Raw genomic sequence first — 461,373 nt, forward strand, 5'->3', positions numbered from 1 at the left:
TGTCGATCGTGCCGCAGGGCGGCACGCCGATCCCGGTCGACCTCGCGTCGACGGGCCCGACGACCTGGGCCGGCAGCTTCCTGGTCGACGCCAACACCGCGTCGGGCACCGCCAACGCGCTGTTCTCGGCACGCGACGTGGTGGGCAACCGTGGCACCGACATCGATGCGGGCGCCACGCTGCGCATCGACACCGAAGGCCCGGCGCTCTCGAACATCGCGATCAGCCCGTCGTCGCCCATCCGCTACGACAGCGCGCCCACGGTGCAGGCCACCTTCACCTTCAGCAAGGCGCCGAAGGCGGGTGCGGCCCCGACGCTGAACTACGTGCTGAGCGGCCCGGTGCGCTCGGCGGTGTCCGTGGGCAGCCTGACCCAGGTCAGCCCGACCGTGTGGACCGCCAGCTTCACGCTGCCGTCCGACGCGGGCCTGGCCCAGCCGGAAATCCTGAGCTTCACCTCTCGCGCGCTGGACGACCTCGACAACGTGTCCACCAAGGTGATCGGCTTCAACCGGTTCCAGGTGTACCAGGGCAACCTGCCGCCGCTCGCGATCCCGCTGGGCCTGACGGCGAAGGCCGAGCCGGGCGGCCGGGTGCGCCTGTCGTGGCAGTCCGTAGACGAGGCCACCAGCTACCAGGTGTACCGCCAGTCGCCGGCGCAGACCGAACTCGTGGCGCTGGTGCGCTCGGGTGGCACCGTGCACGTCGACACCACGCCGCAGGACGGCCTCTACAAGTACGCCGTCGCCACCGTGCGCCAGTCGAACGCGCAGGAGTCCGTGTCGGGCCAGAGCGCCACGGTGGAGGTGACCACCATTGCCAACGCGCCGGGTGCGCCGCAATCGCTGCAGCTGCAGCTGACGGGGCAGGGCATCGTCGCGACGTGGCAGCCGCCGCTCGCGAGCACCGTCGCCACGTACAACCTGTACCGCGCCACGGGCACGTCGATCACGAGCATCGAGGGCCTGACGCCGCTCAAGACCGGCCTGCGCCAGCCGATCGCGCTCGATCCGACCCCGTCGCCGACGCAGGGCGCCTACGTGGTCACCGCGCTCGACGCGGCCGGCAACGAATCGGCCATCTCCAACTCCGCGTACCTGAACGCGAGCCTGCTGCCGGTGTCGAACCTGCGCGTGGAGCAGCTCGGCAACGAACTGCCGGTGATCACGTGGAACGCGCCGAACGGCAACGTGGCGGGCTACAACGTCTACGTGGGCCCGTCGGCCAGCCGCATCAAGCTGACCCCGGCGCCCATCACGGCGCGCACCTTCAGCGACAGCGGCTACACGAGCGGCGAACGCCTCTACACCATCGCCACCGTCGACGCCAACGGCGTCGAGATGCCGCGCAGCCTGCTGCTGCCGAACGTGGGCGCGCAGATCGCCTCGGGCCTGCCGGTGCTGCGCGGGGTGATGAACCAGCTGCAAGTGCAGGTCACCAACACCTCGTCGGCGGTGAGCAACGCCCGCGTGGTCGTGCGCCTGCCGATCAACAAGGACGCCACGCAGTTCAAGGACCACAAGTCGGACCTGTTCTCGCTCGGTGCGAACGAGACCCGCCTCGTGCCGGTGATCGTGGGCGGCTACGCCGACCTGCCGGCCTCGGCCCAGGCGCAGGTGGGCGTCGAGATCGCGCCGGTGGAAGGCGAACTCGTGAAGGTCGCGCGCAACGAAAGCGTGACCGTGGGCGACAGCGGCATCGTCGTGGGCATGGCCACCGACGAGTTCACGCGCGGGGCCACGGGCCGCGTGCGGCTGACCATCGAGAACACGAGCCAGGTCGATGTCGAGCTGCTGACCGCGACCAACAACGGCAACAACGACTCCACCGAACTGCGCTTCAAGGTGCTGGACGGCGACAACAACGTGCTGGCAACGCAGTCGTACCGCCAGGCACTCGGCGCCAACGTGGTGACGCTGACCAACGGCCTCACGGTCGCGCGCATCGGCGCGGGCCAGAGCTACATGACCGACGTGTTCCTCGTGAACGTGCCGGCGTCGAGCCCGAACAGCATCCGCCTCAAGCTCGAGGTCGACAAGCTGCGCTACCACAGCGGCCAGGACGACGAAGTCGTGATCGCCGGCCGTGGCGCCGAGAAGATCATCTCGCTCGTCGACACCGCCTACTACGGCGAGGTCACCAACGTGACCCCGATCAGCTCGTTCGGTGACCAGGACATCGTCATCACCGGCCGTGCACTCGACCGCCGAGGCAATGCACCGCTGCCGAACACCCGCCTCAAGCTGGTGCTGAACCAGCAGGGCTTCGAGCGCGTATTCAGCGTGCTGACCGATGGTGCCGGCAACTTCAGCCACACCTTCGTGCCCACGCTGACCGACTCGGGTCTCTACAAGGTGAGCGCGGTCCATCCGGACGTGACCGACCGCTCGGAGCAGCGCTCGTTCACCATCAACCGCGTGACCGTGGGCCCGACGCCGTACAAGCTCGACGTGCCGAAGAACTACCCGTTCAGCATCCCGTTCACCGCGAAGGCGGGCCCGGGCACGGCGGCGACGAACCTGCGGTTCGTGCTCGACGCGGCCAGCCAGCCCACGGGCCAGATTCCTGCCGGCGTCAGCCTGCAGCTGCCCGCGCCGGTGACCCTGAAGGAGCGTCAGACGCTGAACGTGCCCGTGCGGTTCACCGCGAGCAACGAGGCGCAACCGACCGGCACGATCGTGCTCAACGTCGTGTCGGACGAAAGCCCGCTGACACCGATCGGCCGCGCCACCGTCAACTATGTGTTGACGGAAGCCCGACCGTTCCTCACGAGTGTGCCGAGCTTCGTCGAAACGGGTCTCGCCCGTGGCGGCAGCGAAGTGGAGACGGTGGTCGTCGAGAACAAGGGCCTCCAGGATGCGATCAACCTGCAGTTCACGCTGACCAAACCGGATGGCACGGCCGCGCCGTCGTGGGTCAACATCGCCAATGCGGTGAACGGGACGCTGGCCGTCGGTGGAAAGCGCAACATCGACGTGGCCTTCAACCCGCCGTCGGGCACCGCTGAAGGCGTCTACGAATTCCGGCTGCGTGTCGAGGGCGACAACGTCCCTGTGCAGAACCTGAACGTGTACGCCAGCGTCACGGCGAGCGGCCAGGGGAGCGTGCTGTTCAAGGCGTCGGACATCTACACCGCCACGATCGGCAAGGACGGCAAGCTGATCCCGGGTCTGGCGAATGCCCGCATCACGCTGCAGAACGAGGATGTCGCGACCGTCACCCTGGAGCTGACGACGGACGTCCTGGGCGAAGCCCTGTTCCAGAACGTTCCGGCGGGACGCTACAAGTTCCGCGCCACGGCGAACAACCACCAGGAGATCGGTGGACGGTTGCAGGTGAAGCCAGGCATCACGTTGAACCAGTCCGTGTTCCTCCAGTACAACCTGATCACCGTCGAGTGGAGCGTTCGCGAGATCACGATCCAGGATCGCTACGAGATCACGCTGAACGCGACGTTCGAGACCGACGTGCCGGCGGCGGTGGTGGTGATGCGGCCCTCCAGCATCAACCTGCCGAAGATGAACGCGGGGGACGTGTACTACGGCGAGCTGTCGCTGACGAACCACGGGCTGATCCGCGCCGAGCAGGTCAAGCAGCAGTTGCCGAGGTCGGACGGCTTCTTCCGCTACGAGTTCCTGGTGGACGTGCCGGAGATCCTCGAGCCCAAGCAGCGGATCACGATCCCGTACCGCGTCGTGTCGCTCAAGGGCCTCGACGAGGCGTCGGGTGACGGGGCGGCATCGGGGGCCGGTTGCTACAACTACAGCAACCAGACCGTGGTGTCCTGCATCTCGATCTGCGCGAACGGGTTGCAGTCGGTGTGCGGATCCATGGCCGCTTGGTTCGCGGTCAGCAACGGCAGCTGTGGCGGTGGTTCGTCCGGACCGGGCGGTGGTTCCGGTGGCTCGTCCGGACCGGGATGGTCGTGGGGCGGCGGTTACGGTGGCGGCAGCGTGGGGACCCCGATCCGGCTTCCGGGCCGCAAATGCGTCGAGATTCCGAAGGGTGGCGTGGAATGCAAGTGAACGAGTGGTGGATGGAGGGCTCCGGGGCGCTGAACCGGTGCGCCCGATGGATGAAGCGGACGCTCGTGACCGTAGCTTGCGGTGGTGTGGCCATGCTGGCGCTCGTCGCGGCGACGCACGCCGCGGAATCCAACAACGGCCTCCAGGTGACCCTGCCGAACGGCTATGCCAACGTCGAAGTGATCGACCTGGTCGTCTACACCCCGGTCGGCGACGTGCAATGGCGCCGCGTGTGGGACGGCCGTGAATGGAAGTTCAATCCCCAGTGGGAAAGCCTGTCGCAGAGCTGGAAGAACCTGACCGGAAACCAGACGGCCGACACCACGGCGCCCACGCAGACCCCGTCCCCGACTTCTCCGACGTCACCGACGGCCCCGACCGTGTCTGCATCGGTCGACTCACCGCCGCCGAAGGAGAGCAGTTGCTGGGTGTGGGTGGACGAGGACTGGGAACCTTCGACGGGTACCGTCGTGGTGGGGGGGGAGACACAGGTCGTGGCGGGCCCGCTGCTGCCCGCTCGCTCCACGCCGTTCAACCGGCTGATGGGTGAAGAGGGGGGCGGAGCCGAGTACGCCCAGCCGCAACGCGTGAGCGTCGACTACGCGACACTGTGCATGGGATCGTCGATGGCGACGAGCCAGGGGGTGCCTGACCTGGAGGGCATCCGGCGCGTCAACGAGTTGTACCTGGGGGAGTCCGGCCGGTACGCCTTCGACAATCGCTCGATTCTGGAGAAGAAGGCGGTGACGCAGGTGCCGGCGATCGCGTCGAGCGACGTGTACGCGCGCATGGCCCGCGGCGAAACCTTCTCCGAGCGCCAGAACAACGACAAGGGCTACCGCTGGACCGACCGAGGCGGCTCCTGGGTCCAGTACAACACCCAAGGCCAGGTGGTGGCCTGGGGCGACCGGAACGGCAACACGGTGTGGTTGGTGCGTGACGCGCAGGGACTGGTCCGTGGCGCGCTGGACACGGCGGGTCGCCCGCTCTACTCGCTGCACTACACCGGCGATCGCCTGACCGAGGTGCGCGACTATCCGAACCCGTCGAACACGCTCGACATGCCGCAGCGTTCGGTCTCCTATGCCTACGACGACAAGAACCGCCTGAGCACCGTCACCAACGCGCTCGGCCACGTTGTCCGCTATCACTACGACCAGGGCAACAACATCGTCGGCATCGAGGACGCCGAGGGGCGCACCGAATCGTTGAAGTATGCCGGCGGTGTCGTCAAGCAGCGCACGACCCCGGACGGCGCGGTCACCGATTACCTCTTCGAGTTCGACGACGTCAACAAGCAGTTCTTCAGCAAGATCAGCGGCCCCGAGACGGCGGCCGGGCGGTACGTCGAGGAGCACGTGCACAACCGCGTGGGCAAGATGGTCCGTCGCACGGTCAATGGCCGCGTGGATGCCGAAGTGCGTCACGACACCGGTTCGCGGGCCGAGACCTATGTGAACGCGCGCGGCTTCGCCACGACGATCCGCCGCGATGAATTCGACCAGGCCGTCGAGACCGTCTACCCCGACGGAGGTCGCGACCGGCGAGAGTACTCCGCCGCGAACCTCCGCCTGTTGCGCAAGGTCGATCCGAACGGTGCCGTGTCGGAGTTCTCGTACGACGACAAGGGCAACATCGCACGCTGGGTCCAGGGGGCCGGCACGCCCGTGTCGGTCACCACCCGCTACGAGACCGATGCGGCGGGTCAGGTGGTCAAGGTGATCCGTGAAGGCCGGACCGAGTCCAACGGCACCGTCACGCCGGACGCCGAACTGCGGCTGGAATACGACATCCACGGGAACCTGTCGAAGGCGATCGACCCCGAAGGGGGCGTGCACGGTTACGTGCACGACCGCGGTGGATACGTCCGCCAGTACACCGACCCGCTCGGGCGCGTGGTGAACTACGACGTTGACAAGCATGGCAACCTGACCCGTTACACGAACGCGCTCCAGTCCAGCATCGTCGTGACGACGGACAAGGTCGGCAACCTCGTGCGTTTCCGCGACTCCCGGGGAAAGGACACGACGTTCACGTACGACGGAATGGACCGCGAGCTCAGCGAGACCGATCCGTCCGGGGCCACCTACACGACCGCGTACGACGGCTACGGCGCGACGGTGCATGAAAGCGATCCGGACGGCCGGGGGCAGCGCCTCGAGTACGACGCCTTCCAGCGACTCGTCCGCACGATGGACGCCGCCAAGCACACCACGACCTACGGCTATCAGCACGACGAGGCGCTCGGCACGGACCGTCCGTCGTCGCTGACGTTGCCGGCCCGCACGCAGTATCCGACCTTCTCCGAGCTGGTTCGGTTCGACGAGCGGGAGCGCCCCACGTCTCGCACGTTCCTGAACCCGACGTCGACCGGTGTCGAAGGGCTCGTCACGAGCACGAAGTACGACCGGAATGGCAACGTCACGGAAACGACAGACGCACAGGGCAAGACCACCTTCCGCGCCTACGACGCACTCGGCCGCCCGACGTCCATCACGAACTCGCTGGGCAAGCGCCTCGAGTTCACCTGGGACACCCGGTCGAACCTGATCGCGTTCAAGGACTTCGAAGGCAAGGTGTCGTCTTACACCTACGATCGTGCGAACCGCATGCTGACCGAGCGTTCTCCGCTGGGGCAGACGAAGACCTATGCGTACGACGCGAAGGGCAATCGCCGCAGCGTGACGGATCCGTCGGGCGCGCGCGTCGAGTACACCTATGACGCGGGAGACCTTCCCGTCCGCACGGACGTGTTCGCCGCCGGGGCCTCGTCTCCGGCCTTCTCCTACACCTTCGAGCACGACCTCAACGGGGAACTGGTCGGCTGGAGCGATGGGACCCGCAGCGCGCGGCTGAGGCTGGACGACATGGGGCGCCTGCTGTCCCAGTCGATCGACTACGGTGGCACGACGCTGTCGCACGGCTACACCTACACGCCCGCGGGGAAGGTCCGCACGGTCACCTATCCGAGCGGGAACGAGGTGACGCTCGGCTTCAACGCCGCGGACCGCCTCGAGACGATGGAGCTCCCGGGCGAAGGCACGATCGCCGTCACCTCGTGGAACTGGCTGGCGCCTGTGACGACGGTGCTGCCGGGTGGCGTGACGCGCGAGACGTCGACGGACGGCCTGCTGCGGCCGACGTCCATGCGGGTCAAGGGATCGGGGCAGCAGACGCTCTTCGATCTGGCCAGCAAGCATTCGAGGGTGGATCAAGTGCTCTCGAAGACCCTGACCGACATGACCACCAGCGGCGCGAGCCGGACCGAGGTCAACGAGTACGCCTATGACGACGAAGGCCGTCTGGTGCAGCACGTCAAGGACACCGGGGGCCTCTCCGGCCGCCAGACCGAGACGATCGGCTTCGATGCGGCCGACAACCGGATCCTCCACAGCGCGGTGTCGGGAACCTGGGTCTACGACGACGACAACCGTCTGCTGCAACGCGGCGACGTGCGCTACGAGTACAACGCCGACGGCTACTTGAGCCAGATCCGCACCGGCACGTCGGGAACGCCTGCGTCGATCCAGCGCTTCCGCTACGACGCGCTGGGCCGGCTCGTGCAGGTTCGGGACGGGGCCGACCAACCGATCGCCGAATACGCCTACGACCCGTTCGACAACCGCCTGGTCAAGGACGTGTTCCGTCGGAACGGGGCGGCGCTCGCAACCCCCGAACGTACGCTCTACGTCCACGGCGAGGAAGGCCTGCTGGCCGAGGCCGACGGAACGGGTGCGGTGCGGGCCGAGTACGGCTGGGACCCGAATTCCGATTGGCAGACGAACCCGGTGTTCATCCGCACGCGCGGGACGGGCGATGCGGCGGACACCTTCCGCTACGCGTACTTCCACAACGACCACATCGGCACGCCCCTGCGCGCCACCGACAAGGCGGGCGTCGTCGTCTGGCGCGCGGACTACACGAGCGATGGCGTGGCCACGCTTGCGGCGGAGAACCAGATCGAGAGCAACCTGCGCTTCCCCGGCCAGTACCACGACGCCGAGACCGGCCTGCACTACAACCTGCGCCGCTACTACGACCCGAAGGCCGCGCGCTACATCACGCCCGACCCGCTGGGCATCGACGGCAGCTTCAACCTGTACGGCTACGCCGGCGCGGACCCGATCAACCAGACCGATCCCACCGGCGAGATCGTGCCGGCCGTGGTCGCCGTGTGGCGGGCCATCGTGATCCTCGAGCGTGTCGTCACCTTCGTGGAGGTCATCCGTTCCGGGTGCGTGGACTGGGTCGACCTGATCCCGATGGCCAAGATGCTGAAGCGGGTCAAGTGGGTCCAGAAGCTCATGAGGCGCTGCAACAGTTGCCTCTGCGGCAAGAACAGTTTCACCGCCGACACGCTGGTGCATGTCCAGGGGCCCGACGGCAAGCCCGCCACGAAGGCGATCGCGGACATCCGCGTCGGAGACCTGGTCCTCGCCAAGAGCGAGTGGAAGGCCGAAGGCCAGAACATCGACTACCAGGCGGTGGCCGACGTGTTCGTGACCCCGGACCAGCGTCGTACGCTCGTGCGCATCACGTTCGAGGGCGGCGCCACGCTCACGGCCACCGACGGCCATCCGTTCCGCACCGAAGCGGGCTGGCGCGACGCGATCCTGCTGGCCCCGGGGGACCGCGTTCTGCTTTCCGACGATATCGGTGGTGCACCCCGTGTCGCCACGGTGAAGGCCGCCTCGTCCTTCGAAGAGCGGGTCACCACCTACAACCTGGAGGTGGCGAACTCGCACACGTTCTACGTGGGTGAGGATGCAGCGCTGGTCCACAACGGTCACGGTTCCTACACCATCCATTTCCCGGACGGCACTCGGTATCACGGTAAGGGTGACCGTGAGCGTGCCAAGCGTTCGGCTCGCCGAGTCGGTCGCGCGACCGGCAACTTCTGCGACAAGGATATGGACAAGTACACGGATTGGATCGACTACACCGATGCCGCAAGTGATGAGGAAGCTCATCGTCAAGAGTTTGATCGGATTAACAAGGATGGTGGACCGTCACATCCGAAGCGGACGGGGGCGCCCGGAAAGCCAAATAACTGGAACAAGATCTGGCCGCCCGGTCACGCAGGTGGGAGGAGGCACTGAGTCATGCCGTCGTCTCATGCCCTGCCGGGAAAAGCCAGGATCCGCCATGTAGAAGGTGGGCAATCCACGCTCTACGTCGACGCACGGCACGCGCAGGCGTGTGCGGAGCTATGGCGCGGCGGAGAGTTCACGACGATCGCAGTCAACGAGAACGAGAATCCGGAACTGAAGTCGCTCGACTTCCTAGAGGCATTCTTTCCCGTCGCGCGCCTGCATGTCATGTTGTCTCGCCGCGTTGACTTGAGCATCTTGGAGTCGGCCTCACTAGAGTGGTTCTTTTCGAACGACGGTTTCAATAGCCTGAACGATCTGTCGAAGTTCCCCGACCTGGAGATACTCGCCCAAGGTTGGAAGAGGACCTTCGACCCGAGTGGGGCTGGACCGTCATTGAGACGGTTGGCCTTGACCGGGTTCAGGCCGGAGGACGGTGGCTTGGGAGAGATGACACATCTTCATCAACTTAGTCACCTGTCGTTGCTGACCACCTCGGTGATCAGCCTGGATGGCTTGCAGGCAATGCCGTCGCTGCTTAGTGCGAGCTTCTGCTCGGCGCCCAAGCTCCGGGACATCTCGGCACTCGGCGACATGCGGAACCTTGAGGTGTTGCAGTTCGAGGCCTGCAAGTCGCTGGAAGGTGTTGCTGATGCGGTCAGAAGCCCGGCCTTGCGCGAGCTGGAGTGCACAAAATGTTCGGCGCTGTCGAGCCTGTCCTTCATCCGCGAGCTGCCGGCCCTTGAGACCTTCCTTTTTCCAGACACGGACGTCATCGACGGCGACATGAGCCCCATGCTCGATCATCCTTCGCTGAACCGCGTGCTCTTTACCAAGAAGAAGCACTTCTCCATGAGCTATCTCGACGTCATGAGCCACCTCCGCCAACGCAAAGGGGAACCCCAGTGAATCTGAACCAGTTCCGCCGGTTCGGCATGACCCTGGTGGCGGTTGCAGCCATGTCTGGCACCGGTGTCGTCCACGCCCAGGAAACGGTCTGCGCCCGCGTCAAGATCGAGATCAAGCAGGAACTCACGCTCGAGCGCCAAGCGTTCGATGCGGAGATGAGGATCAACAACACGACCGACACGTCGACAATCGAGAACGTGTCCGTCGTCGTCAAGGTGGCGGATGAAACGGGTGCTCCCGTCCTGGCCAGTGACAACCCGAACGATCTGAACGCGAAGTTCTTCCTTCGGCTGTCGCAGCGGCAGAACATCGCGAACGTGGAAGGAACGGGCGCGGTTGCGCCGAAGACCACGGCCATCATCAACTGGCTGCTGATCCCGGCGCCGGGATCCGCCGGTACGTCGCCGCTGGGAAAGAAGTACTTGGTGGGTGCCACGCTGAAGTACCGCTACGCAGGTGAGGATCACACGCTGGACGTGTCTCCGGACGTCATTACCGTCAAGCCGCTCCCGCTGCTGACCCTCGACTATTTCCTCCAGCAGGACGTGATCGCCGATGACCCGCTGACGTCGGAGGTCGAAGCGATCGAACCTTTCACGCTGGGCGTGCGCGTGAAGAACAACGGCCTGGCTCCGGCGAAGAAGCTCAAGATCGAATCCGCCCAGCCTAAGATCATCGAGAACAACCAGGGCCTGCTGATCAACTTCAAGATCATCGGCAGCTACATCAACGACGCGCCGGTGCAGAACTCCCTGCTCATCGACTTCGGTGACGTCGCTGCCAGCGGCACCGCCACCGGCCGCTGGCAGATGGAGACCACGCTGGCTGGCAAGTTCACGGAGTTCACCGCGAAGTTCGCCCATGCCGACGAGCTGGGCGGAGCGCTCACGTCGCTCCTTCAGGCCACGAATGCCCACTTCCTGATCCGCGACGTGCGCGTGGACCTGCCCGGCCGCGATGCCGTGCGCGACTTCCTCGCGCAGGATGGCGACGTCGTCCGCGTCTACGAATCCGAAGGCACCGACACCGAGGTCACGAACCGCAGCAGCGTCGCCCAGCTCACCGCAGGCACCAGCGCCAACGGCACCGCCAGCTACCGCCTGCAGTTCCCCGCCACCGCCGGTTTCGCCTACGTGAAGCTGCCCGACCCGTTCAACGGCACGAAGGCCCTGGGCAAGGTCGTGCGGTCCGACGCGAAGCAGATGCTGCCCGAGAACGTGTGGCTGTCGAAGACGCGCAACCTCGACACCAAGCGGTGGGAGTACTGGGTCAACGTGTTCGACGTGAACACCCCGGGTGTCTATGAGAGCGACTTCCAGAACCAGGGCACCACGCCGCGCGCGCCGGTGCTGCAGTTCATCCCGGACCGCACGGTGCAGGAGACGAAGCAGGTGTCCTTCCTCGTCGAGGCGAGCAGCCCCGACGGCAAGCCGGTGACGATCACCGCCGCGCCGCTGCCGGCGGGTGCGACGTTCACCGCGCAGTCGGCCGACCCGGCCGCGCCGACGGTGGCGCGCGCGATCTTCGACTGGACGCCGCCCCAGGGCGCGGCGGGCGCGTACCTCGTCGCCTACACCGTCACCGACGGCACGCTGAGCGCCACGCGCTCGGCCACCATCACGGTGCAGAGCATCACGCCGCCGGCGGGGCCGCTCACGCCGACGGTGGTCGCGCCGCTCTCCGGCGCCCAGGTCACGACCCTGCGGCCGGTGCTGTCCGCGCAGGCGTCGTCGCATCCGCAGGATCCGACCACGCGCCTGCAGTACGAGCTGTACCGCGACGAAGCGATGACGCAGCTGGTGGCCACCGCGCTGCTCGACAAGGCGCCCATGGCCCCGGGCAACGGCGCCGGCCCGGTGCCGCAGCCCACGCCATGGACACTCGATGCCGACCTGTCCGACAACACCCGCCACTGGTGGCGTGTGCGGGCGTTCGACGGCACGACGTACAGCCCGTGGTCCCAGGCCGTGTTCTTCGTGAACCTCTACAACGACGCACCGGACCGGTTCAATCTGGCGTTGCCGGTGCCGTCCGGCCAGGTCTCCGAACCGCAACCGCTGCTGAGCTGGTCCAACGCGGTCGACAAGGACGGCGACACCGTGAGCTACGGCGTTCGCGTGTGGGGCGACGCAGCCCTGAGCGAGGCGGTGGCCTCGGTCGACGGCGTGCCGGCCCATCCGTCGGGCACGAGCAGCTGGCGCCTTCCGGTGCCGGTGCAGGCGAACAAGACCTACTGGTGGCAAGTGGTCGCCATGGACACGCACGGCGCGCAGACCGTCACCTCGGCCCGGCCGTTCACGCTGGCGGGTGGCAACAGCGCGCCGACCGAGCCGGCGATCGTGTCGCCGGGCGCGGGCGCCGCGGTGCCCTCGGGTGACCCGTTGCTGGTGGTGGCCAATGCCACCGACGCGGACGGGGACCTCATCACGTACGTGTTCGAGGTGGACACCGTGCCGTCGTTTGATTCGGGTGCGAAACGGTCGTCCGCCGAGGTGGTGCAGCAGGCGGGAGGCACCACGTCTTGGCGCGTCGCCGGTCTGGTGGAGAACACCCGCTACCACTGGCGCGTGAAGGCGCAGGACGGCCGCTCGGAGTCGGTCTGGGTCACGTCGACCTTCATCGTCAACGCGGTGAACGATCCGCCCACCGTCCCCACCGCGGCCAACCCGGGGCAGGGCGCCTGGGTCTCGTCGGTGACGCCGCTGCTGCAGGTGAATCCGTCGACCGATCCGGACGACACGGCGATCGGCTACGCGTTCGAGCTCGCGTCGTCGGCGTCGATGAACCCGCTGCTGCAGGCGGGCACGTCGCAGACCACGTCGTGGACCGCGAGCGCGGTGCCCGACAAGGCCATCTACTGGTGGCGTGCGCGCGCGGTCGACCCGCACGGCACCACGTCCGCGTGGTCGCAGCCGGTGCAGTTCACCGTCAGCACCGGCACCTACCAGGACCCGACCATCGCCGTCACGGCGCCGGCCACGCCCATCGCTCCCACCGTCCAGGGCGACCGCAAGGTGGTGACGCTGGCGTGGACCGGCACGGACCACAACGTCGGGCCCACTGTCGCGCTGTACTACGCGACGAACCGGGACACCTTCACCGGCACGCTGATCGCGGACGGCCTCTCCCAGGCGCCGGGCACGCACCAGGGGTCGCATGTGTGGGACGTGACCGACCTGCCGATCGGCACGTACCACGTGTACGCCGTCATCTACGACAGCCGCGGCGTGGGCCGCGCGTGGGCACCGGGCGCGGTCGTGATCGCACCGGCGCAGGCCGGCACGGTGGTGGTGACCACGACACCGTCGCTGCAGACCACGGAGGGCGGCGGCACGGTGACCTTCCGCGTGCGCCTGGGCTCCGCGCCCACGGCGAACGTGACGGTGCCCGTGGCCAGCACGATGGTGGGCGAAGGCATCGCGACCCCGGCCGTGCTGACGTTCCAGCCGCAGAACTGGGGCGTGGACCAGACCGTCACGGTCACGGGCCAGTACGACTGCATCCCGGACGGCAACCGGGCCTACCAGGTGCTGGTGGGGCGCACGACGTCGGTCGATCCCTTGTACATGGACCTCTCGGGCACCCCCGTGTCGCTCACGAACGTGGACAATGTGCAGAGCTGGGTGAACGCGACGAACAACACCAACGTGCGCATCTGCGGCGTCACGCTCAAGAGTGCGACGAAGGTCGACGCGACCACCTGGGAGTACGTCATCGCGGCATCGTTCGGGAACTCGGGCACCGCCATTCAGGGCGGTACCGCGAAATTGGTCACGTTCCCCCCCGTGCTCACGGTGGTGGATTCGGAACTGCAGTATGGTGCACTGGCACTCGGCGAGACCGGTCGGAGTCTGGACACGGTCACGGTGCGTTCGAAACTGGTGCTGCAGCCCTCGTTCTTCGAGGCAGGCGTCGGTTTCCGATGGAATATCACGACCCGCTGACGCGGGCAGGGAAGGAAGGGGGAGGGGTCATGTGGCAGAAGGGCATCGGGTATTTGACGATGGGGCTGGTGTTGCTCGCGGGCACGCCAGCGGTGGCAGCCACCAGCGCCTCCGCGAGTTTTTCGGGGTTGCGCTTCGAGCTCTTCGACCTCGATGCCGGTGACGGTGTCGACGCCGGCCTGACCTGGGGTTCGAACTCGGCCTTCTCGCAGGTCGATCGCCAGTTCGGCCAGGGCTTCGTGCCGGTGCTGCAGCCCGATGGCTCGCAGGCCTGGACCGTGAGCTTCTCCGACGTCGCCAGCGCCTCGGGCTTCAGCTTCTCCGACTTCGCCAGCGCGGCCGCGCTGAACGGCGGCGCGGCGGGCACTGGCAACGGCGGGGTCTCCGCGTCGGCCGGCACCGCCGGCGGCGAGCGCTTCGACGTGCTGGCCTACCTGGCCGGTGATTTCATCCTGTCGGCCAACACCGAACTGCGGGTCACGGGATTCGCGGTGTCCTCCGTCTCCGGCGGCAGCAGCGCGTCCGCGGACGTGCCGGACGGTGTCACGCTGGCCGATGGCGAGGCGTATTCGTCGGCCAACGCGTACCTCGACATCTCGTTGTCCGGGCAGTCGTTCAACCAGGTGCTGAGCGGCAGCAACCAGCTGCCGGGCATGGGCCCGAGCGGTGCCTATGCCAACAGCGCCAACGCGTCGTTCAGCCTCGTGCTGCGGAACGAAGGCGCGTCGTCCCTCGACGGGTACTTCCAGGCCCTGGCGCAGTCCTCGGTGATGCAACTGGCCAATGTGCCGGTGACGCCCGCGGTGCCCGAGCCGGCCGCCTGGCTGACGATGTCAGCGGGCCTGCTGGCCGTGGCCGCGGCGCGGCGCCGCCGCAAGGCCTGATCCCGCACCGTCCGGCCCCGGCGTTCCGGCGCGCGTTGAACCCGCCGCCGATCCGCCGTGGAAACGATCTCGTCCGATGTCCAGACCATGACCCGCAGTAACCCCCTCCGTCCCTCCTGCCGTGCACGCCGCGCCGCCGGCTTCACCCTCCTCGAACTCCTCGTGGTGATGGTGATCATCGGCCTGCTCGCCGCCTACGTCGGCCCGCGCTACTTCTCCCAGATCGGCAAGTCCGAACGCAGCACGGCCAAGGCGCAGATCGAGGGCCTCGCCAAGGCGCTCGACGCCTACCGCATCGACACCGGCCGCTACCCCACCACCGAACAAGGGCTCACCGCGCTGGTCACGAAACCCGCGGACGAACCGAAGTGGAACGGCCCGTACCTGCAGAAGGCGGTGCCGAACGATTCGTGGGGCCGCCCGTTCGTCTACCGGTCGCCCGGCGCGACGGCCGCCGATGACTTCGACCTGCTGTCCTATGCCAAGGACGGCCAGGCGGGTGGCGACGGCGACGCGGCCGACGTGTCGTACCGCTGACGCGGTCCGGCGCGGAAGGTGACGGCATGAGCGGGAAAACGGTGGCCGCCCCCGGCACGGGTGCCGCGCCCGGCGCCGTGCGCGTGCGCCTGCGCGTGCAGGGCCTCGACGGCAGCGTGCAGGTGCAGGAGTTCGCCGACCTGAAGGAGTCCGAGGCCGTGCGCCGCGTGGTCTCGCTCGGCGGCAAGGTGCTGGCCATCGAATCGGTGCCGGTGGCGTCCGCCTCGGCGGGTGGCCGCAACACCACGTTCCCGCTGCTGCTCTTCAGCCAGGAGCTGCTCGCACTGCTCGACGCCGGCCTGAACCTGACCGAGGCACTGACGACGCTGCACGCGAAGGAGCGCCAGGCCATGCCGCGTGCGCTGCTGGCCGAGCTGCTGCGCGCGCTGCGCGAAGGCCGCAACTTCTCCGACGTGCTCGCGGCGGCGCCCGAACACTTCCCGCCCGTCTACGTGGCCACCGTGCGGGCCTCCGAACGCACCGGCGGTCTGCCCCAGGCGCTCGCGCGGTACATCGCCTACCAGCTGCAGTTCGAGACGCTGCGCAAGAAGCTCGTCTCGGCCGCCATCTACCCGGTGATGCTGCTGGTGGTGGGCGGCTTCGTCACGCTGTTCCTGCTGGGCTACGTGGTGCCGCGTTTCTCGTCGGTGTACGAGTCGGCCGGCCGCGAGATGCCTTGGCTGTCCCGCATGCTGCTCGCCTTCGGGCAGGGCGTGCACGACCACTGGCTCGCGGTGGGCGGCGCCGTGCTCGGCGTGATCGTGCTGTCGGCGTGGGCGATGAGCCAACCCCGGTGGCGCCAGCGGCTGCTCGACCAGGCCCTGCGCCTGCCCGGCATCGAGCAGCGCGCGGCGGAGTTCCGGCTCGCGCGTTTCTACCGCGCGGTCAGCCTGCTGCTCGCCGCCGGCATCGCGCTGCCGCGTGCGATGGGCATGGTGACCGGCCTCGTGTCGCCGGCGCAGCGCGAGCGCCTCGCGCAGAGCCGCCTGGCGGTGGAGCAGGGCCAGAGCCTGTCGGCCGCGCTGCTGGCCGCCGGCCTCGCGAGCCCCGTGGCCGAGTCGCTGATCAAGGTGGGCGAGCGCTCGGGCCAGCTGGCCGAGATGCTCGAACGCACCGCCCGCTTCCAGGACGACGATTTCGCGCGCTGGATCGACTGGGCCTCGAAGCTGCTGGAGCCCGTGCTGATGGCCGTCATCGGCATCGTGATCGGCACCGTGGTGGTCCTGATGTACATGCCGATCTTCGATCTGGCGGGAAGCCTGCAATGAACGCCGTCGCCTTCGACCCCACGCCGGATGCGCTGACGCCCGAGCTGCTGGCCAGCGCCCGCACGCTCGCGGCCCAGGGCGAACTGCGCCTGCTCGCCGCGCTCGCGCAGGTGACCGGCTGGACCCCCGACGTGCTGATGCAGGCGCTGGCCCGCCGCGCGGGGTGCGTGCACGCGGGCATGCGCGAGCTGCAGGCACTCGTGCCCGAGTTCGAGCGCATCACGTACCCGGAGTGTGTGGCGCGGGGCGTGCTCGTGGCCCGCGATGCGGACGGCCGACGGCACGTCGTGCTCGGCGACCCGTTCGACGACGAACTCGAGGACTGGGCGCTGCGCCGCCTGGGCCCGCAGCCGGCGCCGCCGGTGATCGCGTTCGCCCACCCCGACGACCTGCAGGCGTCGTTCACGCAGCAGGAGCGCCAGCTCCGCGCGATGGACGGCTTCGAGGGCGAGGCCGCCGCGGGGGGCGACGAGGAAGTGGCCGCCGTCATCACGCTGTCCACCATCAGCGGCGACGCGAGCCCCGTGGTCAAGCTCGTCAACTCCACCATCTACGACGCGCTCAAGCTGCAGGCGAGCGACATCCACCTCGAGTGCGACGCCGGCTGCCTGCACGTGAGCTACCGCATCGACGGCGTGCTCGTGCCCATCACGCAGGTGCACGGCGACCAGATGGCCGAGCAGGTGGTGTCGCGCATCAAGGTGATGGCCGAGCTCGACATCGCCGAGCGCCGCACGCCGCAGGACGGGCGCTTCAAGGTGCGTGTCAACGGCCGCGAGATCGACTTCCGCGTGTCCGTGATGCCCAACATCTTCGGCGAGGACGCGGTGCTGCGGCTGCTCGACCGGCAGTCGCTCACCGAGCAGGCGAAGTCGCTGCGGCTCGACCACCTGGGGCTCGACGCCCACACGATGACGCAGGTGCGGCGCCTGGCCGCCAAGCCGCACGGCATGCTGCTGGTCACCGGCCCCACGGGGTCGGGCAAGACCACCACGCTGTACGGCGCCATCACCGAGATCCACACCGGCCGCGACAAGATCGTGACCATCGAGGACCCGGTCGAGTACCGCCTGCCGCGGGTGCTGCAGATCCCGGTGAACGAGAAGAAGGGGCTCACGTTCGCGCGCGGCCTGCGCTCCATCCTCCGCCACGACCCGGACAAGATCATGGTGGGCGAGATCCGCGACAACGAGACGGCGCAGATCGCCGTGCAGGCGGCGCTCACCGGCCACCTCGTGTTCACCACGGTGCACGCGAACAACGTGTTCGACGTGGTGGGGCGCTTCGTCCACATGGGGGTCGACGCCTACAGCTTCGCGGCCGCGCTCAACGGCGTGGTGGCGCAGCGCCTGCTGCGCATGAACTGCCCCCATTGCGCGCGGCCGGTGGAACCGTCCGCCGACGAACTGGAGGCGGCCGGACTCGATGCCGAACGGGTCCGCGGCTGGACCTTCCGGGCCGGCGCGGGCTGCGGCCACTGCCGCGGCGCGGGCTACAAGGGCCGCAAGGCAGTGGCGGAGGTGCTCGTGCTCGACGACACGATGCGCGAACTCATCGCCGGCCGCGCGCCCATCTCCGCGCTCAAGGAACGTGCCGCCGGCATGGGCCTGCGCCCGGTGCTCGCTACGGCGCTCGACTGGGTCGCGCGGGGTGAGACGACGCTCGAGGAGGTGGCCCGTGTCGCAGGCTGAGTGGTTCGTGGTCGCGGCCGGGAACACGCTGATGGCCGCCGTGCGCCGGGGCGGCCGGTGGGTGCCCGACACGCTGAAGGCGCTGCCGGTGGAGCCGGGCTCGCCGCCGTCGCTGCTCGCCGCGTTCGACACGCTCGCGCGCGAGTGGCCGGCGGACACGGCCTGGAAGGGCGGCGTGCGGGTGCTGGTCGACGACGGCTGGCTTTCGGGATGCCGCCTGCCCTGGAGCGACGGCCTCGGGCGCATCGACACCGCCGAGGCGTTCGCGCGCGCGCAACTCGAAGCCGCGGGCTTCGACGTGCAGGCCGACGACACGGTGCGGATCGGCGACGGCCCGTACCGCGCACCGCGCCGCGCGGTCGCGTACGGGGCCGGCCTGCTCGCCGCGCTGGGCCGCGTGGCGCAGGCCGCGGGCGGGCCGCTGCGGTCGGTGCGCCCGCTGTCCGAGGTGGCCTGGCGCCACGCGGCTCGGCAGCGTCAGGCGCCGTCCGGCGCGCCTTTGGTGGTGTGGCTGCCGGGCGCCGTGCTCGTGGTGCAGGGCGGTCGCACGCCGGTGGACGTGATGGCCCGGCCCCTCGCCTCCGACGAAGCCGCGTCGCTCCGCGCGCTGTGGGACCGCGCCGGCCTGCGCCAGCCGTGGCTGGCCGAGGCGCCGGTGGTGCGGGGCCTGCGCGCGGGGAATGCCGGCGCGACCTGGCCCATGGCCGTCACCGAGCTCGCGCTGCCCGAAGAGGCGGCGGTGCCGCCCTGGCTGGCACTCGCCGCCGAGGCGGGCGTGTCGCCCCTCGACGCGGTGGACGGAGCCGGGCGGGGCTCGCCCCTGTTCATGAAGGCGGCCGCCGTGGTGCTGCTCCTGCTGGCCGGTGCGTTCGCGAAGGATGCGCACGACCACTGGCAGCTGGGCCAGGAGATCGCCCGCCGCGAGCAGGACGACCCGTCCCGCCGCCTCGCCGAAGTGCGGCCCGCCGCCGGGCTCGGCCGCGAGGAACTCGCCCGCGTGCGGTCCGTCAACACCGCCATCCGCGAACTCAACATGCCCGTGGCCGCGCTGATCGGGGCGCTGCAGGTGCCGAAGGATCTGCGGGTCGCGCTGCTGAGCGTCGACGTGTCGGGTGCCAGCGCGCTGCCGGACGGTGGCGCCACGCTCAAGGTGGTGGCGGAGGCCCGTTCGGGCGCCGAGATGTCCCGCTACGTGGCGCTGATCGCAGACCGGCCGCCCATCGCGCAGGCCTACCTGACCCGCCACGAGGTGTTGCAATCGAACCCCGCGCACCCGTACCGCTTCACCGTGGAGGCCACATGGGCGCCCTGAACCTCGGCGGCCTGACCGCCGCCGTCGCGTGGGAAGTGCGCCGTGCCGCGCGGCGCGCCGGCGCGTGGGGCCTGCTGCTCGCCGCGGCCATGGTGCTGGCGGTGGCCGCCTGGGCGTTCGCGCGCCACCAGGCCATCGCCGCGGCTGGCGCACAGCAGCGCTGGCTCGACCGGCCGGTGGCGGTGGCCGCCGTGGTGCGCGAGGCGCCGCCCGATGCGCGTGATCGCCTGCAGCGTTTCGACACGCGGCTGCTGCCGCACGACGACCTGCCCACGCAGGTGCAGGACCTGATCGCGCTGGCCGAATCCGAGCGCCTCGTCGTGGCCCGAGGGGAGTACCGCCCGCAGGTCGACGCCGAGGGCGGCTTCCTGCGCTACCGGATGAGCCTGCCGGTGCGGGGCGAGTGGCGTGCGGTGCACCGTTTCGTCGACGCGGCCTTGCGAGCGCACCCGTCGCTCGGGCTCGAGAGCGTGCAGTTCCAGCGGCCTCAGGTCGATGCCGCCGAGGTCGAGGCGCGCCTCCAGTGGGTCGTGCTGGCGCAACTGCCGCGAACCGCCGCGGCGAGGAGCACGCCATGAGCCGCAAGCCGCACCGCAAGCACCTGCTGCTGGGCCTCGCGCTGGTCGCGACCCTCGCCGCCGCGTACTGGTCACCCGACCCCGCCGCCGATGGTGGCGTGCTGTTGGCCGAACGCCCGGCACGGAATGCCACGCAGGCGCCCGCGCCGGCCCGCCCCGTGGTGAAGGGCGCCACCGCGGCCGAAGTGCTCGAGATCCGCTCGCGCGACGGCGAGGCGGATGACCGCGCCGAAGCCCTGTTCGCGCCAGGTGCGTGGCAGGTGGACGCACCGGTGGCCAAGGCCGAACCCGTGGCGCCGGTGATCCAGGGGCCCGTCGCGCCGCAGGCCCCGCCGCTGCCGTTCCGCGCCATCGGCCGCTATGAGGAAGACGGCACCACCGTGTTCTTCCTGCAGCACAACGAGCGGGGCATCGTCGTGCGTGTCGGGGACACCATCGCCGAACAGTACAAGGTCGAAAGTGTGCAGGGGAACCTGCTGACCCTGACGCACCTGCCGACCAACCAGACGCAGACCCTCGACGTGGGTGGCACCAGCTGAGAACGCACACATGAAGTTTTTCCGGCCGGCCGGCCTCCAGGCGGCGACCTTCTCCCACTTCGCACGCGCACGGTGCGGTGCGGCCTGCGCCGTGCTGATGGCGGCCGCAGCGCTGGCCGGTTGCGCCGGGGCCGAGGCCTACCGCGACGGGCAGGCCTTGATCCGCGAGGGCAAGACGGAGCAGGCGCTCGTCAAGCTGGAGGAGGCGGTGGCGGCGCAGCCGCGCAACGCCGAATACCGCATCGCGCTCGCGAACCAGCGCGCACTCGCCGTGAGCCGACTGGTGTCGTCGGGCGAGCTGGCGCTCCATGAAGGGCGCATCACGGACGCCGAGAAGGCCTATGGCCAGGCGCGCCAGCTCGACCCGCACAACGCGATGGCGAAGCAGGGCCTCGACAACGTCGTGATGGAACGCCGCCACCGCCTGGCGGTGAGCGAGGCCGACGCCGCGTTCAAGCGGGGCGGCGCCCCCGACCTCGCCGAGGCCGACGCCAAGCTGCGCACGGTGCTCGTGGAGGACCCTTCGCGGAAGGATGCGTCGCAGCTCAAGGCGCGCATCGACGAAGTGCGCTCGCGCCAGCGGCGCCCCGGCGTGCAGCTGGCCGCCACGTACCGCAAGCCCATCACGCTCGAGTTCCGCGACGCGCCGCTCAAGTCGGTGTTCGACGTGATCGCGAAGGTCTCGGGCCTGAACTTCTACTTCGACAAGGACCTGCGCCCCGACATCAAGGTGACCATCCTCGCGAAGAACACGTCGATCGAGGATGCCGTGCGCCTCGTGCTGGTGACGAACCAGCTCGAGCAGAAGGTGCTCAACGACAACGCGATCCTGATCTACCCCGGCACGCCGCAGAAGCTCAAGGAGTACCAGACGCTGTCGGTGCGCACGTTCTACCTGACCAACGCCGACGTGAAGGCGGTGTCGAACACGATCAAGACCATCGTCAAGACGAAGGACATGGCGATCGACGAACGGCTCGGCATCCTCATCATGCGCGACACGCCGGAGGCGATCCGCATGGCCGAGCGCATCGTCGCGCTGCAGGACCTGAGCGACCCCGAGGTGATGCTGGAGGTGGAGGTGCTCGAGGTGAAGCGCTCGCGCCTGCTCGAGCTGGGCGTGCAGTGGCCGAGCCAGATGACCCTGTCGCCGCTGGTGGCGGCCGGCAGCCCGCTGACGCTCGAGGCGCTGCGCAACCTCACCGCGGCCACGACGCAGGTGGGCGTGGGCAACATGATCATCAACGCGCGCAAGGAAGACCAGGACGCCAACGTGCTGGCCAACCCGCGCATCCGCGTGCGCAACAAGGACAAGGCCAAGGTGCTGATCGGCGACCGTGTCCCCATCATCACCACCACCACGTCGCCGGCCACGAACGCCAGCTACATCTCCGAGACGGTCAACTACATCGACGTGGGCCTGAAGCTCGAGGTGGAGCCCATGATCTACCTCGACGCCGAGGTCGCCATCAAGGTCAACCTGGAGGTCTCGACCCTCGTGCGCGAGGTGGTCAGCAAGTCGGGGACCCTGGCGTACCAGATCGGCACGCGCGGCGCGAACACCGTGCTGCGGCTCAAGGACGGCGAGACCCAGGTGCTCGCCGGTCTGATCAGCGACGAGGACCGGCGCACGGCCAACAAGGTGCCGGGCCTGGGCGAGATGCCGGTGCTCGGCCGCCTGTTCGGCAGCCAGAAGGACGACACGCAGCGCAGCGAGATCCTGCTGTCCATCACGCCGCGCGTGGTGCGGTCCAACCGCCGGCCGGACCTGTTCGAGGCGGAGTTCGAGTCCGGCACGGAAACCAGCATCGGCGCGGAGTCGCTGCGGCTGAGCGTCGTGGAGCCGGTGGACCCCGCGGCGTCCGGCGCGGCCCGCGCGCCCGCGGCCGCCACGCCTGCCGTGGCGGGCACGCCGGCTCCGGCCACCGCGGCGCCCGCGCCGAAGGCGGCCGTGGCCCCCGCGGCGGCGGCCCCGGCCGCCGGCAGCGGTCCCGCCCCGGCGCTCGTGTGGCAATCCCCGGCCGAGGTCAAGGCGGGCGAGCAGTTCACCGCCGTGCTGCAGGTCAACAGCCAGGCCGCGCTGCGCGGCTTGCCGATGCTGATCGGCTTCGATCCCCAGGTGCTGCAGGTGGCCCAGGTGCAGGAGGGCGGGTTCTTCAAGCAGGGCAACGGCGCGGTGCAGTTCAGCCACCGGGTCGACGCGGCCCAGGGCAAGGTGTTCGTGGCCGCGGTGCGCCAGAACCCCTCGGGCGCGGACGCCGGCGTGAACGGCTCGGGGGCCGTCGTGATGGTCACCTTCAAGGCGCTCAAGCCCACCACAGGACCGGGCGCCCGCATCCAGCTGCTGTCGGCCTCGCCGGAGCCCGCGCCGGCCGCACCGGTGGCGCTGCCGGTGGAACGGCTCGTGCGCATCACGCCATGACCCGAGCGGCCCGCTTCCACCGCGTGCGCGGCTTCACGTTCGTCGAGCTGATGATGACGCTCGCGATCATGGCCGTGCTCGTGATGGTGGCCGTGCCGCTGGTGGAGATCAACGCGCGGCGCGAGAAGGAGCGCGACCTGCGCCGCGCGCTGATCCAGATCCGCGACGGGCTCGACGCCTACAAGCGGGCGTCGGACCAGGGGCGCATCCAGCAGAAGATCGGCGACAGCGGCTATCCGAAGACCCTCGACGAGCTGGTCGAGGGCGTGCCGGACCAGCGCAGTCCGGTCAAGCAGAAGCTGTATTTCCTCCGCAGCCTGCCGCGTGATCCGATGCACACGGATCTGCAGGCCAAGGCCTCGGCCACGTGGGGCCTGCGCAGCTACGCCTCACCGCCCGACGACCCGCAGGAGGGCGCGGACGTGTTCGACGTGTTCTCGCGCGCGGACGGCGCGGGGCTCAACAACGTGCCCTACCGGCAATGGTGACCGCGATGGTTCGACGCTCCCGCGGGTTCACGCTGATCGAGCTGCTGGTCGTGATGTCGATCATCGCGCTGTTGCTGACCATCGCGGTGCCGCGCTACTTCGGCTCGCTCAACCGCTCGAAGGAGGTGGCGCTGCAGGAGAACCTGCACGTGCTGCGCACGACCCTCGACAAGTTCCGCGCCGACACCGGCCGCTACCCGGAGACGCTGGACGAGCTGGTGGAGGCGAAGTACCTGCGCGCGGTGCCCGCCGACCCGGTCACCGAATCCGCCGCCACCTGGGTGATGGTGCCGCCCCGCGAAGCGGGCAGCACCGGCGTGGGCGACGTGCGCAGCGGCGCCCAGGGCCAGATGAAGGATGGCCGGCGGTATGACACGCTGTAGCCGCCAGCGCGGCTTCTCGTACCTCTGGGTGCTGCTGCTCGTGGCGCTGCTCGGCATGAGCGTGGGCTTCGCGTGGGAGATCCATTCGACCTCGGCGCGAAGGGACCGCGAGGCGGAGCTGCTCGCCATCGGCCGCCAGTTCCGCGTCGCGATCGCGCGCTACCACGAGGCGATGCCGATGGGGCGCCGCGAGTACCCCGCGAGCCTCGAGGACCTGCTGTTCGACAAGCGGGTCAGTGGCGGTCGCCGGCACCTGCGCAAGGTGTTCGTCGACCCGATGACCGGCAAGCCGGACTGGGTGCTCGTGCGCGTGGCGGGGCGTGTGGTCGGCGTGCATTCGCGGTCCGACGCCGTTCCGATCAAGCAAGGGGCCTTCGAGGCCGAGGACGCCGGCTTTGCCGGCAAGCAGGCGTACCACGAATGGAAATTCACCTATCCCTCCGACCTGATGCAGCGGGGCGCGGCCGATCCCGCACTGCCGGGGGCGTCGTCTCCGGTGCCGGGCCTGGCCGCCTCGGCGGGCACGCCGTGGCCCGGGCTGTCCGCCAGTGGTGCGCTGGGGCTGAAGCCATGAGGCGCGAGCTGGTGGCGTGGCTCTGCGCGCTGGCGGCCGTGCCGGCGTGGGCCGGTGTCGCGCCGGGGGGCACCATGCCCGAGGCGCTCAAGGGCATCAACCCGGCGTCGTCGGTGTGCAAGCGCGAGGACGTGGTGGCGGGCGCGGCCGGGACGTCTCCTGCGGCCGCGGCGCGCCGCGATGCGGCGTGCGCCGTGACGCCCTCGCAGCTCGACGCGTTGCGCGGCGACCCGCGCACCGTGCTGGTCGACGTGCGCGCCTCGCCCGCGCCGCTGCCGGAGGGCCTCGCGACCATGACGATGCCGCTGTCGGCCGTGCGCACCAAGGCCTTCCTGCAGGACAAGACCGTGGTGCTGCTCGGCAGCGGCCGGATGGAGCGCGAGCTGTACGAGGCCTGCGGCGCGCTGCTCGCGCAGGGCTTCGCCCGCGTGCGCGTTTTGCAGGGCGGCGTGCCCAACTGGCCGGTGGCGGTCCGCGCTGGCGAGGTGCCGTCCTGGTCCCTGACCGCGGCGGAACTGTGGGCCGAAAGCCAGTTCGACGGCAACGTCGTGCTGGTGTCGGCGCGGCAGGCCGGCCTGCGCAAACCGCTGCCCGAGGCCGTCGAGTTGCCGGCGCTGACGCCCGATGCCGCGCGCGCGGCCGTGAAACGCTGGCGGCGTGACCACAAGGCCGCGCACCTGTCGGCCGTGGTGCTGGCCGCCGCGCCGGAGGACGGGGACGATGCGGTGCAGCGCCTGCGCGAGGCGCTCCATCCGGTGCCCGTGCTGGTCTACACGGGGAACGATTCGACCTACCTGCGCCAGATGGTGCAGCAGAAGACGGTTTGGGCGGCGCAGGCGCGCGGCCCGCGCAAGCCGGCATGCGGGCTGTGAACCGCCGCACCTGCCTGCGAGTGTTGCCGGCCGCCTTCGCGTGGGTGCTCTCGCCGCCCGCGCGGGCGGGGGAGGCGGTGCAACGCCAGTTGCGATGGAGCTTCGAGCTCGTCAACCCGCTGTCGCGCGACCTCGCGGACCAGGCCGTGTGGCTCTACGTGCCGGCGGCCGAAACCCCGGTGCAGACCCTCGATGCGGTGCGCCTGTCCGTGCCGTGGACGCTCACGCGCGACGCGCTGGGCCACGCCGTCGTCGAGGTGCGTGTGCCGCACCTGCCGGCCCTGGGGCGCCGCGTGGTGTCGGTCACCGCGGACCTCACGCTGCAGGACCTGCCGCGGGAGACCCCGCTCACCGACCCCGCGCCCTGGCTTCGCGGCGAGCGCTTCATCGAGGTCGACGACCCCGCGGTGCGGGCGCTGGCCGCCGGTCTGCGGCGGACCACGCCGGCCGAGACGGCCCGCGCGGTGTACGACTGGGTGCGCGGCCACCTCGAGTACGCCGGCTACGTGCCGGAAGACCGCGGCGCGGCGGACGCGCTGGCCCGCCGCCGTGGCGACTGCACCGAGTACGCCTACCTCGTCACGGCCCTCGCGCGGGCCAACGGCATCCCGGCTCGCATGGTGGGAGGGCACGACACGGACCGCAACGCCGTGCTGCGCGCCGCGGACTATCACAACTGGGCCGAGCTGCACTTCGACGGGCGGTGGAACCTCGTCGACGCGCAGAAGGAACGCTGGCTGCGGCCCGCCGACCAGTACGTGGCGTTCCGCATCTACCGCGACGCCGTGCTCAACCCTGTCGGGCTCGCCCACCGCTACGCGGTGCGCGGAGAGATGGACGTGCGTCCGGCCTGATCAGGCCGGCGCGGTGAGGAACGCGATCTCCTCCGGGCTGAACCCGGCGGCGGCCCGCGCCTCGACGTTGAACGGCGGCCGCAGCTTCGGCGCCTCGTGCCGCGCGGCCAGCACCGCGTAGTGGGCGATCGGGTCGAGGCCGTCACGGCGGCACAGCCAGCGGTACCAGTGGTTGCCGATGGCGACATGCCCCACCTCGTCCCGCAGGATGATGGTCAGGATCTCCACGGCGCGTGCGTCGCCCGCCTTCGCGAACTTGGCCTGCAGCGGCGGCGTGGCGTCGAGGCCGCGGGCCTCCAGCGTGCGCGGCACGAGGGCCATGCGGGCGGTGGCGTCATGCGCCGTGCGCTGGGTCATCTGCCACAGGCCGTCGTGGGCGTCGAAGTCGCCGTAGTCGTGGCCGAGCGACTGCAGGTGCTCGCGCAGCAGCGAGAAGTGGTACGCCTCCTCGCTCGCCACCCGCAGCCAGTCGACGTAGAACTCGCGGGGCATGTCCGCGAAGCGGAAGGCCGCGTCGAGGGCGAGGTTGATCGCGTTGAACTCGATGTGGGCGATGGAGTGGATCAGCGCGGCCCGGCCCTCGGGGGTGAACGGGCTGCGCGAGGGCACCTCGCGAGCGGTCTTGAGCACCGGCCGCGCGGGGCGGCCGGGCAGGTCGCCAGGGTCGGCGAACACCGGTGCGGGGTCGACGGTGGCAGGGTCCAGCGTGTCGAAGAGCGCGCGCGCCTGCAGCGCCTTTTCGGCAGGATCGGTCAGGGTCAGTACCCTCAGGGCACGCTCGCGCGGGTTCATCCCTAGAATTATGGCTTTTGCTTCCGGAACGGACCATGGCCATCTACCAGCTGGACGACGTGACGCCCGACATCGACCCCACCGCGTGGGTGGCCGACAGCGCCCAGGTGATCGGGGCCGTCACGCTCGCGGAAAACAGCAGCGTGTGGTTCGGCGCCGTGCTGCGGGGCGACACCGACCGGCTCACCGTCGGCCGCAACTCGAACATCCAGGATGGCTCCGTGCTGCATGCGGACCACGGCGTGCCCCTCGTGATCGGCGACGACGTGACCGTGGGCCACCAGGTCATGCTGCACGGCTGCACCATCGGCGACGGGTCGCTGATCGGCATCCAGGCGGTGGTCTTGAATGGCGCGAAGATCGGCCGCAACTGTCTGGTCGGGGCCGGCGCGCTGGTCACCGAGGGCAAGGAGTTCCCCGACGGATCGTTGATCATGGGGTCGCCCGCGAAGGTGGTGCGCACGATGACGCCGGAGCAGATCGCGGGCATGCACCGCGGCACCTCCCACTATGTGTTGAACGCCCGCCGCTTCGCGTCGGGCCTGAAGAAGATCGGTTGATTTCATGAGCGAGTTGCACAAGTTCCTGTTCGAAGGCCTGCCGGTGCGCGGCATGCTGGTGCGCCTCACGGAAGGCTGGCAGGAAGTGCTCCAGCGCCGCGCCGAAGCGGGCGACGCGTTTCCCCGGCCGGTGCGGCAGCTGATGGGCGAGATGGCCGCGGCCGGCGTGCTGATGCAGTCCAACATCAATTTCAACGGCGCGCTGGTGCTGCAGGTCCATGGCGACGGGCCCGTGAAGCTCGCCGTGGCCGAGGTGCAGAGTGACCTCGCCTTCCGCGTGACCGCGAAGGTGGTGGGCGACGTGCCCGAGGATGCGCAGCTCGAAGGCCTCGTCAACGTGCGTGGACACGGCCGCTGCGCCATCACGCTGGACCCGCAGGGCCGCGTGCCCGGCCAGCAGCCGTACCAGGGCGTGGTGGCGCTGCACGGCGACCACCGCGAGCCGCTGCAGCGCCTGAGCGAGGTGCTCGAGCACTACATGCTGCAGTCCGAGCAGCTCGACACGAAGCTGATCCTCGCGGCCGACGACAACATCGCTGCGGGCCTGCTGATCCAGCGCCTGCCGGTCGAGGGCTCGCGCAACCTGGAGGGCCAGCGCAACGAGGACGAGATCGGCCTCAACGAAGCCTACAACCGCATCGCCCACCTGGCCGCCACGCTCACGAGCGAGGAGCTGCTGACGCTCGACGCCGAGACCGTGCTGCGCCGCCTGTTCTGGGAAGAGGACGTGCGCCGCTTCGAGCCCACGATGCCGCGCTTTGCGTGCACCTGCTCGCGCGAGCGCGTGGCCGACATGCTGCGCAACCTGGGCCAGGACGAGGTCGACGGCATCCTGACCGAGCAGGGCAAGGTGGAGGTGGGCTGCGACTTCTGCGGCCGGCAGTACCTCTTCGACCCCATCGACGCCGACGAACTCTTCATCCCGGCGCGCGACCAGCCGCCGGGTTCCACCGCCCTCAACTGACGAAAGATCCCGCGATGGCCTATGCCCTGCTGAAGACGGTCCACCTGGTGTCCGTGGTGGTGTGGATCGGGGGCATGTTCTTCGCCCACTTCTGCCTGCGGCCTGCGGCGATGACGCTCGCGCCGCCGCAGCGCCTGCCGCTCATGACCCTGGCGCTCGGCCGCTTCTTCCAGGCGGTGGCCGTGGCCATCGTGCTGATCCTCGCGAGCGGCGGGTGGATGGTGTGGCGGGTGGCCTCCACCACGAAGGCCACGGGCGGGCCGTTCAACATGCCGCTCGAGTGGCACGTGATGATGGGCCTCGGCGTCGTGATGATGCTGATCTTCGGCCACATCCGCTTCGCCCTCTACCCACGGCTGCGCCGCGCGGTGGCCGCCTCCGACTGGCCGGCCGGTGGCGAGGCCCTCGCGTCCATCCGCGGGTGGGTGGCGATCAACCTGACCATCGGCATCGTGATCGTGCTGGTCACGCTGATGGGCACGGCGACCTGAGTTTCAGCCCACGGCCAGCCAGACCCCGAGCCCGACCAGCACGCCGCCGATCGCGCGGTTGACGCCCTGCTGCCGGGCCATCAACCGGGCGCGCAGGCGCGGCTCCGAGAACAGGAACGTCACCGTGGCGAACCACACGAGGTGGGCCACCGACATGAAACCGCCGTACGCGGCCTGCTGCCACAGCGGGGTGCCGGCGGAGACCACCTGCGTGTAGACGCTGACGACGAACAGCGTGGTCTTCGGGTTCAGCGCATTCGTGAGGAAGCCCATGCGCCATGCGGCCCAGGGGCCGAGCCCTGCGGAGGCGGCCAGGGCGCCCTCGCGGGCCGGTCCCGCGCGGAAGGTCGTCCATCCCACCACCACGAGGTAGGCGGCACCGGCGAGGCGGATGACGCCCAGCCACTCGGGCGCGTTGCGCAGCAGCAGGCCCACGCCGAGCATCGTGTAGAGCACGTGCAGCTGAACGCCGGCGGCCACGCCGAGGGCCGACAGCAACCCGGCGCGCCGGCCATGAAGCAGGCTGTTGCGCGTGACCATCGCGAAGTCGGCGCCGGGGCTGACCACCGCGAGGATGGTGAGCGTGGCGACGGCGAGCAGTTCGTGGCTGTGTGAGTTCATGGCACACATTCTTCCGGCGATGCCATCTCGTGAATATCGAGATATGCTCACGCTGATGCGTGAAGAAAAGTCACCGTTCGACGGCCGGATGCCCCCGCTCAACACGCTGCGTGCGTTCGAGGCGGCGGCGCGGCTGCAGAGCTTCGTGCGGGCCGCCGACGAACTCCACGTGACCCATGGCGCCGTGAGCCGCCAGGTCAGGCAGCTCGAGGATGCGCTGGGTGTCGCGCTGTTCGAGCGCCGCAACCGCGCGGTCTTCCGCACGCCGCAAGGCACGGCACTGCTGGAGGCCTGTGGCGAGGCGATGGGCGTGCTGGGCGAGGCGGTGCGGCGCATCCGCGCGCCCGTGACGGCCTCGCCGCTGGTCGTGTCGTGCGAGCCCACGCTCGCGATGCGCTGGCTGATCCCCCGGTTGCCCGCGTTCCGCGCGATGCATCCCGGCCAGGAGGTGCACCTGCTGGCCGCCGGCGGGCCGGTCGACTTCGAACGCGACCGCGTCGACGTGGCGCTGCGCCGCGACGATTTCCATTGGGACGCGCGTTGCCATGCCGAGGCCATCGCGCCGGAGCGCGTGGGGCCGGTGTGTTCGCCGGCGCTCGCGAAGGTGCTGAAGAAGGGCGGCCCGGTGACGCTGCTGCATTCGCGCACCCGCCCTGCGGCGTGGTCCCATTGGAACCGGATGGCGAAGGGGGCGGTGACCCGCGCCGGCGCCGCGCACTTCGAGCACTTCTACCTGAGCCTGCAGGCCGCGGCCGCCGGGCTCGGGGTGGCCATCGGGTCCGAGTGGATGGTGGCCGACGACGTGCGCGAGGGCCGGCTCGTCGCGCCGTTCGGGTTCGTGGCGGACGGCTCGGCCTATGTGATGCTGTCGCTGGAGCCGTTCGATGCGGACCCGCGGCGCGCCCGCTTTCTCGCGTGGCTGCGCGAGTCGATGCGCTGAGGGGCCTCAGCGGAAGGGCACCTGCACCGCGACCGACCGGTTCCCGATGAACACCTGCGCCTGCGTACCGGCATCGCCCCCGCGCACGGCGCGCTGGTGGAACCAGCTGCCGAGGCCGTAGCCGAGCAGCGAGCCGGCCACCGTGTCGGAGAACCAGTGGTCGCGGCCGATCACGCGGGCCGCGTTGGTGAGCGCGGCCGCGCCGTAGAGCCACGTGGCGTCGTACTGCCGCGCGAACGGCGTGACCGCGGCCCAGGCGACGGCCGCGTGCACCGACGGGAACGAGCTGTCGCCCCGGTTCCCGTGGCCGAAGTCGGAGGCGCCGCGGTTCTCGCTCGGACGGGAGCGGTCCACCACGTACTTGAGTCCCTGGGCCGCCACCGCGGCGGTGACCGACGCGGTGACCGCGCTGCGCGCCACGTCGCCCGCGACCGTGCCGTGTTCGCCGAGCCAGGTGGCGCCGGCCGCGCCCACGGCCAGGAAGGGCAGTGCGTTGCCGAAGCGGCGCACGGCTTGGGCCGACGGGCTGCCGCCGTGGCGCTGTGCCGCGTCGTCCAGCGTGTGGTCGAGCAGGGCGGCGCCGGCGAGCAGGCCGGCTCCCCACAGCGCCTGGTCGAGTGGCGAAAGGCGGGACCACGCCGCGCCCGCAGAACCGGTGGACGGCGCGTCCAGCCCCGCCCGCAGGCTCACGCCGACGCGGGTGTCGTTGCGCGTGCCTGTGGCCGCCGACACGCGCGTCCAGTCGAGTTCGGGCGTGACGGTGACGCCCGCGACGGGGTAGGCCCGGCGCGCGGACACCCCCACCATCCGCCCTGCGTACCGCGGGTCGTCGGTGAGCAGGCTCGACGTGCCGATGCGCGACCCGATGGAACCCCAGTGCAGCTTGAATGCGCCATCGCGGGCCGCGTCGATCCAGCCGAGCGTGATCACCCGGGAGTCGGGGCCCATGCTGGCGCCGAGCCAGCGCTGCTCCGTCGTGTAGCCCTGCGGGTAGCTGTGGTTCCGGTACGCGCAGCCGCGTGCGGCGGGCTGGGCGACCGGGGTGTTGCAGCCGGTCTCGGCGTACTCGGCGAACAGGCGGTGGTCGCCGTCCGCCGTCCAGTACGTGAGGCCGTACAGGCCGAGGTGGCGCGACGGCATGTGCCCGGCCTCGTCCTCGCCCATCACCTGCGCGTACAGGCTGCACCGCCAGCCCCACGGGCAGCCGAGGCGGACATCGAAGCCGGCCAGGGTGTTCGCCGGGTCGATCTGCTGCTCGGCAGGCGTGTCCGGGTTGCTGTTGGCGCCGGTGAACGTGTCGAGGAAGCTGCGCAGGCTCTGGGGCCGGCCTTCGCCACCCCACTGGGCCATCTTCGTGAGCCCGACCTCGAACTGGCGGAAGGGGCGCAGCGTGAGGCGCGTGCCGATCAGGTAGGGATGAACCGGCTGGCTCAGGTCGTCGGTGCGGGCGACGAACCCTTCGAAGTTCCATGGCCCCATCCACGACAGCCAGCGTGACTCCGAGACGCCGGCCGCGGCCCGCTGCAGCCCCACGGCCTCGAGCGCAGGCGCATTGTTCCCGAGTGCCAGCGACGATTGCCAGCCGGGTCCCCACCAGCTTCGGTGCACCCAGGCCTGCAATTGCAGCCCGAGGGCCTCGGCGACGAGGGCGGTGTCGTCGAAGCGGAACTGCGCGCCGCTCCGGTCGACATCGGCCGGCACGTCGATGCGTCCGCCCACCTGGGCGGCCACGGTGCCGCCGACCAGTTCCGGGCTGCGCCAACTGGCGGAGCTGCCGGGCGTCGCATCCTCGCCGTAGCCCGCGAGGGCATCGCGGTGGCCGCGGACGGTCAGCGTGCCCTGGCTGCCGCGGCGGGCCTGCAGTTCCTGGCGCACGCGGGTGCGCGCCGCGTCGAGCGGCTCGGGGAGCGTGGCGGGCAGGGCGTCGAGCGCCCGCGAGACGGCCGCGGCCGGCAGCGGCCAGTGCGTGGTGGTGAGCCCGAGGCCCGCCTCGTCGACCAGCCGTTCGATGGCGTGGCGTCCGGCCGCGCTGGGGGTCCACGGCACGGACGGCTCGGCCCAGGCCGCGGTGGCCGTGAGCAGCAGACCGCCGGCGAGCCCGGCTTGCCAGCGTGGCGCGGGGCGGCGCGATGAAGGTGGCCGAGGCGCCGCAGGCACGGCACACTCCGTCGGGTTGGTGCGGTGGGCCGCATCCTTTGTCTTGTCCCTGGTCATATCCCGCGAAATATGTCACGAATCCTGCCGTCCCTGCTGCGACAACCCTTCGAAGCGGGGCTTTCGAAGCTGCTGCAGCCCGAGGGGACGGGCCCCGACGACTTCCGTTTCCCCGAGGGCGAGGCCGCCCTGACGGCACCGGACTCCGTGTCGTGGCGCGTGTTCAAGAACCCGGTGTCGGTGTTCATCGGCGGGGTGGCAGCGGTGCTGCTGGAACTGGCCGAGCCTGGCGTGCGCAGCGGCGTCTGGCTGCATTCGAGCTTCCGCGAGCGGCCGGTGGAGCGCCTGCGGCGCACCGGCTACGCGGCGATGATGACCGTGTACGGACCGCGCTCACGCACCGAGGCGCTGATCGCCGGGGTCACGCGGCGGCACGGACAGGTCAACGGGGTCGCGCCGGACGGCCGGGCCTACAGCGCCGCCGACCCGAAGCTCCTCGACTGGGTGCATGCGACGGCGTCGTTCGGTTTCCTGGAGGCGTACCACCGCTTCGTGGACCCGGTCTCGTTGCCGGACCGCGACCGCTTCTACGTGGAAGGCCAGCCGGCCGCGCGTCTGTACGGCGCGCTGTCCGTGCCGAGCTCGGAAGCGGACATGGCCGCGCTGCTGGTGCGCATGGCGCCACAGCTCGAGCCGTCGGACGTGCTGCACGAGTTCCTGCGCATCGTGCGGGTGATGCCGGCACTGCCACCCGCGCTGCGGCCCATGCAGCGGTTGCTGGTCACGGCCGCGGTGATGGTGCTGCCGGCCGGCCTGCGCGACCGGCTGGACCTGGCGAGTGCCGCCACGCTGTCACCGTGGCAGGAAGGCCTGGTGCGGCATGTCGGGGCGGCGATGGACCACCTCGTGCTGCGCAGCCACCCGGCGGTGCAGGCCTGCCGGCGGCTGGGCCTGCCGGACGATCACCTCTACGGTTGACGGGCGGTGCGCAGCGACGCGGCGAACACACCCATGCCCGCCACGGCGAGCAGCGCCCCCACCCAGCCGGTGGACGTCCAGCCGAAGCCGGCGCTGATGGCCACCCCGCCCAGCCACGCGCCCAATGCGTTGGCAAGGTTGAAGGCCGAATGGTTCAGCGCGGCGGCGAGGGTCTGCGCATCGCCGGCCACGTCCATCAGGCGGATCTGCAGGGCCGGGGCGATGGCCACGATGGTGCCCACGAAGAACACGTTCAGCGAGATGGCCGCGACGTTCGGCGCGGTGAGCACCACCGCGCCCAGCACGATGGCGTTCCAGACCAGCACGCCGCCGATGGTGCGGTTCAGCGACCGGTCGGCGAGGCGCGAGCCCACGAGGTTGCCGATGAACATGCCGAGGCCGAACAGGCTCAGCACCAGCGGCACGGCGGCCACCGAGAGGCCGGTGACCTCGGTCAGCAGCGGCTTGATGTAGCTGAACACGGCGAACATGCCGCCGAAGCCGATGGCGCCGATGCCGAGCGTGAGCCACACCTGCGGGCGGGCGAGGGCGCCCAGCTCGCGCATGGGGCTCGCGCCATGGGCCGCGGGCATCTTCGGCACGCTGCGCCAGATCAGCACGCAGGCCACCGCGGCGATGGCACCCACGAGCACGAAGGCTGCGCGCCAGCCGAAGTGCTGGCCGAGCCAGGCGGCCAGCGGCACCCCCACGAGCGTCGCGCTGGTCAGCCCGCACATCACCAGGCCCACGGCGCTCGCGCGCCGTTCGGGTGGGGCGAGCGCGGCGGCCACCAGCGCGGCCACGCCGAAGTACGTGCCGTGGGGCAGGGCGGCGATGAACCGCAGCAGGTTGAGCGACAGGTAGCCTGGGGCCATCGCGCTCGCGAGGTTGCCGACGGCGAACAGCGCCATCAGGGCCACCAGCAGCGACCGCCGCGACCAGTTCGCCGCCAGCACGGCCAGCAGCGGCGCGCCGATCACCACGCCCAGCGCGTACGCGCTGATCACGTGGCCGGCCTGGGGGATCGTCACGCCGAGGTCGGTGGCCACGTCGGGCAGCAGGCCCATGATCACGAACTCGCCGGTGCCGATGGCGAAACCGCCGACGCCGAGGGAGATCACGGCAGGCCAGAACGACGCGCGGTCGTGGGGGGCGTCCAGCGGGGCGGTGGCGGTGAGCGAGGCGGGGTTCATGCGGCAGGGTCGAGCGGTATTGCGGGTTTACCCTGAATTGTGCTGCACCGCAGCAGGCCGCGGGTGTGAAAGGTTATCGATACCAGCGAGAAATCAGCGGGGTAGGCGGATGTGCCGCTCGCATTCACCGTCGCTGCAGCGCTCGCAGCTCCACTGCCAGCGCGGGTTCACGCGGCGTTCGCGTTCCGCGTCGGGTTCGGCCAGCGCGTGGCGCACCGCGACGAGGGCGGAGGCGAGCCGCTGCGGGCCCTGGCCGGAAACGATGGCGTGGTCGACACCGCCGCGCACCAGGGCCTGGCGCACGAGGCGGTTGACGGGCTCCTGCACGTGCGGACCGTCGCGGAACAGGCCGTCGAAGACCCAGGGCAGGTCCACCGCGGTGACGAGCACGAGCTGGCCGCGCAGCGCGTCGAGGGCGTCGGGGTAGAGCGAGGTGTCGGCGAACAGCAGTTCGCTGTAGACGGCCACCATCAGGGCGGCGGTGTCGGCGACCACCACGTCGCGCCCGGGGGCCGCGGCGGTGATGCGGCGGGTCTGCTCGGCGGCGATGGCGGCCTGCTCGTCGGGGCGGGGCGTGCGGCCGGCGCCTTCGCAGAACTCGCGCAGGTATTCGTGCACCACGGCGACCTTGCGGCCCTCGGCGGAGAGCACGCTGCCCAGTTCGTTGGCGAGGGTGGTCTTGCCGGTGCTTTCCGCACCGAGCAGCACGACGGTCAGGGCCATGGCCGGGTCAGCGCGCGGACGCCAGCTGCCGCCACGCGCGCCAGCCCGAGAAGGACATGGCGACGAACACGAGGTACAGCGCCGTCGTGAACCACAGGCCCTTGTACGCGAACAGCCCCACGCTGACGACGTTGACGGCCACCCAGGTGGGCCAGTTCTCCACGTACTTGCGGCCGAGCAGCCACTGGCCGACGAGGCTCGCGGCGGTGGGGAAGGCGTCCCACCACGGCACCGTGGAGTTGGTGAAGGTGCCGAGGAACAGCGCGGTGGCGGGCCACGCGAGCGCGAGCGCGACGACCGCCTTCACGCGCGCCGACGGGCGCAGGTGGCGCACGCGCAGCGTGGCGCCGTTGTCCTGGTGGCCGTTGAGCCATTGCCACCAGCCCCAGCCGGCCAGCACGGCGAAGACGATCTGCAGCGAGGCCTCGCCGTAGAGGCCGCTGTTCCAGAAGAGGGCGAAGAAGAGCAGCGAACTGACGATGGCCAGCGGCCAGGCGATCGGGTTCACGCGCATGTTGAACACGACCATCACGATCGCGAGCACGCAGCCGATCAATTCGAGCCAGCTGACGGGCGCGCCCCACACGGTGAGGGCCGTCGCGAACAGCGGCTGCAGGGCTTGCAGCAAGGTGTCCATCGGGGCGGGGGCCTGGGGATCAGCGCTTGTTGGGCGGGCTGATCTGCACGTAGATCTCGTCCGGCTTGATCATGCCGAGCTCGAAGCGCGCCTTCTCCTCGACCATTTCCAGGCCTTCCTTGAAGTCGCGCACCTCGGCGCTCAGCTGGTCGTTGCGGGCGTGGGCCGCGTCGTTGTCGGCCTGCTGGGCCGACAACTTCGCCTGGAGCTCCATCACCCGGGGAACACCACCCTTGCCGAACCAGAGTTCGACGTGCACGAGCGCCAGCAAGGCCAGCAGTGCCAGGGTGATGAGTCGCACGGAGGATGGGCTTTCGGCGGTGCGGGATCAGCGCAGGTTGTAGAACGCGGCGCGGCCGGGGTAGCTGGCGACGTCGCCGAGGTCTTCCTCGATGCGCAGCAGCTGGTTGTACTTGGCCATGCGGTCCGAACGGCTCATCGAGCCGGTCTTGATCTGGCCGGCGTTGGTGCCGACGGCGATGTCCGCGATGGTCGAGTCTTCCGTCTCGCCCGAACGGTGGCTGATCACGGCCGTGTAGTTCGAGCGCTTGGCCAGTTCGATGGCCGAGAAGGTCTCGGTCAGCGTGCCGATCTGGTTGATCTTGATGAGGATCGAGTTGGCGATGCGCTTGTCGATGCCTTCACGCAGGATCTTGGTGTTGGTGACGAACAGGTCGTCGCCGACCAGCTGCACCTTGTTGCCGAGGCGTTCGGTCAGGTGCTTCCAGCCGTCCCAGTCGCCTTCGTGCATGCCGTCTTCGATGCTGATGATCGGGTACTTGTCGGCCCAGGTGGCGAGGATGTCGGTCCACTCGGGGGCCGACAGCGTCAGGCCTTCGCCGCTCAGCACGTACTTGCCGTCCTTGTAGAACTCGCTGGCCGCGCAGTCGAGGCCCAGGGCGATCTGCTCGCCGGCGGTGTAGCCGGCCTTGTCGATGGCTTCCAGGATCAGCTGGATGGCGGCTTCGTGGCTGGCCACGCTGGGGGCGAAACCGCCCTCGTCGCCCACGGCGGTGCTCATGCCCTTGTCGTGGATGATCTTCTTCAGCGCGTGGAACACCTCGGCGCCGTAGCGCATCGCTTCGCGGAACGTCGGGGCGCCCACGGGGATGATCATCAGCTCTTGAAGGTCGAGGTTGTTGTTGGCGTGTGCGCCGCCGTTGATGACGTTCATCATCGGCACGGGCAGCTGCATGGCGCCGGAGCCGCCGAAGTAGCGGTACAGCGGCAGGCCGCTTTCTTCCGCGGCGGCACGGGCCACGGCCATCGAGACGGCCAGCGTGGCGTTGGCGCCCAGGCGGCTCTTGTTCTCGGTGCCGTCGAGGTCGATCAGGGTGCGGTCCAGGAAGGCCTGCTCGGAGGCGTCGAGGCCCAGCACGGCTTCGCTGATCTCGGTGTTCACGTGCTCGACGGCGCGCAGCACGCCCTTGCCGAGGTAGCGGCCCTTGTCGCCGTCACGCAGCTCGATGGCTTCGCGCGAACCGGTGGAGGCACCCGACGGCACGGCCGCACGGCCCATCACGCCGGATTCGAGCAGCACGTCGCATTCGACGGTGGGGTTGCCGCGGCTGTCGAGGATCTCCCGACCGACAATGTCAACAATCGCACTCATTCCTGGTTCCTTTGGCTTTGGTCTAGTTTTGCAAAACGGGGCGGCAGCGGGTCAGCCGGGGTGGCCGGCGTGATCAGCAGGAGAAGTCGTTCTCGAGCAGCGGCTGCTGCTTGACCACGCGGTCGAGCGCCACCAGCTGTTCGAGCAACGCACGCATGTGCTTCAGGGGCACGGCGTTGGGGCCATCGCTCATCGCCTTGGCGGGGTCGGGGTGGGTCTCCATGAAGAGGCCCGCCACGCCCACGGCGACGGCGGCGCGGGACAGCACCGGCACGAACTCGCGCTGGCCGCCGGAGCTGGTGCCCTGGCCGCCCGGCAGCTGCACGGAGTGGGTGGCGTCGAACACCACCGGTGCGCCGGTGTCGCGCATGATCGCGAGCGAACGCATGTCGCTCACGAGGTTGTTGTAGCCGAAGCTCACGCCCCGCTCGCAGGCGAGGAAGTTGTCTTCGTTCAGGCCCTTCTCGCGCGCGGCGTCGCGGGCCTTCTGGATCACGTTCTTCATGTCGGCCGGCGCGAGGAACTGGCCCTTCTTGATGTTCACCGGCTTGCCGCTCTGGGCGACGGCGCGGATGAAATCGGTCTGGCGGCACAGGAACGCGGGCGTCTGCAGCACGTCGACGACGGACGCCACGTGCGGCACCTCGGCTTCCGAGTGCACGTCGGTGATCACCGGCACGTTCAGCTCGCGCTTCACCTTCGCCAGGATCTCCAGGCCCTTTTCCATGCCCGGGCCGCGGAACGTGCTGCCCGACGAGCGGTTGGCCTTGTCGTAGCTGCTCTTGAAGATGAAGGGAATGCCCAATGCGCTGGTGATTTCCTTCAGGTGGCCGGCCACGTCCATTTGGAGCTGCTCGGACTCGACGACGCAGGGGCCGGCGAGCAGGAAGAACGGCTTGTCGATGCCGACGTCGAATCCGCAGAGTTTCATGCTGCCACCTTCTTCTCGGAAACGTTGAGGCGGGCGGTCTGGTGCGACAGCGCGGCCTCGATGTACGACTTGAACAGCGGATGGCCGTCCCAAGGCGTGCTCTTGAACTCGGGGTGGAACTGCACGCCCATGTACCACGGGTGAACCGTGCGCGGCAGTTCGACGATCTCGGTGAGCTTCTCGCGCTGTGTGAGCGCGGAGATCACGAGGCCGGCCTCGCTCAGCTTGTCGAGGTAGTTGACGTTGGCCTCGTAGCGGTGGCGGTGCCGTTCGGTCACCACGTCGCCGTAGATCTCGTGGGCCAGCGTGCCCCGCTTGACGTCGGAGCTCTGTGCGCCGAGGCGCATGGTGCCGCCGAGGTCGGACTGGGCGTTGCGCTTCTGGATGGAGCCGTCGGCGTCCTGCCATTCGTCGATCAGCGCGATCACCGGGTGCTTGGCCTCGGTGTCGAACTCGGTGCTGTTGGCGCCGTCGAGGCCGGCCATGTGGCGGGCGTACTCGATGGTGGCCACCTGCATGCCGAGGCAGATGCCGAGGTAGGGCAGCTTGTGCTCGCGGGCGTACTGGGCCGCGAGGATCTTGCCTTCCACGCCGCGCTTGCCGAAACCGCCCGGCACCAAGATGGCGTCGAAGCGGGCGAGCTGGCCCACGGTGTCGGTGGTCAGCGTTTCCGAGTCGACGTACTCGATGTCGACCTTGGCGTGGTTGTGGATGCCGGCGTGGCGCAGGGCCTCGTTCAGCGACTTGTACGAGTCGGACAGGTCGGTGTACTTGCCGCACATCGCGATGCTGACGCGGCGGGCCGGGTTCTCCACCTCGTGGACCAGGGCGTCCCAGCGCTTCAGGTTGGCCGGCGGGGTGTTGATGCGCAGCTTGTCGCAGATCAGGCCGTCGAGGCCCTGTTCGTGCAGCATGCGCGGCACCTTGTAGATGGTGTCCACGTCCCACATGGAGATCACGCCCCATTCGGGCACGTTCGTGAACAGCGAGATCTTGCTGCGTTCCTCGTCGGGGATGCGGCGGTCGGCGCGGCACAGCAGCACGTCGGCCTGGATGCCGATCTCGCGCAGCTTCTGCGCGGTGTGCTGCGTGGGCTTGGTCTTCAACTCGCCGGCCGCGGCGATCCACGGCACGTAGGTGAGGTGCACGAACGCGGTGTTGTTGGGGCCGAGGCGCAGGCTCATCTGGCGCGCGGCCTCGAGGAACGGCAGGCTCTCGATGTCGCCCACGGTGCCGCCCACTTCCACGATGGCCACGTCCACCTCGGCCTGGTCGGCGCCGCGCTTGACGAAGTCCTGGATCTCGTTGGTGACGTGCGGGATGACCTGGACGGTCTTGCCGAGGTAGTCGCCGCGGCGCTCCTTCTCGAGCACGCTCTTGTAGATCTGGCCGCTCGTGAAGTTGTTGGCCTTCTTCATCCGCGTGGTGATGAAGCGCTCGTAGTGGCCGAGGTCGAGGTCGGTTTCAGCGCCGTCGTCGGTGACGAACACCTCGCCGTGCTGGAACGGCGACATCGTGCCCGGATCCACGTTGAGGTAGGGATCGAGCTTGAGGAGGGTGACCTTCAGGCCGCGGGATTCGAGGATCGCCGCGAGGGATGCAGCCGCGATGCCCTTGCCCAGCGAGGACACCACACCGCCGGTGACAAAGACGAACTTGGTCATTGCTTCTGGCATCGGTTCGACGAATGCCCTGGTGGTAAAGCGCGATTATAGGCGTGGTCAGGGGGCGACCGGTGGCTCCTCCCCTCGGAACAGGGACAACCAGCGCAATACCTCGGCCGAGGTCTCGTCCGGCCGCTCGAACGGGTACAGGTGCGACCCCTCGATCCAGGAGATCCGCCCGTCGGCGATGCGCTCGGTGGCGATCATGCCCACCTGCCTCACCTCGGCGGACTGGGTGCCACCCACGAAGGCGAGCGGGGCCTGCAGCGGGTGCGACTTCAGGAAGCGGGGGATGTCGTGGGGCAGGGTGTTGTAGATGGCCGTCTCGACCTCGCGGTGGAAGGCGAGCGTGACGCCCTTTTCCATCGGGGGTTCGGCCGGCACGATGCCGGTGTCGATGTAGTCGCGCAGCACCTCGGCGTCCCAGCGCGCGAACGCGGCCTTGGCGCGGAAGTGGTTGTAGGCGTTCTCCCGGGTCGGCCAGTGGTGGCGGCGGCGCTGGGAGATGTGCCCCGGCGAGTAGCGCGCGCCGAAGCCCGTGCTCTTGGCGAAGTTGACCATCGCGCCGAGGATGCCGCCGATGATGGGCGAGTCGAGCAGCACCACGCCGCAGGCCAGCTCGGGCTTGCGGGCCGCGGCCAGCACGCTCAGGAAACCGCCGAGCGAATGGCCCACGAAGTACGCGGGACGGCCCACCTCGGTCTCGGCGAAGTGCACGAGCTGGTCGCGCAGGCGCGGCCAGTGGTTGCTCACGGGGTACTTCGGGTCGTGGCCGTACTTGTCGACGGCGAACACCTCGTGGCCGGCGGCGCGCCAGGCCTCGAACAGCTTGCGGTAGGTGCCGGCGGGGAAACTGTTCGCGTGCGAGAAGACGATCGGGGGAAGGGACGCTTTCTTCTTGACCATCAGAATCAGAGGATCTTTTCCCCGGGGTGGTGGATCTTGCCCATGGGTTCGTAGCGCGACGGCGCGCGCAGGGGATACGTGGCGGAGTCGGAGCCCCACTGGGGGTCGTCGATGGACTCGAACACCTGGCGCAGCTTCTGGCCCCAGGCCCCGCGGATCATCGCGAAATACGGGTTGTGGTCGTCGATGCAGACGATCTTCTCGCTCTGCAGCGCGTTGGCCTCGTAGACGAGCAGGTCGAGCGGCAGCCCCACCGACAGGTTCGACTTCAGCGTGGAGTCCATCGACACCAGCGCGCACTTGGCCGCCTCGTCGAGCGGCGTCTGCGGCGTGATCATGCGGTCGAGCACGGGCTTGCCGTACTTCGATTCGCCGATCTGGAAGTAGCAGGTCTCGCGCGTGGCCTCGATGAAGTTGCCGGCCGAGTACACGAGGAACAGGCGCATCGGCTCGTTGCCGATCTGCCCGCCGAGGATCAGGGAGGCGTTGAAGTCGACGCCGGCATGGGCGAGCGCGGCCGCGTCCTGGTCGTGGATGCGGCGGATGGCGCTGCCGAGCACGCGGGCCACGTCGAACATGCTCGTGGCGTTCCAGATCGTGATGGGCGGCTCGTCGCCGTTCTCCAGGCGCTCGACCTGCAGGATCTCGCGGATGGACTGCGAGATCGACAGGTTGCCGGCCGACAGCAGCACCATGAAGCGGTCGCCCGGCTTCTCGTAGACCATCATCTTGCGGAACGTGCTGATCTGGTCCACCCCGGCGTTGGTGCGGGAGTCGGACAGGAACACGAGGCCCGCGTCGAGCTTGACACCGATGCAGTAGGTCATGACGTGGCTTCTTGCTTTTGAAGGTTCTTCAGGCGGTAGAGCGCGTCGAGCGCTTCCTTGGGCGACAGCATATCGGGGTTGATGCCCGAGAGCGCACGTTCCACCTCCGACGGCTCGGACTCCGGGGCCGCCGCGGGCGCCGCGAACAGGTCCACCTGGGCGCTGGCGGCCTCCTTGCCGGTCTCGAGCGCGGCCAGCGTGTGGCGCGCCTGGCGCACCAGGTTGGACGGCATGCCCGCGAGGCGTGCCACCTGCACGCCGTAGCTGCGGCTCGCCGGGCCGGGCTGGATGTCGTGCAGGAACACGATGTCGTCGCCGTTTTCGGCCGCCGAGACGTGCACGTTGATGGCGTGCGGGTGCTTCAGCGGGAACTCGGTCAGCTCGAAGTAGTGCGTCGCGAACAGCGTGAAGGCCTTGTTCCGGTCGTGCAGGTGCGTGGCGATGGCCCCGGCGAGCGCGAGGCCGTCGAACGTGGACGTGCCGCGGCCGATCTCGTCCATCAGCACGAGCGAGTGTTCGGTGGCGCCGTGCACGATGGCCGCGGCCTCCGTCATCTCGAGCATGAAGGTCGACTGGGCGTTGGCCAGGTCGTCGGCCGCGCCGATGCGGGTGTGGATCGCGTCGATGGGGCCGAGGCGGCAGGCGGTCGCCGGCACGAAGGAGCCCATGGCCGCGAGCAGCGCGATCAGCGCGACCTGGCGCATGAACGTGCTCTTGCCGCCCATGTTCGGCCCGGTGATCACGAGCATCTTGCGCGTGGCGTCGAGCCGGCAGTCGTTGGCCATGAAGTTGCCGGCGCCGGTCTCCTGCAGCCGTGCCTCGACCACCGGGTGGCGGCCGCCGTCGATCGAGATGCACGGCTCGCGCACGAACTGCGGGCGGCACCAGTTGAGGGTGTGGGCGCGTTCGGCCAGTGCCGCGAGCGCGTCGAGCGAGGCCAGCGCCCGGGCCAGGCCCGACAGTGCCTCGAGGTGCGCCTGCAGGCCGTCGATCACCTGCTCGTAGAGCATCTTCTCGCGGGCGAGGGACCGGTCCTGCGCGGACAGGGCCTTGTCCTCGAAGGCCTTCAGCTCGGGCGTGATGAACCGCTCGGCGTTCTTCAGCGTCTGGCGGCGCTGGTAGTCGACCGGCACCTTCGACGCCTGGCCCTGGGTCACCTCGATGTAGAAGCCGTGCACCTTGTTGAACTGCACGCGCAGGTTCGGGATGCCGGTGCGGGCGCGTTCGCGCGTCTCCAGCTCGAGCAGGAAGTCGTCGCAGTTGGTGCTGATGGCGCGCAGCTCGTCGAGCTGGGCGTCGTAGCCCGGGGCGATCACGCCGCCGTCACGCAGCTGCACCGCGGGTTCCTCGGCGATGGCGGCGGTGAGCAGCGCCTCGACCGCGGGGTCGGGCGACAGCGCCTCGGCCAGCATGTCGAGCAGCACGGCCTTGCCCGCCGGCACGAGCGCGCGCAGCGCGGGCAGGGCCTGCAGCGTGGCGCGCAGGCCCGACATCTCGCGCGGGCGCACCTGGCGCAGCGCGACGCGGGCGGTGATGCGTTCGACGTCGCTGATGCCGCGCAGCGTGTCGCGCAGCGGGTTCAGCACGTCGCGCATCAGCACGTCGAGGGCGTCGTGCCGCTGCATCGCCACCGAACGCTCGCGCAGCGGGTGCGTGAGCCAGTGGCGCAGCGCGCGGCTGCCCATGCCGGTGCGGCACGTGTCGATGAGGGACAGCAGCGTGGGCGAGTCGTCGCCGCGCAGCGTCTGCACCAGTTCGAGGTTGCGGTGCGTGGTGGGCGGCAGGTCGACGAGCTGGCTCGCGCGTTCGACCGACAGCGTGCGCACGTGGGCCAGCGCCTGGCCCTGCGTGTGTTCGGCGTAGCTCAGCAGCGCCGACGCGGCGGCATGGGCCACGGTCAGCTCGTGGGCGCTGTAGCCCGCGAGCGTGGCCACGCGCAGCTGCTCGCACAGCTTGCGTTCGCCGAGCGCCGCGTCGAACTGCCACGTGGGGCGGTGCGTGATCGACAGGCGCGACTGCTTCAGCGCCTCGGGCACCGCGTCGCGGTCCACCAGCGCCTCGGCCGCGTTCAGGCGCGAGAGCCAGCCCGGCAGGTCGCGCTCGCCACATTCGGTGAGGCCCAGCTGCCCGTTGGACAGGCCCAGCCACGCGAGGCCATACGTCGTGACACCCTTGTGCCGGCGTTCGGAAACGGCGAGCAGCAGTGCGTCTCGCTTGTCGGAGAGCAGTTCGGTGTCGGTCACCGTGCCCGGCGTGACCACGCGCACCACCTTGCGCTCGACCGGGCCCTTGGCCGTGGCCACGTCGCCCACCTGCTCGGCGATGGCGACCGCCTCGCCCATCTTGATGAGCTTGGCGAGGTAGTTCTCGACCGCGTGCACCGGAACCCCGGCCATCACCACGGGTTCGCCGGCCGTCTGCCCGCGCGTGGTGATCGTGATGTCCAGCAGGCGGTTGGCCTTGCGGGCGTCGTCGAAGAACAGCTCGTAGAAGTCACCCATCCGGTAGAACACCAGCGTGTCCGGGAAGCCGTGCTTGATGCGCAGGTACTGCTGCATCATGGGCGTGTGGGCGCTGAGGTCGGGGAGGGTGCTGGCGTCGGTCATGCCGGGACGATGGGCGGTGGGCGAAGCGGCGTATTGTCCCGCACAAAATCACCCCGGCGAGCGCCGGGGCCCACTCGCCATCCACCCCGGGCGCGGGGCTGTGGGCAACCCTGTGGATATCCAGGGGGTCACCTGTGGGCCCGCTGTGGGCCCCCGGTGGACAGCCCTCAGCGACCCACGTTGAACACAGCCACCGTCTCCGTCAGGCGATGCGCCTGGTCGCGCAGCGAGGCGGCGGCCGCCGTGGACTCCTCCACCAGCGCCGCGTTCTGCTGGGTCATCTGGTCGATGGTGTCGACGGCCTGGTGCACCTGGTTGATGCCGTCGCGCTGTTCGGACGCGGACGTGGCCATCTCGCCGATCAGGCTCGACACGTGGCGCACGCTGGAGACGATCTCGCCCATCACGTCGCGGGCCTGGTCCACCTGGCGCGAGCCCACCTCGACCGATTCGACCGAGCGGCCGATCAGCACCTTGATCTCCTTGGCGGCTTCGGCGGAGCGCTGCGCGAGCGATCGCACCTCGCTCGCGACCACGGCGAAGCCGCGGCCCTGCTCGCCGGCGCGGGCGGCTTCCACCGCGGCGTTCAACGCGAGGATGTTGGTCTGGAACGCGATGCCGTCGATCACGCCGATGATGTCGTTGATGCGGCGCGAGGCGTCGGAGATCTTCTCCATGCTCGACACCACCTCGCCCACGACGTCGCCGCCGCGCGAGGCCGCGTCGGCGGCCGAGGTGGCGAGCTGGGTCGCCTGGCGGGCCACGTCGGCGGACTGGGTCACGGTGCCGGTCAGCTGTTCGAGGCTCGAGGCGGTCTCCTGCAGGTTCGACGCGGTCTGTTCCGTGCGCGAGGACAGGTCGAGGTTGCCCGAGGCGATCTGCGTGGAGGCGACCGACACCGAGCTGACCCCTTGGCGCACCTCGGCGACCACGGAACGCAGTTGCGCGGCCATGCGCGACATGCCCTGCAGCAGGCGGCCCAGTTCGTCGCGGCGGGTCTCCTTCACCTCGCGGCTCAGGTCACCCGAGGCGATGGCCTCGGCGAGTTCCACGGCGCGCTGCAGCGGGCGGTTGATGGAGCGCACGAGGATGGACACCCAGAAGAGGCCCAGGGCGATCACGGCGAACGTGATGCCGGTGCCGATCGCCACGGTGCGGCCGATGGCGGCCTCGGTCTCGCGCGCGATGTCGTCGCGCTGCTTGCGCTGCAGGTCCACGAGGGCGAGCATCGCGCCGTCGTACTTCTCGATGTTGGGCAGGAACTCCGTGTCGAGGAAGTTCTTGACGCCGGCCTGGTCCGTCTGCTTCATGGCCGTGCCCTTCTTGACCAGGCCCAGCACGGTCTTGCGGTGTTCGGCGATCACGTCCATCGCGGCCTTGTCGGCGTCGGTGCTGGCCATCTCCAGGATGCGCTTCTGGGTCGCGCTGCTGGTGGCGATGCCGGCCTTCAGCCGGGCCGAGAACAGGTCCACGACGGGCTGTTCCGTCGAGTACATGGAGGCGATGGTGGCACTGGTGTTGGCGGTGCTGACCGCCTGCCAGTACGTGGTCATCGTGATCAGCTCGTCGGCGCGGTGCGTGCGCTCGGCGGCGTCGCGGTGGGCCGCGCTGACGCTGTGCCGCGTCCAGACGCCGGCGGTGAGCATCGCCAGCAGCAACACGATGATGGATCCCCAGAGCTTCCTGGAGAGGGAGATGTCGTCGAGCTTCAAGATGTTTCCCCGGTTGGCGGCGCCTGGGGCAGGGCCGATTCGGCCTGTCTTCGGCGTCCCTCGGGGAAAACTTGAATCCGCCCCGGGGTGGGGCGGAAATCAGGGTCGGCGGCTGTGGACAACCCTGGGGACAGCCTGGGGGCCCGCTGTGGGCCCCCTGTGGACGTCAGCCCTGCGCGTCGCCCTTGGGCGCCACGTCTTCCTTGCGGATGCGCACGGCGCGCTTCTTCCGGGCGGCGGCGAGTGCCTCGGGCGACTGGGCCTCGGCTTCGGCCTTGGCCAGGGCGGCCTCGGGGCTCCAGTCGGGCAGGTTCTTCGCGTCGGCGTCGGCCGCGTCGAGCGGTTCGGCGCCGATGCCGGCCGGCTTCGCGTCGTCGGCGATCACGCGGGAGTACTTCTTCAGCAGACCCACCATCTGCGCGTAGATCTTCGGGTTGCCGGCCATGACCTCGCGCTGGTACATGTAGTCGGACTCCCCCGTGAAGTTGCCGATCAGGCCACCGGCCTCGGTGACGATCAGCGAACCGGCGGCGATGTCCCACGGGTTCAGGCCCGGCTCGAAGAAGCCGTCGTAGTTGCCGGCGGCCACGTTGCACAGGTCGAGCGCGGCGGCGCCGGGGCGGCGCACGCCGGCGCAGCTCACCATCACGTCCTCGAACATCTTCATGTAGCGCTTGAAGTTGTCCCCCTTGCGGAACGGGAAGCCCGTGCCGATCAGGGCGTCGGACATGCGGGTGCGCTTGGAGACGCGGATGCGCTTGTCGTTCAGGAACGCGCCGCGGCCCTTCGAGGCGTAGAACAGGTCGTTGCGGGTGGGGTCGTACACCACGGCCTGCTGGATCTGGTCGCGGTACGCGAGCGCGATGGACACCGCGTAGTACGGGAAGCCGTGGATGAAGTTGGTGGTGCCGTCGAGCGGGTCGATGATCCAGACGTACTCGCTGTGCGGGGCGCCGTGCGTGCGGCCCGACTCTTCGGCGAGGATGCCGTGGCCGGGGTAGGCGCCCAGCAGCGTTTCGATGATGACCTCTTCGGCCTTCTGATCCACCTCCGTGACGAAGTCGTTGGGCGACTTCGTGTTGACCTTGAGCAGGTCCAGGTCGAGCGAGGCCCGGTTGATCAGCGACCCGGCTGCACGTGCGGCCTTGACGGCGACGTTGAGCATCGGGTGGAGCGTTTGGGACATGGGTGCACCTGCCTGTTGGGTGAGAGCGGAGGGGGATCGACGGAGGAAAAGAGCGTGCAGCGCGGCGAGGCCAGCGTGCGGAATAATGCGAGTTTACCCTTGGAGGGAGTTTCGCGCCATGTGCGAGGCGAATCCCGAGGGGCGTTCGCGCGGACGAATCCGCGTCCCAGGCCATCCATGGACACCACCCGCTTCATCCTCGTCAACACCAGCCACCCGGGCAACGTGGGGGCCACCGCCCGCGCGATGAAGGTGATGGGCTTCTCCGACCTGGTGCTGGTGGCCCCCCGTTTCCCCGACGTGCTGGTGCAGGAGGAGACGGTGGCGATGGCCAGCGGCGCGGCCGACATCCTCGTGCGCGCCCGCATCGTGCCCACGCTGACCGAGGCCCTCGACGGCGTGACCTTCGCCTGCGCCACGGCCATGACCCCGCGCGACTTCGGCCCGCCCACGCGCGCCCCGCGCGACCTGATGCCCGAACTCGCGGCCGGCGGCCATCGGGTCGGCTTCGTCTTCGGCTCCGAGCGCTACGGCCTGTCGAACGAGGACGTGTACCGCTGCCACGTGTGCCTCAGCATCCCGACCCAGCCCGAGTACGGCTCGCTGAACCTCGCGCAGGCGGTGCAGCTGCTCTCCTACGACTGGCGCCAGGCACTGGGCGGGTTCCCGGTCGCGCCCCGCACCACCGATCCCGAGCTGGCCGACGCCGTGGCCGTGACCGGCCTGCTCGACCACTGGCAGCGCGCGCTGACGGCCATCGAGTTCCTCGACCCGGCCGCGCCGCGCAAGCTGATGCCGCGGCTGAACCAGCTCCTCAACCGCGCGCAGCTGACCACCGAGGAGATCCACATCCTGCGCGGCATCGCCCGGGCGATGGAGAAGAAGGCGGGCTGACCCCACCCCGGCACCGGTTCGGGGCCGCCGGTACACTGCGGGCCTTCATTCACCCTGCCTCGCCATGTTCCAGCGCCTACGAGAAGACATCGCCTGCATCCTGGAGCGCGACCCCGCCGCGCACTCGTGGTGGACGGTGTTGACCTGTTACCCGGGCCTGCATGCGATCCTGATGCACCGCTGGGCGCACGCCTGCTGGGACAACGGGTTCCGCTGGGCGGGCCGCTTCATCTCGCACATGGGGCGCTTCTTCACCGGCATCGAGATCCACCCGGGCGCCCGCATCGGGCGGCGGGTGTTCATCGACCACGGCATGGGCGTGGTGGTGGGTGAAACGGCCGAGATCGGCGACGAGTGCACGATCTACCAGGGCGTGACCCTCGGCGGCACCTCGCTCACGAAGGGTGCCAAGCGGCATCCGACGCTCGGGCGCGGCGTGATCGTGGGCGCGAACTCCCAGGTGCTGGGCGGCTTCACGGTGGGCGACGGCGCCCGCATCGGCTCCAACGCGGTGGTGGTCAAGCCGGTGCCCCCGGGCGCCACGGCCGTGGGCAACCCGGCGCGCATCATCCTGAAGGAAGACGAGGCCCAGCGCGAAGCCGCGGCCGCGCGCATGGGCTTCTCGGCCTACGGCGTCACGCAGAACGACGACCCGCTGTCGCAAGCCATGAAGGGGCTGATCGACAACGCGGCCGGCAATGCGCATCAGATCGCGATGCTGTGGGCGGCGATCGAGAAGCTGGCGCCGGTGCGGAAGGATTGTGTGCCGAACGATGCGCAGGTCACCGAGGACTTCGACGCCGAGCGCCTCAAGCAGTTGATGAAGTAGAAAGCTTCGTCATCCCGGTGAAGGCCGGGACCCTGTGCGGATGCCGGAGGTCCCGGCCTTCGCCGGGATGACAGCGTTGTTGGGGAATCAGCGCCGCGACGACCGCGTGAAGGCCAGCGGCTTCTTGCCCTTCAGCTGCCGCTCGATCCCGTCGTTCAGCCGCTCCCGCAGCGCCACGACATCCTCGACGTGGCCGTAGACGCCCGGGAACCGCAGGTCGAGCCACAGCCACAACGTGCACGAGCGCAGCGCCTGCTCCATGCGGTCCAGGCGGCTGTGTTCGTCGACCGAATCGAGGAACCAGGGCACGCCGGCGGTGCCGCTGCGGGCGTGGTTCTCGGCCCAGCCGAGGTACTGCTGCACCTGGGAGTCGGTGCGCGAGTCCACCGGGGCCTGGGCGTACGTGAAGCGTTCCCGCAGCGTGAGCTTCGGGGCGATGCGGTCGAGCTGGTCGGCCAGTTCCAGCATCTGCTCCAGTTCGGCCACCTCGAAGTGGGCGTTGTCGAGCTGCAGCTGACCCATGAAGATGCCCAGCACCTCGCGCAGCCGGTTCTTGCCGAGGCGCGACGAGATGGTGTCGATGTGCCAGCCGTTCGGGGCCACCGGGGCCTTGAAGTTGCGCGGCGCGCGCGGTGACTTGGGCAGCAGCTCGCGCAGCGTCTTCATCGCCGAGGGTTCGGCCTCAGCCAGCACCGTGGTGAAACCTTCCTCGTGCATGCCGTAGCGCCCGGCGCGGCCGGCGATCTGGTGCACCTCGGACTCGGTCAGCTCGCGGTCGGACTGGCCGTCGAACTTGGTCATCGTCGAGAACAGCACGCGGCGGATCGGCAGGTTCAGGCCCATGCCGATGGCGTCGGTGGCCACGAGCACGTGCGCCTCGCCGGTCGCGAAGCGTTCGGCTTCGCGGCGGCGCACCTCCGGCGGCAGCGCGCCGTAGATGACCGACACCGACAGCCCGTTGGCCGCGGCGATGCGGTCGCGGATGCTCAGCACGTCGCGGCGGCTGAAGGCCACCACGGCATCGCCCTTCTTCAGCGCCGCGAGCGGCACCGGCGCGGGCATCAGCTGCACGTGCTGCTTGCGCTGGAACTTGACGACCTCGGGCGTTTCGCCGCACAGGCCGAGCAGGTTCTCGATGGCCGGCACGGCGTAGGCCGAGCAGATGATGATGACTTCCTTCGCCGGCACCGCGACGATGGCCTGGGTCCAGGCCCAGCCGCGAGAGCCGTCGAAGATCATCTGCGCCTCGTCGATCACGGCGACGTCGACGGGCTTGTTGGTGCCCACCATCTCGATGGTGCTCGACACGAGGTGCGCACCGGCCGCCGGCACGTTCTCCTCGCCGGTGAGCAGCGAGCAGGCGACGCCCCGGCCCACGAGCCGGTCGCGCCCTTCGAGCGCGAGCAGGCGCAGCGGGGCGAGGTACGTGCCGCTGCCGGCCGCGGCCAGGCGTTCGAACGCGGCGTGGGTCTTGCCGCTGTTGGGCGGGCCCACGAACAGGCGCACGCGGCGGTCGAGGCGGCGGGCCTTCGGGAAGCTGTCGGGGTAGCCCTGGAACGCGAGTTCGGAGTTCAGGCTGTCGAGCGTGTCGAGTTCGGCGACGCGGTGTTCCCAGCGCACGAGCGCGCGCGAGCAGCCGGCCACCAGCGCGTCCAGCGGCTGCGGCTTCGCGCATTCGGCGGCCAGTGCCGGCAGCAGCGTGGCCAGCTGCTTGGGGCGGTGCGCGGCGGCGTGGCGGGCGAGGGCGTCGAGGTGCGAGACCACGGCCTCGGCTTCCTCGTAGGGCGGCGGGTCGCCGAGGGCGCCGATCAGCGCGGCCTTGTCGCCGTCGCGGTAGAACGCCCACACGGGCTCGGCCGCCTGCGGCACGGTGAAGAACACGGGCACGTCCCAGCCGGGCGACGGCACGGCGAGCACCTGGCGCGCGTTGCGCTCCCAGGCGTTGCCGCGGCGCAGGATGCCCAGCGTCTCGAGCACCGCGGTGCGTTCGAGGATCACGGCGCGGATCACCTTGCCCTTGAGCTTGTCCTTCTGCGCCGCGATGGCATCCAGCTGCGCGAGCGCGACGTCGATCAGCGCGGGGTCGATCCAGCGGCTGGGGCGGGCGCCGGGCACGGCCACCTGGAGCTGCACGAGGCCCATCTCGTCGAGGCGGTCCTCGAAGTCGGCGGTGTGTTCGTCGACGAAGTCCGACGGGCTCACCACCTGGGGCAGGTGGTACGAGGCCTGGCGGACGCGGTGGAGCGCTTCGGCGGTGAGGTGCGGCGGGAGGCGGCGGGCGTGGCGCGGGTTCGGGAGGGAGTCGGGCTTCGGGGCGGGCATGGAAAAAACGCAGTGACCGCGGCGCGGCTCAAGGCCCGGACTCTACAGGACGCGGGGTTTGCCCCTTCAGCAGCCCGGCGAACGTGTCGGCGTCCACCGGCTTGCTGAAATAGAAGCCTTGCATCTCGTCGCAGGCGTTCTCGCGCAGGAAGTGCTCCTGCGCCTCGGTCTCGACCCCCTCGGCCACGACGGTCAGGCTCAGCGTGCGGCCCATCGCGATGATGGCGGTGGTGATGGCCTGGTCGTCGGTGTTGGTGGCGAGGTCGCGCACGAAGGAGCGGTCGACCTTCAGCGTGTCCACCGGGAAGTGCTTCAGCTGGCCCAGCGACGAGTAACCCGTGCCGAAGTCGTCGATGGCGATGCGCAGCCCGAGCTGCTTCATCGACGTCAGCAGCCGGATGGCCTGGTCGACGTTCTGGATGATCACGCCTTCGGTGATCTCGAGTTCGAGCAGCTGCGGCGGCAGCCCCGTCTCGGCGAGGATCGCCTCCAGGTCGGACAGCAGCTGCGGGTCGTGGAACTGGCGCGCCGACATGTTGACCGCGATGTGCAGGTCGGGCAGCCCCTGGCGGCGCCAGGCCATGGCCTGGGCACACGCGGTGCGCAGCACCCACTTGCCGATGGGCACGATCAGGCCCGTCTCCTCGGCGATGGGGATGAACGTGGCGGGTGGCACGTTGCCCAGCTGCGCGTGGTTCCAGCGCAGCAGCGCCTCCACGCCGTTGATGCGGCCGGTGCGCAGGTCGAGCTTGGCCTGGTACTGCAGTGCCATCTCTTCGCGTTCCATGGCGCGGCGCAGGCCGGTCTCGAGGGTCAGTCGTTCGAGTGAATGGCCGTCGAGCGTCTCGTCGAAGAGCTGGAAGTTGTTCTTGCCCTGAGCCTTCGCGTGGTACATCGCAGCGTCGGCGTGCTTGAGCAGCAGGTGCTCGTCGGCGCCGTGGGCCGGGTAGAGCGCGGCGCCGATGCTGGCGGTGACCCGGCATTCGTGGCCCATCAGCTCGAACGGCTTCAGCGTGGCCGACAGCAGCTTGCGCGCGACGGTGGCCACCTGGTCCGCGCCGCTGACCTCCTGCAGCAGCACGACGAATTCGTCGCCGCCCAGGCGGGCCACCGCGTCGCTGGCGCGCAGCACCTCGCGGAACCGCCGCGAGACCTCCTGCAGCAGGTCGTCGCCCGCGCTGTGGCCCAGCGTGTCGTTGATGAGCTTGAAGCGGTCCAGGTCGAGGTAGAGCACGGCGAACTGGCGGTCGTAGCGCTTCGCGGTGTGCAGCGCGAGGGTCAGCAGGTGACCGAACATCGCGCGGTTCGGCAGGCCGGTGAGGCTGTCGTGCATGGCCATGTGCTGCACGTGGGCCTCGGCCACCTTCTGCGCGGTGATCTCGCGGGTGACCCCCCGGTAGCCGTGGAAGGCCCCGTGTTCGTCGACGATGGGTTCGCCGCTCACGGCCACGTAGTACGGCTTGCCGCCGGGCAGCACGCCCTGCATCACGAGGTCGCGGAAGGGTTCGTGGGCGTCGAGCCGCGCGCGGTGCTCGGCCCAGTCGCCGTCCCCGTAGAGGGTGATCTCGCTTTCCCAGATGGGCTTGCCGAGGAAGGTCTGCTGGAACGCGTCGGTGTGGGCGTGGCGGTTTTCCATGCGCACCATGCGGTGCTCGGCATCCTGCTCCCAGTACCAGTCGGACGAGATGCTGGTGAGGGCGCGGAACCGCGCCTCGCTGTCGCGCAGCGTGGCCTCGATGCGGCGGCGTTCGGTGACGTCGCGCAGCATGCCGCGAAAGCCCACCGGGCGGCCGTGCGCGTCGCGCACCAGCTGCACCGAGCCCTCGACCTGCACGCGGTGGCCCTGCTTGTGCAGGTACTCCCATTCCTCGTTCTGCCGGGCCACCCCCGTCAGGTACACGTCGTTGAAGGCCTTGAACACGCGGGCGGCCATCTCGGGCGTCTGGCGCACGCGGTTGTCGGCGCTGAGGGTTTCGCCGCGCTCGTAGCCCAGCATGCGGGCGAAGGCAGCGTTGTGGTAGATCGGCTTGCCGCGCACGTCGACCTCGTAGTACGCGTCCTCGATGGTGTCGAGGATGGCGCGGTACTTCTCCTCCGCCTGGCGCGCGCCCTGGTCGGACGCCGCGCGTTCGGCCTCGAGCTGCAGCTTGTCGAGCGCGAGGCCCAGCAGGCCGGCGGCGCGCTGCAGGCGGGTGACGAGGGCGTTCGCCGCATCGGCGCCGTAGGACAGCCAGATCACCAGCACGCTGGTGGGCGCATGGCGGCGGCGGATGGCGAGCGCGATGCCGGTGGCGTCCGGGGCGTGCTGCTTCAGCGCGGGCCAGGCGGAGGCGTCGTGCGGGCCGCTGCCGCTGCCGTTGCGCCACGTGCGCGCCACCCAGCCCCAGGGGTCGCCCGGGAACTCCTTCGCGAGGAAGCGGATGTCGCCGAGGTGGTCGGCCTGGAAGCCGGCGGCCGCCTCGACGGCCAGCCAGCCCACGTTCGCGTTCGGGCTGACGATGAAGGCGGCGTGGCAGCCGCCCCGGGTGACCGCGCTGTCGCACACGTGCTGCAGCAGGGCGGGGGCGGCGGTGGCCTGGACGACGCTGTCGTGGAACGCGTCGAGGAAATGGTCAGGGCAAGCTGCGGCTCGGGGCGATTCCCCGACAGGGTCCGGAACTCTGGCAGCAGCCTCGGCGGGCAGGGCCATGGGTCGTCTCCTGTGGGTTCGGACGCAGGTGCTTTGCGCTGCGGATCGAGGGACATCATCGCAGCGAAGGACTGGCCATTCAAGGGCAAGTGCGGGGGAGGGAAACCCGGGCCGTTGCGCGCGTGCGTCGGGGCAGTGGAGCCCCCCATTGCGCGACCGCGCCGGCCCCGACCCGGTGCGTCGCTATCATCCCGGGCATGACCCTCGCCGCCGACCCGCGTCCGCTCCCGACTCCGTCCGACGCTCCGGAAGGACCGGGGAGCACGCGCCGCCCCCGCACGCTCGCGCACGACGTGGTGCAGGCGCTGACCCAGCGCATCCGCACGGGCGAGATCCGGCCCGGCGACAAGCTGCCGAGCGAATCGGAGATCATGCAGACCTTCGGCGTGAGCCGGGGCGTGGTGCGCGAGGCGCTGTCGAAGCTGCAGGCCGCGCAGCTGGTGGTGACGCAGCACGGCGTGGGCACCTTCGCGCTGGAATCGCGCCACGACGGCTGGCTGCGCGTGGGCGACGCCTCGGGTGCGGGGCTCGACGACATGCTTTCGGTGCTGGAGCTGCGCCTGTGCCTGGAGAGCGAGTCGGCCGCCATGGCCGCCGTGCGCCACACGCCCGAGCAGCTCGCGGAGATGCGCCGCGCGGTCGACGACTTCGCCGCCCACCTGGCCGCCCCGGGCGAGACCGTGTCACCCGACTTCCGCTTCCACCGGGCCATCGCGGACGCCACGGGCAACCCGTACATCGCCGACCTGATGCGCCAGCTCGGGCCCCCGGTGATCCCGCGCACGCGGGGAGCGGCCACGCAGATGGATCCCCACGAGCGGGCGCTGCGCCTGCAGCGGGTGGTGGCCGAACACGAGCAGATCCATGACGCCATCGCCCGGCGCGACGCCGATTCGGCGCGCGCGGCGATGCGCATCCACCTCGTCAACAGCCGCGAGCGGCAGCGCCGCTCGGCAGGCTGAGTTTCAGGGACGGCGGGCGGAGGCCGGCCGGAAAGCCTCGCACACCGTGTCGTCGGTGACGAGGTACGGGCCGCCGATCAGGTCGATGCAGTAGGGCACCGCGGCGAAGATGCCGGGCACCGGCGGCTCGGATTTCAGGCCTTCGAGCGTTTCCGCGATGGCGCGGGGCTGTCCCGGCAGGTTGATGATCAGCGACTTGCCGCGGATCACGGCCGTCTGCCGCGACAGGATGGCCGTGGGCACGAAGTTCAGGCTGATCTGGCGCATCTGCTCGCCGAAGCCGGGCAGTTCCTTGTGGGCCACGGCGAGCGTGGCCTCGGGCGTGACGTCCCGCGGAGAGGGGCCGGTGCCGCCGGTGGTCAGCACCAGGTCGCACTTGGCGACGTCCACCAGTTCGCACAGGGCGGCGCTGATGGTGAACTGGTCGTCGGGGATCAGGCGCGTTTCCCACACGACCGGGTTGAACAGCGCGTGGGCGAGCCAGGCCTGGAGGGCCGGGATGCCCTTGTCCTCGTAGACGCCACTGGAGGCGCGGTCGCTGATGGAAAGCAGCCCGATGCGGACCAGCTCGAAGGTTTTACCGGGCTCAGGCGTCGTCATCGGTGTGGTTTTCAGTGTCTTCGTCCGTGCCGGCCGAGGCCTGGGACTTGATGAACTGGAACAGCTCGCGGAAGGCCCGGCCGCTGCGCTGCTCGGGCGCGGCGGCGGCGTCCTTGCGGGCGGCGCGGATCAGGCTGCGCAGCTGCTGCACGTCGCTGCCCGGGTGTTCGGCCATCCACGTGGTGAGGGCGTCGTCGCTCGCGAGCAGTTCGACACGCCAGCGTTCGGCCTGGTGCAGCGCGAGGGAGTCCTTCGCGTGGCCGAGCTGCAGCGCGGCGACGGCCTCGCGGATGGGGTCGACGTCGACCTTGCGCATCAGCTTGCCGACGTACTGCATCTGGCGGCGGCGGCCTTCGTGCGACTTGGTCTTCTTGTATTGCTGCACGGCATCGAACAACTGCTCGTCGAGGCCCACGCTGGCCAGCTGGCCGTCGGACAGCGCGGCGAGCTGTTCCCCGAGGTGCTGGAGGTCGTGCGACTCCTTCTTCAGCCGGGTCTTGCTGGGCCGGTCGTAGTCGGGGGCTTCGTAGTCGGGATCGTGATCGTGCGGAGTGGACATGGGGCTCGGGCGGTGAATCGCCCGTATTGTCGCCGCGAACGGGGGCCCCGGTATGATAGCCACGGCCCCCATTCCAGACACTCCATGTCCTCCACCACTTCCCCCGTCCACGGCTTCTCCTACGAACGCGCGGTGTTCGAGCAACTTGTCGAGGACGCGCTGTCCTTCGCGAAGACCCTCGGGGCGAGCGATGCCGGGGTCGAGGTGTCCGAGGGCGCGGGCCTGTCGGTCTCGGTGCGCAAGGGCGAGATCGAGAACGTCGAGCGCAACCGCGACAAGTCGCTCGGGGTCACCGTCTACATCGGGCAGCGCCGCGGCAACGCGAGCACGTCCGACTTCTCCCGCACGGCGCTCGAGCAGACCGTGCGCGCGGCCTACGACATCGCCCGCTTCACCGCGGAAGACCCGGCCGCCGGCCTGCCCGACGCGGAAGACGTGGCCACGCCCGAGCAGGCCGCGCGCGAGCTGCACCTGTTCCACCCGTGGGCCATCGACGCCGCCGGTGCGGTCGACCTGGCGCTGCGGTGCGAGTCGGCCGCGCTGTCGGTCGACCCGCGCATCACCAATTCGGAAGGCGCGGGCGTGTCCGCGCAGCAGTCGCATTTCTTCGCGGGCAACACCCGCGGATTCCGCGGCGGCTACGCCAGCTCGCGGCATTCGCTGTCGGTCGCGCCCATCGCGTCGGTGCCCGGCCGTGGCGGCGACGACATGCAGCGCGACGCCTGGTACAGCTCGATGCGTTCGGCCGACGACCTGGCCGCGCCCGAGGCCGTGGGCCGCTACGCCGCCGAACGCGCGCTGTCGCGCCTGAAGTCGCGCAAGATCAAGACCTGCGAGGTGCCGGTGCTGTTCGAGAGCACGCTGGCCGCCGGGCTGCTCGGCGCCTACGTGCAGGCCACGAGTGGCGGTGCGCTGTACCGCAAGTCCACGTTCCTGCTGGACAGCCTGGGCAAGCAGGTGCTGCCCGAGCACATCGACATCCACGAGGATCCGCACATCCCGCGCGCGAAGGGCAGTGCCCCGTTCGACGACGAAGGCGTGCTCACGCGCGTGCGCGACGTGGCCAAGGGCGGTGTCGTGCAGAACTACTTCCTGTCGAGCTACTCGGCGCGCAAGCTCGGCATGCGCACCACAGGCCACGCCGGCGGCTCGCAGAACCTCACGCTCACCAGCCGGCTCACGCACGTGTCCGACGACCTCGACGCGATGCTGCGCAAGCTCGACCGCGGCCTCTTCGTCATCGAACTGATGGGGCAGGGCGTCAACTACGTCACCGGCGACTACTCGCGTGGCGCGGCGGGCTTCTGGGTCGAGGGTGGCCGCATCAAGTACCCGGTGCACGAGATCACCATCGCCGGCAACCTGCGCGACATGTTCAAGGGCATCGTCGCGGTGGGTGCGGACGCCTACACGATGGGCACGAAAACCATCGGTTCCGTGCTGATCGACCGCATGAAGATCGCCGGTTCGTAAGCATGCTGAAAGGGTCGTGGCGCAGGTCGTCCCGACCCGCTGCGTACGCAAAGCCACGAACGGGGTAAACACGGGGGAACCCGCAGTTTTCGCACTCCTAGAATCCGCTCGACCCACCTCTTCCCGAGCTGATTTTTCCCCTAGGAGATCCCTTCATGGAACGTCGTTCCTTCATTCGCCAGACCGGCATCGCCGGCGTGCTCGCCGCGGGCGCCGCCCCGGCCATCGTGCACGCCCAGGCGAACATCCGCTGGCGCCTCGCGTCGAGCTTCCCGAAGTCGCTCGACACCATCTTCGGCGGCGGTGAAGTGTTCGCGAAGAAGGTCGGCGAGATGACCGGCGGCAAGTTCCAGATCTCGGTGCATGCGGGCGGCGAACTGATGCCTCCGTTCGGCGTGGTCGATGGCGTGCAGAACGGCACGGTCGAGTGCGCGCACACGGTGCCGTACTACTTCTTCGGCAAGGACCCGACGTTCGCCATCGGCGCGTCCATCCCGTTCGGCCTCAACAGCCGCCAGATGAGCGCGTGGATGTGGGAAGGCAACGGCCTCAAGCTGATGCGCGAGTTCTACGGCAACTACAACATCATCAACTTCCCCTGCGGCAACACCGGCGCGCAGATGGGCGGCTGGTTCCGCAAGGAACTCAAGACGCTGGCCGACATGAAGGGCCTGAAGTTCCGCATCGGCGGCTTCGCCGGCAAGATCATCGAACGCCTCGGCGGCGTGCCGCAGAACCTGCCGGGCGGCGAGATCTACCAGGCCCTCGAGAAGGGCACCATCGACGCGGCCGAATGGGTGGGCCCGTACGACGACCAGAAGCTCGGCTTCTACAAGGTGGCCCCGTACTACGTGTACCCGGGCTGGTGGGAAGGCGGCCCGCAGGTCGACGTGTTCATCAACAAGAAGGCCTTCGAGGCGCTGACCCCCGAGTACAAGGCCGTGGTGGAAGCTGCCGCCGCGTACGCGCACACGGACATGCAGGCCAAGTACGACGCCCGCAACCCGAACGCGCTGAAGCAGCTGGTGGCCAACAAGACCAAGCTGGTGCCGTTCCCGAAGCCCATCATGGACGCCGCGTTCAAGGCCTCGATGGACGTGTACGCCGAGCTGTCCGACACCAACCCGAACTGGAAGAAGATCTACGCGGACTACGCGAACTTCCGGCGTGACCAGAACCTCTGGTTCCGGTTCTGCGAGGCGCGGTTCGACGGCTACATGCAGTCCGTGAAACTCTGAGCCCCCCAGTCGCTTCGCTCCTGCCCCCGAGCAACTGTGTTCGAAGTCAAGCCGGCAGGCCGTGAATCTCCGGATTCCAGGTCTGCCCGGTACGGGCCATGGCGTTGAGGATGCGCAGCAGCTTGTGGGAACAGGCGGTCAAGGCGACCTTCTTGGGCTTCCCCGCCCCGACGAGCCGAACGTAGAAGGCCTTGATCACCGGATTGAACCTGACCGCAGCCAGGGTGGCCATGTAGAGGGCGCAGCGCACGATGCTGCGACCACCCCAGATCGATCGCTTGCCCCGCTGCTTGCCCGAATCGTTGTTCAACGGGGCCAGCCCGGCGAGCTTGGCTGCTCGGCGACTACCAACGGTGCCGAGTTCGGGCATGAATGCGATCATCGTCGCGCTGGTGGTCTGCGCAACCCCCTTGATGCTCTCCAACCGTGCGTCCAACTCCTGGAAGTGTTCCTTCAGGTGCGTGTGGATGTCGTCGTTGAGCGCGGCGATCTGCTCGTTGAGCGTGAGGATCACGGCATCGATGCTCTTGCGTAGCACGCGCATGGCCCCGGCGCGGCGATTCCTTTCGGCCGTTCGCATGTCCAGCAGCTGGTGACGGCGAACAATCAGGACCCGCAAGGCCTCGACCTGCTCTGGCACGGGTACGAAGCGAATGCCGGCCTGATTCGCCTTGTGCGCCAGGGTGTGGGCGTAATGCGAGAGCGCCCTGGCGTCGATGGCATCCGTCTTGGCCAGGTGACCCTGGCTGCGAGCGAACTCCCTGGCCGCGCGCGGGTTCACGCGGGACACGGACAAGCCTTGGCCGATGAGAAAGCCGATGAGGGCGTTTTCAAGGCCCCCGGTGGCTTCAACCACGATCAAGTTGATCTGTCGGTCGCGCAAATCCTGCCAAAGCAACTCGAATCCGACAGAGTCGTTGCAGGCAGAGTGAGAAACGGCAGAGCCATGAGTGTTCCAGTCGAACTTGGCCTTGGCCACATCGATGCCGATGAACTCACCTGCGGCGACTGCCGGAGTGTCGGAAACAGCAGCGTTTGTCATAGTCCCATCCTTGCAACATACGAAGTGCGTTCAGGTAACTGTTCGGGCTTGGAGACAAACGCAGAACCGTGCACTCACGACTGCTTGGGGGCGAGATCAAGGTCTCAGAGGGGCGACTGGATATGCACGGCGCTGCAAACCTCCACAATCGAGGTTCTCTGCCGACTCGGTGCGGCAGTCAAGCCTCAAGACAAACATACAAGGGGCGCCACGGGTCGCCCGGGAAACCCGGGCTCGCGTGTGGCTTGATGGGTCGGCTCCGCTGCGCTCGCCTCTCCGCGTGCGCGCTTGCGTTTCGGGGCATTGCTCGCTGCGCTTTGCTCGCCCCTCGGTCGGGCTCTCAACCGGGGGGGCGTCATCCCGTCGGACGCCGGGATCCACTGGGGGCAGGGCGCGATGGGGTCGTGTGGGCCCCGGCGTTCGCCGGGGTGACCGTTCGGCGCGTTCACCTCCCGCGCGTCATCCCGGCGCAGGCCGGGACCCTGGGCCCTGCCGGTGCGCTCCACGGATGTGCCGTCGCCCCCATGGATGAGTGCCGAGGCACGGACGGCGTGAGGTCCGACGAGCGCGTTCTGCTGGACAGGGCTATGCTGTAGACGAGTCCGATCCGGACCCGTGCACAGCTTGGGTGCCGCCATGAAACGCGCGTTTGCTTTCGCTTGTGTGGCTGCCTGCGTGACCGTCGTCGTCACGTCGGCTTCGGCCGCGGCAGCGGCCTCCCTGCGGCCCAACCACCCGCTGGTGGGGCTGTGGCGGTTGCCTTACCCGAACTCGTCGTGCCACGAGATCTACCGCATCCAGGCGGACGGCACCACGCTCGTGACGAGCGCGGACGAGGAGGCCGAATCGGAGTTCACGATGTCGGACCAGCCCAGTGAAAACGGGTTCTACAAGTGGGTGGACCGCATCGTGCGCGACAACGGCGGCAAGGACTGCGGCGGCAAGGTGACCGAGGCCGGTGCCGAGAACACCCGCTACGTGCTGCTGCACCCGGCGGGCAAGGTGTTCGTGATGTGCGAGGACGAGGACGAGGAGCTGAACACCTGCATCGGGCCGTTCATCCGCATCGAGGATTCGGACGGGGACGTTTGAGGGCCTCCCGTCCGCCCGTGCTTCGGCCATGGTGGGTCCCGGCGTGCGCCGGGATGACCAGGTTCAGCGCAGGTCAGCTCAGAGCCAGTGCCACACGCTCCACGCCCACCGGGGGAGGCGGAGCAGGGGGCGCGGGCTGTACGTCTGGCGGAAGGCGTTGCGCTGGTTCGTCATGGGGTCAGTGAGCATGGTGGTTCATCCAGTGCTGTTGTTGCATACAGTATATGGATGCGCCCCCAGGTTGGCAAGCGGGGGCCTCACGTCCCCTTCCAGCGCATCAGCCGACGCTCCAGGTACTCCAGCGAGGCGTTGACCGCGAGGCCGATGGCCGTGATCGACAGGATGCCGAAGTACATCTGCGGGATCTGGAAGTTGTACTGGGCGTAGATGACGAGGTAGCCGAGGCCGGCCTTGGCGCCCACCATCTCGGCGGCGATCAGCACGAGGATCGACGCGGCGCTCGCCAGGCGGATCCCCACGAACACCCCGGGCAGCGCGGCCGGAAGGATCACCCGGGCGAACAGCTGGGCGGGCGTCGCGCCCATCGTGCGGGCCGACTTCACGAGCAGCGGGTCCACCTGCCGCACGCCCGCCACGGTGTTGAGCAGCAGCGGCCACGAGCACGAGTACACCACCAGCGCCACCTTCGAGACCTCGCCGATGCCGAGGAACAAGATGAAGAGCGGCAGCAGTGCGAGCGGGGCCGTGTTGCGCAGCACCTCGATCAGCGGGTTGAGCACGTCGTGCGTGCGCCGGTACCACCCGATCGCCAGGCCCAGCGGCACGGCGTACAGCACCGCGAGGCCCAGGCCCAGCAGCGATCGCTGCAGGCTGGCCACGGTGTGTTCGGCGAGCTGGCCGTCGCGGGCGAGGTCCCAGCCGGCGGCCAGCACCTCGCTCAGGCTCGGCAGGAACGTGGGGTCGGCGAGGCCCGTGCGGGGCAGCACCTCCCACAGCACCGCGAGCACGAGCAGGATGCCGGTGCGGGAGATGCCGCGGCCGAGGAAACGCAGGATCGGGAACGCACGGGGCGAGGCTGGGGAGGGCAGTGCGCCCGCGGGGAGTTCAAGGCTCGGCATGGGACAGCTCCGGAACGGGTCGATGGGAAGCCTGCTGCGCGGCGAGCACCTCGTCGCGCAGCGAGGACCAGACGGCGTGGCGCACCTCGCCGAACGCGGGCAGGGCGCGCACGTCCTCGGTGTCGCCGCGCAGCTCGGGCGGGATCTCGAAGACGTCCTTGATGCGCCCCGGGCGGGAGCTCATCACGGCGACCCGCTGCCCGAGCACCACGGCCTCGTCGATGCCGTGGGTGATGAAGACGATGGTGGTGCCGGTGCGCCGCCAGATGCGCAGCAGTTCGCCTTGCAGGTGCTCGCGCGTCTGGGCGTCGAGCGCGGCGAACGGTTCGTCCATCAGCAGCACGCGCGGCTCGTAGACGAGGCTGCGGGCGATGGCCACCCGTTGTTTCATGCCACCCGACAGCTCGTGGGGAAAGCGGTCGGCGAAGGCCGAGAGGCCCACGAGGTCGAGGTAGGCCGCGGCCTTCTCGCGGCGCGCGGCCGCCGGCACCCCGGCCAGCTCGAGGCCGAACGCGACGTTGTCGAGCGCGGTGCGCCACGGGAACAGCGCGTACTGCTGGAACACCACGCCGCGGTCGCGCGCGGGACCGGTCACGGGCTGGCCGTCGATCAGGATGCGGCCGCGGGTGGGCGACGCGAGGCCCGCGAGCAGGTCGAGCAGCGTGGACTTGCCGCAGCCGCTCGGCCCCACCACCGCGAGGAAGGTGCCGGGGGCGATGTCGAGCGTGATGTCCTGCAGCGCGACGAACGGGGCGCCACCGGCGCGCGCCGCGAACGTCTTGTGCACGTGCTCGATGCGGATGTGCCCGCTCATCGCGCCGCCACCTTGCTGCCCGGCTGCTGGCCCAGGTACGGGTTGAACTGGTTCGTGTAGAGCTCGGCGGCGCGCAGCTGGCCGGCCTTGAGCACGCCGTCCTTCACGAGCCAGTCGATCCACTGCTGCAGTTCGGCGTCGGCGATGACGCCGCCCTGGCCGGCCACGCCGGTCGACTTCCAGTACTTGACCGTGCTCGCGTCCTCGTTGCGCTTGCGTTGCGCGATGATCTTCTCGAACCGGGCCCGCACCTCGGCGGGCGGCGTGGCCCGTGCCCATTCGATGGCCCGCGCGGTGGCCGTCACGAACACCCGCGCCGTCTCCGGGTTCTCCTTCAGGAAGCGCGTGTGCAGCACATAGGTGCCGGCGGTGAAGTTGCCGAACAGGTCGTGGTCGGTGAAGAGCGGGCGGATGCCTCCGCGTTCGAGCGCCTTGTCGCGCAGCACGCCACCGAGCGTGGTGGCGTCCACCTGCCCCTGACGCAGGGCCTGCTCGCCGTTGGACGGCGGCACCACCACGAGCGTCACCTGCTTGATCTCGGCGGCGGTGAGGCCGCCGCGCGAGAGGTACTCGCGCAGCATCAACTCGTGGTGGGCGCCGAGCGTGTTGACCGCCACCTTCTTCCCGATCAGGTCGCGCGCGGTCTTCAGCGGGCTGCCCTCGGACACGTAGTAGCCGTGGAACGTGTTCTCGTCCACGCCGTAGTACCCGATGACCGACTTGATGGGCGCCTTCGCGGCGATCAGCTTCGCGACCGCGCCGTTGAAGGCGCCGCCGAAGTCGATGTCGCCGGTGACCACGGTCTGGATGTCCTGCGGGCCGCTGATGGTGTTGCCCACCCACTTGAGCTTCACGGGGGCGAGGTAGCCGAGGTCCTCGGCGAGTTCGGGGTACGTCACCTGGCCCGCCCAGCCCTGGTAGCGCAGCTCGGTCTTCTCGGGCGCGGGCGGCGCGGCGAGCACGGCGGTGGACAGCAGGGCCGCCGCCACGGCGAGGAGTCGTTTCATCAGAGCCTCCTTCAGCGGGACACGTGCACGCGGCTCACCGACCCGTCCACCGCCACCGGCGCCTCGCCGGCCACGGTGACCCGGCGCACCACGCGGTGCTGGTCGCCGTAGTCGTCGATGGCGTAGTGCTGCGTCGCCTGGTTGTCCCAGATCGCGACGTCGCCCTCGGCCCAGCGCCAGCGCACGGTGTTCTCCAGGCGCGTGATGTGGCGCTGGAAGATCGACAGCAGGTTGGCCGAGTCGAGCGAGCTGTGGCCGATGAAGCGCTTGACGAAGTGGCCCGCGACGAGCGTGCGTTCCCCGGTGCGCGGGTGCACGCGCACGAGCGGGTGTTCGGCCTCGATGATGCGGGACGTGAACACCTCGCGGTAGCGGCGCAGGCCTTCGTCGTCGGCCGCCTTCACGCGCGTGGCGGCGTAGTCGTAGTCGTTGCCGTGCACGGCCCACAGCGTGTCGGCCAGGCCCTTGAGCGGCGCGGGCAGGTCGGCGTAGGCCGTGGCGGTGTTGGCCCACACGGTGTCGCCGCCATGGGGCGGGATCACGACCGACCGCAGCACCGACACCTTCGGGTACGCCACGTCGAACGTGACGTCGGTGTGCCACGAGTTGGCGCGGCCGCCGTGCTGCGAGTCGAGTTCGAGCACCTGCGTGCCGTCGCGCGACGGCACCGTGGGATGGGGCACCACGTCGCCGAAGAGCCGTGCGAAGTCCTGCTGCGCGGCGTCGGTCAGGTGGTGCTGCCCGCGGAAGAACAGCACCTTGTGCTGGTCGAGGGCCTGCCGGATCGCGGTGAACACGGCGGCCGGCAGGTCGGCGCCGAGGCGCACCCCGCGCACTTCGGCGCCGATGCGGCCGGCGACGCGGACGGTGTCGAGGGGGGCGAGGCGGGTGGCGGAAACGGGGTCGAGGACGGCGCTCATGCGGCTCTCCGGAGTGGACGAGCCCCCAGCGTAGGTGCGGCGCCTGCGCGATCGAACGAATGAAATCGAGCGTGCTTCCTCGGAATCAGGGGGTTTCGGTCAAGGTGCGGCGGTGCCGTCGAACACCGGGGCCAGGGCCGGGCTGCGCAGCAGGCTGGCCGGCGTCACCGTCTCGCGGTGCCAAGGGATGCTGCCGAGGAACCACACCTTCCAGAACGACAGGTCCGTCTCCGGCCGTGCCTTCAGCAGCGCGCCGAAGGTCTCCACCTCACCCACCTCGACACCGGTGGCCTCGAGCAGCACCTCGCGCACGAACCGGGAGCAGAACTGGCCCGGCGAGTGCAGGTCGAAGCCCGTGTCGTAGCGCACGCCGTTGCGCCGGGCCGCGGCGGCCTTCACGTCGCGCTGCTCGTCGGCCGAAAGCGCGCGAGGACGTGCGATGGCGACGCGGCCCTGTTCGGAGCGGCCCACGAAGCGCGAGAAGCCGGTCGTGCCCGACACGGGCAGCGTGCTTTCGGCGATCACGGGCTCGCGGCCCGACGTGTCGACGACGATGCCCACGTGGTTGGTCCACGAGCCGGTGGCCGTGGCCACCTCGCGGAACGGGCGGGCCGTGACCCGGATGAACACGACGTCGCCCACCTGCAGCCGCGGCGCGAGCTCGGCCACCGGCGTGGCCGTCGCGGCGGTGGCCGGCAGGAACGCCACGGTGCACAGGGCGGCGATCAGGAAGCGGAAGAGTCGGGTCATGGGGGCCTTCGGGCTGTGGAGGGAATGGCGCGCAGCATGCCGCCGGGTTCCGGAATCCGCCCGCTTTTCGATCGACATGCCCTAGACTGCCCGCTCCGGTATCACTTTCCAATACCCGATCCATGTCCGAAACCGTGCTGGTGGTGGCCACCGTCAAGCGCCTGCTGAAGGCCCGCGGCCTCACGTACCGCGACGTGGCGCAGGCGCTGGGCCTGTCCGAGCCCAGCGTGAAGCGGGTGTTCTCGAGCGAACGTTTCACCGTTGCACGGCTCGCGCGCGTGGCCGAGCTGCTGGGCTACACGCTGGCCGAGCTGATGCAGGAGGCGGCCGCTTCCGCCCCCGCCATGCGCACGCTCGACGCGGCGCAGGAGGGGCGCCTCGTGTCCGACGAGAAGCTGCTGCTGGTGGCGGTGTGTTCGCTGAACCACTGGACCGTGGACGACGTGGTCGCGGCGTGCCGCATCACGCGCGCCGAGGTGCTCAAGCGCCTGCTGGTGCTGGAGCGCATGGGCATGATCGTGCTGCTGCCCGGGGACCGGGTGCGCCTGCGCATCGCGCGCGACTTCGACTGGCTGCCCGACGGCCCCATCCGCCGCTTCTTCGCGACCTGGGGCCTGCCCGATTTCCTGCGCGGCCCGTTCGACGGCGAGGGTGAATCGATGGCCTTCGTGCACGGCATGCTGACGCCGGCGGCCCAGGCGGAGATGGTGCGCGAGCTGCGCCGGCTCCGTCAGCGGCTCGCGGCATTGCACGAGGAGAGCGCCGCGGCACCGCTCGCGATGCGCCGGGGCACGGCGGTGCTGCTGGCGCAGCGCGAGTGGGAGCCGGAGGCGTTCGCGCGCCTGCGCCGCCCGGCGTGACCGCGGGTCAGGCCGTCGCGCGGGACACCAGCTCGCCGATGCGGTCGTTCGTGCCGGCGGGCACCTTGCCCGCCACGGCCACCGCCGCCTGCGAGGCGAGCATGCGGGCGAAGCTCTCGCGCACCTGGTCGGCCGTGACGCCGTCGATGCCCGCGGCGAGTTCGGCGCGCGAGCGCACGCGGCCGAACACGTACAGGTCCTGCACGGCGGCCTCGAGGCGGCGCACCGGCCGCTCGTGCGTGCGCATCTGGCGCACGGCGATCTGGTTGCGCGCGCGCTCCAGGTCCACCGGGTCGATGGACGCGGCCTGCGCGGCGAGCAGGCGGGAGATCTCGGTCACGCACTCGTGCAGCTGCGACGGTGACGTGGACGCCTCGATCACGCACTGGCCGCTCAGGTCGAACACGTCGGCTGAACACGCGGCGTAGTACGCGAGGCCGCGGCGCTCGCGGATCTCGTCCATCAGTGGCGAGCTCATGCCGTCGCCGAAGAGGGCCGCCGCCACGAGCGCGGCCTGGTGGTCCTCGCGCAGCGTGGGGATCGGAAAGCCCAGCACGAGGTGGGTCTGGCTGAAGCCCGGCTGGCGCTTCGACGCGACACCGCCCACGTAGGCCGGCGCGTCGACGAGGTTCTCGGGGCCGCGCGGCATCGAGCCGAAGGCGGCCTCGGCCTCGCGGAACATCGCCTCGGGGTCGATGTTCCCGGCGATGCCCACCACCACGTTGTCCGCCGAATACTGGCGCTCGACGTAGCCGAGCAGGTCGTCGCGCGTGAACCGCTCGATGTTGCGCCGCGTGCCGATCACCGGCTGCGCGAGCGGGTGCGTGCCGAAACACATCTTGTCGAAGAGCTTGTAGGCGGTGGACAGTGGGTCGTCCTCGTCCTCGGTGAACTCGTGCAGGATCACCTGGCGCTCGCGCTCCAGCTCGGCCTCGGGGAACGTGCTGTTGCGCACGATGTCGCCCAGCATGTGCACGAAGCGGCCGGCGTCGCGGGCCAGGCCCCGCATGTGGTACGCCGTGTGGTCCTTGTCGGTGTGGGCGTTGACGTCCGCGCCGAGCCGCTCGGCATCGAGGTTGATCTGCTGGCAGGTGCGCTCGTGCGTGCCCTTGAACGCCATGTGCTCGACGACGTGGCTGATGCCGTTGAGCGCCTTGCTCTCGTGCCGGCTGCCGGTGCGCACGAACACGCTGATCTGCACGCTGTCGACGTGGGGCAGCTGCAGCGCGAGCACCCGCACGCCGTTGGACAGGGTGGCGAGGCGGGTGTCGGCGTCGGCGGGGAAGGCGGGGCGGTTCGCAGTCATGCACGCATTGTCGCCCGCATCGCCCCGCGGGGGGATGGACAGGGCCGATCGTCCTTTCGACACTCTGCAGCCCATGTCCCCCGCCGACCCGTCCCGCCGCCGCCTGCTCGTGCAGGCCCTCGCCACCGCCGGCGTGGTGTCGCTGCCGCCCGTCCCGGCCGCCGCCGCGATGCCGGAGGTGGCGAACGTCACCGGGCTCTACACGGTCACGGTCGCCCGCATCGAGGTCCCGCCCACGGTGGAGGCGCTGCGCAACGCGGTGCGGGCCTGGCCCGGGCGCATCGGCATCGGCGGCGGCCGCTACAGCATGGGCGGGCAGGTGGCCATCGAGGGCGGGCTGCACATCGACATGCGGATGCTCGACCGCCTCGTGTGGCTGCGCCGCAAGGACAAGGTGGTGCGCGTGCAGGCCGGCATGCGCTGGCGCGACCTGCAGGACCAGCTCGACCCGCTGGACCTGGCGGTGCACACCATGCAGAGCTACGCCAACTTCACGGTGGGCGGGTCGGTGTCCGTGAATGCGCACGGCCGCTACGTGGGCCACGGCCCCATCGCCAACAGCGTGCGGGCTCTGCGGCTGGTGCTGGCCGACGGCTCCGTGCGCGACGTCGACCGCGAGCGCGACCCCGAATTGTTCCGCGCGGCCATCGGCGGCTACGGTGCGGTGGGCGTGATCGTGGAGGTCGAACTCGACCTCGCCGACAACGTGCGCATCGAACGGGTGGTCACGCAGGCGACGCTGGCCGAATACCCGGCGCACTTCGACGCGGCCGTGCGGGGCGACCCCGCCACCGTGCTGCACAACGCCGACCTGCTGCCGCCCGCCTTCGATCGCGCGGTGGGCGTGTCGTGGCGCCGCACCGACAAGCCGCTCACGCGGACGGCGCGCCTCGTGCCGCGCGACGGCTCCTACGGCCTCGAGCAGAACGTGCTGTGGGCGGTCACCGAACTGCCCGGCGGCGCCAAGGTGCGGCGCGACGTGATCCACCCGCGGCTGCTGCGGCCGCCGGTGGTGCAGTGGCTGAACCACGAGGCGAGCCTCGACGTGGCCGAGCTGGAGCCGCGCACGCGGGCGATGTCGACGTACGTGCTGCAGGAATACTTCGTGCCGCGCCGCCATTTCGCCTCGTTCGCGGCGCAGCTGGGCGAGGTGCTGCGCCGGCACGGCGTGGAGGCGGTCAACGTGTCGGTGCGGCACTCGCCGGCGGACACCGTCTCCCTGCTGCCGTGGGCGAAGGAGGAGGTGTTCTCCTTCGTGCTGTTCCACAAGCAGCGCACGTGGGCCTCGGCCCGCGAGGCCGTGGGCGTGTGGACGCGGGAACTCGTCGACATCGCCATCGCCCACGAGGGGCGCTGGTACCTCCCGTACCAGCTGCACGCCACGCGCGCCCAGTTCGAGCGCGCGTACCCCGAGGTGGCGGCCCTGCGCCGGGTGAAGGCGCAGGTGGACCCGGCCGGGCGTTTCTCCAACGCCCTGTGGGCGAAGTACCTCTGAGCCGCCTCAGCCGGCCAGCAGCCGGCCCCGGGCCGTGAACAGCGCGGTGCGCACCGCCAGCACCGCGACCACGGCGGCGAGGAGGGCGAGCAGGGCGCCGGCGATCCACGTGAGCGGCGTCGACGGATGGGCCCCGGCATACCGCAGTGCCGCGTTCGACAGCGCCGCGATGGGGAAGCCGATGGCCCACCAGCCCGGTGCGAACGGCGCCGGGTCGCGGAACACCTTGACCGAGGCGACCGCGAAGAAGAACAGTGCGGCGTAGAACAGCAGCGACGCGAAGCGGTCGACCTCGCCCGCGAGGTTGACGTACGCGAGGAACCCCAGCGCGAACGGCGCCACGAGGATCATCTGCGACGGGCGCAACGCGGGCGGCAGCGGCGCGTGGAAGACCAGTCGCGCGAAGATCGCGGCGAGCATCAGCACGGCCAGCACCGCGCCGATGCCGGCGGCGGCGAGGTTGACCTCGCCCGCCCAGGGCATGGGCATCGTGGCACCCGTGACCGGGATGTCGAGCGCACCCACGCCCGCGATCAGCCAGGCGGGCAGGGCCAGGTCCGGTGCACGGCCGCCCTGCAGCAGGCGCGACACGGCCGTGAAGACGATCGCGAATGCGGCCACCACGCCGGCCGTCCACACGGCGTGCCCGGCGGCGGCCGACCAGGGCGAGACGACGGGGCCCAGCAGCAGCAGCGAGATCGCGATCGTGCCGAAGAAGTTGCCGGCGACGGGATGGTTGAACTCCGCGGCGACGGCGTCCGGGTGGCGCAACGCCTTCAGGGCGTAGGCCGTGCCGAGCACCACGAAGACGGCGACCGCGAGCACGCCCACGGTGTCACCCACGACGGCCGGCAGGCCGAACGTGCCGGCGCCCAGCCGCCAGGCGAGGGCGAGCCCGGCCAGGCTCATCACCGAGGCGAAGAGGTTGACGGGCAGGTGCCGGATGGAGCCGGTGGTGGCGGGGGCGAGGGTGGCTGCAGGCGGGACGGCGAGCGGGGTCATGGCGGTTCCCTGTCGTGGCTGGAAGAGTCGATGGCGTCATTTTCTGCCATACTGGACTTGGCTGTAATCGTCGCGAAGCGATGTTTTCTGCCGAACTCGGAGACATCCCCGCCATGCAGGTCGCCATCCTCGCCTTCCCTCGCGCCCAGGTCCTCGACGTGGCCGGCCCGGCCGACGTGTTCATCACGGCGGGGTACCTGCTGGGCAATCCCCGGGCCTACCGCGTGTCGATCGTGTCGGTGGACGAGCCCGTGGTGAAGTGCCTCGGGGGCGTGAAGCTGGTCGCCGACCACACCCTGGCCACGCACCGGGGCCGCATCGACACGCTGCTGGTGGCCGGCGGCCCCGACGTCGACGGGCTGAAGGGCGACGACACGGTGCAGGACTGGCTGCGCCGCCAGGCGCGTTCGGTGCGGCGGCTCGGGTCCGTCTGCACCGGCACGTTCTCGCTCGCGGCCGCCGGGCTGCTCGAAGGCCGGCGCGTCACCACGCACTGGCGCTGGGCCGACCGGCTCGCCTCCCAGGTGCCGTCGGCGACGGTGGAGCCGGACCACATCCACATCCGCGACGGTGCGCTCTACACCTCGGCGGGTGTCACGGCCGGCATGGACCTGGCCCTCGCGATGGTGGAGGAGGACCACGGCCAGGAGGTCGCGCTGGCCGTCGCCCGCGAGCTGGTGATGTTCGTCAAGCGGCCGGGCGGCCAGTCGCAGTTCAGCGCGCACGTCGTGGCGCCGGCCGCGGAGCGGTCGGCGATCCGCGAGGTGCAGGACCACGTCTTCGCCACGCTGCGTGGCGACCTGGGCGTGCCGGCGCTGGCGGCCGTCGCGCGCATGAGCGAGCGCAACTTCGCGCGGGTGTTCCGCGAGGAGACCGGCGTGACCCCGGCGTGGTTCGTGGAGACTGCCCGCATCGATGCGGCGCGGCGGCTGGCCGAGACCTCGCCGATGCCGCTCAAGCGCCTGGCCGGCGAGGTGGGCTATGCGAACGTCGAGGCCTTCCGCAAGGCCTTCGTGCGCCGCGTGGGCGTGACCCCGAGCGCGTATCGGGCCCGTTTCGCCGGCGGCCCTTCCGGGGCGTCCTAACGCGCGCGCTGCTCCGGTGCCAGCGCGTAGTGGGTGAACGTGGTGAGCAGTTCGTGGTCGGCCGCGTGGAAGACGGTGACCATCCCGGCGCCCGAGCGCACGATCAGGCGCGGCGCCACGAGCCACGCGAGGTACGGCACATAGATCATCTTCGCGTGCGACACGTCGGCCCACGCGACGCGCTTGGACCAGATCCACGTCTGGCGGATGTCGACGGCGGTCACGGTGGTGCGGCTGCGCCAGACCCAGAACGTGACGATCAGCAGCACGGCCAGGCCCGCGATGATCAGCGCCTGCGCCGCGAACGAAGCCTGCCGGATCACGGGCTGGTCGATCACGCGCCAGCCCGCGAGGAACACCCAGGCGGTGAGCGCGGTGACGAGGCACCGCACCACCACCGGGAAGGCCGGGCCCTCGGCCCGGGGTGCCGCGTCGCCGGTCACGGGGCGGAGGCCGCGGGTTCCTCGGCCGCGGGGGCTGCGTCCTTGAAGATGTCGTCCACGTTGTCGTTGGCGGGGGCCATGTCGGACTCGGCCGGGGCCTCGATCTGGACCTTGTCGAGGTCGACCTTCACCTCCTCGTCGAGGAACATCGTGACGGTCTGCGGCACGAAGATCACGATGACGACGAGCACCAGCTGCAGCATCACCCACGGGATCGCGCCCATGTAGATGTCGGACGAGAGCACCCGCTTCGGCAGCGAGCCGTTCTTGAAGAGCGTGTCCGAGATGCCGCGCAGGTAGAACAGCGCGAAGCCGAACGGCGGGTGCATGAAGCTCGTCTGCATGTTGACGCACAGCAGCACGCCGAACCAGATCAGGTTGATGCCCATCTTGTCGGCGACGGGGCCCAGCATCGGCAGGATGATGAAGGCGATCTCGAAGAAGTCGAGGAAGAACGCCAGGAAGAAGATGAAGATGTTGACGACGATGAGGAAGCCGGTCTGGCCGCCCGGCAGGTTCGTCAGCATGTGCTCGATCCAGATGCCTCCGTCCACACCTTGGAACACGAGCGAGAACACGCGCGAGCCGATCAGGATGAACACCACCATCGCGGTGATGCGCATCGTGCCGGCCATGGCTTCCTTCATCAGCGGCCAGTCGAGGCGGCGGTGCAGCGCGGCGAGGATCAGCGCGCCCACGGCACCCATGGCGCCGGCTTCGGTGGGCGTGGCCACGGCGGTGTCGATGCCCGGCAGGCCGCCCATGCTGCCCAGCACGGCGAAGATCAGGATGGCCGACGGGATGATGCCGCGCAGGCACTTGCGCCACAGGGCCCAGCCGTTCAGCGTGCGCGCTTCCTTCGGCACGCCCGGCACGTGCTCGGGCTTGATGCGGCTCAGCAGGAACGTGTAGAGCGCGAAGATCAGCACCTGCAGGATCGACGGGCCCCAGGCGCCCTTGTACATGTCGCCCACGCTCTTGCCGAGCTGGTCGGCCAGCACCACCAGCACGAGCGACGGCGGCACGATCTGCGTGATGGTGCCCGACGCGGCCAGCACGCCGGTGGCGTAGCGCATGTTGTAGCCGTAGCGCATCATGACCGGCAGCGAGATCATCGCCATCGCGATCACCTGGCCGGCCACGGTGCCGGTGATGGCGCCGAGGATGAAGCCCACGATGATGACCGAGTAGCCGAGGCCGCCGCGCACCGGGCCGAACAGCTGGCCCATGGAGTCGAGCATGTCTTCCGCGAGGCCGCACTTCTCGAGCACGGCGCCCATCAGCGTGAAGAAGGGGATGGCGAGCAGCAGGTCGTTCGACAGGATGCCGAACACGTTCAGCGGCAGCGCCGACATGAACTCGGGCTGGAACCAGCCCATGTTGATCGCGATGAAGGCGCACAGCAGGCCCAGGGCCGACAGCGAGAACGCCACGGGGAACCCGATCAGCATGATCAGGATGAGCCCCCCGAACATCATCGGGGCGAAGTTTTCCATGCTCATTGGAGGGGGCGCTCGTAGTGGATGTCCATGTCGTAGACGTTCATCAGCCAGCCGATGCGCTTGATGATCTCGGAGATGCCTTGCAGGATCACGAGCCCGAAGCCGACGGGCAGCATGAGCACGGCCGGCCAGCGGATCAGGCCGCCGGCGTTGCCCGACATCTCACCCGAATGGAACATGCCGAGGAAGTAGGGCCACGAGAGCCAGAGCATCACGCCCATCGTGGGCATCAGGAAGAAGACGAGCCCGAAGAGGTCGATGAGCACCTTGCCGCGGCCGCCGAAGCGCCCGTAGAAGACGTCGACCCGCACGTGTTCGTTGACCTTCAGCACGTGCGCGGCGCCGAGCATCACGCACGCCGCGAACAGGTACCACTGGATCTCGAGCCAGGCGTTGGAGCTGTTGCTGAAGATGAAGCGGATGACGGCGTTGCCTGAACTGATGAAACAGGACGCGATGACCGCGACGGCGGCGATCCAGCCGAACTTGTGGGTCAGCCAGTCGATGCCGCGGGTGAGGGCGAGCAAGGCTTTCATGCGAAATACCTGCGGTGGGAAGAAAAGGTGGGCGCGAGTGTAGGTGGCGCCCGTGCGGCGCGCGACCGTAGTTATGCGGAGTGCGGGCGCTCCCTCGCGGAGTGCTGCACGAACAACCGTCATCCGGCGAAGGCCGGGACCCTGGGGCCCTGCCGAAGGTCCCGGCCTCCGCCGGGATGGCAACCCTATTGCGCCTTCAGCGCCGACGCCGCCTGGAACAGCTTGCCGACACGCGCGCCGCTGCGGCAGAACGCGAGGATGGGGCGGGGCAGTGTGTCGAGGAGCTCGGCGAACTTCGCGATCTCCTCCGGCGACTGGTAGCCGCCCGCCACCGGCAGGAAGGCGTACTGCAGGCCGGCGGCCTGCGCGGCCTCGGCGATGGACGCGCTGGTGGGCTGGTCGGGGCCGTGCTCGAAGTCGGGCCGGTTGTTGATGACACTCTTGAAGCCGTTGGCAGCGGCCCAGGCCATGGCGGCCGGGTCGAGCTGGCCTGCGGCGCACACGGTCTCGCTCAGGCGCTGGACGTTGGGGGTGGTCATGGGCGGTCTCCTGATGCGCGGGGTGTCGTGGGATCAGCGGGGGGCGAGCGCGGCCTTCACGGCGGCGGACACCTGGCCCATGTCGGCCTTGCCGGCGAGCTGCGCCTTCACGGCGCCCATCACCTTGCCCATGTCGCCGGGGCCCGAAGCGCCCAGGTCGGCGACGATCTTGCCCACGGCCGCGGCCACTTCCTCGGCGCTCATGCGCTGGGGCAGGTAGGCCTCGAGCACGGCGAGTTCGGCGGTTTCCTTGTCGACCAGGTCCTGGCGGCCGCCGGTGGTGAACTGGGCGATGGAGTCCTTGCGCTGCTTGACGAGCTTGTCGACGATGGCGATCACGGCCACGTCGTCGAGTTCGACACGTTCGTCGACTTCCTTCTGCTTCAGCGCCGCGAGCAGGCCGCGGATGGTCAGCAGGCGCGCCGAATCCTTGGCGCGCATGGCGGTCTTCATGTCGTCGTTGATCTTGTCTTTCAGCGTGCTCATGGCGGGCTCCATCAGGGAATCACGGGGGTCAGAAACAACAAAGCCCGCACGGAGCGGGCTTGGTGCTGCCTGAGCGGAGGGCTCAGTACAGGCGCTTCGGCAGCTGCATGCTGCGGATGCGCTTGAAGTGGCGCTTCACCGCGGCCGCTTTCTTGCGCTTGCGCTCGGCGGTGGGCTTTTCGTAGAACTCGCGGGCGCGGAGGTCAGTCAGCAGGCCCAGCTTTTCAATCGTGCGCTTGAAGCGGCGCAGGGCCACGTCGAAGGGCTCGTTCTCTTTAACGCGAATCGAAGTCATAGATCCAGATGTTTGTGCGCTCGGTGTTCGCCCGGTTTCTCGAGGTGGAGGTTCCGGAATCCAGCCTCAGGGCCTGGACGAATCGACACGCGGGTTTGCCAGCAAAGACGGCGATTATAGACACCGTCTTTGGCCGGCGCAAGGGGGGAGGTCAGTGACCGCTCCCCTTCGGGTTACTTCTCGCCGCCGAGGCGGGGCATGTCGGTGCCCGTGCCCGGGGACAGCAGGCCCACCTTGGCGAAGATTTCCAGCTTTTCGCGGGTGTCGGTGATGTCGAGGTTGCGCATGGTCAGCTGGCCGATGCGGTCGGCCGGCGAGAACGTGGACTCGCCCTTTTCCATCGTCAGGCGCTCGGGCTTGTACGTGAGGTTCGACGAGACGGTGTTCAGGATCGAGTAGTCGTTGCCGCGGCGCAGTTCGATGGTCACCTCGCCGGTGATGGCACGGGCCACCCAGCGCTGGGCGGTCTCGCGCAGCATGATGGCCTGCGGGTCGAACCAGCGGCCCTGGTACAGCAGGCGGCCGAGGCGGCGGCCGTTGTCGCGGTACTGTTCGATGGTGTCCTCGTTGTGGATGCCGGTCACGAGGCGCTCGTAGGCGATGAACAGCAGCGCGAGGCCCGGGGCCTCGTAGATGCCGCGGCTCTTGGCCTCGATGATGCGGTTCTCGATCTGGTCGCTCATGCCGAGGCCGTGGCGGCCGCCGATGCGGTTGGCTTCCAGCAGCAGTTCGACCGGGTTCGCGAAGGTCTGGCCGTTCAGGGCGACCGGCTGGCCTTCCTCGAAGCGCACGGTGACCGTCTCGCGCTTGACCTCGACGTCGTCGCGCCAGAAGGCCACGCCCATGATGGGCTGCACGATCTGGATGCCGCTGTTCAGGTGCTCCAGGTCCTTCGCCTCGTGGGTGGCGCCCAGCAGGTTCGAGTCGGTGGAGTAGGCCTTCTCGGCCGACATCTTGTAGCCGAAGCCGGCCTTGGTCATGAACGCCGACATCTCGGCGCGGCCGCCCAGTTCGTCGATGAACAGCTGGTCGAGCCACGGCTTGTAGATCTTCAGGCCCGGGTTGGCGAGCAGGCCGTAGCGGTAGAACCGCTCGATGTCGTTGCCCTTGAAGGTGCTGCCGTCGCCCCAGATGTTGACGTCGTCTTCCTTCATGGCGGCGACGAGCATGGTGCCGGTGACGGCGCGGCCGATGGGCGTGGTGTTGAAGTACGTGACGCCGGCGGTGGAGATGTGGAAGGCGCCGGCCTGCAGCGCGGCGATGCCTTCGGCGACCAGCTGGGCGCGGCAGTCGATCAGGCGGGCCTTCTCGGCGCCGTACTGCAGCGCTTTGCGGGGAATCTCGTCGTAGTCGGGTTCGTCGGGCTGGCCGAGGTTGGCCGTGTAGGCGTAGGGGACGGCGCCCTTGTTGCGCATCCAGTGGAGCGCCGCGCTGGTGTCGAGACCGCCGGAGAACGCGATGCCGACCTTCTGGCCGGTGGGCAGTTGCTGAAGAATGGTTGCCATGGTGTGAATTGCCGCTGGGGCCCGAAACCGTGAAACGACGGCGCTGGTGCGCCAACCCGACATTGTCGGGCAATTTTGGGGTGTTAAGCCGAATTCCCGCCGATCGCCCGGCCGCAGGCCGCGGCACTGGCCCAGGCCCACTGGAAGTTGTACCCGCCGAGCCAGCCGGTCACGTCCACCACCTCGCCGATGAAGTACAGCCCCGGCACGGCGCGGCTTTCCATCGTCTGCGACGACAGGCCTTTCGTGTCGACACCCCCGGCCATCACCTCGGCCTTGCGGTAGCCCTCGGTGCCGTTCGGCACGAGCGACCAGGCCTGCAGGCTCGCGGCGAGGTCCTGCAGGTCCTTGTCACGGGTGTCGGCGATGGGGCGTTCGGCGAGCGGCCGGCCGGCGAGCCAGGCCTCGGCGAGGCGCGCGGGCAGGTGCTGGGGCAGTTCGTTGGCGACCTTGCGGCGCGACGTGCCCTTGGCGGCCTTCAGCACGTCCGCGAGGTCGACACCCGGTGCGAGGTCGATCGTGATGGGCGTGCCGCCGCGCCAGAAGCTCGAGATCTGCAGCACGGCCGGGCCGCTCAGGCCGCGGTGCGTGAAGAGCAGGTCCTCCAGGAACTCGCCGTCGCCGCTGGTGATGTTCACGGGCAGCGAGAGGCCGGCCAGCGGCACGAAGGGTGCCCAGTCGGCCGCGTCGAACGTGAGCGGCACGAGGGCGGGGCGGGTGTCGGTGGTGCGCAGGCCGAACTCGCGGGCGAGGCGCAGGCCGAAGTCGGTGGCGCCGATCTTCGGGACGGGCAGGCCGCCGGTGGCGACGACGACCCGCCTCGAACGCACCGGGCCGCGGTCGGTGTCGACCTCGAAGCCGTCGCCGCTCTGGCGCACGCCCGCGACGGCACACGGCTGCCAGCGGGTCACGTTGCCCTGTTCGCACTCGCGCAACAGCATCGCGATGATGTCCTCGGCGGACTCGTCGCAGAAGAGCTGTCCCTTGTGCTTCTCGTGCCATGCGATGCGGTGGCGCTGCACGAGTGCGATGAAGTCCTGCGGCGTGTAGCGCGCGAGCGCCGAGCGGCAGAAATGCGGGTTGTCGGACAGGAAGTTGGCCGGCCCCGCGTCGCGGTTCGTGAAGTTGCAGCGGCCGCCACCCGAGATGCGGATCTTCTCGCCCACCTTCGGCGAATGGTCGATGAGCAGCACGCGCGCACCGAGCTGGCCGGCGATGCCGGCGCAGAAGAGGCCGGCGGCGCCGGCGCCGATGACGACGGCGTCGTAGGGCGACATGGATCTCGCGTCCCTTGGTTGAACAAAGGGGGCGATTATCGGGGCAGGTGGGGCGTCAGGCGGCGAGGCCCGCGTGCCGGCGCATCGCGGCGAGTGCCTGCTGCAGACACGCCACCTGCTGCACGATGGGCGCGGGCGCCGGCTTCTCGCCGCTCAGCACCGACTGGATGTAGAGCGCGGTGGTGGGGGCGTCGCACGTGCGCGGCAGCACCGGCAGCTCGCGCAGCACGCCGTCCTGCAGGCCCAGCGACAGATCGGCGCGCGGCTCGCCGCCGATGAACACGTCGAGCTTCGGCAGGCGGCGCGGGTCCGCCACGGGTTCACCTTCGGTGCCGCGCATCAGCACCGCGTTGGCGCCGATGTGCTGCAGGAAGGCCGTGTGCATCTGCAGGTACTCGGGGTGCGTGAAGTTGACGATGCGCACCGCGGAGGCGGCCGGGAACGGGTCGAGCAGCTTCGCGATGGTGTGGCCCGAGTTGCGCAGGCCGATGGTCCAGCGTGCGTCGAGCAGGCGCGCGAGCGGCGGGCACAGGCGGTCCGTGCGCATGTAGACCGGCTCGCGGCGCGCCCAGGCCTGGGCCGCGTCGTCGGCGGTCATCGACTCCGGCAGCCCGAGGTCGTGGAAGATGGAGGCGGTGGTGACGCGCGTGGGGTCTTCGGGCATGCCGTGCACCAGCACCGGCACCCCTTCCTGCGCGAGCAGCAGGGCCAGCAGCGGCGTGAGGTTGGGCAGCTTGCGTGCGCCGTTGTACGACGGCAGCACCACGGCGGGGCCGGGTGCGTGCAGCGCGATGCAGCGTTCGGTGGCGGCCCTCAGGAACCCCGACAGCTCGGCGGTGGATTCACCCTTGATGCGCATCGCCACCGCGAACGCGCCGATCTCGAGGTCGGTCACCCGGCCATCGAGCACCTGGCTCATGAGGTCGTGGGCTTGGTCTTCCTGGAGCGGCCGCGCGCCATCCTTGCCGCGGCCGATCTCCTTGATGTATGCGCTGATGCTCATTGTTCTGTCCCTGCGGGCGTGGATCAGCAAGAGCCGGGCCAGAGGGCCGCGGCTGTGGAGCCGATCATTCTAGGCAGGGACGAGACGTCAAGCGACCTTCAGTTGCATCATGACGATGCGCTTCACCTCGGGGATGCACGACCCGCAGTTGGTGCCGCACTTCAGCGTGGCCTGCAGGTGCGCGAACTGCTGGTCGGCCGGGCCGGGGCACGACTGCAGGCCGGCCAGGATGTCGGGCTCCGTGACGTTGAAGCAGGTGCAGACCTGGCGGCCCCGGGCCTTCACGGCCACCGGTGCCTTCGCGCCGGGCAGCAGCAGCAGGCGGCCGTAGGCCTGGGCCGGCAGCTGGTCCTGCAGCAGCGGCTTGACCCACACCTCGGCGCTGATGTCGCCGCCGAGCACGAACCCTTCCAGCTGCGTCTGGTCGTTGACCTCGGCGAGGCGCATGGTGCGGCGCTGGCCGCGGCGCTTGTCGACGTAGTGCAGCACGTCGCGCCCGCCCAGCCCGAGGATGGATTCGATCTGCTGCATCAGCTCGTCGGGCGGCGCCTCGTACGCGGCGGCGCGGAACAGCACGCCGCTGCGTTCGCGGCCGAACGGCACGCAACTGGAGAACGCGAAGGCGCCCATCAGCGGCTTCAACTTCTCCCGCGCCGCGGTGGCCTGCTCCTCGGGCAGCCAGGCCATGCCCAGCACGCGCCACGGCAGTTCGGCCTTCAGCACCTTCACGGCCGCGTGCTTCAGCTCGGGCTGCTTCGACGTGGGGCAGTAGGCCGGCGTGGTCACGGCATTGACGCCCTGGACCTTCACGCCGTTGGACGTGCTGCCGGAGAGGAACTCCTCGCCCCAGTGCATCGCGATGAAGGCCTGCGACAGCGCGACCGACTCGCTGGCCGCCACCGGCACGATCAGCGTGCCGCGCCGCGAGGTGACGTGCACCAGGTCGCCGGCGGCCAGCTGCAGCCGGGACAGGTCGGCGGGGTTCATCTCGATGGACGGTTCGGGCACGTGGCCGAACAGGCGGCCGATGGTGCCGGTGCGGCTCATGCCGTGCCACTGGTCGCGCAGGCGGCCCGTGTTCAGCGAGAACGGGAAGCGGTTGTCGCGCGGCTCGGCCACCGGCTCGTACGGGGCGTCGTGGAACTTCGCCCGGCCGTCGGCCGTGGGGAAGACGCCGTCCTCGTACAGGCGCGCACGGCCGGTGGTGGCGCCTTCCGGGAAGGGCCACTGCTCGGGAGTGGCGTCGATGCGGGCGTACGTGAGTCCCGTGATGTCGAGGTCGCGGCCGCGGGTGCTTTCGCGGTGTTCGTTCCAGACCTGCTCGGGCGTGTCGTACGGGAACAGCGTGGGCTGGCCCGGGCGCAGGCGCGACTCGAGCCGGCGCGCGAAGTCGCACACCGTGGCCCAGTCGTGGCGCGCCGCGCCGGGCGACGAGACGGCCGGACGCACGCGCGAGATGCGGCGTTCGCTGTTGGTCACCGTGCCGTCCTTCTCGCCCCAGGTGGTGGCGGGCAGCAGCAGGTCGGCGTAGTCGCAGGTGATGGTGGTGCCGAAGGCCTCCTGCACGATCACGAACTCCGCGCGCTGGAGCGCGCGGCGCACGAGGTTCTGGTCGGGCATCGACTGCGCGGGGTTCGTGCAGCTGATCCACAGCACCTTGACCTCGCCGTCGGCCACGGCCTGGAACAGGTCGACCGCGGTCTTGCCCGGCGTGGCGGGCACGCTGTCGACTCCCCACAGCCGGGCCACCTCGGCGCGGTGCTCGGGGTTGGCGAGGTCGCGGTGGGCGCTCAGCAGGTTGGCCATGCCACCCACCTCGCGGCCGCCCATCGCGTTGGGCTGGCCCGTGAGCGAGAACGGGCCGGCGCCCGGCTTGCCGATCTGGCCGGTGGCCAGGTGCAGGTTGATCAGCGCGGCGTTCTTCGCGGTGCCGCGGCTGCTCTGGTTCAGGCCCTGGCAGTACAGCGAGAGCGTGCGGCTGCCGGGGGCGCCGAACCAGCGGGCCGCCTGGATCAGGTCGGCCTCGGCGATGCCGCACAGGCGCGCGGCCTCGGCGGGCGGGTACGCGCGCACGCGTTCGCGCAGCGCGTCGAAGCCGTTCGTGTGGGCGGCGACGTAGGCCTCGTCGACGAGGCCTTCGGCCAGCATCACGTGCAGCATGCCGTGGTACAGCGCCACGTCGGTGCCGGGCAGGATGGGCAGGTGCAGGTCGGCGGCGCCGGCCGTGTCGGTGCGGCGCGGGTCGGCGACGATGATCTTCATCGCCGGGTTCGCGGCGCGTGCGTCCTCGATGCGGCGGTACAGGATCGGGTGCGCCCACGCGGTGTTCGACCCGGTGATGAACAGCGTGGTGGTGTCCTTCAGGTCGTCGTAACAGGCGGGCGGTGCGTCGGCGCCCAGCGTGGCCTTGTAGCCGGCCACGGCGCTGCTCATGCACAGGCGCGAGTTGGTGTCGACGTTGTTCGTGCCGATCAGGCCCTTCGCGAGCTTGTTGAAGACGTAGTAGTCCTCGGTCAGCAGCTGGCCCGAGATGTAGAAGCCCACGGCGTCGGGGCCGTGGTCGCGCACCACGCGGGCGAAGTGTCCCGCGGCGAGTTCGAGCGCGGTGTCCCAGGACACGGGCCGCGGCGCGGCGCCGCGGCTCGGCCGGTGCGACGGATGCAGCAGGCGCGACTGCAGCGAGATGGCCGCCGTGGCGGTGTGGTGCAGCGTGCTGCCCTTCGTGCACAGGCGGCCGAAGTTGGCGGGGTGGTCCGGATCACCGCGCACGCCCGTGATGCGGGCGCCCTGCGATTCGATGATCACGCCACAACCGACGCCGCAGTAAGGGCAGGTGGAGCGGGTTTCAGCCATGGGGTCGGAAAAAGTGTCTCGTGAACGGGGCGGCCCATGGACCGCCGTGGGGCGGTCAGTGTGCGTCGGCCTTGTCGGCGGGCTCCGACGGGTCGGCGTCGTCGGCGCGGGCCTCGCCGAAGATCAGCCGGTCGCGGATGCCGTCGATCTTCTGGGCCTCCTTCAGCAGCTTGAAGTACCAGCTGCCGTCGACGGTGTCGCCGTAGATGCAGGCGCCGACCAGCTGGTCGTCCTTGATGATGAGCTTCTTGTAGACGCCGTCGTAGGGATCGGTCATCACGATCTCCTCGCAGCCTTCGCCGCCCATGAAGTCGCCGGCCGAGAACAGGTCGATGCCGGTGACCTTGAGCTTGGTGGACGTCTGCGAACCGAGGTAGCGGCCGATGCCGGACTCGGCGAGGTGCGTGGCGCACACCTTGCCCTGCTCGAACAGCGGGGCGACCAGGCCGTAGGCGATCCCGCGGTGGGCCGCGCATTCGCCCACCGAATAGATGCGCGGGTCGGTGATGGTCTGCATCGTGTCGGTGACGACGATGCCGCGGTTGCAGTGCAGGCCGATCTTCTCGGCGAGGGCGGTGTTGGGGCGCACGCCGGCCGCCATCACGACGAGTTCGGCCGGGATCTCGGTGCCGTCCTTGAACTGCACGGCCTTCACGCGGCCGTTCTCGTCGCCGAGCAGCGCCTGGGTGTGCGCGGACATCATGAACTTCAGGCCCTTGGCCTCGAGCGTCTTGCGCAGCAGGCCGCCGGCGGTGTCGTCGAGCTGGCGCTCGAGCAGCCACGGACCCACGTGCACCACCGTGACCTGCATGCCGCGCAGCAGCAGGCCGTTGGCGGCCTCCAGGCCGAGCAGGCCGCCGCCGATCACGACGGCGTGCTGGTACTTCGTGGCCGCCTCGATCATCGTGTTGGTGTCGGCGATGTCGCGGTAGGCGATGACGCCGTCGAGGTCCTTGCCCGGCACGGGCAGGATGAAGGGGTTCGAGCCGGTGGTGATGAGCAGGCGGTCGTATGTTTCCTCGGTGCCGTCCTCCGCGCGCACGATGCGGCGGCGGCGGTCCACGTCGACGACCTTCTTGCCGAGGTGCAGCGTGATGTTGTGCTCGGCGTACCAGCTGAGCGGGTTGAGCACGATCTCGTCGAGCGTCTGTTCGCCGGCCAGCACCGGTGACAGCAGAATGCGGTTGTAGTTCGGATGCGGCTCGGCACCGAAGACGGTGATGTCATAGAGGTCGGGCGCGATCTTCAACAGCTCTTCCAGCGTGCGCACGCCGGCCATGCCGTTGCCAACCATCACCAGCTTCATCTTCTTCATTCCGGATGTCCTTGGGGCATTCCTCAGTTGAGACGATGCAAAGCAAACGCAATGCCAGTTCTCGGGGCGCGGCCCGGATGCAATGTGGTGCCCGGCGCACTGTTCATGGGCAGACATCTTGCTTGCCTGTCCACCAACTTCCACTGCGCACGCTATCGGTGCCCCTCGGTCCTCCATGAGCTTCGACATCGACATCGGTTACCACAGCGATCCCGGGCCACGGGACCAGAACGAGGACTTCTGCGCGGCCGTGCCACCCGCGCCCCACGAAGAGTCGTTCGGGTGCATCGCGGCCATCGCGGACGGTGTTTCCGCGGGCGGGCAGGGGCGCATGGCGGCGCAGACGAGCGTGATGTCGCTGGTGCAGGACTTTTTCGGTGCGCCGCCCACGTGGGACACCACCGTGGTGCTCGACCGCATCATCGGCGCGCAGAACGCATGGCTCGCCGCGCACAACCGCCGGCACGTGGGTGCCGCGATGAGCACCCTGACGGCGCTGGCCCTGCGCGGCCACACGTGGACCGTGGCCCACGTGGGCGACACGCGCGCCTACCTGGTGCGTGCCGACGAGTGCCGCCAGCTCACCCAGGACCACTGCATCGACCACCCCGACCTGCGCAGCCAGCTCACCCGCGCGATGGGGCAGGACGACGCGGTGCGGGTCGACTACCTCCAGGGCGAGCTGCAGCTGGGCGACACCTTCCTGCTGCTGTCCGACGGCGCGTGGGGCAAGCTGGCGACCGCACGCCTGCGTGCGCTGGCCCAGCAGGCGGACTCGGCGCAGGCCGCGAGCGAGGCCATCGTCGCCGCGGCGCTCACCGCCGGCGCGGGCGACAACGTGACCGCCCTGGTGCTGCGCGTGCGCGGCCTCGCGCGGTCGCGGCTCGAGGACGCGCTCGTGCGCAGCCGCCAGCTGCCGGTGCCGCCGCGCCTGAAGGTCGGCGACCACCTCGACGGCATGACCGTCACCACCCTCGTCGCCGACACCGACGTGCACCTGCTGTACCAGGTGCGCTGCAAGGCGACGGGCGGGCTCAAGGCCCTGAAGACGCTGCACCCGTCGCGCGCGAACGACCCGCAGGAGCGCGCGATGCTGGCCCACGAGGCGTGGCTTGGCGCGCGCGTGGCCGAACGCACCGGCGAGGGGTTCGTGCGCCTGCACGAGGTGGTGGACGCCACGGCCTTCTACCTGCTGTTCGACTGGCACGCGGGGCACACCCTCGACCAGCTCGCCGAACGCCGCAAGGACGAGGGCCTGCCGGTGGCCGACGTGGTGGGCTGGACGCGCAGCGCGGCGCGCTCCATCGGCCGCCTGCACCGCCTCGGGGTCATCCACCGCGACATCAAGCCGTCGAACCTGCACCTGGGCGACGACGGCGAGCTGCGGCTGCTGGACCTCGGCGTGGCCATCTCCGGCAACGAGCCCGAGGAACAGCGCAGCCTGCACGCGGGCACGCCCAGCTACATGAACCCCGAGCTGTGGGACGACGAGCCCGTCGACGCGCAGAGCGACCTGTTCGCGCTGGGCGTGTCGCTGTACCAGCTGCTGACCGGCCACCTGCCGTACGGCGACATCGAGCCGTACCAGAAGCTGCGCTACCGGCGCGACCCGAAGCCGCCGTCGCGCGTGCGCCCGGACGTGCCCATCTGGCTCGACCACGTGGTGCTCAAGGCCGTGGCCGTGGACAAGCGGCTGCGTTTCGAGACCGCCGAGGAGTTCGCGCTCGCGCTCGAACGCGGGGCGTCGCGGCCGCTGCAGGCCCCGTCGGCCACGCCCATCGCGGTGCGCGACCCCGTGGTGCTGTGGCAGGTCGCGTTCGGCGTGATGCTGCTGTTCAACCTGATGCTCGTCTTCTGGCTGGTGTTCCTGCCGAAGTGAGCATCAGGCCGGGGCGGATCAGGTGGTGCGGGCCCGGCCGCCTTTTTCGGCCCACGTGCGCGTCCAGCGCAACTGCATGCGGCGCATCATCAGCAGCACGAGCAGCGCGAGGCCCGCGAACAGCACGAAGCCCCACAGGTAGGTGCCGGTGAGTTGCTTCGACAGGCCCATCGCGTTCGGCACGAGGCCGCCGCCCAGCGCGCCGATCTCGCCGATCATCGAGCCGGCCACCGCGGTGGCCAGCGGCCAGCGCAGCGGCACGAGCTGGAAGAGGGCGCCGTTGCCCGCGCCGAGCGCGGCGAAGCACAGCATGAACAGCAGCGTCGAGATGGTGAGCGAGCCACCCGCGAACCCGCAGGCCACGAGCGTCACGACCACCGTCACCAGCACCGCGGTGAGCGTGTTGATGCCACCCAGGCGGTCGGAGATCCAGCCGCCGAACACGCGCACGGTGGCGCCCATGAACGCGGCGAGCATCGTGAGCTGGCCCGCCTGCACCTTGCTGACGCCGAACTGGTCGAAGTAGTAGGTGGGCAGGAAGGTCGTGAGGCCGATGAAGCCGCCGAAGGTGATGCCGTAGATCACGCTGAAGGCCCAGCCGTCCTTCTCGAACAGGCAGGCGATGTGTTCGCGGAAGCTGGCGTGCGCGTCGACGTCGGGCGGTTCCTTGGCGAAGACGATCATCACCACCATGGGGATCGCGATGGCGGCGGCGGCGATGCCGTACACGGCCTGCCAGCCGAAGGCCTGCGCGAGCGGCGGGGCCACGAGCACCGACACCGCGGTGCCGATGTTGCCCGCGCCCACGAGCCCCATCGCCAGGCCCTTGTGCCGCGGCGGGAACGAGCCCGAGCCGAGCGACAGCGCGACGCCGAAGCTCGCGCCGGCGATGCCCAGCAGCACACCCATCGCGAGCAGGTCGTTGAACGAGTTCACGAAGAAGAAGCCGAACAGCATCGCGACGGCGATCAGGCCCATCTCGACGAGGGTGGCGTTCTTGCGGCCGATGTACTGGGCGAGCACGCCGAGCGGGAACCGCATCAGGGCGCCCGCGATGATCGGGATCGACAGCATGAGGCCCTTCTGCGCGGGGCTCAGCTGGTAGGTTTCGCTGATGAAGGGCGCCATGGCACCGTTCAGGACCCAGATGCAGCAGGAGAAGCTGAAATACAGGAACGAGGCGAACAGGGTGGGGCTGTGCCCCGTCTTCAGGAAAGCTTTGAAACCGGTCACGGTGATCCTCAGGTGCTGTGCTCGCCCCAACTTCGGGCGCCGATGTTGTTTGCACGAACCTGATGCGAAACCCATGCCAGCCTTCGGGGCATCCGAGGCCTCGAATTGGGGGGCGAGCGGACTCGATGGTCCGAAACGGGGCATCCGCCAAACGGCCGATGGCGCAGGTGAGACTTTTTCACTCCCAAGGTCTGGGGAGGGATGCCGCCGGGTCCTCTGCCCGCCGCTATGATCCTCCAAGCTAGGGGTTTCATACCACCGCGCCAGTGCATAAATTGCCAGGGTGACATTCATCCGACAAAAGGGCGGGCAGGGGGTGTCGACCCCCAACCACAGGCCTTCGGGCATGCACGAAAGAACGAATGACGGATTCCAATCAGCTGGCCCTGGCTGCGCGTGCCGATCACGCGAACGGGCTGGCCCTTGCCCTCGGACTGGCTCCTGAAGCCTGGGGCGTGGCGTTGTCCGCGCTGATCGAGCGCACCGACACGCTGTATGCGATCAAGGAAGCCGCCACCGGGCGCTACGTCAGCGCCAACACCCGCATGGAAGCCCTCGCCGGCCGGCCGCTCGCCGGTCTCACCGACGACGACTGGGCGCCGGCGGAAACCCTGGGCGCGCTGCGCGCCGCCGACCAGTCGGCGATGGTGCAGACGGTGCCCCAGGTCAGCGAACACCGCATCGACAACGGCGAATGGCGCCGCGAGTTCAGCGTCACGCGCTTCCCGCTCGCGGCCCGCGACGGCGGCCCCGCGCGCCACCTCGCCGTCTTCTGGAACGACCTCACGGCCCAGCGCCAGCAGGAAGCCCAGCTGCAGCTCGCGCTCTCGCAGCTCGAGACCCAGCAGCAGGCCGCCGAGGCCCAGCGCCGCGAAGCGCAGGACCAGGGCCTGCGCGACCGCGCCACGGGCCTGTACCAGCGCGGCCACTTCGACGACCAGCTGCGCCGCGAGGTGGACCTCTCCTCGCGCGAACACCGCGAGTTCGCGATGGTGTCGGTGGCCCTCGACCCGCTCGGCGAGCAGGTGCTGGCGCTCGGTGCCGAGGCGCGTGTGCGCGTGCTCGAGGCGCTCGGCCGCCTCCTGCGCAGCAACACGCGCGCGATGGACGCGTCCTGCCGCCTGTCGGAAGACCGCTTCGCGGTGCTGCTGTCCGGCGTGGGCCTCGCCACCGCCCATTCGCGCATGGAAGGCCTGCGCCGCCAGTGCGCCACGCAGATCGTGATGCTCAACGGACACGACCTGGGCTTCACGGTGTCGATGGGGGTCGCGAGCTTCCCGCACACGGCCCATGGGCAGGACGAACTGCTCGCCGCGTCCGACGCGGCCCTGGCCGAAGCGCAGCGGCGTGGTGGCAACCACGTCACGCTCGCGAGCATCCGGTTCGAACCGAAGGGCTGATCAGGTCGGCGGATGGGCGAGGCGGTGTTTCACTGCCGCCCATTCCTCGGGCGTCACCGGTGTGATCGACAGGCGGCTGCCGGGCTTGAGCAGCACCATGCTCGCCAGCTCGGGCGCCTCGCGCATCTCCTTCAGCGGCAGCAGCCGCGTCTTGCGCTTGAAGCGGACGTCCACCAGCGACCAGCGCGGCTTGTCCCGCGGCGACTTGGGGTCGTGGTACGGGCTCGCGGGATCGAACTGGCTGGCATCGGGGTAGGGCGCGCTCGCCACTTCGGCGAGGCCCGCGACGCCGGGCACCGGGCACGACGAGTGGTAGAAGAGCACGCCGTCGCCGACACGCATCTCCTTGAGCATGAAGTTGCGCGCCTGGTAGTTGCGCACGCCGAACCAGGGCACCGTCTGGCCGGGGGCGGCCTCGAGGTCGTCGATCGAGCACTCGTCGGGCTCGCTCTTCATCAGCCAGTACTGTGTGCTCATCGCGTGCGCGGAGGAGACCGGGTGCGTGGGAATAAGGTGTCCGTCGCGGACCGTGAGCCGCATTCCTGAACCCAGGCAGTTCAGGTGGGCGAGGTCAGCCTGGCCTCGGGTTCATCTGACGCGAGACGATCGCACCAGCCAGGCGATGTTCCAAGCCCTTGCTCTTGCGAGCATCGGTTCAAGGAAATATAAAACTCACGCGAAGGCGACGGACGAATCCATTCTACGCGGTGAGATCCGTCCGCGGATGACGAACGGTCATTGCGCGGGATGGTCCTACAGGAGTTGCCCGTCCGCGCCCAGGGCCTGGTCGACGCGGCGGATCAGCGCGTCGATGTGCGCGTCGTCGGAGCCGGGAACTGCCGGGGCGGACGCGCTGCCCGCGGCGGGCGCGACCGGCCGCTCGGCCAGCGCGTACGCGAGGTTCAGCGCCGCGAGCACCGCGATGCGCTCGCGCGCCTTCACGCGGCCCGCGTCGCGGATGGCGCTCATTTCGCGGTCGACGCTGGCCACCGCTTCCAGCAGCGACGTCTCGCCGCCCTCGGGGCAGCCGAGGATGTAGCTCTGCCCCATGATCGTCACTTCGATCTGTTTCATTCGTCTTCCTGGGCCGGCGTGGCGGACGGCGAATCCGCGGGTTGGTCGGTCGGCAGGCGCTGCAGCAGCGAATCGATGCGGCCGCGCGCCGCGTTCAGGCGCGAGCGCAGGTTGTCGCGCTCGAGCGTGACGGCGTTGAGTTGCTGGGCGAGCAGGTCGTGCGTGCGCTTGAGCTCTTCGTGTCGCAGCAGCAGGCGCTCCACCCGATCGGCGAGTTCTTGGGTCTTCGACATGGCAAGCGTGGGCTCTCGGTGACGACGGACTGAACCCATTGTAGGGCTCGTGCCGCGGACACTTACAATGGCGCCCGTTGGTGCTCGTGCCGGTTGTCACGCCGGTGCAGTTAAACGGGAAGCAGAGGAAGCCGGTCCATCGGGCCGTCGTCCAGCCTGCGCTGCCCCCGCAACGGTCAGCGGACGGCGCGTCATCGCGCCAACTCGTGTGCAACGCCACTGGGGGTCATGTCCTGGGAAGGCCGCACGGGTCGTTCCGCCAGCCCGGATACCGGCCAACGAGGTGGGACACGTCCGCGTGTCCCTTTGTCAGGTGCTTGCGGGGAAGCAGGCGCCTGGATCTTCTCCGTTGTCCCTTTCATGAAAAAGAAAATCTGGCGCGACGCGCGCCTGTGCCCGTCCGTCCTCGCACTGGCCTGCAGCGCCGTGTCCGCGCAGGGCACGCCCGCCACGCTGAACCCGGTCGTCGTCACCGCCACGCGTTCGGCCGTGCCGCTGCGCGACGTGCTCGCCGACGTCACCGTGATCGAGCGGGACGTGATCGAACGCCACGCCGGCAACGCCCTGGGCGACCTGCTGGGCAGCATGCCCGGCTTCCAGATGGGCCGCAGCGGCGGCCCCGCCGGCACCACCTCGCTGTTCGTGCGCGGCGGCGACCAGCGCTTCACCGCCGTGCTGGTCGACGGCGTGCGCGTCGACACGCAGACCACGGGCGGCGCTTCGTGGGAAGCCATCCCCCTCGGCCAGATCGAGCGCATCGAGATCCTCCGCGGCCCGGCCAGCGCCGTGTACGGCTCCGACGCGATGAGCGGCGTGGTGCAGATCTTCACGCGCAAGGGCGAGCCCGGCACGCGTTTCGACGTCGGCATGGGCGGTGGCAGCTTCGGCACGTTCAAGTCCGACGCCGGCGTGTCGGGCCAGTGGGGCACGTTCGACTACGCGCTGTCGGGCCTGTCCGAGCGCAGCACCGGCTTCAACGCGAAGACCAACGGCAACCCCGACCGCGACGGCTATGAAAGCCGGGGTGGCACGGGCCGCCTGGGCTGGAACGTGGTCGAAGGCCACCGGGTCGAGGTGTCGGCGATGCGCAGCCACGTCGAAAGCCAGTACGACGGCAACCTGAACGTCGACGACCGCAGCACGCGCGACCTGGACACCGTGCGGGCCCTGTGGTCCGCGCAATGGACGAAGGCGTGGACCAGCACCGTCAGCGCCGGGCAGTCGAAGGACCGCTACGAGACGCAGCCGCTGTTCCCGTACCTCACGGAGACGCAGGTGCGCACCGCCACCTGGCAGAACGACGTTCGCCTGGGCGACCACACGATCAACGCGACGCTCGAGCGCCGCGAGGACGAACTGCAGAACAACGGCCTCGACGGTTCGTCGACGCGTGAGCGCGACCAGGACGCCGTCGCGCTCGGCTACGGCTGGCGCAGCGGCATCTGGGCCGTGCAGGCGAACGCCCGCCACGACCGCAACGACGACTTCGGTTCGGTGAACACCGGCACGCTGGCGGTGGGTGTGGACGTGGCCCGGGGTTGGCGCGTGCAGTCGTCGGTGGGCAACGGATTCCGTGCTCCCACGCTGTACCAGCAATACGCGGCCGAGTTCGGCAACGCCACCCTGAAGCCGGAGCGTTCGCTCAGCAACATCGACCTCGCGCTGCGCCACCAGGCGGGCCGCTTCGATTCGAGCCTCACCCTCTACCGCAACCGCATCACGGACCTGATCGTGTTCGCGGCGCCCGACCCGGCGCTGTGCTCGTACTCGTTCGGCTGCTACGACAACGTCGACGGCACGTCGGTGCTCAAGGGCGCGACGTTCACCACCGCGTGGAACGGCGACGACGTGCGCGTCTCGGGCTCGGCGGACTTCCTGTCGGCCCGCAACCCGTCCGGCCGCGACCTCGCGCGGCGCTCGCGCCGCCATGGCTCGCTGAAGATCGAGAAGGACCTCGGCGACACGACGGTGGGCGGCGAACTGCTGTCGTATTCGAAGCGCTACGACCGCGACACCAGCCCGCTGGTGCTCGGTGGGTACACGATCCTGAACGTCGACCTGACCCACAAGTTGAACGCAGAATGGCGCCTGGTGGCCCGTGTCGACAACTTCTTCGACAAGGCCTACCAGACCGCCGCCACGTACAACACCGGCCCCATGACGGTGTTCTTCGGGGCGCGCTGGTCGCCGAAATTCTGACCATGCACCACAACGACCACCACCTCGTGCTCGGCGGGCAGCGCAGCGGCAAGTCGCGGCGCGCCGAGTCGCTCGCGGCTGCGTGGCTCGCCACGCCCGGACGCGAGGCGGCGCTGGTCGCCACGGCGTTCGCGGGCGACGCGGAGATGGCGGACCGCATCGCCCGGCATCGGTTCGACCGGGCCGAGCGGGTGCCCGGCCTCGCCACGGTCGAGGAACCGCGGGCCCTGGCCTCGGCCGTGCGCGCGCTGGCCGCGCCGCACCGGCTCGTCGTCGTCGACTGCCTGACGCTGTGGCTCACGAACCTGTTGATGCCGCTTGCCGGGCAGGCCGTCGACGGCGACCGGCTCGACGCGGCCATCGACGACCTGTCGGACGTGCTGCGCGCCGCGGCCGGGCCCGTGGTGCTGGTCTCGAACGAGATCGGCCTCGGGCTCTCGCCACTGACGCACGAGGCGCGTCGGTTCGTCGACGAGCTGGGGCGGCTGCACCAGCGGGTCGCGGACCAGTGCGCGAACGTGACGCTGATGGTCGCGGGGCTCGAGGTGCCGGTGAAACGACGGGCGTCCGCCGCATGATCCGCCGCCTGCTGATCTCCTTCGCCCTGTCCGCGGTGGCCCTGGCCGCCGCGGCTTCACCGGTCACCGTGCCCGACCACCGCGGCCGCACGCTTTCGCTGCCGGCCCCGCCGCAGCGCATCGTCACGCTGATGCCGTCGCTCACCGAGGGCGTCTGCGCGCTCGGCGGCTGCGCGCGGCTGGTGGGCACCGACCGCTTCTCGAACGCGCCGGCCTCCGTCACCGCGCTGCCCAAGCTCGGCGGCCTGGAGGACGCGCAGGTCGAGCGCCTCGTCGCGCTCAAGCCCGACCTCGTGATCGTCGCGCCGTCGGCCCGCATCACCGACCGGCTCGAGCAGTTGGGCCTGAAGGTGCTGGTGGTCGAGTCGAACACCCATGCCGACGTGAAGCGCGGCCTGGAGACCCTCGCCACGGTGCTGGGCGAACCGGGGCGCGCGGCCGTCGCGTGGGCCGCGATCGAACGCGACCTGCAGGCCGCCGCGGCGCGGGTGCCGGCCGGCATGCGCGGCCAGCGCGTGTTCTTCGAGGTCGACGGTTCGTCGTACGCGGCGGGCCGGTCGTCCTTCATCGGCGAGACGCTCGCGCGGCTGGGCCTCGGCAACATCGTGGGCCCGGAGCTGGGGCCCTTCCCGAAGCTGAACCCCGAGTACGTCGTGCGTGCGCAGCCGGACCTCATCATGGCCGTCGATCGCAGCGTGACGACGATGGCGACCCGGCCGGGCTGGTCCTCGCTGAAGGCGCTGCGCGAGCGGCACGTGTGCGGGTTCGCACCGGACCGCTACGAGCTGCTGATCCGGCCCGGCCCCCGCATGGGCGAGGCCGCGCTGGTGCTGGCCGACTGCGTGGTCGGGCTGGGCCCGGCCCGGTGATGGCCGACGCCGACACCACCCGGCGCGCCGCGCTGGCCTTCGGCCTCGCGGTGCTGTCAGTCGTGCTGCTGGGCGCGGGCCTCGCGGCCGGCAGCGAGGGCTGGTCGCCCGCCGAGGCGTGGCGCCTCGCCACGTCGCCCGACGGGCCGCTGCTCATCGGGCAGATCCGTGCGCCGCGCACGCTCGGGGCGTGGCTCGTCGGCGCGTTGTTCGGGCTGGCCGGTGCCATCGCGCAGGGGCTGTTCCGCAACCCGCTGGCCGATCCGTACCTGCTCGGCTCGGCGTCGGGCGCGTCGCTCGGTGTGGTGCTGGTGCTGGGCGGCAGCGCGCTGACCGGCCATGCCATCGGTCACGCGACGGCGGACGCGGTGTCCCGCCTCGGCCTGATCGGGGCCGCGTTCCTGGGCGCGCTGGGCGGCGTGTCCCTCACGCTGACGCTCGCGCGCGGTACCGCGCACACGGTGCGGCTGCTGCTGGCCGGCGTGATCGTCGGCGTGGTGCTGGGTGCCGCGAGCGACCTCGTCACCACGTTCGCACCCGACGCGCTGCGCGGCAAGCAGGCCTTCCTGCTCGGCTCCACGGGCTTCCTCGGGTGGGACAGCTGCTGGGCGCTCGCGGCGGGCCTCGTGGTGTCGGCACCGGTGGCCTGGCGCTTCGCGCGGGCGCTGGACGCGCTCACGCTCGGCGAGGACAGCGCCACCAGCCTCGGCCTGTCGCTCACCCGCGTGCGCATCGTGCTGGTGGTGGCGCTGGCGCTCGCGACGGGACTCGCGGTGTCCCAGGCCGGCCTCGTGGCGTTCGTCGGGCTCGTGGCGCCGCACCTCGTGCGCCGTTTCACCGCGTCCACCCACGGCTACCTGCTGCTCGCGAGCGCCGGCACCGGCGGCGCGCTGCTGCTCGGGGCCGACGTGCTCGCGCGCACGCTGATCGCGCCGCAGGAACTGCCGGTGGGCGTGCTCACCGCGGTGATCGGCGGCACCTACCTGCTGTGGCTGCTGCACCGGAGGAAGCTGACGTGAACGACCGCCTGGAAACCCGCGACCTCGTGGTCGAACGCGGCGGGCGGGCCGTGCTGCACGGCGTGTCCACCACCTTCGCGCCGGGCTGGACCGCCATCGTGGGGCCGAACGGGGCGGGCAAGTCGACGCTGCTGCGGTCGCTCGCGGGGCTGCACGGTGCGAAACGCGGGCAGATCCGCCTCGACGGCCGCTCGCTCGACGGCTGGCGGCCCGCCGAACGCGCCCGGCGCATCGCGTGGCTCGACCAGCAGGGCGAGGCCGGAGGGGAACTCACGGCGCGCGACATCGTGGCCCTCGGCCGCCTGCCGCACCTGGGGCTGTTCGGCGCGCCGTCGGCCGCCGATGCGGACGCGGTGGGCCGCGCGATGGCGCTCACGGAATGCGAAGCCTGGGCCGATCGCCGGCTGCACGAACTCTCGGGCGGCGAACGCCAGCGGGTGCTGCTCGCGCGGGCGCTCGCGGTGGAGGCGCCGGTGCTGCTGCTCGACGAACCCACGACCCACCTCGACCCGCCGCACCAGGTGGCCCTGGTGCGCCTGCTGCAGAAGCTGGGCGCGGAAGGGCGCACGGTGGTCAGCGTGCTGCACGACCTGCCACTCGCGCTGCTGGCCGACCGCATCGTCGTGATGGCCGAGGGGCGCGTGCGGGCCGCGGGGCCGCGCGACGACCCGGCGCTGCACGCGGTGCTCGGCGAGGTCTTCCTCGGCGCCGTGCGCATCGAGCGCGTCGGTTCGGCCTGGATCGCGGTGCCCCAGCCATGACGGCGCGGTGCCGTGCGCTGATGGTCAGCGCGCCCGCGTCGGGCCAGGGCAAGACGAGTGTCACCGCCGCCATCGCGCGCCACCACGTGCGGCGTGGCGAACGTGTGCGGGTGTTCAAGACGGGCCCCGACTTCCTCGACCCGATGGTGCTCGCGCGGGCGAGCGGCGCGCCGGTGTTCCAGCTCGACCTCTTCATGGCGGGCGAGGACGCCTGCCGGCGGATGCTCGCCGAGGCGGCCGCGGAGGCCGACCTGATCCTCGTCGAAGGTGTGATGGGCCTGTACGACAGCGACCCGAGCAGCGCCGACCTCGCCCGCACCTTCGGCCTGCCGGTGCTGGCCGTGATCGACGCGTCGGCGATGGCGCAGACCTTCGGCGCGCTGGCGCATGGCCTGGCGACGTTCCAGCCGGGTGTCGCCGTGGCGGGTGTGGTGGCCAACCGCGTCGGCAGCCCGGGGCACGCGCGGATGGTGGGCGAGTCCCTGCCGACCTCGCTGCCGCTGGTGGCCGCGCTCGGTCGCGATGCGGCGCTGTCCCTGCCGGAGCGCCACCTGGGGCTCGTGCAGGCGGGCGAACTGCCGGACCTCGATGCGCGGCTCGACCGCTGGGCCGATGCGTGGGCCGCGGCGGTCGCGCCCGACTTCGAGGCGCCGTCCGTCGATTTCGAATCGGCTCCGGACGAGCCCGTGGCGCGCCTGCTCGACGGCGTGGTGATCGCGGTCGCGCGCGACACGGCCTTCTCCTTCATCTACCCCGCGAACGTGCAGTGCCTCGAACGGCTCGGTGCACGCCTCGTGTGGTTCTCCCCGCTGGCCGACGACACGCTGCCGCCGTGCGATGCCGTGTGGCTGCCGGGCGGATATCCGGAACTGCATGCGTCCACGCTGGGCCCCGACCGGCCGATCGCCGCGGCGCTCCGTGCGCACGACGCGGCGGGCAAGCCGCTGCTCGCCGAATGCGGCGGGCTGCTGTACCTGCTCGACGGCCTGAGCACGGTCGACGGCACGCGCCACCCGATGGCCGGCGTGCTGCCGGGGGAGGGCACGATGTCGCGCCGCCTCGCCGCGCTGGGCCTGCAGTCGGTCGCGCTGCCCGAAGGGACCGTGCGCGGCCACACCTTCCACTACTCGGTGCTGTCCACGCCGCTGGAACCGCTCGCGCGGGCCACGTCGCCCAACGGGCGCGGCACGGCCGAAGCCGTCTACCGCCGCGGCCGGCTCACGGCCAGCTACGTGCACACCTGGTTCCCGTCGAATCCCGTCGCCGTTGCGTCGTGGTTCCGTCCCTGGCGCTAAAGTGCCCACCCGGAGATCCCTTTCATCATGGAAATCGAGAAGCCCCCCACCGAAGCCCGCTACGAACGCCCCGACGGCGACCGCCGCGGCCTCGTGCTCGTGCACACCGGCGACGGCAAGGGCAAGAGCACGGCCGCCTTCGGCCTCGCGCTGCGCGCGCACGGCCGCGGCAAGGCCGTGAAGATCTACCAGTTCATGAAGGTGCCGTCGGCCCGCTTCGGCGAACACCGCGTGTTCGAGCAGCTGGGCGTGCCCATCGAGGGGCTGGGCGACGGCTTCAGCTGGAAGAGCAGGGACCTCGAACACTCCGCGCAGCTGGCCCGTGACGGCTGGGCGCGCGCCGAGGCCACGATCCGCGCCGGCGAACACTTCCTCGTCGTGCTCGACGAGATCACGTACCCGCTGCGGTACGGCTGGGTGCCGCTGGAACCGGTCCTCACGGCGTTGCGCGAACGGCCCTCGCACGTCAACGTCGTGCTGACCGGGCGCAACGCGCCGCAGGAACTCCTGGACCTCGCCGACACGGTGACCGAGATGACCCTCGTCAAGCACCACTTCAACGCCGGCGTGCCGGCCCAGCGGGGCATCGAGGACTGATGCTGCCCGGCCTCGCGCTCGTGCTCGCGTGGGCGCTCGACGCCGCGTTCGGCGAGCCGCGGAACGCGTGGCATCCGGTGGCGTGGCTGGGGCGGGTGCTGGGGCCGATCGGCCGCTGGCTGAAGACACAGCCGCCGCGTTCCGCCTTCGCGGGCGGGGCGCTCGTGTGGCTCGCGATGGCCGCGGTGCTGGGCATGGTCGCGTGGCAGATCGAGGCGGTGCTGGCGACACTGCCATGGTGGCTCGGCGTGCCACTGCTGGCTGTCGTGCTCAAGCCGATGTTCGCGTGGCGCATGCTGCGCGACGAGGTGGCGGCGGTGGACGGGGCGCTCGCCGAAGGCCTGCCGCAGGCCCGTGCGCGCCTGTCCCGCCTCGTGAGCCGCGACGTCTCCGCGTTCGGTCCGGCCGACGTGCGCGAGACGGCCATCGAGACCCTCGCCGAGAACCTCAACGACTCGCTCGTCGCGCCGCTCTTCTGGTTCGCCGTGGCCGGCCTGCCCGGCGCCGTGGTCTACCGCCTGGCCAACACGATGGACGCGATGTGGGGCTACCGTGGCGCGTGGGAATGGGCCGGCAAGTTCGCCGCGCGGGCCGACGACGTGCTGTCGTGGATTCCCGCCCGGTTGACGGCGCTGCTGCTGGCCCCCGGCTGGCGCGCCGGCCTGTGGCAAGAGGCCCGGCGCACGCCGTCGCCCAACGGCGGCTGGCCCATGGGCGCGATGGCGCTGCACCTCGGCGTGCGGCTGTCGAAGCCCGGGGTGTACGCGCTGAACGCCGGCGCCGCGTCGCCCGGGGCTGGCGACCTGTCGCGCGCGCTGCGGGTCGCGGGCCGTGCCGCGTGGGCGGCCGTGGGCGTCTCGTTGCTGGCCGTGGCCTGGAGGACCGCATGACGATGGACCACGGCGGACCGGATGCCCTCGGCGCGCCGCGCTGGGACTTCTCCACGAACGCCAACGCGTGCGGCCCCGCGCCCCACGTGCTGGCCGCGCTGCGGGAGGCCGACCCGTCGCGTTACCCCGACCCGGCGTCCACCGCGTTGCGCGCCGCGCTGGCCGACTTCCACGACGTGCGCCCCGAGCGCGTCGTGGTGGCCGCCAGTGCCAGCGAGTTCATCGGCCGGCTGACCGCCGCGGTGCGGCTGCAGTCGGCCCACGCGAGCGTGTTCGCGCCGGTGCCGGGGTATGCCGACTACGCCCGTGCCGCGGACACCTGGGGCCTGCGCCGCGCGTCGCTCGCGGGCGATGCGTCGCTCGTGTGGTTCACCGAACCGGCGAGCCCCACGGGCCGCTCGGCGCGCTGCCCGGCGGTGCGCGAGGGCGCCGTGCTCGTGGTCGACGAAGCCTATGCCGCGCTGCGCCTGGAGGGCGAGGCTCCGGTGCTGCCCGCGGCGGCCTGGCGGCTCGTGTCGCCCAACAAGGCACTGGGCCTGACCGGCGTGCGCGGTGCGTACGCCATCGCCCCCGAGGGCGCGGAGACGCTGCTGCGCTCGCTCGACCGCCTGTGTCCGTCGTGGCCGCTGGGTGTCCACGGCGAGGCGATGCTGCGCGAGTGGATCACGCCCGCCACGGTGCGCTGGGTCGAGGAGAGCCGCTCGACGCTGCTCGCGTGGAAGGCATCGCAGCTGGCGCTGGGCGAGGAACTCGGCTGGGTGCAGGACGCGAGTGTCACGCCGTTCTACGTGGCGCGCTGGCCGGGCCGGGACGTGCAGGAGGTGCTGGACCGGCTGCGCGCGCGGGGCATCAAGCTGCGCGACACCACCTCCCTCGGCTTGCCCGGCGCCGTGCGTGTGGGGGTTCGCCCGCCCGATGCCCAGGCCGCGCTGCGCGACGTGTGGTTCGAGGTGACGGCATGACGGCCCGCGCGGTGATGGTGCTCGGCACCACGAGTGGCGCGGGCAAGAGCTGGCTCGCGACGGCGCTGTGCCGCTGGTATGCGCGCCAGGGCCTGAAGGTCGCACCGTTCAAGGCGCAGAACATGAGCAACAACGCGCGGGTCGTGCCGGGGCTGGACGGCCGCGCCGGCGAGATCGGCAGCGCGCAGTACTTCCAGGCGCTGGCCGCGGGCCGTTCGCCCGACGTGCGCATGAACCCCGTGCTGCTCAAGCCCGAGCGGGACACGGCGAGCCAGGTGGTGGTGATGGGCCAGGTGCGCCCGGACCTCGCCGCCGTGCCGTGGCGCGAGCGCAGCGAGGCGCTGTGGCCGTTCGCCCGAGAGGGGCTGCACGCGCTGATGGCCGGGCACGACGTGGTGGTGATCGAGGGCGCCGGCTCACCCGCCGAGATCAACCTGCACGCGAGCGACTACGTGAACATGCGCACCGCCCGCGAGGTGGAGGCGGCCTGCCTGCTCGTCACCGACATCGACCGCGGTGGCGCGTTCGCACACCTGTACGGCACGCACCAGCTGCTGCCGGTGGACGAGCGCGCGCTGATCCGCGGCTTCGTGCTCAACCGCTTCCGGGGCGATGCCGCGTTGCTGGCGCCGGGCCCGGAACAGCTGCGCGATCTCACCGGCGTGCCCACGGTCGCGGTGCTGCCGATGTGGCGCGGCCACGGCCTGCCGGAGGAGGACGGGGTGTTCGACGACTCGCCGTCGGGTGGCACCGGGCGGCGCATCGCGATCGTCGCGTACCCGCGCCTCAGCAACCTCGACGAGTTCCAGCCGCTGAGGGGCTTGCCCGGCGTGCGGCTCACGTGGGCGCGGTCGCCCGCGGACCTGGCCGGGGCGGACTGGATCGTGCTGCCCGGCTCGAAGCACACGAGTTCCGACCTCGCGTGGCTCCGCGCGCAGGGCCTCGCCCCGGCCATCATGGCCCACGCCCATGCGGGCCGGCCCGTGCTGGGCGTCTGCGGCGGATTGCAGATGCTGGGCGACGCGCTGGTCGATCCCGACGGGGTCGATGGCAACGCAGCGGGCCTGGGCCTGCTGCCGCTCACCACCACCTTCGCCCGCGACAAGCTGCTGCGCCACACCGCGGGCCGCTTCGGTGCGCTCGACGCGCCGTGGCAGGCGCTGTCGGACGTGGCCGTGGACGGCTACGAGATCCGCCACGGCCGCACCGTGCCCACGCCGGGTGGCGCGGGCGTGCGTGCCGTGCTGGGCAACGCCGACGGCGAACCCATCGCGTGGCAGGCCGGCCACGTGTTCGGCACGTACACCCACGGCCTCTTCGAATCGCCGGCCGTGATGCACGCACTGTTCGGCGCGGCCGCGCGCCCGCTGCCCGAGGTCTTCGACGGCCTCGCCGATTTCATCGACACCCATTTCGATCGTGGCGTGCTGTCGCGCCTGCTCGACCCTTCGCACTGACATGGCCTTCCCCGTCCCCCCGATCCCGACCACCCACGACGCGGCGCTGCTGCAACGCCTGCGCCACCGCATCGACCGCAAGACGAAGCCGCTCGGCGCGCTCGGCCGGCTCGAATCGCTCGCGCTGCAGGTCGGCCTCGTGCTGGACACCGACCGGCCGGTGCTGGCGGCGCCGCAGCTGGTGGTGTTCGCGGGCGACCATGGCATCGCGGCGCGCGGCGTGTCCGCGTACCCCACGGACGTCACGTGGCAGATGGTCGAGAATTTCCTGGCCGGCGGTGCGGCGGTCAGCGTGCTGGCCCGACAGCACGGGCTCGCGCTCACCGTGGTGGACGCGGGCGTGAACCACATGTTCGCGCCGCGCGCCGGCCTGCTGGACCGCAAGGTGGCGCCGGGCACCGCCGACATGCTCGACGGTCCGGCGATGACCGCGGCCCAGCTCGACCAGGCACTGCAGTCGGGCGCGGACGTGGTGCGCGGCCTGCCGGGCAACGCGGTGCTGCTGGGCGAGATGGGCATCGGCAACACGTCGAGCGCTTCGCTGCTGCTGGCGCTGCTGTCCGGCGAACCCCTCGACGAGTGCATCGGCCGGGGCACGGGTCTCGACGATGCCGGGCTCGCGCGCAAGCGGGCGCTGCTGGGCAAGGTGATGGACCGCCACCGTGCCACGGCCGCGTCGCCGCGCGAGCTGATGGCCGCGGTGGGCGGCTTCGAGATCGCGATGATCGCGGGTGCGGCGCTGCAGGCGGCGTCCGAGCGGCGGCTCGTCGTGGTCGACGGCTTCATCGCCGGCGCGGCGGTGCTGTGGGCCTCGCGGCTCGCGCCGGCGCTGCTGTCCTCGTGCGTGTGGGCGCACAGTTCGGCCGAGGCGGGCCACCGCCTGATGACCCGTCACCTCGACGTGGTGCCGCTGCTGGACCTGGGCCTGAGGCTCGGCGAAGGGTCGGGCGCGGCGCTCGCGTGGCCGCTGGTCGAGAGCAGCGTGCGCCTCCTCGCCGAGATGGCGAGCTTCGAGTCGGCCGGTGTTTCGGACAAGAGCGCCGACAAGGGCGCCGGCGCATGAAGCGCCTGCTGCACGAGGTGCGGCTCTTTTTCGTGGCCCTGCAGTTCTTCACGCGGGTGCCGGTGCCGCGCTGGGTCGGCTTCGAGCCGGCGTGGCTGCACGACAGCGCGCGGCACTTCCCGCTGGTGGGCCTGTGTGTCGGCGCGGTGGGGGCCGTGGTGCTCGCGGCCGCCTCCGTCGCGACGTCGCCTGCCGTCGCCGTGGTGCTGTCGATGATCGCCACGGTGTGGCTGACGGGGGCGTTCCACGAGGACGGTCTCGCCGACACCTGCGATGCGCTGGGCGGCCATGTGAGCCGTGAGCGGGCCCTCGAGATCATGAAGGACTCGCGCATCGGCAGCTACGGCGCGGTGGGGCTGGTACTGGTGCTGGGCCTCAAGGCCGCGGTGCTCGTGTCGCTGCCGGTGGCGCTCGCACTGCCGGCGCTGCTGTTCGGGCACACGGTGTCGCGGGCGATGGCGGTGCTCGTGATCCGCGCGCTGCCGTATGCGGGCGACCTCGCGGCGGCGAAAGCCAAGCCGCTGGCGCAAGGGGTCTCGCGCGGCGGGTTGCTGGTGGCGCTCGGCTGGGTGCTGGTGGTGGCCGTGGGCATCGTTGCGAGCCGCGTGGCGTGGTGGCCGGCTGTCGTGCTGTCGCTGCTGTTCGCGCTCGCGGGCACGCGGGCCTGCGCCCGAGGCTGGTCGCGGCGCCTGGGCGGCTTCACCGGCGACACGCTGGGCGCCACGCAGCAGGTCACCGAGGTGCTGGTGCTGCTGGGCTGGCTCGTGTGGATGCGCTTCGCGTGAGCGAGACGGTGGTCTGGCGCCACCCGAAGCCGAAGGGGGTGGCGGGCCGTTGCATCGGGCAGACCGACGTCCCCGTCGATCCGCGGAAGGCCAAGCGCCTCGCGCACCGCGTGCGTGCGCTGGCGCGGCGCGAGGGGAGGGCGCGCGAGGTGTGGACGTCGCCGCTGCGCCGCGGGGCCGACGTGGGCCGGTGGCTGGTTCGGTGGGGTTGGACCCACCATGTGGACATCCGCCTCGCCGAACTCGACTTCGGGACCTGGGACGGCCGCACGTGGGGCACGGTGGACGCGGCCGCGGTCGATGCGTGGTGCGCCGACTTCGCCGAACACGCACCCGGCGGGGGCGAATCGGTGTCGGGGCTGATGGCCCGGTGCGCGGCGTTCCTCCACGACCATCCCGATGCCCTCGTGGTGGGGCACGGCGGCTGGATCAACGCGGCGTCACGCGTGGTGCGCGGCCTGCCGCCGCCGGCGTCCGCCGCCGAGTGGCCCGCGGCCTGCGGCTACGGCGTGGCCTGGCGCGCGAGCAGTTCGCGCGGAGCCGAGTCGCAGTAGCGCAGCACGAGGCACTGCTCGCACAGCGGGCGGCGCGCCTGGCACACGTAGCGCCCGTGCAGGATCAGCCAGTGGTGGGCGTCCACCATGTACTCGGCCGGCACGCGCCGCAGCAGCTTCAGCTCGACCTCGAGCGGCGTCTTGCCGGTGGCGAGGCCCGTGCGGTTGCCCACGCGGAAGATGTGCGTGTCGACGGCCATCGTCGCTTCGCCGAACGCGACGTTGAGCACCACGTTGGCCGTCTTGCGGCCCACGCCCGGCAGCGCCTCCAGCGCTTCGCGCGTGCGCGGCACGCGGCCCGCATGCTGCGTCACGAGGATGCGGCAGGTCTCCATCAGGTTCTTCGCCTTGGTGCGGAAGAGTCCGATGGTCTTGATGTGGTCGGTCACGGCCTCGAGGCCGAGGTCCAGCATCTTCTGCGGCGTGTTCGCGATCGCGAAGAGGCGCCGCGTGGCCTTGTTGACGCCGACGTCGGTGGCCTGCGCGGACAGCAGCACGGCGGCCAGCAGCTCGAAGACATTGGTGTACTCCAGCTCCGTGTTGGGTTGCGGGTTGGCCGCCTTCAGCGTGGCGAAGAAGGGGGCGATGTCGGCGACTTTCATGGGGCGGGATTGTGGCATCCCGCGTGCGCATCACTGCGCGCGTTTCGCCCGCGCCCGCGCCAGCGCCGCCTCGATGATCGCCCGCTTGGTGTCCAGCACCGCCGGATCGGTGATCTTCGAATGCGACGCCAGGTCCGCCAGCTTGGCCTCGGCCTTCTGCTCGAGCCGCGCGTCGTTCTCGGTCTTCTCGCGCACGAACCGCATCGTGTGGAACGCGAAGCGCTCGCGGGCCTCGTCGGCCTGCGGCGTGGTCCACGCGTCCCAGCCGGTGCGGCCCGGGGTGACGGGTTCGAGCGAGATGCAGTCGACCGGGCACACCGGCACGCACAGTTCGCAGCCGGTGCACAGGTCGTCGATCACCGTGTGCATGCGCTTGGGCGCACCGACGATGCTGTCGACGGGGCAGGCCTTGATGCACAGCGTGCAGCCGATGCACCAGGCCTCGTCGATGACGGCGAGCAGGCGCGGGCCCTCCGCGCCGTTCGCCGGGTTCAGCGGTTTGGCGGGGCGGCCGGTCAGGCGCGCGAGGCGGGCGACGCCCTCGGCACCGCCGGGCGGGCACTGGTTGATGTCGGCGGAACCGTCCGCGATGGCCGCGGCATAGCTGCGGCAATCGGGGTAGCCGCAGCGCGTGCACTGCGTCTGGGGCAGGGCACGGTCGAGGGTGTCGGTCAGTTCCGCCAGCGAGGTCACGGGGTCAGCGGGTGCGCTTGGGCGCCGCCACCTTCGCGGTGGTGCGGGCCGGCGCGTTCTTGGCCGAAGCCGCGGTGCGGGACCGGCGCTTCGCCGCCGCGGGCTGGTCGTCCTGGAACTTCGCGATGAAGTCGCGCACGACCGGGTAGCAGTCCTCGCGCCAGCGGCGGCCCGAGAAGATGCCGTAGTGGCCGGCGCCCATCACGTCGTAGTGGAACTGGCGGGTGGACGGGATGCCCGAGCACAGGTCGTGCGCGGCACGCGTCTGGCCGGCGCCCGAGATGTCGTCGAGTTCGCCTTCGATGGTCAGCAGCGCGGTGGTCTTGATGTCCTGCGGACGCACGAGCTGGCCGTTGACCTCCCACGTGCCGTTCACGAGCGAGTAGTCCTGGAACACCGTGTGGATGGTGTCGAGGTAGTACTCGGCCGGCATGTCGAGCACGGCGTTGTATTCGTCGTAGAACGAGCGGTGGAACTCGGCGCTTTCGTCCTCGCCGCGCATCAGGTCCATGAAGTAGTCGTAGTGGCTCTTCAGGTGGCGGTCCGGGTTCATCGCGATGAAGCCGGTGTGCTGCAGGAAGCCGGGGTACACGCGGCGGCCGCCGCCCGGGTAGTTCATCGGAACGCGGTAGATCACGTTGTTCTCGAACCACTCGTAGCTCTTGTTCATCGCCAGGTTGTTCACCGCGGTGGGCGACTTGCGGGCGTCGATGGGGCCACCCATCATCGTCATCGTGCGGGGCGTGAACTCGCCGTTGGAGGCCAGCAGCGAGATGGCCGCGAGCACGGGCACCGTGGGCTGGCACACCGACATCACGTTGACCTCGGGGCCAACGTGGCGGATGAAGTCCTGGACGTACGCGACGTAGTCGTCGAGGTGGAACGGGCCTTCCTCGGGCGGCACCATGCGGGCATCGGTCCAGTCGGTGATGAACACCTTGTGGTCGACCAGCAGCTGGCGCACGGTTTCACGCAGCAGCGTGGAATGGTGGCCCGACAGCGGCGCCACCACCAGCACCGTGGGCTGGTCCTTCATGCGGGTCAGCAGGTCGGAGTCGTCGGTGAAGCGCTTGAAGCGCAGCAGGCGGCAGAAGGGCTTCTCGAGCGCGACCTGTTCCTGCACGGCGACGTCGATGCCGCCCACCTTCACGGTGGTGATGCCGAACTCGGGCTTCTCGTATTCCTTCGCCAGCCGGTGCATCAGGTCGAGGCCGGCCGAGACGCGCGTGGCGAGCGGGGTGTGGGCGAACGGCGAGAGCGGGTGGCTGTACAGCTTGGACGACGCGGACGCGAATTCGGAGAACGGGCTCAGCATGGCCCGTTGAGATTCATAGAGCTGATACAGCATGGCGGATCCTTTGTGGCTTCTGGCCCAGGGGCACATCGCTGGCTTTGTGCGATGCACCATTCTAGGCACATGCCCTGAATCGTGCTGCAACCCGTGTTTTGGCGCTACCGGGAATAGCGGCGGTTTCGTCCGACAAATGCCCAAAATGCACGGGGGGCATGTCACGCCCGTGACACGCCCCCCGGCGAATCAGGTCGGATCAGCTGACCTTGGCGATCGCGGCGACCACCGCGTCGATGTTCTTGCTGTTCAGCGCGGCGACGCAGATGCGGCCCGAATCGACGCCGTAGACGCCGAATTCACCGCGAAGGCGCTGCATCTGCTCCACCGACAGGCCGGTGTAGCTGAACATGCCCTTCTGCAGGGTGATGAAGCTCATGTCCTGCTTCACGCCGGCGGCCTTGAGCTTGTCCTGCAGGGCGGTGCGCATCTGCTTGATGCGAACACGCATGCCGGCGAGCTCTTCTTCCCACATCGCGCGCAGGGCGGGGGTGGTCAGCACCGTGGCGACGATCTGGGCGCCGTGGGTGGGCGGGTTGGAGTAGTTCGTGCGGATCACGATCTTCAGCTGGCTCAGCACGCGGGTGGCGTCGTCCTTCGACGCGCACGCCACGCTCAGGCCGCCCACGCGCTCGCCGTAGAGCGAGAAGCTCTTCGAGAACGAGGTGGACACGAAGAAGTCGAGGCCGGCGGCGACGAACTTCTCGATCACGGCGCCGTCTTCCTTGATGCCTTCGCCGAAGCCCTGGTAGGCCATGTCGAGGAAGGCCACGAGGTTGCGCGACTTCACGGCGGCGACCACCTGGTCCCACTGGGCCGGGGTGATGTCGTAGCCGGTCGGGTTGTGGCAGCAGGCGTGCAGCACGACCACGGTGCCGGCGGGGGCGCCGTTCAGGGCGGCGATCATGCCGTCGAAGTTCACGCCGCGCTTGGCCGCGTCGTAGTACGGGTACGTGTCGACCTTGAAGCCGGCGTTCTGGAACAGCGCGCGGTGGTTTTCCCAGCTCGGGTCGCTGATGAGGACGGTGGCGTTCGGGTTCAGGCGCTTCAGGAAGTCGGCGCCGATCTTCAGGCCGCCGGTGCCGCCCACGGCCTGCACCGTGGCCACGCGGCCTTCGGAGACGATGGCGCTGTCGGTGCCGAACACGAGGCCCTGCACGGCCTTGTCATAGGCGGCGATGCCGTCGATGGGCAGGTAGCCGCGCGGCTTGGCCGCGTCGACCAGTTGCTTTTCGGCTTCCTGGACGCACTTGAGGAGGGGCAGCTTGCCGTTGTCGTCGAAGTACACGCCCACGCCCAGGTTCACCTTGGCGGGGTTGGGGTCGGCGTTGAACTGCTCGTTGAGGCCCAGGATGGGGTCGCGCGGGGCCATTTCGACGGCAGTGAACAGCGAAGTCATTGAGACAGTCCTTGTCAGTAGGGCAAACTTTGGTTTTGGGCTACCCTGCGCGATTGGCCTGCGAGCCTGCATCGCGGGATAACCCGAGGATTTTATCTGCCATGGCCGGAATTTCCGAAACTTCATCCGAGATCGCCGAGGTGGCTTCGCCGGGGGCGGGTGAATTCGTCACGTTCCCCGATTCGCCGTTCCAGCTGTTCCAGCCCTATCCGCCGGCGGGCGACCAGCCCACGGCCATCGAGCAGCTCGTGGAGGGGGTCGAGGACGGCCTGTCGTTCCAGACCCTGCTGGGGGTGACCGGCTCGGGCAAGACGTACACGATGGCCAACGTGATCGCGCGGCTCGGCCGCCCGGCCATCGTGTTCGCGCCGAACAAGACGCTCGCGGCCCAGCTCTACAGCGAGTTCCGCGAGTTCTTCCCGCGCAACGCCGTCGAGTACTTCGTCAGCTACTACGACTACTACCAGCCCGAGGCCTACGTGCCCCAGCGCGACCTGTTCATCGAGAAGGACAGCGCGATCAACGAGCACATCGAGCAGATGCGCCTGTCGGCCACGAAGAGCCTGCTGGAGCGGCGCGACGTGGTGATCGTGGCCACCGTGTCGGCCATCTACGGCATCGGCAACCCGGCCGACTACCACCGCATGGTGATGACGCTGCGCACGGGCGACAAGATGGACCAGCGCGACGTGATCGCGCAGCTGATCCGCATGCAGTACCAGCGCAACGAGGCCGACTTCTCGCGCGGCACGTTCCGCGTGCGCGGCGACACCATCGACGTGTTCCCGGCCGAACACTCGGAGCTGGCGGTCCGCATCGAGCTGTTCGACGACGAGATCGAGACGCTGCAGCTGTTCGACCCGCTCACCGGCCGCATCCGCCAGAAGATCGTGCGCTTCACGGTGTACCCGTCGAGCCACTACGTCACCCCGCGCGACCGGGTGCTGGCCGCGGTGGAGACCATCAAGCTCGAGCTGCGCGAGCGGCTGGCCGAGCTGACCTCGGCGGGCAAGCTCGTCGAGGCCCAGCGCATCGAGCAGCGCACGCGCTTCGACCTCGAGATGCTGCAGGAGATCGGCCACTGCAAGGGCATCGAGAACTACACGCGGCACCTGTCGGGCTCGGCACCCGGGGAGCCGCCGTCCACGCTGGTGGATTACCTCCCGCGCGACTCCGTCATGTTCCTCGACGAGAGCCACGTGATGATGGGCCAGCTGGGTGGCATGTACAACGGCGACCGCGCCCGCAAGACCACCCTCGTCGAATACGGCTTCCGCCTGCCGTCGGCCCTCGACAACCGGCCGCTGCAGCTGCAGGAGTTCGAGAAGAAGATGCGCCAGGTGGTGTTCGTCTCGGCCACGCCGGCCGACTACGAGAAGGAACATGCCGGGGCGGTGGTGGAGCAGGTGGTCCGCCCCACCGGTCTCGTCGACCCGATGGTGGACGTGCGCCCGGCCACGCACCAGGTGGACGACGTGCTGCAGGAGATCCGCCTCCGCGTCGAGAAGAACGAGCGGGTGCTGATCACCACGCTCACGAAGCGCATGGCCGAGCAGCTCACCGACTACCTCACCGACAACGGCGTGAAGGTGCGGTACCTGCACAGCGACATCGACACGGTCGAGCGGGTCGAGATCCTGCGCGACCTGCGCCTGGGCACCTTTGACGTGCTGGTGGGCATCAACCTGCTGCGCGAGGGCCTGGACATCCCCGAGGTGTCGCTCGTGGCCATCCTCGATGCCGACAAGGAAGGTTTCCTGCGCTCCGAGCGTTCGCTGATCCAGACCATCGGCCGGGCGGCGCGCAACCTGAACGGCCGCGCCATCCTGTACGCCGACCGGATCACCGACTCCATGTCGCGCGCGCTCGGCGAGACCGAACGCCGCCGCAACAAGCAGATCGAGCACAACGCCAAGATGGGCATCACGCCCCGCTCGGTGGCCAAGCAGGTGCGCGACCTGATCGACGGCGTCTACTCCGAGAAGTCCGCGAAGGACGACCTGAAGGCGGCCCGCGAGGCGGCCGAGGTCGAGGTCATGTCCGAGAAGGACCTCGGCAAGCGCATCAAGCAGCTCGAGAAGCAGATGCTCGAGCACGCCCGCAACCTCGAGTTCGAAAAGGCCGCCCGGGTGCGCGACCAACTGGCCCACCTGCGCGAGCAGGTCTTCGGCGCCGCCGGGGCCGACCATCCCGACGGGGTGGTGGTCCCGTCGCCTCCACCGCCGCCCAAACCCGTGGCGGCACCGAAGCGGGGGCGCAAATGAGCAAGCCGTACCGTGTGCTGATGGTCTGCATGGGCAACATTTGCCGGTCGCCCACCGCCGAGGGGGTGCTGCGCCACAAGCTGAAGGCGGCCGGCCTGGACGGCCTGGTCGAGGTGGATTCGGCCGGCACCCACGCCGACTGGCACAAGGGCCACCCGCCCGACCCCCGGTCGGTCGCCCATGCCCGCAAGCGGGGCTACGACCTGACGGCGCTGCGCGCCCGCATGGTCACCTCGGCCGATTTCGAGCGCCACGACCTGATCCTGGTCATGGACGACGACAACTGGGCGGTGGTGCAGGAGCGCTGTTTGCCTGAGCACCGCGCCAAGCTCGGCCGACTGGGTGACCACGGCCGGGAGAAGGCGGCGGAGATCCCCGATCCGTACTACGGTCCCCCCGGTGGATTCGACCGCGTGCTGGACCTCGTGGAAGCGGCGTGCGACGGCCTCGTCGAACGCCTTACCACCGAAGTCCGCAAGCGGTGAGGGGAACTTCCCGAGAAGAAGCCGACCGAAAAAGTAGGCTTCATGTATACTTGAGTAACGCCGTCGGAATATTCCCGAGGGTTTACCCGCTGACCCAGGTCAGCAGGGTGCTCGACAAGCGTGAAGTCACCCATCGATCGCTTTCGTTGATTGTCTTGCCCCCGGGCATCAGGAGGATTCCATGCGACTGACCACCAAAGGCCGTTTTGCCGTTACCGCCATGATCGACCTCGCGCTGCGCGAGAACACGGGCCCCGTGGCGCTGGCCGCCATCAGCGCGCGCCAGCAGATTTCGCTGTCCTACCTGGAACAGCTGTTCGGCAAGCTGCGCCGCCATGAACTCGTCGAAAGCACCCGGGGTCCGGGCGGCGGGTACGCGCTGGGCCGCAAGTCGGAGGAGATCACCGTCGCCGACATCATCGTCGCGGTGGACGAACCCATCGACGCCACCGGCTGCAGCGGCAAGGAAAACTGCATGGGCGAGGACACCGGCAAGTGCATGACGCACGACCTGTGGGCCAGCCTCAATTCCAAGATGATCGAGTACCTCGACTCCATCTCGCTGCGCAAGCTGGTCGACGAGCAACTGGCCAAGGGCGTGTCCATTGAGGAGCACCCGGTCAAGCGCGCCATCTCGACGCAGCCCGTCGTCAAGCCCATCAAGATCACGGCCCCCAACTCCGTCTTCGCCCTGGGCACCGCTTTCTCGAAGTAAGTAAGTCGTTTTTCTCCTGCTACTGCCATGGACATGACCCCGCATTTCCCGATCTACATGGACTACGGTGCCACGAGCCCCGTGGACCAGCGCGTCGTCGACGCGATGATTCCCTGGTTGCGCGAGCACTTCGGCAACCCGGCATCGCGCAGCCACGCGTGGGGTTGGGAGGCGGAGGCCATCGTCGAGAAGTCGCGCGAACAGGTCGCGACCCTCATCGGTGCAGACCCCCGCGAGATCGTGTGGACGTCGGGGGCCACCGAATCCATCAACCTGGCGATCAAGGGCGCCGCGCAGTTCTACAAGTCGCGCGGCAAGCACCTGATCACGCTGAAGACCGAACACAAGGCCACGCTCGACACCATGCGTGAACTCGAGCGCCAGGGCTTCGAGGTCACGTACCTCGACGTCCAGGAAGACGGCCTGGTCGACTTCGAGGTGTTCAAGGCCGCGCTGCGTCCCGACACCATCCTCGCGTCGGTGCTGTACGTGAACAACGAGATCGGCGTGATCCAGGACATCGAGGCCCTCGGCACGCTGTGCCGCGAGCGCGGCGTCATCTTCCACGTCGACGGCGCGCAGGCCACCGGCAAGCTGGCCTTCGACCTGGCGAAGCTGCCGGTCGACCTGATGAGCCTCGCGTCGCACAAGACGTACGGCCCGAAGGGCATCGGCGCGCTGTTCGTGCGCCGCAAGCCGCGCGTGCGCCTCGAGGCGCAGATGCACGGCGGTGGCCACGAGCGCGGCATGCGTTCGGGCACGCTCGCCACGCACCAGATCGTCGGCATGGGCGAGGCCTATCGCATCGCCGGCGAAGAGATGGGCACCGAGATCGAACGCATCCGGATGCTCCAGCAGCGCCTGATCGCGGGGCTGTCCCCCATCGAACAGACGTTCCTCAACGGCCACGCCACGCAGCGCGTGCCGCACAACGTGAACATGTCCTTCAACTTCGTGGAAGGCGAATCGCTCATCATGGGCATCAAGGGCATCGCCGTGTCGTCGGGCTCCGCCTGCACGTCGGCCAGCCTCGAGCCCAGCTACGTCCTGCGCGCCCTCGGCCGCAGCGACGAACTCGCGCACTCCAGCCTGCGCATGACCATCGGCCGCTTCACCACCGTCGAGGAAATCGACTACGTGGTGACCACGCTGAAGGACCGTGTCGCCAAGCTGCGCGAGCTTTCGCCTTTGTGGGAGATGTTCAAGGACGGTGTGGACATCAGCTCGATCCAGTGGGCCGCCCACTGACATCGGAGCGAGGCACCCGCCGCCTGAACGATTAGGAGAACTGAGATGGCATACAGCGAAAAAGTGGTCGAACACTATGAGAACCCCCGCAACGTGGGTTCGTTCGAAAAGGGCGACGAAACCGTCGGCACCGGCATGGTCGGCGCGCCGGCCTGCGGCGACGTGATGAAGCTCCAGATCAAGGTGAACCCCGTCACGGGCCTGATCGAGGACGCGAAGTTCAAGACGTACGGCTGCGGCTCGGCCATCGCGTCGAGCTCGCTCGTGACCGAATGGGTCAAGGGCAAGTCGCTCGACGAGGCGCTGTCCATCAAGAACACGCACATCGCCGAGGAACTGGCGCTGCCGCCGGTGAAGATCCACTGCTCGATCCTCGCGGAAGACGCGATCAAGGCCGCGGTCGACGACTACCGCGCCAAGACCGGTTCGGGCGAAGCTGCGAAGGCGCACTGAGCCATGGCGGTGACCTTGAGCCCGGCGGCTGCGCGCCACGTGACGAAGTACATCACCAAGCGCGGCAAGGGCGTGGGCGTGCGGCTGGGCGTCAAGACCACCGGCTGCTCGGGCCTGGCCTACAAGCTCGAGTACGCGGACGAGGTGGCGCCGGAGGACGTGGTGTTCGAGGGCAATGGCGTGAAGGTCCTCATCGACCCGAAGAGCCTGCCGTACCTCGACGGCACCGAACTCGACTTCGTGCGCGAAGGCCTCAACGAGGGCTTCAAGTTCCACAACCCGCGCGAGAAGGATCGTTGCGGCTGCGGCGAATCGTTCCGAATCTGACCCCTCCGGTTCAGCCGACCAGGGCGCGGCCGTGAGCCGCGCCTTTTCACGTCCGCGCCACTCTTTTCCAGGAACCGCCTGCCATGAAACTCGACAGCGACGACTTCGAGTTGTTCGCCATCCCCCGCCGCTTCGAACAGGACCGGGCGGCCCTCGACGCGCGCTGGCGCACGCTGCAGGCCGAGGTGCATCCGGACCGCTTCGTGTCCGAGGGCGCCGCGGCGCAGCGCGTGGCGATGCAGTGGGCGGTGCGGGTCAACGAGGCCTACCAGCGCCTGAAGGACCCGCTCAAGCGTGCGGCCTATCTCTGCGAGTTGAACGGTGCCCCCATCGAGGCCGAGAACAACACCGCGATGCCGGCGAAGTTCCTGATCCAGCAGATGGAGTGGCGCGAGGCGCTCGACGAGGCCGCCACCGTCGAGGCGGTCGAGGCCCTGAACGACGACGTGGCGGGGCACCGCCAGCGCGCGCTGACCGAATTGAAGGGCCTGATCGACGGGCAGGGCGATTTCGCGAAGGCCGCCGGCGAGGTGAGAGCCCTCATGTTCGTGGAGCGCTTCGCGGCCGACATCGACCGCCGCCTCGAGCAACTGGGACAATAACGGGATGGCACTGCTTCAGATTTCCGAACCCGGGGGCGCCCCGGACCCCCACCAGCGGCGCATCGCCGTCGGCATCGACCTGGGGACGACCCACTCCCTCGTGGCCGCCGTGCGCAACGGCGTGGCCGAATGCCTGCCCGACGACGCGGGCCGCGTGATCCTGCCCTCGGCCGTGCGGTACATCGACGGCGGCCGCCGCCAGATCGGCCACGACGCGCTGAAGGAAGCCGCCGCGGACCCGCGCAACACCATCGTCTCCGTCAAGCGGTTCATGGGCCGCGGGCTCGCCGACGTGGCCGACCGCGCCAAGCTGCCGTACGACTTCGTCGAGGCGCCGGGCATGGTGCAGCTGAACACGGCCCACGGCGTGAAGTCGCCGGTGGAGGTGTCGGCCGAGATCCTCGCCACGCTGCGCTACCGCGCGGAAGACACCTTCGCCGACGACCTGTTCGGTGCCGTGATCACGGTGCCCGCGTACTTCGACGACGCCCAGCGCCAGGCCACGAAGGACGCGGCCCAGCTGGCCGGCCTCAACGTGCTGCGCCTGATCAACGAACCCACGGCAGCGGCCATCGCCTACGGACTCGAGAACGGCTCCGAGGGCCTCTACGCCGTGTACGACCTCGGTGGCGGCACGTTCGACATCTCGCTGCTGCGCCTGTCCAAGGGCGTGTTCGAGGTGATCGCGGCCGGGGGGGACTCCGCGCTCGGCGGCGACGATTTCGACGCGGCGCTCGCCGACTGGGCCCTGGCCCAGGCCGGCCTCGAAGCCGCCACGCCGCAGGACAAGCGTGCCGTGCTGGTCGCCGCCCGCGCCGCGAAGGAGAAGCTTTCGGCCACCGACCACACCACGCTCGCGTGCCCGCTGAGCACGGGTGAACTGTCGGTGCGGGTCACGCGCGCCCAGTTCGACTCGCTGACCGAACCGCTGCTGTCGCGCACCGTCGCCGCCATGCGCAAGGTGCTGCGCGACGCCAAGGCCACGAAGGACGAGGTGTTCGGCGTGGTGATGGTGGGCGGGTCCACGCGCATGCCGCAGGTGCAGCACGTGGTGGGCGAGTTCTTCGGCAAGACGCCGCTCACGAACCTGAACCCCGACGAGGTGGTGGCGCTGGGCGCCGCGCTGCACGCGAACACGCTGGCCGGCAACGCCGGGGCCGACGAGATGCTGCTGCTCGACGTGATCCCGCTGTCGCTGGGCCTCGAGACCATGGGCGGGCTGGTCGAGCGCATCATCCCGCGCAACAGCACCATCCCCACCGCACGCGCGCAGGACTTCACCACGTTCAAGGACGGCCAGACCGCGCTCGCGATCCACGTGGTGCAGGGTGAACGCGAACTCGTCAGCGACTGCCGCTCGCTCGCCCGCTTCGAGCTGCGCGGCATGCCCCCGATGGCTGCTGGTGCCGCGCGCATCCGAGTGACCTTCCAGGTCGATGCCGACGGGCTGCTGAGCGTGGCCGCGAAGGAGGAGACCTCCGGCGTCGAGGCCGCCATCACGGTGAAACCGAGCTACGGCCTCGCGGACGAGGACATCGCCCGCATGCTGCAGGAGAGCTTCACCACCGCCGAGGTCGACATGAAGGCCCGTGCCCTGCGCGAGTCGCAGGTGGAGGCCGAGCGCATGCTGCTCGCCACGCGCGCCGCGCTGGAGGCCGACGGCGACCTGCTCGACGCCACCCAGCGTGCCGCCATCGACACGCTGCTGCAGGACCTCGAGACGCTGCGCGCGGGCGAGGACAACGCCGCCATCGACCGCGGTGTCGAAGCCCTGGCCCAGGGCACCGAGGCCTTCGCGGCCGAACGAATGAACCGCAGCCTGCGCACCGCGCTCACCGGCAAGCGCGTCGAAGAAGTCTGACCATGCCCATCATCCGGATCCTTCCCCATCCCGAGTACTGCCCGAACGGCACCGAAATCAAGGCCGACACCGGCACCTCCCTGTGCGAGGCCATGCTCGAGAACGGCATCGCCATCGAGCACGCCTGCGACATGGTGGCGGCCTGCACCACGTGCCACGTGATCGTGCGCGAGGGCTTCCGTTCGCTCGGCGAGATCGAGGAGAACGAGGAGGACATGCTCGACCGCGCGTGGGGCCTCGAGCCGAACTCGCGCCTGTCGTGCCAGGCCATCGTGTCGAACCAGGACGTCGTGGTCGAGATCCCGAAGTACTCGATCAACCACGCCAAGGAAAACCACTGAGCGGGTGAAAAAAATCCCCCAGGCGCGTGAGCACCTGGGGGTTGCACAAAAGGGCCGCGAGCCCCTACTGAGGAGACAGTCGACGAAACGTCATCTGCCGCCGGGAGTTCAGCAAGGTGTGTGCCAGCTTCAGGCGGCCTGCGCGAGGTCCACGCACACCATCCCGGGGTACGTGTTCCAGCGGAACGTGATGACGTAGGGGTGCTGGCGGGCGCGCTGGCCCGCGACGTGGGCGCCGCGCACCGTCGTGGGGACCGAGATGTCGAGGTCCTTGCCCAGGTTGCGGCGGGCGTTGCCGGCCAGCGTGTTGGCGATCTCGCCCACCGCGTCGAGCAGGTTGGCCTCGGTGAGCTTCGTCTCGTGCTGGATCAGCAGCAGTTCGCGCACGGCGCGCATGGGAAGCGACACGGTCACCTGGCCGTTCATCGGTCCCGAGAACTTCACGATGCCGTTGAACTCGTGGCCCTGCACCTCGCCCACGCCGAGGAAGGCGGAAGTGATTTCGGGCGCGACGCGGCTCGTGACCTCGAAGTAGCGGCGCACCGAGTCGATGAACAGCCGCAGGTCGGACTCCTTGAGCGAGACCATGGTGCTTCAGCCCTTGTGTTGGATCAGGCCCAGCAGGGCCAGTTGCAGGTCGCCGTCCGTGAACGGCTTCGGCAGGAAACCGTGGGCGCCGAGCCGCAGCGCGCGGATGGCGGTGGACTTGTCGTCGAGGGCGCTGATGACGAGGATGCGCGCCCGCGGGTGCGCGGCCAGCAGCGCCGGGATGCAGGCCAGGCCGTCCATCTCGGGCATCGTCAGGTCCATCGTGACGATGTCGGGCGAGGCCTGGCTCGCGGCGCGCAGCGCTTCCACGCCGTCGCGGGCCATGCCCACGATCGTCACGTCGCCGAGGGCACCACCCTGCACGATGCGGGCGATGCGCGAGCGCACCATGTTGGAGTCGTCGACCACGAGGAGCTTCATCGAGATCCTCCTGCTCAGGCCGACAGGCGCACGCGGAACGTGGTGCCCTGGCCGGGTTTCGTGGACACCAGCAGCCGCGCGCCCAGGCGCCGCACCTCGGCCGACACGATGTCGAGCCCGACGCCGCGGCCCGCGTGTTCGCCGGCAGTGTCCGACGTGGAGAAGCCCGGCCGGAAGATCTGCGCGAGCACCTGGGCCGAACTCATCTCGCCGAGCTGCGTGTCGCTGAACCAGCCCAGCGCCCGCAGGCGGGCGCGCACGCGTTCGGTGTCGAGGCCCGCGCCGTCGTCCTTCACGACGAGTTCCACCTGGTTCGAGGCGTTGCGGTGCAGCGTGACGTCGACGGCCGCGGTGGCGGGCTTGCCGAGCGCGGCGCGGGTGTCGCCGTCCTCGACGCCGTGCACCACTGCATTGCGCACCAGCTGCACGGCCACCTTCTGCAGCGCCTCGTGCGTGGCCGTGGGCAACGCGGTGAGCGGGGCGAGGGCGGTGGTGAGGCGCGTGGGTTTGCCGAGGTCGCTGGCGATGCGCGAGACGAGGCCGGTCAGCGGCACCGAGAAGTCGGCAGGAGGGCGGGGTGCACCCCCGCGGTCGCGCAGCACCGACCGCTTGAGCGCCTGCAGGCGGGTCAGCAGTTCCTCGAGCGGCAGGGGCAGGGCGAGCAGCGAGTCGCCGCCGAACGTGCCGGCCTCGCGCAGCATCTGGATCTGCGATTCGAACTGGTGGGCCGTGGCGGTCAGCAGGTCGAGCTGCAGCATCGAGGCTTCACCCTTGACCGCGTGGATGTGCCGGTACACGGCGTCGACGATGCGGCGCAGCTGCTTCGGATCGGACCCGGCCTCCACCTGGCGCAGCAGGTCGTTGACCTCGAGCAGTGCCGATTCGGAGCGGTCCACGAAGCCGCGCAGCGCGCCCGGGTCGGTCTCGAAGGCGCGCACGAGCAGGTCGAACTCGCGCTGGGCGCGCTGCTGCTCGCCCTGGAGCTTCTGCTCCAGCTCGATGCGCGAGGTGACGTCCTGCACCGTGACGAGCAGGTGGCGGATCTCGCCGTCGGCGAGCACGCGGTTGAAGCGCATCGACAGGTGGCGCTGGTGCGTGTGGCCGAGCCCGTCGGTGGTGGTGATGGCGACCTCGGTCAACGGGTTGATGCTCTGGACCAGGTCCTCCTTGATGTGGGGCAGGAACAGCAGGTCCATGTAGCCGCGGGCGTCGTCGAGCGTGCGGGCCGAGACCATCGGGCGCAGCACGTCGAGGATGTTGTCGCCGGGGTGCACGGACTGCGCGAGGATGGTCGACACCGAGGCGGACAGCTGGGTGCCAAGGGTCAGCTGCGGGGTCAGCAGGAAGAGGCCCTCGCGCACCACCGACAGGATCTCGCGGGTTTCGCCGGCGGCCTGCTCCGTGGCCTCGTCGGATTGGCGCAGGCGGCGGATGAACTTGAAGAGGATGAAGACGAAGTTCAGCAGCGCGAGCACGATGCCGGCCGTCTGCACCATCCGCAGCTGCGAGGCGCGCTGGCTGGCCGCGGCCCCGAGGTCGGTGGTCAGCTCGTTCATCAGGCCGAGCAGCGCGAGGTTGTTCGCGCGGGCGTAGGCCGCGGCGGCACGCACCTGCTCGGGCGTGGGCGGAGACGTCCCCTCGCGCAGCGGCTCCAGCAGCACGCGCCACGGCTCCCACAGCGCGACGCTGCGCGCGAGGATCTCCGCGCTCTTCGGCCCCGAGGCGGGGACCAGCTGCACCGGCTTGCCGTCGCCGCCGGTCACCTGGCCGCCGTTGCGGAACGCGGTGAGGGTCTCGTCGAACAGGCGCGAGGCCAGGCGCAGCTCGTCGGTCAGCGGGGCCGGCACGGCGCCATTGGCCACGGCGAGCTCGCTGGCGAACAGGTTCTTCGACAGCCGCTGCGTCAGCATGCGCTGGCGTCCGGACAGGTTGATCGAGACGGCGTCCTCCGAGATCTGGAAGGACACGTAGAAGTTCAACACCAGCACGGCCAGGTCGAACAGCAGGAAGAACGCGACCGCGATCAGGATCTCGCGGTACTTGCCGAGTGAAAAGCCGAGGGCGGGACGGGCGAGCGAAGACGCGGCGGCGGGCTTCGCGGCCCGCCCCGCGTCCAGCGCCAGGCCGGAGCTGGCGGACGTGGTCACAGAGGATCTCCCCAACGAATGGATGTGTTCTGGTGCAGGCGCCCCCCGGAGGGGGCGCGGGGCCGCTCAGGCGGCCTTCTCGACGTGGCCGTGGCGCGTGTAGAGGAAGTCGAGCACTTCCTTGCGGTAGTGCACGTACTTCGTGTCCTCGGCGAGTTCCACGCGGTTGCGCGGGCGCTCGAGGTCGATCGACAGGATCTCGCCGATGGTGGCGGCCGGGCCGTTCGTCATCATCACGATGCGGTCGGACAGCAGCACGGCCTCGTCGACGTCGTGCGTCACCATCACCACGGTGCTCTGCGTGCGGGCCACGATCTTCAGCAGCTCGTCCTGCAGGTGCGCGCGGGTGAGGGCGTCGAGCGCGCCGAACGGTTCGTCCATCAGCAGCACCTTCGGCTCCATCGCGAGCGCCCGGGCGATGCCCACGCGCTGCTTCATGCCGCCCGAGATCTCGTGCGGACGCTTGGTCGCGGCGTGGCCCATGTTGACGAGGTCCAGCGCGGCGAGCGAACGCGCCTTGAGCTGAGCCTTCGACTCGGTGGCGCCGAACACGCGCTCGACCGCGAGGTGCACGTTCTCCTCGCAGGTGAGCCACGGCAGCAGCGAGTGGTTCTGGAACACCACCGCACGCTCGGGCCCCGGGGCGGCGATCTCGCGGTTGTCGCAGATCAGTGCACCGCTCGAGGGCAGCGTGAGCCCGGCGATCAGGTTCAGCAGCGTGGACTTGCCGCAGCCCGAGTGGCCGATCAGCGTGACGAACTCGCCCTTGGCCACGTTGAGGTTGATCTCGCGCAGGGCGTGGAAACGGCCCTTCTTCGTGTTGAACACCATCTCGGCGTTCTGGACCTGGATGAAGTTGCTGTTCATGGTGCGGGTCTCCTCGGGTTCAGACTTCGTCGTAGGTGAAACGCTTGGCGATCGAGACCAGGGCCCATTCGAGCAGCAGGCCCACGATGCCGATCACGAAGATCGCGATCAGGATGTGCGTGACGTTGAGGTTGTTCCACTCGTCCCACACCCAGAAGCCGATGCCCACGCCGCCGGTCAGCATCTCGGCCGCGACGATCACGAGCCAGGCGGTGCCGACGCTCAGGCGCACGCCGGTCAGCATGTACGGCAGCACGGCGGGGAAGAGGATCTTCGTGATGACCTTCCACTCGGACAGGTTCAGCACGCGGGCCACGTTGAGGTAGTCGGCCGGCACGCGCTGCACGCCCACGGCGGTGTTGATGATCATCGGCCAGATCGAGCAGATGAAGATGGTCCAGATGGCCGCCGGGTTCGCGGCCTTGAACACCAGCAGGCCGATGGGCAGCCACGCGAGCGGCGACACCGGGCGCAGCAGGCTGATCAGCGGCGAGACCATGCGGCTCAGGAACTCGAAGCGGCCGATCATGAAGCCGAGCGGGATGCCGATCACCGCCGCGAGGCCGAAGCCCACCGCCACGCGCTGCAGCGAGAACAGGATGTTCCAGCCGAGGCCCTGGTCGTTCGGGCCGTTGCTGTAGAACGGGTCCGAGAACAGCACCAGCGCCTCCTTGAGGGTGGCGGCCGGGGTCGGGAACGTCGTGCTCTTCATCGTGAGCAGGGCCCAGATGCCGACCAGCGCGGCGACGCCGGTGAGCGGTGGAAGCACCTTCAGGAACAGACCCCGCCAATCGATCGGGTCACGCGCAGGGCGGGCCGGCTTCGGGGTGGCGGTGGACGAGGCGGCGGTGGCCACCTTCGGCTTGTCCGCCTCGGCGCGAGCCTCATTGGCGGCATCGAGGGGGGAGTGGAAGACTGCGCTGACCATGATGATCTCCTTGGGTGGCGGCGTGGGTTCCGGAACTCAGGCCTTGATGGCGAAGCCGTCGGCGTACTTCTTCGGGTCCTTGCCGTCCCAGACGACACCATCGATCAGCTTGCTGGTGCGCAGCGGGTCCTTGGGGACACTGATCTTCATGGCACCCGCGACGTCCTTGTAGAGGTCGATGCGGTTGATCTGCTTGGCGACGCCCAGGTAGTCGGGGTGATCCTTCAGCAGGCCCCAGCGCTTGTGCTGGGTCAGGAACCACATCCCGTCCGACAGGTAGGGGTAGTTCACGGCACCGCCGTTGAAGAACTTCATGTGGTTCGCGTCGTCCCAGGTCTTGCCGAGGCCGTTCTGGTAGCGGCCGAGGATGCGCTGGTTGATGGCGTCGACGCTCGTGTTGATGTACGCCTTCTGGGCGACGGTCTCGGCCATCTTCAGCTTGTTCTGCAGGCTGGCGTCGATCCACTGGCTGGCCTCGAGCACGGCCATCATCACGGCGCGCGCCGTGTTGGGGTTGTTCTTCACGAAGTCGGACGTCGTGCCGAGCACCTTTTCGGGGTGGTCCTTCCAGAGGTCCTGGGTGGTGATCGCGGTGATGCCGATGCCGTCCATGATCGCGCGGTGGTTCCAGGGCTCGCCCACGCAGAAGCCGTCCATGTTCCCGACGCGCATGTTCGCCACCATCTGGGGCGGCGGCACGGTGATGAGCTTGGCGCCGGTCACGGGATTGATGCCGAAGGCCGCGAGCCAGTAGTGCATCCACATCGCGTGCGTGCCGGTGGGGAACGTGCCGGCGAAGGTGTACTCGCGCTTCTCGCGGGCCATCAGCTTCGCGAGCGAACCCCCGTCGACGGCGCCCTTGTCGGCGAGGGTCTTCGACAGCGTGATGGCCTGGCCGTTGTTGTTCAGGTTCATCAGCACGGCCATGTCCTTCTTGGGGCCGCCGATGCCGAGGTGCACGCCGTACACGAGGCCGTAGAGCACGTGGGCCATGTCGAGTTCGCCGTTGACGAGCTTGTCGCGCACGCCGGCCCACGAGGCTTCCTTCGTCGGGATGATCTTCACCCCGTACTTCTTGTCGAAGCCGAGCACCGAGGCCATCACGACGGAGGCGCAGTCGGTCAGCGGGATGAAGCCGATCTTGACTTCCTCCTTTTCGGGCTTGTCCGAGCCGGCGGCATACACGGCGGATTGCAGTCCCGGCAGCATGCCGGTGGCGCTGGAGGCGGCGGCGGCCTTGATCAGGGTTCGGCGGCTCATGAGGTTCTTTCGATCGGTGTGGTCGGTCATGGCGGAAAGGTCTCGGTGGTCTGCAACGCAGGGGACAAAAACAAAAAGGCGTCCGCACGTCTCGTCGGGGGTGAGCCCGGGAGGGTGGGGACGCCGTCGTCCGAACCGTTCAGCACCGCCGTTGGTGCTGTCTGGTGTCAATGTCGAGGATCGCCGTTGATCCTCTGCCGGTTCATTTGCAAACGCTGTGCCAGCTGTTTTCGACGTGTGCCGCACCCGAACGGTGCTGCAGTGCACCCAATCAGGCGAGCAGGTCGCTGACGTCGATCAGTCGCTGGGCCACGTCGGCCAGGCGCAGGCCCTTGTCCATCGCGGTCTTGCGCAGGCGGGCGTACGCGGCGTCCTCGGTCAGGCCGTGCGCCTTGATCAGCAAGCCCTTCGCGCGGTCGATCACCTTGCGTTCCGACAGCTCGGTGCGCGCGTCCGCCAGCTCGCGGCGCAGGCCTTCCTCATGCTCGAAGCGGGCGAGGGCGACCTCGAGCACCGGCTTGACGCGGTCGGGCGCCATGCCGGCCACCACGTACGCGGTGACGCCGGCGGCGATGGCCGCACCGACATGGGAGGTGTCCTCGTCTTCCGTGAACAGCACGATGGGGCGGCGGGCGTCGCGTGTCGCGAGCACCACGTGCTCCAGCGTGTCGCGCGCCTGGCTTTCGGCGTCCACGATGATCATGTCGGGGGCGATCTGGGCGAGGCGGTCCGGGAGGAACACGTCGGCCGGCAGCACCGCGACGATGTTGTAGCCGTTCTCGAGCAGCCCGATGCGCAGCGACCGCGAGCGCTCGGCCTCGGTCACCGCCCGCGTGTCCGTGCCGTCGGCCAGCAGCGAGTCGGGGGCGACGATGACGATGCGCAGCGCGGCGGTGGAGGGGCGCGTCGGGTTCATGCCGCGAGGGCGAGCAACATCCGCGCCAGAGGAGGGCGCCCGGGCGTGAAAAAGCCCGCACGCGGCGGGCTTCTGCGGGAGCGGGTGCGGTTCAGCGGCTGCCGTGCGACAGGTTGAACTTGCGGCGGATCCAGTTGCCGAGCGGGCGCACTGAATCGAGGAGGGTGTCGGACACGAACAGCTCGCGTTCGGTCAGCACGCCACGGGAATCGAGGGAGTCGAGGAACTGGCGCACGTCCTGGCGGCGCACGCCGCTGCTCGTCACCAGCTGGGACAGCGAGACGTAGCGATGAGACATGTCACTCACCATCCGCCGGTAGGCGGAGCCCTGGTACGGGGCCGGGAGTTCGGGCCACGAGGTGAGTCGGTATTCTTTCATTCTGTTCCCCAACGAGAGGATCCCTGGTTCTGCTGAGTCGCCGCGTCGAGGCGGAGACTCCTGGACCCCCTAAGCGTAGGGCCTTGTCCGACATCGGACGATCGGGTGTCGCCCGCATTCTCGGGAAAACACTGACTCGTCTGTGTGACAAAGTGAAAGCGTTTTCAGACGAAAGTCGCGACGGCCGCCCTTGTTACAATCGGCCCATGAAGGTCTTGGGTGTCGAATCGTCGTGCGACGAAACCGGGGTGGCCGTGGTCGAGGCCACGCCGACAGGGGTTCCGAAACTGCGGGCCCACGCCCTGCACAGCCAGATCGACATGCACCAGGCCTATGGCGGCGTGGTGCCCGAGCTGGCCTCGCGCGACCACATCCGCCGGGTCGTGCCGCTCACCCGCCAGGTGCTGGCCGAGGCGGGCGTCGACCTCGCCGAGATCGACGTGGTCGCCTTCACCCGCGGTCCGGGCCTCGCCGGGGCGCTGCTGGTGGGGGCGGGCGTCGCCTGCTCGCTGGCGGCCGCGCTCGGCAAGCCCGTGTTCGGTGTGCACCACCTGGAAGGGCACCTGCTGTCCCCGTTCCTCGCGAGCGACCCGCCGGAATTCCCGTTCGTGGCGCTGCTCGTGTCGGGCGGCCACACCCAGCTGATGCGGGTGGACGACGTGGGCCAGTACGAGCTGCTGGGCGAGTCCATCGACGATGCCGCCGGCGAGGCCTTCGACAAGTCGGCCAAGCTGCTGGGCCTCGGCTACCCGGGCGGGCCGGTGCTGGCGCGCCTGGCCGCCTTCGGCGACGCGTCCGCCTATTCGCTGCCGCGCCCGCTGCTGCACAGCGGCAACCTCGACTTCTCGTTCGCCGGCCTCAAGACCGCCGTGCGCACCCAGGTGCTCAAGCTCGGCACCAATGTCTGCGAGCAGGACAAGGCGAACATCGCCGCGGCCACGCAGGAGGCCATCGTGGACGTGCTCGTTCGCAAGTCCATCGCCGCGCTCAAGCAGACCGGGCTCAGGCGCCTCGTGGTGGCGGGTGGGGTGGGGGCGAACACGATGCTGCGCGAGCAGCTGAACGCCCAATGTGCCAAGCGCCAGGTCCGGGTGCACTACCCGGAGCTGGCGCTGTGCACCGACAACGGCGCGATGATCGCGCTCGCCGCGGCGATGCGGCTTCAGCGGGGCGCCGTCCCCGGCTTCGACCAGGGGTTCGACGTGCGGCCCCGCTGGCCGCTCACCGAGGTTCAACCCATCGAGGTTCAGCCGATCGCGACCTGAGTGGCGCCGGTGGGCACCTTCTTCGACAGCGACAGGGTCAGCACCCCGTTGTCGAACCGGGCCGACGCGCTGGCCGGGTCCACCTCGGACGGCAGCACCACGGTGCGGGCGTAGCGGGCCTCGGCGCGCTCGCGGTACAGCACGCGCGGGGTGTCGGTGGGGGTTTCGGTCGCGGCAGCCGCTTCGGCCGTGGCGGTCTCGAGCACCACGCGGCGGCCCTGCACGGACACCTTCAGCAACTCGCGGGTGGTGCCCGGCACCTCGAAGGCGAGCGAAAAGGCGGTGTCGGTCTCGGACACGTCCAGCGCCGGGGTGCGGGAGGTGGGGGCCGACGGCGCGGTGACGCGCTCGGAGAACAGCTGGTCCAGCAGCCGGCTCGAAGCGGCGGCACGGCGGGACACGGAAACGGGGGCGGGGAACACGAACATGGGGAACTCCAGGAATCTTCGTTTCGGGGTAGCCGCTGCACCGTGCAGCACGCCATGGCTCCGAATTTGGAGCGTCCGGAGGGCTTTCAAGGGACTTGAAATCCGGCGTTCCGACCCCGTTCCGAAACTTTTTTCCGGAAGTCCGTGAGAAGGCCTTCCGGGAGGGGCTGCAGGTTTCCGCTACAATCGACGGGCTTTGCGCTCTTCCGGGCGCTGGCAATCCGCACGGCGCGGGGAGGTTTCCCCCGCTACCGCAAGTCAACCCACCCGAAACCGCAGGCCGTTTTCATTGGCCGCGACGGGTATTTCTGGAAACACACAGATGTCCACCACCGAACAAAAGGCCGAGATCGTCAAGGCCAACGCCCGCAGCGCCAACGACACCGGGTCCCCCGAAGTCCAGGTCGCCCTGCTGACCGCCCGCATCAACGAGCTGACCCCCCACTTCAAGACCCACCTGAAGGACCACCATGGTCGCCGCGGTCTGCTGAAGATGGTCAACACCCGCAAGAGCCTGCTGGCCTACCTGAAGGACCGTGACGCCGACCGCTACACGGCCCTGATCCAGAAGCTGGGTCTGCGCAAGTAATCGCACGGGAACTCGTGAAGCCTTCGTCGCGAGCCGTTTCCGTCGCTGTCGCTTCATGAGTTCCGAAAAGAGCCTGTCTGGGATCGCCAGCACAGGCTCTTTGTTTTGGAGTTCCGCCATCCACCGATGACGATGTGTCATTCCATCGCCGCTCACCCGCAGAGCGGCCATGGAATGGCATCGCGCCAGGATGACGTGGTTGCTCCAGGGGCCAGGCGCCACCCCACCGGCGCCGGTACACAAAGGAGAAAAGCATGAGCATGTTCAACAAGGTCACGAAGACGTTCCAATGGGGTCAGCACAAGGTCGTGCTCGAGACCGGTGAGATCGCCCGCCAGTCCGGCGGTGCCGTGATCGTCGACATCGAGGACACCGTGATCCTCGCCACCGTCGTGGGCGCCAAGAACCCGAAGCCGGGCCAGGACTTCTTCCCGCTGACCGTCGACTACATCGAGAAGACCTACGCCGCCGGCAAGATCCCCGGCAGCTTCTTCAAGCGTGAAGGCCGCCCGAGCGAACTCGAGACGCTGACCTCGCGCCTGATCGACCGCCCGCTGCGCCCGCTGTTCCCCGAAGGCTTCTACAACGAAGTCCAGGTCGTCGTGCACGTGCTGTCGCTGAACCCCGAAGTGTCGGCCGACATCGCCGCGCTGATCGGCTCGAGCGCCGCGCTCGCCATCTCCGGCATCCCGTTCAACGGCCCCATCGGCGCCGCGCGCGTGGGCTACATCAACGGCGAGTACGTGCTGAACCCGGGCAAGACCCAGCTGCTCGACTCGAAGATGGACCTCGTCGTCGCCGGCACCGAAGCCGCCGTGCTGATGGTGGAATCGGAAGCCCAGCAGCTGAGCGAAGAGATCATGCTCGGCGGCGTGGTGTTCGGCCACCAGCAGGGCAACATCGCCATCGCCGCGATCAACGAACTCGTGCGCGACGCCGGCAAGCCGGCCTGGGACTGGCAAGCGCCCGCCAAGGACGAAGCCTTCATCGGCAAGGTCACCGCGCTGGCCGAGGAGAAGATCCGCGCCGCGTACCAGATCCGTTCGAAGCAGGCCCGCACGCAAGCCTCGCGTGAAGCCAACGCCTCCGTGTTCGCCGCCCTCGACGCCGAAGGCGTGGCGTACGACAAGGTGAAGGTCGACAACGTGCTGTTCGACATCGAAGCGCGCATCGTGCGCGGCCAGATCCTGGCCGGCGAGCCGCGCATCGACGGCCGCGACACCCGCACCGTGCGCCAGATCGAGATCCGCAACAGCGTGCTGCCGCGCGTGCACGGCTCGTCGCTGTTCACCCGTGGCGAAACGCAGGCCCTGGTCGCCGCCACGCTCGGCACCGACCGCGACTCGCAGAAGATCGACGCGCTCGCCGGCGAGTTCAGCGAGCACTTCATGCTCCACTACAACATGCCTCCGTTCGCCACCGGCGAAACCGGTCGTGTGGGCACCCCGAAGCGCCGCGAGATCGGCCACGGCCGCCTGGCCAAGCGCGCGCTGGTCGCCGTGCTGCCGGACCGCACCGAGTTCCCGTACTCGATGCGTGTCGTGTCGGAGATTACCGAGTCGAACGGCTCCTCGTCGATGGCCTCGGTGTGCGGCGGCTGCCTCGCGCTGATGGACGCCGGCGTGCCGCTGAAGGCGCACGTGGCCGGCATCGCCATGGGCCTGATCAAGGACGGCAACCGCTTCGCCGTGCTGACCGACATCCTGGGTGACGAGGATCACCTCGGCGACATGGACTTCAAGGTCGCGGGCACCACCGCCGGCGTGACCGCGCTGCAGATGGACATCAAGATCCAGGGCATCACGAAGGAAATCATGCAGGTCGCCCTGGCCCAGGCCAAGGAAGCGCGCCTGCACATCCTCGGCGAGATGACCGCCGCGATGGGCGAGGCGAAGACGGAAGTCTCGCAGTTCGCTCCGCGCCTCTACACGATGAAGATCAACCCGGAGAAGATCCGTGACGTGATCGGCAAGGGCGGCGCCACCATCCGTGCGCTGACCGAAGAGACCGGCACCACGATCGACATCGGCGAAGACGGCACCATCACGATCGCCTCGGCCGATGCCGACAAGGCCGCGTACGCCAAGAAGCGCATCGAGGAAATCACCGCCGAAGTGGAAGTGGGCAAGGTCTACGAAGGCCCGATCACGAAGCTGCTCGAGTTCGGTGCGCTCGTGAACCTGCTCCCGGGCAAGGACGGCCTGCTGCACATCAGCCAGATCGCCCACCAGCGCGTCGAGAAGGTCACCGACTTCCTGAAGGAAGGCCAGGTGGTCAAGGTCAAGGTGCTCGAGACCGACGAGAAGGGCCGCGTCAAGCTGTCGATGAAGGCCCTGATCGACCGCGAGCAGCAGCCCGCTGGCGAGTAAGCCTCTCAGCCAAGAAGTCCGAGCGCGATGAAAGCCATCGAGATCTCTTCCTACGGGGCGCCCGAGGTGCTCCGCGAGGCCGTTCGCCCGGACCCCGTGCCGGGGCCGGGTGAACTGCTGATCCGTGTGGCCGCGTCGGGGGTGAATCGTCCCGACGTGCTGCAGCGCAAGGGCTTCTACCCGGTGCCGCCGGGTGCCTCCGACCTGCCGGGCCTCGAAGTGGCCGGCGTGATCGTCGAAGGCGATGCCGCGGCGCTGGCGGCGGCCGGCCTGAAGGTCGGCGACCGCGTGTGCGCGCTGGTCGCTGGTGGCGGCTACGCCGAACTGTGTGTCGCGCCGGTGGGCCAGTGCCTGCCGGTGCCGAAGGGCTTCAGCGACGTCGAGGCGGCCAGCCTGCCGGAGACGTTCTTCACGGTGTGGTCGAACGTGTTCGACCGCGCCCGCCTGCAACCCGGCGAGGTCTTCCTCGTGCAGGGCGGCACGAGCGGCATCGGCGTCACCGCCATCCAGCTCGCGAAGGCCTGGGGCGCCACCGTGATCGCCACGGCCGGCAGCGACGACAAGTGCAAGGCGTGCCTCGACCTCGGCGCCGACCACGCGATCAACTACCGCACCCACGACTTCGTCGCGGAAGCGAAGCGCGTCACCGACGGGCGCGGCGTCGACGTCGTGCTCGACATGGTGGCCGGCGACTACGTCGCCCGCGAGATCCAGTGCCTGGCCGAGGACGGCCGCATCGTGATCATCGCGGTGCAGGGTGGGGTGGAAGCGAAGATCGATGCCGGCCTCGTGCTGCGTCGCCGCCTCGTCGTCACCGGCTCCACGCTGCGCCCGCGTCCCGTCGCCTTCAAGGCGGCCATCGCGAAGGCGCTCCATGACACCGTGTGGCCCTGGCTCGAAGCCGGCTGCATCAAGCCCGTCATCCACCAGACCTTCGCCGCGGCCGACGCTGCCGGTGCCCACGCGCTGATGGAGTCGAACCAGCACATCGGCAAGCTGGTGATGACGTGGTGACCCCGAATCCAACGACTCGACAAGGACAAGCAACGATGCGCCGCAAGCTGGTGGTGGGCAACTGGAAGATGAACGGCAGCCGTGCGGCCAACGCCGAACTGCTCGCCGGACTGAACGCCGCGGGCCCGTGGACCGCCGACGTCGCCGTGTGCGCCCCGTTCCCGTACCTCGGCGACGTGGCGCTGTCGCTGCAGGGTGGTCGCATCGGCTGGGGCGCGCAGGACTGCTCGGCCCACGAATCGGGTGCCTTCACCGGCGAGGTGTCGGCCGCGATGCTCGCCGAGTTCGGCTGCCGCTTCGTCATCGTGGGCCACTCGGAGCGCCGCGCGCTGCACGGCGAGTCCGACCAGCTCGTGGCCGACAAGGCCAAGGCCGCGCTGGCGCACAAGCTCACGCCCATCGTGTGCGTGGGCGAAACGCTCGCCGAACGCGAGGCTGGTGAAACCGACCACGTGGTCAAGCGCCAGCTGTCGGCCGTGATCCATACGCTCGGCCACTGCGTCCCGCAGATCGTCGTCGCGTACGAACCCGTGTGGGCCATCGGCACCGGCAAGACCGCCACGCCCGAGCAGGCGCAGGCGGTGCACGCGCTGCTGCGCGCGCAACTGCACGCGGCCACCACGAAGTCGGACGAGATGCTGATCCTCTACGGCGGCAGCATGAAGCCCGACAACGCGGCCCAGCTGCTCGGCCAAGCCGACATCGATGGCGGTCTCATCGGTGGCGCATCCCTCAAGGCGGCGGACTTCGCCGCGATCTGCAAGGCGGCGGGCTGATCGCCCCCGCAGTGCACCCCAGAATCTTTCGGAGCGAGAAAAAATGCAAATGCTGTTGAACGTGGTGCTGGCCGTCCAGATGCTGTCGGCCCTGGTGATGATCGGCCTCGTGCTCATCCAGCACGGCAAGGGTGCCGACATGGGCGCGTCCTTCGGCAGCGGCTCGGCGGGCAGCCTGTTCGGTGCCACCGGCAGTGCCAACTTCCTGTCGCGCTCGACCGCCGTGTCGGCCGCCGTGTTCTTCCTGTGCACGCTGGCCCTGGTGTACTTCGCCGGTGCCAACCGCGGCGCGGCCACCACCAGCGACAGCGTGCTCGACCGCGCGGCCGTGCCGGCCGTGGTCGCCAGCGGTCCCGTGCAGCTGCCGGGCGCCGTGCTCGCTCCGGCCTCGGCTGCCGCCATTCCCGCCGTGGAAGCCAGCGCTCCCGCGGCTGCTGCATCGCAGGCCTCCACCACGAAGTGACGGAGGAGGGAAGACGTTCGTCGAATGTCCTCCTAATTTGGTGTGCTGCAATGCAGCGATTCCATGCCCAAACTGAGGGATTCAGGTTAGAATAAGTGGCTGTTCGGTGAGCAAACCTCAAGCGATCCGGACATACTCTAAAAGAGCACCGCCGACGTGGTGAAATTGGTAGACACGCTATCTTGAGGGGGTAGTGGCGAAAGCTGTGCGAGTTCGAGTCTCGCCGTCGGCACCAGATCTTTCGACGCAACGCACGACTGTGCGTTGCGTCGTTGTCCTTGAGAAGCCTGAAGACCATGAATCTGGCACCCTACCTCCCCGTCATCTTGTTCATCCTGGTGGGTGTGGGGGTCGGCGTAGCGCCCATGGTGCTCGGTTCTCTCCTCGGTCCGCGTCGTCCTGACACGGCCAAAAACTCCCCGTACGAATGCGGCTTCGAGGCTTTCGAAGACGCCCGGATGAAATTCGATGTGCGCTACTACCTCGTCGCCATCCTGTTCATCCTGTTCGACCTGGAAATTGCCTTCCTCTTCCCGTGGGCAGTTTCGCTGAAGGAAATCGGTCCGACCGGCTTCTGGGCCATGATGCTGTTCCTTGGCATCCTCGTCGTGGGCTTTGTCTACGAATGGAAAAAAGGCGCGCTGGACTGGGAATGATCGCGAGGTAGTTGTATGGGCATCGAAGGCGTTCTCAAAGAAGGTTTTGTCACCACCAGCCTGGACACGGTGATCAATTGGTCGAAGACGGGCTCCCTGTGGCCCATGACCTTCGGCCTGGCGTGCTGCGCCGTCGAGATGATGCACGCCGGTGCGGCGCGCTACGACATCGACCGCTTCGGCATGCTGTTCCGGCCCAGCCCGCGCCAGAGCGACCTGATGATCGTCGCCGGCACGCTGTGCAACAAGATGGCGCCGGCGCTCCGCAAGGTCTACGACCAGATGGCCGAGCCCCGCTGGGTGCTCTCCATGGGGTCCTGCGCCAACGGCGGCGGCTACTACCACTACAGCTATTCCGTCGTGCGCGGCTGCGATCGCATCGTGCCGGTGGACGTCTACGTGCCGGGCTGTCCGCCCACGGCCGAGGCGCTGCTCTACGGCATCCTGCAGCTGCAGGCGAAGATCCGCCGCGAAAACACCATCGCGCGTTGAAGGCGAGCTGCAATGAGCCAAATCGAAACCTTGAAGGCCCGCATCGAGGCCGACCTTGCTCCGTCGATCAAGAGCCTGGTGCTCGATCGCGGTGAACTCACGCTGACCGTCAAGGCAGCCGACTACCTGGCCGTCGCCCAGAAGCTGCGCGACCTGCCGGAGTTCAAGTTCGAACAGCTGATCGACCTCTGCGGGCTCGACTACTCGAGCTACAAGGACCAGCCCTGGGAAGGGCCGCGCTTCTGCGTCGCCTCGCACCTGCTGTCGGTCACGCACAACTGGCGCCTGCGCCTGAAGGTCTTCGCCCCCGAGGACGATCTGCCCGTGGTGGCCTCGGTCAACGGCGTCTGGAGTTCGGCCAACTGGTTCGAGCGCGAGGCGTTCGACCTGTACGGCATCCTCTTCGAGGGCCACGAGGACCTGCGCCGCATCCTGACCGACTACGGTTTCATCGGCCACCCGTTCCGCAAGGACTTCCCCGTGTCGGGGACCGTCGAGATGCGCTACGACGCCGAGCAGAAGCGCGTGATCTACCAACCGGTCACGATCGAGCCGCGCGAAATCATTCCCCGCATCATCCGTGAAGACAACTACGGTGGTCTGCATTAATGGCTGAGATCAAGAACTACACGCTGAACTTCGGTCCCCAGCACCCCGCCGCGCACGGGGTGCTGCGCCTCGTGCTCGAGCTCGACGGCGAAGTCATCCAGCGTGCCGACCCCCACATCGGCCTCCTGCACCGCGCGACTGAAAAGCTCGCCGAGACGCGCACGTTCATCCAGAACCTGCCCTACATGGACCGCCTCGACTACGTGTCGATGATGTCCAACGAGCACGCGTACTGCCTGGCCATCGAACGGCTCATGGGCATCGAGGTGCCCGAGCGCGCACAGTACATCCGCGTGATGTTCAGCGAGATCACCCGCCTGCTCAACCACCTGATGTGGCTGGGTGCGCACGGTCTCGACTGCGGCGCGATGAACATGCTGATCTACTGCTTCCGCGAGCGGGAAGATCTCTTCGACATGTACGAGGCGGTGTCGGGTGCGCGCATGCACGCGGCCTACTTCCGTCCGGGCGGTGTGTACCGCGACCTGCCGGACAGCATGCCGCAGTACAAGGCGTCGAAGATCCACAACGCCAAGGCCATCTCGGCGATGAACAAGAACCGCGGTGGTTCGCTGCTCGACTTCATCGAGGACTTCTGCCGCCGTTTCCCCGCGAACGTCGACGACTACGAGACGCTGCTCACCGACAACCGCATCTGGAAGCAGCGCACGGTCGGCATCGGCGTGGTCACGCCCGAGCGCGCGCTGAACCTCGGCTTCTCCGGCCCCATGCTGCGCGGCAGCGGCATCGCCTGGGACCTGCGCAAGAAGCAGCCGTACGACGTGTACGCGAAGATGGACTTCGACGTGCCCGTGGGCACCAACGGCGACACGTACGACCGCTACCTGGTCCGCGTCGCCGAGATGCGCGAAGCCAACAAGATCATCCAGCAGTGCGTCGCCTGGCTGCGCGCGAACCCGGGTCCGGTCATCACCGACAACCACAAGGTCGCTCCGCCGCCGCGCGTGGACATGAAGTCCAGCATGGAAGAGCTGATCCACCACTTCAAGCTGTTCACCGAAGGCTTCCGCGTGCCGGAAGGCGAGGCCTATGCCGCGGTCGAGCACCCGAAGGGCGAGTTCGGCATCTACATCGTCAGCGACGGCGCCAACAAACCCTACCGCCTCAAGATCCGTCCGCCCGGCTTCGCGCACCTCGCGGCCATGGACGAGATGTCGCGCGGCCACATGATCGCCGACGCCGTCGCGGTCATCGGCACCATGGACATCGTGTTCGGCGAGATTGACAGGTAATCCCATGAGCTCCACCGACGCCACCCCCTCGGCCGCGACCCTCGCGCGGTTCGCCCGCGAAGTCGCGAAGTACCCGGCCGACCAGCGCCAGTCGGCCGTGATGGCCTGCCTCGCCATCGTCCAGCAGGAACAAGGTTTCGTGTCCGCCGAAGCCGAACGGCAGATCGCCGACGTGCTCGGCATGCCGCCCATCGCGGTGCACGAGGTCACCACGTTCTACAACATGTACAACCAGGTGCCCCGCGGCACGTTCAAGCTGAACGTCTGCGCGAACCTGCCGTGCCAGCTGCGCGACGGCCAGAAGGCCCTGAACCACCTGTGCGAGAAGCTCGGCGTGGAAGCCGGCGGCACCACCGCCGACGGCCTGTTCACCGTGCAGAAGAGCGAATGCCTCGGCGCCTGTGCCGACGCACCGGTGATGCTCGTCAACGACCGGCAGATGTGCAGCTTCATGACGACCGAACGCCTCGACGAACTCGTCGACACGCTGCGTTCGGCGGTCAAGTGACCGAGGGCCCCGGCATGCAACCCCAGCTCGACCTCTCCAAGTTCCAGGCCAAGGGCGTGGAAACCTGCTTCCACGGCCGGCACATCGGTCCTCAGATCTACGCCGGCCTCGACGGCAAGAACTGGTCCATCAAGGACTACGAGGCCCGCGGTGGCTACCAGGCCCTGCGCAAGATCCTCACCGGCGGCGACGGCGGCGAGCCCATGACGCCCGACCAGGTCATCGCCGAAGTGAAGGCCTCGGGCCTGCGCGGCCGTGGTGGCGCGGGCTTCCCCACCGGTCTGAAGTGGAGCTTCATGCCCCGCCAGTTCCCGGGCCAGAAGTACCTCGTCTGCAACTCGGACGAAGGTGAACCGGGCACGTGCAAGGACCGCGACATCCTGATGTTCAACCCGCACATCGTCATCGAAGGCATGGCCATCGCCGCCTTCGCGATGGGCATCAGCGTCGGGTACAACTACATCCACGGCGAGATCTTCGAGGTGTACGAACGCTTCGAGGCCGCGCTGGAAGAGGCCCGCGCCGCGGGCTACCTCGGCGACAAGATCCTCGGCTCGGCCCACAGCTTCCAGCTGCACGCCGCCCACGGCTTCGGCGCGTACATCTGCGGCGAGGAAACCGCGCTGCTCGAATCGCTCGAAGGCAAGAAGGGCCAGCCGCGCTTCAAGCCGCCGTTCCCGGCCAGCTACGGCCTGTACGGCAAGCCCACCACGATCAACAACACCGAGACGTTCGCCGCGGTGCCGTGGATCATCCGGAACGGCGGCCAGCCGTACCTCGAGATCGGCAAGCCCAACAACGGCGGCACGAAGATCTTCTCGGTGGTGGGTGACGTCGAGAACCCCGGCAACTTCGAGATCCCCCTCGGCACGCCGTTCTCGAAGCTGCTCGAGCTCGCCGGTGGCGTGCGCAAGGGCCGCACCCTCAAGGCCGTGATTCCCGGCGGTTCGTCCGCCCCGGTGCTGCCCGCGAACATCATGATGGACTGCACGATGGACTATGACTCCATCGCCAAGGCCGGCTCCATGCTGGGCTCGGGCGCCGTCATCGTGATGGACGACTCGCGCTGCATGGTCAACAGCCTGCTGCGCCTGTCGTACTTCTACATGCACGAGAGCTGCGGCCAGTGCACGCCGTGCCGCGAAGGCACGGGCTGGATGCACCGCATGATCGAGCGCATCGCCCACGGGCAGGGCCGCCCGGAAGACATCGACCTGCTGAACTCGGTCGCCGACAACATCCAGGGCCGCACCATCTGCGCCCTGGGCGACGCCGCCGCCATGCCGGTGCGCGCCATGATCAAACATTTCCGCGACGAATTCGTGCACCTGATCGAGCACAAGACGTCCACGGTTCCCGCCTACGTCTGAGCGGCAAGCCAAGGCGACACACGACATGATCGAAATCGAACTCGACGGCAAGAAGGTGGAGGTCCAGGAGGGCAGCATGGTGATGCATGCCGCCGACAAGGCCGGCACCTACATCCCGCATTTCTGCTACCACAAGAAGCTGTCCATCGCGGCCAACTGCCGCATGTGCCTCGTCGACGTCGAGAAGGCGCCGAAGCCGATGCCGGCCTGCGCCACGCCCGTCACGCAGGGCATGATCGTCCGCACGAAGAGCGACAAGGCCCTGAAGGCCCAGCAGGGCGTGATGGAGTTCCTGCTCATCAACCACCCGCTCGACTGCCCCATCTGCGACCAGGGCGGCGAATGCCAGCTGCAGGACCTGGCCGTGGGCTACGGCTCCTCGGCCTCGCGCTACCAGGAAGAGAAGCGCGTGGTGTTCCACAAGGACGTGGGCCCGCTGATCTCGATGGAAGAGATGAGCCGCTGCATCCACTGCACGCGCTGCGTCCGGTTCGGCCAGGAAGTGGCCGGCCAGATGGAGCTCGGCATGATCCACCGCGGTGAACACTCCGAGATCACCACGGTCGCCGGCGACACGGTCGACTCCGAGCTGTCGGGCAACATGATCGACATCTGCCCGGTGGGCGCGCTCACCAGCAAGCCGTTCCGCTACAGCGCCCGCACCTGGGAACTCTCGCGCCGCAAGAGCGTGAGCCCGCACGACAGCACCGGCGCGAACCTCATCGTGCAGGTCAAGAACAACCGCGTGATGCGCGTGGTGCCGCTCGAGAACGAAGACGTCAACGAATGCTGGATCGCTGACCGCGACCGCTTCTCGTACGAATCGCTCAACAGCGACGACCGCCTCACGCAGCCGATGGTCAAGCAGAACGGCGAGTGGCAGACCACCGACTGGACCACGGCCCTCGAATACGTCGGCCGCAGCCTGACCGAGATCAAGCGCGAGCACGGTGCCGCCAGCATCGGCGCCATCGGCTCGGCCCACAGCACGGTCGAGGAACTGCACCTGCTGGCCAAGCTCGTGCGCGGCCTCGGCAGCCAGAACATCGACCACCGCGTGCGCCACGCCGACTTCACCGCGCCGGAAGGCGTGCGCTGGCTCGGCACGTCCATCGCGTCGCTGTCGTCGCTGCAGCGCGTGCTGGTCGTGGGCTCGTTCCTGCGCAAGGACCACCCGCTGTTCGCCTCCCGCCTGCGCCAGGCCACCCGCAAGGGCGCCAAGGTGCACAGCCTGCACGCCGTGCAGGACGACTGGCTGATGCCGCTCGCGAGCAGCATCACCGTGGCGCCGAGCGCCTGGGTCCAGACGCTGGCCGAGATCGCCGCCGCCGTGGCCGCCGAGAAGGGCGCCACCGCCCCGGTGAGCGCGAACGTGACCGACGCCGCCAAGGCCGTCGCCGCCTCGCTGCTGTCGGGCGAACGCAAGGCCGTGCTGCTCGGCAACGCCGCCGCGCAACACCCGCAGGCCAGCGGCCTGCTGTCGCTCGCCAACTGGATCGGCGAACAGACCGGCGCCTCGGTGGGCTACCTCACCGAAGCCGCGAACACCGTCGGCGCGCAGCTCGTCAACGCGCTGCCGGGCGAGGGTGGCCTGAACGCCCAGCAGATCCTCACGGGTTCGCTGAAGGCCGTCGTGCTGCTGAACACCGAACCGGCCTTCGACGCCGCGAACCCGGCCGCCGCCGTGCGCGCGCTGCAGGGCGCCTCGCTCGTCGTCGCGCTCACGCCGTTCAAGAACGCCGCGCTCGACGTGGCCGACGTGCTGCTGCCCATCGCCCCGTTCTCGGAAACCTCGGGCACCTTCGTCAACGCCGAAGGCCGCGCGCAGAGCTTCCACGGCGTGGTGAAGCCCCTGGGTGACACCCGCCCGGCGTGGAAGGTGCTGCGCGTGCTCGGCAACGTGCTGGGCCTCGATGGCTTCTCGCAGGAGACGTCGGAAGAGGTGCGCGCCGAAGCCCTGGGCGACGTCGCCACCATCCCGGCCCGCCTGAGCAACAAGACGTCGGTGTCGGCCAAGCCGGCCGCCACGGCCACTGCACTCGAGCGTGTCTCCGACGTGATGATCTACGCCGCCGACTCCCTGGTGCGCCGCGCCACGTCGCTGCAGCTCACGAAGGACGCGCGCCCACCGGTCGCCGGCCTGTCGGCCTCGCTGTGGGCCGAGCTGGGCCTCAACGGCACCGCCGCCGTGCGCCTGAAGCAGGGCGACGCCATCGCCGTGCTGTCCGCCCAGCTGGACCCGACCCTGGCCGCCAATGCCGTGCGCGTGCCGGCAGGGCACCCGGCCACTGCGGGCCTGGGCAGCCTGTTCGGCCCGATCACCGTCGAGAAAGCCTGAGGACGCCGCCACCATGCTCGACTCGATCACCTCCTTCGGCAGCGCCACCCTCGGTGGCTTCTGGCCGGTCGTCTGGACGCTCGTGAAGATCATCGCGGTGGTCGCGCCGCTGATGATCTGCGTGGCCTACCTCACGCTGTGGGAACGCAAGGCCATCGGCTGGACGCAGATCCGTCCGGGTCCGAACCGCGTGGGTCCCATGGGCCTGCTCACCCCCATCGCCGACGCCGTCAAGCTGATCTTCAAGGAGATCATCATGCCGACGGCCGCGAGCAAGGGCCTGTTCCTGCTCGGTCCCATCATGACCATCATGCCGGCGCTGGCCGCCTGGGCGGTGGTGCCGTTCGGTCCGGAAGTGGTGCTCGCCGACGTCAACGCCGGCCTGCTGCTGCTGCTGGCCATCACCTCCATCGAGGTGTACGGCGTGATCATCGCCGGCTGGGCCTCGAACTCGAAGTACGCGTTCCTCGGCGCGCTGCGCGCCTCGGCGCAGATGGTCAGCTACGAGATCGCCATGGGCTTCTGCATGGTCGTCGTGCTGATGGTCTCGGGCACGCTGAACATGAGCCAGATCGTCCTGCAGCAGGGCCACGGCACGTTCGCCTCCATGGGCCTCACGTTCCTGTCGTGGAACTGGCTGCCGCTGCTGCCCATCTTCGTGGTGTTCTTCATCTCGGGCCTCGCCGAAACCAACCGCCACCCGTTCGACGTGGTGGAAGGTGAGTCGGAAATCGTGGCCGGCCACATGATCGAGTATTCGGGCATGGCGTTCGCGATGTTCTTCCTCGCCGAATACGCGAACATGATCCTGGTGTCGATCATCACCGCCACGCTGTTCCTCGGCGGCTGGCTGTCCCCGTTCGACTTCGCGCCGTTCAACCTGATCCCGGGCTGGATCTGGCTCGGCATCAAGACCTTCGTCGTCGTCACGATGTTCCTGTGGGTGCGTTCCACGTTCCCGCGCTTCCGTTATGACCAGATCATGCGTCTGGGCTGGAAGATTTTCATTCCGGTCACGCTGGTGTGGCTGCTGGTGGTGGGTCTCTGGATCCAGTCGCCGTACAACATCTGGAAGTGAGCCCGTCATGGCTGCTGTCGCATCAATCAAGGATTTCTTCTCGAGCTTCCTGCTCATCGAGCTGTTCAAGGGCTTGAAGATCACGGGCCGGCACTTCTTCGCCCGCAACATCACGGTGCAGTTCCCGGAAGAGAAGACGCCGCTCAGCCCGCGCTTCCGCGGCCTGCACGCGCTGCGCCGCTACGAGAACGGCGAAGAGCGCTGCATCGCCTGCAAGCTCTGCGAGGCCGTGTGCCCCGCGCTCGCCATCACCATCGAATCGGAAGTGCGTGACGACGGCTCGCGCCGCACCACGCGCTACGACATCGACCTGACCAAGTGCATCTTCTGCGGCTTCTGCGAAGAGAGCTGCCCGGTCGACTCGATCGTCGAGACCCACGTCTTCGAATACCACGGCGAAAAGCGCGGTGACCTGTACTTCACGAAGGACATGCTCCTCGCCGTGGGCGACCGCTACGAGGCCGAAATCGCCGCCAACAAGGAGGCTGACGCCCGCTACCGCTGACCTCACGGTCGGCGGCAACGGCGGTGTCCGCACCGCCCGGCGCCATCGAACCCCATGGACATGACCACTGCGCTCTTCTACGTCTTCTCCGCCGTGATGCTCGGCGCCGCGTTCCGTGTGATCACGGCACGCAGCCCGGTGCACTCGGCGCTGTTCCTCGTGCTCGCCTTCGCGTCCGCCGCCTGCGTGTGGATGCTGCTGCGCGCCGAGTTCCTCGCGATCGTGCTCGTGCTCGTCTACGTCGGCGCCGTGATGGTGCTGTTCCTGTTCGTCGTGATGATGCTGGACATCAACGTCGACGGCCTGCGCGCCGGCTTCTGGAAACACTTCCCGCTCGCGGGCCTCGTGGGCGTGGTCATCGCCCTCGAGATGGCCGCGGTGCTGCTGGGCGGCTTCCGCCTGAGCGAGGCGCCCGCCACGCCGCCGGCCGACCTGGCCATGGGCAACACCAAGCTCCTCGGCATCGAGATCTACACCCAGTACCTCTACCCGATGCAGCTGGCCGCCGTGCTGCTGCTGATCGCCATCATCGCCGCCATCGCCCTGACGCTGCGCCCGCGCCGCGACACCAAGTCGATGAACCCGGCCGACCAGGTGCGCGTGAAGGCCGCTGACCGCCTGCGCATCGTCAAGATGGACGCGGTGGTGCCGGCCGCTCCCGCCGCCGACGTGCCGCCCGCGGGAGAAACCAAATGACGTCCCTCGCCCTCGGCCCCATCACCCTCGGACACTTCCTGTCCGTCGGCGCCATCCTGTTCGCCCTGTCGGTGATCGGCATCTTCCTGAACCGGAAGAACCTGATCGTGCTGCTGATGGCCATCGAGCTGATGCTCCTGGCCGTGAACCTGAACTTCGTGGCGTTCTCCCACTACCTGCCCATCGCCGCCGACCGCATGGCCGGCCAGGTGTTCGTGTTCTTCATCCTGACGGTTGCCGCCGCGGAATCCGCGATCGGCCTCGCCATCCTGGTGGTGCTGTTCCGCAACCGGGCCACGATCAATGTCGACGAACTCGATGAGTTGAAGGGCTGATCCAGATGTCTGCACAACTCAACCAGAACCTGTTGCTCGCGGTGCCGCTCGCGCCGCTCGTCGGCGCCATCGTCGCCGGCTTCTTCGGCAAGACCGTGGGCCGCCGCGGCTCGCACGTGGTCACCATCCTCGGCGTGGCCATCGCCTTCATCCTCTCGGCCCTCACGCTGAAGGATGTGGTGATGGACGGTGCGCGTTTCAATGCCACCGTGTACGAATGGATGGTGCTCGGCGGCCTGAAGATGGAAGTCGGCTTCCTGGTCGACGGCCTCACCGCGATGATGATGTGCGTGGTGACCTTCGTGTCCCTGATGGTGCACATCTACACCATCGGCTACATGGAAGAAGACCCGGGCTACCAGCGCTTCTTCTCGTACATCTCGCTGTTCACGTTCTCGATGCTCATGCTGGTCATGAGCAACAACCTGCTGCAGCTGTTCTTCGGCTGGGAAGCGGTGGGTCTCGTGTCGTACCTGCTGATCGGCTTCTGGTACACCAAGCCCACGGCCATCTTCGCCAACATGAAGGCGTTCCTCGTGAACCGCGTGGGCGACTTCGGCTTCATCCTCGGCATCGGCCTGATCGTGGCCTACGGCGGCACGCTGAGCTACAACGAGGTCTTCGCGAAGGCGGGTGACCTGGCCAAGCTCGGCTTCCCCGGCACCGACTGGATGCTGATCACCGTGATCTGCATCTGCCTGTTCATCGGCGCGATGGGCAAGAGCGCGCAGTTCCCGCTGCACGTGTGGCTGCCCGACTCGATGGAAGGCCCGACCCCGATCTCCGCGCTGATCCACGCCGCCACGATGGTGACGGCCGGCATCTTCATGGTGGCCCGCATGTCGCCGCTGTTCGAGCTGTCCGACACGGCCCTCAGCTTCGTGATGACCATCGGCGCCATCACCGCGCTGTTCATGGGCTTCCTCGGCATCATCCAGAACGACATCAAGCGCGTGGTCGCCTACTCGACGCTGTCGCAGCTCGGGTACATGACCGTGGCGCTGGGCGCCTCGGCGTACTCCGTTGCCGTGTTCCACCTGATGACGCACGCGTTCTTCAAGGCGCTGCTGTTCCTCGCGGCCGGCTCGGTCATCATCGGCATGCACCACGACCAGGACATCCGCAACATGGGCGGCCTGCGCAAGTACATGCCCATCACGTGGATCACGTCGCTGCTCGGTTCGCTCGCGCTGATCGGCACGCCGCTGTTCTCGGGCTTCTACTCGAAGGACAGCATCATCGAGGCCGTGCACCTGAGCCACCTGCCGGCGGCCGGTTTCGCGAACTTCGCGGTGATGGCGGGCGTGTTCGTCACGGCCTTCTACTCGTTCCGGATGTACTTCCTGGTCTTCCACGGCAAGGAACACTTCCACCACAAGCCGTTCCCGGGTGAACACGACCACCACGACGACCATGACGACCACGGTCACGGCCATGCGCACACGCCGCACGAGTCGCCCTGGGTCGTCACGCTGCCGCTCGTGCTGCTGGCCATCCCGTCGGTGATCATCGGCTTCTTCACGATCCAGCCGATGCTGTACGGCGACTTCTTCAAGGACGCCATCTTCGTCAACAGCACGCTACATCCCGCGATGCACGAGCTGGGCGAGGAGTTCCACGGTGCATGGGCCATGGCGATCCACGGCCTGACCACGGCGCCGTTCTGGCTCGCGCTGGCCGGTGTGGTCACGTCGTACTTCTTCTACATGGTCAAGCCGGCCATCCCCACCTGGATCAAGGCGAAGTTCTCGTTCATCGACCGCATCCTCGAGAACAAGTACTACTTCGACTGGTTCAACGAGAACGTGCTGGCCGCCGGCGCCCGCCTGCTGGGCCGCGGCCTGTGGAAGGGCGGCGACGTGGCGCTGATCGACGGCGCGGCCGTCAACGGGTCGGCCCGCCTCGTGGGTGGCCTCGCCTCGGTGGTGCGTCTGGTGCAGACGGGCTACCTCTACTGGTACGCGCTGGTCATGATCCTCGGGGTCGTGGGTCTGATGACCTGGCAGTTGTGGCCTTACCTCAGCAACCCGCTGGGCAAATAAGCGGTCACGGAGAACAAGAACATGGGTTTGTTGAGTCTCGCCATCTGGCTGCCGGTCCTCGCCGGCGTGCTGATCCTGGCCTTCGGCAGCGACCGCCAAGCGAGCGCGGTGCGCTGGTTCGCGCTGGTCGCTTCCATCGTGGCCTTCCTCGTCACGATCCCGCTCTACACGGGCTTCGACACCACCACGGCGGCGATGCAGTTCGTCGAGAACTCCGCCAATCCGGACACGCAGTTCTGGATCGAGCGCTTCAAGACGCACTACCACCTGGGCGTGGACGGCATCTCGGTGTGGTTCGTGCTGCTGACCGCCTTCATCACGATCATCGTCGTGATCGCCGCGTGGGAAGTCATCACCGACCGCGTGCACCAGTACATGGGCGCGTTCCTGATCCTGTCCGGCCTGATGATCGGCGTGTTCTCCGCGCTCGACGGCCTGCTGTTCTACGTGTTCTTCGAAGCCACGCTGATCCCGATGTACATCATCATCGGCGTCTGGGGCGGCCCGCGCCGGGTCTACGCGGCGTTCAAGTTCTTCCTCTACACGCTGGCCGGCTCGCTGCTGATGCTCGTCGCGCTGATCTACCTGTACTACAAGTCGGGCAGCAGCTTCGAGATCCTGACGTGGCACACGCTGCCGCTGTCGTTGCCGGCGCAGACGCTGCTGTTCTTCGCGTTTTTCGCGGCCTTCGCGGTGAAAGTTCCGATGTGGCCGGTGCACACGTGGTTGCCGGACGCCCACGTCGAGGCCCCCACGGGCGGTTCGGTGGTGCTGGCGGCCATCATGCTGAAGCTCGGCGGCTACGGCTTCCTGCGGTTCTCGCTGCCCATCGCCCCCGATGCCAGCCACGAGTACGCCTGGTTCATCATCGCGCTGTCGCTGATCGCGGTGATCTACGTGGGCCTCGTCGCCCTGGTTCAGCAGGACATGAAGAAGCTCGTCGCGTACTCGTCGGTGGCGCACATGGGCTTCGTTACGCTCGGCTTCTTCCTGTTCAACGAGCTGGGCGTGTCCGGCGCGCTGGTGCAGATGATCTCCCACGGCTTCGTGTCGGGCGCCATGTTCCTGTGCATCGGCGTGCTCTATGACCGTGTGCATTCGCGCGAGATCGCCAGCTATGGCGGCGTGGTCAACACGATGCCCAAGTTCGCGGCCTTCGCGGTGTTCTTCGGCATGGCCAACTGCGGCCTGCCGGCCACCGCCGGTTTCGTGGGCGAGTGGATGGTGATCCTCGGCGCCGTGAAGGTGAACTTCTGGCTGGGCGCCCTGGCCGCCACCGCGCTGATCTTCGGCGCCGCCTACACGCTGTGGATGATCAAGCGCGTCTACTTCGGCGCCGTCACGAACGACGACGTCCGCGCGCTCACCGACATCAACAAGCGCGAGTTCCTGATGCTGGCCCTGCTGGCCATCGCCACGCTCTACATGGGCCTCTACCCGAAGCCCTTCACCGACGTGATGCACGTCAGCGTGAACGAACTCCTGCGCCACGTGGCCGTCTCGAAGTTGAACTGATCAGGCCTCGGGAACGAAACAATGAACGACATGAACTGGTTGGCGATCTACCCCGAGCTCGTGCTGCTCGCCATGGCCCTCGTGGTGTCCATGGTGGACCTGTGGGCCAAGACCCGTGGCCCCGCGTACTGGCTGACGCAGCTGACGCTCGCGGTCGTCGCGGCGATGCACTTCGCCTACATCGACACCCCGGCCATCTACGCCATGCAGGACATGGTGGTGAGCGACTCGCTCGGCCACCTGCTGGGCTTCTTCGCGGCGCTGGCCGTGATGATCTCGCTCGTCTACGCCCGCCCGTACGCGGCCGAGCGCGAGATGCTCAAGGGCGAGCTCTTCAGCCTGAGCCTGTTCTCGCTGCTGGGCATCTCGGTGATGCTGTCGGCGAACAACTTCCTCGTGATGTACCTCGGCCTCGAGCTGATGTCGCTCTCGCTGTACGCGCTCACCGCGCTGCGCCGTGACCACGCCCCGGCCACCGAGGCGGCGATGAAGTACTTCGTGCTGGGCGCGCTCGCCAGCGGCTTCCTGCTGTACGGCCTGTCGATGATGTACGGCGCCACGGGTTCGCTCGAGATCCCGCGCGTGTTCGAGGCCATCTCCACCGGCCAGATCAACCAGGCGGTGCTGGCCCTCGGCCTCGTGTTCGTCGTGTCCGGCGTGGCCTTCAAACTGGGCGCGGTGCCGTTCCACATGTGGGTGCCCGACGTGTACCACGGCGCCCCGACGGCCGTCACGCTGCTGATCGCCGGCGCCCCGAAGCTCGCCGCGTTCGCGATGACCTTCCGCCTGCTGGTCGAAGGCCTGCTGGGCCTGGCCAACGACTGGCAGCAGATGATCGTGCTGCTGTCGGTGGGCTCGATGTTCATCGGCAACGTGGTCGCCATCGCGCAGAGCAACCTCAAGCGCATGCTGGCGTACTCCACCATCAGCAACATCGGCTTCGTGCTGCTCGGCTTCGCGCCCACGGTGGTGGCGGGCAACACGCTGTCGGCCGCCAACGGCTACGGCTCGGCGCTGTTCTACATCGCCACCTACGTGTTCACCACGCTCGGCACCTTCGGCATCATCCTGCTGCTGTCGCGCCAGGGCTTCGAGGCCGACCAGATCGACGACTTCAAGGGCCTGGCCAAGCGCAGCCCCTTCTACGCCGGCGTGATGGCGATCTTCATGTTCTCGCTCGCGGGCATTCCGCCCACCGTGGGCTTCTTCGCGAAGCTGTCGGTGCTGCAGGCCATCATCACCACGAACCAGACCTCGTACATCGTGCTGGCCATCATCGCGGTGGTGCTGTCGCTGGTCGGCGCGTACTACTACCTGCGCCTCGTCAAGGTCATGTACTTCGACGAGCCGACGGACACGGCGCCGATCTCGGCCGGCTTCGACGTGCGCGCCGTGCTGGCCCTCAACGGCTTCGCCGCGCTGCTGTTCGGCATCGTGCCGGGCGGGCTGATGGAGCTGTGCTCGGCCGCCGTGCTGAACGCGCTGAAGAGCTGACCGCCGGGCCGCGGGGGCGACCATGAGCGCGACCGCGGCCGTCTGGCTCGTCCTCGTGTTCGCCCTCGTCACGGCGAACCTGCCGTTCGTCAACGAGCGGCTCGCCGTGGTGGGGCCCCGCGCCGCCGGGCGCAAGCACTGGCTCGTGCGCCTCGCCGAACTCGCCGCGGGATGCGGCCTCACCATCGGCCTCGGGCGTTTCCTCGAGGCCACGCACGGACAGGCGGCTCCCCAGGGCTGGGAGTTCTACGCCGCCGTCTTCTTCCTCTTCCTGACGCTGGCGTTCCCCGGGTTCGTCTGGCGCTACCTGCAACGCCACTGAACGGAACACGCCCGCCATGCGCCACGATCCCTCGAACCTCGACGACGACGCGCACCTGGTGGAGCACCTCGTCCGCTCGGAACAGGTGTACCGCGGCAACTTCCTCGACGTTCGCCGCGACGAGGTGCGTCTGCCCGACGGCGCCCGCGCGAGCCGCGAGTGGATCGTGCATCCCGGCGCGGTGATGATCGTGCCGCTGCTCGACGACGGCAGTGTCGTGGTCGAACGGCAGTTCCGCTATCCCGTCGGCCGCGTGATGATCGAGTTCCCCGCCGGCAAGATCGACCCCGGCGAGGCGCCGCTCGCCTGCGCCATCCGCGAGCTGGCCGAGGAGACGGGCTACCGCGCCACCGAATGGGCGCGCGCGGGCATCCTGCACAACGCCATCGCGTACTCCAACGAAGGCATCGAGGTGTGGTTCGCCCGTGGCCTGGTGGAAGGCGAGAAGCGCCTGGACGATGGCGAGTTCCTGGAGGTGGGCGCGAGTTCGGTCGACGCGCTGCTGCAGAAGTCCGCGTCGGGCGAACTCACCGATGCCAAGACGCTGATCGGGCTGTTGTGGTTGCAGAATTGGCAGTCCGGCCGTTGGGAATTGCCCTGGCAGCGCATCGGCTGAACGCCTGTGCGGATAATGGGCCCATGAAAGTCCTCAACCTGCGCTGCGCCCACGACCACACCTTCGAAGGGTGGTTCGGTTCGGAAGGCGATTTCCAGTCCCAGCTGGAACGCGGGTTGGTCGAGTGCCCGCTGTGTGGCGACCGCGAGGTCGCCAAGCTGCCCAGCGCGCCGCGCATCAGCATGTCGCGCAGCCGCGACCTCGCCGAACCCTCGGGCCACGACGGCGCGAAGCCGGTGTCCCCCGAGGCGCTGACGATGCAGAACCTCTGGATGCGTGCGGTGCAGCACGTGCTGGCGCACACCGACGACGTGGGCGAGCGCTTCGCCGAAGAGGCGCGCCGCATCCACTACGGCGAAACCGAGGAGCGGGCCATCCGCGGCCGTGCCACGCCGGAGGATCGCCAGGCCCTCCAGGAAGAAGGCATCGACGTCGTGTCGATCGCCTTGCCCGAAACCCCGAGCGGTCCACTGCAGTAACCACGAACCAGGACGGCGCGAATGCCGCCCGGTTCGCGCTCAGGCCATCAGGCCCGGGCCGCCTTGCGGCGCTTCGCCACCGCACCCACCACACCGAGGCCGGCCATCAGCAGGGCGAGCGACTCGGGTTCCGGCACCGGCGTCGTGACGGCCGTGTACTGCAGGCTCAGGAAGCCGCTGCCGTTGAACGGGAGCTGCCAGCCGTTGCCCGGGACGGTGCTGAGGTTGGCCTGGCCGATGCCGAAGCCGGTGGCGTCGACCGCCGTCTGCGTGCGCGACAGCTGGATGCCGGTGACGGCCGGGTCGCTGCTGGTCAGGTAGGCGACGTACTTGGTGCCGGCGTCGAGGCTGAGCGACAGGTTGTCGAACGCCAGCGTGGTGAAGCCACCGGCCGCGTCGTAGGTCTCCAGGGCGGTGGCCGTCGTCAGCAGCGGCGTGCCGATGAAGTTGAAAGCCTGGTTCTTCGCGTTCGTGTCGGGGTTCCACTGCGCGACGTTCAGCACGATCGACTGCGTCACGTTGCCGATGGCGTAGAAGCTGAAGGACGACAGCACCTCGGCGGCCGACAGCGAGAACACCTCGCCCACGGCGGGCGAATCGCCGCTCGGGTTGCCGGCGTTGCCGAAGTAGGCGAACGGCAGGCCGGTGTTCGCGCCGGACGGCACGTTGGTGTAGGTCGCGGCCGAGGCGCCGCCGGCGACGGCGAGCAGCAGTGCGGCGAGCACGTTCAAGCGAAGGGTGGTCATGGTGTCTGTTCCTGAAGGGGTCTTGAAGGGGCCGCAGCGCTCGTGTGGCGCGTCGCGGAATGAACAGTTCCAATGTGCGCCCGCCACGTGACCCGGAGTCGACGCCGGGCGCCGGCGCCGATAGTCCGTTGGGATGTGCCACCTCCTGCCGATGATCGGTCGAGGCAAAAAAAGCGGCCCCTCGTGAACTGACCCCAAGAAGTTGGACCGTTGGAAGCTAGTGGGCCGAGGCCTGGGTCCGGTACCGCTCCAGCCAGTGCGCATACGGCGCCGGCAGCACCCACGAAGGACGCGGCACGCCGAGCGCCTTCGCCGTGGCGTACGGGTAGTGCGGGTCCGCGAGGTGGGCCCGGCCGATCATCACCAGGTCCATCTGCCCCTTGGCGACGAACGCTTCCGCCGACTGCGGCTTGTCGAGCCCCCACGAGGCGGCCACGGGCAGCTCGGCTTCGCGGCGCACCCGCTCGGCGACCGGGGCCAGGAACGACGTCCCCCAGGGGATCGACGTGCCGGGGATCGTGAAGCCCACGCTGACGTTGAGCAGGTCGAGGCCGCCGCGGCGGAACGCGCTCGCGAGGCCAATCGAGTCGCGCAGGGTCTCGTCGTCGCGGCCGTCGTACTCGATCACGCCGAAGCGCGCGGTGAGGGGCAGGCGTTCCGGCCACACGGCGCGCACCGCGGCCAGGGTCTCGAGCAGGAAGCGGCTGCGGCCGGCGACGTTGCCGCCATAGGCGTCGGTGCGCTGGTTGGAATGGGCGGAGAAGAAGCTCTGCGCCAGGTAGCCGTGGGCGAAGTGCAGCTCGAGCCACTCGAAGCCCGCGTCGCGGGCGCGGCGTGCGGCCGCTGCGAAGTCGGCGCGCACGCGCTCGATGTCGGCCACGGTCATCGCCCTCGGCACGCGGGGCAGGTTCTCGCCGTAGGCGATGGCCGATGGCGCGATCGTCTCCCAGGCCCGCGGATCCTCCGCGGGAATGTGGTCGTCGCCTTCCCAGGGGCGCTGCGCGCTCGCCTTGCGTCCGGCGTGGGCGATCTGGATGCCGGGCACGGCGCCGGCGGCCTTGATCGCGGCGGCGATGCGGGCGAGGCCTTCGATCTGCGAGTCGTCCCACAGGCCCGTGCAGGCCGGCGTGATGCGCCCTTCGGGCGAGACCGCCGTGGCCTCGACGATCACGAGGCCGGCGCCGCCGCGGGCGAGGGAGGTGTAGTGCGCGAGGTGCCAGTCGGTGACGTGGCCGTCGACCGCGCTGTACTGGCACATCGGCGGGATCGCGATGCGGTTGCGCAGCGTGACGTCCTTGAGCTGGAACGGGGAGAACAGCGCGCTCATCGCGTGGCCTCCGCGGGCGGGAAGAGGGTGTTGTGCATGGGTGATGTGGAGAAAAAGGTCGGGTGCCCGGATGGACCTTCTCCAGGGTGGGGGCTATGCTGGAATAACCCAAATCAGGAATTCTTATCCCGGACATCGTGGCAGCCGATATCAGAACCACCGACCTCAACCTGCTGAAGACCCTCGATGCCCTGCTCGACGAACGCAGCGTGACCCGTGCCGCCGAGCGCCTGAGGCTCACTCAGCCGGCGGTCAGCGGCATGCTGACCCGCCTGCGCGAAACGTTCGGCGACCCGCTCTTCGTGCGTTCGCAGCGCGGCATCGTGCCCACGCTGCGGGCGCTCGAGCTCGCCGGCCCCGTCAAGCAACTGCTGCAGGACGCCGAAACCCTGCTGCGTCCCAGCGCCTTCGTGCCGGCCGATGCGCGCATGACCTTGACGATCGCGTCGACCGACTACGCGATGCAGGCCGTGCTGGTGCCGTTCCTCGCGGCGCTTCGCCGCCAGGCGTCCGGCATCCGCGTGGCGGTGCTGCCCGTCGACGACGCGCGGCTTCCGGTGCAGATGGAACGCGGCGAGATCGACCTCTCGCTCATCGCCCCCGATGACACACCCGACGCGCTGCATTCGCGGCGTCTGTTCGACGAACGCTACGTGTGCGTGATGCGCGAGGACCACCCGGCCGCCAGCGAGCCGCTGACGCTCGACCGCTTCTGCGCGCTGGACCACGCGCTCGTCTCGTACACGGGCGGGGCCTTCCGGGGGGTGACCGACGATGCGCTCGCCGCGATGGGCCGCGAGCGGCGCGTGACGCTGTCGGTCAAGAGTTTCCTCCTGCTGCCCGAGATCCTGCGGCACAGCGACCTGATCGCCGTGGTGCCGAGCCGGCTGGCCCGGCAGGCGAAGGGCCTGCACGTGGTGGCGCCGCCGGTGGAGGTGCCGGGCTTCACGAAGATCCTCGGCTGGCACGAACGCACGCACTACAACCCGGGTCACCGGTGGCTGCGCGACCTCATGGTCGAGACCTGCGGCGAACCTCCGGTGGATTGAGTCCGCCTCACGGACGGGTCACAGCATCCGGCCGGGGTTCATCAGTCCCTTCGGATCGAGCGCGCCCTTGATGGCCCGCATCAACCCCATCGCCACCGGCGACTTGCGCTCCACCAGCTCGTCCCGCTTCAGTTCCCCGATGCCATGCTCCGCCGAGATGGAGCCGCCATGGGCCATGACCGCGTCGTACACCACGGTGTTCACCGCGTGTTCCTGGTCGCGCAGGAAGTCGGCGGCCGACTGGCCTGCGGGGGCCTGCACGTTGTAGTGCAGGTTGCCGTCGCCCAGGTGGCCGAAGTCCACGAGGCGCAGGCCGGGCCAGCGGGCCGACAGCGCGGCGTCGGTGGACGCGACGAAGGCGGGGATGCGCGACACCGGCAGCGAGATGTCGTGCTTGATGTTGAGGCCTTCCTCGGCCTGGGCCAGCGGGATCGACTCGCGCAGGTGCCACATGGCGTGCGACTGCTCCAGCGTTTCGGCCACGGCCGCGTCGGTGATGACCCCGGCCTCGAGCGCGGCTTCGAGCAGCCCCTCGAAGAGCTGACGCGCGTGGGCATCGCTTTCGGTGTCGGACTGTTCGAGCAGCACCGTCCAGTCGGACGGGGGCAGCGGCTGGCGCAGCTGCGGGAAGTGCTTGCGCACCAGGTCGAGCGAGAAGCCGTTCATGACCTCGAAGCCGGTGAGGCCCGGCCCGAGGCGCGCCTGCGCGAGCTGCAGCAGCGCCACGGCCTGTTCCATGGAGGGCACGGTGGCCAGCGCCGTCATCACGGCCGCCGGCTGCGGGTACAGCTTCAGCGTGGCGGCGGTGATGATGCCGAGGGTGCCTTCGCTGCCGATGAAGAGGTCGCGCAGGTCGTAGCCGGTGTTGTCCTTGCGCAGGCCGGCCAGGCCGTCCCACACCTCGCCCTGGGCGGTGACCACCTCGAGCCCGAGGCACAGCTCGCGCGCGTTGCCGTAGCGCAGCACCTGCGTGCCGCCCGCGTTGCTGGCGAGGTTGCCGCCGATGGTGCAGCTGCCTTCGGCCGCGAGGCTCAGCGGGAACAGCAGGCCCTGCGCCTCGGCGGTGTCCTGGATGCTCTGCAGGATGCAGCCGGCCTCGGCGGTGAGCGTGAGGTTGGCGGGGTCGATGGCGCGCACGCGGTTCAGGCGCGTGAGGCTCAGCAGCACCTGGCGGCCACTGCCGTCGGGCACGGAGCCACCCACGAGGCCGGTGTTGCCGCCCTGCGGCACGAGGGGCGTGCCGTGGGCCGCGCAGGCGCGCACGACGGCGGCCACCTCGGCGGTGCTGCCCGGGCGCACCACGGCGAGGGCGCGGCCGCGGAAGCGCTTGCGCCAGTCCTGTTCCCAGGCGGAGAGGTCGCCGCCGGTGAGGACGTTGGCCGCGCCCACGGTGGCGACGAGGGTGTCGAGGAGTTCGGTGCTCATGGGATCAGGGAGTGGCGGGGGCAGGGGCGGGGGGCTCGGTCGAGGCGACACGCGGCGCGTGCTTCAGGCGCCAACGCACGTGCACCGCGCAGGCGGTGAACAGCACGACGCACAGCAGCACCTCGATGCCGGCCAGCGCCGCGCTGAGGCGGTTGGGGTCGCTCGCGGCGCGCACGACGCCTTCGGTGAAGTAGAGCCACACGAGCAGGCTCACGGCCCGGTACGTGTACATGCGGTTGCGCAGCAGGCCGGAGAGGGGCCACACGAGCGGCAGCACCTTGATCACGAGCCACGAGCCACCGGGCCGCAGCGGCGCGAGCCACAGCTCCCACAGCAGGCCCAGCACGATCAGACCCAGGAGGCTTCCCACGGCGGCGCGGCGCGTCCAGTCGACTACGGAGACGGTGTTCATCGCTGGCTATGATGCCACCAATGAATCTACCCACCCCGTTCAAGGTCCGGTGGCAATCGGAGCTGTCGCAGGGGCTCTCCGAACTGCAGCACTGGCCGTGGCTCGAGACGCTGCGCACGCTGCGCCAGCGTTTCCGCGAGGACCGGCTCGGCATCACCGCCAGCAGCCTCACGTTCACCACGCTGATCTCGCTCGTGCCGCTGGTCACGGTGATGCTGGCCGTCTTCACCGCCTTCCCGATCTTCTCCCAGTTCCAGGTGGCGCTGCAGAAGTACTTCCTGCAGAGCCTCGTGCCCGACAACATCGCGCGCCCGGTTCTCGGCGCGCTGACCCAGTTCGCGAGCAAGGCGAACCGCCTCGGCTCGTTCGGCCTCGTGCTGCTCGGCGTCACGGCGCTGACGATGATGCTCACCATCGATCGCTCGCTGAACGCGATCTGGCGGGTGCCGAAGCCGCGTCCCATCGCGCAGCGCGTGCTGGTGTACTGGGCGTGCGTGACCCTCGGCCCGCTGCTGCTCGGCGTGAGCCTGTCGCTGACGTCATACGCGATCTCGGCCTCGAAGGGGTTCGTGGGCGCGATGCCGGGCGGCGTCTCGTTCGTGCTCAACATCCTCGAGTTCCTGCTGCTCGCCGCCGCGATGGCGGGGCTGTTCCACTACGTGCCCAACACCCACGTGCGCTGGCGCCACGCGCTGTGGGGCGGGCTGTTCGTGTCGAGCGCGTTCGAGGTCGCGAAGAAGGGCCTCGCGCTGTACCTGAGCAACGTGCCGAGCTTCGCGAACATCTACGGTGCGTTCGCGACGGTGCCGATCCTGCTGGTGTGGATCTACCTCGGCTGGGTCATCGTGCTGCTCGGCGCGGTGATCACCGCATACGCGCCCAGCCTGCAGATGCGGGTGGTGCGCCGCGTCGAGGTGCCGGGCTACCGCTTCGACCTCGCCCTGTCGGTGGTGCGCGAGCTGGCCGCGGCGCGCGAGACGCCCACGCACGGCCTGAGTGCCGCGCAGCTCTCGGAGTCGATGCGGGCCGATCCGCTGCAGATCGAGCCGCTGCTCGACACGCTGGTGGAGCTGGACTGGCTGGGCCGGCTGGAGGAGGAGGGCGCCGGCCGCTACGTGCTGCTGTGCGACCCCGCGCGCACCCGCGCCGAGCCGCTGTTCGCCCACGTGCTGCTCGCGCCCACGCCGGCGGTGAGCGGGTTCTGGCGCCGGGCGGGGTTCACCGAACTGATGCTGTCGGACCTGCTGGCCGACTGACGCGGCCGGATCAAAGCGGCAGGCGGCCGGTCCAGAGGTCCTTGTACATGACCCAGTCGCCCATGAAGCTGTAGAGCGGGCGCTTGAACGACGCGGGCTTGTTCTTCTCGAACACGAAGTGCCCGAACCAGGCGAAGCCGTAGCCGCACAGGAGGGCGAGCGGCACCATCAGCGGCTGGCCCCACCAGAGGCCCGCGGCCAGGCACAGCAGCACGAGCGTGGACCCCGCGAAGTGCAGGCGGCGGTTGCGGCGGTCGCTGTGCTCGGCGAGGTAGAACGGGTAGAACTCGGCGAAGCTGCGGAACGAACGGGGATCGCTCATGGGGGCTGCGGAGGGACGGAGACAATGCGACCTTCCCATTGGACCCCCGGCGGCGAGCCCGGACATCCGGGTATGCCCTCCCAGGCCCCTGATGCTGGCGTGCAAGGGGTGTTGCATACCGGTGTTTCGGGCTATATTGAACCGGAACCCGTTCAGAGCCCAAGGAGCCACCCCATGAAAGTCGCCGATATCCTCCGTGTCAAAGGGGGCACCCTCTTCACGGTGTCGCCCGACCAGTCGCTGGCCGACGCGCTCAAGACCATGGCCGAGCGCGACATCGGCTCGCTCGTGGTCATGGACCATGGCGACCTGATCGGCATGCTCACCTTCCGCGAAGTCATCGTGTCCATCGTTGCCAACGGCGGCAGCGTGGGCTCCTCCACCGTGCGCGGCGTGATGGACGACCACCCGCTCACCTGCACCCCCGACACCGAGATCGACGAAGTGCGCCGCATGATGCTCGAGCGCCACGCCCGCTACATGCCGGTGCTCACCCAGCGCACGCTGATGGGCGTCATCTCCTTCTACGACGTCGCCCGCGCCGTGGTGGAAACGCAGGACTTCGAGAACCGCATGCTCAAGGCCTACATCCGCGACTGGCCGGCCGGCGAGGAGCAGACCGCTCCCCAGACCACGCTCTGACACCCGAACAAAAAAACGCCACCCGGCGCGAGCCGGGTGGCGTTTCCATTTCAGCTCGTGATCAGAAGCTGTGGCGGATGCCTGCCACGAACTCGGTGACGTCGCGGTCGTCCGCCGTCATCAGGCCGTTCGGCACCGAGCCGTTCCAGCGGTTCGCGTAGCTGGCGCCTTCGTTGTCGAACTGCGTCAGCGACGTGTAGACCGCGGTGCGCTTCGACAGGTCGTACTGGTAGCCCACGCCGAACGCCTTCGTCTTGCCCACGTCCACGTTGCGCGCCTTGTTCTCGAGGTACTGCGTGCGCACGAGGTGCTGGCCGAAGCGGTAGTCGCCGCCCACCCAGTAGCCGCGGCCGTCGGCGTTGTCCACCGTGCGGTCGTCCACCGAGATGATGCCCGCGGTCAGGCGGGCCGGGCCGAAGGTGTACGCCGCGGCGCCGGACGTCGTGCGCACCTGCAGGCCGCTCGCGTCGCCCTTGTCGTCCACGTAGGAGACCATCGCGTCGAACGGACCCTGCGTGTAGCGGGCATAGACGTCGGCGATGCGGTTGTCGGTCGTGGCGCCGGCCACTTCGCCCGCGCCGTAGGTCAGGCCGCCGCGGAAGCCGGCGTACGAGGCGGTCTCGAACTTGATCGAGTTGTTGATGCGGGCCGGACCCCCGTTGCCGGTGGCCGACGTGGTGGTGCCGCCGCGCACGGGCTCGTAGCCGCCGAAGCCGCCGATCACCGCGGTGCTCGGGCCGACGTTGGTGTTGCCGAAGGTGCTGAAGTCGTTCGACAGCGTGTAGATGCTGCCGTACTGGCGGCCGAGGGTCAGCGTGCCGTACTGCGAGCCGAGGCCCACGAAGGCCTGGCGGCCCCAGAAGGCGTTCTGGCCGTTGGTGCCGTCGTCGAGGTTGATGCCGCTTTCCAGCACGAACAGGGCCTTCAGGCCGCCGCCCAGATCCTCGTTCCCGCGGAAGCCGATGCGCGAGCCGTTCAGGCCGCCGGACTGCACGCGGTTCTCGGTGACGGCGCCATGGGCGGACTGCACGTAGGCGTCGACGACGCCGTAGATGGTGACGGAGGAATTGCTCGGCTCGGTGGTCTGCGCGCCGGCCGACAGGCTGGCGGCGAGGGCGATCGTGCCGAGGGCAAGGGGGGTGAACTTCATGTAACTCTCCAATCAGTAGGGACCCCCTCATCCGGCAGGCACGGCCGGAGGTGGACCTCCGTGACCGCGGCAGCACCGACCGGTGCCGCGTCTTGGGGATGATCCTAGGGAGAACCCTCAGTCAAACCAAGACAGGCGCACTCAATACGCTGTTGCTGCAGCAGCAACAGTCGTGCACTTGAAGTTGGAAGATCAGCCCCAACGGATCAATCGGCGGGGGCGTAAAATGCAGGCTCCCTTCCTGGCTCCCCATTCCCCATGTCCGGCAGCACCTTCGGCACCCTGTTCCGTGTCACCAACTTCGGTGAATCCCATGGCCCCGCCATCGGCTGCGTGATCGACGGCTGCCCGCCCGGCATGAAGCTGTCCGAGGCCGACATCCAGCCCGACCTGGACCGCCGCCGCCCCGGCACCTCGCGCCACGTGACGCAGCGCAACGAACCTGATGCGGTCGAGATCCTGTCGGGGGTCTACGAAGGGGTGACGACCGGCACGCCCATCTGCCTGCTGATCCGCAACACCGACCAGCGCAGCAAGGACTACGGCAACATCCTGCAGACCTTCCGCCCCGGCCACGCCGACTACACCTACTGGCACAAGTACGGCGTGCGCGACCCGCGCGGCGGCGGCCGCTCGTCGGCCCGCCTGACGGCGCCCATGGTGGCGGCCGGTGCGGTCGCGAAGAAGTGGCTGCGCGAGAAACACGGCACCACCTTCGACGGCCACATGGTCCAGATCGGCGAGATCGAGATCCCGTTCGAGTCGATGGACCACGTGCCGAACAACCCGTTCTTCGCCGCCAACGCCACCGACATCCCGCGCCTCGAGGCCTACATGGACGAGCTGCGCAAGGCCGGCGACAGCTGCGGCGCCCGCATCGCCGTGGCCGCGCGCCACGTGCCGGTGGGCTGGGGCGCGCCGCTGTTCGACAAGCTCGACGCCGACATCGCCTACGCGATGATGGGCATCAACGCGGTCAAGGGCGTCGAGATCGGCGCCGGCTTCGCGAGCGTGGCCCAGCGCGGCACCACGCACGGCGACTCGCTGACCCCGTCGGGCTTCGCCGGCAACAACGCGGGCGGCGTGCTGGGCGGCATCTCCACGGGGCAGGACGTCACCGTGCAAATCGCCATCAAGCCCACCAGCTCGATCCGCAGCTCGCGCGAATCCATCGACCTGGCCGGTGCGCCGGCCACGGTGGAGACCTTCGGCCGCCACGACCCGTGCGTGGGCATCCGCGCGACGCCCATCGCCGAGGCCATGCTGGCCCTCGTGCTGATCGACCACGCGCTGCAGCACCGCGCCCAGTGCGGCGACGTGCACGTCGCCGTGCCGCCCATCGCAGCGGGGCAGGGCTCAATCGGCTGACGGCAGCGCCTTCGCGAGGAACGGCGCCGTGACACTGTCCGGCGCCGCGGCCACCTGCTCCGGCGTGCCGGCCGCCACGATGCGGCCCCCGGCGCTCCCCGCGCCCGGCCCGATGTCGACCACCCAGTCGCTCCCGGCCACCACCCGCATCTCGTGCTCGACCACCACGACGGTGTTGCCCGCCTCGACCAGGCCGTGCAGCTGGGCCATGAGCCGGTCGACGTCGGCCGCGTGCAGCCCGGTGGTGGGTTCGTCCAGCACGTAGAGCGTGTCGCCGCGCTGCACGCGCTGCAGTTCGGTCGCGAGCTTGATGCGCTGCGCCTCGCCGCCCGACAGCTCCGTGGCCGGCTGGCCCAGCCGCAGGTAGCCGAGGCCGATCTGCTGCAGCAGGCGCAGCGGCCGCTCGACGGCGGCGTCCTCGGCGAAGAAGGCGAGGGCCTCGTCGACGGTCATGTGCAGCACGTCGGCGATGGTTTTTCCGCGCAGCGTCACCTTCAGCGTGGCCGTGTTGTAGCGGGCGCCGTGGCACGTGGGACAGGGCGCGTAGACGCTCGGCAGGAACAGCAGTTCGACGCTCACGAAGCCTTCGCCTTCGCAGGTCTCGCAGCGGCCCTTGGGCACGTTGAACGAGAACCGGCCGGCGTCGTACTTTCGCGAGCGGGCGGCCGGTGTCGCCGCGAAGAGCTTGCGCACCGGGTCGAAGAGCCCCGTGTACGTCGCGAGGTTCGAACGCGGCGTCCGCCCGATGGGCTTCTGGTCGACCTGCACGAGGCGGCGCACCGCGGCGGTGTCGCCGCGCAGGCGCCCCCGCGTGGCCACACGCACCTCCGGTTCGTCGGACTCGTCGTCGGCGGGGGGCGGGGCGTCCTGGCCCAGGTGGGTCGCGACGAGGTCCACCAGCGCCTGGCTCACGAGGCTCGACTTGCCCGAGCCCGACACGCCGGTCACGGCGCAGAACGTGCCGAGCGGGAAGGCGGCGTCGAGCCCCTGCAGGTTGTTGCGCGTGATGCCCTCGAGGCGCAGCCAGCCCCGCGCCGCGCGGGCGGGCCGCGCGCGCGCCGGGGGGGGCTCGAACAGGTACTTCGCGGTGTGCGACGCGGCCACGCCGCGCAGGCCCTCCGGCGGCCCGCTGTAGAGCACGGTGCCGCCGAGTTCGCCCGCGTCGGGCCCCACGTCGACGAGCCAGTCGGCGTGGCGCATCAGGTCGAGGTCGTGTTCCACCACGAACAGCGTGTTGCCCGCCTCGCGCAGGCGCCCGAGCGCGCGGCGCAGGGCCTCGCCGTCGCCCGGGTGCAGGCCGGCCGAGGGTTCGTCGAGCACGTAGACCACGCCGAACAGGTTCGAGCGGATCTGCGTGGCGAGCCGCAGGCGCTGCAGCTCACCGGGGGACAGCGTGGGCGTGGCGCGGTCGAGCGACAGGTAGCCGAGGCCGAGGTCGCGCAGCAGGTGCACGCGGTCGAGCACGTCGGTGGCGATGCGTTGCGCGGCCACCTGCCGCTCCTCGGTGAGGCCCGTGACGAGGCCTTCGCCGCCGCCGGTCAGCACGTCGCCGAGGCGGTCCAGGGGCAGTTGCGACAGCTCCGCGATGTCGAGCCCGCCGAAGGTCACCGAGAGCGATTCGGGCTTGAGCCGCTTGCCGTGGCACACCGGACAGTCGGAGGCCGCGAGGTACTGCGCCGCGCGGCGTTTCATCAGCGGGCTCTGCGACGTGGCGAAGGTGTGCAGCACGTGGCGGCGCGCGCTCGTGAACGTGCCCTGGTACGCCGGCTCGGTCTTGCGGCGCAGCGCGGCGCGGGTCTCGGCCGGCGTGAAGCCCGGGTACACGGGCACGGTGGGCTGCTCGTCGGTGAACAGGATCCAGTGGCGCACCTTCTTCGGCAGGTCGCGCCAGGGCACGTCCACGTCGTGGCCGAGGGTCACGAGGATGTCCCGCAGGTTCTGCCCGTGCCACGCGAGCGGCCAGGCGGCCACGGCGCGCTCGCGGATGGTCAGCGAGTCGTCGGGCACCATCGAGCGTTCGGTGGCGTCGTACACGCGGCCGAGGCCGTGGCAGGACGGGCACGCGCCCTGCGGCGTGTTGGGCGAGAAGTCCTCCGCGTGCAGCATCGGCTGGTGCGCCGGGTAGGTGCCGGCCCGCGAGTACAGCATGCGCAGCAGGTTCGAGAGGGTGGTGACGCTGCCCACCGACGAGCGCGCGCCCGGCGTGCCACGCTGCTGCTGCAGCGCGATGGCCGGCGGCAGGCCCTCGATGGCGTCGACGGCGGGCACGCCCACCTGGTCGATGAAGCGCCGGGCGTACGGCGCCACCGACTCGAAGTAGCGCCGCTGCGCTTCCGCGTAGAGGGTGCCGAAGGCGAGCGACGACTTGCCCGAGCCCGAGACGCCGCTGAAGACGACGAGGGCGTCGCGGGGGATGTCCACGTCGACGCCGCGGAGGTTGTGTTCGCGTGCGCCGCGCACGCGCACGAATCGGTCGAGGGGATGTCGGTCCATCCCCGGACTGTAGGCAATCCACGTGCCCCGCGGGGCACCGGGCCCGAGCGCACGGCCGCCCGAAGCCGGGCCCGATCCCCTCGGGGGATCGGTCGCGGTACGCCGCGACCGAGGGGCTCGGATCACTCCGCCGAGTGGATCACGTCCCGCACCATCGGGTAGATGTGGCGCTTCCAGCGGCTGCCGCTGAACACGCCGTAGTGGCCCACGCCGGGCTGCACGTAGTGCGTGCGCAGGTACGGGCGCAGCTTGCTGCTGAGGTCCTGGGCGGCGAGGGTCTGGCCCACCGCGCAGATGTCGTCGCGTTCGCCCTCGACCGTCAGCAGCGCGGTGCGGCGGATGGCCGACGGGTCGATGCGCCGGCCGCGGAACATCAGCTCGCCCTTCGGCAGCGCGTACTCCTGGAACACGAGGCGCACCGTCTCGAGGTAGAAGTCGGCGGGGAGGTCGGAGACGGCGAAGTACTCCTCGTAGAACTTGCGGGTGTGCTCGATGTCGCCGGTCTTCTCCGCGTCGGCCAGCACGAGGTTCTTGTAGTACTCGCGGAACGCGGTCATGTGGCGTTCCTTGTTCATGTTGACGAACGCGGTGAGCTGCATGAACCCCGGGTACACCCGCCGGCCGCCGCCGGCGAAGCGCCAGGGCACGGTGCAGACGAGGTTCTGCTCGAACCACTCGATGGGTTTCGTGACGGCCAGGTCGTTGACCGCGGTGGGGTTGATGCGGCAGTCGATGGGGCCGGCCATCAGCGTGAGGCTGGCCGGGGTGGCCGGGTCGTTGTCCTCGGACATCAGCGCCACCGCGCTCAGCGCGGACACGCACGGCTGGCAGATGGCCATCAGGTGCGCACCCGGGCCCAGCACGCCGAGGAAGTCGATCAGGTACTGCGTGTACTCCTCGAGGCCGAAGCGGCCGGCGGACAGCGGCACGTCGCGGGCGTTGTGCCAGTCGGTGATGTAGACGTCGTGGTCGGCGAGCATCGTGCGCACCGTGTCGCGCAGCAGCGTGGCGAAATGGCCCGACATCGGTGCAACGATCAGCACGCGGGGCTGAGTTGGTGCACCCACCTTCCTGAAACGGAGCAGCGTGGCGAAGGGGGCGACGTGCGTGGCCTCCTCGATCACCTCCACGAACTTGCCGTCCACCTCGATGCCGTCGATGCCGAACGGCGGCCGCTTGTGCGTGACCTCGGACAAGGTCAGCGTGTGCAGCGCGGCGACGAGCTTGCGCTGTCCGTCGAGGGCCGACCAGGGGTTGTCGGGGTGCTGCAGCACCGGCAGGGCGGCCTTGGCCATCGTCCGCAACGGCCACATCAGATCGGCGTGGGCCTGGTAGGCCTGGTACATCATGGAGTCTCCTGGCGCTGTGGTGAGCCTGCTCTTGCAACTCCCGAGCCAAGGGCCGTGGCACATCCCTTGCGAGACGCGCTCCGCCCGATGACTTCGATGGAGTCCCTGCCCATGCCGCCAGTCGCCACCCCGGCCCGACCCAAGACCTCCGCCAAACCAGCGGCCAAGTCCGCATCCAAGTCGACGCCGAAGGCGTCGCCCGCGAAGAAGCCCGCCGCCGCGCGCGTGACGTCCTCGCTGAGCCTGTCGAGCAAGAACTATTCGTCGTGGTCGCTGCGGGGCTGGCTGATGGCCCGGCTGGCCGGGCTGCGCTTCGACGAGGTCATCGTGCCGCCGGACGACGCCGACGCGCGCCAGGAGATCCTGCTGCTGTCCCCGTCCATCCTCGTGCCGTGCCTCACCCACGACGGCATCAAGGTGTGGGACACGCTCGCGATCGGCGAGTACCTCGCCGAGGTCCACCCCGAGAGCGGCCTGCTGCCGAAGGACCGTGCCGCGCGCGCGCACTGCCGCGCCATCTGCGGCGAGATGCATTCCGGCTTCAGCAGCCTGCGCTCCGCGCTGCCGATGAACCTGAAGGGAGACTTCCCAGGCCACAAGGTGTGGAGCCGCGCCGAGGGCGACATCGCCCGCATCACCGCCATCTGGCGCGACTGCCTCGAGACCTACGGCGGCCCGTTCCTGTTCGGCGAGAAGCCCTGCATGGCCGACGCCATGTACGCCCCCGTCGTCACCCGCTTCCGCACCTACCACGTGAAGCTCGACCGCCCGGCCATCCTCTACTGCCAGCAGATCATGCAGATGCCGGAGATGAAGGAGTGGTTCGCCGCGGCGCTGAAGGAACCGGAGGACATCGAGGAACTCGACATGGAGTTCTGACCCGGGGCTCCTTCCGGATGACGGGATTGGCCCGTCGTGCAGGCATGTTGTCCGACAGCAGAGTGCCCGGCGGCAGACTACGATCTCATCATGATGAGAAGTGCCTCCGGGCGCGCCGCCCGCCGGGCCGCCCGCCTCCTGACCACCGGTGTCGCCACCACCCTGCTCGCCTTGGCGGGTTGCGGCGGCGACTCATCGTCCGAGCCCGAGGGGGTCACGCTGTCCGGCGTGATCTCGCTGCCCGAGACCGCGGCCGTCGACGGTGACACCAACGACCCGAACCAGGCGGGCCGGCGGTCGAACGACACCTTCGCCACCGCGCAGGCGCTCCTCTCGCCGGTGTACCTGCTCGGCTCCGTCAACCTGCGGGGCGCCGGTGCCCCGGCCGGGGCCAACTACAACGGCGGCGACCTGTTCGACGTCTACCAGGTCGACCTGCAGGCCGGTCAGGTCATCGAACTCGAGTTCATGGCCGACCCGAAGGTCAACGACCTCGACCTGTACGTCTACGCCGAGACCGCGAGCGAAGGCGATGCGCCCATCGGCGAATCCTCCGGCGAAAACGCCTACGAATGCCTGCGCATCGAACGCCCGGGCCGGCACCGCGTGGTCGTCGCGGCGTTCTCCGGGGCGTCGCTCTACAACCTGCGCATCGGGGCGCCGAACGACGGCAGCACGTGCGCCAACGTCGTGCCGGCGACGGCGTCCAGCATCGTCCCGCGCGAGATCGTCGCGCGGCCGGTGGCCGATGCGTCGCTGGACGGGGCGCGTGTGTCGGCCCTGCGCGCCGGCGCACTCGAGACCGCACAGGCCGCCGCCTCGGCCGCGCCGCAGGTGCTGCGCCTGCCGGCCGACCGCACCGAACGGGCCGCGGCCCTCTCGCGGCTGGTGACCACCGCGGCGCCGCTCGCCCGGGGCGACGGCGCCAAGCGGCTGGCCGCGGCCGCGGCGAAGGCCACCCCGCCGGCGACGGACCCCGCCGCCGGGCTGCCCGACGCGCTGCGCGAGGTCATCGACACGGTCAATGCGGCCAAGCACCTGCGCCACAGCGGCCTGTACGAATGGGCCGAGCCCAACTACACGGTGCGGCTGCGGTCCGAACCGGTCGGGACCTACCCGCCGCCCGACCGCCTGTACCCGAACCAGCGCTGGCACTACGAGATGATCGGTCTGCCGGCCGCGATGAACACGCTGGTGCCCCTGAAGGCCACCCTCACCACGTACCCGGTGGTGGCCGTCATCGACAGCGGCATCGTCGCCGACCACCCCGACCTCGCGAGCCAGATCGGCGAACAGGCGAGCTTCACGAACAGCGGCACGTTCTCCACCAGCGCCGATGACCCGAGCGGCCCGGGCAGCCCCACCGGCTTCCACGGCACGCACGTGGCCGGCACGGTGGCCGCGGCCACGTTCGATACCACGGGCGTGGCCGGGGTGGCGCCCATGGCGAGGCTGCTGCCCATCCGCGTGTTCGCGAAAGACTCGGCCACCAGCAGCAGCGCCGACGTGGCCCAGGCCATCCTCTATGCCGCGGGCCTGCCCAACAGTTCGGGGGTGCTGCCCGCGCGGCGCGCCGACGTGATCAACCTCAGCCTGGGCTCCAGCCGCGCCTGCCCGGCGGCGTACAGCGACGCCATCACCCGCGCCCGCGCGGCCGGTGTCATCGTCGTCGGGGCCTCGGGCAACGACGGGCTGTCGGTGCGCGACAGCCCGTCGAACTGCCCGGGGGTCATCTCGGTGGGGGCGGTCGACGCGCGCCGCCAGAAGGCCACGTACTCGAACAGCGATCCTGCGCTGAGCCTGACGGCGCCCGGTGGGGACCCGCGGCAATCCACCACCGGCACCGGGCTGCCCGACGAGATCTACAGCACCATCGGGGATTTCGTGGGCACCACGCGCGTGCCCAGCTATGCGGGCATGTCGGGCACGTCGATGGCCACGCCGCACGTGGCCGGCGTGATGGCGCTGATGCGTTTCGCGAACCCCGCCATCACCCCCGACCAGATCGACACGCTGCTCGCCGCGGGCCGCCTGACCGACGACCTGGGCACCGTCGGCCGCGACGCGGCCACCGGCTTCGGCCTCGTCAACGCGGGCAAGGCGGTCAACGAGGCGCTGCTGCTGGCCGGAGGCAATCCGGCGCCGGTCCCGGGCACGGTCGTGGCCCAGCCGTCCCACCTCGACTTCGGCGCGCTGCGCACCACCGAGGAACTGCAACTCGTGGTGCAGGGCGGGGCCAGTGCGGAGGGCGTGGCTTCGGTGACCAGTTCGTCGCCCGCGGTGACGGTCGTGCCCACGACGGTCGACGCGGAGCAGCGGGGCACGTACACGGTGACGGTCTCGCGCGACGCGCTGCCCGTCGGCAGTTCCTTCGCGTCCCTCGCGGTCACCACCACGGCGGCGCGCACGTTCTACGTGGGCATCAGCATCGTGACGGCCCCGCCGGGCACCGCGCCCGCGGCCGACTACGGCCGGGTCTACGTGCTCGTGGTCGACCCGGACACCGGCACGCCGGTCGCGCAGGTCGGCGTGGATGTCGCGGGGGGTGTCTACACCTGGCAGGTGACGGGCGTGCAGGCGGCGCGCGTGCGGATCTCCGCGGGCACCGACATCGACAACGACGGCGTGCTGTGCCAGCGCGGCGAGGCCTGCGGCGGCTACCCGCAGTACGGGGCCGGGCAGACCATCATCGAGCTGACCGGCTCGCGCACCGACCTGAACTTCGAACTGTCGCCCTATGGGGGCGTGAGCACGGGCGGGGCGCAGCTGCGGGCGCTCCGGCGCGGCCGGTGAGGCGGGCCGCGATGCTGCTGGCCCTGGCGGCGGGCGCCGCGGCCGGTCCGGCGCTGGCCCGCAGCCATGCGCAGTGCCCGTGGCGCGGCGAGGGCCCGGTGCTGCGGGTGTTCGCCGCGGAGGCACCGTGGCGCGAGGCCTTCACCGGCCCGGAGGAAAGCGTGCTGGGCGCTCCGGTCGACTGGACCGCGCAGGACGTGCTCGTCTTCGCGCTCGGCCAGCAGCGCACGCTGGGCGTGACCGTGGCGGCCGAACCCGGTGACCTCGCCGGCACGGGCCGGCACACCCGGCTCGACGTCACCATCACCCGCCCGGGGCCGGACGACATGGCCGCGATGGCGCTGTCGCGGCCCTGCGTGGTGCTGGCGGTGCCCAAGCGCACGTGGTCGCGCGTCGAGGTGCGCGACCGCACGCGGGGCGAGGTGGTCTGGCGCGGGCGCCCGAAGGTGAAGCGCTAGGACCAGGGCGTGAAGGGCGGCACCTCGGCCGGCGCCGGCATCTCCACCGTCTTGAAGTCGGCGGGGCTCACGATCTCCAGGTACTCCATGTCCGGCGAGTAGTCGTAGAGGTAGTGGACGATGCCGGGGCGCTGGTGCACGCAATCGCCCGCGGAGACGAGCGTGTCCTGGTCGCCGTACATGAACCGGGCCCAGCCCTTGGTCATGATGACGATCTGGAAGTGCGCCTCGTGGCGGTGCCAGCCGGTGCCTTTTTCGGGCGCCATGTTGGCCTTCACGAGGTGGCAGATCACCTTGCCTTCGGTGGCCTCGGCGACGCCGAGGTCGCGGTAGAGGAAGAAGTCGCGCAGTCCGTCGCTGCGCCACCCGTTTTCTCCGGCCTTCACGTGGGAGAAGCGGGTCGGGGCGAATTCGTCTGTCATGGCCGGGCACCTCCTGCTGCTGGGGTGGCCGTTTCATGCATGAAGCGTTCCCGCCCCGGTTGCACAAGAAACGGGCTGTCACGGGGAACGTTCCGGAGTTCCTACAATCCGAGGTGCACCGGGGCGTTGGGCGCCGGGCCGGACAGAATCACACATCATGGGCATCCGATCGATCTCGACGCACCTGCTGGGGGCGGTGTTCGCCGTGGGGCTGGCGCTGGCCGCCGGCGGCGCACGTGCAGAGGACGAGTTCCTCGACCCGGTGAAGGCCTTCGAGCTGTCGGCCCGCCAGCTCGATGCCGGCCGCGTGGAGATCCGCTTCGACGTGGCCCCGGGCTACTACCTCTACCGTGACAAGCTCTCGGCCACGGCCGTGCCGGACACGGTGGCGCTCGGCGCACTCGACATCCCGCGCGGCAAGGTGAAGTTCGACGAAAACTTCGGCAAGGACGTGGAGACGCTGCGCAATGCCGTCGTGCTCGTGCTCCAGGTGCCGCCCCAGGCCGCCCCCACCACGTTCCAGCTCCAGGTGGGCAACCAGGGCTGTGCCGACAAGGGCCTGTGCTATCCGCCGCAACAGCGGGGTGTCGATGTCGAGGCCGGTCCGGGGGGGCTCATGAAGGTCTCGCTCGCGGCCGTGCCGCCGCCCCCGGGTGCGGCGCGGGGCGGGCTGCTGGGAGCGCTGACCTCGCCGGCGGCCACACCCGTGCCGGCCGCCACCGCCACCACCACGCCTGCGGCCGCACCGGTCGCCGAGGCCGACGAACCCTTCGGCCGCGCGCTGCAGTCGCGCAGCCTGCTGACCATCGCCGGCGTGTTCGTGCTGGCCGGCCTGCTGCTGTCGTTCACGCCGTGCGTGCTGCCGATGGTGCCCATCCTGTCGTCCATCATCGTGGGCCAGTCGGAGCGGGTGTCGCGGGCGCGCGGTTTCTCGCTGGCGCTGGCCTACGCGCTCGGCATGGCCATCGTCTACACCGCCTTCGGCATCGTGGCCGCGCTGCTCGGCGAGGGGCTGGGCGCCGCGCTGCAGAACCCGTGGGTGCTGGGCGCCTTCGCGCTGCTGCTGGCCGGCATGTCGCTGTCGATGTTCGGCGTCTACGAGCTGCAGATGCCCGCGTCGCTGCAGGCCCGTTTCGCTTCGGCGTCGAACCGCATCCGGGGCGGCCAGCACCTGGGCGTGTTCGCGATGGGCGGGCTGTCCGCGGTGATCGTGGGCCCGTGCGTGGCCGCGCCGCTGGCCGGGGCGCTCGTCTACATCAGCCAGACGCGCGACACGGTGATCGGCGGCGTCGCGCTGTTCTCGATGGCGGTGGGCATGAGCGTGCCGCTGCTGCTCGTGGGCCTGTCGGCCGGCACGCTGCTGCCGCGCTCCGGCGGCTGGATGAAACACGTGAAGCACTTCTTCGGTTTCCTGCTGCTGGCCGTGGCGCTGTGGATGGTGACACCGGTGCTGCCGGTGTGGATCGTCATGCTGGCTGCCGCCGTGCTGCTGCTGGCCGCCGGCGTGTACCTCGGTGCGTTCGAGCCGCTGCACGGCCACGCCACCCATCCGGGCCGCACGCTGTCGAAGGGCGTGGGCATCGCGCTGTCGGTGCTGGCCGCCGTGCAGCTCGTGGGCGTGGCCTCGGGCGGGCGCAGCCTGCTGCAGCCGCTGCAGCACTTCGCCGCCGCGCCAGGCGACGGCCGGGCGCTGTCGGTGGCCGAGTCGCCCGTGAAGTTCGTGCCCGTCGCCGACCTGGCCGCGCTCGACGAGGCGGTGCGCACGTCCACCAAGCCGGTGATGGTCGACGTGTACGCCGACTGGTGTGTCTCGTGCAAGGAGTTCGAGGCGCTCACGCTCACCGACCCGGCCGTGCGCGAGAAGCTCGCCGGCATGAACCTGCTGCGCGTGGACGTGACCGCCAACAGCGAGGCCGACAAGGCCCTGCTGCGCCGGCACCACCTGTTCGGCCCGCCGGCCATGCTGTTCTTCCCGCCGGCCGGCCCCGAGATCCCCGGCGCCCGCGTGATCGGCTTCCAGAACGCCGAGCGGTTCCTCGAGCACCTGGCCCGCATCGAGCCGCTGACCCGCGCGCAGTGAAGAAGACCCCCACCGAACGGTTCGACCGGCTCGACGCGCTGCGGGGCGCGGCCGTGGTGTGGATGGTGGGGTTCCACTTCATGTTCGACCTGAACCACTTCCGGTTCATCCGCCAGAACTTCTACGAAGACCCGTTCTGGACGTGGCAGCGCACCTGCATCGTCTCGCTGTTCCTGTTCTGCGCCGGCCTGGGCCAGGCGGAGGCCCTCGCACAGGCGCAGCGCTGGCCGCGGTTCTGGCGGCGATGGGGGCAGGTGGCCGGCTGCGCGCTGCTGGTCACCCTCGGGTCCTGGTACGTGTTCCCGCGCAGCGTCATCACGTTCGGGGTGCTGCACGGCATCGCGGTGATGCTGGTCGTCGTGCGGCTCACCGCGCCGGCCGGCCGCTGGCTGTGGCTGCTGGGCCTCGTGGCCATGCTGCTGCCCCAGTTCATCCAGCACCCTTGGTTCGACGCGCGTGCCACCCAGTGGATCGGCCTCGTGACCCGCAAGCCCGTCACGGAGGACTTCGTGCCCGTGCTGCCCTGGCTCGGCGTGATGTGGTGGGGCATGGCCGCGGGGCAGTGGACGCTCGCCCGGCGCCGGCACTGGTTCAGCGGGGCCGTGCCCCGGGCCGGGCGGGGGCTTGCCGTGCTCGGGCGCTGGTCGCTCACGACCTACATGGTCCACCAGCCGGTGTTCTTCGCGGTGCTGACCGGCGTGGCCGCGGCGCGGCGGTCGTTCTCGTAGGCGATCACGTCGGCCTGGCAGGGTTTCGCACCAGGGGGCTGCGAGCGGTCGTACTCTGTGTTACACCGTACCGGTACGGTCTCGCGCAAGGGGGCCGGCGGACCCCGCCCACGACGGCGCGGCCGACCGGCGCGGATCGGACGCAACGTCATCTCGGTCTGTCGTCCTGGGAGCGTCAATGGGTCATCTGTCGGTCCGGCAATGGGCCATCGCGGCCTTGTCCGCCGTCGCCATCCTCGTGCTGGCCCTCGGGGCCTTTGCGTGGAACTTCGCGCAAGAGGCCATCCGCGCCGCGGAGTTCGTGAACCACACGCAGCAGGTGATCGCCGAGGTGGCCCGGATGCAGTCCAACCTCGAGCAGGCCGAGGCGTCCCAGCGGGGCTACATGATCTCCCGGCGGCCCGATTTCATCGCCGAACGCGACGAGGCCCTGAACCGCTTCGACGCCGGACTGCGCAACGTCACGCGCCAGACGCTCGACAACCCCCCGCAGCAGGACCGCCTGGTGGAGCTGCGCCGGGTGATGCTGGCCCGCGTCACGCTCGCGCGCGACACCGTGCAGATGCTGCGCGAACAGGGTTTCACCGCCGACCTCCAGCCGCGCCTGGACGCCAGCATCAGCCTGATGAGCACGATGCGGTCCCTGCTCGACGAGATGTCCGGCGAGGAGAACCGCCTGCTCGCGCAGCGTTCGGCCCAGGTCACCGAACAGGCGACGCTGACGGGGGCGGTGTTCTCGACGCTGATCGTCGTCGTGCTGCTCTCGCTGCCCGTCGTGTACTGGCGGCTGCGGCGCGATCTGCTGGCCCGCCAGGCGGCCGAGCAGGCGATCCACCAGGCCCGGCGGCACGAGGAACTGCACGCCCGCGCGCTGACCCTCTACAACAGCCAGCCCGACCGCCACGCGGTGATCGACGGCACGCTCGACGTGCTGGCGGGGGACCCGAAGTTCCTGTGCTCGGCCTACTACACCCACGAGGACATCGGCGGCATGTTGCGCCTGGCCGCGAGCCACGCCGCGCCGTCGGACCTGCAGCCGCTCGTGCGCCTGGGCGAAGGCCCCATCGGGCTCGCCGGCCGGTCGATGCAGGCGGTCGAGATCGCCGAGCTGGACCGGCCCGGGGGCTTCCGCATCGATGGCGGGCTGGCCAAGCTCGTGCCGGCCACGGTGCTGGCCTCGCCGGTGGTGTTCCAGGGGCACCTGTGCGGCGTGCTGGCGCTGGCCACGTCGGCGAAGCTCGACGACGGCGACCGCCGCTTCGTCGAGCGCCTGTGCGCGCAGTGGGGCGTGGCGCTGCACAACCTCTCGCAGATGTCCGAGCTGAGCCTGCTGGCCGAGCAGCTGCGCGCGCGCGGCGAGGACATCCAGCTCAAGAACGCCGAGCTGCGCAAGGCCGACCGCATGAAGAGCGAGTTCCTCGCCAACATGTCCCACGAGCTGCGCACCCCGCTCAACGCGGTGATCGGTTTCTCCGAGATCCTGAAGGACGGCATGGTCGGCGACCTGACGTCGGAGCAGACGGAGTACATCACCGACATCTTCACGAGCGGCAAGCACCTGCTCTCGCTGATCAACGACATCCTCGACCTCTCGAAGGTGGAGTCGGGCCATTCGCCGTTCGAGCTGGAGCCCGTCGAGCCGCAGCAGCTGTCGGGCAGCGGCATGTCGGTGATGCGCGAGAAGGCGAGCACGCAGCACGTGCGGCTGCGGGCCGTGTGCGATGCGGAGCTGCCGAGCGTGCTGGTCGACGTGCGCAAGGCCAAGCAGATCGTCTACAACCTGCTGGCCAACGCCGTGAAGTTCACGCCCGAGGGCGGGCACGTGACCCTCACCGTCGCGAAGACGGACACCCCGTCGGTGAAGGCAGCCTTCAGCCGCGCGGGCGCGCGGGCCTTTCCGCCGGCCGAGCTCGACGCGTTCCCGAACTGGCTGTCCATCGCGGTCGCCGACACCGGCATCGGCATCGCGCGCGAGGACCTCGAGCGTCTGTTCCAGCCCTTCGTGCAGATCGATTCGTCGCTGTCCCGCAAGTACGCCGGCACCGGGCTCGGCCTGATGATGGTCAAGCGACTGGCCGAACTGCACGGGGGGGGCGTGTTGGTGACCAGCATCCCGGGCGAGGGCTCCACGTTCACGGTGGTGCTGCCGTGGCGCGAGCCGAGCGATGAACAGATCCGCCAGGCGCCCGACGTGACGGGCAAGGCCGTGATCGCCGTGCACGCACCGTTGGCCGATGCGCCACTGGTGCTGGTCGTCGAAGACGACGCGCGGGCCGCCACGATGATCGTGAACCACCTCGAAGGGCAGGGCTACCGCGTCGAGCTGGCCCGCTCGGCCGAGGAAGGCCTGCACATGGCCGGACAGCTGACGCCGTCGGTGATCGTGCTCGACATCATCCTGCCGGGCATAGACGGCTGGGACATGCTGCTGAAGATGAAGGAGATCGAGCAGGCCCGCAACATCCCCGTGGTCATCGTGTCGGTCACCGACGAACGCCGGCGCGGGTTCGCGCTCGGGGCCTCGCAGGTGCTGACGAAGCCGGTCGACCCCGACGAACTGATCGCCGCGGTGGCCTCGATCGACCTGAACGGTGACGGGCGGACCGGTGCGAAGGTGCTGGTGGTCGACGACGACCCGAAGGCCGTCACGCTCGTGAGCAAGCACCTGGAGGCCTCGGGCTTCGAGCCGGTGGGCGCCTACGGCGGGGCGGAGGCGCTCGACCTCGCCCGCGGGCAGGCGCCGGCGCTGATCATCCTCGACCTGATGATGCCCACGATCTCCGGTTTCGACGTGGTGCGGGCGCTGCGCGCCGACCCGACCACGGCCGACATCCCGATCATCGTGCTGACGGCCAAGCTGCTGACCGCGGAGGACCGATCGATCCTCGGCGGGCAGGTGCAGCAGGTGCTGGAGAAAGCGGAGTTCCTGCCGGCGAGCCTCCTGGCGGAAGTGCGCCGGGCCCTCGCGAAACGGCGCCGTGTGACGGAGTGACATGATGGCCAGACTGCTCGTGGTGGAAGACAACCCGCAGAACCTCAAGCTCGCGCAGCTGCTGCTGCAGCGGGCCGGGCACACCGTGTTCACGGCGGTCGACGGCGAGTCGGGCCTCGTGCAGGCCCGTGCCGAACATCCCGACGTGGTGTTGATGGATGTGCAGATGCCCGGCATCGATGGCCTCGCCGCGACGCGTCTGCTCAAGGGCGACGCGTCCACGGCCGGCATCAAGGTGGTCGCGCTCACGGCGCTCGCGATGAAGGGCGATGCCGAACGCATCCTGGCCGCGGGGTGCGATGCGTACCTCGCCAAACCCTTCCAGTACAGCGAACTGGTGGCCGTGGTCGACAAGGTCATGGCCTGACCGAGACTCACCCGGCTACCATGCCGGGATGAGCAAACAGATCCTCTTCGGCTTCCACGCCCTGACGGTCCGGCTGAAGACCGCGCCGAAGTCCGTCACCGAAATCCATTTCGATGCCTCGCGCCGGGACCAGCGCATGCGCCAGTTCCTCGACCGCGCGCGTGACGCCGGCGTGCGCCTGGTCGACAGCGACGACGACCGCCTGCAGAAGCTGTGCGGCACCCACCGCCACCAGGGCGTCGTGGCGCGGGTGGAACACGTCGCGATGAGCCACTCGCTCGACGACACCCTCGACGCCGTCGAGGGCGTGCCGCTGCTGCTGGTGCTGGACGGCATCACCGACCCGCACAACCTCGGCGCCTGCCTGCGCGTGGCCGACGGCGCGGGCGCCCAGGCCGTGATCACGCCGAAGGACCATGCCGTGGGGGTCAATGCCACCGTGGCGAAGGTGGCCAGCGGCGCTGCCGAGACGGTGCCGTACTTCATGGTCACGAACCTCGCACGCACGCTCAACGAGCTGAAGGAGCGCGACATCCGCATCATCGGCACGTCCGACCAGGCGACGCAGTCCCTCTACGACCTCGACCTCACGGGCCCGGTCGCGCTGGTGCTGGGCGCCGAGGGCGCCGGCATGCGGCAGCTGACGGCGAAGACCTGCGACGAGCTGGTGCACCTGCCGATGGCCGGCGCCGTCGAGAGCCTGAACGTCTCCGTGGCGAGCGGCGTGTGCCTCTACGAGGCCGTCCGCCAGCGCCGCCAGGGCTGACCGGAAGCCCCTCCGCCGCGCCGCGATTCCCAGCGTCCCTGCGTGCACCAAGGGCATGCGCCCGGGTCGGTTGGAGCCATCCCGAATCCGGTGCTGCGGTGCGGCAGGAGGGGGGGCCCGCGTGCCACAAAAAAAGGCACGCGCACCTCGGATCCCTAGGAAACAAACTTTTACAAGTCGGCAAACAGGAAGCGCTTGATCGGCTTCCTCGGCCACCGTATGGTCCGTACCTCTGCGCGAAGGAGATCTCATGAAGAATCCATTTCGCTTCTGGATGACAGGCGGGGCGGCGATGATCCTTGCGGCCCTGAGCGGTGGAACCCGTGCCGTCGGCATGGAAGAGCGTCCGTCCCACACCCGGGTCAGCCGCTACAGCGTGGAAGAGACCGTGTCGCGCATCGAGGCCTCGGCCCTGCGCCATGGCCTGCCCGTGCTCGCCCGCCTTCAACAGACGGCCCCCACCGGGGCCGAACGCGAACAGGCCTTGCCCCAGCTCGTGATCGTGCTGGAGTCGTCCCAGGGCGGCACGCCCGTGTCCATGGACGGACCCAACGGCCCGCCGGCCCTGCTGCTCAGCGTCACCGTGCGCCAGGGGCTGGGTGGCACCACCGAGGTCTGGTTCTCCGACGGGGCGTTCGACGAGATCCCCGATGGCATGACGCCGGAAGTGCGCCACGACCTGGCCGACCTGCCCATCGTGGTCGATGAAGCCTTGGCAGCCGATCCGGCGGCCACTCAGGCGTAGCCCGCCGCCCCTGCCACCGCGCCCAGTGCCACCAGCCACATCGGGCTGAGGCGCGTGCGGGCCATCACCACCGTCGACAGGCCCACCAGCAGCATCGCGCCGGGGCTGTCGCGCGCCGGTTCGGTCAGCACCCAGCCGGTGGCCAGCAGCAGCCCGAGCGTCAGCGGGGCCAGGCCCAGCGTGAAGGCGCGCACGCCGCGGGTCTCGCGGCGCGAGCGGCCCCATCGCGTGGCCCACAGCGCGAGCGTGGTGGACGGCAGCATGATGCCGGCCATCGTCACGAACGCGCCCGGCAGGCCCGCGACGTTGTAGCCCAGCACGGCGACGAACAGCACGTTGGGGCCCGGCGCGGCCTGGGCGAGGGCGACCGAGGCGGTGAACTGCGCGTCGGTCAGCCAGTGCTGCTCGCCGACGAGGTAGCGGTGCATGTCGGGCGCGGTGGTGATGGCGCCGCCCACGGCGAGCAGGCTCAGCATCACGAAGTGCAGGAACAGCGGCAGCAGGTCGGCCGTGTGGAAGGGCACCGTCATGGCCGCAGCTTCCACCAGGCGAGCCCGATCGCGATCGGGCCCAGACCGGCAAGCACCCACGCGAGCGGCCATCGCATGCCGACCACGAGCCCCACGGTGAGGGCCCCGAGCGCCAGGCAGGTCGTGAGCCCGAGCGGGTTCTTCTTCAGGCTGCCCACGAGCTTCCACGCCATCGCGAGCACGAGGCCGGCGGACACCGCGCCCATGCCGCGCAGCGCGCCGCTCACGCGCGGGTCGTCCGCGAAGCGGCCGTAGAGCATCGCCAGCGCGAGCATCAGCACGAGCGGCGCGGCCAGCATGCCGACCAGCGCCGACGCGGCGCCGCGCCATCCGAAGAAGCGGTCGCCGATCATCAGCGAGATGTTCACGACATTGGGGCCGGGCAGCACCTGGCCCACCGACAGCATCTCGAGGAACTCGTCGCGCGTGAGCCAGCGCTGCCGTTCGACGAGTTCGTGCTGCGCCACCGCCAGCACGCCGCCGAAACCCTGCAGTGCGAGCAGCGTGAACACGCGGAAGAGTTCGCCGCAGGACTGCGGCTGGCGCAGGGGTTGCCCGGACTCAGGCACGGCCGCCGTTCCGCTGCAGCGCGCGGTGCGCCCAGACGCTCAGGCCGATGGCGGCCAGGATCCACGCGAGGCCCATCCAGTGCAGGCCGTCGTACGTGGCCGCCGGCCCCGCGCCGCGCGCGAGGTTGGCCGCCACCATCGCGCTGCCGCCGGCCGCACCCACGGCCTGGCCGAGGTAGATGGCCGACGTGTTGAGGGCCATCAGTGCCGACGCCAGTTCCGGCGCCGCGCCGCCCAGTCGCGCCTGCTGCGCCGAGTTCGACGCGAAGCCGCCGAGGCCCCACGGCACCATCAGCAGCGCCATCGCGACCACGCTGGTGGCCAGCGGCCAGATCAGCAGGCTGAAGGCCATCAGCGTCAGCGAGCCGGCGACGATGCGCGCCGCGCCGATGCGGTCGATGAACCGCGACAGCAGCAGGTTGCCCGCGAGTCCGAAGGCGCCGAACCAGAAGAAGAGGGCGCTGGTCTCGGCCGCGTCGGCGTGCAGCACCTGCCGGTAGTACGGCGCGATGTACGCGAAGACGCTGAACTGCCCGGCGCCGGACATCGCCGTGACCGCGATGATGGCCATCAGCACCGGGTGCGTGAAGACCTCGCGCCATGCGGCCAGGCGCATGGCCGGCAGCACGATGCCGGCCGGCATCGCGCGCCACACCCACCACGCCGCACCCGCCGACAGCACGGCCACGAGGCCGAAGGCCCAGCGGAAGCCGAACGCCTCGCCGATGAAACTGTGGATCGGCATGCCGATCACCGAGGCGACCGACCAGCCGAGGAAGATGAAGATGATGGAACGGCCGCGTTCCTCGGGCGGGGCGAGCTGCCCCATCACGGCCGCGGCCTGCGGCGTGAACACCGCGGCCGACAGCACGGACAGCGTGCGCAGTGGCAGCAGCGCCGCGTAGGTGGGGGCGACGGCGCTCAGCGCATGCCCCACGCCGTACCAGACGAGCGAGGCGACCAGCAGCTTGCGCCGGTCCCAGCCGCCCACGAGCGCGGCCATGGTGGGCGCGCCGATGCACATCACGATGGCGGCGACGGCGATGAGCTGGCCGCCGAGGGCCACGCTGACGTCGAGCGAGCGGATCAGGTCGTTGAGGGAGCCCGCGACCACCATCACGCCGCAGCCGATGGTGAAGTTGCCGAACATCAGCGCCCAGCGCGCCTGCGAGAGCCGCTGGTGCGCCGTCGGTTCGCCCGTCATCCCCGCATCACCTTGAGCGCCTCCGGGTTCACGATGTTGCTGGGCTGGCCGTTGATGAAGTTGACGACGTTCTGGAACGCCGCGTTGAAGTACAACTCGTAGCTGCCCTGCTCGACGTACCCGATGTGCGGCGTGCACACCGCGTTCTCGAGACGCAGCAGCGGGTGGCCCTGCAGGATGGGTTCGCTCTCGAACACGTCCACCGCGGCCATGCCGGGGCGGCCGCGGTTGAGCGCCGACACCAGCGCGCCTTCCTCGACCAGTTCCGCCCGCGAGGTGTTCACCAGCAGCGCGGTGGGTTTCATGCGCGACAGGTCCTCGGGCTTGACGATGCCGCGGGTCTCGTCGGTCAGGCGCAGGTGCAGCGACAGCACGTCGCAGGTCTCGAAGAAGGCCTCGCGGCTGTCGGCGGCGCCATGGCCGTCGGCCGCGGCCTTGCCGCGCGAGTCCTCGCTGCCCCACACCACCACCTGCATGCCGAAGGCCTTGCCGTAGGACGCCACGAGCTGGCCGATCTTGCCGTAGCCCCAGATGCCCAGCGTCTTGCCCCGCAGCACGGTGCCGATGCCGAAGTTGGGCGGCATGGACGCGGCCTTCAGGCCCGACTGCTGCCACGCGCCGTGCTTCAGGTTGCCGATGTACTGCGGCAGACGGCGCATCGACGCCATGATCAGCGCCCAGGTCAGCTCGGCCGGGGCCACCGGCGAGCCGACGCCCTCGGCCACCGCGATGCCGAGCCGGGTGCAGGTCTCCACGTCGATGTGCGAGCCGACCCGGCCGGTCTGGGCGATCAGCTTCAACTTGGGCAGTTTTTCGAGCAGTTGACGGGGGAACTGGGTGCGTTCGCGGATCAGCACGAGCACTTCGGCGTCGCGCAGGCGAACCGACAGCTGCCCGATGCCCTTCACGGTGTTCGTGAAGACCTTCGCGTTCAGGTGCTCGAGCTGGGTCGCGCACTTGAGCTTGCGGACCGCGTCCTGGTAATCGTCGAGGATGATGATGTTCACGGGGCTTCGGGCGTGTGGGGACTACCCCCCTGATTGTGCACGCTGTGCGGCTTTGCGCCCGCCGCAGTAGCATCGCTGCCTCACAAGCCCCTCGGAGACCCCATGTCCATCTCGATGCACTCGGCCAGCGTGCCCATCTTCACGACCATGCTCGGCAACCTGTCGAAGTGGCTCGACAAGGCCGAGGCGTACGCCGCGGAACGCAAGTTCGACCCGGTGGTGCTGCTGGGCACGCGCCTCGCGCCCGACATGCTGCCGTTCACCCGCCAGGTGCAGATCGCCTGCGACGGCCCGAAGTTCTGCGTGGCCCGCCTGGCCGGCGTGGACGCGCCCAAGTTCGAGGACAACGAGGCCACCATCGCCGAGCTGAAGGCCCGCATCGCGAAGACCATCGCGTACGTGAATTCCATTCCCGCCGCGCAGATCGACGGCACCGAGGCGAAGGACATCACCATCCCGCGCCGAGAAGGCAGCCATGTCATGCAGGGCGAGCCCTACCTGAAGCACTTCGTGCTGCCGAACCTCTTCTTCCACGTGACCACCGCGTACGCGCTGCTGCGCCACAACGGGGTCCCGCTGGGCAAGGGGGATTACCTCGGGCTGGGTTCCTGATCGGCGCCGGCCGGGAACACGCTGTCGAGGTGGTACTGCAGTTCCGCGCGGTGCCCCTCGGCGTCCGGGGGCAGGGCGCCGAACAGCGAGTCGCTCAGCCGGCACAGCTGGTCCACCTCGGTGGCCAGGCGCACCTGCCGCTGCAGCATCGGCCCGGCCGAGCCGCGCACCAGCGCCGCCGAGCGCATGAAGGTCACCTTCATCTCCACGAACGCGCGCCGGGCGGCCACGCGGGCCAGCCGTTCATCGCTGACGGTGGAGAGGAACGTGAGGTACGACACGGCGGGGTCGACTTGGGGGCTGGTCATGGCACGGGGAACTGCGGATTGAACTGAAACCCATTGTGACCAACCGTACACCCCCTGAACCACCGAACAGCGGGGCGAATCCCGCCACTTTCATCCGGACATGACGATGCTCAAATGGGTTCGCCGCGTGGCGCTCGGGGGTGTGGTGCTGGGCCTGCTGGCCGCGGCGGGAGCGGGTTTCTACGCCTGGCAGGTGCTGCCGCGCACCGACGGCACGGTCGAGTTGCCGGGGCTCGAGGGGCGGGTGCGCATCGAGCGCGACGCCGAGGGCATCCCGACGATCCGGGCCGGCTCCCGCGACGACGCGCTCTTCGGACTCGGCTTCGCCCATGCCCAGGACCGCCTCTGGCAGCTGGAGACCCATCGCCGCATCGGTTCGGGCCGCCTGGCCGAGGCCTTCGGCGAGGCCGCGCTCGACACCGACCGTTTCCTGCGGGCCCTGGGCGTGCGCCGGGCCGCCGAGGCGCAATGGGCCGAGAGCGGCCCCGACGCCCGCGCCGCCATCGAGGCGTACACGGCCGGCATCAACGCGTGGGCGCTGCAGTCGATGCGGGCGCGGCCGCCCGAGTTCGTGCTGCTGGGCCTCGAGTTCGAACCCTGGACGCCCCAGGACACGATCGCCTGGACCACGATGATGGCGTGGGACCTGGGTGGCAACTGGGGGGCGGAGCTGCTGCGCCTGCGGCTGTCGCTGAACCTGCCGGTCGAGCGCATCGACGAGCTGTTGCCGCCGTACCCTGGCGCGAAGCCGCTGCCCACCGCCGACTATGCCACGCTGTTCCGTTCGCTGGCCCTCGGCGGCGCGCTGCGCCAGACCGCCGCGCTCGACGCGCCGCCGTCGGGCATCGACGGCGTCGGCTCGAACAACTGGGTGGTGGCGGGGTCGCACACCACCACGGGCAAGCCGCTGCTCGCGAACGACCCGCACCTGAAGCTGAGCGCGCCGGCGCTGTGGTACTTCGCGCGCCTCGACGCGCCCGGCCTGAAGGTGGCCGGCGCGACCATGCCGGGCCTGCCGATCGTGGTGCTCGGCCAGAACGAGCACATCGCGTGGGGCTTCACGAACACCGCCCCGGACGTGCAGGACCTGTACATCGAGCAGGTCCACCCCGACGACCCGATGCAGTACCGCACCCCGGGCGGCTGGGCGCGGTTCGACAGCGTGGAGGAGGTGATCCGCGTGAAGGGCAAGCCCGACGTGACCATCACCGCGCGCGCCACCCGCCACGGTCCGGTGATCTCCGACGCGGGCGGCCCCACCGACGGTCTGGGCGGCCGCGGCTACGTGTTCGCGATGCGGTGGACCGCGCTGGACGCCGACGTGCGCGCCATCGACGCGGGCCTCGCGATCAACCGCACGCGGACGGTGGCCGAGTTCATCGAAGGCACGAAGCAGTATGTGGCCCCGATGCAGAACATGGTGGTGGCCGACACGGCCGGCCGCATCGCGATGGTGTCGGCCGGCCGCGTGCCGCTGCGCCGGCCCGACAACGACCTGCACGGCCTCGTGCCCGCGCCGGGCTGGGAGGCCCGCTACGACTGGGCCGGCTGGCTAGACCCCGGCCAGACGCCGCGGGAGATCGACCCGCCGCGCGGCTACATCGCCACGGCCAACCAGCGGGTGCACGACACCGCGTACCCGCACTTCATCACGAGCGAGTGGACCTGGCCGTACCGCCACGACCGCATCATGGCGCTGCTGGCCGCCCGCCCCAGACACGACCTGGACAGCCTGCGCGCGATCCAGGCCGACGAGTTCTCGGACGCCACGGTACGCCTGCTGCCCGCGATCCGCGCAGCCCGCAGCGACCACGCACTGGCCGCCGCCGCGCAGCGCGAGCTGGCCGCCTTCGACGGCACCATGGCCGCCGACCGGGCCGCGCCGCTGATCTTTTGGGCCTGGGCCCGGCAACTGACCGAGGGGGTGTTCGCCGACGAGGTGGGCGCGACGCTCTTCGAGGCGCAACTGGGCACGCGCAACTTCCGCGAGGCGCTCGACGGGGTGCTGGCGCGCAACGACGCCTGGTGGTGCGACGACAAGGCCACGCCCGAAGCCGAGACCTGCGCCCGGCAGTCGGACCGGGCGTTCACGCGTGCGCTGGACGAGCTGCAGGCCCGCTTCGGACCCGACGTGTCCGCGTGGCGCTGGGGCGATGCCCACATCGCCCGCAGCGAACACCGCCCGTTCAGCAAGGTGAGGCCGCTGGCGCGCTGGTTCGAGACGCGGGTGCCCGTGGGCGGTGACACGTACACGGTCAACGTGTCGAAGGTGAACCACCGCGCCGATGCGGTGACCGGCGAGCGGTACCTGTCGGAGCACGGGCCGTCGTTCCGCGGGCTCTACGACCTCGCGGACCCGTCGAAGTCACGGGTGATGCACTCGACCGGGCAGTCGGGCATCGTGTTCTCGCCGCTGTACCGGCGGTTCGTGGCGCCGTGGGCGGGCGTGCGGGACGTGCCGCTGTGGGCGGACGGGGCGCCGGCCCACGTGCTGGAGCTGGCGCCGGCGCCTTGAACGCCAGCCCCATTCCAGGAACAGGTCGTCCCGGCCTGCGCCGGGATGACACGGTTCGGGGTCAGATCAACGGTACCCGGTGTCGTTGGCGTTGTGGATGATCCGGATCAGCTTGCCCGACCCGAGGTTGTTCATGCCGCCGCCTGCGAACACGAGGCGGCCCATGCCCTTGTAGGCCAGTTCGTGGCGGTACTGGTCGCCGCCGAAGTAGAACGGGATCCAGGCCTTGCCGGTCACGTAGGCGCCCTGGTCGGTGGGCTGGCCGATGAGGTCGGTCACCTGCTTCATGCCCATGCCCAGCTGGATCTTGTTGAACTTGGTGCCCGGGGCGGGGGTGCCGGTGATGTCGCCTTCGGCCTTTTTGGCTTCCTTGGCGGCCGGAGCAGGGGCGGGGGCCGGAGCCGCCTTCGAGGCGGCAGCACCCTTCGCGGCCGGAGCCGGGGCCGGAGCGGCCGCGGGCGCCGGAGCGGGCGCGGCGGCGCTGTCCGACGAGGTGGCGTCCTTGATGGTCTGGCAGCCCATGAGCAGCGTGGCGGATGCGAGGGTGGCGGCGACGGACAGGCGCAATCGGGTCGTCATGAGCGGGAATCCTTCGTTGGTAACGTTGAAACAGTCATTCTGATGCGCATCTTCGCGCGCATCGCGAGCGCGACTGTCCCGTTTGTGACGGAGTTTGCATACCCACCCGACGAGGGGTGGCGATCACGCCACGGTCGTGCTGCGGGGCAGCTTGTCGGGGTTGCGAACGGCGTAGACCGCCTGGATGCCCTCGGCCGACGTGACGATGGAGAACACCGTCTCCACCTCCCCATCGAGGTAGCGCACGAGGCCGGGCACGCCGTTGACCATCGCCATCGAGTAGGTCAGGCGGTCGCCCAGCCGGCGCGCCACCACGTGGAACAGGCGCGCGATGCGGTCCGCACCCACCAGCACCTTGGCCACCGACGAGACCCGCCCGCCGCCGTCGCCGCGCAGCGTGACGTCGGGCGCGAGCAACGCCATGATCTGGCCCAGGTCGCCGCCCCGGGCGGCCGTGGCGAACCGCTGCAGCTGGTCGCGGTGCTCCTCCGGCGCCACCTCGAACCGGGGCTGCTCCTCCTGCACCCGGGTCTTCGCGCGGTGCACCAGCTGGCGCACCGCGGCCTCGCTCTTGCCCAGCACCCGGGCGATGTCCGGGTAGTCGTGGTCGAACACCTGGCGCAGCAGGAAGGCCGCCCGCTCCTCCGGGCCCAGCCGCTCCAGCACCACCAGGAGGGCCATCGACAGGTCGTCGGCCCGCTCGGCCAGCAGGTCGGGCTGGTCCTCCAGCGGGGCCACCAGCGGCTCGGGCAGCCAGATGCCCGGGTAGGCGGCACGCTGCACCTTCAGGGCGCGCAGGCGGTCGATGCTGGCGCGGGTGGTCACCGACACCAGCCAGGCCTCGTCGTTCGCGATGGCAGCGTGGTCGGCCTCGCCCCAGCGCAGCCAGACGTCCTGGACCACGTCCTCGGCATCGTCGCGGGTGCCCAGCATGCGGTAGGCCACCGAGAGGAGGCGGCGGCGGTGGGACTCGAATCGTTGGAGCAGGTCGGCGTTCATGAACGATCAGACGGTTGACGGTGCGATCTTGTGACACATCCCCGGTTCGGGGGCGGCATTTTTATTGCAGAACGGTCATTCTTGCGGTGTGGCGGTGGCGTGTTTCGCCCGGCTTCCGCCAATCTAGGAGAATTCGGCCCCATGAGAAAACTCCTCGACGGCTACCCGATCCCGGACGGCCGATACGACGAACTGCTGGCCGGCCCGGGGACGCCGCGTCCGCACTGGGATGCCTTCCTGCGCTCGCTGGCCGCCCGCCAGGGGCCGGAGGTCAGCGACACGCTGTCGCTCACGGAACGCGAGATCCGCGAGAACGGCATCACCTACAACGTCTACGCCGACCCGAAGGGCGCCGACCGCCCCTGGGAGGTCGACCCCCTGCCACTGCTGCTGTCCGCCTCGGAATGGGACGAGATCGAGGCCGGCATCGCCCAGCGCGCCGAGCTGCTCAACCGCGTGCTGGCCGACATCTACGGCCCGCAGGAGCTGCTGCGCAGCGGCGCCATCCCGCCGTCCATCGTCTTCGGCCACAGCGGCTACCTGCACCAGGTGCAGTCCATCCGCCCGCCGGGCGGCGCCCACCTGTTCCACTACGCCGCCGATCTCGCCCGGTCGCCCGACGGCCGCTGGTGGGTCGTGAACGATCGCACCCAGGCACCGTCCGGCGCGGGCTACGCGCTCGAGAACCGGCTCGTGGTGTCCCGCGTGTTCCCGCAGCTCTACGGCGACCTGCGGGTGCAGCACCTCGCCGCGTTCTTCGCGAACCTGCGCGAGTCGGTGCTGCGCTGGGCCCCGAAGGGCGATGGCCCGCCGTTGATCGTGCTGCTCACGCCGGGCCCGTACAACGAGACCTACTTCGAGCACGCGCTGCTCGCGCGCTACCTCGGCTTCACGCTGGTCGAGGGCAGCGACCTGACGGTGCGCGACGGCAAGGTGTGGCTCAAGACCGTCGAGGGCCTGCGCCGCGTGCACGCGCTGCTGCGCCGCCTCGACGACGACTATTGCGATCCGCTCGAACTGCGGTCCGACTCGGCCCTCGGCATCGCGGGCCTCACCGATTGCGCGCGCCGCGGCACCGTGATGATCGCCAACGCGCTGGGTTCGGGTGTGATCGAGTCGGGCGCGCTGCTCGGCTTCCTGCCCAAGCTCAGCGAGCAGCTGCTCGGCGAGTCGCTGCGGCTGCCGTCGGTGGCCACCTGGTGGCTCGGCGAAAAGGCCGCGTTCGAGGATGCGTGGGAGCGCCTCGACCACCTGATCATCAAGCCCATCGACCGCACGACCCCCGAGCCCGCGGTGTTCGGCGCCGACCTGTCGCCCGCGCAGCGCGACGAACTGCGCCGCCGCGTGGCCGCGCGCCCGCAGCGCTACGTGGCCCAGGAATGGGTGCACGTGTCGCAGGCGCCGGTGCTGGAGCGCGCGCAGGCGCAGTCCCGCGTGGACCGCCTCTCGGCGCGGTCGGTCGGCCTGCGCGTGTTCGCCGTGGCCACGCCCAACGGCTACCGCGTGATGCCCGGCGGCCTCACGCGCGTGGCCGGCGATGGCGACTCCCGCGTGATCGCGATGCAGCGCGGCGGCCGTTCGAAGGACACCTGGGTGCTCTCCGAGGGCCCGATCAACGCATCGTTCACGCTGCTGTCGAGCACCGTGACCGCCGACGACCTGGTCACCTCCCGCGGCAACCTGCCGTCGCGCGCGGCCGAGAACCTGTACTGGTTCGGCCGCTACGGCGAACGCTGCGAGGCCTCGGCGCGCACGCTGCGCGTGGCCATCGCTGGCGTGCTGGGCAACAACGAGTCGCGCGCCGACGGCAACGACACGAGCCTCGCCGCCGTGCTGGCGCTGGCCGAACACATGGCGCTCATCGAAGCCTCCGACCACCCGGGCACCGAGCTGCTGCGCGCGGCCACGCACCCGGACGAAGGCCTGAGCCAGCGCCTGCGCCAGCTCTCGCGCGTGGCGTTCACGCTGCGCGACCGCATGTCCGCCGACAACTGGCGCACGCTGAATCAGCTCACATCCGACCCGGTGTTCCAGCGCGGCAGCTCGCTGCCGCTCGCGCTCGCCTGGCTCGACCGCGCGGTCACCACGAGCACCACGCTCTCGGGCTTCGTGCTCGACGGCATGACCCGTGGCACCGGCTGGCGCTTCCTCTCGATCGGCCGCCGCATCGAGCGGCTCACGAACCAGTGCCTCGCACTGCACGTCGCCCTCGAGGAGGGGCGCGACAGCGGGCTCGAATGGCTGCTCGAGTGGGCCGACTCGTCGGTCACGTACCGCTCGCGCTACCTCGTCGCACCCGAATGGATGCCGGTGCTCGACCTGCTGGTGCGCGACGACACCAACCCGCGCTCGGTGGCCTTCCAGCTGAAGGGACTGGTGGAGTACGTCGCGAAGCTCGAGCGCGCCCACGGCCGCTTCGCGGGCGACGTGCTCGCGCCGGTGCACCAGACGCTCACGCAGCTGTCCCCCGCGGACCTGCACCCGGAGAGCGCGGTGCTGCGCGGGCTGCTGGTGCAGCTGCAGCAGGTGGCGCGCACGGTGTCCGACGAGCTGACGCTCAAGTTCTTCTCGCACGCCAGCTCGCGCAGCGTGCTGTCGCTGGTGGCATGACGATGCAGGACACCCGATACCGCGTCGAGCACGAGACCCGCTACGTCTACGCGGCGCCCGTCTCGCAGTCGTGGCAGCTCGCGCGCCTGACCCCTCGCCAGCTGCCGTGGCAGCAACTGCTCGCGTGTGCCATCCAGATCGACCCGCCGCCGGACGAGCGCCACGAGGCCCCCGACAGCTTCGGCAACACCGTCACGCACTTCGGGCTGCTGCGCTCGCACCGTGTGCTGCGCGTGCGGATGACCTGCGAGGTGGACGTGGCGCCGCGGCCCGATCCCGCGGACGCGCCGCCCCTCGCGTGGGAGGCCGTGCGCGAGGCGGTGTCCGCACCCGGTGGTCCGCACGACCTGATGGCCGCGCGAATGTGCGAGCCCACGCGGCTGCTGCCGCTGTCCGATGCGGCCTACCGCTACGGGCACGCGTCCCTGACCCCCGGCCGCGACTGGCTCGAGGCGCTGCTCGACCTCACGTCGCGCATCCATGCCGAGTTCGAGTTCGATCCCGACGCCACCACGGTCAGCACGTCCGTCGACGAGGTGCTCGTGCAGCGCCGCGGCGTGTGCCAGGACTTCGCGCACCTGATGATCGCGTGCATCCGCGCGCACGGGCTGCCGGCGCGGTACGTGTCCGGCTACCTGCTGACCGATCCGCCGCCGGGCGCGCCGCGCCTGATGGGCGTGGACGCGTCGCACGCGTGGGTCGCCGCGTACGCGCCCGGCCACGGCTGGGTCGAGTTCGATCCCACCAACAACCAGCTTGCCGACTCCCGCTACATCACGCTCGGGTGGGGCGCCGACTTCGCCGACGCCGGGCCGCTGCGCGGTGTCATCCTCGGCAGCGGGCAGCAGGAGCTCCACGTCTCGGTGAGCGTGATCCCCATCTGAAGGAGGCAGCCATGTCCTACTCCCCCCTGTCGATCGAAGCCGCGGCCGACGCCAACCTGGTCGCCTCGTACCGTGCACACCTCGCCTGGCAGGAACCGTGCGAGAGCGTGGAGGCCGACGGCCTGCTCGCGGTGGCCGGCGGCAACCGCTTCCCCGGGCCGTACAAGAACATCGTCGTGCGGCTCGATCCCGACCTGCCCGCCGACCGCCTGCTCGAACGGGCCCACGCCTTCTTCGATCCGCTCGACCGCAAGTTCTCGGTGGTGGCGAGGTCCAGCCGCGACCCCGACCTGGAGGCCTACCTGCGCGGCATCGGCTACGAAATGCGCTCCGAGTCGCCGTGCATGGTGGTGGAGCAGCCCGTGCCGGTGCGGCCGGTGGACGAACACGTGCGCATCGAACGCTTCCGCGACCTGGGCCATGTGCGCGATGCCATCGGCGTGGGCGCGAACGCATTCGCTTCGCTGGGCCTGCCGGTGGAGGAAGCCCACACCATGCTTGCGCAGCACGACCGCCTGCTCGACGACGACGTGGCGGGGTTCGTTGCGTATGTCGACGATGAACCCGCGGCCACCGCGCTGACGCTGTTCAGCGATGGCGCCGCGGGCGTGTACTGGGTGGCCACGCTGCCCGCGTCGCGCGGGCGTGGCCTGGGCGAGGTGTGCACCGCACTCGCCACCAACGCCGGCTTCGAACGCGGCGCGCCGGTGGTGACCCTGCAGGCGAGTCCGATGGGGCTGCCGATCTACACGCGGATGGGGTATCGGGCGTGTGATCAGCTGCGCAGATACCGGTTGCCCTGACCCTCCCGTTGATCCGCAGGCCATCGCAGCGCCCCGGCCCTGCTGCTGCGCCTACCTTCGCGCGTTGCCGTCCTGCGCAGCGCTCGACTTCATCTCCTGGCTATACAGAGACTTCGCCACGTAAGCGTAGCTGTCTGCATTCAGCAGCCAGTCCTCCACTTCGTTTTCCACGTCCAGTTCGTTCTTGCGCGTCATCGGGTAGGCGGTCTTGCCGTTGATGAACTCCCCGCCAACCCAGCGCTGCTGCAGGCCCGACTTCACTTTCTGCAGGAAGGCAGCATCGCTCTGCGTGCGCATCGCCGTTCTCTGTGTGTGTGTCAGATCCTGGCGGGCGTCGAGTTTGCGGTCTTCCCGCTTCTTCGCCGCAGCGACGGTGTCCCACTTGTAGCAAACGTCCTTGGTCTGCGCCCATTTGTGCGTCGCCTCGTGCACGATGACGCGCGCGACGGTGATCGGCTTGGCCTCGCGCTGCTCCTGCAGCCAGTCGTAGCTCATGTGGATCGGACCGGCCTCGAAGCCGGGACGTGCCATGAGCCAGTGGCCCGTGATCGGGTCGAACCTGTCCATGAAATAGAACTTCAGGCGCTCGTGACGGTCGTCGGCGGTGTGGGCCACGAACGCTGCGGCGTTCGCCGGGGTGACGCCTTCGCGAAGCGAACTGCCAGCCTTGTCGAACAGCTGGATGCGGTACGCGTTGGTCAGGCCCGCCAACGTCTTCGCGAAGAGTTTGCGGATCTTCTCGATCCGGATCCACTGCGCATGGCCCGGTTCCACCAGATGCACGTAGGGGTCGATGTGGAAGTACTTGTAGAGCGCGAGGATCGTGCGTTCGTCGCAGACATCGGCGATCTGGGGCCCCCGGTTCGGCCCGGACATGCTGTATCGCGCGAGGAGCCTGTCGATCCGCTGGAGCGCCGTCTTCACCATCTCGGGTGCGATCGGGATCGCCTGCAACAGCAGGCTCTTGCTCTTGGCGTAGTTCGTGTTGTAGGTGACCTTGTCCGAGCCGGACAGGTTCTGCGGGTTCTGCTCCCCGAAGTGCCTGATGGAGGTTGCGCTCAGGCGCGCGTCCTCGCGATCTCCGAAGCCGACCGTCACCTTTCCGACCGTGAACAGATCCGACATGACACATCCCTTCGGCACGGTGTTCGATGGGGGATGCCTCGAACCGGTGCCGCGCGGCCGAGCGCGTGCCATTGTGCGTCGACGCGCGGTTCGTTGGCAATGCGGGTCCTGCCCGCCGAGGGCACGTCAGGGCTGAGCGCGGTGCACCCGCCCCACCGCCTCGCCCAGCTCGATCACCGCCAGCGCGTAGTAGCTCGACCAGTTGTACCGCGTCACCGCATAGAAGTTCTCGGTCCCCGCGATGTAGCTCGGCGCCGCGGCCCCGTTCTGCAGTTCGACCAGCGCGAGCTTCCCGTCGTAGTCGGCCGCACGCGCCTCCAGCGCGGCGCCGCGTTCCCCGAACTGCTGCACCGTGAACGTCGGCAGGATGTCCGGCCCGAGGAGCGTGGCGCGGTCGGACGTATCGACCGGCGGCTCCACCGCGAAGCGCGTGGGCTTGTCGCGCTGCCAGCCGTTCTCGGCGAGGAAGTGGGCGACGCTGCCGATGACGTCGGCGGTGCTGCGGTTCATGTCGATGTGGCCGTCGCCGTCGAAGTCCACCGCGTACTTGTTCCAGCTGCTGGGCATGAACTGGCCCATGCCCATCGCGCCGGCGTAGCTGCCCTTCGGGGCGAGGGGGTCGAGGTCCTCGCTGTGGGCCATCACGAAGAATTGTTCGAGTTCGTCGCGGAAGAAGGCGCTGCGGTCCTTGCGGCCCGTGGGGAAGTCGAAGGACAGCGTGGCGAGGGCGTCGATCACGCGGAAGTTGCCCATCTGGCGGCCGTAGATGCTCTCGACGCCGATCACCCCGACGACGATCTCGGCGGGCACGCCATACATCGCGCTGGCCTTCACCAGCCACTTCTCGTTTTCGCGCCAGAAGGCGAGGCCGGCACGGATGCGGATGGGTTCGACGAAACGCGAGCGGTACGCGGCCCAGTTCTTCGCGGTGCCCGCGGGCGGCGGCATGATGAACTTCGCCACGTTCGGCACGAAACGCGATTCGGCGAGTTTGCCCTGCACCCACGCCGGGTCGAGGTTCTGGCGGGCGGCGAGTTCGGCGCCGAAGCGCATCACGTCCTCGCGCTGGCCGTAGGTGACCACGTCGGGCGCGTTGTCGTCCTGCGCGGCGACGGTGCGGGCCTTCGGTGGTTTCGCGCACGCGGTCAGCGACACGGTCGAGAAGGCCGAGAGGGCGAGGACCGCCGCGATGGTGCGGCGGAACGGGACGAAGTGTTTCGGGTGGCGCATGTCGGGATTATCGAGGGGACGTCGTGCGGAGCAGGCGACGGGCTTCGGTGCGCAGCGTGGCGAGCCACGCGCGCGACGGGCGGGCGAGCGCCGCGCGGCCGTAGCGCTGGTGCTCGGCCACCATCAGCAGCGCGGCCAGCGGTTCGCCAGGGGGGCCGAACTTCTCGCGCACCTCACCGGCGAGCTGCCGCGGCGGCTGGTGGGGCAGTGCGGGCAGGCCCAGGCGGCGCAACTGGCCGGCCACGGCGGCGGCCTGGCGCTGCCACGGGTCCTGCCGCTGGCGGTCCCACCAGGCCCAGGCGACGCCGACCAGCGCGAGGCCCGAGAGGGTCAGGACCAGCAGCTTCGCGAGGTCCTGCCACGACGGGGATTCGATGCCCAGCCGCGCCAGTGCGTCGAGCTGCTGGCCGCGCGAGTAGTTCAGCACCCATTGGTTCCAGCGGTTGTCGAGGCTCTCCCACAGCGAACGCAGCTGCGGCAGGAGGTCCGGGCTCAGGGTGGCGAGCGCGCCGCCGGCGAAGCCGGGCGTCGGGCGCAGGTTGCGGCTGCTGAAGATGCGGTCGGGGGCCACGGCGGCGGTGGGGTCGGCCCGCACCCAGCCGAGGTCCTCCTGCCAGTACTCGGCCCACGCGTGGGCGTTGCTGTGCCGGACCACGCGCCAGCCCTCGCCGTCGGGCGCCTCGGCCCCCTGATAGCCGGTGACGATGCGGGCGGGCACGCCCAGCGAACGCATCACGACGACGAAGCTGGCGGCGAAGTGTTCGCAGAAGCCCTGCTTGCGGTCCAGCCAGAACTCATCGATGGCGGCCCGGCTGTCCGCCTCGCCGTACACGCCGGGTGTCAGCGTGTAGGTGTACTGGTCGGTGCGGATGTGACGGAAGAGTGCGGCCGCGAGCTGCGCCGGCGTGGCCGACACCAGGTCCGGGCGGGCGCGGAATGCCTCGGCCCACGCGCGCGTGCGGGGTGCCACGCCATCGGGCAGCTGCAGGGTCTGCTGGCGCTGGCGGTCGGTCAGCGTGCCCTGGTTCAGCTGGTATTCGGGGAAGGCGACGGCGGTGAAGCGCAGGCGGTCCCGGGTCAGGCGGCTGAGCGCCCAGCCGAGGTCTTCGCGGCGCCGGGCCTCGATGCCGTCGAGCGAGGGGGCATCGGGCGTCGCTTCCAGCAGCGGCAGCAGCGGCAGGCTGGCGGGTTCGAGCGTGATCTCGTAGCGCACGCCCGCACCGGTGGTGACGAGTGGGTCGGTCCGGATCGGGAGGGGGTAGTCGATGCTGAGGGGGGTCCACAGGACCCCGTCGAAGCGGGTGAGGACGGGGCCGCGGAAGTAGAGCCGCTGTCCCGGCACCGACCGGTCGGGGAAACGCACGCGCATCGCGATGCGCTCGTCCACCGCCAGCTCGCCCACCGAGCCGAGGTTCATCGAGTTCGACAGTCCCGTGCCGGCGAGGCCCGCTTGCGGCACGCCCCACAGCGGCCCGATGCGCGGGAACATCACGAACAGCAGCACCATGATGGGCGCGCCGAGCGCCGCGGTGCGCAGCGCGAGCGATCCTGCCTGCTTCAGGCTCGGCTGTCCCACCGGCAGGTGTGCGAGCACGAGCGCCGTCAGCAGGCCCCACACCGAGACCAGCATCGCCGCCGCGACCCCGATCGACTGCGAATAGAGGAAGTGCGTCAGCACGAGGAAGAAGCCGAGGAAGAACACGACGAACGCATCGCGTCGCGCGCGCAGTTCGAGGGTCTTCAGCGCCATCAGCACCACGGCCATCGTGACGCCGGGGTCCTTGCCGAAGAGCGTGCGGAACGACAGCAGCGTGAGCGCGGTGGCCGTGGCCAGCGCGGCGATGGGCAGCCAGCGCGGCGGCAGCGGTGCGTTGGTGAAGGCGAGGTGGGCGCGCCAGACCAGCACGAGGCCCGTGAGCGCGATGCACCACGGGGGCAGGTGGCCCACGTGCGGCAGCACGGTCCAGAGGATGACGGCGAGCAGGAACAGCGTGTCGCGCGCGTCGCGCGGCAGGGAGCGCCGGCGGAACGAGGGGGAGCTCACTGCCACAGCGCGAGTCCTTCGAGGCAGCGGCGCTGGTGATCCTCGCCATGGGCGGGCGGGATCTCGAGTCCGGGCAGGCGCAGCCCGTGGCGGGCATGGCCGCGCTCGGCCACCTGCACCCAGGCCGCGAGCCGCGACAGGCGTTCCTCGGGCGGGAGCCCCGCGCAGTGCTGCCAGTCGAGCCACAGCTCGTGCCGGGCCGCGGTGCTGGTGTCGCGGCTGACCAGGTCGCCGCCGGTCTCGAGGTAGCGGGCCGCCTTTTTCCACACGACGAGCTTGAGCGGGTCGCCACGCCGGTAGTTGCGGATGCCTTCCACCTCGCCGCCGTCGGACACCCGCCGCGCCGTGGCGGTGTCGCTCGGCGACGTGTGCGAGGGCGGCAGCGGCGCCGGCGGGTGCTCGGGCTGCGGGTACACGAGCACCGTGGCGGCCGGCCGCCACACGGACCAGGCGCGGAACAGGCCGAGCGGGAAGCGGGTCTCCACGGTGAGCACCGGCATCGCATGCAGCCCGCGCCGCAGGGGCACGAAGCTCACCTGCGCGTGGGCCTGGCCACCGGCCTCGACGTTGATCCACGTGAGGCTGTCGGCGGAGCCCGATTCGGTGCGCAGCCCGATGCCGTAGCGGGCCGGACCGGTGCTGCCGAGGGTCACGTCCATCACGACGGGCGAGCCGGCGAACGAGGGTTTCGGCGGGCGCAGCTGCAGCGTGAGGCCGCGCAGCGTGTTGTGGGTCAGGTGCATCGATACGAGCCCGCTGCCGGCCAGCAGGAAGGTCAGCACGTAGCCGAGGTTGAGCTGGTAGTTGATGGACGCGAGCAGCAGCACGATCACCGTGGCCCCGAACATCAGCCCCGCCCGGCTCGGCAGGATGTAGATGTTGCGCTGGGTCAGCACCTGCGTGTCGGTGCGGGGCAGGCGCTGCTGCCACCAGGCGCGGAAGCGCTGCCGCGTGGCGACGACGGGGTGGAGAAGGGGCTGGAATCGGGCGCGGAGGGCGGCGGCGGGCATCACGACATCGTAATGCCCCGCGCGTTCATTGGGGCGCCGATGCGGATTCGGGCGGTTGCTCCGGAATGGCGTGCTGCTGCGACTCGGGCAGCGTGCGCTTGATGGCCTCGAGGCGCTCCTTCTTCTGCGGGTTGGACAGCGACGTGTCCATCTGCACGAGCGCCGCGTCGAGCACGGCCTTCGACAGGCGGTTCTGGTCCGCGAACATCGCGTCGGCCGCGCCTGCGTCGAAGTGGCGGCGCTGCACCGCGTCGATGCGGGCCAGCAGCGCGTCGGCCGCCTCGCGCGTCTGCGGCACGCCCATCGCCATCACCTCGGTGGTCATTTCCTTGTTGTAGCCGCGGTAGCCGTGGAACAGCTTGATCGCCTTGTCGGCGTCCTCGCGCGGCAGGCCCTGGCGCAGCTGGTTCTCGAGCTTCGCGATGTCTTCCGGCGTGGGGTTCTCGCCCAGCAGCGACTGCAGACGGTCGAGCGCGGTGACGGTGCTGGCATCCACCACGAGGCCGCCGCTGAAGCCCAGGTCGAACACACGGGCCGGGTCGTCGGCGGGTGCCGGTTCCACCGGCGCGCCGGGCAGGCCGACGCGCGGGCCCGGTGCCGCGGCGGTGCCGGCGGGCGCGGCCTGCGGCGTGGGGGTCGAGGCCAGGACGCGGGCAGGGGCGTCGGGCGCGGAACTGCCGGTGGCGTACCAAGCGCCGGCGGCCGCGAGCACGACGAGGAGGGCGATGGCAGCGGCCGTGACCGGCGTGCCCCGGGACTTCTGGGCGATCAGCATGTCTTGTCTCTTCCGTGTGTTGTCAGGGTGCATCTCTGCGGATGCGGTTCCCAGAATACGCGAAGAGCGGTGGCGCCGTGAACCCCGGTTCCCTGGTGCGGAAGCTCCGTTTCGCGGGGCGGATCACCGCGAAAAACCCTGCTGACCGTGTTGCGGGAAATTGCTGATCGATCGTTCATTTCTTTTCTGGGACGATCCGCCCGCCAGCGACGAACCCGGAGTTTCTCCTCGATCCCCACGGGCGCGCGACTGGCACATCAACCACAGACAGGAGACATGACATGAAATTCCGTTTGGCCAAACTGGCCGTGCTCAGCTGCGCCCTCGCGTCCGCCAGCGCCTTCGCCCAATACCAGAAGGGTCCCGATCCCACCACGTCCAGCCTCGAACGCGCGGGCTCGTTCGCCACGCGGACGATCTCGGTGTCGAGCCTCGCCGCCTCGGGCTTCGGCGGCGGCCGCATCTACTACCCCACCGCGTCGGGCAGCTACGGCGTCATCGCCGTGTCGCCGGGCTACACCGGCACCGCGTCCACGATGTACTTCTGGGGCGAACGCCTCTCGTCGCACGGCTTCGTGGTCATCGTGATCGAGACCAACACGCTGCTGGACCAGCCGGGCAGCCGCGCCAACCAGCTGATGGCCGCGCTGAACTACACGGTGTCTCAGGGCAACAGCCGGACCAGCGCGCTGTACGGCAAGGTCGACGGCAACCGCCGCGGCGTGGCCGGCCACTCGATGGGCGGCGGCGGCACGCTGATCGCCGCGGCCGACAACGCGTCGCTGAAGGCCGCGGTGCCCATGGCCCCGTGGAACCTCTCGTCGCTGAGCTTCCGCGGCATCCGCGTGCCCACGATGATCTTCGGCTGCCAGTCCGACGCCATCGCGCCGGTGAACACGCACGCGGTCCCGTTCTACAACGCGATCCCGAGTTCCACGAAGAAGGGCTACGTCGAGATGCGCCTCGACGACCACTTCTGCGTGATGAACGGTGGCGGCCACTACGAGACCCTGGGCAAGCTGGGCATCTCGTGGTTCAAGCGCTTCATCGACGAGGACACCCGCTACAGCAAGTTCCTGTGTGGCACGGAGTACAACGCCACGGTCCGCTCGACCGAGGTCTCGGACAGCAAGAACAACTGCCCGTATTGATCGGGCCCCCCGGTCGGCTGGCGCCTCCTGCCCCCAGGGGGCGCCACGGGTGTATAGACCGGGGACATAGGTAACAGGTGTGCGAGGACCTAGGTAACACTTTTGCCCGATGCGACATCGGGAGCAATCGTGCCCTGGAGAACCGCTACCGTGACAGACCTACGTGAGGAGTTTGTTCGGTTGGCCGGCGCAGAGTCGGCCAATGTGAGCGAGCTTTGTCGCCGTTTCCAAATCAGCCGCAAGACGGGCTACAAGTGGCTGGAGCGCTGGCGGCAGGAAGGGAGAGCGGGGCTGGACAACCAGTCCACGCGACCTGGAAGTTCACCAGCTAGAACCCCCACCTCCATCGAGGAGCAGGTGCTTCAGATGCGAGCGGCCCACCCTGCCTGGGGCGGGCGCAAGATCGCTCATGTGCTGCAGCGTGACCACGGCATCGAGCTGGCTCCCAGCACCGCCAATTCGATTCTGCGTCGTCACGGCTGTATCTCACCAACGGCCAGTGCGGCAGCTCAGCCTTGGCAACGCTTCGAACACGAAGCGCCCAACGACATGTGGCAGATGGACTTCAAGGGGCACTTCCCGGTGAGCGGCCAGCGCTGCCACCCGCTCACAGTCCTCGACGATTACTCCCGCTACAACTTGACGCTGGAGGCCTCGGAGACCGAGAGCTTCGAGTTCGTGCAAGCGACCTTGAAGCGTACGTTCGAGAAGTACGGGCTACCGCGACGAATCAACACGGACAACGGCTCCCCTTGGCGAGCGCCCGGTCAGGAAGGCTTTACACGGTTAGGCGTTTGGTTCATTCGGCTGGGCATCGCTCTGACGCACAGTCGCCCGTTCCATCCCCAGACAAATGGCAAAGATGAGCGATTCCACCGCTCACTCAAAGCCGAGGTGATCAGCTGCCGCAACTTCGCTGACATGCCTCACGCCCAGCGGCACTTCGACTCCTGGAGGCACATCTACAACCATGTGCGGCCCCATGAAGGCATCGGCATGCAAACGCCCAGCCAGCGCTACCAGGCGAGCCGACTCCCCATGCCAACAGAGCTTCCTCCTGTGGAATATGGTCCCGACGACTTGGTCAGGCGCGTGCAGTCAGGCGGCTGGATTGACGTCAAGGGACGGCAGATCCGGATCTACGAAAGCCTGCGGGGCGAGCAGATTGGACTGAGGCCGCGGTCCGATCGCGATGGCTCGTACGACCTGTACTACTGCCACCACCACTTCGGACGCATCGATCTAAGCCTGCCCTGATACCCTTGAACCTGTTACCCAGGTCCTCGCACGCCTGTTACCCAGGTCCCCGGTCTATACACACGGGTCGCCCGGGGAACCCGGACTCGCGTGTGGCTTGATCGGCGGCTTCGCTGCGCTCGCCCCACACCAACGTTTGTCGTCCCGGCGCATGCCGGGATCCTGGGCGTTGGCTTTGCTCCGGAGACTTCAAGGGCCCCTCACGGGGCCCTTTTCACGCCGCGAGGCGGTCGGGTGCGGGTGTCGCCGGCGCGCCGGTGATGGCGCCTTCCTGTTCGCCGCCCAGCGCCTCGACCAGCGCGGGGATCAGCTGCTTGAGTTCACCCGTGCTGATGGCCACGTCGGCGTCGAAACCGCCGTCGTCGTCCTTGCCGGCCTTGGCGGTGTTGTTCTCGAGCACCACGTCGAGCATCTTGATCTTCTTGACCGACATGCCTTCGGTGAGCACGAACGACACGCGGCCTTCCCAGGTCATCGCGAGGTTCACGGGCAGCTTGCCCTGCTTGATGTGTTCACCGACCTCGTCGATGTCGAGCACGTGGCGCGCGTACTTCACGGCCGACTTCTCGCTGTCGGGCTGCTTCAGCTCGCACTCGCGGTCGACGGTGAAGCCGGCCGGGGCTTCCTTCGTGGTCAGCCACTCGGACATGGCCGTGGCCGGCGAGGTCTGCGTCTGCAGCAGGCGCAGCTGCAGGCCGCCGCCAATGGTCTCGACGAGCAGCGTGAGGATGCGGTCGGCCGCCTTCACGCTGCCGGCGCTCACCACCACGAGCTTCGACTGGGGGTCGATCCAGACGAGGTTGGCGGAGTGTTTCGGGAAGGCGCGCGGCAGCAGTTCCTGCATCACCTCTTCCTTGAGCTCCTTGGCCATCTTGCCCTTCGGGCGGCGGCCGGTTTCCTGCTCGATCTTGTCGAGGCGCTCCTCGAGGCGGCTCTTCACGGCCGACCCCGGCACCGCCTTGCGTTCGACGGCCAGGCGCAGGATGAGTTGCCCACCGACGCTTTCGATCAGCGAGGTGTGCTTGTCGCCACGGGGCTGGACCCAGCCGGCGGACTCGAGCTGCGTGGCGCCGCAGGACACGAAGCGGCCCTTCTGGAGGCGTTCGTCGAGGGTGTCGAGGGACGAGGTGTCCCACTGGGTGATGCGGTAGAGCAGGATGTTCTTGAACATGGACAAACTTCAGAGCAGGGCGCGGATTGTAGGGTGCGCCGGTTCGGAGGAGCCGGAAAAAGGGGCAGGGATTCTCAGGGTACGGGCACGGCTTCGAGCATCGCGCGCACCTGTTCACGCGGGCCGCGGCCGGCACCGGCCACGGGCACCAGTCGGTGGGCGACCGTCTGCGGGAGGATGGCCTGGAGGTCGTCCGGGGCGACGTAGTCGCGCTGGTCCAGCAGCGCGATGGCCTTGGCCGCGCGCAGGATGGCGATGCCCGCGCGCGGGCTCAGCCCGTCGACGAACCACTTGCCGCTGCGCGTGGCCGCGATGAGGGCCTGCAGGTAGTCGAGCAGCGCGTCGGACGCGTGCACCTTCAGCACCTCCTGTTGCGCGGCCACCAGCTCCTCGGGGGACATCACCGCCGACAGCGCGTGGATGGCCTCGCGCCGGTCGGTGCCGGCCAGCAGCGCGCGTTCGCTTGCCTGGTCCGGGTAGCCGAGCGTGAGGCACATCAGGAAGCGGTCGAGCTGCGATTCGGGCAGCGGGTAGGTGCCCAGCTGGTCGGTGGGGTTCTGCGTGGCGATCACGAAGAACGGCGCGGGCAGCGCCCGCGTCTCGCCTTCGACCGTCACCTGGTGCTCCTCCATGGCCTCGAGCAGCGCGCTCTGGGTCTTCGGGCCGGCACGGTTGATCTCGTCGGCCAGCAGCACCTGCGCGAACACCGGGCCCGGGTGGAACACGAAGGCTTCCTTGCTGCGTTCGTAGACGCTCACACCGATCAGGTCGGAGGGCATCAGGTCGGCGGTGAACTGCGTGCGGGAGAAGCGCAGGCCGAGCGACACGGACAGCGCGTGGGCGAGGGTGGTCTTGCCGACCCCGGGCACGTCCTCGATCAGCAGGTGGCCGCCGGCGAGCAGGCAGGCGACGCAGTCGCGGATGTGGGGGCGTTTGCCGACGATGATCGTGCTAATCTGGTCGACGAGCCGGGTGAGCCGGGGCGCGAGGTCGGCATTCAGCATGCAACGGCCTCCCGGCCCGGGAGCGGTACGAGAAACAACCTGGAAAACGGACGCAAACTGCAGGGGGCTGGGCGTGTCATGGCACGCACCATACCCGAAACATCGAACCGAGACACGCATGGCTACCGCCTATTACAGCCACCCCGACTGCGCTGCCCATGACATGGGCCGCGGGCATCCGGAGTGTCCGGAGCGGCTCGCCGCCATCGGCGACCACCTGCTCGCCACGGGCCTCGACGTCGCCCTCGACCAGCGCGACGCCCCGCTGGTGGACCTCGCCGAGCTGGACCTCGCCCACGACACCCGCTACGTCGCCGAGATCAGCGACCGCATGCGCCAGGCGGAAGCCTCCGGCGAGCCGCGGGCGGTCGACCCCGACACCGTGCTGTGCCCCGCCACCTGGAAGGCCGCCCGCCGCGCCGCCGGCGCCGCGGTGGCCGCCACCGATGCCGTCATCGACGGCGAGGTCGACAACGCCTTCTGCGCGGTGCGCCCGCCGGGCCACCACGCCACGCGCAACCAGGCGATGGGCTTCTGCTTCTTCAACAACGTGGCGGTGGCCGCGCGCCACGCGCTCGACAAGCGGGGCCTGAAGCGCGTGGCCATCGTCGACTTCGACGTGCACCACGGCAACGGCACGGAAGACATCGTGGCCGGCGACGACCGCATCCTGATGGTCAGCTTCTTCCAGCACCCGCTGTACCCGGGCAGCGGCGGCGTGCCGCTGGGCGACAACATGGTCAACGTGCCCATCTCGCCGTACACGCGCGGCGAAGAAATCCGCGAGGTCATCGAGATGATGTGGATCCCGCGGCTGGAAGACTTCAAGCCCCAGATGATCTTCGTCTCCGCCGGTTTCGACGCCCACCGGGAAGACGACCTGGGCCAGCTCGGCCTCGTCGAGGCCGATTACGAATGGATCACCCGCCGCATCAAGCAGGTGGCCGACCGCTACGCCCGTGGCCGCATCGTGTCGTGCCTCGAAGGCGGCTACGCGCTCGGCGCCCTGGCGCGCAGCGTGGCCACGCACCTGCGCGTGCTGGCCGATCTCTGAGCCTCTCGACCTGATCCGCGGCCGCCGTGGCGGCCATTGCCGACACCTGTGCCCATGAACGCCTCCTTCGATTTCGCCGACCTCCGCGACGTGCTGTCCGCGTTCACCACGCTGGCCGCGCTCCGCGAGGCGGGCGTGCTGCTCGCCTGCCTGGGCGGCTCCTGGGTCGTCTGCACGCTGCTGCGCCGGATGCTCACCGTGGAGGGCGCCGTGCTGTTCGGACGGCGCACCATCGACGGCGTGCTGTTCCCGGTGGTGGCGCTGCTCTTCGCGTTGCTCGGGCGCTTCCTGCTGCCCGAGGCGCATCAGGCCGCGGTGCTGAAGGTGGCGGTGCCCATCCTGCTGTCGCTCGCGGCCATCCGGCTGTCGGTGCGGGTGATGACGTACGCGTTCCCGGCGTCGCCGGTGGCCCGCGCGCTCGAACGCACCATCTCGTGGCTCGCGTGGATCGTCGCCGTGCTGTGGATCACCGGCATCATGCCGGCGCTGCTCGAGGAACTCGAGGGGTTCACGCTGCGCATCGGCGGGGCGGACGTGTCGGTGCGCACGATGATCGAGGGCTCGCTCACCGCGGCGGTGGTGATGGTGCTGTCGCTGTGGCTGTCGGCCGCGGTCGAGAAGAAGCTCGTGCGCGGCACCGGCAACGACCTGTCGCTGCGCAAGGTGGCGGCCAACCTCGTGCGCGTGGTGCTGCTGTTCCTCGGGCTCATCTTCGCGATGTCGGCCGTGGGCATCAACCTGACGGCGCTGAGCGTGCTGGGTGGCGCGGCCGGCGTGGGCATCGGCTTCGGCATGCAGAAGATCGCGGCCAACTACGTGAGCGGCTTCGTGATCCTCGCCGAACGCAGCCTGCGCATCGGCGACGTGGTGAAGGTCGACAACTTCGAGGGCCGCATCTCCGACATCCGCACGCGCTACACCGTGATCCGCGCCAGCAACGGCCGCGAGGCCATCGTGCCGAACGAGATGCTGATCACGCAGCGCGTGGAAAACGCCTCGCTCGCCACCGCCGAGTCTCAGGTGCTGATCAGCGTGGTGGTGCAGGTGGCCTACGGCACCGACGTGCGCGCGCTGCAGCCCAAGCTCGAATCGGCCCTGGCCGGCAACCCGCGGGTGCTTTCGACGCCCTCGCCCGTGGTGCAGCTGACCAACTTCGTGCCCAACGGCATGGAGCTGACCATCAAGTACTGGCTCACCGACCCGAACCGCGAGCAGGACCGGGTGAAGTCCGAGGTCAACCTCGCCATCCTCGACGCACTGGCCACCGAGAAGGTCGAGTTCCCGGGGCCGCAGCGGGTGTTGCTGCAAGGCTTGCGCGGGTTGCCGGGCGACGACCGCACCGGCTGACGGGGCCGGCAGCGCCGGGGGAGCGGGGGGGCGGGAGCGCCGATTGCCCTTCAGGGCGATCCCGTTCTTCCAGGAGTTGCCCATGGACACCCGATCCACTTCCCGTGACGCCGAATCGTTCGCCACCGGCCTGTCCGACATCGCGTCCGGCCTGACGTCCGCCGAACTGGCCCGCATCGGTGGCGGCGCCGCGCTGGCCCTCGTGGGCAGCGGGCTGCTGTCGCTGGGCACCATCGTCCGCCTGGCTGCGGTGCTGGGCGGTGGTGCGGTGGTCTGGCAGACGCTGAAGGCCGCGTCGGCCGAACCCGGCCGTCCGGCCCCGCGAACCGAGTCCACCTGGGGCGCGCGTGCCGCATGGCAGGAGACGTCCCCGGCACACGATGCCGATGCGGACGGCGCCACCATGGAAGGCTCCGACCCCGCGCCGGCGTCCAGGTCACGCGCCACGTGAGCCGGGCAGCACCCATGCCCTTCAGCGTGTTCGACATGGGGGAGCTGGTGACGCTGACGTCGCGCCCCGTCGTGGCCCAGGTGGTGGCGCGCGGCGGTTCCTACCGTTTCGACTACGTCGGCGGTCCCACCGAGATCCACGGCGACGCCGATGCCCACCAGCGGTGCTTCCAGCGGGTGATGGCCGCGGCGGCCGACCTGCTGCTGAAGGGCACGCTGAACCTCTTCGCCCGGGCCGAGCCCGTGGCGGGACGCGACGAAGTCCGCGTCACCCTGACGCTGGTGGCCGCGGGAGAACTGGCCGACGGCGCCGAGGCGCGGGCCCGGATGGAGCACCTCTCCCTCGAGCAGGATCCGTCCGGCGCGTTCGCCCACAGCACCTGCCCGTTCATCGGTGCCGACATCTCGGTCTCGGCACCGTCGGCGTCGCAGGTGATGCTGCAGGTGAAGTTCGAAGTCGACGGTCACATGCGCCGGGCGCCCGCACCCTATGCGCACGGCGCCTCGGTCTTCCTCGTGCACCCGGACGACGAGGCCGCCGAGGGCCTGGCCGGCCGGCTGCGGCGCCTGGGCTGGGACACCACGATCCTCGGCACCGACGCCGACGCGGCCCTCGTCGTGCAGGCGAAGCTCGTGCACCCGCCGGAGACGATCATCCTGTTCGAACCGCAGGGCACCGGCCTGCGCCGGCTGGAGGCCGCGAAGCGGAAACATCCCGACAGCCAGGTGCTGCTCGCCGTCACGGCCGGCGCCGAGGTGATCGGCACGGAGGGCATCGACGAGGCCATCCGCGTGGTGCCGCTGCTGCCGTCCGAGTTGTGGGACCTCACGAGCCCGCGGGCCGAGGAAGACGGCGGTGCCTCGCGGCCCGCGCCGCTGCAGCCGCTGGCCCCGCCGGTGGTGCTGGTCGCCGACGACAACGAGGTGAACGTCGCGGTGGCCGAGGGCCTGCTGCGCATCCTCGGCTACGGCACGCGGTCGGCCGCCAACGGCCAGGAAGCCGTCACCTCGTGCGAGGCGAACAGCCCCGCCGCGGTGCTGATGGACGTCGACATGCCCGTGATGAACGGCTACGAGGCCACGCGCCGGCTGAAGGCACAGCAACGCTTGGGCCACCTGCCGGGTTTTCCGATCATCGCGTTCACGGCCGGCGACGACGCGGCCGTCGCGGCGCGCCACGGCATGGACGACTTCCTGAGCAAGCCCGTCGCCATCGGGGCGCTGAAGCGGGCGCTGTGCCGCGCGTTGAAGGGCAGGGCGCCGCCGCTGCGCTAGCGTCACGCCCCGTCAGGGCGTCCAGCCGTCGAGCAGGGCCAGCGCGTCGTCGAACTCGAAGTCGTTGACCTTCTCGGAGATGCGGCGCACCACGGTCCGGTGTTCCGGGTGGTCGCCCAGCAGGTCGTCGAGTTCGGTGGCGAGGTCGAGCGCGGCGGGGTCGCTTTCGGCGAGGCGCTGGCGCAGCTGGTTGATGCGTTCGCGCAGTTCCTCGACCGGCAGCGCGGTCGCCGAGGCGGCCGGCGCGGCGGCGGCATCGAGGCCCCGCAGACCGGCCATCACGATCTCCAGTTCGTTCCGCACGCGCGCGAGCCCGTCGTCCAGGTCGGCGCCGCGGCGTCCGGCCCGGCAGTCCGCCTCGACGGCCCCGGCGACCCGGGCGAGGGCGGTGGCGCCGAGGTTCGCGGCCGTGCCCTTGAGCGTGTGCGCGACCCGCTCCGGCGCGGTGGGATCGCTCCCGGCCAGCGCCGCGGCGAAGGTGGTGTCGAAGGCCGCCTGCGAGTCGCGGAACTTGAGCAGCATGCGGCGGTAGAGCGCGCGCCGACCCTGGCAGGTCAGCAGGCCGGCCGTGCGGTCGATGCCGGGAAGCTCGGGGATCTCCACCGCGTCCTCGTCCTCGCCCGGCCGTGTCGCGGGGGCCGGTGCCGCGGACGGGTGGGGGCGCATCCACCTCGCCATCGTCGCGAACATCACCGCCTCGTCGAGCGGCTTGGCGAGGTGGTCGTTCATGCCGCTGTCCAGCGCTTTCTCGCGGTCGCCCGCCATCGCATTGGCCGTGAGCGCGATGATGGGCAGGTTGCGGAACGAGGGTTGCGCACGCAGCCGCCGCGTCGCCGTGTAGCCGTCCATCACCGGCATCTGGCAGTCCATCAGCACGCCGTCGAACGCGGCATCCGCCGCCAGCACGTCCAGGGCCTCCTGGCCGTTCGATGCGATGACCACCTGGATGCCGGCCGACTCCAGCAGCTCGGTGGCGAGTTCCTGGTTCATGTCGTTGTCCTCGACGAGCAGCACGCGGGCGCCGGCCAGCTGCGCGATGTCGGCCGCGGAGCGGTCGGAGCGTTCGCGCGAGCGGGTTTCGCCGATCAGGGTCTTGCCGAGCACGTCGCCGATGGCCTCCAGCAGCGTCGAGGCCATCACGGGCTTGGTCAGCACGACGGGCATGGACACCCCGTGCTGCTCGGCCTCCACCAGCGCCTCCTCGCGCCCGAAGGCAGTGACCATGATCACCGCGGGTGCGTGTCCTGGCAGCTGCTCGTCCATGCGCCGTGCGGCCTCCACGCCGTCCATGCCGGGCATCTTCCAGTCGAGCAGCACGAGGCCGTACGGCTGCTGGCGGCGGGCGGCCTCGGCCACCTGGGCGAGCGCCTCCTCGCCGCTGGCGGCGAGGTCCACGCGGAGCCCGAAGCCCGTCGCCATCGACGACAGGATCTCGCGGGCGCTCGAGTTGTCGTCGACGACGAGCGTGCGCAGGCCCTGCAGTTCGTCTGCCTTGAACATGCGCCGCCGCGGCGCGTCGGCCTGCCGGCCGAAGCGCGCGGTGAACTGGAAGGTGGATCCCTTGCCCGCCTCGCTCTCGACCCAGATGCGCCCCCCCATCATCTCGACGAGCTGCTTCGAGATCGTGAGGCCGAGGCCCGTGCCGCCGTAGCGGCGGGTGATGGAGCTGTCGGCCTGGCTGAAGGCCTGGAACATGCGTCCGGTCTGCTCGGGTGTCATGCCGATGCCCGTGTCGCGCACACGGAAGCGCAGCGTCGCACCGGTGTCGTCCTCTTCCTCGGCCGCCACGTCGACCACCACCTCGCCGGCCTCCGTGAACTTGACGGCGTTGTTGCCGAGGTTGATCAGCACCTGGCCGAGGCGCAGCGGGTCGCCCACCAGGGCCGAGGGCAGGGTGGCCGGCGCGTCGAACAGCAGCTCGAGTCCCTTGGTCTCGGCCTTGAGGCCCACCATGTTCGCGATCTCGTCGAGCACGTCCTCGAGCCGGAACGGCACCTGCTCGAGGGTCATCTTGCCGGCCTCGATCTTCGAGAAGTCGAGGATGTCGTTGATGATGCCCAGCAGGTTCTCGGCCGCGCGGTGCACCTTCTCGATGTAGTTGCGCTGGCGCTTGTCGAGCGGCGTCTTCAGCGCGAGGTGGCTCATGCCGATGATGGCGTTCATCGGCGTGCGGATCTCGTGGCTCATGTTCGCGAGGAAATCGCTCTTCGCGCGCGTGGCTTCCTCGGCCACCACCCGGGCCCGCAGCAGCTCGGCCTGGCGGGCCTCCAGCGCGGTGCCCTGGCGCTGCAGGTTGTCGCGGAGCTCCGCCACCGACCGCGCGAGGTCGCCGGTTTCGTTGGGCAGGTCGGTGTGCGGAACCGGCGCGTCGAGCTGGCCGAGGGCGATGGTCTCGACCGCCCTGCGAACCCGCGCGGCCGGACGCCGGATGGAGCGCCCGATGACCCAGGACGACAGCAGCGTGATCCCGAGTCCCCCCACCAGCAGGGCGATGGAGAGCGTCGTCTGGCGTGTCACGAAGGTGCGGATGTCCCGGGACGCGACATCCGCGTTGAGTTCCTTGGTGGCGGCGATGGCGCCCATCAGGCGGTCGGCCCGTCGCGTGACATCCTCCAGCACGCCGCCATCGATGAAGACCCGGGCTTCGTCCAGCAGCCCCAGGCGGATCAGGTCGGCGGCCTCGCTCGCGATGGCGTCGATGCGTGTCAGCAAGGCCTCGAACTCGCCGAGGCGCTCGTCGTTCTCGCGCTGCATGATGGTGGTTCGAAGCTGCCTCGTGGCGAGGCGCAACTGGCTGCGGCTCGCCTCCAGTTCGCCCAGGAGCGCCTCGCGCGCGGCTTCGTCGCGGGCCTCCCCGGCCTTGTGCAGCGCGAGCACCATGTGCCCCAGCTGGATCTCCGCCTCCTTGGCCCGGGAAACCCCCACGACCTCTTTCGCCTGGAGCAGTTCGAAATCACGGCTGAACTGCTGCTGCACGAGCAGGCCCTGGATGCCGAGCACCACGGCGAACACCAGCACGGTGCCGAAACCCAGCACGAGCTTGGACTGCAGCGTGAGGCGTTCGAGCAGGGCGGCAAAGAGGCGCGGCTTGTGCATTCGACTCGCGCCGGCGGCTCAGGGCAGCCCGGCGGCGACCGCCTGCACGTCGGCCTTGCGGGCGATGTCGTGGTCGGTGTCGACGAAGCGCTGCGCGATCTCGCGGAACTGCTCGGTGCAGGCCAGGAAGGCGTCGGCGACGTCCGGGTCGAAGTGGCTGCCACGCCCGTCCCGGATGATGCCGAGGGCCTGTTCGTGGGGCATGGCCGGCTTGTAGACCCGGCGGCTGGTCAGCGCGTCGTACACGTCGGCCACGGCCATCAGCCGGGCGGACACCGGGATCCGGTCGCCGGACAGCCCTTCGGGATACCCGCTGCCATCCCACTTCTCCTGGTGGCTGTACGCGATCTCCTTCGCCAGGCGCAGGAACGCCACGTCGGCGCCGAGCTGCAGTTCGGCGTGTTCGATGGCGTCGCGGCCGAGCGTGGTGTGGGTCTTCATGACCTCGAACTCCTCCGGCGTCAGCTTGCCCGGCTTCAGCAGGATGCGGTCGGGGATGCCCACCTTGCCGATGTCGTGCAGCGGCGCCGACTTGAAGAGCAGTCCGATGGTGTGGTCGTCGAGCACCTTCGCGAAGCGCGGGTGGTTGCGCAGGTGCTCCGCCAGCACCTTCACGAAGTGTTGCGTGCGGCGGATGTGGTTGCCCGTCTCGTTGTCGCGCGTTTCCGCGAGCGAGGCCATCGCGAGGATGGTGACGTCCTGGATCGCGGCCACCTCGCGGGTGCGGCGGGCCACCTCCTGTTCGAGGAAGTCGTTCTGGCTGCGCAGGAAGTCGGCGGCCGCCTTGATGTTGAGGTGGGTCTCGACCCGGGCGAGCAGGATGGCCGGACGGATCGGCTTCGTGATGTAGTCGGCGGCGCCGAGCCCGAGGCCGATCATCTCGTCCTCCTCGGAGGCGAGCGCGGTCAGGAAGATGACCGGAATGTCGCGGGTCTTCGAGTCGGCCACCAACTGCTGCGCCACCTCGTGGCCGGACAGTCCGGGCATCATGATGTCGAGCAGGATCAGGTCGGGGGGCTCGCCGGTGCGGACGATCTTCAGCGCCTTCTCGCCGTTGTTCGCGACCTTGACCACGTACCGGTCCTTGAGCAGGTTGCTCATCAGCATGAGGTTGTCGGGCGTGTCGTCGACGACCAGGAGGGTCGGGCGGCGGATGACGTCGAAATCCAGGCTCATTGCAGCCTCCCCGGCTGACGTGATGGCGCAGTTATACAACGTTGCCTGCCCGCTGGCGGGGGGCTGCACCAAGGGGCAATCGGGGGCGCCTTCCTCCCTGCCGGGCCGGTGGGTATGCGGGCGGAACATACTGTGCGGCCCGGATCCACCCCTCCCGAAGGAGTCGCCCATGATCAGCAAGAACACGGTCTGCCTGTGGTTCGACGGTGCCGCCCTCGATGCGGCGACCTTCTACGCCGCGACTTTCCCGGACAGCAAGGTGGGTGCGGTCCACCGGGCGCCGGGTGACTTCCCGGGTGGCAAGGAAGGCGACGTGCTCACCGTCGACTTCACCGTCGCCGGCATCCCCTGCATCGGGCTCAACGGCGGTCCCGTGTTCCCGCACACCGAGGCCTTCTCGTTCCAGATCGCCACCGACGACCAGGCCGAGACGGACCGGCTGTGGAACGCCATCGTGGGCAACGGCGGGCAGGAGAGCGAATGCGGCTGGTGCAAGGACCGCTGGGGCCTGTCGTGGCAGATCACGCCCCGGGTGCTGACGGATGCGTTCACCGGCGCCGACCGCGCGGCGGCCACGCGGGCCTTCGCGGCGATGATGACCATGCGTAAGATCGACGTCGCGGCCATCGAGTCGGCCGTGCGGGGCTGAAGTCGGGCCCATCCTCCGTTCAACGGGTTTCCTCTCGCTTCAGGAGCATCCCATGGGCATCCTCTGGACCATCCTCATCGGTTTCGTCGCGGGCCTCATCGCCCGAGCCCTCATGCCGGGCCCGAACCCGATGGGCTTCATCCTCACCGCCGTGCTCGGCATCGTCGGAGCCGTGGTGGCCAACTTCCTGGGGAGAACCCTCGGCTGGTACGGCGAAGGCCAGGGCGCCGGCCTCGTCGCCTCCGTGGTCGGGGCGCTGATCGTGCTGTTCGTGTACGGACTGCTGGCGAAGCGGAAGGCCTGATTTTTCGCCTGCTTCCCCGGGTCGTCTGACAAATCCCGGCAGCCCCTCGGCGGCCGGGTGACCTTTTGCGCCCGTTTTCCCCCGTTCCTCCCCCTGGCAAGCGTCCTGCTACAGAAACGGCCGAGGACGCCGAAGTCCACGGAAGTAAGGGGAAGTTTCCGACATGAACAAGTTGATCGGGGGAGGGTTCGCCGTCACGGCGGTGCTGGCCGCGGCACTCGCGTTCGCCACCAGCAACGCCCGGGCGGTGGAGCCGGGGCAGGCGGCGCCGGCCATCGAACTGGCCGGGCGCGCGGCGCCGGTGAACCTCGAGCGGCTGCAGGGCAAGCTCGTGTACGTGGACTTCTGGGCCTCGTGGTGCGGGCCGTGCCGCCAGTCGTTTCCGTGGATGAACGAGATGCAGGCCAAGTACGGGCCCCGGGGATTGCAGGTGGTGGGGGTGAACCTCGACAACGACAGCGCGGAAGCCACGAAGTTCCTGTCGCAGGTGCCGGCGTCGTTCGCCGTGGCCTTCGACCCGAAGGGCGACACCGCGCGCCGCTACCAGGTCAAGGGGATGCCCAGTTCGGTGCTGATCGGCCCGGACGGCAAGGTCATCCAGGTGCACACGGGCTTCCGTGCCGACCAGCGGGCCGCGCTCGAAGCGGCCATCGTGGCGGCGCTGCCGGTGGTCCGATGACCCCCGGCGAATCCCAGTTCGACGACGGCGGCTTCACCAGCCGCGCATCGGTGCGGTCCATGGTGCTGTCGGCGGTGCTGGTGGTGGTGTCCGCGGTGGTCGCGGTGATGCTCGCGGGCTGCGCGTCCGACGGGCTGCCGAAGGCCTGGGAGAAGGGCAACCTCGCCAAACCCGAGATGACTTTCGGCCACGACACGCTCGAGCAGCGCAACGCGGCACACGTGTACGCCAGCAAGGAAAACGCGAGTGGCGGCACCGGCGTGGGCGGAGGCGGCTGTGGCTGCAACTGATCGCCCCCTTCGCATCGGCTCCATCGTCGCCGCCGCGCTCAGCGTGACGGCACTGCCCGCGGCCCACGCCGAAAGCGCGCCCGAGAAGGGCAGCATCGCGCTGAAGTACCTGTACTACCGGGACTTCCAGAAGAACGACACCCAGTACCCGGGCGAACCGAAGCCGGACGGCGCGAAGTTCGACCGCATCACGGTCAAGGCCCCGTCCGTGCTGCTCGTCGTGCCCATCGGCAGCGACTGGTCGGTCGAGGCCGGCGCCACCGTCGACGACGTGTCGGGCGCCACGCCGCGCTACTACTCGTCGGTGTCTGGCGCCACGAAGGCCCCCGGCGGCATGAGCGACAAGCGCAACGCCGGGGACGTCAAGGTCACGCGGCACTTCTCCCGCGGTGCCGTGGCGGTGGGCGTGGCCACGTCCAGCGAGAACGACTACGACTCCAGCGCCGTGTCCCTCGAGGGCCGCTACGCCACCGAGGACAACAACACCACGTTCCACCTGGGTGCCGCCGCCACGCGCGACAAGATCGGCTCCACCGACGACCCCGCGCTCGACGAACGCCGCCGCACGAACGAGGTGATGGCGGGTGTCACGCAGGTGCTGGGCGCGAACGACATCGTGCAGGTCAACCTGGGGTACCGCCATGGGGCGGGCTACTTCAACGACCCGTACAAGTCGGCCGACCGCCGGCCCGACGAACGCAACCAGGGCACGCTGCTCGCGCGCTGGAACCACCACGTGGTGCCGCTCGGCAGCACGCTGCGCAGCAGCTACCGCTTCTACAAGGACAGCTTCGGCATCGCGGCCCACACCGTCGAGGCCGCGTGGGTGCAGCCGTTCGCCGAATGGTGGTCGGTCACGCCGTCGCTGCGCTACTACTCTCAGGGCGCGGCGAAGTTCTACTGCGACCCGTCGTCCGACCCCGCCGTGTTCCCGTTCTGCCCGGGCTCGCCCACGTTCGCCACCACCGACCAGCGCATGTCCGCCTTCGGCGCCGTCACGCTCGGCATCAAGCTGCAGCTGCGCTGGGAGGACTGGACGGGCGACGTGAAGTACGAGCGGTACACGCAGAAGAGCGACTGGAAGCTCGGGGGGAGCGGGTCGCCGGGCATCGATCCGCTGTATGCGGACATGGTGCAGGTGGGGGTGAGCAAGGCGTTCTGACCCGGCGCGCGAGCGCAGGAAAAAAGCACGTCATCCCGGCGCAGGCCGGGACCCTGGGCGGACCCGCGAAGGCACAGGGTCCCGGCCTGCGCCGGGATGACACTCAAGTGGGCGACACTCCGACGATGATCCCCGACTTCGGCTTCGAATTCGACGCGATGGGCACCGTGTGCCAGCTGCGCGTGTGTGCGCATTCCCAGGTGCTGGCCGAGGCCGCCGCGCAGCGGGCCATCGGCGAGGTGCGCCGCATCGAGGCGAAGTACTCGCGCTACCGCCCCGACAGCATCGTCTCGCGCATCAACGCGGCCGCCGGCACCGGCGAACGCATCGCGGTCGACGACGAGACGGCCGGCCTGCTGCGCTTCGCCGACACGCTGTACGAGGCCAGCGCCGGCCGCTTCGACATCACGTCCGGCATCCTGCGCCGCGTGTGGGACTTCAAGGCGGCCCGCGTGCCGTCCGCCGCCGAGGTGGACGCGCTGCTGCCCGACATCGGCTGGTTCCAGGCCGACTGGGACGGCGAGTCGCTCGCGCTGCGCCGCCCCGGCATGGAACTCGACTTCGGTGGCTTCGCGAAGGAATACGCCGCCGACCGCGCCGCGGCCGTGCTGCACGAAGCCGGCATCGCCGGTGGCACCGTCAACCTGGGCGGTGACGTGAGCGTGGTGGGGCCGCACCCAGGCGGTCACCCGTGGAAGATCGGCATCGCCCACCCGCGCCGTCCCGGCGACGTGGTCGCGAGCATCGACCTGTCCCATGGTGCGCTGGCCACGAGCGGCGACTACGAACGCAGCTTCGAGGTCGACGGCCGGCGCTACTGCCACATCCTCGACCCGCGCACCGGCTGGCCCGTGACGCGCTGGCAGTCGGTGAGCGTGGTGGGGCCGGCGTGCCTCGCGGCCGGGGCGCTGACCACCATCGCGATGCTGATGGGCGACGAGGCCCACGACTTCCTGCGGGGGCAGGGGGTGGCCTTCCTGACGGTGGATGCGGGCGGGCACCTGCACAGGGAAAAGCCGGACGGACCCTGAGGGCCCGCCCGGCTCGGTCACGCGGTGCGTGGGATCAGCGGCGCAGTTGCGGCGCCACCTTCACCTTCGACACCTTGCTGCGTGCGCTCACGCGTTCGCCCGAGGCCGCGGCGACGTACCCGGCACTCGCCGGCACGCCGCCGTTGAGCACCTCCACGCCGTAGCCGGTGGCGGTCGCCGTGATGCGCGCCACGTCGACACCGTTGGCCTTCAGGGTCACGGTGCCGCTGCCCACGATCGAGATCGGGCTCGTGAACTCGAACTGCACGAAGCCGTCGAGCACGTAGGTCACGCCACCGCGGCTGAACGTGTAGGCCGCGAACTCCTGGCGGGTCAGCTTCATCGTGTCGGACACCAGCACGTTGTGCAGCAGCGCGTTGCCGCTGACGGCGCTCGACGCGACGCCGGTGGCCACGTCCGTCAGCGTGAAGCCGGCGGCGGGGATGAAGCGCAGCTTGATCGTCTCGGTGGTGCCCACGAGGCTGCCGTCGAGTTCGATGCGGGCCTGGCCATTGGCGCGCACGGCGGTCTCGTCGCCCACGTAGTCGGTGCCGGTGTGCACGAAGTCGGTGACGGTGGACTGCGCGACGCCGTTGCGGTGCGCGGTGTCCGCGAACTGGTAGGCGATGCTGGTGCGGCCGTCGTACGTGGCGCCGTTGGTGTCACAGGCCGTGAACGTCGCGGCCAGCGTGTGGTTGCCGAGCGGCAGCACCTGGCCGGCGGTGGGCGCGGCGCCATCGAGCGTCGGGGCCACGGTGCCGGCCTGGCAGACGGTGTTCAGCGGCTTCACCTTGAAGTCCTCGTCGGCGATCTCGAGCGGCGAACCCGAGGCGGTCAGGCCCACGGCCCAGTTGCCCAACAGCTTCAGGATGCGGTCCTTCTGGTCGACGGCGCCGGTGTTGACGCTGAGCACGGCGGCCGCGCTCGTGGTGCTGCCCACGGCGTTGGTCACGACGACGCGGAACGAGGCCTGGTGGTCGGCGGCGGTGACTTCGTCGATCGTGTAGGTGGGCGACGTGGCCCCGGCGATGTTCGCGCCGTTGCGCTGCCACTGGTAGGCCAGCGTGCCGCTGCCCTGGGCCGTGACGCCGAAGGTCACGCTCTCGCCCTGGTCCACCACGGCGCTCGCCGGGGGCACCTGGATGGCGGGCGGCGCGTTCACCGGCACCACGGTCAGCGTGGCGCCGTTGCTGGTCGCCTGGCCCGAGGCGTTGGAGACGGTCACGCTGTACGTGGCACCGTTGTCGGCATCGGTGGCGGCGAAGGTGTAGGCGACGGCATTGGCCCCAGCGATGTCGGCGCCGTTGCGCTTCCACTGGTACGCGAGCGGGCCGCTGCCGTTGGCGGTGACGACGAACGTGGCGTTCTCGCCCGCGGTCACGGTGACCGGCAGCGGTTGCAGCTGGATCTGCGGCGCGATGGCCGTCGTGGTGACGGTGAGCACCGCGGTGCTGCTGGCGATCTCGCCCGCGACGTTCTTCGCGACGACCTTGTAGACCGCGCCGTCGTCGCTGCTGGCCGTGGGGTAGACGAAGAGGACGCTGGTGTTGCTGTTGGGCACCGGCTCGCCGTTGCGCGTCCACGAGTAGGTCATGGGCTGCGTGCCTTCGACCACGGCCGTGAACATGGCGGCGTCGCCGGCCTGCACGGTGGTGTTGCGCGGGTTCATCATCACCTTCGGCGACAGCTTGCCCGGGATGGGCGACGTGGCGGCCTCGAGCACCATGCAGCCCTTCATCGCGCCGCCGAATTCCTCGAGTTCGACCTCGTTGATGGCGGTGATGCGGTCCTTCGTGGCGGCCCACACGCCGGTGGTGGCGTTCTTGCGCACCTGCATCGTGAAGCGGCCCTCGGCGTTCGTGAAGGCGGTGCTGCGGCCCGAGTAGTCGACGCCGCTGCTGCTGACCTGCACACCCGAGACCGGGCGGCCGTTGCCGTCGACGACGCAGCCCTCCAGTTCCACCGTCTCGGCGACCATGTCGGCGTTCCAGTAGCTGAAGTGGCTCACGGTGCCTTCGTAGTAGGGCTCGCCGTCGCCGGTCTTCAGCGTGGCGCTGCCTTCCTCCATCCAGCGGCCGGTGGCCTCGTCGAAGTGGAACAGCGGCACGGTGGCCGGCGGGTTCGGCGAACGGGTCGACAGCGGGATGCGGATCGTGGCCGTCTTGCCGGCCGCGAGGTTCAGGCGCTTGCCCGCCGCGTCGCGCAGGTCCACCTTGATCGCGCCGAAGCTCTCGATCGTGCGCACGGCACCGGCCTGCAGCGCGGTGAAGTTGCCGGGCATGCGCTCGGGGTCGCTCGCCGGGTCGATGTCGGTGAGGCTGGCCGAGATCGTGCCGGCGGCGGCCGCCCCCGTGGCGGCGTCCACCAGCGCGGCGGCGGGCAGCTGCACCTGCGCGTTCGAGCCCGGGCTCGTCAGCGTGGCGGCGGTCGCGGCGTCGAAGGTGGTGGCGGGCGCGAGCTTGATCAGGCGCACGCTGACGTCGGCCGTGCCGTTGGCTGCCAGCGCCACGAAGGCGGAGTTCGGGCCGTGGCCCGCGGCCTCGGCTTTCACCAGTGCACGGTCGGACGGGGTCACGCCCGGCAGCGTGAAGGTGCCGTCGGCGGCGGTGGTGGTGGAACGTGCGCCGGCCGTGACGCGGGCGCCAGCGAGCGGCTCGTCCGTGTCGGTCTCGACGATGCGGCCCGTCACGGTGGCCGTCTGGGCGGCCGGCGTGTCGGTGATGGGGGCGTCGTCGCCGCCGCAGGCGACGAAAAACGCGGAGCTGGTGGCGATCGCCAGCCAGGAGAGGAATCGGTTCATCGGTTTCATGGTGTGTGGAGCGAAGGGGTGGGGTCAGTGCTGGCCGGCGGGGACGGCGGGCAGCGCCTGGAGGTGCAGGTACAAGGCCTGCGCGTCGGTGTCGTTGAGTTCCTTGAGCGAGCCGAACGGCATCACGGGGCTCACGGGAGACCCGTCGGGGCGGCGGCCGGTGCGCAGCATCGCGGTGAACTCCGCGGCGTTGCGGTAGGCGGGCATGGCCGAGCCGGGGCCGGGCGTGAGGTTCGCGGCGGCGGGCCAGTCCGGCGGACCGCCCGGGATCCTCCCGCCCGACAGCGTGGCGCCGTGGCAGCCGATGCACGCGTTGGCGATGTAGGCGCCATGGGCCGCGTTCACGCCTTCCGGCACCGGTTGCGACGGAGGCAGGGTGTGGTCGATCTTCTCGGCGGCGTCCCGGATGAGCCCGGCGGCATACAGCGCCCGCACGGGCAGCGGCAGGGCGATGTGGGCCGGCACGCCCTCTTGCGGCGGCATCTGCCGGACGTAGGCCACCAGCGCGGCGAGGTCGTCGTTCGTCAGCCGGGCGTAGTCCTCGCTGGGCATGATGATCAGCGGGCGGCCATCGGGCTTGATGCCGTGGCGGATGGCGCGGTCCCAGTCGGCCGGGCCGTAGCCCGAGACCACCGAGCCGGGGTGGGGCGTGATGTTCGGCGCGCGCACGTGCATGCCCTTGCCGTCGTTGATCACGTCCTTGCCGGCGCCGTTGTCGCCGTGGCAGTCGGTGCAGCCGCGCGATGCGAAGAGGTAGCGGCCGCGGGCGACCGACGCTTCGTCGGTGCGCCAGGCCACCGGCTCCACGTGCACGTCGATCCGACGGGCCATCTTGCGGTCGCCGAGATGGGCACCGACCACGAGGCCGGCGGCGGCGAAGGCCACGAGGCCCACGACGCCGGCCAGGCTGCGCTTGATCCAGGTCTTCATGGTGGCGGCCTCAGGCGAACTTGACGGGAGCGGCGAGGCCGAGGGCGCGCATCAGCTTGGCCCAGCCCGGTGCGTCGATGTGCGGACGCACGATCTCGAGCACCGCGGCGAAGGCCTCGAAGGGCATGCCGGCGCGCATGCCGCTCATCAGGCCGGCGCGCTCCGACGGCGACAGCGCGGGGATCATCCAGCGGGCCACCACCATCTGCTCGGCTGGCGTGATGCTCGCGAGAAGCCGGTCGTGGATCGCGTGCAGCTCCTCGTCGGTGTAGAGCGCCCACAGCGTCGCGTTGTTGGCCGTCTCCTCGAGGTGCATGTGGTGCAGGTTCTCGGCGACGAAGAGGGCCAGGTGGCGGTACAGGCGCAGCGCCAGCGTGAAACGCGTGGCCGGCACGGCGGCCTTCAACGCGAAGGTCTGGTTGCGCAGCACGCCGATCGTCTCGAGGTGGTCCTCGTGGTCGTCGGCCGTGCGGGCCGAGCCGGCGGGCTGGCGGGCCTCGATGGCGGCGTGGATGAACTCGTTCTCGTGCTTCACGTGGCCCTCGCAGAACGTGAGCAGGTCGTCGAGCTGGCCGAGGCAACGGGCCATCTCGTCGTCGTCGAGCACGTCGATGCGGCCCACGCGGGCGAGCGTCTCGGTCATGAAGCCGCGCAGGGCCTTGTGGATCGCGACGTACATGTCCATGCGGGGCGCGGTGTTCGGTGCGGCGGGGCGGGGGGTGAGGGTGGGTTGCATGCTGGAAACTCCATTCGGGCTGAGGCCGAACGGGATGGCTCGGCATGTCGGGCAGTGTTCCCGCGAGGGGGCCATGGGTCATCGCCTGAAGGAGCCATCGGAGCCGGAACCGGTGGGCCAACCCGGATGGGGGGACCCCCTTCGGGTGCCCCGCGAACGCGGGAGTGGGGCACCTTCCCGAACCGATCCAGCTTCGGCAGAATCGCGCGATGCCGACGGAACCCGAGCCTGCCGCCGGGCCGGTGTTCGCGCTCGCCAAGATCCAGCCCCCGCGCCCCCGCACGGGCCTGGTCGAACGGCCGGGCCTCGAGCGCTCGCTCGCGTCGGCCTTCGCCCACCCCCTCACCTTGCTGCTGGCGCCGGCCGGCTACGGCAAGACGGCTGCGCTCACCCGCCAGATCCGCCAGCTGCCCGGGGGCACGGCCCTCGTGTGGATCTCCGCCGATGCCGACGACCGCCTGCCGCGGTTCCTCGACTGCCTCGCCGCGGCGCTGGAGCCCCACGACCCGGCCTGGCGCGTGGCCCCCGAGGCGCTCGCCACGCTGGCGCTGGCCGACGGCGGCGTGCGCCAGGTGGCCAACGAATGGATCAACGCGCTCGCCGGCGCACGTGCACCGGGCGGGCTCATCGTCATCGACGACCTGCACCGCATCGGGGACCCGCACGTGTTCGAGTTGCTCGCATGCGTCATCGAACGTGTGCCGTCCACCTGGTCCTTCGCCATCGCCAGCCGCGTCGAGCCCCCGTGGCCGCTGGCCCGCTGGCGCGCGACGGGCCAGCTCGCCGAGCTGCGCCAGTACGACCTGCGCTTCGGCGAGGGCGAGGTCGCTTCACTGATTGCCGCGGCCGGCGGCGATCCCTCCCACGCCGCGCAACTGCTCGAGCGCACCGAGGGCTGGGCCGCGGGCCTGCGCCTGAGCCTCACCGCGCGCCACGGCAGTGCCCCGATGGGCGTCTTCAACCAGCGCCACGTGTTCGACTACCTCGCTGCCGAGGTGCTCGACGACATGCCCGCCGTGCTGCGCACCTTCCTGCTGCGCTGCGCCGTGCTGCCCGAACTCACGGTCGCCCGCTGCGCGCAGGTGAGCGGGTCGCCCGATGCGTCGCGACTGCTGGAGGAGATCGAACGCCGCGGCCTCTTCGTCAGCGTGCTCGACGCCGACGAACTGACGCTGCGCCAGCACGACCTCGTGCGCGACTTCCTGCTCGACCGCCTCGAACGCGATCACCCCGAGGAACTGCCCGGACTGCTGTGCCGCGCGGCCGTTGGTGAACCCGACCTCGCACGCGCGGTGGGCTACTTCACGCGCGCCGGCGCATGGGAGCAGGCCGCCGATGCGCTGGCCAAGCGCGGCCCGCTGCTCGTCGCCTCGGGCGGCGCCACCTTGCCCGCGATGCTCGCCACGCTGCCCGCCGCCGCCATCGACGCGCGGCCCGACCTGCTGGTGCTGCAGGGCATGGTCGCGTTCCTGGCCTTCGACTTCGACACCACCGTGTCCGCGATGTCGCGCGCGAGCACCGGCTTCGCACGGGCCGGCCGGGCCGCCGATGCCGCACTCGCGAAGGCGTATGCGTGCATCGCGATGCAGAACACCGGGCGGGTGCACGAGGCCGCGTTCGAGTTGACACGTCTTCGCGCGCTGCCCCTCGACGACGCGTCACGTGCCGTGATCGCCTTCGGCAGCGCGTGGGCGGCCTATGCCGAACTGCGGGCAGAGGACGTCGCGGGCCATTTCACCGAGATGGTGGAAGCGCTCGAACGTGTGCCCGACCTGCAGATCTGGAACCTCTGCTTCTTCCACAGCTTCCTCGCGGGACTGCCGAACGTGAACCCGCTGATGGAGCGCTTCGCCGACGGGGCGTTCCGCATCGCCGGGGAACATCCGTCGCACCTGCGTGCGGGCGTGCTGCATGCGAGGGTGTGGCTCGCGCTGTCGGCGGGACGGCTCGACGAGGCGGCGGCGTGGATGTCCCGTGCCGACGAGGCGTGCCACTGGCTCGGGCAGCCGTGCAGCGTGGCGACCGAAAACTACAACGCGCGCATCCTCATCCATGCGCTGCTGGGGCGGCGCGAGGCGAGCGAGGCCGCGGCCAAGGCCTGCCTCGACGACATGCGCCATGCGACCACGACGAGCAACCGGCTGACCCACGAGTACGAGATCCTGCTGGTGCAGGCGCGGGCGCGGTGGATCTTCCAGGACGTGGCGGGGTTGCGGGCGGTGCGTGCGGAGTTCGCTGCCGCGCGCAATCCGCTCGAATGGCCGGCGGCGGAGCGGCAGGCCCGGTACCTGGATGCGCTGCTGGCGCTGGCGGAGGAGCGGCTGGCCGATGCGCTGGTGCTGCTGGGGCCGCTGGCCGAGGACGTCGAGCGCTGGTGCTTCTTCCCGGCGGTGCAGGCGCGCGTGATGCGGGCGGACGTGCTGGTGCGGCTGGGGGAGACGGAGGCCGCTGCGGCGTCGCTGTCGCCGTGGGTGGCGAACGCGGTGCATGGGCGGGAGCTGGGCGGGGCGCTGCTGGCGGGGCCGGCCGCGCTGGCGCGGCTGGCCGGCGTGGCATGGGGCGCGCTGTTGCCGGCGGCAGCGGTTTCCCTGCTGAGGCGTCTGGCCGACCTGCTGGCGCCGCACCACGCGCCCGCACCGACGGCCTCGGCGCTGTCGGCCCAGGCGACGCTGCTGAGCGACCGCGAGCACGAGGTGCTCGCCCGCATCGCGGCCGGCGACAGCAACAAGCTGATCGCCCGCGCCTTCGATCTCAGTCCGCACACGGTCAAGCGGCACGTGGCGAACATCCTGGGCAAACTGGGCGTGGACACCCGCGGGCAGGCCGCGGCGTGGTACCGGGACCAGGGTTCCGGCCCCCCTCACGGAGGAATGCCGTCATGACCATCAAGCGCATGGACAACGTCCTGATCGTCGTCGACGACCTCGAGGCGGTGAAGGCGTTCTTTCTCGAACTGGGCCTGAAGCTCGAAGGCGAGACCACGGTGGAAGGCCCCGACATCGGCCGCCTCATCGGCATCGGCCACGTGCGCGCCACGCTCTCGATGCTGCGCACGGCCGACGGGCAGGGCATCGAGCTGGACAAGTTCCACACGCCGGAGGCGGTGCGGTTCGGGCCGGTGGACATGCCGGTGAACGCACTGGGCCTTCGCCGGATCATGTTCGCGGTCGACGGCCTCGATGCGCTCGTGGCGCGCATGTCGGCCCATGGGTTCGAACTCATCGGTCGGATGCGGTATGGGCAGTCGTACGAACTGGCCTACATCCGTGGGCCCGAGGGAATCATCGTGGGGCTCGCCGAGCAACTCGGCTGACGGGGTGGCCGGGCGAACTGAACCGATCTTCACTGAGGCGACTTTCCCGCCGCACTGATGCCAGGACCCGAGCCGGATGCGCCCTTGCCGCTGGACTTTGCCTGCGGGGTCGGAGTCTGCCCTGAATGGCCGAACCCACCCGTCCCGGTCTCCTTTTTCAGGCAAAGCTCTCGACACTTGTTGCTGTTGGAGTCCCAGTCGTAGGTGCATCCCTTTTTCTCCTTCTTCATGCAAGCGACAACCGGGTTGACGACGCTCTGAGTCTGAGCGGTGGCAGTTCCGGCCACACCGACAAGGAGGACCGCGACGAAACGTGCCTGAAGTGAGTGAAAGTGCATGTTTTCTCCCTTACTGGCTCAGTTCTCGAACGGCGTCCGCGAGGCATTCATCGAGCTTGGACGCGGGGGTAGGGACGTTCTTCCTGCACCATTCGATGGCGGGAGGCATCGCAGCCAGGCGTCGGGCCTTCTTGCTGTCGACGTTGGCCGCAGGAACCGATTCCCCGTCGCTGAAGCTGGGGGTGCTAAGCGTCTGGTACTCCGTCTTCATGATGCCTCCGATGGTTGCCATCCCCGCCCCGATGACGAAGACCAATACGCCGGTAGAAGCAACTTTCAGTGAGACGGAGTACTTGCTGTCCGGAGATTGGCCGGTGACGTCGATGCCGCCCGCATCGATTCCCAGTGCGATGAGCATCAATCCGATGCTGATCACGGCGAAGCCGATGTGCATGACCGCGAGCTTCATCTGTTGCTTGCTGACCATCACCGCGCGGTTGCTCGTCTCCACGAAGATCAGTGCAGCCATCGCATAGTCATGTGCGTCGACGGGCTTGCCGGCTCGTTCCGGAAGGATGTCCGACAGCTTCGGGGTCACGGCCGCGGAGATCCCGACGTCCATTCGGTTCATGACGGTGTATGCCTGAAACAGAAGGGCGGAGGGCAGCAGGAAGCCGAAACCGAAGACGACGAGTACGCGGACAAGTGCCCGGGGCATCTGCCGAAGGTGGAGTAGCGTTCTCCGAGGCGGATTGAGCATCGGGTTTCCTGTCTCTTGTCTTGGACGATGGTCATCCGCATCCTACTTTCGCGGGTCAGCCCTCGAAATCATTCATCTGTGGGATGAGTCGTGGGCTCTTCGCCTTCGTAGAACCTGAGGATGGCGGTCCGTTCCTGGCGCCCTGATGATCGGGATGGCAGTCACGTCGTGGCTCGACGGATGTTGCCGAGGGAGTCACTCCGCAGGGATGACTTGCTCTCCCGGAAGTGAGGCAGAGATGACTTTCACGGTAGAGAAAACCATCCGGATCAGTGACGTGCTCACGATCTTTGCCGTCACCATCTCGCTGGTGGCCCTCATGTCCACGCTCTCCAAGGACCGGGAGGAACGAGAGAGGGACCACGCCAGCCGGGTGCGCTCCGCTGCAGCGGCAATGCTCATCAAGGTCGATCGGTGGCAGGCGCTGCAGCTGTCGCTGTATCAAGAGTTGCAGCCGACTTTCGTGGAGCTGAGTGAGCAACTCCTCAAGAACTACAACACCCGAACGGTCCGGGACGAGCTTTGGAAGAGGATCTCGTTCGAGCGATCGAAGATTTCGGCGAAGGTCGTCGACGAGCAGCTGAGCTCGGCCTACTCGGATTTGATTGCGACCTTTCCCGCGGCGAGGGAGAAGCTGCAGTCGGCCCACGAGAAACTGGCCGAGGCCGAGAGCCTGGTCACGGACAGCTTCATGGCGGTGACCGAAGCCCGCATCCTTCCACTCCAGAACCAGCGGGAGTCCTATGAGACGGCCAAGCTTGGCAACCTGCTCCGAGACGCAGCGGCGTTCTCTTCCAGGGAATTGAAGCGGCGGTCGGACGATGCCGCGAAACCTCTGCGCGACTACCTGCTCTCCGTGATCGCGAAGAAGGATTCGGACATCGTTCAGGCGAGCCGCAGCGGGAGCTGATCATGCACCTCGGGCCGCGGCAATAATCGCGGCACTCGGGATGTTCCGAGCCGCAATCACGAACGGGGAATCATGAAAAGAATGCTGGTGGTGCTGGGGATCCTGCTCGGGGGCTGCGCCTCGCAGGCGCCCACGGTGGACGTGTCCGGACTCGAGCGGTCCAGCGTGCTCCGGGTCGAGGACCTGCGACCGGAGACCGAACGGCGAAGCGAAACGTTCAGCTATTCCATCAGCAGCGACGCTTATGCCATCTATCGACTGGAGGACGGCGCCACGAACCCTTCGGCCCTTCGCCTGCTGCAGCATCGTGCGTTCGAGCAGTCCGGAGGCAAGCCGGACGTCGGCGCGCTGAAGGTGCGCCATCTGGTGGTGTACCGCAACCTCCAGGCCGAGTTCCGGCGCACCGCCGTGGCAGGGGCCCTCGGAGGCACGGTGGGTGCGGTCCTTGTCGGACCTCCGATGAAGGGGCCGGACGGCACCGCGACGTCGGCCGTGGATCGCGCGGGATTCGAAGCGCTCGGTGCGACCGAGTACAAGCGGGGCATCTATTCCGCCGAAGAGAACCCCGACCGGGGCAGTGTCCACGTCGTCTACATCGAGACCGAGATCGGTGGCAAGCGCGTCTTCACCCGGACCGTGGGGCCGGTGAAGGGCAAGGACGGGAACAACGCGTTGTCCGACGTCGTGGACGCGTCGATCAAGGCCCACTTGTCGCAGTACCTCTGAGCACGGGGCACCGGGGACAATCCACCCATGGACGAATCCCTCGAACTCCTGGTCAAGACCGAAATGCCGTACGGCAAGCACAAGGGAACGCTGCTGGCGGACCTGCCCGGCAACTACCTGAGCTGGTTCGCCCGCGAGGGGTTCCCTGCCGGTCAGCTGGGCCGTCTGCTGGCCTTGATGCACGAGCTCGACCACAACGGGCTCAGGGACCTCCTGCAGCCGCTGCGACGCCGATGATGGCAAGGAGAACCGCATGATCAAGGTCACCGTGATGTACCCGTACACCGAAGGCGCGCGCTTCGATCACGACTATTACCGCGACCGGCACATGCCGATGGTGAAGGCCCGGCTGGGCAGTGCCTGTGCGTATTACACCGTCGACAAGGGCCTGGCCGGCGGTGCGCCCGGTGCGCCGCCGGCCTTCGTGGCGATGTGCGCGTTCGTCTGTGAGTCGGCCGAAGGCTATGCGGCCGCCGTGCAGGCGCACGGCGCCGAGATCCGCGGGGACATTGCCCACTACACGGACATCGTGCCGGTGGTCCAGGTCAGCGAGGTCGTCGTCGAGCGTTCGGATCGTTCCTGACTGCGCACGCTCATGGACGGCGACCCGCCGTGATCAGCAGTTCGTTGGGCCCCTCCCAGCCGACGGTCGTGTCGAAGGCGTGCAGCTGCGCCCGGATGTCCTCCCAGGCCGCCTGTGCCTTGGCGGGTTCCAGGCCCGAGAGGATCTGGAGGATCGGGCTCGCCGAGCTGCGCACGAAGGCGAGGTAGTCGTCGACCGAGGGCATGCGGAAGACCGCGTCCATCGCGGTGGTCGCGACGTCGTCGAAGCCCGCGTCCCGGAACAGGGTGTCGACGCGGCCCGGTGCCGAGAGGCTGAACAAGCTGCCCGGTGCGTGCGGGTCGGGGGCCGGCAGCCCGGCGTGCCGGAGGGCCGTGGCCATGAGCAGCCGGATGCAGGGGTTTCGTGCGGGGGTCGAGAAGACCACCGTGCACACCCGTCCGCCCGGGCGGAGCGCGCGGTGCATCTCGCGCAACCCGCGGAGGGGATCGGGAAACAGCATCAGGCCGAGCCGGCAGACGGCGGCGTCGAACGAGGCCGCCTCGACACCCAGGTCTTCGCCGTCGGCCACGCGGCACTGCACGTGCTGGAAGCCGGCGCGCCGTGCGCGCTCCTGGGCGAGTGCCACGATCGCCGGCGAGAGGTCGACGGCCAGCACGGCGCCCGACGGGCCGACGCGCTCGGCGATGTCGAGCGTCTGGTCGCCCGCACCCGCCGCGACGTCGAGCACGCGTGTGCCACTCGCCACGCCCGCCATCGCGATCATCGCGTCGGTGGGGCCCCGCAGCCAGGCGCGGATCTCCTGCGAATGGGCGTCCCAGCCGCGGGCGGCGGAGTCCCAGTGGGTCTGTACCGAAGCCTTGAAGGCTTGCCGTTGGATGTCGAACGTGTCCATGCCTTCCAGCGTAGGCGCTCGGGGGCGTCGGCGACAGCCGCAAAGTTGCAGAATGGGGCCGCGATGGCGCATACCCCGCTGGATTTCGACTGGGACGATCTGAAGCCGCTGCTCGCCGTGGCGCAGCACGGCAGCACGCTGGCGGCTGGCCGCGCGCTGGGCGTGGACGCCTCGACGGTGCAACGGCGGCTGTCCGAACTGGGGCGTCGCCTGGGGCAGCCGCTGGTGGAGCGGCTGCCGAGCGGCTACCGCCTGACGGCGTTCGGGGAAGCCTTGCTGCCGCAGGCCCGGCGGGTCGAAGCCGCGGTGGCCGAGTTCCAGCAGCAGCTGGCGGTCGCGGCCGCCGAGGTCGCGGGCGTGGTCCGGGTGACGTGCCCGGAGCCGATCGTCTACCGCATCACCCGATCGACGCTGCTGCAGCGGTTCGGCGAACGCCACCCCGGGCTGCAGGTGCAATTCGTCATGAGCGACCGCTACGTCGACCTCACCCGGGGTGAAGCCGACGTGGCGCTCCGGTCGGGCGACACGGACGATGGTGCACTGGTCGGGCGGAAGATCGGGGATTCCGTCTGGGCGGTCTATGCCAGCACCGACTACATCGCGCGCCATGGGCGACCCAGTGCCATCGAGGATCTGGCGAACCACGCGCTGATCGGCTTCGACGACACGATGCCGACGCATCGCCTCTCGGTGTGGCTGCACCGGATCGCACCGGAGGCGGCGATCGTGGCGAGGAACAACAGCGTGCTGGGCCTGGTCCAGTCGGCCCGGGCGGGCCTCGGCGTGGCGCCGTTGCCCGTGGCCCTGGGAGATGCGGAGCCCGATCTCGTGCGGGTGATCGAGCCTGTCTCCGAACTCACGCGCACCTGGCGCGTGCTGACGACGCCCGCGTTGCGCCACACGCCGCGGGTCGCGGCGTTCTTCGACTTCATCGTCGACGAGATCGACACGCTTCGACCGATCATCACGGGCTGAGGGCAGCGAAGGGGCCGCTGGTGTCCACGGCAACGTTGTAAAGAAACTTCACAAATTCATTCGAAACGGTGTTGACGAACTCGTAAAGAGTCTTCACACTGGTGACCATGGATTGCAGAAGGCACGAGCCTTCTGGTCCGAGCAGAACCGAACAACCGAACAACCTCCCACCCCCGCAACAGGAAACCACCATGACCCGCCATCTGCCCTCGACCCCGAACATGCTGCCCACGTGCGCAGCCGTGTTCGGCCGTGTCGGCAGCAGCCCGCGGAACGGTCTTCCGCATGCGCTGCAGCTGTCCTCGCACGCCGTCCGACTTCAATCGATTCGTGACGACGAGGATCAGGTGCACCCGGGAGAGGGCGCGACGTAGTCGCATCCTCCTTGCTCGCAAGAGGCCCGGACTCCGAAAGGATCCGGGCCTTTTCGTTTTTACCTTCAACTTCACGGCCAGGCCTGGCAGCCGGGCCGTGGCGATCGACGGATCGCACCTCCGGCAATGACCGATGAGGATGCTCTTTGACAATCCAGCGCGAGGTGTTCCCGATGCTGGTCGGGATGAACACCTCGCACCATGCGGACGTGGCGCAGCAGGCAGCGCGCAACGTTGCCAACGTCGAGGCCACGGGTTCGATCCCCGTCGTCCGCTCCATCTCGGGTGTGCCCGTGCACAAGCATCGGGCCGGCCCGGTGTGCATGTGTGCCGGCGCGGCCGCGCCGGCATGCAGCGAATTGCCTGGTCTCCGGGCGGCTCGCGTGCGGACACAGCCGAGATGGAAGTTTCAGGCCCTCGTGGCCCGGCGGGTCGAACCGCCGCCATGCGTCGTTAACTCAGAGGCCAGAGTGCCGCCCTGTCCAGGCGGGAGCCGCGGGTTCGAATCCCGCACGACGCGCCAGATCACGCAAGCCGTTGCGCTTGCATCGTTGTCGGACGGACGGGTGCGAACCCATCGTCCGGCGTGTGTTCGACATCCCCTCGTGGCGGAACTGGCAGACGCGCCTGGCTCAGAACCAGGAGTCGAGAGACGTGTCCGTTCGAATCGGACCGAGGGGACCAGTTCATCGGGTCGGTCCATTCACATCGACGCTTGGCTCAGCTGGCAGAGCACGTCTTGACCAGGCGGGGGTCGCAGGGTCGGAACCTGCAGCGTCGACCAATTTTCCGATCACACATCTCGGTGTGGCGCAGCTGGCAGCGCATCGCGTTTGGGACGCGAGGGTCGCAGGTTCGAACCCTGCCGCCGAGACCATCCGTTCAATGGTGCATGTAGCTCAGTGGGAAGAGCACCGGGTCGTGATCCCGGTGGCCGTCGGTTCGAATCCGACCATGCACCCCACGTTCACCCTGTTCCCGCTGGAGAGCTGACCGAGTGGCAAGGGTGCCGGCTTGCTAAGCCGTGGCCGGTGCTGAGAAGCGCCGCGCGCGTTCGATCCGCGCGCTCTCCTCCAGGGTCCACCTCATCACGTTGATTGAAGCCGTTGCAGGTTCGAATCCTGCGGCAGGGACCAGACCGAAGGGGCGCTCCGCAAGGGGCGCCCCTTTTCGTTTCCGGAACGGGCGCGGCTCAGGACATCAGGCCACGGCGTAGAACCCCTGATCCGACCGCACACCCGCATTCCGGGTGAACGCGGCGGGATCGAACCCCTCGTCCGCGAACTTCTTCTTCACCACCACCGCGGCGGACGCCACGGCCTCCTCGTTCGCCCACTCCACCAGGGTCAGCACGTTGAACTCGCCCGAGCCTCCGGTCTGGTCGAGCACGAGGGTGCGCTGGCAGCCCGGCAAGGTGCGCAGCGTGGCCTGGATGCGCTGCATCTGCGCGATGAACGTCGCACGCACTTCGGCGGGCACGACGAACTTGTCGATGCGGAAGACGGGAGCGGGCGAGAGGGCGGCGAGGTCGTTCGACATGGAGGTTTCCTGGGGGTCGGTGCGCGCAGGGCCCGCGCGCTGGCCTCGATTCTCAAACCTCAAGCATGGTTGAGGTCAAGGGGTTCTTCTTTCGTTGAACGGCGCCGCGGAACGCCGCCAGGCGTTCCGCGTACGGATCCAGCGCATCCTCCGCCTGTTCCAACGCCAGCCCCGCCACCGCGACGAACCGGGCCGGCGTGACCTGACCCTCGGCCATCAACTCGTCCACCACCGCGAGCAGTGCGCCGCGATGCGCTTCGATCAGGCGCGTGGCGCGCGCATGTTCGCGCTGGAGCAGCGCTTCGAGCGGGCCGTTGGTGGCTTCCACGTCGGTGCAGAGGTTGTCCTCGCCGTTGACACACACGTCGGTGCGGCCGATGCGTTCCCCGTGGCCGAGGTGCCGCAGCATGCGCGCCGCCGATTCGGTGGCCTTGCGCAGGTCGCTCTCCGCGCCGCTGGAACTCATCCCCGGACCGAACACGAGCAGCTCGGCCGCCCGCCCCGCGAGGCTCGTGCAGATGGAGTCCAGCAGGTTCTGCCGCGACCACACCTTCCGCGAGGTATAGGCGTTGTAGCCGCCCTCGAAGCTCGCCACGTGGATCTTGATCTCCCGCGGCGCCCGCCCGAAGAGCAGCGCGTGGACCAGGCCGTGCCCGGCCTCGTGCACCGCCAGCAGCGCACGGAAGTCGGGGTTGTTGCGCTGGCGCAGGCGGCTGATCTCGAACGGCGCGGCGATGGCCTGCGACTGCCCCTGCCACTGGGCGATGAGGCTGCGGCCATCGGCGGCGAGCCGCACGAGGTCGCCTGGCGAAGCACCGCGCTCGAGCGCCCACAGCGCCGTCTTCGCGAGACCCGCCCCGAGGATGGCGTGCAGCGACGAGAACAGCGGCCGCGTGCCCTGCGCCGGGAAGACCGCGTTCGCGTAGATCTGCTCGTGCACGCTGCCATCCACCTCGAAACGCAGCCCGCAGCGTTCGCCGGTTTCGCGGGCATAGCGTTCGCAGCCCTGCGTGATCAGCTGCTCGTACGCGCGGCGTGACAGCGACGGGTACACCACGTGTTCGTTGCCCAGCCGCGCCACCTGCTCGGGCTTGAAGCGCCGGTTGAGGGCCTGCTTCACGTCGATGACGCTCAGCTTGCCGGTCATCGCGTGGAAGGTGTCGGCATCGCTGTCGCAGTCGTCCACGCTGGTGGCGAGGTCCTCGTACATCTCGTCGAGGTTGCCGCACACGAAGACGAGCAGGCGGCTGTAGTCGGTCTCCCATTGCTGCTGGCCGCTTTCGCGGAAGGTGTGCAGGCGCGCCTGGATCTGCTCGGGGCTCCAGGACATGATCTCCATCAGCGGCTCGTCGAGCTTGAGGTTGCGCTGCAGTTCCTGCGCCTCCCAGCTGCGCAGCTTGAAGCGCAGCTTCGCATCGCCGGCCTCGGCCCGCTCGGCGTCGAACGCGGCCTCGGCGATGGACGATTCGATGTCGGCCAGCAGCGAGAGCCCCGGCGGCAGGCGGCCGTCCGACAGCAGGGCCCACACGTCCTGGTACCGCTCGACACGCAATTCGCCGCGCTTGTTGTCGATGGTGCGGAAGCGCTGGAACTCGTCGAGCACCAGGATGCCGGGCTCGCCCTCGCGCACGCAGGACTGCGTCAGCATGCCCGAGATGCTCTGCGCGCCGCGCCAGCCCGCGCCGTTCGAGAAGCCGTCCATCTGCACTTCGACGAAGCGGTCGTAGAAGCCCAGCAGCTGCGCGAGGCGCCGCACGAGCTGCGTCTTGCCGGTGCCGGTCAGGCCCCACAGGCACACGATGACGGGCCGCGAGATCAGGTCGGGCATCAGGTACCAGGCTCGCACCGAGTCGATGACGCGGTCGATGATGGGGTCGATGCCGAACAGCTCGTGCTTGAGCTGTCGGGCGACGGCTTGCAGCTGCTGGTTCTTCTGCGCGAGTTGCCCGCGCAGGGTCGGGGAATCATTCATCCCACTCCTTTCGCCGCGTGAACGCCTGCAGCGCCACGCGGTCGGCACGGCGTTGTGCGCCGCGGCTCTGGATGTGTTTGCCCGCACCACGAAGGCCGCGCTGGGCGAGGCCGCGCGCGACGGGGTCGCGTGCGCCCGGGCTCGTTTCGAGCACCAGCGTCATCGGCTGTTTCATGCGGCGCAAGGCCTTGATGCGCCCCTCTTCGAGGGCGCGGGAACGGAGTTGTGCACTCATTCGGTTTCCGAAAAGCAAAAGCCCCGGCTCGAGGGCTGCGGGGCTTTGCTTCGCCGCGCGGTCTGAGGCCGTATCTGTGCAGACACGGTTCAGCCGGGGCACGGGAACCGTGTTCAGTCGAGGGTCGATATGAACAGTGAGGACATAGGAGGGATCTCCGTCATGCGGGCGCTGTCGTGGGCGCCTTCAGCAGTGGGACGCGGATGATGCGCGAGCCGGTGCGTGTGCGCAAGCGAATGGGAACGATGCGTTGCGGCGCACCAACGGCGCTGGCATGCCGGGTCAGGTCGTGAGCTCGAACGCGTGCTCCGGTGCAAAGGCACTCCGGTTGCGGCCGTCGCCCTTGGCCACGTACAGCAGCTTGTCTGCCCGGTCGAAGCAAGGCTGGAAGTGCGTGTCGAGGTGGGCCGCAGGCGCGAGGCGGATCACGCCCATGCTGGCGGTCACCGGCCGCGCCAGCTCGGGGACCGCCGCGGCCACGCGCGACGGAATCGCCTGGCGCCGGCGCTCGGCTTGCGCGGCACCGTCGTCCCCGCGCAGCAGCAGCACGAACTCCTCGCCGCCCAGCCGGAAGGCCTGGACCTGGGCATCGGGCTGCAGCGCCGCGGCCGTGGCCTTGAGCACCGCGTCGCCGACCCCATGCCCGAACTGGTCGTTGACCGATTTGAAATGGTCGAGGTCGAGCACGGCCAGCGTGTCGTAGCCGTTGGCGCGGAACTCCTCGAAGCGCGTCTCGATGGCGCGCCGGTTGAGCAGTCCTGTCAAGGCGTCGTGCGCCGACAGGCGCTCCAGCACCGCGGCCTCGGTCTGGGCCTGGTCGCGCTGGTGCTTCAGGGTCATGAGGCGGTCGGCCACGCCCATGGCCGTCGACAGCACCTCGAAGACGCACCCGATGTGGAACAGGGTCTCCGCATCGTTGCTCGTCAGGCCCGGCACGACGCCCGTCACCAGGCGCACCAGGCCGACCAGCAGCAGCGGTGTCCACCCGACGGCCTGGAAGCGGGCGGCACGGCTGCCGCGCCGCAGCGCGTCGACGAGCGCACAGAGCACGACGAGGAGGATCGGCCCGAAGGCGGCCGTGTAGAACATGGACTGCACGGGCCGCGCGACGTAGGGGAAGGCGGCATGGAACGCACTCAGCGCCAGCGCGGCGACCGCACAGTACGGCAGCGCGCGGCGAAGGCGCGGGTTCATGTGCTCGGGCTCGACGAAGCTGGCGGTGAACATCACGCCGGAGGCGATCGTCATGCCGAAGACCAGCGTCGTCATCCAGCTCAGTGTCATGGCCGGCAGGTCGAGCAGCACCGGCGCCAGTTCGGACGAGACCAGGCTGCTCGACAACAGCGACACGGCGAGCGCGCCATGCCAGAGCACGAAGGGTTCGCGCAGGACCCGGTAGAACGCGATGTTGAAGACCAGCGGCATGAGCAGCATGCCGCACAGCCCGGCCAGCAACAGCAGGTGGCGTGTCGTTGGCGCGCTGTCGATGCTGGCCAGGTGCGCCTGCTCCAGCACCATCCGGTGCGTGGGCCGGTCGAACGCGACGATCAGCTGGCGCGTCTGGCGGGTGACGTCGCTCAAGGGCAACTCGAAGTAGCCGCCGGCCAGGGCGTTCTGCAGTTGACCGGGAGCGAACGATGCCCGGCGCAGGCCGCCATCGGCGTCGATCGCCAGCAGGTGCACCGCCTGCAGGGCACTGCGCCGCGACAGCAGGTGGCGGGGAAGCGCCTGTGCGGGGTCGATGTCGAAGCGCAGCAGCACCCGCTCGCCGTCGAGGGTGTAGTCCCGGTCCCCGCACCGCCAGCGCACCTCGGACCGGGCGACACCCTCGAGCGCCTCGGACAGGGAGCCGACGGCCCAGCACGAAGGCTGGAGGATCGACACGGCCGTCGGGTTCGCTGCATTCGCCACCATCGGCAGCAGCGACCACAGCATCAACAGGACACCGGCCGCGGCGCGCAGCACGGGTCGACAACGACTCCCGAACATGGATGGCTGAGAAAACAATGCGTACGCGGGCGCCCGGCGCCGTGCCGCCGGCAAGAGGGCGGGACCTTCGTCCTCATCGGCCGTTGCGGCCGGAACTTGAGTTCCGCGGCCGCATGGCGATGCGGCCTCACTCCAGCGGCACGGCCTCGAAGGCCCCGCGCCCGTCGGCACGTTCGAACGCCGACCCCGCCGGATGGGCCAGCAAGGGCGCAACGTCGGGATGTTCGCGGGCGAAGTCGTCCAGCGCGCAGGTGATGTAGTGCCTGGGCTGGTTCATGTACTTCTCGCTTTCGCTGCCGCTGAGGAACCGCCAGCCGCTGTCGGTGGGGGTGGCGGGGGCGGTGCGATAGGCATAGCCCACCGGCTTCTGGTGGGTGGTGATCACCTCGGTGGCCACGCAGGTGAGGGAGGTCATGGAGCGCGCTTTCGAAGGGGCATCGGGGCCCGGAACGGGTGAGCGTACCCGAGCGCCGCGCAGGCGGTCGATGGACCCGCCTGCGCGGCCGGCGTCCGACGTGCCGCACGTGCGCCTTTCCGAGCTTCGCGAGGGCATCGACGCCGCAGTGCAGCGTGGTGTCGACCGTCTCGTTGCGGAAGTACGCGAGCACGCTGTCGACGCCGCTGGCGCCGCCGAGGTTCAGGCCGTACATGACGGGGCGGCCGATGGCGACGGCGTTGGCGCCGAGGGCCAGGGCCTTCACCACGTCGGTGCCGCGGCGGATGCCGCTGTCGAGGATGATCGGCACGTCGCCCTTCAGTGCGTCCGCGATGGCGGGCAGCACGGTGATGGACGCCGGCGTGCCGTCGAGCGCGCGGCCGCCGTGGTTGGAAACCTGCACCGCCGACGCGTCTGCCTTCACGGCCGCGACGGCGTCTTCGGCGCGCGTGATGCCCTTGACGATGACGGGCAGGCCCGTCACCTGGCGGATCATCTCCACGTCCTTCCAGGAGAGGTCGGTCTTGAAGCGGGTGGACTGCCCCGGCGGGTAGTTGCCGTACGGCAGCCACGGGCGCGACTTGCCCAGCCGCACGTACTCGTCGGACGAACCCTGGCCGATGGCGTCGACCGTCAGGATGATCGCCTTGTAGCCCGCGGCGCGGGCCCGTTGCAGCATCTCGCGGCTGCGGCCCGAGTCCACGTCGAGGTAGATCTGGAACCACTTGGGGCCGGGGGTGGCCTTCGCGATGTCTTCCATCGACGCGGTGGATGCGCTCGACACGCACGCGAGGCCGCCGCTCTTGCCGGCGCCGCGCACGGTGGCGATCTCGCCCAGCGGATGGTGCAGGGCATGGCTGCCGAACGGCGTGACGATGAACGGGTGCGGCAGCTTCAGGCCGAGCAGGTCGACCGACAAGTCGATCTTCTCGCGCACGATGGCGTTCATGCGGTGGGGCGTGAACGCCCAGTCGCCCCACGCGCGCTGGTTCTCGTTCAGCGTCCATTGCCGGCCGGAACCATTGAACACGAAGGCTCGAACGCCTTCGGAGTAGTTCTTCGCGGCGGCTTCCTGCAGCAGGTCGATGTTGACGACGTTCAGCGCCTTGTCGATGCCCTTGCGGGTCAGGGCGAGCGACTCGGTGTTCGCTTCCTCGGCCACCTGGGCGAGCGCATGGGGGGCGAGGGCCGCACTGGCGAGGCCGGCCCCGGCGAACTTGAGGAGGTCTCTGCGCGAGGCCGCCGGGGCGGGGTTCTGGATCTGGGTCACGGGGTCATTCCTGTCTGGATGGGGGAGGGCATCGAGACTGGCGACGGCTGGCGGACGATGGAGACAAGGAGGGTTCCCCAGGCGGCGGAATGGTTCCGTCGCGTGGGCGCACAGCGCACGAGCGACCGGTGGCGCTGGGCGCAGCGGAGGCCGTGACCACCGGTCCGGTGCTCAGAAGGTCCCTCGGCCGGGCGCGGGCCGCGCACCGGCATCCGTGGGCAACTCAGGGCGATGCCGACGCCGCGCCCGCCGAGCACGGATCGGGGCTCAAGCGGGCCTGCTGCGGAACGGAGCGCCCGTCGGGTCCGGTGTCCATGACGCGCGCGCTGCAATAGGACACGCCATCCTTCTTGAACAGGTTTGTGCCGATGACGTAGTGATGGTCCTTCATCGGGACGAACGCGACGGGACTGCCGCAGGCCGCGAAGTCGTGCAACCACAGGACGGAGAAACGGGTGATTTCCCCAGAGGGGATCCAGGTGCCTTCAGGATGAACGTCAGGAACCAGAGGATTCGAGCCTTTGACCAGGATTTTCTCGAAGCGGGCCTCGCAAGATGCCGCCGACGAGGCGCGCGTCACTTGCAGAACACCGCTGATCAGGCTTCTGTCTTGATGCTCCAGGCGGACGTACGCTTTTTCGACCATGCCGTCAGGCATCTCATACGTCGGAATCGTTTGGCACGCAGCCAAGCATGCGGTGCTCAAGGCAAGTGACAGGCGTGAGCGCATGGGCGTCGGATGGGATGGGACGCGTGCATGGTACTCACCGACAGATTTCGTCGGTGTGAACGAAGTCTCGGTCGCCCGTCGCGTGATCCGTCCGTCTTCAAGCCCCGCGCGCCGCGAAGTGTTCCCGCACCCCTTGTTCACACGCGGCCCACAACGTGGGCGACGCTCGTGCGATCACGGGGCCATATCGCTCGAGCACCTGCTCCAGCGTGACCCCGTTCTCCCGCCATGTCCCTCCGTCCGTCCGGAGGTTCACCAGCAGCGGTTGCACGCGGTCGAGCGCCTTCGCGAACTTCGCGTCGTCGGACTGCGCCGCTTCGAACTCGCGCCAGAGGGACAGCATCGCCGCGCCCTGTTCGCCCGGAACCAGGCCGAAGAGCCGCACCGCGGCTGCATCTTCCAGCTCGGCCTGCGATGAGCCGGCGCCGACGTCGTGGATCGGCGTGTCGCCCACGTCCACCTCGACGATGTCGTGGATCAGCAGCATCCGGATCACGCGTTCGCGGTCCACCGACGCGGCGGCATGTTCGCTCAGGAGCAGCGCGTACATCGCGAGGTGCCACGAGTGCTCGGCGCTGTTCTCCTTGCGGCTGCGGTCGAGCAGCGGGGACTGCCGAACCACGCTCTTGAGGCGGTCGATCTCGCGCAGGAACGCGAGCTGCTGGTCCAGCACCTCGTGGGTCATGGTCAAGGCCGAGGCGCCGCGTCGGGCAGCCGCCACAGCCAGATGCCCACGGCCAGGCAGCAGAGACCCGGCATCCAGCGCCACGGGTGCGCCAGCACCCACCAGCAGCCCACCGAGCTGACGGTCATCATCGCGATGGCCAGCTGCTTGGCGCGTCGGGGCACGGCGCGGTGTTCGCGCCACTGGCGCGTCATGGGGCCGAAGCGCGGGTGCGTGAGCAGCCAGCGCTCCCAGCGCGGGCTGCCGTTCGAGAAGCAGAACGCGGCCAGCAGGATGAACGGCGTGGTGGGCAGCAGCGGCAGGAAGATGCCGATGAAACCCAGCAGCAGCGCAGCGAACCCGCCCGCCATCCACAGGTGGCGCTGCCACGCGGGGCGCGGCGCCGTGGCGGGAACGGGCAGGGGCTCGGTGCTCACGCGCGCGGGTCGCCGAGGCGGGCGATGTCGAGGTACTGCGCCCGGTACGTCTCGAAGGGCATGGTGTCGGCCGCCTCGATGGCCGCCTGCTCGGCGACCGAGTCGCGGGCGATGGCGGCCAGGTGCAGGGCCTGCTGCTCGGAGAACGGCAGCGAGGTGAGGTACTCCTTCGCGGTGCGCGAACGGGCGCGGCCGAAGTCGATGAAGGAGCTGCCGTGGTCGCGCACCATCGACTGCAGCACGCGTGCCGACGGCAGCGTGTCCGGGTGCGAATGCGCGAAGCGCGCGGCCTGCAGGGCTTCGTCGTACGCCGAGCCGCCGAGTGCGGCATCGAGCTGCGCCGCGATGGGCGCGCAGGCCGCGAGCAGCTCCTCGGCCCATTCGACGAGCGTGACTTCGCGATCGCCGCGCTCGAGGCGCAGGCCGGGCTCGCGGCCGCGGGCAGCCGTGCGGTGCTGGTTGCGGGCCAGCGCGGCGATCTCGGCCGGGGTGTCGTACGGGCTCTCGCTGAGCAGGCAGTGCAGCAGGAACACGTCGAGGAAGCGCATGGTCTGCGCGGTGATGCCGGCCGGCACGAACGGGTCGAGGTCCATGCAGCGCACCTCGACGTACTCGACGCCGCGTTCGCGCAGCGCGTGCAGCGGCCGCTCGCCGGGGTGGATCACGCGTTTCGGGCGGATGGTGCCGTAGAACTCGTTCTCGATCTGCAGCAGGCTGGTGGCGAGCTGGTTGTATTCGCCGGCGGGGTTGCGCACGCCGATGGCCTCGTACGCGGGGTACGGGCGGGTGAGCGCTTCCTGCAGCGAGGCGGCATAACCTTCGAGGCCGTTGTAGCTCACGGCCAGCGACGACTGGGCGTCGCTCTGGTAGCCCAGGCGCCCCATGCGCAGGGACGTGCCGTACGGCATGTAGAGCGACTTGCCGGACAGGTCCTGCAGGCCGTGCTCGCGGCCCTCGACGAAGGTGGGGCAGACGGCGGGCGACGCGCCGAAGAGGTACAGCAGCAGGAACGAGTGGCGGCGGAAGTTGCGGATCAGCGAGAAGTAGCCGTCGTTCGAGATGCCCGGCATCGACCAGTTGTAGTGGATGCCCGAGATGGTCTGCATGCGCCGGCCGTAGCGGTGGCCGAGGCCCATGCGGTAGACGCTCTTGGACTTGCCCACGTTCGACGAGCCGTAGCGGCCGATGGGGATGGTCTCGTCCACCGGCAGGCCGCAGGGCATGCTGCTGGCCCACAGCATCTCGTCGCCGATGGCGCTGAACACGTACTGGTGGATGCGGGTGAGTTCGTCGACGCAGGCATCGGCGTCCGGGTGCACCCCGGTCACGAGCTCGATCTGCGATTCGCTGAAATCGGTGGTGATGTTCGGATTGGTCAGCGCGGAGCCGAGCGCTGCCGGGTGGGGCGTGAGCGCGAGCCCGCCCTGGGGCAGGGCCCGCAGGCTTTCCTTTTCCACGCCGCGCCGCATCGCGGCGATCGCCCCGGGGGTCAATGCGCGGAGGCCTTCTTGCTGACTGCTCACGCAGGTCTCCTGGTTTTCTGTTCGTTGGGGGGCGAAAGGTATCAGACCCGGGCGAAGCGTGCTGTGACAGGCGCCATTGTCAGCCCGGTTCAACCGGATTGTCGGGCGTCGTCCCCCGGGTTTTTCCAGACGTGGCTGGACGGCGTTTCCAGGTAGCGGGCGGCGGCCTGACCGCGGGAGGCCACCTGCAGCTTGTCGAGGATGTTCGCCACGTGGCGCTTGACGGTGTGCGGGCTCAGGTCGAACGCCCGGGCGATCAGCTTGTTGCTGTCCCCGGCGGCCATGCGGGCCAGCACGTCGCGCTCGCGGGCGCTGAGGGTGTGCGCCATGGGGGTGGCGGCCGCCCGGTCGGGCTGGCCGGCCCAGCGGCGCAGCCGGGCGATGTCCTCCAGGGACATCAGGCCCTTCCAGTCGGCGTTGGCGACCGTGCGCAGCGCGCGCGGGCCGGCGAAGCGCACGGCGCCCGCCTCGCCGTCGGCCGCCACGCGGTCGAACACCGGGCGCAGCGCGAGGGCGGCGTCGCGCACCTGGCCGTTCATCAGCAGGGCCTGGACGAAGCGCACGCGCACCTCGACGGCCTGGCCGTACATCTCGAGCGCTTCCTCGTCGACCAGGGCGCCGGCGTACAGGGCGGCGGCGCGGGGCCAGTCGCCGTCGAGCGCGGCCAGGCGGGCCGGCAGGGTGGCGCGTTCGCGCAGGAAGATCTCCCGCTCGTCGGGGTTGTGGTGGGCGGCCAGCTGCGCGGCGATGGTGCGGAAGGACTCGTCGTCGTCCAGCATGCCGGCGACGCGGGCGTGGAAGAAGGTCATGTGGCCGAGCCACACGGTGCGCCGGCCGCTGGTGCGGTCGTCGTCGAGGCTGGTGAGGCCGGTGCGTGCGGCGGCGAGCGCGGCGCCGTGTTCGCCGCTGACCGCGAGCGCCAAGGCCGAGAACGAGCCCAGGTAGCCGCTGAGGTTCGGTGGGTTGTTGAGCCAGCGGCAGTCGTCCTCCACGCTGCGCAGCGTGTCGAGGGCGGTGGCGGTGTCGCCCTGCCACAGTTGCAGCGCACCCTGCAGCGCCATCGCCAGCACGCGCAGCGGCGAGGGGGTGTCGGGCACGGTGCGGCGCAGCGCGCCGTCGATGTAGCGGCGCACCGGGCCGGCCACGCCGGGCAGGCCCACGAACGAGGCCAGCGGCACGCACTGCAGCCACAGGGCGGGGTCGTCCTGCGTCTCCAGCAGGTCCATCATGCGTTCGAGGGCCGGGGCCACCGAGTGCATGCGCGAGTGGGCGAGGGCGTGCCAGCTGTCGGCCTGGTGGGCGACGGCCTCGACCCACGCGTCGAGCGGACGGCGGCGCAGCGGCTCCAGCAGCGCGGCCGAGCGGGCGAGCACGCCACCGGCCGTCATGCCGAGCACCAGCAGCACCAGGGCGCGCTGCGCGTCAGCCGGGCGGTCCTCGGTGGCGTGCAGGGTGGCGGCGCGTTCGAGGGCGGCGCACATGGGCAGCAGGTCCCAGTGGGCCCAGGCGCACAGGCCCAGCAGGTGGTTGAGGCGGGCGGATCGTTCGCGGCGGTCGGCCGGGAACTGGGCCAGCAGGCGGCGCAGCGGCAGCACGGCGCCGCTGGCCAGCATGGACGGGCCCAGCTGGTACAGCACGGCCTCGGCCTCGTCCCAGGCGCCGGCGCGGGTCAGCCAGGCGACGCGGTGGGCGGGGTCGGGTTCGGTGTCGGCGGCGCGGCGCAGCAGGGCGGGCAGTTCGTCGGCGTGTTCGGCCTGCAGCCGGTCTTCCAGGAAATCGCGGAACAGGTCGTGCAGGCACAGCGTGGTCTCGCCGGCGCCGTCGGCCCCTCGCACCGAGACGAACAGGCCGCGGCGCTCGACCTCGTCGAGCCGGCGGGCGGCGAGCGGGTCGCCCGACACCACGGCACAGCGCGACGGGGACAGCACCGGCAGCACGGCGCAGCGCAGCAGGAAGGTGCGCAGGTCCGGGTCGAGGCCGCCGAGCACCTCGCTCGCCAGGTAGTCGAACACGTGGCGGTCGCGCAGGTTGCCGCCGGGGCCGCCGGCGGCCTGGAGGGACTGGCTGAGCGCGAGGCGCAGGCCCACGGCCCAGCCCTGGGTGCGGTCGGTCAGCGCCCGCACCTCGGCATCCGTCACGTCGCGCGAGGCGGTGCGGGCGAGGGCGTGGATCTCCTCGTGGCCGAAGCGCAGCTGTTCCTGGCGCACCTCGGCGAGGTCACCGAGCGCACGCAGCTTGGCGAGGGCCAGCGGCGGGTCGGAACGGCTGGCGACCAGCACGCACCAGTTCGGGGGCATCTGGCCCACGAGGGCGTCGAGGAACTCGAAGACGGCGGGGTCTTCGATGCGGTGGGCGTCGTCGAGCACGATCACGCCCGCGGGCACCTCGGCGCTGGCGAGGGCATTGAGCAGCTCGGCGACGAGGGCCTGGCGCGGCGGGCGGGTGCCGTCCTGCGCGGCCACCAGCGCGTCGGGCGAGGTGCGCCAGGGCAGGTCGTACGGGTCGAGTGCTGCGACGAGGCACGCGGCCACGCGGGTGAGGTCGTCGTCGGGGTCCGCGGCGATCCACGCGACGGCCGTGCCCTCGGGCAGCAGGGCCAGCTGGCGGGTGATCGCGGCCGTCTTGCCGAAGCCGGCCGGCGCGCTCACGAGCACGAGCCGCGCCGTGCCCAGCGCCACCGCGAGCTGCCCCTCGAGCAGCGGGCGGGCGATGAGGCCGGGCCGCAGGCGGGGCGGCTGGATCTTGGTCAGGGCGAAGGGGGCGGACACGGCGGGCGGCGACGGGAAGTCGTATCGGCCGGATTCTCGGTCCTTTCGGGTGGTGTGCGGGAGAACCCGGGCCCCTGATCCCGGGGGCGGGTTCGACCCCGAAACATCTGTCCCCCGAAACGGGTCATCCCGGCGGATGCCGGGACCCTGGGCACCTCGGCGGAGGCACAGGGTCCCGGCCTGCGCCGGGATGACAACCGTGAGTGAGGGACGCGTGGAGCGTCACTTGCGCGGCCGCTTCGACCCGCGTGCATCCGCCGGCGCCGTCGTCCCCTTCACCGCGGCCTGCGCCAGCTTGAAGAACACGTCGGTGTTGTCGATCACGCCGGTGAACGCGAGCGCGCCGGGACCGAAGGCCGACAGCGGGATGTCGGTGGCGGTGTGCACGGCCGACTCGCCGGGCACCTGGCCGGTGACCAGGAAGTCGCCCATCGCGTCGTCACGCTCCATCGGGTTGGCCGGGTACCACTTCAGCGGCTCCTGCTTCACGAGGGGCTGCTGGCTGTCGCGCAGCGGGGTGTTGTTGGTGCGCCAGTCTTCATGGCGGTCGGCGTTGGCGCCGTAGCCCACCAGCAGGCGGTAGTCGATGTCGGTGGCCTCGGGGTAGCCGTCGGCGGCCAGCCGATAGCGCGGGAAGCCGGCCTTCTCGTAGACGCCCACGACCTTGTCACGCAGGTTGGCCACGCCGCGGGCCTCGCCGGCGGCGCGCAGGGCCGAGTCGGTCAGCATCGAGCCGCCGATCAGCGCGGCGCCCGAGCACTCGTGGTCGGCGGTGACGATCACGAGCGTGTCACCCTGCTCGCGGGCGAAGTCCTGCGCCACCTGGATCGCGCGGTCGAACTCGATGGTGTCGAGCATCCAGCGCTCGGTGTCCATGTTGTGGGCCTGCTTGTCGATCGAGGCGCCTTCCACCATCAGCACGAAGCCGTTGCGCTGCTTGCGCAGCACGGAAAGCGCGCGGGTGGTCATCTCGTCGAGCATGGGCTGGTCGGGGAAGCCGTAGTCGTCCACGACGCTGCCGGTGATGCCCTTCTTCGCGCCGCGGCGGCCGTCGATCTTGTCGAGGGCCACGTTCATGTTCGAGAACGCGAACAGGCCCAGCAGGCGGTCGGCGCCGGTGGCGGCGTCCATCTCGGTCTTCGTGGCGGCGTACTGGAAGCCGGCGCCCTGGAAGTCACGGATCAGGTCGCGGCCCTTGTCCTTCGAACCCGGTGCGGCGCCCCAGCGGCGAACGATTTCGGCGGTGTGCGGGTCGGTGGCCGAGAAGGCGTAGTCGTTGCCGTCCGCGCGCTCCGAGCCCGGCGTGCCGGCGGGCAGGAACCACTTGCGGCCGCCGCCCATCAGCACGGTCAGGCCCGTGTTGCCGCGGTCGTCGAAGAACTGGTCGACGATGCCGGTGCCGGCGCCGCGGTTGCTCGTGTGCACGGCGTTGCCGGCGGGCGTGGCGTCGAACACGTCGGCCGTGGTCACGATGCCGAGGGCCTTGCCCTGCGTGCGGTGCAGGTACTCGGAGAGGTATTCGATGCGCGGGTTGTCGAACGGGTCGGTGGTGTCGTCGGGGAACACGCCTTCCTCGTTGTTGTTGTTCTTGTTGCCCGAGACGTACGAGGTCATGCCCGGCGACGAGTCGGTCACCACGGAGTTCAGCGACGCGGTCTTGACGAGCGCGGTGGCGGGGAACGTGTCCATCGCGAGCGGCGCGATGGCCTTGCCCTGCGCGTAGCCGCCCTTGACGATGCGCGCGGCGGTGCGCTGCGAGGCGCCCATGCCGTCGCCCACCATGAGGATCACGTTGCGCACCTTGCCGCCGGTGGCCACGTCGAACGGCACCACCTCGAAGTTGCCGCGGGCCGTGACCTTCTCGCCGTTGCCCTGCGTGGCCACCACGGTGAACTCGTGGCGGCCGGCCTTGTCCAGGCTCACCGCGCGCACGGTGGCGATGGCGGACTCGGCGGGCACACCCTTCACGCAGCCGCTGGCGCAGTCGCGCAGCGCGACGGGGGCCGAGACGGGTTTGCCGTCGATGAAGAACCGGGCCTCGGTGATGCGCTGGCCGGCCTCGGGCTTGACGGTGGCCTGCAGGTCGAAGCGCTGGCCGGGCAGGAAGCGGGCGATCACCGGGTCGGGCTGGCCCGTGGCGAACAGTTCGCTCGGAGGCGTGAGGCGGGAGACGGTCGGAGCGGCCTGTGCGGTGCCGATGGCGGCCAGGGAGAGGACGAGCAGCGGGAGGACGGGTTTCACGTCAGTGCTTTCGTGCGGAGGGTCAGTGGGAGTGAGCGGGTGCGGGCGCGAGCGACACGGTGGTGGCCGTGGCCGCGGGATCGAGCTGGAGGCGGAACCACGACACACGACCGTCGGCGCCTTCGACGCGGCCCACCTGCAGGCGGCCGGTGAGGGCGACGAGGCCGGGCTGGTGCGCGACGATGCGGTCCTGCTGCATGGGGTCGAGCAGCACGGTGACGGTGGCGGGCGGCAGGTCGTCGGCATCGCCGTCGGCGTGTTCGCTCATGCGCACCGGGCGCGGCGTCAGCTGGAAGCGGCCCGCCTGGGCGTCCTCGCGCGACACCATGTAGCCCACGATGCGCACCGTGCGGCCGTCGATGGCACGCAGCCCGTCGGCGATCTCGAGGCCGCGCGGACCCACGGGCTGGCGGAAGAAATCGGAGAAACGCAGGTCCACCGGGTCCTCGGTCGACGTGGCCGTGGGGCCCGCGAAGGCGGGCGAGGCGGCGAGCGTGAGTGCGAGGAGGGCCGCGAACATCACCGCGAGGACGGCGGCAGCCAGCGTGGCGAGGGGGGAGAGGCGTGACGCGCAGGGCGCGGAGGGAACGGCGGACATCGGGGAAGGGTGACTGCTGCGGAGCAGCCGGCGAGTCTGTCGCCCCGATGTGACGCTGCCGTGACGACCGTCCCGGCCGGGGCTACAACGCCCCGAACCGCGCCTTCCGCTGTGCCGTGTACGCCCACCACGGCGCGGGCGCCGCACCGCGCATGAAGTCGGTGGCGGCGATGAAAGTGTCGAGCACGCACGGGTCCTGGCGCTGGCCGGTGGCCTCGCACAGGCGGCGGTACAGCGTGTAGGCGTCCTGGTCGTGCAGTTCGCGCGGGTGCTGGATGCCGATCAGGCGGAGGTCGGCGGCGAGTGCCGGGCCGATGTTGGGCAGTTGCTCCAGGCGCTCGCAGTCGCTGGCGTGGCGAGCCTTCGGCGCCTTGATCGCGGCGGGGCGGCGAGCGGTGGCCATGGGGTCACATGAAGCCGTTGCGGATCAGGCCCACGGCGAGGCCTTCGAGTTCGAAGTCGACATCGCCGAACGGCACGACGATGGGTTCGAAGTCGGGGTTCTCGGGCAGCAGTTCGATGGTGGTGCGCGTGCGGTGCAGGCGCTTGACGGTGACTTCGTCGCCCAGGCGGGCCACGACGATCTGGCCGTTCTTCGCTTCCTTCGTCTTGGCGACGGCGAGCAGGTCGCCGTCCATGATGCCGGCGTCGCGCATGCTCATGCCGCGCACCTTCAGCAGGTAGTCGGGGCGGCGGGAGAACATGCTGGCTTCCATCAGGTACGTCTGGTCGATGTGTTCCTGGGCCAGGATGGGGCTGCCGGCGGCCACGCGGCCCACGAGCGGCAGCGACAGCTGCGAGAGGCTCGGCAGCGGCAGGCTGAACTGCTTGCCGCGGGTTTCGTTGAGCGCGCGCAGTGTGTCAGACTTCAGGCGGATGCCGCGCGAGGTGCCGCCGACCAGTTCGATGACGCCCTTGCGCGCCAGCGCCTGCAGGTGTTCCTCGGCGGCGTTGGCCGAGCGGAAGCCCAGTTCGCTCGCGATCTCGGCCCGGGTGGGCGGCGCGCCGGTGCGCTCGATGGCGCTTTGCACCAGGTCGAGGATCTGCTGCTGGCGGTCGGTGAGTTTGGGCGCGGCTTGCATCGGGGCTTTCCTTGGTGGCGCTGAACGTTCATCCAGTGGCTGTATTTTTATCCAGCTTCACGAAAAATGCAAAACACGAATGCGGTGGTGGTGGTGCTGGGCACCGGCGGAACGATCGCGGGGACGTCCGCGCCCGGGGGCGACGAGCGCCTGTACCAGGCGGCGCAGCTGACCGTCGGCCAACTGCTGCAGGCGGTGCCGGGCCTGCCGCCGGGGCTGGAATGCGAGCAGGTGGCGCAGGTCGACAGCAAGGACATGACCCACGGCGTGTGGCACCGGCTCGTCGCGCGCCTGGGGTCGCACCTCGCGCGGCCGGAGGTGGCGGGGGTCGTGGTGACCCACGGCACCGACACGCTGGAGGAGACCGCCTGGTTCCTGCAGCGGGTGCTGGCACCGGGCAAGCCGGTCGTGCTGACCGCGGCGATGCGCCCGGCCACCGCCGCGGCGCCCGACGGCCCGGGCAACCTGCGCGACGCGGTCGCGGTGGCGCTCGACGCCAGCGCGCGCGGCGTGATCGTGGCGATGGCGGGGTCGGTGTTCGCGGCACGCGACGTGCGCAAGGCCCACACGTCGAAGCTCGACGCGTTCGATGGCGGCGACGCGGGACCGCTCGGTGCGGTCGCGGACGGGAAGGTGACCTGGCTGCGCGAGGTGCCGTCGGACCGGCCGCTGGGCGCGACCCACCTGCCTCCGGACGTGGGCACCTGGCCGCGCGTGGACCTGGTCACGAGCCACGCGGGCGCGGACGGCGCCGTGGTGGACGCGCTGCGCGCGATCGGGGCGAAGGGGATCGTGGCGGTGGGCACCGGCAGCGGCACGCTGCACGAGGCGATGCAACGTTCGCTGCACGAGGCGCAGGCGGCCGGCGTCACGGTGTGGCGCGCGACGCGCTGCGCGCGGGGCGAGGTCGCCGAGCGGCCGGGTGACTTCCCCGGCGCGGGCGACCTCACGCCCGCGAAGGCCCGCATCGAGCTGATGCTGGCCCTGATGGGACGGACTTAGACGACCGTCAGCGTCACGTCGATGTTGCCGCGGGTGGCGTTCGAGTACGGGCACACCTGGTGGGCGGCCTGCACGATCTGCTCGGCGACGGCACGCTCGACGCCGGGGATCGTGATCTTCAGCTCGGCCTGGATGCTGAAGCCGGTGGGGATCGGGCCGATGCCGACGTTCGCGGTGATCGACGTGTCGGCCGGCAGCGCGACCTTCATCTTGCCGGCGACGACCTTCATCGCGCCGATGAAGCAGGCCGAGTAGCCCGCGGCGAACAGCTGTTCCGGGTTGGTGCCGACGGCGCCGTTGCCGCCCAGTTCCTTCGGGGTGGTCAGCTTGACGTCGAGCACGCCGTCGGACGACTTGGACGTGCCTTCGCGGCCGCCGGTGGAGGTGGCGGTGGCGGTGTAGAGGACTTTTTCGAGGCTCATGGTGGGCTCCTGTGTGGAAGGGGTACTGCGGTGACGAACGGAAGGATCAATGCGCTTCGGGCGCATCGGGGGCGGAAGCACCCAGCAGCTGCGCACGCAGCTGCTGGAGGCGTTGGGTGAGGGACGTGATCTCGTCGAGGTGGCACTGCATCGCGTCGGCCAGCTGCGGCGGCACGGTGCGTGCCGTCTGGCGCAGCGCCTCGCCGGACTCGGTGAGGCGCACGCGCACGCGGCGTTCGTCGCGGGTGTCGCGGGTGCGCACCAGCCAGCCCGAGGCCTCCATGCGCTTGAGCAGCGGGCTCAGCGTGCCGAAGTCGAGGAACAGGCGCTCGCCGAGTTCGGCCACGCCCAGTTCGCGGTGCTGCCACAGCACGAGCAGCACGAGGTACTGCGGGTACGTCACCCCGAGCGGCGCGAGCAGCGGCTTGTACCGCTTCGTCATCGCGAGCGACGTCGAGTACAGCGCGAAGCACAGCTGGCGGTCCAGCTCGAGCCAGCGGTCGGCGTCGGTCGTCGGGGTGGGGATCGGTGTGGCATCCATGGGGTGGACTGTAAATTGAATCGTGAGCGATGTAATCGTTCGATCTTTAAAACCCTTTCGCGCATGCGGTGATCCGTCACGCTCGCGGGGCTGCACTGGCATGCCGCGTGCGTCGAAACCCACCATGAAAATTCCTTCGAGTGGAGCAAGGGTGGACGTGATGAAGCGGTGGGTGGGGAAGCTGAAGATGTGGCAGAAGTTCGCCGTGCTGGGCGGGCTGGCCGTGGCCATGGTGGCGCCGCCGACGGCGATGGTTGTCGCGACGAACGTCGCGCGGCTCCGCGCGATCGAGCAGCAGCAGGCGGGCATGGGCCCGGCCGCCGACGTGCTCAGGCTCGTGCAGCTGACGCAGCAGCACCGCGGCCTCACCGCGTCGGTGCTGGGTGGCGACACGGCCAAGGGGGCGGCCCGCGCCGAGAAACAGAAGGCCGTGGGCGAGGCGCTGAAGCAGGTGCTCGAGTCGACGAAGCCGTATGGCACGCAGCGCCTCGGCGAGCGCCGCGACGCGCTGCAGATCGGCTGGCAGACGCTGGCGGGCGACGTGGACGGCGGGAAGGTGAGCCCCGCCCAGAGTTTCGCGCGGCACACCGCGCTCGTCGCCGAGGCGCTCACGCTGCTGGGCGACCTCGCCGACGTGTCCACGCTGTCGTTGAACCCGGATCCGGGCGTGCACTTCCTCAACGTGGCCGTGCTCGCGGAACTGCCCGAGCTGTCCGAACTGATGGGCCAGGCGCGTGCGCGGGGCGCGGCGCTGCTGGCGGGCGGGTCGGTGGATGCGGACGAGCGCCAGCCGCTCACCGCGCTGCTCGATCAGGTGCGCAAGCGCACCCGTCGGGTGCAGATCGCCTTCGACAAGGCCGGCGACGCCCGGCCGCACGACGAGGCACTGGCCGCGGCCATCGCCGACGCCACGCGCGCCGCCGGTGCGGCCGCGCAGCTCGCCGAGAGCGAGGTGGTGTCGTCGGGGGCCACGCCGATGGCCTCGGGCGACTACTTCAAGGCCATGACCGGCCACATCGACGCCCAGTTCGCGCTGGGCGGCGTGGCCTTCGAACGCCTGCAGGCCTCGCTCGACGGCGAGGCCCGCCGGGCGCGCACGACGCTGGCGCTGCTCGCCACCGGCCTCGCGCTGGGCGCGCTCGGGGTGCTGTGGATCGTCGTCACGATCACCCGCACCACGTCGGGCGCCGTGAAGGACGCGCTGGCCGCCACGGAGGCCCTGGCCCGCGGCGACCTGTCGTTCGCCGTGCGCGTGGGCACGCAGGACGAGATCGGCCGCCTCGCGGGCGCGCTCGGCACGTCGATGCAGCAGCTGGCCGGGGTGGTGCACAGCATCAAGGCGTCGAGCGACTCGATCGCCACGGGCTCCGACCAGATCGCCGCCGGCAATGCGGACCTGAGCCAGCGCACCGAGGAGCAGGCGGCCAACCTGCAGCGCACCGCCGCGTCGATGCACCAGATCGCCGAGACGGTGCGCGCGAACGCGGACAACGCGAAGGCGGCCGCCGACCTCGCCGGCTCGGCGAGTTCGGTCGCGTCGCGCGGCGGCGAGGTGATGGCGCAGGTGGTGGCCACGATGGACGACATCGCCAGCCGTTCGCGCCGCATCGGCGACATCATCGGGGTCATCGACGGCATCGCCTTCCAGACGAACATCCTCGCGCTGAACGCGGCCGTGGAAGCGGCCCGGGCGGGTGAGCAGGGCCGCGGCTTCGCCGTGGTGGCCGGCGAGGTGCGGTCGCTCGCGCAACGCAGCGCGGAGGCCGCCCGGGAGATCAAGGCACTGATCGGCGCGAGCGTCGAGAAGGTGGAGGAGGGCACACGCCTCGTGGGCGACGCGGGCCACACGATGACCGACATCGTGGCCCAGGTGCGCCGCGTGAGCGACCTGATCGCCGGCATCGGCCACGCCACGGTCGAGCAGACCGCCGGCATCGGCCATGTGAGCGACGCTGTCGCCGAACTCGACCAGGTCACGCAGCAGAACGCCGCGCTGGTGGAGGAATCGGCCGCGGCGGCCGACAGCCTGCGGCAGCAGGCGGACCGGCTGGTGGCCGCGGTGAGTTCGTTCCGCCTCGGGTGATCAGGGGGGCGAGAGCGCGTCCAGCGCCTCGGTCAGCTCCAGCCACCGCGACTCGGCCGCGGCGGTGTCGACGTCGATCTGCTTGAGCCGCTTGCCCTGTTCGACGCGCTGCGCCGGGCTCACGCCGGCCCCGGCCGCGGCCGCCTCGATGTTGGCCTTCTCCTGCGAGAGCGTCTCGATGCGGCGCTCCACCTGGGCCAGTTCGGTCTTGAGCGGCTTGGCCTGGTCGGCGGCCTTCTGGCGCTGCTGGGCGCTCGCCTTGCGGTCGTCCTTGCCGGCCGAGGCCGCGGCCTTCTGCGCCTTGACCTTCGCCGAGCCGGCCTCGCGCGCGGCCTTGGCCATCTCGCGGGAGGTCTCGAGCAACCACTTCTGGTAGTCGTCGAGGTCGCCGTCGAAGGGCTTGACCTCGCCGCCGCTCACGAGCCAGAACTCATCGCACACCTCGCGCAGCAGCGCGCGGTCGTGGCTCACCAGCATCACGGTGCCCTCGAACTCGTTGAGCGCCATGCTCAGCGCCTCGCGGGTGGTGAGGTCCAGGTGGTTGGTCGGCTCGTCCATCAGCAGCAGGTTGGGGCGCTGCCACACCAGCATCGCGAGCACCAGGCGCGCCTTCTCGCCGCCGCTGAGCGAACCGACGGATTGCGTGACCATGTCGCCCACGAAGCGGAACGAGCCGAGGAAGTCGCGCAGTTCCTGCTCGCGCCCCGGCGGACCCACGTCGCGCGCGAGGCGCACCATGTGCATCAGCGGGCCGTCGTCGAGCTGCAGCACGTCGAGCTCCTGCTGCGCGAAGTAGCCGATCGACAGGCCCTTGCCTTCGGTGACCTCGCCCGAGATCAGCGGGATGTCCTTCGCGATGGTCTTCACGAGCGTGGACTTGCCCTGGCCGTTCGCACCGAGGATGCCGATGCGCTGGCCGGCCAGCACCGAGCGGTTGATGTCGTGCACGATGGGCACGCCGTCGTAGCCGCAGGTCATCATCGAGAACGCGAGCATCGGGTTCGGCAGGCTCACGGGCTCGCGGAACTCGAACTGGAAGTCGCTGCTCGTGAGCACCGGCCCCAGCTTTTCCATGCGGGCCAGCGCCTTCACGCGGCTCTGCGCCTGCTTGGCCTTGCTGGCCTTGGCCTTGAAGCGGTCGATGAACTTCTGCAGGTGCGCCATGCGCTCCTGCTGCTTCGCGTAGTTGGCCTGGGCCTGCACCAGCCGCTCGGCGCGCATCTCCTCGAACGCCGTGTAGTTGCCGGTGTAGCGGGTCAGGCGCGCCTCGTCGAGGTGCACCGTGACCTTGGTGATGGCGTCGAGGAACTCGCGGTCGTGGCTGATGACGATCATCGTGCCTTCGTACCGCTGCAGCCACGCTTCCAGCCAGACGAGGGCGTCCAGGTCCAGGTGGTTCGTGGGTTCGTCGAGCAGCATCAGGTCGGCCGGGCACATCAGCGCGCGGGCCAGTTGCAGGCGCATGCGCCAGCCGCCCGAGAAGCTGTTCACCGGGTCGTCCACCTGGTCGATGCGGAACCCGAGGCCCATCAGCAGCGCCTGCGCCTTCGGGCGCGCCTCGAAGCCACCCGCCTCGGCGATGGCCTGGTGGGCCTCGGCCATGGCGTTGCCGTCGTCGGCCGCCTCGGCCGCCGCCAGGGCCGCGTTGGCCTCCATCAGGCGGGTGTCGCCCTCCAGCACGAAGTCGGTGGCGGGCTGGTCGGTCTCGGGCATCGACTGGGCGACCTCGGCCATGCGCCAGCGCGGCGGGATGGACACGTCGCCCGCGTCGGATTGCAGGCGCTGCGCCAGCAGCGAAAACAGCGACGACTTGCCGGCGCCGTTGCGGCCGATCAGGCCGACCTTCTCGCCGGGTTGCAGCGTGACGCTGGCATCCTGCAGCACGACCTTGGTGCCGCGGCGCAGCGTGATGTTCTTGAGGACAATCATGGTGAAATCGAATCGACAGACCGCGATTCTCGCCGACGACGCTTTCCAGGAGACTTTCGATGACCCTCGGCCTCACCACCCGCCTGCTGCACGCCGACCATTTCAAGGGCGTGGAGCATGGTGCCACCCACGAGCCGATCCACACCGCCGTGGCCTTCGGCTACGACAACGCCCGCGACCTCGTCGCCGTGTTCCAGGGCGAACGCAGCGGCCACGTCTACGGCCGCCAGGGCAGCCCGACGCTCGGCGCCGTCGAGCGCAAGATCACGATGATGGAGGAGGGCACGGGCACCGTGTCGTTCAGCAGCGGCATGGCCGGCATCGCCGCGGTGTTCTGGTCGCTGCTGCGCCGGGGCGACCACGTCGTCTCCAGCCAGTTCCTGTTCGGCAACTCCAACAGCCTGATGCAGCAGCTCGAGGCCATCGGCTGCGAGGTGACGATGGTGGACGCCACCGACGCGGCCGAGGTCGCCCGGGCGATCCGCCCGGAAACCCGCATCGTCTTCACCGAAACCATCGCCAACCCGCGCACCCAGGTGGCCGACCTGGAGGGCATCGGCCGCCTCTGTGCCGAGCGCGGCCTGCTGTTCGTGGTCGACAACACGATGACCACGCCGTACCTGTTCCGCCCGGGCGCCGTGGGTGCCGGCCTCTCGGTCAACTCGCTGACGAAGTCGATCAGCGGGCACGGCAATGCGCTGGGTGGCGCCGTGACGGACACGGGCACGTACGACTGGACGAAGTACCCCAACATCCACGACTCGTACAAGAAGGGCCCGCCGGCCGGCTGGGGGCTGCTGCAGGTGCGCAAGAAGGGCCTGCGCGACACGGGCGGCACGCTCTCCGGTGAAAACGCCCACCGCATCGCCACGGGCGCCGAGACCCTGGCACTGCGCCTGGACCGCGCCTGCGACAACGCGCTGCGCCTGGCCACCTGGCTGCAGGCGCAGCCGGGCGTGAAGGCGGTGCACTACCCGGGCCTGCCGGGGCACCCGCAGCACCAGCGGGCGAAGGGGCTGTTCCGCCACTTCGGCGCGCTGCTGAGCTTCGAGGTGGACGAGGGCCGTGACCTGTTCGCGTTCCTCGACGCCCTGAAGGTCATCATCAAGTCGAGCCACCTGGGCGACAACCGCACGCTGGCCATCCCCGTCGCCCACACCATCTTCTTCGAGATGGGCCAGGCGCGGCGCCAGTCGATGGGCATCGCCGAATCGCTGATCCGCCTGTCGGTGGGCATCGAGGACTACGCCGACCTGCAGGCCGATTTCGCCGCGGCGCTGGTCGCCACGGCCCCGGCAAAGTAACGTACTGTGTCGACTTGCCCGGGCAGGTACACAGTGCCATCGGAAGGCCCCCGCGGCGGGGGTGACGGGACGATCATCCGCCCCGTCACCCACCCACAGGAGCCTTTCATGCCCCGCATCCAGCAAGTCCTCTACACCGGCAAGACCCACACCACCGGCGGCCGCAGCGGCGAATCCCGCAGCGACGACGGCCGCCTGAACCTGGCCCTCACGCCCCCGGGCGCGCCCGGTTCGGGCACGAACCCCGAGCAGCTCTTCGCGGCCGGCTGGTCGGCGTGTTTCATCGGCGCGATGGGCCTGGCCGCCAAGGCCCGCCACGTGGCGCTGCCGGCCGACACGGCGGTGGACGCCGAGGTCGACCTGGGCACCGGCGCGGGCGGCTACTTCCTGCAGGCCCGCCTGCGGGTGAGCCTGCCCGGCCTCGACCGCGCCGTGGCGCACGCCATCGTCGACACCGCCCACGAGACCTGCCCGTACTCGAAGGCCTCGCGCGGCAACATCGACGTGTCGATCACGCTCGCCTGACCTCGCCCCCGGAGCCCCGATGCTGTCCCGCCTGATGCCCCGCACGCTGTTCGCCCGAGTCACCCTCGTCATCGTGGTGGGCCTGGCGGTGGCGCAATTGCTCGCGTTCGCCTCGATCCGCCACGAGCGGGGACAGGCGCTGCGCGAGCTGATGATGACGGGCGTCGAGCTGGACATCGCGAGTTCCGTGGCCATCCTGAACCGCCTGCCGGCGCCGGAACGGGCCGGCTGGCTCGACCGCCTCGCGCGGCCCAACTACCGCTTCGTGCTGGAAGGCTGGGTCGACGGCGAGCCGCCGGCCTCGCCGGTGCTGCGCGGCTTCACCGAGGCCATCGAGAACGCGCTGCGGCCGTACCCGGTCACGCGCGTGGCGCAGGTGCCCTCGGCCCACGAGACGGTGCGGATGCTCGTGCGCCTGGACGACGGGAGCGACCTCGTCGTGCAGGCCCGCCGCGTGCCCATGCCCGTCTCGGACTGGGTGCTGTGGGCGCTCGCGCTGCAACTCGTCGTGCTCGCGGCCTGCGGCTGGGCCGCGGTGCGGCTCGTGACCCGGCCGCTCGCCGACCTCGCGTCGGCGGCCGACCGGCTCGGGCCGGACCTCAAGCGCCAGGTGCTGGCGGAGCAGGGCCCCACCGAGGTCGCGCGCGCCGCGAAGGCGTTCAACGCGATGCAGCAGCGCATCGCCGGCTACATGGACGAACGCGTCGAAATCCTCGCCGCCATCTCGCACGACCTGCAGACCCCCATCACCCGCATGCGCCTGCGCACCGAGCTGATGGACGACGAGGCCGCGCGCGACAAGCTGCAACAGGACCTCGACGCGATGCAGGCGCTCGTGAAGGAAGGCGTGACGTACGCGCGCACGCTTCACGGCGAGACCGAGCCGGCCCGCCGGCTCGACCTGGACGCGCTGCTCGACTCGATGGTCGGCGACTACCAGGACACCGGCCACCCGGTGACCCTGGAAGGCCGGGCCGGCGCCCCCGTGACGACGCGGCCCCAGGCGTTGCGGCGGGTGGTGGGCAACCTCGTCGACAACGCGCTGAAGTACGCCGGCGACGCGCAGGTGAAGGTCGAGGTGGCGTCGGACCACGTCGTGATCTCGGTGATCGACCACGGCCCGGGCATCCCGCCCGACCAGCTCGACGCGGTGCTCAAGCCCTTCCATCGCGTCGAGGGCTCGCGCAACCGCGACACGGGGGGCACCGGGCTCGGGCTGTCGATCGCCCACCAGCTGGCGACGGCCATCGGCGCACGCCTGTCGCTGCACAACCGCCCTCAAGGCGGCCTCGAGGTCCGGGTCGAGCTGCCCACCGCCTGACCTCCCAACTTCTTTTCGAGAGGAACCCGACCATGGTGTCCCAGACCACCGCGGCGCGTGCGCGCGCCTTCCTGCTCCGTGCCGTCGCCGTGGCGATGGCCGCGGCGTTCGCCATCGGCGCCGCGATGCGCCTCGCCTCCGCCGGTGACTTCGGCTTCGGCGGTTCCGTGGCCCCCACGGCCACGATGCCGCCGCTCGACGGCGCCACGGCGTGGATCAATTCGCCCGCGCTGACCACCGACAGCCTGCGCGGCAAGGTCGTGCTCGTGGACTTCTGGACCTACTCGTGCATCAACTGCCTGCGCACGCTGCCGCACGTGCGCGCCTGGGCGCAGAAGTACCGCGAGCACGGCCTCGTCGTGCTCGGCGTGCACACGCCCGAGTTCGACTTCGAGCGCAACCCGGGCAACGTGCTGCGGGCCACGCGCGACCTGAAGATCGACTACCCGGTGGCGGTCGACAGCAACTTCGCGCTGTGGCAGGCCTTCGGCACCCGCGCCTGGCCCACGCTGTACTTCGTCGATGCGAAGGGGCAGATCCGCGGCCAGCAGCTCGGCGAAGGCCGCTACGACAAGGCCGAACGCATGATCCAGCAGCTGCTGCGCGAGGCGGGTCGCACCGGCGTGCCCGACGACCTCGTGTCGCCGCAGGGCGCCGGCACCCAGGCCGCGCCGGCGCCGGTGCCGGCCGAGTCCGGCGAGACCTACGTGGGATCCGACCGCGCCCAGGGCTTCACCGCGGCGGAAGGCCGGCTGCGGGCCGGCCGGGCCGAGACCTATGTGCCCGCGACGTCGCTGCGCACGAACCAGTGGACCCTCGGCGGGACGTGGAACGTGGCCGGCGAGTACGCCCAGTCCGACCAGAAGGGCGGCCGCATCGCCTACCGCTTCCGCGCGCGCGACCTGCACCTCGTGCTCGGCCCCACGGTGGACGGCCGCCCGGTGCGCTTCCGCGTGCGCGTGGACGGCATGGCACCGAAGGACGACCACGGCAGCGACACCGATGCCGAGGGCTTCGGCCAGGTGGACGCGCAGCGCCTGTACCAGCTCGTGCGCCAGCGCTCGTCCGGCACCGACCGGCTGTTCGAGATCGAGTTCCTGGACCCGGGTGTGCGAGCGTACGCGTTCACCTTCGGCTAACCTCCGTCTCCGAACGAGGAGTACACGATGTTTTCCGAGATGGGCGACCACATCCTGATCGTCGACGACGACCGCGAGATCCGCGAGCTGCTGAGCACGTACCTGGTGAAGAACGGCATGCGCGTGGCCACGGCGCCCACGGGGCGCCACATGCGCGTGGCGCTGGAGGAATCCGGGCCGTTCGACCTGATCATCCTCGACCTGATGATGCCGGGCGAGGACGGCCTGTCGCTGTGCCGCGACCTGCGCGCGGGCAAGCACAAGGCCATCCCCATCGTGATGCTGACGGCGCGCAGCGAGGAACCGGACCGCATCCTCGGCCTCGAGATGGGCGCCGACGACTACCTCTCCAAGCCCTTCGCCCCGCGCGAGCTGCTGGCCCGCATCCGCTCGGTGCTGCGCCGCACCCGCATGCTGCCGCCCAACATGCGCGTCGCCGAGGAAGCCTCGCGCCTGGTCTTCGGCGAGTGGCAGCTCGACACCGTCGCCCGGCACCTCGTGGACACCGAGGGCGTCGTGGTGCCGCTGAGCGGCGCGGAATACCGGCTGCTGCGCGTGTTCCTCGACCACCCGCAGAAGGTGCTCAACCGTGACCAGTTGCTGAGCCTCACGCAGGGCCGAGAGGCCGAGCTGTTCGAGCGGTCCATCGACCTGCTGGTGAGCCGGCTGCGCCAGCGCCTGCGCGACGACGCGCGGGAGCCGAAGTTCATCAAGACGGTGCGCAGCGAGGGGTACGTGTTCTCGACGCTCGTGGCGCCGGGCGGCGACTGAGTTTGTACGCTCGTGTATCCGGACGCGTTCCGGGCACACGGGCATTCAAAACGGGCCTTTCCGAACACACCGGGGATACGTCGCGGCGGTCTACTGGATGGCATCGGAGGACGCAACCGGCGGCCTCCCAACCCCCCGAAAAAGGCACCGTCATGACCCAGGACCTCCAACCCCGCCGCCGCGGTTTCCTCGCCGCCGCCGCCACGTTCGCCGCCGCCCCCGTCTCCGCGCTGAACCTGCTGGCGCCCTCCGTCTCCCACGCGGCCGCCGCCTCGGGCTTCGGCACCATCAAGCAGATCGACGCGGGTGTGCTGAACGTCGGCTATGCCGAGGCCGGCCCGGCCGACGGCCCGCCGGTGGTCCTGCTGCACGGCTGGCCGTACGACATCCACACGTACGTCGACGTGGCCCCGATCCTGGCCCGCGCGGGCTACCGCGTGATCGTGCCGTTCCTGCGCGGCTACGGCAGCACGCGCTTCCTCTCGAACGACACGGTGCGCACGGGCCAGCCGGCCGCGGTGGCGCAGGACATCGTCTCGCTGATGGACGCGCTCGGCATCCGGCGCGCCATCGTGGCCGGCTGCGACTGGGGCGCGCGCACGGCCTGCGCCGTGGCCGTGCTGTGGCCGGAGCGGGTGGAGGCGCTCGTGTCCGTCAGCGGCTACCTGCTGGGCAACCGCGACGCCGGCCGCCAGCCGCTGACGCCGCAGGGCGAGCTGTCGTGGTGGTACCAGTTCTACCTGAGCACCGAACGCGGCCGCCTCGGCTACGACAAGTACCGCGTCGACTTCTCGCGGCTGATCTGGCAGCAGGCCTCGCCGCAGTGGCGCTTCGACGAGGCCACCTTCCAGCGCTCGGCCGCGGCGTTCGAGAACCCGGACCACGTGGCGATCGTGGTGCACAACTACCGCTGGCGCCTGAGCCTCGCCGACGGCGAGTCCCGCTACGACGCGCTGGAGGCCAAGCTGGGCACGACCCCGCCGGTCCGCGTGCCGGCGATCACGCTGGAGGGTGACGCCAATGGGGCACCCCACCTGCCGCCCGCGGCCTATGCCGCGAAGTTCGCGGGCCCGTACGAGCACCGCAACCTCGGCGGCGGCATCGGGCACAACCTGCCGCAGGAGGCGCCGGAGGCGTTCGCGAAGGCCGTGATCGACGCCGGTCGGATGCGCAAGGCCTGAGTCCGCTCAGCGGGCGGGCGCGTCGCGGAACCGCGCGATGCGCTCCTCGTCCGGCGGGTGGCTGCCCAACGCGATCGGCAGCGAGGGCAGACCCGCCTCGCGCTGGTGGTCGCGCAGCCGCTCGAACATCGTGGCCATCACCGACGGCGGGATGCCGTTGGCCTGCAGCAGCGCGATGGCCTCGCCGTCGGCCTCGCGCTCGTGGTCGCGGGAGTAGCCGAGCTGGCCCAGCAGCGCGGGCGCCGCGGCGAACAGGCTGCTGAAGTCGCCGAAGGCGATGCTGGTGGCGGTGCCGAGCAGCGTGGCCTGCACCAGCGTGCGCATGCCGTGGCGGTGCTGCACGTGGGCGGCCTCGTGCGCGAGCACGCCCACCACCATGTCCTCGTGGCCGTCGACGAGTTTCACCATCTCGTCGGTCAGCACCACGTGGCCCCCGGGCAGCGCGAACGCGTTGGGCCCCATCTTGCTCTTGTTGAAGTGCAGGTCGATGGGCGCGACCGACGGGCCCGCCTTCCGGGCCGCCTTCGCCCACGCGGCGCGCAGGCGCTGCTGCTGGTCGGCGGGCAGCTCGGTGGGCTGCAGCCAGCCCTCGGACTGAACCGACCGCATCACCAGGTCACCGAGCTCCTTGTCGAAGGTGTGCGGCACGAAGGCCAGCACGGCGCGGGTGCCCAGCGGCAGGCCCCAGGCGTACACCACGCCGCACAGCACGAGCAGTGTGAGCGTGGCCCAGGCGGTCCAGCGCCAGCTCTGCTGTGCCTTGACCACCCACGACTCGCCCAGGCCGTTGCGCCGGGCCCAGTGGTCGAACGCGAGCGGGTTGCCGAAGTGCAGCGCGCCGCCGTCGCGCAGGTGAGCCTGGCGCGCGCCGTGGCGCTGACGTTCGGGCCACTGCACGTGGCGCATCGGGATGGCGTCGGGGGTGTCGTCGCCCGCATCGATGCGGAGCCGGTCACCGTCGATCCAGACCTCGGCCTCGCGTCCGCGCGCGGACGTGCCGTCGAAGTAGCGGGCTGCCAGCCGGTCGGGGGACGCCGTCATTCGCCGTGCGGGTCAGAGGCCCACGTCGAACCCGAACAGCTCGCCGGCGGCGTCACCCGACGCGTCGGCGGCACCGGTCCGGCGTGCACGCGCCGTCAGGTCGTCGAGCGGACCGCGCGTGTGCACGGTGACCGACTCCAGCTTCAGCCGCGCCGAGGCCACGGCCGCGAAGGGCCAGTAGAAGCCCAGCGTGAGCACGATCAGCAGCCAGTTCTTCAGCGTCAGGCCCATCAGGGGCAGCAGCTTCAGTTCGCTGCGGAACTGCAACTCGGGGCTGCGCGTGTCGTTCCAGACGAGGTTCTGCAGGCGCGAGGCGAGGTAGGTGTTGCTGACGAGGATCAGGGCGAGGTAGCCGGCCGAGCCCACCACCACGAAGGTGATGATCGTGACCACCGACCCGGCGCCCAGGCCACGGCCGCCGCTGAAGAGGGTGGCGACCCCCAGGATGGCGGCGAGCGCGACGACCAGGACGGCGAGCACCACCGTGGCCAGGATGGACACGCCGGCGGACTTCAGGAACAGCAGGTAGAACTGGAAGGGGGAGCTCTTCAGGCGGGTCTGCACTTCGCCGAGGGCGTAGTGGCCGTGCTGGTAGCGCTTGATGCCCCAGAGGACCCACGGCATCAGCGCGAGGGTGGCGAGCACGGCGATGCCCATGGAGGCCACGGCCCATTCGGGCGGGGCCGCCACGGGCTTGCGGGTGGCCACGGGGCCGCCGGCGGTCTCGCGGTCTTCCGGCTCCGTGGCATCGCCGGACGCCTCGTCGCCCCGGGCTTCCTCGGCCTGCGACGGCGCCTGGGTTTCCTCCACCTGGGCGGCTGCCAGTGCGTTGGTGTCGCCGGCCACCTCGGGGATCAACAGCGTGAAGCCGAGCACCAGCACCGCGGGCACGATGGCGGGCAGCAGGGCCCGGTAGGCGCCGGCCATGCTGCCGCGGAAATGGAAGCGCAGGCCGCGCCAGCTCGTGTTGGCCATGCGGAAGCGCAGCGACGCGAGGAACAGTGCGGGCGACACGGCCGACACGATCAGCAACGTCACGAGGCCGGCCGTGGGCGAGAACCTCCCGGCGACGCCATAGAGGACGAACATCAGGCCGACCAGCAGCATGCCGCGCAGCATGCGCCACGGGTCGCCGTGGAAGTCGAAGGCGTGGTCGCCGACCCAGGTGTTGCCATAGAAGTAGCGCAGCTTGCGCACCCTCGCCCACGGGTGGTACAGCCCGAGGGTCAGCAGCGTCAGCAGCAGGTTGGCGATCCAGATGCGGAAATACTCGCTGCCCGAGGCGGTGAAGCGCACGGGCGACGACTCGGCGCGCGGCTTGGCCGCGTGAAGTTCGTTCATTGTTGTCTCTCCCCTTGTCCCGCGAAAATGTATCACCGGGGCCGCGCGCGGCATGTCCCGCGGAAGGGGGGAGGGGATACCCCGGTCCATCGCCAAGCTTGAGGATGGGCGCGCCGGGGCGGTCTGCCTAGACTGGCCTGACCGGCCGCCTCATGCGGCACGCCACCGGAGGGAGACGCGCCATGGGCTCACGGCAATCGACATCGTTCAGCCAGGACGTGCAACGCGCGCTCGAGGGCGAGGCCGTCCCGTCCTCGGACGAGACCACCGACTTCGTCGGGCCCCTGCAGGAGGCCCTCGCCGCCATCGACCAGGCGACGCGCGACGCGGGCGAGGCGGGCACCGCGCGCTACGGCGCGTCCACCGCCGCGTCGGTGCGGAAGTACCGCGGCATGCCGGCGCCCGGGCCGGCGAAGGGGAAGTGACCTACTTCCTGGCGGCCCGCAGCAGGCTCTCGCGCGTGACCAGCAGCACCTGGTCGGCGCCCGCGCTGGCTTCCAGCCACGCCACCTCGAGGCGCGGGAACGCGGCCTCGAAATGCTCGCGTTCGTTGCCGATCTCGAGCACGAGCACGGCGTCGCGGGTCATGTACGCGGGCGCGTCTTTCAGGATGCGGCGCACGAGGTCCATGCCGTCATCGCCGCCGGCCAGCGCGAGGGCCGGCTCCTTGCGGTACTCGTCGGGCAGGTGGGCCATGCTGTCGGCGTTGACGTACGGCGGGTTGCACACGATCAGGTCGTACGGGCCGCGCACCTTCTCGAACAGGTCGCCCTTGAAGAGGGTGATGCGCTTGCCGAGCTTGTGCTGGTCGACGTTGATGCGGGCCACGGCCAGCGCCTCGTCGGAGATGTCGGTGGCATCCACCGTGATCTCGGGATAGGCCATGGCGGCGATCACGGCGAGGCTGCCGTTGCCGGTGCACAGGTCGAGCACGGCATGCGTCTTGTCGGACAGCCACGCGTCGAGCGTGCCGTCGCCTTCGCCGTCGGCCAGCAGTTCGGCGATGAAGCTGCGCGGGATGATGGTGCGCTGGTCCACGTAGAACGGCACGTTCTGCAGCCAGGCCTGTTTCGTCATGTAGGCGGCGGGCAGGCGCGAGTCGATGCGGCGGGCGATGATGTCGTCGGCCTTCGTGAACTCTTCGGGCGTGATGTTGCGCTGGGCCTGGGTTTCCAGGGCGTCGAGCGGCATGCCCAGCGCCCACGTGACGAGCCAGGCGGCCTCGTCGAAGGCGTTGGTGGTGCCGTGCCCAAACGAAACGCCCGCCTCTTTCAGGCGGGCGCTTTGCGCGGTGATGAAGTCGATCAGGGTCATGACAGCAGGTTCTCCAGGGTCCGCCGGTAGATGTTCTTCAGCGGATCGATGCTTGCGACGTCGACGTGTTCGTCGATCTTGTGGATGGTTTCGTTGATGGGGCCGAACTCGACGACCTGCGGGCAGATCTTCGCGATGAACCGGCCGTCGGACGTGCCGCCGGTGGTGGACAGCTCGGGGCTGTAGCCCGTCTCGGCGCGGATGGCCTCGGTCATCGCGTCGCTCAGGTCGCCCACGGGCGTGAGGAACGGTTCGCCGCCGAGGGTCCACGCGATGTGGTGGTCGAGGCCGTGGCGGTCGAGCACCTCGACCACGCGGGCCTTCAGCGACTCGGGCGTGGACTCGGTGGAGAAGCGGAAGTTGAAGTCAACGACCAGCTCGCCGGGGATCACGTTGGTGGCGCCGGTGCCCGCGTGGATGTTGGAGCACTGCCAGCTGGTGGCGGGGAAGTAGGTGTTGCCGGCGTCCCAGTCGAATGAGGCCAGTTCGGCGAGCGCGGGCGCGGCGAGGTGGATCGGGTTCTTCGCGAGCTGCGGGTAGGCGATGTGGCCCTGGATGCCCTTGACCGTGAGTTTGCCCGACAGCGAACCGCGCCGGCCGTTCTTGATGACGTCGCCGAGCGTGTTGACCGACGTGGGTTCGCCCACGATGCAGTAGTCGATGCGTTCGCCGCGCTCGCGCAGCAGTTCGACCAGCTTGACGGTGCCGTCGGTGGCGGGGCCTTCCTCGTCGCTGGTGATCAGCAGCGCGATGCTGCCGCAGGTGTCGCCACGGGCCGCGACGAACTCCTCGATGGCCACCACCATCGCGGCGATGGACGTTTTCATGTCGGCCGCCCCGCGGGCGTACAGCTTGCCGCCGCGGTGCGTGGGCACGAAGGGGTCGCTGGACCACTGCGCGAGCGGGCCGGTGGGCACCACGTCGGTGTGGCCCGCGAACATCAGCAGCTTCTTGCCGGGGGCGCCGCGGCGCACGGCCCACAGGTTCGTCACGCGGAAGGTGTCGGGGCCGCTCTCGACCGTCTCGCACGTGAACCCGAGCGGACGCAGGCGGTCGGCGATCAGGGCCTGGCAGCCGGCGTCGTCCGGCGTGACGGAGGCGCGGGCGAGCAGGGCTTCGGTGAGTTCCAGCGTGGCGGACATCGGGAGGGACTGCGGAGAGGGAAAAAGGGAATCAGAAGCGCGTGGCGAAGCCGCTCGCGCGGCCCTCGTCGGCCGGCACGTCGAGCGTGATCTCGGTGAACGTGGGCTGGTCGGCGTCGGGCTCTTCCTTCTTCGGGGCCTGGCGCGAGACCGGCTCCATGTCGTTCGCGAGGCGCCACATCAGGTTGGTGGGCGAGTCGGCGAACGCGAGGCCTTCGTCGCGCGTGATGAACCCTTCGCCGATCAGGCGGGCGAGTTCGGCCTCGAAGGTCTGCGAGCCTTCGGCGAGGGACTTCTCCATCGACTCCTTGACACCGCCGAAGTCGCCCTTCTCGATGAACTCGGCGACGAGCTTGGTGTTCAGCAGCACCTCGACGGCCGGCATGCGGCCGCCGGCGGACGCCCGCACGAGGCGCTGCGACACGATGGCCTTCAGGCCCGAGGCCAGGTCGGCCAGCAGCGCGGGACGCGACTCGGGCGAGTAGAACGACAGGATCCGGCCGAGCGCGTGGTAGCTGTTGTTCGCGTGCAGCGTGGACAGCACGAGGTGGCCCGACAGCGAGTACGAGATGGCCGCGGTCATGGTCTCGCGGTCGCGGATTTCGCCGATGTAGATGCAGTCGGGGGCCTGGCGCAGCGCGTTCTTCAGCGCGACCTGCAGGGATTGCGTGTCGCGGCCCACCTCGCGCTGGTTGACCATCGAGCGCTTGTTCGTGAACACGAACTCCATCGGGTCCTCGATGGTGAGGATGTGGCCGGCCATCTGCTGGTTGCGCTGCTCGAGCATCGCGGCGAGCGTGGTGCTCTTGCCGGTGCCGGTGGCGCCCACGAGCAGGATCAGGCCGCGCTTCTCGAGCACCAGCGTGTTCAGCACGGGCGGCAGGTTCAGGCTGCCCAGGGCCGGGATGTCGTGCGGGATGTGCCGGAACACCGCGGCGATGGAGCCGCGCTGGCGGAACGCGCTCAGGCGGAACGTGCCGACACCGGACAGGCCGATGCCGATGTTGAGCTCGCCGGTGTCTTCCAGGTCTTCGAGCTGCGTGGGGGTCAGCAGTTCGGCGAGCAGCTGGCGCGGTTGCGCGGGGCTCAGCGGCTGGTCGCTCAGCTGCAGGATCTGCCCGTTGATCTTGATGAGGATCGGCGTGTTGGCCGAGAGGTACACGTCGGAGGCGTGTTTCTCCGCCATCAGGCGGAGCACCCGCTCCATGTTGCCGCCATTCGTCGCTGCCATCGCTGTCCTCGTTTCAGATCTTCTCGGGCTGGTCGGAACCACCGGGCGCGGGCCCGGCGGGTTGGGGAAACCGCGGCGCCGCTCCCCGGGCGGCGCCACGCCGCGCGTCAGGCGCGGAGCAGGTCGTTGATGCTGGTCTTCGAGCGGGTCTGCGCGTCGACGCGCTTGACGATCACCGCGCAGTACAGACTGTACTTGCCGTCGGCGCTCGGCAGGCTGCCGGCCACGACGACCGAACCCGCCGGCACGCGGCCGTACGTGACTTCGCCGGTGGCACGGTCGTAGATCTTGGTGCTCTGGCCGATGAACACACCCATCGAGATCACCGAGTTCTCCTCGACGATCACGCCTTCGACGATCTCGGAACGGGCGCCGATGAAGCAGTTGTCCTCGATGATGGTGGGGTTGGCCTGCAGCGGCTCCAGCACGCCGCCGATGCCGACGCCGCCCGAAAGGTGCACGTTCTTGCCGATCTGGGCGCACGAGCCGACGGTGGCCCACGTGTCGACCATGGTGCCTTCGTCGACGTAGGCGCCGATGTTCACGTAGGACGGCATCAGGATGACGTTCTTCGCGAGGTACGAGCCGTGGCGGGCCACGGCCGGGGGCACCACGCGCACGCCGGTGGCGCGGATCTCGGCCTCGTCCATGTCCGCGAACTTCGGCTTGACCTTGTCGAAGAAGCTCAGGCCGCCGGCCTCGATGAGCTTGTTGTCGTTCAGGCGGAACGACAGCAGCACGGCCTTCTTGACCCACTGGTTGACGGTCCACTGGCCCACGCCCTGGCGCTCGGCGACGCGCAGCTTGCCGTTGTTCAGGTCGGCGAGCACCGTGTCGACGGCGGCGCGGACCTCGGGGCTGTTGTCGGCGGTGATGGACGCGCGGGCTTCCCAGGCGAGTTCGATGGTGGATTGGAGCTGGTTGGTCATGGTGATGCGGTGATCAGAGGGCGAGGGAACGGGCGAAGGCGGCGAGCCGCTGGGCGGCTTCCAGGCATTCGTCGACTTCGGCGACGAGGGCCAGGCGGACACGCCCGGCGCCGGGGTTGATGCCGTGGGCTTCCCGGGCGAGCAGGCTGCCCGGCAACACGGCGACATTGTATTGAGCCAGCAGGCCCTGGGCGAAGGCGACGTCGTCGCCCGGCACGCCGGCCCAGAGGTAGAAGCCGGCGTCGGGCAGCGCCACGTCGAGCACCTCGGACAGCACCGGGGTGACCTGGGCGAACTTGCGGCGGTACTTCTCGCGGTTCTCGACGACGTGGGCCTCGTCGTTCCAGGCCGTGATGCTGGCGTGCTGCACCATGGGGCCCATCGCGCTGCCGTGGTACGTGCGGTACAGCAGGAACTGCTTGATCAGCGTGGCGTCGCCGGCCACGAAGCCCGAGCGCAGGCCCGGCACGTTCGAGCGCTTGGACAGGCTGGTGAACGCGATCAGGTTGCGGTAGCCGGTGCGGCCGAGCTTGACGGCGGCCTCCAGCGAACCGAGCGGCGCTTCCTCGCGGAAGTAGATCTCGGAGTAGCACTCGTCGGACGCGATCACGAAGCCGAAGCGGTCGCTCAGCTCGAACAGCATCTTCCACTCCTCGAGCGGCATCACCGCGCCGGTGGGGTTGCCGGGCGAGCAGACGTACAGGAGCTGGGTGCCGGCCCAGACTTCCTCGGGCACGCCGGCCCAGTCGGACGCGAAGTTGCGCGCCGGGTCGCTGTTGACGTAGTGGGTGCGGGCGCCGGCCAGCAGGGCCGCGCCTTCGTAGATCTGGTAGAACGGGTTGGGACAGACGACCGTGGCGTTGGACTTCGTGGGGTCGATGACGGTCTGCGCCAGCGCGAACAGGGCTTCCCGGGAGCCGTTGACCGGCAGCACCTCGGTGGCCGCGTCCACCTCGATGCCGTACCGGCGCTGCATCCAGTTCACCATCGCTTCCCGCAGGGCGAGGTCGCCCGCGGTGGCCGGGTACACGGCGAGGCCGGACAGGCCTTCCACCAGCGCATCCTTGATCAGCTGGGGCGTGGCGTGCTTGGGCTCGCCGATGCCGAGGCTGATGGGCTTGTACGCCGGGTTCGGCGTGATGTCCTTCGTGAGGACGCGCAGGCGTTCGAACGGATACGGGTGCAGGCGGGAGAGCAGCGGGTTCATCCGGGGGATTATCCGGTACTCCGCCCCCCGCCTGCGCGTTTCAAGATGCTTCTCCGGCCGTCAATCGCATTGCCAGGGTTTCGCCTCGCCGGTGAAGCAATCCCCGAACTTCGGCTCGTTCTTCAGCTTGTGGAGCACCCGGGCGGCCACGGCCGTGTCCGCGAAGTCCGAGAACAGCCCGTCGATGCCCAGCTCGAAGTACTGAAGGTACTCGTTGACCGGGTTGCCGGCGTAGTCGCTCGGCAGGCGGCTCTGCTCGTTGCGGAAGGTGTAGGCGTGCACCAGCAGGCCGGCCTTGTGGGCGCGGGCGATCAGGTCGGTCGGGGGCAGCAGCTTCAGCTTGGCTTCGCCCGGGCCGGTGCCGTTCGGGTCGACGACGGTGCTGACGATGTAGCGCTTCCACGGGCCGATGCCGTCGGCGTAGGTCTTGACCTCGCGCAGGCCGGCGTCGGTGGTGAGGTACGCGAAGGTGCGGGCGAGCAGGGCCGGGTTGCCCGAGGCGGTCCAGTCGTACGGGCGGTCGTACGGGGCGGTGAAGTCGAGCGAGCCGTCGGGCTTCACGTCGTTCGCGTCGATCAGCTGGATCAGCTTGACGCGGGTCATCTTGTTGAGCTGCTTCAGGTTCGCCTGTTCGAACGACTGGATGAACACCGGGGCTTCACGGTAGTTCCAGCCCGCGCGGGTCAGCACGTTGAGGATGCGCTGTTCGAGCGCCAGGTTCAGCTTCTGGTGGTAGGTGGGGTGCTTCGTCTCGATGTAGACGCCCACGGTGCGGCCGGCTTCGCGGCCCTTGCGCTTGGCGAGTTCCACCACTTCCTCGAGCGTGGCGATGCCGAACTTGCCGTTGAACTGTTGCGGACGGTCTCCGAACGGCTGCTTCGCGCGCAGCGTGCGGATCTCGGCGAGGGTGAAGTCGGAGGCGAAGAAGCCTTCCTCGGTGGCGCCGTCGACCACGGCCGTGCGGCGGCGCGAGGCGAACTCGGGGCGGCTCGCCACGTCCGTGGTGTTCGTGATGTTGGGCTCGTGGCGCGTGATCAGGTGGCCGTCCTTCGTGGCGACGACGTCGGGCTCGATGAAGTCGGCACCCAGCTCGATGGCCAGGGCGTAGCTTTCGAGCGTGTGCTCGGGCAGGTAGCCGCTCGCACCGCGGTGGCCGACGACGAGCGGGCTGTCGAAGCGGCTGCGGTCGTGGGCCGAGGCCGGGGCGGTGAAGGCGACGGCGCAGGCCAGGGCCAGGCCGAGGAAGGAAAGGCGCATGGAACGTTCTCCTCGTTGAAAACGAGGACCCTAGGCCCGCGCGGTGACGGTGTCGTGACGCGGATGGACCTCCGCGTGACAGGACGTGTCGTCAGAGCTTCCCGGAACACCCCGGGGCGCCGCACCGGCAGGCCAGCCGGCCCTCGTGGTGGGTCTCGCCGTAGCTCACGGTGATCTCCTCGCCCGGCGAGATGGCGCGGAGGGAGTAGAACTCGACCCGCCCGTTCTGCACGGCCAGGCGGGCGTTGGCGTCGCACGAGTGGTTCGTGTAGCGCATCGGGTCGGTCGACTTGTGGAAGTCGATGGCCTTGTCGGGCGAGATCTCCACGATCATCACCCGCTCGTGGCGGGTGGCGCGGATGCGGGCCTCGATCACGCTGATCGACTGCCCGCGGATCTCGCCGATCTTGGTCCAGCGCGGGATGGGCTCGGCGGCGAACACACCCTGGCCGTCGATGGCGCTCGCGCGCACGTCGACGTCGTACTTCTGGTACGCCGGCCACCGGCGCGGCGCCGGCTCGCCGGCCTCACTTGGGGAGGTTGCTTTCGATCCAGGGGCCGAAGCGGGCGAGGAACTGATTGAGGAAATCCTTGGTGCCATCGTTCTTGAGGTTTCCGGCGTCGTCGAACAGGGTGTGCGCCTGCCCGATGTACGCCTCGTGGGGCAGCAGCGGGATGTTCAGGAACACGCAGGACTGGCGCAAGTGGTGGTTGGCCCCGTAGCCGCCGATGGCCCCGGGCGAAGCGCTGATCACGGCGCCCGGCTTGCCGCTCCAGGCGCTCTTGCCGTAGGGGCGCGAGGCCACGTCGATCGCGTTCTTCAGCGCGCCCGGCACCGAGCGGTTGTACTCGGGGGTGACGAACAGCACCGCGTCGGCGGCCTGGATGGCGGCCTTGAAGTCCGCGGCGGGCTTCGGCGGATTGGCCTCCCACTCCTCGTTGAAGAGCGGCAGGTCGCCGATCTCCACGATGGACAGCTTCAGCGTGGGCGGGGCCAGGGCCGCGATGGCCAGGGCGAGCTTGCGGTTCAGCGAGGCCTTGCGGAGGCTGCCGACGATGACGGCGACGTTGCGAGGGGGGGCCATGGGCGTGTCCTTCTGCGGGTGAGGAGCCGCCATCCTCATGCAACGGCGGCCCGTCCGCAATCGGCCGCCGCAAACACGGCGCGCCCGCAGGGCTTTGCCCGGGTCAGGCCAGGCCGGTGGCGACGGTGTGGGCGGGCATCACCACCACGGGCTGCGGCTTCCAGCCCTTCTTGCGGTGCTCGGCCACGACGTTCGTGTAGATGCCGCCGCGCACGTACCACTTCGCGGTGATGCGGATGAAGCGCGGGTCGGTGGCGCGCACGATGTCGTCGAGGATGTCGTTCGTCACCTTCTCGTGGAAGGCGCCCTCGTGGCGGTAGCTCCACATGTACATCTTCAGGCTCTTGAGCTCGACGCACAGCTTGTCCGCGATCATGTCGATCGTGAAGTGGGCGAAGTCGGGCTGGCCGGTCAGCGGGCAGTGGCAGGTGAACTCGGGCACCTGGAACTGGATCGCGTAGTCGCGCTTCGGGGTGGGGTTCGCGAACACGTCGAGCTGCTTGCTGGGCGCGCTCGGGGGCGTGGCCGGCTTCTCGCGGTGGCCCACGGCCGCGGCGGACTTGTTCTTGGGCGGGGCGACTTTGGAGGACATCTTGGCCATGGCGGATCGGTCGGGTCGGGACGGGGTTTTGCGGGAGGGCCGATGGTATCATCGCCCCTCGCCGGACGCTCCGCCGTCGGATAATTTTGTCAGATAAATCAAGCACTTAGCTGGAAATTCGGCGGTCCAGGCCGCCCTTGTCCAAGGGCCAAACCTCCCATGCGTCTGAACTCCATCAAGCTCTCGGGCTTCAAGTCGTTTGCCGAGCCCACGCATTTCCAGTTGCCGGGCCAGCTGGTGGGGGTGGTGGGGCCGAACGGCTGCGGCAAGTCCAACATCATGGACGCGGTGCGCTGGGTGCTCGGCGAATCGAAGGCCAGCGAACTGCGCGGCGAGTCGATGCAGGACGTGATCTTCAGCGGCTCGGGCAACCGCAAGGGCGCGAGCCGCGCCAGCGTCGAACTGGTGTTCAGCAACGAGGACGCCCGCGCCGGCGGCCAGTGGAACCAGTTCACCGAGATCGCCGTGCGCCGCGTGCTCACGCGCGACGGCACCAGCAGCTACTTCATCAACAACCAGCCCGTGCGCCGCCGCGACGTGCAGGACGTGTTCCTCGGCACGGGCCTCGGGCCGCGCGCCTACGCCATCATCGGCCAGGGCACCATCAGCCGCATCATCGAGAGCAAGCCGGAGGAGCTGCGCCTGTTCCTCGAGGAAGCCGCGGGCGTGTCCAAGTACAAGGAACGCCGGCGCGAGACCGAGAACCGGCTGAAGGACACCCGCGAGAACCTCACCCGCGTCGAGGACATCCTCCGCGAGTTGGGCAGCAACCTCGAGAAGCTCGAGAAGCAGGCCGAGGTCGCCACGAAATACCGCGGCCTGCAGGAAGCCGGCACGCTGAAGCTGCACCAGCTGTGGTTCCTGAAGCACCGCGACGCCGCGAGCGAGCAGGAGCGCGTGCGCCGCGACGTGCTCGAGGCCACCAACGCGCTGGAAGCGCGCACCGCCGAGCTGCGCCACGGCGAGGCCGAACTCGAAACCGTGCGCCAGGCCCACTACGCCGCGAGCGACGAGCTGCACGCGGCCCAGGGTGCGCTCGCCGAAGCCGCGCTGGAAGTCAGCCGCCTGGAAGAACGCATCCGCTACGTCGTCGAGGGACGGCAGCGCGTGGAGCAGCGCCTCGTCGAACTCAAGGTGCAGAACGAGACCTGGGCGGAACGCCAGGCGCAGGCCGAGGAAGAACTCGAGACCATCGCCGGCCAGATCGCCGGTGCCGACGAGCAGAGCGAGGTGCTCGCCGCGCAGGCCGAGGAACAGGCCGGCAACCTGCCCGCCGTGGAAGACGCGGTGCGCACCGCGCAGAACCGCAGCAACGAGCAGCGCACCGCCGTGGCCGGCGTGCAGCAGCAGATCCAGGTGCTCGCGGCCGACAGCCGCAACATCGAGGACCAGAACCGGCAGTTCCAGCAGCGCCGCGAGAAGCTCGACACCGAACGCCGCCAGCTCGCCGTGCCCGACCTCGACCGCCTGGGCGACCTCAAGGCGCAGTTCGCCGTCGCCGAGGAAGCCCGTGCCGTCGCCGACGAACGCCTGCACGAACTCACCGAACACGTGCCCGCGCTCGACGACGACCGCCGCACGAAGCAGGAGCAGGTCAACGCCGACACCGCGAAGCAGTCCGACCTCAGCGCGCGCCTCGACGCGCTGCGCGCACTGCAGGAGAAGGTGCAGACCGAGGGCAAGCTCAAGCCCTGGCTCGCGAAACACGGCCTCGAGGACATGCAGGGCCTGTGGAAGAAGGTGCACATCGAGACCGGCTGGGAGACCGCGCTGGAATCGGCCCTGCGCGAGAAGCTCAGCGCGCTGGAGGTGGGCCGCCTGGAGACGGTGCGCGCCTTCGCGCTCGACGCGCCGCCGGCCAAGCTCGCCTTCTACAGCCCGCCGCAGGGCGCCATCGCCAACACCCACCAGACGCTGCCCCGCCTGTCGGACCTGCTGCGCCTGGGTGACGCGGGCCTGAAGGCGTTGCTCAACGACTGGCTCGAAGGTGTCTACACCGCCGGCAGCATCGACGAGGCCATGGCCGCGCGCGACAAGCTCACCCACGGCGAGATGATCATGACCCGCGAGGGCCATGCCGTGGGCCAGTTCTCGGTCGCGTTCTACGCGCCCGACTCGGAGCAGGCCGGCATGCTCGCCCGCGCGCAGGAGATCGAGAACCTGGAGCGCGAGCTCCGGGCGCAGACCCTGATCGCCGAGGAGAGCCGAGGCAGCCTGGTGCGGGCCGAGGCCGCGTACACCGATGCGTCCCAGCGCCTCGTCACCGCACGCCGCGAGGCCGGCGAGACGCAGACGAAGGCCCACCAGATGCAGGTGGAACTGCTGCGCCTGTCGCAGCAGGCCGAACAGACCAGCGCGCGCCGGGGCCAGCTCGACGAGGAACTGGGCGAGATCGACGCGCAGCTCGAGGAACTGCACGAGCGCCGCGCCACGGGCGAGGCGCGGTTCGAGGAACTCGACATGCAGCTCGCCACCACGCAGGAGCGCCACGCCGAGCTGGAGGAGGGCGTGATCGCCGCCGAGCGCCGCTTGGCCGATGCGCGCGAGCAGCTGCGTTCCCTCGAACGCCAGGCCCAGGAAGCGCAGTTCGCCTCGCGGGCGCTGGCCGCCCGCCGCGGCGAGCTGCAGCGCAGCCTCGAGACGTCCGCCCAGCAGGTGCAGGGCAATGCGCAGACCGAGGCGCAGCTGCGCGAGGAACTGGGCCGCCTGACCGACGCCTCGGCCCAGGTGGGCCTGGAGGCCGCGCTCGCCGTGCGCCTGGACCGGGAGTCGGCCCTCGGCGCCAAGCGCAGCGAATACGACGACCTGACGCTGCGACTTCGTAAGCTCGACGAGCAGCGCCTGTCGCACGAGCAGAGCCTGCAGCCGCTGCGCGACCGCATCACGAAGCTGCAGCTGGAAGAGCAGGCCGCGCAGCTGGGCGGCGCCCAGTACATGGAGCAGCTCACCGCGGCCGAGGTGGACCTCGCCGCGCTCGAGCAGAACATCTCCGAGAACGGCGTGAAGCTCTACGGCCTGCAGGGCGAGATCGACCGCATCGGCCGCGAGATCAACGCGCTCGGCGCGGTGAACCTCGCGGCGCTCGACGAACTCACGTCGTCGCGCGAACGCAAGACCTTCCTCGATGCGCAGAACGCCGACCTGACCGAGGCCATCAACACACTCGAGAACGCGATCCACAAGATCGACCTCGAGACGCGCGACCTGCTGATGGCCACGTTCAACCAGGTCAACGAAGGGTTCGGCCGCATGTTCCCGAGCCTGTTCGGCGGGGGCAACGCGAAGCTCATCATGACGGGCGACGAGATCCTCGACGCCGGCGTGCAGGTGATGGCGCAGCCCCCGGGCAAGAAGAACAGCACCATCCACCTGCTGTCGGGCGGCGAGAAGGCGCTCACGGCCATCGCGCTCGTGTTCGCCATCTTCCAGCTGAACCCGGCGCCGTTCTGCCTGCTGGACGAGGTGGACGCCCCGCTCGACGACGCGAACACCGAACGCTACGCGAAGCTCGTGAAGACCATGTCCTCCGGCACGCAGTTCCTGTTCATCAGCCACAACAAGATCGCGATGGAGATGGCCGAGCAGCTCATCGGCGTCACCATGCAGGAGCAGGGTGTCTCGCGCATCGTCGCGGTCGACATGGAAGCGGCCGTGGGCATGGTCCAGGCCGCCTGAGGATCGAAGTTCGATGGACAACTTGACGATTGCGCTGGCGTGTGTCGGCGGTGTGGTGCTCGCGGGCGTGGTGGCGCACGGCGCCTGGCAGGCCCGCAAGGCGGGGCCCCGTCGGCCGTCGGCTCCCGTGCAGGCCCCGGCCGAGGCGCGCGAGCCGGTGATGGGCGACGTGCCCGCCGAACGCACCGAACCCGGCTTCGGCGACAGCGAGGACCACCGGCCCGAACCGCAGCTGCTGATGCCGCGTCGTTCCAGCGCCCGCATCGACGCGCTGATCGACGGCATCGCCTCGCTGACGGTGGAGGCGCCCGTGAGCGGCGACATGGCGCTGTCGCACCTGCCGCCCACGCGCCGCGCCGGCACGAAGCCGTTCCTGATCGAGGGCCTCAACGTCGAGAACGGCGAGTGGGAGATGCCCCAGCCGGGCCGCCGCTACCGCGAGTTCCAGGCCGGCGTGCAGCTGGCCAACCGCACCGGCGGGCTCAACGAGATCGAGTTCTCCGAGTTCGTGCAGAAGGTGCAGGGCTTCGCCGAGCTGGTGGGCGCGCTGGTCGATTTTCCCGACATGCTCGACATCGTGGGCCGTGCCCGCGAGCTGGACGGCTTCGCGAGCCAGCACGACGCGCAGCTCGCCGTGCACCTGAACGCGCGCCAGGCCGCCTGGAGCGTGGGCTACATCCAGCAGCACGCCGCCCGCCACGGCTTCATCGCCGGTGCGGTGCCCGGCCGCATGGTGCTGCCCGCGGCCGAGGACGGCGCGCCTCCGGTGCTGGTGCTGAGCTACGACGCCCAGGCCGCGCTGGCCGACGACCCGAACCAGGCCGCCGTGCGCGACGTGACGCTGAGCTTCGACGTGCCCCAGACCGATGCGGCCTCCTACCCGTTCGCCGCCTGGCAGGCGAGCGCGCAGGCCCTGTCGCTCGGGATGGACGCGGCCGTGGTCGACGACAACGGCCACCCGCTGAGCCCGCAGGGCTTCGCGGCCATCGGGGGTGAACTGGGGCGCCTGTACGAGGCGCTGGCCACGCGGGACCTGGCGGCCGGGTCGCCGGCGGCGCGGCGGCTGTTCAGTTGACCTGACCCGCGTGCTCAGGTGGGCGCCGGGGTCTTCTCCTGCTGCTCGTCCTCTTCCTCCCCCGGCGGCGGGATCGCACCCTGGTCGGGTTCGACGGGCAGTTCACCCGGCTCGGGACGGCCGGGTGGCGGAGGTTCGTGGCGGCGGCTCATGGTGGCGAGGCCTCGCGGTCAGATCGCCCGTGCGGCCGCCTCGTGGATCGCGGCCGAGATGGCGCGTTCCTGGGTGTCGGCGAGGCCGCTGCTGTTGCTCACGCATTCGTCTCCCAGTCGAACCTGCCAGTCCCACCCGTCGGGCAGGTGGCGGGTGCGGACGAGCATCTGTTGCCCGTCCATCGGAATGGTCGACTCGTGCCAGTTGGTGCGATCACTCATGTACTGCTCCCTGAGTTGAACGTCCGGGACCACAGTCTGGGAGGCCTTTCGAGCCGCGTGCGTAGGGTGTGCCCGCGGCGTGGTGTCGGGAATGTCCGACACCAGTCCCGCTTCAACTGACAGCCGTGGCCTGGCGGCGGCGGCGCAGCTCGGCGCGGCCGCGGTCGGTGAGGGTCAGCACGCCGTCGGCATCGCGGAGGTAGCCGCAGGCGCAGTAGGCCTGGACGAGGTCTTCGCTGATCGAATTGCCATGACGCTCGAACAGGAACTGCATGGCTTGGTCGAATGCGGGCAGGTAGTGGGCATCCATTTGTTTGTCCTCCGTGGTGCGGGTGTGCTTGAATTCTGCGATCCGCGCATGACGCGCGGAACACGCGTTCGGGGGGATTCGGCGTTCCGGCCACACCCCCGTTCGCGGGGGACGCGAGGCGAGTGCAGGCTCGCAGAATCCCGTCACCGCCGCGCCGTCACGAAACGGTCGCGGGCCGAGAACACACCGGGGACAACCAGCGGAACGATCGAACGGCGCGGCAGCCCCGGGGACACACCCGGGCGGGCCGGATGGCAAGGCCCGGGGCGGCCGTTCGTGTCGAGAGAAGGCGAAAGGCGCAGGCCCGCACGGGGAGTCGGGTCCAGCAGTGCCTCTGGGGAGCAAGCGGTATGGGCGAGCGAAAGATCCTGTGCGTCGTGCCCCGACACGACGATGCCCGGGTGTGCGACCACCTCCGGGACGCGGGCTGGGACGTGGCCGTCGCGGCCGACCTCAAGTCGGCGCACCGGCTGCTGCACCAGCACCGGTACCTCGTCGGGCTGCTGATCACGCACGAGTTCTCCGACGAGGCCCTGGAGGACCTGCACACGTTCCTGCAGACGCACAACGGGCTCGAGTGGGTCGGCGTGTTCGAGCTGCACGCGCTCGCACGGCCGGCGTGCCGCGAGCTCATCCTCGACCACTTCTTCGACCACCACACCCAGCCCGTGTCGGCCACCCACCTGAGCCAGACGCTCGGGCACGCCTACGGCCACGCGGCGCTGCGCCAGGCCGACGACACGGCCGCGGGCGGCAACCTCGACGGCCCCATCGTGGGCCAGAGCGCCCCCATCAAGAACCTGCTGTGGCAGATCCGGCGCATCGCGAAGGTCGATGCCCCCGTGCTGATCCGCGGCGAGAGCGGCAGCGGCAAGGAGCTGGCGGCCCAGGCCATCCACCAGCAGTCGAACCGTGCGAACGGTCCGTTCGTGCCGGTGAACTGCGGGGCCATCCACCCGTCGCTGATCCAGTCGGAGCTGTTCGGCCACACGAAGGGCTCGTTCACCGGCGCCTCGCGCGACGAGCGCGGCCTGATCGAGGCCGCGAGCGGCGGCACGGTCTTCCTCGACGAGATCGGCACGGTGTCGCCCGACCTGCAGATCAACCTGCTGCGTTTCCTGCAGGAGATGACCATCAGCCGCATCGGCTCCACCCGCAACATCCGCGTGGACGTGCGCGTGATCGCGGCCACCAACGCGGACCTCGAGAAGGCCGTGACGGCCGGCGAGTTCCGCGAGGACCTGTTCTACCGCCTCAACGTGCTGCCGCTGCACGTGCCGCCGCTGCGCGAGCGCAAGTCCGATGTCGCATTGCTGGCACAACACTGCTTCAAGAAGTTCGCGCACGACAAGAGCCCCCGACTCAGGGGGTTCAGCCGCCGCGCGCTGCTCGCGATGGAGACGCACGAGTGGCCCGGCAACGTCCGCGAGCTCGTCAACCGGGTGCGTCGCGCGATGGTGATGGGCGAGGGCCGCCTCATCACGCCGATGGACCTCGGGCTCGAGGAGCACCTCGACGCCCCCTCGCACGACGCGCTGGACGAGGCGCGCACCGAGGCGGAACGCCTCGCGGTGTACATGAGCCTGCAGAGCGCCGGCAGCAACGTCACGCGGGCCGCGCGGCAGCTGGGCGTCTCGCGCATGACGCTCTATCGCCTCATGGCGAAGCACCGCATCTCGAACTGACCTCCGGTTCTCTCCGAACTGCAACTGTTTTTTTTGGGGATGCCGCGAGGCCTCCGGTGAACGCCTGTGTGTTCGCCACCCGGAAGGGTGTCTCAGGGGTGTGACGCCGGACGACGGTCGCCGCGGCGGGCCGTAGGACAGGTCCGACAACCGGCTGGCGGGGTTCGACCGGGATAGGGCGGCGTGAATCTGGCGGGATGTGGCGTCACATCCGTGTGACACCCGACCGCGGAAACCCGGGCCATTTCGTGATGCACGGCACGGACGGGCGGCCCGAAACCCTTGTGAATCAAGAGCTTGCGCTCGCACACCTCCCGATGGTCCTGTTCGTGCAATGAATCGTGCGGATTGGCGCGCCAAGCCAAATCCAGATGTTCGGACAAACCAAACCCTACTGAGGAGAATTTCATGACGAAAACCTTACTGGTGTCTGCACTCGCTCTGGCCTTCGGAAGTTCGGCCTGGGCCGTGACCAGCGGCTTCGGGCCGGCAGCCGATGACGGTTCCAACGCGAACCAGACCCTGAACACGAACGTCACCGTCACGGCCACGGCCACCAAGACGGACAACTCCAACAATTCGGACAACTCCAACAACTCCGACCACAAGAACAACAAGAGCACCGGCGACAACCGCGACAACAGCGGCAAGGCCAGCGCCTCCGGCTGGGGCACCGCCGCCGCGAACAACGGCTCGACGGCCACGTCGAACCTGTCGAACGCCTTCAACTCGAGCAAGGCGGTGGCCGTCAGCAAGCTGCACGGCTCGGTCTCCGGCATCACCGTGTCCGGCATCGGCAACGTCGCCACGAACAAGGGCGATGCGAACGGTGGCAAGGGCGGCGTCGGCGGCGACGGCTACGGCGGCAAGGGCTACGGTGGCAAGGGCTCCGGCGGCACCGGCGGCGACGCGGGCAACGGCGGCGACGGTGGCAGCGGCGGCAGCGGCGGTTCGGCGAAGAACGGCAGCGCGACGGCCGGTGACGCCTGGAACGGCGGCGCGAAGGCCGGCCATGGCGGCTCGGGCGGCGACGCCAAGGGCGCGACGGGCGCCAACGGCGGCGACGCGAAGGCCTACGGTGGCGACACCAAGACGGCGGGTGGCGGCGCGGTCGCCGGCAATGCCCAGAAGACGGGCAGTGCGGACTCGGGCAGCAAGGCGGGTGGTGGTGACGCCGGCGCGTACGACAAGAACAGCGGCGGCGATGCGAAGTCGGGTGTCGCGGCACTCGGCGGCCTGTCCGCCTCCGGCCAGAAGGCAGGCAGCGGCGCGGCCGCTGCGGGCAAGGGCAGTGGGGGCGGCGCCCTGGGCGCGAGCGCGGGCAAGGGCGGATCGGCCGGCAGTTCCAACGGTGGCGCCGGGGGTGAACCTGGCGGCGGCGGTGGCGCAGGCGGCAGCAGCACCGGCGGCGCAGGCAGCGGCGGGGCCGTCACGGGCACCGGCGGCGCCGGCTCCGGCACGGGCACGTCGAGCAGCGGATCGTCCAACACGGCGTCGAACACCGGCGGCGCGGCCACCGGCACTTCGACCGGCACGGGCGGTGCGGCCTCGGGCTCGGCGACCGCCAGCGGCGGGGCGGGCACCAGTGGTGCCGCCACATCGACCAGCGGCTCCAACACCGGCACGGCGTCGTCGACCGGCGGCGCGGCGACCGGTACCGGCGGGGCGGCCACCAGTTCGGGCGGCGCGGGTGGCACGGCCACCAACACGGCCGGCGGTGGCGGCGGTGGCGGCAGCGCGACCAACGGCGATGCATCGACCGCGGCGACCAATGGCAGCGCGACGGCCGGCAACGGCGCGACCGGTGCGGCTGGCGCGGCCGGCGGCAACGGCGGTGGCGGTGCGGGCGGCACGGGTGGTGCAGGCTCCGGCGGGACCGGCAACGGTGCCACGGGTGGTGCGGGCGGCGCGGGCGGCACGGCCATGGCCAATGCCGGCACGTTCAACATGTCCAACACCATGACGGGCACGGCGCAGTCGGCCGCCGGCATTCTGGTCATCAGCCAGAACACCGGCATCGCGGCGCTCACGCAGCAGAGCGTGAACGTGCAGGCCAACCTGGGTGTCGGCAGGTGAGTGGAAACGCGGCGCCCTGGAGGACGGAAGTCCCCCGGGGCGCCGCGTCCTGCCCACGCCGGGCAAACCGACAGGAGGCGACATGTTTGACCTTGATCGCACACTCGTGCTCGGTGCGGCGCTGCTCGCATCGGTGACCTGGAGTGCTTCGGCGTCGGCCGACGACGAGATCCCGGTGGCGGTGACCCCGCCGCCGGTGGTCGAGCCGGTGGTGGTCGCACCGAAGGCCAACCCGCTGGGGCTCAAACCCCTCGACGGGGCGGCGCTCGCCCGCAAGCGGGGCGGGACCGAAGTGCTGAACGACATGAAGCTCCGCGGTGTCGTGGCCGAGAACTCGGCCACGAACGTCGTGACGGGCGGCAACGTCATCAGCGAAGGCGCGCTCGCAGGTGCCGCGGGGCTGCCCACCGTGATCCAGAACAGTGGCAACAACGTGCTCATCCAGAACGCCACGATCGTCAACGTGCAGATGAAGTAGATGAACGACATGAAGCCCGCACGATTCATGCTGGCCTGTGGCCTCCTGGCGGCCCTGTGGGGAGGGCCCGCGCGGGGAGGTTCCGTCGAAGTCGACGGGGTCTTCTCCGTGCCCACGGTCAGCATGAAGGAAGGGCGTTACCTCGCGACGGAACGTCAGCAGTTCGATTTCAGCTGCGGTTCCGCCGCGCTTTCCACGCTCCTGACCCACCACTACGGCTTCCCGGTGGGCGAGCAGGCCGTCTTCGAGGCCATGTACCAGGCCGGTGACCAGCAGAAGATCCAGCACGAGGGCTTCTCGCTGCTCGACATGAAGCGTTTCCTCGAGGCCCGCGGCTTCGAGGCGGACGGATTCGAGGCGCCGCTCGAGAAGCTCGTGTCCGCGCGCATCCCCGCGATCGCGCTCATCAACGAGAACGGCTACAACCATTTCGTCGTGATCAAGGGCCTGCGCGACGGTCGCGTGCTCTTCGGCGACCCGGCCGGCGGCACGCGTGCGCTGCCCCAGGCCGTGTTCGAGAGCCGCTGGCTGAACCAGATCCTCTTCGTGATCACGAACCAGCAGGACCGAGCGTCCTTCAACCTCGCGACCGACTGGCGGGTGGTGCCCCGCTCGCCGCTGACCGAGGGCATCAACCGGGACGGCCTCGGCGGCATCACGATGCCGCGGCTCGGGCCGTCCGACTTCTGAAACGGGTACGCCCATGACACCCCGTCCCACCCGGCTCGCCCTGCTGATCTCGCTGATGGGCATCGGCCTGTCGGCCACCGGTCCGGCCTGGGCCGACGCGGAGTCCGACCGCGCCGAGGCGCGCGACGTCGAACGCGTGATGCGGGTGCTGGGCCTCGACACCGGGGTCGCGGTCGCGGAGCCCGTGCCGGCGCCGAAGGCTCGCCGCGTGCAGGAACCGGTCGCCGAGGCCAGGCTCGTCGTCGTGGCGGCCACGCGCCCCGCCAGGTCCGCGCCGCGGCGCGGGGCGCGCGAGGCGTCGCAGCCCGTCCGGCCCGCATCGATCGAAACGAGGAGGGTGGAGGAGACAAGCCGCCCGGACCTGCCCGAGGCGATGCCGCCGGCCGAACCGGAGGCTCCCGCCCACCCGGTCGACCTGGCCCTCGCGGCCACGCCCACGACGCGTCCCGTCGACGAGGACCCCGATTCGCCCCCGACACCGGTCGCCTGGACGCTGGACGCGCTGCCACCGCCCGAACCTCCAGTGGCCGACGAGGCCGCGGGTGAGCCCGTGGCGGAGCTGGCCGATGGCATCGATGCCTACGAGGCGCTGATCCAGAAGCTCGCGGCTGGCGACGATCCGGTCACCTCGGTCGCGCAGGCCGAGCGTGTGATGCGCCACCTCGCGGGCGTGCGCGCCGAGGGCGTGACGCTGGCGGAGGTGCCCCTGGTGGACGTGCCGGTGCTCCACGACGCCGTCGAGCCGGAGGACCTGGTGGTGCCGGCCGCGCGCCTGAGTCCGCGGGCCGAGTACGTGCAGGCGCGGCTCGCGGCGCTGGCGGGTGCGGAGGCCGACGCCGTGTTCGCGGCACCCGCCGACCGCGTGCTGGGCGACCTGGCCGCGATGATGGGACGGGTGGAGGACGAGGAGGCCGACGTGGCCGTGGCGGCCGCGGCGCCCGAACCCCGGCCGTCGGAGCGGGTGCTGGAGGACCTGGCCCGCGTGCGCGGCGCGCCGTGGGACGGCGAGGCCCTCGCGATGGACAAGGCGCGGCTCGACACGATGCGCGGCGGCTTCACGACCGGCGAGGGCCTCAAGCTCTCGTTCGGCATCGAGCGCGCCGTCTACATCAACGGCAACCTCGTCACGACCACGAGCCTGAACGTCTCCGACCTCGGCGCCGCGACGGCCGGCCGCGCGTCGGCCACGGTGAACGGCTCGCTCGCGCTCGTGCAGAGCGGCCAGGGCAACACCTTCCTGCCGGGCGTGGTGTCGTCGACGGCGGTGGGCACCGTGATCCAGAACACCCTCGACAACCAGAAGATCCAGCACGTGACCGTGGTCAACGCGACGGTCAACAGCATGCAGGTGCTGCGGGCGATGAACCTGCAGCATGCGGTGCGCACGGCGATCACGGATTCGATCCGGCGGTAGCCCCCGGTCACCCCGGCGGATGCCGGGGCCCACCGTGGCCGGAGCGCGCCTCGACGCCGGTGGGTCCCGGCTTTCGCCGGGATGACGTCGCTTCGCTCCTCAGAACGTGAACGGAATGCGCAGGGTGAGCGTCACGCTCGGCGTGTCCGCCGTCAGCCCCGCCCCCACCGACAGGTTCAGCGACTGCTTGTCGCTCATGCGGTACGAGTAGCCCAGCAGCAGCGTGGCGAGCTGGATGCGCACGCTGCCGGGTGGGACGGCGCCGTTGACCTTGGTGACCTCGACGATGTTGTGCTCGTAGCCGATGCTGAACGACGACTTCTCGTTGAGCGCCATGCCCATGCCGAAGTTCAGGCCGAAGACGCCGCCCGGGGTCACCGTGCCGATGTTGGTCGCCGATCCGTTGGTGAGGGCGACCACGTCGTCGCGTTCGAAGCTGTAGAGGTAGCTCAGGGTGCCGAACAGCACCGCGGGGTCCGACGGGAACAGCACGGTGAGCGCCGGCTGCAGGCCGTAGAAGCCGGAGCCCGTGGGCAGCTCGTTCTGGATGCCGCCTCGGAAGCCCGGCGTGGTGGTCGTGGTGTCGACCTCGAACGGGTCCTTGCCGGTGCGCGCCTTGAAGCGCAGGCTGCCGACGAAGAAGGGTTTGTCGAGCCCGCCGTCGTTCAGCTGGTACCGCAGGATGGCCTCGATGTCGCCGATGTCGTGGGCCTTCGCGTTGAAGGCGGTGGACTCCGGCGAGCCGGCCTGAAGTTCGCGCCCGACGCTGTCGTCGCTGCGCAGCACGTAGGGCAGGCGGAACTCGACCTCGGCGCGGTTCGTGAGGCCGTAGCGGCCGGTGAGGGTGGTGGTCAGGCTCGTGCGCTTGACCTCGCGCACGTCGATCACGCCGATCACGATGGCCGGGATGATCGTGTAGCCGATCAGGGCCACGCGGTTGCTCGTCGAGTAGGCGTACTGGAACGAGGGCTCGAAGACGAATGCGCCTTTCGGGGTCAGCACGCCGGGGCCTTCGAAGATCGGCGCCACCTCCAGGGGCTTGGCCTCGGGCGCCTTGCCCACGGGCTCGGGCGCCGCGGGGCGGGGAGTGGGTTCGGCGTTCGGTGCGGAGGCACCGGCCTGGGCGAACGCCCCGGCCATGCCGCCGGCACAGGCGGCCGCGCACAGGGCACGGCGTGCCGTCCGCTGCAGTCGATTCGGGTTCATCGGAAGGATCCTCCTCAAAGGTGACGACGGAGAGGACGTGGGGCGCGACGTCCGGCGCGCTTTTTCTTGCGTCGGGTCAGGGGCCGCGGCACAGGCCCAGCACCCGCTCGGTCTGCCCGCAGGCGCCCGGCTTCGCGGCCGCCGGGGGCGGCGTGGCGGGGGTGGCCGGTGCCGCCGGCGCGCAGTTGCGCAGCACCCGCTCGACGGGGGCGTAGTAGAGCCAGCCCGTGCCGAGGCTCGCGGGGAGTGTCAGGTCGACGTCGCGCCACTTCGGGTGGCCTTCGGTCTGCAGCACGCCGAAGTTCTGGCACAGCGCGCGCGCGAACTTCGTCAGGTGCTCGATGGTGGGCTTGTACGTGTAGTCGTAGGTCACGAGGAAGGCCTTGACGGCGAGCCCCGGCACGTCGTTCTCGAGCCAGTTCGGATAGCTGGCCGAACGGATCGTGGCGGCCACGTAGGTGCGCAGCGCGGCGCGCGTGGCGGGGTGGGCGGGGTCCACCTTCAGCAGCTTCACCAGCTGGCGGGCCTCGGGCTTCATCTCGGCCAGCAGGCGCGCCGGCTGGCCCGCGACGATCGCGACCACGTCGACGCTCTTGTCGGTGGCGAGCTTCACGAGCGCCTCCTCGTTCGTCATGAAGCGCGCGTCGCCTTCGGCCATCGGCTCGCCGTACATCAGGCGGTAGATGGTGGTGGCGCTCATCGCCGTGCCGCTGCCGAGCGGGCCGACGTTGATGCGGCTGCCCTTGATCTCGTGCACGTATTGCATCGGCGAGTCGGCCCGCACGATGAAGTAGATCTCCTCGTTGTAGAGCGGCACGATGACCCGAAGCGGGCGGATCAGGCGGCCGGCCTCGGCGTTGCCCTCGGCCGCGTGGTCGAGAAAGGCCTGGTACACGTCGGACTGCACGATGGCGAACTTCACGCCCGTGTCGTAGCGCAGGCGGTTCACGTTGTCGGCCGACCCCTTCGATGGCAGCACCTGCAGCGCGATGTCGGCGTCGGGCGCGACGAAACGGGCGAGATCGTTGCCGATCTGGATGTAGGTGCCGCGCTCGGAGGCCGTGACGATCTTGTAGTCGACGGCGGCGTGCGTGGCCGGGCAAAGGGCGAAGGCGGCTGCGGCGCATGCGGCAGCCAGGATCCGTGGGACCATGGCGATTCTCCTCAGCGTGGCCCGTTCGTGCCGGGCACTCGCTCCCCTGTTCTCGGAGATGCGCGCGGCCCCGGGCCGGTACGGCAGGCGGGGAGCAGCGAGCCTGCAGCTTACGCCCGGCATCGCGCCAATGGAGTGCCCTGACCAGGGGGGTCGAGGGGACTTCATCAAACAGGGGGAGCACTTGCAGAATTCCCGCACCGGCCGATCGGGCCGGGGTTTCAAGGAGGACCTCCCATGGCATCCCGAACCCTTCGTGCCGGCGCGCTGGCGCTGCTCGGCGCCGCCGTGTCCCTCGTGGCTGTGTTCGTCGCCTCCGGCGGCGCCGCACCGGCCGCCGCGCAGGCCGCGTTGCCGGCCGCGCCCGTGTCGCTGGTCGCGCCGCCGGCCTGCACCTGCTCCGAGCCCGTCAACGTCGCAGGCAACCAGATGCAGAACTGCACCTGCGGCGCGCTGCAGTGTGTCGTGGTGGGCAAGAACGCGGCCGCGGCACCGGCGCTGACCTGCCTGAAGTGAACCGATCCCGTCAAGCCTTCGGGCGATTGCACCAAAGGGCAGTTGGAGAAGCCAGGGGCGCGGCCTAACATCGTTTCTGTACGCTGGTGCGGGGAGTCAGCCCGCACACGCGCACGGGGTACACCGCCGATGGGAGTCGGCAGGCGATGCGGGAGGGGCCGTGGCTGCAACGGACGAACGATCAGGAGAAGACCTGCTGCTGAAGGTGACACCGCCGCGCGTGCCGCGGCACCTGTTGTCGCGCACCCGGTTGCGGTCCGACACGGATGTGTGCCGTGGCCCGGGCGTCTTCGTCGTGCGTGCGCCGGCCGGGTTCGGCAAGACGTCGCTGCTCGCGCAATGGCGCCTCGAGCAGGTCGCCAACGGCCGTGCGGTCGCTTGGCTGTCGGCCGAAGCCGAGGACGGCCCCGAGCGCCTGGTGCGCGCGCTGACCCTGTCGGTGCGCCAGGCCACCGCGCGCCCCGCTTTCGGACAATCGCTCGCCGCCCGTGACGGCTCGCCCCACGACCACGGCATCGCCATGTGGCTCGCCGAACTGGCGCAGGCCGCGGTGCCGGTGACGCTCAGCATCGACCAGGCCGACCACCTGCCGCCCGCCTCGCAGGCGCTGCTGGCGCAGATCGTTCGCCATGCCCCGCCCAACCTGCAGGTCGTGCTCGCCACGCGCGGCCCGATCGGTTTCCCCGTCGACGACCTCGTCGACTACGGCCGCTGCACCGTGGTGGGGGCGGGCCTGCTGCGCTTCCGTCTCGACGAGACGCTCGAACTGCTGCGCCGCAGCTTCGGCGACGGGGTCGACAACGACCTCGGCGCGCGGGTGCAGGAATTCACCGAGGGCTGGCCGCTCGGCCTGCAGCTCGTGCTGTCGCTGCAGCAGGATGGGGAGGGGCTGGCAGCGCTGGCCGCCACCGCACGGGCACCCGGCGGCGAACTCCGCCGTCACCTCGCCGGGCTGCTGCTCGGGGCGGTCGCCGACGACGACACGGCGTTCCTCGGCCGCATGGCGTGCCTCGAGCGCCTGCATCCGGACCTGTGCCGCGCCGTCGACGGACGTGACTGCGCCGCGGTGCGCCTCGCGCGCCTGGGCCTCGAGACACCGGCGGTGGTGCGGTCCGAGCACGGCGAGTGGTCGCGCCTGCACACGGTGGCCCGCGACGCGTTGCGCGTGCGCTTCACCGCGCTGCCCGAGACCGAACGCGCCGAGGTGCATGCGCGCGCCGCCGCCTGGTACGAACGTCAGGGGCTGCTGGAAGACGCGGCGGAACACGCCCTCGCAGCCGGCCAGCCGCAGTCCGCCTACGACCTGATCGACCGGTGCCTCTACGACGCGGTGGTGCACCAGGGGCGCCACGCCGAAGCCCTCGAATGGCTCGACCGCCTGCCTCGCGTCGAACTGCAGCGGCGCCCGCGCCTGATGCTCGCGATGGCCTGGTCGCTGGCGGGCAGCGAGCGCCACACCGAGGCCGCGGCGCTGGTGGGCCGCCTCGTGGCGGACGCCGGCGAGGACGACCACGCGCTTCGCTGCGAATGCGCGATGGTGCTGAGCGGCGCGGCGATGTTCGCCGACGAACCCGACCTTTTCTGCACGCTGCACGACGCGTGGGAATCAGACCCGCCGCTGCACACGCCCGAATTGCTGCGCCTGCATGCGCACCGCAGCGCCTACCGCGCGCTGCTCGACGGCCAGGCCGCGCTCGCACGGCTGCGCCTGCAACGGCAGCTGCAGTCGCGCGACGGCGAAGACTTTCAGCAGGGCGACCCGTGGGGCCGTTACCTGATGGGGCTGAGCTACCTGTGGGAAGGGCAGCCGCTGCTGGCCGAGAGCCTGCTGCGTCCGGCGCTGGCCGTGGCCGAGGCGGTGTCGGGCCGGCGGGGCCGCCTGCCGAGCCTGCTCGCCGCGGTGCTGGCCGCGGCCCTGTGGGAACTCGATCGCCCCCGTGAGGCCGCCGAACTGCTGGCGAACCGCCTCGACGTGCTCGAACGCACCGCGCCCGCCGAAGCACTGCTGCTCGCGTACCGGACCCTCGTGCGCGTGGCCCTGGCCTCCCGTGCGGAACACCGCGCCATCGAACTGCTCGAGTCGATGCAGGCCGTGGCGCTGGTTCGCCGCATGCCGAGGCTGGAGGTCGCGAGCCTCGCCGAACTCGTGCGCGTGCACGCCCGCGGCTACCGCGCCCAGATGTGCGGCGAGCTGTGCGAGCGCATCGACGACCTCGCCGCCGAGCAGGCGCAGGCGCGCCCCCGCTGGTGGCGGTTGGTGGCCGGGCAGCCCGAGCAGGCGCATGCCTACGCGGCCATCGCGTCGCGGGACTGGCGGGTGGCCGCCGAGCGCCTGGCCGTCGCCGACGAGCACGCGCGGCGCATGCGCATGGGCAGCGTGCACATCGAATTGCTGGGCCTGAGGGCGTTCGTGCTGGACCGTTGCGGCGAACGGTCGCAGACGCTGCTGCGCGAGGCCGTCGAACTCGCCGGGGCCTTCGAGTTGCGCCGCCTGCTGGCCGACGCCCATCCCGGCCTCGGCGCGCTGATCGCCGGCCTGGGCGAGCTGCCCTTCCAGCCGGTGCCGGTCCCGCCGGCGGTGGCCGCGGGCGGCGTGCCCGTGTGGTCGGCCCTGACGAACAAGGAGCGCGAGGTGCTGCAACTGCTGTCGCGCAACCTGTCGAACAAGGAGATCGGGCGGGCCCTCCAGTCCGGCGAGACCACGGTCAAGTGGCACGTGAAGAACCTGTTCGCGAAGCTCGACGTCGGGTCCCGGCGCGAGGTCGTCGTGCGGGCCCGTGCGCTCGGCATGTTGCCCGCCGTCGACTGACCCTCCTCTGCCATTCGGCCTCCCCCTGCCGGAAGCAGGGGGCCGGAACGCCCGGGTTTCCTAGGATTCCAGGAGGTCCGTCGCCGCACCCACGCGGCCGGAACCCGGGAGGAACACGGAATGGTCGCCAACCTGATGCGACAGCCCCTGCTGATCTCCGGCCTGCTGACCCATGCCGAACGACACCACGGCTCGCGCGAGATCGTCACGCGCCTGGCCGAGGGATCGGTGCACCGCTGCAGCTATCGGGACCTGGCCGCGCGCGCACGGCGACTGGCCAATGCGCTGGCCCGCCATGGGGTGCGCCCCGAGGAGCGGGTGGCCTCGCTCGCGTGGAACAGCCACCGCCACCTCGAGCTGTGCCATGCGGTGGCTGGCTCGGGTGCGGTGCTGCACACGCTCGCGCCGGACACCGTGCCCGAGCAGGTCGCCTGGATGCTGCGGCACGCCGAGGACCGCATGCTCTTCTTCGACCTGGGCTTCCTGCCCGTGGTGGAAGCCGCGCTGCCGCTGGGCCTGCCGGTGGAGCACCTGGTGGTGATGACGGACCGCGCCCACATGCCGGCGCCGCGCCCGGGGCTGCAGCTGCTGTGCTACGAGGACCTCCTCTCGGCGCACAGCGCACGGTTCGACTGGCCCCAGCTCGACGAGGACACCGCCTCCTCGCTGTGCCATGTGCACGGCGACGACGGTGTGCCGCGCGGCGTGCTGCACAGCCACCGCTCGACCATGCTGCAGGCCTATGCGGCGCTGCAGCCCGATGCCTTCGGCTGCTCGTCGAACGACGTGGTGCTGCCGGTGGTGCCGATGTCTCACGGCAACGCGTGGGGCCTGCCGCACGCGGCCTCGATGGTGGGGGCCAAGGTCGTGTTCGCGGGGCCCTGGCTCGCGGGCGCGTCGCTGTGCCAATTGATCGAGGACGAGCGCGTCTCGGTTGCCGCCGCGTTGCCGTCGGCGTGGCAGTCGGTGCTGACCCACCTGGGCGAACGCGGCCTCGACCTCGGGCCGCTGCGCCGCATGATCGTGGGCGGGCTGCCGCCGGGTGGTCGCCTGCTGCACGCGTGGGGGCCCACCGGCACGGGCGTGGCGGGCACGGTGTGCGTGCTCGGTCCGGGCCAGCTCACCCTCGGCCCCGACCGCCGTCTCGTGATCCGTCCGCCGCCGGGGCAGGCCATGTACGGGGTCGAGATGAAGATCATCGGCGAAGGCGGTGACGAGCTGCCCCGCGACGGTGTGGCCCGGGGCGACCTGATGGTGCGCGGCCCCTGGGTCGCGGCCGGCCTGTTTCGGGGTGGCGGATCCCAGGGCACGGCCTGGCCCGACGGCTGGTGCCCGACCGGCGAGACCGCCGCGATCGACCCGCAGGGCGGGGTGCACCTGTTCGGCGCGGCCGGCTCCGCGGCCCCTCCTTGATGGAGGGGGGCGGGGCAGGGGTCGGGTCGTAATCTGCGCCCAAGCTGCGGGACCGCGTCCGGCGCGGGACCCGCGGGCAACCAACCCGGAGGATGAGATGGCGACAGGCATGCAAACCGCGCGCGGGGCCGGGGCCATGAACTGGTCGAGAGCGGCGGTGTGTTTCCTGCTTTTCTGCGGAGGGTCGGCGCATGCGTCGTTCCTCGAGGGCGAGGCACTCGACTCGATGGCGGACGCGGTGTCCTGGGCGGTGCTGATCGTGGCGCCGATCGTGGGCATCGTGGTGTTCTGGCTGCTCCACATCATCCCGGAGAAGATCGCCGAGAAGAAGCACCACCCGCAGGCCAAGGCCATCCAGGCCCTGTGCCTGCTGTCCCTCGTCTTCGGCGGACTGCTGTGGCCCGTCGCGATGCTGTGGGCGCTCACGCGTCCCGTGCTGCACAAGGCGGCCTACGGCTACGACCGCATCCGCCACGGCGAGGAGCCGGAGCATCACTTCGCACCGGAACGGCAGGAGGCCCCGGCCGCGCTGGCGCCAGCGGACGAACTGCAGCGGCTGCGCGCCCAGATCGACAGCTTCGCCGCGGCCGGTGCCGCACCGCCCACGCCCGAGCAGCTGCAGGACCTGCGCGCGCGCCTCGCGGCCATCGAGGCGGCGACCCCTCCCACGCTCTCCACCTGACGAGGCCCTCTCATGGAGATCCTGTTCCTCATCCTGTACTCGATCGGCGTCTGGCTGGTCTTCTTCAAGTTCAAGTGGCTGCCGTGGAACATCACGAGCCAGGTCATCAGCGTCACGATCCCGATCATCCTGCTGACGATGACGGTGCTGTTCCTGAACATCGCCGCGCCGTCCTCGGGCGACGTACGGGTGATCAACTACGTCGTGCAGGTGGTGCCGCGCGTGACCGGGCGGGTGACCGAGGTCGCGATCGAGCCGAACGCCAAGGTCAAGAAGGGCGACGTGCTGTTCAAGGTCGACCCCGAGCCGTTCCGCATCAAGGTGCGCGCCGCGCAGGCCGCGGTGGAGCAGGGCCGGGCCAAGCTCATCGGCTCGAAGGCCAACCAGCAGAGCTATGAAGAACAGCTGAAGGAAGCGAGCAGCAAGAAGACCGCGCTGAACGCGAAGCTCGCGCTCGCCAGGCTGCGCGTCGGCCAGTTCCAGGAACTCGCGCGCACCGGGGCCGGCAACCGCTTCGACCTGGAGCAGGCGCAGGCCGAGGTGGCGGGCCTCCAGGGCGAGATCGCCGCGGTCGACGCGTCCGTCGCGCAGGCCACGGTCAAGACGAAGGCCCGCACGAAGGACGGCGAACAGGACGAAGTGGCCCGCACCCGCGCCGAGATCGCGCAGGCCGAGGCCCAGCTCGCCGACGCGCAGTGGGAGCTAGAGCAGACCACGGTCTACGCGCCGGCGAACGGCACCGTGGTGAACCTGCAACTGCGGCCGGGCCAGGTGGCCAGCCAGTTCGTGGGCCAGCCGGTGATGACCTTCGTCGAGGACGAACAGTGGGTCATCGCGATGTACGGCCAGAACGAGGTGCGCCAGATCGCCGCCGACCAGGAAGCCGAGATCGCGATGCGCATGTACCCGGGCCGGATCATCAAGTGCAAGGTCGATGCGGTGATCTGGGCCACGGCCGGCGGGCAGGTGCCCATCGGCGGCAACATCCCCAACATGCCCCCCATCCCGCCGGGCCAGCTCGCAGTGCGCCTCTACCCGGTGGACAAGGACATCTTCCTCGCCGCCGGCGCGCGCGGGGTGGGTGCGGTCTACACCGACTACGCCAGCTTCCTGCACGTGATCCGCAAGGTGTTCCTGCGGGTGTCGACGAAGCTCGACTGGCTGATCCTGAAGCTGCACTGACATGCGCCCGGCACGCTTTCGACTGCTCAAGCTCGCACCGGCGCTGGTGCTGGCCGGATGCGCGATCCAGTCGCCTCCGTCACCCGAGGCCCTGCGCCAGGACGCGCTGGGGAAACTCGACGTGACGACGCCGTGGCGCGCGGGCGACCGCACGCCCGGCGCGGTGCCCGACAACTGGCTCGCCACCTTCGGCGACCCGCAGCTCGATGCGCTGGTGGCCGAGGCCATCGCGCACAACCCCGACCTGCGTGTCGCCGCGGCCCGCGTCCAGCAGGCCAACGGTCAGCTCGACATGGCGAAGGCGGCGCAGCGGCCGTCGCTGTCGCTGCTGGGCACCGGCGGCATCAAGATGAGCGACATGAGTTCGGCGCTCACGGGCGTCATCGCGCTGGTGTCGTGGGAACTCGACCTGTGGGGTTCGCTGCGCTACGGCCGTGCGGCCGCGGAGGCCTCGCTCGAAGCCGCGCAGGCCGACGAGGCGTTCGCGCGCCAGTCGCTCGCGGCCACCACGGCCAAGGCCTGGATCGCCGCCACGCAGACGCGCCTGGAGGCGCAGACCGCGGCGCAGATGCTGCAGTCGGGCGAGCAGCTCTCGGGCCTCGCCGGCGACCGCCTGCGCGTGGGCGTGGGCAACGCGCAGGACGTCGCCACGGCGGACGCGAACCTCAACGCGCAGCGCGACATCGTCGTGCAGTCGGGCTTCGCGCACCAGTCCGCCGTGCGGGCGCTGGAACTGCTGCTCGGGCGCTACCCGGCGGCGGAACTCGCCACGCGCGACTCGCTGCCGACGCTGCCGGGCCCCGTGCCCGCGGGCCTGCCGCTGCAGATGCTCGAGCGCCGTCCGGACCTCGTGGCGGCCGAGCGCCGCGTCGCCGCCGCATTCAGCCGCCTGGGTCAGGCGCGGGTCGCGGCGCTGCCGAGCCTGCGCCTCACCGGCAACGTCGGCTACCTCGACAGCGACATCCTCGAGCTCAAGCAGGACTACGACAACCCGTCGGCCGGCGTGGGCGGCAAGATCGTGATGCCCGTCGACATCAGCGGCGAGGTGGCCGCGCAGAAGACCGTGCGCTCGGCCCAGCAGGACGAGGCCATCGCGCAGTACGCACGGCTCGCGCTGCGGGCGCTGGGCGACGTGGAATCGGCGCTGGCCGGCGGGCGCATGCTCGCCGACCGGGAGCGCGTGCTGTCGCAGCTGGTCGACGACCGCGGCCGCACGCTCGACTTCACGCAATCGAACTACAAGGTGGGGCGGCAGGACCTGCGCGCCGTCGAGCAGCAGCAGCTGGGTCTGTACGACGCCCGCATCCAGCTGCTGCGCGTTCGGGCCGACCAGCTCGCGCAGCGCATCAACCTCCACCTTGCCCTGGGAGGCAGTTTCTCGCCGCCGGCACAGGCTGCTGTCGCTCCGCGAACCGACCACGTGGCGACGCGCTGAACGGCCCCTCCCAGACGGAGGGGGCGGGCTACAGGACCGGACTCTAGAGTGAAACCCGAATGCCGGCCCCCTCCGGGCCGCGTCGACGAACCCGATGGAGAGACGCCCGATGACGCCTGGAGAACGCCTCGCCCGCAGCCACGTCGCGAGCACGAAAGTGAACGCGGTGCTGCAGAAACGAACCCAGCTCGCCCGCGAGCGGCTGGCCGCCGCCGTCAGTGACGCCGGCAAGAAGGCCTCGGAAAGCGGCGCCGCCGCGGCCGCCTTCGACCCGCTGCACTGGGCCAGCTGGGCGGTGGATGCCGCCCAGCGGCAGGTGCTGTTCCTCGACGCCCTCTGGCAGCGGGGCAACAACTACCTGGAGCACAACGCCGAGGGCCTGTCGCCCGTGCTGCACTTCGCGCACGAGACCGTGCTCGATGGCCGCACGTTCGACCGCCCCGTCAACTACGCGCTGCTGCGCATCGTGCCGCCGGCCGGCGTGACGATCGACCCGCAGCGCCGTCCCTACGTCATCATCGACCCGCGCGCCGGGCACGGCCCCGGCATCGGCGGCTTCAAGGACGACTCGCAGGTGGGGGTCGCGCTGCGCGGCGGCCACCCGGTGTACTTCGTCGTCTTCTTCCGCGACCCCGAGCCGGGCCAGACGCTGCTCGACGTGTGCGAGGCCGAGCGGCGCTTCGTGCGCGAGGTGCGCGAGCTGCACCCGAAGAGCGAGAAGCCGGCCATCGTCGGCAACTGCCAGGGCGGCTGGGCCGCGATGATGCTCGCGGCGTCGAACCCCGACGACATGGGCCCCATCGTGATCAACGGCGCGCCGATGTCGTACTGGAGCGGCGCGTGGAGCGCGGGTGAGGGCGACAACCCGATGCGCTACAGCGGCGGCCTGCTGGGCGGCACGTGGCTGTCGTCGTTCTCGGCCGACCTGGGCAACGGGCGCTTCGACGGCGCCCACCTCGTGAAGAACTTCGAGAACCTGAACCCGGCGAACACCTACTGGGACAAGTACTTCCACCTGTACGACCAGGCCGACACCGAGCCGCCGCGCTTCCTCGAGTTCGAGCGCTGGTGGGGTGGCTACTACCTGATGAACCGCGACGAGATCGAGTGGATCACGCGGAACCTGTTCGTCGGCAACCAGCTGTGGTCGGGCGACGTGAAGGGCCTGGACGGGAGCCACTTCGACCTGCGGAACATCAAGTCGCCGATCGTGCTGTTCGCATCGATGGGCGACAACATCACGCCGCCGCAACAGGCCTTCAACTGGGTCGTCGACGTGTACGGCAGCACCGAGGAGATCAAGGCGCGCGGCCAGGTCATCGTGGGCCTGCAGCACGAGAGCATCGGCCACCTCGGGATCTTCGTCTCCGGCAAGGTCGCGAAGAAGGAGCACAACCAGATCGTCTCCGTGCTGAAGTCGATCGAGCGCCTGCCGCCCGGCCTGTACCGCATGACGATCCACGAGCGCGAGGACGAGCGCGACGATCACGGCGGACCCGTGTACGACGTCGAGTTCGACGAGCACCGCCTGGAGGACATCGCCGCCGCGATCAACCGCTTCGCCCGCGTCGACGAGAAGCCGTTCGAGGCGGTGGCGGAGGTCTCCGACCTGAACCAGCGCGCGTACGAGCTGTTCGCTCAGCCGTGGGTGCAGGCGTTCTCGAACGAATTCACCGCCACCCTCGCGCGAGAGCTGCACCCGCTGCGCATGCGCAACTGGGCGTTCTCGCGCCTGAACCCGTTCCTCTCGTGGATCGCGCCGGCCGCCGAGCAGGTGCGGGCGAATCGCCAGGCCCTCGCCGCGGACGATCCGCTGCGGCGCGGCGAACGCATCGCGGCCGATCTCGTCAGCGCGGGGCTCGATCACTACCGCGCGATGCGCGACGCCAGCACGGAAGCGGGCTTCTTCTCGATCTACGCGAACCTGTTCTCGCTGTACGCGAAGGACGAGGCACGCAAGGCCGCGCCGGTGGACAGCGAGGCGCGGGCCCAGCCCTACGTGGAGGCGGCGCTCGCGGCGATCCGCCAGGGCGGCTACCTCGACGCGCTGGCGCGCATCGCCGCGCTGCTGCAGCGCGACGGGGCCAAGGTGCCGCTCTCGCGCCTCGAGCTGCGCAGCGACATCGCGAAGGCCTACGCCGCGTACTTCCCCGAGATCGACCCGCACGCCTGGCACCTCATCCGCGGGCAGCAGGACATCATCGTCCACCATGCCGCGGCCCAGGCGCTGGAGACCCTGCCGGACCTGCTGGCCCACGGCGACGACCGCGCCCGCACGGTGGAGCTGATCGACAAGCTCGCGAGCGATCCGCGGCTGGCCGACCAAAACGCGCTGGGCGTGCAGCTCGCCGTGCTGGCCCGCATCCGTGCGGTGCTGGCCGACGGCCGTGCGCTCCCGGCGCCGGCGAAGGCACCTCGCGCCGCCGCCAGGACCGCATCCAAGACCCCGACCCGTCGCACCGCCCCGGCCCCGCGCCGCAAGGCCGCGGCCTGACATCAGGAAGGAGCCTCCCGTGACCACCGCCCACGAGAAGTACGACCGCCTGATCGCCCGGGCCCGTTTGCTGCCGCCCACCCCCACCGCGGTGGCCCATCCCTGCGACCGCAGTTCGCTCGAGGGGGCCGTGCAGGCCGCCGAAAGCGGCCTCATCGTCCCGATCCTCGTCGGCCCGGCCGACCGCATCGCCGCGGTCGCGAAGGAACACGGCCTCGACATCTCCCGCTACGAGGTGGTGGACGCCGAACACAGCCACGCCGCCGCCGAGACCGCGGTGCGCCTGGTGAGGGAAGGACGCGCCGAGGCGCTGATGAAGGGCAGCCTGCACACCGACGAGCTGATGGGCGCCGTGGTGAAGCGCGAGACCGGGCTGCGCACCGCGCGGCGCGTGAGCCACTGCTTCGTGATGGACGTGCCGCGGCATCCCGACGCGCTGATCATCACCGACGCGGCGATCAACATCGCCCCGACGCTCGAGGAGAAGGCCGACATCCTGCAGAACGCGATCGACCTCGCCCACGCGCTGGGCATCGAGGACGTGCGCGTGGCGGTGCTGTCGGCGATGGAGACGATCAACGCGAAGGTGCCGTCGACGCTCGAGGCGGCGGCGCTGTGCAAGATGGTCGACCGCCACCAGATCACCGGGGCGATGGTCGACGGCCCGCTCGCGCTCGACAACGCGATCGACCCCGAGGCCGCCGCGATCAAGAAGATCGACTCGCCGGTGGCCGGCCGCGCGAACGTGCTGCTGGTGCCGGACCTCGAGGCCGGCAACATGCTCGCCAAGAGCCTGAGCTTCCTCGCCGGCGCCGACGCGGCGGGCATCGTGCTCGGCGCGAAGGTGCCCATCATCCTGACCAGCCGGGCGGACTCGGTGCCCACGCGACTCGCATCCTGCGCGGTGGCGGTCCTCGTCGCCCAGGCCCGCCGTTCCGCCCCCTCCGGCGTGGTGAGGTGATCGCATGTCGCGGCTGATCCTCGTCCTCAACGCGGGCTCGTCGAGCCTGAAGTTCAGCGCCTTCACGGTCGAACCCCAGCTGCGGCTGGCGGTGCGCGGCCAGATCGAGGGGCTCTACACGGCCGGCAAGTTCAAGGCCCTGAACGCCGACGGCGTGGAGCTCGCGAGCCGCCAGTGGGCGCCCACCACGGTGTTCGGCCACGAGGAGGCACTCGCCTTCCTCGCCGAGTACCTCCGGGGCTTTGGCGACGGGCACGAGCTGATCGCCGTGGGCCACCGCGTGGTGCACGGCGGCATGACCTGCCGCGAGCCGGTGCGCATCACGCCCGACGTGGTGTCGGCGCTGGAGAAGCTCTCGCCGCTGGCGCCGCTGCACCAGCCGCACAACCTCAAGCCCATCGAGATCCTGCTGGCCTCGCGGCCCGGCCTGCCGCAGGTGGCCTGCTTCGACACGGCCTTCCACCGCGGCCAGTCGGACGTGGTGCAGTCGTTCGCGCTGCCGCCGGAGATCACCGACCGCGGCGTGCGGCGCTACGGTTTCCACGGCCTGTCCTACGAACACATCGCGCGCGTGCTGCCCGAACACGACCCGAAGGCCGCCCGCGGCCGCACGGTGGTGGCCCACCTCGGGAACGGCAGCAGCCTGTGCGCCATCGACGCCGGGCGCAGCGTCGCCAGCACGATGGGCTTCACCGCGGTGGACGGCCTGCCGATGGGCACGCGCTGCGGCAGCCTCGACCCGGGTGTGATCCTGTACCTGATGGACGAGCTGAAGATGGACACGCGGGCCATCGAGACGCTGATCTACAAGCAGTCGGGCCTGCTGGGCGTGTCGGGCGTGTCGAGCGACATGCGCACGCTGCTCGACAGCGAGGACCCGCGGGCCCGCTTCGCGGTCGACCTGTTCGTGCACCGCATCGGCCGCGAGATGGGTTCGCTGGTGGCCGCGATGCAGGGGCTCGACGCGATCGTGTTCACGGCGGGCATCGGCGAACACGCCTCGTGGATCCGCGAGCAGGTGTGCCGCGAGGCCGCCTGGCTCGGCGTGGAACTCGACGCGGCGGCGAACCGCTCCGGCGGTCCCCGCATCAGCGCCGCCGACAGCCGCGTCGCGGTGTGGGTGCTGCCGACGGACGAGGAAGGCATGATCGCGCGGCACACGCTCGCGCTGCTTCGGGACACGGGAGGTGCGGCATGACGACGGAACACAACGGACCGGCCCTGGCCGGCACTCGAGTGCTGGTGTGCGGGGTGGCGAACGACCAGTCCATCGCGTTCGGGTGCGCGAAGGCGTTCCGCGAACTGGGCGCCCGCGTGGCGATCACCTACGCGGGCGAGAAGGCGCTGCCCCACGTGAAGCCCCATGCCGACGCGATCGGCGCCGAACTGCTGTTGCCGCTCGACGTCACGCAGCCCGGCCAGCTGGAGGCGGTGTTCGACGAGATCGACCGGCACTGGGGCGGGCTCGACTCCGCCATCCATTCGATCGCGTGGGCCCCGAAGGAGGACCTGCAGGGCGGCCTGCTGAACTGCTCGGCCGAGGGTTTCGCCAAGGCGATCGACGTGTCGTGCCATTCGTTCATCCGCCTCGCACGGCTGGCGGCGCCGAGGATGACGAACGGTGGCACGCTGTTCGCGATGAGCTACCACGGCGCGACGCAGGTGATCGAGAACTACAACGTGATGGGCCCGGTGAAGGCCGCGCTCGAATCCTCGGCGCGGTACCTCGCGCACGAGCTGGGGCCGAAGGGCATCCGGGTGCACGCGATCTCGCCGGGGCCGCTGAAGACGCGGGCGGCGTCCGGCCTGAAGGACTTCGACCTGCTGCTCGCCGACGCGGCGCGGCGCGCGCCGATGGGCGAACTGGTGGACATCATGGACGTGGGCTTCACGTGCGCCTTCCTGGCGACGAAGTACGCACGCCGGTTGTCCGGAGACACCGTGTACGTCGATGGTGGCGTGCACATCATGGGGTGAGGGCGCTGTTGCCCGAAGGAGCGCGAACATGAGTGGCATGTTGCTGGCCAATGTCGATCCGGCGGCGTCGGACGACGAGATCCGCGAGTTCCTCGTGAAGTACGGATTCCCCCCGTTCACGAAGATCGAGCACTTCGAGGGCGACGGCTCGCAGCCGTCGGTGCTGCTGTCGTTCGACGAACTCGACACGGTGGCGCTGACGAAGCTGCAGTCCCGCGTCGACCACGTCTACTGGAAACACCGAGAGCTGCGGGTGCGCATCCTCCAGGACCGGTTCCGCTGAAAGGGGGCGCCATGGTCTCCCGACTCCTCGGGCCGCTGCGCTGGCTGCTGCTGGGGCTCGTCGCGTTCGGCTGCGCCGCGATGGCGCAGACCGCTGCCCCCGCCAAACCCACGCCCGCGCCCACGTTCCAACCGGCCGAGATCGAGGCGCTGGTCGCCCCGATCGCGCTGTACCCCGACTCGCTGCTGTCGCAGGTGCTGATGGCGTCCACCTACCCGCTGGAAGTGGTGCATGCGGCGCGGTGGATGCAGGCCAACCGCAACCTCAAGGGCGAGGCGGCGGTGAAGGCCGTCCAGAGCCAGCCGTGGGACCCGAGCGTCAAGTCGCTCGTCGCGTTCCCGCAGGTGCTGGACCCGATGAACGACAAGCTCGAGTGGACCCAGAAGCTCGGCGACGCCTTCCTCGCCCAGCAGAAGGACGTGCTCGACGCGGTGCAGCGCATGCGCGCCAAGGCGCGCGCCAACGGCAAGCTCGAGAGCACCGAGCAGCAGAAGGTGATCGTCGAGTCCGAGACCGTCGTGCGCATCGAGCCCGCGGACCCGCAGGTGATCTACGTGCCCACCTACGACCCCAACATTGTCTACGGCACCTGGGCGTATCCGTCGTACCCGCCGTACTACTGGCCGCCGTACGGCTACTACTACCCGTACTACCCCGGCGGCGCGTTCGCGTCGGGCATCGCGTGGGGCATCGGCTTCGCGATGGCCGGGGCGATCTTCGGCGACTGCAACTGGGGCGGGGGCGAGGTCAACATCGACATCGACCGCGTCACCCACTTCGACCGGAACTTCGACCGCAGCAAGGTGAACAACGGCCGCTGGCAGCACGACGTCAGCCACCGCCAGGGCGTGGCCTACCGCGACAACGCGACCCGCGAACGCTTCGCGAAGAACACCGCGGGCGTGGCGGACCGCGAGGCATTCCGCGGACGCGACGACACCGGCGGCCTCGACCGCGGGCGGGTCCAGGGGACCGACCGCCCCGCCGCGGCGGACCGGGCGGGCGCGGCAGGGGACCGCAACGTGGCGGCTCCGCGCGACAACGCGTTCCAGGGGGTGGGCAACGGCGCGGCCTCGCAGCGCGACTTCGACCGCGGACGCTCCAGCGCGGCGCCGAGTCGGATGTCCGGCGGTGGCGGTGGCGGAGGCATGCGCATGGGCGGTGGACGCGGCGGCGGCCGGCGATAGGAGGCAGCGACATGGACAGTCAGACACTTCGATGCCGGGCCGCCTTGGTGTTCGTGGCCTGTGTGGCCTTTGCCGCGGCCGCGCACGCCAACCGCGCCTTCCAGACACCCGAGGAGGCGATGACCACCTTCGGCGAAGCGGTTACCGCCAACGACACCGCCGCGCTCGAGGCGATCCTCGGCAACGGCTACCGCCAGTTCGTGCCGCCACCCGGCGCCTGGGTGCGCGAGCGGTTCGTCGCGGCCTGGTCGGAGGGCCGCGCGGTCCGGCACGACAGCGAGCAGCACGCGACGCTCGTCGTCGGCCAGGACGGATGGACACTGCCGATCCCGTTGGTGAAGGCCAAGGCCGGCTGGTCTTTCGACACCGTGGCCGGCGCCGAGGAAATGCGCGTGCGCCGGATCGGCCGGCACGAGGTCTTCGCGATCGAGACGCTGCGCACCGTGCTCGACGCCCAGCGCGAGTACGCCGAGGTGGACCGCGACGGCGACGGCGTGCTCCAGTACGCCGACCGGCTCGTCAGTTCGCCGAAACGGCACGACGGGCTGTTCTGGCCCACCGTGGAGGGCGAACCGCCCAGCCCGCTCGGACGCGCCTTCGTCGGTGCCGAGGCGCGCAACGCCAGTCCCGGCGGACTGCTCGGATACCGCTACCGGCTGCTCTCCGGGCAGGGCAAGCACGCGCGCGGCGGGGCGTTCGACTACCGCGTGAAGGGCAAGCTCTTCGGCGGCTTCGCCGTGGTCGCGTACCCCGTGAAGTACGGCGACACCGGCGTGATGACCTTCATCATGAACCACGAAGGCGAGGTGTTCCAGCGCGACCTGGGACCGAACGGCGCGAAGCAGGCCGCCGCCCTCGGCCGCTTCGATCCCGGTCCGGGCTGGACAGAGGTGACTCCATGAACACGATGCGCCACTCCCGACGCCTGGCGTCGGCGATCCTGGTCCTGGGCCTCGCGGGCTGCGTCGTCGCACCGTATCCCTACCCGGCGCCGTACCCCGGCCCCACCAACTACGACCGCGCGTTCGCGGCCGCCGCGGGGGCGGTGCGCGACCAGGGCTTCAATGTCACGGTCGAAGACGTTTCGCGCGGCGTGGTGCTCGGCCAGGCCGGCAACGCGTCGGTGCAGGCCCAGGTGACGCGCCAGCCCGACGGCACCGTGCGCGTGCAGTTCGACGCGAAGGCCCCGCAGGACCCGGGCCTGGCCGAGCGCATCTCGCGCAGCTACGACCGGCGCATGGGGCGCTGAACCTCGTTTTCACTGGAGACACATCATGACGGACAAGTCCGAAAAAGGCGGCAAGGGGAAGGACCACGGCGACGAGGACACCGGTGCCGAACGGTCCCTGGGCGAGAAGGACTACCTGAAGGCGCTCGCGCAGCTGCACGTCGAACTCGTGAAGCTGCAGACCTGGGTGCAGCACACGGGCGCGCGCGTCTGCATCGTGTTCGAAGGGCGCGACGGCGCGGGCAAGGGGGGCACCATCAAGGCGCTGACCGAACGCGTGAGCCCGCGCGTGTTCCGCGTGGTCGCGCTCGCGGCGCCCACCGAACGCGAGAAATCGCAGATGTACATGCAGCGGTACATCCCGCACCTGCCGGCGGCCGGCGAGGTCGTCATCTTCGACCGCAGCTGGTACAACCGCGCCGGCGTCGAGCGGGTGATGGGCTTTTGCACCGACGACCAGGTGCGCGACTTCCTGCGCATGGCGCCGCTGGTCGAGCGGGTCATCGTCTCGTCGGGCGTGATCCTGCTCAAGTACTGGCTCGAGGTGAGCCCCGAGGAACAGACGCGGCGGCTGCAGTCGCGCATCAGCGACGGACGCAAACACTGGAAGCTCACCGAGATGGACTTGAAGTCGTACAGCCGCTGGTTCGACTACTCGCGGGCCCGCGACGACCTGTTCCGCTTCACGGACACCGAACACGCGCCGTGGCTCGTCGTCGACTCGAACAACAAGCGCCGCGCGCGGCTCAACATCCTCAGCGACCTCCTCGGCCGGATCCCGTACACCGAGATCCCGCACAAGAAGATCGTGCTGCCCAAGCGCCAGAAGGCGGGCGACTACGTCGAACCCGAGCATCCGTACAAGCGCGTGGCGGAGCGGTACTGAACCATGGCCGCCGCCGTGGAAGACTTCGCCCCGCGCGAGATCGTGTCGTCGCGCGGCGCCCGCATCACGGTGCGCGCCGTGCGCCCGGAAGACGAGGATGGCTTCCACGCGGCCTTCCTGCGCCTGTCGTCGGAGTCGCGCTACACCCGCTTCATGTCGGTGGTGCGTGACCTGTCGGAGGCCACGCTGCACCACGCCACACACCCGGACGCCACGCGGGAGTTCGCGCTGGTCGCGGTGGCGGGTGACCAGATCGTCGCGGGCGGGCGCTTCGTCGCCGTTCCGGAGACGTCCGACTGCGAGTTCGCGGTCACGGTCGTCGACGACTGGCAGGGCCACGGCCTCGGCCGGGCGCTGCTGACCGCGCTGAGGGACGCCGCCGCAGTGCGGGGCTACGGGCGGATGGAAGGCTATGTGCTGTCGACGAACCTCGCGATGCGCAAGCTCGGCGCGCGCCTCGGGTTCAGCGACGGACCGATGCCGGGTGATGCCACGACCCGCCTGCTGGTGGTGGTGCTGAGGGGGGACGACGGGCGTGCCGCCGGCGGTTGAAAAGCTCCTCCCCGGCTGGTGGCGCGCCTACCGCAGCGGCTGGCTGCGCGCCGACGTGCTTGCCGGGCTGATCGTCGCGGCCATCGTGATCCCGAAGGCCCTGGCCTACGCCACCATCGCCGGCCTGCCGGTGCAGGCGGGCCTCTATACCGCGATGGTGCCGATGGCGATCTACGCCTTCTTCGGCACGTCGCGCACGCTGAGTGTCAGCACCACCACGACCATCGCGATCCTGACCGGCACCGCGCTCACCCAGGTGGTGCCGACGGGCCAGCCCGAACTGCTGCCCACGGCCGCGGCGACGCTGACGCTGCTGGTCGGCGGCATGCTCCTGCTGGCGGGCGTGCTGCGGCTCGGCTTTCTCGCGAACTTCATCTCCGAGCCGGTGCTGGTCGGCTTCAAGGCGGGCATCGGCATCGTGATCGTGGTCGACCAGCTGCCCAAGCTGCTCGGGCTGCACCTGCCGAAGGAGGGGTTCCTCGCGCACGCGCTGTCGATCGTGCAGCACCTGCCGGAGACGTCGCTACCCACCCTGGGCGTGGCCGTGGCCACCATCCTGCTGCTCGTGGCCATCGAACGCTGGTGGCCCGCCATCCCGGCGCCGCTCGTCGCGGTGGCCGCGGGCGTCGGCCTCATGGCCGCGCTGGGCCTGAAGGACCAGGGCGTGTCGGTGGTGGGCACGGTGCCCACGGGCCTGCCGGAGTTCCATGTGCCGTCACTGCAGCTCGCGCGGGACTTGTTCGCCGACGCGCTGGGCATCGCGCTGATGAGCTTCACCGAAACCATCGCGGCGGGTCGGGCGTTCCAGCGCCGGGACGAACCCGTGCCGCTCGCCAACCGCGAGCTGGTCGCGACGGGCCTCGCGACCCTCGGCGGCGCCTGCGCCGGTGCGATGCCGGCGGGAGGTGGCACGTCGCAGACGGCCGTCAACACGGTCTCGGGTGCGCGCAGCCCGGTCGCCGGCCTCGTCACGGCGGGCATGGCGGTCGCCTGCGCGCTGTGGCTCGCACCGATCATCGGGGCGATGCCCAACGCGACGCTGGCGGCCATCGTGATCGTGTACTCCGTGGGCCTCGTCGAGCCGGTCGAGTTCGCGCGCATCCTGCGCGTGCGGCGCACGGAGTTCGTCTGGGCGCTGGTGGCCGCGGCCGGCGTCGTGCTGCTGGGCACGCTGCAGGGCATCCTCGTCGCCATCATCGTGTCGCTCGCGGCCCTGGCCTACCAGGTGACGGACCCGCCGCTGCTGGTTCTCGGCCGCAAGCGGGGCACCAACGTGTTCCGCCAGCAGAGCGCCGAGAACCCCGACGACGAGACCTTCCCGGGCGCGGTGCTGGTGCGGCCCGAGGGGCGCATCTTCTTCGCCAACGCCGAGCGCCTGGCCGAGAAGATGCGGCCGCTGATCGAGGATCCGTCGGTGAAGACCGTCATCGTCGACCTGCGCGCCGTGCCCGACATCGAATACACGGCGCTGAAGATGCTGACCGACGCCGAGGAGCGGCTGGGCCACCTGGGCATCGCGCTGTGGCTCGTGGGCATGAACCCGGGGGTGTACGACGTGGTGTCGCGATCGGCGCTCGGACAGCGTCTCGGCCGTGCGGGCATGCACTTCAACCTCGAGCAGGCGCTGCAGGCGTACCAGTCGGCCCGCGGCTGAAAGGAGGGTGCCCATGTTGCGGTGCGGCCCCTCCCGGCAGGAGGGGCGCACACCGGAATCGCACGCCTAGAGTCCTCTCGACCTGACCGGCACCAAGACCGGCCCAGGCCTTGCAGACCAAGGAGGCGAGGCATGTCCGGAAGACCGCTCGGCACGCTCCGGCGCTTGAGCGTCGTGGGCCTGGCCATCGCTGCCCTGGCCGGGCCGGCCGCGGCGCAAGGCGACGACGACCTGAAGGCCCGCCTCGACGCGGCGCTCAAGACCATCGAGGACCTGCAGTCGCGCGTGAAGGCGTTGGAAGCGCAGCGGGCCGGGACTGCACCGGCCCCGGTGGCTGCGCCCGCCGCACCGGCCGTCGCGGCCGCCGAGCCCCCCCCCGCGCCCGTCGTCGCGCCGGGCGCTGCACCGGACCCGGGATCGCCCGTCACCGAGGCCGCCCGCGTGGAGGTGTACGGCCAGGCCATGGTCGACGCGATCTACGACTTCAAGCGCATGGCCCCCGACTGGCAGGCGACCATGCGCCCGTCCCAGATCCCCGTGGCGTGCCCGGGCTCGCCCGGCTGCGGCAAGGATGGGTCCTTCATCTTCAGCGCCCGGCAGTCGTCGCTCGGCATGCGCTCGTTCGTGCCCACGCCGTACGGCACCCTCAAGACCGACCTGAGCTTCGACCTCTTCGACGCCGACGGTGGCATGGGCGTGCACTGGATGCGCGCCTGGGGCGAGATCGGCCAGGTGGGCTTCGGCCAGACCGAGTCCAACTTCATGGACCTCGACGCGTTCCCGAACATCATCGACTACTGGGGGCCGTCGGGCATGGTCTTCCTGCGCACGCCGCAGCTGAAGTTCACGTCGCGCGCCGACCGCAAGCTCGCGTGGGCGCTGTCGTTCGAGGCTCCGAGCTCGGCGATCGACACCGGCAAGGTCACCGCGATCGACCCGTCCTTCGGCGCGGGCATCCAGGCGCACAACCGGCTGCCGGACCTGGTGGGTTCGGTGCGCAGCGACCAGGACTGGGGCCACGTGCGCGCGGCCCTGATCCTGCGCCAGGTGGGCTACCAGAACACCCAGAGCGCGAGCGGCGAGCCCTCGGGCGAACGCACCGGCTACGGGCTGAACGTCAGCGGCGCCGTCAACGTCCTCGGAAAGGACAGGGTCAGCTGGCAGCTCGCCGGCGGCCAGGCCATCGCGAGCTACATGAACGACGGTGGCACCGACCTCGCGCCGGGCGACGACCTGCGCGCGAAGGCGGTGAAGTCCTTCGGCTGGTTCGTCTACTACAACCACGTGTGGTCCGACCTGTGGAGCAGCTCGGTCGGGGCCAGCGAACACCGCCAGGACACCACGGGCGGGCAACTGGGCAGCGCGTTCAAGAGCGGGCGCTACGCGTCCGCGAACCTGCTCTTCACGTTGTCGAAGAACCTGATGCTGGGCTCCGAGTTCGTCTGGGGCCGGCATGAAACCCGGGACGGGTCTTCCGCCTCCGACCACCGGCTGCAGTTCTCCACCAAGGCCTCGTTCTGACCGGACGCGAACGGCCGTTTCGAAGGGACACGACCATGCAATTCCAGGCCAACTTCCCCATCCTCATCGCGCACCGCGATGTCGCCGCCCAGTCGGTGGCCGGCGTCCGCCTGCGCCAGATCCAGCACGAGCTCGAGCGCAACGGGTGGAAGGTGATGCTCGTCGACACGCGCGAGGACGCGGGCATCGTCGCGGGCGCGCACCGCGGCCTCGGCGCCATCGTGTTCAGTGCCGAAGGGGCCGCCGGCAAGCCGGACGTGCTGAAGGAGGTGGTCCGGCAGCTGACCTCGGTGCACGAACGCGCCCCGGGCCTGCCGATCATCGCGCTCGGCGAATCCGCCACGATCCGCGGCGACCAGCCGCAGGCGGCCGAGGCGCTGCGCAACGTCGCGGCCATCCTGTACCTGTACGAAGACACCGCCGAGTTCCTCGCCCGCCAGATCATGCGGGTGGCGACGAGCTACCTCGAAGGCCTGCTGCCGCCCTTCTTCAAGGCGCTGGCGCACCACACCGAACGTTCCGCGTACTCGTGGCACACGCCGGGCCACGCCGGTGGCGTCGGCTTCCTGAAGTCGCCGGTGGGCCACGCGATGCACGCGTTCTTCGGCGAGAACACGCTGCGCTCGGACCTGTCGATCTCGGTGCCCGAACTGGGCTCGCTGCTGGATCACACCGGCCCGGTCAAGGAAGCCGAGGCCTTCGCGGCCCGCGTGTTCGGCTCGGACCACACGTACTTCGTCACCAACGGCACGTCCACGGCGAACAAGGTGGTGTGGCACTCCATGGCCGGGCGCGACGACCTCGTGATCGTCGACCGCAACTGCCACAAGTCGCTGCTGCACTCGCTGATCATGACCGGCGCGACGCCGATCTACTTCGCGCCCACGCGCAACGACTACGGCATCATCGGCCCGATCCCGCTGTCGCAGTTCTCGCCCGAGGCCATCGCCGAGAAGGTGGCGGCCAGCCCGCTCGCCCGCGGCAAGAAGGGCCCGGCCCGCATCGCCGTCGTCACGAACTCGACGTACGACGGTCTCTGCTACAACGCCGAGAAGATCAAGGCCGTGGTGGCCGACCAGGTGGACGCGCTCCACTTCGACGAGGCGTGGTACGCCTACGCGGCCTTCCACGAGTTCTACGCCGGCCGCCACGCGATGGGCGTGCCGCGCGGCCATGCGCGGGCCGACCACACGCTGGTGTTCGCGACCCACTCGACGCACAAGCTGCTCGCGGCGTTCTCGCAGGCGTCGATGATCCACATCCAGGAGTCGAACACCCGCAAGATCGACACGACGCGCTTCAACGACGCGTTCATGATGCACGGCTCGACCTCGCCGCACTACGGCATCATCGCGTCGCTCGACGTCAGCTCCGCGATGATGGAAGGTCCCGCCGGCCGCTCGATCGTGCAGGAGACCCACGACGAGGCGATGCACTTCCGCCAGGCGCTGGCTGCGGTGGGGAAGGGCTACGCCGCGCCCGACTGGTGGTTCAAGGTGTGGCAGCCCGACGGGCTCGACCTCACGGCGTCGCCGCGCACGCCCGACTGGGTGCTCGCCCCCGACGCCGAATGGCACGGCTTCGGCCACCTCGCCGACGACTACATCCTGCTCGACCCGATCAAGGTCACGGTGCTCACCCCGGGCCTCGGCCGCGGTGCCCACCTGGAGGAGCGCGGCATCCCGGCCGCCGTGGTCAGCAAGTACCTGTGGGAGCGCGGCCTCGTCGTCGAGAAGACCGGCCTCTACAGCTTCCTGATCCTCTTCACCCTCGGCATCACGCGCGGCAAGTGGAGCTCGATGGTGGACGCGCTGGTCGACTTCAAGGCCGACTACGACCGCAACGCGCCGCTGCGCAAGACGCTGCCGAGCGTGGCGGCGTCCGCGGGCGATGCCTACGCCGGCTGGGGGCTGCGCGACCTGTGCGAGGCGGTGCACGCCTCGAACCGCGAGAACGACACGGCCCGGGCGATGAACGCGATGTACACCGAACTGCCCGAACCCGCGATGAAGCCGTCGGACGCGTACGACCGCCTGGTGCACGGTGCGGTCGAACCCGTGCCCATCGAGCAGCTGAAGGGCCGCATCGCCGCCGTGATGATCGTGCCGTACCCGCCGGGCATCCCGCTGATCATGCCGGGCGAACGCTTCTCGACGGACTCCATCGTCGAGTACCTCAAGTCCGCCCGCGCCACCGACGACCGCTTCCCGGGCTTCGAGAGCGACATCCACGGCCTGCGCTTCGACACGGGCCCGGACGGCCACAAGCGCTGGCTGGTCGACTGCGTCAAGGAATGACCCACCGCCAACGGAGGACCGCACCATGACCCCGTATCCCGTGAAGGGCGCCCGCCTGCCCATCCCGTTCCAGCGCCTGCTGAAGGTGGTGGCCGTCGTCGACCGCGCCAACGCGCAGATCGCCGAGCTGCTCGCGATGATCACCGCCGAGGGCTACGAGGTCGAGGTGACCGACACCTTCGACCGCGACATCACCGAGGACGCCGCCGTCGGCGCGTACATCGCGCTGATCGACGGTGACCGCCTCGAACACGCCCGCCGCATCGGCAAGGCCGTGCGCGACGCGGGCTTCCGCACCCCGCTGTGGGCGCTGGCCGACTCGCACCGCATCTCCGACCTCGCGGTGTACGACCTGACCGGCGAGGTCGACGGGTACATCTACCTCGGGCAGCAGACACCGTCGTACTACGCGAAGCAGGTGATCACGAGCCTCGTGGCCTACGGCACCTCGCTGCTGCCGCCGTTCTTCGGCGGGCTGATGTCGTACGACAGCGGCGGCAACATCGCGTTCGACTGCCCGGGCCACCAGGGCGGGCAGTTCTACCGCAAGTCACCGGCCGGGCAGCTGTTCTTCAAGCACTTCGGCGAGGCGATCTTCCGCAACGACCTGTGCAACGCGGACGTGGACCTCGGCGACCTGCTGATCCACGAAGGTGCCGCGGCCTCCGCGCAGAAGCACGCGGCCGAGGTGTTCGGCGCGGACAAGACCTACTTCGTGCTCAACGGCACCAGCACCTCGAACAAGGTGGTGGCGAACTCCGTGCTCAAGCGCGGCGACCTCGTGCTGTTCGACCGCAACAACCACAAGTCGCTGCACCACGGGGCGCTCGTGCAGGCCGGCGCGATCCCGATCTTCCTGCCCACCGCGCGCAACGCGTTCGGCATGATCGGGGCGGTGGACTGGGAGGCCTGGGACGAGGCGTATCTGCGCGAGCAGATCCGCCGCCACCCGCTCGTGAAGGACCCGGAGCGCGCCGGCGCGGCGCGGCCGTTCCGCCTCGCGTGCATCCAGCTCGCCACGTACGACGGCACGGTCTACAACGTGCGCAAGGTGCTCGAGCGCATCGGCCACCTGTGCGACTACGTGCTGTGGGACGAGGCCTGGATCGGCTACAACGCGTTCCACCCGCTGTTCAACGACCACAGCCCCATGCGGCTCGAGTCGCTGCCGCCGGAGGCGCCCGGGCTGTTCTCGACGCAGTCGGTGCACAAGCAGGGCGCCGGGCTGTCGCAGGCCTCGCAGATCCACAAGCGCGACGACCACCTGCGCGGCCAGCCGCGCTACGTCGAGCACAAGCGCTTCAACGAGGCCTTCCTGATGACGGCCTCGACCTCGCCGTTCTACCCGCTGTTCGCGTCGCTCGACGTCAACGCGAAGATGCACGAGGGCAGGGCGGGCGAGATGATGTGGGACCGCTGCATCGGGCTGGGCATCGAGGCGCGCAAGAAGTTCCGCCAGTTCGTCCACCACTACACCGCCACGGGCAAGACGCCGGCCGAGCAGTGGTTCTTCGACCCGTTCGTGCCCGACCTGGTGTCGCTGAAGGATTCGAAACACGCGGCCGACGCGACCGAGGTGGCGTGGGAGAGCCTGCCCACCGAGGTGATCCGGCGCGAGCAGCAGTGCTGGACCTTCCGCCCCGGCGCGAAGTGGCACGGCTACGCCGGCTACAGCGACGGGTACGCGATGGTCGACCCGAACAAGCTCGCGCTGCTGACCCCCGGCATCGACCGCCGCACGGGCGAGTACCTCGACTTCGGCGTGCCGGCCACGGTGGTGGCGAACTTCCTGCGCGAGGAGCGGGTGGTGCCCGAGAAGTGCGACCTCAACAGCATCCTCTTCCTGATGACACCGGCCGAGGACGAGGGCAAGCTCAACACGCTGATCGCCAAGCTGGTGAAGTTCAAGAACCTGTGGGACCGCGACGCGCCGCTGCAGGAAGTGCTGCCGACGCTGTACGAGTCCCATGCCGAGCGCTACCGCGGCTACACGCTGCGGGCCGTCTGCAACGAGATGCACGCGTTCTACCGGGAGCGCGACGTCAAGGGGCTGCAGCGCCGATGCTTCCGCGCCGAGAGTTTTCCGGAGCTCGCGATGACGTCGAAGGAGGCCTACGAGGCGCTGGTGGCCAACGAGGTGGACTACATCCCGCTCGACCAGATGACGGGCCGCATCTCCGCGACGCTCGCGCTGATCTACCCGCCGGGCATCGGCGTCGTGGTCCCGGGCGAACGCTGGGACGAGCGAGCGCGGCCGATGCTCGACTACTTCCTCGCCTTCGAGGAATCGTTCAACCGCTTCCCCGGATTCAACTACGAAGTGCAGGGCGTCTACCAGGAGGTTCAGGACGGGCGCATCCGGTTCCACACCTACGCGGTCCGTGAGCCGCGGTAGACCAAGGAGAATGCCATGAGCGACCAGAAGAAGATGAGCGTCACGCAGCTGACGTTCATCGTCACCGTGAACATGATGGGGTCCGGCATCATCATGCTGCCGGCCAACATGGCCCAGGTGGGGGCCATCTCCCTGCTGTCCTGGCTCGTCACCGCGATCGGCTCCCTCGCGATCGCGTACGGCTTCGCGCAGGCGGGGGTCTTCAACCAGCGCACCGGGGGCCTCGCGGCCTACGCCGAGGACGCCTACGGGCGCGACGGCTACTTCCTCGTGTTCTTCCTCTACTTCATCTCGCTGGCCATCGCCAACGTGGCGGTCGCGAGTTCGGCGCTCGGGTACCTGGCGGCGTTCTTCCCCGCGCTGACGGCCTCGCCCGTTGCCACCTGCGTGGGCGTGATCGCGCTGCTGTGGATCACCACCTTCGCGAACTTCGGCGGCCCGAGCGTGACCGGGCGCATCGGGTCGGTGACGGTGTGGGGCGTCATCCTGCCGGTGGGCTTCATCTCGATCTTCGGCTGGTTCTGGTTCAGCGGTTCGACCTTCGGCGAGGCATGGAATCCGAAGGGCCTGAAGCTGATCGAGGGCATGGGGTCCAGCATCTCGCTGACGCTGTGGGCCTTCCTCGGCATGGAGTCGGCCTCGCAGAACGCCTCGGCGGTCGAGAACCCGAAGCGCGACGTGCCGCTCGCGTGCATGTTCGGCACGCTCGGCGCCGCGGCGGTCTACATCCTGTCGACCACGGCCATCCAGGGCATCGTGCCGAACGCCGAGCTCGCCGCGTCCACCGGACCGTTCGGCCTCGCGTACGCGAAGATGTTCAACCCGACGATCGGCTCGATCGTGATGGTGCTCGCGGTGATGGCCTGCCTGGGCTCGCTGCTCGGCTGGCAGTTCACGCTGAGCCAGACCGCCAAGGATGCCGCCGACACGGGCATGTTCCCGTCGCTGTTCGCCAAGGCCAACCGTTTCGGCGCGCCGGTCACCGGGATGATCATCATGGGCGTCGTGCAGTCGGTGATGGCGCTGTCGACGATCTCGCCGAACCTGAGCGAGCAGTTCGCCGCGCTGGTCAACCTCGCGGTGGTCACGAACGTGCTGCCGTACATCGTCGCGCTGTCGGCCCTCTTCGTCATCATGCGCGGGGCCGGCGTGGAGCGGTCGGTGTACCTGCGCAACGGCATCGTCGCGGTGGTCGCGATGCTGTATTCGATCTACGCGCTGTGGGCCTCCGGCAAGGATGCCGTGATGGGCGGCATGATCGTGCTCGCGCTCGGGTTCGTGGTCTACGGCTTCCTCGCGGCGCGCCAGTCGGCCGCGAAGGCGCCGGCGCCGCGAACGGCGTCGGGCGGTGTCCAAGCCACTGCGGGAGCCTGACCATGGAACACGCACTTCTTCTTCCCAAGGCGGTCTTCGCCGCGATCTTCGGTGTGCTCGTGATGGCCGGTCCCGCGGCTGCGGCCGGCACGCTCGACAAGGTTCGCGAGGCGGGGCGCCTCACGATCGGCTACGACGACGATGCGCGCCCGGTCTCCTACAACGAGGCGCCGGGCAAGCCGGCCGGCTATGCGATCGCCGTGTGCAACCGCGTCGCCGAGGCCGTGCGCACCGAACTCAAGGTGCCGGGGCTCACGGTGCAGTTCGTCGCCCTGCCGCGTGGCGAGGCGTTCGCGGCGCTCGAACAGGGGCGGGTGGACCTGCTCTGCGGGGCGGTGCCCACGCTCGAGCGGCGCGCGAAGGTCGACTTCTCGGTGCCCATCCTGCTGAGCGGCACCTCGGTCGCCGTCAGCTCCAACGCGCCGGTGCGGCTGGTGCAGGCGCTGAACAACCGGGTGGTCAACGAACCCAACTGGCGCGGGTCGCTGAACCAGGCGCCGCAGCGGGTGAACCTCGGCGTGGCGGGCAGCACCACGCTCGAGAAGGCGCTGCGCGACGGCCTGCAGGAGCGGCGCATCGTCGCGAACGTCGTGACGGTGAAGGACGCCGCCGAAGGCGTGCAGAAGCTCGCCGACGGCCAACTGCACGCCTACTTCGACGACCGCTCGCTGCTGACCAACGCGGTGGGGCGCCGCGACCGGCCGGGCGACTTCGCCGTGCTGGACCGCCTGTTCCGCCGCGACCTCGTCGCGCTCGGGGTGCGGCGCCAGGACGACGACTTCCGCCTGCTGGTCGACCGGACCCTCAGCCGCCTCTACCGCAGCAAGGAGTTCCCGGCGCTGTACGCGAGGGACATGGGCACGCCGCCCGCGGGCGCGCTCGACTTTTTCCAGCTCGTCGCCTTGCCCGAATGACGGGGCGCGGGGCCGTCCCCGCCGACCGCCACAGGGCACGCGCCGACGGCGGCGCGGCGCCCACTACCAGGAGCCTGCGATGGAAAAGCTGGGTGTCTACAGTGAGGTGGGGAAGCTGAACACGGTGCTCGTGTGCCGGCCGGGGCATGCGCACCAGCGCCTGACGCCGGGCAACGCCGCCGACCTGCTGTTCGACGACGTGATCTGGGTGCAGGAAGCCCAGAAGGACCACTTCGACTTCGTGCTGAAGATGAAGGAGCGTGGCGTCGAGGTGCTCGAGCTGCACGACCTGCTGGCCACCGTGCTGGAGAACCCCGAGGCGCGCGCCTGGGTGCTCGACCGCCGCATCACCGTCAACGACGTGGGCCTCCACCTGGTGGACGTGGTGCGGCCGTGGCTCGACGCGATGCCGGCCGCGCAGCTGACGGACCACCTGATCGGCGGCATCGCGATGCTCGACCTGCCGAAGAGCGAGGTGTCGACGATGCTGCTCGACGCGGTCGGGCCGACGGAGTTCGTGATTCCTCCGCTGCCGAACACGCTGTTCCAGCGCGACCCGTCGTCGTGGATCTACGGGGGCGTCACGTGCAACTCGATGTACTGGCAGGCGCGCAAGCCCGAGACGCTGCTGCAGCGGGCCGTGTACCACTTCCACCCGCGCTTCACGAAACACACGTTCCCGATCTGGTGGGGCGACTCCGACGAACACTTCGGCGCCTCGTCGCTCGAAGGGGGCGACATCATGCCCATCGGCAATGGCGTCGTGCTCATCGGCATGGGCGAGCGAACCACCCGCCAGGCCGTGATCCAGGTCGCCGAATCGCTGTTCGCGAAGGGGGCCGCCGAACGCGTGGTGGGTTGCCTGATGCCCAAGAGCCGGGCCGCGATGCACCTCGACACCGTGTTCAGCTTCTGCGACCGCGACCTCGTGACGGCCTTCCGCGACGTGGCCGACCAGGTGCGCTGCTACAGCATGCGCCCGGCCGGCAACGGCACGCTCGACGTGCGGCCCGACAAGGGCCACCTGTTCGACGTGGTGCGCGACGCGCTCGCCCTGAACGACCTGCGGGTCGTCGAAACCGGCGGCAACCACTGGCAGGCGGCACGCGAACAGTGGGACGACGGCAACAACGTCGTCGCGCTCGCGCCGGGTGTCGTCGTCGCGTACGACCGCAACACCCACACCAACACGCTGCTGCGCAAGGCGGGCGTGGAGGTGGTGACCGTGCGCGGCTCCGAACTCGGCCGCGGCCGGGGCGGTGGCCACTGCATGACGTGCCCGATCTCGCGCGATCCGGCCTGAACCCCATCCGTCTTCCACAGGAGAACCCCATGAGCCTGAACCTGCGCAACCGCTCGCTGCTGACCGTCCAGGACTACACCCAGCGCGAGTTCCGCTACCTGCTCGACCTCGCCCGCGACCTCAAGCGCGCGAAGTACGCCCGCACCGAGCAGCGCCACCTCGTCGACAAGGAGATCTGCCTGATCTTCGAGAAGACCTCGACCCGCACCCGCTGTGCGTTCGAGGTCGCGTGCCACGACCAGGGCGCGAACGTGACCTACCTCGATCCGTCGGGCTCGCAGATCGGCCACAAGGAGTCCTTCAAGGACACCGCGCGCGTGCTGGGCCGCATGTACGACGCGATCGAGTACCGCGGGTCCAGCCAGACCGGCGTCGAGACCCTCGCCAGATACGCCGGCGTGCCCGTCTTCAACGGCCTCACCGACGAGTACCACCCGACCCAGATGCTCGCCGACGTGCTGACGATGCGCGAGCACAGCGACAAGCCGCTGCAGCAGATCAAGTACGCGTTCCTCGGCGACACCCGCAACAACATGGGCCACTCGCTGATGATCGTCGGCTGCATGATGGGCATGGACGTGCGGCTGTGCGGGCCGAAGAAGCTGTGGCCGGCCGAGGAGTACGTGACGATCGCCCGCGGGCTGGAGCAGAAGTACGGCGCGAAGCTCACGATCACCGACGACGTCGATGCCGCCGTGAAGGACTGCGACTTCATCCACACCGACGTGTGGGTGTCGATGGGCGAGCCGAAGGAGGTCTGGAAGGAGCGCATCGAGCTGCTGATGCCGTACCAGGTCAACGCCGCGATGATGAAGAAGACCGGCAACTCGCAGACCCGCTTCATGCACTGCCTCCCGGCCTTCCACGACACCGAGACCACGCTCGGCAAGCAGATCGCCGAGACCTACGGCATCACGAACGGCCTCGAGGTGACCGACGAGGTGTTCGAGTCGGAGTGGAACATCGCCTTCGAGCAGGCGGAGAACCGCCTCCACACGATCAAGGCCATCCTCGTGGCCACGCTCGGCGACTGAGGAGGGGGCCATGCTGATCGTGACCGCACTCGGGGGCAACGCGCTGCTGCGGCGCGGTGAACCCATGACCTCGGAGAACCAGCGCCGCAACGTCCGCATCGCCGCGGAGGCACTCGCGCCGGTGGCCAGCGGCCACCAGCTCGTCGTGACCCACGGCAACGGCCCGCAGGTGGGGCTGCTCGCGCTGCAGGGCGCGGCCTACACCCAGGTCGAGACGTACCCGCTCGACGTGCTGGGCGCCGAGACGGAGGGGATGATCGGCTACATGATCGAGCAGGAACTCGGCAACCTGCTGCCGTTCTCCCGGCCCTTCGCGACGCTGCTGACGATGGTGGAGGTGGACGGCGGCGACCCGGCCTTCCGCGACCCCACCAAGTTCATCGGCCCCGTGTACGGGAAGGACGATGCCGACCGCCTGGCCGCCGAGAAGGGCTGGGTGTTCAAGCAGGACGGGGAGAAGTGGCGCCGCGTGGTCCCGTCGCCCGAGCCGAAGCGCATCTTCGAGATCGCGCCCATCCGCTGGCTGCTCGAGCACGACACCGTCGTGATCGCCGCCGGCGGCGGCGGCATCCCGACGATGTACGACCCCGCGGCCGAACGGCGGCTGATGGGCGTCGAATGCGTGATCGACAAGGACTTCGCGTCCGGGCTGCTCGCGCAGCAGCTGGACGCCGACGTGTTCGTGATGCTGACCGACGCCGACGCGGTGTACGTCGACTGGGGCAAGCCCACCCAGCGCGCGATCCGGCGCATTTCCCCCACGGCGCTGTCGGCGATGCCGTTCGCCGCGGGGTCGATGGGGCCGAAGGTCGAGGCCGCGTGCCGGTTCGCGGCGGCGACGGGCAAGGTGGCGGCCATCGGGGCGCTGGCGGACCTGCCGCGCATCCTGACGGGCGAGGCGGGAACCACGGTGTCTGTACAGGAGAACGGAACGGTGTACGCTGGCGCTTGATGGCACGACGTTTTTCACTCCCCTGGACGCGCGCGGCCGGCGTGGTGGTGTGGCTCGCCTGTGCGTCGGGGGTGCTGGGGGACACGCCGCTGCTCGCGCCCGTCGCGGGCGCGGTCGCCGACGCGCCGCCACCGGCCCCGTGGGCGGTGGTGCTGCTGCCGAACCAGACGAAGCCGCAGTCGCGCTTCGTGTCGGCCGTCGTCGATGGCCACGCGGTGTTGCGCATCTCCGCCGACAACTCCTACGCAACCCTCGTGCACCCGCTGCCGCACGGGTCCCCCCAGGGCCACACGCTCGCGTGGCGGTGGCGCGTGGACCAGCCGCTGCCGAAGGCGAACCTGCGGGAGAAGTCCGGCGACGACACGGCGGTGAAGGTGTGCGCGCTGTTCGACGAACCGCTCGACAAGGTGCCCGTGGGCGAGCGGCTCTGGCTGAAGGCCGCGTCCACGCTCGCGGGGGCGGACACCCCGGCGGCGACGATCTGCTACGTGTGGGACGCCCACCTGCCGGCCGGCACCGTGCTGCCGAGCCCGTTCACGCGCCGGGTGCGCTACCTCGTGCTGCACTCCGAGGACGTGCCGCTCGCGACCTGGGTCAGCGAACGGCGCAACCTCGACGCCGATTTCCTGCAGCTCTTCGGCGACGAGGCCAAGGTCGTGCCGCCGCTCGTCGCGGTGATGCTGGGAGCGGACGCCGACAACACCCACGGCCACAGCGTCGCCTACGTGAGCGACCTGGTCCTGGAGCGATGAGGCGGCGCGGCGGCACGGTCCGGCTCGCCGGGGGCGTGCTGCTCGTCCTCGCGGCGGCCGCGCAGGCCCAGTACGTGGAGCGTGCCATCGAGTCCGGCGATGGGGGCATGAAGGACTCCACGCGGCGTTCGAAGGATCGGGGCTGGCTGCCGGTGCCCATCCTGATCACCGAACCGGCCGTGGGGTACGGCGCGGGGGCGGCGGTGCTGCTGTTCCGCGACAACCCGCCGGCACGCGAGGGCGGTGACACCCCGCGCGACCCCGACGTCTACGGCATCGCCGCCTTCGCCACCGAAAACGGCACGTGGGGCGCCGGGGGCGGGGGCATGGTGAGCTTCGCCGACGACCGCTACCGCTGGCGAGGCGTGGCCGCACGCACGAGCCTCGACCTGACCTTCTACGGCGAGGACGGGCAGGGTCCGGCACTCGGCTACAACCTCGACGGCTGGATGTCGGTGCAGCAGGCCATGATGCGCATCGGCGAACACGACTCCTGGCTCGTCGCGCGCTGGAACTACCTGTCGCTCGCGAGCCGGTTCGACCACGCGTCCGACGTGCCGCGGGCCGGCGACATCGACCGCGCCGACACCGCGTCGGGCCTCGGCATCTCCTACGAATACGACTCGCGCGACAACCTCTTCACGCCCAGCCGCGGCTGGACGGGAGCGATCGACCTGACCTTCTACGACCCGGCCTTCGGCAGCGACACGCGGTTCCAGTCGTACCGCGGCCGCGCGTTCGCGTGGTGGCCGGTCGCGAAGGACGTCGTGGTGGGTGGGCGGGTCGACCTGCGTGCCGTCGAGGGCCGCACGCCGTTCTACATGCTGCCGTACGTCAGCCTGCGCGGCGTGCCCGCGATGCGGCTGCAGGGCACGCGCGCGGGCGTGCTCGAAAGCGAGGTTCGATGGAGCCTCACGCCGCTGTGGGGCGTGGTCGGTTTCGTGGGCGGCGGCCGGGCCTGGGGGCCGCGCACGGACTTCTCCGGGGGCGCCGACACGGTCGCGTACGGTGGGGGCGTGCGCTACCAGGCCGTGACCCGCCTCGGACTGTGGGTGGGCCTCGACTGGGCGAAGAGCACGCAGGACCGGGCCTTCTACATCCAGGTGGGCAACGCCTGGCACTGAGGGGCGGCGGAAGGACCGGGGTCACGGCCCCGCGGAGAAGGCCGCCGCGGCGTCCATCACGTCGTGCGAGGACGACAACCCCATCTGCGCGTCGATCGACGCCACGCCGTGGTCGGCGCCGGCCACGCGCTGGAGCACGAGCCGGCCGCCGCACGAGCTCCACGTGTCCACGTTGCCGCCGCGCGTGAAGGCGCCCTCGGCCAGCGTTCCGCCGCACATCACCGCGGTGCGGGCCTGCTGCTGTCGGAACTCACCGATCATCACGTCGTTGTCCCACGCACGGAAGGACAGGCCGACGAACAGCGGATTGACCGTCCACGTGGCCGCGGCCCAGGCCCCCGCGGTCTGCATCACGTCGTCCCGGTCGCCGACGATGCCGAGGTAGGGCCGTGCGGCGTCGCCCGGCCCGCAGGGCGTGGACGCCCCGTTGTAGAACGACGAAGCCGGTCCGGCGATGGACACGTAGGCATCGAAGGTCATGGGCGATTCGCACCACATGCGGTTGGTCATCACCCCGCCCATCGAGTGGCCCATCAGTGTGAGGTGGGTGAGGCCGAAGTCGGTGCGCAGCCGCGTGGCCAGCGCCTGCAGGAAGGCCTGGTCGTCCACGCCCGAGTTCATCGCGTGGTTCGTCCACGTGGTGGCGCCGGGTTCCGAGGGGAGGCTTTGCCCTTGCGGCACCACGAGCATCACCTGGTGGGCATGGAGCCAGGCCCAGTCGATGGTGGCCATGGACGTCGTGGTCGCGCTGGCGTTGAGGCCCACCTGGTAGGCGATGGCGTTCCGGTTGCCGCCGCCGCCGTGCAGCAGGACGATGGCGCGGCGGGCGCCCGCGGTGCGGTAGACGTCCACCGCGTGCGGGTGTCCGGCCACCTGGAGGGAGAGCAGATCGTCGGTGGCGGCCGGGGCAGGATCGTCGCCGCCTCCGCCGCAGGCGGACAGCAGCAGGGCAAGAGTCCATGCGGCGATGCGCGCGGGTGGTCGGATCAGGTTTTTCGTTCGCATGCCGCCATTGAACGGCTCGCCGGCGCCGCGGGCGAGGACGTTGCACAACGAATTGCGACAGTTCTGCAACATGGCGCGGCCCGTGGCGGCGCGCGCCTACACTGACCTCCCATGCAGGGAAAGCCGCTGATCCTCCTCGTCGACGACGACGCCGAACTCTCGACCATGGTGGCCGCGCTCTTCGCCCGCGAGGGCTGGGACGTCTTCCCGGTGCTCACCGGGGGCGATGGCGAACGGGCCGTCGCCACGCAGCGGCCGGATGCGGTGCTGCTCGACGTGATGCTGCCCGACGCCAACGGCTACGACCTGTGCCGCCGCTGGCGCGCCGCGCATCCGTCGCTGGGCCTGATCATGTTCACGGCCCGCGGCGATCCACTGGACCGCGTGCTGGGCCTCGAGATCGGGGCCGACGACTACCTCGCCAAACCCTTCGAGCCGCGCGAGCTGGTGGCCCGTGTGCGCGCGCTGCTGCGCCGCCAGGCGCCGGGCCGCGGCGACACCGCTTTGCTGCGCTTCGACGGCCTGGCCATCGACCTGCTCAAGCGCGAGGTGCGTGCCGCGGACCGGGTGGTGGCACTGACGAGCGTGGAATTCAAGCTGCTGGCCGCGCTCGCCCAGGCCCCGGGCCGGGCGCTGTCGCGCGCCGGGCTCTGCGCCGCGGTGCAGACCGGTGGCTACCGCCCGCTCGACCGCACGGTGGACGTGCAGGTGGCCCGCCTTCGCCGCAAGCTGCAGGACGCGTCGCCCGGCAAGGCCTGGGTCGAGACCGTGCGTGGCGAAGGCTACGTCTTCGTGCCGCATTGACCGCGATGCCGCGCCGGTTCCCCGACAGCCTCTTCGCCCGCCTGCTGGTGCTGCAGCTGGGCGTGGCTGTGGTGCTGCTCGGCGTGTTCGGTGTGCTGATCTACGTGGAGCGCAACGTCGCGGTGGCGCGGCTCGTCGCGGAACGGTGGGCGCCCGCGCTGCGGCATGCGGCGGGCTGGCCGGGCGCCGCGCCCGATCCGGTGCGGTCGCTGCTGCGCCCGGATGCCCCTCCCGCGCCGCGGCTGCTGCCGCCCTTCGTCACGCCCCGCATGCGCGCGCTGTACGAGGAGCTGGGTCGACGCGGCGTGTCGGTCGACGACGCCTCGCTCGCGCGGAGCCAGTACGGCGTGGTGCTCTGGCTGCGGGTGAGGTCACCGGACGGCACGTCGACCTGGCTCGGCCTGGCCGATGCCGCGCTGCTGCCGCGGGTGCCTGGCCGATTCCTCGCGGCGTTGCTGCTGACCGGGGTGTTCCTGGCCGCGGTCAGCTGGGTGTTCACGCGCCGGCTCACGCGGCCCCTGGAGGCGTTGCGCGCTCGGATGGGGGCGTACCGGCCCGGCGAACCCCTTCCCGAGCCGGTCGCCGCGGCGACCCCCGAGGTGGCCTCCATCGAACGCGCGTATGCCGGGCTGCTGCAGCGCTTCGATCAGCACGAACGCGAACGCGCGCTGCTGCTGGCCGGGGTGTCGCACGACCTGCGCGGGCCGCTCACCCGCATCCGCACCGCGGCCGACCTGCTGCCGGCCGACGAGGCGTCGGCCCCATGGCGCGAGGCCATCGTGCGCAACACGCAGGCGGCCGACCGGCTGATCGAAGGCTTCCTCGACCATGTGCGCGCGGGGGAACTGGCGCTGGACCAGATGGCGGACCTCGCCGCGCTGGCGCATCGCGTCGCCGCGGCCACCGGCCACGGGTCCGACGTGCTCGTGGTCACGGCCCCGCCAGCGCTCGCGTTGGGGCAGACCCATCCGCTGCTGCTCGAACGCCTGATCGCCAACCTGCTCGACAACGCGTTCAAGCACGGGAGGCCGCCGGTCGAGCTGCACGTGCGGGAGGAGGGTGGCCGGGCCGTCATCGAGGTCCTCGACCACGGCCCCGGCATCCCGCCGGACCGGCAGGCCGTGCTGGTGCAGGCCTTCGCGCGCGGCGATGCGGCCCGCGGCAGCCCCGGCACGGGCCTCGGACTCGCGATCGTCGCGCGGGTGGTGGAGCGCATGGGCGGGACCCTCGCGTTCCTGCCGCGCGGCGCACGGCACGCGGTGCGGGTCGAGCTGCCCCGGCACGCGTGACGTGACGCCTACTTCGTGTGGGCCTTGAAGAAGGACCAGATGGCGTCGGTGGCGTCGAACGTGCGGCTCGGCCGATCGCCCCGCAGGCTGCCCGGCCGCCCGCCGGGCCAGGCGTGGCCGTTGTCGCCGACGAGCAGCACCTCCACCTCTCGGCCCGGCGTGCAGCGGTACTGCCAGCGGGTCACGGTGCCGTCGACACGTTCGTCGGGGGCCGGTGCGCAGCCGTTCGCGGCGGCCCAGAAGTCACCCTGGGCCTGCGCCGGCCGCGTGGGCGTGCCGTCCCAGGCGCTGGTGACGCGGCCGCCGGGCGGCCCGCCGGCCGGCGGCACCGACGTGTCGAGCGCGCCGTTGATCATCAGCGCGGCCACCGGCGAGGCGGGCCGGGGTTCGTCGCCGAACACGGTGGCGACCACGGGGGCGATGGCCGCGAACCGGTCGGGCAGCGCGATGCCGAGGCGGTGCACCATCATCCCGCCGTTCGAGAGGCCCGTCGCGTAGACGCGCCGCGTGTCCACGGGCAGGTCGGCGGCGAGCCGGTCCAGCAGCGCACGGACGAAGCCCGTGTCGTCCACCTTGCCGGTCATCGCCGGGCCGCAGCAATGCACGGCGTTCCACGCGAGGAACCTGTGCTCGAAGCGCCCGGTGCCTTCGGGGTAGACCACGATGAACCCCTCGCGCCGCGCCTTCGCGGTGAACCCGGTCATCTCCTCGGCGTTCTCCGCGTTCCCGGCCCCGCCGTGCAGGACCAGCACGAGCGGCACCCGTCCCTCAGGCAGCCGTTCGGGCACGCGGACGGTGTAGTGGCGTTCGATGCCGTCGTGGACCAGCGTGCGGCGGTCGGCGGCGGAGGCCGCGAGGGGCAGTGCGGCGAGGGCGAGCAGGAGGAGTAGGCGGCGGGAGGAGGGGGTCATGGGCGCGGGAATGGGGTGGTGGGTGATCGCATTCGACACGACCCGGCGCGACGGCGGGCGACGAATCATGACAGGGCTGTCGCGCTGGCGGGGGGGCGATGTACCAAGGTGCAATTGCCGGCGCGGGCGTTCCGCCCTACCTTGCGGATACGTCATTCACTGGAGGCCTTCGATGCCCACCTTCCACACACGGGTCGCCGCCGCGCTGCTGGTCTCGTTCGCCGGTGTGGCGCAGGCACAACCCGCCTCGCCCCTGGTCCGCCAGCTCAACAACGGCAACTGGCTGGAGCAGAAGGAGGCCGAGAACCTGCGCGACGAGCTGTACTACTAGCGCGCCGTGCACGCGTACATCACGATGCTGCCGGCACTCAACGTGATCGGCATGCGCGACGGCTCCGAGAAGAACTTCGGCGCGGGCTACCACGTGCTGCCGATCTGGAAATAGCGCATGGACGCCCGCACGATGGTGCCCACGCCCAACGCCGACGTCATCTACTCGATGAGCTACCTGGACCTGAAGAAGACCGGGCCGCTCGTCGTGAAGGCCCCGCCCGACGTGATCGGCATGTTCACCGATTTCTTCCAGCGCACGCTGACCGACGTGCGCGCGGTGGGCCCCGACCGCGGCCGCGGCGGGCTGTACCTGCTGCTGCCGCCCGACTACACCGGACCGGTCCCCGGAGGCTACTTCGCGGCGAAGTCGTCCACGTACAACGTGTTCCTGTTCTTCCGCACCATCATGGCCAAGGGCGAGGGCAAGCCCGACCCGGCCCCGGCCGTGAAGAACGCCGAGACCACGCGGGTCTATCCGCTGTTCTCGGTCGAGAAGGACGCGAAGGCGATGGAGTTCCCGGATGCCAGCGGCAAGCGCATCGACATGATGTATCCGGTCGACCTCCAGTACTTCACGAAGCTCAAGGCGTTCGTCGACTACGAGCCCGTCGACGCCATCGCGCCCGAACTGCGCGGCGTGCTCGCGTCGATCGGCATCGTGAAGGACCAGCCCTTCTCGCCCACCGCGCGCCAGAAGGAACTGCTGCAGAAGGCCGTCACCACGGCACCGAGGATGATCATGGCCACGCGCCAGCTGGGGCGGCCCGACGCCCGGCAGCTGTACTACAAGGACCGCCAGTACGAGACCGCCTGGGCGGGCGCCACCGCCGACTGGATGCAGGAAAGCTACCTCGACGTGAAACAGCGGGCCACGTTCTTCCAGGTGGCGTACTCGTCGGCGCCGGCGATGACGATCCACACGACGGGCGCCGGTTCCAAGTACCCGCTCGCGGTGCGTGACAAGGACGGCAACTTCATCAACGGCAGCCACACCTACAAGCTGCGGCTGCCGCCCAACCCGCCCGCGGCGCTGTTCTGGGCCGTGACCGCGTACAACGTCACCGACGGCACGATGCCCGAGACCTCGCAGCTGCTGCCGTCGACCAACAGCTACTACGACATCCCGAAGCAGCCCGACGGCTCCGTGGAGATCTGGTTCGGGCCGGAGAAGCCCGCGAACGTGGCCGACTCCGCCTACATCAAGACCATCCCGGGGCGGGCACTGCTGGTGACGCTGCGCCTGTACGGCACGGAGGACGGCTTCTACGACCAGACGTGGAAGCCGGACGACGTGGTCAAGGTGAAGTAGGCCCTCATGAAGCAATTCCTCCTTCCCCGCGCCGCCGCCGCGTCGCTCGCTGCCGTTACGGCATCCGCCTTCGCCCAGCATTCCGATGCCGACCTCGCGAAGCAGCTGAGCAACCCGGTCGCCGCGCTGATCAGCGTGCCGTTCCAGTTGAACTACGACGAGCGGTTCGGCGACGCGCGTGACGGGCACAAGCTGTACCTCAACGTGCAGCCGGTCGTGCCCATTTCGCTGAACAGCGAGTGGAACATGATCAGCCGCACGATCCTGCCCATCGTGGACCAGCACGGCGTGCCGCCCGGCTCGAACCCGTCCGGCCTCGGCGACATCACGCAGAGCCTGTTCTTCTCGCCGAAGGCGCCGGGGCCGGGCGGGCTGATCTGGGGGGTGGGCCCGGCGTTCCTGCTGCCCACCGGCAGCGAGCCGGAACTCACGGCGCGCAAATGGGGGCTGGGGCCCACCGGCGTGGTGCTCAAGCAGGACGGGCACTGGACCTATGGCGCGCTCGCGAACCACATCTGGTCTGTGGCGGGCAGCGACAACCGGCCCGACCTCAGCTCGACCTTCCTGCAGCCGTTCCTGTCGTACACGACCCCCACGGCGTGGACCTACACCTTGAACACCGAGTCGAGCTACGACTGGAAGAACGAGCAGTGGTCGGTGCCGCTCAACGCGATGGTGTCGAAACTGGTGAAGTTCGGCGACCAGCGCGTGAGCCTCGGCGGCGGCGTGCGCTACTGGGCCGACGGCCCGGACAGCGGCCCGCACGGATGGGGGTTCCGGCTGGTGGTCACGCTGTTGTTCCCGAAATAGGCCGGCGTTTGCGCCCGGGCATGAAAAAGGCCCCTTGCGGGGCCTTGATCGTCGAACGTATTGGCGGAGAGAGCGGGATTCGAACCCGCGGTGGGGATTAACCCACACACGCTTTCCAGGCGTGCGACTTAAACCGCTCATCCATCTCTCCGGAACCCGCGAGTCTACCCTACCTTTTGCAGGGCGTGCGCCTGAAGCTGTTCGAGCGTGACGAATTCGAGGGCCCGTTCGTGCGTACTCTGCAACACGACGGGCGGTGCGACCCCCGCGTCGAGCGCTTCCTTCCAGCGCAGCGCGCACAGGCACCAGCGGTCGCCGGGGCGCAGGCCGCGGAAGCGGGCGTCGGGGTTGGGGGTGCTGAGGTCGTTGCCGCGCTGCATCGAGAACGCGAGGAAGTCGGCGGTGACCTTCGCGCAGATGACGTGGCTGCCGCTGTCGTCGGCCCGCGTGTGGCAGCAGCCGTCGCGGAAGAAGCCGGTCAGCGGGTCGTAGGAGCAGGCGACGAGTTCCTCGCCGAGGACGTTGCGGGCCATGGTGAGCGCCCCCCTGTTCGTTATTGCGGCGTGCGCTGCTTGAGGATGGTCATGGCCGAGCCGATCAGCGCGGAGACCTCGGTCATGTTGCCCGGCACGATCATCGTGTTGTTGGTCTTCGCGAGCTGGGCATAGGCCTCGACGGCCTTCTCGGCGACCTTCAGGTTCACGGCCTCCATGCCGCCGGGATGGCGGATGGCCTCGGCGATCTTGCGGATGGCGTCGGCCGTGGCGTCGGCCACCGTGGTGATGGCGGCGGCCTCGCCCTGCGCGGCGTTGATCTCGGCCTGGCGCTGCCCTTCGGAGCGCGCGATGAAGGCCTCGCGTTCGCCGGTGGCGATGTTGATCTGCTCCTGCTTGCGGCCTTCGGAGGCGGCGATCAGCGCACGCTTCTCGCGCTCGGCGGTGATCTGGGCCTGCATCGAACGCAGGATCTCGGCGGGCGGGGTCAGGTCCTTGATCTCGTAGCGCAACACCTTCACGCCCCAGTTCGACGCGGCCTCGTCCAGCGCGTTGACCACGGACGAGTTGATCTGGTCGCGTTCCTCGAAGGTCTTGTCGAGCTCCATCTTGCCGATGACCGAGCGCAGCAGGGTCTGGGCGAGCTGGGTGATGGCGAAGACGTAGTTGCTCGAGCCGTAGCTCGCGCGCATGGGGTCGGTCACCTGGAAGTAGATGATGCCGTCGACCTGCAGCTGGGTGTTGTCCTTCGTGATGCAGACCTGGCTGGGCACGTCGAGCGGCACTTCCTTCAGCGAGTGCTTGTACGCCACGCGTTCGACGAAGGGCATCACGAACTTCAGGCCGGGCGTGAGGGTGCGGTCGTACTTGCCGAGCTTCTCGACGACCCAGGCGTTCTGCTGGGGCACGATCTTGAAGGTGCGGACGATGAAGATGGCGGCGATGACCGCGAGGATGAGGGCGATTTCCATGGGGCCTCGGAAGGGTCAGTGGGAGAGCGGGGCGACGACGAGCCAGTTGCCTTCGACGGCCTGGACGACGTGTTCGCCGGTGACTTCGGGTGCGCCCGGCTGGCGCCTGGCCTTCCAGGAACTGCCCCGGTAGGTGACCCGCGCGGTGTGGTCGGGTTCCCAGGCGGCCACGGTGACCCGCTCGCCGATGTCGAGGTTCACGTCCCGGTTCTGGGCGACCGGCTGCGGCGAGGGCTGCGAGACCGTGCGCCGCCAGTGCCAGAGCGCCGTGGCGCCGCCGCCGACCAGCGCCGCGGTGACGACCTGCAGCGTGACGGACAGGCCCAGGTGCGCGGCGAGCGCCGCGCCGACGAGCCCGAGGGCGATCATCAGCAGGTAGAAGGTGCCGGTGGCGAGCTCGGCCGCCACCACGGCGCCCGCGGCCACCCACCAGAACGTCGCGGCTGAAAAGTCCATTTCCCCGTGCTCCTGTCTTGTTTTCCCGTCAATCCCCGACCGGTTCGCGGGCAGTGTAAAGCCCGCGCCCCCAGTGTCATCCAGTGGCCCTACACTTCGCGCTTTCCGCCGTTTTCCCCTGCGTTCCTGCCCCTGGAGTTGCCATGTCGCGTTTTCAGTTTCCCATCGTCATCATCGACGAAGACTTCCGCTCCGAAAACACCTCGGGTCTGGGGATCCGCGCGCTCGCCGATGCCATCGAGAAGGAAGGTTTCGAGGTGCTCGGCGCCACCAGCTACGGCGACCTGTCCCAGTTCGCCCAGCAGCAGAGCCGCGCCAGCGCGTTCATCCTGTCCATCGACGACAACGAATTCGCCGACGGCCCGGAACTCGACCCGGCCGTGCTGAACCTGCGCAAGTTCATCCAGGAGATCCGGTTCAAGAACGCCGAGATCCCCATCTACCTGTACGGCGAGACGCGCACGTCGCAGCACCTCCCGAACGACGTGCTGCGCGAGCTGCACGGCTTCATCCACATGTTCGAGGACACCCCGGAGTTCGTGGCCCGCCACATCATCCGCGAGGCAAAGAGCTACCTCGACGGCCTGGCGCCGCCGTTCTTCCGTGCGCTGGTCGACTACGCGCACGACGGGTCGTACTCGTGGCACTGCCCGGGCCACTCGGGTGGCGTCGCGTTCCTGAAGAGCCCGGTGGGCCGCATGTTCCACCAGTTCTTCGGCGAGAACATGCTGCGCGCCGACGTCTGCAACAGCGTCGACGAGCTGGGCCAACTGCTGGACCACACGGGCCCGGTGGCCGAGAGCGAGCGCAACGCCGCGCGCATCTTCAACGCCGACCACTGCTTCTTCGTCACGAACGGCACGAGCACCAGCAACAAGATGGTGTGGCACCACGCCGTGGCCCCGGGTGACGTGGTGGTGGTGGACCGCAACTGCCACAAGTCGATCCTGCACGCCATCATCATGACGGGCGCGGTGCCGGTGTTCCTGCGCCCGACGCGCAACCATTACGGCATCATCGGCCCCATCCCCGAGGCCGAGTTCTCGAAGGAAGCCATCCAGAAGAAGATCGCCGCGAACCCGCTGCTGGCCGGCGTGGACGCGAAGAAGGTCAAGCCGCGCATCCTGACGCTCACGCAGAGCACCTACGACGGCGTGCTCTACAACACCGAGACCATCAAGCACGGCCTCGACGGCTACATCGACACGCTGCACTTCGACGAGGCGTGGCTGCCGCACGCGGCCTTCCACGACTTCTACAGCACGTACCACGCGATGGGGCGCAACCGCCCGCGCCCGAAGGACCAGCTCGTGTTCGCCACGCAGTCCACGCACAAGCTGCTCGCCGGCATCAGCCAGGCGTCGCAGGTGCTCGTGCAGGACTCGCAGAGCCGCAAGCTCGATCGCCACCTCTTCAACGAGGCCTACCTGATGCACAGCTCCACGAGCCCGCAGTACGCCATCATCGCCTCGTGCGACGTGGCCGCGGCCATGATGGAGAACCCGGGCGGCATGGCCCTGGTCGAGGAGAGCATCTCCGAGGCGCTCGACTTCCGCCGCGCGATGCGCAAGGTCGAGAAGGAGTACGACAAGGACTGGTGGTTCAAGGTCTGGGGGCCGGACAAGCTCGTCAAGGAGGGTGTGGGCAAGGCGTCCGACTGGGTGCTCAAGGCCGGGGCCAAGTGGCACGGCTTCGGCGACCTGGCCGAGGGCTTCAACATGCTCGACCCCATCAAGAGCACCATCATCACGCCGGGGCTCGACATGTCGGGCAAGTTCGCCAAGACCGGCATCCCGGCCGCCATCGTCACGAAGTTCCTCGCCGAACACGGCGTGGTGGTCGAGAAGACCGGGCTGTACTCGTTCTTCATCATGTTCACCATCGGCATCACGAAGGGCCGCTGGAACACGCTGCTGACCGCGATGCAGCAGTTCAAGGACGACTACGACCGCAACGCCCCGCTGTGGCGCGTGCTGCCCGAGTTCGTGGCCGCGCACCCGCGCTACGAGCGCATGGGCCTGCGCGACCTGAGCCAGGGCATCCACGAGGCCTACGCCAAGCACGACATCGCGCGCCTCACCACCGACATGTACCTGTCCGACCTGCAGCCGGCGATGAAGCCGAGCGACGCGTTCGCCCGCATCGCCCACCGCCAGACCGAACGGGTGGCCATCGACGACCTGGAAGGCCGCATCACCGCCTCACTGGTGACGCCGTACCCGCCGGGCATCCCGCTGCTGATCCCGGGCGAACGCTTCAACAAGAAGATCGTCGACTACCTGCGCTTCGCGCGGGCGTTCAATGCGCAGTTCCCGGGGTTCGACACGGATGTGCACGGGCTGGTGGAGGAGGATGGCGACGCCGAGACGCACTCCTACTACGTCGACTGCGTGCGCGACGACGTTTGACACAAGCAGAAGAAAGAGCATGTCATCCCGGCGGAGGCCCACTACTGTCCGGGGAAAATCGAGACGCCTTCGAAACACCCGTCATCCCGGCGCAGGCCGGGACCCTGGGCCTGACCCGAAGCGCGGATGGCCATGCTCGGTCAGGCCGTGCCGGCTGCGCGCGCCACCGTTCCCCTCGTGAGTGAGACCGCGCCGGGAGTTCGCCCCGGCGGGCGAGTCACTTATTTGCTGGTGCAAATAAGTAACCAACAAAGCACCTGAACACCAGCTTCGGCTTATGCGGCTCTGCTGCTCCTGCTCCGCGGGACTCGCGCGTCGAACGCCGAGAACTCGATGACGCCAGGACTTCTCGCCAGGCTCTGACTCGCGGGGTCTGCCTTCGCGAGCGCTCGGTTCAATCGAGCCACTCGCGTCGTTCCGCGCAGGGCGGAACATCCTGCTGAGCGCAGGCGCTGGCGCCTGCACGCGATCGCGTCGGGATCTGCGATGACGGGCTGTTCGCGCGCCAGGCCCAGGGCCCCGGCCTGCGCCGGGGTGACATCTTGGTTCTTGCGATGCGATCGAGTCGGGAAATCAGCAAATTCAGCGCATCCCGCTTTGGATCGGGCCTGTTGGCCGACGCCTCGATTTTCCCCGGACAGTAGTGGGCGGAGGCCGGGACCCTCGGCGGGCGCACAGGGCCCCGGCCTTCGCCGGGGTGACAGCCAAGAAAAAGGGCCGCTGACGCGGCCCTTCGTTCTTTCAGCGGACCGAGGTCACTCCGTCATGCCGGCCAGCGCCGTCTGGCTGAACCCACCGTCCACGTACGTGATCTCGGACGTGATGCCCGCCGCCAGATCCGACAGCAGGAACGCCGCCGCATTGCCCACGTCCTCGATGGTGACGTTGCGGCCCAGCGGCGACTGCGCCGTCATCTCGAGCATCTTGCCGAAGCCCTTGATGCCGGAGGCGGCCAGCGTCTTGATGGGGCCGGCCGAGATGCCGTTCACGCGGATGCCCTTCGGGCCGAGGCTGGCGGCGAGGTAGCGCACGCTGGCTTCCAGCGAGGCCTTGGCCAGGCCCATCGTGTTGTAGCTGGGCATGCTGCGCAGCGCGCCCAGGTACGTGAGGGTCAGCAGGGCGCTGCCGGGGCGCAGGCGGGGCAGGGCGGCCTTGGCGAGGGCCGGGAAGCTGTAGCTCGAGATGTCGTGGGCCACGCGGAAGGCCTCGCGGGACAGGCCCTCGAGGAAGTCGCCGGCGATGGCCTCGCGCGGGGCGAAGCCGATGGAGTGCACCACGCCGTCGAACTGGGGCCAGGCTTCGCCCAGCTGGGCGAACATGGCGTCGATCTGGGCGTCGTCGGCCACGTCGCAGTCGTAGACGAGCTTGGAGTCGAATTCGGCGGCGAACTCGGAAACGCGGTCCTTGAAGCGCTCGCCCACGTAGCTGAACGCGAGCTCGGCGCCTTCGCGGTGGCAGGCCTTGGCGATGCCGTAGGCGATGGAGCGGTTGGAGAGAACGCCGGTGATCAGGAAGCGTTTGCCGGCCAGAAAGCCCATGGTGACTCCGTCGAGGTGAAAGACGCGGGATTTTCGCACGCCGGAAGGGGCTGCGGAATGCTCCTCGGACAGGGGTTTGGTGCAGGGGCGTGCGCTCTTGACAGCCCGGGGTCTTGCCTGTAACACCGCGTCACGCTACAATCTCCCTTTCTCAAGAAAACTGCATGGGCGGATTCTTTCCAGCCCATTTTTTTTGCTTGATCGACTTTGCGGTGGGCCCTGACCTGTAGGGCGACGACGCCAGGCCTGACCAAGCGATCAGGTAACAGGAACCGAGCCGACTGGATGAACTGGCAAGCCGCTGTAGAAAGCACCGTGACCGGACTGGGGTATGAACTTGTGGACTGCGAACGCAGCCCCAAGGGGCTCCTGCGCGTCTACATCGACCGTGTGGCCAACGATCCGGCCGGCGAATACATCGTCGTCGAGGACTGCGAGCGTGTCACGCGCCAGCTCCAGCACGTGCTGGAGGTCGAGGGCATCGCGTACGAACGGCTCGAGGTGTCCTCGCCGGGGCTCGACCGCCCGCTGAAAACGGCGGCCCACTACGCGCGCTTCGCCGGCCAGGAGGTCGAGGTGACCCTGGTGGCGGCGTTCAAGGGACGAAAGAAATACAAGGGCCTCCTCGAGGCCCTGGGCGAAGGCTGGCGTCTGGTGTTCAACGACGGCAAGGTCGAGCAGGCGCTCGATTTTTCGCTTGGCGAAGTAAAGGAGGCCCGTCTGGTGCCGGTGGTCGATTTCAAGGGCAAGCGATTCCAGTCGCAGCCCGCGAACGACGCTGCGGGTGCACAGGCCGAGGCTGATGAAACTGACGGAGATCGTAAGCAATGAACCGCGAACTGTTGATGCTGGTAGACGCCATCTCGCGCGAGAAGAGCGTGGATCGGGAAGTGGTGTTCGGCGCCGTGGAAGCGGCGCTCGCCTCGGCCAGCAAGAAGCTGCATGGTGGCGAGGTCGACATCCGCGTGACCGTGGACCGGGAGAGCGGTGACTACGAGACCTTCCGTCGCTGGCACGTGGTGCCGGACGAAGCCGGCCTGCAACTGCCGGATTCGGAAATCCTGCACTTCGAGGCGCTCGAGCAGATCGCGGACATCGAGGTCGACGATTACATCGAGGAACCGGTGGAGTCCGTCACCATCGGCCGCATCGGTGCGCAGGCCGCCAAGCAGGTCATCCTGCAGAAGATCCGTGATGCCGAGCGCGAGCAGCTGCTCACCGACTTCCTGTCGCGCGGCGACAAGATCTTCGTCGGCACCGTCAAGCGCCTGGACAAGGGCGACGTGATCGTCGAGTCCGGCCGCATCGAAGGCCGCCTCAAGCGCGGCGAGATGATCCCGAAGGAAAACCTCCGTTCGGGCGACCGCGTGCGTGCGTTCATCGCCGAGGTGGATCCCACCCTGCGCGGTCCGCAGATCCTGCTGTCGCGCAGCGCGCCCGGCTTCATGATCGAGCTGTTCGCGCAGGAAGTGCCCGAGATCGAGCAGGGCCTGCTCGAGATCAAGTCGTGTGCCCGTGACCCGGGTTCGCGCGCCAAGATCGCCGTGATCTCGCACGACAAGCGGGTCGACCCCATCGGCACCTGTGTCGGCGTGCGCGGTTCGCGTGTCAACAGCGTGACGAACGAGCTCGCCGGCGAGCGCGTCGACATCGTCCTGTGGTCGGAAGATCCGGCCCAGTTCGTGATCGGCGCCCTGGCCCCGGCCAACGTGCAGTCGATCGTGGTCGACGAAGAGCGCCACGCCATGGACGTGGTGGTCGACGAGGAAAACCTCGCGATCGCCATCGGCCGCGGCGGCCAGAACGTGCGCCTCGCGTCCGAGATGACCGGCTGGCGCATCAACATCATGACGGCCGAGGAATCGCAGGCGAAGCAGAGCGAGGAATCGGACAGCCTGCGCAAGCTGTTCGTCGAGAAGCTCGACGTCGACGTGGAAGTCGCCGACATCCTGATCTCCGAAGGTTTCGGCAGCCTCGAGGAAGTGGCCTACGTCCCGATGCAGGAAATGCTCGAGATCGAAGGCTTCGACGAAGACACCGTGAACGAGCTGCGCACCCGCGCGAAGGACGCCCTGCTGACGATGGAAATCGTCCGCGAGGAAAAGATGGAAGACGTGTCGCAGAACCTGCGCGACCTGGACGGCCTGTCGCCGGAACTGATCGCGAAGCTGTCGGACGGGGGTGTCCACACCCGGGACGACCTCGCCGACCTGGCCGTCGACGAACTGACCGAAATGACCGGCGTGGATGAAACCCAGGCCAAGGCGCTGATCATGAAGGCGCGCGAACACTGGTTCACCACCTGACCGATCCGTCACGACCGCGTTCCAGAATCTCGCATCGAAGCAGCACCGCACGTACCAAGCAAGGATATACACAATGGCTGTGACCACCGTCGCCCAGTTTGCCGCCGAGCTCAACCGCTCAGCCGCGGCACTGCTCGAGCAGCTCCAATCGGCCGGCGTCGCGAAGGCGTCCACCGATGACGCGCTGACCGAGTCCGACAAGGAGCGGCTGCTCGATTTCCTGCGTTCGTCGCACGGCACCGCCGGCGGCGAGCGCAAGAAGATCACGCTGACCCGCAAGTCCACCAGCGAGATCAAGCAGGCCGATGCCAGTGGCAAGGCCCGCACCATCCAGGTCGAGGTTCGCAAGAAGCGCACGTTCGTGAAGCGCGACGAGAACGCGCCCGCCGAGGAACCCGCCGCACCGCAGGTCGACGAAGCCGAGCTGCGCCGCCGCGAGGACGAGGCGCGCGCCCAGGCCGAGCTGCTGCGCAAGCAGGAAGAAGAGCTCGCCGAGAAGCGCCGCCAGCGCGAAGAGCAGGAAAAGCGCGAGCGTGAAGCCGCCGAGCAGCGTGCCCGCGAGGCCGCCGAGGCCGCCGCCGCTGCCGCGAAGGCAGCGCTCGAGGCCGCCGCCGCTGCGGCCGCTGCATCGAAGAAGGAAGTCAAGGAAGTGCCAGCCGCACCCGTGGCCGCCGCTCCGGCGCCGGCACCCGCCGCGCCGGCCGAGCCGCCGAAGCCCGCCCTGCGGGTGATCAAGGCCGCCGACGTCGTCGACGAGGAGAAGCAGCGCGCCGCCGACCTCGCCAAGCGCCGCAAGGCCGCCGAGGACGAGGCCGCCGCCATCCGCGCGATGATGAACGCGCCGAAGAAGGTGCTGCAGGCCAAGAAGGAAGAGCCGAAGCCGGCCGATCCGAACAAGGAAGGCATCAAGGGCACGATCCACAAGCCCGCCGGCGCGCCTGGCGCTCCGGCCGCCACCACGGCCGCCGCACCCGGCGCCGCGAAGCCGGGCGACAAGAAGTCGATCAAGTCCGAGAAGCTGTCGTCCAGCTGGGCCGACGACGCCGCGAAGAAGCGCGGCCTCAAGACCATCAACAGCGGTGGTGCCACCCGTCCGGGCTGGCGCGCACCGCGCGGCGGCCGCCGTGGCGACCGCGGCGATTCGGGCCAGTCGACCTTCGTGGCACCGGCGGAAGCCCAGGTGCAGGAAGTGCACGTCCCGGAAACCATCAGCGTGGCCGACCTCGCCCACAAGATGTCGGTGAAGGCCTCCGAAGTCATCAAGACGATGATGAAGCTGGGCCAGATGGTCACCATCAACCAGCAGCTGGACCAGGAAACCGCGATGATCGTCGTGGAGGAAATGGGCCACAAGGCGTTCGCCGCCAAGCTGGACGATCCGGACGCGTTCCTCGACGAGGAAAACGAAGCCGATGCCAAGCACGAAGTGCTGCCGCGCGCGCCGGTCGTGACCGTCATGGGCCACGTCGACCACGGCAAGACCTCGCTGCTCGACTACATCCGCAAGAGCCGCGTGGCCTCCGGTGAAGCCGGCGGCATCACGCAGCACATCGGCGCGTACCACGTGGACACCCCGCGCGGCATGATCACGTTCCTCGACACCCCGGGCCACGCGGCGTTCACTGCCATGCGTGCCCGCGGCGCGAAGGCCACCGACATCGTCATCCTGGTGGTGGCGGCCGACGACGGCGTGATGCCGCAGACGAAGGAAGCCATCTCCCACGCGAAGGCGGCGGGCGTGCCCATCGTCGTCGCGATGAACAAGATGGACAAGCCGGAAGCCAACGCCGAACGCCTGAAGAGCGAGCTGGTGGCGGAAGAGGTCGTGCCCGAAGAGTTCGGCGGCGAGTCGCCGTTCGTCGGTGTGTCGGCCAAGACCGGCATGGGCATCGACGAGCTGCTCGAGCAGGTGCTGCTGCAGGCCGAAGTGCTGGAACTGAAGGCGCCGGTCGAGTCGCTCGCCAAGGGCCTGATCGTCGAAGCGCAGCTGGACAAGGGCCGCGGCCCGGTGGCCACGGTGCTGATCCAGTCGGGCACGCTCAAGCGTGGCGACGTGGTGCTGGCCGGTTCCACCTACGGCCGCGTGCGCGCCATGCTGGACGAGAACGGCAAGGCCATCACCGAAGCCGGCCCGTCGATCCCGGTCGAAATTCAAGGCCTCACCGAGGTGCCGCAGGCCGGTGACGAGTTCATGGTGCTGAGCGACGAACGCCGCGCCCGTGAAATCGCCACCTTCCGTTCGGGCAAGTACCGCGACGTGAAGCTGGCCAAGCGCCAGGCCGCCAACCTCGAGAACCTCATGGACCAGATGGGCCAGGGCGACGTGCAGACGCTCGGCCTCATCATCAAGGCCGACGTGCAGGGTTCGCAGGAAGCGCTGTCGCAGTCGCTGCTCAAGCTCAGCACCGACGAGGTCAAGGTCCGCATCGTGCACGGCGCGGTGGGTGGCATCAGCGAGTCGGACGTCAACCTGGCGATCGCCTCGAAGGCCGTCATCGTGGGCTTCAACACGCGGGCCGATGCCGGCGCGCGCAAGCTGGCCGAGCACAACGGCGTGGACATCCGCTACTACAACATCATCTACGACGCCGTGGACGACGTGAAGGCGGCCATGACCGGCATGCTGGCCCCCGAGCAGCGCGAGGAAATCATCGGCACGGCCGAGATCCGCACGGTGTTCGTGGCCTCGAAGATCGGCACGGTGGCCGGTTCCATGGTCACCTCGGGCCTGGTGCGCCGCAACGCGCGCTTCCGCCTGCTGCGCGACAACGTCGTGGTCTACACGGGCGAAGTCGAGTCGGTGCGCCGCCTGAAGGACGACGTGCGCGAGGTCAAGGAAGGCTTCGAGTGCGGTATCAAGCTCAAGAACTACAACGACATCTCCGAGGGTGATCAACTGGAGTTCTTCGAAGTCAAGGAAGTGGCCCGGACGCTGTAATCGCGGAGCGGGTCCCCCCCGACACCCCCGCCTTCCAAAAGAGGGCGGGGTTTGTGTTTGGTGGGCGCTTGCAAGGAGCATCAGATGCGACACAAAAGATCCATTCCCAACCGCGGCTTCCGCGTGGCCGACCAGATCCAGCGCGACCTGGCGGAGTTGATCCGCGACCTGAAGGACCCCCGCATCGGCATGGTCACCATCCAGGCCGTCGAGGTCACGCCCGACTACGCCCACGCGAAGATCTTCTTCTCGGTGCTGGTGGGCGACGTGGAACAGACCCAGGAGGCCCTGAACGAGGCCGCCGGGTTCCTGCGCAACGGCCTCTTCAAGCGCCTGCAGATCCACACCGTGCCCACGCTGCACTTCCACTTCGACCGCACCACCGAGCGTGCGGCCGAACTGAGCTCGCTGATCGCGCAGGCGAACAGCACGCGCGCCAAGGACGACTGAGGACGACCGTGGTGAAAGCCGCCCGCCCCGCCAACGACCGCCCCCGCGTGCCCCGCCGCGCGGTGCACGGTGTGCTGTTGCTCGACAAGCCGCTGGGCTTGTCGAGCAACGACGCATTGCAGAAGGCCAAGCGGTTCTTCCGGGCCGAGAAGGCCGGCCACACCGGCACGCTCGACCCGCTGGCCACCGGCCTGCTGCCGCTGTGTTTCGGCGCGGCCACGAAGTTCTCGCAGGTGAGCCTCGACGCGGACAAGCGCTACGTCGCCACGCTGAGCCTGGGCGCCACCACCACCACGGCCGATGCCGAGGGCGAGGTGCTGCAGCGCCGTCCGGTGGACGTGTCCGACGCCGCCCTGGCCGAGGCCTGCCGCCGCTTCACCGGCGAGATCGACCAGGTGCCGCCCATGCACTCGGCGTTGAAGCACGACGGCAAGGCCCTCTACGAATACGCCCGCCAGGGGGTCGAGATCGAACGCGCGGCGCGCCGCGTGACGATTCATTCGATCGACATCCTCGACCGCCAGAATGACCTCGTGACCATCGACGTCTCCTGCAGCAAGGGCACCTACATCCGCACGTTGGCGCAGGACATCGGCGAGGCGCTCGGCTGCGGCGCCCACCTCGCCGCGCTGCGCCGCACCGGCAGCGGGCCGCTGACGCTCACGGGTGCCGTGACGCTCGCCCAGCTCGCCGAGATGACCGAACCCGACCGGGACCGCCTGCTGATGGACGCCGATGCGCTCCTCGCCGACGTGCCGGTCGTGCGCCTGGACAGCGAGGAGGCCGGCCGCTTCCTCTCCGGGCTGCGCCGCCGTGTGCGGCTCGACGATGCACCGCAGGTGCGCGTCTACGGCCCCGAACCCAAGGCCTTCCTGGGCAGCGCCCGGGTCCAGGCCGGAGAACTGATTTCGACGAGGCTCTTGAGCCCGATGGAGGTGCAAGGCCTCCTGGTGATCGAAGAGCCCGAGAAGCAGGAACATTCAGAGAGAACGCCAGCATGAGCAATCGACAGATCAGAAACATCGCCATCATCGCCCACGTCGACCATGGCAAGACGACCATGGTGGACCAACTGCTGCGCCAGTCCGGCACGTTCGCCGACCACGAGAAGGTCGTCGACACCGTGATGGACAACAACGCCATCGAACGCGAGCGCGGCATCACCATCCTGGCCAAGAACTGCGCGGTCAGCTGGGAAGGCACGCACATCAACATCGTCGACACCCCCGGGCACGCGGACTTCGGCGGTGAAGTGGAACGCGCCCTGTCGATGGTCGACGGCGTGGTGCTGCTGATCGACGCCCAGGAAGGCCCGATGCCGCAGACGCGCTTCGTGACCAAGAAGGCGCTGGCCCTCGGCCTCAAGCCCATCGTGGTCGTGAACAAGGTCGACAAGCCGGGCGCCAAGCCCGACATGGTGATCAACGCCGCCTTCGACCTGTTCGACAAGCTCGGCGCCAGCGACGAGCAGCTCGACTTCCCGGTGGTGTACGCCTCCGGCATCAACGGCTGGACCTCGCTGACCGAAGGCGCGCCGGGCGAACAATGGGGCCCCGACATGTCGGCCCTGTTCAACACCGTGCTGAAGCACGTGCCGGCCAACTCCGGCGACGCCGAAGCCCCGCTGCAGCTGCAGATCTCCGCGCTCGACTACTCGTCGTTCGTGGGCCGCATCGGCGTGGGCCGCATCAGCCAGGGCACCCTGAAGCCGTCGATGGACGTGCTCGTGATGGAAGGTCCGGACGGCAAGTCCGTCAAGGGCCGCGTCAACCAGGTGCTGACCTTCCAGGGCCTCGACCGCGTGCAGACGAACGAAGCCGGCCCCGGCGACATCGTGCTGATCAACGGCATCGAGGAAATCGGCATCGGCGTCACCGTGACCAGCGCGACCAACCCGGCCCCGCTGCCGATGCTGAAGGTCGACGAACCCACGCTGACGATGAACTTCTGCGTGAACACCAGCCCGCTGGCCGGCCGCGAAGGCAAGTTCGTCACCAGCCGCCAGATCTGGGACCGCCTGCAGAAGGAACTGCAGAGCAACGTCGCGCTGCGTGTCAAGGAAACCGACGAGGACGGCATCTTCGAGGTGATGGGCCGTGGTGAACTCCACCTCACCATCCTGCTGGAGAACATGCGCCGCGAAGGCTACGAGCTGGCCGTCAGCAAGCCGCGCGTGGTGTTCCACGACGTCGACGGCGTGAAGCACGAGCCGATCGAACTCGTCACCGCCGACATCGAGGAAGGCCACCAGGGTGGCGTGATGCAGGCCCTCGGCGAGCGCAAGGGCGAACTGGTCAACATGGAACCGGACGGCAACGGCCGTGTCCGCCTCGAGTACCGCATCCCGGCCCGCGGCCTGATCGGCTTCTCGAACGAGTTCATGAACCTGACCCGCGGTTCGGGCCTGATCAGCAACATCTTCGACGGCTACGAGCCGCACAAGGGCGACATCGGCGGCCGCAAGAACGGCGTGCTGATCTCGATGGACGACGGTGAGATCTTCACCTACGCCCTGGGCAAGCTCGACGACCGCGGCCGCATGTTCGTGAAGGCGAACGACCCGGTCTACGAAGGCATGATCGTCGGCATCCACAACCGCGACAACGACCTCGTCGTCAACGCCACCCGCACGAAGCAGCTGACGAACTTCCGCGTGTCCGGCAAGGAAGACGCGATCAAGATCACGCCCCCGATCGACCTCACGCTCGAGTACGGCGTCGAGTTCATCGACGACGACGAACTGGTCGAGATCACGCCGAAGTCCATCCGCGTGCGCAAGCGCTACCTGAAGGAACACGAGCGCAAGCGCGCGTCGCGTGACTGATCGGTCGATCAGCTAGCGCACCATGCAGGTCCGGGCCAACGGCATCGCGATCGAAGTGGACGAGACCGGCTCCCCGCAAGGCGAGCCGGTCTTGCTCATCATGGGCCTCGGAATGCAGCTGATCGGCTGGGACGAACGGTTCGTCGCGACGCTGGTCGCACGTGGCTACCGGGTCATCCGCTTCGACAACCGCGACGTGGGCCTGAGCCAGCAGTTCGACGCGGCCGGCGTGCCGAACCTCACCGCCGCGGCCATCCGCCGCGCGATGGGCCTCGCGCTGCACACGCCGTACGCGCTGCACGACATGGCCGACGACGCGGCCGGTGTGCTCGAGGCGCTCGGCATCGCGAGCGCCCACGTGTGTGGCGCCTCGATGGGCGGCATGATCGCGCAGCACCTCGCCGCGCGGCATCCGGGCCGGGTGCGCAGCCTCACGCTGATGATGACCTCGAGCGGCGCGCGCCGCGTGCCGGGGCCGGCGTGGCGCATCCGTGCCGCGATGATCAAGCCGCCGCCGTCGCCCGACGACACCGAGGCCGTGCTGGCGAACCGGGCGGCGTTCTACCGCCTGATCGAAGGCCCGGGCCACCGCCAGCCCGATGCCGAACTCGAGGCCTTCCTGCGTGCCGACTACACCCGGGCCTACCGGCCGGCCGGGACCGCGCGGCAGCTGGTGGCCGTGGCCACGGACCGCGATCGCTCGCCGCTGCTGGCGCAACTGCGGCTGCCCGTGCGCGTCGTGCACGGGCGTGACGACCCGCTGTTGCCGGTGAAGGCCGGCCATGACCTCGTGCGCCGCATCCCGGGCGCTTCGCTCGACGTCATCGACGGCATGGGCCACGACCTGCCGGCCCCGCTCTTCGCGCGTTTCGCGGACAACATCGACCACGCGGCCGGCCGGGCCTGAGGGAAAATAGGGGATGCCCCTCGACTGGATCTCCCTTGCCCTGACCGTGGTGGTGCTGATCGTGCTGGTGATGGTGCTGCGCACCGTGCTGGCCCAACGCGCCGACGCCCCGTCCGACACGCTGCTGCGCCCCCTGCGCGACGACACCGAACGCAACACCCGCGAACTCCGCGACGAACTCGCGCGCAGCGCCACCGGCACCCGCCAGGAACTGGGGTCGTCGCTGGCGACGTTCCAGCAGACGCTGCTCGCCCAGCAGGGCGACGTGGCCCGCACCCAGAACGAACAGATCGACAGCTTCCGCACCCAGCTCGCGGCCACGCAGCAGACGCTGGCCGACACGCTGCGCCACGCCACCGGCACGCAGGACGCCGCGCTCGCGCGGCTCGCCGAACAGCAGGCCAACGCGCTGCAACGGTTCTCGGGCCTGCTGTCCGACCAGCTGAAGGCGCTCACGCAGGCCAACGACCAGCGCATGACCGAGATGCGCGGGGCGGTGGAGGCCAAGCTCGGTGCCATCCAGGCCGACAACGAACGCAAGCTCGAGCAGATGCGGGCCACCGTCGACGAGAAGCTGCACGCCACGCTCGAGCAGCGCCTGGGCGAAAGCTTCAAGCAGGTGGCCGACCGGCTCGACCAGGTGCACAAGGGCCTCGGCGAGATGCAGACCCTGGCCCGCGACGTGGGCTCGCTCAGCCGCGTGCTGAGCAACGTCAAGACCCGCGGCATCTTCGGCGAGGTGCAGCTGGCCGGCCTGCTGGAGCAGGTGTTCACGCCCGACCAGTTCGCGGTCAACGTCGAGACGGTGCCCAACAGCGGCGCCCGGGTCGAGTACGCCATCCGCCTGCCGGGCCAGCGCGCCGACGGCAAGCCGCTGTGGCTGCCCATCGACGCCAAGTTCCCGCGCGAGGACTACGAGCGCCTGCTGGAAGCGCAGGAGCGCGCCGACCCGGTCGCCAGCGACGCCGCGGCCAAGGCCATCGAGACGCGGCTGCGCCTGGAGGCCAAGGGCATCCGCGAGAAGTACCTCGCGCCCCCGCACACCACCGATTTCGCGATCCTCTTCGTGCCCACCGAAGGCCTGTACGCCGAGGCGCTGCGCCGCCCGGGCCTGATGGAGGCGATGCAGCGGGAGCACCGCGTGATGCTCGCCGGCCCCACGACGCTGCTGGCCACCCTCAACAGCCTGCAGATGGGCTTCCGAACGCTGGCGCTCGAGAAGCGGTCGGTGGAGGTGTGGGAGGTGCTGGGCGCCGTCAAGACCGAGTTCACGAAGTTCGGCGACGCGCTCGCGAAGACCCGCAAGAAGCTCGACGAGGCCAGCAACAGCATCGAGGCCGCGGAGACCCGCAGCCGGGCCGTGGCGCGCAAGCTGAAGTCGGTGGAGGAACTGCCCGAGTCGCGGGCCCAGCAGCTGCTGCCCATGCCGGCCGATGACGAACCCGCGGGAGGCGAAACGGCCTGACCCCCATGGCGCCATCGTTCTACCGCCCGCTGCTGGCCCTGATCCTCGGGCAGGTCAGCCTGCACTCGGCGATGGCGGGCGTGCGGCTCGCAGCCCCGCTGCAGTCGCTGCACGAGGGCCGGTCGGCCGCGTCGGTGGGCCTGCTGCTCGCGCTGTTCGCGCTGGCGCCCGTGGTGCTCGCGATCCCCGGTGGCCGGCTGGCGGACCGGCTCGGCTACCACCGGCCGCTGCGCATCGCCACCGCGCTGTCCGTGGCGGGTGCGCTGCTCGCCGCGGTGGCCGGCGGGCACTACCTGGTGCTGTGCCTGTCGGCGATGCTGTCCGGCGCGGGCGCCAACCTCGGGCTGATCGTGGTGCAGCGGTCGGCCGGGCGCATGTCCTCCGACCCCACGGTGCGGCTGAAGGTGTTCAGCTGGCTGGGCATGGCCCCGGCGCTGTCGAACCTGCTCGGGCCGGTGCTGGTGGGTCTGCTGATCGACGGGGCCGGGTTCCAGGTGGCCTTCGGCGCGATGGCGCTGCTGCCGCTGATGGCGCTCGCCATCGCGCGGCTGGTGCCCGTCGAGGCACCGCTTCCCGCGGCGGCACCCCTGGCCGAGGCAGCACGTCCCCGCCGCGTGTGGGACCTGCTGCGCTCGCCCGACGTGCGCCGCCTGCTGCTGCTGAACTGGCTGCTGTCGGCGAGCTGGGACGTGCACAGCTTCGTGGTGCCCATCCTGGGCCACGAGCGCGGGCTCGACGCCACGGCCATCGGCTTCGTGCTGGGCACTTTCGCCGCGTCGGTGGCGGTGGTGCGGTTCGCCATTCCGGTGATCGCCCACCGGCTCACCGAACGCCAGGTGCTGGTGGGCGCCACGCTGGCCACCGGGGCGGTGCTGGCGGTGTACCCGTTCGCGCACCCGGCCTGGGCCATGGCGCTGTGCGCGGCGCTGCTGGGCATTCCGCTCGGGTCGGTGCAGCCGATGGTGATGTCGCTGCTGCACGAGGCCACACCCCATGAACGGCACGGCGAGGCCATCGCGCTCCGCTCGATGAGCCTCAACCTGTCGAGCAGCGTGATGCCGCTGTGTTTCGGCGCGCTGGGCGCGGCCCTCGGTGCGGGTGTGCTGTTCTGGCTGATGGGCGGGCTGGTGGCCGGGGCTGGCAGCTTGCAGGCCCGGCGGATCCGCGAGCGGCCGCCTGCCGCGTCCTGAGCGCCCGCGGCCCTCGAGGGGCCGGCGGTGTCAGCAGGTCAGAACTTGAAGCCCGGCGGCGTGCCGGGCGCGGCCGGGGCCGCGGCGGGTTCCGTGGGCGCGGCCGGTGCGGAGGCGGGGGCCGGCGCCGCCGCGGCGGGCGCGGCGCCACTCGTCAGCGGAGCGGCCGCGGGGGCCGCGTAGTTGGCGGGCAGCATGGACCGCTTCGGGTACCCGGCGGCATCGAGGTAGGTGTTGGTTTCACTCGCGTTGTAGCCGCCGATGACCTGCGAGCCCACGGTGACGGCCGGCACGTCGGTGCGGCCGATGAGGCGTTGCATGGCCGCGCTGTCGGCCGGGGTGACCACCGTGCGTTCGGTGAACGGGATGCCCCGCTGCCGCAGCAGCGCGCGGGCGGATTCGCACGGGCCGCAGGACGCGGTGGTGTAGAGCACCACGGGGTACCGCTGCGCGGCCTGGCGCAGCTCGTAGGGCAGGGAGGCGTCCGAGCCGCCGCCGCCCGTGGTGTTCACCGAGCCGACCTTGTTTTCCGGCGAGACGGGCGGCCGGTCGGTGTACGTGACCTTGCCGTCGGGGCCGACGACCTTGTAGAGCGCATGGGCCGGCATCGAGGCGAGCGCCGAGGCGGACAGCACCGCCAGGGCGGCGAGGCGGACGGCACGGTGCGAAGCGGAACGCGGGGTGGGGAACATCATGGACTCCAGGAGGGAACTCGGCGGCGGGAAAACGCTGGTGGCACTGTACTCAAGCCATGCCCTGGTGGCGTAACAAGGCGTCGATGCGCGGCTCGCGGCCCCGGAAGGCCTTGAAGCTCTCGAGCGCCGGGCGGCTGCCGCCGGCCTCCAGGATGGCCTCGCGGTAGCGGCGGCCCGTGTCGACGTCGAGCGCGCTCGTTTCCTCGAAGGCGCTCCAGGCATCGGCGCTCAGCACCTCGGCCCACTTGTAGCTGTAGTAGCCCGCCGCGTAGCCGCCGGCGAAGATGTGCGAGAAGCCGTGCTGGAAGCGGTTGAACGCCGGCGGCGTGACCACGGCCACCTCGCGGCGCACGTCGTCGATCATGGCCTGGATGCGGTCTTCCGCGCCCGGTTCGGCATGGATGCGCATGTCGAACAGCGAGAACTCCACCTGGCGCAGCGTCTGCAGGCCGCTCTGGAAGTTCTTGGCCGCGAGCATCTTGTCGTACAGCGCGCGCGGCAGCGGCTCGCCGGTGTCGACGTGGGCGGTGAGGTGCTTGAGCACGTCCCACTCCCAGCAGAAGTTCTCCATGAACTGGCTGGGCAGCTCCACCGCGTCCCATTCGACGCCGGAGATGCCGGCCACGCCGGTGTCGTCGACCTTGGTGAGCAGGTGGTGCAGGCCGTGGCCGAACTCGTGGAAGAGGGTGGTGACGTCGTCGTGCGTGAGCAGCGCGGGCTTGCCGCCCACGGGGGAGGCGAAGTTGCAGACGAGGTGGGCCACCGGCGTCTGCGTGTGGCCCTCGGGGCGGGCCCAGCGGCCGCGCACGTCGTCCATCCAGGCGCCGGGGCGCTTGCCGGGGCGGGCGTACGGGTCGAGGTAGAACTGGCCCACGGTTTCACCGCGGCGGTCGATGCGGAAGAAGCGCACCGACGGGTGCCACACCGGCGCCGTGTCGGGGCGGATGGCCACGTCGAACAGCGTCTCGATGATGCGGAACAGACCGTCGAGCACCTTGGTTTCGGTGAAGTACGGCTTGACCTCCTGGTCGCTGAACGCGTAGCGCTGCTCCTTCAGCTTCTCGCTGGCGTAGGCCTGGTCCCAGGCCTGCAGGTCGGGCAGGTTCAGCTCGGTGCGGGCGAACTCGCGCAGCTCGGCCAGGTCCTTCTCGGCGAACGGACGGGCGCGGCGGGCGAGGTCGCGCAGGAACTCGATGACCTGGGCGGGGGTGTCGGCCATCTTCGGCACGAGCGACACCTCGGCGTAGTTGGCGTAGCCCAGCAGCTTCGCCTCCTCCTGGCGCAGGGCCAGCAGCTCGCGCATCACGGCGGAGTTGTCGACCTCGGGCTTGCCGAACTCGCTGGCGCGCGTGGCGTACGCCCGGTACAGGCGCTCGCGCAGCGCGCGGTTCTCGCCGTACTGCATCACGGGCAGGTAGTTGGGCAGGTGCAGCGTGAGCTTGTGGCCTTCCTTGCCCTCGGCCTCGGCGGCCGCGCGGGTGGAGGCCTGGATGTCGCCGGGCACCCCGGCCAGTTCCTCGGTGGTGGCGTAGTACGCGAAGCCGTCGGTGGCGTCGAGCACGTGTTCGGAGAACTGCTGGCCGAGGGCGGCCTGGCGGTCCTGGATGGCGGCGTAGCGCTCGCGGGCGGCGCCCTGCAGTTCGGCACCACCCAGCACGAAGTCGCGCATGGCGTTGGAGAGGGCCTTCTGGCGGGCCGGCTTCAGTGCCTTCGCGGCCGGGCTGGCGGCGATGGCCTTGTATTTGGCGTACAGGCGCTCGTCGGCGCCGATGCGGGTGTAGAACTCGGTGACGGCCGGCAGGCTCTCGTTGTACGCGGCCCGCAGCTCGGGGTTGTCGGCCACGCCGTTGAGGTGGCCCACGACGTTCCAGGCGCGGCCGAGGCGTTCGGTGGCCACGTCGAGCACGGCCGACATCGCGTCATAGTCGGCCGGGACCGCGTCACCGGTGGCCTTGTCGAGCGCCGCGTTGGCCTCCGCGAGCAGTTCCGTGATGGCCGGGCCCACGTGTTCGGGACGGATGTCCGCGAAGAGCGGCAGGTCGGAGCGGGCGAGCAACGGGTTCGTCATGCGGGGCCTCTTTCGTTCGTTCAGTTCATTTTGCCGCGACTCGTTCGGCCGATTCGATGGTGTTCACGAGCAGCATGGTGATGGTCATGGGACCCACGCCCCCCGGCACCGGCGTGATGGCGGAGGCCACCTGCGAGACGCCGGCGAAGTCCACGTCGCCGCAGAGCTTGCCTTCGTCGTTGCGGTTCATGCCCACGTCGATCACGATCGCGCCCGGCTTCACCATGCCGGCCGTGACCGTGTCGCGGCGGCCCACCGCCGCCACGATCACGTCGGCCTGGCGGGTGTGGTACGCCAGGTCGGGGGTCGCACTGTGGCAGATGGTGACGGTGGCGTTGGCTTGCAAGAGGAGGAGGGCCATGGGTTTGCCCACGGTGTTGCTGCGGCCGATCACGACGGCGTGCTTGCCCTTGAGGGAGACCCCGGTGGACTCGATGAGTTTCATGCAGCCGTACGGCGTGCAGGGTCGGAACCCCGGCAGATTCGCCACCAGTTCGCCGGCGCTCAGCACCGAATAGCCGTCCACGTCCTTCGTGGTGGCGATGGCCTCGATCACCTTGGTGGGGTCGATGTGCTTGGGCAGCGGCATCTGCACCAGGATGCCGTGGATGGAGGCGTCCTTGTTGAGCGCGTCGATGCGGGCCAGCAGGTCGGCCTCGGACAGCGTGGCGTCGTACTTCTCGAGCACCGAGTGCAGGCCGTGCTCCTCGCAGGCCTTGACCTTGTTGCGCACGTAGACCTGGCTGGCCGGGTCCTCGCCGACCAGGATGACGGCCAGGCCCGGCTTGTGGCCGCGCGCGGTGAGGGCGGCGGCGCGTTGCGCCACCTCGGCGCGGATCTGCTTGGACAGGGCGGTGCCGTCGATCAGTTGGGCGGTCATGGTCGGGTTCCTCTCGTCGATGTCGATTCTGAAAGCAAAAAGGGCCGCTGCGAAGCGGCCCTTTGAAGGCGGGGTCGGGTCAGGCCTTGGCTCCGAGCGCGATCTTCAGGAGATCTGCGACCGTGTTGGCGTTGAGCTTCTCCATGATGTTGGCGCGGTGCGCCTCCACCGTCTTGATGCTGATGCCCAGGTCGTCGGCGATCTGCTTGTTCAGGCGGCCGGCGACGATGCGCTCGAGCACCTGGGATTCGCGCGTGGTCAGGCGCGACAGCAGCGCGTCGCGGCTGGCGGCTTCCTGGTGGTGCGAGAAGGCGCTGCGGGCCTGGTCGAGCATGCGCTCGACGAGGTTGAGCAACTGCTCTTCCTTGAAGGGCTTCTCGATGAAGTCCATCGCGCCCTTCTTCATCGTGGTGACGGCCATGGGCACGTCGCCGTGGCCGGTGATGAACACGACCGGCAGCGGGGACTTGCGTTCGAGCAGCCGGTCCTGGAGTTCCAGGCCGCTCATGCCGTCCATGCGGATGTCGGCGATGAGGCACGCGACCTCGCGCGGGTCGAAGCGGGACAGGAAGGCTTCGGAGGAGTCGAAGCACTTGACGCGGTAGTCCTTGCCTTCGAGGAGCCATTGCAGCGAATCGCGCACGGCTTCGTCGTCGTCGACCACGTACACGGTGCCTTTTTTGGGAATCAAGCTCATGGATGAGGGACTCAGGTCAGGGCCGTTTCAAGGCCGGTGGATTTGGCGGTTTCGACAGGCAGCGTGAAGCTGAAACGACAGCCCACCACGGTCGCGCCATTGTATAAGTTCTCTGCACGGATCCGGCCCCGGTGGCTCTCGATGATCGAGCGGCACAGGCTGAGGCCGATTCCGAGCCCCTCGACCTTGGTCGAGAAGAACGCCTCGTACAGTCTGCCGATGACTTCCTCCTTCAGGCCGGGCCCGGAGTCGGTCACCGTGAATTCGATCACGCCACCCTCGTCCGGCGTGTGCCGGGGGATCACGCGCAGCTCGATGTTGCGGCGCGGCAAGGGCAATCCGGCCGAGTCGATGGCCTCCGCGGCATTCTTCAGCAGGTTCAGCAGCACCTGCTCGATCAGGATCGGGTCCACCATCAGCACCGGCAGGCGCTGGGCCACGTAGATGTGCAGCGCGACGTTGCGGCGGCGCAGTTCGATGCCGGCCAGGTCCACCGACTCCTCGACGATGTTGGCCGCCAGCGAGGGTTCGCGGCGCGGCTCGCTGCGTTTCACGAACGCGCGGATGCGGCGGATGATCTGCGCCGCGCGCTCGGCCTGCTTCGCGGTCTTCTCGAGCGCGGTGATCAGGTCGGGCTTCTCGATGGCGTCGGCCTTCACGCGCGAGACCATGCCGTTGCAGTAGTTCGTGATGGCCGTGAGCGGCTGGTTCAGCTCGTGCGCCACGGACGAGGCCATCTCGCCCATGGTCACGAGGCGGCTGGTCACCTGGGCCTTCTCGGCCTGCTGCTGGGCCTGGGTCTCGGCGTTGCGGCGGCTGGTGATGTCGGTGGCGATCAGCATCTGGGCCAGGCGCCCGTCGGTCCACTGCAGGTAGCGCGCGCGCACGTCGAACCATTTCTGGAGCGACTCGACGTACACCTCGCGCGGGTCCGAGCCGGCCTCGGTCAGCTCCTGGGTGGGCAGGCCGCCGAAGCTGTCGACCGAGTCGCCGAAGTCGCCCAGCAGCGCGGGCGCCGACTCGCCGCCGGCCAGCGCCGCGTGGCCGCGGGCCTCGGCGCCGAACCAGAGGCGGTACGAGCGGTTCGCGAACAGCAGCTCGCCCTGCTGCACGGACAGCACGGACACGGCCGCGTCGAGCCCCTCCAGCACCGTGGTGAACCGTTCGTGGGACGCCGACAGCTGGTCGCGCACGCGCTTGGCCTCGGTGATGTTGGTCATCGAGGTCATCCAGCCCGTCTGCACGCCCTTCGGGTCGATCAGCGGGGACACGTACATGCGGGCGTCGAACAGGCTGCCGTCCTTGCGCATCGCCTTGACCTCGATGCCGCCGGCCGGGCTGCGGCCCTGCAGCTCCTGCTGCAGCAGGCGGTTGTTCTCGTCGTAGCGGTCGGGCGGCCAGTGGGGGAAGGGCGGCAGGTGGCCGATCAGGTCCTGCTCGTTGAAGCCCGTCATCGCGCAGAAGGCGGGGTTCACGTAGGTGATGCGGCCTTCCATGTCCATGGCCCGCATGCCGGTCAGCATCGAGTTTTCCATCGCGCGGCGGAAGTTCGTCTCGCTGACCAGGGTGTTCTGCATCTGCAGCCGGCGGCGCATGTGCCGCCAAGTGCCCAGCAGCATCCAGACGGTGAGGGTGCTCAGTGCCGCCACCATCCAGAAGAGGGTGTTGCTGATGAGGCCGATGGAGGTGCGGTAGCCCTGCACCCGCAGCTTCAGGCCGTTGCCGGCCGGGGCGAGCGGCACGTCGTGGACGATGGACGCGGGCCGGGCGATCTGGCCGGGCATCAGCATCACGGTGCTCGAGAGCACCTTGTCCTGCGAGTCGATCACCGTGACCACGTGGCGGTTCGAGACGTCGGCCGGGATGAAGTAGCGCACCAGCGCCTCGACCGAGTACTCGGCGATCAGCGTGCCGGCGAAGCGGTTGTTGTCGATCAGCGGCACCTGCAGCTGGAACACCCAGTGGCCGAAGCCGTTCAGGTACGGGATCGAGTACGTGGGGTAGCGCAGCTGCTGCGTGGCCTCGAAGGTGCGCTCGGGCACGCCCTCGCGGTGGGGCATGGGCAGCGAGCGGTCGAGTTCCTCGGGGCTGCTCTCGACCTGCATGTGCATGTTGGCGCTGGAGTAGCTCGCCTGGCGCCGCAGGTCGGCATCGACCCACATCAGGTGGGTGATCTCGGGGCGCTCGCGTGCGAAGCCGGCCGCCGGCTGCACGAACCCGTCGGGCTTGATGGCGCGCGTGGCGATGTCGCGCGCCATCCGGATCAACTGCTCCTGGCTTTCGATCAGGCGCAGGCGCACCTGTTGTTGGGCGATCTCGGTATCCCGTTTGACGGATTCCTGCTCTCTCTCCAATTCCTCATTGCGGAGGTACCAGAACGCCGAGATGATCGCGGCAAGGAACAGCAGCACGGAGACGAGCGGCCCGAGGGTGGCGTAACGATCCTGGCGGGACGGCGACTGGCGGCGCCACCAGGTGCCGAACAGGCGCTTGGCGAGGTCACTGCCGGGAGTGGGTGGAGCGGGCGGTACTTTCACGGGCTGCATCCGTCGATTATCGAGGCTGCGGGGTGGTCGAACGGTTCGCCACTCCGCATTGCGATACGGAGGGAACCCTTGGTTCCACTGGTGAATTTCACGATAAGAAACGGTTTTGCACAATTTGGGAATTCTTTCGCCTTGTGCGACACTCCGCGCCACCTTGAACCGTGATTAGAGGAGATCGTGATGTCGGCCCTGCCTGAATCCTTCCTTGGCGCCTCGGCGAACGACGCCGACTCGCAGGAAACCCGTGAGTGGCTGGATGCGTTGTCGGCCCTGATCGAGACCGAAGGGGGCGACCGTGCGCACTTCCTGCTCGAACAGCTCATCGACCACGCCCGCCAGGTCGGCATCGACATGCCGTTCTCCGCGACCACGGCGTACGTGAACACCATCCCCGCCGACCAGGAAGAGCGTTGCCCCGGCAACCTCGAGATGGAAGAGCGCCTGCGCGCCTACATGCGCTGGAACGCGATGGCCATGGTGGTGCGCGCGAACCGCCTGCACCCGGCCGACGGCGGCGACCTCGGCGGGCACATCTCGTCGTTCGCCTCGCTGGCCACGATGTTCGGCGCCGGCTTCAACCACTTCTGGCACGGCGCCACCGAAGACCACGGCGGCGACCTGCTCTACATCCAGGGCCACAGCTCCCCCGGCATCTACGCCCGCGCCTTCATGGAAGGCCGCATCACGGAAGAGCAGCTCAACAACTTCCGCCAGGAAGTCGACGGCAAGGGCATCTCGAGCTACCCGCACCCGAAGCTGATGCCCGAGTTCTGGCAGTTCCCGACGGTGTCGATGGGCCTCGGCCCCCTGATGGCCATCTACCAGGCCCGCTTCCTGAAGTACCTGCACGCCCGCGGCATCGCCGACACCTCCAAGCGCAAGGTCTGGGTGTTCTGCGGCGACGGCGAGATGGACGAACCCGAATCGCTCGGCGCCATCGGCCTGGCCGCGCGCGAGAAGCTCGACAACCTGATCTTCGTCGTCAACTGCAACCTGCAGCGCCTCGACGGCCCGGTGCGCGGCAACGGCAAGATCATCCAGGAACTCGAAGGCGAGTTCCGCGGTTCCGGCTGGAACGTCATCAAGCTGCTGTGGGGCAGCTACTGGGACCCGCTGCTCGCCCGCGACAAGGACGAGCTGCTGCGCAAGGTCATGATGGACACGCTCGACGGCGACTACCAGGCCTTCAAGGCCAACGACGGCGCCTTCGTCCGCAAGAACTTCTTCGGCCGCCACCCCAAGCTGCTCGAGATGGTCGCGAAGATGAGCGACGACGACATCTGGCGCCTGAACCGCGGCGGCCATGACCCGCAGAAGGTGTACGCCGCGTACCACCGCGCCGTGAACCACAAGGGCCAGCCCACCGTCCTGCTGATCAAGACCGTCAAGGGCTTCGGCATGGGCAAGATCGGCGAAGGCAAGAACACGGCCCACCAGACCAAGAAGATGGTCGACGAGGACGTGAAGATCTTCCGCGACCGCTTCAACATCCCCATCCCCGACGACAAGATCGCCGAGGTGCCGTTCTACAAGCCGGCCGACGACACGCCCGAGATGCGCTACCTGCACGAGCGCCGCAAGGCCCTCGGCGGCTACCTGCCGCAGCGCCGCCCGAAGGCCGACGAGTCGTTCACCATCCCCGCGCTGGACACGTTCAAGGCCACGCTCGAGCCCACCGCCGAAGGCCGCGAGATCTCGACGACCCAGGCCTACGTGCGCTTCCTGACGCAGCTGCTGCGCGACAAGGACCTCGGCCCCCGCACGGTGCCCATCCTGGTCGACGAAGCCCGCACGTTCGGCATGGAAGGCCTCTTCCGCCAGATCGGCATCTACAACCCGCAGGGCCAGCTCTACACCCCGGTCGACAAGGACCAGGTGATGTACTACCGCGAGGACAAGGCCGGCCAGATCCTGCAGGAAGGCATCAACGAGGCCGGCGGCATGAGCAGCTGGATCGCCGCGGCCACGTCGTACGCGACGAACAACCGCGTGATGATCCCGTTCTACGTCTACTACTCGATGTTCGGGTTCCAGCGCATCGGCGACCTGGCCTGGGCCGCGGGCGACATGCAGGCGCGCGGCTTCCTGCTGGGCGGCACGTCGGGCCGCACCACGCTGAACGGCGAAGGCCTGCAGCACGAGGACGGCCACAGCCACATCCTCGCCGGCACGATCCCGAACTGCATCAGCTACGACCCGACCTTCGCGCACGAAGTGGGCGTGATCCTGCACCATGGCCTGAAGCGCATGGTGGAGAAGCAGGAGAACGTGTTCTTCTACCTGACGCTGCTCAACGAGAACTACGCGATGCCGGGCCTGACCGCCGGCACCGAAGAGCAGATCATCAAGGGCATGTACCTGCTGCAGGCCGGCGCGAAGAAGACGCCGCGCGTGAACCTGCTCGGCAGCGGCACCATCCTGCGCGAATCCATCGCCGCCAAGGAGATGCTCGAGAAGGAATGGGGCGTGGCCGCCAACGTGTGGAGCTGCCCGAGTTTCAACGAACTGGCCCGCGACGGCCAGGACTGCGAACGCTGGAACCTGCTGCACCCCACCGACACGCCGCGCGTGCCGTTCGTCGCGCAGCAGCTCGAGCCGCATGCCGGCCCGGTGATCGCGTCCACCGACTACATGAAGTCGTACGCCGACCAGATCCGCGCGTTCCTGCCGAAGGGCCGCACGTTCAAGGTCCTCGGCACCGACGGCTTCGGCCGCAGCGACTTCCGCAGCAAGCTGCGTGAGCACTTCGAGGTCAACCGCCACTACATCGTGGTCGCGGCGCTCAAGGCCCTGTCCGAGGAGGGCACGGTGCCCGCCGCGAAGGTGGCCGAGGCGATCAAGAAGTACGACATCAAGGCCGACAAGATCAATCCGCTGTACGCCTGAACAAGAAGACCCGGAGAAACGACATGGCATTGGTCGAAGTCAAGGTTCCCGACATTGGGGACTTCAAGGAAGTCGAAGTCATCGAGCTGCTGGTCAAGGCGGGGGACACCATCAAGGTGGACCAGTCGCTGGTGACCGTGGAGAGCGACAAGGCGTCGATGGAGATCCCGTCGAGCACCGCCGGCGTGATCAAGGAACTGCGCGTGAAGATCGGCGACAAGGTCGCCGAGGGCTCGATCGTGCTGGTGCTGGAAGCGGCAGGTGGTGCCGCCGCCCCGGCTCCGGCACCCGCCGCAGCCGCTCCGGCGCCCGCACCCGCTCAAGCCGCCGCACCCGCACCGGCCCCCGCCGCCGCCGGTGGCAGCCGCACCATCGAGCTGGTGGTGCCGGACATCGGTGACAGCAAGGACGTCTCGGTGATCGAGGTGTTCATCAAGGTGGGCGACACGCTGAAGGCCGAGCAGAGCGTGATCACCGTCGAGAGCGACAAGGCCTCGATGGAGATCCCGTCGTCGCACGCCGGGGTGGTCAAGGAACTCAAGATCAAGCTCGGCGACAAGGTCAGCCAGGGCTCGGTGCTGGCCACGCTGGAAGTGGCCGGTGGTGCCCCCGCTGCGGCTGCCGCGGCGCCGGCGCCTGCCGCCGCCTCGGTGCCGGCCGCCGCACCGGAAACCCCGTCGACCCCGGTGGTCGAACGTGTCGTGCCCACGGCCGCGCTGCCCGCCGCCGAACCGCCGCCGGCCACCGGCCGCCTGCCGCACGCGTCGCCCAGCATCCGCAAGCTCGCCCGTGAACTGGGCGTTCCGCTGGCGGAAGTGCGTGGCTCGGGCCTGAAGGGCCGCATCACCCACGCCGACGTGCAGAACTTCGTCAAGGGCGTGATGGACGGCAGCGTGCGCACGCAGGCCCAGGGGAAGGCGCCCGCCGCCGCGGCCGCCGCCGGCGGTGGCGCGTTCCCGGGGCTGCTGCCCTGGCCGCAGGTCGACTTCACGAAGTTCGGCCCGGTCGAGCGCAAGGACCTGTCGCGCATCAAGAAGATCTCGGGCGCGAACCTGCACCGCAACTGGGTCGTGATCCCGCACGTGACGAACCACGACGATGCGGACATCACCGAACTCGAAGCCTTCCGCGTCCAGCTGAACAAGGAGAACGAGAAGTCGGGCGTGAAGGTCACGATGCTCGCGTTCCTGATCAAGGCCATGGTCGCCGCGCTGAAGAAGTTCCCCGACTTCAACGCCTCGCTCGACGGCGAGCAGATCGTGCTGAAGCAGTACTACCACATCGGCTTCGCGGCGGACACGCCGAACGGCCTCGTGGTGCCGGTGCTCAAGGACGCCGACAAGAAGGGCGTGATCCAGATCTCCCAGGAGATGAACGCCCTGGCCGCGAAGGCCCGCGACGGCAAGCTGACCCCGGCCGACATGAGCGGCGGCTGCATCTCGATCTCGTCGCTCGGCGGCATCGGTGGCCGCTACTTCACGCCGATCATCAACGCCCCGGAAGTGGCAATCCTCGGCGTGTGCCGCTCGACGACCGAGCCGGTGTGGGACGGCAAGGCCTTCCAGCCGCGCCTGATGCTGCCGCTCAGCCTGAGCTGGGACCACCGCGTGATCGACGGCGCTTCGGCGGCCCGCTTCAACGCGTACCTCGCGCAGATCCTCGGCGACTTCCGCCGCGTGCTGCTCTAAGCCCCACCTTCACGGAAAGAGAACCATGTCGCTCATCGACATCAAGGTGCCGGACATCGGCGACTCCAAGGACGTGGCCGTCATCGAGCTGCTGGTCAAGCCCGGTGACACCATCAAGGCCGAGCAATCGCTGATCACTGTCGAGAGCGACAAGGCCTCGATGGAGATCCCCGCGACACACGCGGGCGTGGTCAAGGAGCTGAAGGTCAAGCTCGGCGACAAGGTCAGCGAAGGGTCGCTGATCCTGACGCTCGAAGCCAGCGGTGCGGCCGCCCCGGCGCCTGCGCCTGCGCCGGCTCCCGCGCCGGCCGCAGCCGCCCCTGCACCGGCCCCCGCGGCAGCGCCCGTCGCGGCCTCGTCGTTCGGCGGCACCGCCGATGTCGAGTGCGACGTGCTGGTGCTGGGCGCCGGCCCCGGCGGCTACTCCGCCGCGTTCCGCGCCGCCGACCTCGGGCAGAAGGTGGTGCTCGTCGAGCGCTACAAGACGCTCGGCGGCGTGTGCCTGAACGTGGGCTGCATCCCGTCCAAGGCGCTGCTGCACGTGGCCGCCGTGATGGACGAGGCCAAGCACTTCGACGCGCTGGGCGTGGCGTTCGAGGCCCCGAAGGTGGACCTCGACAAGCTGCGCACGCACAAGGAGAAGGTGGTGGGCAAGCTCACCAACGGCCTGAACGCGATGGCGAAGATGCGCAAGGTCACGGTGATCCAGGGCGACGGCGAGTTCGCCGACCCGTACCACCTCGCGGTGACCACGGCCGACGGCAAGAAGGTCGTCAAGTTCAAGAACGCCATCATCGCGGCGGGCTCCGAGGCCGTGAAGCTGCCGTTCCTGCCGAAGGACGACCCGCGCGTGGTGACGTCCACCGGCGCGCTGCAGCTGCGCCAGCTGCCCAAGCGCATGCTGGTGATCGGCGGCGGCATCATCGGCCTCGAGATGGGCACGGTGTACAGCAGCCTCGGCGCGCGCCTCGACGTGGTCGAGATGATGGACCAGCTGATGCTGGGTGCCGACCGCGACATGGTCAAGGTGTGGCAGAAGATGAACGCGCCGCGCTTCGACAACATCATGCTGAAGACGAAGACCGTCGGGGCCGAGGCCACGAAGGACGGCATCAAGGTCACGTTCGAAGGCGAGGGCGCTCCGAAGGAGCCTCAGCTGTACGACCTCGTGCTGCAGGCCGTGGGCCGCGTGCCCAACGGCAAGCGCATCGGTGCCGAGAAGGCCGGCGTGGCCGTGGGCGACCGCGGCTTCATCACGGTCGACAAGCAGATGCGCACCAACGTGCCGCACATCTTCGCCATCGGCGACATCGTGGGCCAGCCCATGCTCGCCCACAAGGCGGTGCACGAAGGCCACGTGGCGGCGGAAGTCGCGGCCGGCCACAAGGCCGAGTTCGACGCCCGCGTGATCCCGAGCGTCGCCTACACCGACCCCGAGGTGGCGTGGGTGGGCGTGACGGAGGACGAGGCGAAGGCCAAGGGCCTGAAGATCAAGAAGGGCGTGCTGCCCTGGAACGCGTCGGGCCGCGCCATCGCGAACACGCGCGACGAGGGCTTCACGAAGCTGATCTTCGACGAGGAAACGCACCGCATCATCGGCGGCGGCATCGTCGGCACGCATGCCGGGGACCTGATCTCGGAAGTGGCGCTGGCCATCGAGATGGGCGCCGACGCGGTGGACATCGGCAAGACGATCCACCCGCACCCGACGCTCGGCGAGAGCGTGGGCCTCGCCGCGGAAGCGGCCGAGGGCGAGTGCACGGACCTGCCGCCGGTCAAGCGCTGATCTGATCGTGTGATCGGACCAAAGGCCCGCGCCGTGAGGTGCGGGCCTTTTTGTTTCCGCTTTCAGCGGGTGCCGAACTGGATGCCGTGCAGCTTGGCGAAGAGCCCGTTCTTCTGGAGCAACTCGGCCTGCGTGCCTTGTTCGACGACCCGGCCCGCCTCCAGCACCACCACCTTGTCGGCGTTGGCGATGGTGGACAGCCGGTGCGCGATGACGATGCTGGTGCGGTCGCGCATCAGGTTGTCCATCGCCTGCTGGATCAGGCGTTCCGACTCCGAATCGAGGGCCGACGTGGCCTCGTCGAGGATGATGATGGGCGCGTCCTTGTAGATCGCGCGGGCGATCGCGAGGCGCTGGCGCTGGCCGCCCGACAGCTTCGTGCCGTTGTGGCCCACCAGGGTGTCCAGCCCCTCCGGCAGGCCGTCGACCAGCTCGAGGAGGTTGCTCGCCTGCAGCGCGGCGCGCACGCGCGCCGGATCGGGGGTCTCGCTGCTCAGGCAGACGTTGTCCCGGACCGTGCCGTTGAGCAGCACCACGTCCTGGCTCACGAGCGCGATCTGCGAGCGCAGCGAGGCGAGGCTCCAGTCCTTGAGCGGCACGCCGTCGAGCGAGATCGTGCCGGTGGACGGTTCGATGAAACGGGGCAGCAGGTTGATGAGCGTGGTCTTGCCCGCGCCGGACGGCCCCACGAGGGCCACGGTGCTGCCTTGGGGCACGTCGAGGTCGATGTCGGTGAGGGCGGCCGGTGCATCCGCTGCGCCGTAGCGGACGCCGACGCCGCGGAAGGTCAGGTGGCCGGCGGTGCGGTCCACCGCATGGGTGCCACCCGACTCGGCCTGGCTTGTGTGGATCAGATCCTGCCCGCGTTCCAGTGCGGCCAGGCCGCGCGTGACGGCGCTCGACACGTCGGTGAGCCGGCGGATGGGCGTGGCGATGCCGATGGCCGTGGTGATGAAGGCGACGAAGGTGCCCATGCTGCCGCCGGTCTGGCTGTTCTGCCACAGCGCCACCGCGATGATGATGGCGAGCGCCATGGCGGTGAACAGCTGGATCAGCGGCGTCACCGTGGCCGACGCCGCGGTCGACTTGAGCATCAGGCGGAAGAGCGAACGGCTTTCGGTCTCGAACCGCTCGGCCTGCGGCCGCTGGACGCCGTGCAGCCGCACCACGCGCCACGCAAGCACGTTTTCCTCGACCACGTAGCCCAGCCGGTCCACCGCGGTCTGCGAGGACAGCGTGATGCGCCGCATGCGCCGGCTGAAGTAGCGCATGGTGATGGCGAGCACCGGTGCCAGTGCGAGGATGACGGCGGTGAGCTGCCAGTTCAGCAGCAGCAGCGTGATGAGCAGCGCGACGACTGTGAACGAATCCTTCAGGAGGGTCTGGAGGGCGCTCACCAACTGGGCGATCCCGTTGATCGCCTCGTAGACCACGGTGTTCGTGAGGCTGCTGCCCGTGCGCTCGCCGAACAGCGCACCGTCGGACTGGAGCACGCGCTCGAACAGGCGACGCCGCAGGGCCAGGGCACCGCGGTTGGCGGTCCAGGCGAGCGAGTAGTCGACGATGAACCCGGCGATGCCCCGCACCAGGAAGATGACGATCAGCAGGATGGGAATGGCCCAGTACGGGGGCGGCATCAGGTCGGGCAGCCAGGGGATCGGCGGCTTCTTGAGGCCGCCGTCGACCAGCGGCACCATCAGCCAGGCGAGGGCGCTCTCGCAGGCCGCGGAGATCGCGGCGCCGAGGCCGCCCAGGGCCACGGCCCACAGGGTGCCTCGGAAATAGGGTTTCAGCGCGGCAAGGCGCTGAGACAAGGTGGACATCGGCGTTCGCGTGTGGACTTCGTGCAGAGAACGCGAATCTAACCGGTCTTGGGGCCGATGCGGCGCGGATCGTGGTGGCGATGCCGCGCCGCCGGGGGTCAGCGGCCCGATTCCCGCAGGATCAGCCACTTCCCATCGATCAGGCGCCACGTCAGCACCTTGTCGGTGATGTCGGTGAGCTGGTTCGAGCGGAACGTCTGGCGGAAGCGGGTCTCGACCGTGGTGGCGTCGATGGCCGTGGCCACGGGGTTGGCGATCAGCACCGCGATCTCGCCCGGACGGGCCAGCACCGCGCGCCGCTGGGCGCGCCAGCGGTCGATCGAGCTGCCTTCCGGCATGAACGTGGGCGCATAGAACGCGAGGTAGGCGTTGATGTCGCGGGCCTGCCAGGCGGCGGCCCACTCGGTCACGCGCTGCAGCGGCACCGCGGTGGCGGCGGTGGCCGTGGTGCCGGTGGGCGCGGACGCCGCCGGCAGCACGGGCGAGGGCGGAGTGGCTGCGGCGGCGCGCTGGCGCAGCGCGGTCGAGTCCATCGTCATCGTGGCCACGGCCTCGGCCGGGCAGCGGCCCGGGGCGTCGTTGCCGGCGTTCCAGCCTTCGGCGTCGTCCGGGGCCGGCGGGGCGGCGTCGCGGCCCACGCCCAGGCGGCCGATCAGCTGGTTCGTGGCGGCGTGCGTGCGCAGGTAGGCGATGCTCAGGTCGTACTCGGCGTTCACGTACGAGCGCTGGGCGGTGTAGACCTCGTTCTCCGAGTTCAGCAGGTCGAGCAGGCTGCGCTGCCCGATGTTGAACTGCTGGTGGTACGCGTCGCGCGCCTTGGTGATGGCGAGCGTGTTGCGGTCGAGGTAGACGAGCTGGTCGACGAGCTTGCGCGTGTCGTTGTAGGCGATGGCCACGGTCTGGCGCACGTCGCGGCAAGCCTTGTCGCGCAGGTCGGTGGCCTGGCTCACGAGGTTGGTCTGCTGGCGCACGCGGGCGCGGTCGGCGCCGCCGTTGAAGAGGTTCCAGTTCAGCACGACCTCGGCGGTGGAGTCGTTGCGCTGGTTCGCCACGCCGTCGAAGTTCTTGCCGGCGCCGGAGCGCAGGCGGGCCTCGACGCGGGGCTGGAACGCGCTCTCGCGCACCGACACCAGCTGCTCGGCCGAGCGCAGGTTCTCGATGCTGGCGCTGATGGCCGGGCTGCGGCGGATGGCCTCGTTGGCGGCATCGTTCGCGTTGCCGGGCAGGCCGTTCTTGAACGTCTCGGCGGGCAGCGGCAGTGCGGCCGGCGGCACCTCGCCCACGAGGCGCTGGTAGCGCGACGACACGTCGTACAGGTTCGAGATCTCGGTGTTCAGGTTGGACTCGGCGAGCGCCACGCGGGCGGCGGCCTGTTCCAGGTCCACGCCGCGGCCGACACCGGCCTTGAAGCGCGACTGGATCTGGTTGTAGGCGGTCTGGTGCTGGACGAAGTTCTCTTCGGCCAGCTGCACGAGCTTGCGGAAGCGCAGCACGTCGTAGTACGCGCGGGCGGCCTCGAGGGCGGTCTGCTCGGTGATGTCCACCACCTCGAAGTAGCGGGCGAGGCGTTCGTGGCCCAGGCGGCCCACGTCGTTTTTCGTGGCGAGGCCGTCCCACAGCAGCTGCGACAGCGTCAGCGAGGCGCCGGCCCGGTTGATCGACTGGGTCTCGGGGTTGCGGTTGTCGATGCGGTCGCGGTCGCGGCCACCGCTCGCGCTCAGGTCGAGGCGGGGGTAGTAGCCGGCGCGGGCGATGTCGACGGCGTCGGCGGAGGCGCGGTAGGCGTTGAAGCGGGCAGTGACCTCGGGGTTGGCATTGATCGCCTTCTGGACGGCGGCCTTCAGGGCAGCCTGGTCGTCGGCCTGCGCGAGCGCGGTGCCGGCGAATGCCAGGGTGAGGGCGGAAAGCAGGGCCGTTTTTCTTTGGTACATCTCGATCCTAGAGTCAATGGCGTTGTCCCCGGTGCACGAATGCAAGCCTCGCTGTAGGGACGAGGTCGAGTTTAGTGATCGGCCGTCCGGCCATGTTCCCCGCGGATGAAGGTCTGCCCGGCAGGAATTCACGCTCGGGCGCTTTGGTTGGCGCGCACTTTCTATCACAGGGCCCTCATGATGCTCAAGCGAGGGGCCGCTTTGGACGACAACCCCGAGGGGGACTGCCCCCAGGAACACCCGTGCACCTTCCCCGAACCCACTTTGCGAAAGACGGAGCGCGCCACCTGGCGCGGAACGTCGCGGCGTGGTGCCGCCGTCTGGTCGTGGTGGTGCTGGCCGCGGGGCTGTTCGCGCCGTCCGTGGCGTTGCGGGCCTGGGACGTGGAACGCATGGCGGCGGCCGCGCGCAAGGCCGGGCCGAACGCGGTGGCCGGCGTGACGGCGCTGCAGCAGACCCTGGCCGCCGCCGCGGCGCTGGACGAGCCGGGCCGGCTGCAGGCCGTGAACCAGTTCTTCAACCGGCGCATCGTGTTCCGGGATGATGCGGCCGTGTGGGGACAGGTGGACTACTGGGCGAGCCCCATCGAGACCCTGAACCAGGGCCAGGGCGACTGCGAGGACTTCGCCATCGCCAAGTACTTTTCCCTGCTGGCCCTCGGCGTGCCGGTGAACCGCCTGCGGCTCGTGTACGTCCGCGCCCAGATCGGCGGGGCCCAGGGCGTGGTCCAGGCCCACATGGTGCTGGCCTACCATCCGAGTCCGGAGGCCGAGCCGCTGATCCTCGACAACCTGATCGGCGAGATCCGCCCGGCCTCGCGCCGTCCGGACCTGGCGCCGGTTTTCAGTTTCAATGGCGATGGGTTGTGGCAGGGTGTGGGCACCCAGACGGCGGGCGACCCCGTGGCCCGGCTGTCGCGCTGGCGGGAAGTGCTTGCGAAGGCGCGGGCGGAAGGTTTTCAATGAACGACGTACGAACGAGCGGGACGAACGGACCGATGATCGACAGGGAGCGCGCATGTCGCTGATACGCCAAATCTGGTTGCTGATGTTCGGCACCGTGCTGCTCGCCTTCCTGGGCAGCGTCACGGTGGCGGTGGAGTCGGGCCGCAACTACCTCGAGACGCAGCTGCAGCTCAAGAACTCGGACAACGCGACCTCGCTGGCCCTCGCCCTGTCGCAGCAGAAGGGTGACCAGGAGCTGATGGACCTGATGATGTCCGCCCAGTTCGACACCGGCTTCTACCGGCGCGTGCGCCTGGTCGGTGCCGACGGCAAGGTGAAGTTCGTGCGCGAGGCCACCGTGGGCCCGGCCAAGGCCCCGGCGTGGTTCGCCGACGTGGTGCCCATCGAGTCGCGCCCCGGGCTCGCCCAGGTGTCGGACGGCTGGCGTGCCCTCGGCCAGGTCGAGGTGGAGAGCCAGTCGGCCTTCGCGGTCGACGAGCTGTGGCGCAGCAGCGTGCGCTCGGCGCTCGCGCTCGCCGTGGTGGGACTGATCGCCGGCGCCCTCGGCACGCTGGTCGTGCGCCGCATCCGCAAACCCATCGACAGCACCGTGGGCCAGGCCCAGGCGCTGGTCAAGGGCGAGTTCGTCACGGTGGAGGCCCCCAACGTGCCCGAGCTGCAGCGGCTCACGCTCGCGATGAACACGATGGTCGAACGCCTGCGCGTGGCCTTCCAGACCCAGGCCGCCCAGCTCGACGCGCTGCACCGGCAGGCCAACTGCGACACGCTCACCGGCCTGTCGAACCGCGCCCACTTCCTGGGCCAGCTGGGCGCCGCGCTGCAGCGCGAGGATGGCACGGCCGATGGCGGCCTCGTGCTGCTGCGCGTGCTGGACCTCGCCGGCATCAACCGCACGCTGGGCCACGCCGCGGCCGACCGCATGATCACCACCATCGCCCAGGCGCTGCGGCCGTACACCGAGCGCGTCGAGGGCTGTTTCCTCGGCCGCCTCAACGGGTCCGACTTCGCGCTGTGCCTGCCCGTGCCCAACGTGGCCCGCGAGACCGCGCAGGCCCTGGCCGACGCGCTGCGCCTCGTGCTGCCGTCGATCGGCGCGGGGGCGTCGGTGGCGGTGGGCGCGGTGGAGCTGCGCCGCGACATGACCCTCGCCGAGGTGATGGGCGCGGCCGACGGCGCGCTGGCCCGAGCCGAAAGCGTGGGTGCGTTCGCGGTGGAACTCGCGAGCGAAGCCTCGCCCGCCATCGCGCTGCTGGGCGAGGGCGCCTGGCGCCAGCGCATCCGGGAGGCGCTGGTGCACGACCGGGTGCGGCTCGTCTCGTTCCCGGTGGTCGACAGCCGCATGCAGACCATCCACCTCGAATGCCCGCTGCGCATGCAGCTCGAGGCCGGCGGCACCTTCGAGGCCGCGGCCCGCTGGCTGCCGCTGGCGGTGCGCAGCCGCCTGACGGTGGACGTGGACGAACGCGCACTGGCGCTCGCGCTGATGGACGCGACCCGCGACGGCCAGTCGCGGTGCGTGAACCTGTCGCCGTCGTCGCTGACCGACAGCAGCTTCGCCCCGCGCCTGCGGGCGCTGCTGTGGGCCGCGCCGCGTGCCGCCCGCCTGATCTGGCTCGAGGTGGCCGAAACCGCCGCGGTCGATCACTTCCACCTGCTGCAGGAGCTCAGCCGCCAGCTGCGCCCGATCGGCGTGCGCATCGGCCTCGAACACGCTGGCGCCCGCCTGGGGCAGATCCCGCGCCTCTTCGAGGCCGGGCTCGACTACGTGAAGCTCGATGCGTCCATCGTGCGCGACATCGGCACCGACGAGAACCGCGCGACGTTCGTGCGGGGCACGGTGACGCTGCTGCACGGGTTGTCGTTGCAGGTGTTCGCGGAAGGGGTCAGCGACGAGCTGGACCTGCAGCGGTTGTGGGAATGCGGTGTCGATGGGGCGACCGGCCCCCACATCAGCGCAAAGCTCTGATCCCCTGACCGCACGGTCATCCCGGCGAACGCCGGGATCCACCGTGGCCGCTGCGCACATGCAGGCAGTGGGCCCCGGCGTCCGCCGGGGTGACCGCGAGCAGGGGGCGAGCTCGCGAAGCGAGCAATGCCCCGAAGCGACCGCGCGCTCGCGGAGAGGCGAGCGCAGCGACGCCGACCCATCAAGCCACCCGCGAGCCCGGGTCCCCCGGGCGACCCGGGGCGCCCCTCGGGGGCAGGAGGCGCCAGCCGACTGGGGGGCTCAATTCCCGTCCACGATGAGCTTGGACTTGTTCAGCAGGTCCTGGATGATCTGCTGGTCCGTGTTCAACGCCCCACCCACCGTCAGGTCCACGCCGCTCAGCTTGATGGCCTGGTCCACGGCGCCGGCGTTGTAGCCGCCCGAGAACCCGCCCGTCGTGCTGATCTGGATCGTCGTGGTGTTGCCCGACGTCTCGAAGTGCAGGTAGTTGGTGAGGTTGCCGGTGGCCGCGCCGAGCGACGTTTCGCCCTGCAGCAGGTCGCGCAGGTCGAGCACGTCGCCACCGGCGGAGGCCGCGGCGTTGTTGAAGTCGGTCACCGTGTCGACGGCCGGGGCACCCTTGACGCCCTGGTCCGCGAACTCCCAGCGGAAGACGTCGGAGTCGGCGCCGCCCGTGAGGAAGTCGTTGCCCTTGCCGCCCACCAGGATGTCCTTGCCGTTGCCGCCGTCGAGCGTGTCGTTGCCTTCGCCGCCGCGCAGGATGTCGTTGCCGTCGTTCCCGTTGAGGATGTCGTTGCCGAGACCGCCCTCGAGGATGTCGTGGCCCGCACCGCCGTGGAGCGTGTCGTTGCCGGCGCCGCCCTGGATGTGGTCGTTGGCTGCGGTGCCCGTGATGGTTTCGCTGGCGTCCGTCCCGAACAGGTTGTTTGAGATCACGTTGAGCGTGAGCGTCGAACTGCTGCTCTGGTTGTCGGTGTCGGTCAGCGTGTAGCCGATGACCGTGGGCTCGACCGCCGTGGCGGCGTTGTCGACGTTGATGCTTTCGAACGTCAGGCCCGAGATGTAGGCCGTGGCCGGGCTGTTCGCTTCGACCTCGATGCGGCCGATGTTGCCGTACTCGGTGGGCAGCGTGACGGTGCCTTCGGCCGAGCTGACGAACTGGCCCAGCAGCACGCCGGCCACGTCGTACATCGTGTACGTCAGCGCGCTGACGATGGCGGTCGCATTGTCGAGGTTGCTGCCCGTGGCGATGTTGAACTTCACGCCCTGCACGCCTTGAGGGTGCGACGACTGCGAGAAGGTGAACACCAGGCGCTCCAGGGCCGCGAGGCTGCTGGCCGAGTTGTTCGCCGAAACGCCGAGGCCGCTCGTGCCGCTGCCGCTGTTGAGCACGACGGTGCCGACCGAGCCGTTCTGCTGGAAGGCCGTGATCGCCACGCCGTTCGCGTTGTTGTTGATGGCGCTGGTGTACGAGTTGGTCACCGCCGCCTTGTGCGGCGTGTCCGTCAGCGCCGCGGTGGGCGGGGTGTAGTCGTAGTAGCCCGTCTTGCTGAAGACGAGCTTGCTGCCGGCATTGGCCGTGCCCGAACCGGTCCAGGTGAGCTGGCCGTTCGCGATGACGTAGGTGTAGCCGGTGCCCGATCCCGTGCTGTTGACGAGCAGGTTGAACGTCTGCCCCTTGAAGCTGATGCTCGAGACCTGCGCGTTGTCGACGGCGTTGTCGACCCCGTCGCCTCTCGCGGAGAAGCTTGCCACGCCGCTGCCCAGGGCCAGGCCGCCGTCCGTGCCGGCGCCGGTGATCACGTTGCCTTCGAGGTGCGACTGGTTGATGTCCAGCGTGTCGGTGTCGGGGCGGGCGATGGGGGCGCCGTTGGCGATCACGAAGTTCAGGTTCGTGGGGGCCGTGACGTCGCCGTCGCCGTCCTTCGCGGTGAAGGTCAGCGTGAAGCTCTCGCCGTTCGCGGCCGTGCCGTTGGTGTAGTACGTGTAGTTGCCGGTGGTGAAGTTGAAGAGCAGCGTGCCCTTCGTGAAGCCGTTGGTGCTGTTCAGCGTGAGCATGTCGCCGCTGATCGTGGTGGTGGTGCCGCTCTGCGAGATCCGGTTGTTGGCCGCGTCGTAGGTGAACGTGACCACCTTGCCGGCGAGGGTCATGGTCATCGTGACCACCTGGCCGCCGTCGGCGCCGAAGGCGCTGCCGATCGCGCTGCCCGACGTGGACACCACGTTGCCGCCATAGGCCGGCGGCACGGTGGCCAGCAGCGACGAGCTCAGCTGGTTCAGGTCGGTGACGAGCACCGCGCCGTCCTTCGTGCCGCTGCCGTCGGCGTCCACGTTGTGGATGTTGTCGAGGGCCGTGGTGCTCGAGATGCCGGTGCCGATGCCGACGGCATACGACTGGACGCCGTTCTGTGCCGTGAACGCGTTGTAGATCGCGGTCTGGGCCGCGGTGTTGCCTTCACCAGGCGCTCCGTCGGACAGGAAGTAGGTGGTGTTCTTGACGTTCGTGTTGACGGTGCCGTAGGCCTCCTGGGCCTTGGCGAGGGCGGCTTCGTAGTCGGTGCCGCCGCTCGTGGTGCCGGTGATGCCGTTGATCGCTGCCTTCACCTGCGCCAGGGTGGTGTACGCGACGTTGTTCGGGTTCACGATGGACGCCGAACTCGAGAACGTGACGAGCTTGACCGAGACCGTCTGCGCCTGGCTGTAGTACTGCTCCACCAGTTCGATCAGCGCGGCCTTGGCCATGGCCAAGCGGGTGGTGGTGCCGGTCTGGTTGCCGTTGGCGTCCACGCTGCGCACCAGGCCGCCGTAGGCGGTGGTGGTCATGCTGCCGGAGATGTCGAGCACCAGCACGAGGTTGTACGTGGGCAGCGGCACCTGGGAGACGCTCACGGTGTGGTCCGCGACCTGCGGCTTGTCGTCGACGATGTCGACGTGCAGCACCGCTTCGTTGCCGTTGTTCGGCTTGTACGTGAAGTCCTCCGCCACGGACAGGTTGGTGGCGGCGGTGTTGTTGTTCGCGTTGGTCTCGAGCGTGTAGGTGTACGTGCCGTCGGACTGCACCACGAGCTTGCCGAGCGGGCTGTCGATCGTGACCGAGCCGCCGCTCGCGATGTTGTACGTGGTGCCGCCGAACTTGACGTAGGACACTGACGTGGCGCCCGTGTCGTTCGCGATCAGCGAGCCGGTGGCCACCGTGGTGCCACCGCCCGTTCCGCCGGTCAGCGCGCTTTCATGCACGGTGGCGAAGTCGTCGCGGGCCTGCGACGTGGCGATCGTCACCGTGGCGGTGCTCGTCTGGCCGTCGTCGTCGGTCAGCGTGTACGTGAACGTGCCGTTGCCGGCCGCGCTCGGAGTGAAGGTGTACGTTCCGTCGGCGTTGGTCACGAGCGTGCCGCCCGTGCCCGCGCTGACGGACGTGATGCGGGCGTGGTCGAGCAGCGTGTCGTTGGCGAGCAGCTGCGCCTTCGTCAGGATGATCGGCGTGCCGAGGGTCGTGCGGAACTGGTCCGCCACGGCCACAGGGGTGCCGTCGCTGACGGCGTTGACGTTGAAGGTCACCGTGTTCGGCACGGTGTCGTAGCCGCCGTTCGAATCGCCCACGCTGAAGGTGAACTTCGAGTAGTTCGCACCGTTGTCGTCCGGGTTCGGCACGAACGTGAGCTGGTTCCCGGCGATCTGGGCGGCCGTCACGATGGCGCCCTGCGTCACGGCCACGCCGTTCAGGTACAGCGTGCCGTTGGTGGGCAGCGTGTCGATGCGCACCGTGGTCGGGTTGACGTTGTTGCCGTCTTCCTTGTCGTTCATCTGGAAGTTGGCGAGCGACAGCGTGAGGCGCGTGTCCTCGTTGGTCGTCAGCGTGACGTCGCGGCCCTCCGGCAGGTCGTTCACCGGCACCACGTTGACGGTGGTGGTGGCGAGGTTGCTGGTGTTCACGCCATCGGTCACCGTCACGGTGATGACGCGCGGCGTGTCGCTCGGGTTGTCGCTGCTGTTGGTGAACGTGATGTTGCGGATGCGCTCGATGTACTGGGCGAGGGTGCCGCTTCCCGAGATCTGGATGACGATCGAGCCGGAGTTGTTGACCGTGTTGGTGACACGGACGCCGCCCACGTCGTTGCCGAGATTCAGGGCGTCTCCGTCCATCCGGTTCGTCAGCGTGATGGTCGCGCCAGCCATCGTCGTGCTGTCGGCGTCGGTGATCGTCATGTCCGTGTCGGCGATGGACACACCGCTGCCGCCCTGGCCTTCGGTGAACGTGACCGCGTAGTTCGCGCCCGTGGCGCCGCTCGAATTGTTGCCGTCCAGGTCGAGCACCGGGGTGGCCGTGTCGTTGTCGACGATGGTGGCGACGGCCTGGACCGACGCGTTGGCCGTGCTGCCGCCCGTCCGGGTGGCGGTCAGCGTGAAGGTCTCGTTGCCCTCGTAGGCCGTGTCGTTGACGATCGGCGTGCGCACGAGCACCGAGGTGCTGTTCGCGGCGAACGTGGCCGACGTGGCGTTGGTCCAGGTCTGGCCGCCGTCGGTCGAGACCTGCAGGTTGGTGCCGGTGGTCGAACCGAAGTCCACGCCGCCGCCGGTGGCGGTGCCGTTGCCGAGTGCCAGGCCCACGGTGGTGGTCGACGGCGAGCCATGGCTCAGCTTGACCTCGAACACGGCGAAACCCGCGTCCTCGTTCACCGAGATCGGCGCGATGGACATCGTCGGGTCGTTGTCGAGGATCGTGGCCGTGCCGGTGGCGTCCGGGTTGGACGTCGTGCCGGCCGTGACGGTGGCCGTCAGCGAGAACTGCTCGTTGGCCTCGTCGATCGAGTCGTTGATGACCGCCGTGCGCACCAGCACCGACGTCGCGCCGTTGGCCGGGAAGGTGTAGGTCGTGCCGTTCTTCCAGGTCAGACCACCGTCGGTGGAGATCTGGAGGTTGTTGGCCGTGGTCGAGCCGTAGTCGACGCCGCCGCCGACGGCCGTGCCGTTGGCGAGGGTGAGGTTGACGGTGGTGTCGGTGGGTGCCGGGGCACTCAGCTTGACCTCGAACACCATGAACGGGATGGACTCCGCGACGGTCGGGCTCGAGACCGACAGCGACGGGAAGTCGTTGTCGACGATCGTGGTCGTGACGGCGCTGCTGGCCGGGTTGACCGCGAGTTGCTCGAACCCGCCGCCCGTGGCGCCACCGATGGTCACGGTGAAGTTCTCGGCGCCTTCGATCAGCGTGTCGTCGATGGTCGCGATGTCGAAGTTCACGCTCGACGAGTTCGCCGGGATCGTGACGGTCGTCTGGCCGGTGAAGTCGACGCCGTTGGCGGCCGTGCCGGAGTAGGTCAGCGTGACCGTCACCGTGCTGGTCGGCGGGTTGGTCAGCGACAGCGTGTAGTGGGCGGTGCCACCTTCGGTCACCGACGCGTCGCCGGTGAGGCTGATGCGGGTGATGTCGCTGTCGTCGGTGACGGTGGTCGTGGCGGTGGACGTGGTGGTCACCGCCTCGAAATTGCCGCCCGAGGTGCCCGTGATGGACACGACGGTGTCCACGTTGCCCTGCGCATAGGCATCGTCCGCACGCACCGCGATGGCGGGGCCGGTGAAGGAGCTCTGGCCCACCGGGATCGTGATCGTCTGGCCGTTGGACAGCGTCACCGCGAACGGCGAGCCGGTGACGGCGTGGTTGACCGAGACTGTGTAGGTGAGGGCGCCGCCTTCGGCGATCGAGGTGGCCGACGGCGTGACGGTGACGATGGTCGCGTCGGCGTCGTCGTGCACCACGGAGGAGGCGGTGCCGGTGGTGTCGAGCGACTCGAAGTTGCCACCGGACTTGCCGGTGATGGTGACGTCGAGCTGCTGGTCGCCCTGCTTGTAGAAGTCGTCGGCGCGAACGGCGTACGGATCGGACGTGCCCGTGGTCTGGCCGACGGGGATCGTGACGGTCTGGCCATTGGACAGCGTCAGCGTGAGCGGCGAACCGGCGACGGCGTTGCTCAGCGTGACGGTGTAGACGATCGAGCCGCCTTCGGTGACGTTGGCCGCCGACGGGGTGATCGTCAGCGTCGTCGGAGCGCCGCCGTCGGTGACGGTGGTGGTCGCGGTGGACGTCTTGTCGATGGCTTCGAAGTTGCCACCCGAGGTGTCGTCGATCTTGACGATCGTGTCGACATTGCCCTGGGCTTGCGCATCGTCCGGACGCACGGCGATGGCCGGGCCGGTGGCCGAGCTCTGGCCCACCGGGATCGTGATCGTCTGGCCGTTGGACAGCGTGACCAAGAACGGCGTGTCGGTGACGGCGTGGTTGACCGAGACCGTGTAGGTGATGCTGCCGCCTTCGGCGACGGTGGTGACCGACGGCGTCACGGTGACGACCGTGGCGTCGGCATCGTCGTGGACGACGGTGGTCGCGGTGCCGGTGGTGTTCAGCGACTCGAAGTTGCCGCCGGACTTGCCGGTGACGGTGACGTCGAGCTGCTGGTCGCCCTGCTTGTAGAAGTCGTCCGCGCGGACGGTGTAGGCGGCCGTCGTGCCGGTGGTCTGGCCGACAGGGATCGTGACGGTCTGGCCGTTGGACAGGGTGAGCGTCAGCGGCGTGCCGGCGACGGCGTGGCTCAGCGTGACGGTGTAGACGATCGAGCCGCCTTCGGTGACGTTGGCCGCCGACGGGGTGATCGTCAGCGTGGTGTCCGCACCGCCATCGGTGACGGTGGTCGTGGCCGTGGAGGTCTTGTCGACAGCCTCGAAGTTACCGCCGGAGGTGTCGTCGATCTTGACGACCGTGTCGACGTTGCCCTGGGCTTGCGCATCGTCCGGACGCACCGGGATGGCCGGGCCGGTGGCCGAACTCTGGCCCACGGGGATGGAGATCGTCTGGCCGTTGGACAGCGTCACGACGAACGGGGTGCCGGTGACCGGGTGGTTGACGGACACGGTGTAGGTCAGCGAGCCCCCTTCGGCGATGGTGCCGGCCGACGGCGTGACCGTGACGACCGTCTGGTCGGCATCGTCGTGCACGACGGAGGTCGCCGTGCCGGTGGTGTCGAGCGACTCGAAATTGCCACCGGTCTTGCCGGTGACGGTGACGTCGAGCTGTTGGTCGCCTTGTTTGTAGAAGTCGTCCGCACGCACGGCGTACGGATCGGTCGTGCCCGTCGTCTGGCCCACGGGGATCGTCACGGTCTGGCCGTTGGACAGCGTGAGCGTCAGCGGCGTGCCGGCGACGGCGCTGCTCAGCGTGACGGTGTAGATGATCGAGCCGCCTTCGGTGACGTTCGCGGCGGACGGGGTGATCGTCAGCGTCGTGGCGACGCCGCCATCCGTGACGGTGGTCGTGGCGGTCGAGGTCGTGTCGACGGCCTCGAAGTTGCCGCCCGACGTGCCGTCGATCTTCACGACGGTGTCGACGTTGCCCTGGGCTTGCGCATCGTCCGGACGCACCGGGATGGCCGGGCCGGTGGCCGAGCTCTGGCCCACGGGGATGGAGATCGTCTGGCCGTTGGACAGCGTGACGGCGAACGGGGTGCCGGTGACCGGGTGGTTGACCGAAACCGTGTAGGTCAGCGAACCGCCTTCGGCGATGGTGCCGGCCGACGGCGTGACGGTGACGACCGTCTGGTCGGCATCGTCGTGCACGACGGTGGTCGCGGTGCCTGCGGTGTTCAGCGATTCGAACGTGCCACCGGACTTGCCGGTGATCGTCACGTCGAGTTGCTGGTCGCCCTGCTTGTAGAAGTCGTCTGCGCGGACGGCGTACGCGCCGGTGGAGGCGTGGTTCTCGCCCACCGGGATCGTGACGGTCTGGCCGTTCGACAGCGTCAGTGTCAGCGGCGTGCCCTGGACGGTGTTGCTCAGGGTGACGGTGTAGACGATCGAGCCGCCTTCGGTGACGTTCGCGGCCGAAGCCGTGAGGGTCAGCGTGGTGATGGCGCCGCTGTCGGTGACGGTGGTGGACGTGGTGGACGTGGTGTCCACGGCCTCGAAGTTGCCGCCGGAGGTGCCGTCGATCTTGACGACGGTGTCCTCGTTGCCTTGCGACTGGGCGTCGGCGGGACGCACGTCGATGGCGGGGCCGGTGGCCGAGCTCTGGCCCACGGGGATCGAGATCGTCTGGCCGTTGGAGAGCGTCACGACGAACGGGGTGCCCGTGACGGGGTGGTTCACCGAGACCGTGTAGGTCAGCGAACCGCCTTCGGCGATCACCGTGTCGGAGGCCTTGACCGTGACGATGGTCTGGTCGGCGTCGTCGTGCACGACGGAGGTCGCGGTGCCGGTGGTGTCGAGCGACTCGAAGTTGCCACCGGACTTGCCCGTGACGGTCACGTCGAGCTGCTGGTCACCCTGCTTGTAGAAATCGTCCGCACGCACGGCGTACGGATCGGTGTGGCCCGTGGTCTGGCCGACGGGGATCGTGACGGTCTGTCCGTTGGACAGCGTCAGCGTCAGCGGGGTGCCGGCCACGGCATTGCTCAACGTGACCGTGTAGGTGATCGAGCCCCCTTCGGTGACGTTCGCGGCGGACGGGGTGATCGTCAGCGTCGTTGCAGCGCCACCGTCCGAGACGGTGGTGGTGGCCGTGGAGGTCGCATCGACGGCCTCGAAGTTGCCGCCCGACGTGCCGTCGATCTTGACGACGGTGTCGACGTTGCCCTGAGCCTGTGCATCGTCCGGGCGCACGGCGATGGCGGGGCCGGTGGCCGAGCTCTGGCCGACGGGGATCGTGATGGTCTGGCCGTTGGACAGCGTGACCGTGAAGTCGGTGCCCTTGACCTCGTGGTTCACCGAGACGGTGTAGGTGATGGTGCCACCTTCGGCCACGGTGGTGACCGACGGCGACACGGTGACGACCGTCTGGTCGGCATCGTCGTGCACGACGGAGGTCGCCGTGCCGGTGGTGTCGAGCGACTCGAAGTTGCCGCCGGTCTTGCCGGTGACGGTCACGTCCAGTTGCTGGTCACCCTGCTTGTAGACGTCGTCGGCGCGCACGGCATACGGATCGGTCGTGCCAGTCGTCTGGCCGACGGGGATGGTCACGGTCTGGCCGTTCGACAGGGTCAGCGTCAGCGGCGTGCCGGCGACGGCGTTGCTCAGCGTGACCGTGTAGATGATCGAGCCGCCCTCGGTGACGTTGGCGGCGGAGGGGGTGATCGTCAGCGTCGTGGCGATGCCGCCATCGGTGACGGTGGTCGTGGCGGTGGAGGTCGTGTCGACGGCTTCGAAGTTGCCGCCGGACGTGCCATCGATCTTCACGACGGTGTCGACGCTGCCCTGGACTTGCGCATCGTCCGGACGCACGGCGATGGCCGGGCCCGTGACGGAACTCTGGCCCACGGGGATCGTGATGACCTGGCCGTTGGACAGGGTGACCGTGAAGTCCGAGCCCTTGACCTCGTGATTGACCGAGACGGTGTAGCTGATGGTGCCGCCTTCGGCGACCGTGGTGACCGACGGCGTCACCGTGACGATCGTCTGGTCGGCGTCGTCGTGGACCGTGGTGGTCGCGGTGCCGGTGGTGTCGAGCGACTCGAAGTTGCCGCCGGTCTTGCCGGTGACCGTGACGTCGAGTTGCTGGTCACCCTGCTTGTAGAAGTCGTCCGCACGCACGGCGTACGGATCGGTCGTGCCCGTCGTCTGGCCGACGGGGATCGTCACGGTCTGGCCGTTGGACAGCGTGAGCGTCAGCGGGGTGCCGGCGACGGCGTTGCTCAGCGTGACGGTGTAGACGATCGAGCCGCCTTCGGTGACGTTCGCCGCGGACGCGGTGATCGTCAGGGTCGTGGGGGCGCCGCCATCGGTGACGGTGGTGGTCGCGGTGGACGTCTTGTCGATGGCTTCGAAGTTGCCACCCGAGGTGTCGTCGATCTTGACGACCGTGTCGAGGCTGCCCTGGGCCTGCGCGTCGTCCGGACGCACGGCGATCGCCGGGCCGGTGGCCGAGCTCTGGCCCACGGGGATCGTGATCGTCTGGCCGTTGGACAGCGTGACGGTGAAGTCCGAGCCCTTGACCTCGTGGTTCACCGAGACCGTGTAGGTCAGCGAACCGCCTTCGGCGATGGTGCCGGCGGACGGGGTGACGGTGACGATCGTCTGGTCGGCGTCGTCGGACACCGTGGTGGTGGCCGTGCCCGTGGTGTCGAGCGACTCGAAGTTGCCGCCGGACTTGCCGGAGACCGTCACATCGAGGGTCTCGTCGCCTTGCTTGTAGAAGTCGTCCGCGCGCACCGCGTACGGATCGGTGGTGCCCGTGGTCTGGCCGACCGGGATCGTGACGGTCTGGCCGTTGGACAGCGTGAGCGTCAGCGGGGTGCCGGCGACGGCGTTGCTCAGCGTGACCGTGTAGACGATCGAGCCGCCTTCGGTGACGTTGGCCGCCGACGGGGTGATCGTCAGCGTCGTCGGAGCGCCGCCGTCGGTGACGGTGGTGGTCGCGGTGGACGTCTTGTCGATGGCTTCGAAGTTGCCACCCGAGGTGTCGTCGATCTTGACGATCGTGTCGACATTGCCCTGGGCTTGCGCATCGTCCGGACGCACGGCGATGGCCGGGCCGGTGGCCGAGCTCTGGCCCACCGGGATCGTGATCGTCTGGCCGTTGGACAGCGTGACAGAGAAAGGCGTGTCCTTGACTTCGTGGTTCACCGAGACGGTGTACGCGATGGTGCCGCCTTCGGCCACGGTCGACACGGACGGCGTGACGGTGACGACCGTCTGGTCGGCGTCGTCGTGCACGACGGTCGTGGCGGTGCCGGTGGTGTCGAGGGACTCGAAGTTGCCGCCGGACTTGCCGGAGACCGTCACATCGAGGGTCTCGTCGCCTTGCTTGTAGAAGTCGTCCGCGCGAACGGCGTAGGCCGCTGTCGTGCCCGTGGTCTGGCCCACGGGGATCGTGACGGTCTGGCCGTTCGACAGCGTCAGCGTGAGCGGCGTGCCGGCGACGGCGTTGCTCAGCGTGACGGTGTAGACGATCGAACCGCCTTCGGTGACGTTGGCGGCCGACGGGGTGATCGTCAGCGTCGTCGGGGCGCCGCCGTCGGTGACGGTGGTCGTGGCCGTGGAGGTCTTGTCGATGGCTTCGAAGTTGCCGCCCGAGGTGTCGTCGATCTTGACGACGGTGTCGACATTGCCCTGGGCTTGCGCATCGTCCGGGCGCACGGCGATCGCCGGGCCGGTGGCCGAACTCTGGCCCACGGGGATCGTGATGACCTGGCCGTTGGACAGCGTGACGGTGAAGTCCGAGCCCTTGACCTCGTGGTTCACCGAGACCGTGTAGGTCAGCGAGCCGCCTTCGGCGATGGTGCCGGCCGACGGCGTGACGGTGACGACCGTCTGGTCGGCATCGTCGTGCACCACTGTCGTGGCGGTGCCGGTGGTGTCGAGGGACTCGAAGTTGCCGCCGGACTTGCCGGAGACCGTCACATCGAGGGTCTCGTCACCTTGCTTGTAGACGTCGTCCGCACGCACGGCGTACGGATCGGTGGTGCCCGTGGTCTGGCCGACGGGGATCGTGACGGTCTGGCCATTGGACAGCGTCAGCGTGAGCGGCGTGCCGGCGACGGCGTTGCTCAGCGTGACGGTGTAGACGATCGAGCCACCTTCGGTGACGTTGGCCGCGGACGGGGTGATCGTCAGCGTGGTGTCCGCACCGCCATCGGTGACGGTGGTCGTGGCCGTGGAGGTCTTGTCCACCGCCTCGAAGTTACCGCCGGAGGTGTCGTCGATCTTGACGACCGTGTCGACGTTGCCCTGCGCCTGCGCATCGTCCGGGCGCACGGCGATCGCCGGGCCGGTGGCCGAACTCTGGCCCACGGGGATCGTGATGACCTGGCCGTTGGACAGCGTGACGGTGAAGTCCGAACCCTTGACTTCGTGGTTCACCGAGACGGTGTAGGTCAGCGAACCGCCTTCGGCGATGGTGCCGGCGGACGGGGTGACGGTGACGATCGTCTGGTCGGCGTCGTCGGACACCGTGGTGGTGGCCGTGCCCGTGGTGTCGAGCGACTCGAAGTTGCCGCCGGACTTGCCGGAGACCGTCACATCGAGGGTCTCGTCGCCTTGCTTGTAGAAGTCGTCCGCGCGCACCGCGTACGGGTCGGTGGTGCCCGTGGTCTGGCCGACCGGGATCGTGACGGTCTGGCCGTTGGACAGCGTGAGCGTCAGCGGCGTGCCGGCCACGGCGTTGCTCAGCGTGACCGTGTAGACGATCGAGCCGCCTTCGGTGACGTTGGCCGCCGACGGGGTGATCGTCAGCGTCGTCGGAGCGCCGCCGTCGGTGACGGTGGTGGTCGCGGTGGACGTCTTGTCGATGGCTTCGAAGTTGCCACCCGAGGTGTCGTCGATCTTGACGACGGTGTTCACACTGCCCTGGACTTGCGCGTCGTCCGGACGCACGGCGATGGCCGGGCCGGTGACGGAGCTTTCGCCGACGGGAATCGTGATGACCTGGCCGTTCGAGAGGGTGACGACGAAGTCGGTGCCCTTGACCTCGTGATTGACGGACACCGTGTAGCTGATCGTGCCGCCTTCTGCCACGGTCGACACGGACGGCGTCACGGTGACGACCGTCTGGTCGGCATCGTCGTGCACGACGGTGGTGGCGGTGCCGGTGGTGTCGAGGGACTCGAAGTTGCCGCCCGACTTGCCGGAGACCGTCACGTCGAGTTGTTCGTCGCCTTGCTTGTAGAAGTCGTCCGCGCGCACCGCGTACGGATCGGTGGTGCCGGTGGTCTGGCCGACCGGGATCGTGACCGTCTGGCCGTTCGAAAGCGTCAGCGTCAGCGGCGTGCCGGCGACGGCGTTGCTCAGCGTGACGGTGTAGACGATCGAGCCACCTTCGGTGACGTTGGCCGCGGACGGGGTGATCGTCAGCGTGGTGTCCGCACCGCCATCGGTGACGGTGGTCGTGGCCGTGGAGGTCTTGTCCACCGCCTCGAAGTTGCCGCCGGAGGTGTCGTCGATCTTGACGACCGTGTCGACGTTGCCCTGCGCCTGCGCATCGTCCGGGCGCACGGCGATCGCCGTGCCGGTGGCCGAACTCTGGCCCACGGGGATCGTGATGACCTGGCCGTTGGACAGCGTGACGGTGAAGTCCGAACCCTTGACTTCGTGGTTCACCGAGACGGTGTAGGTCAGCGAGCCACCTTCGGCGATGGTGCCGGCGGACGGGGTGACGGTGACGATCGTCTGGTCGGCGTCGTCGGACACCGTGGTGGTGGCCGTGCCCGTGGTGTCGAGCGACTCGAAGTTGCCGCCGGACTTGCCGGAGACCGTCACGTCGAGCTGTTCGTCACCTTGCTTGTAGACGTCGTCCGCACGCACGGCGTACGGATCGGTGGTGCCCGTGGTCTGGCCGACGGGGATCGTGACCGTCTGGCCGTTCGACAGGGTCAGCGTCAGCGGGGTGCCGGCGACGGCGTTGCTCAGCGTGACGGTGTAGACGATCGAGCCGCCTTCGGTGACGTTCGCCGCGGACGCGGTGATCGTCAGGGTCGTGGGGGCGCCGCCATCGGTGACGGTGGTGGTCGCGGTGGAGGTCTTGTCGATGGCTTCGAAATTGCCGCCGGACGTGCCGTCGATCTTGACGACCGTGTCCACGCTGCCTTGGGCCTGCGCGTCGTCCGGACGCACGGCGATCGCCGGGCCGGTGGCCGAGCTCTGGCCCACCGGGATCGTGATGGTCTGGCCGTTGGACAGGGTGACGACGAAGTCGGAGCCCTTGACCTCGTGGTTCACCGAGACCGTGTAGGTCAGCGAGCCGCCTTCGGCGATGGTGCCGGCGGACGGCGTGACGGTGACGATGGTCTCGTCGGCATCGTCGCGGACGGTGCTGGAGGCCGTGCCATCCGTGTCGAGCGCCTCGAAGTTGCCGCCGGTGTGGCCGGTGACGGTGACGTCCAGCGCCTCGTCGCCTTGCTGGTAGACGTCGTCGGCACGGACCGCGTACGGGTCCGTCATGCCGGTGGTCTGGCCCACGGGGATCGTGACGGTCTGCCCGTTCGAGAGGGTGAGCGTCAGCGGCGAGCCGGCGACGGCGTTGCTCAGCGTGACGGTGTAGACGATCGAACCGCCTTCGGTGACCGATGTCGCCGACGGCGTGATGGTCAGCGAGGTGATGACGCCGCTGTCGGTGACGACGGTCGTCGCGGTGGAGGTCTTGTCGACGGCCTCGAAGTTGCCGCCGGACGTGTCGTCGATCTTGACGACGGTGGTCTCGTTGCCTTGCGACTGGGCATCGGCAGGGCGCACGTCGATGGCCGGTCCGGTGGCCGAGCTCTGGCCCACGGGGATCGTGATCGTCTGGCCGTTGGAGAGCGTCACGACGAACGGCGTGCCGGTGACCGGGTGGTTGACCGAGACGGTGTACGTGAGCGAACCGCCCTCGGCGATCATCGAATCGGACGCCTTGACCGTGACGATGGTCTGGTCGGCGTCGTCGTGCACGACGGAGGTCGCGGTGCCAGTGGTGTCCAGCGACTCGAAGTTGCCACCGGTCTTGCCGGTGACGGTGACGTCGAGCTGTTGGTCGCCTTGTTTGTAGAAGTCGTCCGCACGCACGGCGTACGGATCGGTGGTGCCGGTGGTCTGGCCCACGGGGATCGTGACGGTCTGGCCGTTCGACAGGGTCAGCGTCAGCGGCGTGCCGGCGACGGCGTTGCTCAGCGTGACGGTGTAGGTGATCGAGCCACCTTCGGTGACGTTGGCCGCGGACGGGGTGATCGTCAGCGTCGTCGGAGCGCCGCCGTCGGTGACGGTGGTGGTCGCGGTAGAGGTCTTGTCGATGGCCTCGAAGTTGCCGCCCGAGGTGTCGTCGATCTTGACGACCGTGTCGAGGCTGCCCTGGGCCTGGGCGTCGTCCGGACGCACGGGGATGGCGGGACCGGTGGCCGAGCTCTGGCCCACGGGGATCGTGATGGTCTGGCCGTTGGACAGGGTGACGACGAAGTCGGAGCCCTTGACCTCGTGGTTCACCGAGACCGTGTAGGTCAGCGAACCGCCCTCGGCGATGGTGCCGGCGGACGCCGTGACGGTGACGACGGTCTGGTCGGCGTCGTCGGACACCGTGGTGGTGGCCGTGCCCGTGGTGTCGAGCGATTCGAAGTTGCCGCCGGACTTGCCGGAGACCGTCACGTCGAGGGTCTCGTCACCTTGTTGGTAGAAGTCGTCCGCGCGCACGGCGTACGGGGCCGTCGTGCCGGTGGTCTGGCCGACCGGGATCGTGACGGTCTGGCCGTTGGACAGCGTGAGCGTGAGCGGCGTGCCGGCGACGGCGTTGCTCAGCGTGACGGTGTAGGTGATCGAGCCACCTTCGGTGACGTTGGCCGCGGACGGGGTGATCGTCAGCGTGGTGTCCGCACCGCCATCGGTGACGGTGGTCGTGGCCGTGGAGGTCTTGTCCACCGCCTCGAAGTTGCCGCCGGAGGTGTCGTCGATCTTGACGACCGTGTCGACGTTGCCCTGCGCCTGCGCATCGTCCGGACGCACGGCGATCGCCGGGCCGGTGGCCGAGCTCTGGCCCACGGGGATCGTGATGGTCTGGCCGTTGGACAGCGTGACGGTGAAGTCCGAACCCTTGACCTCGTGGTTGACCGAGACGGTGTAGCTGATCGATCCGCCTTCGGCGACGGTGGTGGCCGACGGCGTCACCGTGACGACCGTGGCGTCGGCATCGTCGCGAACGACGGTGGAGGCGGTGCCGGAGGTGTCGAGCGACTCGAAGTTGCCGCCGGACTTGCCGGTGACGGTCACGTCGAGCGGCTCGTCGCCTTGCTGGTAGGCGTCGTCCGCGCGCACGGCGTACGGGGCGGTGGTGCCCGTGGTCTGGCCGACGGGAATCGTGACCGTCTGGCCGTTGGAGAGCGTCAACGTCAGCGGCGAGCCCTGCACGGCGTTGCTCAGCGTGACGGTGTAGACGATCGACCCGCCTTCGGTCACGGTGGCGGCCGACGGGGTGAGGGTGAGCGTGGTGACGTCGTTGTCGTCGACGACCGTGGTGGTGGCCGCCGCGGTGGACGTCACGGATTCGAAGTTGCCGCCGCTGGTGCCCGTGACGGACACGACCGTGTCCACGCTGCCCTGGGCGTGGGCGTCGTCCGCGCGCACGGCGATGGCCGGGCCGGTGGCCGAGCTGGCGCCCACCGGGATGGTGATCGTCTGGCCGTTGGACAGGGTCACCACGAGCGGCGCGCCCGTGACGGCGTTGTTGAGCGTCACCGTGTAGGTGAGCGAACCGCCTTCGGTGATGGTGCTGGCGGAGGCCGTCACCGTGAGCGTGGTGGCAGTGCCGTTGTCGGCGACCTGCGTGGACGCGCTCGAGAACGTGGTGTCCAGCTGCTCGAAGTTGCCGCCGGTGGCCGAGCCCACGCCGACCGTGACCGTCTGCGTGCCTTGCACGTACGGATCGTCACCGCGCACCGCGAACGGTGCGCTGCTGCCCGAGCTGTCGCCCACGGCGATGGTGATGGTCTGGCCGTTCGACAGCGTCAGCACGACGGGCGAGCCGGTGACCGGGTTCGACAGCGTGGCGGTGTAGACGACGCTGCCGCCTTCGGCGACCGATGCCGCGGAGGCCGTCAGCGTGACCGTGGTGGTGGTGGCCTGGTCGGTGACCGTGGTGGTGGCACTGCCGCCGATGGCCACGGCCTCGTAGTTGGCGCCGGTGGTGCCGGTGACGGACACGTTCAGGGGCCGGTCGCCCTGGACGTAGGCGTCGTCGCCGCGCACGGGGAAGGGCGCACCCGTGCCCGAGCTGGCGCCCACGGGGATGGTGATGGTCTGGCCGTTGGACAGCGTCACGACCAGCGGGCTGCCCGTGACCGGGTTGTTCACGGCGACGGTGTAGGTCACCGAGCCGCCTTCGGCCGCGGTGGCCGACGAGGCGGAGACGCTGACCGTGGTGACATCGGCGTCGTCGACGACCGTGCTCACGGCCGGCTGGCCCGGGGTGACGGTGCCGAAGCTGCCGCCGGACGTGCCGGTGACGGACACGCTGACCGTGTCGGGGTTCTGGGCATAGGCGTCGTCGGCGCGCACCGGCACCGCGGCCGAGGTGCCCGAGGTCTGGCCCACGGGGATCGTGATGGTGGTGCCGTTGGACAGGTTGATGACCAGCGCCGAGCCGGTGACCGGTTGGTTGACGACGGCCGTGTAGACGAGGCTGCCGCCTTCGGTCACCGTGGGGGCCGACGCGGTGAGGCTGATCGAGGCATCGACGGGCGCCGGAGGCGGGGCCGGCGTGGGCGAGGGCGCCGGCGCGGGATCGGCCGCGGCCGTGGAACCCGCGGTGGTGGGCGTCACGGGCGGGAACGTGGCGGGCGTCGCTTCGAACGATTGGCTGAACGACGCCGGCGTGGTGCCTTCCGAGATGCGGTCGACGCGCAGGCCGGGCTGCATGTCGCCGCCGTCGCCACCGGCCAGGCCGGCCGCGGGGGCGGTTTCTTCGGTGGGGTTGTCGATCTCGGCGATGACCCGGTCGAGGTCGGTGTCGGGCGCGGCCGCAGCCACCGGCGCGGGAGTCTCTTCCGGGGTCAGCTGGACGATGCCGTCCTGCGTCGTGAGGATGACATCACCCTTCTCGACGCGTTCCCCGATCTGGAGCACATGCATCTTGCCGTCGGCCTTGCGGACCATCGCCGTGCCCCCCCAGAGGCCGGTCACGGTGCCATTGACGGTTTGGAGAAGAGTGGGCATGGGAAAACCTCGGCAAAGTACTGCTCAGAATGAATCCGAGAATACCGGAACTGGGGTTTCCTTATGTGCCCGAGAAACCGGCTTTTCCGTGAACAGAATCACCGGAACCCCATTGCCGCAGTGCAATAGGCGATGGGCGACATGTCGGCTTTTTTCCGTGCGCAAGCCTCCCGAACGGTATATCGACGGGCCTGCGGGAAACTTGAGGCGGATTCACGGCATAACCCCCGGCGCCCGATTCGGGCGAAGCATGGGGATATTCGTGATCGGTATCACGCCGCGCCGGGGGTGGCGCGGCGGCAAGGCATGCTGGCAATCAGCGCTCGCGGAGCGCGTAGGCCTTGGCCTTGAGCACCGGCTTGAGCAGGTACGACAGCACCGTCTTCTTGCCGGTCAGGATGTCGACCTCGGCCGTCATGCCCGGAATGATGGGCATCTTCTCGCTGAAATTGGTGCGCGTGGTGCGCACCCGCACGCTGTAGAACGCGTTGCCCTTCTCGTCGACCACCGTGTCGGGGCTGATGTTCTCCACCTTCGCGTCGAGGCCGCCGTAGATCGAGAAGTCGTAGGCGGTGAACTTCACCAGGGCGTCCTGGTCCGGACGGATGAAGGCGATGTCCTTCGGGGCGATGCGGGCCTCGAGCACCAGTTCGTCGTCGAGCGGAACGATCTCGACGATGTCCTTGCCCGGGGTGACCACGCCGCCCACGGTGTTGGCGAGCAGCCGCTGCACCCGGCCGCGCACCGGCGAGCGCACCTGCGACTTGTCGACCTTGTCGGTGAGGGCCACGGCTCCTTCGTTCAGCGCATTGAGCTTGCCGAGCGTGTCGGCCAGGTCCTTGCGGGCGTCGTTGCGGAACTGGATCTCGGTCTCCTGGGCCTTGCGCTGGGCCTCGCCGATGGAGGCCTGCACGCGGGCGATCTGGGCCGTGGCCTGTTCCGATTCACCGCGGGAGCGGGCGATGTCACGCTCCAGGCGCAGGATTTCCACCTCGGAGACGGCCCCGCTCGAGAGCAGCGGGCGGGTCTTCGTGAGTTCCTGCTGGCCGAGGTCGAGCGCCCGGTCGGCCGACACCTTGCGCGAACGCATCTCCGCGAGTTCCTGCTGGCGCTGCGACAGCTGCTGGGCGTTGATGGACAGCAGGGTGTTCAGCTCCGAGCGCTTGGCCTCGTACAGCTGCTGCTCGCCGAGCAGGATGTGCTGCGCCTCGACGTCGTCGGCCGGCACCTCGGGCGGCTTGAACGCGGTGTCTTCGGCCAGCGCGCGCAGGCGGGCGGCACGGGCCCGCAGCGCGAGGCCCTGGGCATTGCTCTCGCGCACGCCGGACGTGGCGCGGGTCTCGTCGATCTTGAGCAGCAGTTGCTTCGCCTCGACGACCTGGCCTTCCTGCACGAGGATCTCGGACACCACGCCGCCGTCCAGCGCCTGCAGCACCTGCAGCTGGCGCGAGGGCACCACCTTGCCGTCGCCGCGGGTGACCTCGTCGACCTTGGCGAGGCCGGCCCACACCACGAGCAGCGCGATGATGACGACGGCCGAGCGCACGATCTTCTGCGCGCGGTGGGTCTCGGCGCGCGACATCAGCCCGTCGGCCTCCAGCTCGAAACTGCGGAAGCCCGCCTGCTGGGCGGCCGGGTCCGTGGCGGCGGAGGCGCCGAACAGGCGGCGGGTGAGCGGCTCGATCAGCACGCGCACCTTCTCGAGCACGGCCAGCACGCCGCGTCCGGCGCGGATCAGCGCGCTGTTCGTGCGGCCCTCGGGGGCGGCGGAGGGGGTGGGGACGGGCTCGTTCATGCGGCTCGCGCGATGCGCCCCGTGGACAAGGCTTCCATGATCCGGTCGCGCGGGCCGTCGGCGACGATCTTGCCGCCGTCGATCACGATCACTCGGTTGACCATCGCCAGCAGCGAGGTGCGGTGCGTGACCAGCACGACGGTCTTGTTCTCGGCGAACTTGGTGATGTTCTGCGTGATCTGGGCTTCGGTGGAGAAGTCCATCGCGCTCGTGGGTTCGTCGAGCAGCAGGATGGGCGCGTTGTGCAGCACGGCGCGGGCGAGGCCGATGCCCTGGCGCTGCCCGCCCGAGAGCGATTCGCCGCGCTCGCCCACCGGCATGTCGAAGCCGCGCGGGTGGCGGTAGATGAAGCTCGTCATGCCCGCCAGTTCGGCGGCGGCCACGACGGCGCTGTCGTCGGCGTAGGGCAGGCCGAAGGTGATGTTGTCGCGCAGCGTGCCGTAGAAGAGGGTCACGTCCTGCGAGACGTAGCCGAGGTTGCGGCGCACGTCGGCGGGGTCCAGCTGGCGCAGGTCGATGCCGTCGATCAGCACGGCGCCCTCGGTGGGCTGGTACAGGCCCATGATGAGTCGTTCGATGGTGGACTTGCCCGAGCCGACGCGGCCGATCAGGGCCACGCGTTCACCGGCGGCCACCTTGAACGACAGGCCCTCGAGCGCGACGTCCTGCCGGCCCGGGTACGAGAACTTGACGTTGCGGAACTCGATGTCGCCGCGCAGCTGCGGGCGCTGGATGAAGTTTTCGTCGGCCGGCCGTTCGACCGGGCGCTCCATGATCTTGTCGAGCGACTCCATCGCGGTGCGTGCGCCCTGGTACTGCATCAGCAGCGCCACGATCTGGCCGGCGGGTCCGAGCGCGCGGCCCGCGAGCATGGACGACGCGATCAGCGCGCCCATGGTCAGGTCGCGCAGGCCGATCAGGTGCACGCCGATGATCACGATGGAGATGGTGACCGCCTGCGTGAGCCAGCCGGTGGTGTAGCTGGCGGTGGACGACAGCGCCCGCATGCGCACGTTGGTGCGCGACAGGAACACGTTGGCCCGTTCCCAGCGGCCCTGGATCACGCCCTCGGCGCCCAGCGACTTGATGGTCTCGATGCCGGTCAGGCTCTCGATCAGCGTGGCGTTGCGCTGGGCGGAGGCCTGGTACGTGGTCTGCGACAACTCGTGCAGGCGGTGCTGCAGCACGTAGCCCATCACGAGGATCACCGCGAAGGCGACCAGCACGGGCACCGCGAGCCACGGGGAGATCCAGGCCAGCACGATGATGAAGAGCAGCGCGAAGGGCAGGTCGATCAGGGCCGTCACGGTGCTGGACGCGATGAAGTCGCGCACCTGCTCGAAGCCGCGCAGGTTCGAGGCGAACGAGCCCACCGACTCGGGGCGGTTCTCGAGGCGCATGCCGAGCACGCGTTCCATCAGGCGGGCCGAGATCTGCACGTCGATGCGGGCACTGGCCTCGTCGACGAAGTGGCTGCGCAGCAGGCGCATGAACAGGTCGGCGCACATGATGAGCACGACGCCCACCGACAGGGCCCACAGCGTCTCGATGGCGTTGTTGGGCACGACGCGGTCGTACACGTTCATCGAGAACAGCGGGAACACCAGCGCGAAGAAGTTGACGAGCAGCGCGGCCCACAGCACGTCGCGGTAGACGAAGCGCTGTTCGAGCACCGCGCTCCAGAACCAGTGCTTGTTGCGCACCGAGCGCACTTCCGGCGTGCGGGCGTCGAAGCGGAAATGCGGCCGCACGAAGAGCACGACGCCGGTGAATCGTTCGGCCAGCGCATCGCGCCCGATGCCCACCGAGCCCTGGCCGGTCTCGGGCAGCAGCACGCGGGCCTCGGTGTGGTCGGCGTTCCAGCCGAGCAGCACGCAGGCCTGGCTGTCCTTCAGGATCAGGATGGCGGGCAGGGCGGCCGTGTCGATGTCGGCGAGCGCCAGGCGCTGCAGCTTGGCCGACATGCCGGCGCGGGCGGCGGCACGTTCGGCGAGTTCGAGCGTGAGGCGGGCCTTGCCACTGGCCCCGAGGGGCAGCCCGGCCGACAGCGAGGCGCGCGACGCGGCCCGACCGGTGAGGCGGCAGACCTCGACCAGGCAGTCGAGCAGGGGGTCGGGGTGGATCAGGTCTTCGCGCAGGCGCTGGGTGGCGGCGTCGGCCGTGACCGGCGGGACGGCCGTCGCCGAGGGTGGGGGCGCGGAGCCCCCCGGCGTGGCGGGGTGTGTCGGACCTTGTTGACCTTGTTGTGCCGTCATCGTTGAAGCCTAATGCTCAACGGATATCGGCACAAAGCAATTCGTATTGACCCCGTTTCCGGTCGGCGAAAAAGTGCTTGAGCGTCTCGCGCACCGTGCGGAACGCCAGTTCGTCCCAGGGCACTTCCTCTTCCGAGAACAGGCGGGCCTCGATGGTCTCGGGGCCCGGGGCGAAATCGGTGTCGAGCAGGCGGGCGCGGTAGAAGAAGTGAACCTGGCCCACGTGCACCACGTTCAGCAGCGTGTAGAGCCCCTGCAGTTCCACCCGCGCGCCGGCTTCCTCGACCGTCTCGCGCACGGCGCCCTGTTCGGTCGTTTCCTGCAGTTCCATGAAGCCGGCCGGCAGCGTCCACAGGCCGAAGCGGGGTTCGATGTTGCGCTTGCACAGCAGCACCCGGTCGCCCCAGACGGGCAGGGTGCCCACCACGTTGAGCGGGTTTTCGTAGTGGATGGTGCCGCACACGGTGCAGGTGGCGCGCTCCAGCGAGTCGTCCGGCGGAACGCGGTACTCCGTGGGCGACCCGCAGGCCTTGCAATGCTTGATGCTGCGCAACTGGAACATGGCGGGCAGTGTAGCGCCGCCCATGGCATCATCGCCGACATCCTTTCCGCAGTTCCCCGAGGCCGTACCCCATGAGCCATGTGCTGACCCCGCCCCCCCTCGCCACCGTCCCGGTCGCGGGCACCGATCCCCAAGCCACGTTCCCCGTCCGCCGCATCTACTGTGTGGGCCGCAACTACGTCGACCACCAGATCGAGATGGGCGGCAGCGGCCGCGAGGAGCCGTTCTTTTTCATGAAGCCGGCCGACGCCGTGCTGCCGGTGCGCGAAGGCGAGACCGGCACCATGCACTACCCCGGCCTCACGAAGGACCTGCACCACGAGGTGGAGCTGGTCGTGGCCATCGGCAAGGGCGGCCGCGACATCGCCCCCGAGCAGGCCCTCGACCACGTCTGGGGCTACGCCGTGGGCCTCGACATGACCCGCCGCGACCTGCAGGGCGAGGCCAAGAAGCTGGGCCGCCCCTGGTGCACCGGCAAGGGCTTCGACGAGTCCGCGCCCATCAGCCCGATCCGCGCGGCGTCCGAGTGCTACCTGAGCGCGGCCACCACCATCGCGCTCGACGTCAACAACGCCAAGCGCCAGCACAGCGTGATCGGCAAGCTCATCTGGAGCGTGCCCGAGATCATCGCGAAGGTGTCGCAGGCCTGGGACCTGGCCCCGGGCGACCTGATCTTCACGGGCACGCCCGAAGGCGTGGCCAAGGTCGTGCCGGGCGACGTGCTCGCCGCGCGCATCGACGGCGTGGGGAGCCTGCGCGTCCAGCTGGTCGAACGCTGATCCCGCGGACGGTGGCGTGCAGCTCTACAGCTACTTCCGTTCGTCGGCATCGTTCCGGGTGCGCATCGCGCTCGAGCTCAAGGGGCTCGCGTACGACTACCTCCCGGTGCACCTGCTGAAGAACGAGCAGCTGCAGGCGCCGTTCGCCGACCTGAACCCCACGCACCTGATCCCGCTGCTGAAGGATGGCGACCTGACGGTCGCCCAGTCCCTGGCCATCGTCGAGTACCTCGACGAGACCCACCCCGAGCCGCCGCTGCTGCCGGCCGACCCGGCGGGGCGGGCCCGGGTGCGGGGCCTGGCGCTCGACGTGGCCTGCGAGATCCACCCGCTCAACAACCTGCGCGTGCTGCGGTACCTCGTCAAGACCCTCGGGGTCGACGACGAGGCCAAGAACGCGTGGTACCGCCACTGGGTGGAGGACGGCCTCGCGGCCGTCGAGGCCCAGCTGGCCGGCAGCCCGGCCACCGGCCGCTTCTGCCACGGCGACACGCCCACGCTGGCCGACATCGTGCTCGTGCCCCAGATCTTCAACGCCCGCCGGATGGATTGCCGGCTCGACCACGTGCCCACCGTGAAACGCATCGCCGACCACTGCATGACCCTCGACGCCTTCGCGAAGGCCCAGCCGTCCGCGTGCCCGGACGCGCAGGCATGAACCCCGACTGGCTGCAGCCCGACTGGACGGCCCCGGGCGCGAAGGGCCTGATGAGCACCCGCGCGGGCGGGCAGAGCACGGCCCCGTTCGACCGCCTGAACCTCGGCACGGCCGTGGGGGACGACCCCGCGGTCGTCGCGCGCAACCGCGCCATCTTCCGTGCCGCCACCGGCGGCGCCGCGCCCGTGTTCCTGAAACAGGTGCACGGGACACGCGTGCTGCGCCTCGGGGCATCGCACGCCGCCTCCAACGCCACGGTGGAGGAGGCCGACGCCAGCGTCACCACCGAACCGGGCCTCGCGTGCACGGTGCTCGTGGCCGACTGCCTGCCGGTGCTGTTCGCCGCGCCGGAAGGCCGGGCCGTGGGCGCGGCCCATGCCGGGTGGCGCGGGCTGTGCGGCGGCGTGCTCGAGGCGACGCTGCGCGAGGTGTGCGCCGCGGCGGTCTGCGGGCCCGATGAAGTGTCGGTGTGGCTGGGCGCCTGCATCGGTCCGCGCCGCTTCGAGGTGGGCCCCGACGTGCTCGAGGCCTTCGGGGCCGCCGGCGACACGGCCGTGGCCGCATGCTTTGCGCCGCTGCGTCCGGGCAAGTGGCTGGCCGACCTGCCGCGCCTCGCGCGCGGGCGGCTCGCGGCCGCCGGTGTCACCGCCATCAGCGGCGGCACCTGGTGCACCGTCGAGGACACCTCACGGTTCTTTTCGTTCCGCCGCGACGGCGTCACCGGCCGCATGGCCGCGGCGGCCTGGATCGACCGCTGACGCCGCCAGGGCCGCCGCGTCGGCCTCGGCTTCGGCCGCCTTGCGTGCGCGGCGCCGGGCCGGCGTGCCCATCAGGTACAGCACGATCGACAGCGGCAGCGCGCCGTACAGCAGGAACGTGAACAGGGCGCCGAGCACGGTGCCCTGCGGGCTCGTGGCTTCCGCGAGGGCCATCATCACAGTGACAAACAACCAGGCGATCGTGATGATGTGCATGGGATTCCGGTGACACGTTTTTAGGGCGAGAATGGGTCGAGTCGAGTGTCCGTCATCCGTGTGCACGAAGGAGACCTGTGAAGAACCGCGCTGTCCCCGATCCCCGCATCACCGAAGCCTTCGAGGCCTTCGGATCCACGGCCACCGACATGCTGAAGTCCGTCTCGGGACTGAGTGTGCCATTGCCCGCTCTGACCGAACTCCAGTCCGACTACCTCCGCCAGGCCTCCGAGTTGTGGAACAAGTCGGTGAACTTCGGTTCATCGAATGGCGAGGGTGCGAAGGCCCCCATCCCCGACCGGCGCTTCGCCGCGCCCGAATGGCAGTCCGACCCGGCCTCGTCGTTCGCCGCCCAGCTGTACCTGCTGAACGCGCGCACGCTGCAGAAGCTCGCCGACGCCGTCGAAGGCGACGAGAAGCCGCGCCAGCGGCTGCGCTTCGCCGTGCAGCAGTGGGTGGCCGCCGCGTCGCCCGCCAACTACCTGGCGACCAATCCCGAGGCGCTGCGCAAGGCCGTGGCCACGCAGGGCGAGAGCCTGAAGGAGGGCTTGGCGCACCTCGTCAACGACCTGCGCCAGGGACACATGTCCCAGACGGACGAGAGCCTCTTCGAGGTGGGCCGCAACGTCGCCACCACCGAGGGCGACGTGGTGTTCGAGAACGAGCTGTTCCAGCTGCTCGAGTACAAGCCTCTGACGGCGAAGGTGCACGCGCGTCCGTTGCTGATGGTGCCGCCGTGCATCAACAAGTACTACATCCTCGACCTGCAGCCGTCGAACTCGCTGATCCGCTACGCGGTGGCCGAGGGGCACCGGGTGTTCGTGGTCAGCTGGCGCAACGCCGACGCCAGCATGGCCCACATGACCTGGGACGACTACATCGAGACGGGCGCCATCCAGGCGATCGAGCTGGTGCAGGAGATCACCGGCGCCGAGACCATCAACACGCTCGGCTTCTGCGTCGGTGGCACCATTCTTGCCACTGCGCTGTCGGTGCTGGCCCGTCGTGGCGTCCAGCCCGCCGAAAGCATGACGCTGCTGACCACCTTCCTCGATTTCGAGAACACCGGCGTCCTCGACCTGTTCGTGGACGAGGCGATGGTGAAGATGCGCGAGCTCACCATCGGCCCGGACAGCCCCACGAAGGGCGGCCTGCTCAAGGGCCAGGAACTCGCCGGCACGTTCAGCTCGCTGCGCCCGAACGACCTGGTCTGGAACTACGTGGTGGGCAACTACCTGAAGGGCGAGACCCCGCCCGCGTTCGACCTGCTGTACTGGAACAGCGACAGCACCAACCTGCCGGGGCCCATGTACTGCTGGTACCTGCGCCACACGTACCACGAGAACAACCTCGTGAAGCCCGGCACGGCCGTGGTGTGCGGCGAGGCGGTGGACTTCGGCGAACTCGACCTGCCCGTGTACGTGTACGGCTCGCGCGAGGACCACATCGTCCCGTGGGACGCCGCGTACCGCAACCTCGCCGCGCTGAGCGGCAACCAGGGGCGCACCCGCTTCGTGCTGGGCGCCTCGGGCCACATCGCCGGCGTGATCAACCCGCCGGCGGCGAAGAAGCGCAGCCACTGGATCGGCAACGGCACGGCCAAGGCCCCGGCCACCGCCCAGGCCTGGCTCGAGAAGGCCACCGAACACGCCGGCAGCTGGTGGCCCGACTGGTCCGCCTGGCTCGCTCGCAACGCCGGCCCGATGGTGGCCGCGCCGAAACGACCCGGCTCCAGGCAGTACCCGCCCATCGAGGCGGCTCCCGGCCGCTATGTCAAGCAGAAAGCCTGACACCTTGACGCGCCGACCCCCGAAGCAGACATTGCCTTCATCCACTCCCCCTTTTCCGGAGACTTTCCCATGACCGACATCGTCATCGTCGCCGCCGCCCGCACCGCCGTGGGCAAGTTCGGTGGCACCCTCGCCAAGACCCCTGCACCGGAATTGGGCGCCGCCGTCGTCGTCGACCTGCTGCGCCGCGCGAAACTCACCGGCGACCAGATCAACGAAGTGATCCTGGGCCAGGTGCTCACCGCCGGCTCGGGCCAGAACCCCGCCCGCCAGACCGTCGTCAAGAGCGGCCTGCCGCAGGGCGTGCCGGCGCTGACCATCAACGCCGTGTGCGGCTCGGGCCTGAAGGCCGTGATGCTGGCGGCCCAGGCCATCCGTGACGGCGACTCCGAGATCATCATCGCCGGCGGCCAGGAGAGCATGAGCCTCGCCCCGCACGTGCTGCCCAACTCGCGTGAAGGCCAGCGCATGGGCGACTGGAAGCTCGTCGACTCCATGATCACCGACGGCCTGTGGGACGTGTACAACCAGTACCACATGGGCATCACCGCCGAGAACGTGGCGAAGAAGCACGGCATCAGCCGCGAGGCGCAGGACGCCTTCGCGCTCGCGTCGCAGCAGAAGGCCGTGGCCGCGCAGGACGCCGGCAAGTTCAAGGACGAGATCGTGCCGTTCACGATCCCGCAGAAGAAGGGTGACCCGGTGGTGTTCGCCACCGACGAATTCATCAACCGCAAGAGCACGGCCGAGGCACTCGCCGGCCTGCGCCCCGCCTTCGACAAGGCGGGCGGTGTCACCGCGGGCAACGCGTCGGGCCTGAACGACGGCGCCGCCGGCGTGGTCGTCATGACCGCGAAGAAGGCCGACCAGCTGGGCCTCACGCCGCTCGCGCGCATCCGCAGCTACGCCACCGTGGCGCTCGACCCGTCCATCATGGGCATGGGCCCCGTGCCCGCCTCGCAGAAGGCGCTGCGGCGCGCCGGCTGGAAGGCCTCCGACCTCGACCTGCTCGAGATCAACGAAGCCTTCGCGGCCCAGGCCTGCGCCGTCAACAACGAGATGGGCTGGGACACCAGCAAGGTCAACGTCAACGGCGGTGCCATCGCCATCGGCCACCCCATCGGTGCGTCGGGCTGCCGCATCCTCGTCACGCTGCTGCACGAGATGCAGCGCCGCGATGCCAAGAAGGGCATCGCGAGCCTGTGCATCGGGGGTGGCATGGGCGTTGCACTGACGGTCGAGCGCTGACCCGGTTTCATCACCGCTGGACCTCCTCGCGCACCGCCTCGGTGTGCGGTGGGTCAGGGGATGTCCACACGGGCGGTGCACAGCGGCAACGGTCATCGGCGACCCCAGGGGGAACCCGATTGACCGGTGCCCACCAGAGGGGGACGCTCGGGGTGCCTGCTCACGAAGCGGGTTCCCGGGCCAAACCCCCATTCATCGATTTCAAGGAGAGGTAAATGACCCAGAAGATTGCGTACGTCACGGGTGGCATGGGTGGCATCGGCACCTCGATGTGCCAGCGCCTGCACAAGGACGGTTTCAAGGTGATCGCCGGCTGCGGACCCAGCCGCGATTTCAACAAGTGGCTCGACGAGCAGAAGGCCCAGGGCTACACGTTCCATGCTTCCGTGGGCAACGTGGGCGACTGGGATTCCACCGTGGCCGCCTTCCAGAAGGCCAAGGCCGAACACGGCCCCATCGACGTGCTCGTCAACAACGCCGGCATCACGCGCGACGGCATGTTCCGCAAGATGAGCCGTGCCGACTGGGACGCCGTCATCGAGACGAACCTCACCAGCCTGTTCAACGTGACCAAGCAGGTCATCGAGGACATGCTCGAGCGCGGCTGGGGCCGCATCATCAACATCAGCTCGGTCAACGGCGAGAAGGGCCAGTTCGGGCAGACGAACTACTCGGCCGCGAAGGCCGGCATGCACGGCTTCACGATGGCCCTCGCGCAGGAAGTGGCGAACAAGGGCGTCACGGTGAACACCGTGAGCCCGGGCTACATCGCCACCGACATGGTCAAGTCCATCCGCCAGGACGTGCTCGACAAGATCGTCGCCGGCATCCCGGTCAAGCGCCTCGGCACGCCGGAGGACATCGCGTCCATCGTGGCGTGGGTGGCGTCGGATGAGTCCGGTTTCGCGACCGGGGCTGATTTTTCCGTCAACGGCGGCCTCCACATGGGCTAGTGCGGAAGGGTCGATCGCCGGGCTGCGCGGCCCGAATCCGGTTTCTGCGCTTCTCGCCGTACGCTTGTACGGCTGCGATGCTCGAAACCGGCTTCGGGCCGCTCGCTTCCGGCGCTCGATCCCTTCGAGGCGCTCTGGCAGTTCTTTGGCTGAGCCTTGCCTGAGGGGCTTTCGCAGAACAACAAGAACACCCGCGGCGCGGGGAGGACGGACATGCTTTTCGAGTGCAACACACGCGCCCTTCGGCGCGTGCTTCTTTTTGTGGGCCTGCTGGGGACCTTGCACTCCGTTCCCGCACAGGACACCTCTGCGGTGGAACCCCCACTGCCCGCCGAGGCCTACGCCAGCCCGGGCCGCCTCACGTCGCTGTCGCTGTCCCCGGACGGCACGCGGGTGGTGGCGCTGTCGAACGAAGGTGACCAGACCACGGTGGTCACTCGGCCGGTGCTGGCGGGTCAGTGGACGGGCGCCTTGCGCAGCGGCGACGAGACGTTCCGCATCGGGTGGGTGAACTGGGCGGGCAACGACCGCCTGCTGGTATCGGTGGTGTTCGCCTCGCGGCGCGGGTATGTCGGTACCACCGAGACGCGGCTGCTGTCGATCCGGCCGGATGGCTCCGATCTGGTCAACGTGCTGAGGAACCCGCCGGGGGGCGGCGTGCTGCCTCAGTACCAGGACTCTGTCATCGACTACCTGCCGGACGACGATGGCCGGTACGTGCTGATGGAGCTCCCCGAGTCGAAGGGCGTGTTCCCCGGCGTGCACCGGGTGGACGTGCGGACGGCACGGCGCGTGATGGTGCAGGCGCCCATGAAGGACGTGCACCACTGGAAGACCGACCGCCAGCACCGCGTGCGCATCGCGGTCCGGCGCACGGGCACCACCGTCGAGATCCGTGTGCGGGACCCTGAAGGGTCGGCGTGGCGCACGGCGTGGTCCTTCGACAAGGCCGACGACATGGTGTGGCCGATCGGCTTCGGCGAGGATCCGCAGGAGTTGCTGGTGACCGCGCCTCACGAGGGACGGCGTGCCGTCTTCTCGGTCCGCCTGGACGACCCGGCGCTGAAGCGCACGCTGCATGTCGTGCCCGACGGCAGCCGGCCCGTCGACGGGTTCTTCCGTGCGGGCGGTTCCGGCCGCGTGCTCGGGGCCTACATCCGGGCGTCCGCGGACGACACGGAAACCCAGATCGATTGGTGGGACCCGGCCTGGAAGGCTCAGGCGAAAGCGCTGGACCTCGCCTTGCCGGGCCGGGTCAACCGCGTGTTCGGCGTCGACCGGCAGGAGCAGACCTACCTGCTGAACTCCCGGGTCAAGGGCCGCACGGCGACGTTCTATGCGGGCGACCGCCGCACCGGTGACCTGTTCGAACTGGGCCAGTCTCAACCGCAGCTGGCCCGCACGGGGTTCTCCGAGCGGCGCGTGGTGACGATCCCGGGGCGCGACGGCAAGCCGTTCACTGCGACCTGGTCGGCCGCACCCGCCTCCGGCGGAGGCACCCCGGTGCGCCCGCTGGTCGTGGAAGCGTGGGGCGGACCCGGTAGCCGCGCGAACACCTGGCTGGACCTGCGGAACGAGTTCCTCGTGAGCCGCGGGTACGCCGTGCTGTCCGTGAACTTCCGTGGCGACGTGGGCGAGGCGCACTCCCTGCACATGGCCGGGCTCAAGGACTGGGGCGCCGCGATGCAGCAGGACCTCGACGATGCCGTGCAGTGGGCCGTGGGACAGGGTCTCGCCGACCCATCGCGGGTGTGCCTTTTCGGGGAGGGGTATGCGGCCTACGGGGCGTTGATGGGGGCGCTCCGCGCACCGGGTCGGTACCGCTGCGCGATCAGCCTCTCGGGGGTCACCGACCTGCCGGACCTGGCCCTGTACTGGCAGTCGTACGTGCAGGGGACCGAGGCGGTGAAGGTGAACCTCGGCGACACCTGGAGCCAGAGCGCCGAACTCGAGGCGGCGTCACCCGCGCTGCAGGCCGGTCGGTACCAGGTGCCGCTGCTGCTGGCGCACGGCACGGCCGACCGCCTGGTGCCGGTCGAGCAGAGCGAGTCCCTCGCGAAGGCGCTGAAGCGCGCGGGCAAGCCGTACCGCTACCTGCCGCTCGAAGGGGTGACCATGGCCTGACTCGCTACTCGCACCGCGTCGAGTTCTTCAAGGCGATGGAAGCGTTCCTTGCCGAGCAGCTGGTGCCGGTGCCCCGGGCCGCGGGCCCGGCCTCCGGGGCCTGATCGACGCTCAGGCGCTGATCGCGTCGAGCAGTTCCGTCTCGATCTCGATCTGCGCCCGGTTCTGTTGCAGCGCGGGGCCATCGATCAGGAAGATGTCTTCCACACGCTCGCCGAGGGTGATGATCTTGGCGAGCTGCAGGTTGATCTGGTGGCGGGCCAGCACGCGGGCGATGGCGAACAGCAGGCCCGAGCGGTCGCTGGTGGACACGCCGAGGATCCAGCGCTGGCCGCGTTCATCGGGGCGCAGCGTGACGCGCGGCGTCACGGGGAACGACTTCACGCGGCGCGAGAGCCGGCCGCGGTTGGGCTGCGGCAGCGGGCCGTCGTCCTTCAGGGCCAGCGTGGCCTGGGTCTCGACGAGCGAGATCAGGTCGCGGTAGTGCTGGTCGATCTGGGGGCTGATCACCTGGAAGGTGTCGAGCGCGTAGCCGGCGCGGGTGGTGTGCACCTTGGCTTCGAGAATGTTGAAGCCGGCGCCGTCGAAGTAGCCGCAGATGCGGGCGAAGAGGTCGCGGCGGTCGGGTGAGTACACGAGCACCTGCAGGCCCTCGCCCACCGACGACAGGCGCGCGCGCACCACCGGCTCGGGGCTGTCGACGTGGCGGAACAGCGAGCGGGCATGCCAGGCGATCTCGCCGGCGTCGTGCCGCGCGAAGTAGCTGAGTTCGAGCGTCTTCCACAGTGGCGCCTCGGTGCCGGGCAGCATCGAGTACAGGTTCAGCGTGTGGCGGGCGTCCTGCTTGCGGCTCTCGATGTCGGCATCGAGGTTGGGCTTGGCGCCGCCCAGCGCGCGCAACGTGAGGCGGTACAGGTCCTCCAGCAGCTTGCCCTTCCACGCGTTCCACACCTTCGGGCTCGTGCCGCGGATGTCGGCCACGGTCAGCAGGTACAGCGCGGTGAGGCGCCGCTCGCTGCCCAGCAGGCGGGCGAAGTTCTGGATCACCTCGGGGTCGCTCAGGTCTTCCTTCTGCGCGATGCGGGACATCGTCAGGTGGCCCGACACCAGGAACTCGACGAGGGCGGTGTCCTCCTTGTCGATGCGGTGGTCGCGGCAGAAGCGCCGCACCTCCACCGCCCCGAGTTCGGAGTGGTCGCCGCCGCGGCCCTTGGCCACGTCGTGGAAGAGGGCGGCGATGTAGAGCAGCCAGGGCTTGTCGAACGACGCGGCCAGCTGCGAGCAGAACGGGTACTCGTGCGCGTGTTCGGCGATGAAGAAGCGGCGCACGTTGCGCAGCACCATCAGGATGTGCTGGTCCACCGTGTAGACGTGGAACAGGTCGTGCTGCATCTGGCCCACGATGCGCCGGAACACCCACAGGTAGCGGCCCAGCACGCTCGTCTGGTTCATCAGGCGGAAGGCGTGCGTGTGGCCTTCGGGCTCCTGCAGGATGCGCATGAACATCGCGTGGTTGCGCGGGTCGCGGCGGAAGTCGCCGTTCATCACCTCGCGGGCGTTGTAGAGCGCGCGCAGCGTGCGGGCCGACAGGCCCTCGAGGCCGGGCGTCTGCTGGAACACCAGGAAGGTTTCCAGGATGGCGTGCGGCTCGCGCTCGTACAGGTCGTCGCTGGCGACCTCGAGCATGCCGCCGCGGTCGAGGAAACGCTCGTTGATGGGCTGCATCGGGGCGCCGGCAGAGCCGTTCACGCGCTCCTCGATGTTGAGCATCAGGATCTGGTTCAGCTGGGTGACCGCCTTGGCTGCCCAGTAGTAGCGGCGCATCAGCACCTCGGACACGCGCTGGCCCTTGGTGGGCTGGTAGCCGAAGCTCTCGGCCACGGCGGTCTGCAGGTCGAACACGAGGCGGTCTTCGCGGCGGCCGGCCACGACGTGCAGCCGCGCCCGGATCAGGCGCAGCAGCCCTTCGTTGCGCTGCAGCTGCTTCACCTCGAACGGGGTGATCAGCCCGTTGGCGGCCATCTCGCTCCAGCTCTTGCCGAGGCCGGCGGCGCGGGCCACCCACACCAGCACCTGCAGGTCGCGCAGGCCGCCGGGGCTTTCCTTGCAGTTGGGTTCCAGCGAGTACGGGGTGTCCTCGTACTTCTGGTGGCGCTGGCGCATCTCGAGCGTCTTGGCGCGCAGGAACGCCCGCGGCTCCATCGCGGCGGTGTTCGCCTTGCAGAATGTGGTGAAGAGCCGCTTGGCCCCGCACAGGAAACGCGATTCGAGCAGGGCGGTCTGCACCGTGACGTCGGCCTGCGCCTCGGCGATGCATTCCTCCACCGTGCGCACGCTGGAGCCGATCTCGAGGCCGATGTCCCAGCAAGCGGTGATGAAGCCTTCGATGGCGGACTTCAGCGCGTCGTTGCTGCCGTCGACACCGGCCGGCAGCAGCACGAGCACGTCGACGTCGGAGTAGGGGAACAGCTCGCCGCGTCCGTAGCCGCCGACCGCGACCAGCGCCGCGCCGGGCGGCATCATCGCGTGTTCCCACAGGTCGGCGAGGGTGGTGTCGACGTGGCGGCACAGGGCGCGCACGAGGCGGGTGGCGTGCGCGGCGGAGGCGCGCGACTCGGCGAACGGTTTCAGCAGCGCCGCCTTGCCTTCGCGGAAGCGGGCACGGAGCCCGGCGATGCCGGTGGGAGGGGCAACGGCGGCGGGCACGGCGGACATCGAGGCGTCAGCCGGCGACCGGGGCGGAGGCGGGCTGCAGGGCGAAGTCGGGCGGCGGCGGGCTGCCGGCCGACATCGTCAGCACCTCGTAGCCGGTCTCGGTGACCAGCACCGTGTGCTCCCACTGCGCCGACAGCGACCGGTCCTTCGTGACGATGGTCCAGCCGTCGTACGGCTTGTTGCCCTTGCGGTCGTCCTTGATGTCCTTGCGGCCCTGGTTGATCATGGGCTCGATCGTGAAGATCATGCCGGGCACCAGTTCCTCGAGCGTGCCCGGGCGGCCGTAGTGCAGCACCTGGGGCTCCTCGTGGAACTTCTGGCCCACGCCGTGGCCGCAGTACTCGCGCACCACCGAGTAGCCGTTCTTCTCGGCGTACGTCTGGATGGCGTGGCCGATGTCGCCCAGGCGTGCGCCCGGGCGCACCTTCACGATGCCCTTCCACATGGCCTCGAAGGTGACCTGGCACAGGCGCTTGGCCGCGATGCTGGCCTTGCCCACGACGAACATGCGGCTGTTGTCGCCGTGCCAGCCGTCGTAGATCGGGGTGACGTCGACGTTGACGATGTCGCCGTCCTTGAGCGGCACGTCGTCGGGGATGCCGTGGCACACGACGTCGTTGACCGAGGTGCAGAGCGACGCCGGGTAGGGCGGGTGGCCCGGCGGCTGGTAGTTCAGCGTGGCCGGGATGCTCTTCTGCACGTTGACCATGTAGTCGTGCGCGAGCCGGTCGATCTCCCGGGTGGTGATGCCCGGCACGATGTGCGGGGTCAGCATGTCCAGGACTTCGGAGCCGAGGCGGCAGGCGGTGCGCATGCCGGCGATCCCGGCGGCGTCTTTGATCACGATGCTCATAGTCCGCAATTATCTCACCGACCCCGTAAAATCCCGGATTCACCGATCGCTGCCCCCCGGGCCGAGGTCGGCCTTTTGCCACAAACACCCGCCCAAGCGTGACTTCTACCTCCAAGCATCTGCTGCATTTCGAGGGCGGCAACGCCCTGTCGGCCTTCCGCGCCCAGGCGCTGCTGCCCCGGTTGCAGGCCGTGTCCCCCCGCATCACCGGCGTCTCGGCCCGCCACGTGCACTGGGTCTGGAGCGAAGCGCAGCTGCCGGCGCCGGCCGTGGCCACGCTGGAAGCCCTGCTGAAGTACGGCGATGCCTACACCGGCCCGAGCGACGGCGCGCTGATCGTGGTGGCGCCCCGCCTGGGCACCGTGTCGCCCTGGGCCTCCAAGGCCACCGACATCGCCCACAACTGCGGCCTGGCCATCAAGCGGGTGGAGCGGGTCACGGAATTCCGCCTGACGCTCAAGACCGGGCTGCTGGGCGGGGCGAAGGCCCTGACGGCCGAGGAACTGCAGGCCGCCGCCGCGCTGCTGCACGACCGCATGACCGAGAGCGTGTTGCTGCAGCGCGAGGACGCCGTCCACCTGTTCGACGAACGCGCCGGACGCCCGATGGAACACGTCGACGTGCTGTCCCTCGGCCGCTCGGCGCTGGTCTCGGCCAACAAGGACTTCGGCCTGGCCCTGTCCGACGACGAGATCGACTACCTGGTGGACGCCTTCACCGGCCTCAAGCGCAACCCGACGGACGTCGAGCTGATGATGTTCGCGCAGGCCAACAGCGAACACTGCCGCCACAAGATCTTCAACGCGAACTTCACCATCGACGGCGAGGCGCAGGAACACTCGCTGTTCCAGATGATCCGCAACACCCACAAGCTGGCGCCCCAGCACACCGTGATCGCCTACAGCGACAACGCGTCGGTGATGGAGGGCGGCACCATCGAACGCTGGCTGCCGGGCGAGGGTGAGAAGTACGGCCCGAAGCAGGACACCGTGCACGTGCTGATGAAGGTCGAGACGCACAACCACCCGACGGCCATCTCGCCGTTCCCCGGCGCGTCCACCGGCTCCGGCGGCGAGATCCGCGACGAGGGCGCCACCGGCCGCGGCTCGCGCCCGAAGTCGGGCCTGACCGGCTTCAGCGTGTCGAACCTGAACCTGCCCGGCACGAACGAGCCGTGGGAGCAGGCCCCGTACGGCAAGCCCGAGCACATCGCGAGCCCCCTGCAGATCATGATCGACGGCCCGCTGGGCGGCGCCGCGTTCAACAACGAATTCGGCCGCTCGAACCTCGGCGGCTACTTCCGCGTGTACGAGCAGACCGTGGGCGAGGGCGCCGACGCCATCCGCCGCGGCTACCACAAGCCCATCATGATCGCGGGCGGCCTCGGGCAGATCTCGGCGTCGCAGACGCAGAAGGTGGTCTTCGCCCCCGGTACGCTGCTGATCCAGCTGGGCGGCCCGGGCATGCGCATCGGCATGGGCGGCAGCGCCGCCAGCTCGATGGCCGCGGGCGCCAACGCCGCCGAACTCGACTTCGATTCGGTGCAGCGCGGCAACCCGGAAATCCAGCGCCGTGCGCAGGAAGTCATCAACCACTGCTGGGCGCTGGGTGAAGCCAACCCCATCCTGGCCATCCACGACGTGGGTGCGGGCGGCATCTCGAACGCCTTCCCCGAGCTGGTGGACGGCGCCTCGCTGGGCGCCCGCTTCGACCTGAGCAAGGTGCCGCTGGAGGAGTCGGGCCTGGCCCCGAAGGAAATCTGGTGCAACGAGAGCCAGGAACGCTACGTGATGGCGGTCTCGCCCGAGGCGCTGCCGGTGTTCCAGGCCTTCTGTGAACGCGAGCGCTGCCCGTTCGCCGTGGTGGGCGTCACCACCGCCGAGAAGGAACTGGTGCTGGAAGACGGCCCGGGTGGCGAGCAGGCCATCAAGATGCCCATGGAGGTGCTGCTCGGCAAGCCGCCGAAGATGCACCGCGACGTCAAGCGCGTGGAGCGCGTGCTCAAGCCCGTGGACCTGAACGGCGTGTCGCTGGAGAAGGTGGCCTTCGACGTGCTGCGCCACCCGACGGTGGCGAGCAAGCGCTTCCTGATCACCATCGGCGACCGCACCGTGGGCGGCCTCAACAGCCGTGACCAGATGGTCGGCCCGTGGCAGGTGCCGGTGGCCGACGTGGCCGTCACGCTCGCCGACTACAGCGGCTTCCAGGGCGAGGCCATGGCCATGGGCGAACGTTCGCCGCTGGCCTCCCTCGACGCCCCGGCCTCCGGCCGCATGGCCGTGGCCGAGGCCATCACGAACCTGCTGGCCGCGCCCATCGACCTGCCGCGCGTGAAGCTGAGCTGCAACTGGATGGCCGCCTGCGGCGAACCCGGTGAAGACGCCGCGCTGTACGAGACCGTGAAGGCCGTCGGCATGGACCTGTGCCCGGCCCTCGGCATCAGCGTGCCGGTGGGCAAGGACAGCCTGTCCATGCGCACCCGCTGGACCGACAACAACGACGTGCGCCAGGTCACCGCGCCGGTGAGCCTCGTGGTCACCGCGTTCGCGTCGCTCGCCGACGTGCGCCCCACGCTCACGCCGCAGCTGCAGGCCGGCGACACCACGCTGGTGCTGGTCGACCTCGGCCAGGGCCAGGGCCGCCTCGGCGGCTCGATGCTCGCCCAGGTGCTGAACCAGTTCGGCGACCGCGTGCCCGATGTGGACGATCCGGCCCAGCTGAAGGCGCTGGTGTCGGCCGTGAACGCGCTGCGCGCCCAGGGCCGCATCCTCGCGTACCACGACCGCAGCGACGGCGGCTTGTGGGCCGCGGCCTGCGAGATGGCCTTCGCGGGCCACCTCGGCGTCAGCCTGAACGTGGACCTGCTGGTCACCGAAGGCGACGGCATCAGCGACAGCCGCGCCGAGTTCGGCGATTCGAAGAACTGGGCCGGCCAGGTGAACGCCCGCCGCGAGGAACTGACGCTGCGCGCGCTGTTCAACGAAGAGCTGGGCGTGGTGCTGCAGGTGCCCACCGCCGTGCGCAACGAGGTCATGCAGACCCTGCGCGAGCACGGCCTGAGCAAACACAGCCACTTCATCGGCAAGACCAACGTCCGCGGCATCGTCGAGGTGTGGCGCGACGCGAAGCAGGTCTTCTCGGCCCCGCTGCGCGACCTGCACCAGGCCTGGGACGACGTCAGCGCGCGCATTGCCGCGCTGCGCGACAACCCGGCCTGCGCCGAGGCCGAACACGCCGCTGCCGGCGCCGAGAACGACCCGGGCCTGCACGTGCACCTCACCTTCGACCCGAAGGAGGACGTGGCCGCCCCGTTCGTGAACACGGCCCGCCCGAAGATGGCGATCCTGCGCGAGCAGGGCGTGAACAGCCACGTCGAGATGAGCTATGCCATGTCGAAGGCGGGCTTCGACACCTACGACGTGCACATGAGCGACCTGCAGTCGGGCCGCGCGGTGCTGACCGGGTTCCAGGGCTTCGTCGCCTGCGGCGGCTTCAGCTACGGCGACACGCTGGGCGCCGGCGAAGGCTGGGCGCGGTCGGTGATGTTCAACCCGAAGCTGGCCGAGCAGTTCGAGGCCTTCTTCAAGCGCCAGGACACGCTGGCCCTGGGCGTGTGCAACGGCTGCCAGATGATGGCGGCGCTGGCCCCCATCATCCCGGGCGCCGAGGCCTGGCCGAAGTTCACGCGCAACCGCAGCGAGCAGTTCGAGGCGCGCCTGTCGCTCGTCGAGGTGCTGGAGAGCCCGTCGGTGTTCCTGACCGGCATGGCCGGCTCGCGGGTGCCCATCGCCGTCGCCCACGGCGAAGGCTTCGCCGACTTCTCGCAGCGCGGCGACGCGGCGAAGGTGCACCGCGCGATGCGCTACGTGGACCACCACGGCGCGCCCACCGAGGTGTACCCGTTCAACCCGAACGGCAGCCCGGAGGGCCTCACCGCCGTCACCACGCCGGACGGCCGCTTCACCGCGCTGATGCCGCACCCGGAGCGGGTGTTCCGCAACGTGCAGATGAGCTGGACGAGCGGGGATCGCGGCGACGCCAGCCCTTGGGCGCGACTGTTCGCGAACGCGCGGCGCTGGGTCGGTTGAACGAGTGCCGGCGTTGAAAGCAGAAAGGCCCGCGGTTGCGGGCCTTTCCGTTTCAGCCCGAGGGCCGGTCAGTACTTGTAGGTGAGGCCCACGCTGATCAGGCGCGAGTCGGCCTTCTCGCCTTCGTACTCGAAACGCGTGAAGTCGACGCCGGCGTCGATGGTCAGGCCGCGGGCCACGTTGAACCCGACTGCGAAGCCGAAGTACGGGACGGTGTTGGTTTCGGAGTCCGAGCCGGAGAAGAACCCGTTGCTCGCGGTGATCTTCGCGGTGTTCGATGCGATGCCCAGGCGCGCGGTGCCGGAGATCAGCGTGGTGAACTGGGCCGAGCCGGCCAGGCCGATGCCGGCGCCGGAACCCTTGAACTTGGCGCGGAGCGGGCCGTCCGTGAGCGTGGCTTCGCCATGGTCGAAGTACATGCCTTCGACGGCGAGGCCGTTGCCGAAGCCATAGCCGATGAAGAACTTGTAGCCGACGTCGCTGTTGTCGCAGCTGGCGCCGCCGCAGTCGGCGTCGACATGGGACGGGCCGAAGGCGCCGCCGACGTATCCCTGGGCGAGTGCTCCTCCGCTGACCAGGAGTGCCGCGCTGGCGGCCACGGCCGTCATGATGATCTTTTTCATGGTGTGAATGTCTTTGAGTTGGTGTTGTGGGTGAGCGGTACTTCACCGTGCTCCCCCCGCACGGCGCGGCGAGTGTATTTCGCAGCGGACACACTCCTGGCCATCGCGTGGCGGCTGCACCACAGGAGGGTGTGCACGATCCAACGGTGTCGGACGGCAGCCCGTCTCGGGAGAGGACCGGAACCGAATCTGCGCCCCGGAGTCGACCGGAATGCGCCGGACGCGTTACAACAGTACGTGTGCGGTACGAGCCGCCCCCCCGGAGAGCACCATGAACATTCGCCCGATCGCCGCTGTCGCCACCCTGTCCGCCGCCCTGGCCGGCTGCGGCGTCGCCCCCCTCGATGCCCAGTGGAAGGACCCGGCCACCCCGGCCGAATCCCTGCGGGGCAGCACCGTTCTGGTCGTCTGCGAGGCCGAGGAACTGGTCGTGCGGCAGATGTGCCAGGACAAGGTGGCCGCGGAGCTGCGCACCTATGGCGCGAACACCGCGCTGCTGCCGAACAACGTCGACGCGTCGCCGGTTCGCCTGACCGACGAGGCCCGGGCCGTGAAGGCCCGGGTGATCTTCAACACCAAGGTGAGCCCCGATTACCAGCGGTACGGCAGCAGCTCGGGCGTGACCGTGGGCTTCGGCGTGGGCTCGGGCGGCTACTACGGCCGCGGCGGTGGCTTCGGCGGGGTGGGCATCTCGGCCCCGATCGGCGGGTCCCGCATGACCTACGGCTACGTGGCCAACGCGAGCCTGAGCGACGTGGGCAGCGGCCGGCTGCTGTGGACCGGCAAGGCGAGCACCCGCGACTCCACCGACCTCAACTGGCAGCTCGATTCGCTGACCAAGGCCGTGGTGGGCGGGGTGCAGCAGGCCGGCTACTTCTGAGGGCGGACGCACCTCTTCCGCCGGCCTGAAGGACGGCGGGACCATCCCCGGGGAGGTTTACTCCCCGTCGATCAGCTGGGACACACCCTGCGTGCGGGCCAGCCACAGGTACGCGGCCGCGTCGGCGTCGAGTTCGCGGTAGCCCGTGGTGGTGGCCAGCTCGGCGGCGATGTCGTCGGCGCGGATGCCCGCGAGCCCGGGATCGAGCTCCACGAGCGTCTGCGCGCACAGCAGCCGCCACACCTGGCCGTCGGGTGAATCGGTGGCGGGGTCGATGGGCAGACCCGCCGCGATGTCGATGATGTCGTCGTTGGTCATCTCTGTGACGCTCCCTGGTCTGACCTCCGATTTATAGGACAAATTCGCGGGCGCGTTGTGCGTGGGGCGATGAGCGGACGGCGGCGGGTGACGGGTGGCGCGCGGCGCCGCCATCTGCCCATCTGCGTTTCCCGAGGACCGGTCGGTGGTTCGCGTCGTTTCCAGGGGCCCCCCCTGGCTGGCACACTGCGCTCTTGCCGCCTCGCCGAGGCGCACCGGAGGCCCGTGCCCCATGAGCTTCGTGATCCCCCTGAATCCGCAGGCCGCCTCGGCCGAAACCATGGCGGACCGCCTGGCCCTCCGCCTCGCCACGACCGCCGTGGCCCGCGACCAGGCCGGCGGCCACGCCGCCGAGGAGCGGCAATGGATCCGCGACAGCGGGTTGCTGAGCCTCACCATCCCCGCGGCCCACGGGGGGCAGGGCGCCGACTGGCCCACCTTCTATCGCACGCTGCGGCGGCTTGCCGAGGCGGACAGCGCGCTGGCCCACGTCTACGGCTTCCACCACCTGCAACTCGCGAGCGTCCAGCTCTACGGCTCGCCGGAACAGCATGCCCGCTACCTGCGCGGCACCATCGAACACGGCTGGTTCTGGGGCAACGCACTCAACCCGCTGGACAAGCGCCTCGTGGCGACGGAAGTCGACGGCGGCTACCGCCTCGACGGTCTCAAGGGGTTCGCATCGGGGGCGCTGGGGTCGGACCAACTGGTGGTGTCCGCGTGGCTGCCCGACCGCGAAGCGCTGCTCGTCGGCGTGGTGCCCACGGGGCGCGACGGTGTCGCGGTGCAGGGCGATTGGGACGCGTTCGGCCAGCGTCAGACCGACAGCGGCACCGTCACGTTCGACCAGGTGGCGCTCGCGCACGCCGAGGTGCTTCAGGCGCCGGGCACGGTGCCCACACCGCAGGCCACGCTGCGCTCGCAGCTCGCGCAGCTGATTCTCGTGAACCTCTACACCGGCATCGCGCGGGGCGCGTTCGATGCGGCCCGCCGCTACACGGTGGAGGAGTCGCGCCCGTGGTTCGCCTCCGGCGTGTCGCGGGCCGCCGACGACCCGTTCGTGCAGCACCGCTACGGCGACCTGTGGCTCAAGGTTCGACCGGCGATCGTCCTCGCCGACGACGCCGCGCAGCGGCTCGATCAGGCTTTCCGGCGCGGTGCCGCGCTGACGGCAGCGGATCGCGGCGAGGTGGCGTTGGCCGTGGCCGAGGCGAAGGTGCTGGCGCACCGCGCCGCGATCGAGGTCAGCTCGCAGCTGTTCGAGTTGACGGGGGCGCGGTCCACCTCGACCCGGCTCGGCCTCGACCGCTTCTGGCGCAACGCCCGCGTGCACACCCTGCACGACCCGGTGGACTACAAGCTGCGCACCCTCGGCCGGCACGCGCTGCTGGGCGAACTGCCCGAACCCACCGCCTATTCGTGACCGCGGAGGGCGTCAGCCCTTGAACCCGCCGCTGTCGAGGTAGTGCTGCTCCTCCGGCGTCGTGGTGCGACCCAGCAGCGCGTTGCGGTGCGGGAAGCGCCCGAAGCGTTCGATGGCCTCGAGGTGGATGCGGGCGTAGTCGAGCGTGCCGCCGCCGATCGGCGTCGAGAGCGTGACGCAGCGTTGCTGGTCCAACAGGCGCTCCGAGTGCATGAACGGCATGTAGAAGAACGCACGCAGCGCCGGGTCGACCGCCAGGTCGAACCCGGCGTGGATCGCCTTGTCCGCGATGGCGACCGCCTGGGGATCGGTGGCGAACATGCGCGGGCTGTTGCGGAAGGCGTTGCGCGGGAACTGGTCCAGCAGGATCAGCAGCGCGAGCGCGCCGTCGGCCGTGTCCGCCCAGTCCGCGAGCGCGCCCGACGCGGCTGCCTCGTGCGCGGCCTCGAAGCGTTGGCGGAACGCGGTGTCGAAGGCGTCGTCCTTGCGGAACCAGCGGCCCGGGCCGGCCTCGCGCCAGAAGGTGATGACGTCCGATGCGGTGGTGTCCATGCGCTTTTCCTGAATGCAAACCCGAAACGATTCGTTGGCCGATGAAGCCGTGCTGCGTACTGTGCCACGCGTTGCCGATCTTCCGGCACGCCTGATTCCCAGCCATCACTCCATCGAGGACCCATGACACATTCCCTCCTGTCCCGCCGCGGCCTGATCGGCCTCGCGCTCTCCCTCGCCGCCACCGGTGCGGCCTACGCGCAAGCCAACACGCTGCGCATCGGCTATCAGAAGTCGGCGAGCCTCTTCGTGCTGCAGAAGGCGCAGGGCACGCTCGAGAAGCGGTTGCAGCCGCTGGGCGTGGGTGTGAAGTGGGTCGAGTTCCCGGCCGGCCCGCAACTGCTCGAAGGCCTGAACGTGGGCGCGGTGGACGTGGGCTACGTGGGCGAGGCGCCGCCGATCTTCGGGCAGGCCGCGGGTGCCAAGTTCGCGTACATCGGGCACGACCCGGCGGCGCCCACGGCCGAAGCCATCCTCGTGTCGAAGGACTCGCCCATCAAGTCGGTCGCCGAGCTGAAGGGCCGGAAGGTCGCGCTCAACAAGGGCTCGAACGTGCACTACCTGCTCGTGAAGCTGCTCGAGAAGAACGGCCTCAAGTTCAGCGACGTGCAGGCCGTGTACCTGCCGCCGGCCGACGCACGTGCCGCGTTCGAGAGCAAGGCGGTGGATGCCTGGGTGATCTGGGACCCGTTCCAGGCCGCCGCCGAGAAGGCGACCGGCGCGCGCGTGCTCGCCGACGGCACGGCCCTCGTCAACAACTACCAGTACTACCTGGGCGAACGCGAGTACGTGGGCAAGAACCCGAAGGTGATCCAGGCGCTGTTCGACGACGCCGTGGCGCAGGGCCGCTGGCTCAAGGCGAACCTGAAGCAGGCCGCCGAGATCATCGCACCGCTGCAGGGCCTGCCGGTCGACGTGGTGGAGCTGAGCCTGCGCCGCTACGAATTCGACGTGAAGCCGGTGACGGACACGGTGATCGCGCAACAGCAGCAGATCGCGGACACGTTCTTCGAATTGAAGCTGATCCCGAAGGCCATCGTCGTGCGTGAAGCCGCCTGGACGGCGACGCGCTGATCGAACGCACGCCCGACCTTCGTCGGAATCTGCCGAAGCAAAGGCGATTTGCTTCGTTTCCAGCAGGTCGGGGGCTGCGTACCGTCACGACTTCGACAACAAGCGAGGAAGGCGTGTCCACGACCTTCCTCCAGGACGCCCCATGAAGATCCTCTGGTTCATCCCCACCCACGGCGACTCGCGCTACCTCGGCACCAGCAAGGGCGCCCGTGTGGCCACGCTCGACTACTTCAAGCAGGTGGCCATCGCCGCCGACAGCCTCGGCTACGAAGGCGTGCTGCTGCCCACGGGCCGCTCGTGCGAGGACTCCTGGATCGTCGCGTCGGCGCTGATCGAGGCCACGCGCAACCTCAAGTTCCTGGTGGCGCTGCGCCCGGGCCTCGTGCAGCCGTCGCAGTCGGCGCGCATGGCCGCCACCTTCGACCGCATGTCGAACGGCCGCCTGCTCGTGAACCTCGTGACCGGTGGTGACGCCGAGGAGCTCGAGGGCGACGGCCTGTTCCTGCCGCACTCGGAGCGCTACGAGCTGTCGCGCGACTTCCTGACGATCTGGCGCGAGGTGCTCGCGAAGAGCCACGATGCCGAGCCGTTCACGTACGAGGGCAAGCACCTGCAGGTGAAGAACAGCAAGGTGCTGTACCCGCCGGTCAACAAGCCGTACCCGCCGATCTTCTTCGGCGGTTCGTCGGAGGAGGCGCACGACCTCGCGGCCGAACAGCTCGACACCTACCTGACCTGGGGCGAGGCGCCCGAGGCCGTGGCCGCGAAGGTGGCCGACATCCGGGCCCGCGCCGCCAAGCACGGCCGCACGCTCGAGTTCGGCATCCGCCTGCACGTGATCGTGCGCGAGACCGAGGACGAGGCCTGGCGCGCCGCGGGCGAGCTGGTCTCGCACCTCGACGAGGCCACCATCGCCGCCGCGCAGAAGAAGTTCGCGCAGATGGACTCGGTGGGCCAGCGCCGCATGGCCGAGTTGAACAAGGGCAAGTTCAACAAGAACGACATCCGCGAAGGCCTCGAGGTGTCGCCGAACCTGTGGGCCGGCGTGGGCCTCGTGCGGGGCGGCGCCGGCACGGCGCTCGTGGGCAACCCGCAGCAGGTGGCCGACCGCATCAAGGAATACGCCGACCTCGGTCTCGAGTACTTCATCCTGTCGGGCTACCCGCACCTGGAGGAAGCGCACCGCTTCGCCGAACTCGTGTTCCCGCTGCTGCCGCTGAACGTGCGCGAGAAGCTGTCGGCCCAGGCGCTCACCGGGCCGTTCGGCGAGATCGTCGCGAACACCTACGTGCCCAAGGTCTCGCAGAGCTGAGGACCGCACCCAGATGAGCGCTCACCTGCCGGACCGTGTCCAGGGCGTGGACCACATCCAGCTGCCGATCCCGGTCGGCGCCTTGCCGAAGGCGAGGGCGTTCTACGAGACGCTGCTCGGCCTGAAGGAGGTGCGCGACCCGCTGCTCGACCGGCCGGGCAGCCTGCACTTCTCGCTGGGCTGGCAGCGCCTGGACCTGCGCGAGGGCGCCTACACGGGCGTCGCGCCGCAGGCGCACCTCGGGCTGCGGGTGCATGCGCTCGACGCGCTGGTCGAGAAACTGCGCGCCGCGGGCCACCCCGTGCAGGTGGCGCCGCTGCCCACGGGCGAGGCCCGCGTCTTCGTCGAGGACCCCTTCGGCAACCGGCTCGAACTGCACGAGCCGTCCCACCACCACATCGATTCCCCGCGAGGTCACCGTGTCACGGACATCCAGCTCTCCGTCTGAGCGCTTCTTCTCCCGCCCCTGGATCCAGGCCTCGCTGCCGTGGGTCTTTCCCGTCTTCGTGCTGGCCGCCTGGCAGGTCTCGTCGCAGGCCGGCTGGCTCTCCACACGCGTGCTGCCCGAGCCGTGGGCCGTCGTGAAGGCCTTCTGGGCGCTCACCGTCTCGGGTGAGATCTGGACGCACGTGGCGACGAGCACATGGCGCGCGCTGGTGGGCTTCGCGATCGGCGGCGGGCTGGGCCTCGCACTGGGCCTGGTGACGGGGACCTTCCGTTCGGCCGAGACGCTGCTCGACTCCACGCTGCAGATGATCCGCAACATCCCGGCGCTGGCGCTGATCCCGCTCGTGATCCTGTGGTTCGGCATCGACGAGACGGCCAAGCTGTTCCTCGTCGCGCTGGGCGTGTTCTTCCCCGTGTACCTCAACACGTTCCACGGCATCCGCTCGGTGGACAAGGGCCTGATCGAGATGGCGCGCAGCTACGGGCTGTCGGGCTGGCCGCTGTACCGGCAGGTGATCCTGCCCGGGGCGATGGCCTCCATCCTCGTCGGCGTGCGCTTCTCGCTCGGGCTGATGTGGGTGCTGCTGATCGTCGCCGAGACCATCTCGGCCCAGGCCGGTATCGGCTACATGACGATGAACGCCCGCGAGTTCCTGCAGACCGACGTGGTGCTGGTGGGCATCCTCCTCTACGCGTTGCTGGGCAAGCTCGCCGACGTGGCCGCGAAGGGCCTCGAACGCTGGTGGCTGCGCTGGCACCCCGGCTACCAGCCGCAACCCAGGACCTGAGCGAGACGACGAGATGAGCCAGCAAGACCTCCAGATCAACGGTGGCGCCATCGCCGCCTACGCGCCGCTGCAAGGCCGCAGCCAACCCATCGCCCGAGCTCCGGCCACGAGCCGGCCGCACGGCGCGGCCGTGAACGCGAAGGGCATCGTCAAGCGCTACGGCGACCGCGACGTGCTGCAGAACGTCGACCTGCGCATCGAGCCGGGCGAGTTCGTGTCGATCGTGGGCCGCAGCGGCTGCGGCAAGAGCACGCTGCTGCGCCTGCTCGCCGGCCTCGAGACGGCGACGTCCGGGCAGATCACGCTCGACGGCGACGATGCGCAACTGCACCGCCAGGACATCCGCATCATGTTCCAGGATGCGCGCCTGCTGCCGTGGAAACGCGTGCTCGACAACGTGGCGCTGGGGCTGAGCGGTGCCGAGGGGCGCGAACGTGCCGCCGAGGCGCTGGCCCAGGTGGGGCTGGCCGACCGCGCGAAGGAGTGGCCGGCCGTGCTGTCGGGCGGCCAGCGGCAGCGGGTGGCACTCGCGCGCGCGCTGGTGCATGCGCCGCGCCTGCTGCTGCTCGACGAGCCGCTGGGCGCGCTCGACGCGCTGACCCGCATCGAGATGCACCGCCTGATCGAGAGCCTGTGGCAGCGCCACGGCTTCACCGCGCTGCTGGTGACGCACGACGTGGCCGAGTCCGTGGCCCTGGCCGACCGCGTGGTGCTGATCGAGGACCACCGGATCGCGCTCGACCAGCGCGTCGACCTGCCGCGCCCGCGTCACCGCAACCCGGCGTTCGCGGCCTATGAGGAGCAGATCCTGAACCGCGTGCTGCAGCAGCCCGAGGGGGAGGTCGCGCCGGACTGGGTGCCGGAAACCACCGCGGCGCACGCGCTTCGCTGGGCGGTCTGAGGGGGCGGGCGTCACCTGACGCCCGGTTTACTCAGTTTTCGAATAAACATCGGTCGTTTGATTCGTTCTCCAAACTCCTGACGGTTTCTAGCATGCGAAGCATCCGGACGACGTGTCCGCCGAACCCCGAAGAAAGAGAACTTCCATGCGCCACCGCCTGCGTCACCTGATCGCCGCCACCGCCCTCACGCTCGTCGCCGGCGCCGCCCTCGCCAAGGACATCTCGCTCCTGAACGTCTCGTACGACCCCACCCGCGAGCTGTACGTCGAGTACAACGCCGCGTTCGCGAAGTACTGGAAGGCCAAGACCGGGGACAACGTGACCGTGAAGCAGTCGCACGGCGGTTCGGGCAAGCAGGCCCGTTCGGTGATCGACGGCATCGACGCCGATGTGACCACGCTGGCCCTGGCCTACGACATCGACGAGATCTCGGAGAAGGCCAAGCTGATCACGCCCGACTGGCAGAAGCGCCTGAAGCACAACAGCTCGCCGTACACCTCGACCTACATCTTCCTCGTGCGCAAGGGCAACCCGAAGGGCATCAAGGACTGGGGCGACCTGGTCAAGCCGGGCGTGTCGGTGATCACCGCCAACCCGAAGACGTCCGGTGGCGCGCGCTGGGGCTACCTCGCGGCCTACGGCTACGCACTGCGCCAGCCGGGCGGCAACGACACCAAGGCCAAGGAGTTCGTGTCGAACCTCTTCAAGAACGTGCCGGTGCTGGACTCGGGCGCCCGCGGCTCGACCGTGACCTTCGCCGAACGCGGCATCGGCGACGTGCTGCTGGCCTGGGAGAACGAGGCCCACCTGTCGATCAAGGAGTTCGGCGACGGCAAGTTCGACATCGTCTACCCGCCCAGCAGCATCCTGGCCGAGCCGCCCGTGACGGTGGTCGACAAGGTCGTCGACAAGCGTGGCACGCGTGACGTGGCCAACGCCTACCTCGAGTACCTCTACAGCGCCGAAGGCCAGGAGATCGCCGCGAAGAACTTCTACCGCCCGATCGACGAGAAGGTCGCCGCCAAGTACGCGAAGAACTTCCCGAAGGTGAACCTCTTCACCATCGACGAGGTGTTCGGCGGCTGGACCAAGGCCCAGAAGACGCACTTCGCCGACGGCGGCGTGTTCGACCAGATCTACACGAAGAAGTGATGGACCACCGGCCGGGGTCCGCGGGAGCGGGCGCCGGCCGGCCGCACCTGCTGCACCAAAGGGCAGGTCGACGAACGGGCGGGGCCGTGCGCACAATCACGGTGCCCGTTCCAAGCAGTAGAAGGCCGAGGGAGTTTCCGGGCTGGGAGAGCCGGACCGGGTCAGGCCGCGGGCGCACACGAACCGCCGGACATCGCACACGACGCGATGGACCGGTGCTCCAATCAGGAGATTTCGATGAACGTCCGCTTCACCCCGCTCGCCGCCATCCTGCTCGCCTCGCTGCTCACGGCCTGCAGCACCACCGAATACATCATGAGCACCACCGAGGGGCGCCTCATCGTCAGCTCGGGCCGCCCGGACCTCGACGAGAAGACCGGCACCTACACCTACAAGGACGCCAACGGCAAGGAAGCCACGATCCCGAAGGCGGCGGTCGTGCAGATCATGGAGCGTTGACCCGCCCCGACGGGCCGCCGCCATGTTCCGTGTCCTGCTGGCGGCCTGCGTGCTGACGGGTCTCGTGGGCTGCGCGCAGCTGCCGCCGCTGGACCCGCGGCCCGAGTCGACCGCGCTGACCGGCACCGACGACACGCGGCTCGGCCGCGCCGTGGCGCCGGCCGCCGCGGCCCACCCCGGGCTGACGGGCATCCACCCGCTCAACGATCCCCGGGACGCTTTTGCCGCCCGCGTGCTGCTGGCGGACGTGGCCGAGCGGTCCCTCGACGTCCAGTACTACATCTGGCACCGGGACCTGTCCGGCCTGCTGCTGTTCGCCGCGCTGAAGGACGCCGCCGACCGGGGCGTGCGCGTGCGGCTGCTGCTCGACGACAACAACACGTCCGGCCTCGACCCCGCGATCGCGGCGCTCGATGCCCATCCGGACATCGAAGTGCGCCTGTTCAACCCGTTCCCGCTGCGCGGGGCGCGGATGCTGGGCTACCTCACCGACTTCTCGCGCCTGAACCGGCGCATGCACAACAAGTCGTTCACGGCGGACAACCAGGTCACCATCGTCGGCGGCCGCAACGTGGGCGACGAATACTTCGGCGCGACCGACGGCACGGTGTTCTCCGACCTCGACGTGGTCGCCGCGGGCCCCGCGGTGCAGGAGGTGTCGAAGGAGTTCGACCGCTACTGGGCCAGCGAGTCGGCGTACCCCGCGTCGCGTCTGGTGCCGCCGGCCGACGCCGCCGCCCGGGCCGCCTTCGCCGAGGAACTGGCTCGGCACCGGGCGGCGCCCGAGACCGCGGGCTACGTGGCGGCGGTGCGCGAGAGCGACATCGTGCAGGCCTTGCTGGCCGGCCGCCTGTCCCAGGAGTGGGCCGCCACGCAGCTGGTGAGCGACGACCCGGCCAAGGGCCTGGACCGTGCCGACGCGAAGGGCCTGCTGACCCACCAGGTGGGCGTCATCTTCGGCTCGCCCACCTCGCGGGTCGACCTCGTCTCGCCATACTTCGTGCCCGAGCAGACGGGGGTGGACCTCTTCACCGGCATGCAGGCGCGGGGCGTGAAGGTGCGCATCCTGACGAACGCGCTGGAGTCGAACGACGTGGCGCCGGTGCACGCGGGCTACGCCAAGTGGCGCAAGCCGCTGCTGGCCGCGGGCGTGCAGCTGTTCGAGCTGAAGCGCCAGTCCGACCTGCCGAAGAAGAAAAAGAAGGACAAGGGCCCGGAGAAGGGCAACGGCATGACCGGCAGCTCGGCCTCGAGCCTGCACGCGAAAACCTTCGCCGCGGACGGCCGGCGCGCTTTCGTCGGGTCGTTCAACTTCGACCCCCGCTCGGCCCGGCTGAACACCGAGCTGGGCCTGATCATCGACAGCCCGACGCTCGCCGGGGCCATCGGCACGGTGTTCGACGAGGACGTGCCGCTGCTTGCCTACGAGGTGAAGCTGGACGACGCGGGCGACCTGGTGTGGATCGAACGGTCCGAGGGGGGGGCACCGGTCGAGTACACGAAGGAGCCCAACACCGGGATCTTCAAGCGGGCGCTGATCACGGTGTTGTCCGTGCTGCCCATCGACTGGCTGCTCTGAACCGAACTGAACGACTTGCTTATTCGTTTTTCGACTAAGCAACTGGAAATCCCGTCGTTTACGTATGTTACGGGGGCGCTTAGGATGCCTGTTGTTTTTCCAACAGGCCCTTCTTGCCCATGAAAACTGCCGCCGTTACCCGCCGCGCCGCCCTGGCCGCCGTCGCCTCCTCGCTGCTGATCGGTGCCGCGCCGGCCGCCCTGGCCGCCGGCCCCACGCTGCTGAACGTCAGCTACGACGTGGCCCGCGAGTTCTACAAGAACTACAACCCGGTGTTCATCGCCTACTGGAAGAAGACCTCCGGCGAGGACATCACGATCAACCAGTCCCACGGCGGCTCCAGCAAGCAGGCCCGCAGCGTGGCCGACGGCCTCGAGGCCGACGTGATCACGATGAACCAGGCCAACGACATCGACTTCCTGCACACGCAGGGCAACCTCGTGCCGGCCGACTGGGCCAAGCGCCTGCCGAACAACAGTGCGCCCAGCACGTCGACCTCGGTCATCCTGGTCCGCAAGGGCAACCCGAAGGGCATCAAGGAATGGGCCGACCTCGGCAAGCCGGGCGTGTCGGTCGTGATCCCGAACCCCAAGGTCACCGGCAACGGCCGCTACACCTACCTCGCGGCCTGGGGCTCCGTGATCAAGAGCGGCGGTGATGCCGCGAAGGCCAAGGACACCGTGACGAAGATCTTCGCGAACGTGCCGGTGTTCGACGGCGGCGGCCGCGCCGCCACCACCACGTTCGCCCAGCGCAACATCGGCGACGCGCTCGCCACGTTCGAGAGCGAAGTGCCCCTGATCCTGCGCGAGTTCGGCGGCGACTTCGACGTCGTCTACCCGAGCACCAGCATCCTGGCCGAGAACCCGGTGTCGGTGATCGACAAGGTGGTGGACCGCAAGGGCACCCGCAAGCAGGCCGAGGCCTACCTGAAGTACCTGTGGTCCGACGAAGGCCAGGAGATCGTCGCGCAGCACAACCTGCGCCCGCGTTCGGAGAAGGTGCTCGCCAAGTACGCGAAGCAGTTCCCGAAGATCAACCTGTTCACGGTCGACGAGGTGTTCGGCGGCTGGACCAAGGCCCAGAAGGACCACTTCGACGACGGCGGCACCTACGACCAGGTGATCGCGGCCGCGAAGAAGCGCTGACCTCCGCCTCCCGGGCCGCCCGCGGCCCGGGATTCCCTCCCGCTCGCGGACCCTTCCTCCCATGTTCCTCTCCCGCACGCTCCTGAAGCGGCACAGCGTGCTCCCGGGCTTCGACCTGGCGCTCGGCTTCACGGTGTTCTACCTGTGTGTCATCGTGCTGATCCCGCTGTCGGCCGCGTTCCTGAAGACGTTCACGCTCACCTGGCCGCAGTTCTGGGACACGGTCACGTCGCCCCGCGTGATGGCGTCGTACCGGCTCACCTTCGGCGCCTCGTTCGCCGCCGCCGTGATGAACGGCTTCTTCGGCCTGATCATCGCGTGGGTGCTCGTGCGCTACGAGTTCTTCGGCAAGCGTTTCGTCGACGCGCTCGTGGACCTGCCGTTCGCGCTGCCCACGGCTGTCGCCGGCATCGCGCTCACCGCGCTCTACGCGGCCAACGGCTGGATCGGGCAGTTCCTCGCGCCGCTCGGCATCAAGGTGTCGTACACGCCCGTCGGCGTGTTCGTGGCGCTGACCTTCATCGGCCTGCCGTTCGTCGTGCGCACGCTGCAACCGGTGCTGGAAGACCTGCAGAAGGAACTCGAGGAGGCCGCGGCCACGCTCGGCGCTTCCCGCTGGCAGACCTTCACCCGCGTGCTGTTCCCGATCATGATGCCGGCGCTGCTGACCGGCTTCGCGCTGGCCTTCGCCCGCGCGCTCGGCGAGTACGGCTCGGTGATCTTCATCGCCGGCAACATGCCGATGGTGTCCGAGATCACGCCGCTGCTGATCATCACGAAGCTCGAGCAGTACGACTACGCGGGCGCCACCGCCATCGCCGTGGTGCTGCTGGTGGTGTCGTTCGTGATGCTGCTGGCCATCAACCTGATCCAGGCCTGGGCGCGCAAGCGCCAGGGGGGCTGATCCCATGACTGCATTGAATTCCTCCACCGCCCCGGTGCCCACCACCACCCCGGGCGGCCAGGTGCGCCGCTCCGCGCTCGCCGCCACCGCCGAACCCGTCTGGGTGCGCTGGGGGCTGATCGCCGTCGCGCTCGTGTTCCTGACGCTGTTCCTGTTCGTGCCGCTCGTCGCGGTGTTCGTCGAGGCCCTGAAGAAGGGCTGGGACGTGTACCTCGCGGCCATCGTCGAACCGGACGCGTGGCACGCCATCAAGCTGACGCTGATCGCCGCCGCCATCTCGGTGCCGCTGAACCTCGTGTTCGGCCTGGCCGCCGCTTGGGCCATCGCGAAGTTCGACTTCCGCGGGAAGAACGTGCTGCTCACGCTGATCGACCTGCCGTTCTCGGTGTCGCCGGTGATCGTGGGCCTGATCTACATGCTCGTGTTCGGCCTGCAGGGCTGGTTCGGCGAGTGGCTGCGCGACCACGACCTGAAGATCGTGTTCGCGGTGCCGGGCATCGTGCTGGCCACCGTGTTCGTCACGTTCCCGTTCATCGCCCGCGAACTGATCCCGCTGATGCAGGCCCAGGGCCAGGAGCAGGAGGAGGCCGCGCGTGTGCTCGGCGCCTCGGGCTGGCAGATGTTCTGGCGTGTCACGCTGCCCAACGTCAAGTGGGCACTGTTGTACGGCGTGATCCTCTGCAACGCCCGCGCGATGGGCGAGTTCGGCGCGGTGTCGGTCGTCTCCGGCCACATCCGCGGGCAGACCAACACGATGCCGCTGCACATCGAGATCCTCTACAACGAATACCAGTTCGCGGCGGCGTTCGCGGTGGCCTCGCTGCTGGCCGGCCTCGCCCTCGTCACCATGGCGCTGAAGTACATCGTCGAGCGCCGCGTCCGGAACGAAGTGCGCCTCGCGAGCGAGAACCAAGGAAACCACTCATGAGCATCCAGATCCGCAACCTCAACAAGCGCTTCGGGGCCACGGTCGTCTGCGACAACCTGAACCTCGACATCCCGTCGGGTGAACTCGTCGCGCTGCTGGGCCCGTCGGGCTCGGGCAAGACCTCGCTGCTGCGCATCATCGCGGGCCTCGAGCGTCCGGACTCGGGTTCGGTGCTGTTCCACGGCGCCGACACCACGCACGACGACGTGCGCGACCGCAACGTCGGCTTCGTGTTCCAGCACTACGCGCTCTTCGCGCACATGAGCATCTTCGAGAACGTCGCGTTCGGCCTGCGCGTGCGGCCGAAGGCCACGCGTCCGAGCGAGGCGAAGATCCGCGAGAAGGTGATGGACCTGCTCAAGCTCGTGCAGCTCGACTGGATCGCCGACCGCTTCCCGCACCAGCTCTCCGGCGGGCAACGCCAGCGCATCGCGCTCGCGCGGGCGCTCGCGGTGGAGCCGAAGGTGCTGCTGCTCGACGAGCCGTTCGGTGCGCTCGACGCGAAGGTGCGCAAGGAACTGCGCCGCTGGCTGCGCCGCCTGCACGACGAGGTGCATGTCACCAGCGTGTTCGTGACCCACGACCAGGACGAGGCCATGGAAGTGGCCGACCGCGTGGTGGTGATGAACAAGGGCCGCATCGAGCAGGACGGCACGCCGGACGAGGTGTACGACCGTCCGGCCACGCCGTTCGTGCTGCAGTTCCTCGGCGACGTGAACCTGTTCCACGGCCGCTTCGGGCACGCCCCGGGCGGCTCGGTGGAGCCGGGCGACGTGAGCTACGTGCGCCCGCACGAGCTCGAGATCCTCGCCGCGCCGCAGGACGGCGCGCTGCCGGTCACGCTGTCGCAGGCGCTCACGGTGGGCCCGCAGACCCGCATCGAGTTCAAGCGGGTGGACGACGGCAGCTACGTCGACGTCGAGATGCCGCGCAGCGAGTACAACGCGTTGCGCGACCGCCTGAACCTCGTCACCGGCAGCCAGGTGCACCTGCTGCCGCGCCGTGTCACGCGGTTCGCGGCGGGGCAGAACCCGGTGGTGGAGCAGGTGGATCCGGCGGCGTTGATCTGACATGCCGGGCCCGCTTCGGCGGGCCTTTGCTGGAACGAACAAAGGCGGCCCGCGGGCCGCCTTTGTCGTTGGTGGAACGGACGATCAGAGCTCGATGCGCTCGCCCGGCCGCGTGGCCATGGCCTTCTGCACCACGTCGTGCGTCAGCGTCGAGGCGAAGGTCTCGATGAAGTCGTACACGTAGCTGCGCAGGAAGCTGCCGCGACGCACCGCGAGCTTCGTGAGGTTGATCGAGAACAGGTGGCCGGCGTCGATGGCGCGCAGGGAGCGGTCGCGCTCCTCGTCGAAGGCGATGGAGGCGACGATGCCCACGCCCAGGCCCAGCTCGACGTAGGTCTTGATGACGTCGGCGTCCATCGCGGTCAGCACGAGGTCGAGCGACAGGCCGGCGGCCTCGAAGGCCTCGTCGATGTGCATGCGGCCCGTGTAGCCGGCGTTGTACGTGATGATGGGGAACGACGCGAGGCGCTCGAGCGTGAGCGGCTGGCCGTCGAGCAGCGGGTGGTCGGGCGGCACGATCACGCTGTGCGTCCAGCGGTAGCAGGGCAGGGCGACCAGGTTGTCGAACTTGTTCAGCGCCTCGGTGGCGATGCCGATGTCGGCCTCGCCGGAGATGAGCATCTCGGCCACCTGCTCGGGCGAGCCCTGGTGCAGGTTCAGCGTGACGTTGGGGTAGCGCTGGCGGAAGTCGCGCACGGCGCCCGGCAGCGCGTAGCGTGCCTGCGAGTGCGTGGCGGCGATCGAGAGCCGCCCGTTGGCCTGCTTCGTGAACTCCTCGCCGGCGCGACGCAGGTTGTCGGCGTCGTTGAGCATGTTCTCGACGATGGGCACGATCAGCGTGCCCACCTCGGTGAGCGACGTGAGGCGCTTGCCCGCGCGCACGAACAGGTCGACGCCGAGCTCTTCCTCGAGCTCGCGGATCTGCCGGCTCACGCCGGGTTGCGAGGTGTGCAGCACCTTGGCGACTTCGGTGAGGTTGAAGCCGCAGCGGACCGCTTCACGGACCGAGCGCAGTTGTTGGAAGTTCATGGGTCGGGACCAGGCGATGAAAAACGGGCCGATTGCCGGCCCGGAAAAGAGCAGGAGCGGGGCGTACTTGGCGCCCCGTGATGGTTTACTTGTTGGGCTGGGGCGTGAGGCGCAGGTACGGCGTGACGGCCGTGTAGCCCTTCGGGAACTTCTGCTTGATGACCTCGGGGTCCTGGATCGACGGGACGATGACCACGTCGTCGCCGTCCTTCCAGTTGCCGGGCGTGGCGACGCTGTGCGAATCGGTGAGCTGCAGCGAGTCGATCACGCGCAGGATCTCGTCGAAGTTGCGGCCGGTGCTGGCCGGGTACGTGATGATCAGGCGCACCTTCTTGTTCGGGTCGATCACGAACAGCGAGCGCACGGTGGCCGTGGTGCTGGCGTTCGGGTGGATCAGGTCGTACAGCTCGGCGACCTTGCGGTCGGCGTCGGCCAGGATCGGGAAGCCCACGACGGTCTTCTGCGTGGTGTTGATGTCCTCGATCCACTTCACATGGGACTCGAGCGGGTCGACCGACAGCGCGATGGCCTTGACGTTGCGCTTTGCGAACTCGTCCTTGAGCTTGGCGGTCAGGCCCAGCTCGGTGGTGCACACCGGCGTGAAGTCTGCCGGGTGGGAGAACAGCACGCCCCAGCTGCTGCCGAGCCAGTCGTGGAAACGGATCTCGCCGGCGCTGGATTGCTGGGTGAAATCGGGGGCGGTGTCGCCGAGTCGCAGGCTGGCCATCAGAAGGTTCCTTTTTGCTGTTGGTTTCCGAACAGGTGCCAGTATCCCGATGAGGGCATGGTGAAGGAACAACTGAATGATGCTTTTCTTATGCGTTTTTCATACATGGACCCCCAAAGCAGAAGGAGGCCCGCAGGCCTCCTTCTGACTCGGCGCGGCGGGCCGGGTCAGGGCGTGGTGGCCCGCGCCGCGGGCGCGGCGGCCACCGCGTGGATCGCCGGCACGTCGACCTGCCCGACGCCGGGCTTCGCCGTGAGCCCGCCCGGGATCAGCGGCACGATCAGCAGCGCGACGATGTTGATGATCTTGATCAGCGGGTTGACCGCCGGGCCGGCCGTGTCCTTGTAGGGGTCGCCGACCGTGTCGCCGGTCACCGCGGCCTTGTGGGCCTCGGAGCCCTTGCCGCCGTGGTGGCCGTCCTCGATGTACTTCTTCGCGTTGTCCCAGGCGCCGCCGCCCGTGCACATCGAGATGGCGACGAAGAGGCCCGTGACGATGGTGCCCATCAGCAGCCCGCCCAACGCGGCGGGGCCGAGCAGCAGGCCCACGAGGATGGGCACGATGACCGGCAGCAGGCTCGGCACCACCATCTCCTTGATGGCCGCGCCGGTGAGCATGTCGACGGCGCGGCCGTACTCGGGCTTGCCGCTGCCGTCCATGATGCCCTTGATGTCGCGGAACTGGCGGCGCACCTCCTCGACCACGGCGCCGGCGGCGCGGCCCACGGCCTCCATCGCCATCGCACCGAACAGGTAGGGGATCAGGCCGCCGATGAAGAGGCCCACGATCACCATGGGCTCGGACAGGTCGAAGCGCACGACGAGGCCGCGGGCGGTGAGGGCGTGCGTGTAGTCGGCGAACAGCACGAGGGCGGCGAGGCCCGCCGAGCCGATGGCGTAGCCCTTGGTCACGGCCTTCGTGGTGTTGCCCACCGCGTCCAGCGGGTCGGTGATGTCGCGCACCGAGGCCGGCAGTTCGGCCATCTCGGCGATGCCGCCGGCGTTGTCGGTGATGGGGCCGTAGGCATCGAGGGCGACCACGATGCCCGCCATGCTCAGCATCGCGGTGGCGGCCACGGCGATGCCGTAGAGGCCGGCCAACTGGTACGACACGAGGATGGCGATGCAGACGAAGAGCACCGGCCACGCGGTGGAGCGCATCGACACGCCGAGGCCCGCGATGATGTTGGTGCCGTGTCCGGTGGTGGAGGCCTGCGCGATGTGCTGCACCGGCTTGTAGTTGGTGCCGGTGTAGAACTCGGTGATCCACACCATCGCGGCGGTCAGCACGAGGCCCACGGCGCAGGCGCCGAAGAGGCGCATCTGCGAGCCGGCGTCACCCAGCGCGCCATCGGGCATCACGGCCTTCGTGATGAACCAGAAGCCCACGAGCGAGATGACCCCGGCGACCGCCAGGCCCTTGTAGAGCGCGGGCATCACGTTCTTCATGCCGGGGCTCGCCTTCACCACGCTGCAGCCGATGATGGACGCGATGATCGAGAAGCCGCCGAGCGCCAGCGGGTACATCACGGCCTGCAGCGCCGCGGCCGGCACCACCAGCGCACCGAGGGCCATCGTGGCGATCAGCGTGACGGCGTAGGTCTCGAACAGGTCGGCGGCCATGCCGGCGCAGTCGCCCACGTTGTCGCCCACGTTGTCGGCGATCACGGCCGGGTTGCGCGGGTCGTCCTCGGGGATGCCGGCCTCGACCTTGCCCACGAGGTCGGCGCCCACGTCGGCACCCTTCGTGAAGATGCCGCCGCCCAGCCGCGCGAAGATGGAGATGAGCGACGCACCGAACGCGAAGCCCAGCAGCGGCTTGAGGCTGGACGCCAGCAACTCGGGCGCGACCGGTCCGCCGCGCGTGAGGAACAGGAAGAACAGCGTCACGCCGAGCAGGCCGAGTCCCACCACCAGCATGCCGGTGATGGCGCCGCCCTTGAACGCGACGGCCAGCGCGGGCGCGATGCCCTGCGTGGCCGCCTGCGCGGTGCGCACGTTGGCGCGCACCGAGACGTTCATGCCGATGAAGCCGCAGGCCCCGGAGAGCACCGCACCCAGCACGAAGCCGCCGGCGGTCACGAGGTCGAGGAAGACCCCGATCAGGATGGCGAGCACCACCCCACGAGCCCGATCGTCTTGTACTGCCGCGCCAGGTAGGCGGCGGCACCCTGCTGGATCGCGTTGGCGATCTCCTGCATTCGCGGGTTGCCGGGGTCCTGCTTCAGGATCCAGCCGCGCTGGAAGAAGCCGTAGAGGACGGCGATCGCTCCGCAGGCCAGCGCGAGGTACGCCAGCAGGTTCGGCGCCAGGGGTTGGGACATCGGGGACTCCTTCTTCGTCTGGGTGGACTAGTGAAACGGAACCGGAATGCCTTGCAGCCCCTGGTACCAGCACGGGGCGTGTTGCGGGGCATGCTACGGGATGCACGCCCGGAAGTCCTCATGGTGTTTTCCAGCGGTAAGGGCACTGTCAGGGAACGACCCGCCGGGGCGGATAAAATCCGGGTTTCCCCGCGCCTTACAACGAGACGACCACACCATGAGCCTGGACAAAGTGACCCCCGGGGCCAAAGCGCCCGACCAGTTCAACGTCATCATCGAGATCCCGATGAACGCCGACCCCGTCAAGTACGAGGTGGACAAGGAGAGCGGGGCCCTGTTCGTGGACCGCTTCATGAGCACCGCGATGCACTACCCGTGCAACTACGGCTACATCCCCCAGACGCTGTCGGATGACGGGGACCCGGTCGACGTGCTCGTGATCACGCCGTTCCCGCTGTTCCCGGGCGTCGTGGTGCCGTGCCGTCCCATCGGCATCCTGAAGATGGAAGACGAGGCCGGCGGCGACGCCAAGCTGCTCGCCGTGCCCATCGACAAGATCCTGCCGATCTACACGCACTGGCAGAAGCCGGAAGACATGAACCCGCTGCGCCTGAAGACGATCCAGCACTTCTTCGAGCACTACAAGGACCTGGAACCCGGCAAGTGGGTCAAGGTCACGGGCTGGGACGGCCCGGACGCCGCGAAGAAGGAAGTCAGCGACGGCATCGCGGCCTACGCGAAGTCGCAGAAGGCCTGACGCGCCGCGTCGACTTCCCGAAAAGCCGCGGCGTGCCGCGGCTTTTTTCATGGGCTAGCCGTTGTGCTCCCGCTGCCGGTACATCGCCTCGATGGCGGCGTGGCGGGTCCAGAACGCTTCGGGCTCGTGGCCCTGCAGCCGGTCCTGCAGGGTGTCGACGTGCGTGTGCCAGCCGCCGGTGACGCTGCGGCGCTCCTCGTCGTCGGCGAGCTTCGCGTGCGTGAGCACGAGGCGCACGAGGGTGCCCTGGGGAATCAGCTCGAAGCTCACCTCGGACGCCTGCGCCCCGAGCCCCCAGGTGAAACCGAGGCGCCGCGGCGGATCGAGCTGGGTGACCACGCCGCGCAGCACGTGGCCGTGTTCCATGCCCTTGTACCGCTCGGGAATCGGGGCGGTCTTCGCAGACAGGTCGGCGTGGCGGAACTGCAGCTCCACCGCGCCGCCGAGGCGCGTTTCCATCGGGCCGCCGGCCAGCCACAGCGCCCGCTTGTCGGGGTCGACGAGGAATTCCCACACCCGCTCGATGGGGCCGGGCAGCAGCCGCTCCATGCGCACGGCGTCGTTCCCGAACGGGTGCAGGCAGCCGTCGGACGGGTGCAGCTCGCGGTCGAGCGTGCCCATCATGAAGCGCCAGCCGGCCTCGGTCCGGTCGGCGTAGTCGGCCCATTCCGGGGCCAGTTCGTGGGCGAGGGTGAGGTCGCAGCCGGTGGCGTCGCCCGCCAGCGCCACGGTGACCCGCGAGGTGCTTTCGCCCGCGATGCCCCACGTGAACACGAGGCGGTTCGGCCGGTCGATCTCGAGGTATTCGCCGACGTGATCCACCCGTTGCCCGTGGCGATCGACCACGAACGAGAAGCGCCCGCCGACCTTCGGGTCGAGCGACAGCCGCACGACGCGCTCCTCGCGCACGGTGGGGCCGAACATCCAGCGGCCGATGAGCGCGGCGTCGAGCCAGCTGTCGAACACGCGCTCGGCGGGCACGTCGAAGTGGTGCGTGACGGTGAGGGGGGGCATGGGGCGGAGCATAGGGTGCGGGCTGCGACTGTCAAGAAGTGTCAAGACTGGAACCCGGGCCATCCGGAGGGCTCTACACTGGCCGTCCCTCGTCGGAGTGTTCTCTTGCCCATGCTGCATCGAATCCTGTCCGTCGCCGTCGGTCTCACCGCGGCCCTGTTCATCCAAACGAGTTCTGCCCAGGGCCTGCCGGCCGGGGTCAGCCAGGTCCGGACGGTGGAGGGCATCACCGAGTACCGTCTCGCCAACGGCCTGCAGGTGCTGCTGGTGCCCGACGACTCCAAGCCCACCACCACGGTCAACATGACGTACCACGTGGGCTCGCGCCAGGAGAACTATGGCGAAACGGGCATGGCCCACCTGCTGGAGCACCTGCTGTTCAAGGGCTCGAAGAAACACCCCACCGTGTGGGCCGAGTTCACGAAGCGGGGTCTGGCCGCCAACGGCAGCACCTGGTTCGACCGCACCAACTACTTCGCGAGCTTCGCCAGCAACGAGGACAACCTGCGCTGGTACCTCGGCTGGCAGGCCGACGCCATGGTCAACAGCTTCATCGCGCGCAAGGACCTCGACACCGAGATGACCGTGGTGCGCAACGAGATGGAGATGGGCGAGAACAACCCGCAGCGCATCCTCTTCGAGAAGACGCTCGCCACGATGTACCAGTGGCACAACTACGGCAAGAACACCATCGGCGCGCGGGCCGACGTCGAGAACGTCGACATCCCGCGCCTGCAGGCCTTCTACCGCACGTACTACCAGCCCGACAACGCGACGCTGATCGTCTCCGGCAAGTTCGATCCCGAGAAGGTGCTGCGCTGGATCGCCGCCGACTTCCGCGCCATCCCGAAGCCCACGCGCAAGCTGCCCGTGCAATACACGCTCGACCCGGTGCAGGACGGCGAACGCAGCGTCACGCTGCGCCGCGTGGGCGGCGTGCCGCTGATCTTCGCGGGCTACCACGTGCCGCCGGGCCCGAGCCCCGACTTCGCCGCCGTCGAGCTGCTCAACCTCGTGATGGGCGACACCCCGTCGGGCCGCCTGCACAAGCGCCTGACCGAGAAGCAGCTGGCCGCCGCCACCTATGCGTTCGCGGAGGGCCTGGCCGAGCCCGGCTTCACGCTGTTCGGCGCGCAACTCGCGCCGGGGCAGGACGTCGACAAGGCGCGGGCCGCGATGCTCGAGACGCTGGAGTCGGTGGCCTCCGAACCCGTCACCGACGAGGAGTTCAAGCGTGCCCAGGCCAAGTGGCTCAACGACTGGGACCAGGCCTTCACGAACCCCGAGAAGGTGGGTGTGTCGCTCAGCGAAAGCGTGGCCCAGGGCGACTGGCGCCTGTTCTTCCTGCAGCGTGACCAGGTCAAGGCACTGAAGCGCGAGGACGTGCAGCGCGTGGCCACCGAGCGGCTCGTGACGAGCAACCGTACGCTGGGCCTGTACCTGCCCACCGAAAAGCCGGTGCGCGCGCCGGCCCCGGCGAAGGTGGACGTGGCGGCCGAGCTGAAGACGTTCAAGCCGCAGCAGGCCGCCAAGGCCGTCGAATCGTTCGATGCCACGCCGGCCAACATCGACCGCCGCACCGAACGTTTCGAGGTCGGGAACCTCAAGGTGGCCGTGCTGCCGAAGGGGTCGCGCGGCAATGCGGTGCGCGCCGTGATGACGCTGCACTTCGGCGACGAGAAGACGCTGGCCGGCACCAACGACCTGCCGTCGTTCGTGGCCGAACTGCTCGACAAGGGCACGGCCACCTTGAGCCGCCAGCAGGTGCAGGACCGCCTGGACGCCCTCAAGACCGAACTCTCGGTGAGCGGCTCGGGCGGTGCGGTGAGCATCGGCCTGCAGACGCGCCGCGAGCACCTCGCCGAGGCGGTGGCGCTGGTGGCCGACCTGCTGCGCCACCCGGCGTTCCCGGAGGACGCGCTCGACGAGCTCAAGCGCCAGTCGCTCGCCTCCATCGAGCAGAACCGGCGCGAGCCGGGGGCGCTGGCCTCCAACACCATCGCCCGCCACGGCAACCCGTACCCGCGCGGCGACGTGCGCTACGCCCGCACGTTCGACGAGATGGTGCAGGACATCCAGGGCATCACGAACGAGAAGGTGAAGGCCTTCCACCAGCGCTTCTACGGCCTGCAGCGCGCCGAGTTCGGCGCCGCCGGCGACATCGACGTCCCCGCGCTGAAGGCCGCGCTGCAGGCCGGCTTCGGCGACTGGCGCGGCGGCGAGCCGTACACCCGCGTACCGGACCCCATCGTGCCCATCAAGCCCGAACGCTTCATGGTGGCCACGCCCGACAAGCAGAACGCCAACTTCCTCGCCCGCCTCGAGGTGCCGCTGACCGACATGGACGCCGACTACCCGGCGTTGTCGATGGCGAACTACCTGCTGGGCGGCGGCGGCAACTCGCGGCTGTGGAAACGCATCCGCGAGACCGAGGGCCTGTCGTACGACGTGCGCACCGGCGTCAGCTGGAACACGCAGGAGCCCAACTCGGCGTGGACGGCCTCGGCCATCTTCGCGCCGGGGAACCAGCCGAAGGTCGAAGTTGCGTTCAACGACGAACTGGCGAAGGCGCTGAAGGACGGCTTCACGGCGCAGGAGCTGTCGGAAGGCAAGAACGGCCTGCTGTCGTTCCGCCGCCTGTCGCGCGCGCAGGACGGTGTGCTCGCGTCCACGCTCGCGAGCAACCTGCACCTGGGCCGCACGTTCGAGGTGTCGGCCAAGGTGGACGACGCGCTGTCGAAGCTGACGCTGCAGCAGGTCAACGACGCGCTGCGCCGGTACGTGAAGCCCGACGATCTGGTGAAAGTCTTCGCGGGCGACTTCAAGAAGAAGCCGTAAACGCCCCCTCCGATCCACGACGCCACGCTCGCCCGAACAGGGTGGCGTGGCGTTTTTCGTTCGGCACCGATCCGGTTTCCGCCTCCCCGAGGCGAGGGCGGCGTCCCTCGGTGTCCCGTCGATGACAAGCCCACACTTGCCGTCGAAGTTTGCCCCGGCGAGGCCGCTGTAGATAATAATCATTCCTATTAAGCGGCCACCTCCTTGGATGGCTGCACACGATAGGGAGCGGTGCGGACATGCTGGTCGATTCGAACGAACTGACACTGGTCGACGTATTCATTGCCCATCGGCCCCAGCTCCGCGCCATCGCCCGCAAGATCGTGGGCACCGCGGACCTGGCGGACGAGGTGACACAGGACGCCTACCTGCGGGTGGTCGAGGGCGTGCCCACGCGGCGCATCCTGCAGCCGCTCTACTACTGCTGCCAGGTGGTGCGCAACATCGCCATCGACCACCTGCGGCGCGTGTCGCTCGAAACCCGCGTGCGCGTGTTCACCGACGACGGCGACGTGCCGGAGGTGCCCGTGTCGTGCACCTCCGAGCAGCGCCTCGACGACCGCCGCCTGATCGCCGCGATCGACCAGGCGCTCGCGGGCCTGCCGGCGCGCACGCGCCAGGCGTTCGAACTCTTCCGCCTCGGCGACGTCACCCAGCGCGAGATCGGCGCGCGCCTCGGGTGCTCGGCCACGCTCGTGAACTTCATGGTGAAGGACGCGCAGAAGGCGCTCGAAGGCCTGAAGTCGCGGCGCGATCTGTTCGACTGACCGAGCGCGTGTGCGCATGACGGCGCGTGCGGCTTGACATCGTTCTGCTCCTGGGCGATCTTCCACGCGGAGGGAGTCAGGGCCGCAGAGCCTTCACCACGGGCAGCAGTCAGGGCATCACCCTTCATGGGCATTTCGAGCGCATCGTCACAGGACCCGGTCTGGGACATGGCCTGGACCTGGATCCAGCGGCAGCACGCCACCCCGACCCTCGACGACCAGGCGGCGCGTGAACTCGCGCAGTGGCTCGATGCCGATCCGCGCCACCGCGCGGCCTACGACCAGGCGAGCCGGCTCTGGTTCGTCGCGGGCTTCGTGCCGCCCGCGAACCCCATCGACATCCCCGACGCGCCCTGACCGGGCCCTTCGCGCACGCGTTCGGCACGCGACTCGCACGCGGCCCTAAACGAACGCACGGCTGACTCGTCATACACGGCAGACGCGCCACTGCGCCGCAGCTCGCGGCGGGTGGTTCCCCGATCCGCTCTGCACGAGGATGCCGCATGTCCACCAGCTGTTTCGACCGCGACGACGAGACCTTCATTGCGCTCGTCAATCAAGAAGACCAGTACTCCCTGTGGCCCCACTGGAAGGCCGTCCCCGCGGGCTGGACCGCGGTCGATGGCGTGAAGGGCGACAAGAAGACGGTGCTCGCCCACATCGAGTCGGCCTGGACCGACATGCGGCCGCGTTCGCTGCGCGACTGGATGGCCGCGCAGGATCCGCAGGCCCGCACGCCGAACGCGGGCTGAGGGCATGCCGGCGCCCGTCGCCCTCCTGTGCGTGCCGTGTGCCGGCGCGAGCGCGATGATGTACGCGCGCTGGCGGCCCCGCATGCCGTCCTGGCTCCAGGTCGTGCCCGTCGAGTTGCCGGGACGGGGCGCCCGCCTCGCCGAAGCCTTCGTCGAGGACTTCGACACCCTCGCCGACCAGCTGTGCCACGAGCAGGCCGCCGCGATGACGGGACGGTTCGCATTGTTCGGCCACAGCATGGGCGCGCTGCTGTGCCACGGCATCGCGCAGCGCCTGCAGGCGCAGGGGCGTCCGCAGCCGCTCGCGGTGGTCGTGTCGGGCAGCCCGGCGCCGTCGCGCCGGGACCCGATGAACTTCGCACGCAAGGGTGACGACGCGGGCCTCGTCGCGGACCTGCGCCGGCAGGGCGGCACACCCGAGGCCGTCTTCCAGAGCCCCGAACTGATGCGCATGACCCTCGATGCGCTTGGCGCCGACTACCGCGTGTGCGAGAGCTTCCGGCCCTTCGGTGCGGCGGGCCTGAAGGTGCCGTTGCACGTCTTCGCCGGACGTGGCGACGACATCGCACCCGACCGCATCGAGGCGTGGCGGGCCGAGGCACCGGCCCTCGCCACGTTCGACTGGTTCGACGGCGGCCACTTCTTCATCCGACAGCAGGAGGCCGGCGTGCTGGCCGCCCTGACGGGGCGGCTCTCCGGCCAGCGCACCGCCTCCACCGACACCGCCTCCATTCCCGCCTGAACCCGGGCCCGGATCCGGGCCCATCCAGAAGAGGGTCACGATGACATCAGCGATTCCGGCACGGCCGTTCCCCGTGGACTTCGTTCGTCACCTGCGTGGTCTGGCGACGCACCGGCCGCACGACACGGCGGTGATCGCCGTGCGCGACGACGGCGGCCAACTCGTCGAGGAAACGATCGCCTACGCCCGCCTCGACCAGCGCGTGCGCGCCCTCGCGGCCCAGCTCCAGCGCGATCTCTCGCCCGGCGACCGCGTGCTGATCGCGCTCGAGAATGGCGACGACTACGCCGTGAGCTTCTTCGCCTGCTTCTATGCCGGGGTCATCGCGGTGCCGGTGTTCCCCCCCGAATCGCGGCGCGCCCACCACATCGGCCGCCTGCAGGCCATCGCGGCCGATGCCGGCGTGCGCACCATCCTCACCCACGGCTCGCTCGTGCCGCTGCTCGAGATCGTCGCGAGCGTGCTGCCGGGCGCGCGCGTGGTCGCGGTCGATGGCCACGGCGACACCGGGGCCGACGCGTGGACCGAACTCGCGGCGTCGCCGTCCGACATCGCGTTCCTCCAGTACACCTCGGGTTCCACGTCGGCACCGAAGGGCGTGATGGTCACCCATGCGAGCCTGATGGCGAACATGCGGGCGCTGGCCGAGGGCTTCGGCGTGACGGACTCCGACGTGTTCGTGACGTGGCTGCCGCTGAACCACGACATGGGCCTGATCGGCGGGCTGCTGCAACCGATCCATGCGGGCATCCCGGTGGTGCTGATGTCACCGCGCTACTTCATGGAGCGTCCGCTGCGCTGGCTCGAGGCGATCGCACGCCACCGCGGCACCATCAGCGGCGGACCGGACTTCGCCTTCCGCCTGTGCAACGAGCGCATCACGCCGCAGCAGGCGGCCCGTCTCGACCTGTCGTCGTGGGCGGTCGCGTTTTCGGGCGCCGAGCCGGTGCGGCCCGACACGCTCGACACGTTCATCGCGCTGTGCGCGCCGGGAGGTTTCTCTCCGAAGGCGGCTTACCCGTGCTACGGCCTGGCCGAGGCGACGCTGTTCCTGACCGGCGGGCGCCGTGGCGAGGGCATGACCGCCACTCGCTACTCGGCGCGGGACCTGGCGGACCGGGCGGTGTCCGCGGACGCGAGCGGCGTCGCCCTCGCGGGTTGCGGCCGGACGGTCACGGACCATGCCGTGCGCATTGCCGACCCCGACACCCTGCTGCCCATGGCCCCGGGGCTCGTTGGCGAGATCTGGGCCGCCGGCCCGAGCATCACGCGCGGCTACTGGAACAAGCTCGAGGCCACGCTCGACACCTTCGTCGAGCGCGATGGTCGCACGTGGCTGCGGACGGGTGACCTGGGCTTCGAACACGGCGGTCACCTGCACATCGCGGGCCGCCTGAAGGACATGATCATCGTGCGGGGCCACAACCTGTACCCGCAGGACATCGAACGTGCCGTCGAGGACGCGGTGGACGCCGTGCGCAAGGGCCGTGTGGCGGCGTTCTGCGTCGACGGGCCCGGCACCGAACGCATCGGCGTGGCCGCCGAGGTGTCGCGCAGCATGCAGAAGCTGATCCCGCCCGAGCGCCTCGTCGAGGCCCTGTCGGAAGCGGTGGGTGAATTCTGCGGCGAGCCGCTGGCGGTCGTGGTGCTGCTCAACCCGGGCGGACTTCCGAAAACCTCGAGCGGCAAGCTGCAGCGCCGCGCGAGCCGCAGCGGCTGGCTCGACGGCACGCTGGACGCCTATGCCGTGCTGGCCGACGGCCGCCTCGTCGTCGGTTCGCCCACCCCGGCCGCGCCGTCCGTCGCGTCGCCGGTGGCCCCGGCCGCGGGCTTCGCCACCACGCTCGCCGCGCTGTGGCACGAGGTGCTGAAGCTCGATCCGGCGGTCACGCTGCGCGCCGACGCCCACTTCTTCGGCAGCGGGGGCAGCTCGCTCACGGCCGCGGAGCTCAGTGCGCGCATCGAGGCCCGGTGGGGTGTCGCGATCGGCCCCGGCGACGTGTTCGAACACCCCCGGCTCGACGACCTCGCGCGCCACGTCGCCGAGCGGCGGCAGGCCGCGCCGCGGACCCCCGAGGCCCCGGTGGCCGAGGCGGTCGGCCCCGCCGTGATGTCGCATGCGCAGGAACGGCAGTGGTTCCTGTGGCGCCTCGATCCCGCGGCCACGGCACACCATGTGGCGGCGCGGCTCGATCTGTCCGGTGACGTCGGCATCGGCCGCCTGCGCGAGGCGTTCGCGCGTGTCGTCGCGCGCCATGCGCCGCTGCGAACCGTCTTCCGGGAAGGGACGGATGGCTCCGCCGAGCCCGTCGTGCTGCACGACCTGCACGTGCCGGTGGACGAGGAGGACCTGCGCGCCGCGGACGGTGCGGCCGACGAGGCCCGCCTCGCGGACGCCCTGGGCCGGCTGAACGGGCAGCCGTTCGACCTCGCCACGGGGCCGCTGCTGCGCGTGGCCTGCCTGCGCACGGGGCGCGACGCGCACGTGCTCGTCCTGGTGATGCACCACATCGTGTCGGACGGGGCCTCGATGCAGGTGCTGCTCGACGAGCTGGCCGCCCGGCTCCGTGACGACGGGGTCGAACCGCCCCCGCTGCCGCTCTCGTACGCGGCCCATGCGGCCCGCCAGCGCGCGCGGCTCGCCGGCGGCGAGGGGGCTCGCCAGCTCGCGTGGTGGCGCGCCACGCTGGGCGACGACCATCCGGTGCTCGAACTGCCGGCCGATCACCCGCGCCCCGCCCAGGCGCAGTACACCGCGGGCTGCCTGACCCTCGACGTTCCCGGCGAGCTGGTCCAGGGCCTGCGCCGGCGGGCGGCGGCGGAAGGGGCCACGCTGTTCATGGTGCTGCTGGCCGGCTGCCAGGCGCTGCTCCATCGCTACACGGGACAGCGTGACGTGCGCGTGGGCGCCCCCATCGCGAACCGCAGCCACGACGCCCGCGGTCTCGTCGGCCTCTTCGTGAACACCGTGGTGCTGCGCAGCGTGGTGCACGGCCGCCTGCCGCTCTCCGAGGTGCTGGCACGCGCCAAGGCGGCGGCCCTCGGCGCGCAGGCGAACCAGGACTTGCCGTTCGAGCAGCTCGTCGAGGCGCTGCGCCCCGAGCGGAGCCTCAGCCACAACCCGCTCGTGCAGGTGACGCTGAACCACATCGCCGAGGATTTCCGCCCGTTCGAATCGGCGCTGGGTGTGTCGATGACGGCGTACGAGGTGCTGCGCGAGACGGTGCAGTTCGAGCTCACGCTCGAGACCCACGAGGCGCCGGACGGGCGCCTGCGTGTGTCGTTCGTGCACGCGAAGGAACTGTTCGAACCCGACACCGTCCGTGCGCTGGCCGCGCACTACCTGACCCTGCTGCGCGCCTTCGTGGACCAGCCCGGACAGGCCCTCGCCGACGTGGTGCTGCTCGACGGCATCGAACGCGAACGCCAGGCCGCCTGGGGCCGCGGGGCGGCGTCCGCTGCCGAGCCGCGCTGGGTTCACCAGTTCGTCGAGGCCCGGGCCCGCGAACGGCCCGATGCCGCCGCCGTCCTCCATGGCGACCAGGTCCTCGGATACGGCGAACTCAACCGCCGGGCGAACCGCCTCGCGCACCGGCTGATCGCGCTGGGCGTGGGGCCCGAGGCCCGGGTGGGCATCGCCGTCGAGCGGTCGGTCGACATGGTGGTGTGCCTGCTCGCGACGATGAAGGCGGGCGGCGCCTACGTGCCGCTCGACCCCGCCTATCCGACGGAACGGCTCCACCACATGGTGCGCGACAGCGGCATCGCGCTGGTACTGTGCCAGGGGGCGGTGCACGACCGGCTGCCCGCCGTGCCGGGCCTCGTGATGATCGACGTGGAGGCGGACCTCGCGGTCGACGTGCAGTCCGGCACCGAGTCCGGCGAGCGCGACCCGGAGGTCGTGCTGCACGGAGAGAACCTCGCCTACGTGATCTACACGTCGGGATCGACGGGCCTGCCGAAGGGCGTTGCCGTGGCCCACGGACCGCTCGCGAGCCACCTGCGAGCCATCGGCGAGGTGTACGCGGTGACACCGTCGCACCGCGAACTCTTCTTCTTCTCGCTGAGCTTCGATGCCGCGGTGGAGCAATGGATGACCCCGCTGTGCGGCGGCGGCGCCATCGTGCTGTGCGATCGCGAGGAACTCGCGGGCGAACGTTTCGTCGACCTCGTGGTGCGCCACGGGGTGACGACGCTGCACGTCCCGCCGGCCTACCTGCGGGTGGTGGCGCCGCTGCTCGCCGACGTGCCCTCGCAGGTCCGCACCTGCATCGTGGGGGGCGAGGCCTTCCCCTGGGCCGACTACACGCTCGCCCGCGCGGCCTTCCGCGCGCCGCGCATCGTCAATGCCTACGGCCCCACCGAGACCATCATCACGCCGACGGCGTGGGTCGGCGGGGAGCTGCCGGCGACTGCCTCGGGCAGCGTGCCCATCGGCACCCCGGTGGGGGCGCGCCACGTGCACGTGCTGGACGACGACCTGAACCTCGTGCCACGCGGCGTGATCGGCGAGCTCTACGTGGGTGGCCCGGAGATCGCGCGGGGCTACACCGGCCGGCCGGCCCTCACGAGCGACCGGTTCATCGCCGACCCGTTCGGCGCCGCGGGCGGCCGCCTGTACCGCACGGGCGACCGTGTGCGCTGGCACGCCGATGGCCACCTCGAGTACTTCGGCCGCCGCGACCAGCAGGTCAAGGTGCGGGGCTTCCGCATCGAGCTGGGAGAGATCGAGGCGAGGCTGCTCTCCCTGCCCGGGGTGCGGGAGGCGGTGGTCGGCGTGCTGGGCGACGGCGGAAGCGAACGCCTCGTGGCCCATGTGGGCGTGGGTCCGGGGACGGCGTTCGATGCCGAAGGACTGCGTGCGGCGCTCAAGGACCAGTTGCCCGACTACATGGTGCCGCACGCCATCGTGCCGGTGCCGGCGCTGCCGCTCACGCCCAACGGCAAGGTGGACCGCGCGGCGCTGCCGGCTCCCGCCTTCGGTGTCCCGTCCGGCACCGTGGCACCGGCCGGCGACCTGGAAACGGCCATCGCCGCCATCTGGGCCGAGGCCCTCGGTGTGCCGCGGGTGGGCCGCCATGACAACTTCTTCGACCTCGGCGGGCATTCGCTCCTGCTGATCAAGGTCCACAGCCGGCTCGCCGAACGCCTGGGCCTGGCGGTCTCGATGGTCGACCTGTTCCAGCACACCACGGTCAGCGCGCTGGCCGCGTGCGCGGCGAGGGGCGGCGCCATGCCGGCCGCCACCGCCGGCGACGTGCAGGCACGGGCGCAGCGGCAGCGCAGCCATTTCCTCAAACGCCCGACAACCGCGGAAAGAGCGACACCATGAACCCGACCGACCTCGACGTGGAGGACACCGACATCGCCGTCGTCGGCATGGCCTGCCGTTTCCCCGGCGCCTCCGATGTGGACACCTTCTGGGCCAACGTGCGCGACGGTGTCGAATCCATCGAGACCTGGACCGAGGCCGAGCTGCGCGAACGCGGCGTGCCCGAGGCCGTGCTGCGCGACCCGCAGCACGTGCGGGCCGGCGCGCCGCTGCCCGGGGTCGACCAGTTCGACGCCGGCTTCTTCGGCTATTCGCCGCGCGAGGCCGAGGAGATGGACCCGCAGCACCGCCTGTTCCTCGAGGTCTCGTGGCAGGCGCTCGAACACGCCGGCTACGACGGCGGGACCTGGGGCCGACCGATCGGCGTGTACGGCGGCGTGGGGGTCAACACGTACCTGCTGCGCCACCTGATGCCGAGCGGGCGTTTCTCCGACTTCAGCGACATCTCCTCGCTGCAGGGGCTGATGAACGGCAACAACAAGGACTCGATGACCACCACGGTGGCCTACAAGCTCAACCTGCGCGGGCCGGCCGTGACGGTGCAGACGGCGTGTTCGACGTCGCTCGCGTCGGTGCACGTGGCGTGCCGCGGCCTGCTGAACCACGAGGCCGACATGGCGCTGGCCGGCGGCGTGTGGGTCAACCTGCTGCACGACGGGGGCTACCGCCACCAGCCGGGGGCCATCCTGTCGTCCGACGGGCACTGCCGTGCGTTCGACGCACGAGCCACCGGCACCGTGATCGGCAGCGGCGCCGGCATCGTCGTGCTCAAGCGGCTGGCCGACGCGCTGGCGGACGGCGACACGGTGCACGCGATCGTCAAGGGCTCCGCGATGAACAACGACGGCTCCGCGAAGGTGGGCTACACCGCGCCGAGCGTCGAGGGACAGGCCGAGGTGATCCTCGCGGCGCAGGCGATGGCGGGGGTCGACCCGCGGAGCATCGGGTGCATCGAGGCCCACGGCACCGGCACCACGATGGGCGACCCCATCGAGATCACCGCGCTCACGCAGGCATTCCGGGCCGGCACCGGCGACCGCAACTACTGCGCGATCGGCTCGGTCAAGACCAACGTGGGCCACCTCGATGCCGCCGCCGGCGTCGCCGGGTTCATCAAGGCGGCGCTGGCGCTGCGCCACCGCACGCTGCCACCCAGCCTGCATTTCCAATCGCCGAACCCGCAGATCGACTTCGCGTCGAGCCCGTTCTACGTGAACACCACCACCCGGCCGTGGCCCGCGGGGGACACACCTCGCCGAGCCGGCGTGAGTTCGTTCGGCATCGGCGGCACGAACGTGCACGTCGTGCTGCAGGAGGCCCCGCTCCGCCCGGTGGCCACCGGCCTCGGGCGCTGGCAGTTGCTTCCGGTGTCGGCCCGCACGCCCGCGGCGCTCGACGCCGCGCTGGCCCGGCTTGGCGACCACGTCGCCCGCCACGACGGGCAGCGCATCGAGGACGTGGCCCGGACGCTCCAGACCGGCCGCAAGGCATTCCCGCGCCGCGCCGTGGCGCTGGTGCGTGGACGCGATGACGCCGTCGACGTGCTCGCACGCCGCGATCCCCGGCGCTTCCACGCCGGGGTGGCGCCGGCGGCTGAACGGCCCTCGGTGGTCTTCATGTTCCCGGGGCAGGGCTCGCAGCACGTGGGCATGGCCCGTGATCTGTACGAGACCGAACCGGTGTTCCGTGCCGCGTTCGACCGTTGTGCCGACGGGCTCCGGAACGAGCTGGGGCTGGACCTGCGCACCGTGGTGCACCCGGCCGCACCGTCCGAGGCCGACGCGGTCCGGTTGTCGGGCACGGCCCTCACGCAGCCCGCGCTGTTCGCCGTCGAGTACGCGCTGGCACGGCTGTGGACGAGCTGGGGCGTGGTGCCGCAGGCGATGATCGGGCACAGCATCGGCGAGTACGTGGCCGCCTGCCTGGCCGGTGTCTTTTCCCTCGACGATGCGCTGAAGCTGGTCGCCGCTCGGGGCCGCCTGCTGCAGGCGCTGCCGACGGGGGCGATGCTGGCGGTCAACCTGCCCGAGGCCGACGTGGCCGCGTGGCGCGACCGGGGCTGCGACGTGGCGGCGGTCAACGCGCCGCAGAGCTGCGTGCTGTCGGGTCCGTCCGAGGCCATCGCCGAGGCCGAGCGTGCGCTGGCGGCGCAGGGCGTGGCGGTGCAGCGGCTGCAGGTCTCGCACGCGTTCCACTCCGCGATGGTCGAACCGGCGGAAGCGGACCTGGAGGCCCTGGTGGCCGGCATGGTCCGTGGGGCACCCTCGATCCCCTTCGTCTCGAACGTCACGGGCCGCTGGATCACGGCGACGGAAGCCGCGGACCCGCGCTACTGGTCGCGCCACCTGCGCGGCACCGTCCGTTTCGCCGACGGCCTCTCCGAACTGCTGCGCGAACCCGGACGCGTGTTCCTCGAAGTGGGCCCGGGCGAGTCCCTCACGCAGCTGACGCGCCGCCATCCGGCGGCCGGCGCCGCCGTGGTGGTCTCGTCGCAGCCGCACCCACGGCAGGCGGACACCGCGGCCGATCACCTGCCGCTCGCCGCGGGCCGGCTGTGGGCTGCCGGTGTCGCACTCGACTGGGACACGCTGGCCCACGGCGAGGCCCGCCGACGCGTGCCGCTGCCGTCGTACCCGTTCGAGCGGCAGTCCTACTGGATCCCGGCCGGTGATCCCGGCGCGGTGCGCTCCGCGGGACCGCAGGACCTGGTGCGATCGCTCGACGACTGGTTCCACGTGCCGACGTGGCGCCGCGCCGGCGCGGCATCCACGCCCGATGCGGTGGATGGCACCGTGCTCGTGTTCGGCGATGCCGGGGCGGGCGCCACCGCTGTCGTGGACGCGCTGAAGGCGCGCGGCGCGGCGGCCGTGGTGCGGGTCGAGGCGGCCGGCGGATTCGAGTTCATCGGTGGGGACCGTGCGCTGGTCGCACCGGGGGAGGGGGCGGACGTCGTGCGCCTGCTGGCGGCGGTGCGGGAGCGTGCCGGTCCCGTGCGCCGCGTCGTCCACCTCTGGAACGCGGAGGTGGGGGGCGACGTCCCGGCACGCGGTTTCCTCACGCTGACCGCGCTGGCCCGCGCGCTCGACGAGGTGCAGCCCGGCGAACCGGTCGCCCTCGACGTGGTGACTCGCGGCCTTGCCGACGTGACGGGCGACGAACCGCTCGATCCGCGGCAGGCGCTGCTCGTCGGCCCGGGGCGGGTGCTGCCGCAGGAACACTCGTCGTTGTCGTGCCGGCTGATCGACCTCGGCGTGCTGCCGCTCGCCGGCGCCGCCATGCGCGTGGCCGCGGAGGTGCCCGCCGCGGACGAGGGCCTCGTGGTGGCCTACCGCGGCGCCCACCGCTGGGTGCAGTCGTACACCGCGGTGGCGCGGCCGGCATCGCCCCCCGGCCCCTGGCGTGACCAGGGGATCTACCTGATCACCGGCGGCCTGGGCGGCGTGGGCCTGGCCCTCGCCGAACACCTCGCCCGCACCGTGCGCGCGCGGCTCGTGCTCGTGGGGCGTTCGGCGCCCGATGCCGCGCGTCAGCAGGCGGTGGACCGCCTGCGCGGTCTCGGGGCGGACGTGCTCGTGCTGGAGGGCGACGTCGCGGAACCCGGCGACGCCCGCCGGTTCGTGGTGTCGGCCCGCGAGCGCTTCGGCGCGCTGCACGGCGTGGTGCATGCCGCGGGAATCGCCGGGGGCGGCCTCGCGGTCGACGCGACGGCGGTGCGGCTCGCCGGCGTGCTCGCGGCCAAGGTGGCCGGCACGGATGCGCTGCAGGCGGCACTCGGCGACGAACCGCTCGACTTCCTGATGCTGTGCTCGTCGCTCGCGACCGTGGCCGGGGGCCTGCGCAAGGTCGACTACACCGCGGCCAACGCGTACCTCGACGTGACGGCGCTGCGCGCGACGCGCGGGTCGCCGTACCCCGTGGTGTCCGTCAACTGGGACAGCTGGCGCGACGTCGGCATGGCGGGGGCGATGGCGATGCCCGACGGGGTGGGCATCCGCCCGGCCGATGGCGTGCTGGCGTGCGAACGCATCCTCGCCGCGCCGCTTCTGCCGCAGGTCATCGTGTCCACGGTCGACCTGGCGGCGCGGCTGGACGGCACGCGGGGCGACCTGCTCGCCGGCCCGCTGGTGATCGCGGCTGCCGACCGCGGCACCGGCCATGCCCGGCCGGCACTGACCACGCCGTTCGAGGCGCCCGACGGGGAGCTCGAGGAGACCATCGCCGGTGTGTGGCGGACGATGCTGGGCATCGCCGAGATCGGTCGTTTCGACAACCTGTTCGAGCTGGGCGGCGATTCGCTGCTGGGCATCCAGATCCTCTCGAAGGTGCGGGCCGTGTACGCGGTCGAGCTGCATCCCGCCCCGTTCTTCAAGCACCCCACCGTCGAGGCGCTCGCCGGGGTCGTCGAGAACCTGCTGCTCGACGAGATCGAGCGCCAGGACCTGGCCACCGCACCCTGAACCCGAGTCTCCCGATGGCCCACACCGATCCGCTCGCGCAGCGTCGCGCCCGACTGTCCGACACCCAGCGCGAGCGGCTCGCCGAGCGCCTCCGCGGCGGGGCGGCGCGGGCGCCCGCCGCACCCACCATCCCGCGCCTGGGCCGCACCACGGCGCCGATGTCGCACGCCCAGCAGCGGCTGTGGTTCCTGTGGCAGCTCGATCCGTCCGATACCACGTACCACCTCGGCGCGGCGCTGCGGCTCGAGGGGCACCTCGACGGCGAGGCCGTGCAGGCCGCGCTCGACGCGGTGGTGGCGCGCCACGAGGCCCTGCGCACGGACTTCCAGCCCGACGCCGACGGGCGCGCGGTGCAGCACATCCGGCCGGTCCGGCGGGTGCCGCTCGTGACGGAGGACCTGTCGAACGAGGACGGCGAGGCGCGGGCGATGACGCTCGCCCGGGCGTTCCACGACCAGCCGTTCGACCTGGCGAACGGCCCGCTGCTGCGGGCGTGCCACCTCCGGACGGGCGAAGGGAAACACCTGCTCGTGCTGGTGATGCACCACATCGCCACCGACGCCTGGTCGCGGCAGATCGTGCTCGGCGAGTTCGCCGCGCACTACAACGCCCGGGTGCGCGGTGAACCGTGTGTGCTGCGCGAGCTGCCCATCCAGTACGCGGACCATGCGCAGTGGCAGCGCGATGGCCTCGCGTCCGGCGAATCGGCCCGGCAGCTCGCGTGGTGGACCACGCAGCTGGGTCCGGCACAGCCCGTGCTGCAACTGCCGGCCGACCGGCCGCGAGGCGCCTCGTCCACCCGGCGTGCCGCGGAGCTCCGGGTCGACGTGCCAGCGGCCACCGCCACGGCCCTGCTGCGGTTCGCGCAGGCCCGCCACACGACGCCCTTCGTCGCGCTGCTGACGGCCTTTTTCCTCGTGCTGCACCGGCACACCGGCGAACGCGACCTGCGCGTGGGCGTGCCCACGGCCAACCGCCACCAGGCGGACACCGCCGGCGTGGTCGGCCTGTTCGTCAACACCCAGGTGATGCGCTGCCTGCTCGACGAGACCGACACGCCCGGAGACGTCCTCGACCGCGTGCGCGAGGCCACGCTCGGCGCACAGGCGCACCAGGACCTGCCGTTCGACCAGCTCGTGGAAGCACTGGCGCCCGGACGGGGCGACCACGGGCCGCAGCTGTTCCAGGTCATGTTCAACCACCTGAAGCTGGACCACGAGGCCCTGACACGCCTCGAGGGCCTGATGCTGCACGACTACGTCGGTCTCGGCGAATCGGCCCCGTTCGACCTCGTGCTCGACACGCTGGAGCGTGGTGACGGCCGCCTGGCGGCGAACTTCCGTTTCGACGCGGCCTTGTTCGATCGGACGACCATCGAACGGTTCGCGCGCCACTACTTGGCGGCGCTCGACGGACTGGTCGCCCTGGCCGGCTCGCCGTTGCGGGCGATGGACCTGTTGTCGCCGACCGAGCGTGAGCGGCTGTCGGCGTGGGGCGACCGCACGGGCACGTTCGAGTCCACTCCGATCCATGTGTTGATCGAGCGTCAGGTACGGGAACGGCCCGATGCGACGGCGGTGGTGTTCGAGGACCAGTCACTGAGCTATGCGGAACTGAACCGCCGGGCGAACCAGGTGGCGCACCGCTTGATCGGATTGGGTGTGGGCCCCGAGGTCAAGGTCGGCCTCTCGACCCAGCGGTCGCTGGAGATGGTGGTGGGGTTGCTGGGGATCCTGAAGGCCGGGGGCGCGTACGTGCCGCTGGACCCGGCGTACCCGGCGGACCGGCTGGCGTACATGCAGGCCGACAGCGGCGTCGCGCTGGTGCTCGGTTCGGAGGACCTCGGCGCGGAACGGTTCGCCGGCCAGCCCGAGCACGACCCCCAGGTGCCGGTGCACGTGGAGCAGCTCGCGTACGTGATCTACACGTCGGGGTCGACGGGACGCCCGAAGGGCGCGCAGCTGAACCACCGCAACGTGACGCGGCTGCTGGAGGCCACGCAGCCGTGGTTCGGGTTCGGACCTCAGGACGTGTGGACGATGTTCCATTCGTACGCGTTCGACTTCTCGGTGTGGGAGATCTTCGGCGCGCTGTGCACGGGCGGGCGGCTGGTGGTGGTGCCGCACTGGGTGAGCCGTTCGCCGGAAGACTTCGTGGGCCTGCTCAAGGCGCAACGGGTCACGGTGCTGAACCAGACGCCGTCGGCGTTCGGGCAGCTGATGGGCGTGCGTGGCGCATACGAAGACGGCCTGGCGCTGCGCGCGGTGATCTTCGGCGGCGAGGCGCTGGAGCCGGAGCGGCTGCGGCCGTGGATGGAGCGCTGGGGCGACGAGACGCCGCAGCTGATCAACATGTACGGGATCACCGAGACGACGGTGCACGTGACGTACCGGCGGGTGACGAAGGCGGACCTGGGGCAGGGGCGCAGCCCGGTGGGCACGGCGATCCCGGACCTGGGGCTGCGGGTGCTGGACGAGCGGCTGGAGCTGGCGCCGATCGGGGTGCCGGGGGAACTGCACGTGTCGGGCGAAGGGCTGGCGCGGGGGTATCTGAACCGGCGAGGGCTCACGGCAGAGCGTTTCATCGCGGACCCGTTCAGCGAAGGCGGGCGGCTGTACCGCACGGGGGACCTGGTGCGCTGGAGCGCGGAGGGCCAGCTGGAGTACCTGGGTCGCATCGACCAGCAGGTGAAGGTGCGGGGGTTCCGGATCGAACTGGGGGAGATCGAGGCACAGCTGCTGGCGCAGCCGGAGGTGCAGGAGGCGGTGGTGGTGGCCGACGAGGGCCGCCTGGTGGCGTACGTGACGGGCGAGGTGGACACAGCCGTGCTGCGAGAGCGGCTGGGCCGGGTGCTGCCGGACTACATGGTGCCGGGGGCGATGGTGGTGCTCGGGGCGCTGCCGCTGAACCCGAACGGGAAGGTGGACCGCAAGGCGCTGCCGAAGCCGGAGTACACGAGCGAGCGGGTGTACGAGGCACCGCAAGGTGAGGTGGAGACGAGGCTCGCGGCGATCTGGGCGGAGGTGCTGGACGTGGCGCGTGTGGGCCGCCAGGACAACTTCTTCGAACGGGGCGGGCACTCCCTCACCGCGCTGCGCATGCAGGTGACGGTGCACCAGCGGCTGGGAGCCAACGTGCCGCTGCGCACCTGTTTCGAGCAGCCGACGCTGCAGGCGCTGGCGGCCGTCGTCGCTGCGCAGGTGACGGACACCCAGGCGGGTGATTCGAACGACCTCGACCGCATGGTCGAACTTCTGGGTGAATTGGAGAGCTGAATGTCGGTCAACACACGCCAGGTCGCCGAGCGCTTCCTGCGGCTTCCTCAGGACAAGCAGCGCTCCTTCCTCGACGCGCTCCGCCAGCAGGGCATCGACTTCGGCCAGCTGCCGATCGTGGCGGCCGGCGCGCAGGCGCGGGACACCGTGTCGTACGCGCAGGCACGCCAATGGTTCCTGTGGCAGCTGGACCCGCAGAGCACGGCGTACCACATCGCCGGTGCGCTGACGCTGGAGGGTGAGCTGGACGTGGCCGCGCTGCGTGGCAGCTTCGACGCGCTGGTGGCGCGCCACGAATCGCTGCGCACGGTGTTCGAAGCCGATGCGGACGGACTGGCACGGCAGGTGATCCGCGAGCCGTTCGGTCTGGACATCCCGGTGATCGCCGTCGACGACACGGCGGCGGAGGCGGCACGTGTGGTGAACACGCCGTTCGACCTGACGAGCGGCCCGCTGCTGCGGGTGGCGGTGCTCCAACGCGGCGCACGCGAACACGTGCTGGTGGTGGTGATGCACCACATCGTCTCGGACGGCTGGTCGATGCAGGTGATCGTCGACGAGTTCGTGGCGGGGTACCGGGGGGATGCGGCGAAGCTGCCGCCGATGGCGCTGCAGTACGCGGACTACGCGGTGTGGCAACGGCACTGGCTGGAGGCCGGCGAGAAGGACCGTCAGCTGGCGTACTGGAAGGCGCAACTGGGCGGCACGCAGCCGGTGCTGCAGCTGCCGACGGATCATCCGCGGCGAGCGGGGGGTGTCTACCGTTCGGCCCGCCACGTGTTCGAGCTGGAGCCAGCTCTCGTGAAGGCGCTGCAGCAACGCGCCCAGGCGGAAGGCGCGACGCTGTTCATGGTGCTGCTGGCGGGCCTGCAGGTGGTGCTGCACCGCTACACGGGGCAGGAGGACATCCGCATCGGGGTGCCGATCGCGAACCGGCACCGTGCGGAGACGGGGGGCATCGTGGGGTTCTTCGTGAACACGCAGGTGCTGCGCGGCGAACTGGACGGGCGCACGACCCTGCAGGCGGTGCTGCAGCGGGCGAAGGAGTCGGCACTGGGTGCGCAGGCGCACCAGGACCTGCCGTTCGAGCAGCTGGTGGAGGCCTTGCAGCCCGAGCGCAGCCTGGGCACGACACCGCTGTTCCAGGTGCTGTTCAACCACCAGCGGGAGGATTACCGCGCGCTGGATGAACTGCCGGGGCTGAAACGCCGCCCGTTCACGCTGGGCGAACAGGGCGCGCAGTTCGAATTGACCGTCGACACGCTCGAGACCGCGAACGGCGGCGTGACGGTCAGCTTCGTCCATGCCGCCGAACTGTTCGAGGCGGCGACGATGGATCGCCTCGCGGACCACTACCGTGCCGTGTTGAAGGCGATGGCCGAGCGGCCGGCGGAGGCCCTCGCCGACGTGCCGTTGCTGGGCGAGGAGGAGCGCGCGCAACTGCGGGCGTGGGGCGACAACAAGGCGACCCACGACCAGACGCTGCCGGTGCACGTGCTGTTCGAACGGCAGGCGAAGCGCCAGCCGGACGCGACGGCGGTGGTGTTCGAGGATCAGTCGCTGAGCTATGCGGAGCTGAACCGCCGGGCGAACCAGGTGGCGCACCGGCTGATCGCGCTGGGCGTGGGTCCGGAGGTGAAGGTGGGGATCGCGGTGGAGCGGTCGCTGGAGATGGTGGTGGGGCTGCTGGGGATCCTGAAGGCCGGTGGTGCGTACGTACCGCTGGACCCGGAGTACCCGGCCGACCGGCTGGCGTACATGGTGGCCGACAGCGGCATCACGCTGCTGCTCACGCAGCCGCAGGTGCGCGAGCGTGTGCACCACGGCGGGCTTCCGGTGCTCGAACTCGATGCGGTGCACTTCGCCGCCGAGCCCGGGCACGACCCGGCGGTGCCGGTGCACGGCGACCACCTGGCGTACGTGATCTACACGTCGGGCTCGACCGGGCTTCCGAAGGGGGCGGCCAACCGCCACCGCTCGCTCACGAGTTGCATGACGTGGATGCAGGTCACGTTCGGGCTGGACCGTTCGGACACGGTGCTGCACAAGGCCGCGTTCGGTTTCGACGTGTCGGTGTGGGAGTTGTTCTGGCCGCTGACGGCTGGGGCGCGGCTGGCGGTGTCGCGGCCGGGGGACCACCGGGATCCGGCACGCATCGTCGCGCTGATCCGGCAGCACGGGGTGACGACGCTGAACTTCGTGCCGTCGATGCTGCAGGCGTTCCTGGCGCACGAGGGCATCGAGAAGGTGACGCGGCTGAGGCACGTGATCGTGGGTGGCGAGGCGCTGCCGGCGGAAGCGCAGCACGAGGTGTTCCGGCGGTTGGGCGAGACGGGGTTCCACAACCTGTACGGTCCGACGGAGGCGGCGATCCACGTGACGCACTGGCAGTGCCGGGACGACGGGCGCAGCCAGGTGCCGATCGGCCGGCCGGTCTCGGAGACGCGGGCGCACGTGCTGGACGCGGCGTTGAACCCCGTGCCGGTGGGCGTGGCGGGCGAGCTGTACCTGGGTGGGGTGCACCTGGGACGCGGCTACCTGAACCGCGCGGCCCTGACCTCGGAACGTTTCGTCGCGGACCCGTTCAGCGAGGGCGGCCGGCTGTACCGCACGGGGGACCTGGTGCGCTGGAGCGCGGAGGGCCAGCTGGAGTACCTGGGTCGGATCGACCAGCAGGTGAAGGTGCGGGGCTTCCGGATCGAACTGGGGGAGATCGAGGCACAGCTGCTGGCGCAGCCGGAGGTGCAGGAGGCGGTGGTGGTGGCCGACGAGGGCCGCCTGGTGGCCTACGTCACCGGCGAGGTGGACACGTCACAACTGCGAGAGCGGCTGGGCCGGGTGCTGCCGGACTACATGGTGCCGGGGGCGATGGTGGTGCTCGGGGCGCTGCCGCTGAACCCGAACGGGAAGGTGGACCGCAAGGCGCTTCCGAAGCCGGAGTACACGAGCGAGCGGGTGTACGAGGCACCGCAAGGTGAGGTGGAGACGAGGCTCGCGGCGATCTGGGCGGAGGTGCTGGACGTGGCGCGTGTGGGCCGCCAGGACAACTTCTTCGAGCTGGGGGGCCACTCGCTGCTGGCGCTGAGCCTGCTGGAGCGGATGCGCGCGGCCGGGCACGAGGCGTCGGTGCGCACGCTGTTCCAGCAGCCGGTGCTGGGGGCGTTCGCACAGGCGCTGGCGCAGGCGCCGGTGCGGCGCGAGGTGGTGGTGCCGGCCAACGGCATCCCGGCGGACTGCGTGTCGATCGAGCCGTCGATGGTCACGCTGGTGGCGCTGGACGAGGCGCAGGTGCGAAGCATCGAGGGGATGGTGCCGGGCGGTGCGCGCAACATCCAGGACATCTACCCGCTGGCGCCGCTGCAGGAGGGGATCCTGTTCCACCACCTGCTGCAGTCGCGGGGGGATGCGTACGTGACGCCGTGCCTGCTGAGCTTCGACAGCGAGGCGAGGCTGCGCGGGTTCAGCGACCGGTTCGACCAGGTGATCGCGAGGCACGACATCCTGCGCACGGCGGTGCTGTGGGAGGGGCTGCCCGAGCCGGTGCAGGTGGTGTGGCGGCATGCGGCGTTGAAGCTGGAGTGGTTGCCGCAAGGGGGCACGGGGTCGGTGGCCGAACGGCTGGACGCCCACGTGGACCCGGCGCACCACCGCATCGATGTGCGGCACGCGCCGCTGATCCGGGCGGTGGCGGCGCACGACGAGGCGCAGGGCCGGTGGCTGCTGCAGCTGCCGAGCCACCACCTGGTGATGGACCACACGACGCTGGAACTGCTGGTGCAGGAGATGGGGGAGATCGAGGCGGGGCGGGGTGCGGCCCTGCCCGAGCCGGTGCCGTTCCGGCGTTACGTGGCGCAGGCGAAGTACGGGGTGAGCGTGGCCGAGCACGAGGCGTTCTTCGGTCGGATGCTGGGGGACGTGGAAGAGCCGACGGCACCGTTCGGGCAGTTGGACGTGCAAGGCGACGGCAGCGGGGTGGAGAGCGTGCACCTGCCGCTGGCGCCGGCGCTGTGCGCGAGGGTGAGGAAACAGGCGCAGCAGCACGGGGTGAGCGCGGCGAGTGTGTTCCACCTGGCGTGGGGCGCGGTGCTGGCGAAGGCGACGGGGCAGGACGACGTGGTGTTCGGCACGGTGCTGTTCGGGCGGATGCAGGGAGGCGAGGGGACGTCGCGGGCGCTGGGGCTGTTCATCAACACGCTGCCGCTGCGGCTGAGGCTGGTGGGGCAGGACGTGAGACAGGCGTTGCGGCAGACGCACGAGGGGTTGAGCGGGCTGATGCAGCACGAACACGCGAGCCTGACGCTGGCGCAGCGGTGCAGCGGGCTGCCGGGCGGCACGCCGCTGTTCACGGCGCTGCTGAACTACCGGTACAGCGGGCAGGGCCCGGTGGAGGCCGGGGTGTGGGAAGGCATGGAGGTGCTGGGCGGGGAGGAACGGACGAACTACCCGGTGGGGATGTCGGTGGACGACCTCGGGGACGGGTTCGTGCTGACGGGGCAGGTGAGTGCGCGGGTGGGTGCGCAGCGGCTGTGCGGGCTGATGGCCCGCGCGGTGGAGTCGCTGGTGCAGGCGCTGGCGGAGCGGCCCGGAGCGAGGGTGACGGAGCTGGCGGTGCTGGGGGCGGAGGAACGCGAGCAACTGCGGGCGTGGGGCGACAACAAGGCGACCCACGACCAGACGCTGCCGGTGCACGTGCTGTTCGAACGGCAGGCGAAGCGCCAGCCGGACGAGATCGCGGTGGTGTTCGAGGAGGAGTCGCTGAGCTATGCGGAGCTGAACCGCAGGGCGAACCAGGTGGCGCACCGGTTGATCGCGCTGGGCGTGGGTCCGGAGGTGAAGGTGGGGATCGCGGTGGAGCGGTCGCTGGAGATGGTGGTGGGGCTGCTGGGGATCCTGAAGGCCGGTGGTGCGTACGTGCCGCTGGACCCGGAGTACCCGGCGGACCGGCTGGCGTACATGGTGGCCGACAGCGGCATCACGCTGCTGCTCACGCAGCCGCAGGTGCGCGAGCGTGTGCGCCACGGCGGGCTGCCGGTGCTCGAACTCGATGCGGTGCACTTCGCCGCCGAGCCCGGGCACGACCCGGCGGTGCCGGTGCACGGCGACCACCTGGCGTACGTGATCTACACGTCGGGCTCGACCGGGCTTCCGAAGGGGGCGGCCAACCGCCACCGCTCGCTCACGAGTTGCATGACGTGGATGCAGGTCACGTTCGGGCTAGACCGTTCGGACACGGTGCTGCACAAGGCCGCGTTCGGTTTCGACGTGTCGGTGTGGGAGTTGTTCTGGCCGCTGACGGCCGGGGCGCGGCTGGCGGTGTCGCGGCCGGGGGACCACCGGGATCCGGCACGCATCGTCGCGCTGATCCGGCAGCACGGGGTGACGACGCTGAACTTCGTGCCGTCGATGCTGCAGGCGTTCCTGGCGCACGAGGGCATCGAGAAGGTGACGCGGCTGAGGCACGTGATCGTGGGTGGCGAGGCGCTGCCGGCGGAAGCGCAGCACGAGGTGTTCCGGCGGTTGGGCGAGACGGGGTTCCACAACCTGTACGGTCCGACGGAGGCGGCGATCCACGTGACGCACTGGCAGTGCCGGGACGACGGGCGCAGCCAGGTGCCGATCGGCCGGCCGGTCTCGGAGACGCGGGCACACGTGCTGGACGCGGCGTTGAACCCCGTGCCGGTGGGCGTGGCGGGCGAGCTGTACCTGGGTGGGGTGCACCTGGGACGCGGCTACCTGAACCGCGCGGCCCTGACCTCGGAACGTTTCGTCGCGGACCCGTTCAGCGAGGGAGGCCGGCTGTACCGCACGGGGGACCTGGTGCGCTGGAGCGCGGAGGGCCAGCTGGAGTACCTGGGCCGGATCGACCAGCAGGTGAAGGTGCGGGGGTTCCGGGTCGAACTGGGGGAGATCGAGGCACAGCTGCTGGCGCAGCCGGAGGTGCAGGAAGCGGTGGTGGTGGCCGACGAGGGCCGCCTGGTGGCCTACGTCACCGGCGAGGTGGACACGTCACAACTGCGAGAGCGGCTGGGCCGGGTGCTGCCGGACTACATGGTGCCGGGGGCGATGGTGGTGCTCGGGGCGCTGCCGCTGAACCCGAACGAGAAGGTGGACCGCAAGGCGCTGCCGAAGCCGGAGTACACGAGCGAGCGGGTGTACGAGGCACCGCAGGGTGAGGTGGAGACGAGGCTCGCGGCGATCTGGGCCGAGGTGCTGGGCGTGGCGCGTGTGGGCCGCCACGACAATTTCTTCGAACTGGGCGGTGACTCGATCACGAGCCTGAAGGTCGTGGCCCACGCCCGCTCCCTCGGCGGACAACTGTCACCCAGGGAGTTCTTCGAACACCAGACCTTGTCCCGGGTGGCTGCGGCCATGAAACGCGAGCAGGAGACCACCGTGATCCCGCCGCTCGACGGTCCGCGGACCGGGTGGCCCGCATCGCATGCACAGGCGCGGCAATGGTTCCTGTGGCAGCTGGACCCGCAGAGCACGGCGTACCACATCGCCGGTGCGCTGACGCTGGAGGGGGAGCTGGACGTGGCCGCGCTGCGTGGCAGCTTCGACGCGCTGGTCGCACGGCACGAATCGCTGCGCACGGTGTTCGAAGCCGATGCGGACGGACTGGCACGACAGGTGATCCGCGCGCCGTTCTCGCTGGACATTCCGGTGATCGCGGTCGACGACGCGGCGGCGGAAGCGGCGCGGGTGGTGAACACGCCGTTCGACCTGACGAGCGGCCCGCTGCTGCGGGTGGCGGTGCTCCAACGCGGCGAACGCGAACACGTGCTGGTGGTGGTGATGCACCACATCGTCTCGGACGGCTGGTCGATGCAGGTGATCGTCGACGAGTTCGTGGCGGGGTACCGGGGGGATGCGGCGAAGCTGCCGCCGATGGCGCTGCAGTACGCGGACTACGCGGTGTGGCAACGGCACTGGCTGGAGGCCGGCGAGAAGGACCGTCAGCTGGCGTACTGGAAGGAGCAGCTGGGCGGCACGCAGCCGGTGCTGCAGCTGCCGACGGATCATCCGCGGCGAGCGGGGGGTGTCTACCGTTCGGCACGTCACGGGTTCGAACTGGAGCCAGCTCTCGTGAAGGCGCTGCAGCAACGCGCCCAAGCCGAAGGCGCGACGCTGTTCATGGTGCTGCTGGCGGGCCTGCAGGTGGTGCTGCACCGCTACACGGGGCAGGAGGACATCCGCATCGGGGTGCCGATCGCGAACCGGCACCGGGCGGAGACGGGGGGCATCGTGGGTTTCTTCGTGAACACGCAGGTGCTGCGCGGCGAACTGGACGGGCGAACGACCCTGCAGGCGGTGCTGCGGCGGGCGAAGGAGTCGGCACTGGGTGCGCAGGCGCACCAGGACCTGCCGTTCGAGCAGCTGGTGGAGGCCTTGCAGCCCGAGCGCAGCCTGGGCACGACACCGCTGTTCCAGGTGCTGTTCAACCACCAGCGCGAGGATTACCGCGCGCTGGATGAACTGCCGGGGCTGAAACGCCGCCCGTTCACGCTGGGCGAACAGGGCGCGCAGTTCGAGCTGACGCTGGACACGAGCGAAGGGGCGGACGGTCGCATCAACGCGAGCTTCGGGCACGCGGCCGAGCTGTTCGAGGCGGACACGATCGCTCGCATGGCCGGCCACTACGTGGCGGTGCTGCAGGCGCTGGCCGAGCGGCCTGCGCAGGCGGTGGGCGAGGTGGTGCTGCTGGGGGCACCCGAACGCACGAAGGTCACGCAGTGGGGCGACCGCACGGGCACGTTCGAGTCCGCACCGATCCATGTGCTGATCGAACGTCAGGTGCGGGAACGGCCAGATGCGACGGCGGTGGTGTTCGAGGACGAGTCGCTGAGCTATGCGGAACTGAACCGCAGGGCGAACCAGGTGGCGCACCGCTTGATCGGATTGGGCGTGGGCCCCGAGGTCAAGGTCGGCCTCTCGACCCAGCGGTCGCTGGAGATGGTGGTGGGGTTGCTGGGGATCCTGAAGGCCGGGGGCGCGTACGTGCCGCTGGACCCGGCGTACCCGGCGGACCGGCTGGCGTACATGCAGGCCGACAGCGGCGTCGCGCTGGTGCTCGGTTCGGAGGACCTCGGCGCGGAACGGTTCGCCGGCCAGCCCGAGCACGACCCGCAGGTGCCGGTGCACGTGGAGCAGCTCGCGTACGTGATCTACACGTCGGGGTCGACGGGGCGCCCGAAGGGCGCGCAGCTGAACCACCGCAACGTGACGCGGCTGCTGGAGGCGACACAGCCGTGGTTCGGGTTCGGACCTCAGGACGTGTGGACGATGTTCCATTCGTACGCGTTCGACTTCTCGGTGTGGGAGATCTTCGGCGCGCTGTGCACGGGCGGGCGGCTGGTGGTGGTGCCGCACTGGGTGAGCCGTTCGCCGGAAGACTTCGTGGGCCTGCTCAAGGCGCAACGGGTCACGGTGCTGAACCAGACGCCGTCGGCGTTCGGGCAGCTGATGGGCGTGCGTGGCGCATACGAAGACGGCCTGGCGCTGCGCGCGGTGATCTTCGGCGGCGAGGCGCTGGAGCCGGAGCGGCTGCGGCCGTGGATGGAGCGCTGGGGCGACGAGACGCCGCAGCTGATCAACATGTACGGGATCACCGAGACGACGGTGCACGTGACGTACCGGCGGGTGACGAAGGCGGACCTGGGGCAGGGTCGCAGCCCGGTGGGCACGGCGATCCCGGACCTGGGGCTGCGGGTGCTGGACGAGCGGCTGGAGCTGGCGCCGATCGGGGTGCCGGGGGAACTGCACGTGTCGGGCGAAGGGCTGGCGCGGGGGTATCTGAACCGGCGAGGGCTCACGGCAGAGCGTTTCATCGCGGACCCGTTCAGCGAAGGCGGGCGGCTGTACCGCACGGGGGACCTGGTGCGCTGGAGCGCGGAGGGCCAGCTGGAGTACCTGGGTCGGATCGACCAGCAGGTGAAGGTGCGGGGCTTCCGGATCGAACTGGGGGAGATCGAGGCACAGCTGCTGGCGCAGCCGGAGGTGCAGGAGGCGGTGGTGGTGGCCGACGAGGGCCGCCTGGTGGCCTACGTGACGGGCGAGGTGGACACGGCCGTGCTGCGAGAGCGGCTGGGCCGGGTGCTGCCGGACTACATGGTGCCGGGGGCGATGGTGGTGCTCGGGGCGCTGCCGCTGAACCCGAACGGGAAGGTGGACCGCAAGGCGCTGCCGAAGCCGGAGTACACGAGCGAGCGGGTGTACGAGGCACCGCAGGGTGAGGTGGAGACGAGGCTCGCGGCGATCTGGGCCGAGGTGCTGGGCGTGGCGCGTGTGGGCCGCCACGACAATTTCTTCGAACTGGGCGGTGACTCGATCACGAGCCTGAAGGTCGTGGCCCACGCCCGCTCCCTCGGCGGACAACTGTCACCCAGGGAGTTCTTCGAACACCAGACCTTGTCCCGGGTGGCTGCGGCCATGAAACGCGAGCAGGAGACCACCGTGATCCCGCCGCTCGACGGTCCGCGGACCGGGTGGCCCGCATCGCATGCACAGGCGCGGCAATGGTTCCTGTGGCAGCTGGACCCGCAGAGCACGGCGTACCACATCGCCGGTGCGCTGACGCTGGAGGGGGAGCTGGACGTGGCCGCGCTGCGTGGCAGCTTCGACGCGCTGGTCGCACGGCACGAATCGCTGCGCACGGTGTTCGAAGCCGATGCGGACGGACTGGCGCGGCAGGTGATCCGCGCGCCGTTCCCGCTGGACATTCCGGTGATCGCGGTCGACGACGCGGCGGCGGAAGCGGCGCGGGTGGTGAACACGCCGTTCGACCTGACGAGCGGCCCGCTGCTGCGGGTGGCGGTGCTCCAACGCGGTGAACGCGAACACGTGCTGGTGGTGGTGATGCACCACATCGTCTCGGACGGCTGGTCGATGCAGGTGATCGTCGACGAGTTCGTGGCGGGGTACCGGGGAGAGATCGCGGACCTGCCGCCGTTGGCGCTGCAGTACGCGGACTACGCGGTGTGGCAACGGCACTGGCTGGAGGCCGGCGAGAAGGACCGTCAGCTGGCGTACTGGAAGGCGCAACTGGGCGGCACGCAGCCGGTGCTGCAGCTGCCGACGGATCATCCGCGGCGAGCGGGCGGTGTCTACCGTTCGGCCCGCCACGGGTTCGAACTGGAGCCAGCGCTGGTGAAGGCGCTGCAGCAACGCGCCCAGGCGGAAGGCGCGACGCTGTTCATGGTGCTGCTGGCGGGCCTGCAGGTGGTGCTGCACCGCCACACGGGGCAGGAGGACATCCGCATCGGGGTACCGATCGCGAACCGGCACCGGGCGGAGACGGTGGGCATCGTGGGGTTCTTCGTGAACACGCAGGTGCTGCGCGGCGAACTGGACGGGCGCACGACCCTGCAGGCGGTGCTGCGGCGGGCGAAGGAGTCGGCACTGGGTGCGCAGGCGCACCAGGACCTGCCGTTCGAGCAGCTGGTGGAGGCCTTGCAGCCCGAGCGCAGCCTGGGCACGACACCGCTGTTCCAGGTGCTGTTCAACCACCAGCGCGAGGACTACCGCGCGCTGGATGAACTGCCGGGGCTGAAACGCCGCCCGTTCACGCTGGGCGAACAGGGCGCGCAGTTCGAGCTGACGCTGGACACGAGCGAAGGGACGGACGGTCGCATCAACGCGAGCTTCGGCCACGCGGCCGAGCTGTTCGAGGCGGACACGATCGCTCGCATGGCCGGCCACTACGTGGCGGTGCTGCAGGCGCTGGCCGAGCGGCCTGCGCAGGCGGTGGGCGAGGTGGCGCTGCTGGGTGGGCCCGAACGCATGAACGTCACGCAGTGGGGCGACCCCACGGGGGCGTTCGCGCATGCACCGATCCACACGCTGATCGAACGGCAGTCGAAGCGCCAGCCGGAGGCGACGGCGGTGGTGTTCGAGGACCAGTCACTGAGCTATGCGGAACTGAACCGCCGGGCGAACCAGGTGGCGCACCGCTTGATCGCGCTGGGTGTGGGCCCCGAGGTCAAGGTCGGCCTCTCGACCCAGCGGTCGCTGGAGATGGTGGTGGGGTTGCTGGGGATCCTGAAGGCCGGTGGGGCGTACGTGCCGCTGGACCCGGCGTACCCGGCGGACCGGCTGGCGTACATGCAGGCCGACAGCGGCGTCGCGCTGGTGCTCGGTTCGGAGGACCTCGGCGCGGAACGGTTCGCCGGCCAGCCCGAGCACGACCCCCAGGTGCCGGTGCACGTGGAGCAGCTCGCGTACGTGATCTACACGTCGGGGTCGACGGGACGCCCGAAGGGCGCGCAGCTGAACCACCGCAACGTGACGCGGCTGCTGGAGGCCACGCAGCCGTGGTTCGGGTTCGGACCTCAGGACGTGTGGACGATGTTCCATTCGTACGCGTTCGACTTCTCGGTGTGGGAGATCTTCGGCGCGCTGTGCACGGGCGGGCGGCTGGTGGTGGTGCCGCACTGGGTGAGCCGTTCGCCGGAAGACTTCGTGGGGTTGCTCAAGGCGCAACGGGTCACGGTGCTGAACCAGACGCCGTCGGCGTTCGGGCAGCTGATGGGCGTGCGTGGCGCATACGAAGACGGCCTGGCGCTGCGCGCGGTGATCTTCGGCGGCGAGGCGTTGGAGCCGGAGCGGCTGCGGCCGTGGATGGAGCGCTGGGGCGACGAGACGCCGCAGCTGATCAACATGTACGGGATCACCGAGACGACGGTGCACGTGACGTACCGGCGGGTGACGAAGGCGGACCTGGGGCAGGGGCGCAGCCCGGTGGGCACGGCGATCCCGGACCTGGGGCTGCGGGTGCTGGACGAGCGGCTGGAGCTGGCGCCGATCGGGGTGCCGGGGGAACTGCACGTGTCGGGCGAAGGGCTGGCGCGGGGGTATCTGAACCGGCGAGGGCTCACGGCAGAACGTTTCATCGCGGACCCGTTCAGCGAAGGCGGCCGGCTGTACCGCACGGGGGACCTGGTGCGCTGGAGCGCGGAGGGCCAGCTGGAGTACCTGGGCCGGATCGACCAGCAGGTGAAGGTGCGGGGCTTCCGGATCGAACTGGGGGAGATCGAGGCACAGCTGCTGGCGCAGCCGGAGGTGCAGGAGGCGGTGGTGGTGGCCGACGAAGGCCGCCTGGTGGCCTACGTGACGGGCGAGGTGGACACGGCCGTGCTGCGCGAGCGGCTGGGTCGGGTGCTGCCGGACTACATGGTGCCGGGGGCGATGGTGGTGCTCGGGGCGCTGCCGCTGAACCCGAACGGGAAGGTGGACCGCAAGGCGCTGCCGAAGCCGGAGTACACGAGCGAGCGGGTGTACGAGGCACCGCAAGGTGAGGTGGAGGCGAGGCTCGCGGCGATCTGGGCGGAGGTGCTGAACGTGGCGCGTGTGGGCCGCCAGGACAACTTCTTCGAGCTGGGGGGCCACTCGCTGCTGGCGCTGAGCCTGCTGGAGCGGATGCGCGCGGCCGGGCACGAGGCGTCGGTGCGCACGCTGTTCCAGCAGCCGGTGCTGGGGGCGTTCGCACAGGCGCTGGCGCAGGCGCCGGTGCGGCGCGAGGTGGTGGTGCCGGCCAACGGCATCCCGGCGGACTGCGTGTCGATCGAGCCGTCGATGGTCACGCTGGTGGCGCTGGACGAGGCGCAGGCGCGAAGCATCGAGGGGATGGTGCCGGGCGGTGCGCGCAACATCCAGGACATCTACCCGCTGGCGCCGCTGCAGGAGGGGATCCTGTTCCACCACCTGCTGCAGTCGCGGGGGGATGCGTACGTGACGCCGTGCCTGCTGAGCTTCGACAGCGAGGCGAGGCTGCGCGGGTTCATCGACCGGTTCGACCAGGTGATCGCGCGGCACGACATCCTGCGCACGGCGGTGCTGTGGGAGGGGCTGCCCGAGCCGGTGCAGGTGGTGTGGCGGCATGCGGCGTTGAAGCTGGAGTGGTTGCCGCAAGGGGGCACGGGGTCGGTGGCCGAACGGCTGGACGCCCACGTGGACCCGGCGCACCACCGCATCGACGTGCGGCACGCGCCGCTGATCCGTGCGGTGGCGGCGCACGACGAGGCGCAGGGCCGGTGGCTGCTGCAGCTGCCGAGCCACCACCTGGTGATGGACCACACGACGCTGGAACTGCTGGTGCAGGAGATGGGGGAGATCGAGGCGGGGCGGGGTGCGGCCCTGCCCGAGCCGGTGCCGTTCCGGCGTTACGTGGCGCAGGCGAAGTACGGGGTGAGCGCGGCCGAGCACGAGGCGTTCTTCGGTCGGATGCTGGGGGACGTGGAAGAGCCGACGGCGCCGTTCGGGCAGTTGGACGTGCAAGGCGACGGCAGCGGGGTGGAGAGCGTGCACCTGCCGCTGGCGCCGGCGCTGTGCGCGAGGGTGAGGAAACAGGCGCAGCAGCACGGGGTGAGCGCGGCGAGTGTGTTCCACCTGGCGTGGGGCGCGGTGCTGGCGAAGGCGACGGGGCAGGACGACGTGGTGTTCGGCACGGTGCTGTTCGGGCGGATGCAGGGAGGCGAGGGGACGTCGCGGGCACTGGGCCTGTTCATCAACACGCTGCCGCTGCGGCTGAGGCTGGTGGGGCAGGACGTGAGACAGGCGCTGCGGCAGACGCACGAGGGGTTGATCGGGCTGATGCAGCACGAACACGCGAGCCTGACGCTGGCGCAGCGGTGCAGCGGGCTGCCGGGGGGCACGCCGCTGTTCACGGCGCTGCTGAACTACCGGTACAGCGGGCAGGGCCCGGTGGAGGCCGGGGTGTGGGAAGGCATGGAGGTGCTGGGCGGGGAGGAGCGGACGAACTACCCGGTGGGGATGTCAGTGGACGACCTCGGGGACGGGTTCGTGCTGACGGGGCAGGTGAGCGCGCGGGTGGGCGCGCAGCGGCTGTGCGGGCTGATGGCCCGCGCGGTGGAGTCGCTGGTGCAGGCGCTGGGTGAACGGCCGGACGCACGGGTGACGGAGCTGGCGGTGCTGGGCGAGGAGGAGCGCGCGCAACTGCGGGCGTGGGGCGACAACAAGGCGACCCACGACCAGACGCTGCCGGTGCACGTGCTGTTCGAACGGCAGGCGAAGCGCCAGCCGGATGCGACGGCGGTGGTGTTCGAGGATCAGTCGCTGAGCTACGCGGAGCTGAACCGGCGGGCGAACCAGGTGGCGCACCGGCTGATCGCGCTGGGCGTGGGTCCGGAGGTGAAGGTGGGGATCGCGGTGGAGCGGTCGCTGGAGATGGTGGTGGGGCTGCTGGGGATCCTGAAGGCCGGTGGTGCGTACGTGCCGCTGGACCCGGAGTACCCGGCGGACCGGCTGGCGTACATGGTGGCCGACAGCGGCATCACGCTCGTGCTGGGTTCGGACGTGGACCTCGGGGCGGAACACTTCGCGGGAGAACCCACACACGACCCGGAGGTGAAGGTCCACGGCGAGCACCTCGCGTACGCCATCTACACGTCGGGCTCGACCGGCCGCCCCAAGGGCGTGATGGTGCGCCATGGCGCGCTCGTGCATTTCCTGCGCGACATGGCGAAGCGGCCGGGGCTGGTGCGCGAGGACGTGGTGGTGGCGGTGACGTCGCTGTCGTTCGACATCGCGACGCTGGAGCTGTACCTGCCGCTGCTGTCGGGGGCGAAGGTGGTGCTGGCGCCGCGGCACGTGGTGCGGGACGGCGAGGCGCTGTCACGGCTCGTGGACACGAGCGGGGCGACGGTGCTGCAGTCGACCCCGTCGGGCTGGCGGCTGCTGCTGGCGGGCGGCTGGACCGGGCCGAAGGGGAACCCGTTCAAGGGCCTGTGTGGCGGCGAAGCGCTGCCGCCAGACCTGGCCACCTCGTTGACGGACCTCGGCGTGGACCTGTGGAACCTGTACGGCCCGACGGAGACGACGGTGTGGTCGGCCGCGGGCCGGGTGGGCGAGGACGCAGGCCTGGGCGGGCCGATCGCGGGGACCCGCCTGCACGTGCTGGATGCGGGGCTGGAACCGGCACCGGTGGGGGTGAGCGGCGAGTTGTTCATCGGCGGTGTGGGCCTGGCGCGCGGCTACCTGGGCCGGGCGGGGCTGACATCGGAGCGGTTCATCGCGGACCCGTTCGGCGGGGGCGGGCGGCTGTACCGCACGGGGGACCTGGTGCGCTGGAACGCGGCGGGCCGGCTGGAGTACCTGGGCCGCATCGACCACCAGGTGAAGGTGCGGGGCTTCCGGATCGAACTGGGGGAGATCGAGGCACAGCTGCTGGCGCAGCCGGCGGTGCGGGAGGCGGTGGTGGTGGCGAGGGACGGCACGACGCTGGTGGCGTACGTGGTGGGCGACGGCGTGGACGTGGCCGCCGTGCGCGAGGGCCTGGGCCGCACGCTGCCGGAACACATGGTGCCGGGCCGAGTGGTGGTGCTGGAGCGGCTGCCACTCACGCCCAACGGGAAGATCGACCGCAAGGCCCTGCCCGACACGGGGGCCGTCCTGCGCTTGGGCGAACCGCCCGAGGGGGAGGCGGAAGAGGCGCTCGCGGCGATCTGGGCCGAACTGCTGCACGTCGACGAGGTGGCGCGCGACGACAACTTCTTCGAGTTGGGCGGCCATTCGCTGCTGGCCGTGCAGGTGTCGGCCCGGGTGCAGGCCTCGCTGCGGTGGGACCTGTCGGTCACCGACGTCTTCCGTTACCCGACCTTGCGCGCGATGGCCGCGAGGCGACCGGCCACGGGTGACGAGTCGGCGCTGCTCGACATCGACGCCTTCATCGACAGCCTGGAGAGCGCCTGATGGACACCACGACGAACCTCCGCATCGCGGAGCGCTTCGCGCGCCTGACCGCCGAGCAGCAACGCGCCGTCTACCGCAAGATTCGCGCGGACGGATTGGGCATGGGGCAGTTCCCGATCGTGCCCCGCGACGTGTCGGAGGGGGCTCGCTGTGCACCGTCCTACGCGCAGGCGCGCCAGTGGTTCCTGTGGCAGCTGGACCCGCAGGGCACGGCGTACCACATCGCCGGTGCCCTGGTGCTGGAGGGCGAGCTGGACGTGGCGGCATTGCGTGGCAGCTTCGACGCGCTGGTCGCACGGCACGAATCGCTGCGCACGGTGTTCGATGCCGATGCGGACGGACTCGCGCGGCAGGTGATCCGCGCGCCGTTCCCGCTGGACATCCCGGTGATCGCGGTCGACGACACGGCGGCGGAAGCGGCGCGTGTGGTGAACACGCCGTTCGACCTGACGAGCGGCCCGCTGCTGCGGGTGGCGGTGCTCCAACGCGGCGAACGCGAACACGTGCTGGTGGTGGTGATGCACCACATCGTCTCGGACGGCTGGTCGATGCAGGTGATCGTCGACGAGTTCGTGGCGGGGTACCGAGGGGACGCGGCCAGCCTGCCGCCACTGGCTCTGCAATACGCCGACTACGCGGTGTGGCAACGCCACTGGCTGGAGGCCGGCGAGAAGGAACGGCAGCTGGGGTACTGGAAAACTCAGCTGGGTGGCACGCAGCCGGTGCTGCAGCTGCCGACCGATCACCCGAGGCGCGCAGGCGGTGTCTACGGTTCGGCCCGCCACGTGTTCGAGCTGGAACCTGAGCTGGTGAAGGCGCTGCAGCAGCGCGCACAAGCGGAAGGCGCGACGCTGTTCATGGTGCTGCTGGCGGGCCTGCAGGTGCTGCTGCACCGCTACACGGGGCAGGAAGACATCCGCATCGGGGTGCCGATCGCGAACCGGCACCGGGCGGAGACGGTGGGCATCGTGGGGTTCTTCGTGAACACGCAGGTGCTGCGCAACGAACTCGATGGCCGCACGACCTTGTTGGCGGTGCTGCAGCGGGCGAAGGAATCGGCGCTCGGCGCACAGGCGCATCAGGACCTGCCGTTCGAGCAGCTGGTGGAGGCCTTGCAGCCCGAACGAAGCCTGGGCACGACACCGCTGTTCCAGGTGATGTTCAACCACCAGCGTGAAGCGCCGGGCGGTCCGCCGGAGTTGCCGGGCCTCGTGTCGACGCCGTACACCGTCGGGGAACGCGGCGCGCAGTTCGAGCTGTCGCTCGAGACCTTCGAGCAGGCCGGCGGCCGGATCCATGCCAGCTTCGCCCATGCCGCCGAATTGTTCGAGCCCATGACCATCGCCCGTCTGGCCGGCCACTACCAAGCGGTTCTGCGTGCGATGGCCGGGCGGCCGGCCCAGGCGGTCGGCGAGGTGCCGCTGCCGGACGCGGAAGAGCTCGCGCAACTGCGGGCGTGGGGCGACAACACGGCGACCCACGACCAGACGTTGCCGGTGCACGTGCTGTTCGAACGGCAGGCGAAGCGCCAGCCGGATGCGACGGCGGTGGTGTTCGAGGATCAGTCGCTGAGCTACGCGGAGCTCAACCGCAGGGCGAACCAGGTGGCGCACCGGCTGATCGCGCTGGGCGTGGGTCCGGAGGTGAAGGTGGGGATCGCGGTGGAGCGGTCGCTGGAGATGGTGGTGGGGCTGCTGGGGATCCTGAAGGCCGGTGGTGCGTACGTGCCGCTGGACCCGGAGTACCCGGCGGACCGGCTGGCGTACATGGTGGCCGACAGCGGCATCACGCTCGTGCTGGGTTCGGACGTGGACCTCGGGGCGGAACACTTCGCGGGAGAACCCACACACGACCCGGAGGTGAAGGTCCACGGCGAGCACCTCGCGTACGCCATCTACACGTCGGGCTCGACCGGCCGCCCCAAGGGCGTGATGGTGCGCCATGGCGCGCTCGTGCATTTCCTGCGCGACATGGCGAAGCGGCCGGGGCTGGTGCGCGAGGACGTGGTGGTGGCGGTGACGTCGCTGTCGTTCGACATCGCGACGCTGGAGCTGTACCTGCCGCTGCTGTCGGGGGCGAAGGTGGTGCTGGCGCCGCGGCACGTGGTGCGGGACGGCGAGGCGCTGTCACGGCTCGTGGACACGAGCGGGGCGACGGTGCTGCAGTCGACCCCGTCGGGCTGGCGGCTGCTGCTGGCGGGCGGCTGGACCGGGCCGAAGGGGAACCCGTTCAAGGGCCTGTGTGGCGGCGAAGCGCTGCCGCCAGACCTGGCCACCTCGTTGACGGGCCTCGGCGTGGACCTCTGGAACCTGTACGGCCCGACGGAGACGACGGTGTGGTCGGCCGCGGGCCGGGTGGGCGAGGACACGGGCCTGGGCGGGCCGATCGCGGGGACCCGCCTGCACGTGCTGGATGCGGGGCTGGAACCGGCACCGGTGGGGGTGAGCGGCGAGTTGTTCATCGGCGGTGTGGGCCTGGCGCGCGGCTACCTGGGCCGGGCGGGGCTGACATCGGAGCGGTTCATCGCGGACCCGTTCGGCGGGGGCGGGCGGCTGTACCGCACGGGGGACCTGGTGCGCTGGAACGCGGCGGGCCGGCTGGAGTACCTGGGCCGCATCGACCACCAGGTGAAGGTGCGGGGCTTCCGGATCGAACTGGGGGAGATCGAGGCACAGCTGCTGGCGCAGCCGGCGGTGCGGGAGGCGGTGGTGGCGGCGAGGGACGGCACGACGCTGGTGGCGTACGTGGTGGGCGAGGGCGCGGACCCGGCGAGGGTGCGCGAGGGCCTGGGCCACACGCTGCCGGAACACATGGTGCCGGGCCGTGTGGTGGTGCTGGAGCGCCTGCCACTCACGCCCAACGGCAAGATCGACCGCAAGGCGCTGCCCGACCCCGGCGGGGCACCCTCGCACGAGCCGCCGCAGGGAGACGCGGAGATCGCGCTGGCCGGGATCTGGTCGGAGGTGCTGCAGGTGGACGCCGTGGGCCGCGACGACAACTTCTTCGAGCGGGGCGGCCATTCGATCCTCGCGCTGCGTGTCGTCGCCCTGGCGCGGCAGCGCGGACTGGGCCTGAGCCTGCAGGACGTGGTCGGGCAACCCACGCTCCGTGCGCTCGCACGCGCCGCGTCCGTCGCGGTGGCACCCTCCAGCCCGGTCGTGCCACTGAACGCGCCACGGCCGGGCGCCGTGCCGCTGTTCTGCATTCACCCGGCCCTCGGCTCGGTGCTGGGCTACCTGCCGCTCGCCCGGGTGCTGGGGGGAGTGCGGCCGGTGCACGGGGTGCTGTGCCGCACCCTGCAGGACCCGCGGCACCGCGACACCAGCCTGCAGGCCATGGCCGACGACTACGTGGCCTGCGTGCGCGAGGTGCAGCCGCATGGTCCGTACCACCTGCTGGGCTGGTCGCTGGGCGGGGCGCTGGCCGTGCACATGGCCGCGACGCTGGAAGCGTTGGGCGAGACCGTGGCCTTCCTCGGCCTCGTCGACCCGACCGTGCCGAGCGAACACGGCGCGGCGCTGGTGGCGGAGCCCGACTGGCGGCGTGACTTCGCCGGCCTGCTGCGCGACCTCGACCCGGCGCTGGGTGACGACGTGGGCGTGCCCGGCGGCGTGGCCGACCCGCTCGACGACGAGGGCCCGCTGCGCGAGTGGACGATCGGACTGCATGCCGCGGGGCGTTTCACCGCCCGTGGGCGCTTTCGCGACATCACGCCCGCGGACGTGGTGCGCACGTTCCTCGTGGACCGCTGCATGACCCGGCTGGTTCGCCGCGGCACGCAGCCGCTGCCGAGGGTGTTGGCGCCCACCCTCTGCTGGTGGGCGCACGACCAGCGCCCGGCCGTGACCGAAGCGCTGGCGCGCGAACTCGGTTCGGTGCGCCTGGTCACCCGCGGTGTCGACGCCAGCCATGCCGACATCGTGCACCACGAGGCCTTCCTGTCCGACCCGGTGTGGCGGACCACCGGCGTTCCCACGCCGGCGGCGCCGTCCGCCCTGCGGGATCACGCCGATGCGTGAACCCGCTGCCGGCGGGCGGAACGGCCGGTCACCAGCGGTAGGTGACCGTGCCGTTGACCTTGCGCTCCGTGCCGTACGAGCAGCTGAGGCCGCTGCCGTCGCAGTTCGCCACGTAGACCTTGTCGCCGAGGTTGCGCGCGTTGAGCGCCAGGGCCCAGCGGCCGAAGTCGTACCCGATCATGGCGTCGACCAGCGTGTACGCCGGGATCTTGGCCAGCGAGGCGCTCTTCGAGCCGTAGGTGGACCCGACGTAGCGCACGCCGAGGCCGGCCTTGAAACCGCCGTCGAACCGGTAGTCGGTCCACGCGGAGAACTGGTTCTCCGGCACGGCGTTGTCCTGCTTGCCGATCTCCGAGGCGTTGGGGCTTTCGGTGACCTCCGCCTTCGGGATCCACGTGTACGCCAGCAACAGGTTCATCCGGGGAATGGGCTGCAACGAGGCTTCCAGTTCCACGCCACGCACCTCCACTTCACCCGTCTGCTTCGGGGTGGGCGGCGGGGTGGTCGTGTCCCACGTCACGTACTTGCGGCGCAGGATGTCGAACACCGCGGCGCTGTAGCTCTCGCTGCGGCCCGGCGGCTGGTAGCGCACGCCGGCCTCGACCTGCTGGCCCGTCTGCGGCTTGAAGGGCTTGCCGGTGGACGGGTCGACCGTCGTGTTCGGGGCGAACGACTCCGAGTAGCTGGCATACGGCGCCCAGCCGGCGGGGGCGAGGTAGACGACGCCGGCGCGGCTCGTGAACTTGTGGTCGGTGTCCTTGTTCGTCGTGCCGCCCAGGTGGTTCTCCGTCTCGGTGCTCGCGCTGTCGTAGCGGCCGCCGACCGTGACCACCCACCGCTGGTCGAACTTGAGCTGGTCCTGCAGGTACAGGCCGGTCTGGGAGAGCGTGGTGCGCTGGTTCAGGAAGGCCGGCGCGAGGGTCACCGGGCTGCCGTACACCGGGGCGTACAGGTCGATCGGTGCGACCGTGCCGCCATAGTTCGCCTCGATGTCGAAGCGGGTGTTTTGGTAGTCGAGCCCGCCCAGCAGCGTGTGCGACACGGGGCCGGTCTGCAGCCGGGCTTCGGCCTCGGTGGTGACCACCAGGGAGCGCGACTTCTCGAGGCTGCCGAACGGCGTGCGGCTCATCGTGCGGTAGTAGGCCGGATCGGTCGGATCCGTCTTCGAGACGAAGTCGCCGTTGTACATCGTCTTGTAGTCGGTGTCGAAGCGTGCGTAGCGCAGGTTCTGCCGCACCGTCCAGCGGTCGTCGATCTTGTGTTCGGCGAGGTAGCCCACCATCCACTGGTCCTGGTCGTACCGGTTGAAGGCCGGTTCGCCGACGAAGGTGGAGATGGGGATCTGCCCGTTCGGGGCGGGCAGCAGCGTGCCCTCGGCCGGGTACGAGGACCAGTCGGAGCCGACGCGCATGCGCAGGTACTGGCTGAGGAAGGTGACGTTCGTGGCGGCCGACGGGCGCCAGGTGAGCGACGGGGCGATGAACTGCCGGTCGTCGGAGAGGCCGCGCGAGGTTTCACCGTCTCGCACGAGGCCCGTGATGCGGTACAGCCACTCGCCCGACTCGGTGAGCGGGCCGGAGAAATCGCCGGCGACCTGGCGGCGTTCCGGATCGCCCAGCTGCACCTGGATCTCGTTCTGGGGCGTGGCCGTGGGGCGCTTGCTGACCACGTTGACGACACCACCGGGGCCGTTCTGGCCGTACAGCACGGACGACGGGCCGCGCAGCACCTCGATGCGTTCGGTGCCGTAGTTTTCCGTCTGCCACACGGCCCAGCTGCCCGCGTTGCGCAGCGCGAGGCCGTCGAGGTAGAAGCCCGGCGAGTAGGCGTCGAAGCCGCGGATGTAGATCCAGTCGTACTGGGTGTCGTCACCCCAGGGCGAGCTGTTGATGCCCGGCGTGTACGACAGCGCGTCCTTCACGTTCGTGGCGCCCATCGCCTCGATGCGGTCGGCGGTGACGACCGAGATCGACTGCGGGGTCTCGACGATGGGCGTGTCGGTCCTGGTGCCGGCGGTGCTGCGCTTGGCGACGTAGCCGCGCACGGGGCCCGTGCCGGTCTCGGCCTCGTCGCGCGCGCGCACCTTGACCGCCGGCAGGGTGGTGCCGGACGCCGGTGTGGCGGCCGGGGTGTCTGCCGGGGCCTGGGTTTCCTGTGCGTGGGCGGCCGAGCCGAGCGCGAGGCCCAGCAGGGCCACGTGCATCGCATGGACGACGGGCTTGAGCGGGACCGGGGTCCCGTGGGTGGAGGCTGTTCTTGTGCTTGTTGTCATGATTCGACAGGTTGGTGGAGGAATCGGTGGGGAGGGATGACCGCACGGCCCGCCCGGGTTCCCTGGGCCCGGGCGTGACCGGCGGGGCGGGGGGACGGGTCGGGTCAGGAGCGCTCCAGCGCGGCGTCGCGGGCCAGCGGCCCCGGGGCGGGATGGGGGTCCGGGCGGTGGGCGGCGTTCGCGAGGTGGAGGGCGTCGGTGATCTCGCCGGTGCGCACGGCGGTGATCGACAGCAGCGTGTCGCTCAGCCCGTGGGTGGCCTCGGACGCGCCCTGCACGAACACCGCCGGACGAAAGTCCGGCGTGCTGCGCAGCCGGTAGTGGCGGTCGATGTCGAATGCGCCGAGGTACGGGGCGAGCGGGGCCAGCAGGTCGAGGTGCTGGCGGCGTTCGTAGCCGGTGGCCAGCACGACGGCGTCGTAGCGGAGCGTGCGCTCGAGGCCGGAATCCTTGTCGAACAGCCGCAGGTGCACGCCGGCACCGTCGGCCCGGACGTCCATGATCTCGTGGTGGCGGTACATGCCGTGGCGGCAATCGCCGGCCACCTTCTGGTCGTAGAACACCCGGAAGATCTCGGCGATCAGGTCCAGGTCCGGGCAGGCGTAGTTGGTGTGGCGGTACTCCGCCAGCAGCGCCTGGCGTTCCGCCTCGTCGCGGTCGAAGACGTGGTCGACGAAGTCGGCGTTGAAGATCTCGTTGACGAAGGGGCTGTCGTCCGAGGGTTTGATGGACCGGGCCCGCATGATCAGGTCGACCTGCGGGGCGTTCGGGCGGCCGTGCAGGTCCATGAACAGTTCCGCGGCGCTCTGCCCGGCGCCGATGACGGCCACCCGGCGGGCGCCGGCATGGCGGGCGATGTCGCTCAGGTAGGTGCTGGAATGGAAGACACGGGGGTCGTCCTTCAGGGGGCGGAACGCCTCGGGAATGCGCGCCGTGCCGCCCAGGCTGACGATGAGGTTGCGGGCGAGGCGCTCGCGCACGCGGCCCGTGGTGTCGCGCGATCGCACCCGCAGCCGCGTGACCTCGCCGCCGTGGGCCTCGGGCAGCACCTCGAACACCTCCTCGCCGTACGCGCAGCGGTCGTCGAACTGCGCGGCGGCCCAGCGCAGGTAGTCGCTGAACTCGTGGCGGGTGGGGAAGAAGGTCTTGAGGTTGATGAAGTCCTGGAGCCGGTCGTTCTCGTGCAGGTAGTTGACGAAGGTGAAGCGACTCGTGGGGTTGCGCAGGGTGGCAAGGTCCTTCAGGAAGGAGATCTGCATGTGGGCGCGGCCGAGCAGCATGTCCTTGTGCCAGGCGAAGTCGGGCTGCCGCTCGATGAACATCGCGTCGACGCGGTGGGCCCCCTGGCGCTTTTCCTCGAGCGCGATGGCGAGCGCGATGTTGGAGGGGCCGAAGCCGATGCCGACGAGATCGTGAGCGAGCATGGGGAGTCCTTGCGGGAAAGGGTCGGGGTCCGGCCGGATCCGCCGCGTGACGGCGTGCCGGGACGGGAGTGGCCGCGCCGGGGCCCGGCTCCGGCGCGCGCTATCCGGACAAGACGAATGAGCGCCCCTGGTGTTTAGTCAGGGCTAAACGCCCGGCGGCCGCGCCCGTCTTGGTCTGCAGGCCCGGTGGTTCCGGGCGCCCGTGCCTCCGACCCATGCCCAAGATCCGCCTCGCCTACCTGTGGTCCCTGAGAAACGCCGCTGCCGACCGCGCCGGCCAGCCCGTGGCCTACCGCGGCGGGGAGCGCTACATGAAATCGCCGCTGGAGTACCTCGTCGAGGCCCTGAACGGCACCCCGCTCGGGGACTCGTACAGCCTCGAGGCCGTCATCCACGATGATGACGAAGGCCTGGCGGCCGACCGCGAGAAGCTCGCCAGCTACGGATTCGCGAGTGCGCCCGGCCGGCCCTGGTTTTTCCCCGAAGGCCTGGCCGTGCAGGGGCGGCGGGTCGACACGCTGGCGTGCGGCGTGCCGTCCTCGTACCGGCGGCTGCCCCTGGGGGCGCCCGAGCGGCCGGCGGCCAAGCGGGCCTTCGAGGCGCGGCTGTTCGACAAGCTCGAGACCGTGGGGGCCGACCTGGTGGTGATCGACGGCCTGCTGGTCATCCTCGACGAGCTCGTGCGCCCGGGGGCGGCGTACCACCGCCGCATCGTCAACATCCACCCGGGCATCACGCGGCTGGAGTCGCCGTACGAACGGCGGGGCGCCTACGCCACGCTCGACGCGCTGCATGGCGCCCGCGGGGAGAAGGTGGTCGACTGGACCACGCGGGCGACACGCCCGGTGCCGCCGTTGCTGCGCACCGGCGCGTCGTTCCACTACGTGGACAACGGCATCGACTCGGGCGAGGTGATCTGCGACGTGCTGGGCACCGAGATCGACCCGCAGGACACCATCCTCGAACTGCGCTGGAACAACTTCAACCGCAGCCTGTTCCCCGCGCTGCACGAGGGCCTGGCGCTGCTGGCCGCGCAGCGGGCCACGCCGGGGGCGGCGTGATCACCTTCCACAACGGCCGGCACGCGGGGCACGCGGGTCGGCTGGAGATGTTCCGGGGCGAGCTGGTTCCCTGCTTCGAGGTGCCCGCTCGGGCCGAGGGGGTGCTGCACGAGCTGCGCCTGCGCGGCCTCGGACCCATCGAGGCGCCGCCCGCGATCGACGGCGCGCTGCTGGCCACGGTGCACCAGCCCCGCTACCTCGAGTTCCTCGAGGGCGCGTGGGACGAATGGGTGGCGCTCGCGCCCGGCAACGACCAGCGTGATGCCCTGCCGTCCTGCTGGCCGGTGCGGCACCACCGCAGCGACGTGGTGCCCGCGAACTTCGCCGCGCGCATGGGGCTGTTCTCGTTCGACGCGGGCACGCCGCTGACCGCGGGCACCTGGGCGGCCGCCCGCGAGGGTGCGGCCTGCGCCCTGGCCGCCGCCCACCGGGTGCGGGACGGCGCCCGCGCCGCGTTCGCGCTGACGCGGCCCCCGGGCCACCACGCCGGGGCCGACTTCTTCGGCGGCTACTGCTTCCTCAACAACGCCGCACTGGCGGCGCAGGCGCTGCGCGACGGGGGCGCGGGCCGGGTCGCGGTGCTCGACGTCGACTACCACCACGGCAACGGCACGCAGGCCATCTTCTACGACCGCGCCGACGTGTTCTACGCGAGCCTCCACGGCGACCCGCGCACCGAGTACCCGTTCTACCTGGGCCATGCCGACGAGACGGGGGCGGGCGACGGCCTCGGCCACAACCTGAACCTGCCGCTGCCGCGCGGCACCGGGTACGCGGCCTGGTCCGCGGCGCTGGCCGACGCGCTGGGGGCGGTGCAGCGTGCCGGCGCCGAGGCGCTCGTGGTCTCCCTCGGGGTCGACACCTTCGACGGCGACCCGATCTCGGGCTTTCGCCTGGCGGCCGCCGACTACCTGCGGGTCGGCGAGGCGCTCGCGCGGGCGGGCCTGCCCACGGTGTTCGTGTTCGAGGGCGGGTATGCCGTGGCCCGCGTGGGCGAACTCACGGCGAACGTGCTGGAAGGGTTCGAGCAGGCGGGCTGATCGCCGCATCGTGCAGCGGGCAGCCCCGGCAGGGCGACTGTCCCGGCAGCAGGTGGTAGAGGCAGCACTGACGGTGCAGGGCGGGGTCGGGCCTCACCCGCGGGTGCAGCGGGTTGTCGCAGCCCCCGGGCCAGGCCGCCTGGTGCATCAGCATCTCGTGGTCCCGGGCCAGTTGTGGCGGAGCGCTCCCCGTGCCGGCGAGGTGCTCGAACACCGCGCCGACGTACCGGGCGGCGTTGCCCCACATGACCTTCGGGGGCAGGCGCGTCTGCGCGGAGACGGCGATGAACAGCGGGGCGAGGTGGTTCCACAACAGCGGGCCGTAGCGGTCGGCCGTGCCGCTGCCGGGCAGCGAGGTGCCCTCGTCGGCCAGGTGGAAGCGCCGCGGGACCCCGTGGAAGTCGAGCGACACCGCGAGGCCGGCGGCCGCCACCGGGAACCGGTGCTGGAACAGGCTGGCGGCGGCGATGACCGGCGGCAGCAGCGCCCACAGGTAGGCGAGGGTCCAGGCCGACGCGGTGGCGCGCAGGTCGGGGCCGGCGACACCGAGCGACCGGGCGTGGCGCTGCAGCACCCCCGACAACCGGGCCGGATCGTCCAGCAGCGCGCTCACGGGCATCGCCTGCGGGGGACGTGGGGAGGCGCAGTCGAGGGTCTCGCCGAGCGAAGCCCACTCGCCCTGGAACACGGGGGACAGCAGCGCGATCATGGGTGGGCCGGGGCGTGTCGAGGCTTCATGCAGGACCAGACGAGCGGCGGCCCCGTTCGTTCAGTCCGCCGCCCGAGCGGGTAAACGGCGCGGCCGGTCGTGCGTCTTCTCGGGCAGGGCGGTGATGCCCGGTCCCGAGGTGCCTCTGCCGTGCTGTCCCATCTGATCCGACAATCCCGCCACCTGCTGGTGGCCGCGGCGTTCGCGAGCATCGTCTCCGGCGTCTGCGGCGTGCTGCTGGTCACCCAGATCAACGCGGCGCTGACCGCGCCCGACGGCGCCGCGCGCACGGCGCTCGCCTGGCGCTTCGCCGCCATCGCGGTGGCGGCGATGCTGAGCCACATGGCTTCGTCGGTGCTGTTCGAGCGGCTGAGCCAGCATGCCCACGCCGAGCTGCGCCGCTTCATCTCCGCGCGGGTGCTGGGCAGCGACTACCGGCGGCTGGAGGAGATCGGCGCGCCGAAGGTGCAGTCGGCGCTGTCGGAGCACAGCGCCAACGTGGCCGGATTTTTCGTGAGTTTCCCGGCCATCCTCGTCAACGCCATCGTGGTGGCGGGGTGCCTCGTCTACATGGCGCTGTTGTCGTGGCAGGTGTTTCTCGCGTCGGCGGTGGTCATCGGGCTCGGGTCGGTGGGCTACCACGTCGCCCACCTGCGGGCCATCCGCCACCTCGACGCGGCGTCGATGGAGCAGGACCATCTCTTCGGCCATTTCCGCTCGCTGGTGGACGGCGCGAAGGAGCTGCGGCTGAACGCGGCCAAGCGGACGGCCTTCGCACACGACGTGCTCGGCGCGTCGATCGAGACCGTCCGCCGCCGCCGGGCCTTCGGCATGTCGGTGTTCGTGGTGTCGGCCGCCTGGGGCAACTTCCTGATCTACGCGTTCATCGGCCTCGTGCTGTTCGTGCTCGTGGGCGAGGTGCCCGACCGCGCGCGGATCATGACCGGCTTCGCCCTCGTGTTCGTCTACATGGTGGCGCCGCTCGAGATCCTGCTGATGAGCCTGCCGCGGGCCAACCTGGCCCGCGTGTCGGCGGCACGCATCGACGAGATCGCGCAGCAGCTCGCGTGTTCCGAGGCCGCGGTGACGAAACCGCCGGTGCGGGGCTTCGACCACATCGTGCTGAAAGGTGTGTGTCATCGCTATTGGCACGAGGGGGTGGACGACATCTTCACGCTGGGCCCCGTCGACCTCACGTTCCGCCCGGGCCAGGTGACCTACCTCGTCGGGGGCAACGGCAGCGGCAAGACCTCGCTTGCGAAACTGCTGGTGGGGCTGTACCGGCCGGAGGAGGGACAGGTGCTGCTGGACGGCGAGGTGGTGGACGACTCGGGCCGCGACCGCTACCGCCAGACCTTCTCGGCGATCTTCTCCGACTTCCACCTGTTCGACCGGCTGCTCGACCTCGACTCGGCCGACCTCGACGAACGGGGCAACGCGCTGCTCGCGCGGCTGCACCTGCAGCACAAGGTGCAGGTGCGCGACGGGGCGTTCACCACCCGGTCGCTGTCGCTCGGCCAGCGCAAGCGGCTGGCCCTGGTCGTCGCCTACCTGGAGGACCGGCCGTTCCTCGTGTTCGACGAATGGGCGGCCGACCAGGACCCCGTGTTCAAGGACGTCTTCTACCGCGAACTGCTGCCGGACCTGAAGGCGCGCGGCAAGGCCGTCCTGGCGATCACGCACGACGACCGGTACTTCCCGCTGGCCGACCGGCTCATCCGCATGGAAAACGGGCAGGTGGTCGTGGTGGAATCCCCCCGCGCCGAGGAACCGGCGTCGTTCGCCGCGGTGGCCTGACCCCGGCCGGCGGATGCCCCCGCCCGCGCGGACCCCGCGCCGAGGCGGTAGAGTCGGCCGCTGTGACCACACCCTCTGCAGCAGCGCCCTGGACGGCGCGGGTCGTCGAATCCCTGGAAGGCGTCGATCGCGATGCCTGGCAGCGCCTCGCCGGCGGCAACCCCTTCGTCGGGTTCGATTTCCTCTCGCTGCTGGAGCGCTCCGGCTGCGTGTCGCGCCGCACCGGCTGGCTGCCGCAGCACCTGCTGCTGGAGTCGGACGGCCGCCTCGTGGGGGCGGCGCCGGCTTACCTCAAGTCGCATTCGCGCGGCGAGTTCGTGTTCGACCAGGGCTGGGCCCAGGCCTTCGAGCGGCACGGCCTGCCGTACTACCCGAAGCTCGTGCTGGCCGCCCCGTTCTCTCCGGTCACGGGCCCGCGCCTGCTCGCCGCCGATGCGGCGTCGCGCGCAGGGCTCGCGCAGGCCGTCGTGGCGCTCGCGCGTGAACGCGAGGTGTCGTCGGTGCACGCGCTGTTCGTCGACGACGGGGCGCGTTCGGCGCTCGTGGACGAAGGGTTCCTGGTGCGCGAGTCGGTGCAGTTCCACTGGACCGATGCGGGCTACGGTTCGTTCGACGGGTTCCTGGCGAGCCTCTCGCACGACAAGCGCAAGAAGATCAAGCAGGACCGCAAGCAGGTGGAGAAGGCGGGCGTGACGTTCCGCTGGCTGACCGGCGCGGACCTCGGCACGGCGCACCTCGAGTTCTTCTACGACTGCTATGTGAACACCTACCAGGCGCACTGGTCGTCGCCGTACCTCACGCTGCCGTTTTTTCTCGAATGGCACCAACGCTGCCCGAAGGCGCTCGTGCTCGTGCTGGCCGAGCAGGAGGGGCGTCCGATCGCCTGTGCGCTCAACGTGCTCGGCGACGGCGTGCTCTACGGCCGCTACTGGGGCAGCACCACGTTCGTCTCGGGGCTGCACTTCGAGACCTGCTACCTGCAGGCCATCGCGTTCTGCCTCGCGAACGGCGTCGGCACGTTCGAGGGGGGCGCGCAGGGCGAACACAAGATGGCCCGCGGGCTGATGCCGGTGCGCACCCAGTCGGCCCACTGGATCGCCGACCCGCGCTTCGCCGCCGCGATCGAGGACTTCCTCGGCCGCGAGACCGAGGCGATCGACGGCTACGTGGCGCAGCTGGAGGCGAGTTCGCCGTTCCGCGAGGGGCCGCCGCCGGGCGAGGGCCCGGCACCCGGATGACATAATCGGCCGAGCCTTTTCCCCCCATGCCCATGCCTTCCCTGCCCAGCGTCAAGGTCGCGCTCGCCCAGATCAACGCCACCGTGGGCGACCTGGGTGGCAACGCGCGCAAGATCATCGATTTCTCCCGCCGCGCGTACGCGTCGGGCGCTCGCGTGGTGCTCACGCCCGAGCTGAGCCTGTGCGGTTATCCGCCCGAGGACCTGCTGATGCGCCCGGCCTTCCTGCAGGCGTGTGCGCAGGCGCTGGCCGACTGCGCCCAGGCGCTCGCGGACCTGCCCGGCCTGTCCGTCGTCGTGGGCCATCCGCAGCTCGCGGACCAGCGCACGGGCCTGCGCACACGTTCGCAGTCCGAACCCAACCGGCTCAACGCGGCCTCGGTGCTGGTGGAGGGGCGCATCACCGCGACGTACGCCAAGCGCGAGCTGCCGAACTACCAGGTGTTCGACGAACGCCGCTACTTCGTCTCGGGCCGCGACGCGGGCCTCGGGGCGGTGGTGTTCGAATCGGGCGGCGTGACGTTCGGCCTCAACATCTGCGAGGACGCCTGGTACGAGGAGCCCGCCCGCCTCGCGAAGGCGGCCGGCGCCGACGTGCTGTGCGTGCTGAACGCCTCGCCGTTCCACCTCGGCAAGGTGGCCGAGCGCGAGGCCCGCATGGCCGAGCGCGCGCGCGACACCGGCCTGCCGGTGCTGTACGCGCACCTCACGGGTGGACAGGACGAGGTGGTGTTCGATGGTGCCTCGTTCGCCGTGGACGCCTCGGGCGCCATCGCGGCGCGCTCGCCCATGTTCGACGAGGCGTTGACGATCGTCGAGGTGTCGGGCGGTTCGGTGCGCGGCGAGGTGGCCGAGGTGCCGTCGCTCGAGGCCCAGGCCTGGGGTGCGCTGGTCACCGGCGTGCGCGACTACATCGGCAAGAACGGTTTCCCCGGTGCCATCATCGGCCTGAGCGGCGGCATCGACTCGGCCCTGGTGCTCGCGGTGGCGGTGGACGCCATCGGCGCGGACAAGGTGCGCACCGTGATGATGCCGTCGCCGTACACCGCCGACATCTCGTGGATCGACGCGCGCGACATGGCCGAGCGCCTGGGCGTGCGGTACGACGAGATCTCGATCGTGCCGGAGTTCGAGTCCTTCAAGCGCAGCCTCGCCGGCGAGTTCGCGGGCCGGGCCGAGGATGCGACGGAGGAGAACATCCAGGCCCGCATCCGCGGCACGCTGCTGATGGCGCTGTCGAACAAGTTCGGCAGCATCGTGCTCACCACCGGCAACAAGAGCGAGATGGCCACGGGCTACTGCACGCTGTACGGCGACATGGCCGGCGGTTTCGCGGTCATCAAGGACGTGGCCAAGACCCTCGTGTACCGCTTGGCGAACTGGAAGAACGCGCAGGGCCGCGAGGTCATCCCCGAGCGC

The 461,373-nt window shown here is 69.8% G+C and carries 362 protein-coding genes, 9 tRNA genes, 3 pseudogenes and 1 riboswitch (2 of these 375 running past the window's edge); of the genes and pseudogenes, 224 read left to right on the plus strand and 150 right to left on the minus strand.

Annotation, left to right across the window (positions count from 1 at the left end):
* From A4W93_RS08915 to A4W93_RS08995, 17 genes are all read left to right on the plus strand, one after another.
* Positions 1–4,025 carry the 3' portion of an Ig-like domain-containing protein gene (locus tag A4W93_RS08915; RefSeq protein WP_085750282.1) on the plus strand. Its footprint begins 2,320 nt before the window's first position, so only the last 4,025 of its 6,345 coding nucleotides appear in the window; its start codon lies off the left edge, out of view; it ends in the stop codon at positions 4,023–4,025.
* 92 nt (positions 4,026–4,117) lie between these two features.
* Positions 4,118–9,124 carry an RHS repeat-associated core domain-containing protein gene (locus A4W93_RS30025; RefSeq protein ID WP_169726524.1) on the plus strand — a complete coding sequence of 1,669 codons (5,007 nt, stop codon included), beginning with the start codon at positions 4,118–4,120 and terminating at the stop codon, positions 9,122–9,124.
* A 3-nt stretch (positions 9,125–9,127) separates the two neighbouring features.
* Positions 9,128–10,024 carry a hypothetical protein gene (locus tag A4W93_RS08925; protein ID WP_085750284.1) on the plus strand — a complete coding sequence of 299 codons (897 nt, stop codon included), beginning with the start codon at positions 9,128–9,130 and terminating at the stop codon, positions 10,022–10,024.
* Positions 10,025–10,074: 50 nt separating this feature from the next.
* Entirely contained in the window at positions 10,075–13,968 is a 3,894-nt protein-coding gene (locus tag A4W93_RS08930; protein ID WP_157131618.1) for an Ig-like domain-containing protein, read from the plus strand.
* A gap of 29 nt (positions 13,969–13,997) precedes the next feature.
* Positions 13,998–14,852, plus strand: a complete 855-nt coding sequence (locus tag A4W93_RS08935; RefSeq protein ID WP_085750286.1) for a PEP-CTERM sorting domain-containing protein — start codon at positions 13,998–14,000, stop codon at positions 14,850–14,852.
* A gap of 87 nt (positions 14,853–14,939) precedes the next feature.
* Complete coding sequence (gspG, locus tag A4W93_RS08940) at positions 14,940–15,389, plus strand: type II secretion system major pseudopilin GspG (protein WP_085754096.1); 450 nt, start codon at positions 14,940–14,942, stop codon at positions 15,387–15,389.
* A gap of 26 nt (positions 15,390–15,415) precedes the next feature.
* Entirely contained in the window at positions 15,416–16,657 is a 1,242-nt protein-coding gene (locus A4W93_RS08945) for a type II secretion system F family protein (protein ID WP_085750287.1), read from the plus strand.
* The gene (locus A4W93_RS08950; protein WP_085750288.1) at positions 16,654–18,348 is read left to right on the plus strand and encodes a GspE/PulE family protein; all 1,695 of its coding nucleotides are present in this window, start codon (positions 16,654–16,656) and stop codon (positions 18,346–18,348) included. Before A4W93_RS08945 ends, A4W93_RS08950 begins: the two co-directional genes overlap by 4 nt.
* Entirely contained in the window at positions 18,335–19,660 is a 1,326-nt protein-coding gene (locus A4W93_RS08955) for a serine/threonine-protein kinase (protein WP_085750289.1), read from the plus strand. The genes A4W93_RS08950 and A4W93_RS08955 overlap by 14 nt, the downstream gene beginning before the upstream one ends.
* A complete protein-coding gene (locus A4W93_RS08960) occupies positions 19,648–20,238 on the plus strand; it encodes a hypothetical protein (protein ID WP_085750290.1) in 591 nt (196 codons plus the stop codon). The genes A4W93_RS08955 and A4W93_RS08960 overlap by 13 nt, the downstream gene beginning before the upstream one ends.
* The gene (locus A4W93_RS08965; RefSeq protein WP_085750291.1) at positions 20,235–20,777 is read left to right on the plus strand and encodes a hypothetical protein; all 543 of its coding nucleotides are present in this window, start codon (positions 20,235–20,237) and stop codon (positions 20,775–20,777) included. The genes A4W93_RS08960 and A4W93_RS08965 overlap by 4 nt, the downstream gene beginning before the upstream one ends.
* A gap of 10 nt (positions 20,778–20,787) precedes the next feature.
* Entirely contained in the window at positions 20,788–23,199 is a 2,412-nt protein-coding gene (locus A4W93_RS08970; RefSeq protein WP_157131619.1) for a cohesin domain-containing protein, read from the plus strand.
* Complete coding sequence (locus tag A4W93_RS08975; RefSeq protein WP_085750292.1) at positions 23,196–23,687, plus strand: type II secretion system protein; 492 nt, start codon at positions 23,196–23,198, stop codon at positions 23,685–23,687. The genes A4W93_RS08970 and A4W93_RS08975 overlap by 4 nt, the downstream gene beginning before the upstream one ends.
* Before the next feature lie 5 nt (positions 23,688–23,692).
* Positions 23,693–24,070 (plus strand): type II secretion system protein, encoded by a 378-nt coding sequence (locus A4W93_RS08980; RefSeq protein ID WP_099960044.1) that lies wholly within the window; start codon positions 23,693–23,695, stop codon positions 24,068–24,070.
* On the plus strand, positions 24,057–24,644 hold the full coding sequence (locus A4W93_RS08985; RefSeq protein WP_174694880.1) for a type II secretion system protein: 588 nt from the start codon (positions 24,057–24,059) through the stop codon (positions 24,642–24,644). The genes A4W93_RS08980 and A4W93_RS08985 overlap by 14 nt, the downstream gene beginning before the upstream one ends.
* On the plus strand, positions 24,641–25,516 hold the full coding sequence (locus tag A4W93_RS08990; protein WP_085750294.1) for a rhodanese-like domain-containing protein: 876 nt from the start codon (positions 24,641–24,643) through the stop codon (positions 25,514–25,516). The genes A4W93_RS08985 and A4W93_RS08990 overlap by 4 nt, the downstream gene beginning before the upstream one ends.
* The gene (locus tag A4W93_RS08995) at positions 25,504–26,370 is read left to right on the plus strand and encodes a transglutaminase-like domain-containing protein (protein ID WP_157131620.1); all 867 of its coding nucleotides are present in this window, start codon (positions 25,504–25,506) and stop codon (positions 26,368–26,370) included. The genes A4W93_RS08990 and A4W93_RS08995 overlap by 13 nt, the downstream gene beginning before the upstream one ends.
* Here A4W93_RS08995 and A4W93_RS09000 read toward each other — a convergent pair whose 3' ends face one another.
* Entirely contained in the window at positions 26,371–27,162 is a 792-nt protein-coding gene (locus tag A4W93_RS09000; protein WP_085750296.1) for a ferritin-like domain-containing protein, read from the minus strand.
* Positions 27,163–27,197: 35 nt separating this feature from the next.
* On the opposite strand from A4W93_RS09000, the gene A4W93_RS09005 reads away from it, so the two are divergent.
* The 3 genes from A4W93_RS09005 to A4W93_RS09015 are packed head-to-tail and all read left to right on the plus strand — an operon-like array spanning position 27,198 to position 29,177.
* Positions 27,198–27,722: a gamma carbonic anhydrase family protein gene (locus A4W93_RS09005; protein WP_085750297.1), complete on the plus strand. Its 525-nt coding sequence runs from the start codon at positions 27,198–27,200 to the stop codon at positions 27,720–27,722.
* 4 nt (positions 27,723–27,726) lie between these two features.
* The gene (hslO, locus tag A4W93_RS09010) at positions 27,727–28,686 is read left to right on the plus strand and encodes an Hsp33 family molecular chaperone HslO (RefSeq protein ID WP_085750298.1); all 960 of its coding nucleotides are present in this window, start codon (positions 27,727–27,729) and stop codon (positions 28,684–28,686) included.
* A 14-nt stretch (positions 28,687–28,700) separates the two neighbouring features.
* A complete protein-coding gene (locus A4W93_RS09015; protein ID WP_085750299.1) occupies positions 28,701–29,177 on the plus strand; it encodes a CopD family protein in 477 nt (158 codons plus the stop codon).
* Positions 29,178–29,180: 3 nt separating this feature from the next.
* Here the strand turns inward: A4W93_RS09015 and A4W93_RS09020 are convergent, their stop codons facing one another.
* Positions 29,181–29,798, minus strand: coding sequence for a LysE family translocator (locus A4W93_RS09020; protein ID WP_099959883.1), 618 nt, complete (start codon positions 29,796–29,798; stop codon positions 29,181–29,183).
* A gap of 88 nt (positions 29,799–29,886) precedes the next feature.
* On the opposite strand from A4W93_RS09020, the gene A4W93_RS09025 reads away from it, so the two are divergent.
* Positions 29,887–30,738 (plus strand): LysR substrate-binding domain-containing protein, encoded by an 852-nt coding sequence (locus A4W93_RS09025; protein WP_085754097.1) that lies wholly within the window; start codon positions 29,887–29,889, stop codon positions 30,736–30,738.
* 6 nt (positions 30,739–30,744) lie between these two features.
* Here A4W93_RS09025 and A4W93_RS09030 read toward each other — a convergent pair whose 3' ends face one another.
* Entirely contained in the window at positions 30,745–32,895 is a 2,151-nt protein-coding gene (locus A4W93_RS09030) for a capsule assembly Wzi family protein (protein ID WP_169726525.1), read from the minus strand.
* A gap of 69 nt (positions 32,896–32,964) precedes the next feature.
* On the opposite strand from A4W93_RS09030, the gene A4W93_RS09035 reads away from it, so the two are divergent.
* On the plus strand, positions 32,965–33,870 hold the full coding sequence (locus A4W93_RS09035) for an oxygenase MpaB family protein (protein ID WP_085750302.1): 906 nt from the start codon (positions 32,965–32,967) through the stop codon (positions 33,868–33,870).
* On the opposite strand, the gene A4W93_RS09040 is transcribed toward A4W93_RS09035, so the two are convergent.
* The 12 genes from A4W93_RS09040 to A4W93_RS09095 all read right to left on the minus strand — a co-directional run bounded on the left by A4W93_RS09040 (position 33,861) and on the right by A4W93_RS09095 (position 47,867).
* A complete protein-coding gene (locus tag A4W93_RS09040; protein ID WP_085750303.1) occupies positions 33,861–35,063 on the minus strand; it encodes an MFS transporter in 1,203 nt (400 codons plus the stop codon). The genes A4W93_RS09035 and A4W93_RS09040 overlap by 10 nt on opposite strands.
* A gap of 93 nt (positions 35,064–35,156) precedes the next feature.
* Entirely contained in the window at positions 35,157–35,786 is a 630-nt protein-coding gene (locus tag A4W93_RS09045; RefSeq protein ID WP_085750304.1) for an AAA family ATPase, read from the minus strand.
* A 7-nt stretch (positions 35,787–35,793) separates the two neighbouring features.
* Positions 35,794–36,423, minus strand: coding sequence for a nicotinamide riboside transporter PnuC (gene pnuC / locus A4W93_RS09050; RefSeq protein WP_085750305.1), 630 nt, complete (start codon positions 36,421–36,423; stop codon positions 35,794–35,796).
* 19 nt (positions 36,424–36,442) lie between these two features.
* Complete coding sequence (gene ftsB / locus A4W93_RS09055; RefSeq protein WP_085750306.1) at positions 36,443–36,724, minus strand: cell division protein FtsB; 282 nt, start codon at positions 36,722–36,724, stop codon at positions 36,443–36,445.
* Between the two features lie 27 nt (positions 36,725–36,751).
* On the minus strand, positions 36,752–38,035 hold the full coding sequence (eno, locus tag A4W93_RS09060) for a phosphopyruvate hydratase (protein WP_085750307.1): 1,284 nt from the start codon (positions 38,033–38,035) through the stop codon (positions 36,752–36,754).
* 73 nt (positions 38,036–38,108) lie between these two features.
* Entirely contained in the window at positions 38,109–38,966 is an 858-nt protein-coding gene (gene kdsA, locus A4W93_RS09065) for a 3-deoxy-8-phosphooctulonate synthase (protein WP_085750308.1), read from the minus strand.
* Positions 38,963–40,630: a CTP synthase gene (locus A4W93_RS09070; RefSeq protein WP_085750309.1), complete on the minus strand. Its 1,668-nt coding sequence runs from the start codon at positions 40,628–40,630 to the stop codon at positions 38,963–38,965. Before A4W93_RS09070 ends, kdsA begins: the two co-directional genes overlap by 4 nt.
* Positions 40,631–40,687: 57 nt before the next feature.
* Positions 40,688–41,536: an alpha/beta fold hydrolase gene (locus tag A4W93_RS09075; protein WP_085750310.1), complete on the minus strand. Its 849-nt coding sequence runs from the start codon at positions 41,534–41,536 to the stop codon at positions 40,688–40,690.
* A gap of 5 nt (positions 41,537–41,541) precedes the next feature.
* Positions 41,542–42,363 (minus strand): proteasome-type protease, encoded by an 822-nt coding sequence (locus tag A4W93_RS09080; RefSeq protein ID WP_085750311.1) that lies wholly within the window; start codon positions 42,361–42,363, stop codon positions 41,542–41,544.
* Positions 42,360–44,969 (minus strand): DNA mismatch repair protein MutS, encoded by a 2,610-nt coding sequence (gene mutS, locus A4W93_RS09085; protein WP_237357735.1) that lies wholly within the window; start codon positions 44,967–44,969, stop codon positions 42,360–42,362. Before mutS ends, A4W93_RS09080 begins: the two co-directional genes overlap by 4 nt.
* Positions 44,970–45,136: 167 nt before the next feature.
* On the minus strand, positions 45,137–46,681 hold the full coding sequence (locus A4W93_RS09090; RefSeq protein ID WP_085750312.1) for a methyl-accepting chemotaxis protein: 1,545 nt from the start codon (positions 46,679–46,681) through the stop codon (positions 45,137–45,139).
* A gap of 166 nt (positions 46,682–46,847) precedes the next feature.
* The gene (locus tag A4W93_RS09095; RefSeq protein WP_085750313.1) at positions 46,848–47,867 is read right to left on the minus strand and encodes an inositol monophosphatase family protein; all 1,020 of its coding nucleotides are present in this window, start codon (positions 47,865–47,867) and stop codon (positions 46,848–46,850) included.
* Positions 47,868–48,044: 177 nt separating this feature from the next.
* Here A4W93_RS09095 and A4W93_RS09100 point away from each other — a divergent pair, with 177 nt between their 5' ends.
* Together A4W93_RS09100 and cysE are read left to right on the plus strand one after the other, a co-directional pair.
* Entirely contained in the window at positions 48,045–48,761 is a 717-nt protein-coding gene (locus A4W93_RS09100) for an RNA methyltransferase (RefSeq protein WP_085750314.1), read from the plus strand.
* 64 nt (positions 48,762–48,825) lie between these two features.
* Positions 48,826–49,590: a serine O-acetyltransferase gene (gene cysE / locus A4W93_RS09105; RefSeq protein WP_085750315.1), complete on the plus strand. Its 765-nt coding sequence runs from the start codon at positions 48,826–48,828 to the stop codon at positions 49,588–49,590.
* A gap of 87 nt (positions 49,591–49,677) precedes the next feature.
* Here the strand turns inward: cysE and A4W93_RS09110 are convergent, their stop codons facing one another.
* Complete coding sequence (locus A4W93_RS09110) at positions 49,678–51,912, minus strand: helicase-related protein (protein ID WP_085750316.1); 2,235 nt, start codon at positions 51,910–51,912, stop codon at positions 49,678–49,680.
* 28 nt (positions 51,913–51,940) lie between these two features.
* A complete protein-coding gene (locus A4W93_RS09115) occupies positions 51,941–54,601 on the minus strand; it encodes a putative bifunctional diguanylate cyclase/phosphodiesterase (RefSeq protein ID WP_157131621.1) in 2,661 nt (886 codons plus the stop codon).
* 197 nt (positions 54,602–54,798) lie between these two features.
* Here A4W93_RS09115 and A4W93_RS09120 point away from each other — a divergent pair, with 197 nt between their 5' ends.
* The gene (locus tag A4W93_RS09120) at positions 54,799–55,563 is read left to right on the plus strand and encodes a FadR/GntR family transcriptional regulator (protein ID WP_085750317.1); all 765 of its coding nucleotides are present in this window, start codon (positions 54,799–54,801) and stop codon (positions 55,561–55,563) included.
* 3 nt (positions 55,564–55,566) lie between these two features.
* Here the strand turns inward: A4W93_RS09120 and mog are convergent, their stop codons facing one another.
* Both mog and yjgA read right to left on the minus strand, forming a co-directional pair.
* Complete coding sequence (gene mog, locus A4W93_RS09125) at positions 55,567–56,163, minus strand: molybdopterin adenylyltransferase (RefSeq protein WP_085750318.1); 597 nt, start codon at positions 56,161–56,163, stop codon at positions 55,567–55,569.
* Positions 56,150–56,722, minus strand: coding sequence for a ribosome biogenesis factor YjgA (gene yjgA / locus A4W93_RS09130; protein WP_085750319.1), 573 nt, complete (start codon positions 56,720–56,722; stop codon positions 56,150–56,152). The genes mog and yjgA overlap by 14 nt, the downstream gene beginning before the upstream one ends.
* An 84-nt stretch (positions 56,723–56,806) precedes the next feature.
* On the opposite strand from yjgA, the gene pmbA reads away from it, so the two are divergent.
* Together pmbA and A4W93_RS09140 are read left to right on the plus strand one after the other, a co-directional pair.
* Positions 56,807–58,195, plus strand: coding sequence for a metalloprotease PmbA (pmbA, locus tag A4W93_RS09135; protein WP_085750320.1), 1,389 nt, complete (start codon positions 56,807–56,809; stop codon positions 58,193–58,195).
* Positions 58,196–58,350: 155 nt separating this feature from the next.
* On the plus strand, positions 58,351–59,433 hold the full coding sequence (locus A4W93_RS09140; protein ID WP_085750321.1) for a TRAP transporter substrate-binding protein: 1,083 nt from the start codon (positions 58,351–58,353) through the stop codon (positions 59,431–59,433).
* Positions 59,434–59,479: 46 nt separating this feature from the next.
* Here the strand turns inward: A4W93_RS09140 and A4W93_RS09145 are convergent, their stop codons facing one another.
* Positions 59,480–60,475: an IS110 family RNA-guided transposase gene (locus A4W93_RS09145; protein ID WP_085749163.1), complete on the minus strand. Its 996-nt coding sequence runs from the start codon at positions 60,473–60,475 to the stop codon at positions 59,480–59,482.
* Between the two features lie 675 nt (positions 60,476–61,150).
* On the opposite strand from A4W93_RS09145, the gene A4W93_RS09155 reads away from it, so the two are divergent.
* Complete coding sequence (locus tag A4W93_RS09155) at positions 61,151–61,567, plus strand: hypothetical protein (RefSeq protein WP_099959884.1); 417 nt, start codon at positions 61,151–61,153, stop codon at positions 61,565–61,567.
* Positions 61,568–61,824: 257 nt separating this feature from the next.
* On the opposite strand, the gene A4W93_RS09160 is transcribed toward A4W93_RS09155, so the two are convergent.
* From A4W93_RS09160 to A4W93_RS09180, 5 genes are all read right to left on the minus strand, one after another.
* Positions 61,825–62,646: an ABC transporter permease gene (locus A4W93_RS09160; protein ID WP_085750324.1), complete on the minus strand. Its 822-nt coding sequence runs from the start codon at positions 62,644–62,646 to the stop codon at positions 61,825–61,827.
* Positions 62,633–63,460 carry an ABC transporter ATP-binding protein gene (locus A4W93_RS09165; RefSeq protein ID WP_085750325.1) on the minus strand — a complete coding sequence of 276 codons (828 nt, stop codon included), beginning with the start codon at positions 63,458–63,460 and terminating at the stop codon, positions 62,633–62,635. Before A4W93_RS09165 ends, A4W93_RS09160 begins: the two co-directional genes overlap by 14 nt.
* Complete coding sequence (locus tag A4W93_RS09170; RefSeq protein WP_085750326.1) at positions 63,457–64,467, minus strand: ABC transporter substrate-binding protein; 1,011 nt, start codon at positions 64,465–64,467, stop codon at positions 63,457–63,459. The genes A4W93_RS09165 and A4W93_RS09170 overlap by 4 nt, the downstream gene beginning before the upstream one ends.
* Positions 64,468–64,478: 11 nt before the next feature.
* Positions 64,479–65,387, minus strand: coding sequence for a TauD/TfdA dioxygenase family protein (locus A4W93_RS09175; protein WP_085750327.1), 909 nt, complete (start codon positions 65,385–65,387; stop codon positions 64,479–64,481).
* Between the two features lie 99 nt (positions 65,388–65,486).
* Entirely contained in the window at positions 65,487–66,137 is a 651-nt protein-coding gene (locus A4W93_RS09180; RefSeq protein ID WP_085750328.1) for a YebB family permuted papain-like enzyme, read from the minus strand.
* A gap of 122 nt (positions 66,138–66,259) precedes the next feature.
* On the opposite strand from A4W93_RS09180, the gene A4W93_RS09185 reads away from it, so the two are divergent.
* The gene (locus tag A4W93_RS09185; protein WP_085750329.1) at positions 66,260–66,997 is read left to right on the plus strand and encodes a helix-turn-helix domain-containing protein; all 738 of its coding nucleotides are present in this window, start codon (positions 66,260–66,262) and stop codon (positions 66,995–66,997) included.
* Between the two features lie 7 nt (positions 66,998–67,004).
* Here the strand turns inward: A4W93_RS09185 and A4W93_RS09190 are convergent, their stop codons facing one another.
* The gene (locus A4W93_RS09190) at positions 67,005–68,303 is read right to left on the minus strand and encodes a M16 family metallopeptidase (protein WP_085750330.1); all 1,299 of its coding nucleotides are present in this window, start codon (positions 68,301–68,303) and stop codon (positions 67,005–67,007) included.
* Between the two features lie 73 nt (positions 68,304–68,376).
* Between A4W93_RS09190 and A4W93_RS09195 the strand changes: the two genes are divergently transcribed.
* Positions 68,377–69,798, plus strand: coding sequence for an FAD-binding oxidoreductase (locus tag A4W93_RS09195; protein ID WP_085750331.1), 1,422 nt, complete (start codon positions 68,377–68,379; stop codon positions 69,796–69,798).
* 6 nt (positions 69,799–69,804) lie between these two features.
* Here the strand turns inward: A4W93_RS09195 and A4W93_RS09200 are convergent, their stop codons facing one another.
* Positions 69,805–70,800, minus strand: a complete 996-nt coding sequence (locus A4W93_RS09200; RefSeq protein WP_085750332.1) for an SLAC1 anion channel family protein — start codon at positions 70,798–70,800, stop codon at positions 69,805–69,807.
* Between the two features lie 113 nt (positions 70,801–70,913).
* Between A4W93_RS09200 and A4W93_RS09205 the strand changes: the two genes are divergently transcribed.
* Entirely contained in the window at positions 70,914–71,885 is a 972-nt protein-coding gene (locus A4W93_RS09205; RefSeq protein WP_085754100.1) for a GlxA family transcriptional regulator, read from the plus strand.
* Here A4W93_RS09205 and A4W93_RS09210 read toward each other — a convergent pair.
* The 11 genes and pseudogenes from A4W93_RS09210 to A4W93_RS09260 all read right to left on the minus strand — a co-directional run.
* Entirely contained in the window at positions 71,882–72,328 is a 447-nt protein-coding gene (locus A4W93_RS09210) for a hypothetical protein (RefSeq protein ID WP_085750333.1), read from the minus strand. The genes A4W93_RS09205 and A4W93_RS09210 overlap by 4 nt on opposite strands.
* Complete coding sequence (locus A4W93_RS09215) at positions 72,325–73,830, minus strand: TRAP transporter large permease (protein WP_085750334.1); 1,506 nt, start codon at positions 73,828–73,830, stop codon at positions 72,325–72,327. Before A4W93_RS09215 ends, A4W93_RS09210 begins: the two co-directional genes overlap by 4 nt.
* Positions 73,827–74,366: a TRAP transporter small permease subunit gene (locus tag A4W93_RS09220; protein ID WP_085750335.1), complete on the minus strand. Its 540-nt coding sequence runs from the start codon at positions 74,364–74,366 to the stop codon at positions 73,827–73,829. The genes A4W93_RS09215 and A4W93_RS09220 overlap by 4 nt, the downstream gene beginning before the upstream one ends.
* Before the next feature lie 185 nt (positions 74,367–74,551).
* On the minus strand, positions 74,552–74,905 hold the full coding sequence (locus A4W93_RS09225) for a protein tyrosine phosphatase family protein (RefSeq protein WP_085750336.1): 354 nt from the start codon (positions 74,903–74,905) through the stop codon (positions 74,552–74,554).
* 33 nt (positions 74,906–74,938) lie between these two features.
* Positions 74,939–75,391 carry a GatB/YqeY domain-containing protein gene (locus A4W93_RS09230; protein WP_085750337.1) on the minus strand — a complete coding sequence of 151 codons (453 nt, stop codon included), beginning with the start codon at positions 75,389–75,391 and terminating at the stop codon, positions 74,939–74,941.
* Between the two features lie 82 nt (positions 75,392–75,473).
* A complete protein-coding gene (gene rpsU, locus A4W93_RS09235; RefSeq protein WP_047503026.1) occupies positions 75,474–75,686 on the minus strand; it encodes a 30S ribosomal protein S21 in 213 nt (70 codons plus the stop codon).
* A 173-nt stretch (positions 75,687–75,859) separates the two neighbouring features.
* Entirely contained in the window at positions 75,860–77,191 is a 1,332-nt protein-coding gene (gene argG, locus A4W93_RS09240; protein WP_085750338.1) for an argininosuccinate synthase, read from the minus strand.
* Between the two features lie 83 nt (positions 77,192–77,274).
* Positions 77,275–78,468 (minus strand): BaiN/RdsA family NAD(P)/FAD-dependent oxidoreductase, encoded by a 1,194-nt coding sequence (locus A4W93_RS09245; RefSeq protein ID WP_085750339.1) that lies wholly within the window; start codon positions 78,466–78,468, stop codon positions 77,275–77,277.
* Positions 78,469–78,523: 55 nt separating this feature from the next.
* On the minus strand, positions 78,524–79,471 hold the full coding sequence (ybiB, locus tag A4W93_RS09250; protein WP_085750340.1) for a DNA-binding protein YbiB: 948 nt from the start codon (positions 79,469–79,471) through the stop codon (positions 78,524–78,526).
* A gap of 87 nt (positions 79,472–79,558) precedes the next feature.
* Positions 79,559–82,324: a nitrate reductase gene (locus tag A4W93_RS09255; RefSeq protein ID WP_085750341.1), complete on the minus strand. Its 2,766-nt coding sequence runs from the start codon at positions 82,322–82,324 to the stop codon at positions 79,559–79,561.
* A gap of 97 nt (positions 82,325–82,421) precedes the next feature.
* Positions 82,422–83,639, minus strand: a pseudogene (locus tag A4W93_RS09260) (NAD(P)/FAD-dependent oxidoreductase); the annotation flags it as partial.
* Between the two features lie 175 nt (positions 83,640–83,814).
* On the opposite strand from A4W93_RS09260, the gene A4W93_RS09265 reads away from it, so the two are divergent.
* The gene (locus tag A4W93_RS09265; protein ID WP_085750342.1) at positions 83,815–85,518 is read left to right on the plus strand and encodes a bifunctional protein-serine/threonine kinase/phosphatase; all 1,704 of its coding nucleotides are present in this window, start codon (positions 83,815–83,817) and stop codon (positions 85,516–85,518) included.
* An 18-nt stretch (positions 85,519–85,536) separates the two neighbouring features.
* Here the strand turns inward: A4W93_RS09265 and A4W93_RS09270 are convergent, their stop codons facing one another.
* Complete coding sequence (locus tag A4W93_RS09270; RefSeq protein ID WP_085750343.1) at positions 85,537–86,751, minus strand: MFS transporter; 1,215 nt, start codon at positions 86,749–86,751, stop codon at positions 85,537–85,539.
* 362 nt (positions 86,752–87,113) lie between these two features.
* Here A4W93_RS09270 and A4W93_RS09275 point away from each other — a divergent pair, with 362 nt between their 5' ends.
* Positions 87,114–88,151: a GGDEF domain-containing protein gene (locus tag A4W93_RS09275; RefSeq protein ID WP_085750344.1), complete on the plus strand. Its 1,038-nt coding sequence runs from the start codon at positions 87,114–87,116 to the stop codon at positions 88,149–88,151.
* Here the strand turns inward: A4W93_RS09275 and A4W93_RS09280 are convergent, their stop codons facing one another.
* The 3 genes from A4W93_RS09280 to A4W93_RS09290 all read right to left on the minus strand — a co-directional run bounded on the left by A4W93_RS09280 (position 88,152) and on the right by A4W93_RS09290 (position 89,458).
* On the minus strand, positions 88,152–88,628 hold the full coding sequence (locus tag A4W93_RS09280) for an EVE domain-containing protein (RefSeq protein WP_085750345.1): 477 nt from the start codon (positions 88,626–88,628) through the stop codon (positions 88,152–88,154).
* Between the two features lie 276 nt (positions 88,629–88,904).
* Positions 88,905–89,225 (minus strand): cell division protein ZapA, encoded by a 321-nt coding sequence (locus tag A4W93_RS09285; RefSeq protein ID WP_085750346.1) that lies wholly within the window; start codon positions 89,223–89,225, stop codon positions 88,905–88,907.
* On the minus strand, positions 89,222–89,458 hold the full coding sequence (locus tag A4W93_RS09290) for a DUF904 domain-containing protein (RefSeq protein WP_085750347.1): 237 nt from the start codon (positions 89,456–89,458) through the stop codon (positions 89,222–89,224). Before A4W93_RS09290 ends, A4W93_RS09285 begins: the two co-directional genes overlap by 4 nt.
* 62 nt (positions 89,459–89,520) lie before the next feature.
* Positions 89,521–89,752, plus strand: a riboswitch (cobalamin riboswitch).
* A 66-nt stretch (positions 89,753–89,818) separates the two neighbouring features.
* On the opposite strand from A4W93_RS09290, the gene A4W93_RS09295 reads away from it, so the two are divergent.
* From A4W93_RS09295 to A4W93_RS09355, 13 genes are read left to right on the plus strand one after another with little or no spacing between them, the layout of a single operon-like run.
* Complete coding sequence (locus A4W93_RS09295; RefSeq protein ID WP_085750348.1) at positions 89,819–91,657, plus strand: TonB-dependent receptor domain-containing protein; 1,839 nt, start codon at positions 89,819–89,821, stop codon at positions 91,655–91,657.
* A 2-nt stretch (positions 91,658–91,659) separates the two neighbouring features.
* Complete coding sequence (locus tag A4W93_RS09300; RefSeq protein ID WP_085750349.1) at positions 91,660–92,235, plus strand: bifunctional adenosylcobinamide kinase/adenosylcobinamide-phosphate guanylyltransferase; 576 nt, start codon at positions 91,660–91,662, stop codon at positions 92,233–92,235.
* Positions 92,232–93,104: an ABC transporter substrate-binding protein gene (locus A4W93_RS09305; protein ID WP_085750350.1), complete on the plus strand. Its 873-nt coding sequence runs from the start codon at positions 92,232–92,234 to the stop codon at positions 93,102–93,104. Before A4W93_RS09300 ends, A4W93_RS09305 begins: the two co-directional genes overlap by 4 nt.
* On the plus strand, positions 93,104–94,123 hold the full coding sequence (locus A4W93_RS09310; RefSeq protein ID WP_085750351.1) for a FecCD family ABC transporter permease: 1,020 nt from the start codon (positions 93,104–93,106) through the stop codon (positions 94,121–94,123). Before A4W93_RS09305 ends, A4W93_RS09310 begins: the two co-directional genes overlap by 1 nt.
* Positions 94,120–94,884: an ABC transporter ATP-binding protein gene (locus A4W93_RS09315; protein ID WP_085750352.1), complete on the plus strand. Its 765-nt coding sequence runs from the start codon at positions 94,120–94,122 to the stop codon at positions 94,882–94,884. Before A4W93_RS09310 ends, A4W93_RS09315 begins: the two co-directional genes overlap by 4 nt.
* Positions 94,881–96,179, plus strand: coding sequence for a cobyrinic acid a,c-diamide synthase CobB (locus A4W93_RS09320; protein ID WP_085750353.1), 1,299 nt, complete (start codon positions 94,881–94,883; stop codon positions 96,177–96,179). Before A4W93_RS09315 ends, A4W93_RS09320 begins: the two co-directional genes overlap by 4 nt.
* 27 nt (positions 96,180–96,206) lie before the next feature.
* Positions 96,207–96,776 carry a cob(I)yrinic acid a,c-diamide adenosyltransferase gene (cobO, locus tag A4W93_RS09325; RefSeq protein WP_085750354.1) on the plus strand — a complete coding sequence of 190 codons (570 nt, stop codon included), beginning with the start codon at positions 96,207–96,209 and terminating at the stop codon, positions 96,774–96,776.
* Positions 96,776–97,666 (plus strand): adenosylcobinamide-phosphate synthase CbiB, encoded by an 891-nt coding sequence (gene cbiB, locus A4W93_RS09330; protein ID WP_085750355.1) that lies wholly within the window; start codon positions 96,776–96,778, stop codon positions 97,664–97,666. The genes cobO and cbiB overlap by 1 nt, the downstream gene beginning before the upstream one ends.
* Positions 97,663–98,628 (plus strand): aminotransferase class I/II-fold pyridoxal phosphate-dependent enzyme, encoded by a 966-nt coding sequence (locus A4W93_RS09335; protein ID WP_085750356.1) that lies wholly within the window; start codon positions 97,663–97,665, stop codon positions 98,626–98,628. The genes cbiB and A4W93_RS09335 overlap by 4 nt, the downstream gene beginning before the upstream one ends.
* Positions 98,625–100,085: a cobyric acid synthase gene (locus A4W93_RS09340; RefSeq protein WP_085750357.1), complete on the plus strand. Its 1,461-nt coding sequence runs from the start codon at positions 98,625–98,627 to the stop codon at positions 100,083–100,085. Before A4W93_RS09335 ends, A4W93_RS09340 begins: the two co-directional genes overlap by 4 nt.
* Position 100,086: 1 nt before the next feature.
* The gene (gene cobT, locus A4W93_RS09345; protein WP_085750358.1) at positions 100,087–101,148 is read left to right on the plus strand and encodes a nicotinate-nucleotide--dimethylbenzimidazole phosphoribosyltransferase; all 1,062 of its coding nucleotides are present in this window, start codon (positions 100,087–100,089) and stop codon (positions 101,146–101,148) included.
* The gene (locus A4W93_RS09350) at positions 101,145–101,933 is read left to right on the plus strand and encodes an adenosylcobinamide-GDP ribazoletransferase (protein WP_174694881.1); all 789 of its coding nucleotides are present in this window, start codon (positions 101,145–101,147) and stop codon (positions 101,931–101,933) included. The genes cobT and A4W93_RS09350 overlap by 4 nt, the downstream gene beginning before the upstream one ends.
* The gene (locus A4W93_RS09355) at positions 101,930–102,487 is read left to right on the plus strand and encodes a histidine phosphatase family protein (protein WP_085750359.1); all 558 of its coding nucleotides are present in this window, start codon (positions 101,930–101,932) and stop codon (positions 102,485–102,487) included. The genes A4W93_RS09350 and A4W93_RS09355 overlap by 4 nt, the downstream gene beginning before the upstream one ends.
* Here the strand turns inward: A4W93_RS09355 and nth are convergent.
* The 4 genes from nth to A4W93_RS09375 form a co-directional block, all read right to left on the minus strand.
* A complete protein-coding gene (gene nth, locus A4W93_RS09360; RefSeq protein WP_085750360.1) occupies positions 102,436–103,089 on the minus strand; it encodes an endonuclease III in 654 nt (217 codons plus the stop codon). The two genes, A4W93_RS09355 and nth, sit on opposite strands and share 52 nt — an antisense overlap.
* A gap of 30 nt (positions 103,090–103,119) precedes the next feature.
* On the minus strand, positions 103,120–103,773 hold the full coding sequence (gene rsxB / locus A4W93_RS09365) for an electron transport complex subunit RsxB (RefSeq protein WP_085754102.1): 654 nt from the start codon (positions 103,771–103,773) through the stop codon (positions 103,120–103,122).
* A gap of 13 nt (positions 103,774–103,786) precedes the next feature.
* The gene (locus tag A4W93_RS09370; RefSeq protein ID WP_085750361.1) at positions 103,787–105,130 is read right to left on the minus strand and encodes a polyhydroxyalkanoate depolymerase; all 1,344 of its coding nucleotides are present in this window, start codon (positions 105,128–105,130) and stop codon (positions 103,787–103,789) included.
* A gap of 199 nt (positions 105,131–105,329) precedes the next feature.
* Positions 105,330–106,529 (minus strand): amino acid aminotransferase, encoded by a 1,200-nt coding sequence (locus A4W93_RS09375; protein ID WP_085750362.1) that lies wholly within the window; start codon positions 106,527–106,529, stop codon positions 105,330–105,332.
* A 101-nt stretch (positions 106,530–106,630) separates the two neighbouring features.
* Between A4W93_RS09375 and uvrB the strand changes: the two genes are divergently transcribed.
* From uvrB to fdx, 9 genes are all read left to right on the plus strand, one after another.
* A complete protein-coding gene (uvrB, locus tag A4W93_RS09380; RefSeq protein ID WP_085750363.1) occupies positions 106,631–108,793 on the plus strand; it encodes an excinuclease ABC subunit UvrB in 2,163 nt (720 codons plus the stop codon).
* Complete coding sequence (locus tag A4W93_RS09385) at positions 108,790–109,278, plus strand: low molecular weight protein-tyrosine-phosphatase (protein ID WP_085750364.1); 489 nt, start codon at positions 108,790–108,792, stop codon at positions 109,276–109,278. The genes uvrB and A4W93_RS09385 overlap by 4 nt, the downstream gene beginning before the upstream one ends.
* 181 nt (positions 109,279–109,459) lie before the next feature.
* A complete protein-coding gene (gene iscR, locus A4W93_RS09390) occupies positions 109,460–109,993 on the plus strand; it encodes a Fe-S cluster assembly transcriptional regulator IscR (protein WP_056672086.1) in 534 nt (177 codons plus the stop codon).
* A gap of 27 nt (positions 109,994–110,020) precedes the next feature.
* On the plus strand, positions 110,021–111,241 hold the full coding sequence (locus tag A4W93_RS09395) for an IscS subfamily cysteine desulfurase (RefSeq protein WP_174694882.1): 1,221 nt from the start codon (positions 110,021–110,023) through the stop codon (positions 111,239–111,241).
* Positions 111,242–111,286: 45 nt separating this feature from the next.
* Positions 111,287–111,694: a Fe-S cluster assembly scaffold IscU gene (gene iscU, locus A4W93_RS09400; RefSeq protein WP_085750365.1), complete on the plus strand. Its 408-nt coding sequence runs from the start codon at positions 111,287–111,289 to the stop codon at positions 111,692–111,694.
* A 3-nt stretch (positions 111,695–111,697) separates the two neighbouring features.
* On the plus strand, positions 111,698–112,021 hold the full coding sequence (gene iscA, locus A4W93_RS09405; protein ID WP_085750366.1) for an iron-sulfur cluster assembly protein IscA: 324 nt from the start codon (positions 111,698–111,700) through the stop codon (positions 112,019–112,021).
* An 83-nt stretch (positions 112,022–112,104) separates the two neighbouring features.
* On the plus strand, positions 112,105–112,623 hold the full coding sequence (gene hscB / locus A4W93_RS09410) for a Fe-S protein assembly co-chaperone HscB (protein WP_085750367.1): 519 nt from the start codon (positions 112,105–112,107) through the stop codon (positions 112,621–112,623).
* 4 nt (positions 112,624–112,627) lie between these two features.
* Positions 112,628–114,484, plus strand: a complete 1,857-nt coding sequence (hscA, locus tag A4W93_RS09415; RefSeq protein WP_085750368.1) for a Fe-S protein assembly chaperone HscA — start codon at positions 112,628–112,630, stop codon at positions 114,482–114,484.
* Between the two features lie 2 nt (positions 114,485–114,486).
* Entirely contained in the window at positions 114,487–114,825 is a 339-nt protein-coding gene (fdx, locus tag A4W93_RS09420; protein ID WP_085750369.1) for an ISC system 2Fe-2S type ferredoxin, read from the plus strand.
* A gap of 129 nt (positions 114,826–114,954) precedes the next feature.
* On the opposite strand, the gene A4W93_RS09425 is transcribed toward fdx, so the two are convergent.
* The 8 genes from A4W93_RS09425 to A4W93_RS09460 all read right to left on the minus strand — a co-directional run bounded on the left by A4W93_RS09425 (position 114,955) and on the right by A4W93_RS09460 (position 122,210).
* The gene (locus A4W93_RS09425) at positions 114,955–115,413 is read right to left on the minus strand and encodes a chemotaxis protein CheX (protein ID WP_085750370.1); all 459 of its coding nucleotides are present in this window, start codon (positions 115,411–115,413) and stop codon (positions 114,955–114,957) included.
* A 6-nt stretch (positions 115,414–115,419) separates the two neighbouring features.
* A complete protein-coding gene (locus A4W93_RS09430) occupies positions 115,420–115,794 on the minus strand; it encodes a response regulator transcription factor (protein ID WP_085750371.1) in 375 nt (124 codons plus the stop codon).
* Positions 115,795–115,808: 14 nt separating this feature from the next.
* Positions 115,809–117,941 carry an ATP-binding protein gene (locus A4W93_RS09435; RefSeq protein ID WP_157131622.1) on the minus strand — a complete coding sequence of 711 codons (2,133 nt, stop codon included), beginning with the start codon at positions 117,939–117,941 and terminating at the stop codon, positions 115,809–115,811.
* A gap of 66 nt (positions 117,942–118,007) precedes the next feature.
* A complete protein-coding gene (locus A4W93_RS09440) occupies positions 118,008–118,808 on the minus strand; it encodes an ABC transporter ATP-binding protein (RefSeq protein ID WP_085750373.1) in 801 nt (266 codons plus the stop codon).
* A gap of 19 nt (positions 118,809–118,827) precedes the next feature.
* Entirely contained in the window at positions 118,828–119,736 is a 909-nt protein-coding gene (gene ntrB, locus A4W93_RS09445; protein ID WP_085750374.1) for a nitrate ABC transporter permease, read from the minus strand.
* 36 nt (positions 119,737–119,772) lie between these two features.
* Complete coding sequence (locus tag A4W93_RS09450) at positions 119,773–120,996, minus strand: CmpA/NrtA family ABC transporter substrate-binding protein (protein WP_407081705.1); 1,224 nt, start codon at positions 120,994–120,996, stop codon at positions 119,773–119,775.
* 271 nt (positions 120,997–121,267) lie between these two features.
* A complete protein-coding gene (locus A4W93_RS09455; protein WP_085750376.1) occupies positions 121,268–121,912 on the minus strand; it encodes an ANTAR domain-containing response regulator in 645 nt (214 codons plus the stop codon).
* Between the two features lie 91 nt (positions 121,913–122,003).
* Entirely contained in the window at positions 122,004–122,210 is a 207-nt protein-coding gene (locus tag A4W93_RS09460) for a hypothetical protein (RefSeq protein WP_157782139.1), read from the minus strand.
* A gap of 287 nt (positions 122,211–122,497) precedes the next feature.
* Here A4W93_RS09460 and tsaD point away from each other — a divergent pair, with 287 nt between their 5' ends.
* Positions 122,498–123,556, plus strand: a complete 1,059-nt coding sequence (gene tsaD, locus A4W93_RS09465; protein ID WP_085750378.1) for a tRNA (adenosine(37)-N6)-threonylcarbamoyltransferase complex transferase subunit TsaD — start codon at positions 122,498–122,500, stop codon at positions 123,554–123,556.
* On the opposite strand, the gene A4W93_RS09470 is transcribed toward tsaD, so the two are convergent.
* Positions 123,538–123,984: an Hsp20/alpha crystallin family protein gene (locus tag A4W93_RS09470; RefSeq protein WP_085750379.1), complete on the minus strand. Its 447-nt coding sequence runs from the start codon at positions 123,982–123,984 to the stop codon at positions 123,538–123,540. The two genes, tsaD and A4W93_RS09470, sit on opposite strands and share 19 nt — an antisense overlap.
* Positions 123,985–124,306: 322 nt before the next feature.
* Between A4W93_RS09470 and rpsO the strand changes: the two genes are divergently transcribed.
* The 23 genes from rpsO (at position 124,307) to A4W93_RS09585 (ending at position 145,503) form a co-directional block, all read left to right on the plus strand.
* Positions 124,307–124,573 carry a 30S ribosomal protein S15 gene (rpsO, locus tag A4W93_RS09475; protein ID WP_085750380.1) on the plus strand — a complete coding sequence of 89 codons (267 nt, stop codon included), beginning with the start codon at positions 124,307–124,309 and terminating at the stop codon, positions 124,571–124,573.
* 254 nt (positions 124,574–124,827) lie between these two features.
* Positions 124,828–126,942 carry a polyribonucleotide nucleotidyltransferase gene (gene pnp / locus A4W93_RS09480; RefSeq protein ID WP_085750381.1) on the plus strand — a complete coding sequence of 705 codons (2,115 nt, stop codon included), beginning with the start codon at positions 124,828–124,830 and terminating at the stop codon, positions 126,940–126,942.
* A gap of 27 nt (positions 126,943–126,969) precedes the next feature.
* The gene (locus A4W93_RS09485) at positions 126,970–127,956 is read left to right on the plus strand and encodes an NAD(P)H-quinone oxidoreductase (protein WP_085750382.1); all 987 of its coding nucleotides are present in this window, start codon (positions 126,970–126,972) and stop codon (positions 127,954–127,956) included.
* Between the two features lie 35 nt (positions 127,957–127,991).
* Positions 127,992–128,732, plus strand: a complete 741-nt coding sequence (tpiA, locus tag A4W93_RS09490) for a triose-phosphate isomerase (protein ID WP_085750383.1) — start codon at positions 127,992–127,994, stop codon at positions 128,730–128,732.
* A gap of 43 nt (positions 128,733–128,775) precedes the next feature.
* A complete protein-coding gene (gene secG / locus A4W93_RS09495) occupies positions 128,776–129,195 on the plus strand; it encodes a preprotein translocase subunit SecG (RefSeq protein WP_085750384.1) in 420 nt (139 codons plus the stop codon).
* Positions 129,196–129,345: 150 nt separating this feature from the next.
* A tRNA-Leu gene (locus A4W93_RS09500) sits at positions 129,346–129,430 on the plus strand.
* 61 nt (positions 129,431–129,491) lie between these two features.
* Positions 129,492–129,851 (plus strand): NADH-quinone oxidoreductase subunit A, encoded by a 360-nt coding sequence (locus A4W93_RS09505; protein ID WP_085750385.1) that lies wholly within the window; start codon positions 129,492–129,494, stop codon positions 129,849–129,851.
* A gap of 15 nt (positions 129,852–129,866) precedes the next feature.
* Positions 129,867–130,343, plus strand: coding sequence for a NuoB/complex I 20 kDa subunit family protein (locus A4W93_RS09510; protein WP_056659068.1), 477 nt, complete (start codon positions 129,867–129,869; stop codon positions 130,341–130,343).
* A gap of 12 nt (positions 130,344–130,355) precedes the next feature.
* On the plus strand, positions 130,356–130,952 hold the full coding sequence (locus A4W93_RS09515; RefSeq protein ID WP_085750386.1) for an NADH-quinone oxidoreductase subunit C: 597 nt from the start codon (positions 130,356–130,358) through the stop codon (positions 130,950–130,952).
* On the plus strand, positions 130,952–132,205 hold the full coding sequence (locus tag A4W93_RS09520) for an NADH-quinone oxidoreductase subunit D (RefSeq protein WP_085750387.1): 1,254 nt from the start codon (positions 130,952–130,954) through the stop codon (positions 132,203–132,205). The genes A4W93_RS09515 and A4W93_RS09520 overlap by 1 nt, the downstream gene beginning before the upstream one ends.
* 4 nt (positions 132,206–132,209) lie before the next feature.
* Positions 132,210–132,713, plus strand: coding sequence for an NADH-quinone oxidoreductase subunit NuoE family protein (locus A4W93_RS09525; protein WP_085750388.1), 504 nt, complete (start codon positions 132,210–132,212; stop codon positions 132,711–132,713).
* A 14-nt stretch (positions 132,714–132,727) separates the two neighbouring features.
* Positions 132,728–134,083, plus strand: coding sequence for an NADH-quinone oxidoreductase subunit NuoF (gene nuoF / locus A4W93_RS09530; protein ID WP_085754104.1), 1,356 nt, complete (start codon positions 132,728–132,730; stop codon positions 134,081–134,083).
* Between the two features lie 25 nt (positions 134,084–134,108).
* Positions 134,109–136,421, plus strand: coding sequence for an NADH-quinone oxidoreductase subunit NuoG (gene nuoG / locus A4W93_RS09535; RefSeq protein ID WP_085750389.1), 2,313 nt, complete (start codon positions 134,109–134,111; stop codon positions 136,419–136,421).
* A gap of 13 nt (positions 136,422–136,434) precedes the next feature.
* Positions 136,435–137,499, plus strand: a complete 1,065-nt coding sequence (gene nuoH / locus A4W93_RS09540; RefSeq protein ID WP_085750390.1) for an NADH-quinone oxidoreductase subunit NuoH — start codon at positions 136,435–136,437, stop codon at positions 137,497–137,499.
* A 7-nt stretch (positions 137,500–137,506) separates the two neighbouring features.
* Positions 137,507–138,004, plus strand: a complete 498-nt coding sequence (nuoI, locus tag A4W93_RS09545; protein ID WP_085750391.1) for an NADH-quinone oxidoreductase subunit NuoI — start codon at positions 137,507–137,509, stop codon at positions 138,002–138,004.
* A gap of 54 nt (positions 138,005–138,058) precedes the next feature.
* The gene (locus tag A4W93_RS09550) at positions 138,059–138,700 is read left to right on the plus strand and encodes an NADH-quinone oxidoreductase subunit J (RefSeq protein ID WP_085750392.1); all 642 of its coding nucleotides are present in this window, start codon (positions 138,059–138,061) and stop codon (positions 138,698–138,700) included.
* Positions 138,697–139,035, plus strand: coding sequence for an NADH-quinone oxidoreductase subunit NuoK (nuoK, locus tag A4W93_RS09555; protein ID WP_085750393.1), 339 nt, complete (start codon positions 138,697–138,699; stop codon positions 139,033–139,035). The genes A4W93_RS09550 and nuoK overlap by 4 nt, the downstream gene beginning before the upstream one ends.
* Before the next feature lie 5 nt (positions 139,036–139,040).
* Entirely contained in the window at positions 139,041–141,077 is a 2,037-nt protein-coding gene (nuoL, locus tag A4W93_RS09560; RefSeq protein ID WP_174694883.1) for an NADH-quinone oxidoreductase subunit L, read from the plus strand.
* A 21-nt stretch (positions 141,078–141,098) separates the two neighbouring features.
* Entirely contained in the window at positions 141,099–142,592 is a 1,494-nt protein-coding gene (locus A4W93_RS09565; RefSeq protein ID WP_085750394.1) for an NADH-quinone oxidoreductase subunit M, read from the plus strand.
* A gap of 21 nt (positions 142,593–142,613) precedes the next feature.
* Entirely contained in the window at positions 142,614–144,086 is a 1,473-nt protein-coding gene (gene nuoN, locus A4W93_RS09570) for an NADH-quinone oxidoreductase subunit NuoN (protein ID WP_085750395.1), read from the plus strand.
* Between the two features lie 22 nt (positions 144,087–144,108).
* Complete coding sequence (locus A4W93_RS09575) at positions 144,109–144,408, plus strand: DUF2818 family protein (protein WP_085750396.1); 300 nt, start codon at positions 144,109–144,111, stop codon at positions 144,406–144,408.
* A gap of 16 nt (positions 144,409–144,424) precedes the next feature.
* Complete coding sequence (locus A4W93_RS09580) at positions 144,425–145,024, plus strand: NUDIX domain-containing protein (protein ID WP_085750397.1); 600 nt, start codon at positions 144,425–144,427, stop codon at positions 145,022–145,024.
* 23 nt (positions 145,025–145,047) lie between these two features.
* On the plus strand, positions 145,048–145,503 hold the full coding sequence (locus A4W93_RS09585; protein WP_085750398.1) for a DUF1178 family protein: 456 nt from the start codon (positions 145,048–145,050) through the stop codon (positions 145,501–145,503).
* A gap of 47 nt (positions 145,504–145,550) precedes the next feature.
* Here A4W93_RS09585 and A4W93_RS09590 read toward each other — a convergent pair whose 3' ends face one another.
* Positions 145,551–146,249, minus strand: a complete 699-nt coding sequence (locus A4W93_RS09590) for a PEP-CTERM sorting domain-containing protein (RefSeq protein ID WP_085750399.1) — start codon at positions 146,247–146,249, stop codon at positions 145,551–145,553.
* Between the two features lie 217 nt (positions 146,250–146,466).
* Positions 146,467–147,576 (minus strand): NADH:flavin oxidoreductase/NADH oxidase, encoded by a 1,110-nt coding sequence (locus A4W93_RS09595; RefSeq protein WP_085750400.1) that lies wholly within the window; start codon positions 147,574–147,576, stop codon positions 146,467–146,469.
* A 137-nt stretch (positions 147,577–147,713) separates the two neighbouring features.
* Here A4W93_RS09595 and A4W93_RS09600 point away from each other — a divergent pair, with 137 nt between their 5' ends.
* A complete protein-coding gene (locus A4W93_RS09600) occupies positions 147,714–148,625 on the plus strand; it encodes a LysR family transcriptional regulator (RefSeq protein WP_085750401.1) in 912 nt (303 codons plus the stop codon).
* 18 nt (positions 148,626–148,643) lie between these two features.
* Here A4W93_RS09600 and A4W93_RS09605 read toward each other — a convergent pair whose 3' ends face one another.
* Complete coding sequence (locus A4W93_RS09605) at positions 148,644–150,050, minus strand: FAD-binding oxidoreductase (RefSeq protein ID WP_085750402.1); 1,407 nt, start codon at positions 150,048–150,050, stop codon at positions 148,644–148,646.
* 4 nt (positions 150,051–150,054) lie between these two features.
* A complete protein-coding gene (locus A4W93_RS09610; protein WP_085750403.1) occupies positions 150,055–150,462 on the minus strand; it encodes a DUF2069 domain-containing protein in 408 nt (135 codons plus the stop codon).
* Between the two features lie 20 nt (positions 150,463–150,482).
* Here A4W93_RS09610 and A4W93_RS09615 point away from each other — a divergent pair, with 20 nt between their 5' ends.
* Entirely contained in the window at positions 150,483–151,718 is a 1,236-nt protein-coding gene (locus A4W93_RS09615) for a YihY family inner membrane protein (RefSeq protein ID WP_085750404.1), read from the plus strand.
* 10 nt (positions 151,719–151,728) lie between these two features.
* On the opposite strand, the gene A4W93_RS09620 is transcribed toward A4W93_RS09615, so the two are convergent.
* Positions 151,729–152,040, minus strand: a complete 312-nt coding sequence (locus A4W93_RS09620) for an Mpo1-like protein (RefSeq protein ID WP_237357736.1) — start codon at positions 152,038–152,040, stop codon at positions 151,729–151,731.
* Between the two features lie 174 nt (positions 152,041–152,214).
* On the opposite strand from A4W93_RS09620, the gene A4W93_RS09625 reads away from it, so the two are divergent.
* Complete coding sequence (locus A4W93_RS09625; protein ID WP_085750406.1) at positions 152,215–152,682, plus strand: CBS domain-containing protein; 468 nt, start codon at positions 152,215–152,217, stop codon at positions 152,680–152,682.
* Between the two features lie 61 nt (positions 152,683–152,743).
* Here the strand turns inward: A4W93_RS09625 and A4W93_RS09630 are convergent, their stop codons facing one another.
* A complete protein-coding gene (locus A4W93_RS09630) occupies positions 152,744–153,832 on the minus strand; it encodes a porin (protein WP_085750407.1) in 1,089 nt (362 codons plus the stop codon).
* Between the two features lie 258 nt (positions 153,833–154,090).
* On the opposite strand from A4W93_RS09630, the gene aroC reads away from it, so the two are divergent.
* On the plus strand, positions 154,091–155,200 hold the full coding sequence (gene aroC, locus A4W93_RS09635) for a chorismate synthase (protein ID WP_085750408.1): 1,110 nt from the start codon (positions 154,091–154,093) through the stop codon (positions 155,198–155,200).
* On the opposite strand, the gene A4W93_RS09640 is transcribed toward aroC, so the two are convergent.
* Both A4W93_RS09640 and A4W93_RS09645 read right to left on the minus strand, forming a co-directional pair.
* A complete protein-coding gene (locus A4W93_RS09640) occupies positions 155,189–157,693 on the minus strand; it encodes an excinuclease ABC subunit UvrA (RefSeq protein WP_085750409.1) in 2,505 nt (834 codons plus the stop codon). The two genes, aroC and A4W93_RS09640, sit on opposite strands and share 12 nt — an antisense overlap.
* A gap of 122 nt (positions 157,694–157,815) precedes the next feature.
* The gene (locus A4W93_RS09645; protein WP_085750410.1) at positions 157,816–159,042 is read right to left on the minus strand and encodes a polyhydroxyalkanoate depolymerase; all 1,227 of its coding nucleotides are present in this window, start codon (positions 159,040–159,042) and stop codon (positions 157,816–157,818) included.
* A gap of 111 nt (positions 159,043–159,153) precedes the next feature.
* Between A4W93_RS09645 and A4W93_RS09650 the strand changes: the two genes are divergently transcribed.
* The 3 genes from A4W93_RS09650 to A4W93_RS09660 all read left to right on the plus strand — a co-directional run bounded on the left by A4W93_RS09650 (position 159,154) and on the right by A4W93_RS09660 (position 163,172).
* Positions 159,154–159,921 carry a glutathione S-transferase family protein gene (locus A4W93_RS09650; RefSeq protein ID WP_085754106.1) on the plus strand — a complete coding sequence of 256 codons (768 nt, stop codon included), beginning with the start codon at positions 159,154–159,156 and terminating at the stop codon, positions 159,919–159,921.
* A gap of 90 nt (positions 159,922–160,011) precedes the next feature.
* Positions 160,012–162,714 carry a S8 family serine peptidase gene (locus tag A4W93_RS09655; RefSeq protein ID WP_085750411.1) on the plus strand — a complete coding sequence of 901 codons (2,703 nt, stop codon included), beginning with the start codon at positions 160,012–160,014 and terminating at the stop codon, positions 162,712–162,714.
* An 11-nt stretch (positions 162,715–162,725) separates the two neighbouring features.
* Entirely contained in the window at positions 162,726–163,172 is a 447-nt protein-coding gene (locus tag A4W93_RS09660; protein ID WP_085750412.1) for a protease complex subunit PrcB family protein, read from the plus strand.
* Here the strand turns inward: A4W93_RS09660 and A4W93_RS09665 are convergent.
* Entirely contained in the window at positions 163,169–163,594 is a 426-nt protein-coding gene (locus tag A4W93_RS09665; RefSeq protein ID WP_085750413.1) for a cupin domain-containing protein, read from the minus strand. The genes A4W93_RS09660 and A4W93_RS09665 overlap by 4 nt on opposite strands.
* Before the next feature lie 157 nt (positions 163,595–163,751).
* Between A4W93_RS09665 and dsbD the strand changes: the two genes are divergently transcribed.
* The 6 genes from dsbD (at position 163,752) to A4W93_RS09695 (ending at position 171,272) form a co-directional block, all read left to right on the plus strand.
* Positions 163,752–165,674 carry a protein-disulfide reductase DsbD gene (gene dsbD / locus A4W93_RS09670; RefSeq protein WP_085750414.1) on the plus strand — a complete coding sequence of 641 codons (1,923 nt, stop codon included), beginning with the start codon at positions 163,752–163,754 and terminating at the stop codon, positions 165,672–165,674.
* A 62-nt stretch (positions 165,675–165,736) separates the two neighbouring features.
* Positions 165,737–166,402 (plus strand): acetyltransferase domain-containing protein, encoded by a 666-nt coding sequence (locus tag A4W93_RS09675; RefSeq protein ID WP_099960047.1) that lies wholly within the window; start codon positions 165,737–165,739, stop codon positions 166,400–166,402.
* Between the two features lie 178 nt (positions 166,403–166,580).
* Positions 166,581–169,394, plus strand: coding sequence for a response regulator (locus A4W93_RS09680; protein WP_085750416.1), 2,814 nt, complete (start codon positions 166,581–166,583; stop codon positions 169,392–169,394).
* Position 169,395: 1 nt separating this feature from the next.
* On the plus strand, positions 169,396–169,761 hold the full coding sequence (locus A4W93_RS09685) for a response regulator (RefSeq protein WP_237357737.1): 366 nt from the start codon (positions 169,396–169,398) through the stop codon (positions 169,759–169,761).
* Positions 169,762–169,789: 28 nt separating this feature from the next.
* Entirely contained in the window at positions 169,790–170,527 is a 738-nt protein-coding gene (gene rlmB, locus A4W93_RS09690) for a 23S rRNA (guanosine(2251)-2'-O)-methyltransferase RlmB (RefSeq protein WP_085750417.1), read from the plus strand.
* Between the two features lie 250 nt (positions 170,528–170,777).
* Positions 170,778–171,272: a DUF302 domain-containing protein gene (locus A4W93_RS09695; protein ID WP_157131623.1), complete on the plus strand. Its 495-nt coding sequence runs from the start codon at positions 170,778–170,780 to the stop codon at positions 171,270–171,272.
* On the opposite strand, the gene A4W93_RS09700 is transcribed toward A4W93_RS09695, so the two are convergent.
* From A4W93_RS09700 to A4W93_RS09715, 4 genes are read right to left on the minus strand one after another with little or no spacing between them, the layout of a single operon-like run.
* A complete protein-coding gene (locus A4W93_RS09700) occupies positions 171,263–171,802 on the minus strand; it encodes a chromate transporter (RefSeq protein WP_085750419.1) in 540 nt (179 codons plus the stop codon). The two genes, A4W93_RS09695 and A4W93_RS09700, sit on opposite strands and share 10 nt — an antisense overlap.
* Positions 171,799–172,371, minus strand: coding sequence for a chromate transporter (locus A4W93_RS09705; RefSeq protein WP_085750420.1), 573 nt, complete (start codon positions 172,369–172,371; stop codon positions 171,799–171,801). The genes A4W93_RS09700 and A4W93_RS09705 overlap by 4 nt, the downstream gene beginning before the upstream one ends.
* Positions 172,364–173,575 (minus strand): MFS transporter, encoded by a 1,212-nt coding sequence (locus A4W93_RS09710; RefSeq protein ID WP_085750421.1) that lies wholly within the window; start codon positions 173,573–173,575, stop codon positions 172,364–172,366. Before A4W93_RS09710 ends, A4W93_RS09705 begins: the two co-directional genes overlap by 8 nt.
* The gene (locus A4W93_RS09715; RefSeq protein WP_085750422.1) at positions 173,572–174,582 is read right to left on the minus strand and encodes a D-2-hydroxyacid dehydrogenase family protein; all 1,011 of its coding nucleotides are present in this window, start codon (positions 174,580–174,582) and stop codon (positions 173,572–173,574) included. The genes A4W93_RS09710 and A4W93_RS09715 overlap by 4 nt, the downstream gene beginning before the upstream one ends.
* Positions 174,583–174,684: 102 nt before the next feature.
* Between A4W93_RS09715 and A4W93_RS09720 the strand changes: the two genes are divergently transcribed.
* Entirely contained in the window at positions 174,685–175,194 is a 510-nt protein-coding gene (locus A4W93_RS09720; RefSeq protein ID WP_085750423.1) for a DUF1993 domain-containing protein, read from the plus strand.
* Here the strand turns inward: A4W93_RS09720 and A4W93_RS09725 are convergent.
* Positions 175,173–175,502 carry a hypothetical protein gene (locus A4W93_RS09725; protein WP_085750424.1) on the minus strand — a complete coding sequence of 110 codons (330 nt, stop codon included), beginning with the start codon at positions 175,500–175,502 and terminating at the stop codon, positions 175,173–175,175. The genes A4W93_RS09720 and A4W93_RS09725 overlap by 22 nt on opposite strands.
* A 100-nt stretch (positions 175,503–175,602) precedes the next feature.
* Between A4W93_RS09725 and A4W93_RS09730 the strand changes: the two genes are divergently transcribed.
* Positions 175,603–178,017 (plus strand): penicillin acylase family protein, encoded by a 2,415-nt coding sequence (locus A4W93_RS09730; protein ID WP_237357738.1) that lies wholly within the window; start codon positions 175,603–175,605, stop codon positions 178,015–178,017.
* Between the two features lie 66 nt (positions 178,018–178,083).
* Here the strand turns inward: A4W93_RS09730 and A4W93_RS30030 are convergent, their stop codons facing one another.
* Together A4W93_RS30030 and A4W93_RS09740 are read right to left on the minus strand one after the other, a co-directional pair.
* Positions 178,084–178,596 (minus strand): hypothetical protein, encoded by a 513-nt coding sequence (locus tag A4W93_RS30030; protein WP_085750425.1) that lies wholly within the window; start codon positions 178,594–178,596, stop codon positions 178,084–178,086.
* A gap of 123 nt (positions 178,597–178,719) precedes the next feature.
* The gene (locus A4W93_RS09740) at positions 178,720–179,595 is read right to left on the minus strand and encodes an RNA polymerase sigma-70 factor (protein WP_085750426.1); all 876 of its coding nucleotides are present in this window, start codon (positions 179,593–179,595) and stop codon (positions 178,720–178,722) included.
* A 141-nt stretch (positions 179,596–179,736) separates the two neighbouring features.
* Here A4W93_RS09740 and A4W93_RS09745 point away from each other — a divergent pair, with 141 nt between their 5' ends.
* The 3 genes from A4W93_RS09745 to A4W93_RS09755 are packed head-to-tail and all read left to right on the plus strand — an operon-like array spanning position 179,737 to position 183,892.
* A complete protein-coding gene (locus A4W93_RS09745) occupies positions 179,737–182,205 on the plus strand; it encodes a circularly permuted type 2 ATP-grasp protein (protein WP_085750427.1) in 2,469 nt (822 codons plus the stop codon).
* 2 nt (positions 182,206–182,207) lie between these two features.
* Positions 182,208–183,089, plus strand: coding sequence for a transglutaminase family protein (locus A4W93_RS09750; RefSeq protein WP_237357739.1), 882 nt, complete (start codon positions 182,208–182,210; stop codon positions 183,087–183,089).
* Positions 183,090–183,100: 11 nt separating this feature from the next.
* Complete coding sequence (locus A4W93_RS09755) at positions 183,101–183,892, plus strand: GNAT family N-acetyltransferase (protein WP_085750429.1); 792 nt, start codon at positions 183,101–183,103, stop codon at positions 183,890–183,892.
* Between the two features lie 51 nt (positions 183,893–183,943).
* On the opposite strand, the gene A4W93_RS09760 is transcribed toward A4W93_RS09755, so the two are convergent.
* From A4W93_RS09760 to A4W93_RS09780, 5 genes are all read right to left on the minus strand, one after another.
* Positions 183,944–185,017 carry a hypothetical protein gene (locus A4W93_RS09760; protein ID WP_085750430.1) on the minus strand — a complete coding sequence of 358 codons (1,074 nt, stop codon included), beginning with the start codon at positions 185,015–185,017 and terminating at the stop codon, positions 183,944–183,946.
* Positions 185,018–185,143: 126 nt separating this feature from the next.
* Complete coding sequence (gene mltB, locus A4W93_RS09765) at positions 185,144–186,247, minus strand: lytic murein transglycosylase B (protein ID WP_085750431.1); 1,104 nt, start codon at positions 186,245–186,247, stop codon at positions 185,144–185,146.
* Positions 186,248–186,254: 7 nt separating this feature from the next.
* Entirely contained in the window at positions 186,255–188,297 is a 2,043-nt protein-coding gene (locus tag A4W93_RS09770; RefSeq protein WP_237357740.1) for a transglutaminase TgpA family protein, read from the minus strand.
* Positions 188,288–189,301 carry a DUF58 domain-containing protein gene (locus A4W93_RS09775; protein ID WP_085750432.1) on the minus strand — a complete coding sequence of 338 codons (1,014 nt, stop codon included), beginning with the start codon at positions 189,299–189,301 and terminating at the stop codon, positions 188,288–188,290. Before A4W93_RS09775 ends, A4W93_RS09770 begins: the two co-directional genes overlap by 10 nt.
* A 25-nt stretch (positions 189,302–189,326) precedes the next feature.
* Positions 189,327–190,076 carry a lipase secretion chaperone gene (locus tag A4W93_RS09780; RefSeq protein ID WP_085750433.1) on the minus strand — a complete coding sequence of 250 codons (750 nt, stop codon included), beginning with the start codon at positions 190,074–190,076 and terminating at the stop codon, positions 189,327–189,329.
* Positions 190,077–190,357: 281 nt separating this feature from the next.
* Here A4W93_RS09780 and A4W93_RS09785 point away from each other — a divergent pair, with 281 nt between their 5' ends.
* Together A4W93_RS09785 and A4W93_RS09790 are read left to right on the plus strand one after the other, a co-directional pair.
* Positions 190,358–191,227: an alpha/beta hydrolase family protein gene (locus A4W93_RS09785; RefSeq protein ID WP_085750434.1), complete on the plus strand. Its 870-nt coding sequence runs from the start codon at positions 190,358–190,360 to the stop codon at positions 191,225–191,227.
* A gap of 129 nt (positions 191,228–191,356) precedes the next feature.
* Complete coding sequence (locus A4W93_RS09790) at positions 191,357–192,484, plus strand: IS481 family transposase (protein WP_085750435.1); 1,128 nt, start codon at positions 191,357–191,359, stop codon at positions 192,482–192,484.
* Positions 192,485–192,698: 214 nt separating this feature from the next.
* On the opposite strand, the gene A4W93_RS09795 is transcribed toward A4W93_RS09790, so the two are convergent.
* Together A4W93_RS09795 and A4W93_RS09800 are read right to left on the minus strand one after the other, a co-directional pair.
* Complete coding sequence (locus A4W93_RS09795; protein ID WP_085750436.1) at positions 192,699–193,655, minus strand: recombination-associated protein RdgC; 957 nt, start codon at positions 193,653–193,655, stop codon at positions 192,699–192,701.
* A gap of 74 nt (positions 193,656–193,729) precedes the next feature.
* Complete coding sequence (locus A4W93_RS09800) at positions 193,730–194,659, minus strand: AAA family ATPase (RefSeq protein WP_099959887.1); 930 nt, start codon at positions 194,657–194,659, stop codon at positions 193,730–193,732.
* Positions 194,660–194,777: 118 nt separating this feature from the next.
* Between A4W93_RS09800 and A4W93_RS09805 the strand changes: the two genes are divergently transcribed.
* The 4 genes from A4W93_RS09805 to A4W93_RS09820 all read left to right on the plus strand — a co-directional run bounded on the left by A4W93_RS09805 (position 194,778) and on the right by A4W93_RS09820 (position 198,785).
* A complete protein-coding gene (locus A4W93_RS09805) occupies positions 194,778–195,713 on the plus strand; it encodes a histone deacetylase family protein (protein WP_085750437.1) in 936 nt (311 codons plus the stop codon).
* 54 nt (positions 195,714–195,767) lie between these two features.
* Positions 195,768–197,060: a mechanosensitive ion channel family protein gene (locus tag A4W93_RS09810; RefSeq protein ID WP_085750438.1), complete on the plus strand. Its 1,293-nt coding sequence runs from the start codon at positions 195,768–195,770 to the stop codon at positions 197,058–197,060.
* 82 nt (positions 197,061–197,142) lie between these two features.
* Complete coding sequence (locus tag A4W93_RS09815) at positions 197,143–197,511, plus strand: hypothetical protein (protein WP_085750439.1); 369 nt, start codon at positions 197,143–197,145, stop codon at positions 197,509–197,511.
* Between the two features lie 14 nt (positions 197,512–197,525).
* The gene (locus A4W93_RS09820; protein ID WP_085750440.1) at positions 197,526–198,785 is read left to right on the plus strand and encodes a response regulator; all 1,260 of its coding nucleotides are present in this window, start codon (positions 197,526–197,528) and stop codon (positions 198,783–198,785) included.
* Positions 198,786–198,797: 12 nt separating this feature from the next.
* Here the strand turns inward: A4W93_RS09820 and A4W93_RS09825 are convergent, their stop codons facing one another.
* Together A4W93_RS09825 and A4W93_RS09830 are read right to left on the minus strand one after the other, a co-directional pair.
* Entirely contained in the window at positions 198,798–201,881 is a 3,084-nt protein-coding gene (locus A4W93_RS09825) for a response regulator (RefSeq protein WP_085750441.1), read from the minus strand.
* A gap of 18 nt (positions 201,882–201,899) precedes the next feature.
* On the minus strand, positions 201,900–203,057 hold the full coding sequence (locus A4W93_RS09830; RefSeq protein ID WP_085750442.1) for a response regulator: 1,158 nt from the start codon (positions 203,055–203,057) through the stop codon (positions 201,900–201,902).
* Between the two features lie 169 nt (positions 203,058–203,226).
* Between A4W93_RS09830 and A4W93_RS09835 the strand changes: the two genes are divergently transcribed.
* From A4W93_RS09835 to A4W93_RS09860, 6 genes are all read left to right on the plus strand, one after another.
* Entirely contained in the window at positions 203,227–203,706 is a 480-nt protein-coding gene (locus A4W93_RS09835; RefSeq protein ID WP_085750443.1) for a VOC family protein, read from the plus strand.
* Between the two features lie 52 nt (positions 203,707–203,758).
* A complete protein-coding gene (locus A4W93_RS09840; protein WP_085750444.1) occupies positions 203,759–204,010 on the plus strand; it encodes a GlsB/YeaQ/YmgE family stress response membrane protein in 252 nt (83 codons plus the stop codon).
* A gap of 163 nt (positions 204,011–204,173) precedes the next feature.
* A complete protein-coding gene (locus A4W93_RS09845) occupies positions 204,174–204,689 on the plus strand; it encodes a TlpA family protein disulfide reductase (RefSeq protein WP_085750445.1) in 516 nt (171 codons plus the stop codon).
* A complete protein-coding gene (locus A4W93_RS09850) occupies positions 204,686–204,979 on the plus strand; it encodes a DUF4266 domain-containing protein (protein WP_320409216.1) in 294 nt (97 codons plus the stop codon). Before A4W93_RS09845 ends, A4W93_RS09850 begins: the two co-directional genes overlap by 4 nt.
* Complete coding sequence (locus A4W93_RS09855; protein ID WP_085754112.1) at positions 204,966–206,141, plus strand: DUF3570 domain-containing protein; 1,176 nt, start codon at positions 204,966–204,968, stop codon at positions 206,139–206,141. Before A4W93_RS09850 ends, A4W93_RS09855 begins: the two co-directional genes overlap by 14 nt.
* Before the next feature lie 107 nt (positions 206,142–206,248).
* Positions 206,249–207,172: an FAD:protein FMN transferase gene (locus A4W93_RS09860; RefSeq protein ID WP_237357741.1), complete on the plus strand. Its 924-nt coding sequence runs from the start codon at positions 206,249–206,251 to the stop codon at positions 207,170–207,172.
* Between the two features lie 34 nt (positions 207,173–207,206).
* On the opposite strand, the gene A4W93_RS09865 is transcribed toward A4W93_RS09860, so the two are convergent.
* Genes A4W93_RS09865 through A4W93_RS09875 form a run of 3 tightly spaced genes read right to left on the minus strand, consistent with a single transcriptional unit; the run spans position 207,207 to position 211,647 of the window.
* The gene (locus A4W93_RS09865; RefSeq protein ID WP_169726526.1) at positions 207,207–209,972 is read right to left on the minus strand and encodes an immunoglobulin domain-containing protein; all 2,766 of its coding nucleotides are present in this window, start codon (positions 209,970–209,972) and stop codon (positions 207,207–207,209) included.
* Between the two features lie 33 nt (positions 209,973–210,005).
* Positions 210,006–210,911 (minus strand): c-type cytochrome, encoded by a 906-nt coding sequence (locus A4W93_RS09870; protein ID WP_085750448.1) that lies wholly within the window; start codon positions 210,909–210,911, stop codon positions 210,006–210,008.
* A 10-nt stretch (positions 210,912–210,921) separates the two neighbouring features.
* Entirely contained in the window at positions 210,922–211,647 is a 726-nt protein-coding gene (locus tag A4W93_RS09875) for a hemerythrin domain-containing protein (protein WP_085750449.1), read from the minus strand.
* Between the two features lie 209 nt (positions 211,648–211,856).
* Here A4W93_RS09875 and A4W93_RS09880 point away from each other — a divergent pair, with 209 nt between their 5' ends.
* Together A4W93_RS09880 and A4W93_RS09885 are read left to right on the plus strand one after the other, a co-directional pair.
* Positions 211,857–214,529, plus strand: a complete 2,673-nt coding sequence (locus A4W93_RS09880; RefSeq protein ID WP_085750450.1) for a winged helix-turn-helix domain-containing protein — start codon at positions 211,857–211,859, stop codon at positions 214,527–214,529.
* On the plus strand, positions 214,526–214,960 hold the full coding sequence (locus A4W93_RS09885; protein ID WP_085750451.1) for a VOC family protein: 435 nt from the start codon (positions 214,526–214,528) through the stop codon (positions 214,958–214,960). Before A4W93_RS09880 ends, A4W93_RS09885 begins: the two co-directional genes overlap by 4 nt.
* Before the next feature lie 348 nt (positions 214,961–215,308).
* Here the strand turns inward: A4W93_RS09885 and A4W93_RS09890 are convergent, their stop codons facing one another.
* Positions 215,309–215,998: a hypothetical protein gene (locus A4W93_RS09890; protein ID WP_085750452.1), complete on the minus strand. Its 690-nt coding sequence runs from the start codon at positions 215,996–215,998 to the stop codon at positions 215,309–215,311.
* A gap of 238 nt (positions 215,999–216,236) precedes the next feature.
* On the opposite strand from A4W93_RS09890, the gene A4W93_RS09895 reads away from it, so the two are divergent.
* From A4W93_RS09895 to A4W93_RS09910, 4 genes are all read left to right on the plus strand, one after another.
* A complete protein-coding gene (locus A4W93_RS09895) occupies positions 216,237–216,908 on the plus strand; it encodes a hypothetical protein (protein WP_085750453.1) in 672 nt (223 codons plus the stop codon).
* Positions 216,909–216,980: 72 nt separating this feature from the next.
* Entirely contained in the window at positions 216,981–217,634 is a 654-nt protein-coding gene (locus tag A4W93_RS09900) for a hypothetical protein (RefSeq protein WP_157131624.1), read from the plus strand.
* 27 nt (positions 217,635–217,661) lie between these two features.
* Positions 217,662–217,871 (plus strand): DUF3820 family protein, encoded by a 210-nt coding sequence (locus tag A4W93_RS09905; protein WP_085750455.1) that lies wholly within the window; start codon positions 217,662–217,664, stop codon positions 217,869–217,871.
* 16 nt (positions 217,872–217,887) lie between these two features.
* On the plus strand, positions 217,888–218,217 hold the full coding sequence (locus A4W93_RS09910; RefSeq protein WP_085750456.1) for an EthD family reductase: 330 nt from the start codon (positions 217,888–217,890) through the stop codon (positions 218,215–218,217).
* A 10-nt stretch (positions 218,218–218,227) separates the two neighbouring features.
* Here A4W93_RS09910 and A4W93_RS09915 read toward each other — a convergent pair whose 3' ends face one another.
* Positions 218,228–219,091 (minus strand): class I SAM-dependent methyltransferase, encoded by an 864-nt coding sequence (locus tag A4W93_RS09915; protein WP_085750457.1) that lies wholly within the window; start codon positions 219,089–219,091, stop codon positions 218,228–218,230.
* Positions 219,092–219,154: 63 nt separating this feature from the next.
* Between A4W93_RS09915 and A4W93_RS29600 the strand changes: the two genes are divergently transcribed.
* From A4W93_RS29600 to A4W93_RS09960, 8 genes are all read left to right on the plus strand, one after another.
* A complete protein-coding gene (locus tag A4W93_RS29600) occupies positions 219,155–220,066 on the plus strand; it encodes a LysR family transcriptional regulator (RefSeq protein ID WP_169726527.1) in 912 nt (303 codons plus the stop codon).
* 577 nt (positions 220,067–220,643) lie between these two features.
* A tRNA-Gly gene (locus tag A4W93_RS09930) sits at positions 220,644–220,719 on the plus strand.
* Between the two features lie 168 nt (positions 220,720–220,887).
* Positions 220,888–220,963: transfer RNA gene (locus tag A4W93_RS09935), tRNA-Asp, on the plus strand.
* 76 nt (positions 220,964–221,039) lie between these two features.
* Positions 221,040–221,124, plus strand: a tRNA-Leu gene (locus A4W93_RS09940).
* Positions 221,125–221,149: 25 nt separating this feature from the next.
* Positions 221,150–221,224: transfer RNA gene (locus tag A4W93_RS09945), tRNA-OTHER, on the plus strand.
* A 17-nt stretch (positions 221,225–221,241) separates the two neighbouring features.
* Positions 221,242–221,317, plus strand: a tRNA-Pro gene (locus tag A4W93_RS09950).
* An 11-nt stretch (positions 221,318–221,328) separates the two neighbouring features.
* Positions 221,329–221,404: transfer RNA gene (locus tag A4W93_RS09955), tRNA-His, on the plus strand.
* A gap of 19 nt (positions 221,405–221,423) precedes the next feature.
* Positions 221,424–221,516, plus strand: a tRNA-Ser gene (locus tag A4W93_RS09960).
* Positions 221,517–221,640: 124 nt separating this feature from the next.
* On the opposite strand, the gene A4W93_RS09965 is transcribed toward A4W93_RS09960, so the two are convergent.
* The 15 genes and pseudogenes from A4W93_RS09965 to lexA form a co-directional block, all read right to left on the minus strand.
* Entirely contained in the window at positions 221,641–221,979 is a 339-nt protein-coding gene (locus A4W93_RS09965; protein WP_085750459.1) for an antibiotic biosynthesis monooxygenase, read from the minus strand.
* A gap of 52 nt (positions 221,980–222,031) precedes the next feature.
* Positions 222,032–223,951, minus strand: a complete 1,920-nt coding sequence (locus A4W93_RS09970; protein ID WP_085750460.1) for an AAA family ATPase — start codon at positions 223,949–223,951, stop codon at positions 222,032–222,034.
* Positions 223,944–224,186, minus strand: a complete 243-nt coding sequence (locus tag A4W93_RS09975) for a hypothetical protein (protein ID WP_085750461.1) — start codon at positions 224,184–224,186, stop codon at positions 223,944–223,946. Before A4W93_RS09975 ends, A4W93_RS09970 begins: the two co-directional genes overlap by 8 nt.
* Before the next feature lie 282 nt (positions 224,187–224,468).
* The gene (locus A4W93_RS09980) at positions 224,469–226,121 is read right to left on the minus strand and encodes a sensor domain-containing diguanylate cyclase (protein ID WP_099960048.1); all 1,653 of its coding nucleotides are present in this window, start codon (positions 226,119–226,121) and stop codon (positions 224,469–224,471) included.
* A gap of 181 nt (positions 226,122–226,302) precedes the next feature.
* On the minus strand, positions 226,303–226,728 hold the full coding sequence (locus tag A4W93_RS30785; RefSeq protein ID WP_407081712.1) for a DUF2185 domain-containing protein: 426 nt from the start codon (positions 226,726–226,728) through the stop codon (positions 226,303–226,305).
* Positions 226,706–227,881, minus strand: a pseudogene (locus A4W93_RS09985) (alpha-hydroxy acid oxidase); the annotation flags it as partial. The pseudogene A4W93_RS09985 and the gene A4W93_RS30785, both read right to left, overlap by 23 nt.
* Before the next feature lie 223 nt (positions 227,882–228,104).
* Positions 228,105–228,539: a hypothetical protein gene (locus tag A4W93_RS09990; RefSeq protein ID WP_085750464.1), complete on the minus strand. Its 435-nt coding sequence runs from the start codon at positions 228,537–228,539 to the stop codon at positions 228,105–228,107.
* A 169-nt stretch (positions 228,540–228,708) separates the two neighbouring features.
* Positions 228,709–229,296 carry an HD domain-containing protein gene (locus A4W93_RS09995; protein ID WP_085750465.1) on the minus strand — a complete coding sequence of 196 codons (588 nt, stop codon included), beginning with the start codon at positions 229,294–229,296 and terminating at the stop codon, positions 228,709–228,711.
* A 2-nt stretch (positions 229,297–229,298) separates the two neighbouring features.
* Positions 229,299–229,712, minus strand: a complete 414-nt coding sequence (locus A4W93_RS10000; protein ID WP_320409217.1) for a YbaN family protein — start codon at positions 229,710–229,712, stop codon at positions 229,299–229,301.
* Complete coding sequence (gene gshA, locus A4W93_RS10005; protein WP_085750466.1) at positions 229,709–231,235, minus strand: glutamate--cysteine ligase; 1,527 nt, start codon at positions 231,233–231,235, stop codon at positions 229,709–229,711. The genes A4W93_RS10000 and gshA overlap by 4 nt, the downstream gene beginning before the upstream one ends.
* Before the next feature lie 89 nt (positions 231,236–231,324).
* Positions 231,325–234,003 carry a winged helix-turn-helix domain-containing protein gene (locus tag A4W93_RS10010; RefSeq protein ID WP_085750467.1) on the minus strand — a complete coding sequence of 893 codons (2,679 nt, stop codon included), beginning with the start codon at positions 234,001–234,003 and terminating at the stop codon, positions 231,325–231,327.
* Between the two features lie 222 nt (positions 234,004–234,225).
* Entirely contained in the window at positions 234,226–236,244 is a 2,019-nt protein-coding gene (locus A4W93_RS10015; protein ID WP_237357742.1) for an alkaline phosphatase, read from the minus strand.
* A gap of 22 nt (positions 236,245–236,266) precedes the next feature.
* On the minus strand, positions 236,267–236,842 hold the full coding sequence (locus A4W93_RS30360) for a hypothetical protein (RefSeq protein WP_237357743.1): 576 nt from the start codon (positions 236,840–236,842) through the stop codon (positions 236,267–236,269).
* A gap of 82 nt (positions 236,843–236,924) precedes the next feature.
* Positions 236,925–237,245 (minus strand): helix-hairpin-helix domain-containing protein, encoded by a 321-nt coding sequence (locus tag A4W93_RS10020; RefSeq protein WP_085750469.1) that lies wholly within the window; start codon positions 237,243–237,245, stop codon positions 236,925–236,927.
* 4 nt (positions 237,246–237,249) lie between these two features.
* The gene (gene lexA, locus A4W93_RS10025; RefSeq protein ID WP_085750470.1) at positions 237,250–237,924 is read right to left on the minus strand and encodes a transcriptional repressor LexA; all 675 of its coding nucleotides are present in this window, start codon (positions 237,922–237,924) and stop codon (positions 237,250–237,252) included.
* A gap of 66 nt (positions 237,925–237,990) precedes the next feature.
* Here lexA and A4W93_RS10030 point away from each other — a divergent pair, with 66 nt between their 5' ends.
* Complete coding sequence (locus A4W93_RS10030; RefSeq protein ID WP_085750471.1) at positions 237,991–238,926, plus strand: asparaginase; 936 nt, start codon at positions 237,991–237,993, stop codon at positions 238,924–238,926.
* On the opposite strand, the gene A4W93_RS10035 is transcribed toward A4W93_RS10030, so the two are convergent.
* Positions 238,923–239,348, minus strand: a complete 426-nt coding sequence (locus A4W93_RS10035) for an organic hydroperoxide resistance protein (RefSeq protein WP_085750472.1) — start codon at positions 239,346–239,348, stop codon at positions 238,923–238,925. The two genes, A4W93_RS10030 and A4W93_RS10035, sit on opposite strands and share 4 nt — an antisense overlap.
* Positions 239,349–239,394: 46 nt before the next feature.
* Entirely contained in the window at positions 239,395–239,889 is a 495-nt protein-coding gene (locus A4W93_RS10040) for a MarR family winged helix-turn-helix transcriptional regulator (RefSeq protein ID WP_085750473.1), read from the minus strand.
* Between the two features lie 160 nt (positions 239,890–240,049).
* On the opposite strand from A4W93_RS10040, the gene A4W93_RS10045 reads away from it, so the two are divergent.
* Positions 240,050–241,972, plus strand: coding sequence for a methyl-accepting chemotaxis protein (locus A4W93_RS10045; protein ID WP_169726528.1), 1,923 nt, complete (start codon positions 240,050–240,052; stop codon positions 241,970–241,972).
* Here A4W93_RS10045 and A4W93_RS10050 read toward each other — a convergent pair whose 3' ends face one another.
* Positions 241,973–243,901, minus strand: coding sequence for an ABC-F family ATP-binding cassette domain-containing protein (locus A4W93_RS10050; RefSeq protein WP_085750475.1), 1,929 nt, complete (start codon positions 243,899–243,901; stop codon positions 241,973–241,975).
* A gap of 59 nt (positions 243,902–243,960) precedes the next feature.
* On the opposite strand from A4W93_RS10050, the gene A4W93_RS10055 reads away from it, so the two are divergent.
* The 6 genes from A4W93_RS10055 (at position 243,961) to A4W93_RS10080 (ending at position 250,142) form a co-directional block, all read left to right on the plus strand.
* A complete protein-coding gene (locus A4W93_RS10055) occupies positions 243,961–245,205 on the plus strand; it encodes a cystathionine gamma-synthase family protein (protein ID WP_085750476.1) in 1,245 nt (414 codons plus the stop codon).
* A gap of 108 nt (positions 245,206–245,313) precedes the next feature.
* Positions 245,314–245,730, plus strand: a complete 417-nt coding sequence (locus A4W93_RS10060; RefSeq protein WP_085750477.1) for an organic hydroperoxide resistance protein — start codon at positions 245,314–245,316, stop codon at positions 245,728–245,730.
* A gap of 19 nt (positions 245,731–245,749) precedes the next feature.
* A complete protein-coding gene (locus A4W93_RS10065; RefSeq protein WP_085750478.1) occupies positions 245,750–247,051 on the plus strand; it encodes an ATP-binding protein in 1,302 nt (433 codons plus the stop codon).
* Positions 247,052–247,083: 32 nt separating this feature from the next.
* Positions 247,084–248,190, plus strand: coding sequence for a thioredoxin family protein (locus tag A4W93_RS10070; protein ID WP_085750479.1), 1,107 nt, complete (start codon positions 247,084–247,086; stop codon positions 248,188–248,190).
* A 27-nt stretch (positions 248,191–248,217) separates the two neighbouring features.
* Positions 248,218–248,961, plus strand: a complete 744-nt coding sequence (locus tag A4W93_RS10075) for a response regulator (RefSeq protein WP_085750480.1) — start codon at positions 248,218–248,220, stop codon at positions 248,959–248,961.
* A gap of 152 nt (positions 248,962–249,113) precedes the next feature.
* Positions 249,114–250,142 carry an alpha/beta fold hydrolase gene (locus A4W93_RS10080; protein ID WP_085750481.1) on the plus strand — a complete coding sequence of 343 codons (1,029 nt, stop codon included), beginning with the start codon at positions 249,114–249,116 and terminating at the stop codon, positions 250,140–250,142.
* A 6-nt stretch (positions 250,143–250,148) separates the two neighbouring features.
* On the opposite strand, the gene A4W93_RS10085 is transcribed toward A4W93_RS10080, so the two are convergent.
* Together A4W93_RS10085 and A4W93_RS10090 are read right to left on the minus strand one after the other, a co-directional pair.
* On the minus strand, positions 250,149–251,183 hold the full coding sequence (locus A4W93_RS10085; RefSeq protein ID WP_085750482.1) for a M48 family metallopeptidase: 1,035 nt from the start codon (positions 251,181–251,183) through the stop codon (positions 250,149–250,151).
* A gap of 12 nt (positions 251,184–251,195) precedes the next feature.
* Positions 251,196–252,524, minus strand: a complete 1,329-nt coding sequence (locus tag A4W93_RS10090) for a YjgN family protein (RefSeq protein ID WP_157782141.1) — start codon at positions 252,522–252,524, stop codon at positions 251,196–251,198.
* 182 nt (positions 252,525–252,706) lie between these two features.
* Here A4W93_RS10090 and A4W93_RS10095 point away from each other — a divergent pair, with 182 nt between their 5' ends.
* A complete protein-coding gene (locus tag A4W93_RS10095) occupies positions 252,707–252,949 on the plus strand; it encodes a hypothetical protein (RefSeq protein WP_085750484.1) in 243 nt (80 codons plus the stop codon).
* A 1-nt stretch (position 252,950) separates the two neighbouring features.
* Here the strand turns inward: A4W93_RS10095 and prmB are convergent, their stop codons facing one another.
* The 9 genes from prmB to queF all read right to left on the minus strand — a co-directional run bounded on the left by prmB (position 252,951) and on the right by queF (position 261,281).
* Positions 252,951–253,838: a 50S ribosomal protein L3 N(5)-glutamine methyltransferase gene (gene prmB / locus A4W93_RS10100; RefSeq protein WP_085750485.1), complete on the minus strand. Its 888-nt coding sequence runs from the start codon at positions 253,836–253,838 to the stop codon at positions 252,951–252,953.
* Positions 253,835–254,980: a succinyl-diaminopimelate desuccinylase gene (gene dapE / locus A4W93_RS10105; protein ID WP_085750486.1), complete on the minus strand. Its 1,146-nt coding sequence runs from the start codon at positions 254,978–254,980 to the stop codon at positions 253,835–253,837. The genes prmB and dapE overlap by 4 nt, the downstream gene beginning before the upstream one ends.
* Before the next feature lie 31 nt (positions 254,981–255,011).
* Entirely contained in the window at positions 255,012–256,211 is a 1,200-nt protein-coding gene (locus A4W93_RS10110; RefSeq protein ID WP_174694884.1) for a PilT/PilU family type 4a pilus ATPase, read from the minus strand.
* A 107-nt stretch (positions 256,212–256,318) separates the two neighbouring features.
* Positions 256,319–257,140, minus strand: coding sequence for a 2,3,4,5-tetrahydropyridine-2,6-dicarboxylate N-succinyltransferase (gene dapD, locus A4W93_RS10115; RefSeq protein ID WP_085750488.1), 822 nt, complete (start codon positions 257,138–257,140; stop codon positions 256,319–256,321).
* A 13-nt stretch (positions 257,141–257,153) separates the two neighbouring features.
* Positions 257,154–258,347, minus strand: a complete 1,194-nt coding sequence (gene dapC / locus A4W93_RS10120) for a succinyldiaminopimelate transaminase (protein ID WP_085750489.1) — start codon at positions 258,345–258,347, stop codon at positions 257,154–257,156.
* Between the two features lie 60 nt (positions 258,348–258,407).
* Positions 258,408–259,604 carry a glycerophosphodiester phosphodiesterase gene (locus tag A4W93_RS10125; protein WP_085750490.1) on the minus strand — a complete coding sequence of 399 codons (1,197 nt, stop codon included), beginning with the start codon at positions 259,602–259,604 and terminating at the stop codon, positions 258,408–258,410.
* Positions 259,605–259,695: 91 nt separating this feature from the next.
* A complete protein-coding gene (locus A4W93_RS10130; RefSeq protein WP_237357744.1) occupies positions 259,696–260,076 on the minus strand; it encodes an SET domain-containing protein in 381 nt (126 codons plus the stop codon).
* Between the two features lie 55 nt (positions 260,077–260,131).
* Complete coding sequence (locus A4W93_RS10135; protein ID WP_085750492.1) at positions 260,132–260,689, minus strand: NADPH-dependent FMN reductase; 558 nt, start codon at positions 260,687–260,689, stop codon at positions 260,132–260,134.
* Positions 260,690–260,792: 103 nt separating this feature from the next.
* A complete protein-coding gene (queF, locus tag A4W93_RS10140) occupies positions 260,793–261,281 on the minus strand; it encodes a preQ(1) synthase (protein ID WP_085754114.1) in 489 nt (162 codons plus the stop codon).
* 168 nt (positions 261,282–261,449) lie between these two features.
* Here queF and smc point away from each other — a divergent pair, with 168 nt between their 5' ends.
* Together smc and A4W93_RS10150 are read left to right on the plus strand one after the other, a co-directional pair.
* The gene (gene smc / locus A4W93_RS10145) at positions 261,450–264,965 is read left to right on the plus strand and encodes a chromosome segregation protein SMC (protein WP_085750493.1); all 3,516 of its coding nucleotides are present in this window, start codon (positions 261,450–261,452) and stop codon (positions 264,963–264,965) included.
* Positions 264,966–264,978: 13 nt separating this feature from the next.
* The gene (locus tag A4W93_RS10150; protein ID WP_085750494.1) at positions 264,979–266,040 is read left to right on the plus strand and encodes a cell division protein FtsZ; all 1,062 of its coding nucleotides are present in this window, start codon (positions 264,979–264,981) and stop codon (positions 266,038–266,040) included.
* 14 nt (positions 266,041–266,054) lie between these two features.
* Here A4W93_RS10150 and A4W93_RS29610 read toward each other — a convergent pair whose 3' ends face one another.
* The 3 genes from A4W93_RS29610 to A4W93_RS10160 form a co-directional block, all read right to left on the minus strand.
* Positions 266,055–266,192 (minus strand): hypothetical protein, encoded by a 138-nt coding sequence (locus tag A4W93_RS29610; RefSeq protein WP_157131627.1) that lies wholly within the window; start codon positions 266,190–266,192, stop codon positions 266,055–266,057.
* An 18-nt stretch (positions 266,193–266,210) separates the two neighbouring features.
* Entirely contained in the window at positions 266,211–266,414 is a 204-nt protein-coding gene (locus A4W93_RS10155) for a hypothetical protein (RefSeq protein WP_157131628.1), read from the minus strand.
* 112 nt (positions 266,415–266,526) lie between these two features.
* On the minus strand, positions 266,527–266,724 hold the full coding sequence (locus A4W93_RS10160; RefSeq protein WP_085750496.1) for a hypothetical protein: 198 nt from the start codon (positions 266,722–266,724) through the stop codon (positions 266,527–266,529).
* 350 nt (positions 266,725–267,074) lie between these two features.
* Between A4W93_RS10160 and A4W93_RS10165 the strand changes: the two genes are divergently transcribed.
* The 5 genes from A4W93_RS10165 to A4W93_RS10185 all read left to right on the plus strand — a co-directional run bounded on the left by A4W93_RS10165 (position 267,075) and on the right by A4W93_RS10185 (position 273,067).
* Complete coding sequence (locus tag A4W93_RS10165; RefSeq protein WP_085750497.1) at positions 267,075–268,409, plus strand: sigma-54 dependent transcriptional regulator; 1,335 nt, start codon at positions 267,075–267,077, stop codon at positions 268,407–268,409.
* Between the two features lie 408 nt (positions 268,410–268,817).
* Positions 268,818–270,485, plus strand: coding sequence for a hypothetical protein (locus A4W93_RS10170; protein ID WP_085750498.1), 1,668 nt, complete (start codon positions 268,818–268,820; stop codon positions 270,483–270,485).
* Positions 270,486–270,567: 82 nt separating this feature from the next.
* A complete protein-coding gene (locus A4W93_RS10175) occupies positions 270,568–270,963 on the plus strand; it encodes a hypothetical protein (RefSeq protein ID WP_085750499.1) in 396 nt (131 codons plus the stop codon).
* Positions 270,964–271,653 (plus strand): C39 family peptidase, encoded by a 690-nt coding sequence (locus A4W93_RS10180; RefSeq protein WP_085750500.1) that lies wholly within the window; start codon positions 270,964–270,966, stop codon positions 271,651–271,653.
* A gap of 13 nt (positions 271,654–271,666) precedes the next feature.
* Positions 271,667–273,067 (plus strand): hypothetical protein, encoded by a 1,401-nt coding sequence (locus A4W93_RS10185; RefSeq protein WP_085750501.1) that lies wholly within the window; start codon positions 271,667–271,669, stop codon positions 273,065–273,067.
* A gap of 99 nt (positions 273,068–273,166) precedes the next feature.
* Here A4W93_RS10185 and A4W93_RS10190 read toward each other — a convergent pair whose 3' ends face one another.
* Positions 273,167–274,273, minus strand: a complete 1,107-nt coding sequence (locus tag A4W93_RS10190) for an acetate kinase (protein ID WP_085750502.1) — start codon at positions 274,271–274,273, stop codon at positions 273,167–273,169.
* Positions 274,274–274,349: 76 nt separating this feature from the next.
* Positions 274,350–275,426 (minus strand): TAXI family TRAP transporter solute-binding subunit, encoded by a 1,077-nt coding sequence (locus tag A4W93_RS10195; RefSeq protein ID WP_085750503.1) that lies wholly within the window; start codon positions 275,424–275,426, stop codon positions 274,350–274,352.
* Positions 275,427–275,663: 237 nt separating this feature from the next.
* Here A4W93_RS10195 and A4W93_RS10200 point away from each other — a divergent pair, with 237 nt between their 5' ends.
* From A4W93_RS10200 to A4W93_RS10330, 27 genes are all read left to right on the plus strand, one after another.
* Positions 275,664–275,942, plus strand: a complete 279-nt coding sequence (locus A4W93_RS10200) for a hypothetical protein (protein ID WP_085750504.1) — start codon at positions 275,664–275,666, stop codon at positions 275,940–275,942.
* A gap of 160 nt (positions 275,943–276,102) precedes the next feature.
* On the plus strand, positions 276,103–278,751 hold the full coding sequence (locus A4W93_RS10205) for a LuxR C-terminal-related transcriptional regulator (protein WP_085750505.1): 2,649 nt from the start codon (positions 276,103–276,105) through the stop codon (positions 278,749–278,751).
* A gap of 120 nt (positions 278,752–278,871) precedes the next feature.
* Positions 278,872–280,164 carry an AMP-binding protein gene (locus A4W93_RS10210; RefSeq protein WP_085750506.1) on the plus strand — a complete coding sequence of 431 codons (1,293 nt, stop codon included), beginning with the start codon at positions 278,872–278,874 and terminating at the stop codon, positions 280,162–280,164.
* Positions 280,165–280,300: 136 nt separating this feature from the next.
* Positions 280,301–280,846 carry a DUF3302 domain-containing protein gene (locus A4W93_RS10215; RefSeq protein ID WP_085754115.1) on the plus strand — a complete coding sequence of 182 codons (546 nt, stop codon included), beginning with the start codon at positions 280,301–280,303 and terminating at the stop codon, positions 280,844–280,846.
* Between the two features lie 12 nt (positions 280,847–280,858).
* Entirely contained in the window at positions 280,859–282,028 is a 1,170-nt protein-coding gene (locus A4W93_RS10220; RefSeq protein WP_085750507.1) for an HlyD family secretion protein, read from the plus strand.
* A 1-nt stretch (position 282,029) separates the two neighbouring features.
* The gene (locus A4W93_RS10225; RefSeq protein ID WP_085750508.1) at positions 282,030–283,463 is read left to right on the plus strand and encodes an efflux transporter outer membrane subunit; all 1,434 of its coding nucleotides are present in this window, start codon (positions 282,030–282,032) and stop codon (positions 283,461–283,463) included.
* 109 nt (positions 283,464–283,572) lie between these two features.
* Positions 283,573–285,957 (plus strand): DUF3141 domain-containing protein, encoded by a 2,385-nt coding sequence (locus A4W93_RS10230; protein ID WP_085750509.1) that lies wholly within the window; start codon positions 283,573–283,575, stop codon positions 285,955–285,957.
* A gap of 19 nt (positions 285,958–285,976) precedes the next feature.
* Entirely contained in the window at positions 285,977–286,918 is a 942-nt protein-coding gene (locus tag A4W93_RS10235; protein ID WP_085750510.1) for a phosphate acetyltransferase, read from the plus strand.
* Positions 286,919–286,922: 4 nt separating this feature from the next.
* Positions 286,923–288,116: an acetate/propionate family kinase gene (locus A4W93_RS10240; RefSeq protein ID WP_085750511.1), complete on the plus strand. Its 1,194-nt coding sequence runs from the start codon at positions 286,923–286,925 to the stop codon at positions 288,114–288,116.
* Positions 288,113–288,895, plus strand: coding sequence for an enoyl-ACP reductase FabI (fabI, locus tag A4W93_RS10245; protein ID WP_085750512.1), 783 nt, complete (start codon positions 288,113–288,115; stop codon positions 288,893–288,895). Before A4W93_RS10240 ends, fabI (A4W93_RS10245) begins: the two co-directional genes overlap by 4 nt.
* 28 nt (positions 288,896–288,923) lie before the next feature.
* Entirely contained in the window at positions 288,924–289,178 is a 255-nt protein-coding gene (locus A4W93_RS10250) for a hypothetical protein (protein ID WP_085750513.1), read from the plus strand.
* A gap of 11 nt (positions 289,179–289,189) precedes the next feature.
* Positions 289,190–290,365: a DUF3300 domain-containing protein gene (locus tag A4W93_RS10255; protein WP_085750514.1), complete on the plus strand. Its 1,176-nt coding sequence runs from the start codon at positions 289,190–289,192 to the stop codon at positions 290,363–290,365.
* Between the two features lie 11 nt (positions 290,366–290,376).
* On the plus strand, positions 290,377–291,267 hold the full coding sequence (locus A4W93_RS10260; protein WP_085750515.1) for a DUF2950 domain-containing protein: 891 nt from the start codon (positions 290,377–290,379) through the stop codon (positions 291,265–291,267).
* On the plus strand, positions 291,264–291,614 hold the full coding sequence (locus tag A4W93_RS10265) for a hypothetical protein (protein ID WP_237357746.1): 351 nt from the start codon (positions 291,264–291,266) through the stop codon (positions 291,612–291,614). Before A4W93_RS10260 ends, A4W93_RS10265 begins: the two co-directional genes overlap by 4 nt.
* A 25-nt stretch (positions 291,615–291,639) precedes the next feature.
* A complete protein-coding gene (gene ppk2 / locus A4W93_RS10270) occupies positions 291,640–292,479 on the plus strand; it encodes a polyphosphate kinase 2 (RefSeq protein ID WP_085750516.1) in 840 nt (279 codons plus the stop codon).
* Between the two features lie 3 nt (positions 292,480–292,482).
* Entirely contained in the window at positions 292,483–293,031 is a 549-nt protein-coding gene (locus tag A4W93_RS10275; RefSeq protein WP_085750517.1) for a GNAT family N-acetyltransferase, read from the plus strand.
* Positions 293,015–294,685, plus strand: coding sequence for a SulP family inorganic anion transporter (locus tag A4W93_RS10280; RefSeq protein WP_085750518.1), 1,671 nt, complete (start codon positions 293,015–293,017; stop codon positions 294,683–294,685). The genes A4W93_RS10275 and A4W93_RS10280 overlap by 17 nt, the downstream gene beginning before the upstream one ends.
* A 132-nt stretch (positions 294,686–294,817) precedes the next feature.
* On the plus strand, positions 294,818–296,206 hold the full coding sequence (locus A4W93_RS10285) for a DcaP family trimeric outer membrane transporter (RefSeq protein ID WP_085750519.1): 1,389 nt from the start codon (positions 294,818–294,820) through the stop codon (positions 296,204–296,206).
* A 35-nt stretch (positions 296,207–296,241) separates the two neighbouring features.
* Positions 296,242–298,503 (plus strand): Orn/Lys/Arg family decarboxylase, encoded by a 2,262-nt coding sequence (locus tag A4W93_RS10290; RefSeq protein ID WP_085750520.1) that lies wholly within the window; start codon positions 296,242–296,244, stop codon positions 298,501–298,503.
* 25 nt (positions 298,504–298,528) lie between these two features.
* Positions 298,529–300,898 carry an ornithine decarboxylase gene (speC, locus tag A4W93_RS10295; protein ID WP_085750521.1) on the plus strand — a complete coding sequence of 790 codons (2,370 nt, stop codon included), beginning with the start codon at positions 298,529–298,531 and terminating at the stop codon, positions 300,896–300,898.
* A 15-nt stretch (positions 300,899–300,913) separates the two neighbouring features.
* Positions 300,914–302,272: a putrescine-ornithine antiporter gene (gene potE, locus A4W93_RS10300; RefSeq protein WP_237357747.1), complete on the plus strand. Its 1,359-nt coding sequence runs from the start codon at positions 300,914–300,916 to the stop codon at positions 302,270–302,272.
* Between the two features lie 2 nt (positions 302,273–302,274).
* On the plus strand, positions 302,275–303,186 hold the full coding sequence (locus tag A4W93_RS10305; RefSeq protein ID WP_085750522.1) for an amino acid ABC transporter substrate-binding protein: 912 nt from the start codon (positions 302,275–302,277) through the stop codon (positions 303,184–303,186).
* A gap of 79 nt (positions 303,187–303,265) precedes the next feature.
* Positions 303,266–304,489, plus strand: coding sequence for an arginine deiminase (locus A4W93_RS10310; RefSeq protein ID WP_085750523.1), 1,224 nt, complete (start codon positions 303,266–303,268; stop codon positions 304,487–304,489).
* 29 nt (positions 304,490–304,518) lie between these two features.
* The gene (locus A4W93_RS10315; RefSeq protein WP_085750524.1) at positions 304,519–305,523 is read left to right on the plus strand and encodes an ornithine carbamoyltransferase; all 1,005 of its coding nucleotides are present in this window, start codon (positions 304,519–304,521) and stop codon (positions 305,521–305,523) included.
* Between the two features lie 10 nt (positions 305,524–305,533).
* A complete protein-coding gene (gene arcC, locus A4W93_RS10320; protein WP_085750525.1) occupies positions 305,534–306,475 on the plus strand; it encodes a carbamate kinase in 942 nt (313 codons plus the stop codon).
* Entirely contained in the window at positions 306,475–307,227 is a 753-nt protein-coding gene (locus A4W93_RS10325; protein WP_085750526.1) for a DUF3047 domain-containing protein, read from the plus strand. The genes arcC and A4W93_RS10325 overlap by 1 nt, the downstream gene beginning before the upstream one ends.
* On the plus strand, positions 307,224–308,351 hold the full coding sequence (locus A4W93_RS10330) for a BamA/TamA family outer membrane protein (RefSeq protein ID WP_085750527.1): 1,128 nt from the start codon (positions 307,224–307,226) through the stop codon (positions 308,349–308,351). The genes A4W93_RS10325 and A4W93_RS10330 overlap by 4 nt, the downstream gene beginning before the upstream one ends.
* A gap of 21 nt (positions 308,352–308,372) precedes the next feature.
* On the opposite strand, the gene A4W93_RS10335 is transcribed toward A4W93_RS10330, so the two are convergent.
* The gene (locus A4W93_RS10335; RefSeq protein WP_157131629.1) at positions 308,373–309,356 is read right to left on the minus strand and encodes an alpha/beta hydrolase family protein; all 984 of its coding nucleotides are present in this window, start codon (positions 309,354–309,356) and stop codon (positions 308,373–308,375) included.
* A gap of 111 nt (positions 309,357–309,467) precedes the next feature.
* Between A4W93_RS10335 and A4W93_RS10340 the strand changes: the two genes are divergently transcribed.
* Complete coding sequence (locus A4W93_RS10340) at positions 309,468–310,160, plus strand: response regulator transcription factor (protein WP_085750529.1); 693 nt, start codon at positions 309,468–309,470, stop codon at positions 310,158–310,160.
* A 5-nt stretch (positions 310,161–310,165) separates the two neighbouring features.
* On the plus strand, positions 310,166–311,449 hold the full coding sequence (locus A4W93_RS10345; RefSeq protein WP_085750530.1) for an ATP-binding protein: 1,284 nt from the start codon (positions 310,166–310,168) through the stop codon (positions 311,447–311,449).
* Between the two features lie 8 nt (positions 311,450–311,457).
* Here the strand turns inward: A4W93_RS10345 and A4W93_RS10350 are convergent, their stop codons facing one another.
* Positions 311,458–312,360, minus strand: coding sequence for an extracellular catalytic domain type 1 short-chain-length polyhydroxyalkanoate depolymerase (locus tag A4W93_RS10350; protein ID WP_157782142.1), 903 nt, complete (start codon positions 312,358–312,360; stop codon positions 311,458–311,460).
* A gap of 172 nt (positions 312,361–312,532) precedes the next feature.
* Between A4W93_RS10350 and A4W93_RS30365 the strand changes: the two genes are divergently transcribed.
* From A4W93_RS30365 to A4W93_RS10360, 3 genes are all read left to right on the plus strand, one after another.
* Entirely contained in the window at positions 312,533–312,691 is a 159-nt protein-coding gene (locus A4W93_RS30365) for a hypothetical protein (protein WP_237357748.1), read from the plus strand.
* A 117-nt stretch (positions 312,692–312,808) separates the two neighbouring features.
* The gene (locus A4W93_RS10355; protein ID WP_237357749.1) at positions 312,809–314,002 is read left to right on the plus strand and encodes a DUF1254 domain-containing protein; all 1,194 of its coding nucleotides are present in this window, start codon (positions 312,809–312,811) and stop codon (positions 314,000–314,002) included.
* A 6-nt stretch (positions 314,003–314,008) separates the two neighbouring features.
* Entirely contained in the window at positions 314,009–314,812 is an 804-nt protein-coding gene (locus A4W93_RS10360) for a hypothetical protein (protein ID WP_085750532.1), read from the plus strand.
* Positions 314,813–314,873: 61 nt separating this feature from the next.
* On the opposite strand, the gene A4W93_RS10365 is transcribed toward A4W93_RS10360, so the two are convergent.
* The 4 genes from A4W93_RS10365 to A4W93_RS10380 form a co-directional block, all read right to left on the minus strand.
* A tRNA-Ser gene (locus A4W93_RS10365) sits at positions 314,874–314,963 on the minus strand.
* Positions 314,964–314,976: 13 nt separating this feature from the next.
* Complete coding sequence (locus tag A4W93_RS10370) at positions 314,977–315,345, minus strand: DUF2237 family protein (RefSeq protein WP_085750533.1); 369 nt, start codon at positions 315,343–315,345, stop codon at positions 314,977–314,979.
* Between the two features lie 20 nt (positions 315,346–315,365).
* On the minus strand, positions 315,366–316,277 hold the full coding sequence (locus A4W93_RS10375) for an SPFH domain-containing protein (RefSeq protein WP_085750534.1): 912 nt from the start codon (positions 316,275–316,277) through the stop codon (positions 315,366–315,368).
* 15 nt (positions 316,278–316,292) lie between these two features.
* On the minus strand, positions 316,293–316,733 hold the full coding sequence (locus A4W93_RS10380; protein ID WP_085750535.1) for an NfeD family protein: 441 nt from the start codon (positions 316,731–316,733) through the stop codon (positions 316,293–316,295).
* Between the two features lie 143 nt (positions 316,734–316,876).
* On the opposite strand from A4W93_RS10380, the gene A4W93_RS10385 reads away from it, so the two are divergent.
* Positions 316,877–319,141, plus strand: a complete 2,265-nt coding sequence (locus A4W93_RS10385; protein ID WP_085750536.1) for an arginine/lysine/ornithine decarboxylase — start codon at positions 316,877–316,879, stop codon at positions 319,139–319,141.
* A gap of 755 nt (positions 319,142–319,896) precedes the next feature.
* Here the strand turns inward: A4W93_RS10385 and fabI (A4W93_RS10390) are convergent.
* Positions 319,897–320,679 carry an enoyl-ACP reductase FabI gene (fabI, locus tag A4W93_RS10390; RefSeq protein ID WP_085750537.1) on the minus strand — a complete coding sequence of 261 codons (783 nt, stop codon included), beginning with the start codon at positions 320,677–320,679 and terminating at the stop codon, positions 319,897–319,899.
* 285 nt (positions 320,680–320,964) lie between these two features.
* Here fabI (A4W93_RS10390) and rimP point away from each other — a divergent pair, with 285 nt between their 5' ends.
* The 9 genes from rimP to A4W93_RS10435 all read left to right on the plus strand — a co-directional run bounded on the left by rimP (position 320,965) and on the right by A4W93_RS10435 (position 332,759).
* On the plus strand, positions 320,965–321,510 hold the full coding sequence (gene rimP / locus A4W93_RS10395; protein ID WP_085750538.1) for a ribosome maturation factor RimP: 546 nt from the start codon (positions 320,965–320,967) through the stop codon (positions 321,508–321,510).
* On the plus strand, positions 321,507–322,985 hold the full coding sequence (gene nusA / locus A4W93_RS10400; RefSeq protein WP_085750539.1) for a transcription termination factor NusA: 1,479 nt from the start codon (positions 321,507–321,509) through the stop codon (positions 322,983–322,985). The genes rimP and nusA overlap by 4 nt, the downstream gene beginning before the upstream one ends.
* 73 nt (positions 322,986–323,058) lie before the next feature.
* Complete coding sequence (infB, locus tag A4W93_RS10405) at positions 323,059–325,923, plus strand: translation initiation factor IF-2 (RefSeq protein WP_085750540.1); 2,865 nt, start codon at positions 323,059–323,061, stop codon at positions 325,921–325,923.
* 84 nt (positions 325,924–326,007) lie between these two features.
* Positions 326,008–326,373, plus strand: a complete 366-nt coding sequence (gene rbfA / locus A4W93_RS10410) for a 30S ribosome-binding factor RbfA (RefSeq protein WP_085750541.1) — start codon at positions 326,008–326,010, stop codon at positions 326,371–326,373.
* Between the two features lie 11 nt (positions 326,374–326,384).
* Positions 326,385–327,374 carry a tRNA pseudouridine(55) synthase TruB gene (gene truB / locus A4W93_RS10415; RefSeq protein ID WP_085750542.1) on the plus strand — a complete coding sequence of 330 codons (990 nt, stop codon included), beginning with the start codon at positions 326,385–326,387 and terminating at the stop codon, positions 327,372–327,374.
* On the plus strand, positions 327,371–329,197 hold the full coding sequence (typA, locus tag A4W93_RS10420) for a translational GTPase TypA (RefSeq protein ID WP_085750543.1): 1,827 nt from the start codon (positions 327,371–327,373) through the stop codon (positions 329,195–329,197). Before truB ends, typA begins: the two co-directional genes overlap by 4 nt.
* Before the next feature lie 22 nt (positions 329,198–329,219).
* On the plus strand, positions 329,220–330,104 hold the full coding sequence (locus tag A4W93_RS10425; RefSeq protein WP_085750544.1) for an alpha/beta hydrolase: 885 nt from the start codon (positions 329,220–329,222) through the stop codon (positions 330,102–330,104).
* A 13-nt stretch (positions 330,105–330,117) separates the two neighbouring features.
* Positions 330,118–331,569, plus strand: coding sequence for a DNA recombination protein RmuC (locus tag A4W93_RS10430; protein WP_085750545.1), 1,452 nt, complete (start codon positions 330,118–330,120; stop codon positions 331,567–331,569).
* Between the two features lie 5 nt (positions 331,570–331,574).
* Positions 331,575–332,759: an MFS transporter gene (locus A4W93_RS10435; protein ID WP_085750546.1), complete on the plus strand. Its 1,185-nt coding sequence runs from the start codon at positions 331,575–331,577 to the stop codon at positions 332,757–332,759.
* A gap of 38 nt (positions 332,760–332,797) precedes the next feature.
* Here the strand turns inward: A4W93_RS10435 and A4W93_RS10440 are convergent, their stop codons facing one another.
* The 5 genes from A4W93_RS10440 to A4W93_RS10460 form a co-directional block, all read right to left on the minus strand.
* Positions 332,798–333,454 (minus strand): glutaredoxin family protein, encoded by a 657-nt coding sequence (locus A4W93_RS10440; RefSeq protein ID WP_237357750.1) that lies wholly within the window; start codon positions 333,452–333,454, stop codon positions 332,798–332,800.
* 49 nt (positions 333,455–333,503) lie between these two features.
* On the minus strand, positions 333,504–335,522 hold the full coding sequence (locus tag A4W93_RS10445) for a M3 family metallopeptidase (protein WP_085750548.1): 2,019 nt from the start codon (positions 335,520–335,522) through the stop codon (positions 333,504–333,506).
* Positions 335,523–335,547: 25 nt separating this feature from the next.
* Positions 335,548–336,402, minus strand: coding sequence for a bifunctional methylenetetrahydrofolate dehydrogenase/methenyltetrahydrofolate cyclohydrolase FolD (gene folD, locus A4W93_RS10450; RefSeq protein WP_085750549.1), 855 nt, complete (start codon positions 336,400–336,402; stop codon positions 335,548–335,550).
* Between the two features lie 79 nt (positions 336,403–336,481).
* Complete coding sequence (locus A4W93_RS10455) at positions 336,482–337,099, minus strand: response regulator transcription factor (protein WP_085750550.1); 618 nt, start codon at positions 337,097–337,099, stop codon at positions 336,482–336,484.
* An 11-nt stretch (positions 337,100–337,110) separates the two neighbouring features.
* The gene (locus A4W93_RS10460) at positions 337,111–339,645 is read right to left on the minus strand and encodes a PAS domain S-box protein (RefSeq protein WP_085750551.1); all 2,535 of its coding nucleotides are present in this window, start codon (positions 339,643–339,645) and stop codon (positions 337,111–337,113) included.
* A 180-nt stretch (positions 339,646–339,825) separates the two neighbouring features.
* Here A4W93_RS10460 and aceE point away from each other — a divergent pair, with 180 nt between their 5' ends.
* From aceE to lpdA, 3 genes are read left to right on the plus strand one after another with little or no spacing between them, the layout of a single operon-like run.
* Positions 339,826–342,531, plus strand: coding sequence for a pyruvate dehydrogenase (acetyl-transferring), homodimeric type (aceE, locus tag A4W93_RS10465; protein WP_085750552.1), 2,706 nt, complete (start codon positions 339,826–339,828; stop codon positions 342,529–342,531).
* Between the two features lie 23 nt (positions 342,532–342,554).
* Positions 342,555–344,219, plus strand: coding sequence for a dihydrolipoyllysine-residue acetyltransferase (gene aceF, locus A4W93_RS10470; protein WP_085750553.1), 1,665 nt, complete (start codon positions 342,555–342,557; stop codon positions 344,217–344,219).
* A gap of 25 nt (positions 344,220–344,244) precedes the next feature.
* The gene (gene lpdA / locus A4W93_RS10475; protein WP_085750554.1) at positions 344,245–346,005 is read left to right on the plus strand and encodes a dihydrolipoyl dehydrogenase; all 1,761 of its coding nucleotides are present in this window, start codon (positions 344,245–344,247) and stop codon (positions 346,003–346,005) included.
* A gap of 62 nt (positions 346,006–346,067) precedes the next feature.
* On the opposite strand, the gene msbA is transcribed toward lpdA, so the two are convergent.
* Together msbA and A4W93_RS10485 are read right to left on the minus strand one after the other, a co-directional pair.
* Positions 346,068–347,828 (minus strand): lipid A export permease/ATP-binding protein MsbA, encoded by a 1,761-nt coding sequence (gene msbA / locus A4W93_RS10480; protein WP_085750555.1) that lies wholly within the window; start codon positions 347,826–347,828, stop codon positions 346,068–346,070.
* A 98-nt stretch (positions 347,829–347,926) separates the two neighbouring features.
* Complete coding sequence (locus A4W93_RS10485; protein ID WP_085750556.1) at positions 347,927–349,759, minus strand: TolC family outer membrane protein; 1,833 nt, start codon at positions 349,757–349,759, stop codon at positions 347,927–347,929.
* Between the two features lie 242 nt (positions 349,760–350,001).
* Between A4W93_RS10485 and A4W93_RS10490 the strand changes: the two genes are divergently transcribed.
* The gene (locus A4W93_RS10490; RefSeq protein WP_237357752.1) at positions 350,002–350,724 is read left to right on the plus strand and encodes a transglutaminase-like cysteine peptidase; all 723 of its coding nucleotides are present in this window, start codon (positions 350,002–350,004) and stop codon (positions 350,722–350,724) included.
* A gap of 52 nt (positions 350,725–350,776) precedes the next feature.
* A complete protein-coding gene (locus tag A4W93_RS10495; protein WP_169726529.1) occupies positions 350,777–352,690 on the plus strand; it encodes an EAL domain-containing protein in 1,914 nt (637 codons plus the stop codon).
* A 261-nt stretch (positions 352,691–352,951) separates the two neighbouring features.
* On the opposite strand, the gene A4W93_RS10500 is transcribed toward A4W93_RS10495, so the two are convergent.
* The 4 genes from A4W93_RS10500 to A4W93_RS10515 all read right to left on the minus strand — a co-directional run bounded on the left by A4W93_RS10500 (position 352,952) and on the right by A4W93_RS10515 (position 374,936).
* On the minus strand, positions 352,952–370,324 hold the full coding sequence (locus tag A4W93_RS10500; protein WP_157131630.1) for an immunoglobulin-like domain-containing protein: 17,373 nt from the start codon (positions 370,322–370,324) through the stop codon (positions 352,952–352,954).
* A 316-nt stretch (positions 370,325–370,640) separates the two neighbouring features.
* Positions 370,641–372,119, minus strand: coding sequence for an HlyD family type I secretion periplasmic adaptor subunit (locus A4W93_RS10505; RefSeq protein WP_085750560.1), 1,479 nt, complete (start codon positions 372,117–372,119; stop codon positions 370,641–370,643).
* Complete coding sequence (locus A4W93_RS10510; RefSeq protein WP_085750561.1) at positions 372,116–374,374, minus strand: type I secretion system permease/ATPase; 2,259 nt, start codon at positions 374,372–374,374, stop codon at positions 372,116–372,118. The genes A4W93_RS10505 and A4W93_RS10510 overlap by 4 nt, the downstream gene beginning before the upstream one ends.
* 16 nt (positions 374,375–374,390) lie before the next feature.
* Entirely contained in the window at positions 374,391–374,936 is a 546-nt protein-coding gene (locus A4W93_RS10515; RefSeq protein WP_085750562.1) for an NUDIX hydrolase, read from the minus strand.
* A 71-nt stretch (positions 374,937–375,007) separates the two neighbouring features.
* On the opposite strand from A4W93_RS10515, the gene A4W93_RS10520 reads away from it, so the two are divergent.
* From A4W93_RS10520 to pgeF, 3 genes are read left to right on the plus strand one after another with little or no spacing between them, the layout of a single operon-like run.
* Complete coding sequence (locus A4W93_RS10520; RefSeq protein ID WP_085750563.1) at positions 375,008–375,715, plus strand: fumarylacetoacetate hydrolase family protein; 708 nt, start codon at positions 375,008–375,010, stop codon at positions 375,713–375,715.
* Positions 375,716–375,731: 16 nt separating this feature from the next.
* Positions 375,732–376,373 carry a maleylacetoacetate isomerase gene (maiA, locus tag A4W93_RS10525; RefSeq protein ID WP_085750564.1) on the plus strand — a complete coding sequence of 214 codons (642 nt, stop codon included), beginning with the start codon at positions 375,732–375,734 and terminating at the stop codon, positions 376,371–376,373.
* Positions 376,370–377,131 carry a peptidoglycan editing factor PgeF gene (pgeF, locus tag A4W93_RS10530; protein WP_085750565.1) on the plus strand — a complete coding sequence of 254 codons (762 nt, stop codon included), beginning with the start codon at positions 376,370–376,372 and terminating at the stop codon, positions 377,129–377,131. The genes maiA and pgeF overlap by 4 nt, the downstream gene beginning before the upstream one ends.
* On the opposite strand, the gene A4W93_RS10535 is transcribed toward pgeF, so the two are convergent.
* Positions 377,060–377,347, minus strand: a complete 288-nt coding sequence (locus tag A4W93_RS10535) for a hypothetical protein (RefSeq protein WP_085750566.1) — start codon at positions 377,345–377,347, stop codon at positions 377,060–377,062. The two genes, pgeF and A4W93_RS10535, sit on opposite strands and share 72 nt — an antisense overlap.
* Before the next feature lie 149 nt (positions 377,348–377,496).
* Between A4W93_RS10535 and phaC the strand changes: the two genes are divergently transcribed.
* From phaC to A4W93_RS10555, 4 genes are all read left to right on the plus strand, one after another.
* The gene (gene phaC / locus A4W93_RS10540) at positions 377,497–379,137 is read left to right on the plus strand and encodes a class I poly(R)-hydroxyalkanoic acid synthase (protein ID WP_085754118.1); all 1,641 of its coding nucleotides are present in this window, start codon (positions 377,497–377,499) and stop codon (positions 379,135–379,137) included.
* 69 nt (positions 379,138–379,206) lie between these two features.
* A complete protein-coding gene (locus tag A4W93_RS10545) occupies positions 379,207–380,385 on the plus strand; it encodes an acetyl-CoA C-acetyltransferase (RefSeq protein WP_085750567.1) in 1,179 nt (392 codons plus the stop codon).
* 215 nt (positions 380,386–380,600) lie between these two features.
* Positions 380,601–381,338 (plus strand): acetoacetyl-CoA reductase, encoded by a 738-nt coding sequence (gene phbB, locus A4W93_RS10550; RefSeq protein ID WP_085750568.1) that lies wholly within the window; start codon positions 380,601–380,603, stop codon positions 381,336–381,338.
* 312 nt (positions 381,339–381,650) lie between these two features.
* Positions 381,651–383,462, plus strand: coding sequence for an alpha/beta hydrolase family protein (locus A4W93_RS10555; protein WP_157782143.1), 1,812 nt, complete (start codon positions 381,651–381,653; stop codon positions 383,460–383,462).
* Between the two features lie 111 nt (positions 383,463–383,573).
* Here the strand turns inward: A4W93_RS10555 and A4W93_RS10560 are convergent, their stop codons facing one another.
* Both A4W93_RS10560 and map read right to left on the minus strand, forming a co-directional pair.
* On the minus strand, positions 383,574–386,177 hold the full coding sequence (locus tag A4W93_RS10560; protein WP_085750570.1) for a [protein-PII] uridylyltransferase: 2,604 nt from the start codon (positions 386,175–386,177) through the stop codon (positions 383,574–383,576).
* A gap of 7 nt (positions 386,178–386,184) precedes the next feature.
* Positions 386,185–387,030: a type I methionyl aminopeptidase gene (gene map, locus A4W93_RS10565; protein WP_085750571.1), complete on the minus strand. Its 846-nt coding sequence runs from the start codon at positions 387,028–387,030 to the stop codon at positions 386,185–386,187.
* Between the two features lie 98 nt (positions 387,031–387,128).
* Between map and purL the strand changes: the two genes are divergently transcribed.
* A complete protein-coding gene (gene purL, locus A4W93_RS10570) occupies positions 387,129–391,118 on the plus strand; it encodes a phosphoribosylformylglycinamidine synthase (protein ID WP_085750572.1) in 3,990 nt (1,329 codons plus the stop codon).
* A gap of 68 nt (positions 391,119–391,186) precedes the next feature.
* Here the strand turns inward: purL and A4W93_RS10575 are convergent, their stop codons facing one another.
* A complete protein-coding gene (locus tag A4W93_RS10575) occupies positions 391,187–391,741 on the minus strand; it encodes an outer membrane beta-barrel protein (RefSeq protein WP_085750573.1) in 555 nt (184 codons plus the stop codon).
* 271 nt (positions 391,742–392,012) lie between these two features.
* On the opposite strand from A4W93_RS10575, the gene A4W93_RS10580 reads away from it, so the two are divergent.
* A complete protein-coding gene (locus A4W93_RS10580) occupies positions 392,013–392,621 on the plus strand; it encodes a hypothetical protein (RefSeq protein ID WP_085750574.1) in 609 nt (202 codons plus the stop codon).
* A 57-nt stretch (positions 392,622–392,678) separates the two neighbouring features.
* Here A4W93_RS10580 and A4W93_RS10585 read toward each other — a convergent pair whose 3' ends face one another.
* Positions 392,679–392,939: a hypothetical protein gene (locus A4W93_RS10585; protein WP_085750575.1), complete on the minus strand. Its 261-nt coding sequence runs from the start codon at positions 392,937–392,939 to the stop codon at positions 392,679–392,681.
* A 232-nt stretch (positions 392,940–393,171) separates the two neighbouring features.
* Between A4W93_RS10585 and A4W93_RS10590 the strand changes: the two genes are divergently transcribed.
* A complete protein-coding gene (locus A4W93_RS10590) occupies positions 393,172–394,362 on the plus strand; it encodes an acyl-CoA dehydrogenase family protein (protein WP_237357753.1) in 1,191 nt (396 codons plus the stop codon).
* A gap of 12 nt (positions 394,363–394,374) precedes the next feature.
* Here the strand turns inward: A4W93_RS10590 and A4W93_RS10595 are convergent, their stop codons facing one another.
* Positions 394,375–394,914: a DUF924 family protein gene (locus A4W93_RS10595; RefSeq protein ID WP_085750576.1), complete on the minus strand. Its 540-nt coding sequence runs from the start codon at positions 394,912–394,914 to the stop codon at positions 394,375–394,377.
* A gap of 123 nt (positions 394,915–395,037) precedes the next feature.
* On the opposite strand from A4W93_RS10595, the gene A4W93_RS10600 reads away from it, so the two are divergent.
* From A4W93_RS10600 to A4W93_RS10655, 12 genes are all read left to right on the plus strand, one after another.
* On the plus strand, positions 395,038–395,988 hold the full coding sequence (locus A4W93_RS10600) for a sulfonate ABC transporter substrate-binding protein (protein ID WP_085750577.1): 951 nt from the start codon (positions 395,038–395,040) through the stop codon (positions 395,986–395,988).
* Positions 395,989–396,130: 142 nt separating this feature from the next.
* Entirely contained in the window at positions 396,131–397,300 is a 1,170-nt protein-coding gene (gene ssuD / locus A4W93_RS10605) for an FMNH2-dependent alkanesulfonate monooxygenase (RefSeq protein ID WP_085750578.1), read from the plus strand.
* Positions 397,301–397,313: 13 nt separating this feature from the next.
* Positions 397,314–397,748 (plus strand): VOC family protein, encoded by a 435-nt coding sequence (locus tag A4W93_RS10610; protein WP_085750579.1) that lies wholly within the window; start codon positions 397,314–397,316, stop codon positions 397,746–397,748.
* A 22-nt stretch (positions 397,749–397,770) separates the two neighbouring features.
* Positions 397,771–398,535, plus strand: coding sequence for an aliphatic sulfonate ABC transporter permease SsuC (gene ssuC / locus A4W93_RS10615; RefSeq protein WP_407081713.1), 765 nt, complete (start codon positions 397,771–397,773; stop codon positions 398,533–398,535).
* 13 nt (positions 398,536–398,548) lie between these two features.
* Complete coding sequence (locus tag A4W93_RS10620; protein ID WP_085750581.1) at positions 398,549–399,436, plus strand: ATP-binding cassette domain-containing protein; 888 nt, start codon at positions 398,549–398,551, stop codon at positions 399,434–399,436.
* Between the two features lie 145 nt (positions 399,437–399,581).
* On the plus strand, positions 399,582–400,589 hold the full coding sequence (locus tag A4W93_RS10625) for a sulfate ABC transporter substrate-binding protein (RefSeq protein WP_085750582.1): 1,008 nt from the start codon (positions 399,582–399,584) through the stop codon (positions 400,587–400,589).
* A 237-nt stretch (positions 400,590–400,826) separates the two neighbouring features.
* On the plus strand, positions 400,827–401,048 hold the full coding sequence (locus A4W93_RS10630; RefSeq protein ID WP_085750583.1) for a YgdI/YgdR family lipoprotein: 222 nt from the start codon (positions 400,827–400,829) through the stop codon (positions 401,046–401,048).
* 22 nt (positions 401,049–401,070) lie between these two features.
* Complete coding sequence (locus A4W93_RS10635; RefSeq protein WP_085750584.1) at positions 401,071–402,627, plus strand: phospholipase D family protein; 1,557 nt, start codon at positions 401,071–401,073, stop codon at positions 402,625–402,627.
* A gap of 119 nt (positions 402,628–402,746) precedes the next feature.
* Positions 402,747–403,775, plus strand: coding sequence for a sulfate ABC transporter substrate-binding protein (locus tag A4W93_RS10640; RefSeq protein ID WP_085750585.1), 1,029 nt, complete (start codon positions 402,747–402,749; stop codon positions 403,773–403,775).
* A gap of 61 nt (positions 403,776–403,836) precedes the next feature.
* Positions 403,837–404,679: a sulfate ABC transporter permease subunit CysT gene (gene cysT / locus A4W93_RS10645; RefSeq protein ID WP_085750586.1), complete on the plus strand. Its 843-nt coding sequence runs from the start codon at positions 403,837–403,839 to the stop codon at positions 404,677–404,679.
* 4 nt (positions 404,680–404,683) lie between these two features.
* Positions 404,684–405,607, plus strand: a complete 924-nt coding sequence (cysW, locus tag A4W93_RS10650) for a sulfate ABC transporter permease subunit CysW (RefSeq protein ID WP_085750587.1) — start codon at positions 404,684–404,686, stop codon at positions 405,605–405,607.
* Entirely contained in the window at positions 405,604–406,677 is a 1,074-nt protein-coding gene (locus A4W93_RS10655) for a sulfate/molybdate ABC transporter ATP-binding protein (RefSeq protein WP_085750588.1), read from the plus strand. Before cysW ends, A4W93_RS10655 begins: the two co-directional genes overlap by 4 nt.
* An 84-nt stretch (positions 406,678–406,761) precedes the next feature.
* Here the strand turns inward: A4W93_RS10655 and A4W93_RS10660 are convergent, their stop codons facing one another.
* The 3 genes and pseudogenes from A4W93_RS10660 to A4W93_RS10670 form a co-directional block, all read right to left on the minus strand.
* On the minus strand, positions 406,762–407,706 hold the full coding sequence (locus A4W93_RS10660; RefSeq protein ID WP_085750589.1) for a CysB family HTH-type transcriptional regulator: 945 nt from the start codon (positions 407,704–407,706) through the stop codon (positions 406,762–406,764).
* Positions 407,707–407,791: 85 nt separating this feature from the next.
* Positions 407,792–408,433, minus strand: a complete 642-nt coding sequence (locus A4W93_RS10665) for a peroxiredoxin (protein ID WP_085750590.1) — start codon at positions 408,431–408,433, stop codon at positions 407,792–407,794.
* A 167-nt stretch (positions 408,434–408,600) separates the two neighbouring features.
* A pseudogene (locus A4W93_RS10670) lies at positions 408,601–410,756 on the minus strand (sodium-translocating pyrophosphatase).
* Positions 410,757–410,973: 217 nt separating this feature from the next.
* On the opposite strand from A4W93_RS10670, the gene ppa reads away from it, so the two are divergent.
* Positions 410,974–411,513, plus strand: a complete 540-nt coding sequence (gene ppa, locus A4W93_RS10675; RefSeq protein ID WP_085750591.1) for an inorganic diphosphatase — start codon at positions 410,974–410,976, stop codon at positions 411,511–411,513.
* A gap of 54 nt (positions 411,514–411,567) precedes the next feature.
* On the opposite strand, the gene A4W93_RS30270 is transcribed toward ppa, so the two are convergent.
* On the minus strand, positions 411,568–412,527 hold the full coding sequence (locus A4W93_RS30270) for an SRPBCC domain-containing protein (protein ID WP_218919192.1): 960 nt from the start codon (positions 412,525–412,527) through the stop codon (positions 411,568–411,570).
* A gap of 111 nt (positions 412,528–412,638) precedes the next feature.
* Between A4W93_RS30270 and A4W93_RS10685 the strand changes: the two genes are divergently transcribed.
* From A4W93_RS10685 to A4W93_RS10730, 10 genes are all read left to right on the plus strand, one after another.
* Positions 412,639–415,365: a M16 family metallopeptidase gene (locus A4W93_RS10685; protein ID WP_085750592.1), complete on the plus strand. Its 2,727-nt coding sequence runs from the start codon at positions 412,639–412,641 to the stop codon at positions 415,363–415,365.
* Positions 415,366–415,604: 239 nt separating this feature from the next.
* Positions 415,605–416,132 carry a sigma-70 family RNA polymerase sigma factor gene (locus tag A4W93_RS10690; protein WP_085750593.1) on the plus strand — a complete coding sequence of 176 codons (528 nt, stop codon included), beginning with the start codon at positions 415,605–415,607 and terminating at the stop codon, positions 416,130–416,132.
* Positions 416,133–416,300: 168 nt separating this feature from the next.
* Positions 416,301–416,489 (plus strand): FecR/PupR family sigma factor regulator, encoded by a 189-nt coding sequence (locus A4W93_RS10695; protein ID WP_237357755.1) that lies wholly within the window; start codon positions 416,301–416,303, stop codon positions 416,487–416,489.
* A gap of 146 nt (positions 416,490–416,635) precedes the next feature.
* The gene (locus A4W93_RS10700) at positions 416,636–416,884 is read left to right on the plus strand and encodes an MbtH family protein (RefSeq protein ID WP_085750595.1); all 249 of its coding nucleotides are present in this window, start codon (positions 416,636–416,638) and stop codon (positions 416,882–416,884) included.
* Between the two features lie 4 nt (positions 416,885–416,888).
* Positions 416,889–417,626 carry a thioesterase II family protein gene (locus A4W93_RS10705; RefSeq protein ID WP_085750596.1) on the plus strand — a complete coding sequence of 246 codons (738 nt, stop codon included), beginning with the start codon at positions 416,889–416,891 and terminating at the stop codon, positions 417,624–417,626.
* Between the two features lie 40 nt (positions 417,627–417,666).
* Entirely contained in the window at positions 417,667–422,958 is a 5,292-nt protein-coding gene (locus A4W93_RS10710; protein ID WP_085750597.1) for a non-ribosomal peptide synthetase, read from the plus strand.
* A complete protein-coding gene (locus tag A4W93_RS10715) occupies positions 422,955–427,415 on the plus strand; it encodes a type I polyketide synthase (protein WP_085750598.1) in 4,461 nt (1,486 codons plus the stop codon). The genes A4W93_RS10710 and A4W93_RS10715 overlap by 4 nt, the downstream gene beginning before the upstream one ends.
* A 14-nt stretch (positions 427,416–427,429) precedes the next feature.
* Positions 427,430–430,690 (plus strand): non-ribosomal peptide synthetase, encoded by a 3,261-nt coding sequence (locus A4W93_RS10720; RefSeq protein ID WP_085750599.1) that lies wholly within the window; start codon positions 427,430–427,432, stop codon positions 430,688–430,690.
* Positions 430,691–446,395, plus strand: coding sequence for a non-ribosomal peptide synthetase (locus A4W93_RS10725; protein ID WP_085750600.1), 15,705 nt, complete (start codon positions 430,691–430,693; stop codon positions 446,393–446,395). It begins immediately after the preceding gene.
* Positions 446,395–450,414, plus strand: coding sequence for an amino acid adenylation domain-containing protein (locus tag A4W93_RS10730; RefSeq protein ID WP_099959890.1), 4,020 nt, complete (start codon positions 446,395–446,397; stop codon positions 450,412–450,414). Before A4W93_RS10725 ends, A4W93_RS10730 begins: the two co-directional genes overlap by 1 nt.
* Positions 450,415–450,442: 28 nt before the next feature.
* On the opposite strand, the gene A4W93_RS10735 is transcribed toward A4W93_RS10730, so the two are convergent.
* The gene (locus tag A4W93_RS10735) at positions 450,443–452,686 is read right to left on the minus strand and encodes a TonB-dependent siderophore receptor (RefSeq protein WP_237357756.1); all 2,244 of its coding nucleotides are present in this window, start codon (positions 452,684–452,686) and stop codon (positions 450,443–450,445) included.
* A 104-nt stretch (positions 452,687–452,790) separates the two neighbouring features.
* On the minus strand, positions 452,791–454,110 hold the full coding sequence (locus A4W93_RS10740) for a lysine N(6)-hydroxylase/L-ornithine N(5)-oxygenase family protein (RefSeq protein ID WP_085750602.1): 1,320 nt from the start codon (positions 454,108–454,110) through the stop codon (positions 452,791–452,793).
* 215 nt (positions 454,111–454,325) lie between these two features.
* Between A4W93_RS10740 and A4W93_RS10745 the strand changes: the two genes are divergently transcribed.
* Positions 454,326–455,171 (plus strand): formyltransferase family protein, encoded by an 846-nt coding sequence (locus A4W93_RS10745; RefSeq protein WP_085750603.1) that lies wholly within the window; start codon positions 454,326–454,328, stop codon positions 455,169–455,171.
* A 47-nt stretch (positions 455,172–455,218) separates the two neighbouring features.
* On the plus strand, positions 455,219–456,211 hold the full coding sequence (locus A4W93_RS10750) for a histone deacetylase family protein (RefSeq protein WP_085750604.1): 993 nt from the start codon (positions 455,219–455,221) through the stop codon (positions 456,209–456,211).
* Here the strand turns inward: A4W93_RS10750 and fhuF are convergent.
* On the minus strand, positions 456,171–456,920 hold the full coding sequence (gene fhuF, locus A4W93_RS10755; RefSeq protein ID WP_085750605.1) for a siderophore-iron reductase FhuF: 750 nt from the start codon (positions 456,918–456,920) through the stop codon (positions 456,171–456,173). The genes A4W93_RS10750 and fhuF overlap by 41 nt on opposite strands.
* Positions 456,921–457,070: 150 nt before the next feature.
* Here fhuF and A4W93_RS10760 point away from each other — a divergent pair, with 150 nt between their 5' ends.
* From A4W93_RS10760 to A4W93_RS10770, 3 genes are all read left to right on the plus strand, one after another.
* On the plus strand, positions 457,071–458,717 hold the full coding sequence (locus A4W93_RS10760; RefSeq protein ID WP_085750606.1) for a cyclic peptide export ABC transporter: 1,647 nt from the start codon (positions 457,071–457,073) through the stop codon (positions 458,715–458,717).
* Positions 458,718–458,779: 62 nt separating this feature from the next.
* Positions 458,780–459,955: a GNAT family N-acetyltransferase gene (locus A4W93_RS10765; RefSeq protein ID WP_085750607.1), complete on the plus strand. Its 1,176-nt coding sequence runs from the start codon at positions 458,780–458,782 to the stop codon at positions 459,953–459,955.
* Positions 459,956–459,981: 26 nt separating this feature from the next.
* On the plus strand, positions 459,982–461,373 hold the 5' portion of the coding sequence (locus A4W93_RS10770) for an NAD+ synthase (RefSeq protein ID WP_407081706.1). Its footprint extends 288 nt past the window's final position; 1,392 of the gene's 1,680 nt are visible here — the first part of the coding sequence; its start codon is at positions 459,982–459,984; its stop codon lies beyond the right edge, outside the window.

The sequence above is a fragment of the Piscinibacter gummiphilus genome (genome assembly GCF_002116905.1).
Taxonomy (GTDB): Bacteria; Pseudomonadota; Gammaproteobacteria; order Burkholderiales; family Burkholderiaceae_C; genus Rhizobacter; species Rhizobacter gummiphilus.

Coding starts and splice junctions, on each gene's coding strand:
- A4W93_RS30025 (WP_169726524.1), top strand. CDS start 4,118: ATGCTGGCGCTCGTCGCGGCGACGCACGCCGCGGAATCCAACAACGGC.
- A4W93_RS08925 (WP_085750284.1), top strand. CDS start 9,128: ATGCCGTCGTCTCATGCCCTGCCGGGAAAAGCCAGGATCCGCCATGTA.
- A4W93_RS08930 (WP_157131618.1), top strand. CDS start 10,075: ATGTCTGGCACCGGTGTCGTCCACGCCCAGGAAACGGTCTGCGCCCGC.
- A4W93_RS08935 (WP_085750286.1), top strand. CDS start 13,998: ATGTGGCAGAAGGGCATCGGGTATTTGACGATGGGGCTGGTGTTGCTC.
- gspG (WP_085754096.1), top strand. CDS start 14,940: ATGACCCGCAGTAACCCCCTCCGTCCCTCCTGCCGTGCACGCCGCGCC.
- A4W93_RS08945 (WP_085750287.1), top strand. CDS start 15,416: ATGAGCGGGAAAACGGTGGCCGCCCCCGGCACGGGTGCCGCGCCCGGC.
- A4W93_RS08950 (WP_085750288.1), top strand. CDS start 16,654: ATGAACGCCGTCGCCTTCGACCCCACGCCGGATGCGCTGACGCCCGAG.
- A4W93_RS08960 (WP_085750290.1), top strand. CDS start 19,648: ATGGGCGCCCTGAACCTCGGCGGCCTGACCGCCGCCGTCGCGTGGGAA.
- A4W93_RS08965 (WP_085750291.1), top strand. CDS start 20,235: ATGAGCCGCAAGCCGCACCGCAAGCACCTGCTGCTGGGCCTCGCGCTG.
- A4W93_RS08970 (WP_157131619.1), top strand. CDS start 20,788: ATGAAGTTTTTCCGGCCGGCCGGCCTCCAGGCGGCGACCTTCTCCCAC.
- A4W93_RS08975 (WP_085750292.1), top strand. CDS start 23,196: ATGACCCGAGCGGCCCGCTTCCACCGCGTGCGCGGCTTCACGTTCGTC.
- A4W93_RS08980 (WP_099960044.1), top strand. CDS start 23,693: ATGGTTCGACGCTCCCGCGGGTTCACGCTGATCGAGCTGCTGGTCGTG.
- A4W93_RS08985 (WP_174694880.1), top strand. CDS start 24,057: ATGACACGCTGTAGCCGCCAGCGCGGCTTCTCGTACCTCTGGGTGCTG.
- A4W93_RS08990 (WP_085750294.1), top strand. CDS start 24,641: ATGAGGCGCGAGCTGGTGGCGTGGCTCTGCGCGCTGGCGGCCGTGCCG.
- A4W93_RS08995 (WP_157131620.1), top strand. CDS start 25,504: ATGCGGGCTGTGAACCGCCGCACCTGCCTGCGAGTGTTGCCGGCCGCC.
- A4W93_RS09000 (WP_085750296.1), bottom strand. CDS start 27,162: ATGAACCCGCGCGAGCGTGCCCTGAGGGTACTGACCCTGACCGATCCT.
- A4W93_RS09005 (WP_085750297.1), top strand. CDS start 27,198: ATGGCCATCTACCAGCTGGACGACGTGACGCCCGACATCGACCCCACC.
- hslO (WP_085750298.1), top strand. CDS start 27,727: ATGAGCGAGTTGCACAAGTTCCTGTTCGAAGGCCTGCCGGTGCGCGGC.
- A4W93_RS09015 (WP_085750299.1), top strand. CDS start 28,701: ATGGCCTATGCCCTGCTGAAGACGGTCCACCTGGTGTCCGTGGTGGTG.
- A4W93_RS09020 (WP_099959883.1), bottom strand. CDS start 29,798: ATGAACTCACACAGCCACGAACTGCTCGCCGTCGCCACGCTCACCATC.
- A4W93_RS09025 (WP_085754097.1), top strand. CDS start 29,887: ATGCCCCCGCTCAACACGCTGCGTGCGTTCGAGGCGGCGGCGCGGCTG.
- A4W93_RS09035 (WP_085750302.1), top strand. CDS start 32,965: ATGTCACGAATCCTGCCGTCCCTGCTGCGACAACCCTTCGAAGCGGGG.
- A4W93_RS09040 (WP_085750303.1), bottom strand. CDS start 35,063: ATGAACCCCGCCTCGCTCACCGCCACCGCCCCGCTGGACGCCCCCCAC.
- A4W93_RS09045 (WP_085750304.1), bottom strand. CDS start 35,786: ATGGCCCTGACCGTCGTGCTGCTCGGTGCGGAAAGCACCGGCAAGACC.
- pnuC (WP_085750305.1), bottom strand. CDS start 36,423: ATGGACACCTTGCTGCAAGCCCTGCAGCCGCTGTTCGCGACGGCCCTC.
- eno (WP_085750307.1), bottom strand. CDS start 38,035: ATGAGTGCGATTGTTGACATTGTCGGTCGGGAGATCCTCGACAGCCGC.
- kdsA (WP_085750308.1), bottom strand. CDS start 38,966: ATGAAACTCTGCGGATTCGACGTCGGCATCGACAAGCCGTTCTTCCTG.
- A4W93_RS09070 (WP_085750309.1), bottom strand. CDS start 40,630: ATGACCAAGTTCGTCTTTGTCACCGGCGGTGTGGTGTCCTCGCTGGGC.
- A4W93_RS09075 (WP_085750310.1), bottom strand. CDS start 41,536: ATGGTCAAGAAGAAAGCGTCCCTTCCCCCGATCGTCTTCTCGCACGCG.
- A4W93_RS09080 (WP_085750311.1), bottom strand. CDS start 42,363: ATGACCTACTGCATCGGTGTCAAGCTCGACGCGGGCCTCGTGTTCCTG.
- mutS (WP_237357735.1), bottom strand. CDS start 44,969: ATGACCGACGCCAGCACCCTCCCCGACCTCAGCGCCCACACGCCCATG.
- A4W93_RS09095 (WP_085750313.1), bottom strand. CDS start 47,867: ATGTCCCAAACGCTCCACCCGATGCTCAACGTCGCCGTCAAGGCCGCA.
- A4W93_RS09100 (WP_085750314.1), top strand. CDS start 48,045: ATGGACACCACCCGCTTCATCCTCGTCAACACCAGCCACCCGGGCAAC.
- cysE (WP_085750315.1), top strand. CDS start 48,826: ATGTTCCAGCGCCTACGAGAAGACATCGCCTGCATCCTGGAGCGCGAC.
- A4W93_RS09110 (WP_085750316.1), bottom strand. CDS start 51,912: ATGCCCGCCCCGAAGCCCGACTCCCTCCCGAACCCGCGCCACGCCCGC.
- A4W93_RS09115 (WP_157131621.1), bottom strand. CDS start 54,601: ATGGCCCTGCCCGCCGAGGCTGCTGCCAGAGTTCCGGACCCTGTCGGG.
- A4W93_RS09120 (WP_085750317.1), top strand. CDS start 54,799: ATGACCCTCGCCGCCGACCCGCGTCCGCTCCCGACTCCGTCCGACGCT.
- mog (WP_085750318.1), bottom strand. CDS start 56,163: ATGACGACGCCTGAGCCCGGTAAAACCTTCGAGCTGGTCCGCATCGGG.
- yjgA (WP_085750319.1), bottom strand. CDS start 56,722: ATGTCCACTCCGCACGATCACGATCCCGACTACGAAGCCCCCGACTAC.
- pmbA (WP_085750320.1), top strand. CDS start 56,807: ATGTCCTCCACCACTTCCCCCGTCCACGGCTTCTCCTACGAACGCGCG.
- A4W93_RS09140 (WP_085750321.1), top strand. CDS start 58,351: ATGGAACGTCGTTCCTTCATTCGCCAGACCGGCATCGCCGGCGTGCTC.
- A4W93_RS09145 (WP_085749163.1), bottom strand. CDS start 60,475: ATGACAAACGCTGCTGTTTCCGACACTCCGGCAGTCGCCGCAGGTGAG.
- A4W93_RS09160 (WP_085750324.1), bottom strand. CDS start 62,646: ATGCCGAGCCTTGAACTCCCCGCGGGCGCACTGCCCTCCCCAGCCTCG.
- A4W93_RS09165 (WP_085750325.1), bottom strand. CDS start 63,460: ATGAGCGGGCACATCCGCATCGAGCACGTGCACAAGACGTTCGCGGCG.
- A4W93_RS09170 (WP_085750326.1), bottom strand. CDS start 64,467: ATGAAACGACTCCTCGCCGTGGCGGCGGCCCTGCTGTCCACCGCCGTG.
- A4W93_RS09175 (WP_085750327.1), bottom strand. CDS start 65,387: ATGAGCGCCGTCCTCGACCCCGTTTCCGCCACCCGCCTCGCCCCCCTC.
- A4W93_RS09180 (WP_085750328.1), bottom strand. CDS start 66,137: ATGACCCGACTCTTCCGCTTCCTGATCGCCGCCCTGTGCACCGTGGCG.
- A4W93_RS09185 (WP_085750329.1), top strand. CDS start 66,260: ATGTCCGAAACCGTGCTGGTGGTGGCCACCGTCAAGCGCCTGCTGAAG.
- A4W93_RS09190 (WP_085750330.1), bottom strand. CDS start 68,303: ATGACTGCGAACCGCCCCGCCTTCCCCGCCGACGCCGACACCCGCCTC.
- A4W93_RS09195 (WP_085750331.1), top strand. CDS start 68,377: ATGTCCCCCGCCGACCCGTCCCGCCGCCGCCTGCTCGTGCAGGCCCTC.
- A4W93_RS09200 (WP_085750332.1), bottom strand. CDS start 70,800: ATGACCCCGCTCGCCGTCCCGCCTGCAGCCACCCTCGCCCCCGCCACC.
- A4W93_RS09205 (WP_085754100.1), top strand. CDS start 70,914: ATGCAGGTCGCCATCCTCGCCTTCCCTCGCGCCCAGGTCCTCGACGTG.
- A4W93_RS09215 (WP_085750334.1), bottom strand. CDS start 73,830: ATGAGCATGGAAAACTTCGCCCCGATGATGTTCGGGGGGCTCATCCTG.
- A4W93_RS09220 (WP_085750335.1), bottom strand. CDS start 74,366: ATGAAAGCCTTGCTCGCCCTCACCCGCGGCATCGACTGGCTGACCCAC.
- A4W93_RS09225 (WP_085750336.1), bottom strand. CDS start 74,905: ATGACCACCCCCAACGTCCAGCGCCTGAGCGAGACCGTGTGCGCCGCA.
- A4W93_RS09230 (WP_085750337.1), bottom strand. CDS start 75,391: ATGAGCACGCTGAAAGACAAGATCAACGACGACATGAAGACCGCCATG.
- rpsU (WP_047503026.1), bottom strand. CDS start 75,686: ATGACTTCGATTCGCGTTAAAGAGAACGAGCCCTTCGACGTGGCCCTG.
- argG (WP_085750338.1), bottom strand. CDS start 77,191: ATGGCAACCATTCTTCAGCAACTGCCCACCGGCCAGAAGGTCGGCATC.
- A4W93_RS09245 (WP_085750339.1), bottom strand. CDS start 78,468: ATGTCGCCCTACGACGCCGTCGTCATCGGCGCCGGCGCCGCCGGCCTC.
- ybiB (WP_085750340.1), bottom strand. CDS start 79,471: ATGAGCATCAGCGCATACATCAAGGAGATCGGCCGCGGCAAGGATGGC.
- A4W93_RS09255 (WP_085750341.1), bottom strand. CDS start 82,324: ATGGCTGAAACCCGCTCCACCTGCCCTTACTGCGGCGTCGGTTGTGGC.
- A4W93_RS09265 (WP_085750342.1), top strand. CDS start 83,815: ATGAGCTTCGACATCGACATCGGTTACCACAGCGATCCCGGGCCACGG.
- A4W93_RS09275 (WP_085750344.1), top strand. CDS start 87,114: ATGACGGATTCCAATCAGCTGGCCCTGGCTGCGCGTGCCGATCACGCG.
- A4W93_RS09280 (WP_085750345.1), bottom strand. CDS start 88,628: ATGAGCACACAGTACTGGCTGATGAAGAGCGAGCCCGACGAGTGCTCG.
- A4W93_RS09285 (WP_085750346.1), bottom strand. CDS start 89,225: ATGAAACAGATCGAAGTGACGATCATGGGGCAGAGCTACATCCTCGGC.
- A4W93_RS09290 (WP_085750347.1), bottom strand. CDS start 89,458: ATGTCGAAGACCCAAGAACTCGCCGATCGGGTGGAGCGCCTGCTGCTG.
- A4W93_RS09295 (WP_085750348.1), top strand. CDS start 89,819: ATGAAAAAGAAAATCTGGCGCGACGCGCGCCTGTGCCCGTCCGTCCTC.
- A4W93_RS09300 (WP_085750349.1), top strand. CDS start 91,660: ATGCACCACAACGACCACCACCTCGTGCTCGGCGGGCAGCGCAGCGGC.
- A4W93_RS09305 (WP_085750350.1), top strand. CDS start 92,232: ATGATCCGCCGCCTGCTGATCTCCTTCGCCCTGTCCGCGGTGGCCCTG.
- A4W93_RS09310 (WP_085750351.1), top strand. CDS start 93,104: ATGGCCGACGCCGACACCACCCGGCGCGCCGCGCTGGCCTTCGGCCTC.
- A4W93_RS09320 (WP_085750353.1), top strand. CDS start 94,881: ATGACGGCGCGGTGCCGTGCGCTGATGGTCAGCGCGCCCGCGTCGGGC.
- cobO (WP_085750354.1), top strand. CDS start 96,207: ATGGAAATCGAGAAGCCCCCCACCGAAGCCCGCTACGAACGCCCCGAC.
- cbiB (WP_085750355.1), top strand. CDS start 96,776: ATGCTGCCCGGCCTCGCGCTCGTGCTCGCGTGGGCGCTCGACGCCGCG.
- A4W93_RS09335 (WP_085750356.1), top strand. CDS start 97,663: ATGACGATGGACCACGGCGGACCGGATGCCCTCGGCGCGCCGCGCTGG.
- A4W93_RS09340 (WP_085750357.1), top strand. CDS start 98,625: ATGACGGCCCGCGCGGTGATGGTGCTCGGCACCACGAGTGGCGCGGGC.
- cobT (WP_085750358.1), top strand. CDS start 100,087: ATGGCCTTCCCCGTCCCCCCGATCCCGACCACCCACGACGCGGCGCTG.
- A4W93_RS09350 (WP_174694881.1), top strand. CDS start 101,145: ATGAAGCGCCTGCTGCACGAGGTGCGGCTCTTTTTCGTGGCCCTGCAG.
- nth (WP_085750360.1), bottom strand. CDS start 103,089: ATGAAAGTCGCCGACATCGCCCCCTTCTTCGCCACGCTGAAGGCGGCC.
- A4W93_RS09370 (WP_085750361.1), bottom strand. CDS start 105,130: ATGCTGTATCAGCTCTATGAATCTCAACGGGCCATGCTGAGCCCGTTC.
- A4W93_RS09375 (WP_085750362.1), bottom strand. CDS start 106,529: ATGACTTCGCTGTTCACTGCCGTCGAAATGGCCCCGCGCGACCCCATC.
- uvrB (WP_085750363.1), top strand. CDS start 106,631: ATGGCCGGAATTTCCGAAACTTCATCCGAGATCGCCGAGGTGGCTTCG.
- A4W93_RS09385 (WP_085750364.1), top strand. CDS start 108,790: ATGAGCAAGCCGTACCGTGTGCTGATGGTCTGCATGGGCAACATTTGC.
- iscR (WP_056672086.1), top strand. CDS start 109,460: ATGCGACTGACCACCAAAGGCCGTTTTGCCGTTACCGCCATGATCGAC.
- A4W93_RS09395 (WP_174694882.1), top strand. CDS start 110,021: ATGGACATGACCCCGCATTTCCCGATCTACATGGACTACGGTGCCACG.
- iscU (WP_085750365.1), top strand. CDS start 111,287: ATGGCATACAGCGAAAAAGTGGTCGAACACTATGAGAACCCCCGCAAC.
- iscA (WP_085750366.1), top strand. CDS start 111,698: ATGGCGGTGACCTTGAGCCCGGCGGCTGCGCGCCACGTGACGAAGTAC.
- hscB (WP_085750367.1), top strand. CDS start 112,105: ATGAAACTCGACAGCGACGACTTCGAGTTGTTCGCCATCCCCCGCCGC.
- hscA (WP_085750368.1), top strand. CDS start 112,628: ATGGCACTGCTTCAGATTTCCGAACCCGGGGGCGCCCCGGACCCCCAC.
- fdx (WP_085750369.1), top strand. CDS start 114,487: ATGCCCATCATCCGGATCCTTCCCCATCCCGAGTACTGCCCGAACGGC.
- A4W93_RS09425 (WP_085750370.1), bottom strand. CDS start 115,413: ATGGTCTCGCTCAAGGAGTCCGACCTGCGGCTGTTCATCGACTCGGTG.
- A4W93_RS09430 (WP_085750371.1), bottom strand. CDS start 115,794: ATGAAGCTCCTCGTGGTCGACGACTCCAACATGGTGCGCTCGCGCATC.
- A4W93_RS09440 (WP_085750373.1), bottom strand. CDS start 118,808: ATGAACAGCAACTTCATCCAGGTCCAGAACGCCGAGATGGTGTTCAAC.
- ntrB (WP_085750374.1), bottom strand. CDS start 119,736: ATGGTCAGCGCAGTCTTCCACTCCCCCCTCGATGCCGCCAATGAGGCT.
- A4W93_RS09450 (WP_407081705.1), bottom strand. CDS start 120,996: ATGAGCCGCCGAACCCTGATCAAGGCCGCCGCCGCCTCCAGCGCCACC.
- A4W93_RS09455 (WP_085750376.1), bottom strand. CDS start 121,912: ATGAACCCGACGCGCCCCTCCACCGCCGCGCTGCGCATCGTCATCGTC.
- A4W93_RS09460 (WP_157782139.1), bottom strand. CDS start 122,210: ATGTCTCATCGCTACGTCTCGCTGTCCCAGCTGGTGACGAGCAGCGGC.
- tsaD (WP_085750378.1), top strand. CDS start 122,498: ATGAAGGTCTTGGGTGTCGAATCGTCGTGCGACGAAACCGGGGTGGCC.
- A4W93_RS09470 (WP_085750379.1), bottom strand. CDS start 123,984: ATGTTCGTGTTCCCCGCCCCCGTTTCCGTGTCCCGCCGTGCCGCCGCT.
- rpsO (WP_085750380.1), top strand. CDS start 124,307: ATGTCCACCACCGAACAAAAGGCCGAGATCGTCAAGGCCAACGCCCGC.
- pnp (WP_085750381.1), top strand. CDS start 124,828: ATGAGCATGTTCAACAAGGTCACGAAGACGTTCCAATGGGGTCAGCAC.
- A4W93_RS09485 (WP_085750382.1), top strand. CDS start 126,970: ATGAAAGCCATCGAGATCTCTTCCTACGGGGCGCCCGAGGTGCTCCGC.
- tpiA (WP_085750383.1), top strand. CDS start 127,992: ATGCGCCGCAAGCTGGTGGTGGGCAACTGGAAGATGAACGGCAGCCGT.
- secG (WP_085750384.1), top strand. CDS start 128,776: ATGCAAATGCTGTTGAACGTGGTGCTGGCCGTCCAGATGCTGTCGGCC.
- A4W93_RS09505 (WP_085750385.1), top strand. CDS start 129,492: ATGAATCTGGCACCCTACCTCCCCGTCATCTTGTTCATCCTGGTGGGT.
- A4W93_RS09510 (WP_056659068.1), top strand. CDS start 129,867: ATGGGCATCGAAGGCGTTCTCAAAGAAGGTTTTGTCACCACCAGCCTG.
- A4W93_RS09515 (WP_085750386.1), top strand. CDS start 130,356: ATGAGCCAAATCGAAACCTTGAAGGCCCGCATCGAGGCCGACCTTGCT.
- A4W93_RS09520 (WP_085750387.1), top strand. CDS start 130,952: ATGGCTGAGATCAAGAACTACACGCTGAACTTCGGTCCCCAGCACCCC.
- A4W93_RS09525 (WP_085750388.1), top strand. CDS start 132,210: ATGAGCTCCACCGACGCCACCCCCTCGGCCGCGACCCTCGCGCGGTTC.
- nuoF (WP_085754104.1), top strand. CDS start 132,728: ATGCAACCCCAGCTCGACCTCTCCAAGTTCCAGGCCAAGGGCGTGGAA.
- nuoG (WP_085750389.1), top strand. CDS start 134,109: ATGATCGAAATCGAACTCGACGGCAAGAAGGTGGAGGTCCAGGAGGGC.
- nuoH (WP_085750390.1), top strand. CDS start 136,435: ATGCTCGACTCGATCACCTCCTTCGGCAGCGCCACCCTCGGTGGCTTC.
- nuoI (WP_085750391.1), top strand. CDS start 137,507: ATGGCTGCTGTCGCATCAATCAAGGATTTCTTCTCGAGCTTCCTGCTC.
- A4W93_RS09550 (WP_085750392.1), top strand. CDS start 138,059: ATGGACATGACCACTGCGCTCTTCTACGTCTTCTCCGCCGTGATGCTC.
- nuoK (WP_085750393.1), top strand. CDS start 138,697: ATGACGTCCCTCGCCCTCGGCCCCATCACCCTCGGACACTTCCTGTCC.
- nuoL (WP_174694883.1), top strand. CDS start 139,041: ATGTCTGCACAACTCAACCAGAACCTGTTGCTCGCGGTGCCGCTCGCG.
- A4W93_RS09565 (WP_085750394.1), top strand. CDS start 141,099: ATGGGTTTGTTGAGTCTCGCCATCTGGCTGCCGGTCCTCGCCGGCGTG.
- nuoN (WP_085750395.1), top strand. CDS start 142,614: ATGAACGACATGAACTGGTTGGCGATCTACCCCGAGCTCGTGCTGCTC.
- A4W93_RS09575 (WP_085750396.1), top strand. CDS start 144,109: ATGAGCGCGACCGCGGCCGTCTGGCTCGTCCTCGTGTTCGCCCTCGTC.
- A4W93_RS09580 (WP_085750397.1), top strand. CDS start 144,425: ATGCGCCACGATCCCTCGAACCTCGACGACGACGCGCACCTGGTGGAG.
- A4W93_RS09585 (WP_085750398.1), top strand. CDS start 145,048: ATGAAAGTCCTCAACCTGCGCTGCGCCCACGACCACACCTTCGAAGGG.
- A4W93_RS09590 (WP_085750399.1), bottom strand. CDS start 146,249: ATGACCACCCTTCGCTTGAACGTGCTCGCCGCACTGCTGCTCGCCGTC.
- A4W93_RS09595 (WP_085750400.1), bottom strand. CDS start 147,576: ATGAGCGCGCTGTTCTCCCCGTTCCAGCTCAAGGACGTCACGCTGCGC.
- A4W93_RS09605 (WP_085750402.1), bottom strand. CDS start 150,050: ATGAGCACCGAACTCCTCGACACCCTCGTCGCCACCGTGGGCGCGGCC.
- A4W93_RS09610 (WP_085750403.1), bottom strand. CDS start 150,462: ATGAACACCGTCTCCGTAGTCGACTGGACGCGCCGCGCCGCCGTGGGA.
- A4W93_RS09615 (WP_085750404.1), top strand. CDS start 150,483: ATGAATCTACCCACCCCGTTCAAGGTCCGGTGGCAATCGGAGCTGTCG.
- A4W93_RS09620 (WP_237357736.1), bottom strand. CDS start 152,040: ATGAGCGATCCCCGTTCGTTCCGCAGCTTCGCCGAGTTCTACCCGTTC.
- A4W93_RS09625 (WP_085750406.1), top strand. CDS start 152,215: ATGAAAGTCGCCGATATCCTCCGTGTCAAAGGGGGCACCCTCTTCACG.
- A4W93_RS09630 (WP_085750407.1), bottom strand. CDS start 153,832: ATGAAGTTCACCCCCCTTGCCCTCGGCACGATCGCCCTCGCCGCCAGC.
- aroC (WP_085750408.1), top strand. CDS start 154,091: ATGTCCGGCAGCACCTTCGGCACCCTGTTCCGTGTCACCAACTTCGGT.
- A4W93_RS09640 (WP_085750409.1), bottom strand. CDS start 157,693: ATGGACCGACATCCCCTCGACCGATTCGTGCGCGTGCGCGGCGCACGC.
- A4W93_RS09645 (WP_085750410.1), bottom strand. CDS start 159,042: ATGATGTACCAGGCCTACCAGGCCCACGCCGATCTGATGTGGCCGTTG.
- A4W93_RS09650 (WP_085754106.1), top strand. CDS start 159,154: ATGCCGCCAGTCGCCACCCCGGCCCGACCCAAGACCTCCGCCAAACCA.
- A4W93_RS09655 (WP_085750411.1), top strand. CDS start 160,012: ATGATGAGAAGTGCCTCCGGGCGCGCCGCCCGCCGGGCCGCCCGCCTC.
- A4W93_RS09660 (WP_085750412.1), top strand. CDS start 162,726: ATGCTGCTGGCCCTGGCGGCGGGCGCCGCGGCCGGTCCGGCGCTGGCC.
- A4W93_RS09665 (WP_085750413.1), bottom strand. CDS start 163,594: ATGACAGACGAATTCGCCCCGACCCGCTTCTCCCACGTGAAGGCCGGA.
- dsbD (WP_085750414.1), top strand. CDS start 163,752: ATGGGCATCCGATCGATCTCGACGCACCTGCTGGGGGCGGTGTTCGCC.
- A4W93_RS09675 (WP_099960047.1), top strand. CDS start 165,737: ATGGTGGGGTTCCACTTCATGTTCGACCTGAACCACTTCCGGTTCATC.
- A4W93_RS09680 (WP_085750416.1), top strand. CDS start 166,581: ATGGGTCATCTGTCGGTCCGGCAATGGGCCATCGCGGCCTTGTCCGCC.
- A4W93_RS09685 (WP_237357737.1), top strand. CDS start 169,396: ATGATGGCCAGACTGCTCGTGGTGGAAGACAACCCGCAGAACCTCAAG.
- rlmB (WP_085750417.1), top strand. CDS start 169,790: ATGAGCAAACAGATCCTCTTCGGCTTCCACGCCCTGACGGTCCGGCTG.
- A4W93_RS09695 (WP_157131623.1), top strand. CDS start 170,778: ATGAAGAATCCATTTCGCTTCTGGATGACAGGCGGGGCGGCGATGATC.
- A4W93_RS09700 (WP_085750419.1), bottom strand. CDS start 171,802: ATGACGGTGCCCTTCCACACGGCCGACCTGCTGCCGCTGTTCCTGCAC.
- A4W93_RS09710 (WP_085750421.1), bottom strand. CDS start 173,575: ATGACGGGCGAACCGACGGCGCACCAGCGGCTCTCGCAGGCGCGCTGG.
- A4W93_RS09720 (WP_085750423.1), top strand. CDS start 174,685: ATGTCCATCTCGATGCACTCGGCCAGCGTGCCCATCTTCACGACCATG.
- A4W93_RS09725 (WP_085750424.1), bottom strand. CDS start 175,502: ATGACCAGCCCCCAAGTCGACCCCGCCGTGTCGTACCTCACGTTCCTC.
- A4W93_RS09730 (WP_237357738.1), top strand. CDS start 175,603: ATGACGATGCTCAAATGGGTTCGCCGCGTGGCGCTCGGGGGTGTGGTG.
- A4W93_RS30030 (WP_085750425.1), bottom strand. CDS start 178,596: ATGACGACCCGATTGCGCCTGTCCGTCGCCGCCACCCTCGCATCCGCC.
- A4W93_RS09740 (WP_085750426.1), bottom strand. CDS start 179,595: ATGAACGCCGACCTGCTCCAACGATTCGAGTCCCACCGCCGCCGCCTC.
- A4W93_RS09745 (WP_085750427.1), top strand. CDS start 179,737: ATGAGAAAACTCCTCGACGGCTACCCGATCCCGGACGGCCGATACGAC.
- A4W93_RS09750 (WP_237357739.1), top strand. CDS start 182,208: ATGCAGGACACCCGATACCGCGTCGAGCACGAGACCCGCTACGTCTAC.
- A4W93_RS09755 (WP_085750429.1), top strand. CDS start 183,101: ATGTCCTACTCCCCCCTGTCGATCGAAGCCGCGGCCGACGCCAACCTG.
- A4W93_RS09760 (WP_085750430.1), bottom strand. CDS start 185,017: ATGTCGGATCTGTTCACGGTCGGAAAGGTGACGGTCGGCTTCGGAGAT.
- mltB (WP_085750431.1), bottom strand. CDS start 186,247: ATGCGCCACCCGAAACACTTCGTCCCGTTCCGCCGCACCATCGCGGCG.
- A4W93_RS09775 (WP_085750432.1), bottom strand. CDS start 189,301: ATGCCCGCCGCCGCCCTCCGCGCCCGATTCCAGCCCCTTCTCCACCCC.
- A4W93_RS09780 (WP_085750433.1), bottom strand. CDS start 190,076: ATGCTGATCGCCCAGAAGTCCCGGGGCACGCCGGTCACGGCCGCTGCC.
- A4W93_RS09785 (WP_085750434.1), top strand. CDS start 190,358: ATGAAATTCCGTTTGGCCAAACTGGCCGTGCTCAGCTGCGCCCTCGCG.
- A4W93_RS09795 (WP_085750436.1), bottom strand. CDS start 193,655: ATGTTCAAGAACATCCTGCTCTACCGCATCACCCAGTGGGACACCTCG.
- A4W93_RS09800 (WP_099959887.1), bottom strand. CDS start 194,659: ATGCTGAATGCCGACCTCGCGCCCCGGCTCACCCGGCTCGTCGACCAG.
- A4W93_RS09805 (WP_085750437.1), top strand. CDS start 194,778: ATGGCTACCGCCTATTACAGCCACCCCGACTGCGCTGCCCATGACATG.
- A4W93_RS09810 (WP_085750438.1), top strand. CDS start 195,768: ATGAACGCCTCCTTCGATTTCGCCGACCTCCGCGACGTGCTGTCCGCG.
- A4W93_RS09815 (WP_085750439.1), top strand. CDS start 197,143: ATGGACACCCGATCCACTTCCCGTGACGCCGAATCGTTCGCCACCGGC.
- A4W93_RS09820 (WP_085750440.1), top strand. CDS start 197,526: ATGCCCTTCAGCGTGTTCGACATGGGGGAGCTGGTGACGCTGACGTCG.
- A4W93_RS09825 (WP_085750441.1), bottom strand. CDS start 201,881: ATGCACAAGCCGCGCCTCTTTGCCGCCCTGCTCGAACGCCTCACGCTG.
- A4W93_RS09830 (WP_085750442.1), bottom strand. CDS start 203,057: ATGAGCCTGGATTTCGACGTCATCCGCCGCCCGACCCTCCTGGTCGTC.
- A4W93_RS09835 (WP_085750443.1), top strand. CDS start 203,227: ATGATCAGCAAGAACACGGTCTGCCTGTGGTTCGACGGTGCCGCCCTC.
- A4W93_RS09840 (WP_085750444.1), top strand. CDS start 203,759: ATGGGCATCCTCTGGACCATCCTCATCGGTTTCGTCGCGGGCCTCATC.
- A4W93_RS09845 (WP_085750445.1), top strand. CDS start 204,174: ATGAACAAGTTGATCGGGGGAGGGTTCGCCGTCACGGCGGTGCTGGCC.
- A4W93_RS09850 (WP_320409216.1), top strand. CDS start 204,686: ATGACCCCCGGCGAATCCCAGTTCGACGACGGCGGCTTCACCAGCCGC.
- A4W93_RS09865 (WP_169726526.1), bottom strand. CDS start 209,972: ATGAACCGATTCCTCTCCTGGCTGGCGATCGCCACCAGCTCCGCGTTT.
- A4W93_RS09870 (WP_085750448.1), bottom strand. CDS start 210,911: ATGAAGACCTGGATCAAGCGCAGCCTGGCCGGCGTCGTGGGCCTCGTG.
- A4W93_RS09875 (WP_085750449.1), bottom strand. CDS start 211,647: ATGCAACCCACCCTCACCCCCCGCCCCGCCGCACCGAACACCGCGCCC.
- A4W93_RS09880 (WP_085750450.1), top strand. CDS start 211,857: ATGCCGACGGAACCCGAGCCTGCCGCCGGGCCGGTGTTCGCGCTCGCC.
- A4W93_RS09885 (WP_085750451.1), top strand. CDS start 214,526: ATGACCATCAAGCGCATGGACAACGTCCTGATCGTCGTCGACGACCTC.
- A4W93_RS09890 (WP_085750452.1), bottom strand. CDS start 215,998: ATGCTCAATCCGCCTCGGAGAACGCTACTCCACCTTCGGCAGATGCCC.
- A4W93_RS09895 (WP_085750453.1), top strand. CDS start 216,237: ATGACTTTCACGGTAGAGAAAACCATCCGGATCAGTGACGTGCTCACG.
- A4W93_RS09900 (WP_157131624.1), top strand. CDS start 216,981: ATGAAAAGAATGCTGGTGGTGCTGGGGATCCTGCTCGGGGGCTGCGCC.
- A4W93_RS09905 (WP_085750455.1), top strand. CDS start 217,662: ATGGACGAATCCCTCGAACTCCTGGTCAAGACCGAAATGCCGTACGGC.
- A4W93_RS09910 (WP_085750456.1), top strand. CDS start 217,888: ATGATCAAGGTCACCGTGATGTACCCGTACACCGAAGGCGCGCGCTTC.
- A4W93_RS09915 (WP_085750457.1), bottom strand. CDS start 219,091: ATGGACACGTTCGACATCCAACGGCAAGCCTTCAAGGCTTCGGTACAG.
- A4W93_RS29600 (WP_169726527.1), top strand. CDS start 219,155: ATGGCGCATACCCCGCTGGATTTCGACTGGGACGATCTGAAGCCGCTG.
- A4W93_RS09965 (WP_085750459.1), bottom strand. CDS start 221,979: ATGTCGAACGACCTCGCCGCCCTCTCGCCCGCTCCCGTCTTCCGCATC.
- A4W93_RS09970 (WP_085750460.1), bottom strand. CDS start 223,951: ATGAATGATTCCCCGACCCTGCGCGGGCAACTCGCGCAGAAGAACCAG.
- A4W93_RS09975 (WP_085750461.1), bottom strand. CDS start 224,186: ATGAGTGCACAACTCCGTTCCCGCGCCCTCGAAGAGGGGCGCATCAAG.
- A4W93_RS09980 (WP_099960048.1), bottom strand. CDS start 226,121: ATGCTGTGGTCGCTGCTGCCGATGGTGGCGAATGCAGCGAACCCGACG.
- A4W93_RS30785 (WP_407081712.1), bottom strand. CDS start 226,728: ATGCCCTCGCGAAGCTCGGAAAGGCGCACGTGCGGCACGTCGGACGCC.
- A4W93_RS09990 (WP_085750464.1), bottom strand. CDS start 228,539: ATGCCTGACGGCATGGTCGAAAAAGCGTACGTCCGCCTGGAGCATCAA.
- A4W93_RS09995 (WP_085750465.1), bottom strand. CDS start 229,296: ATGACCCACGAGGTGCTGGACCAGCAGCTCGCGTTCCTGCGCGAGATC.
- A4W93_RS30360 (WP_237357743.1), bottom strand. CDS start 236,842: ATGTCCGCCGTTCCCTCCGCGCCCTGCGCGTCACGCCTCTCCCCCCTC.
- A4W93_RS10020 (WP_085750469.1), bottom strand. CDS start 237,245: ATGGCCACCGCTCGCCGCCCCGCCGCGATCAAGGCGCCGAAGGCTCGC.
- lexA (WP_085750470.1), bottom strand. CDS start 237,924: ATGCAAGCCGCGCCCAAACTCACCGACCGCCAGCAGCAGATCCTCGAC.
- A4W93_RS10030 (WP_085750471.1), top strand. CDS start 237,991: ATGCAAAACACGAATGCGGTGGTGGTGGTGCTGGGCACCGGCGGAACG.
- A4W93_RS10035 (WP_085750472.1), bottom strand. CDS start 239,348: ATGAGCCTCGAAAAAGTCCTCTACACCGCCACCGCCACCTCCACCGGC.
- A4W93_RS10040 (WP_085750473.1), bottom strand. CDS start 239,889: ATGGATGCCACACCGATCCCCACCCCGACGACCGACGCCGACCGCTGG.
- A4W93_RS10045 (WP_169726528.1), top strand. CDS start 240,050: ATGAAGCGGTGGGTGGGGAAGCTGAAGATGTGGCAGAAGTTCGCCGTG.
- A4W93_RS10050 (WP_085750475.1), bottom strand. CDS start 243,901: ATGATTGTCCTCAAGAACATCACGCTGCGCCGCGGCACCAAGGTCGTG.
- A4W93_RS10055 (WP_085750476.1), top strand. CDS start 243,961: ATGACCCTCGGCCTCACCACCCGCCTGCTGCACGCCGACCATTTCAAG.
- A4W93_RS10060 (WP_085750477.1), top strand. CDS start 245,314: ATGCCCCGCATCCAGCAAGTCCTCTACACCGGCAAGACCCACACCACC.
- A4W93_RS10065 (WP_085750478.1), top strand. CDS start 245,750: ATGCTGTCCCGCCTGATGCCCCGCACGCTGTTCGCCCGAGTCACCCTC.
- A4W93_RS10070 (WP_085750479.1), top strand. CDS start 247,084: ATGGTGTCCCAGACCACCGCGGCGCGTGCGCGCGCCTTCCTGCTCCGT.
- A4W93_RS10075 (WP_085750480.1), top strand. CDS start 248,218: ATGTTTTCCGAGATGGGCGACCACATCCTGATCGTCGACGACGACCGC.
- A4W93_RS10080 (WP_085750481.1), top strand. CDS start 249,114: ATGACCCAGGACCTCCAACCCCGCCGCCGCGGTTTCCTCGCCGCCGCC.
- A4W93_RS10085 (WP_085750482.1), bottom strand. CDS start 251,183: ATGACGGCGTCCCCCGACCGGCTGGCAGCCCGCTACTTCGACGGCACG.
- A4W93_RS10090 (WP_157782141.1), bottom strand. CDS start 252,524: ATGAACGAACTTCACGCGGCCAAGCCGCGCGCCGAGTCGTCGCCCGTG.
- A4W93_RS10095 (WP_085750484.1), top strand. CDS start 252,707: ATGGGCTCACGGCAATCGACATCGTTCAGCCAGGACGTGCAACGCGCG.
- prmB (WP_085750485.1), bottom strand. CDS start 253,838: ATGACCCTGATCGACTTCATCACCGCGCAAAGCGCCCGCCTGAAAGAG.
- dapE (WP_085750486.1), bottom strand. CDS start 254,980: ATGTCCGCCACGCTGGAACTCACCGAAGCCCTGCTCGCCCGCGCCTCC.
- A4W93_RS10110 (WP_174694884.1), bottom strand. CDS start 256,211: ATGGCAGCGACGAATGGCGGCAACATGGAGCGGGTGCTCCGCCTGATG.
- dapD (WP_085750488.1), bottom strand. CDS start 257,140: ATGACCAACCAGCTCCAATCCACCATCGAACTCGCCTGGGAAGCCCGC.
- dapC (WP_085750489.1), bottom strand. CDS start 258,347: ATGAACCCGCTGCTCTCCCGCCTGCACCCGTATCCGTTCGAACGCCTG.
- A4W93_RS10125 (WP_085750490.1), bottom strand. CDS start 259,604: ATGCGCCTTTCCTTCCTCGGCCTGGCCCTGGCCTGCGCCGTCGCCTTC.
- A4W93_RS10135 (WP_085750492.1), bottom strand. CDS start 260,689: ATGGCCCCCCCTCGCAACGTCGCCGTCATCGTCGGCAGCCTCCGCAAG.
- queF (WP_085754114.1), bottom strand. CDS start 261,281: ATGTCCTCCAAAGTCGCCCCGCCCAAGAACAAGTCCGCCGCGGCCGTG.
- smc (WP_085750493.1), top strand. CDS start 261,450: ATGCGTCTGAACTCCATCAAGCTCTCGGGCTTCAAGTCGTTTGCCGAG.
- A4W93_RS10150 (WP_085750494.1), top strand. CDS start 264,979: ATGGACAACTTGACGATTGCGCTGGCGTGTGTCGGCGGTGTGGTGCTC.
- A4W93_RS29610 (WP_157131627.1), bottom strand. CDS start 266,192: ATGAGCCGCCGCCACGAACCTCCGCCACCCGGCCGTCCCGAGCCGGGT.
- A4W93_RS10155 (WP_157131628.1), bottom strand. CDS start 266,414: ATGAGTGATCGCACCAACTGGCACGAGTCGACCATTCCGATGGACGGG.
- A4W93_RS10160 (WP_085750496.1), bottom strand. CDS start 266,724: ATGGATGCCCACTACCTGCCCGCATTCGACCAAGCCATGCAGTTCCTG.
- A4W93_RS10165 (WP_085750497.1), top strand. CDS start 267,075: ATGGGCGAGCGAAAGATCCTGTGCGTCGTGCCCCGACACGACGATGCC.
- A4W93_RS10170 (WP_085750498.1), top strand. CDS start 268,818: ATGACGAAAACCTTACTGGTGTCTGCACTCGCTCTGGCCTTCGGAAGT.
- A4W93_RS10175 (WP_085750499.1), top strand. CDS start 270,568: ATGTTTGACCTTGATCGCACACTCGTGCTCGGTGCGGCGCTGCTCGCA.
- A4W93_RS10180 (WP_085750500.1), top strand. CDS start 270,964: ATGAACGACATGAAGCCCGCACGATTCATGCTGGCCTGTGGCCTCCTG.
- A4W93_RS10185 (WP_085750501.1), top strand. CDS start 271,667: ATGACACCCCGTCCCACCCGGCTCGCCCTGCTGATCTCGCTGATGGGC.
- A4W93_RS10190 (WP_085750502.1), bottom strand. CDS start 274,273: ATGAACCCGAATCGACTGCAGCGGACGGCACGCCGTGCCCTGTGCGCG.
- A4W93_RS10195 (WP_085750503.1), bottom strand. CDS start 275,426: ATGGTCCCACGGATCCTGGCTGCCGCATGCGCCGCAGCCGCCTTCGCC.
- A4W93_RS10200 (WP_085750504.1), top strand. CDS start 275,664: ATGGCATCCCGAACCCTTCGTGCCGGCGCGCTGGCGCTGCTCGGCGCC.
- A4W93_RS10210 (WP_085750506.1), top strand. CDS start 278,872: ATGGTCGCCAACCTGATGCGACAGCCCCTGCTGATCTCCGGCCTGCTG.
- A4W93_RS10215 (WP_085754115.1), top strand. CDS start 280,301: ATGAACTGGTCGAGAGCGGCGGTGTGTTTCCTGCTTTTCTGCGGAGGG.
- A4W93_RS10220 (WP_085750507.1), top strand. CDS start 280,859: ATGGAGATCCTGTTCCTCATCCTGTACTCGATCGGCGTCTGGCTGGTC.
- A4W93_RS10225 (WP_085750508.1), top strand. CDS start 282,030: ATGCGCCCGGCACGCTTTCGACTGCTCAAGCTCGCACCGGCGCTGGTG.
- A4W93_RS10230 (WP_085750509.1), top strand. CDS start 283,573: ATGACGCCTGGAGAACGCCTCGCCCGCAGCCACGTCGCGAGCACGAAA.
- A4W93_RS10240 (WP_085750511.1), top strand. CDS start 286,923: ATGTCGCGGCTGATCCTCGTCCTCAACGCGGGCTCGTCGAGCCTGAAG.
- fabI (WP_085750512.1), top strand. CDS start 288,113: ATGACGACGGAACACAACGGACCGGCCCTGGCCGGCACTCGAGTGCTG.
- A4W93_RS10250 (WP_085750513.1), top strand. CDS start 288,924: ATGAGTGGCATGTTGCTGGCCAATGTCGATCCGGCGGCGTCGGACGAC.
- A4W93_RS10255 (WP_085750514.1), top strand. CDS start 289,190: ATGGTCTCCCGACTCCTCGGGCCGCTGCGCTGGCTGCTGCTGGGGCTC.
- A4W93_RS10260 (WP_085750515.1), top strand. CDS start 290,377: ATGGACAGTCAGACACTTCGATGCCGGGCCGCCTTGGTGTTCGTGGCC.
- A4W93_RS10265 (WP_237357746.1), top strand. CDS start 291,264: ATGAACACGATGCGCCACTCCCGACGCCTGGCGTCGGCGATCCTGGTC.
- ppk2 (WP_085750516.1), top strand. CDS start 291,640: ATGACGGACAAGTCCGAAAAAGGCGGCAAGGGGAAGGACCACGGCGAC.
- A4W93_RS10275 (WP_085750517.1), top strand. CDS start 292,483: ATGGCCGCCGCCGTGGAAGACTTCGCCCCGCGCGAGATCGTGTCGTCG.
- A4W93_RS10285 (WP_085750519.1), top strand. CDS start 294,818: ATGTCCGGAAGACCGCTCGGCACGCTCCGGCGCTTGAGCGTCGTGGGC.
- A4W93_RS10290 (WP_085750520.1), top strand. CDS start 296,242: ATGCAATTCCAGGCCAACTTCCCCATCCTCATCGCGCACCGCGATGTC.
- speC (WP_085750521.1), top strand. CDS start 298,529: ATGACCCCGTATCCCGTGAAGGGCGCCCGCCTGCCCATCCCGTTCCAG.
- potE (WP_237357747.1), top strand. CDS start 300,914: ATGAGCGACCAGAAGAAGATGAGCGTCACGCAGCTGACGTTCATCGTC.
- A4W93_RS10305 (WP_085750522.1), top strand. CDS start 302,275: ATGGAACACGCACTTCTTCTTCCCAAGGCGGTCTTCGCCGCGATCTTC.
- A4W93_RS10310 (WP_085750523.1), top strand. CDS start 303,266: ATGGAAAAGCTGGGTGTCTACAGTGAGGTGGGGAAGCTGAACACGGTG.
- A4W93_RS10315 (WP_085750524.1), top strand. CDS start 304,519: ATGAGCCTGAACCTGCGCAACCGCTCGCTGCTGACCGTCCAGGACTAC.
- arcC (WP_085750525.1), top strand. CDS start 305,534: ATGCTGATCGTGACCGCACTCGGGGGCAACGCGCTGCTGCGGCGCGGT.
- A4W93_RS10325 (WP_085750526.1), top strand. CDS start 306,475: ATGGCACGACGTTTTTCACTCCCCTGGACGCGCGCGGCCGGCGTGGTG.
- A4W93_RS10330 (WP_085750527.1), top strand. CDS start 307,224: ATGAGGCGGCGCGGCGGCACGGTCCGGCTCGCCGGGGGCGTGCTGCTC.
- A4W93_RS10335 (WP_157131629.1), bottom strand. CDS start 309,356: ATGCGAACGAAAAACCTGATCCGACCACCCGCGCGCATCGCCGCATGG.
- A4W93_RS10340 (WP_085750529.1), top strand. CDS start 309,468: ATGCAGGGAAAGCCGCTGATCCTCCTCGTCGACGACGACGCCGAACTC.
- A4W93_RS10345 (WP_085750530.1), top strand. CDS start 310,166: ATGCCGCGCCGGTTCCCCGACAGCCTCTTCGCCCGCCTGCTGGTGCTG.
- A4W93_RS10350 (WP_157782142.1), bottom strand. CDS start 312,360: ATGACCCCCTCCTCCCGCCGCCTACTCCTCCTGCTCGCCCTCGCCGCA.
- A4W93_RS30365 (WP_237357748.1), top strand. CDS start 312,533: ATGCCCACCTTCCACACACGGGTCGCCGCCGCGCTGCTGGTCTCGTTC.
- A4W93_RS10355 (WP_237357749.1), top strand. CDS start 312,809: ATGGACGCCCGCACGATGGTGCCCACGCCCAACGCCGACGTCATCTAC.
- A4W93_RS10360 (WP_085750532.1), top strand. CDS start 314,009: ATGAAGCAATTCCTCCTTCCCCGCGCCGCCGCCGCGTCGCTCGCTGCC.
- A4W93_RS10370 (WP_085750533.1), bottom strand. CDS start 315,345: ATGGCCCGCAACGTCCTCGGCGAGGAACTCGTCGCCTGCTCCTACGAC.
- A4W93_RS10375 (WP_085750534.1), bottom strand. CDS start 316,277: ATGGAAATCGCCCTCATCCTCGCGGTCATCGCCGCCATCTTCATCGTC.
- A4W93_RS10380 (WP_085750535.1), bottom strand. CDS start 316,733: ATGGACTTTTCAGCCGCGACGTTCTGGTGGGTGGCCGCGGGCGCCGTG.
- A4W93_RS10385 (WP_085750536.1), top strand. CDS start 316,877: ATGTCGCGTTTTCAGTTTCCCATCGTCATCATCGACGAAGACTTCCGC.
- fabI (WP_085750537.1), bottom strand. CDS start 320,679: ATGGGCTTTCTGGCCGGCAAACGCTTCCTGATCACCGGCGTTCTCTCC.
- rimP (WP_085750538.1), top strand. CDS start 320,965: ATGAACTGGCAAGCCGCTGTAGAAAGCACCGTGACCGGACTGGGGTAT.
- nusA (WP_085750539.1), top strand. CDS start 321,507: ATGAACCGCGAACTGTTGATGCTGGTAGACGCCATCTCGCGCGAGAAG.
- infB (WP_085750540.1), top strand. CDS start 323,059: ATGGCTGTGACCACCGTCGCCCAGTTTGCCGCCGAGCTCAACCGCTCA.
- rbfA (WP_085750541.1), top strand. CDS start 326,008: ATGCGACACAAAAGATCCATTCCCAACCGCGGCTTCCGCGTGGCCGAC.
- typA (WP_085750543.1), top strand. CDS start 327,371: ATGAGCAATCGACAGATCAGAAACATCGCCATCATCGCCCACGTCGAC.
- A4W93_RS10425 (WP_085750544.1), top strand. CDS start 329,220: ATGCAGGTCCGGGCCAACGGCATCGCGATCGAAGTGGACGAGACCGGC.
- A4W93_RS10430 (WP_085750545.1), top strand. CDS start 330,118: ATGCCCCTCGACTGGATCTCCCTTGCCCTGACCGTGGTGGTGCTGATC.
- A4W93_RS10435 (WP_085750546.1), top strand. CDS start 331,575: ATGGCGCCATCGTTCTACCGCCCGCTGCTGGCCCTGATCCTCGGGCAG.
- A4W93_RS10440 (WP_237357750.1), bottom strand. CDS start 333,454: ATGATGTTCCCCACCCCGCGTTCCGCTTCGCACCGTGCCGTCCGCCTC.
- A4W93_RS10445 (WP_085750548.1), bottom strand. CDS start 335,522: ATGACGAACCCGTTGCTCGCCCGCTCCGACCTGCCGCTCTTCGCGGAC.
- folD (WP_085750549.1), bottom strand. CDS start 336,402: ATGACCGCCCAACTGATCGACGGCACCGCCCTGTCCAAGCAGATCCGC.
- A4W93_RS10455 (WP_085750550.1), bottom strand. CDS start 337,099: ATGAGCTTGATTCCCAAAAAAGGCACCGTGTACGTGGTCGACGACGAC.
- A4W93_RS10460 (WP_085750551.1), bottom strand. CDS start 339,645: ATGCAGCCCGTGAAAGTACCGCCCGCTCCACCCACTCCCGGCAGTGAC.
- aceE (WP_085750552.1), top strand. CDS start 339,826: ATGTCGGCCCTGCCTGAATCCTTCCTTGGCGCCTCGGCGAACGACGCC.
- aceF (WP_085750553.1), top strand. CDS start 342,555: ATGGCATTGGTCGAAGTCAAGGTTCCCGACATTGGGGACTTCAAGGAA.
- lpdA (WP_085750554.1), top strand. CDS start 344,245: ATGTCGCTCATCGACATCAAGGTGCCGGACATCGGCGACTCCAAGGAC.
- msbA (WP_085750555.1), bottom strand. CDS start 347,828: ATGTCCACCTTGTCTCAGCGCCTTGCCGCGCTGAAACCCTATTTCCGA.
- A4W93_RS10485 (WP_085750556.1), bottom strand. CDS start 349,759: ATGTACCAAAGAAAAACGGCCCTGCTTTCCGCCCTCACCCTGGCATTC.
- A4W93_RS10495 (WP_169726529.1), top strand. CDS start 350,777: ATGTCGCTGATACGCCAAATCTGGTTGCTGATGTTCGGCACCGTGCTG.
- A4W93_RS10500 (WP_157131630.1), bottom strand. CDS start 370,324: ATGCCCACTCTTCTCCAAACCGTCAATGGCACCGTGACCGGCCTCTGG.
- A4W93_RS10505 (WP_085750560.1), bottom strand. CDS start 372,119: ATGAACGAGCCCGTCCCCACCCCCTCCGCCGCCCCCGAGGGCCGCACG.
- A4W93_RS10510 (WP_085750561.1), bottom strand. CDS start 374,374: ATGACGGCACAACAAGGTCAACAAGGTCCGACACACCCCGCCACGCCG.
- A4W93_RS10515 (WP_085750562.1), bottom strand. CDS start 374,936: ATGTTCCAGTTGCGCAGCATCAAGCATTGCAAGGCCTGCGGGTCGCCC.
- A4W93_RS10520 (WP_085750563.1), top strand. CDS start 375,008: ATGAGCCATGTGCTGACCCCGCCCCCCCTCGCCACCGTCCCGGTCGCG.
- pgeF (WP_085750565.1), top strand. CDS start 376,370: ATGAACCCCGACTGGCTGCAGCCCGACTGGACGGCCCCGGGCGCGAAG.
- A4W93_RS10535 (WP_085750566.1), bottom strand. CDS start 377,347: ATGCACATCATCACGATCGCCTGGTTGTTTGTCACTGTGATGATGGCC.
- phaC (WP_085754118.1), top strand. CDS start 377,497: ATGCTGAAGTCCGTCTCGGGACTGAGTGTGCCATTGCCCGCTCTGACC.
- A4W93_RS10545 (WP_085750567.1), top strand. CDS start 379,207: ATGACCGACATCGTCATCGTCGCCGCCGCCCGCACCGCCGTGGGCAAG.
- phbB (WP_085750568.1), top strand. CDS start 380,601: ATGACCCAGAAGATTGCGTACGTCACGGGTGGCATGGGTGGCATCGGC.
- A4W93_RS10560 (WP_085750570.1), bottom strand. CDS start 386,177: ATGTCCGCCGTGCCCGCCGCCGTTGCCCCTCCCACCGGCATCGCCGGG.
- map (WP_085750571.1), bottom strand. CDS start 387,030: ATGAGCATCGTGATCAAAGACGCCGCCGGGATCGCCGGCATGCGCACC.
- A4W93_RS10575 (WP_085750573.1), bottom strand. CDS start 391,741: ATGAAAAAGATCATCATGACGGCCGTGGCCGCCAGCGCGGCACTCCTG.
- A4W93_RS10580 (WP_085750574.1), top strand. CDS start 392,013: ATGAACATTCGCCCGATCGCCGCTGTCGCCACCCTGTCCGCCGCCCTG.
- A4W93_RS10585 (WP_085750575.1), bottom strand. CDS start 392,939: ATGACCAACGACGACATCATCGACATCGCGGCGGGTCTGCCCATCGAC.
- A4W93_RS10590 (WP_237357753.1), top strand. CDS start 393,172: ATGAGCTTCGTGATCCCCCTGAATCCGCAGGCCGCCTCGGCCGAAACC.
- A4W93_RS10595 (WP_085750576.1), bottom strand. CDS start 394,914: ATGGACACCACCGCATCGGACGTCATCACCTTCTGGCGCGAGGCCGGC.
- A4W93_RS10600 (WP_085750577.1), top strand. CDS start 395,038: ATGACACATTCCCTCCTGTCCCGCCGCGGCCTGATCGGCCTCGCGCTC.
- ssuD (WP_085750578.1), top strand. CDS start 396,131: ATGAAGATCCTCTGGTTCATCCCCACCCACGGCGACTCGCGCTACCTC.
- A4W93_RS10610 (WP_085750579.1), top strand. CDS start 397,314: ATGAGCGCTCACCTGCCGGACCGTGTCCAGGGCGTGGACCACATCCAG.
- A4W93_RS10620 (WP_085750581.1), top strand. CDS start 398,549: ATGAGCCAGCAAGACCTCCAGATCAACGGTGGCGCCATCGCCGCCTAC.
- A4W93_RS10625 (WP_085750582.1), top strand. CDS start 399,582: ATGCGCCACCGCCTGCGTCACCTGATCGCCGCCACCGCCCTCACGCTC.
- A4W93_RS10630 (WP_085750583.1), top strand. CDS start 400,827: ATGAACGTCCGCTTCACCCCGCTCGCCGCCATCCTGCTCGCCTCGCTG.
- A4W93_RS10635 (WP_085750584.1), top strand. CDS start 401,071: ATGTTCCGTGTCCTGCTGGCGGCCTGCGTGCTGACGGGTCTCGTGGGC.
- A4W93_RS10640 (WP_085750585.1), top strand. CDS start 402,747: ATGAAAACTGCCGCCGTTACCCGCCGCGCCGCCCTGGCCGCCGTCGCC.
- cysT (WP_085750586.1), top strand. CDS start 403,837: ATGTTCCTCTCCCGCACGCTCCTGAAGCGGCACAGCGTGCTCCCGGGC.
- cysW (WP_085750587.1), top strand. CDS start 404,684: ATGACTGCATTGAATTCCTCCACCGCCCCGGTGCCCACCACCACCCCG.
- A4W93_RS10655 (WP_085750588.1), top strand. CDS start 405,604: ATGAGCATCCAGATCCGCAACCTCAACAAGCGCTTCGGGGCCACGGTC.
- A4W93_RS10660 (WP_085750589.1), bottom strand. CDS start 407,706: ATGAACTTCCAACAACTGCGCTCGGTCCGTGAAGCGGTCCGCTGCGGC.
- A4W93_RS10665 (WP_085750590.1), bottom strand. CDS start 408,433: ATGGCCAGCCTGCGACTCGGCGACACCGCCCCCGATTTCACCCAGCAA.
- ppa (WP_085750591.1), top strand. CDS start 410,974: ATGAGCCTGGACAAAGTGACCCCCGGGGCCAAAGCGCCCGACCAGTTC.
- A4W93_RS30270 (WP_218919192.1), bottom strand. CDS start 412,527: ATGCCCCCCCTCACCGTCACGCACCACTTCGACGTGCCCGCCGAGCGC.
- A4W93_RS10685 (WP_085750592.1), top strand. CDS start 412,639: ATGCTGCATCGAATCCTGTCCGTCGCCGTCGGTCTCACCGCGGCCCTG.
- A4W93_RS10690 (WP_085750593.1), top strand. CDS start 415,605: ATGCTGGTCGATTCGAACGAACTGACACTGGTCGACGTATTCATTGCC.
- A4W93_RS10695 (WP_237357755.1), top strand. CDS start 416,301: ATGGCCTGGACCTGGATCCAGCGGCAGCACGCCACCCCGACCCTCGAC.
- A4W93_RS10700 (WP_085750595.1), top strand. CDS start 416,636: ATGTCCACCAGCTGTTTCGACCGCGACGACGAGACCTTCATTGCGCTC.
- A4W93_RS10705 (WP_085750596.1), top strand. CDS start 416,889: ATGCCGGCGCCCGTCGCCCTCCTGTGCGTGCCGTGTGCCGGCGCGAGC.
- A4W93_RS10710 (WP_085750597.1), top strand. CDS start 417,667: ATGACATCAGCGATTCCGGCACGGCCGTTCCCCGTGGACTTCGTTCGT.
- A4W93_RS10715 (WP_085750598.1), top strand. CDS start 422,955: ATGAACCCGACCGACCTCGACGTGGAGGACACCGACATCGCCGTCGTC.
- A4W93_RS10720 (WP_085750599.1), top strand. CDS start 427,430: ATGGCCCACACCGATCCGCTCGCGCAGCGTCGCGCCCGACTGTCCGAC.
- A4W93_RS10725 (WP_085750600.1), top strand. CDS start 430,691: ATGTCGGTCAACACACGCCAGGTCGCCGAGCGCTTCCTGCGGCTTCCT.
- A4W93_RS10730 (WP_099959890.1), top strand. CDS start 446,395: ATGGACACCACGACGAACCTCCGCATCGCGGAGCGCTTCGCGCGCCTG.
- A4W93_RS10735 (WP_237357756.1), bottom strand. CDS start 452,686: ATGACAACAAGCACAAGAACAGCCTCCACCCACGGGACCCCGGTCCCG.
- A4W93_RS10740 (WP_085750602.1), bottom strand. CDS start 454,110: ATGCTCGCTCACGATCTCGTCGGCATCGGCTTCGGCCCCTCCAACATC.
- A4W93_RS10745 (WP_085750603.1), top strand. CDS start 454,326: ATGCCCAAGATCCGCCTCGCCTACCTGTGGTCCCTGAGAAACGCCGCT.
- A4W93_RS10750 (WP_085750604.1), top strand. CDS start 455,219: ATGTTCCGGGGCGAGCTGGTTCCCTGCTTCGAGGTGCCCGCTCGGGCC.
- fhuF (WP_085750605.1), bottom strand. CDS start 456,920: ATGATCGCGCTGCTGTCCCCCGTGTTCCAGGGCGAGTGGGCTTCGCTC.